At 70.4% G+C, this 436,414-nt stretch carries 365 protein-coding genes, 1 tRNA gene, 4 pseudogenes and 1 riboswitch; of the genes and pseudogenes, 174 read left to right on the top strand and 196 right to left on the bottom strand.

The genetic code is table 11. The features are described from left to right. Positions 1-131: 131 nt before the first annotated feature. Both ACIBK4_RS28540 and ACIBK4_RS28535 read right to left on the bottom strand, forming a co-directional pair. On the bottom strand, positions 132-977 hold the full coding sequence (locus ACIBK4_RS28540) for an ABC transporter permease (protein WP_398998945.1): 846 nt from the start codon (positions 975-977) through the stop codon (positions 132-134). Continuing rightward, positions 974-1,909, bottom strand: coding sequence for an ABC transporter ATP-binding protein (locus tag ACIBK4_RS28535; protein ID WP_398998943.1), 936 nt, complete (start codon positions 1,907-1,909; stop codon positions 974-976). The genes ACIBK4_RS28540 and ACIBK4_RS28535 overlap by 4 nt, the downstream gene beginning before the upstream one ends. 306 nt (positions 1,910-2,215) lie before the next feature. Here ACIBK4_RS28535 and ACIBK4_RS28530 point away from each other — a divergent pair, with 306 nt between their 5' ends. Then, positions 2,216-3,328, top strand: coding sequence for an arabinogalactan endo-beta-1,4-galactanase (locus tag ACIBK4_RS28530; protein ID WP_398998941.1), 1,113 nt, complete (start codon positions 2,216-2,218; stop codon positions 3,326-3,328). A 62-nt stretch (positions 3,329-3,390) separates the two neighbouring features. Here the strand turns inward: ACIBK4_RS28530 and ACIBK4_RS28525 are convergent, their stop codons facing one another. Beyond that, positions 3,391-4,404, bottom strand: a complete 1,014-nt coding sequence (locus ACIBK4_RS28525) for a glycoside hydrolase family 26 protein (protein ID WP_398998939.1) — start codon at positions 4,402-4,404, stop codon at positions 3,391-3,393. A gap of 184 nt (positions 4,405-4,588) precedes the next feature. On the opposite strand from ACIBK4_RS28525, the pseudogene ACIBK4_RS28520 reads away from it, so the two are divergent. Then, a pseudogene (locus ACIBK4_RS28520) lies at positions 4,589-5,478 on the top strand (alpha/beta fold hydrolase). 102 nt (positions 5,479-5,580) lie between these two features. Further along, positions 5,581-6,564 (top strand): phosphotriesterase, encoded by a 984-nt coding sequence (locus ACIBK4_RS28515; RefSeq protein ID WP_398998937.1) that lies wholly within the window; start codon positions 5,581-5,583, stop codon positions 6,562-6,564. Here the strand turns inward: ACIBK4_RS28515 and ACIBK4_RS28510 are convergent. Next, positions 6,561-7,490, bottom strand: coding sequence for an AraC family transcriptional regulator (locus ACIBK4_RS28510; RefSeq protein WP_398998935.1), 930 nt, complete (start codon positions 7,488-7,490; stop codon positions 6,561-6,563). The genes ACIBK4_RS28515 and ACIBK4_RS28510 overlap by 4 nt on opposite strands. A 158-nt stretch (positions 7,491-7,648) precedes the next feature. Here ACIBK4_RS28510 and ACIBK4_RS28505 point away from each other — a divergent pair, with 158 nt between their 5' ends. Together ACIBK4_RS28505 and ACIBK4_RS28500 are read left to right on the top strand one after the other, a co-directional pair. Continuing rightward, complete coding sequence (locus tag ACIBK4_RS28505; RefSeq protein ID WP_398998933.1) at positions 7,649-8,965, top strand: amidohydrolase family protein; 1,317 nt, start codon at positions 7,649-7,651, stop codon at positions 8,963-8,965. A gap of 57 nt (positions 8,966-9,022) precedes the next feature. Then, complete coding sequence (locus ACIBK4_RS28500; protein ID WP_398998932.1) at positions 9,023-11,821, top strand: ATP-binding protein; 2,799 nt, start codon at positions 9,023-9,025, stop codon at positions 11,819-11,821. A 10-nt stretch (positions 11,822-11,831) separates the two neighbouring features. Here the strand turns inward: ACIBK4_RS28500 and ACIBK4_RS28495 are convergent, their stop codons facing one another. From ACIBK4_RS28495 to ACIBK4_RS28480, 4 genes are all read right to left on the bottom strand, one after another. Further along, on the bottom strand, positions 11,832-12,683 hold the full coding sequence (locus ACIBK4_RS28495; protein ID WP_398998930.1) for a GNAT family N-acetyltransferase: 852 nt from the start codon (positions 12,681-12,683) through the stop codon (positions 11,832-11,834). Positions 12,684-12,784: 101 nt separating this feature from the next. After that, entirely contained in the window at positions 12,785-13,468 is a 684-nt protein-coding gene (locus tag ACIBK4_RS28490; protein WP_398998928.1) for an alpha/beta hydrolase, read from the bottom strand. Positions 13,469-13,550: 82 nt separating this feature from the next. After that, positions 13,551-14,474 carry an alpha/beta fold hydrolase gene (locus ACIBK4_RS28485; protein WP_398998926.1) on the bottom strand — a complete coding sequence of 308 codons (924 nt, stop codon included), beginning with the start codon at positions 14,472-14,474 and terminating at the stop codon, positions 13,551-13,553. Positions 14,475-14,559: 85 nt separating this feature from the next. Then, the gene (locus ACIBK4_RS28480; RefSeq protein ID WP_398998923.1) at positions 14,560-15,528 is read right to left on the bottom strand and encodes an RNA polymerase sigma factor; all 969 of its coding nucleotides are present in this window, start codon (positions 15,526-15,528) and stop codon (positions 14,560-14,562) included. Between the two features lie 179 nt (positions 15,529-15,707). On the opposite strand from ACIBK4_RS28480, the gene ACIBK4_RS28475 reads away from it, so the two are divergent. Together ACIBK4_RS28475 and ACIBK4_RS28470 are read left to right on the top strand one after the other, a co-directional pair. After that, positions 15,708-16,862, top strand: coding sequence for a Gfo/Idh/MocA family protein (locus ACIBK4_RS28475; RefSeq protein WP_398998921.1), 1,155 nt, complete (start codon positions 15,708-15,710; stop codon positions 16,860-16,862). Between the two features lie 142 nt (positions 16,863-17,004). Beyond that, on the top strand, positions 17,005-19,326 hold the full coding sequence (locus ACIBK4_RS28470; RefSeq protein WP_398998919.1) for a LuxR C-terminal-related transcriptional regulator: 2,322 nt from the start codon (positions 17,005-17,007) through the stop codon (positions 19,324-19,326). Between the two features lie 271 nt (positions 19,327-19,597). Here the strand turns inward: ACIBK4_RS28470 and ACIBK4_RS28465 are convergent, their stop codons facing one another. From ACIBK4_RS28465 to ACIBK4_RS28440, 6 genes are all read right to left on the bottom strand, one after another. Continuing rightward, positions 19,598-20,500, bottom strand: a complete 903-nt coding sequence (locus ACIBK4_RS28465; RefSeq protein ID WP_398998917.1) for a trypsin-like serine peptidase — start codon at positions 20,498-20,500, stop codon at positions 19,598-19,600. Positions 20,501-20,545: 45 nt separating this feature from the next. Continuing rightward, entirely contained in the window at positions 20,546-20,935 is a 390-nt protein-coding gene (locus ACIBK4_RS28460) for a hypothetical protein (protein ID WP_398998915.1), read from the bottom strand. 45 nt (positions 20,936-20,980) lie between these two features. After that, complete coding sequence (locus tag ACIBK4_RS28455) at positions 20,981-21,688, bottom strand: DUF4232 domain-containing protein (RefSeq protein ID WP_398998913.1); 708 nt, start codon at positions 21,686-21,688, stop codon at positions 20,981-20,983. A 239-nt stretch (positions 21,689-21,927) separates the two neighbouring features. Then, a complete protein-coding gene (locus tag ACIBK4_RS28450) occupies positions 21,928-22,815 on the bottom strand; it encodes a glycoside hydrolase family 19 protein (RefSeq protein WP_398998911.1) in 888 nt (295 codons plus the stop codon). Positions 22,816-23,045: 230 nt separating this feature from the next. Next, a complete protein-coding gene (locus ACIBK4_RS28445; RefSeq protein ID WP_398998909.1) occupies positions 23,046-25,409 on the bottom strand; it encodes a penicillin acylase family protein in 2,364 nt (787 codons plus the stop codon). Positions 25,410-25,549: 140 nt separating this feature from the next. Beyond that, the gene (locus tag ACIBK4_RS28440; protein WP_398998907.1) at positions 25,550-26,473 is read right to left on the bottom strand and encodes an SGNH/GDSL hydrolase family protein; all 924 of its coding nucleotides are present in this window, start codon (positions 26,471-26,473) and stop codon (positions 25,550-25,552) included. A gap of 156 nt (positions 26,474-26,629) precedes the next feature. On the opposite strand from ACIBK4_RS28440, the gene ACIBK4_RS28435 reads away from it, so the two are divergent. Beyond that, positions 26,630-26,902, top strand: coding sequence for a Smr/MutS family protein (locus ACIBK4_RS28435; protein WP_398998905.1), 273 nt, complete (start codon positions 26,630-26,632; stop codon positions 26,900-26,902). A 52-nt stretch (positions 26,903-26,954) separates the two neighbouring features. On the opposite strand, the gene ACIBK4_RS28430 is transcribed toward ACIBK4_RS28435, so the two are convergent. Beyond that, positions 26,955-28,283, bottom strand: a complete 1,329-nt coding sequence (locus tag ACIBK4_RS28430) for a S8 family serine peptidase (RefSeq protein WP_398998903.1) — start codon at positions 28,281-28,283, stop codon at positions 26,955-26,957. Then, entirely contained in the window at positions 28,280-30,583 is a 2,304-nt protein-coding gene (locus ACIBK4_RS28425) for a hypothetical protein (protein WP_398998901.1), read from the bottom strand. Before ACIBK4_RS28425 ends, ACIBK4_RS28430 begins: the two co-directional genes overlap by 4 nt. A 232-nt stretch (positions 30,584-30,815) precedes the next feature. On the opposite strand from ACIBK4_RS28425, the gene ACIBK4_RS28420 reads away from it, so the two are divergent. The 3 genes from ACIBK4_RS28420 (at position 30,816) to ACIBK4_RS28410 (ending at position 33,594) form a co-directional block, all read left to right on the top strand. After that, entirely contained in the window at positions 30,816-31,511 is a 696-nt protein-coding gene (locus ACIBK4_RS28420) for a response regulator (RefSeq protein ID WP_398998899.1), read from the top strand. A 98-nt stretch (positions 31,512-31,609) separates the two neighbouring features. Beyond that, complete coding sequence (locus tag ACIBK4_RS28415) at positions 31,610-33,049, top strand: sensor histidine kinase (protein WP_398999225.1); 1,440 nt, start codon at positions 31,610-31,612, stop codon at positions 33,047-33,049. Next, positions 33,046-33,594, top strand: a complete 549-nt coding sequence (locus tag ACIBK4_RS28410) for a hypothetical protein (protein ID WP_398998897.1) — start codon at positions 33,046-33,048, stop codon at positions 33,592-33,594. The genes ACIBK4_RS28415 and ACIBK4_RS28410 overlap by 4 nt, the downstream gene beginning before the upstream one ends. A 37-nt stretch (positions 33,595-33,631) precedes the next feature. On the opposite strand, the gene ACIBK4_RS28405 is transcribed toward ACIBK4_RS28410, so the two are convergent. Beyond that, on the bottom strand, positions 33,632-36,961 hold the full coding sequence (locus ACIBK4_RS28405) for a lectin (protein ID WP_398998895.1): 3,330 nt from the start codon (positions 36,959-36,961) through the stop codon (positions 33,632-33,634). 785 nt (positions 36,962-37,746) lie between these two features. On the opposite strand from ACIBK4_RS28405, the gene ACIBK4_RS28400 reads away from it, so the two are divergent. The 3 genes from ACIBK4_RS28400 to ACIBK4_RS28390 all read left to right on the top strand — a co-directional run bounded on the left by ACIBK4_RS28400 (position 37,747) and on the right by ACIBK4_RS28390 (position 43,876). Beyond that, the gene (locus ACIBK4_RS28400) at positions 37,747-39,453 is read left to right on the top strand and encodes a carbohydrate binding domain-containing protein (RefSeq protein ID WP_398998893.1); all 1,707 of its coding nucleotides are present in this window, start codon (positions 37,747-37,749) and stop codon (positions 39,451-39,453) included. A gap of 179 nt (positions 39,454-39,632) precedes the next feature. After that, a complete protein-coding gene (locus ACIBK4_RS28395) occupies positions 39,633-41,174 on the top strand; it encodes a hypothetical protein (RefSeq protein WP_398998891.1) in 1,542 nt (513 codons plus the stop codon). Then, positions 41,171-43,876, top strand: coding sequence for a hypothetical protein (locus ACIBK4_RS28390; RefSeq protein WP_398998889.1), 2,706 nt, complete (start codon positions 41,171-41,173; stop codon positions 43,874-43,876). Before ACIBK4_RS28395 ends, ACIBK4_RS28390 begins: the two co-directional genes overlap by 4 nt. A 115-nt stretch (positions 43,877-43,991) precedes the next feature. On the opposite strand, the gene ACIBK4_RS28385 is transcribed toward ACIBK4_RS28390, so the two are convergent. Next, positions 43,992-44,076 (bottom strand) — tRNA-Leu (locus ACIBK4_RS28385). Positions 44,077-44,284: 208 nt separating this feature from the next. Continuing rightward, on the bottom strand, positions 44,285-44,728 hold the full coding sequence (locus ACIBK4_RS28380) for a MarR family winged helix-turn-helix transcriptional regulator (RefSeq protein ID WP_398998887.1): 444 nt from the start codon (positions 44,726-44,728) through the stop codon (positions 44,285-44,287). A gap of 72 nt (positions 44,729-44,800) precedes the next feature. Here ACIBK4_RS28380 and ACIBK4_RS28375 point away from each other — a divergent pair, with 72 nt between their 5' ends. Beyond that, positions 44,801-45,733 (top strand): LLM class flavin-dependent oxidoreductase, encoded by a 933-nt coding sequence (locus tag ACIBK4_RS28375; RefSeq protein WP_398998885.1) that lies wholly within the window; start codon positions 44,801-44,803, stop codon positions 45,731-45,733. Positions 45,734-45,912: 179 nt separating this feature from the next. Here the strand turns inward: ACIBK4_RS28375 and ACIBK4_RS28370 are convergent, their stop codons facing one another. From ACIBK4_RS28370 to sucC, 4 genes are all read right to left on the bottom strand, one after another. Beyond that, complete coding sequence (locus ACIBK4_RS28370) at positions 45,913-46,662, bottom strand: phosphotransferase family protein (RefSeq protein WP_398998883.1); 750 nt, start codon at positions 46,660-46,662, stop codon at positions 45,913-45,915. Between the two features lie 184 nt (positions 46,663-46,846). After that, positions 46,847-48,433: an aldehyde dehydrogenase family protein gene (locus ACIBK4_RS28365; RefSeq protein ID WP_398998881.1), complete on the bottom strand. Its 1,587-nt coding sequence runs from the start codon at positions 48,431-48,433 to the stop codon at positions 46,847-46,849. A 145-nt stretch (positions 48,434-48,578) separates the two neighbouring features. Next, entirely contained in the window at positions 48,579-49,460 is an 882-nt protein-coding gene (sucD, locus tag ACIBK4_RS28360) for a succinate--CoA ligase subunit alpha (protein ID WP_398998879.1), read from the bottom strand. Positions 49,461-49,471: 11 nt separating this feature from the next. Then, the gene (sucC, locus tag ACIBK4_RS28355) at positions 49,472-50,602 is read right to left on the bottom strand and encodes an ADP-forming succinate--CoA ligase subunit beta (RefSeq protein ID WP_398998877.1); all 1,131 of its coding nucleotides are present in this window, start codon (positions 50,600-50,602) and stop codon (positions 49,472-49,474) included. 177 nt (positions 50,603-50,779) lie between these two features. Here sucC and ACIBK4_RS28350 point away from each other — a divergent pair, with 177 nt between their 5' ends. The 5 genes from ACIBK4_RS28350 to ACIBK4_RS28330 all read left to right on the top strand — a co-directional run bounded on the left by ACIBK4_RS28350 (position 50,780) and on the right by ACIBK4_RS28330 (position 58,763). Beyond that, positions 50,780-52,462 carry a thiamine pyrophosphate-binding protein gene (locus ACIBK4_RS28350; protein ID WP_398998875.1) on the top strand — a complete coding sequence of 561 codons (1,683 nt, stop codon included), beginning with the start codon at positions 50,780-50,782 and terminating at the stop codon, positions 52,460-52,462. Positions 52,463-52,473: 11 nt separating this feature from the next. Then, positions 52,474-53,706, top strand: coding sequence for a formyl-CoA transferase (frc, locus tag ACIBK4_RS28345; RefSeq protein WP_390161167.1), 1,233 nt, complete (start codon positions 52,474-52,476; stop codon positions 53,704-53,706). A gap of 4 nt (positions 53,707-53,710) precedes the next feature. Beyond that, positions 53,711-55,855 (top strand): acetate--CoA ligase family protein, encoded by a 2,145-nt coding sequence (locus ACIBK4_RS28340; RefSeq protein WP_398998873.1) that lies wholly within the window; start codon positions 53,711-53,713, stop codon positions 55,853-55,855. Positions 55,856-55,975: 120 nt separating this feature from the next. Further along, complete coding sequence (locus ACIBK4_RS28335; protein ID WP_366429820.1) at positions 55,976-57,364, top strand: OFA family MFS transporter; 1,389 nt, start codon at positions 55,976-55,978, stop codon at positions 57,362-57,364. 1 nt (position 57,365) lies between these two features. Next, positions 57,366-58,763, top strand: coding sequence for an OFA family MFS transporter (locus ACIBK4_RS28330; RefSeq protein ID WP_398998870.1), 1,398 nt, complete (start codon positions 57,366-57,368; stop codon positions 58,761-58,763). Positions 58,764-58,887: 124 nt separating this feature from the next. Here ACIBK4_RS28330 and ACIBK4_RS28325 read toward each other — a convergent pair whose 3' ends face one another. The 5 genes from ACIBK4_RS28325 to ACIBK4_RS28305 form a co-directional block, all read right to left on the bottom strand. Continuing rightward, positions 58,888-59,565, bottom strand: a complete 678-nt coding sequence (locus tag ACIBK4_RS28325) for a GntR family transcriptional regulator (RefSeq protein WP_398998868.1) — start codon at positions 59,563-59,565, stop codon at positions 58,888-58,890. Positions 59,566-59,753: 188 nt separating this feature from the next. Continuing rightward, positions 59,754-60,692, bottom strand: coding sequence for a beta-ketoacyl-ACP synthase III (locus ACIBK4_RS28320; protein ID WP_398998866.1), 939 nt, complete (start codon positions 60,690-60,692; stop codon positions 59,754-59,756). Between the two features lie 253 nt (positions 60,693-60,945). Further along, positions 60,946-62,277: an OFA family MFS transporter gene (locus tag ACIBK4_RS28315; RefSeq protein ID WP_398998864.1), complete on the bottom strand. Its 1,332-nt coding sequence runs from the start codon at positions 62,275-62,277 to the stop codon at positions 60,946-60,948. A 140-nt stretch (positions 62,278-62,417) separates the two neighbouring features. Beyond that, the gene (locus tag ACIBK4_RS28310) at positions 62,418-62,948 is read right to left on the bottom strand and encodes an ATP-binding protein (protein ID WP_398998862.1); all 531 of its coding nucleotides are present in this window, start codon (positions 62,946-62,948) and stop codon (positions 62,418-62,420) included. Positions 62,949-63,117: 169 nt separating this feature from the next. Then, on the bottom strand, positions 63,118-64,740 hold the full coding sequence (locus ACIBK4_RS28305) for an alpha/beta fold hydrolase (RefSeq protein ID WP_398998860.1): 1,623 nt from the start codon (positions 64,738-64,740) through the stop codon (positions 63,118-63,120). 171 nt (positions 64,741-64,911) lie between these two features. Here ACIBK4_RS28305 and ACIBK4_RS28300 point away from each other — a divergent pair, with 171 nt between their 5' ends. The 3 genes and pseudogenes from ACIBK4_RS28300 to fdhD all read left to right on the top strand — a co-directional run bounded on the left by ACIBK4_RS28300 (position 64,912) and on the right by fdhD (position 66,884). Continuing rightward, complete coding sequence (locus ACIBK4_RS28300; protein ID WP_398998858.1) at positions 64,912-65,883, top strand: 2-dehydropantoate 2-reductase; 972 nt, start codon at positions 64,912-64,914, stop codon at positions 65,881-65,883. A gap of 31 nt (positions 65,884-65,914) precedes the next feature. After that, positions 65,915-66,028: pseudogene (locus ACIBK4_RS28295) on the top strand (Fe-S-binding domain-containing protein); the annotation flags it as partial. Between the two features lie 7 nt (positions 66,029-66,035). Beyond that, on the top strand, positions 66,036-66,884 hold the full coding sequence (gene fdhD, locus ACIBK4_RS28290) for a formate dehydrogenase accessory sulfurtransferase FdhD (RefSeq protein ID WP_398998856.1): 849 nt from the start codon (positions 66,036-66,038) through the stop codon (positions 66,882-66,884). A 189-nt stretch (positions 66,885-67,073) separates the two neighbouring features. Here the strand turns inward: fdhD and ACIBK4_RS28285 are convergent, their stop codons facing one another. Next, a complete protein-coding gene (locus tag ACIBK4_RS28285; RefSeq protein ID WP_398998854.1) occupies positions 67,074-67,622 on the bottom strand; it encodes an isochorismatase family protein in 549 nt (182 codons plus the stop codon). 19 nt (positions 67,623-67,641) lie between these two features. Next, entirely contained in the window at positions 67,642-68,079 is a 438-nt protein-coding gene (locus tag ACIBK4_RS28280; protein ID WP_398998852.1) for a MarR family winged helix-turn-helix transcriptional regulator, read from the bottom strand. Positions 68,080-68,230: 151 nt separating this feature from the next. On the opposite strand from ACIBK4_RS28280, the gene ACIBK4_RS28275 reads away from it, so the two are divergent. From ACIBK4_RS28275 to ACIBK4_RS28265, 3 genes are all read left to right on the top strand, one after another. After that, the gene (locus tag ACIBK4_RS28275) at positions 68,231-69,157 is read left to right on the top strand and encodes a zinc-binding alcohol dehydrogenase family protein (protein ID WP_398998850.1); all 927 of its coding nucleotides are present in this window, start codon (positions 68,231-68,233) and stop codon (positions 69,155-69,157) included. A 176-nt stretch (positions 69,158-69,333) separates the two neighbouring features. Then, complete coding sequence (locus ACIBK4_RS28270; protein ID WP_398998848.1) at positions 69,334-71,208, top strand: exo-alpha-sialidase; 1,875 nt, start codon at positions 69,334-69,336, stop codon at positions 71,206-71,208. A 10-nt stretch (positions 71,209-71,218) separates the two neighbouring features. Beyond that, entirely contained in the window at positions 71,219-72,457 is a 1,239-nt protein-coding gene (locus ACIBK4_RS28265) for a DUF4185 domain-containing protein (protein WP_398998846.1), read from the top strand. Here the strand turns inward: ACIBK4_RS28265 and ACIBK4_RS28260 are convergent. After that, the gene (locus ACIBK4_RS28260; RefSeq protein ID WP_398999223.1) at positions 72,390-73,406 is read right to left on the bottom strand and encodes a bile acid:sodium symporter family protein; all 1,017 of its coding nucleotides are present in this window, start codon (positions 73,404-73,406) and stop codon (positions 72,390-72,392) included. The two genes, ACIBK4_RS28265 and ACIBK4_RS28260, sit on opposite strands and share 68 nt — an antisense overlap. A 187-nt stretch (positions 73,407-73,593) precedes the next feature. On the opposite strand from ACIBK4_RS28260, the gene ACIBK4_RS28255 reads away from it, so the two are divergent. After that, positions 73,594-74,463: a LysR substrate-binding domain-containing protein gene (locus tag ACIBK4_RS28255; RefSeq protein WP_398999221.1), complete on the top strand. Its 870-nt coding sequence runs from the start codon at positions 73,594-73,596 to the stop codon at positions 74,461-74,463. A 111-nt stretch (positions 74,464-74,574) separates the two neighbouring features. On the opposite strand, the gene ACIBK4_RS28250 is transcribed toward ACIBK4_RS28255, so the two are convergent. Beyond that, positions 74,575-75,555: an Lrp/AsnC family transcriptional regulator gene (locus ACIBK4_RS28250; protein WP_398998844.1), complete on the bottom strand. Its 981-nt coding sequence runs from the start codon at positions 75,553-75,555 to the stop codon at positions 74,575-74,577. 108 nt (positions 75,556-75,663) lie between these two features. Between ACIBK4_RS28250 and ACIBK4_RS28245 the strand changes: the two genes are divergently transcribed. Further along, positions 75,664-77,163 carry an MFS transporter gene (locus ACIBK4_RS28245; RefSeq protein WP_398998842.1) on the top strand — a complete coding sequence of 500 codons (1,500 nt, stop codon included), beginning with the start codon at positions 75,664-75,666 and terminating at the stop codon, positions 77,161-77,163. Between the two features lie 241 nt (positions 77,164-77,404). Beyond that, complete coding sequence (locus ACIBK4_RS28240; RefSeq protein WP_398998840.1) at positions 77,405-79,231, top strand: AMP-dependent synthetase/ligase; 1,827 nt, start codon at positions 77,405-77,407, stop codon at positions 79,229-79,231. Between the two features lie 12 nt (positions 79,232-79,243). Here ACIBK4_RS28240 and ACIBK4_RS28235 read toward each other — a convergent pair whose 3' ends face one another. The 5 genes from ACIBK4_RS28235 to ACIBK4_RS28215 are packed head-to-tail and all read right to left on the bottom strand — an operon-like array spanning position 79,244 to position 87,987. After that, entirely contained in the window at positions 79,244-81,298 is a 2,055-nt protein-coding gene (locus ACIBK4_RS28235; protein WP_398998838.1) for a PQQ-dependent sugar dehydrogenase, read from the bottom strand. Next, positions 81,295-82,665 (bottom strand): glycoside hydrolase family 27 protein, encoded by a 1,371-nt coding sequence (locus ACIBK4_RS28230; protein ID WP_398998836.1) that lies wholly within the window; start codon positions 82,663-82,665, stop codon positions 81,295-81,297. Before ACIBK4_RS28230 ends, ACIBK4_RS28235 begins: the two co-directional genes overlap by 4 nt. Then, the gene (locus ACIBK4_RS28225) at positions 82,662-85,961 is read right to left on the bottom strand and encodes a glycosyl hydrolase family 28 protein (RefSeq protein ID WP_398998834.1); all 3,300 of its coding nucleotides are present in this window, start codon (positions 85,959-85,961) and stop codon (positions 82,662-82,664) included. The genes ACIBK4_RS28230 and ACIBK4_RS28225 overlap by 4 nt, the downstream gene beginning before the upstream one ends. 12 nt (positions 85,962-85,973) lie before the next feature. Then, positions 85,974-86,807, bottom strand: a complete 834-nt coding sequence (locus ACIBK4_RS28220; RefSeq protein ID WP_398998832.1) for a Tat pathway signal sequence domain protein — start codon at positions 86,805-86,807, stop codon at positions 85,974-85,976. A gap of 4 nt (positions 86,808-86,811) precedes the next feature. After that, a complete protein-coding gene (locus tag ACIBK4_RS28215; protein WP_398998830.1) occupies positions 86,812-87,987 on the bottom strand; it encodes a glycoside hydrolase family 105 protein in 1,176 nt (391 codons plus the stop codon). A 495-nt stretch (positions 87,988-88,482) separates the two neighbouring features. Between ACIBK4_RS28215 and ACIBK4_RS28210 the strand changes: the two genes are divergently transcribed. Next, positions 88,483-89,319, top strand: a complete 837-nt coding sequence (locus tag ACIBK4_RS28210) for an aldo/keto reductase (protein ID WP_398998828.1) — start codon at positions 88,483-88,485, stop codon at positions 89,317-89,319. A 187-nt stretch (positions 89,320-89,506) separates the two neighbouring features. Then, complete coding sequence (locus tag ACIBK4_RS28205) at positions 89,507-90,202, top strand: glycoside hydrolase family 75 protein (RefSeq protein WP_398998826.1); 696 nt, start codon at positions 89,507-89,509, stop codon at positions 90,200-90,202. A 95-nt stretch (positions 90,203-90,297) separates the two neighbouring features. Here the strand turns inward: ACIBK4_RS28205 and ACIBK4_RS28200 are convergent, their stop codons facing one another. Then, entirely contained in the window at positions 90,298-91,002 is a 705-nt protein-coding gene (locus tag ACIBK4_RS28200) for an SDR family NAD(P)-dependent oxidoreductase (protein WP_366429797.1), read from the bottom strand. Positions 91,003-91,101: 99 nt separating this feature from the next. Continuing rightward, positions 91,102-91,992: a class I SAM-dependent methyltransferase gene (locus ACIBK4_RS28195; RefSeq protein ID WP_398998824.1), complete on the bottom strand. Its 891-nt coding sequence runs from the start codon at positions 91,990-91,992 to the stop codon at positions 91,102-91,104. 124 nt (positions 91,993-92,116) lie between these two features. Here ACIBK4_RS28195 and ACIBK4_RS28190 point away from each other — a divergent pair, with 124 nt between their 5' ends. Next, on the top strand, positions 92,117-92,896 hold the full coding sequence (locus tag ACIBK4_RS28190; RefSeq protein WP_398998822.1) for a phytanoyl-CoA dioxygenase family protein: 780 nt from the start codon (positions 92,117-92,119) through the stop codon (positions 92,894-92,896). An 87-nt stretch (positions 92,897-92,983) separates the two neighbouring features. Here the strand turns inward: ACIBK4_RS28190 and ACIBK4_RS28185 are convergent, their stop codons facing one another. Together ACIBK4_RS28185 and ACIBK4_RS28180 are read right to left on the bottom strand one after the other, a co-directional pair. After that, positions 92,984-94,699, bottom strand: a complete 1,716-nt coding sequence (locus ACIBK4_RS28185) for a glycoside hydrolase family 6 protein (protein ID WP_398998820.1) — start codon at positions 94,697-94,699, stop codon at positions 92,984-92,986. A gap of 65 nt (positions 94,700-94,764) precedes the next feature. After that, positions 94,765-96,246 carry a cellulase family glycosylhydrolase gene (locus ACIBK4_RS28180; RefSeq protein WP_398998818.1) on the bottom strand — a complete coding sequence of 494 codons (1,482 nt, stop codon included), beginning with the start codon at positions 96,244-96,246 and terminating at the stop codon, positions 94,765-94,767. Between the two features lie 277 nt (positions 96,247-96,523). Here ACIBK4_RS28180 and ACIBK4_RS28175 point away from each other — a divergent pair, with 277 nt between their 5' ends. From ACIBK4_RS28175 to ACIBK4_RS28165, 3 genes are all read left to right on the top strand, one after another. Continuing rightward, entirely contained in the window at positions 96,524-99,442 is a 2,919-nt protein-coding gene (locus tag ACIBK4_RS28175; protein WP_398998816.1) for a glycoside hydrolase family 48 protein, read from the top strand. Positions 99,443-99,686: 244 nt separating this feature from the next. Next, positions 99,687-102,353, top strand: coding sequence for a cellulose binding domain-containing protein (locus tag ACIBK4_RS28170; RefSeq protein ID WP_398998814.1), 2,667 nt, complete (start codon positions 99,687-99,689; stop codon positions 102,351-102,353). A gap of 134 nt (positions 102,354-102,487) precedes the next feature. Further along, entirely contained in the window at positions 102,488-103,102 is a 615-nt protein-coding gene (locus ACIBK4_RS28165) for a hypothetical protein (protein WP_398998812.1), read from the top strand. A gap of 34 nt (positions 103,103-103,136) precedes the next feature. Here the strand turns inward: ACIBK4_RS28165 and ACIBK4_RS28160 are convergent, their stop codons facing one another. Next, positions 103,137-105,053 (bottom strand): rhamnogalacturonan lyase, encoded by a 1,917-nt coding sequence (locus ACIBK4_RS28160; protein ID WP_398998810.1) that lies wholly within the window; start codon positions 105,051-105,053, stop codon positions 103,137-103,139. Between the two features lie 39 nt (positions 105,054-105,092). Continuing rightward, complete coding sequence (locus ACIBK4_RS28155) at positions 105,093-106,061, bottom strand: helix-turn-helix transcriptional regulator (RefSeq protein WP_398998808.1); 969 nt, start codon at positions 106,059-106,061, stop codon at positions 105,093-105,095. 39 nt (positions 106,062-106,100) lie between these two features. Here ACIBK4_RS28155 and ACIBK4_RS28150 point away from each other — a divergent pair, with 39 nt between their 5' ends. Then, the gene (locus ACIBK4_RS28150) at positions 106,101-106,580 is read left to right on the top strand and encodes a hypothetical protein (RefSeq protein WP_398998806.1); all 480 of its coding nucleotides are present in this window, start codon (positions 106,101-106,103) and stop codon (positions 106,578-106,580) included. Beyond that, complete coding sequence (locus ACIBK4_RS28145) at positions 106,577-107,044, top strand: hypothetical protein (protein WP_398998804.1); 468 nt, start codon at positions 106,577-106,579, stop codon at positions 107,042-107,044. Before ACIBK4_RS28150 ends, ACIBK4_RS28145 begins: the two co-directional genes overlap by 4 nt. Here the strand turns inward: ACIBK4_RS28145 and ACIBK4_RS28140 are convergent. The 3 genes from ACIBK4_RS28140 to ACIBK4_RS28130 all read right to left on the bottom strand — a co-directional run bounded on the left by ACIBK4_RS28140 (position 107,022) and on the right by ACIBK4_RS28130 (position 109,280). Further along, a complete protein-coding gene (locus tag ACIBK4_RS28140; RefSeq protein ID WP_398998802.1) occupies positions 107,022-107,792 on the bottom strand; it encodes a class I SAM-dependent methyltransferase in 771 nt (256 codons plus the stop codon). The two genes, ACIBK4_RS28145 and ACIBK4_RS28140, sit on opposite strands and share 23 nt — an antisense overlap. Before the next feature lie 53 nt (positions 107,793-107,845). Further along, entirely contained in the window at positions 107,846-108,151 is a 306-nt protein-coding gene (locus ACIBK4_RS28135; protein ID WP_398998800.1) for a 4a-hydroxytetrahydrobiopterin dehydratase, read from the bottom strand. A gap of 100 nt (positions 108,152-108,251) precedes the next feature. Beyond that, positions 108,252-109,280, bottom strand: a complete 1,029-nt coding sequence (locus tag ACIBK4_RS28130) for an ADP-ribosylglycohydrolase family protein (protein WP_398999219.1) — start codon at positions 109,278-109,280, stop codon at positions 108,252-108,254. Between the two features lie 93 nt (positions 109,281-109,373). Here ACIBK4_RS28130 and ACIBK4_RS28125 point away from each other — a divergent pair, with 93 nt between their 5' ends. From ACIBK4_RS28125 to narJ, 4 genes are all read left to right on the top strand, one after another. Beyond that, positions 109,374-110,207, top strand: a complete 834-nt coding sequence (locus ACIBK4_RS28125; RefSeq protein ID WP_398998798.1) for a helix-turn-helix domain-containing protein — start codon at positions 109,374-109,376, stop codon at positions 110,205-110,207. Positions 110,208-110,293: 86 nt separating this feature from the next. Further along, on the top strand, positions 110,294-111,157 hold the full coding sequence (locus ACIBK4_RS28120; RefSeq protein ID WP_398998796.1) for a helix-turn-helix domain-containing protein: 864 nt from the start codon (positions 110,294-110,296) through the stop codon (positions 111,155-111,157). A 63-nt stretch (positions 111,158-111,220) separates the two neighbouring features. Continuing rightward, positions 111,221-112,036 (top strand): SAM-dependent methyltransferase, encoded by an 816-nt coding sequence (locus ACIBK4_RS28115; RefSeq protein ID WP_398998794.1) that lies wholly within the window; start codon positions 111,221-111,223, stop codon positions 112,034-112,036. A gap of 186 nt (positions 112,037-112,222) precedes the next feature. Beyond that, positions 112,223-112,702, top strand: a complete 480-nt coding sequence (gene narJ, locus ACIBK4_RS28110) for a nitrate reductase molybdenum cofactor assembly chaperone (RefSeq protein ID WP_398998792.1) — start codon at positions 112,223-112,225, stop codon at positions 112,700-112,702. Here the strand turns inward: narJ and dnaK are convergent. From dnaK to ACIBK4_RS28090, 4 genes are all read right to left on the bottom strand, one after another. Then, positions 112,699-114,582, bottom strand: coding sequence for a molecular chaperone DnaK (dnaK, locus tag ACIBK4_RS28105; protein ID WP_398998790.1), 1,884 nt, complete (start codon positions 114,580-114,582; stop codon positions 112,699-112,701). The two genes, narJ and dnaK, sit on opposite strands and share 4 nt — an antisense overlap. A gap of 116 nt (positions 114,583-114,698) precedes the next feature. Beyond that, positions 114,699-115,124: an OsmC family peroxiredoxin gene (locus ACIBK4_RS28100; protein ID WP_318019803.1), complete on the bottom strand. Its 426-nt coding sequence runs from the start codon at positions 115,122-115,124 to the stop codon at positions 114,699-114,701. Positions 115,125-115,301: 177 nt separating this feature from the next. Beyond that, positions 115,302-117,377, bottom strand: coding sequence for a phage holin family protein (locus ACIBK4_RS28095; protein WP_398998788.1), 2,076 nt, complete (start codon positions 117,375-117,377; stop codon positions 115,302-115,304). A gap of 94 nt (positions 117,378-117,471) precedes the next feature. After that, positions 117,472-117,903, bottom strand: coding sequence for a hypothetical protein (locus ACIBK4_RS28090; protein ID WP_366429779.1), 432 nt, complete (start codon positions 117,901-117,903; stop codon positions 117,472-117,474). Between the two features lie 85 nt (positions 117,904-117,988). On the opposite strand from ACIBK4_RS28090, the gene ACIBK4_RS28085 reads away from it, so the two are divergent. Both ACIBK4_RS28085 and ACIBK4_RS28080 read left to right on the top strand, forming a co-directional pair. Continuing rightward, on the top strand, positions 117,989-118,762 hold the full coding sequence (locus tag ACIBK4_RS28085) for an MBL fold metallo-hydrolase (RefSeq protein WP_398998786.1): 774 nt from the start codon (positions 117,989-117,991) through the stop codon (positions 118,760-118,762). Continuing rightward, the gene (locus ACIBK4_RS28080) at positions 118,759-119,379 is read left to right on the top strand and encodes a DedA family protein (RefSeq protein WP_398998784.1); all 621 of its coding nucleotides are present in this window, start codon (positions 118,759-118,761) and stop codon (positions 119,377-119,379) included. The genes ACIBK4_RS28085 and ACIBK4_RS28080 overlap by 4 nt, the downstream gene beginning before the upstream one ends. A 55-nt stretch (positions 119,380-119,434) precedes the next feature. Here ACIBK4_RS28080 and ACIBK4_RS28075 read toward each other — a convergent pair whose 3' ends face one another. The 7 genes from ACIBK4_RS28075 to ACIBK4_RS28045 form a co-directional block, all read right to left on the bottom strand. Then, a complete protein-coding gene (locus tag ACIBK4_RS28075) occupies positions 119,435-120,499 on the bottom strand; it encodes an MBL fold metallo-hydrolase (RefSeq protein ID WP_398998782.1) in 1,065 nt (354 codons plus the stop codon). Continuing rightward, on the bottom strand, positions 120,496-121,743 hold the full coding sequence (locus ACIBK4_RS28070) for an aminotransferase class I/II-fold pyridoxal phosphate-dependent enzyme (protein WP_398998780.1): 1,248 nt from the start codon (positions 121,741-121,743) through the stop codon (positions 120,496-120,498). Before ACIBK4_RS28070 ends, ACIBK4_RS28075 begins: the two co-directional genes overlap by 4 nt. A gap of 53 nt (positions 121,744-121,796) precedes the next feature. Further along, positions 121,797-122,405 (bottom strand): hypothetical protein, encoded by a 609-nt coding sequence (locus ACIBK4_RS28065; RefSeq protein WP_398998778.1) that lies wholly within the window; start codon positions 122,403-122,405, stop codon positions 121,797-121,799. A gap of 234 nt (positions 122,406-122,639) precedes the next feature. Next, entirely contained in the window at positions 122,640-123,434 is a 795-nt protein-coding gene (locus ACIBK4_RS28060; protein ID WP_398998776.1) for an RNA polymerase sigma factor SigF, read from the bottom strand. 144 nt (positions 123,435-123,578) lie between these two features. Then, positions 123,579-123,851, bottom strand: coding sequence for a DUF6158 family protein (locus ACIBK4_RS28055; protein WP_398998774.1), 273 nt, complete (start codon positions 123,849-123,851; stop codon positions 123,579-123,581). A gap of 51 nt (positions 123,852-123,902) precedes the next feature. Continuing rightward, entirely contained in the window at positions 123,903-125,522 is a 1,620-nt protein-coding gene (locus tag ACIBK4_RS28050) for an ABC-F family ATP-binding cassette domain-containing protein (protein WP_033279344.1), read from the bottom strand. 42 nt (positions 125,523-125,564) lie between these two features. Beyond that, a complete protein-coding gene (locus ACIBK4_RS28045; protein WP_398998772.1) occupies positions 125,565-126,248 on the bottom strand; it encodes a histidine phosphatase family protein in 684 nt (227 codons plus the stop codon). A 109-nt stretch (positions 126,249-126,357) separates the two neighbouring features. Between ACIBK4_RS28045 and ACIBK4_RS28040 the strand changes: the two genes are divergently transcribed. The 3 genes from ACIBK4_RS28040 (at position 126,358) to ACIBK4_RS28030 (ending at position 128,992) form a co-directional block, all read left to right on the top strand. Further along, positions 126,358-127,875, top strand: coding sequence for a bifunctional phosphatase PAP2/diacylglycerol kinase family protein (locus tag ACIBK4_RS28040; protein ID WP_398998770.1), 1,518 nt, complete (start codon positions 126,358-126,360; stop codon positions 127,873-127,875). Between the two features lie 81 nt (positions 127,876-127,956). Next, a complete protein-coding gene (locus ACIBK4_RS28035) occupies positions 127,957-128,778 on the top strand; it encodes a class I SAM-dependent methyltransferase (protein ID WP_398998768.1) in 822 nt (273 codons plus the stop codon). Positions 128,779-128,821: 43 nt separating this feature from the next. After that, positions 128,822-128,992 carry a hypothetical protein gene (locus tag ACIBK4_RS28030; protein ID WP_033279348.1) on the top strand — a complete coding sequence of 57 codons (171 nt, stop codon included), beginning with the start codon at positions 128,822-128,824 and terminating at the stop codon, positions 128,990-128,992. A 78-nt stretch (positions 128,993-129,070) separates the two neighbouring features. Here ACIBK4_RS28030 and ACIBK4_RS28025 read toward each other — a convergent pair whose 3' ends face one another. Continuing rightward, a complete protein-coding gene (locus ACIBK4_RS28025) occupies positions 129,071-130,918 on the bottom strand; it encodes a transketolase (RefSeq protein ID WP_398998766.1) in 1,848 nt (615 codons plus the stop codon). A gap of 136 nt (positions 130,919-131,054) precedes the next feature. Between ACIBK4_RS28025 and ACIBK4_RS28020 the strand changes: the two genes are divergently transcribed. After that, complete coding sequence (locus ACIBK4_RS28020) at positions 131,055-131,402, top strand: VOC family protein (RefSeq protein ID WP_398998764.1); 348 nt, start codon at positions 131,055-131,057, stop codon at positions 131,400-131,402. A 30-nt stretch (positions 131,403-131,432) separates the two neighbouring features. Here the strand turns inward: ACIBK4_RS28020 and ACIBK4_RS28015 are convergent, their stop codons facing one another. Continuing rightward, positions 131,433-133,394 (bottom strand): DUF5107 domain-containing protein, encoded by a 1,962-nt coding sequence (locus ACIBK4_RS28015; RefSeq protein ID WP_398998762.1) that lies wholly within the window; start codon positions 133,392-133,394, stop codon positions 131,433-131,435. Positions 133,395-133,552: 158 nt separating this feature from the next. Here ACIBK4_RS28015 and ACIBK4_RS28010 point away from each other — a divergent pair, with 158 nt between their 5' ends. Further along, positions 133,553-133,900, top strand: coding sequence for a DUF6204 family protein (locus ACIBK4_RS28010; protein WP_398998760.1), 348 nt, complete (start codon positions 133,553-133,555; stop codon positions 133,898-133,900). Here ACIBK4_RS28010 and ACIBK4_RS28005 read toward each other — a convergent pair. From ACIBK4_RS28005 to ACIBK4_RS27975, 7 genes are all read right to left on the bottom strand, one after another. Continuing rightward, the gene (locus ACIBK4_RS28005) at positions 133,872-134,423 is read right to left on the bottom strand and encodes a GNAT family N-acetyltransferase (RefSeq protein WP_398998758.1); all 552 of its coding nucleotides are present in this window, start codon (positions 134,421-134,423) and stop codon (positions 133,872-133,874) included. The two genes, ACIBK4_RS28010 and ACIBK4_RS28005, sit on opposite strands and share 29 nt — an antisense overlap. Positions 134,424-134,443: 20 nt before the next feature. Next, complete coding sequence (locus ACIBK4_RS28000) at positions 134,444-134,686, bottom strand: LapA family protein (RefSeq protein WP_266774077.1); 243 nt, start codon at positions 134,684-134,686, stop codon at positions 134,444-134,446. A 43-nt stretch (positions 134,687-134,729) separates the two neighbouring features. Then, the gene (locus tag ACIBK4_RS27995) at positions 134,730-136,523 is read right to left on the bottom strand and encodes a CocE/NonD family hydrolase (protein WP_398998755.1); all 1,794 of its coding nucleotides are present in this window, start codon (positions 136,521-136,523) and stop codon (positions 134,730-134,732) included. Between the two features lie 160 nt (positions 136,524-136,683). Continuing rightward, on the bottom strand, positions 136,684-137,613 hold the full coding sequence (locus ACIBK4_RS27990; protein WP_398998753.1) for an LD-carboxypeptidase: 930 nt from the start codon (positions 137,611-137,613) through the stop codon (positions 136,684-136,686). Next, positions 137,610-139,562, bottom strand: a complete 1,953-nt coding sequence (locus ACIBK4_RS27985; RefSeq protein ID WP_398999217.1) for a prolyl oligopeptidase family serine peptidase — start codon at positions 139,560-139,562, stop codon at positions 137,610-137,612. The genes ACIBK4_RS27990 and ACIBK4_RS27985 overlap by 4 nt, the downstream gene beginning before the upstream one ends. 15 nt (positions 139,563-139,577) lie before the next feature. Beyond that, complete coding sequence (locus tag ACIBK4_RS27980) at positions 139,578-140,888, bottom strand: M20/M25/M40 family metallo-hydrolase (RefSeq protein WP_398998751.1); 1,311 nt, start codon at positions 140,886-140,888, stop codon at positions 139,578-139,580. Further along, positions 140,881-141,714: a M55 family metallopeptidase gene (locus ACIBK4_RS27975; protein ID WP_398998749.1), complete on the bottom strand. Its 834-nt coding sequence runs from the start codon at positions 141,712-141,714 to the stop codon at positions 140,881-140,883. Before ACIBK4_RS27975 ends, ACIBK4_RS27980 begins: the two co-directional genes overlap by 8 nt. A gap of 575 nt (positions 141,715-142,289) precedes the next feature. Between ACIBK4_RS27975 and ACIBK4_RS27970 the strand changes: the two genes are divergently transcribed. Then, positions 142,290-146,570: a discoidin domain-containing protein gene (locus ACIBK4_RS27970; protein ID WP_398998747.1), complete on the top strand. Its 4,281-nt coding sequence runs from the start codon at positions 142,290-142,292 to the stop codon at positions 146,568-146,570. A gap of 73 nt (positions 146,571-146,643) precedes the next feature. Here ACIBK4_RS27970 and ACIBK4_RS27965 read toward each other — a convergent pair whose 3' ends face one another. After that, positions 146,644-147,996, bottom strand: coding sequence for a beta-1,3-glucanase family protein (locus tag ACIBK4_RS27965; RefSeq protein ID WP_398998744.1), 1,353 nt, complete (start codon positions 147,994-147,996; stop codon positions 146,644-146,646). Between the two features lie 274 nt (positions 147,997-148,270). On the opposite strand from ACIBK4_RS27965, the gene ACIBK4_RS27960 reads away from it, so the two are divergent. Beyond that, positions 148,271-149,080 carry a thioesterase family protein gene (locus ACIBK4_RS27960; RefSeq protein WP_398998742.1) on the top strand — a complete coding sequence of 270 codons (810 nt, stop codon included), beginning with the start codon at positions 148,271-148,273 and terminating at the stop codon, positions 149,078-149,080. Positions 149,081-149,101: 21 nt separating this feature from the next. Here the strand turns inward: ACIBK4_RS27960 and ACIBK4_RS27955 are convergent, their stop codons facing one another. Next, entirely contained in the window at positions 149,102-149,899 is a 798-nt protein-coding gene (locus tag ACIBK4_RS27955; RefSeq protein WP_398998740.1) for an SDR family NAD(P)-dependent oxidoreductase, read from the bottom strand. 3 nt (positions 149,900-149,902) lie between these two features. Continuing rightward, the gene (locus ACIBK4_RS27950; protein WP_398998738.1) at positions 149,903-151,435 is read right to left on the bottom strand and encodes a long-chain fatty acid--CoA ligase; all 1,533 of its coding nucleotides are present in this window, start codon (positions 151,433-151,435) and stop codon (positions 149,903-149,905) included. 174 nt (positions 151,436-151,609) lie between these two features. Between ACIBK4_RS27950 and ACIBK4_RS27945 the strand changes: the two genes are divergently transcribed. The 3 genes from ACIBK4_RS27945 (at position 151,610) to ACIBK4_RS27935 (ending at position 154,678) form a co-directional block, all read left to right on the top strand. Further along, complete coding sequence (locus tag ACIBK4_RS27945; protein ID WP_398998736.1) at positions 151,610-152,389, top strand: enoyl-CoA hydratase/isomerase family protein; 780 nt, start codon at positions 151,610-151,612, stop codon at positions 152,387-152,389. Positions 152,390-152,463: 74 nt separating this feature from the next. Next, positions 152,464-153,522, top strand: coding sequence for a 2,3-butanediol dehydrogenase (locus ACIBK4_RS27940; RefSeq protein WP_398998735.1), 1,059 nt, complete (start codon positions 152,464-152,466; stop codon positions 153,520-153,522). Position 153,523: 1 nt separating this feature from the next. Next, entirely contained in the window at positions 153,524-154,678 is a 1,155-nt protein-coding gene (locus ACIBK4_RS27935; protein WP_398998732.1) for an acyl-CoA dehydrogenase family protein, read from the top strand. A 43-nt stretch (positions 154,679-154,721) separates the two neighbouring features. On the opposite strand, the gene ACIBK4_RS27930 is transcribed toward ACIBK4_RS27935, so the two are convergent. Further along, complete coding sequence (locus ACIBK4_RS27930; protein ID WP_033279363.1) at positions 154,722-155,429, bottom strand: TetR/AcrR family transcriptional regulator; 708 nt, start codon at positions 155,427-155,429, stop codon at positions 154,722-154,724. A 141-nt stretch (positions 155,430-155,570) separates the two neighbouring features. Here ACIBK4_RS27930 and ACIBK4_RS27925 point away from each other — a divergent pair, with 141 nt between their 5' ends. Further along, positions 155,571-157,553: a pyruvate dehydrogenase complex E1 component subunit beta gene (locus ACIBK4_RS27925; RefSeq protein WP_398998728.1), complete on the top strand. Its 1,983-nt coding sequence runs from the start codon at positions 155,571-155,573 to the stop codon at positions 157,551-157,553. A gap of 61 nt (positions 157,554-157,614) precedes the next feature. Here the strand turns inward: ACIBK4_RS27925 and ACIBK4_RS27920 are convergent, their stop codons facing one another. Next, positions 157,615-158,664: a cyclase family protein gene (locus ACIBK4_RS27920; protein ID WP_318019772.1), complete on the bottom strand. Its 1,050-nt coding sequence runs from the start codon at positions 158,662-158,664 to the stop codon at positions 157,615-157,617. A 156-nt stretch (positions 158,665-158,820) separates the two neighbouring features. Here ACIBK4_RS27920 and ACIBK4_RS27915 point away from each other — a divergent pair, with 156 nt between their 5' ends. Both ACIBK4_RS27915 and ACIBK4_RS27910 read left to right on the top strand, forming a co-directional pair. Beyond that, positions 158,821-159,219, top strand: a complete 399-nt coding sequence (locus ACIBK4_RS27915) for a nuclear transport factor 2 family protein (RefSeq protein ID WP_398998726.1) — start codon at positions 158,821-158,823, stop codon at positions 159,217-159,219. 50 nt (positions 159,220-159,269) lie between these two features. Then, the gene (locus ACIBK4_RS27910; RefSeq protein WP_390161063.1) at positions 159,270-159,668 is read left to right on the top strand and encodes a nuclear transport factor 2 family protein; all 399 of its coding nucleotides are present in this window, start codon (positions 159,270-159,272) and stop codon (positions 159,666-159,668) included. A gap of 66 nt (positions 159,669-159,734) precedes the next feature. On the opposite strand, the gene ACIBK4_RS27905 is transcribed toward ACIBK4_RS27910, so the two are convergent. Further along, positions 159,735-161,363, bottom strand: a complete 1,629-nt coding sequence (locus ACIBK4_RS27905) for a flavin-containing monooxygenase (RefSeq protein ID WP_398998724.1) — start codon at positions 161,361-161,363, stop codon at positions 159,735-159,737. A 244-nt stretch (positions 161,364-161,607) separates the two neighbouring features. Here ACIBK4_RS27905 and ACIBK4_RS27900 point away from each other — a divergent pair, with 244 nt between their 5' ends. From ACIBK4_RS27900 to ACIBK4_RS27875, 6 genes are read left to right on the top strand one after another with little or no spacing between them, the layout of a single operon-like run. Beyond that, the gene (locus ACIBK4_RS27900; protein ID WP_398998722.1) at positions 161,608-162,003 is read left to right on the top strand and encodes a carboxymuconolactone decarboxylase family protein; all 396 of its coding nucleotides are present in this window, start codon (positions 161,608-161,610) and stop codon (positions 162,001-162,003) included. Between the two features lie 55 nt (positions 162,004-162,058). Next, positions 162,059-162,799 carry an SDR family NAD(P)-dependent oxidoreductase gene (locus ACIBK4_RS27895; protein ID WP_398998719.1) on the top strand — a complete coding sequence of 247 codons (741 nt, stop codon included), beginning with the start codon at positions 162,059-162,061 and terminating at the stop codon, positions 162,797-162,799. Positions 162,800-162,842: 43 nt separating this feature from the next. Then, positions 162,843-164,048 carry an NAD(P)/FAD-dependent oxidoreductase gene (locus ACIBK4_RS27890; protein ID WP_398998717.1) on the top strand — a complete coding sequence of 402 codons (1,206 nt, stop codon included), beginning with the start codon at positions 162,843-162,845 and terminating at the stop codon, positions 164,046-164,048. Between the two features lie 28 nt (positions 164,049-164,076). Then, complete coding sequence (locus tag ACIBK4_RS27885; protein ID WP_033279370.1) at positions 164,077-164,271, top strand: ferredoxin; 195 nt, start codon at positions 164,077-164,079, stop codon at positions 164,269-164,271. 51 nt (positions 164,272-164,322) lie between these two features. Beyond that, complete coding sequence (locus ACIBK4_RS27880) at positions 164,323-165,564, top strand: cytochrome P450 (protein ID WP_398998714.1); 1,242 nt, start codon at positions 164,323-164,325, stop codon at positions 165,562-165,564. 37 nt (positions 165,565-165,601) lie between these two features. Next, positions 165,602-166,519: an SDR family NAD(P)-dependent oxidoreductase gene (locus ACIBK4_RS27875; RefSeq protein ID WP_398998712.1), complete on the top strand. Its 918-nt coding sequence runs from the start codon at positions 165,602-165,604 to the stop codon at positions 166,517-166,519. A 46-nt stretch (positions 166,520-166,565) separates the two neighbouring features. On the opposite strand, the gene ACIBK4_RS27870 is transcribed toward ACIBK4_RS27875, so the two are convergent. The 4 genes from ACIBK4_RS27870 to ACIBK4_RS27855 form a co-directional block, all read right to left on the bottom strand. Beyond that, on the bottom strand, positions 166,566-167,291 hold the full coding sequence (locus ACIBK4_RS27870) for a class I SAM-dependent methyltransferase (protein ID WP_398998710.1): 726 nt from the start codon (positions 167,289-167,291) through the stop codon (positions 166,566-166,568). A gap of 163 nt (positions 167,292-167,454) precedes the next feature. Beyond that, entirely contained in the window at positions 167,455-169,956 is a 2,502-nt protein-coding gene (locus tag ACIBK4_RS27865; protein WP_398998708.1) for a SpoIIE family protein phosphatase, read from the bottom strand. Positions 169,957-170,095: 139 nt separating this feature from the next. After that, positions 170,096-172,486 (bottom strand): MFS transporter, encoded by a 2,391-nt coding sequence (locus ACIBK4_RS27860; RefSeq protein ID WP_398998706.1) that lies wholly within the window; start codon positions 172,484-172,486, stop codon positions 170,096-170,098. Between the two features lie 190 nt (positions 172,487-172,676). Beyond that, entirely contained in the window at positions 172,677-173,120 is a 444-nt protein-coding gene (locus ACIBK4_RS27855) for an SRPBCC family protein (protein ID WP_398998704.1), read from the bottom strand. Between the two features lie 191 nt (positions 173,121-173,311). Between ACIBK4_RS27855 and ACIBK4_RS27850 the strand changes: the two genes are divergently transcribed. The 3 genes from ACIBK4_RS27850 to ACIBK4_RS27840 all read left to right on the top strand — a co-directional run bounded on the left by ACIBK4_RS27850 (position 173,312) and on the right by ACIBK4_RS27840 (position 176,681). Then, positions 173,312-174,358, top strand: a complete 1,047-nt coding sequence (locus ACIBK4_RS27850; RefSeq protein ID WP_398998702.1) for an Rv2578c family radical SAM protein — start codon at positions 173,312-173,314, stop codon at positions 174,356-174,358. 224 nt (positions 174,359-174,582) lie between these two features. Further along, positions 174,583-176,163 carry an alpha/beta hydrolase gene (locus ACIBK4_RS27845; protein WP_398998700.1) on the top strand — a complete coding sequence of 527 codons (1,581 nt, stop codon included), beginning with the start codon at positions 174,583-174,585 and terminating at the stop codon, positions 176,161-176,163. Positions 176,164-176,273: 110 nt separating this feature from the next. Further along, positions 176,274-176,681: a RidA family protein gene (locus ACIBK4_RS27840; protein ID WP_398998698.1), complete on the top strand. Its 408-nt coding sequence runs from the start codon at positions 176,274-176,276 to the stop codon at positions 176,679-176,681. Between the two features lie 346 nt (positions 176,682-177,027). Here ACIBK4_RS27840 and ACIBK4_RS27835 read toward each other — a convergent pair whose 3' ends face one another. Then, complete coding sequence (locus ACIBK4_RS27835; protein WP_398998696.1) at positions 177,028-177,603, bottom strand: adenylosuccinate lyase; 576 nt, start codon at positions 177,601-177,603, stop codon at positions 177,028-177,030. A gap of 340 nt (positions 177,604-177,943) precedes the next feature. On the opposite strand from ACIBK4_RS27835, the gene ACIBK4_RS27830 reads away from it, so the two are divergent. From ACIBK4_RS27830 to pssA, 9 genes are all read left to right on the top strand, one after another. Beyond that, positions 177,944-179,749: a 3-hydroxyacyl-CoA dehydrogenase family protein gene (locus ACIBK4_RS27830; protein WP_398998694.1), complete on the top strand. Its 1,806-nt coding sequence runs from the start codon at positions 177,944-177,946 to the stop codon at positions 179,747-179,749. A gap of 118 nt (positions 179,750-179,867) precedes the next feature. After that, the gene (locus tag ACIBK4_RS27825) at positions 179,868-180,695 is read left to right on the top strand and encodes a TetR family transcriptional regulator (RefSeq protein WP_398998692.1); all 828 of its coding nucleotides are present in this window, start codon (positions 179,868-179,870) and stop codon (positions 180,693-180,695) included. Positions 180,696-181,113: 418 nt separating this feature from the next. After that, positions 181,114-182,457, top strand: a complete 1,344-nt coding sequence (gene ccrA, locus ACIBK4_RS27820) for a crotonyl-CoA carboxylase/reductase (RefSeq protein WP_398998690.1) — start codon at positions 181,114-181,116, stop codon at positions 182,455-182,457. A 101-nt stretch (positions 182,458-182,558) separates the two neighbouring features. After that, positions 182,559-184,637, top strand: coding sequence for a protein meaA (locus ACIBK4_RS27815; protein ID WP_398999215.1), 2,079 nt, complete (start codon positions 182,559-182,561; stop codon positions 184,635-184,637). Beyond that, positions 184,634-185,605 carry a CoA ester lyase gene (locus ACIBK4_RS27810; RefSeq protein WP_317772595.1) on the top strand — a complete coding sequence of 324 codons (972 nt, stop codon included), beginning with the start codon at positions 184,634-184,636 and terminating at the stop codon, positions 185,603-185,605. The genes ACIBK4_RS27815 and ACIBK4_RS27810 overlap by 4 nt, the downstream gene beginning before the upstream one ends. A 4-nt stretch (positions 185,606-185,609) precedes the next feature. After that, positions 185,610-186,122, top strand: coding sequence for a MaoC family dehydratase (locus ACIBK4_RS27805; protein ID WP_317886746.1), 513 nt, complete (start codon positions 185,610-185,612; stop codon positions 186,120-186,122). A gap of 2 nt (positions 186,123-186,124) precedes the next feature. Then, a complete protein-coding gene (locus ACIBK4_RS27800; protein ID WP_033279387.1) occupies positions 186,125-187,330 on the top strand; it encodes an acyl-CoA dehydrogenase family protein in 1,206 nt (401 codons plus the stop codon). A 169-nt stretch (positions 187,331-187,499) separates the two neighbouring features. Continuing rightward, positions 187,500-188,156, top strand: coding sequence for a phosphatidylserine decarboxylase (locus ACIBK4_RS27795; protein WP_200688558.1), 657 nt, complete (start codon positions 187,500-187,502; stop codon positions 188,154-188,156). A gap of 22 nt (positions 188,157-188,178) precedes the next feature. Beyond that, positions 188,179-189,000, top strand: coding sequence for a CDP-diacylglycerol--serine O-phosphatidyltransferase (gene pssA / locus ACIBK4_RS27790; protein WP_019062931.1), 822 nt, complete (start codon positions 188,179-188,181; stop codon positions 188,998-189,000). 72 nt (positions 189,001-189,072) lie between these two features. On the opposite strand, the gene ACIBK4_RS27785 is transcribed toward pssA, so the two are convergent. Further along, the gene (locus ACIBK4_RS27785; RefSeq protein ID WP_398999213.1) at positions 189,073-190,191 is read right to left on the bottom strand and encodes a glycerate kinase; all 1,119 of its coding nucleotides are present in this window, start codon (positions 190,189-190,191) and stop codon (positions 189,073-189,075) included. Positions 190,192-190,375: 184 nt separating this feature from the next. Here ACIBK4_RS27785 and ACIBK4_RS27780 point away from each other — a divergent pair, with 184 nt between their 5' ends. Further along, entirely contained in the window at positions 190,376-191,452 is a 1,077-nt protein-coding gene (locus ACIBK4_RS27780) for an ADP-ribosylglycohydrolase family protein (protein WP_398998686.1), read from the top strand. Here the strand turns inward: ACIBK4_RS27780 and ACIBK4_RS27775 are convergent. After that, the gene (locus tag ACIBK4_RS27775; RefSeq protein WP_398998684.1) at positions 191,449-192,468 is read right to left on the bottom strand and encodes an NAD-dependent epimerase/dehydratase family protein; all 1,020 of its coding nucleotides are present in this window, start codon (positions 192,466-192,468) and stop codon (positions 191,449-191,451) included. The two genes, ACIBK4_RS27780 and ACIBK4_RS27775, sit on opposite strands and share 4 nt — an antisense overlap. Positions 192,469-192,600: 132 nt before the next feature. Between ACIBK4_RS27775 and ACIBK4_RS27770 the strand changes: the two genes are divergently transcribed. Continuing rightward, complete coding sequence (locus tag ACIBK4_RS27770; RefSeq protein ID WP_398998681.1) at positions 192,601-193,155, top strand: TetR/AcrR family transcriptional regulator; 555 nt, start codon at positions 192,601-192,603, stop codon at positions 193,153-193,155. Here the strand turns inward: ACIBK4_RS27770 and ACIBK4_RS27765 are convergent. Then, the gene (locus ACIBK4_RS27765) at positions 193,124-194,014 is read right to left on the bottom strand and encodes an SDR family NAD(P)-dependent oxidoreductase (RefSeq protein WP_398998679.1); all 891 of its coding nucleotides are present in this window, start codon (positions 194,012-194,014) and stop codon (positions 193,124-193,126) included. The two genes, ACIBK4_RS27770 and ACIBK4_RS27765, sit on opposite strands and share 32 nt — an antisense overlap. A 114-nt stretch (positions 194,015-194,128) precedes the next feature. Here ACIBK4_RS27765 and ACIBK4_RS27760 point away from each other — a divergent pair, with 114 nt between their 5' ends. Together ACIBK4_RS27760 and ACIBK4_RS27755 are read left to right on the top strand one after the other, a co-directional pair. Then, positions 194,129-194,980: a helix-turn-helix transcriptional regulator gene (locus ACIBK4_RS27760; RefSeq protein WP_398998677.1), complete on the top strand. Its 852-nt coding sequence runs from the start codon at positions 194,129-194,131 to the stop codon at positions 194,978-194,980. Continuing rightward, positions 194,977-195,474, top strand: a complete 498-nt coding sequence (locus ACIBK4_RS27755; RefSeq protein WP_398998675.1) for an NUDIX domain-containing protein — start codon at positions 194,977-194,979, stop codon at positions 195,472-195,474. Before ACIBK4_RS27760 ends, ACIBK4_RS27755 begins: the two co-directional genes overlap by 4 nt. Positions 195,475-195,544: 70 nt before the next feature. On the opposite strand, the gene ACIBK4_RS27750 is transcribed toward ACIBK4_RS27755, so the two are convergent. Next, positions 195,545-195,745: a type II toxin-antitoxin system VapB family antitoxin gene (locus tag ACIBK4_RS27750; RefSeq protein WP_019062937.1), complete on the bottom strand. Its 201-nt coding sequence runs from the start codon at positions 195,743-195,745 to the stop codon at positions 195,545-195,547. 235 nt (positions 195,746-195,980) lie between these two features. On the opposite strand from ACIBK4_RS27750, the gene ACIBK4_RS27745 reads away from it, so the two are divergent. Beyond that, the gene (locus ACIBK4_RS27745; RefSeq protein ID WP_398998673.1) at positions 195,981-196,706 is read left to right on the top strand and encodes a Sir2 family NAD-dependent protein deacetylase; all 726 of its coding nucleotides are present in this window, start codon (positions 195,981-195,983) and stop codon (positions 196,704-196,706) included. Here the strand turns inward: ACIBK4_RS27745 and ACIBK4_RS27740 are convergent. Next, entirely contained in the window at positions 196,696-197,466 is a 771-nt protein-coding gene (locus ACIBK4_RS27740; protein ID WP_398998671.1) for a class I SAM-dependent methyltransferase, read from the bottom strand. The genes ACIBK4_RS27745 and ACIBK4_RS27740 overlap by 11 nt on opposite strands. Before the next feature lie 168 nt (positions 197,467-197,634). Here ACIBK4_RS27740 and ACIBK4_RS27735 point away from each other — a divergent pair, with 168 nt between their 5' ends. Beyond that, positions 197,635-198,915 (top strand): sensor histidine kinase, encoded by a 1,281-nt coding sequence (locus tag ACIBK4_RS27735; RefSeq protein WP_398998669.1) that lies wholly within the window; start codon positions 197,635-197,637, stop codon positions 198,913-198,915. Then, the gene (locus tag ACIBK4_RS27730) at positions 198,912-199,544 is read left to right on the top strand and encodes a response regulator (RefSeq protein ID WP_398998667.1); all 633 of its coding nucleotides are present in this window, start codon (positions 198,912-198,914) and stop codon (positions 199,542-199,544) included. Before ACIBK4_RS27735 ends, ACIBK4_RS27730 begins: the two co-directional genes overlap by 4 nt. Positions 199,545-199,598: 54 nt before the next feature. Here ACIBK4_RS27730 and ACIBK4_RS27725 read toward each other — a convergent pair whose 3' ends face one another. Both ACIBK4_RS27725 and ACIBK4_RS27720 read right to left on the bottom strand, forming a co-directional pair. Continuing rightward, on the bottom strand, positions 199,599-200,084 hold the full coding sequence (locus tag ACIBK4_RS27725; protein ID WP_398998665.1) for a methylated-DNA--[protein]-cysteine S-methyltransferase: 486 nt from the start codon (positions 200,082-200,084) through the stop codon (positions 199,599-199,601). A gap of 30 nt (positions 200,085-200,114) precedes the next feature. Continuing rightward, on the bottom strand, positions 200,115-201,593 hold the full coding sequence (locus ACIBK4_RS27720) for a DNA-3-methyladenine glycosylase 2 family protein (RefSeq protein ID WP_398998663.1): 1,479 nt from the start codon (positions 201,591-201,593) through the stop codon (positions 200,115-200,117). Positions 201,594-201,757: 164 nt separating this feature from the next. Between ACIBK4_RS27720 and ACIBK4_RS27715 the strand changes: the two genes are divergently transcribed. After that, entirely contained in the window at positions 201,758-203,059 is a 1,302-nt protein-coding gene (locus ACIBK4_RS27715) for an aminotransferase class I/II-fold pyridoxal phosphate-dependent enzyme (protein ID WP_398998661.1), read from the top strand. 112 nt (positions 203,060-203,171) lie between these two features. Continuing rightward, positions 203,172-203,558, top strand: a complete 387-nt coding sequence (locus ACIBK4_RS27710; RefSeq protein WP_398998658.1) for a luciferase family protein — start codon at positions 203,172-203,174, stop codon at positions 203,556-203,558. Between the two features lie 24 nt (positions 203,559-203,582). Here the strand turns inward: ACIBK4_RS27710 and ppk2 are convergent, their stop codons facing one another. From ppk2 to ACIBK4_RS27695, 3 genes are read right to left on the bottom strand one after another with little or no spacing between them, the layout of a single operon-like run. Further along, complete coding sequence (ppk2, locus tag ACIBK4_RS27705; RefSeq protein WP_398998656.1) at positions 203,583-204,473, bottom strand: polyphosphate kinase 2; 891 nt, start codon at positions 204,471-204,473, stop codon at positions 203,583-203,585. Positions 204,474-204,533: 60 nt separating this feature from the next. Further along, positions 204,534-204,767, bottom strand: coding sequence for a hypothetical protein (locus ACIBK4_RS27700; protein WP_328827633.1), 234 nt, complete (start codon positions 204,765-204,767; stop codon positions 204,534-204,536). 17 nt (positions 204,768-204,784) lie between these two features. Then, positions 204,785-205,939, bottom strand: coding sequence for an anion permease (locus ACIBK4_RS27695; RefSeq protein ID WP_398998654.1), 1,155 nt, complete (start codon positions 205,937-205,939; stop codon positions 204,785-204,787). 292 nt (positions 205,940-206,231) lie between these two features. Here ACIBK4_RS27695 and ACIBK4_RS27690 point away from each other — a divergent pair, with 292 nt between their 5' ends. Further along, positions 206,232-208,091 carry a M1 family aminopeptidase gene (locus ACIBK4_RS27690; RefSeq protein WP_398998652.1) on the top strand — a complete coding sequence of 620 codons (1,860 nt, stop codon included), beginning with the start codon at positions 206,232-206,234 and terminating at the stop codon, positions 208,089-208,091. 73 nt (positions 208,092-208,164) lie between these two features. Here ACIBK4_RS27690 and ACIBK4_RS27685 read toward each other — a convergent pair whose 3' ends face one another. Then, the gene (locus tag ACIBK4_RS27685; RefSeq protein WP_398998650.1) at positions 208,165-208,479 is read right to left on the bottom strand and encodes a hypothetical protein; all 315 of its coding nucleotides are present in this window, start codon (positions 208,477-208,479) and stop codon (positions 208,165-208,167) included. Between the two features lie 101 nt (positions 208,480-208,580). Next, positions 208,581-210,494 carry a hypothetical protein gene (locus tag ACIBK4_RS27680; RefSeq protein WP_398998648.1) on the bottom strand — a complete coding sequence of 638 codons (1,914 nt, stop codon included), beginning with the start codon at positions 210,492-210,494 and terminating at the stop codon, positions 208,581-208,583. A 795-nt stretch (positions 210,495-211,289) separates the two neighbouring features. Here ACIBK4_RS27680 and ACIBK4_RS27675 point away from each other — a divergent pair. The 4 genes from ACIBK4_RS27675 to ACIBK4_RS27660 all read left to right on the top strand — a co-directional run bounded on the left by ACIBK4_RS27675 (position 211,290) and on the right by ACIBK4_RS27660 (position 216,615). Continuing rightward, complete coding sequence (locus tag ACIBK4_RS27675; protein ID WP_398998646.1) at positions 211,290-212,075, top strand: IclR family transcriptional regulator; 786 nt, start codon at positions 211,290-211,292, stop codon at positions 212,073-212,075. A gap of 133 nt (positions 212,076-212,208) precedes the next feature. Then, a complete protein-coding gene (locus ACIBK4_RS27670) occupies positions 212,209-214,281 on the top strand; it encodes an FAD-dependent oxidoreductase (protein WP_398998644.1) in 2,073 nt (690 codons plus the stop codon). 49 nt (positions 214,282-214,330) lie between these two features. Then, positions 214,331-215,584: an aromatic ring-hydroxylating dioxygenase subunit alpha gene (locus ACIBK4_RS27665; protein ID WP_398998642.1), complete on the top strand. Its 1,254-nt coding sequence runs from the start codon at positions 214,331-214,333 to the stop codon at positions 215,582-215,584. Then, complete coding sequence (locus tag ACIBK4_RS27660; RefSeq protein ID WP_398998640.1) at positions 215,581-216,615, top strand: 2Fe-2S iron-sulfur cluster-binding protein; 1,035 nt, start codon at positions 215,581-215,583, stop codon at positions 216,613-216,615. The genes ACIBK4_RS27665 and ACIBK4_RS27660 overlap by 4 nt, the downstream gene beginning before the upstream one ends. 59 nt (positions 216,616-216,674) lie before the next feature. Here the strand turns inward: ACIBK4_RS27660 and ACIBK4_RS27655 are convergent, their stop codons facing one another. The 8 genes from ACIBK4_RS27655 to ACIBK4_RS27620 all read right to left on the bottom strand — a co-directional run bounded on the left by ACIBK4_RS27655 (position 216,675) and on the right by ACIBK4_RS27620 (position 226,260). Further along, positions 216,675-217,187, bottom strand: a complete 513-nt coding sequence (locus ACIBK4_RS27655) for an O-acetyl-ADP-ribose deacetylase (RefSeq protein ID WP_398998638.1) — start codon at positions 217,185-217,187, stop codon at positions 216,675-216,677. Further along, complete coding sequence (locus ACIBK4_RS27650; RefSeq protein WP_398998636.1) at positions 217,184-218,593, bottom strand: phytoene desaturase family protein; 1,410 nt, start codon at positions 218,591-218,593, stop codon at positions 217,184-217,186. The genes ACIBK4_RS27655 and ACIBK4_RS27650 overlap by 4 nt, the downstream gene beginning before the upstream one ends. Positions 218,594-218,703: 110 nt before the next feature. Further along, the gene (locus ACIBK4_RS27645; protein ID WP_366429713.1) at positions 218,704-219,546 is read right to left on the bottom strand and encodes an inositol monophosphatase family protein; all 843 of its coding nucleotides are present in this window, start codon (positions 219,544-219,546) and stop codon (positions 218,704-218,706) included. A 118-nt stretch (positions 219,547-219,664) separates the two neighbouring features. Next, the gene (locus ACIBK4_RS27640) at positions 219,665-221,464 is read right to left on the bottom strand and encodes a gamma-glutamyltransferase family protein (RefSeq protein ID WP_398998634.1); all 1,800 of its coding nucleotides are present in this window, start codon (positions 221,462-221,464) and stop codon (positions 219,665-219,667) included. Between the two features lie 35 nt (positions 221,465-221,499). Further along, the gene (locus tag ACIBK4_RS27635; protein WP_398998632.1) at positions 221,500-223,503 is read right to left on the bottom strand and encodes a LamG-like jellyroll fold domain-containing protein; all 2,004 of its coding nucleotides are present in this window, start codon (positions 223,501-223,503) and stop codon (positions 221,500-221,502) included. Between the two features lie 113 nt (positions 223,504-223,616). Beyond that, positions 223,617-224,444 carry a class I SAM-dependent methyltransferase gene (locus tag ACIBK4_RS27630; protein WP_398998629.1) on the bottom strand — a complete coding sequence of 276 codons (828 nt, stop codon included), beginning with the start codon at positions 224,442-224,444 and terminating at the stop codon, positions 223,617-223,619. Next, a complete protein-coding gene (locus ACIBK4_RS27625; RefSeq protein ID WP_398998627.1) occupies positions 224,441-225,148 on the bottom strand; it encodes a response regulator in 708 nt (235 codons plus the stop codon). The genes ACIBK4_RS27630 and ACIBK4_RS27625 overlap by 4 nt, the downstream gene beginning before the upstream one ends. Further along, positions 225,145-226,260 (bottom strand): sensor histidine kinase, encoded by a 1,116-nt coding sequence (locus ACIBK4_RS27620; RefSeq protein WP_398998625.1) that lies wholly within the window; start codon positions 226,258-226,260, stop codon positions 225,145-225,147. The genes ACIBK4_RS27625 and ACIBK4_RS27620 overlap by 4 nt, the downstream gene beginning before the upstream one ends. A gap of 165 nt (positions 226,261-226,425) precedes the next feature. Here ACIBK4_RS27620 and ACIBK4_RS27615 point away from each other — a divergent pair, with 165 nt between their 5' ends. Both ACIBK4_RS27615 and ACIBK4_RS27610 read left to right on the top strand, forming a co-directional pair. After that, positions 226,426-227,421, top strand: a complete 996-nt coding sequence (locus ACIBK4_RS27615; protein ID WP_398998623.1) for a carboxymuconolactone decarboxylase family protein — start codon at positions 226,426-226,428, stop codon at positions 227,419-227,421. Between the two features lie 176 nt (positions 227,422-227,597). Then, positions 227,598-228,269 (top strand): hypothetical protein, encoded by a 672-nt coding sequence (locus ACIBK4_RS27610; protein WP_398998621.1) that lies wholly within the window; start codon positions 227,598-227,600, stop codon positions 228,267-228,269. A gap of 28 nt (positions 228,270-228,297) precedes the next feature. On the opposite strand, the gene ACIBK4_RS27605 is transcribed toward ACIBK4_RS27610, so the two are convergent. The 9 genes from ACIBK4_RS27605 to ACIBK4_RS27565 all read right to left on the bottom strand — a co-directional run bounded on the left by ACIBK4_RS27605 (position 228,298) and on the right by ACIBK4_RS27565 (position 239,864). After that, entirely contained in the window at positions 228,298-229,854 is a 1,557-nt protein-coding gene (locus tag ACIBK4_RS27605) for an NCS1 family nucleobase:cation symporter-1 (protein ID WP_398998619.1), read from the bottom strand. A 131-nt stretch (positions 229,855-229,985) separates the two neighbouring features. Then, positions 229,986-231,005 (bottom strand): TIGR03842 family LLM class F420-dependent oxidoreductase, encoded by a 1,020-nt coding sequence (locus ACIBK4_RS27600; RefSeq protein ID WP_398998617.1) that lies wholly within the window; start codon positions 231,003-231,005, stop codon positions 229,986-229,988. Between the two features lie 11 nt (positions 231,006-231,016). Then, the gene (gene hydA, locus ACIBK4_RS27595; RefSeq protein ID WP_366429703.1) at positions 231,017-232,420 is read right to left on the bottom strand and encodes a dihydropyrimidinase; all 1,404 of its coding nucleotides are present in this window, start codon (positions 232,418-232,420) and stop codon (positions 231,017-231,019) included. A gap of 163 nt (positions 232,421-232,583) precedes the next feature. After that, entirely contained in the window at positions 232,584-233,426 is an 843-nt protein-coding gene (locus ACIBK4_RS27590; RefSeq protein WP_019071248.1) for a nitrilase-related carbon-nitrogen hydrolase, read from the bottom strand. A gap of 155 nt (positions 233,427-233,581) precedes the next feature. Continuing rightward, positions 233,582-235,162, bottom strand: coding sequence for a PucR family transcriptional regulator (locus ACIBK4_RS27585; protein ID WP_398998614.1), 1,581 nt, complete (start codon positions 235,160-235,162; stop codon positions 233,582-233,584). A gap of 28 nt (positions 235,163-235,190) precedes the next feature. Beyond that, complete coding sequence (locus ACIBK4_RS27580; protein WP_398998612.1) at positions 235,191-236,477, bottom strand: aspartate aminotransferase family protein; 1,287 nt, start codon at positions 236,475-236,477, stop codon at positions 235,191-235,193. After that, positions 236,474-237,316, bottom strand: a complete 843-nt coding sequence (locus ACIBK4_RS27575; protein WP_398998609.1) for a nitrilase-related carbon-nitrogen hydrolase — start codon at positions 237,314-237,316, stop codon at positions 236,474-236,476. The genes ACIBK4_RS27580 and ACIBK4_RS27575 overlap by 4 nt, the downstream gene beginning before the upstream one ends. A gap of 251 nt (positions 237,317-237,567) precedes the next feature. Next, positions 237,568-239,178 (bottom strand): hypothetical protein, encoded by a 1,611-nt coding sequence (locus ACIBK4_RS27570; RefSeq protein ID WP_398998607.1) that lies wholly within the window; start codon positions 239,176-239,178, stop codon positions 237,568-237,570. Positions 239,179-239,612: 434 nt separating this feature from the next. Then, a complete protein-coding gene (locus tag ACIBK4_RS27565; protein ID WP_019062010.1) occupies positions 239,613-239,864 on the bottom strand; it encodes a helix-turn-helix domain-containing protein in 252 nt (83 codons plus the stop codon). 32 nt (positions 239,865-239,896) lie between these two features. Between ACIBK4_RS27565 and map the strand changes: the two genes are divergently transcribed. Both map and ACIBK4_RS27555 read left to right on the top strand, forming a co-directional pair. After that, positions 239,897-240,667: a type I methionyl aminopeptidase gene (gene map / locus ACIBK4_RS27560; RefSeq protein ID WP_398998605.1), complete on the top strand. Its 771-nt coding sequence runs from the start codon at positions 239,897-239,899 to the stop codon at positions 240,665-240,667. 152 nt (positions 240,668-240,819) lie between these two features. Beyond that, positions 240,820-243,369, top strand: coding sequence for an ATP-dependent Clp protease ATP-binding subunit (locus tag ACIBK4_RS27555; protein WP_398998603.1), 2,550 nt, complete (start codon positions 240,820-240,822; stop codon positions 243,367-243,369). A gap of 63 nt (positions 243,370-243,432) precedes the next feature. On the opposite strand, the gene ggt is transcribed toward ACIBK4_RS27555, so the two are convergent. Beyond that, positions 243,433-245,232, bottom strand: coding sequence for a gamma-glutamyltransferase (gene ggt, locus ACIBK4_RS27550; RefSeq protein ID WP_398998601.1), 1,800 nt, complete (start codon positions 245,230-245,232; stop codon positions 243,433-243,435). Between the two features lie 142 nt (positions 245,233-245,374). On the opposite strand from ggt, the gene ACIBK4_RS27545 reads away from it, so the two are divergent. Together ACIBK4_RS27545 and ACIBK4_RS27540 are read left to right on the top strand one after the other, a co-directional pair. Further along, positions 245,375-246,130: a hypothetical protein gene (locus ACIBK4_RS27545; RefSeq protein WP_398998599.1), complete on the top strand. Its 756-nt coding sequence runs from the start codon at positions 245,375-245,377 to the stop codon at positions 246,128-246,130. 116 nt (positions 246,131-246,246) lie between these two features. Further along, positions 246,247-247,815, top strand: a complete 1,569-nt coding sequence (locus ACIBK4_RS27540) for a CocE/NonD family hydrolase (RefSeq protein ID WP_398998597.1) — start codon at positions 246,247-246,249, stop codon at positions 247,813-247,815. A 37-nt stretch (positions 247,816-247,852) separates the two neighbouring features. On the opposite strand, the gene ACIBK4_RS27535 is transcribed toward ACIBK4_RS27540, so the two are convergent. The 5 genes from ACIBK4_RS27535 to ACIBK4_RS27515 form a co-directional block, all read right to left on the bottom strand. Beyond that, positions 247,853-248,710 (bottom strand): amino acid ABC transporter permease, encoded by an 858-nt coding sequence (locus ACIBK4_RS27535; RefSeq protein ID WP_398998595.1) that lies wholly within the window; start codon positions 248,708-248,710, stop codon positions 247,853-247,855. Beyond that, positions 248,707-249,351: an amino acid ABC transporter permease gene (locus ACIBK4_RS27530; protein ID WP_390160981.1), complete on the bottom strand. Its 645-nt coding sequence runs from the start codon at positions 249,349-249,351 to the stop codon at positions 248,707-248,709. Before ACIBK4_RS27530 ends, ACIBK4_RS27535 begins: the two co-directional genes overlap by 4 nt. 11 nt (positions 249,352-249,362) lie before the next feature. Continuing rightward, complete coding sequence (locus tag ACIBK4_RS27525; RefSeq protein WP_398998593.1) at positions 249,363-250,274, bottom strand: glutamate ABC transporter substrate-binding protein; 912 nt, start codon at positions 250,272-250,274, stop codon at positions 249,363-249,365. 17 nt (positions 250,275-250,291) lie between these two features. Beyond that, positions 250,292-251,035, bottom strand: coding sequence for an amino acid ABC transporter ATP-binding protein (locus ACIBK4_RS27520; RefSeq protein WP_398998591.1), 744 nt, complete (start codon positions 251,033-251,035; stop codon positions 250,292-250,294). A 113-nt stretch (positions 251,036-251,148) separates the two neighbouring features. After that, entirely contained in the window at positions 251,149-251,556 is a 408-nt protein-coding gene (locus tag ACIBK4_RS27515; protein ID WP_366429691.1) for a DUF6278 family protein, read from the bottom strand. A 147-nt stretch (positions 251,557-251,703) separates the two neighbouring features. Between ACIBK4_RS27515 and ACIBK4_RS27510 the strand changes: the two genes are divergently transcribed. Beyond that, entirely contained in the window at positions 251,704-252,969 is a 1,266-nt protein-coding gene (locus tag ACIBK4_RS27510) for a lipase (protein WP_398998588.1), read from the top strand. Between the two features lie 28 nt (positions 252,970-252,997). Here the strand turns inward: ACIBK4_RS27510 and ACIBK4_RS27505 are convergent, their stop codons facing one another. The 8 genes from ACIBK4_RS27505 to ACIBK4_RS27470 form a co-directional block, all read right to left on the bottom strand. Beyond that, positions 252,998-253,777, bottom strand: a complete 780-nt coding sequence (locus ACIBK4_RS27505) for an exodeoxyribonuclease III (RefSeq protein WP_398998586.1) — start codon at positions 253,775-253,777, stop codon at positions 252,998-253,000. A 30-nt stretch (positions 253,778-253,807) separates the two neighbouring features. Continuing rightward, positions 253,808-254,449: an MBL fold metallo-hydrolase gene (locus tag ACIBK4_RS27500; RefSeq protein WP_398998584.1), complete on the bottom strand. Its 642-nt coding sequence runs from the start codon at positions 254,447-254,449 to the stop codon at positions 253,808-253,810. A gap of 106 nt (positions 254,450-254,555) precedes the next feature. Continuing rightward, positions 254,556-255,845, bottom strand: coding sequence for a 4-carboxymuconolactone decarboxylase (gene pcaC / locus ACIBK4_RS27495; protein ID WP_398999211.1), 1,290 nt, complete (start codon positions 255,843-255,845; stop codon positions 254,556-254,558). Between the two features lie 214 nt (positions 255,846-256,059). Continuing rightward, positions 256,060-257,694: an SWIM zinc finger family protein gene (locus tag ACIBK4_RS27490; RefSeq protein ID WP_398998582.1), complete on the bottom strand. Its 1,635-nt coding sequence runs from the start codon at positions 257,692-257,694 to the stop codon at positions 256,060-256,062. 1,511 nt (positions 257,695-259,205) lie between these two features. Continuing rightward, positions 259,206-262,040: a DEAD/DEAH box helicase gene (locus tag ACIBK4_RS27485; RefSeq protein ID WP_398998580.1), complete on the bottom strand. Its 2,835-nt coding sequence runs from the start codon at positions 262,038-262,040 to the stop codon at positions 259,206-259,208. 97 nt (positions 262,041-262,137) lie between these two features. Continuing rightward, positions 262,138-262,719, bottom strand: a complete 582-nt coding sequence (locus tag ACIBK4_RS27480; protein WP_398998578.1) for a sugar kinase — start codon at positions 262,717-262,719, stop codon at positions 262,138-262,140. Continuing rightward, complete coding sequence (locus tag ACIBK4_RS27475; protein WP_398998576.1) at positions 262,716-263,864, bottom strand: ROK family glucokinase; 1,149 nt, start codon at positions 263,862-263,864, stop codon at positions 262,716-262,718. The genes ACIBK4_RS27480 and ACIBK4_RS27475 overlap by 4 nt, the downstream gene beginning before the upstream one ends. A 229-nt stretch (positions 263,865-264,093) precedes the next feature. Beyond that, positions 264,094-264,831: a GntR family transcriptional regulator gene (locus ACIBK4_RS27470; RefSeq protein ID WP_366430190.1), complete on the bottom strand. Its 738-nt coding sequence runs from the start codon at positions 264,829-264,831 to the stop codon at positions 264,094-264,096. 130 nt (positions 264,832-264,961) lie between these two features. On the opposite strand from ACIBK4_RS27470, the gene ACIBK4_RS27465 reads away from it, so the two are divergent. Then, entirely contained in the window at positions 264,962-265,978 is a 1,017-nt protein-coding gene (locus ACIBK4_RS27465; protein WP_398998574.1) for a Gfo/Idh/MocA family oxidoreductase, read from the top strand. Positions 265,979-266,131: 153 nt separating this feature from the next. Here ACIBK4_RS27465 and ACIBK4_RS27460 read toward each other — a convergent pair whose 3' ends face one another. The 7 genes from ACIBK4_RS27460 to ACIBK4_RS27430 form a co-directional block, all read right to left on the bottom strand. After that, positions 266,132-267,316 (bottom strand): cytochrome P450, encoded by a 1,185-nt coding sequence (locus ACIBK4_RS27460; RefSeq protein ID WP_398998572.1) that lies wholly within the window; start codon positions 267,314-267,316, stop codon positions 266,132-266,134. Between the two features lie 66 nt (positions 267,317-267,382). Then, a complete protein-coding gene (locus ACIBK4_RS27455; protein WP_398998569.1) occupies positions 267,383-268,063 on the bottom strand; it encodes a response regulator in 681 nt (226 codons plus the stop codon). Between the two features lie 96 nt (positions 268,064-268,159). Continuing rightward, a complete protein-coding gene (locus tag ACIBK4_RS27450; RefSeq protein ID WP_398998567.1) occupies positions 268,160-269,416 on the bottom strand; it encodes a histidine kinase in 1,257 nt (418 codons plus the stop codon). Between the two features lie 161 nt (positions 269,417-269,577). Further along, on the bottom strand, positions 269,578-269,967 hold the full coding sequence (locus ACIBK4_RS27445; RefSeq protein WP_398998565.1) for a ribonuclease domain-containing protein: 390 nt from the start codon (positions 269,965-269,967) through the stop codon (positions 269,578-269,580). An 85-nt stretch (positions 269,968-270,052) separates the two neighbouring features. Then, positions 270,053-270,958 (bottom strand): DMT family transporter, encoded by a 906-nt coding sequence (locus ACIBK4_RS27440; protein ID WP_398999208.1) that lies wholly within the window; start codon positions 270,956-270,958, stop codon positions 270,053-270,055. A gap of 91 nt (positions 270,959-271,049) precedes the next feature. Further along, positions 271,050-271,682, bottom strand: coding sequence for a dihydrofolate reductase family protein (locus ACIBK4_RS27435; RefSeq protein WP_398998563.1), 633 nt, complete (start codon positions 271,680-271,682; stop codon positions 271,050-271,052). Positions 271,683-271,804: 122 nt separating this feature from the next. Further along, positions 271,805-272,623 carry an AIM24 family protein gene (locus ACIBK4_RS27430; protein ID WP_398998561.1) on the bottom strand — a complete coding sequence of 273 codons (819 nt, stop codon included), beginning with the start codon at positions 272,621-272,623 and terminating at the stop codon, positions 271,805-271,807. 100 nt (positions 272,624-272,723) lie between these two features. Here ACIBK4_RS27430 and ACIBK4_RS27425 point away from each other — a divergent pair, with 100 nt between their 5' ends. Next, the gene (locus ACIBK4_RS27425; RefSeq protein WP_398998559.1) at positions 272,724-273,467 is read left to right on the top strand and encodes an SDR family oxidoreductase; all 744 of its coding nucleotides are present in this window, start codon (positions 272,724-272,726) and stop codon (positions 273,465-273,467) included. A 57-nt stretch (positions 273,468-273,524) separates the two neighbouring features. Here the strand turns inward: ACIBK4_RS27425 and alc are convergent, their stop codons facing one another. Further along, positions 273,525-274,640, bottom strand: a complete 1,116-nt coding sequence (alc, locus tag ACIBK4_RS27420) for an allantoicase (RefSeq protein ID WP_398998557.1) — start codon at positions 274,638-274,640, stop codon at positions 273,525-273,527. A gap of 53 nt (positions 274,641-274,693) precedes the next feature. Next, positions 274,694-276,031, bottom strand: a complete 1,338-nt coding sequence (gene allB, locus ACIBK4_RS27415) for an allantoinase AllB (RefSeq protein WP_398998555.1) — start codon at positions 276,029-276,031, stop codon at positions 274,694-274,696. 293 nt (positions 276,032-276,324) lie between these two features. Between allB and ACIBK4_RS27410 the strand changes: the two genes are divergently transcribed. Continuing rightward, positions 276,325-277,119, top strand: coding sequence for an IclR family transcriptional regulator (locus tag ACIBK4_RS27410; RefSeq protein ID WP_398998553.1), 795 nt, complete (start codon positions 276,325-276,327; stop codon positions 277,117-277,119). Beyond that, complete coding sequence (locus ACIBK4_RS27405; RefSeq protein WP_398998551.1) at positions 277,116-277,814, top strand: DUF6304 family protein; 699 nt, start codon at positions 277,116-277,118, stop codon at positions 277,812-277,814. Before ACIBK4_RS27410 ends, ACIBK4_RS27405 begins: the two co-directional genes overlap by 4 nt. A gap of 1 nt (position 277,815) precedes the next feature. Here the strand turns inward: ACIBK4_RS27405 and ACIBK4_RS27400 are convergent, their stop codons facing one another. After that, positions 277,816-278,136 (bottom strand): DUF5955 family protein, encoded by a 321-nt coding sequence (locus ACIBK4_RS27400; RefSeq protein WP_365307175.1) that lies wholly within the window; start codon positions 278,134-278,136, stop codon positions 277,816-277,818. A 188-nt stretch (positions 278,137-278,324) separates the two neighbouring features. On the opposite strand from ACIBK4_RS27400, the gene ACIBK4_RS27395 reads away from it, so the two are divergent. Together ACIBK4_RS27395 and aceB are read left to right on the top strand one after the other, a co-directional pair. Further along, entirely contained in the window at positions 278,325-278,924 is a 600-nt protein-coding gene (locus ACIBK4_RS27395; protein WP_398998549.1) for an NTP transferase domain-containing protein, read from the top strand. A 187-nt stretch (positions 278,925-279,111) separates the two neighbouring features. Next, positions 279,112-280,734, top strand: coding sequence for a malate synthase A (gene aceB / locus ACIBK4_RS27390; RefSeq protein WP_398998547.1), 1,623 nt, complete (start codon positions 279,112-279,114; stop codon positions 280,732-280,734). Between the two features lie 41 nt (positions 280,735-280,775). Here aceB and ACIBK4_RS27385 read toward each other — a convergent pair whose 3' ends face one another. The 4 genes from ACIBK4_RS27385 to ACIBK4_RS27370 form a co-directional block, all read right to left on the bottom strand. Continuing rightward, positions 280,776-281,063: a SelT/SelW/SelH family protein gene (locus tag ACIBK4_RS27385; protein ID WP_390160937.1), complete on the bottom strand. Its 288-nt coding sequence runs from the start codon at positions 281,061-281,063 to the stop codon at positions 280,776-280,778. After that, on the bottom strand, positions 281,060-281,983 hold the full coding sequence (locus tag ACIBK4_RS27380) for a HipA family kinase (RefSeq protein ID WP_398998544.1): 924 nt from the start codon (positions 281,981-281,983) through the stop codon (positions 281,060-281,062). Before ACIBK4_RS27380 ends, ACIBK4_RS27385 begins: the two co-directional genes overlap by 4 nt. A 20-nt stretch (positions 281,984-282,003) precedes the next feature. Continuing rightward, complete coding sequence (locus ACIBK4_RS27375; protein ID WP_398998542.1) at positions 282,004-284,229, bottom strand: protein kinase; 2,226 nt, start codon at positions 284,227-284,229, stop codon at positions 282,004-282,006. Positions 284,230-284,355: 126 nt separating this feature from the next. Then, on the bottom strand, positions 284,356-285,918 hold the full coding sequence (locus ACIBK4_RS27370; RefSeq protein ID WP_398998540.1) for an IucA/IucC family protein: 1,563 nt from the start codon (positions 285,916-285,918) through the stop codon (positions 284,356-284,358). A gap of 151 nt (positions 285,919-286,069) precedes the next feature. On the opposite strand from ACIBK4_RS27370, the gene ACIBK4_RS27365 reads away from it, so the two are divergent. Genes ACIBK4_RS27365 through ACIBK4_RS27355 form a run of 3 tightly spaced genes read left to right on the top strand, consistent with a single transcriptional unit; the run spans position 286,070 to position 289,668 of the window. Next, positions 286,070-287,584: an IucA/IucC family protein gene (locus tag ACIBK4_RS27365; RefSeq protein ID WP_398998538.1), complete on the top strand. Its 1,515-nt coding sequence runs from the start codon at positions 286,070-286,072 to the stop codon at positions 287,582-287,584. Between the two features lie 9 nt (positions 287,585-287,593). Continuing rightward, positions 287,594-288,859: a VWA domain-containing protein gene (locus tag ACIBK4_RS27360; protein WP_398998536.1), complete on the top strand. Its 1,266-nt coding sequence runs from the start codon at positions 287,594-287,596 to the stop codon at positions 288,857-288,859. Next, a complete protein-coding gene (locus tag ACIBK4_RS27355; protein ID WP_398998534.1) occupies positions 288,859-289,668 on the top strand; it encodes a hypothetical protein in 810 nt (269 codons plus the stop codon). The genes ACIBK4_RS27360 and ACIBK4_RS27355 overlap by 1 nt, the downstream gene beginning before the upstream one ends. 62 nt (positions 289,669-289,730) lie before the next feature. Here the strand turns inward: ACIBK4_RS27355 and ACIBK4_RS27350 are convergent, their stop codons facing one another. Continuing rightward, complete coding sequence (locus ACIBK4_RS27350; protein WP_398998532.1) at positions 289,731-290,360, bottom strand: winged helix-turn-helix transcriptional regulator; 630 nt, start codon at positions 290,358-290,360, stop codon at positions 289,731-289,733. Positions 290,361-290,448: 88 nt separating this feature from the next. On the opposite strand from ACIBK4_RS27350, the gene ACIBK4_RS27345 reads away from it, so the two are divergent. The 5 genes from ACIBK4_RS27345 (at position 290,449) to ACIBK4_RS27325 (ending at position 294,071) form a co-directional block, all read left to right on the top strand. Next, on the top strand, positions 290,449-291,657 hold the full coding sequence (locus ACIBK4_RS27345) for a pyridoxal phosphate-dependent aminotransferase (protein WP_317887857.1): 1,209 nt from the start codon (positions 290,449-290,451) through the stop codon (positions 291,655-291,657). A 48-nt stretch (positions 291,658-291,705) separates the two neighbouring features. After that, complete coding sequence (locus ACIBK4_RS27340; protein WP_398998529.1) at positions 291,706-292,239, top strand: HAD domain-containing protein; 534 nt, start codon at positions 291,706-291,708, stop codon at positions 292,237-292,239. Between the two features lie 3 nt (positions 292,240-292,242). Further along, a complete protein-coding gene (locus ACIBK4_RS27335; RefSeq protein WP_398998527.1) occupies positions 292,243-292,842 on the top strand; it encodes a histidine phosphatase family protein in 600 nt (199 codons plus the stop codon). Between the two features lie 74 nt (positions 292,843-292,916). Then, positions 292,917-293,573, top strand: a complete 657-nt coding sequence (locus ACIBK4_RS27330) for a hypothetical protein (RefSeq protein ID WP_398998525.1) — start codon at positions 292,917-292,919, stop codon at positions 293,571-293,573. Positions 293,574-293,648: 75 nt separating this feature from the next. Further along, positions 293,649-294,071, top strand: a complete 423-nt coding sequence (locus tag ACIBK4_RS27325) for an acyl-CoA thioesterase (RefSeq protein WP_398998523.1) — start codon at positions 293,649-293,651, stop codon at positions 294,069-294,071. Positions 294,072-294,088: 17 nt separating this feature from the next. On the opposite strand, the gene ACIBK4_RS27320 is transcribed toward ACIBK4_RS27325, so the two are convergent. After that, complete coding sequence (locus tag ACIBK4_RS27320) at positions 294,089-294,490, bottom strand: winged helix-turn-helix transcriptional regulator (protein ID WP_398998521.1); 402 nt, start codon at positions 294,488-294,490, stop codon at positions 294,089-294,091. Between the two features lie 102 nt (positions 294,491-294,592). Here ACIBK4_RS27320 and ACIBK4_RS27315 point away from each other — a divergent pair, with 102 nt between their 5' ends. Continuing rightward, a complete protein-coding gene (locus ACIBK4_RS27315; protein ID WP_398998519.1) occupies positions 294,593-296,053 on the top strand; it encodes an MFS transporter in 1,461 nt (486 codons plus the stop codon). 472 nt (positions 296,054-296,525) lie between these two features. Here the strand turns inward: ACIBK4_RS27315 and ACIBK4_RS27310 are convergent, their stop codons facing one another. Then, positions 296,526-297,380 carry an SDR family oxidoreductase gene (locus ACIBK4_RS27310; RefSeq protein ID WP_398998517.1) on the bottom strand — a complete coding sequence of 285 codons (855 nt, stop codon included), beginning with the start codon at positions 297,378-297,380 and terminating at the stop codon, positions 296,526-296,528. Positions 297,381-297,476: 96 nt separating this feature from the next. Here ACIBK4_RS27310 and ACIBK4_RS27305 point away from each other — a divergent pair, with 96 nt between their 5' ends. Both ACIBK4_RS27305 and ACIBK4_RS27300 read left to right on the top strand, forming a co-directional pair. Further along, entirely contained in the window at positions 297,477-298,280 is an 804-nt protein-coding gene (locus ACIBK4_RS27305; RefSeq protein ID WP_398998515.1) for a helix-turn-helix domain-containing protein, read from the top strand. A 231-nt stretch (positions 298,281-298,511) separates the two neighbouring features. Next, on the top strand, positions 298,512-299,330 hold the full coding sequence (locus ACIBK4_RS27300; RefSeq protein ID WP_398998513.1) for a chitosanase: 819 nt from the start codon (positions 298,512-298,514) through the stop codon (positions 299,328-299,330). Here ACIBK4_RS27300 and ACIBK4_RS27295 read toward each other — a convergent pair. The 7 genes from ACIBK4_RS27295 to ACIBK4_RS27265 form a co-directional block, all read right to left on the bottom strand. Further along, positions 299,315-300,640: a nucleobase:cation symporter-2 family protein gene (locus ACIBK4_RS27295; RefSeq protein WP_398999206.1), complete on the bottom strand. Its 1,326-nt coding sequence runs from the start codon at positions 300,638-300,640 to the stop codon at positions 299,315-299,317. The two genes, ACIBK4_RS27300 and ACIBK4_RS27295, sit on opposite strands and share 16 nt — an antisense overlap. Positions 300,641-300,957: 317 nt before the next feature. Next, on the bottom strand, positions 300,958-302,337 hold the full coding sequence (locus tag ACIBK4_RS27290) for an 8-oxoguanine deaminase (protein ID WP_398998511.1): 1,380 nt from the start codon (positions 302,335-302,337) through the stop codon (positions 300,958-300,960). A 134-nt stretch (positions 302,338-302,471) separates the two neighbouring features. Beyond that, the gene (pucL, locus tag ACIBK4_RS27285) at positions 302,472-303,395 is read right to left on the bottom strand and encodes a factor-independent urate hydroxylase (RefSeq protein WP_398998509.1); all 924 of its coding nucleotides are present in this window, start codon (positions 303,393-303,395) and stop codon (positions 302,472-302,474) included. Positions 303,396-303,400: 5 nt separating this feature from the next. Continuing rightward, positions 303,401-303,799, bottom strand: a complete 399-nt coding sequence (gene uraH / locus ACIBK4_RS27280; RefSeq protein ID WP_398998507.1) for a hydroxyisourate hydrolase — start codon at positions 303,797-303,799, stop codon at positions 303,401-303,403. Continuing rightward, a complete protein-coding gene (gene uraD, locus ACIBK4_RS27275; RefSeq protein ID WP_398998505.1) occupies positions 303,796-304,314 on the bottom strand; it encodes a 2-oxo-4-hydroxy-4-carboxy-5-ureidoimidazoline decarboxylase in 519 nt (172 codons plus the stop codon). Before uraD ends, uraH begins: the two co-directional genes overlap by 4 nt. A gap of 123 nt (positions 304,315-304,437) precedes the next feature. After that, positions 304,438-304,806: a helix-turn-helix domain-containing protein gene (locus tag ACIBK4_RS27270; RefSeq protein WP_033279482.1), complete on the bottom strand. Its 369-nt coding sequence runs from the start codon at positions 304,804-304,806 to the stop codon at positions 304,438-304,440. Beyond that, positions 304,803-305,054 carry a hypothetical protein gene (locus tag ACIBK4_RS27265; protein ID WP_398998503.1) on the bottom strand — a complete coding sequence of 84 codons (252 nt, stop codon included), beginning with the start codon at positions 305,052-305,054 and terminating at the stop codon, positions 304,803-304,805. Before ACIBK4_RS27265 ends, ACIBK4_RS27270 begins: the two co-directional genes overlap by 4 nt. Before the next feature lie 171 nt (positions 305,055-305,225). Between ACIBK4_RS27265 and ACIBK4_RS27260 the strand changes: the two genes are divergently transcribed. The 3 genes from ACIBK4_RS27260 (at position 305,226) to ACIBK4_RS27250 (ending at position 308,597) form a co-directional block, all read left to right on the top strand. Continuing rightward, positions 305,226-306,083: a TIM barrel protein gene (locus ACIBK4_RS27260; protein WP_398998501.1), complete on the top strand. Its 858-nt coding sequence runs from the start codon at positions 305,226-305,228 to the stop codon at positions 306,081-306,083. A gap of 12 nt (positions 306,084-306,095) precedes the next feature. Next, positions 306,096-306,986 (top strand): 2-hydroxy-3-oxopropionate reductase, encoded by an 891-nt coding sequence (locus tag ACIBK4_RS27255; RefSeq protein WP_365307203.1) that lies wholly within the window; start codon positions 306,096-306,098, stop codon positions 306,984-306,986. A 147-nt stretch (positions 306,987-307,133) separates the two neighbouring features. Then, a complete protein-coding gene (locus ACIBK4_RS27250) occupies positions 307,134-308,597 on the top strand; it encodes a catalase (RefSeq protein ID WP_398998498.1) in 1,464 nt (487 codons plus the stop codon). 294 nt (positions 308,598-308,891) lie between these two features. On the opposite strand, the gene ACIBK4_RS27245 is transcribed toward ACIBK4_RS27250, so the two are convergent. After that, complete coding sequence (locus tag ACIBK4_RS27245) at positions 308,892-310,076, bottom strand: Shedu anti-phage system protein SduA domain-containing protein (RefSeq protein ID WP_398998496.1); 1,185 nt, start codon at positions 310,074-310,076, stop codon at positions 308,892-308,894. A gap of 75 nt (positions 310,077-310,151) precedes the next feature. On the opposite strand from ACIBK4_RS27245, the gene ACIBK4_RS27240 reads away from it, so the two are divergent. Both ACIBK4_RS27240 and ACIBK4_RS27235 read left to right on the top strand, forming a co-directional pair. Then, a complete protein-coding gene (locus tag ACIBK4_RS27240) occupies positions 310,152-310,403 on the top strand; it encodes a hypothetical protein (RefSeq protein ID WP_398998494.1) in 252 nt (83 codons plus the stop codon). A gap of 117 nt (positions 310,404-310,520) precedes the next feature. After that, positions 310,521-311,093: a TIGR04222 domain-containing membrane protein gene (locus tag ACIBK4_RS27235; protein WP_398998492.1), complete on the top strand. Its 573-nt coding sequence runs from the start codon at positions 310,521-310,523 to the stop codon at positions 311,091-311,093. A gap of 176 nt (positions 311,094-311,269) precedes the next feature. Here the strand turns inward: ACIBK4_RS27235 and gcl are convergent, their stop codons facing one another. Next, positions 311,270-313,054: a glyoxylate carboligase gene (gene gcl, locus ACIBK4_RS27230; protein ID WP_398998489.1), complete on the bottom strand. Its 1,785-nt coding sequence runs from the start codon at positions 313,052-313,054 to the stop codon at positions 311,270-311,272. Between the two features lie 201 nt (positions 313,055-313,255). On the opposite strand from gcl, the gene ACIBK4_RS27225 reads away from it, so the two are divergent. Next, a complete protein-coding gene (locus ACIBK4_RS27225; protein ID WP_398998487.1) occupies positions 313,256-313,963 on the top strand; it encodes a hypothetical protein in 708 nt (235 codons plus the stop codon). A gap of 38 nt (positions 313,964-314,001) precedes the next feature. Here ACIBK4_RS27225 and ACIBK4_RS27220 read toward each other — a convergent pair whose 3' ends face one another. Then, positions 314,002-314,325, bottom strand: a complete 324-nt coding sequence (locus ACIBK4_RS27220; protein ID WP_398998485.1) for a putative quinol monooxygenase — start codon at positions 314,323-314,325, stop codon at positions 314,002-314,004. A gap of 146 nt (positions 314,326-314,471) precedes the next feature. Between ACIBK4_RS27220 and ACIBK4_RS27215 the strand changes: the two genes are divergently transcribed. Further along, on the top strand, positions 314,472-315,305 hold the full coding sequence (locus ACIBK4_RS27215; protein WP_398998483.1) for a helix-turn-helix domain-containing protein: 834 nt from the start codon (positions 314,472-314,474) through the stop codon (positions 315,303-315,305). A gap of 186 nt (positions 315,306-315,491) precedes the next feature. Next, positions 315,492-316,184, top strand: a complete 693-nt coding sequence (locus ACIBK4_RS27210; protein ID WP_398998481.1) for an SDR family NAD(P)-dependent oxidoreductase — start codon at positions 315,492-315,494, stop codon at positions 316,182-316,184. Positions 316,185-316,234: 50 nt separating this feature from the next. On the opposite strand, the gene ACIBK4_RS27205 is transcribed toward ACIBK4_RS27210, so the two are convergent. Together ACIBK4_RS27205 and ACIBK4_RS27200 are read right to left on the bottom strand one after the other, a co-directional pair. Next, entirely contained in the window at positions 316,235-317,842 is a 1,608-nt protein-coding gene (locus ACIBK4_RS27205) for an AMP-binding protein (RefSeq protein WP_398999204.1), read from the bottom strand. Positions 317,843-317,874: 32 nt separating this feature from the next. Then, complete coding sequence (locus ACIBK4_RS27200; protein WP_398998479.1) at positions 317,875-319,545, bottom strand: AMP-binding protein; 1,671 nt, start codon at positions 319,543-319,545, stop codon at positions 317,875-317,877. Positions 319,546-319,670: 125 nt separating this feature from the next. Between ACIBK4_RS27200 and ACIBK4_RS27195 the strand changes: the two genes are divergently transcribed. The 3 genes from ACIBK4_RS27195 (at position 319,671) to ACIBK4_RS27185 (ending at position 324,498) form a co-directional block, all read left to right on the top strand. Next, positions 319,671-320,504, top strand: a complete 834-nt coding sequence (locus ACIBK4_RS27195; protein ID WP_398998477.1) for a response regulator transcription factor — start codon at positions 319,671-319,673, stop codon at positions 320,502-320,504. A 183-nt stretch (positions 320,505-320,687) separates the two neighbouring features. After that, positions 320,688-323,504 (top strand): ATP-binding protein, encoded by a 2,817-nt coding sequence (locus ACIBK4_RS27190; RefSeq protein ID WP_398998475.1) that lies wholly within the window; start codon positions 320,688-320,690, stop codon positions 323,502-323,504. Between the two features lie 202 nt (positions 323,505-323,706). Next, positions 323,707-324,498 (top strand): S1 family peptidase, encoded by a 792-nt coding sequence (locus ACIBK4_RS27185; RefSeq protein ID WP_398998473.1) that lies wholly within the window; start codon positions 323,707-323,709, stop codon positions 324,496-324,498. 114 nt (positions 324,499-324,612) lie between these two features. On the opposite strand, the gene dmpI is transcribed toward ACIBK4_RS27185, so the two are convergent. After that, a complete protein-coding gene (dmpI, locus tag ACIBK4_RS27180) occupies positions 324,613-324,795 on the bottom strand; it encodes a 4-oxalocrotonate tautomerase DmpI (RefSeq protein ID WP_266773946.1) in 183 nt (60 codons plus the stop codon). Between the two features lie 101 nt (positions 324,796-324,896). Beyond that, entirely contained in the window at positions 324,897-325,763 is an 867-nt protein-coding gene (locus tag ACIBK4_RS27175) for a LysR substrate-binding domain-containing protein (RefSeq protein WP_398998470.1), read from the bottom strand. A gap of 103 nt (positions 325,764-325,866) precedes the next feature. Between ACIBK4_RS27175 and ACIBK4_RS27170 the strand changes: the two genes are divergently transcribed. Continuing rightward, a complete protein-coding gene (locus ACIBK4_RS27170) occupies positions 325,867-326,514 on the top strand; it encodes a LysE family translocator (RefSeq protein ID WP_398998468.1) in 648 nt (215 codons plus the stop codon). 7 nt (positions 326,515-326,521) lie between these two features. On the opposite strand, the gene ACIBK4_RS27165 is transcribed toward ACIBK4_RS27170, so the two are convergent. Then, positions 326,522-327,715, bottom strand: coding sequence for a winged helix DNA-binding domain-containing protein (locus ACIBK4_RS27165; protein ID WP_398998466.1), 1,194 nt, complete (start codon positions 327,713-327,715; stop codon positions 326,522-326,524). Between the two features lie 150 nt (positions 327,716-327,865). Here ACIBK4_RS27165 and ACIBK4_RS27160 point away from each other — a divergent pair, with 150 nt between their 5' ends. The 3 genes from ACIBK4_RS27160 to ACIBK4_RS27150 all read left to right on the top strand — a co-directional run bounded on the left by ACIBK4_RS27160 (position 327,866) and on the right by ACIBK4_RS27150 (position 330,436). After that, positions 327,866-329,035, top strand: coding sequence for a magnesium and cobalt transport protein CorA (locus tag ACIBK4_RS27160; protein WP_398998464.1), 1,170 nt, complete (start codon positions 327,866-327,868; stop codon positions 329,033-329,035). A 209-nt stretch (positions 329,036-329,244) separates the two neighbouring features. Continuing rightward, the gene (locus ACIBK4_RS27155; protein ID WP_398998462.1) at positions 329,245-329,637 is read left to right on the top strand and encodes a hypothetical protein; all 393 of its coding nucleotides are present in this window, start codon (positions 329,245-329,247) and stop codon (positions 329,635-329,637) included. Positions 329,638-329,788: 151 nt separating this feature from the next. Next, positions 329,789-330,436, top strand: a complete 648-nt coding sequence (locus ACIBK4_RS27150; protein WP_398998460.1) for a DUF3105 domain-containing protein — start codon at positions 329,789-329,791, stop codon at positions 330,434-330,436. Between the two features lie 125 nt (positions 330,437-330,561). Here ACIBK4_RS27150 and ACIBK4_RS27145 read toward each other — a convergent pair whose 3' ends face one another. Next, complete coding sequence (locus ACIBK4_RS27145; protein WP_398998458.1) at positions 330,562-331,584, bottom strand: cation diffusion facilitator family transporter; 1,023 nt, start codon at positions 331,582-331,584, stop codon at positions 330,562-330,564. Positions 331,585-332,404: 820 nt separating this feature from the next. Here ACIBK4_RS27145 and ACIBK4_RS27140 point away from each other — a divergent pair. From ACIBK4_RS27140 to ACIBK4_RS27115, 6 genes are all read left to right on the top strand, one after another. After that, positions 332,405-333,118, top strand: coding sequence for a hypothetical protein (locus ACIBK4_RS27140; protein ID WP_398998456.1), 714 nt, complete (start codon positions 332,405-332,407; stop codon positions 333,116-333,118). Further along, positions 333,049-333,792: a DUF1775 domain-containing protein gene (locus ACIBK4_RS27135; RefSeq protein ID WP_398998454.1), complete on the top strand. Its 744-nt coding sequence runs from the start codon at positions 333,049-333,051 to the stop codon at positions 333,790-333,792. The genes ACIBK4_RS27140 and ACIBK4_RS27135 overlap by 70 nt, the downstream gene beginning before the upstream one ends. A gap of 115 nt (positions 333,793-333,907) precedes the next feature. Then, positions 333,908-334,372, top strand: a complete 465-nt coding sequence (locus ACIBK4_RS27130; RefSeq protein ID WP_398998452.1) for a DUF6174 domain-containing protein — start codon at positions 333,908-333,910, stop codon at positions 334,370-334,372. A 191-nt stretch (positions 334,373-334,563) separates the two neighbouring features. Continuing rightward, positions 334,564-334,932: a BlaI/MecI/CopY family transcriptional regulator gene (locus ACIBK4_RS27125; protein ID WP_398998450.1), complete on the top strand. Its 369-nt coding sequence runs from the start codon at positions 334,564-334,566 to the stop codon at positions 334,930-334,932. Continuing rightward, positions 334,929-335,840 carry a M56 family metallopeptidase gene (locus tag ACIBK4_RS27120; RefSeq protein ID WP_398998447.1) on the top strand — a complete coding sequence of 304 codons (912 nt, stop codon included), beginning with the start codon at positions 334,929-334,931 and terminating at the stop codon, positions 335,838-335,840. The genes ACIBK4_RS27125 and ACIBK4_RS27120 overlap by 4 nt, the downstream gene beginning before the upstream one ends. A gap of 178 nt (positions 335,841-336,018) precedes the next feature. Then, positions 336,019-337,044: an NlpC/P60 family protein gene (locus ACIBK4_RS27115; protein WP_398998445.1), complete on the top strand. Its 1,026-nt coding sequence runs from the start codon at positions 336,019-336,021 to the stop codon at positions 337,042-337,044. A gap of 201 nt (positions 337,045-337,245) precedes the next feature. Here the strand turns inward: ACIBK4_RS27115 and ACIBK4_RS27110 are convergent, their stop codons facing one another. After that, positions 337,246-337,908 carry a class I SAM-dependent methyltransferase gene (locus tag ACIBK4_RS27110; protein ID WP_398998443.1) on the bottom strand — a complete coding sequence of 221 codons (663 nt, stop codon included), beginning with the start codon at positions 337,906-337,908 and terminating at the stop codon, positions 337,246-337,248. 90 nt (positions 337,909-337,998) lie between these two features. Here ACIBK4_RS27110 and ACIBK4_RS27105 point away from each other — a divergent pair, with 90 nt between their 5' ends. Next, a complete protein-coding gene (locus ACIBK4_RS27105; RefSeq protein WP_398998441.1) occupies positions 337,999-338,616 on the top strand; it encodes a TetR/AcrR family transcriptional regulator in 618 nt (205 codons plus the stop codon). Here the strand turns inward: ACIBK4_RS27105 and ACIBK4_RS27100 are convergent. Beyond that, the gene (locus ACIBK4_RS27100) at positions 338,609-339,859 is read right to left on the bottom strand and encodes a DUF418 domain-containing protein (RefSeq protein WP_398998439.1); all 1,251 of its coding nucleotides are present in this window, start codon (positions 339,857-339,859) and stop codon (positions 338,609-338,611) included. The genes ACIBK4_RS27105 and ACIBK4_RS27100 overlap by 8 nt on opposite strands. Before the next feature lie 196 nt (positions 339,860-340,055). On the opposite strand from ACIBK4_RS27100, the gene ACIBK4_RS27095 reads away from it, so the two are divergent. From ACIBK4_RS27095 to ACIBK4_RS27080, 4 genes and pseudogenes are all read left to right on the top strand, one after another. Then, complete coding sequence (locus ACIBK4_RS27095) at positions 340,056-340,724, top strand: response regulator (RefSeq protein ID WP_398998437.1); 669 nt, start codon at positions 340,056-340,058, stop codon at positions 340,722-340,724. Then, positions 340,721-341,833 (top strand): sensor histidine kinase, encoded by a 1,113-nt coding sequence (locus ACIBK4_RS27090; RefSeq protein ID WP_398998435.1) that lies wholly within the window; start codon positions 340,721-340,723, stop codon positions 341,831-341,833. Before ACIBK4_RS27095 ends, ACIBK4_RS27090 begins: the two co-directional genes overlap by 4 nt. A gap of 109 nt (positions 341,834-341,942) precedes the next feature. Beyond that, positions 341,943-342,107: pseudogene (locus ACIBK4_RS27085) on the top strand (CorA family divalent cation transporter); the annotation flags it as partial. A 281-nt stretch (positions 342,108-342,388) separates the two neighbouring features. Continuing rightward, positions 342,389-343,408 (top strand): sugar ABC transporter substrate-binding protein, encoded by a 1,020-nt coding sequence (locus ACIBK4_RS27080; RefSeq protein ID WP_398998433.1) that lies wholly within the window; start codon positions 342,389-342,391, stop codon positions 343,406-343,408. A gap of 265 nt (positions 343,409-343,673) precedes the next feature. Here the strand turns inward: ACIBK4_RS27080 and ACIBK4_RS27075 are convergent, their stop codons facing one another. The 5 genes from ACIBK4_RS27075 to ACIBK4_RS27055 all read right to left on the bottom strand — a co-directional run bounded on the left by ACIBK4_RS27075 (position 343,674) and on the right by ACIBK4_RS27055 (position 346,803). Continuing rightward, a complete protein-coding gene (locus ACIBK4_RS27075) occupies positions 343,674-344,345 on the bottom strand; it encodes an HAD family hydrolase (protein ID WP_398998431.1) in 672 nt (223 codons plus the stop codon). 28 nt (positions 344,346-344,373) lie between these two features. After that, positions 344,374-345,339: an LLM class F420-dependent oxidoreductase gene (locus ACIBK4_RS27070; protein WP_398998429.1), complete on the bottom strand. Its 966-nt coding sequence runs from the start codon at positions 345,337-345,339 to the stop codon at positions 344,374-344,376. Positions 345,340-345,388: 49 nt separating this feature from the next. Further along, a complete protein-coding gene (locus ACIBK4_RS27065) occupies positions 345,389-345,733 on the bottom strand; it encodes a hypothetical protein (RefSeq protein WP_398998427.1) in 345 nt (114 codons plus the stop codon). A gap of 286 nt (positions 345,734-346,019) precedes the next feature. After that, on the bottom strand, positions 346,020-346,262 hold the full coding sequence (locus ACIBK4_RS27060; protein ID WP_398998425.1) for a hypothetical protein: 243 nt from the start codon (positions 346,260-346,262) through the stop codon (positions 346,020-346,022). Positions 346,263-346,452: 190 nt separating this feature from the next. Further along, a complete protein-coding gene (locus ACIBK4_RS27055; RefSeq protein ID WP_398998423.1) occupies positions 346,453-346,803 on the bottom strand; it encodes a PRC-barrel domain containing protein in 351 nt (116 codons plus the stop codon). Positions 346,804-347,248: 445 nt separating this feature from the next. On the opposite strand from ACIBK4_RS27055, the gene ACIBK4_RS27050 reads away from it, so the two are divergent. From ACIBK4_RS27050 to ACIBK4_RS27040, 3 genes are all read left to right on the top strand, one after another. Beyond that, on the top strand, positions 347,249-348,817 hold the full coding sequence (locus ACIBK4_RS27050) for an FMN-binding glutamate synthase family protein (RefSeq protein ID WP_398999202.1): 1,569 nt from the start codon (positions 347,249-347,251) through the stop codon (positions 348,815-348,817). 36 nt (positions 348,818-348,853) lie between these two features. Next, positions 348,854-350,623: a thiamine pyrophosphate-dependent enzyme gene (locus ACIBK4_RS27045; protein ID WP_398998421.1), complete on the top strand. Its 1,770-nt coding sequence runs from the start codon at positions 348,854-348,856 to the stop codon at positions 350,621-350,623. Between the two features lie 86 nt (positions 350,624-350,709). Next, the gene (locus tag ACIBK4_RS27040; RefSeq protein WP_398998419.1) at positions 350,710-351,693 is read left to right on the top strand and encodes an AraC family transcriptional regulator; all 984 of its coding nucleotides are present in this window, start codon (positions 350,710-350,712) and stop codon (positions 351,691-351,693) included. Between the two features lie 351 nt (positions 351,694-352,044). Here the strand turns inward: ACIBK4_RS27040 and ACIBK4_RS27035 are convergent, their stop codons facing one another. The 3 genes from ACIBK4_RS27035 to ACIBK4_RS27025 are packed head-to-tail and all read right to left on the bottom strand — an operon-like array spanning position 352,045 to position 363,178. Further along, entirely contained in the window at positions 352,045-352,536 is a 492-nt protein-coding gene (locus ACIBK4_RS27035; RefSeq protein ID WP_398998417.1) for a hypothetical protein, read from the bottom strand. Continuing rightward, positions 352,527-353,585, bottom strand: coding sequence for a hypothetical protein (locus ACIBK4_RS27030; RefSeq protein WP_398998415.1), 1,059 nt, complete (start codon positions 353,583-353,585; stop codon positions 352,527-352,529). The genes ACIBK4_RS27035 and ACIBK4_RS27030 overlap by 10 nt, the downstream gene beginning before the upstream one ends. Before the next feature lie 20 nt (positions 353,586-353,605). Continuing rightward, positions 353,606-363,178 carry a LamG-like jellyroll fold domain-containing protein gene (locus ACIBK4_RS27025; RefSeq protein WP_398998413.1) on the bottom strand — a complete coding sequence of 3,191 codons (9,573 nt, stop codon included), beginning with the start codon at positions 363,176-363,178 and terminating at the stop codon, positions 353,606-353,608. 376 nt (positions 363,179-363,554) lie between these two features. On the opposite strand from ACIBK4_RS27025, the gene ACIBK4_RS27020 reads away from it, so the two are divergent. Next, complete coding sequence (locus tag ACIBK4_RS27020) at positions 363,555-364,505, top strand: alpha/beta hydrolase (RefSeq protein ID WP_398998411.1); 951 nt, start codon at positions 363,555-363,557, stop codon at positions 364,503-364,505. Positions 364,506-364,527: 22 nt separating this feature from the next. On the opposite strand, the gene ACIBK4_RS27015 is transcribed toward ACIBK4_RS27020, so the two are convergent. Continuing rightward, positions 364,528-365,325 carry a helix-turn-helix domain-containing protein gene (locus tag ACIBK4_RS27015; RefSeq protein ID WP_398998408.1) on the bottom strand — a complete coding sequence of 266 codons (798 nt, stop codon included), beginning with the start codon at positions 365,323-365,325 and terminating at the stop codon, positions 364,528-364,530. A 239-nt stretch (positions 365,326-365,564) separates the two neighbouring features. Here ACIBK4_RS27015 and ACIBK4_RS27010 point away from each other — a divergent pair, with 239 nt between their 5' ends. Together ACIBK4_RS27010 and ACIBK4_RS27005 are read left to right on the top strand one after the other, a co-directional pair. Further along, positions 365,565-366,230, top strand: coding sequence for a DUF4097 family beta strand repeat-containing protein (locus tag ACIBK4_RS27010; protein ID WP_398998406.1), 666 nt, complete (start codon positions 365,565-365,567; stop codon positions 366,228-366,230). 116 nt (positions 366,231-366,346) lie between these two features. Then, complete coding sequence (locus ACIBK4_RS27005; RefSeq protein WP_398998404.1) at positions 366,347-367,174, top strand: alpha/beta fold hydrolase; 828 nt, start codon at positions 366,347-366,349, stop codon at positions 367,172-367,174. 16 nt (positions 367,175-367,190) lie between these two features. Here ACIBK4_RS27005 and ACIBK4_RS27000 read toward each other — a convergent pair whose 3' ends face one another. Next, entirely contained in the window at positions 367,191-367,583 is a 393-nt protein-coding gene (locus ACIBK4_RS27000) for a winged helix-turn-helix transcriptional regulator (protein ID WP_398998402.1), read from the bottom strand. 95 nt (positions 367,584-367,678) lie between these two features. Here ACIBK4_RS27000 and ACIBK4_RS26995 point away from each other — a divergent pair, with 95 nt between their 5' ends. From ACIBK4_RS26995 to ACIBK4_RS26985, 3 genes are all read left to right on the top strand, one after another. Beyond that, on the top strand, positions 367,679-368,608 hold the full coding sequence (locus ACIBK4_RS26995) for an NADP-dependent oxidoreductase (protein ID WP_398999200.1): 930 nt from the start codon (positions 367,679-367,681) through the stop codon (positions 368,606-368,608). Between the two features lie 172 nt (positions 368,609-368,780). Next, positions 368,781-369,773 carry a hypothetical protein gene (locus tag ACIBK4_RS26990; RefSeq protein ID WP_398998400.1) on the top strand — a complete coding sequence of 331 codons (993 nt, stop codon included), beginning with the start codon at positions 368,781-368,783 and terminating at the stop codon, positions 369,771-369,773. A gap of 74 nt (positions 369,774-369,847) precedes the next feature. Continuing rightward, positions 369,848-370,444 carry a short chain dehydrogenase gene (locus ACIBK4_RS26985; RefSeq protein WP_398999198.1) on the top strand — a complete coding sequence of 199 codons (597 nt, stop codon included), beginning with the start codon at positions 369,848-369,850 and terminating at the stop codon, positions 370,442-370,444. Here the strand turns inward: ACIBK4_RS26985 and ACIBK4_RS26980 are convergent. The 3 genes from ACIBK4_RS26980 to ACIBK4_RS26970 form a co-directional block, all read right to left on the bottom strand. Next, a complete protein-coding gene (locus tag ACIBK4_RS26980; RefSeq protein WP_398998398.1) occupies positions 370,384-370,914 on the bottom strand; it encodes a hypothetical protein in 531 nt (176 codons plus the stop codon). The genes ACIBK4_RS26985 and ACIBK4_RS26980 overlap by 61 nt on opposite strands. Next, positions 370,911-371,183 (bottom strand): epoxide hydrolase N-terminal domain-containing protein, encoded by a 273-nt coding sequence (locus ACIBK4_RS26975; protein ID WP_398998396.1) that lies wholly within the window; start codon positions 371,181-371,183, stop codon positions 370,911-370,913. The genes ACIBK4_RS26980 and ACIBK4_RS26975 overlap by 4 nt, the downstream gene beginning before the upstream one ends. Positions 371,184-371,351: 168 nt before the next feature. Continuing rightward, positions 371,352-371,930, bottom strand: coding sequence for a TetR/AcrR family transcriptional regulator (locus ACIBK4_RS26970; protein ID WP_398998394.1), 579 nt, complete (start codon positions 371,928-371,930; stop codon positions 371,352-371,354). 136 nt (positions 371,931-372,066) lie between these two features. Here ACIBK4_RS26970 and ACIBK4_RS26965 point away from each other — a divergent pair, with 136 nt between their 5' ends. Continuing rightward, a complete protein-coding gene (locus ACIBK4_RS26965; protein WP_398998392.1) occupies positions 372,067-372,828 on the top strand; it encodes an SDR family NAD(P)-dependent oxidoreductase in 762 nt (253 codons plus the stop codon). 12 nt (positions 372,829-372,840) lie between these two features. On the opposite strand, the gene ACIBK4_RS26960 is transcribed toward ACIBK4_RS26965, so the two are convergent. From ACIBK4_RS26960 to ACIBK4_RS26945, 4 genes are all read right to left on the bottom strand, one after another. Next, entirely contained in the window at positions 372,841-374,097 is a 1,257-nt protein-coding gene (locus ACIBK4_RS26960; protein WP_398998390.1) for a hypothetical protein, read from the bottom strand. Further along, positions 374,094-375,326, bottom strand: coding sequence for a glycosyltransferase (locus ACIBK4_RS26955; RefSeq protein WP_398999196.1), 1,233 nt, complete (start codon positions 375,324-375,326; stop codon positions 374,094-374,096). The genes ACIBK4_RS26960 and ACIBK4_RS26955 overlap by 4 nt, the downstream gene beginning before the upstream one ends. A gap of 120 nt (positions 375,327-375,446) precedes the next feature. Further along, positions 375,447-375,992, bottom strand: coding sequence for a hypothetical protein (locus tag ACIBK4_RS26950; protein WP_398998388.1), 546 nt, complete (start codon positions 375,990-375,992; stop codon positions 375,447-375,449). A 10-nt stretch (positions 375,993-376,002) separates the two neighbouring features. Further along, positions 376,003-376,509 (bottom strand): SigE family RNA polymerase sigma factor, encoded by a 507-nt coding sequence (locus tag ACIBK4_RS26945; protein WP_398998386.1) that lies wholly within the window; start codon positions 376,507-376,509, stop codon positions 376,003-376,005. A gap of 226 nt (positions 376,510-376,735) precedes the next feature. On the opposite strand from ACIBK4_RS26945, the gene ACIBK4_RS26940 reads away from it, so the two are divergent. After that, positions 376,736-377,278, top strand: a complete 543-nt coding sequence (locus ACIBK4_RS26940; RefSeq protein ID WP_398998384.1) for a hypothetical protein — start codon at positions 376,736-376,738, stop codon at positions 377,276-377,278. A 21-nt stretch (positions 377,279-377,299) separates the two neighbouring features. On the opposite strand, the gene ACIBK4_RS26935 is transcribed toward ACIBK4_RS26940, so the two are convergent. After that, the gene (locus ACIBK4_RS26935) at positions 377,300-378,064 is read right to left on the bottom strand and encodes a class II aldolase/adducin family protein (RefSeq protein ID WP_398998382.1); all 765 of its coding nucleotides are present in this window, start codon (positions 378,062-378,064) and stop codon (positions 377,300-377,302) included. Positions 378,065-378,125: 61 nt separating this feature from the next. Further along, positions 378,126-379,574 carry a sodium:solute symporter gene (locus ACIBK4_RS26930; RefSeq protein WP_398998380.1) on the bottom strand — a complete coding sequence of 483 codons (1,449 nt, stop codon included), beginning with the start codon at positions 379,572-379,574 and terminating at the stop codon, positions 378,126-378,128. Between the two features lie 217 nt (positions 379,575-379,791). On the opposite strand from ACIBK4_RS26930, the gene ACIBK4_RS26925 reads away from it, so the two are divergent. Continuing rightward, on the top strand, positions 379,792-381,393 hold the full coding sequence (locus tag ACIBK4_RS26925; protein ID WP_398998378.1) for a PucR family transcriptional regulator: 1,602 nt from the start codon (positions 379,792-379,794) through the stop codon (positions 381,391-381,393). A gap of 3 nt (positions 381,394-381,396) precedes the next feature. Here ACIBK4_RS26925 and ACIBK4_RS26920 read toward each other — a convergent pair whose 3' ends face one another. Further along, a complete protein-coding gene (locus ACIBK4_RS26920; protein ID WP_398998376.1) occupies positions 381,397-383,004 on the bottom strand; it encodes a purple acid phosphatase family protein in 1,608 nt (535 codons plus the stop codon). Between the two features lie 346 nt (positions 383,005-383,350). On the opposite strand from ACIBK4_RS26920, the gene ACIBK4_RS26915 reads away from it, so the two are divergent. From ACIBK4_RS26915 to lysA, 3 genes are all read left to right on the top strand, one after another. Further along, positions 383,351-383,884, top strand: a complete 534-nt coding sequence (locus tag ACIBK4_RS26915; protein WP_398998374.1) for a universal stress protein — start codon at positions 383,351-383,353, stop codon at positions 383,882-383,884. A 182-nt stretch (positions 383,885-384,066) separates the two neighbouring features. Then, the gene (locus ACIBK4_RS26910; protein ID WP_398998372.1) at positions 384,067-384,519 is read left to right on the top strand and encodes an SAV_915 family protein; all 453 of its coding nucleotides are present in this window, start codon (positions 384,067-384,069) and stop codon (positions 384,517-384,519) included. Positions 384,520-384,531: 12 nt separating this feature from the next. Beyond that, positions 384,532-385,869 (top strand): diaminopimelate decarboxylase, encoded by a 1,338-nt coding sequence (lysA, locus tag ACIBK4_RS26905; RefSeq protein WP_398998370.1) that lies wholly within the window; start codon positions 384,532-384,534, stop codon positions 385,867-385,869. Between the two features lie 159 nt (positions 385,870-386,028). Here lysA and ACIBK4_RS26900 read toward each other — a convergent pair. Next, positions 386,029-386,286 (bottom strand): annotated as a pseudogene (locus ACIBK4_RS26900) (amino acid permease); the annotation flags it as partial. Between the two features lie 208 nt (positions 386,287-386,494). Here ACIBK4_RS26900 and ACIBK4_RS26895 point away from each other — a divergent pair. From ACIBK4_RS26895 to ACIBK4_RS26875, 5 genes are all read left to right on the top strand, one after another. Then, positions 386,495-388,300 (top strand): methylmalonyl-CoA mutase family protein, encoded by a 1,806-nt coding sequence (locus tag ACIBK4_RS26895; RefSeq protein ID WP_398998368.1) that lies wholly within the window; start codon positions 386,495-386,497, stop codon positions 388,298-388,300. Next, positions 388,300-390,492, top strand: coding sequence for a methylmalonyl-CoA mutase (scpA, locus tag ACIBK4_RS26890; RefSeq protein WP_398998366.1), 2,193 nt, complete (start codon positions 388,300-388,302; stop codon positions 390,490-390,492). The genes ACIBK4_RS26895 and scpA overlap by 1 nt, the downstream gene beginning before the upstream one ends. Further along, a complete protein-coding gene (meaB, locus tag ACIBK4_RS26885; RefSeq protein WP_398998364.1) occupies positions 390,489-391,481 on the top strand; it encodes a methylmalonyl Co-A mutase-associated GTPase MeaB in 993 nt (330 codons plus the stop codon). Before scpA ends, meaB begins: the two co-directional genes overlap by 4 nt. A gap of 73 nt (positions 391,482-391,554) precedes the next feature. Further along, positions 391,555-391,780, top strand: a riboswitch (cobalamin riboswitch). A 145-nt stretch (positions 391,781-391,925) separates the two neighbouring features. Then, complete coding sequence (gene metE, locus ACIBK4_RS26880) at positions 391,926-394,244, top strand: 5-methyltetrahydropteroyltriglutamate--homocysteine S-methyltransferase (RefSeq protein ID WP_398998361.1); 2,319 nt, start codon at positions 391,926-391,928, stop codon at positions 394,242-394,244. A gap of 91 nt (positions 394,245-394,335) precedes the next feature. Then, complete coding sequence (locus ACIBK4_RS26875; RefSeq protein ID WP_398998359.1) at positions 394,336-394,914, top strand: histidine phosphatase family protein; 579 nt, start codon at positions 394,336-394,338, stop codon at positions 394,912-394,914. 16 nt (positions 394,915-394,930) lie between these two features. Here ACIBK4_RS26875 and ACIBK4_RS26870 read toward each other — a convergent pair whose 3' ends face one another. Beyond that, the gene (locus ACIBK4_RS26870; protein WP_398998357.1) at positions 394,931-396,163 is read right to left on the bottom strand and encodes a cytochrome P450; all 1,233 of its coding nucleotides are present in this window, start codon (positions 396,161-396,163) and stop codon (positions 394,931-394,933) included. Positions 396,164-396,273: 110 nt separating this feature from the next. Further along, the gene (locus ACIBK4_RS26865; protein ID WP_398999194.1) at positions 396,274-397,284 is read right to left on the bottom strand and encodes a DUF2278 family protein; all 1,011 of its coding nucleotides are present in this window, start codon (positions 397,282-397,284) and stop codon (positions 396,274-396,276) included. Positions 397,285-397,486: 202 nt separating this feature from the next. Here ACIBK4_RS26865 and ACIBK4_RS26860 point away from each other — a divergent pair, with 202 nt between their 5' ends. Next, complete coding sequence (locus ACIBK4_RS26860; RefSeq protein WP_398998355.1) at positions 397,487-397,927, top strand: SRPBCC family protein; 441 nt, start codon at positions 397,487-397,489, stop codon at positions 397,925-397,927. Between the two features lie 50 nt (positions 397,928-397,977). Here the strand turns inward: ACIBK4_RS26860 and ACIBK4_RS26855 are convergent, their stop codons facing one another. Next, positions 397,978-398,619 (bottom strand): LysE family translocator, encoded by a 642-nt coding sequence (locus tag ACIBK4_RS26855; protein WP_398998353.1) that lies wholly within the window; start codon positions 398,617-398,619, stop codon positions 397,978-397,980. 161 nt (positions 398,620-398,780) lie between these two features. Here ACIBK4_RS26855 and ACIBK4_RS26850 point away from each other — a divergent pair, with 161 nt between their 5' ends. Beyond that, on the top strand, positions 398,781-400,946 hold the full coding sequence (locus ACIBK4_RS26850; protein ID WP_398998351.1) for a PQQ-binding-like beta-propeller repeat protein: 2,166 nt from the start codon (positions 398,781-398,783) through the stop codon (positions 400,944-400,946). Between the two features lie 10 nt (positions 400,947-400,956). Here ACIBK4_RS26850 and ACIBK4_RS26845 read toward each other — a convergent pair whose 3' ends face one another. The 5 genes from ACIBK4_RS26845 to ACIBK4_RS26825 form a co-directional block, all read right to left on the bottom strand. Continuing rightward, positions 400,957-402,108 (bottom strand): XdhC family protein, encoded by a 1,152-nt coding sequence (locus ACIBK4_RS26845; RefSeq protein ID WP_398998349.1) that lies wholly within the window; start codon positions 402,106-402,108, stop codon positions 400,957-400,959. 47 nt (positions 402,109-402,155) lie between these two features. Continuing rightward, positions 402,156-403,616, bottom strand: a complete 1,461-nt coding sequence (locus tag ACIBK4_RS26840; protein WP_398998347.1) for an NCS2 family permease — start codon at positions 403,614-403,616, stop codon at positions 402,156-402,158. Positions 403,617-403,773: 157 nt separating this feature from the next. After that, positions 403,774-406,179, bottom strand: coding sequence for a xanthine dehydrogenase family protein molybdopterin-binding subunit (locus ACIBK4_RS26835; protein ID WP_398998345.1), 2,406 nt, complete (start codon positions 406,177-406,179; stop codon positions 403,774-403,776). A 1-nt stretch (position 406,180) separates the two neighbouring features. Continuing rightward, positions 406,181-406,765: a (2Fe-2S)-binding protein gene (locus ACIBK4_RS26830; RefSeq protein ID WP_318019597.1), complete on the bottom strand. Its 585-nt coding sequence runs from the start codon at positions 406,763-406,765 to the stop codon at positions 406,181-406,183. Further along, positions 406,765-407,664 (bottom strand): xanthine dehydrogenase family protein subunit M, encoded by a 900-nt coding sequence (locus ACIBK4_RS26825; protein WP_365303487.1) that lies wholly within the window; start codon positions 407,662-407,664, stop codon positions 406,765-406,767. The genes ACIBK4_RS26830 and ACIBK4_RS26825 overlap by 1 nt, the downstream gene beginning before the upstream one ends. Positions 407,665-407,976: 312 nt before the next feature. On the opposite strand from ACIBK4_RS26825, the gene ACIBK4_RS26820 reads away from it, so the two are divergent. Together ACIBK4_RS26820 and ACIBK4_RS26815 are read left to right on the top strand one after the other, a co-directional pair. Further along, complete coding sequence (locus ACIBK4_RS26820; protein ID WP_398998342.1) at positions 407,977-409,650, top strand: PucR family transcriptional regulator; 1,674 nt, start codon at positions 407,977-407,979, stop codon at positions 409,648-409,650. A gap of 114 nt (positions 409,651-409,764) precedes the next feature. Beyond that, positions 409,765-410,547 (top strand): hypothetical protein, encoded by a 783-nt coding sequence (locus ACIBK4_RS26815; protein WP_398998340.1) that lies wholly within the window; start codon positions 409,765-409,767, stop codon positions 410,545-410,547. Position 410,548: 1 nt separating this feature from the next. Here ACIBK4_RS26815 and ACIBK4_RS26810 read toward each other — a convergent pair whose 3' ends face one another. After that, positions 410,549-410,809, bottom strand: coding sequence for a hypothetical protein (locus ACIBK4_RS26810; protein WP_398998338.1), 261 nt, complete (start codon positions 410,807-410,809; stop codon positions 410,549-410,551). Between the two features lie 128 nt (positions 410,810-410,937). Next, the gene (locus ACIBK4_RS26805; protein WP_398998336.1) at positions 410,938-411,744 is read right to left on the bottom strand and encodes a GntR family transcriptional regulator; all 807 of its coding nucleotides are present in this window, start codon (positions 411,742-411,744) and stop codon (positions 410,938-410,940) included. A 157-nt stretch (positions 411,745-411,901) separates the two neighbouring features. Between ACIBK4_RS26805 and ACIBK4_RS26800 the strand changes: the two genes are divergently transcribed. Both ACIBK4_RS26800 and ACIBK4_RS26795 read left to right on the top strand, forming a co-directional pair. Continuing rightward, positions 411,902-412,750: a (2Fe-2S)-binding protein gene (locus ACIBK4_RS26800; RefSeq protein ID WP_398998334.1), complete on the top strand. Its 849-nt coding sequence runs from the start codon at positions 411,902-411,904 to the stop codon at positions 412,748-412,750. 303 nt (positions 412,751-413,053) lie between these two features. Continuing rightward, on the top strand, positions 413,054-414,097 hold the full coding sequence (locus ACIBK4_RS26795) for a DUF2637 domain-containing protein (RefSeq protein ID WP_366429587.1): 1,044 nt from the start codon (positions 413,054-413,056) through the stop codon (positions 414,095-414,097). Positions 414,098-414,183: 86 nt separating this feature from the next. Here ACIBK4_RS26795 and ACIBK4_RS26790 read toward each other — a convergent pair whose 3' ends face one another. Further along, on the bottom strand, positions 414,184-414,636 hold the full coding sequence (locus tag ACIBK4_RS26790) for an ATP-binding protein (protein ID WP_366429586.1): 453 nt from the start codon (positions 414,634-414,636) through the stop codon (positions 414,184-414,186). Between the two features lie 485 nt (positions 414,637-415,121). Then, a complete protein-coding gene (locus tag ACIBK4_RS26785) occupies positions 415,122-415,592 on the bottom strand; it encodes a hypothetical protein (RefSeq protein WP_398998331.1) in 471 nt (156 codons plus the stop codon). A gap of 147 nt (positions 415,593-415,739) precedes the next feature. On the opposite strand from ACIBK4_RS26785, the gene ACIBK4_RS26780 reads away from it, so the two are divergent. Continuing rightward, positions 415,740-416,930 (top strand): helix-turn-helix domain-containing protein, encoded by a 1,191-nt coding sequence (locus ACIBK4_RS26780; protein WP_398998329.1) that lies wholly within the window; start codon positions 415,740-415,742, stop codon positions 416,928-416,930. 12 nt (positions 416,931-416,942) lie between these two features. Here the strand turns inward: ACIBK4_RS26780 and ACIBK4_RS26775 are convergent, their stop codons facing one another. Together ACIBK4_RS26775 and ACIBK4_RS26770 are read right to left on the bottom strand one after the other, a co-directional pair. Continuing rightward, complete coding sequence (locus tag ACIBK4_RS26775) at positions 416,943-418,685, bottom strand: pyruvate dehydrogenase (protein WP_398998327.1); 1,743 nt, start codon at positions 418,683-418,685, stop codon at positions 416,943-416,945. A gap of 72 nt (positions 418,686-418,757) precedes the next feature. After that, a complete protein-coding gene (locus ACIBK4_RS26770; protein WP_398998325.1) occupies positions 418,758-420,179 on the bottom strand; it encodes a protein phosphatase 2C domain-containing protein in 1,422 nt (473 codons plus the stop codon). A gap of 1,867 nt (positions 420,180-422,046) precedes the next feature. On the opposite strand from ACIBK4_RS26770, the gene ACIBK4_RS26765 reads away from it, so the two are divergent. Then, the gene (locus ACIBK4_RS26765; protein ID WP_398998323.1) at positions 422,047-423,027 is read left to right on the top strand and encodes a helix-turn-helix domain-containing protein; all 981 of its coding nucleotides are present in this window, start codon (positions 422,047-422,049) and stop codon (positions 423,025-423,027) included. 36 nt (positions 423,028-423,063) lie between these two features. Next, positions 423,064-423,546 carry a DUF456 domain-containing protein gene (locus tag ACIBK4_RS26760; RefSeq protein ID WP_398998321.1) on the top strand — a complete coding sequence of 161 codons (483 nt, stop codon included), beginning with the start codon at positions 423,064-423,066 and terminating at the stop codon, positions 423,544-423,546. A gap of 3 nt (positions 423,547-423,549) precedes the next feature. On the opposite strand, the gene ACIBK4_RS26755 is transcribed toward ACIBK4_RS26760, so the two are convergent. Beyond that, positions 423,550-424,785, bottom strand: a complete 1,236-nt coding sequence (locus ACIBK4_RS26755; RefSeq protein ID WP_398998319.1) for an SGNH/GDSL hydrolase family protein — start codon at positions 424,783-424,785, stop codon at positions 423,550-423,552. Between the two features lie 179 nt (positions 424,786-424,964). Here ACIBK4_RS26755 and ACIBK4_RS26750 point away from each other — a divergent pair, with 179 nt between their 5' ends. Beyond that, positions 424,965-425,333: a PPOX class F420-dependent oxidoreductase gene (locus tag ACIBK4_RS26750; RefSeq protein WP_398998317.1), complete on the top strand. Its 369-nt coding sequence runs from the start codon at positions 424,965-424,967 to the stop codon at positions 425,331-425,333. 12 nt (positions 425,334-425,345) lie between these two features. On the opposite strand, the gene ACIBK4_RS26745 is transcribed toward ACIBK4_RS26750, so the two are convergent. Both ACIBK4_RS26745 and ACIBK4_RS26740 read right to left on the bottom strand, forming a co-directional pair. Next, positions 425,346-426,146 carry a hypothetical protein gene (locus ACIBK4_RS26745; RefSeq protein ID WP_398998315.1) on the bottom strand — a complete coding sequence of 267 codons (801 nt, stop codon included), beginning with the start codon at positions 426,144-426,146 and terminating at the stop codon, positions 425,346-425,348. Between the two features lie 26 nt (positions 426,147-426,172). Further along, positions 426,173-426,703 carry a GNAT family N-acetyltransferase gene (locus ACIBK4_RS26740; protein ID WP_398998312.1) on the bottom strand — a complete coding sequence of 177 codons (531 nt, stop codon included), beginning with the start codon at positions 426,701-426,703 and terminating at the stop codon, positions 426,173-426,175. 57 nt (positions 426,704-426,760) lie between these two features. Here ACIBK4_RS26740 and ACIBK4_RS26735 point away from each other — a divergent pair, with 57 nt between their 5' ends. From ACIBK4_RS26735 to ACIBK4_RS26715, 5 genes are read left to right on the top strand one after another with little or no spacing between them, the layout of a single operon-like run. Further along, positions 426,761-427,489, top strand: a complete 729-nt coding sequence (locus ACIBK4_RS26735) for an SCO2525 family SAM-dependent methyltransferase (RefSeq protein WP_398998310.1) — start codon at positions 426,761-426,763, stop codon at positions 427,487-427,489. Between the two features lie 40 nt (positions 427,490-427,529). After that, positions 427,530-429,350, top strand: coding sequence for an SCO2524 family protein (locus tag ACIBK4_RS26730; protein ID WP_398998308.1), 1,821 nt, complete (start codon positions 427,530-427,532; stop codon positions 429,348-429,350). A 5-nt stretch (positions 429,351-429,355) separates the two neighbouring features. Further along, positions 429,356-430,267, top strand: coding sequence for an SCO2523 family variant P-loop protein (locus ACIBK4_RS26725; RefSeq protein WP_398998306.1), 912 nt, complete (start codon positions 429,356-429,358; stop codon positions 430,265-430,267). Next, complete coding sequence (locus ACIBK4_RS26720) at positions 430,264-431,259, top strand: SCO2522 family protein (protein WP_398998304.1); 996 nt, start codon at positions 430,264-430,266, stop codon at positions 431,257-431,259. Before ACIBK4_RS26725 ends, ACIBK4_RS26720 begins: the two co-directional genes overlap by 4 nt. Continuing rightward, a complete protein-coding gene (locus tag ACIBK4_RS26715) occupies positions 431,256-432,167 on the top strand; it encodes an SCO2521 family protein (protein WP_398998302.1) in 912 nt (303 codons plus the stop codon). Before ACIBK4_RS26720 ends, ACIBK4_RS26715 begins: the two co-directional genes overlap by 4 nt. On the opposite strand, the gene ACIBK4_RS26710 is transcribed toward ACIBK4_RS26715, so the two are convergent. The 3 genes from ACIBK4_RS26710 to rsgA all read right to left on the bottom strand — a co-directional run bounded on the left by ACIBK4_RS26710 (position 432,164) and on the right by rsgA (position 435,346). Then, positions 432,164-432,694: a methylated-DNA--[protein]-cysteine S-methyltransferase gene (locus ACIBK4_RS26710; protein ID WP_398998300.1), complete on the bottom strand. Its 531-nt coding sequence runs from the start codon at positions 432,692-432,694 to the stop codon at positions 432,164-432,166. The genes ACIBK4_RS26715 and ACIBK4_RS26710 overlap by 4 nt on opposite strands. Then, positions 432,691-434,133, bottom strand: a complete 1,443-nt coding sequence (locus ACIBK4_RS26705; protein WP_398999192.1) for a DNA-3-methyladenine glycosylase 2 family protein — start codon at positions 434,131-434,133, stop codon at positions 432,691-432,693. The genes ACIBK4_RS26710 and ACIBK4_RS26705 overlap by 4 nt, the downstream gene beginning before the upstream one ends. Positions 434,134-434,254: 121 nt before the next feature. Beyond that, on the bottom strand, positions 434,255-435,346 hold the full coding sequence (gene rsgA / locus ACIBK4_RS26700) for a ribosome small subunit-dependent GTPase A (RefSeq protein ID WP_398998298.1): 1,092 nt from the start codon (positions 435,344-435,346) through the stop codon (positions 434,255-434,257). 411 nt (positions 435,347-435,757) lie between these two features. Here rsgA and ACIBK4_RS26695 point away from each other — a divergent pair, with 411 nt between their 5' ends. Continuing rightward, complete coding sequence (locus ACIBK4_RS26695; protein ID WP_398998296.1) at positions 435,758-436,282, top strand: hypothetical protein; 525 nt, start codon at positions 435,758-435,760, stop codon at positions 436,280-436,282. The last annotated feature ends 132 nt before the right edge of the window (positions 436,283-436,414 follow it).

Here is a 436,414-nt window from a genome sequence, read left to right as displayed (position 1 = left end):
GGGGGGGGGGGGGGGTCGGCGGGGATCTGGGTGGCCACCTCTCGTGGGGGGGGGGGGGGGGGCACCGGGGGGGCGGGGCCCCGGGCGGGGCCCCGGGCGGGCGCCCCCGCGGCTCGCCAGAGACTTCGGCCTCAGGCGTCGGTGCGCACCAGCCGGTACGCCGCTCCGGCCAGCGCGAGGGCCGTCCAGCCGAGGAAGACCAGGAGTCCGGCGGTGGGTGACAGGGTCGTCGAGTCGTGGGTGAGCGCGAACATCGAGCCGCCCGCGTTGCTCGGCAGGTAAGGGCTGATGTCGTCCTGCCAGGAGGTGGGCAGCAGCGAGATCAGGCCCGGGACCAGCATGAACGATGCCACGAGGACCGAGATGCCCCCGGCGACCGAGCGCAGCAGCGCGCCCAGCGCGGTGCCGATCACCCCGACGAGGCCGAGGTAGAGACCGGCGCCGAGCAGGCTCCGTACGACTCCGGAGTGGGAGAACGAGAGGGCCGCGGGCGTGCCGGAGACGATGCCGCTCACGATCGGGAACGCGACGAACACCCCGACGAGTGAGACGCCGAGCGCGACCACGCCGAAGACGAGGGCCTTGGACCACAGCACGGGCAGGCGGCGCGGGACGGCGGCGAGCGTCGAGCGGATCATGCCGGTGGAGTACTCGCCGGCGGTGACCAGGACGCCCAGCACACCGAGCGCGAGCTGCGCGAAGTTCGTACCGAAGAGGGAGAGGTCCAGCGCGGTGGAGTTCGCGTCGTCCGGCCGCAGATGTCCGTCGCTGTAGGACGACTTGTAGTGCGCGGCGGCGATCAGGCCGAACGCGATCAGGAACAGCAGGCCGAGGCCCAGGGTGATCCAGGTGGAGCGCAGGGACCACAGCTTGGCCCACTCGGAGCGCAGCACGCGGCGCCCGGTGACCTTGTACGGCGGACGGGCCGGTTTCACCGGCGCGGGTGCGGCACTGTCGGTCGCGGTGATGGTGCTCACGCGGCCCTCCCGGGGGTCTCGACGGTGGTGGAGCCGTGGTACTCGACGGCGTCCCGGGTCAGGTCCATGAACGCCTGCTCCAACGAGACGGTGCGCGCGCTGAGTTCGAAGAGCGGGATGCCGTGCTCGGCGGCCTTGAGACCGATGGCCCGCGCGGTCAGCCCGGTGACGTGCAGCTCCTCGGAACCGACCTCGCCGCTGATCTCGACACCGGGACCGGCGAGCACCTCGCGCAGCCTGGCGGGCTGCTCGGAGGCGACGGTGACGGTGTCGCCTCCCGCGTGCCGGACCAGGTCCTGGACGGTGGTGTCGGCCAGCAGCCGCCCGCGTCCCACGACGATCAAGTGGTCGGCGACCAGGGCCATTTCGCTCATCAGGTGCGAGGAGACGAAGACGGTACGACCGTCTGCGGCGAGCCCGGTCAGCAGGTTGCGGATCCACAACACGCCTTCGGGGTCGAGGCCGTTGACGGGTTCGTCGAGCATGACGGTCGCCGGGTCGCCGAGCAACGCGGCGGCGATGCCGAGCCGTTGGCCCATGCCGAGGGAGAAGGCGCCGGCGCGCTTCTTCGCCACGGACTGCAGTCCGGTCATCTCGATGACCTCGTCGACCCGGCGGCGCGGGATGCCGTGCGTGTGGGCCTGCGCCATCAGGTGGTCGAACGCGGAGCGGCCCGGGTGGATCGACTTGGCCTCAAGGAGCGCGCCGACCTCCTGGAGCGGCGCGCTGTGCTCGGCGTAGGGCCTGCCGTTGACCGTGACGGTGCCGCTGGTGGGCGCGTCCAGGCCGACGATCATGCGCATCGTGGTGGATTTCCCGGCGCCGTTCGGGCCCAGGAAGCCGGTGACCGTGCCGGGCTTGACGACGAAGTCCAGCCGGTCGACCGCCGTCTTCTCCCCGTACCGCTTGGTCAGTTGGTGTGCCTCGATCATCGGTTTCCCTCACGCTCACGTGCCGCTGCCCCCACTGGGCCTTCCCACCGGCAACGCTAGGAGGGCGGGGGTCCCGAAACCGTCGTACCGGGGGGTCATTGAGGGTGCGGGCGTAGTACCCCGGTACCACTGTGTGCATCGCGTTGTGTACGTTCCCACCCCGATCGCACACACGTCACGTCCACCAACTGCGGGAAATACAACCGACACACATATTTACAGCGCCTGTTACCTCTCTTACTGTGAACGTTCTCAGAACCAAACCCGCATGCGCATGTCAGTCGACCCAAGGAGGTCGGGTACCCCGTGAAAATCCCGGGCCGCATAGTGAAGGCCGCCTTGTTGCTGGCCGCAGTCGCCCTGCCGGCGGCGATGCTCACCCCCACGAACGCCGCCGCCGCGAACTCGCTCACCATGCTCGGCGCCGACGTCTCGTCCGCGCAGCGCGCGATCGACCTCGGCGCCAAGTACTACGACTCCAGCGGGACCGCCAAGGACCCGCTCGACATCCTGAAGGGCGCCGGCGTCAACTACGTCCGCCTGCGGATCTGGAACAACCCCGCCAGCGGCTACAACAACAAGGCGAAGGTGCTGGCGTACGCGAAGCAGGTGAAGGCCAAGGGCCTCAAGCTGCTGATCGACTTCCACTACTCGGACACCTGGGCCGACCCGGGCAAGCAGTACAAGCCGGCGGCCTGGTCGAGCCACGGCATCAGCGCGCTGCAGACCGACGTCTACAACTACACCTACGACGTCTGCAACAGCCTCAAGTCCCAGGGCACCACCCCGGACAGCGTGCAGATCGGCAACGAGATCAACGTCGGCATGCTGTGGGACGACGGCAAGGTCGTCAACAACGACTTCACCAACCTCGGTCTGCTGCTGAAGTCCGGCTACAACGCGACCAAGGCGTGCAACAGTTCCACCCAGGTGATCATCCACACCGCCGACGCGGACAGCGACTCCAACGCCCGCTGGTTCTACGACGGCATCAAGGCGCAGGGCGTCAACTGGGACATCACCGGGCTGAGTTACTACTGCATGTGGCACGGCACGCTGGCCAACATGGGCAGCGTCGTCTCGGACATGAAGTCGCGCTACGGCAAGGACGTCATCATCGCGGAGACGGCCTACCCGTTCACCACGTCGGACGCGGACAGTACGGCGAACTCCGTGACTTCGGGCTGCTCCGGCTATCCGCTCACCTGGGCGGGCCAGGGCGCGGAGTTCACGGCGGTGCAGAACACGGCCCGGAGCGCGGGGGCGATCGGCGTCTTCTACTGGGAGCCGACCTGGTACGCGGTCACCGGCAACGGCTGGGACCCGGCCAACATCGCGACCAGCGGGGACGGTTGGGACAACATGGCGATCTTCAACTGGACCGGCCAGGTGAACCCGAATGTGAAGTGGACACCGTAGGGCGGTGGTTCGGGCTCGATGCCTGAGGGGGCGGAGAACGGCGGCGGCCGTTCTCCGCCCCCTCAGTGCTGACTGCCCGTCAAGGCGCGGTATACGGCCGAGGACTTGGGGTTGGCCCCACAGCGCCACACGCCATGCGGGCAGTAGTCGCTGATGGTCTGGTAGAGCGGGTGCTGGGCAGCCATCCAGGTGAGCATGCCGCGCATGTAGGTGGGGTTGTCGCCGTTCTCGAACAGTCCCCACTCGGGGTAGGCGATGGGCTTGTGATGGGCACGGGCGAAGTCGGCCTGCGCCAACAGTCCGTAGGGCTCGGTCAGTTGTTGGGAGAAGGGCAGGCCTCGGGGGGCGTCGTACGCGTCCATGCCGATGACGTCGACGTGGTCGTCGCCCGGGTAGCAGTCGGTCCAGGGGATCGCGTCGTGGCCGCGGGTGGGGGTGAAGTCGAAGCGGAAGTGCTGCCCGGGGACGGATCGCATCGCGGTGACGATGCGTGTCCAGTAGCGCCTCCAGGAGGCGGGGTCGGGCGAGCAGCGGTGGGTGTAGGTGGTGCCGTTCATCTCCCAGCCGAGGACGATCTCGGTGTCGGGGGCGCCGAGTCGGACGAGACGGTCGGCGAGGGCACGGAAGTGGTCGTCGTAGCGTCCGTCCGCTCCGTCTCGCAGCTCGGTGCGGACCACGCCGTCGGGGAGGTGGTCCTCGTTGCGGTCCAGCATCGGCACGTTGAGGACGAGAAGCCGGTCCCCCTCCTTGCGACGCCAGTCCGCCCACAGGGCGAGGTCGTCGGAGGCCCCCTCGATGTCGCTCCAGTTGTCGCCGGGGAGATACGCGTGACCGACGAGGGGTTCGGGCCGACCGAGCCAGGCACCGAACTCCGCGACCCGGCGGACTGCGTCGGCGCCGTAGCCGACGTAGGCGCCGTAGGCCGTGGGCGGGCCGGATGCCTTCGCCGGGGCGGCTTGCGTGGGCGGCGACGGGGATTCGACACCGGGGACGCAGGCGGGCCCGGTCAGCAGGACCAGCGCGAGGGCGACGGTGAGCAGGGCCGACGGGGTGCGGCGCGTCCCGGACGGGGGCACTGGGCGGGGCTCCTTCTTCCGGGAGAGGTGCGTAGGGCGGGGGTGCAGGGGGTGTGGTGGGCCGGGCGGGTCTGGTGGGTGCAGGGGATGCGGGATGCGGGGGTTGCTCCGGCGCCCGAGCAACGTATCAGCGCGGGGCGGAAGATGAGGATGTAGCGCGCTATAGGGGACATGAGCGCCGGGCATGGCGGAGAATGCCGCCGCCGTCGGCCCGGTCCAACGAGCTTCGTCAGCTGCGCGGCCCTGGACCACGGAACCCGGACGGGCGCGCATCCGGGCGGCGCCGCCCCAAGGCTCGACCAGCCGTTCCGCTCACGCCCGGCGCGCGCCCACGCGAAAGGACTGCGCGCCGGCACGAAAGACGGCAGCCGTGTCCCTTGGAAGAGTCGGCTCCATGAGATCGGAACCGGTGCAGAACGTCGTGCTCGTGCACGGCGGGTTCGTGGACGGCTCCGGGTGGCGGGAGGTGTATCGGCTGCTGACGGGCGACGGGTTCCGGGTGAGCGTCGTGCGGAATCCGACCCGGTCCCTCGCGGGCGATGTCGCCGCGACCGAGCGGGTGTTGGACGCGCTGGACGGGCCGGCGATCCTCGTCGGGCACGCGTACGGCGGGGCCGTCATCACCGAGGCCGGTGATCACGACCGGGTCGCCGGGCTCGTCCACATCGCGGCGTTCGCGCCCGACAAGGGCGAGTCCGTCAGCACGTTGACCGCCGGCCCCGAGCCGGGCGCGCCGGTGCCGCCGATCCTGCCGCCGGTCGACGGGTTCCTGTTCCTGGACCGGGACAGGTTCCACGCGTCCTTCGCGGCCGATCTCCCTCTCGCCGAGGCCGAGTTCATGGCCGACGCGCAGGTGCCGTGGGGGCTCGACGCCCTCGGCGGCACAGGCCGAGCCGGTACCTGGTGGCCACCGACGACCGGATGATCCCGCCTCCCGTGCAGCGGGCGATGGCCCGGCGGGCCGGCAGCACGGTCACCGGGACCGACGCCGGTCACGCCGTGCACGTGTCCCGGCCGGACGCCGTGGCCGACCTCGTCCGGCAGGCCGCGGCCGACGCCGTCGACGGCGTCTGACACCCGCCGTACCCGACCTCTCCTCCCCCACACCTCAACTCCCCACCCCCGGAAGCCCGTTCACACACGCACGCGCCGCCGGGCCCGCACCGAAGGATCACCATGACCACCCCTGAAGTCCCCCAAGTCCAGACCGTCCGCGGCCCCGTGGCCGTGACCGACCTCGGTTCCGTCCTGATGCACGAGCACGTCTTCGTCGTCAGTGAGGAACTCCGCCAGAGCCTCCCGGAGACCTGGGACGAGCGGGAACGCATCGCCGACGCCGTCTCCCGGCTGAAGGCCCTCGCCGCGACCGGTGTCTCCACGCTCGTCGACCCGACCGTCATCGGGCTCGGCCGCAATGTGGCGCGCGTCGCCCTGGTGAACGAGCAGGTGGACCTCAACATCGTTGCGGCGACCGGCATTTACACCCTCGCCGACATCCCGGACTTCTACCGCTACCACGGACCGGGCACCCTGCTCGGCGGCCCCGAGGGCATGACCGACCTGTTCGTCCGCGAGCTCACCGAGGGCATCGCCGACACCGGCATCAGGGCCGCGTTCCTCAAGTGCGCGATCGAGGACGAGCTCACCCCGGGCGTGGAGCGGGTGATGCGCGCGGTGGCCCAGGCCCATCTGCGCACCGGCGCCCCGATCACCGTGCACACAAGTGCCGCCGCCCGTACGGGACTTGTCACGCAGGACATCCTGCGCAGTGAGGGCGTGGACCTCGGCGCGGTGGTGATCGGGCACAGTGGTGACACCGCCGACCTGGACTATCTGCATCAACTCATCGACAACGGCTCGTACGTCGGCATGGACCGCTTCGGTCTCGACGTCCTGCTCCCCGAGGACCAGCGGGTGGCGACCGTCGCGGCCCTCGCGCGGGAGGGGTTCGCCGAGCGGATGGTCCTGTCGCACGACGCGTCCTGCCACATCGACTGGTTCCCGCCGGGCGTACGGGAGCAGATCGCGCCGAACTGGCACCACACCCACCTGCACGACGAGGTCCTCCCGGCCCTGCGCGGCGCCGGTGTGACGGAGGATCAGCTCACCACCATGCTGGTCGACAACCCGCGCCGGTACTTCACACCGCTCGACTCCTAGGCGTTGCGCCGGGCTTCGCGCGGGGTCAGGCCGAACTCCGTGCGGAACGCGGTGGCGAAGGAGGCGTGACTGCCGAAGCCGCTGGCGTGGGCGATCTCGGCGATCGAGTACGTCGTCCAACTCCCGCTCGCCAGCCGGGTCCTGGCGACGTTCAGCCGTTCGCGGCGGATCAGGTCGCGGGAGGTGGTGCCCGCGGCCTGGAGCACCTGCTGGACGTAGCGCGCGGACCAGCCGAGCGCCCGCGCGATGCCGACGACGTCCAGGTCGCGGTCGCAGGCGTGGTCCCGGACGTAGCGCCGGATCGCGGCCTCGACCGTGGCCCGCTGTCCGGTGGGCGCCGAGTCGACGCCGCCCTCCGCGGCGAGGCAGACCAGGTCGAGGAGCCGGTCGCAGGCGAGGTCGAAGGTCGTCTCGGAGAGGTGCTCGCGCTCCTCGTGCAGGGTGGTGGTCAACTGCCGTATGACACGGCCGAGTCCGCGGTCGCCGCCGAGCAGATGCGGTCCCCCGGCCGCGAACGCGCTGCGCGCGGCGAGGTGGTGCCCGGACACGATCAGGGAGATGCTGCGCAGGTCGGCGCCGTGCGCGAAGGTCAGGGGCCGGTCGATGTCGCACAGCGCCATGACGCCGGGGCCGATCTCGCCGGCGGCCGCGCCCTGTTCCACCCGGGCGGATCCGGCGAGCGGGACGAGGAGTTCGTACGTGCCGCGGGGATCGGTGCGGATGTGCCGGGTGTCCCGGTCGACCACTTCCTCGCCGCCGGAGCACAGGGCGAGACTGTAGGTCTTCGACCGCTGCCACTCCAGGTGCCCGGTCCACGGGGCCCGGCGGTCCGGCACCTTGATGCGGCTCGCACCGTGCAGGCCGGTGAAGACCTCGTCCCAGGCGCTCACGGAGGAGACGGTCAGCGCTTGGCTCCAGGAAGACACACCTCATCCTATCCACCCGAATCCGACGATGCTCATGACAGCCGGGTGCGCCGTTCTCCCACTCCTGTGATCGGGTTCATGCCCCCGGGATCGAACTTTTGGACCGGTCCCGCATCATGTCCGTGTTGGCAGCACCCATCCGGAAGCGAGCTCCCCCCATGTCCGTGTCCCGTCGCTTTCTCGCCCCCGTGGTCCTCCCGGCCGACCCCGCCTGTTCCGTCCTGCGCGACGCCGTGGTCGACGTCGCGCAGGACGGCCGTATCGCCCATGTCGGTACGGTCGCCACCGCGCCCCCGCTCCCGGCCGGCGTCTCGGTCACCTCCCTGTCCGGCATCCTGGCTCCCGGCCTGGTCAACACCCACGCGCACTCCCCGATGACCCTCCTGCGGGGACTCGGCGGCGACCTCCCGCTGGCGTCCTGGCTCCAGGACGCCGTCTGGCCCGCCGAGGCCCGCATGACTCCCCGCGACGCGCACGCGGGCATGCTCCTGGGCTGCGTCGAGATGCTCCGCCACGGCGTGACGACCAGCGCCGAGATGTACGCGCACGCCGAGCAGGTGGCCGACGCGGCGCTCGAAGCCGGGAGCCGGGTCCTGATCGCGCCCGCCTACTTCGACCGGCCCGGCGACGACTGGCACACCGATCTCGCGGCCATCGGCAAGTGGATCGACACGGACGGTCTGCGCTTCGGGCCCGGTGAGCGCGTCGAGCTCTGCTACGGACCGCACTCCGCCTACACCCTGCCGCCCGAGGCGCTGCGGGCCACGGCGGAGGAGGCGGCACAGCGCGGCGCCCTGGTGCACATCCATGTCGCGGAGACCCTCGCCGAGGACGTCGCCCAGCGGGAGTCGCACGGTTCCGTGCCTCAACTGCTCAAGGAGACCGGGCTGTTGGACGGGCGGCTGCTCGCGGCCCACGCCGTGCACCTCTCCGACGACGACATCCGGCTGCTCGCGGAGTCCGGTGCGGGTGTCGCGCACTGCCCGGGCTCGAACGCCAAACTCGCCTCCGGCACGGCCCGCTTGCACGCCCTGCGTGCCGCGTCCGTCGCCGTCGGTCTCGGCACCGACGGGCCCGCGAGCAACGACGACCTCGACCTGTTCGAGGAGGCCCGTCTCGCGATGATGTTCTGCCGGCTCGCCACGTCCGACGCCATGGCCCTCACCGCCGCGGACGCCTTCCTGATGGCGACCTCGGCCGGCGCGGCGGCGCTGGGCCGGACCGACATCGGCGCCCTCCGCCCGGGAAACTGGGCGGACATGATCCATCTCTCCGTGGACGGGCCGCACTTCGCCGCGGGCCTCGACGCCGAGGACGGCCGTTTGCTCGCCAACCTGATGTGGGCGGCCGGTTCCCGCGCGGTCCAGGACGTGTGGGTCGCGGGCGAGCCCGTCGTCGTGGACGGCGAGACCGTGAAGGTGGACCGTGCAGCCGCCCAGCACGCCGCCGGGGAGGCGGCCGCCCGCATCGCCTGATCCGACCTCAGGCGTTCGGACCGTTCCTGTTCCCGCTCGACCTCTACGGGAGGCGTCATGGCATCGGCATCCCTCACCCCGCCGGTCCTCGTCGGACGATCGGCCGAACTGGCCGTCCTCGACGGGCACTTCGACGCCTCCCGGGTGCGGGGAGCCGCGCTGATGCTGACCGGGGAGCCCGGGGTGGGCAAGACCGCCCTGCTGGAGGCCGCGGCACCGCGCGCGTCGGAGGCGGGCTTCCGGGTGCTGCGGATCGCGGGCTGCCCGTTCCAACGGGGCGTCAGTTTCTCGGCGTTGAACCAGCTGCTGCAGCCGCTGGCCGAGGAGATCCCCGCCCTGCCCGCACGGCAGGCGGACACCCTCCAGGCGGTCCGCGGGCTGTCCGACGAGCAGCCGACGGAGCTCCTCGCCATCGCGAACGCCGCGCTCGCCCTGCTGGAACGGTCCACCGTCGAGACCGGTCCCCTCGCGCTGTTGGTCGACGACGTGGCCTGGGTGGACCGGCCCAGCGCCACGGTCCTGGGCACCCTCGCCCGCTCCCTGCACACCGGACCGATCGTCCTGCTCGGCGCCTCCCGGACCGGCGACGAGTCCTTCCTCGGCAACATCGGGATACCCGAGTACGAGGTCCGCCCCCTGGACGACGTCTCCGCGAACGAGCTGGTGGCCGAGCGGTTCCCCGCAATGGCGGCCAGGGTCCGCCGGCGGCTGGTCGCGGAGGCCCGGGGCAACCCCCTCGCCCTGCTCGAACTGCCCGTCCCCCTCAACGACTTGCAGCAGCGGGAGCAGGGCAGCCTGCCCGCCGTACTGCCGTTGACCGAGCGGCTCAAGGAGATCTTCTCCACCCGGGTCGCCGCACTGCCGGCCGCCACCCGGAAGCTGCTGCTGCTCGCCGTGCTGGACGCTTCGGGTGAACTGCACATCCTCCAGCGGGCGTCGGGCGGACCGGACGGTCTGGCCGGGCTGTCCCCCGCCGAGCGCGCCGGACTCGTCCAGGTCGACGCGGTCACCGGCAGGCTGGTGTTCCGGCATCCGCTGACCCGGTCCGCGGTACTGGACCTGTCGACCAGCGAGGAGCGCCGGTGGGCGCACGGGGCGCTCGCCGCGGAACTCCCCGAGGGTTCCGAGCACCGTGCCCGGCATCTCGCCGACGCGGCCGTGGGCCCCGACGACCAGGTGGCCGCCCTGCTGCACGAGGTGGCGTACAGCACCCTGCGCCGCGGTGACGCCGTCGGCGCCATCACCACCCTGCTGCGCGCCTCGGACCTGAGCACCACCGGCACGGCCAAGGCCCGCCGGCTGGCCGAGGCGGCCTGTCTGGGCGCCAACATCACCGGCGATCTGGGAAATGTGCGCGCCCTGCTGGGCAACGCCGGCCACGCCGACCCGTCCGGCGTCGTCTCCCTCGCCGCCGCCACCGCCGCGGCCAGTCAACTCCTCAACGGCGAGGGCGATGTGGACACCGCCCACCGACTCCTCATCGGCGCCATCGAGACCCATACGTGGCCCGAGGACACGGAGATGGTCGAGGACATCTTCCGCGAAGCCCTCAACACCCTTCTGCTGGTGTGCTTCTACGGCGGCCGGCCGGAATTGTGGCACTCCTTCGAGGACGTCGTGAAGCGCCGCCGTCCGCGCACGTCGGGCCGCCTGCTGCCGGTGATCCTGGGCACCTTCGGCGATCCCGCGTACGGCGCGCTGCCCGTCCTCGACCGGCTCGACCACCTCATCACCGGCCTGCACCAACAGACCGATCCCGTACGGGTCTTCGGCATCTCGCTCTCCTCCTCCTACATCGACCGCCTCCCGGGCTGCCGGGGCGCGCTGCGCCGGATCATCGACGACGGCCGCGACGGCGGGGCCGTGGCGTTGGCGATCCAGGCGCAGTTCCTGCTGGCCAACGACGCCTACGCGGGCGGCCAGTGGGACGAGCTGCTGGAGATCACCGACGAGGGTCTCGCCTGGTGCGAGACGTACGACTACCGCCTGACGGCCTCAACGGGCCACTTCCAGCGCGGACTTGTGGCCGCCGCGCGCGGCGACGGCGGCACCGCGCGCGAGACCGCGGACCGGCTCGTGTCCTGGGGCAACCCGCGCGGGCTGGGCGCGCTGCGGGTCTACGCCGCGCACATCCGGGCCCTGTCGGCGCTCGGCAGCGCGGACTTCGACGCCGCCCACCGGCTCCTGCGGGCCCTCGTCACCCCCGGCGAGGTGCCGCGGTTCATGCCCCACGCGCTGTGGCTCCTGCTGGACTTCGCGGAGGCCGCCGTGCACACCGACCACCACGAGGAGGCGGCCGCGCACGTGGCGGCGATCCGCGGGACCGACATCCCTTTGATCTCACCCCGGTTGGCGATGGTGACGGCTGCCGCCGAGGCGATGGCGAACCCGGACGTCATCGACCACGACCTGTTCGAGGCGGCCATCGCCACCCCCGGCGCCGAACGCTGGCCGTTCGACTGGGCGCGGATCTGCCTGGCCTACGGCGAGCGACTGCGCCGTGCCAAGGCGGGCGGCGCGGCCCGGGAACACCTGGACGCGGCGCTCGGCACGTTCGAGCGGCTCGGCGCCGCCCCGTGGAGCGCGCGGGCGGCCAACGAGCTGCGGGCCAGCGGGATTCCCGTGAAACCGCTGACGCCCGTCGAGTCCGAGGGCCCGGACCGGCACGCGCTGCTGACTCCGCAGGAGCGGGTGGCGGCCCAGCTGGCCGCGACCGGGCTGACGAACAAGCAGATCGCCGCTCAGCTGTTCCTGTCGCCGCGCACGGTGGCGGCCCATCTCCGCAGTGTCTTCCGGAAGTTGAACGTCACCTCACGGGGCGGCCTGCGCGACGCGCTGACCGGCCCCGTGCCGTGACGTCTCCCGGTCAGCTCGCGTCGGGTTCCGACTGCCAGGTCCAGTTGGGGCGTTCGTAGGCCACCTGGAAGCCGAGGCGGAGCATGTTGTGCAGCGAGCTGTTGTGGGTGCCGGGCTGCTCGGCGCCGGTCTCGGCGACGAGGACACGGCAGCCCAACTCCCGTGCCGTGCGCGCCCGGGCGGCGAGCAGAGCGGTCTGCCCGCCGCGACCCCGTGCGTGGGGCAGTACGGCGCCGGCGAACATCTGCGCCGTGTGGCCGCGGACGAGCATGGTGCCGGTGCCGACCAACTCCCCCCGCAGCCAGGCCCCGTAGGGATACCAGCCCGGCCGGGTCACGGTGGCGGCGCCCATCTCGGCGTAGTGCTCGACCGGTGTGCCGAAGGCGCGCATCATCACCGTGCCCCATTCCAGGGCGTGTTCGGTCTCCAGCGGGGTGACGCTGATGCCGTCGGGCTGCGTGTCGAGGGCGTCGGCGCGGGCGACGGCCTCCTCGGTCGTGCCGACGAGCTTGACCCAGGACGAGGACTGGACGATGCCCTCGCGGGCGCAGATCTCCGGCCAGTCCTCGGGGAGGAAGGCGGGCGCGATCTGGAAGGCGGCCTGCGGGGTGCCCGCCGCGCGGTAGAAGTCGCAGACCTCTTCGACGAGTCGGGCCGTGACGGGGGCGGTGACACCGAAGCCCAGGGCCTTGCTCCAGAAGCGGGTGCTGTCATTGCGCATCGACAGCACGACACCGCCGCCGATCCGGGTGGCGGTCATGCCCAGTGCGCTGCGGACGTTCTCGGGGGTCTCCGTCTGGAATCGGTAGAGGGCCTCCGCCTCGGACTGCTCGGCGACGGACGGCTGGACGACGGTCGTCATGGGTTTCTGTTTCCCTCTCGGGTTGTCCCGGCTTCCCTCGGGAAGCGACGCGGACAGCCCGCCTGTGAACAGGCGGGCTGAAGCGGGGAGTCGACATGCGGTCAGTGACCGGCGGCCTGCTTGATGAGGTCCGCCACCGCCGCGGGCTGGGAGACATAGACGGCGTGGCTGCCGGCGGCCTCGGCCACGGTCGAGCCGGCGCGCTCGGCCATCTGGTGCTGGACCGGCGGCGGGATCATGTGGTCCTCGGTGGCGACGAGGTACCAGCTGGGCTTGGTCCGCCAGGCCGGTTCGGTGATCGTTCCGCCCAGCGCGTCCAGGCCCCACGGAACCTGCGCGTCGGCGAGGAACGCGGCGTCCTCGGCCGGCAGATCGCCCGCGAAGGACGCGGCGAACTTGTCCCGGTCCAGGAAGAGGAAGCCGTCGACGGGCGGGAGGATCGGCGGCACGGGCGCGCCGGGCGCGGGATCGGCGACCAGCGTGCCGACGGACTCGTCCTTGTCCGGCGCGAAGGCCGCGATGTAGACGAGCGCGGCGACACCGTCGTGGCGGCCGGCCTCGGTGATCACGGCGCCGCCGTAGGAGTGGCCGACGAGGACGGCGGGGCCGTCGAGGGCGTCGAGGGCCCGCTGGGTGACGGCGACGTCGTCGACGAGGGACAGGGTCGGGTTCTGCACGACGCTGACGTTGAAGCCGTCCTGGGTGAGCAGGCGGTGCACCGACTGCCAGCCGGAACCGTCGACGAACCCGCCATGCACGAGAACGATGTTCTTCACGGCACTCATGCCGATGCTCCTTGTGTGTCGGAAACCCTGCGGACACGTCCAAACTAGGCCGGACCGTCCGCCGGGGCTTCGACCAAATGACCTAGTTGCCGGCAGAGGTACAGACGGGGCCGACGGGGGACTCGACGAACGCCGTCACCGCCTTCGCGAAGGCCTCGGGCTCCTCCAGGTGACCGAAGTGCCCGCTGTTCTCGAAGATCACCAACTCCGAACCGGGGATGAGCTCGTGGAGTTCCTCGGCCCAGCGCACCCCGCAGATGACGTCGTGGCGGCCGACGAGGACGAGGGCCGGCACGGTGAGCGAGCCGAGGTCGGCGCGGTCGTCGATGACGTCCGGGGTGAGGTCCTCGTCCAGCCCGGAGATGTAGGTGGCCGTCACCGCGGCGCGCGCGGGCCCGAACTCGTCCTCCCGGCCCCAGAAGTCGGCGAAGTACGCGGGGAAGATGCCCCGCGCCACGGCGGTCATCCGGTCGTCGTCGGAGATGGTGGGGATGCTCTGGAACGCCTCCACGACCTCGGGGAGCCCCGGGTTGTCGGCGTGCCGGGCGGCGAACTCCTGCACCTTGCGCATGGCCTCGGCGCCGTGCTCGGGACCGGTCACCGGGGCGCTGTCGTAGAGGATCACGCCGGCGATGCGGTCGGGGTGGTGCAGGGCGTGGTACTGGGCGACGAAACCGCCGTGCGAGTGTCCGAGGAGGTGGACCTCGGGGACGCCGAGGTGCTCGATCAGCGCCGCGAGGAAGCGGCTGTAGCGGGCCCGGGTGTAGCCGTGCGGGTGGGAGGGCAGCCGGTCGGAGGCGCCGGTGCCGATGGGCTCCGGGTAGACGACGGTGAGGTGCTCCTCCAGCGCGGGCATGCGCAGGTAGTCCCAGAAGATGCCCGGTCCGCCGGAGTGCGCGACGCAGACCGGTCCGGCGCCGTGGACGTGGTAGCTCTGCGTGACCCCGTCGATCTCGACGGTGTGGGTCCCGGTGGCGAGCGGGTCGGTCGAGGGGGTGGTGCTCATGGGATCTCCCTGTTCGGCATACGGCGATGACACGGACAGGACGCGGGAGGGACGACGAAGTTCGAAATGAACGATGTGACGCCGGTCACGCGAGGAGAGCCTGCGGAATGGGCACCGGCCGGGGATGGACGAGCCGCAGCCGGTGCACCCGCCCGGCGCCGTCCAGACTCATGAGCCACGCCACGGCGGGCGGGCAGTGGTCGGGGTCGTCGTCGGGATTGCTGATGTCCATCTCCCAGACGACGAGCGACCGCCCGGCCACGGCGTGCGCGAGATGCTGCCGTACGCCGGCCTCCAGGTCGCACTCCATCCCGCGCACCAACAGGCTTCTGCCGCCCACCGGTTGGTTCCCCCGGACCAGCGCGGCCTCGGGCGACCAGCGCTCGGTGAGCAGCTTCCCGAAGTGCCCGCTCTCGGCCGCGTGCAGCGTCTCGCGCGCCTCGATCCGGCTGGCCCGGGTGCGCCGTCCCACGTCCCCGTGCGGAGCGTCGGCCGTCGCGGCGAGGGCCAGCGCGAGCTTGGCCCGCCCCTGGCTGAGCCGGCTGCGGACCGTCCCGACGGGCACCCCACAGGCCTCGGCTATCTGCTCGTACGACGTGACGCCGACACTGAAATGCCGCAGCACGAGCGGCAACCGCAGCGCGGGCGACAACTCCTCGATGGCCTCCCAGATCCAGTCCCGCATGGCGTGCCGCTCCAGCCACCGCTCAGGACCGGATTCGGTGACGGGCACATGGAGATCGTCGAGCGGCCGAAAATCAACGACCCCTCGAAGCAACGACCGCGCGGCGTTCCGCACGATCATCCGCAACCAGGCCCCTACGGCCTCCGGGTCCCGCACATCCCCCACGCGCCGGAGCGCGGTCAGCGCCGCGTCCTGCACCACGTCGTCGACATCGGGCCCCGGCCCCAGCACACTCACGGCGACGGCCCGCATCCCGGCCCGGTGCCGTTCCAGCAGCAGCCCCAGGGAGGCGACGTCCCCGGCCTGCGCGGCCAGGGTGAGCGCCGCGTCCTCGATGCGCGTGATCTCACCCACGTTCCGGCTGCCCATGCTGCCCCTCTTCCGGCGCCACCGTCGTCCGTACGACCGTAATGGGCGCGCTCCGTGAGGTCACATCGCACGAACCCTTGTGCCGTACCCGGCCCACCTCGCCCTTTGTCTTGACATCAGGACGAACGGGTTCCACTGTGGCGGAGACAGTTTATGGACCGGTCCAAAGAAGGGCAGTCATGGTGACCTCTCTCGGTGTTGCCGTCGTGGGCTTCGGATGGATGGGGCGGGTCCATACACAGGCGTACGCCCGTGTCCCGCACCACTTTCCGCAGCTGGCCGTACGGCCGCAGCTCGTGACGGTCGCCGAGGACGTGCCCGGGCGGGCCGAGCAGGCCGCCGAGCAGTTCGGCTTCGCCTCCACCACCCGCGACTGGCGCGCGGTCGTCGACGACCCGCGCGTGCAGGCGGTGAGCATCACCGCGCCGAACTTCCTGCACCGCGAGATCGGCGTCGCGATGGCCGAGGCCGGCAAGCACATATGGATCGAGAAGCCGGTGGGCCTGTCCACGGCGGACGCCTCCGCCGTGTCCGACGCGGTCACCAAGGCCGGTGTCCAGGGCGCGGTCGGCTTCAACTACCGCAACGCGCCCGCCGTGGAGGCCGCCCGCGACCTGATCGCCTCCGGCGAGCTGGGCACGGTCACGCACATCCGCGTCCGCCTCTTCAGCGACTACGCGGCCCACCCGGACGGCGCCCTGACCTGGCGCTACGAACTGGAGCGCGGCGGTCACGGAGTCCTGGGCGACCTCGCCTCGCATGGCGCGGACCTGGCCCGGTACCTCCTCGGCGACATCACGTCCCTCGCCGCCGACACCGCGATCTTCCTGCCGCAGCGGGCCCGCCCCACCGGCGCGACCGCGGGCCACGCCCTGGCCACCGGCGGCGAGTTGGGCCCGGTGGAGAACGAGGACTACGTCAACTGCCTGCTGCGGTTCGCCTCCGGCGCCCGGGGTGTCCTGGAGGCCTGCCGGGTCTCGGTCGGCGAGCAGAACAACTACGGCTTCGAGGTGCACGGCACCAAGGGCGCGGTGTTCTGGGACTTCCGCCGGATGAACGAACTGGCCGTCAGCCGCGGCACGACCTACCAGGACCAGCCCGTCACCACGGTCTATGTCGGCCCGGGCGACGGCGAGTTCGGCGCGTTCCAGCCGGGCGCGGCGAACGCGATGGGCTACGACGACCTCAAGGTGATCGAGGCGTACCGCTTCCTGCGCTCCGTCGCCGAGGGCACGCCGTACGGCGCCACGCTCCCGGATGCCGTACGCAGCGCGGCAGTTGTGGACGCGATGGTGCGTTCCGTCGAGACCGGCGGCTGGGTGAGCCCGGCGTGAACGGCGCGCGCGTCGCCTGATCGGCGCGCCGCCGGGCGCCCGCGCGATCTCGCGCCCACCCGCCGGACTCGACTACCGTTCACGCTCGGGAGTCACTCGCCTACGCTGTGGTGACCGGTTGGCGGACGGGTATGGGGGCGGCATGGGATACGGCTTCGGACAGCGGCGGGGCGGTCAACTCCCCGTGGAGTTGACCAGCTTCGTCGGACGCACCGAGGAACTCGCGGTGCTCCAGGGCGAGTTGGCGCGGTCACGGCTGGTCACGCTGGTCGGTCCGGGCGGGGTCGGCAAGAGCCGTACGGCGCTGCGGGCGGCCCGGGCGGTCGCGGACCGGTTCGCCGACGGGGTGCGGCTGGTGGAGCTGTCGGCCCTGCACGACCCGGAGTTGGTGCCGCCGACCCTCGCGGGCGTCCTGGAACTGCCCGAGCAGTCCGGCATGACGCCGTTGGACGCCATCGTGGAACACCTGCGCGGGCGGCGGATGTTGATCGTCCTCGATACCTGCGAGCACCTGGTCGACGCGTGCGCGATGCTCTGCGACATCCTGCTGCGCGAGGCCCCGGGACTGAGCGTCCTCGCCACCAGCCGCCAGCCGCTCGACGTCCCCGGTGAGCGCTGTCTGCCGATCGCCCCGCTGACCCGTGCCGACGCCGTCGACCTGTTCGCGCAGCGCGCCGCCGCCGTCACCGGCTCACCCGCCCTCGACGGCGCCGACCGCGAGCACACCCTCGCCCTCGTCGACCGCCTCGACGGCATCCCCCTCGCGCTGGAACTCGCCGCCGTCCGCCTGCGGGCCGTCCCCCTCTCCGAACTCGTCGCCCGCCTGGACCGCCACTGCGAGGTCCTGACCGGCGGCCGCCGCACGGCACTCACCCGCCACCAGACCCTGCGCGCGGCCATCGAATGGTCCTACGACCTGTGCACACCGCCGGAACAACTCCTGTGGGCGCGGCTGTCGGTGTTCGCCGGTTCCTTCGACCTGTCCGCCGCCGAGCGGGTGTGCGCGGGCGACGACCCCGGTGGAGCGGTCCGACTCGACGGGGAGCAGGTCGTCGAGGCGCTGATCGGGCTGGTCGACAAGTCGGTCGTCCAGCGCATCGGCGAGGACGGCGGCCGCTACCGGCTCCTGGACACCATCCGCGAGTACGGCACCGCGCGCCTGGCCGACACGGACGACGCAGAGGCCGTACGACAACGGCACTTCGCCCACTACGAGGAACTCGTCGACCGCTTCTGGAACGGTCTGATGGGCCGGGGCCAGGTCCAACTGCACCGTGCCGTACGGGCGGAGATCGCCGACGTGCGGGCGGCCCTGGAGTACGGCTGCGCCACCGAGGGACGGGCGAGCGACGCGCTGTGGCTGGCGACACGGCTCGGGGCGTACTGGCGGGCGGCGGGGACGCTGTCCGAGGGCCGGTACTGGATCGACAAGGGGCTCGGGCTCGCCCCGCAGGACTCCGCGGTGCGGGCCTGGGGGCTGTTCATGACCGGCGTGTTCGGAGTCTGGACGGCCGATCTGGAGACGGCGTTGGACCGGTTCCCGCAGGCGCACGAGGTGGCCCGGCGCGTCGGCGAGAACCGCGTGGAGCTGTTCAGCGAGGGCTACTTGGGCGCCCTCACGCTGCTCGGCGGGGCCGTGGAGGAGGGGTCGGCGGCCCTCGAAGCGTTCCGCGGGCGGATGATCGCGGCGGACGACGCGCTGGGCATCGGCGTCGTCCACTACGAAGGGGCCCTGCTCTACGCCGCGTTGGGCTTCACGGACCGCGCGCTGGAGTGGTGCGAGACGGGCCTGGCGTATCTGGAGGGCCGGGGCGAACGCCAGTTGTACGGTTCCACGCTCTCCGTCCAGGGCGTCATCCTGTGGCTGGTCGGCCGGCCCGAGGAGAGCTCGACGGCGTTGCGCCGGGGGCTGGAGGCGGCGAGCGAGATCGGCGAGGTGCTGGTCGCCGCGCTCGCGTCGCTGGGCCTCGCGTGGCACGCGGCCGGGCAGAAGCGGTACGTCAGGGCCTGCTGGCTGATGGGGTACGCGGAGCACGCGCGACGGCTGGGCGGCGACCCGGTCGGCATGCTGCCCCGGCTGCTGGAGGAACAGGAGTCCCAACAGCGGGCGGTACGAACGGCGTTGGGCGACGAACAGTACGAGCGGTGGCGGGAGGCGGGGGCCCGGATGTCGGGCCGCGAGCTCCTGGACGCCGTACGCACGGACACGGACGAACCGCCCGGCATCCCCGCGGCCCGCCCCGCGCCCCCGGACCACCGCCCCGCCGATCCCCTCACCCGCCGCGAACGCGAGGTCGCCGCGCTCGTCACCCAGGGCCTGTCCAACCGCGAGATCGCCGAACGGCTCGTCATCTCCAAACGCACCGTGGACGCCCATGTCGAGCACATCCTCGCCAAGTTGGGCATCGCGTCCCGTACCGAGATCCTGGCCGCGGCCCAGCCCGAGGGCAGCACATCGGCGTAGGTATCCGGTACCTACGTACCCCCTCCCAGCCCCGCGCCGACGCCTACGTGCACCCATCTCGCCACCCATCTCCGGGAGTTCACACCCCCCGCACCCGCCCGGCACCCCAAGCTGGTCCTACCGCCAGGGGAACGGGAAGTGTCGGAGCCGGCAGTGTTGGTCAACCCCACGGCTGTCATGGCAAGGCGTCCGTCACCGCACCTCCCCTGGCGGTATGCGCGCAGGGCTGCCCCTGTCGGCGGGGGCAGCCCTCCTCAAAGGGCCGGGAGAATCAGCCGCGTTCGGCCCGCTGGTACATCGTCTTGGCCGTGGCACCGAGGATCTCGCCGTACATCTTGGTCGGCGTGAAGCCGTCAAGCCCGCTGTTGACCGAGACGAGGGTGCCCTGCCCGGTGGCCTCCTTGAAGTCGGCCAGCCACGGCCCGCCGCTGGAGCCGCCGGTCATGTCGCAGGGGATCATCTGCTGGCCGTTCTCCTTCTTCGCCGTGCCCACACAGCGCAGGACCTCCTCGCCGAGCTGCGGATGGGTGGCGGGGTAACCGAAGGAGGAGATGGTGCCCCCGACCGCCCGGTTGAACGCGACCGGCGTCCCGCCCACGACATCGGTGAGCCTACGACCGCTCCTGTCGGCGTCGACGACCAGCGCGGCCACGTCGTTCGTGCCCTCCTCGGCGAAGGCGCGCGGGGTCAGGACGGTACGCACCGCGAAGGCCCCGTACGGCTGCTTGCCCTTGCTGTAGGCCGGGACGAAGACCATCGACATGTTGGTGTTGTCGGGTGAGGCGGACCGCCGGACGCAGTGCCCCGCGGTCATCACCACGGACCGGTTGGCGCTCGTCACGGCGGTGGCCGTGCACCAGGTGTCGGCCCCCGCGGCGTTGACCATGAACATCCGCCCCACGGTCTTCAGCTGTGGACCGGCCCACGTCTTGGTCTTCGGCCCGGTCGGCCCGAGATCCACCGACTTTCCTACGGCCTTGATCCGGGCCGGGCTCCAGTAGGCGAGGGCGTCCTTGCGTTCCTGGGCGGTGAACGAGAAGGAGGACACCGGGTCGGGGGCGGCGGCCGTGGCCGAGACGGGGACGGCGAGCGAGAGGGCCGTACCGGCCACGGCGAGCGCCGTGACACGGCGACGGCTCAGGCGCCGGTCCGCCGGAGGGGAGCTGTCGAACATGGGGGATGTCTCCTCGACTCGTTCAAGCGGGTGAATTGGGTCCGGCTACGCGCAGTCCAAGAGAGGTGAATCCGGTGATTCGGGTTGCGTCGCCGAAGGCGCGGCCGTCTCGCGGAGGAAGGCAAGGAACTCCCCCACCGTGCAGCTCCAGAGCCGGCGTTCCACCGACGCGCTGTGCCGGCGGGCGAGTTCGCGGTCGTCGCCGTAGGCGAACCTGACGACGAGCGGGCCCTCGCACGCGCGGATCTCGATGGCGCTCGGCTGCACCTCGTCGGCGGACCGCAGGCCGACCGCGATGCCGATGATCTCCCAGGCCAGCACGCCCGCTCTCCTGAACGCGCCCTCGGACGAGGTGTGCCACACCACCTCGAAGTGCTCGTGCGCGGGCGCCCCGGGATCGGGCCGCCGGTCCACGCTGTTCGATGTACTGGGCACACCTACGTCCTTTCTGTGCGGCGGGGAACTCGCGCCACGGACTGCCTAGTTGAGGGCGTCCACGGGGTTCGTCAGCCAGTAGGTGGTGCGCAGCGAGCTGTCGATGTACACGCCCTTGGCGGGCAGCGCGACCTTGACGCCCGAGCCGACGAAGTCGAGCGCGCGGTTCTGGAAGATCACCGAGAGCGTCTTCGCGGTGTAGCCGTTGGTGCCGCTGCCGTCGGCGGCGGAGAGGAGGACGCCCGCATAGCCCGACTGTCCGGGGCTGAGGGTGGTGACCGCCTGCGGCTGCGTGTCCTCGTCGACCGGCGGGACGGACTGCGCGTCCGTGAACCGCAGGGCCGGATAGCCGTACAGGTAGCAGGTCTTGGAGCCGGTGTTCTTGACCGTCAGCAGCAGGTGGTTCAGCGGACGCGACACGGTCTGCGCGGTGACCCTGGTGTTGGCGCCGGTGCAGGTCACGGTGGTCGAGGTCGACCCCTTGGACCCGGTGGACCCCTTGGCGGTGGTGCTGCCGCTGCCCTGCTTCGAGACGGTCGCGGGCGAGTCCGTACGGGAGGCCGCGGTCTTGATGTCCTCGGCGGCCGCCTTGGGCGTCGCGGTCGAGGAGACGCCGTTGTCGGCGGCGACGTTCGGGGTGCTCTTGGCCCCCGTGTCCTGGCTCGTTCCACAGGCGGTCAGTGCGAGTGAGGCGGCCGCGGCGAAGGTCGCGGTGAGGAGTGCCGTACGGCTGCGGAAGACGGTGCTGGACATGATCGGGTTCCCCCTGAGTGCGGTGCTGGAAGGCGGGCCACCGGGTTTCGTGGTGGGTCTCGCCGCGAACAACCGCAGCTTGTGCGGCGATCCGTCCCAGCCGCCAGAACAGTCGGGGGAAACGGGAAGCTGGAACGCTCACACAGGGTTTGACCTGCGGGAACGTACCGTCCCTGGAACGCGTGGGTGGGACGGGCACCGGCCGTCGGAGCGATCCGGCCGGTGCCCGTGCCGCACGATCAGCAGTAGAGGTTGGCCCCGGTGCCGGTCCCGAGGATCGAGGTGAACCGCGTGTAGGCGTCCACGCGGCTCTGCACCTGTGCGGGGCTCTTGCCGTCGCACTCGATCGAGCCGTTGATGCTGCGGATGGTCTGGCCGAAGCCGGCGCCGTTGACCATCGCGTTGTGCGGGGTCATGGAACCGGGACCGCTCTGGGTGTTCCAGTACCAGAGCGCGGTCTTCCAGGCCACGGCCGAGTCGTTCTGCACCAGCCAGGGGTTGCCCAGCAGGTCGATGCCCAACGCGTCACCGGCGGCCTTGTAGTTGAAGTTCCAGCTGATCTGCAGCGGACCGCGCCCGTAGTAGGCGGCCTGACCGGCCGGGCAGCCGTACGACTGGCTCCAGTCGCAGTACGTCGGGTAGTTGGCGGTGTTCTGCTCGACGATGTACACCAACCCGCCCGTCTCATGGCTGACGTTGGCGAGGAAGGCGGCGGCCTCCTGCTTCTTCGTGGTGTCGCTGCCGGTGTTGGCGAAACCCGGGTAGGCGCTGAGGGCGGCGGTGAGACCGCTGTAGGTGTAGAAGGAGTTCCGGCTCGGGAACATCTGGTTGAACTGGGCTTCGCCGACGACGAAGTTGCCGACGGGCGTGCCGGAGCCGTCGCAGGCGTACGGCTCCCAGTACCAGGTGCTGATGACCGGGTCGTAGCCCGGGTTGTCGTGCTCGGCGATGTACGCCTTGCCGTCGGTGTAGCGGACGATCTGGCCGGTGACGTACGACTGGCCGGCCACCCAGTTCGGGTAGCTGGAACAGGAGGCGGCTGACGCGCCGGCGGCGGGGAGGACCACGGGCGTCAGGCTACCGAGGACGAGTGCGGTCAGTACTGCGGCGATGCGGCGTCTCGACACAGGGTTCAACTCCTCTGTGGAGCACGGCCGTACCCCGCCAAGGGCAGGGCGAAGCGGAGCCTTGGTGCGCACGGGCCGGTCGGACCGGTCACGGCGTGGGGGGGGCGGCCGTGGTGGGGGATGGTGTCCCTCACTGAACCGCATTGGTATGTACCAGTCAAGGGTATAGACCAGTCAACCCCGCGCCGGGGCGGCCGAGTTACGACCGGCCCGCGCCGCGTCGGCCTGTCTCACCTGCGCAGAGTCGTCACCTCCAGCGCCGGGTCACCGGCGATCTGGGCCTGAGTGAACCGCTCGGTCACCCACTGCTTGCGCGAGAAGAGGCGCGTCTGGTCCGAGAAGTGGGGCGAGGCCGGGTTCGCGGACTCGCCGTAGGTGAGGAGGGTGTGGGCGCGGGGGCCGTCGGGGGTCAGCTCGACGGTCATCAGGAAGCTGCTGCCGAAGGCGCCCGCGGTCGGGGTGCCGGTGCCCGCGTCGGGGCTCGCCTCGACGACGTCGAAACAGCCCACGTCGCAGCCGGGCAGCGGGATGCCGTCCCACTTCTGTACGGCGCCGAGTGCGACGTCGACCGGGAGGTCACGGGCCGCGAAGTCCTGGACGGCGTCGGCCAGGGCGTGTTGGACGCGTACGTCGTCGCCGTTGAATCCCCTTGGTGTGGTGAGGGGTTGGGCGGGATCGTAGGGGACGCGGCGCCAGGTGTCGGGTGGGCCCTGGTCGAAGAGGCGGCCGACGAAGGTGATCCAGAGTGCGGTGCCCCGGCTGGTGGCGTCGGCGCGGGTGTCCCAGCGGGCGAGAGCCGCGCACGCCTGCGACACGTCGACCTGCTTGCCGTCCGTGGCCGGCAGGCTCGGGTGGGCGCGGCACAGGGCGACGACGTCGTCCCGGCCCGTCTCGGCGGACAGGACGCGGTTGCCGAACATCGACGCGCGCAGCGTGCTCTCGGTGAAGCCCGGTGCGCCCAACCCGTCGGTGCCGTCCCGGCGTTGGGCGATCATGTCGAGTCCGAGCTGGGCCCGCTCATCGAGTCGAGGCTCGGTGTCGTACACGCCCGGGAGGCCGGTGACGGGCGCCTCCGGATTGACGTACTGGGGGCCGTTGTTGGAGTTGGCCACGTAGTCGGTACGGCTCAACCTGGGCTGGTGGGACGGTCCGTAGACGCCCGGCACGAGCGCGTCGGGGTCGCTGCCCCAGGCGCAGGCCGACGTGGAACCGTCCAGGGCGGTCGGTCCCTCGTCGTTCGGGAGGGTGCAGCGCTTGAGTTGGTCGTCGGTGAGGTGCGGGACGGCCGACGATTCGGTGAAGTAGGTGCTGCCGCTGGTGTCGGCCGCGAGGGTGTAGGTCCAGGGGATGCCCTGGAACGTGTCCTGGGCGGCGCGGAGTTGGCCGAGGTCGTGGGCCTTGGCCATGGCCAGCCAGGTGTTCATGGAGCGCAGATTGTCGGCGTTGGCGTCACGGAGGGCGTAGGCGGTCGTCGCGGTCCAGCCGGAGGACAGGACGGGCCCGAAGCGCGAGGAGTACAGGGTCCGCCGGACGGTCGACAGCCCGCCGTTCGCGTCTCGCACGGTGACCGGGACCGTACGGCGTTCCATCGGCACGGTCCTGCCGTCGACCACGTAGCTGGTCGGGTCGCCGGGCGCGAGCTTCAACGCGTAGACGGAGTCGTGCTGGGCGTCGCTCGCGGTGTGTGTCCAGGCGAGGGTGCTGTTGTGGCCGATCTCGACCAGCGGGGTGCCGTAGAGGCCCGCGCCGGAGACGTCCAGGGTGCCGGGGATCGTCAACTGCACTTGGTACAGGCGGAAGTAGCCGACGGCCCAGGGCAGATGCGGGTTGGCGAGGACCATGGCGTTGCCGGTGCGGGTGGCGTCGCGGCCGAGGGCCCAGCCGTTGCTGCCGAAGCCCGGGACGGTGGGCGTCGCGGTGGGCACGCGGGATGCGGTGCCGGTACTGGATGCGGCGGAGGTTGTCGGAGGCTTCGCGTCGCCGATGTCCGGGACCAACGGCACTGTCGAGGTCACCCTGTTGACGTCGTAGACGACGTTCCACAGGTCGAGCGCGGTGATCGGCCGCACCCAGGGCTTGCCCTTGCAGGTCGGGTCCGGGAGGTGGTCGACGCCGGTGTCGCGGAGGTAGCGGTTGTATCCGGCGGCGTATCCCTCGACCATCCGGCGCAGTTCCGCCGTCGGGCCCAACGGGGCTTTCTGTGCGAGCAGTCGGCGGACGGTGCCGGCGCGCCGCTGCCCGCTGTAGTACGTGTCGCTCGCGAGGTTGGTACCGTCCAGCTCGCCCTGGCCGGACTCGCCGTCGGGCCCGAAGAACCGGGACCGCTCCCCCCGCAACGTCACTACGTGGTCGGCGAGTTCGCACACGTTGTCCTGCGCGAAGGCGTATCCGTACCCGTATCCGAGCCCGTCGAAGTCCTGGGCCAGGATGTGCGGTACGCCGTACTCGGTCCGGCTGATCCGGACCGTGTGCCCGCCCTCGGCCACCGTCTCGCCGCCCTGCCCCGTCACGGCGGACGAGGACGCGGGCAGCGCGACGACAGTGGCCGAGGCCAGGCAGAGAGTGGCCGCGACGGCGGCCAACCTGCCTACCAAGGAACGTCTATGACGCTTTGTCAGTTCTCCGGGTTCTCCCATGGCCGCCACCTTGCAGGCAGGACCGAGGAGGCGTCATCGAGCCTCCGGCGGATATCCGGGCGGCCTGTCAGTCTGGAGATGTAGGCCCTGAGGCGCTGTCACTGCTTGTGGATCTGCCGCAGCGTGGCGATGGCCATGGCGAACTGGCCGGACGCGTTGGGGTGAGCGGCCGCGGTGTTCACGGCGGGGGTCAGCGACTCGACCCACCGCTCCTCGCGCGGTTGGCACATGTCGTGGCCCACCGTCGGCGTGTAGGTGTCCGCGTAGGACGCGTTGACTCCGTCGGCCGTCACCTGGCGGCGCAGCGCCGCGTTCGCCTGCTTCGTGGTGTCCCGCAGATAGGCGAAGTCGCCCTTGGCGAAGGGGACTTCGGCACAGCCGACGCCGTTGTCGGGGAAGAGCGCGGGGTAGCCGACGACGATCACCTTGGCGTGCGGACTGCGGCGCTTGATGTCGGCGAGCACGTCGTGGACGCGCTGCTCCATGGTGGCGACGCGGTCGGCCAGGACGTCCTTGCCGTCCGCCGTGAAGTACTGCTTGCAGGGGGTGCCCTCGCGGTCCGTCGCGGCGACGCGGGCACAGGTGGCGAGCACGCTGCTGAAGCCGACGTCGTTGCCGCCCAGGGTCAGGGTGACGAGTCTCGTGCGGGAAGTGAGCGCGTCGGCCTGAGGAGCCTTACTGCCTTGAGAATTCCAGTAGTTCTTCGTGGTGGCGCCGCTGCACGTGACGTCGTCGAAGGTGTGGTTCAGGCCCACCATCGAGGCGAACTTGGAGATGAGACCGGGGTAGCTGCCGGTCGTACGGTCGCACTCCTTGTCCTTCACTCCGGCCAGTCCGGCACCGGAGGCGTAGGAGTCGCCGAGCGCCACATAGGCGGGCCCGCCAGTAGGGGTGGCCGTCGTGCTGTGGGCCGTCGCGGTCGGCGCGGCCAGCGTGACGACGACGGCCGAGGCGGTCAGGACTCCGGCGGCGGCGCGGCGCGTCCGGGACTCGCTGCCCGGGGAACTGTTCGATCCGATCAATCCGAAAGGGGACACAACGCCTCTTCGTTCTCGGGGAAGGGGACAGGCGCCGGCCGGTGCCGCGGAAGAGCTGTCGCTCTCTCGATGTGATCGAGCCTAGGGTCGGGGCGAGGCTCCGTCCTCGCGCTACGGGACGACCGCCTCGTAGAACCAAAGTTGGAGAACGCCTCGGAGGCGATGGCCCTGATCACCTTGGATCTGCACCCCTACTTCCGCAGCGACCGCGACATCGACACGGCCCTGCGGCAGACCCTCTTCAAGGCCGCCGCGACCGGGGTCGACACCGTCCAGATCATCCCGGGCAAGGGGACCGGCCAGCTGAAGAAGCGGGTGCTGGCCGTGCTGGCGCAGAAGCACATCAAGAAGCTCTACGCCCGGGTGGAACAGGATCCGACCAACGCGGGCCGGATCCTGGTCCACCTCCGTTGACTCCCCCTGCCCACGCGCCGGAGCCGGACACCGTGCGGTGGACCGGTCCCGGTCAGAACGCCGACAGGCCGTTCGGGGTGCCGTTGCCGGTGGGGCCGTCGTAGCCCGGTACGGCGGTGCAGAGATAGTCGCCGTCGCAGGTGCCGTTCGCGCCCTCGGTCACGTCGTTGAGGCCGGCCGCCGGGGCGGCGTAGAGGCGGGACGCGTCCGGGAAGGTGCCGGGGTCGCCGGCGAGCGCGATCACTCCCGCCACGTACGGCGCCGAAGCGCTGGTGCCGCCCGCGATCGTCCAGCCGCCGCTGCCTCGCGGGGTGGAGGTGATGTAGACGGCGGGTCCGGTGTCGGGGTCGGCGACGACGGAGACGTCCGCGATGGTGCGGCCGGGGCAGTCGGTGTCCTGCTGCCAGGCCGGCTTGTCGACCCAGGCCGAACAGCCGCTGCCCGCCCCGGCCCAGGCGGTCTCCTGCCAGCCCCGGTCGGTGTCGGCACGGGTGAGCGAGGTGCCGCCCACCGCGACGACGCTGGAGTACGCGGCCGGGAAGGGCGGGACGGTGTAGCCGGAGTCGCCGCTGGAGGCGACCATCGCCACCCCGGGGTGGCTGTAGTGCTTCGCGTAGCCGACCGTGCCGTGCGCCTCGGTGCCGCCGTAGCTGTTGGACACCTCGGTGGCGCCCAGCGCGACGGAGGTGTCCACCGCGGCGGCCAGGTCGGACAGGACGGGGTCGTCCGCCTCGACGAGCAGGAGGCGGCACTGCGGACAGGCGGCCGAGGCCATCTCCAGGTCGAGCCCGGTCTCGGTGGCCCAGTTGCTGGTGGCACCGGACGCCGGCAACGGAGCGGTGTCGCCACGCTGGTTGACCTTGCGGAAGCAGCCGTTGTCCGTGGTGCACGCCGGCAGTCCGTAGGTCGCCCGGTACACGGCGAGGTCGGCCTCGGCGGTCGGGTCGTCGTAGGCGTCGACGAGGGCGATGGTCTGGTCCGCGCCGCCGGTCGACGGCAGGCCGTAGGCCGCGCGCAGGTCGTCCGGACCGTACCCGGCGGGCAGGGCCGTGTCGGCGGCGGTCGCACCGGTCCGGGACGTGGCCGCGGCGGCCGGTCCGCGTACGCCCAGTCCGCCGTGCACGTCCGTACGCAGGAGGGCGAAGCACCGGGCCTGTCCGGCGGGGGCGGCACCGCAGGCGGGTACGACGTGCGGCTGCCCGGTGACCGTGCCGACGGCGCGGGCGGTGCCTGCGGCGGGGAGCGCGAGGGCGACAAGGAGGGCGGGCACGGCGGCCCGGAGGGTGCGTATCAGGGGCGCGGTGCGTATCGGGCGGGCGCTCATCCGGGGATCGAACTCCTGGTCCTGTAGGGCCTGTTGGCGGGTGGCGGGGGTTGTCATGAGGTGGTCGCCGCGACGGTGTACGCGTGCGTGACGGTCTCGGTGAGCGCGTTGCCGTCGGCGTCCTCGGCGGTGACCCGGAGCGCGGGGCTGGTGCCGCGTGCGGAGTCCGGGTTGGTCCAGGAGGCCCGGTAGGTGCCGTCGGAACCGGTGAGGACGGCGTCCTGCCAGGTCTGGCCGCCGTCGAAGGAGACCTGTGCCGAGGCGGAGGTGATCGCCGCCCGGGAACCGGCCCCGCCGACGGTCACATGGCCGATGTCCAGCCCCATGGTCTGGGCGGTGCGGTGACTGGTGTTCAGGTCGTCGGCGGCGAGGTCGAAGCGCGCGGTGAGCATCGGCAGGACCGCGCAGGGCGTGGTCGCCGACTGTCCCTCGCAGGTGAACGGGTCCGGCAGCAGGGAGCCGGTGTCGCTCGCCGAGGGCAGTCCGAACGTCAACTCGGTGTGGAGGGTGGAGGATTGACTGAGGGTGGTGTCACCGGTGAAGTCCTGGTCGGCGATCAGGCGGTAGCGGGCGTCGGGCGCGGTCTGGCCGTCGACGTAGGCGGCGGTGTTGCCGGGCTCGTCGTCGATGAGCGTGCCGTCGCGGTACAACTGGGCGCCGGAGACGCGGGGTTGCTCGTCGTAGACGGTGGTGCCGCCGTTGTGGTCGGGCTCGGTGTCGGTCAGGGTGAGGAAGGCGAGCAGCGTGCCGTCCGCGATACAGGCGGAGCAGTCCGAGCCGCCGAACGGACCGCTCGTGTACTGACCGAGGCCCAGGCCGATCGGGCCGCGCGCCCAGTCCTGCGTGTAGGCGTGGCCCGCGACGAGGGTGCGGAAGCCCGAGTTGAAGCCGACGCTCGTGCCGGGGAAGGACTGCTGGATCCAGACACCGCCGTTGTCGGTGCTCAGGTAGTCGGTGACCCGGGCGGGCATGGTCTGCGGCACACCGGCCGAGATGGCGGCGGGGAGTCCGGGGGCGAGTTGGCCGCTGGTGAGGCGGCCGTCGGGAGAGGCCGCCGGGTCACGGACGAACCGCTGCCGCACGGTGGCGACTTGCTTGCCGGTGACGGTGATCCGCTGGTCGGCGGCCACCTCGTCGGAGAGCTGTCCGGCGAGGTCGTAGCGGTAGGGGTCGGTGGTGTCGGTGCCGTGGCCCGACCACTGGGTGAAGTAGGCGACCTTGCCGACGGTGGCGGCCGGTTGGGCGTTGACGTAGACCGGGGTGGAGTCGGTGGAGATCGCCGAGGCGGTGGGGGCCGCGCCGACCGAGCCGCCGGTGGCGTCGGTGCGCGCCCAGGTGGCGGCGGTGAAGTCGGCGGTGGCGGGGCGGGGTGTGCCGGCGGCGACCTGCGAGGTGGCCGTGCGGGCGTCGAGGTCCGTGCTCGCCGGGCCGGTCACGTCGAGGTCGGTGACGGTGACCAGGGACTGCGCGGTGACATTGCCCGAGGCGTCGAAGTCGACCATGGGCGCGGCCAGGCTGTAGTGACCGGACGGGACGGCCACCTTCTCGATGCCGTCGTCCACCGGGAGGACCGCGCTCATCATGGCCGCGTTGTCGGTGTCGGTCACCAGGACCTGCCCGGTGGCGGCGGCGCCGGACCGGTCCTCGGCGGTGATCCGGAGGATGTTGAGCTTGTACTTGGCGGCCGAGCCGCTCGCGTCCGGCGTGCTCGCGGCGGCCGTCGGACCGGGCTCGGCGACGGAGGTCACTCCCGCGAACAGCGCGGTGCTGCCCGGCCGGTGACCGGCCCGTACGTCGGCGGCGATCCGCTGCTTCAGCAGCCGCGCGAGCTTCCGGCCGGACGCGGCGGTGGCGTACCCGTGCGCGGACGAGCCACCGGTCGAGGTGAGTGTCAGCCCGGTGGGGGCGGTCCGTCGGGCGCCCTTGGCGTAGGACACGGTCACCGGGACGCGGTCGTCCGTCGCCGTGCTCCTGGCCGCCGCGGTCACGTCGAACAGGGACAGATCGAGCTGCCTGCCGACGTACGGCTGCGCCACGGCCGGGATCACATAGCGGTCGCCCGATCCGTCCTGGAACGACAGGAAGGAACCGTTGCCCGCGGCGGACGAGGCCGGGTGTACGGCGATGGTCTGCGGACCCGACTCGCTTGTGGTGACGGTGACTTGATCACCCGTCACCAACGTGACGGTCCGGGAGTCGGACGCTTTCACGGCCGCCTTCGCAACCGCCACCTTGCCCGGCGGGACCCCCTCGGCGGCGAGCGCCGGAGCGCCCAGCGTGGCCGTGGCGGTCACGAGGATGCCGAGGGCCAGGGCTCCGGCGGCGGACGACCTGGTGGAGAGCAGGGGTGTTCTCACGCATGGCTCCTTGGGTGGGTGGTGTCCGGCAGGGCGAAGGCCGCCGCTCCGCCGTCCCGGACGGCAACTGCGCTGAATCCAGGCCTCGTTGATGTACTCACGGCCGATCAGACTGGCCGGGTCATGTGATCGCGAACGGCCGGGAAGACGACCGGACCGCAACAGCTCCCACTATGTGATCATCGCGTAACAGCCGTGCGGCGAACGGGTGTTGGGCGTCAATACTGTGCGCATGCCACGTGTCCTCCTGATCGAAGACGATCCCGCCGTCCGCGAAGGCGCCCTGCTCGCCCTGCGCCGCCAGGGCCACGACGTCGCGGCGGCCGGGACCGGGGAGGAGGGGCTGGACCGGTTCCGGTCGTTCCGGCCGGAGGTCGTGGTGCTCGATCTGATGCTGCCCGGGATGAGCGGGCTGGAGGTGTGCCGCCGTATCCGCATGGACAGCCAGGTGCCGATCATCATGGTGACCGCCATGGGCGACGACATCGATGTCGTGGTCGGACTGGAGACCGGGGCGGACGACTATGTGGTCAAACCCGTCCGGGCCCGGGTCCTGGAGGCCCGGATCCGGGCCGTACTGCGCCGCGTCGAGCAGGGACCGTTCCCCGACGGCACCGTCGCCGCGCCCGAGACGTACGGCGAGCTCCGCATCGACCGCGCGGCCCTCACCGTCACCTGCGGGGGTGCCGCCGTCGCGCTGGCCCCGTCGGAGCTACGGCTGCTGCTGACGCTGTCCGCCTCCCCCGGCCAGGTGTTCAGCCGGCAGCAACTCCTGGAGGCCGTGTGGGAGCACAACTACCACGGCGACGCCCGGCTGGTGGACGCCTGCGTCAAGCGGCTGCGGACGAAGTTGGGCGAGCCCTCGCGGCAGCCGCGCTACATCCAGACCGTCCGGGGCTTCGGCTACCGGTTCAGCAGTTCCCGGTGACGGCGCCGAAGCAGCGGCCGCCGGTGACGACACCACCGTCCCCGCCCCGCCGACGGCTGCTCCGCTTCCCGGTGCTGCGCGGGCTGCGCGTGCGGCTGATGGTGGCGTTCGGTCTGGTGGCCGTCGTCGCCACGCTGTCCACCGGGGCGCTGACGTTCCGGGAGGCGCGCACCGGCATCCTCCAGCAGAGCCAGGACTCCGTCATCCGCCTGCTGCGCGACCGGGCCGGCACCCTCGCGCCCGGCCTGACCGTCCCGCCCGACTCCGAGGACCTGACGTCGTTCGCGACCCGGGTCGCCCAGGCCGATCCGTCGAGGAAATGGCGGGTGTTGGTCACCTACCACGGCCTGAGCGCCACCTCGGTACCGCACGACCCGTTCGCCGAACTGACGCCCGCGCTGCGCACGACGGCGACCACCGAGACGCCGACCGTCTTCCAGCGGGTGACACACGCCGGCCACTCCTCCCTGGTCGTCGGCATGCCCGTCATGCTCGCCTCCCCGAACGGGGAACGCAGGGCCTCCGGACTCACGGTCTTCCTGACGGTCCCTCAGACCGACGAGGAGTCCTACGTCCAGGCCCTGGTCGCCGCCGTGGAACGCGCCACCGTGCCCGCCGTGCTCCTGGCCGTGCTGCTCGCGCTGCTGGCCGCCCGGGGCGTGCTGCGTCCGGTACGGAAGCTGCGGCACGCCACCCGGCGCATCGCCGAGGGCCGGTTCGACACCCGTCTCGCCGTGCACGGTTCGGACGAACTCGCCGATCTGTCCCACACGTTCAACGAGACCGCCGCCGCTCTGGAGGGTTCCATCGCCGAACTGCGCCGCATGGAGGCCAAGGCCCGGCGCTTCGCCGCGGACGTCTCCCACGAACTGCGCACCCCGCTGGCGGCCATGTCCGTGGTCACCGACATCCTCGACGAGGACGCCGCGGGGCTCGACCCGGACACCGCCCACGCGGTCCGGCTGATCAGCGAGGAGACCGCCCATCTGGCCCGGCTGGTGGAGGACTTGATGGAGATCTCCCGCTTCGACGCGGGCGCCGCCGCCCTGCACCTGGACGAGATCGACCTCGCGGAGTCGGTCCGGCGCACCCTCTCGTCCCGGGCCTGGCAGGACACCGTGACCACACAACTGCCACCACCCGGGGCCCTACGAGGACGCGTCGACCCGCGCCGCCTCGACGTGATCGTCGCCAACCTGGTCGGGAACGCGCTGCGGCACGGGGCGCCGCCGGTCCGGCTCTCGCTGTACGGACACCAACGGCCCGTACCGGGCGGTGCGCGAGGGTGGGCGGTGATCGAGGTGCTGGACAGCGGGCCCGGAATCCCCGAGAGCGTCCTGCCTCACATTTTCGACCGCTTCTACAAGTCCGACACCGCCCGCACCCGGACGGAGGGCAGCGGCCTGGGCCTCGCCATCACCGCCGAGAACGTGCACCTCCACGGCGGCACGATCCGCGCGGCCAACCATCCGGTCGGCGGCGCCCTCATCACCGTGGAACTCCCGCTGTCACAGCCGGATTTGGAGGCCTGGTCATGAGGTCGGTCAGGAGCAGGAGGGGCACGCGGTCGGGCGCGAGGTCGGGGATGCTGGTCGGCGCGGCACTGTTGCTGTCCGGCTGCGGCATCCCCGCGACCGGTGTCGTCCAGGCCGGTGACCCGGCCACGGGCGTCCGGCCCACCGCGGTGCTCTACTTCATCGCCGACGACCAACTCGTCCCCGTGTACCGGGAGGTGACCGAACCGATCCACGTGGTCAGGGCCGTGGAACTGCTCATCGGCGGACCGGATGCGCTGGACCGGCAGCGTGGCCTGACGACCGCGTTCACCCGCATGTCCACCCCGGCGATCACCGCGGACGGTGCCCGGGTGTCGGTTCAACTCTCCCCGCACACCGACCCGTTGGTGCCGATCGCCGCCCGGCAGCTGATCTGCACGGTCGCCGAGGCCCGCCTCGCGGACGCCCCCGACACCGTGCGGACCGGAGTGACCGTGATCGTGACCGGACTCAACGGCTGGCGCGCGCAGGGCACCAGCCACGACTGCTCCGTCCAAGCCACGCAGGGGGCCGCTTCCCGGGCGTGAACCCGCGAAGCGGCCCTTTGCGTTCCCTCGGTTCCGCCTACTGACCGAAGCCGTAGGAGAAGAGGTGGCCGGTGCCGGTCGAGCCCGTCACCGGCAGGGTGATCGACGCGACCTGTTTGGACGGGTCCAACGAGACCTTCGCGGCGAAGACATAGGTCTTCACGGTGTCCCGGCCTCCGCTCCCGGTGTTCCGGTAGGCCGTCGCGGCGGCCGTCGTGTCACCCGGAAGCGGCTTGCTCGCACCGCCGTTGAGGGTCCAGTCCGGGAAGGCGACCGTCCCCTGCGAGGTGGTGCCGTCGGTGTAGGTGACGGTCACCGCACCGGAGACCCCACTGCCGTCGGTCGGCGCGTTGGTCGCCGTGCCCAGCAGTCCCAGCGACGCACCCGACGTTCCGGCCGGCATCGAGATGGTCTGGCCGGCCATCTCCAGGTTGTCCAGCTGACCCGACGTCACCGTCGGCCAGGTGTAGTTGATCCCGTCGACCGTGAGCGGCGAACCGCTCGTGACACCCGCCGCCGCGAGCGCGTTCTGCGAGAAGGCCCAACCCCCGCCGTCGAAACCGCCGGAGAAGGTGGCGCCGTCGGGATAGATCCCCTCGTTCGTGTTGTACGGCCAGAGCGCACCGGCCTTGGCCACCGCCACCCGGAGGGTCGCCCCGGGCAGTGCCGCACCGGTGCTGTGGTCGGTGAGCACGAAGGTGACCGGGAACAGCCCTTCGTCCGCGCCCGCCGTCACCTTGACCTTCGCCTCGGCGCTCCCCGAAGCGGGCACCGTGAGCGAGCCGGACGCCGTGTCCAGGGTGACCCCGGAGGGAGCCGTCGCCTTCCAGTCGACGGTGACGGCCGCGCTGCCGAGGTTGGTCAGGTCGAGCGTGCCGTCACCGGCCGAACCCGGCTGCAGCACAAGGCCGTTGGCGGGACCGGTCGCGGCCAGCACCCGGCCGCCGCCCGTGGTGTCCGACGGCGGAGCGGCCGAAGGGCCGGACGCCCAGGCCGTGTTGGGCTGCGTGCCGAGCGTGAAGTCGAGGGTGCTCGCGCCCTGGAACTTCTGGTACGACAGCCAAGAGGCGTTCCACGCCTGCCCCTTGACGGCGAGCGACTGCACGTAGGGCGCGTCGGGCGCGGCCTGCGGCGCGTTGATCCGCACCGTCTTTCCGTTGCCGAAGGTCACCTTGGCCTCCGGGAACGCCGGGCTGCCGAGCGCGAGCGTGTCCGTGCCCGGGGTCTCCGGGTACATGCCGAGTTCGGACCAGACGTACCAGGAACTCATCGCGCCGAGGTCGTCGTTGCCGAACGAGCCGACCGGGGCGTTGAAGTACAGCTTCTGCTGCGCCTGGCGCACAGCCGCCTGCGTCTTCCAGGGCTGACCGGTGTAGTCGTACTCCCAAGGGATCTCGACACTGGGCTCGTTGCTCAGGTCGGCGTCGGTGTTGCCGGGGTTCGTGATGTCGTCCAACAGGCTGTCCAGGTAGGACGAGTACGCCGCGTCACCGCCGCGCGCCTGGATGAGCTGTCGCAGGTTGAACGGGACCATCGGCGTGTACTGGGCGGAGGTGCCCTCCACGAACCCGCTGGAGGTGCCGGGGGTGAAACCGCCCGCGAACTGGCCGTCCTTGTTCTTGGCCTGCATGTAACCGGTCTGCGGGTTGAAGACGTTCATCCAGTCCTGGGCGCGGGTGGCGAACTTCTCGTAAACGGCCGTCTTGCCAAGCAACTTGGCGAAGGAGGCGATGGCGTAGTCGGCGGAGTCGTACTCCAGTTGCGTGGAGACCGGGCCGTAGAAGTTGCAGCAGTTGTAGTCGTTCTCGTCGAGCGGGAGGTAGCCCTTCGCGTCCCGGACCGACTCGCCGGGGCGGTCGTTGTTCGGGACGGTGGCCTCGTGTTGCAGAGCCTCGAGGGCCTTGGCGGTGTCGAAGCCGGTCGCGCCGAAGGCGTACGCGTCGGCGATGATGCCGGCGGCCGGGTCGCCGACCATGACGTAGCTCTCGCCGTTGTTCGAGGCCCACTTGGGCAACAGGCCTGTCTGGTCGTAGCCGTTGAGCATCGAGGTGACGACGTCGGAGGCGACCGCGGGTTCGGCCATCGCCATCAGCTGGGTCTGGGAGCGATAGGTGTCCCAGCCCGAGTAGTTGGCGTACTGGGCCTTCTGACCCTTCGCCAGTTTGTGGACCTGGTTGTCCATGCCCATGTACTGGCCGTCGTCGTCCGAGAAGACGTTGGGGTGCAGCAGCGCGTGGTAGAGCGCGGTGTAGAACTGCGTCTGCTGGTCGGCGGATCCACCGCCCACCTGGATCTTGTTCAGCACGGTGTTCCAGGCGTCGTGGTTGGCCCGTTCCACGGCGCCGATGTTCCAGTTCTTGATCTCGGTGGCGAGGTTGTTCGCCGCGGCCGTGTCGCTCGTGTACGAGACGCCGACCTTCGCGCTCACCGTGGGGTTCGCGGTGGTGTCGAAGGTGAGGTACATGCCGTTGGCGCCGGTGGTGGGCGGCTGGGCGGCCTTGGCTTTCGCACCGGTCCCGTGGATCGTGGGGGCGGGCTTGGCCGGGACAGTGAAGTGCTTCTCCTTCAGCGGCGCGGACTTGGTTGCCTGCGGGGCGAGTTGGGCCTTGCCGGCCTTCAGCGACGTCGCGTCGGGAGTGATCGTGCTGCCGACCCAGGTGCCGCTCGCGGTGAACGGCTGGTCGAACTTGATGTCGAAGTGCAGCGTGTACCGGTTGCTCGCGCCGCAGAAGTGCCCGCTGTCGACCGCCCCGCTGATCTCCTTGTCGCTGATCACCTGGACGCGGGTCCCGTCCACCTGGGTCGCGCCGCCGCTCAACTTGAAGAGCAGGTTGGCCTGTTGACCCGTCGGGAAGGTGAAGGTGCCGAGCCCGGCGCGGGTGGTGTCGGTCAGCTCGGTCTTGACGCCGTTCGCGTCGGTGACCTGGTAACTCCCGATACCGGCCTGCTCGTTGGCGTGCCCGAACCCGACGGACGTACTCCCGAGGTCGCCCGACAGCGCGCCGGTCACCGGCAGGATCGGCAGGTCGCCCGCGACGGGACAACCGGGTCCCGAGATGTGGGTGAGGCTGAAGCCGGAGAGCTTGCTGTCCTGGTACTCGTAGCCGCCGCCGTCGGGGCGGTTGGGCGTGGTGTCGGGCCCCCACTGCACCATGCCGGCCGGCATGTCGGGGCCGGGGAAGGTGTCCACCGCTCCGGAGGTGCCGATGAGCGGGTTGACGAGGGACGCGGGGTCCGTCACGAGCGCCGGTGTCGCGGTGTTCGCGGCCTGGGCGGCGCTGCCGATCGCCGTGAGCGGAAGGGCGGTCAGGCCCAACACGCAGACCACGGCGAGGCGTTGACGGAATCTGGTGCGGTCACGTGGCACGGCTGAACGTCGGGGTCTCACCATCGGTCGCCTCCGCAGCGGTTCGTGCTTCGCAGATCAGGTGGCGGCGTACCGGAGGACACCGGAACGCCGGCGACAGGCAACAGTCCCTGGTCGCTCCCACGGCCTGACAACGTTGCCAATGCACGAGGGTCGAGTGAAACGCGTGCGCTGATGGTGTGTCAACGAGGCGAGCGGGGGTTTCTGGGGGCGGAGTTCTCGAACGGACGGGGCCGGGGGCCACGGGTGCGCGGGGTACGCGTGACGCCGACGGCCCGAGCGCAGGGGGCCGCGGCCGGGACCGGCGAGGAGTCCCGCGCCCCGGCGAACCCGCCGAACCCGGCTGGTCCGACGGGTGGAGCGACCCCGACGGCCACGAACCCGGTCGGCGCTCCGGCGCGGGCGCGAACCGTCGAGGACGCACCCCCCGCACCACCCTCGCGCGAGGCCACCCAGGACCCGAGCCGACCGAGCAGCCCCAGCCGAACCCCCGGAGTCTTTGCGGGAGTTTTAGCTCCAGAAGAGGGCGCCTTTCACGCCCCGCCGACGAGCGCACACCACGGACGCACCCCCGAGTCGGACATGGACACACGAGCACTACGGCCGTTCCCCTAAAGGGAGTTGACGCGGCCCACCCCGACCGGACCAAGTTGGTCTAGTCCTCTTGACGGAGACCTCCGCGAGCTGTTTGGTATGTACCAATATCCTGCACACGCCCCTCCGCTCCACCCCTCCACCACCCCGCCCCCGACGGGCAACCCGGCACCCCCGAAAGGGGAACTGTCATGCGCCTGGCAAGATTCGCGGCCTCCGTCTCCGCCCTCGCGCTCTCGGTCACCGGCGTCACCATCGCCCTGGCCCCCACGAGCAGCGCCGCGGGCACCAGCGTCTACTCCGTGGCCCCCTACGTGGACATGTCGAACAGTCAGGAAGGACTGCTCGACACCGCCATCACCGGACACAAGCTCAAGGCCTACACCGCCGCCTTCGTCCTCGGCGTGGGCTGCAACCAGATCTGGGGCGACACGCTCCCGATCGGCAACGACTCCTACACCGACCCCCTGATCACCAAGGCCAAGTCCGAAGGCGCGTCGGTCATCGTCTCCTCCGGCGGCGCCAGCGGCGAACCGCTCGCCTGGACCTGCTCGACCCAGAGCAGCATCGACGCCGGCTACCAGGCCATCATCAACGACTACGGCGTCACCCAGCTCGACTTCGACATCGAGGGCGCCGCCATCGCGGACACCGCGGCCGCGGCCCGCCAGATGCAGGCGATGAAGGACCTCAAGGCGGCCAACCCCAGCCTGCAGTTCTCGATGACCCTGCCGGTGCTGACGAGCGGGCTCACGGGCGACGGCGTCAACATCCTCAAGGCCGCCAAGAACGCGGGCATCAAGATCGACGTGGTCAACATCATGGCCATGGACTACTACGCCGGCACCGGCACCGAGATGGGCCAGGGCGCGGTCTCCGCGGCGAAGGCCACGCTGGCGCAGATGCAGTCCGTCGACTCCGGCTACACCTACGCCAACCTCGGCATCACGCCGATGATCGGCAAGAACGACGACGGTTCCACCTTCACGCTGGCGGACGCCCAGACGGTGGAGAGCTTCGCCGCGCAGAACAGCGTCGGACGGCTGGCGTTCTGGGCCATCACCCGCGACCAGGCGTGCAGCGGAAGCGCCAACTCCCTTCCCACCTGCAGTGAGATCAGCCAGAACAGCCTCGCGTTCACCGACGCGTTCGTCCCCTACGAAGGCAGTTCGGGCGGCGGCGGAGGCACCACCAGCGACTTCTCCCTTGCCCTGTCACCGAGTTCGGCCTCGGTCACCCAGGGCGGTTCGGCAACTACGGCTGTCTCTACGGCCGTTACGTCCGGCAGCGCCGAGTCCGTCAGCCTCGCCGCGTCCGGCGCACCTTCGGGCGTCAGTGTCTCGTTCAGCCCCAACTCCGTGACGTCCGGCGGCAGTTCGACGCTGACGACGACGGTCGGCTCGTCCGTGGCCGCGGGCACGTATCCGATCACCGTCACCGGTACGGCGGCGACCGGCAGCCACAGCGCGACGTACACGCTCACGGTCACGACGACCGGCGGCGGAGGTGGCGGGGGCGGTTCACTGACCAACTCCGGCTTCGAAACCGGCAGTCTGAGCCCCTGGACCTGCACGGGCGGCAGCGCGGTGGTCTCCACCCCGGTCCACAGCGGCAGCCACAGTCTCCAGGTCACGCCGAGTGCCAGCAGCACCGGCGAGTGCGACCAGAACGTCACCCTGTCCCCCAACACGAGCTACACGCTGACCTCTTGGGTGCAGGGGCCGTACGCCTATATCGGAGTGAGCGGCGGCGCCTCCGCGAGCACCTGGTCGAACAGCACGGCTTGGAACCAGCTCAAGGTCACCTTCACCACCGGCAGCAGCGGAGCGGTCACGGTCTTCGTCCACGGCTGGTACGGCCAATCGGCCGTCACCGCTGACGACTTCACCCTCGGCTGAGGACAAGGCAGGACGTCCGCCGACACAACAGCGCACCCGTTCTCCGGTCGAAAGCCGGCGAACGGGTGTGCGTGCTTTCGCACGGTACCGGCTCCCTGTCCGACATCAGCATTTACCCTGAGGCGGGGTCACGTAACTGCTGCTGACGCAAGGCTCCGGCAGCCGACAAGGGGTGGCAAGTGACAACGGATGTCCGTGGACCGGCATGGGCACTCGAAGGACTGGGCGTACGGTCCGGGCGGTACCCCTTGGCGGTGGAAGGCCCGGTCATGCGGGCGGTGGACCGGTTGGTCCCCGGGGTGTCCACGGTGACCCGGTACGTCCGCTACCACTCGATGTACGCGGCGATCGCGGCGCATGCCGAGCGGAACGCATTGGATGTCACCGCGTGCCGCCAACTGGTCCGCCGTTGCGAGGTGTTGCTGGCAGCGCTCCAGCCGCACCAGGCGGAGACCCAGGCGACCTGGTCCGCTCACGGGGTCGACCGGATACGGCGTTTCCACGCGGAGGACCTGGACCTCGCGCGCGCTGCCGACGAGGAGCAGCTCAACCAGTCGTACTCGCCCCGCCGTTGGGGGTTCTGGGATCAGTACGGCGGACCCGCGACGGTGCTCGGCACGGTGGACGTCCGGGAGGGAGCGCTCAGGCCCGGGCGGCACGCGTGTCCTGCCGCCGTCACGGATCTCTTCGCCCCGCTGCTGTCTCTCGCCTCGCGCGACGTCGTGTCCCTCGCGGCCCTGGAAACGGCGGAGCAAGCGGCCCTCGGTGTCCCCTGTCCGGCCGAACAGGCTTGGCTGACACAGGTGTTGACCGCCACCGACGCCGGTGGCGCCCATGTGCCGGAGGACTGGGAGGCGTCCGACCGCACCCGGCGCGCGACCCTCCGTACCCTCGCCCGGGCGATCGAACTCCACGGCCCCGACGGCCACGGATATCAGGAGACGCTGCGCTCCGCCGTGGCCTTCGGCGAGGAGCTGACCACGGATCCGGTCCTGACGGCGATCCCGGAGACGGCGGGTTGGCGGGGAACGCTGCTGCGTCACTATTCCGTCGGCGCCTGGCGTCGGCTGTGGGCCGCGCTGGTCGCCACGATCGGGTCCAAGGGCGGCGAGGCCGACCGCACGGCCGAGGAACTGCGCGACTGGCTCGCACAGCAGTCCCCGGAGGGGGATGTGCGGGCGCTGCTCGACGATCTGCCCCCGCTCAAGAACGCGACCGGCCAGGTGCTGCCGGCCGAACGGGAGCTCCTGGCGCCGGGCGGTGACGACCCGATGACGCAGGTGCGCCTGCTGATCGTGGGTGCGCTGCGGTCGCGGGAGGGGCATCTGTCCGACGACGTACGTGCCGTCTTCCTGGGCCGGCAACGGCGTTCGGCCGAGTTCCTCGACCCGACGTGGATCGACGGGCTCGTCAACGACTACCTGGACCGGCCGGTGCGCGATCTGGCGGCCCGGCTGGTCGACGACATGCTGGCCCAGTCCCGCCGAGTCGCCCTCGCGAAGCTGCGCACCGACCCGGCGACGGGCGGCCTGAAGATCTTCTCCCGACTGCATCTTCGCAACGAGCGGTACTTCAAGACGGGTGACGAAGGAGACTCCGACATCGGCACACGCATTCCTCAACTGGGCGTCCTGGCAGAGCAGTTGGGGCTCTTCGCCGTACGGGACGACTGTCACACCGTCACGGCGGACGGTCGGCGGATCCTGGAGACGGCACGGTGAGCGCGGTGCAGCACACCCGGTTCGCGTCCCCCGTCACGCTGTTGCGCGAATGGGCCGAACGCGGCGACCGGCAGGCACTGCACGAAGCGCTCTTCGTGGGATTCACGGTCGACCTTCCCTTCTTGGAGAGGGTCGCCGTCCCCGTCGCACGGGGTCTGGGCGCTCGCACCGCGGTGATCGGTGACGCGGCCCAGGGACTCCACGATCCGGTCGACGTCCGCATGGCCGGCCGCAGCTATCTGCACGGTCTCGCCACCTGCCGCGGCGCCTTCCACCCCAAGGTCGTGCTGCTGGTCGGCGAACACGCCTGCCGATTGGCGGTGGGCTCGGGGAACCCGACGCTGTCCGGTTGGGGTGCCAACGACGAACTGTGGACCGTGGTCGAGACCGAGGACGACGACTCCCACGCGCTGCTGGCCGACCTCGCCGACTGGCTGGACGAACTGCCCTCCGCCGTCAGCATGGCCCCCTGGTCGGCGGCCCACCTCGCGGAACTGGCCGCTCTCCTGACCGAACGGCACGTCAACGCTCCCGCCGGACCGGAAGCCGGTCCCCGCCTGCTGCACAATCTCCGGCAGAGCCTGCTGGAGCAACTGCCGCTCGGCCCGGTCGACGAACTGCACGCGTACGCCCCGTTCATCGACGAGGCCGGCCACGCCCTGCGCGCACTTGTCGACCGCATGGTCCCCGGCCGGGTCACCCTCGGCCTCCAGCCCCGCTGGTCGAGTTACGACGCCGGATCGGTCCGAGCGGCCCTCGGCGGCACTGCCGCGCAGATCCGCCTCCTCGACGAGACACGGATGCGGCACGGCAAGTTCATCGAATGGCAGACCGGCGGCCGACGGTACGCGCTCACCGGCAGCGCCAACCTCACCCGCGCCGCGCTGGGTTCCAGCACGAGGGACGGCGGCAACTGCGAACTCGCCGTATTCTCCGCCGACACGCTCCCGCTGCTCCCCGACGAAGGCCGCACCGCTCCGCTCGCGAGCCTGACCGGCCGCACCATCCGGCCGTTCACCTCCACCGGCGACGCGCTCGTCCTGCTCGGCGCGAAAACGGACAGCGAGGGCCTGCACGTCTCACTGGCCCGCAGCAGGCCGGTACCCGTTGCCGTCAGCACGTCTCCCGACGGTTCGCCGGGCTCGTGGACGGAGATCGGCTCCATCTCCCCCGGGGCATCGGCCTGTTCCTTCCCACAGCCCGAAGTCCCGGGCGCCGCGGTGCGCGCCACCTGCGTCCGGCCGGACGGCAGCACCGTCGAATCGGCGGTCGTCTTCGTCTACAGCCCCGTGCACTGCGCCGGCCGCCACGGCGCCGACAGCGGACCCCGGCTGCGCTACGACTACACGGCACAGGCCCTGTTCGCCGACGAGCGCGCCGCCCGCCGCTTCGAGACCGATCTGCTGCGCCTGCGCGAACTCACCGCCGGCACGTCCACGCCCCGGCCTCGGGTGAGCCCGGCGACCGGCACCGCGACAGCCTCGGTCGCGGTGAGCGCGGTCGACCGCTGGGACGCCTACGTGGCGGACTGCCGCCGGATGATCGGGGCACCGCTGACGGATCTGGCGTTCGGCACGTTGCAGATGGGCCTGCCGCAGGCGCCGTCGTCACGGTGGGTCGTGTCGGCGGTCACCGGCAACAGTGCCGCGGAGGACGACGAGGCGTACGAGACGTACGAGGACGAAGCGGAGGACGAGGAGCCGTTCACCGCGAACGTGCCTGTCGCACCCCACATTCCGCCCGACCAGCGGGTCCACTGCCGCACCTGGATCCGCCGCTGGGTGGGTACGCTCGCCGACCCCGCCCCCGCCCCCCACCCCGACGCACCGCCCGCGACACGCGTATCGCTACCGGTGCGGCTGGTCGTGGCGAACCTGTACGTCCAGCTCCTGGCCGCCGGAGTCTGGGACGAGCACGACCAGACCTGGCGCGAGGGCCTCAGCGATCTCCTTGAGGCACTCGGTTCCGACGAAGAACCGGGCGAACCAGGCGAACCTGAGCAGCAGACGCCACCCGAGACGCGGCGTCGACTGGACGCGGTCGCGGCCGTGGTGATGACACTCCTCGGCCAGGACGCCACCTTCACCGGAGGCGGTGAGCACGATGTGCTGGCCGCCCACGCGTGGCAACGCGCGAAGAGCATGATCGCGCGCGCCGACCCCGCCCAGGCGGAGGACCTGATGATCCCGCCGGAGCAGGCGCTCGCCCGCGTCGCTCCTTGGACCGAGGTGGAACGGCTCATCGCCCGGGCCCAGGAGGACGATCCCCTCACGGAGGTGGTCGAGGAGCTCTCCGCGTCGGGCTGGGAGGCCTCGTACGAGGACGGGCTCTGGGAGATCACCGGCTCCTTCGGCAACGCGGTCCCCGTCGTGACCCGAGCCGCCGACCGGCTCGGGCGGCACCATCCGAACGGCGTGCTCGTCCGCGCCCGGAGCAGAAACCGCTGGGCCTTCGTCGCCTGGGCGGCCCCCCACCTGGTCCTCCTGAACCCCCCGGCCCGCGTCTGGCGCACCTACCAGGTACGTCCCCCGGCCACACCGGAATCACGGTTCAGCGGCGGCGACCTCTCCGCGGTACCGGGCCGCGTCGGCAACCCGGCCCCGCTCCCCAAGGGCCCGCCCGAGGCACTGAGAAAGATCCTGGCCGAAGTGGGCCTGCCCTACCCGGAGTTGATCCGGCGACTGTTCGCCGAGGACGTGTGAGGAGGGGGGCAGTGAGTCTCCGAGCGCTACGACGCGCTCCGCTCCCAGGGCTCCGAACGCAGAATTACCGGTGAGCCACAAGGCCCGACCGGTAATTCGTGAACGTCCCGCTGTGTGTCCGAGGGGGGACTTGAACCCCCACGCCCGTTAAAGGGCACTAGCACCTCAAGCTAGCGCGTCTGCCATTCCGCCACCCGGACTAGGTGTCTGCCGCCTGACCGGGGGTGTTCCCCGCGGCGACATGGACAACAATACCAAGCTTTCGGAGCGCCTTTCACCTGCATATCCACCCCCGGGAGAGGAGGGTGCGGCAGGCCTGCGACCTGCGGGAAGCCACCACCGCGGATGATCGATCGGCTACGCGCCCAGGCCGGATTCCGCCGCCTCGTCGCCAGGTCACCCGGCCGCTCACTCCCGCTCCGTGAGCACCAGCGTCTGCAGTGCCCGAACGAGTGACGCCGCCGCTTCCTCGTCGAGCGGCGCGAGGAACCGGCGCTCGGCGGCCCGGCGGGCCTTCTCTCCCTGGCGCAGGCACTCCCGGCCCTCCGCGGTCAGTTCGACGATGTTCTTGCGGCGGTCGTGCGGGCTGCGGCGCCGCTCCACCAGACCGTGGTCCTCCAGGCCGTCGATCAGCGACACCATCGTGGTGCGGTCGACCCCGAGCCGCCCGGCCGCCTCGACCTGCGACAACGGCTCCCCCGCCGACAGCACCACCAGTACGGCCAGCTCATGCCCGTCCACACCGTGCGGCGCCAGCGCCTCGGCCGACGTTCTGGCCAGTCTGGCCTGGGCGTGCTTGAGGAGGTAGCCGAGCCGGGACTCCAGGGGCACGGGCTGCTGATCGTTGGCCATGCGTCGACTGTATCCCCACTCAATCCCTCATCTGATCGTCAGCAGTCCTGATGATTGGCTACGCTGACAGTCATGACAGACACGACAGAAGGCGACGCCACTCGCACGACCCCCCTCCGCTTCGGCATCAAGACCACCCCCATGCACGTGCCGTACGAGGACATCCGGCGGGTCTGGCTGGAGGCCGACACCGTTCCGGAGATCGCAGACGCCTGGCTGTGGGACCACCTGCTGCCGGTCGCCGGGCCGAAGGACGGGCAGATACACGAGAGTTGGACCCTGCTCAGCGCACTCGCCGCACAGACGGCGCGGCTGCGGCTCGGGCTCCTCGTCACCAGCAACCGCATCCGCCCGCCGGCCGTGCTCGGCAAGATGGCGTCCACGGTGGACGTCGTCTCGGGCGGCCGTCTCGTCCTCGGACTTGGCGTCGGCGGCACGCATCAGCCGCCGGGGGCCGGGGGAATCGCGGGCGCCAATCCGGCGATCGCCGAGTACGAGGCGTACGGCCTCTCGCTCGTCCCGCCCGGCGAGGGCCTCGCGCGACTCGCGGAGACCGTCGAGATCCTGAAGGGCATGTGGACCCGGGACGTCTTCGACTTCGAGGGGCGCCACTACCGCCTCCGGGGCACACGCTGCGAGCCCAAGCCCGTGCAACGGCCGGGTCCCCCACTCCTCATCGGCGGCTGGGGCACCCGGCTGCTACGGCTGGTCGCCGAGCACGCCGACATGTGGAACGTTCCCGGCCCCCCGCACAACACCGTCGCCTACGTCGCCGAGCGCTCCCGCGTCCTCGACGCCCACTGCGCCGAACTGGGCCGCGACCCCGGCGAGATCACGCGTTCCGTGCAGCTCCTGGTGTCGTACGACGATCCTGCCGCGACGCGGAAGACGGTCGGGCGACTCGTCGACGCCGGGATGAACCACATCGTGCTGAGTCTGCCGCGCCCCTATCCGCCGGGCGTGGCACGGTGGTTGGCCGACGAGATCATCGCCGGGTGGCACTAGCGAGTCCCGACAGAAGGAGGTTTCGCCGGGTCACGGCAGGAGCGGTCGCGCTGCCGTACTGGTTCCGCCGGCGGCGACCGCGCACCGCACTTCGCCGGGAGCACCGGCGGGCGACGCACCCCGCGAAACGGCCTGCTCGACGTGCCGGAACGCACTCGTAGCAGCGAGCCCGCGCAGCCTCACATCCGGGATCTCAGCACATCGACCTCACAGCCCGGCGCGAACGGGTCGAAGCCGTGCTCGACCAGCCAGCGAATCACCAGCAGGCTGCGCAACGACCACCACGCGCGGATCACGTCGAGATCGAGGTCGACATCGGTGCCATAGCCCGCGACAACGTCGCCGAGGCGGTCCTCGTGTCCGAGCGTCAAGGTGGCGAGGTCGAACAGGGCATCGCCCCCGCCCGCCTCGGACCAGTCGATGATGCCCGTGACCTCGTCGCCGTCGACGAACACGTGCGTGATCTGGAGGTCGCCGTGCGTGAACCTCGGCATCCACGGCCGGAGCGCGGCCTCGGCGACCCGGCGGTTGCGGGTGACCAGGTCGGCGGGCAGGACGCCGTTCGTCACGAGCTGCTCGCATTCGGCGTCGAGATCCGCCGTCAACGCGTCGAGGCCCTTTCCCCGGCTGGGCCAGGGCGGCAACGGCGCGTCGTGCAACTTCCGGATGGCGGCACCCGTAGCTGCCCACGCCGCCGGGGACGCGGTCGACGGCTCGCCGAGGCGGCCGAGTGCCGTCCCCGGGACCGCGGCGATCGCGAGCACGGGCGGCTTGCGCCACAGCACCTCCGGGGTCGGGACCGGCACCAGGGCCATCGCCTCGACCTCCACGTCGAGGCGCGCCTGATCGGCGTCCACCTTCAGGAACACGTCGCCGACGCGCAGGGTCGCGCGCTCGGAATGGGCGACGACGACTTCGACCTCGTCCATGGGCGCCCAGTATCCCGACGCCGGCCGTCCGCGTCGCCGGGTTTATCGCGTACGACCGCGTACCTGACCGCGTCCGGCCACCCGGCGCCGCGAAGGGGCCGCCCGGCGGATCCTGCCGCGCACTGGGCCGGATCCGCCGGACAGAACCCGGGCGGAGCGGATACGAGCACCGCCCCGCCTCCGGTCACGGCATGAGCTGGTACTCCGGGAAGTTGCCCGGCAACCGCTCCCCCACCGGCCCGAACGTCACCGCGCGGATGAGGAGTTCGCCGCCGACGAACGCTCCGCGCCAGGACGCGCCGAAGCCGCCGAAGAGTTCGTCGCGGTCGCCGCGCGAGCGTGGCCTGCCGTGGCCGACCTTGAACGCCCGTATCTGCGGGGCGAGTCGGTCGTACGTCGCCCGGTCGTCGGTGGACAGGGTGGCGACCAGCGCGCCGTTGGACGCGTTCATCGCGGCCAGCAGCTCCGCCTCCGTGTCGACCAGGACGATGGTGTCGACCGGGCCGAACGGTTCCGCGTGGTGCAGCGGGGACGACGGCGGCGGGTTGAGAAGGGTGACGGGACGGACGTACGCCGAAGTGTCCTGCCCGGGAAGGAAGTTGGCGTCGGACAGTGTGCCGCGGTGCAGGGGTACGGCACCGCGGTCGATCGCCTCGGCCACCTGGTCGTGGAGTTCCTTGGCCTTGGCCGCGTTGATCACCGGGCCGAAGTCCAGTTCCGGGTACGGGTCTTGGGCGTGCCGGACCGCAAGTGGGTGGCCGACGCGGAGAGTTCGGACCGCCGGGAGGTAGGCCGTGAGGAACTCGTCGAACAGCTCACGCTGGACCACGAAGCGCGGATACGCCGTGCACCGCTGCTTGCCGTAGTCGAACAGCTTGGGGATGACGGCGGTGAGCGTGTCCCAGTCCGTGTGGTTCCAGATGCCCCAGGTGTTGAGACCTTCCTGTTCGAGGATGTGCCGTTTGCCGAGGTCCGCCACGGCCGTGGCCACCGCGGCTCCGGTGTCGCGGCCGCCGACGAAGGAGACGCAGCCGATCTCGGGCGCGCGCACCAGGGCTTCCGACAACTCGCCCCCGCTGCCGCTGACGAGGGTGACCGGGATCCCCTCGCGCGCGGCCAGCGCGGCGGCCAGGGTGAGGCAGGCGACGCCGCCGTCGGTCGGGGTCTTGGCGATGACCGCGTTCCCGGCCAGCGCCTGGACCAGCATCGCGTGGACGAGCACGCTCATCGGGTAGTTCCAGCTCGCGATGTTGGACACCGGGCCGTCCAGCGGGGTGCGGCCGGCGAGCATCGGCTCGATGCCGTCGACGTACCAGCGCACACCGTCGACGGCCCGGTCCACGTCGGCCTGCGCGAGCCGCCAGGGCTTGCCGATCTCCCAGACCAGCAGCAGCGCGAGGAGTTCGCGGTGCTCGGTCAGGGCGTCCAGTGTGGCTGCGACGCGGGCGCGCCGCTCGTCGAGCGGGACGTGCCGCCAGGCGCGGTGCTGGTCGAGGGAGGCGCGCACGGCCTGGTGGGCGGTGGACCGGTCCAAGCGGGGCGGGCCCGCAATGGGGCTGCCGTCGACGGGAGTTGTGGCGGGCAGGGCCCGGCCGTCCCGCTGCCAGGCCGCGTTCCAGAGGTTGAGGACCCGGTCGTCCTGGAACGCCTCGGGCGCGACGGCGAGACACCGCCGCCAGGCGTCGCTCCAGGACGTGCCCGCTTTGAGGGTCGGGGGATGAAGGGAGGGGGTGGAGGTGGGGCCGGGGTTGGGGCTGAGGGTTGATGCCATGCTTCTGCTCCGCTCTCGGTGCACAGTCGGGGCGGGGTGAGGCAGGAACAGTCCAACGCACGAACTGTCGTACACGTGAAGCTAGTTGCGCTCGAAGGAGCGCGACAGTGACGGCACATCAACTATGAGTGACATCACGTGCCGCTTACGGGAGATTCAACCGGTCCAACACCAGCCGGGCGGTCTCCGTCGGCGTACGTCCGACCTTCACTCCTACGGCCTCCAGCGCCTCCTTCTTGGCCGCCGCCGTACCGGAGGAGCCGGACACGATGGCGCCCGCGTGGCCCATCGTCTTGCCCTCGGGTGCGGTGAAGCCGGCGATGTAGCCGACGACCGGCTTGGTGACGTGGTCGCGGATGTAGGCGGCGGCACGTTCCTCGGCGTCGCCGCCGATCTCCCCGATGAGGACGACGAGTTCGGTGTCGGGGTCGTCCTGGAACGCGGCGAGGCAGTCGATGTGGGTCGTGCCGACGACAGGGTCACCGCCGATTCCCACGCAGGTCGAGAAGCCGATGTCCCGTAGCTCGTACATGAGTTGATAGGTGAGCGTGCCCGACTTCGACACCAGTCCGATACGGCCCGGCTTGGTGATGTCGGCGGGGATGATGCCCGCGTTGGCCTGGCCGGGGGTGATCAGGCCTGGGCAGTTGGGGCCGATGATCCGGGTGCCTTTCGACGCGGCGTACGCCGTGAAGGCGACCGAGTCGTGAACCGGGATGCCCTCGGTGATGACGACGGCGAGGCCGATGCCCGCGTCGGCCGCCTCGATCACGGCCGCTTTGGCGAAGGCGGGCGGCACGAACACGACGCTGACATCGGCTCCGGTCGACTGCATACCGTCGGCGACCGACCCGAAGACGGGGACGGCTCGGTCGTCGAAGTCGACGGTACGGCCGGCCTTGCGCGGGTTGACGCCGCCGACGACGTTCGTGCCGGCCGCGAGCATGCGGCGGGTGTGCTTCATGCCCTCGCCGCCGGTCATGCCCTGGACGAGGACCTTGCTCTCCTTGGTGAGGTAGATCGCCATGTCCCGGATCCTTAGTGTGCGTTGGCGAGGTCGGCGGCGCGACGGGCGGCGCCGTCCATGGTGGTGGCCTGCTGGACCAGCGGATGCGCATGCCCGTCGAGAATGGCCCGGCCCCGGGCCGCGTTGTTGCCGTCGAGCCGGACGACCAGCGGCTTGGTCAACCGCAGCGATTCCAGGGCCCGTACGATGCCGTCGGCCACCGCGTCGCACGCGGTGATCCCGCCGAAGACGTTGACGAACACCGACTTCACGGCCGGGTCGGAGAGGATGACGGACAGCCCGTCGGCCATGATCTGGGCCGATGCCCCGCCGCCGATGTCGAGGAAATTGGCGGGGCGGGCGCCGCAGCCGGCGACCACGTCGAGCGTCGACATGACCAGGCCGGCGCCGTTGCCGATGATCCCGACCTCGCCGTCGAGCTTGACGTAGTTGAGCCCCTTCGCGGCGGCCGCCGCCTCCAGCGGATCGTCGTGCGCCGCACCCTCGGCACCCCAACGCGCCTGCCGGAAACGGGCGTTGTCGTCCAGTGTCACCTTGCCGTCGAGGGCGAGGATCTGCCCCCGCTTCGTCCGCACGAGCGGGTTCACCTCGACGAGGACGGCGTCCTCGCGGACCAGCACCTCCCACAGCCGCACGAGGACGTCGACCGTCTGCGGCGGCAGCCCGGCCGCCTCGGCGATCTCGCCCGCCTTCGCCGAGGTGACACCCTCGGCAGGGTCGATGTGCATACGGGCGACCGCATCCGGTCGACCGGCGGCGACCTCCTCGATCTCCATACCGCCCTCCGCCGACGCGATCGCGAGGAAACGGCCCGCCGCACGGTCGAGGACGTAGGAGACGTAGAACTCGCTCTCGATGTCGACGGGTTGGGCCAGCATCACCGTGCCGACCGTATGACCCTTGATGTCCATGCCGAGGATCTGGCGTGCGGTCAGCTCGGCGGCGGCCGGGTCGGCGGCGAGTTTGACCCCGCCCGCCTTGCCGCGCCCGCCGGTCTTGACCTGCGCCTTCACCACAACGCGTCCGCCCAGCCTGCGGGCGATCTCCCGTGCCTCCTTGGACGAGGCGGTGACCTCGGCCCGGGGCACCAGGATGCCGTGTTCCTCGAAGAGTTCCCTTGCCTGGTGCTCGTACAGATCCATCCGAGCTCCTCGCTGCTGTGTCTGTCCGGGGAGCAACCCCGACCCCCGAAAAGTGCCGCACGCCCCCTGGACACCACCCACCGGATGCGGGATAACAAGTTTCATACAGTATTCGTCGACTGTATGCAATGTACCGCGAGAGCGTTCCAACCCCCTACGAAGGGACAGGACTTCGCCATGCCCGACGACACCCAGGACGTGATTTCCGGTGGTCATCTCGTCGCCAAAGCCCTGAAGGCCGAGGGGGTCGACCGCATCTACACCCTGTGCGGCGGCCACATCATCGACATCTACGACGGCTGCGTCGACGAGGGCATAGAAGTCGTCGACGTACGGCACGAACAGGTCGCCGCCCACGCCGCCGACGGCTACGCACGGATCACCGGCAGGCCCGGCTGTGCGGTGGTCACCGCGGGACCCGGTACGACCGACGCCGTCACCGGTGTCGCCAACGCCTTCCGCGCCGAGTCCCCGATGCTGCTGATCGGCGGCCAAGGGGCCCTGACCCAGCACAAGATGGGGTCCCTCCAGGACCTGCCGCACGTCGACATGATGACGCCGATCACCAAGTTCGCGGCGACGGTGCCGGACACGGCCCGCGCCGCCGACATGGTGTCGATGGCGTTCCGCGAGTGCTACCACGGCGCGCCCGGGCCCTCCTTCCTGGAGATCCCGCGCGACGTCCTCGACGCGAAGGTGCCGGTGGGCAAGGCCCGGGTGCCCAAGCCCGGTGCCTACCGTGCCTCGACCCGCTCCGCCGGCGACCCCGAGGCGATCGAGAAGCTCGCCGACCTGCTGGTCCACGCCGAGAAGCCGGCGATCCTGTTGGGCAGCCAGGTGTGGACAACTCGCGGCACCGAGGCGGCCATTGACCTCGTCCGCACGCTCAACATCCCCGCGTACATGAACGGCGCGGGCCGCGGCACCCTCCCACCCGGCGACCCGCACCACTTCCAACTCTCGCGCCGCTACGCCTTCTCCAACGCCGACGTCATCGTCATCGTCGGCACGCCCTTCGACTTCCGCATGGGCTACGGCAAGCGGCTGTCGCCGGACGCGACCGTCGTGCAGATCGACCTCGACTACCGCACCGTCGGCAAGAACCGCGACATCGACCTCGGCGTCGTCGGCGACGCGGGGCTCGTCCTGAAGTCGGTCGCGGAAGCCGCCTCGGGACGCCTCAACGGCGGGGCGTCCAGGCGCAAGGAGTGGCTCGACGAGCTGCGCGCCGTCGAACAGGCCGCGATCGAGAAGCGGTTGCCGAGTCTCAGGTCGGACGCCTCGCCGATCCACCCGTACCGCCTGGTCAGCGAGATCAACGACTTCCTCACCGAGGACTCGATCTACATCGGCGACGGCGGCGACATCGTCACCTTCTCCGGCCAGGTCGTGCAGCCCAAGTCGCCCGGCCACTGGATGGATCCGGGCCCGCTCGGCACCCTCGGCGTCGGCGTCCCGTTCGTCCTCGCGGCCAAGCAGGCACGCCCCGACAAGGAGGTCGTCGCGCTGTTCGGCGACGGCGCGTTCTCCCTCACCGGCTGGGACTTCGAGACTCTCGTCCGCTACGACCTCCCGTTCGTCGGCATCGTCGGCAACAACTCCTCGATGAACCAGATCCGTTACGGCCAGGCCGCCAAGTACGGCCTGGAACGCGAGCGGGTCGGCAACACCCTCGGCGATGTCCACTACGACAAGTTCGCCCAGATGCTGGGCGGTTACGGCGAGGAGGTCCGCGACCCCGCCGACATCGGCCCCGCGCTGCAACGCGCCCGCGAGTCGGGCAAGCCGTCGCTGATCAACGTCTGGGTCGACCCGGACGCGTACGCCCCCGGAACCATGAACCAGACGATGTACAAGTGAGGTGAACGGCCATGACCGCCAGGGCACTTGAGGGCATCCGCGTCCTCGACATGACGCACGTCCAGTCCGGCCCCTCCGCCACCCAACTCCTCGCCTGGCTCGGCGCCGACGTCGTCAAGCTGGAGGCACCGACCGGCGACATCACGCGCAAGCAGCTGCGCGACCTCCCGGACGTCGACTCGCTCTACTTCACGATGCTCAACTGCAACAAGCGGAGCATCACCCTGAACACCAAGACCGAGCGCGGCAAGGAGATCCTCACCGAGCTGATCCGGCGCTCCGACGTCATGGTCGAGAACTTCGGGCCGGGCGCGGTCGACCGTATGGGGTTCACCTGGGATCGCATACAGGAGATCAATCCCCGCATTGTGTACGCGTCCATCAAGGGCTTCGGAGACGGCCCGTACACCAACTTCAAGGCGTACGAGGTCGTCGCGCAGGCCATGGGCGGTTCGATGTCGACCACCGGCTTCGAGGACGGGCCACCGCTGGCCACGGGCGCTCAGATCGGCGATTCAGGAACGGGAGTGCATACAGTAGCCGGGATACTGGCGGCACTCTTCCAACGTGAGCACACCGGCCGCGGTCAGCGCGTCAACGTCGCCATGCAGCACGCCGTGCTCAACCTGTGCCGGGTAAAGCTGCGCGACCAGCAGCGCCTCGCGCACGGCCCGCTCGCCGAGTACCCGAACGACGACTTCGGCGACGAGGTGCCCCGCTCGGGCAACGCGTCCGGCGGCGGTCAGCCCGGCTGGGCGGTCAAGTGCGCGCCGGGCGGCCCGAACGACTACGTGTACGTCATCGTGCAGCCCGTCGGCTGGAAGCCGCTCACCGAGCTGATCGGCCGGCCCGAGCTGGCCGAGGACCCCGAGTGGGCCACGCCCGAGGCCCGGTTGCCGCAGCTCTCCAAGATGTTCCAGCTGATCGAGGAGTGGTCGTCCACCCTGCCCAAGTGGGAGGTGCTGGAGCGGCTCAACGCCCACAACATCCCGTGCGGGCCGATCCTGTCGACCAGGGAGATCATCGAGGACGAGTCGCTGGTCGCCAACGAGATGGTCGTGACGGTGCCGCACCCCGAGCGCGGCGAGTTCGTCACCGTGGGCAGCCCGCTGAAGCTCTCCGACTCCCCCGTGGACGTGACCAGTTCACCGCTGCTCGGCGAGCACAACGAAGAGGTCTACATCGGCGAACTCGGTCTCGGTGACGAAGAGTTGCGCCTCCTCAAGTCGAACGGGGTGATCTGACGTGATGGCAGAGGACCGGACCCTGAGGGTGCGCGCACTCCTCGACTCCGTGCGGGCCGAGGGACGGTTCGCGCTCACCGCGCCGGAGGGCAAGGTGATCGCCGACGCGTACGGGATCGCCGTACCGGGCGAGGAGTTGGCGACGGACGTCGACGAGGCGGTGGCGTTCGCGGCGCGGTTCGGCGGGCCCGTCGTGATGAAGATCGTCTCGCCCGACATCCTGCACAAGACCGACGCCGGCGGAGTCGTCGTCGGGGTGGAGGGCGCGGCGGACGTACGGGCCGCGTTCCACAGGATCGTCGACAACGCGCGGGCCTACGACGCGCAAGCTCGCATCGAGGGCGTCCAGGTACAGGAGTTGCTGCCGCAGGGGCAGGAGGTGATCGTCGGCGCGGTGACCGACCCGACGTTCGGGAAGGTGGTCGCGTTCGGGCTCGGCGGGGTGCTGGTCGAGGTGTTGAAGGACGTGACGTTCCGGCTCGCTCCTGTGACCCCGGACGAGGCTCTGTCGATGCTGGACTCGATCCGGGCGGCGGAGATCCTGCGCGGGGTGCGCGGCGCACCCGCCGTCGACCGGTGGGCGATCGCCGAGCAGATCCGCAGGGTGTCCCAACTGGTCGCGGACTTCCCGGAGATCGCCGAGGTGGACCTCAATCCGGTGATCGCGACGCCGGAGGGCGCGGTCGCCGCGGACATTCGAGTCATCCTCGCCGAGTCGCAGCCGGTACCCCGTCGACGGTATACACGCGACGAAATCCTGACGACCATGCGCCGTCTCATGGAGCCGACCTCGGTCGCCGTGATCGGCGCCTCGAACGAACAGGGCAAGATCGGCAATTCGGTAATGCGCAACCTGATCGACGGCGGCTTCGCCGGGGAGATCCATCCGGTGAACCCCAAGGCCGATGACATTCTCGGCCGCAAGGCGTACAAGAGTGTCACGGACGTTCCCGGTGAGGTGGATGTGGCCGTCTTCGCCATTCCCGCCAAGTTCGTGGCAGCGGCACTGGAGGAGGTGGGGCGCAAGAACATCCCCAACGCCGTCCTCATCCCCTCCGGGTTCGCGGAGACCGGCGAAGTCGCCCTCCAGGAAGAGATCGTGGCGATCGCCGAGCGCTACGGCGTCCGTCTCCTCGGCCCGAACATCTACGGCTACTACTCGACCTGGCAGGACCTGTGCGCCACGTTCTGCACGCCGTACGACGTGAAGGGCGGGGTGGCGCTGACCTCGCAGTCCGGTGGGATCGGGATGGCGATTCTCGGCTTCGCGCGGACCACGAAGACGGGGGTGTCGGCGATCGTCGGGCTCGGCAACAAGTCGGACCTGGACGAGGACGACCTGCTGACCTGGTTCGGCGAGGACCCGCACACCGAGTGCATCGCGATGCACCTGGAGGACCTCAAGGACGGCCGCGCGTTCGTCGAGGCGGCCCGAAAGACCGTGCCCCGTAAGCCGGTTGTGGTCCTGAAGGCGGGTCGTACGGCGGCCGGTGCGAAGGCCGCCGGCTCGCACACGGGCGCGCTGGCCGGCGACGACGCGGTCTACGAGGACATCCTCAAGCAGGCCGGTGTCATCCGGGCCCCCGGGCTCAACGACATGCTGGAGTACGCGCGCGGGCTGCCCGTGCTGCCAACTCCCCAGGGAGACAACGTCGTTATCATCACCGGCGCCGGAGGCAGCGGTGTGCTCCTCTCCGACGCGGTGACCGACAACGGCCTTGCCCTGATGGAGATTCCGGCCGATCTGGACGCGTCGTTCCGGAAGTTCATCCCGCCGTTCGGAGCTGCGGGCAACCCGGTCGACATCACCGGGGGCGAGCCGCCGTCGACGTACGAGGCGACGATCCGGCTCGGTCTTGAGGACCCGCGCATCCACGCGCTGGTCCTGGGCTACTGGCACACCATCGTCACTCCCCCGATGGTCTTCGCGGAGCTGACGGCGCGCGTGGTCGCCGAGTTCAAGGAACGGGGCATCGAGAAGCCGGTGGTGGCGTCGCTCGCGGGTGATGTCGAGGTCGAGGAGGCCTGCCAGTACCTGTACGAGCGCGGGGTCGTGGCGTACCCGTACACGACGGAGAAGCCGGTGGCCGTGCTCGGCGCGAAGTACCGATGGGCGCGCGCGGCAGGGCTGTTGGGCGGTGGTTCATGACATGAGCCGACGCGGGGCCGGTCGACAGTGCGGTCGGCCGGCCCCCGGGACCCGTGCGCACGCGAAAGGCATTGGACAGGGGGCGCTGGCCAGAACTTTCGACGCAAGGGGCACTGAGCGATGGCAACAACGGACTACCAAACGTCCGTCCCCTACAGGGAGGTGACGGATCGTCACGGCCGTGTGTACCGCATCGGTGAATCCGATGTCGACATCATGGGCCGGGCGCGCAAGTGGATGGTCGTCCTGCCCTGGGTGGGCATGATGGGCATCAGTTCCGCCGAGTACGCGTTCACGTCGGCGGAGGACACGCTCCACGACGCGCATCTGTGGAGCAGTGGGCACATCTTCTGGCTGATGGGCGTCTGGGTGTTCTTCCAGGCGGCCGTGGCCTTCCCGGCCGGGCGGTTGCGCGAGAGCGGCCAACTCCCGGCGCGTACGGCCATGTTGATCGGCGCGCTCGGCACGCTGCTGGGCTATCTGGCGCTGGCGTTCGCGCCGAACGTGCTCGTCGCCTACTTCGGCTTCGGCATGTGCAGCGGGATCGGCGCCGGTCTGGTGTATGCGACCTGCGTGAACATGGTCGGCAAGTGGTATCCGGAGCGCAAGGGCGGCAAGACGGGCTTCGTCAACGGCGGATTCGCCTACGGGTCCGTGCCGTTCGTGTTCCTCTTCACCTCGGTGCTCGACCTCGGCAACTACAAGGTGCTGCTGAGCCTGGTCGGCGTAGGCCTGTGTCTGGTGGTGGCGTCGGCGGGCTGGTTCTTCCGCGATCCGCCGAAGAACTGGTGGCCCGCGCACGTCGATCCGCTGAAGGCGGCCCAAGACCCCAGGATCCGGCGGGCGTTGGAGAAGAATCCGCCGGCGGTCAAGCAGTACACACCCAAGGAGGCCGCCCGTACCCCCGTGCTCTGGATGATGTGGTTCTGTCTGCTCTGCACGGCCGGCATCAACATCTTCGGCATCGCCTTCCAGGTGCCGTTCGGCAAGGACATGGGCTTCGCGGGCGGGATCGTCGCCACGGCGATGTCCCTCAAGGCGATCGTGAACGGCACCGGGCGCGGTGTCATCGGCTGGATCTCCGACCGCTACGGCCGCCGCCACACGCTGATCATCGTGTGTCTCGTGCTCGGCACGGCCCAGTTCGGCGTGCTGGTCTCGGGCCAGATGGGCAGCATGCCGTTCTTCCTGTTCTGCTCCATGGTCTCGGGTTTCGGCGGCGGGGCGATCTTCCCGCTGTTCGCCGCCATGACGGCCGACTACTTCGGTGAGAACAACAACGCCAGCAACTACGGGATGGTCTACAGCTCGAAGCTGATCTCGGGGCTCGTCGGCTCCGGTCTGGGCGCGGTCGTCGTGGGTGAGTGGGACTACCACGGCGCGTTCGTCCTGGCCGGTTCGGTGGGCCTGGCCTCCGCGGTGCTGGCGCTCTTCCTCAAGGCGCCGGGCAGGCCCAACTCCCGGCGCATCGTGCCCAATCCGCACCCGCTCGGCGAGGAGATGGCGTGACATGACCGCAGATCCCATCACCACGAACGAATCCGGCGCCGCGAACCGTCCCTACCGTGAAGTGACCGACGCCCACGGCCGCGTCTACCGCGTCGGCGAGACCGACCGCGACATCCTCGGCCACTCACGCAAGATCATGATCTACCTCCCTTGGATCGCCATGATGGCGATCAGTGTCTTCGAGTACGCGTACGGCTCGGCCGAGGACACCCTGTCCAGCGCGCACGGCTGGACGCAGAGCAACACCTTCTGGATCCTGAGCATTTGGGTCTTCTTCCAGGCCGGCATCGCCTTCCCGGCGGGCTGGATGCGCGAGAAGGGCATCCTGACGGCGCGCAAGGCGATGTACGTCGGCTCGGTGATGTGCGTGATCGGTTTCCTGGCGCTGTCGCACCTGGACAACGTGTGGCTGGCGATCATCGGCTTCGGCGTGATCGGCGGCATCGGCGCCGGTCTGGTCTACGCGACCTGCATCAACATGGTCGGCAAGTGGTTCCCCGAACGGCGGGGCGCCCGTACCGGGTTCGTGAACGGCGGCTTCGCGTACGGCTCGCTGCCGTTCATCTTCATCTTCAACTACGCCTTCGACACCGGGAATTACCACCGCGTCCTGGATCTGATCGGCTGTTACATCCTGATCGTGGTGTTCGGGTGCGCGTTCTTCTTCAAGGACCCGCCGAAGAACTGGTGGCCCGCCGACATCGACCCGCTGACCTACGGCGGCAACGACAAGAGCGCGACGAGCCTCGCCAAGAACCCGCCCGCCGTAAAGCAGTTCACGCCCAAGGAGGCCATCCGCACCGGCATGCTGCCCCTGATGTGGCTGTCCATCGTGCTGACCGCCGGGGTGTCGATCTTCGGCATCTCCTTCCAGGTCGACTTCGCCAAGGACGTCGGCTTCGGTCCGCTGGTGGCGGCGTCCTCGATGGGCATCATGGCCGTCATCAACGGCATCGGCCGCGCCGTCGTCGGCTGGCTGTCCGACCTGTGGGGCCGCAAACTCACCCTGGTCTTCGTCATTTTGGTCCTGGGCCTCGCCCAGTTCGGCGTGATCTGGGCCGGCCATCTGCGCAGCGAGTGGCTGTTCCTGTTCTTCGCCTTCCTCTCCGGCTTCGGCGGCGGCGCGTTCTACCCGATGTTCGCCGCCCTGACCCCGGACTACTTCGGCGAGAACTTCAACGCCACCAACTACGGCCTGGTGTACAGCGGAAAGCTCGTCAGCGGCCTCTTCGGCGGCGGCCTCGGCTCGATGGTGGTCGCGGCCTGGGGCTACAACGGCGCGTACGCACTGGCGGGCGGAGTCTCGATGGTGGCGGCGGCCATCGCGTTGCTGCTGCGTCAACCAGGGCGCGGGGACAGGGAGTTGACGCAGGCTCCCCAACCGCAGCCCGCGGCCTGACAGTTCGTACGTCACTGTCGTCGGCCCACCTGGTGGCCCTCCCCGGTCGGGAGGGCCATCGCGCCGTGTCGACGCCGACCGGCAGCGAACGCGGCCGGCCGTTACGCCAACACCCCTCGCAGGCTCAGGACTTGGCGCGCTCGTGGTACGACCGCCGGGTGTGCTCGGTGTGTTCGCGCATCATCAGGCTGGCGCGGAGCTCGTCGTGGGCGGCGATCGCGTCGATCAGGTGACGGTGCTCGATCCAGGACGTCAGGCCGCGCTGACGGGCCACCGGTGTGTAGTACCAGCGGACCCTTCGGTCGACCTGTGCGGCGAGTTCGGCGAGGACCGCGTTGCCGGCCAGCTCCATGACCTTCGCGTGGAAGCGGGCGTTCATGGCGACGGCGGCGTCCACGTCGTCGGCGTCGACCGCGCGCTCGCCCTCCGCGCACAGCTCCTCCAGGACGGCGATGCCCGCCTTGCCCGCGTTGACGGCGGCGAGCCGGGCGGCCTCGGCCTCCAACAGCGTGCGTACGGTGAGGAGTTGGTCGGCCTCCTCCTCCGTCGGCTCGTGCACGAACGCGCCCTGGGCCGGCCGCAGATCGACCCAGCCCTCGGTGTTGAGCCGCTGCAACGCCTCCCGCACGGGCTGCCGCGACACCCCGAGGTGCCCGGCGAGTTCGCTCTCGACGAGATGCTGACCGGGCTGCAGGGCGCGCGTGGTGATGAGCTCGAGCAGCGCCTCGTAGACGCGGTCGCGCAGCGGACCCGGACGTTCGAGCTTGGGCACGGCCCCCTGCGGCAGTCCTGGCGACAACATCGCGGTCCCCCTCCTGGGCAACATCGGCATTTTGCAGACTGTGGACAGTAGACGGCAGCCAGTCGCCGTACATGGCCGTACGACCAAGTATCGATTGTCTATCGTCTACAGTCTACGGCGCACAGTAGCCAGGGGGTGCGAAAGTCGACCTCGTCACATCCGGGGGTGCATCCGGGCAGGTGCGCAGGTCACGGGCACCGGACGACCTGACCGGCGTAGGACAGGTTTCCGCCGAAGCCGAACAGCAGGACCGGGTCGCCGGTGCGGACGGCGCCCTGTTCGACGAGCTTCGAGAAGGCGAGCGGGATGCTGGCGGCGGAGGTGTTGCCCGATTGGATGACATCGCGGGCGACGACCGCGTTGACGGCGCCGATCTTCTCGGCGAGGGGCTCGATGATGCGCAGGTTCGCCTGGTGCAGGACGACACCGGCGAGGTCGGCCGGGGTCAGGCCCGCCTTCTCGCAGGCCTTGCGGGCGATCGGCGGGAGCTGGGTGGTGGCCCAGCGGTAGACGCTCTGGCCCTCCTGCGCGAACCGCGGGGGCGTGCCCTCGATCCGCACCGCGTGCCCCATCTCGGGCACGGAACCCCACAGGACCGGTCCGATGCCGGGTTCGTCGGCGGCCTCGACGACGGCGGCCCCCGCTCCGTCGCCGACCAGGACACAGGTCGTGCGGTCGCTCCAGTCGGTGACCTCGGACATCTTGTCGGCGCCGATGACCAGGGCGCGGGTGGCCGCGCCCGCGCGGACGGCGTGGTCGGCGGTGGCCAGGGCGTGGGTGAAGCCGGCGCACACGACGTTGACGTCCATGGCGGCGGGCGACGGGATGCCGAGGCGGGCCGCGACGCGGGCGGCCATGTTCGGGGAGCGGTCGATGGCCGTGGAGGTGGCGACCAGGACCAGGTCGATGTCCCCGGGCGTCAGGCCCGCGGCGGCCAGTGCCTTGGCGGCGGCGTGTGCGGCCAGTTCGTCGACCGGCTCGTCGGGCCCGGCGATGTGGCGGGTCTTGATGCCCACCCGGGAGGTGATCCACTCGTGGCTGGTGTCGACCATGCCCGCCAGGTCCTCGTTGGTGAGTACCTTGGCGGGCTGGTAGTGGCCGACGGCGGCGATCCGCGTGCCGTTCATTGGGTGGTCCCCCTCGTTGCCTTGGGTAGCGGGATCCACCAGTCTTGCCAGTGACTCGCGGGTACGACGGCAGGTGATGCCACAGGAAACAACGGTCCGGGTTGTCGGCTTCTGTCATCCATCCTGTGATGGGCGGTGTCGCCCGAACATTCAGCCGGTGAACAGTTGCTTCGCCTTGAGGATCAGTTCGTATACGCCATACACGAGTGGTGCGCCCACCCATAGCCAGGCGAAGGCGATGAGCGGCCTCCGGTCAGGCGGACTCTGACTGCTGTCGTTCGACATCTGCGGCCTCCCTCGGGGCGGGGATGTGGTGGCGGGCGTCGACGGGCCGGACCAGTTCGTTGGCGACGAAGCCGATGACGAGCAGCCCGATCATGATGATGAAGGACGTGTCGTAGAGGGACGCGCCGTGTTTGCCGGCGGCCTTCTGGTGGTCGGCGATCCAGTTCACGATCAGCGGTCCGAGGACACCGGCGAGGGACCAGGCGGTGAGCAGCCGGCCGTGGATCGCGCCGACCTGGTAGGTCCCGAAGAGGTCCTTCAGGTACGCGGGTACGGTCGCGAAGCCGCCGCCGTAGAAGGAGAGGATCACCAGCGCGCACAGGATGAACAGCGGCTTCGAGGAGTCGCCGAACAGTGCGATGAGCGCGTACATGACCGCTCCGACGCCGAGGTAGACGCGGTAGATGTTCTTGCGGCCGATCAGGTCGGAGGTCGAGGACCAGCCGATACGGCCCGCCATGTTGGCCGCGGAGAGCAGCGCGACGAAGCCGGCGGCGGCCGATACCGAGACGGGTGTCGAGGTGCCCGCGAAGAAGTCCGTGATCATCGGGGCGGCCTTCTCCAGGATGCCGATGCCCGCGGTCACGTTCATGCACAGGACGACCCACAGGCACCAGAACTGCGGGGTGCGCACGGCGCTGTTGGCGGAGACCTGTACGCCCGAGAGGACGCTGGGCGCGTTCTCGACGGGCTTGTCGGTGCGCGGAACTCGCACGAGGAACACGCCGAGTGTCATGAAGACCGCATACGAAAGACCGAGTACAAGAAACGACTGCGCGATGCCGGTGTTGTCGGAGCCGAACGACTTCAGCATCTGGGCCGACCACGGGGAGGCGATGAGCGCGCCGCCGCCGAAGCCCATGATGGCGATGCCGGTGGCCATGCCGGGGCGGTCCGGGAACCACTTGATCAGGGTCGAGACCGGCGAGATGTAGCCGATGCCGAGGCCTATCCCGCCGACGAAGCCGTAGCCGAGGACGATCAGCCAGAACTGCTTCGTCTCCGCGCCGAGCGCCGAGATCAGGAAGCCGGAGGAGAAGCAGACGAGGGCGACGGTCATCGCCCAGCGCGGCCCGTTGCGTTCGACGAGGGTGCCGCCGAACGCGGCCGAGAGGCCGAGCATGACGATCGCGAGCTGGAAGGGCAGGGCGCTCTGTGTGCCGCTGAGGTTCAGTGAGGATTCGAGCGGCGGCTTGAAGACGCTCCAGGCGTAGGCCTGGCCGATGGAGAGGTGTACCGAGAGGGCGGCGGGCGGAACCAGCCAGCGGCTCCACGCCGGGGGCGCGACGGGGGGACTCATGATCCCGGACGGTAGGGAGTGGCAAGGGAGTTGAAAAGGCGGCGCGTCGACCGTATGCGATGAGCGGTATGCAGAGTGCGCCGAACGGTCGCCGCGGAGCACTCATGTCTGGTGCTTACCGCATGTCTTTTGCATACCGCCTACCAGCCACAGCTCAGCACGGACTCCGCGATCCGCTGGGCCGCCTGGGCGGGGGTGAGGTGCGTGGTGTCGACGACCTCGGCCTCCCGGTGCAGCCAGGTGCGGGCCGCTTCGGCGTAGGGCTCCAGGTAGCCGAGACGGAAGGTGGAGGGTCCCATGACGGTGTCGCCGTCGATGCGCCCGCGGAGCGTGTCCTGGTCGGCGTGGAGGACGAAGTGCCTTACCGGGATGGCGTGTTGGGCGAGGCCCGCGCTGATCTCGCGCCAGTACCGCTCGACCAGGACCGTCATGGGGATCACCAGCGTGCCGCCGGTGTAGTCGAGCACGTGCCGGGCCGTCTCGACGACGAGCGGGCGCCAGGGCGGCCAGTGCTGAAAGTTGTCCGTCGCGGGCAGCCCCGGCGTGATGTCCATGAGCGTCACGCCGACCTTCTCGGCGTCGAACACCCGTGAATCCGGGATCAGTTGCTGCACGAGCGGACTGGTCGTCGTCTTGCCCGCGCCATGGGTTCCGTTGAGCCATACGATCACGGGCTCGACGCTAGCGGCACCGACCCGCCCGGACACAGTTCCCGCAGGAGTTCGACGATGAGATCGGGCCGTCCCACGAACGCGGAGTGGCCCGTCCGCCACGCGCGCGCTTCGGTGCGTCGCGAGGCCGCTCCCGCCGCAGAATGGTCCGGGACCGGTCCAAGGCCGGTCAGCAGTACCGGCGCAACAGTCCGTCCACGTAGGCCTCCAACCGCTCTCCCAACACCTCGGACGTCAGATCGTCCCGCCCCAGGTCACGCCACGGCCCGGCCAGCTTCGCCGCGTCGGGGCAGTAGTGCAGGGCGTCGAGCAGTCTCCAGTACAAGTGGTCGGCGTCGTCGGCGAGTTGGCGGCCACCGTGTGCCTCGTACCGCTCGCGGAAGGCCAGCCCGTGCTCCGGCCCGTGCAGCAGGGCGAGCGCGGTCGAGCAGTGCGCCACGTCGAGGTCGGCGGGGCCCCACGAGGTCTCGACCCAGTCCACGACACCGGTGATGCGCAGCCCCGGCCCGGTTCCCGCGAAGAGCACGTTCCCGGGGTGGAAGTCCCGGTGCAGAAAGCAGCCTTCGTACGGCGGCGGGTCGCGGCGGATCACGTCCACGGCCCGCTCCCAGAGGGCACCGTCAGCGGCGCGGACGCGCTCCGGGGAGGTCCACGCCTGGTACGTGCGCGGTCTCTCGCCCGGTACGACCCCGTGGACGCGGACGAGTTGGGCGGCGAGCAGGTCCAGGCGCCGGTCGAGGTCGTCCGCGTCCACGCGGACCCGGCCCGGCAGAGCGGACATCAACAGGGTTGGGTGGTCGCAGTGTTGGGCCGTGGCATCCACGGCGACCAACTCAGGAGCGGGGATGCCGTCCTGCCCGGCGAGCAGCGTCAGGACGGACTCCTCGCGGGCCAGCAGCCCGGGCCCGTGGTGGCGGAAGAACGGCTTCACGAAGGTCCGTTGCACCAGGTCCGTGCCGTCGTCGAGCGACAGCCGGCGCATCTGGGAGCTCCAACCACCGGACAGGAGACGGACGTCGGCGACCGCGCGGCCGTTGCCGAGCTGCTTGGCCACCCATGCGCGCGTGGCCGTCCAGCCGCGGTCGTGGAGGCCGGTCAGCACCGCCTCGACGAACTCCCGCCGGTCGTCGGCGTGATCGCGGAACCACATGCCCAACTGGTGCTGTGCGTCCGGAAGTTCGAACCGCGTGTACTGGGCGCGCGCGGCCAGCGCATCCTGTACGGACTCGGTCACCGCGGGCGGGATCACCGCGTCGGTGCCCGGGACGGCGAGCACCGCCCGGCCCTCGTACTTGCGCAGCACCTGAAGCGCGGGGGCCTCCCGCCAGCTGTCCGGCCGCCGGATGATCTCGCTGAACCGGCCGTTCCCGTCCTCGAAGGGCACGTCCCACGCCTCGGCGGTGTACACGGCGGGCGCGCACAGCCCCAGCGCCGCCACCCGGTCCCCGTAGTGCCGGACGAGATCGGCCACCGTCTGCCCGCTCATGCTGAATCCCACCAGGACCAGCGGCCCGTCCGCCCCCGCGTACGCGTCGATCACCGCCACGGCCTGCTCGAACCGTCGCCGCAGGCTCAACTCGGCGAGTTCTCCCGTGCTTTCGCCGTGCCCGGAGAAGTCGAAGGCGATCCCGCGACAGCCGTGGGCCACGAACTCCCGCACCAGCGGGAGCAGTCGCTCCGTGCTGCCGGTGCCCGCGCCGTGCAGCACCACGGCGGTGACTCCGGAAGGATCACCGCCGTACACACCGCTGAGCCGTTCACCTTCGTGGTCGTGCGTGAAGTCGACGAGCATGGCCCCTATTCACTCACGCCGCGGTCCGTCCGCCGGGCACCCACGGACATCGACGGGCACAGCCTCTGTCCGTACCCTTGCTGGCTCACCTTCCATACTGTAGACAATATTTCGTCGACACTATTCGACATCCACCTCCGCGGTACTCCCTCGACCGAACGGAGAGTCTCAGTGAAAGTCGCAGTCCTCGGCGCCGGTGCGATCGGCGCCTATGTCGGTGCCGCGCTCCATCGTGCGGGCGCCGATGTGCATCTCGTCGCCCGTGGACCGCATCTCGCGGCCATGAGGCAGCACGGCGTCCGAGTCCTCAGCCCGCGCGGCGACTTCACGGCCCGCGCCCATGCCACCGACGACCCGGCCGAGATCGGCCCGGTCGACTTCGTCCTGCTCGGCCTGAAGGCCAACTCGTACGCGGCGTGCGGGCCGCTGATCGAGCCCCTGCTGCACGAGAGCACGGCGGTCGTCGCCGCCCAGAACGGCATCCCCTGGTGGTACTTCCACGCGCACGGCGGCCCCTACGACGGGCAGCGCGTCGAGAGCGTGGATCCGGACGGCGCGGTCAGTGCGGTGCTCGCGCCCGAACGGGCCGTCGGCTGTGTCGTCTACGCGGCAACCGAGCTGGCGGGACCGGGAGTCGTGCGCCATCTCGAAGGCACCCGCTTCTCCATCGGCGAGCCCGATCGCAGCGTCTCGGCGCGCTGTCTGGCGCTGAGCGAGGCCATGCAGGCCGGCGGGCTGAAGTGCCCGGTCGAGCCGGACCTGCGCAACGACATCTGGCTCAAGCTGCTCGGCAACATCTCCTTCAACCCGATCAGCGCGCTGGCCCGCGCCACCATGCGGCAGATGTGTCTGCACGGCGGTACCCGCAAGGTCATCGAGATCATGATGACCGAGACGCTCTCCGTCGCCGAGGCCCTGGGCTGCGAGGTCGGCGTCTCCATCGAACGCCGGCTCGCGGGCGCGGAACGCGTCGGCGACCACCGCACCTCGACGCTCCAGGACCTGGAACGCGGCAAGCCCCTCGAACTCGACGTACTCCTCGCGGCCGTGGTCGAGTTGGCGGAGATCACCGGCGTGGAGGTGCCCACCCTGCGCACCGTGCACGCCATCTCGGACCTGCTCGCGCTGCAGACTGCCGCATGACGAAAGACGTGCCGAGGAGCCGCCGCGCCCCGTGCAGGACAATGGGACGGCGAGGGTCACCACCGCGCACGACAACCCGGTGACCCGCGGCACCCTCCGCAGCAAGGGCCGTTGCGGCCGCCAGTACGTACAGAACCGGGGCTGATCAGGACATGGGACGAGTCACGGAACGACGCAAGGTGATCCGGATCCGGGACGGCGCGGTATCCACCCGCCCGGACACGCTCGTCGCCGAGGAACCGCTGGAGATCCGGCTCAACGGCAAGCCGCTCGCGATCACCATGCGCACCCCCGGCGACGACTTCGCGCTCGCCGCCGGGTTCCTGGTCAGCGAAGGTGTACTGGCGAACGCATACGATCTGCAGAACATCGTGTACTGCGCGGGGGCGACCGTAGACGGTTCGAACTCGTACAACGTGGTGGACGTACGGACCTCTCCCGACGTCGTCATTCCGGACATCACGTTGGAGCGCAACGTGTATACGACGTCCTCGTGCGGTCTGTGCGGCAAGGCTAGCCTGGACGCGGTCCGTACGACGGCTCGCTGGCCCATCGCCGACACTCCCCCGGTCCGTGTCGAGCCCTCGCTGCTCGCGAGCCTCCCCGACCGGCTGCGCGCGGCCCAGCGGGTCTTCGACCGGACCGGGGGTCTGCACGCGGCGGCCCTGTTCAGCGAGGAGGGCGAGCTGCTGGACATCCGGGAGGACGTGGGCCGGCACAACGCGGTCGACAAGCTGGTCGGCCGCGCCCTGCAGAACGGCGACCTGCCGCTGTCCCGGGTGATCCTGCTGGTCTCGGGCCGGGCCTCCTTCGAGCTGGCGCAGAAGGCCGTGATGGCGGGCATCCCGGTGCTGGCGGCGGTGTCGGCGCCCTCGTCGCTGGCCGTGGACCTGGCGGCGGAGACGGGCCTGACCCTGGTGGGTTTCCTGCGGGGCAGCAACATGAACGTGTACGCGGGCGAGGACCGCATCGCCCTGCGGGCCGCGGCCGCCCAGGGCTGAGATCCGCGCCCCGCGTCACGGCGGCGGGGCCCCGACCGGCGGGGAGCGCCCCCTGCGCCGCAGGGGCCCCGCCTCAGCCTCTCCCTCGCCCTCACCGACGGACCGGGCCCTCCCCCTCGGCCTTACGACCGGTTCGACCGTGGTCGTGGACGGCGGCACGGTCCTCGTCCGACCGCGCGACCGCCCGCCTCAGTCGCCCGCCGCGAACCGCACCTCCGCCGCCGTCACCACCGACCCCAGCCGCGGGAAGTCGAGCTTCACCGACGCCTGGTGCTCGGCCGCGGTGAGCGCGCTCATCGCGTCCTCGACGAACACGAGTTGGTGACCGAGGTCCCCGGCGGCACGGGCGGTGGACTCCACCCCGAGGTTGGTGGCCATCCCGCCGAACACCAGGGTGTCGACGCCCAGTTCACGCAACCGCTCCTCAAGTCCCGTGCCCTGGAAGCCCCCGATCGTCCGCTTCACGATCTCCAGGTCCCCGTCCCGCAGCAGCCCGGCGGCGAGTCCACTGCCGGCGGGCTGTTCGGCGATGCCGGGACGTTCGACCCGGATCAGCACGACGAGCGCACCGGCGGAACGGAAGACACCGGCCAACTCCTCGGCCACGGCGAGGACTTCGGGACCCTTGTACGGTTCGAGCGGCAGCGCGACGATGCGGTCCATCAGATCGACGAGGACCAGGGCGGTGCGCGCGGGGTCGAGGGCGAGCCGGGATTCGGGTGCCTGCGGTGGGGTCATGACGGAACGTTAGCCCCCGTCAGCCGTCCGTACCGGAAATCCGGATCAACAGGCCCATGAACTGGTCGCGTTCGGCCGCCGACAACGGGGCGAGGAGTTCCTCGTTGGCCGCGCGGGCCGCCTTCTCACAGCGCTTGAGCAGCCGTGCGCCCGTCGGCGTGAGCGACACCGCGTTCTTACGGCGGTCCTTCGCGTCCGGCTCCCGTACGACCAGGTCGGCGGCCTGGAGGTCGTTCAGCACGCCGACCAGATCCTTGGGGTCGAGCCCGACACCGCGACCGAGGTCGGCCTGGGCGACGGGCGCGAGGTCACGGACGGCGGAGAGCACGACGTGGTGCCACATCTTCAGTCCCTCGACCGCCAGCGCGTCGGCGACGAGGGCCCGCCCCCTGGCGGCGGCTCGACCGAGCAGCCAGCTGGGGAGGGCGCGGATCGCGGGGAGCGGTGCTTCGGCCATGCGGGCAGCCTAGCGAAAACTCGTTGGACTTCCCAATGAAACCGCGAATATCATTGGCCCTCCCAACGATCCCCGCCGACCCCTCCGATCCCGCTGCTCCCCGCTGCTCCCCGCTGCTCCCTGACCCTCTCTGACGATCCCTGGAGGTGCGATGCGTCGCGTCCGGTACAAGTCCACCGGCGGCCCGCTGTTCCTGGAGGAGGCCCCCGTCCCCGCGCCGGGCCCCGGTGAACTCCTCGTCCGTACCGAGGCGATCGGGGTCACTCTCCCCGTCGTCCGCAAGGTCACCGAGGCCGCCGAGCCGATCCCGCTCGGCGGCGAGATCGCGGGCGAGGTGGTCGCCGTAGGACAGGACGTGACCCGTTTCCGGGTGGGCGAGCGGGTGACGGGGCTGTGCTTCGGGCACGGGTACTCCGACTTGGCGGTCCTCCACGAGGGCATGGCCTCAGCCGTCCCCGATTCCGCCTCCGCCGTCGACGCGGTCGCGCTCGTCCGCAGCGGGCTGGTGGCCCTGGGCGCGTTGGACGCGGCTTGCCCCGAGCCCGGTGAGGCCGCGCTGATCACGGCCGCGGCGAGCGGAGTCGGCCATCTGGCCGTGCAGTTGGCGAAGGTGCGGGGTGCCGGGCGGGTCGTGGGCGCGGTCTCCGATCCGGCGAAGGGCGACTTCGTGCGAGCGCTGGGCGCCGACGAGGTGATCGCCTACGACGAGTTGGACCGGCCGGGCTGGGGCGAGCCCGTCGACTACGTACTCGACGCCGTGGGTGGGGAGTTGCTCACCCCGGCCGTCGCCGCCCTCGTCCCGGGTGGGCGGCTCGTGGCGTACAGCTCGGGTGGCGGGACGATCCAGGCGTACGACCTTCTCGTGGGCGCCAAGTCCGTGATCGGGTTCCAGATGGCGCGGATCGCGCGCGGGAAGCCGGAGTTGTACGAGCGGTGGCGGCAGGAGCTGTGGCGGCTGTTCGCGGAAGGTGCCCTGAAACCGGCCGTGCACGGCGAGTTCGCGCTGGCGGAGGTGGCGAAGGCGCACGCGGTGATCGCGTCACGGAGCAACCTCGGCAAGGTCGTACTGCGCCCCTGAAGCACCCCGCCGAACTTGACGATCAGTCACGGCCCGTGCGGCGTTGCGAAGTTATGGGGCGACGGGCACTGCACGCTTCTTGTGAGGCGCCGGAGGCCCCAACTAACGTCTGTGACGCGCCCGTTGGACGTGGGATGTCCGGATGTCCAGACGAATGAAGGGCAGGTAGCACCACCATGCCGTCGAGTCTTCGCGCACGTCTGAGATCCACCCTCACCGCCGCACTCACCCTGGCCGCGCTGCTCATGCTCCCGAGCCACGCGCACGCCGCCACTGCCCAAACCTCCTCCCCCACCCCCGAGTTCGATCAACAGGTCCTCTTCAAGGCTCCCCAGGACGCGGGCTACGCCTGCTTCCGGATCCCGGCCATGGTGAGGACCAACGACGGCACTCTGCTCGCGTTCGCCGAGGGCCGGGTCCTCAACTGCGGTGACGCCGCCGACATCGACATCGTCGTCAAGCGCTCCACGGACGACGGCGTCACCTGGAGCCCGCTGCAGGTCGTGAACCACGGCGGCGGCGACACGCACGGCAACCCGGCACCCATCGTGGACCGGAGGACAGGCCGCATCCTGATCGCCGAGACGTACAACACGGGCCGTACGGACAGCGCCAGTTGCTCGGTCCCCTGCGACCGCACCCCGCACCTGCAGTACAGCGACGACGACGGCCTCACCTGGTCGCAGCCGCGTGACCTGAGCGACGAGATCCTGCCCCCGAACTGGAACTCCTGGTACGCCACGGGCCCCGTGCACGGCATCCAGCTCACCCGTGGCAAGCACCGGGGCCGGCTCGTGTTCGGCGTCAACACCGAGACCTGGGACGGGAGTCGGGTCACCGCGAACAACGCGGCGCTGATCGTGAGCGACGACGGTGGCGACCACTGGAAGATCGGCGCGACCGACTCGTATCCGATCGCGGCCGACGGGACCTGGCGGCAGAAGCCGTCCGAGGTGACGCTGACGGAGCGCACCGACGGTTCGGTCCTGGTGAGCGGCCGTGAGCAGGACGGCACCGACCTCGGGCAGCGCACCCAGGCGGTCAGCCGGGACGGCGGCGACAGCTTCACCGCGCCCTTCCACGCCCTGCCCGACCTGTACGCCCCGCAGGTCCAGTGCTCGACGCTCGGCGTCGGCTCCCGCATCCTGCTGGCCTGCGACGCCGACCCCGACCGCCGCCGCACGATGATGATCCGGTCCTCCTACGACGGCGGGCGCACCTGGGACAGCGTGGACCGCGGCACGGTCGTGACGAAGGACTGGTCGGGCTACTCCGACATGGCGCGCATCGACGGCGACACGGTGGGCCTGCTCTACGAGGGCGGCGCCGTGACCGCGACCGACGAGATCCGCTTCGCCCGCTTCAACGAGGCCTGGCTGCAACCGCGTCGGGGCCCGGACCCGACGACCGCCGACCTCGCCCCGCACGCGAAGCGGGCAGCGGTCCTCGGCGGCGCACAGGAGACCGACGGCGTGTCCGGCGGTGCCCTGTCCTTCGACGGTGTCGACGACGCCGTGCGCCTGCCGTACAGCGACCGACTCCCGCTGGGGACAAAGGACTTCACGGTGTCGCTCTGGTTCCGCTACACCGCGACGACCGGTGATCAGCCGTTCCTGTGGATGGGCGGGGTCGGCACCACCGAGCCGCAGGTCTGGCTGCGCGGCGAGCCCGCGGGCAACCACGTCCGGGCGCTGATCACCACCCGGGTCGGCGCGACGACCGTCCACACCACCTCCGTGGTGACCGCCGGTGCCTACAACGACGGCCAGTGGCACCAGGCCGTACTGCGGCGCGGCGGTGGGCAGTTGACGCTGTCCGTCGACGGTACGACGGTGAGCACGGCGGACATCGTGGGCTCGGTCAGCCGCAACTCGCCGTTCGGTGTGCACATCGGCCAACGCATGGACAGCATGCAGTACTTCACCGGGTCGATCGACGAAGTCCACGTCTGGGACCGGCTGTTGACGGACGACGAGCTGGCCGCCCAGCATCCGTCCCCCGCCGGGACCGTCCTGTATCTGCCCATGGACCATGTGAGCGGCAGCCACTAACGTCCCGGGCGTGCCCGAGGACCGACGAGCACGACAGCGGAGGGGAGTCGGGGTCGGCCTGCTGCTGACCCTGGTTCTCGCGGCCGTGCTGCTCACCGCCCTCCCCAAGGACCACCACGGGGAGGGCGGCGGCGCGTGCACGGCCCGTACGGTGCGCTCCTGGTCGCCGGACGCGAACCTCACCAACTCCTTTGCCGCGTACGGCGACGACGAGTCCCGCGCCGACGACTGGACCGGCGGCGACGGCACCCACTCGGTGCGGCTGCCGGACGGACGGGTGCTGTGGCTGTTCTCCGACACCTACCTCGGCCAGGTGTACGCCCCGCCCAACCCGGTCGGCGAGTCGTACGCCTGGCGGGACACCAGCGCGCCCCTGGTCCGGAACTCGGCGGTGGTGATGCGCGACGGCCACCCCCAACTCACGCTCCCCGCACCGCTGTTCCCCGATCCCGCCCCGAACGCGTGGCGTTGGCCGGTCGCCGCCCGCGTCGAGCCGCGCTCCCCCGGCTCGGCCGAGTCGGTCGTACGGGTGCTGCTGTGGACGCGGACGGCGGGGTCGTACCCGTGGATCTACGGCGTGCCGATCGCGACCGAGGTGGCCACGCTGTCGCTGCCGGATCTGCGGGTGGAGTCGATCGTGAAGGTCTTCGACCAGGAGTTGGTCCAAGACCCTTCGCAGCGGGTGCAGTTCGGGACGACGATGCTCACGCAGGGCGGCTGGACGTACGTCTTCGGCGGGAACGACGCCCAGGCCGCGGCCCGGCCGACCTCCTCCGCGTATGTGGCACGGGTGCCGGAGGGACGGCTCGGGGAGCCGGGTGCCTGGGAATTCTGGAACGGCTCTGTGTGGACGGCCCGTGCCGGGCCGCGACCGGTGCTCGGGGACGGTCGACACACGGGCGTGGGCAGCGCGTTCTCGGTGGTGCGGGCCGGCGGGACGTACATCCTGTTCACGATGGCGGCGGGCAGCCGGGGGCTCACCACCGTCACCTCGTACTGGGCCTGTTCGCCCGTCGGGCCGTGGCACGGGCCGACCAGGAGTTTCAGTCCGCCGCTGCCGCAGGGCCAGGTCGCCGCGTACAACCCGCAAGTACACCCGGAGTTGAGTGACGGCGACCGGATCGTCCTCAGTTACGACGTCAACTGGCTGGACGCGACGGCCACTTCGGCCGCGCTGAACCTCAGCCGGAATGTGTCGCTGTACCGACCGCGGTTCGTGACCCTGCGGTTGGGGCCGCCGACCCGGTGACCTCGGGCAGCGGATCGCGGGCGCGGCGCTTGGCGATGACCGCGCACACCATCAACTGCATCTGGTGGAAGAGCATCAGCGGCAGCACGGCCAGCGAGGCGTGGGCGCCGAACAGGACGCTGGCCATGGGCAGTCCGGAGGCGAGGGACTTCTTCGAACCGGCGAACTGGATGGCGATCCGGTCCTCCCGGTCGAAGCGCAGCGCCTTGCCGCCGTACCAGGTCAGGGTGAGCATGACGGCGAGCACGACGGCCTCGACGGCGAGCAGTCCGGCGAGGCGGACCGCGCTGACCTGGTGCCAGATGCCCTGGACCATGCCCTCGCTGAACGCGGTGTAGACGACGAGGAGGATCGAGCCGCGGTCGACGTAGCCGAGGATCTTCTTGTGCCGGGTGATGAACCCGCCGATCCAGCGCCGCAGCAACTGCCCCGCCAGGAACGGCACGAGGAGTTGCAGCACGATCTTGACGAGTGAATCGGCGGAGAAACCACCGGCGTTTGCGCCGAGCAGCGCCGCCGCGAGCAGCGGGGTGATGACGATGCCGGCGAGCGAGGAGAAGGAGCCCGCGCAGATCGCGGCGGGCACGTTGCCGCGTGCGATCGAGGTGAACGCGATCGACGACTGGACGGTCGACGGGACGAGGGTGAGGAAGAGCAGCCCCTGGTAGAGGGGGTGGGTCAGGATCACCGGGACGAGGCCCCGGGCGGCGAGGCCCAGCAGCGGGAAGACGACGAAGGTGCAGGCCAGGACGGTGGTGTGCAGTCGCCAGTGCTTGAGGCCGTCCAGTGCCTCACGCGTCGACAACCGGGTGCCGTAGAGGAAGAAGAGGAAGGCGATCGCGGCCGTGGAGGCGCCGGAGGCGATGTCGGCGCCCGTGCCTCGCGCGGGGAGGAGTGCGGCGAGGCCCACCGTCCCGAGCAGCAGCAGGATGTAGGGGTCGACCGGCATCCGACGCGGCCATCGCAGGCGTTTCACTGTGCTCCACTACTTCGCTGTGCGTCCGTCCCGTCGTCCGGAACGGACTCGTGCCCTCCCCATCCTGCTCCCCCATCCCTTGATCGGGAATCCGTCATACCGTTCTGACTGCCATCACGTTTCGCGATAAGCGGTTACGGTTCATGCCATGGTGTATGCCATGTACGACCTCTCCCACCTGCGGACCTTCCTCGCGGTGTCCCAGACCCTGAGTTTCACGCAGGCCGCGCGGCGGCTCGGGCTGCGCCAGTCCACGGTGAGCCAGCACGTGCGGCGGCTGGAGGACGCGACGGGGCGGCAGCTGTTCACGCGGGACACGCACTCCGTGGAGCTGACCGAGGACGGCGAGGCGATGCTCGGCTTCGCGCGTCGCATCCTGGAGGTGCAGGAGCAGGCGTCGGCGTTCTTCACCGGTACGCGGCTGCGGGGGCGGCTCCGGTTCGGGGCGTCCGAGGACTTCGTGCTCACCCGGCTGCCGGAGATTCTGGAGGGATTCCGTTACGACCATCCCGAGGTCGATCTGGAGCTGACGGTCGAACTGTCCGGGACGCTGCACGAGCAACTGGCCGCGGGGAAGCTGGACTTGGTGCTGGCGAAGCGGCGTACCGAGGATCCGCGGGGTGAGCTGGTCTGGCACGACAAGCTGGTGTGGATCGGGGCGGAGCGGCTGCGTCTGGATGCGGATCGGCCGGTGCCGTTGATTGTCTATCCGCCGCCGGGGATTACTCGCGCGCTTGCGTTGGAGGCGTTGGAGCGGCAGGGGCGGGCTTGGCGGATTGCCTGTACGAGCGGGAGTCTGAACGGTCTGATCGCTGCGGCGCGGGCGGGGTTGGGGGTGATGGCGCATTCTCGGGGGATGGTGCCGCCGGGGCTGGTGCGGGTGCCTGAGCGGGTGGGGTTGCCGGAGTTGGGGGAGGTTGATTTTGTGCTGGTGCATGGAGGGCGGCGGGGTTCTGCGGAGGGGGCGGCCGATGCGTTGGCTGCCGCGATTCTGGGCGGTGGGGATCGGTTGCATCGGCGCAGTGGGTGACGTGGGCGGGTGAGGTGCGTTGTCGGGTGCTGCGCCGTGGGGGCTGGTCGCGCAGTTCCCCGCGCCCCTGAGGGAGTTGCCCGGACCGGCGCTTACAAGAGACTCGGTGCCTCAACGAAGCGTCCTGTACGTCAGCTGTTTGACCCTCCGGAGGAAGGGGCTGGCCTCCACATGTCGCACCCCGTCCAGCTGCCCCAGTGGGCCGCTGAGGTAGTCGTAGAGGCCTGCTGTGTCTTTTACTACGGCGGTTACGACGATGTTGGACGGGCCGGCTGTGGCGGAGGCGTAGGCGATTTCGTCGTGGGTGGACAGGGCCTCGCCCACCGAGTGGAGGGCGGCCGGGGTGGCCGTGATCCAGAGGACGGCCGCTCGGGTGTAGCCGAAGACCTCCGGGTCGTACTCGATGTCGATGTAGAGCGCGCCGGAGGCGATCAGTGAGGCGAGGCGGCGTTTGACGGCGGACTCGGAGCGGCCGGTGGCGCGCTGGAGTTCGGGGTAGGTGGCGCGGCCGTCGCGTTCGAGGGCGGTGATCAGGGGCTCGTCCTCCGGGGTGATGCGGGCGGGGCCCGGATCCGGTGCCGGTTCGGGGAGCAGGGCCGCGACCTGGTCGTCGTCGAGGAGGCTGAAGCGGCGGAGCCAGCCCGTCGGGCCGCCGTAGAAGCGGTGGAGCATCTGGTGGGCGCGGATGTCCAGGACGCTGGGGGTGCGCGGGAGTTTACCGAGGAGGAGGTCGTCGTAGTCGCCGGGGCTGCGGGGGCGGGTCAGGCAGACGATCTCGGTGCCGCCCGAGGCGAGGCCGATCCAGGCGGTGTCGGGGCGTTTGGCGAGGGCGTCGGCGATGTTGAGGGCGTTGTCGGGGGCGCAGCGCAGGCGGAGCATCCACTGGTCCTGGCCCAGGCGTTCGGCGTCCCGGATGGCGACCACGCGGAGGCCTGCCTCGGCGGTGAGCCGGCGGAAGCGGCGGGCGATGGTCTGGTCGGAGGCGCCGAGGACCGTGCCGAGGCGGCTGAAGGAGGCGCGGCCGTCGAGTTCCAGGGCGGTGAGGAGTTGGAGGTCCAGGCGGTCGAGGGTGTCGGATTCCATCTCCAGCATGCCCGCTCCTGTCGGATTCCGGCGGTGGGGTGTCCCGTACCGCGTCGATCGTCCGCGCGCGGCTCATCGTACGGACAACTGCACATCCCGGACAGGGGAGTTGAGGGAATGCGTACATGGGGGCCGCTCACGGCCGTGTGCCTGGGCACATTCATGTTGTTGCTGGACGTGACGATCGTGGTCGTCGCGTTGCCGGACATGGCGCGGTCGTTGCACGCGTCGTTGAGTGATCTGCAGTGGGTGGTCGACGGGTACGCGCTCGCATTGGCCGCGCTGCTGTTGGGAGTTGGGGCCGCCGCCGACATTCTGGGGCGGCGGCGCGTGCATGTGGTGGGGGTCGTGCTGTTCGCGGTGGCGTCACTGTCGTGCGGGCTCGCGGGTGGGCCTGGTGCGCTCGTGGCCGCTCGGGTCGTGCAGGGGGTGGGGGCGGCGGCGATGCTCGCCACGACGTTGCCGTTGCTCGCGTCGGTGTATCAGGGGCGACAGCGGTCGGTGGCGCTCGGGGTGTGGGGTGCGGTCAGCGGTGGGGCCGCGGCGGTCGGGCCCGTGCTGGGCGGGGTGCTCACCGAGGGGCCGGGCTGGCGGTGGATCTTCTTCGTGAATCTGCCGGTGAGCGTGGCCGCGGTGTGGCTGACGCTGCGGGTGGTGCCGGAGTCGCGGGGGCCGCGCGGGATGCGGATCGACTGGCTGGGGACGGTCGCGTTCGCCGGGTTCGCGGGCGGGGTCACGTATGCCGTGGTGCGGGCCGGTGAGGACGGCTGGGGTGCGTCGGTGACGCTCGGATCGTTCGCGGTCGCGGGTCTCGCGCTGGTCTGCTTCGTGCTGGTGGAGCGGCGGGTGGCGCATCCGCTGCTCGATCTGTCGCTGCTGCGCAAGCCCGCGTTCGTGGGCGTGATGGCGGGGGCGCTCGCCTTCAACGGGGTGGCGTTCGGCGGGATGCCGTACCTGTCGATCTGGCTGCAGACGGTGCTGGGGATGAGCCCGGTGCGCGGCGGGCTCACGCTGTTGCCGCTGACGGGGGCGGCGGTCGTGGTCTCGGTCCTCGCCGGGAAGCTGCTGCACGGGGTGCCGGCGCGGCTGACCATCGGCGGCGGGCTGCTGCTGATCGGTACGGGCTGCTTCTGCCAAGCCGTCCTGGGCGCCGGTTCGGACTGGACGACGCTGGTGCCGGGGCTCGTTCTGGTCGGCATCGGTACGGGGCTGGTGGCGCCCGGGATAGCGGGGGCGGCCCTCGCGGCGGTGCCGGCGGAGCGTGCGGGCATGGCGGGCGGTGCCGTGAATACCGTACGCCAGTTGGGGTATGCACTCGGCGTCGCCGTGTCCGGGACCGTGCTCACCTCGCGGATGCGGGACACGCTTCCGCACGACGCGGCGCACACGCTGGCCGGCGGTGGGGCCGGGGCGCTGCGCGGGACGTTCTCCGAGCACGCGCTGCGGGCCGCGTTCGCGTCGGGGCTCGACTCGGCGCTCGTGACGGCCGGCTTCGTCGGGACGGCGGCGGGCGCGCTGGTCCTCGTGCTGGTCAGGGCGGGGCGCGCGGAGCAGCCCGGGGCGCCGAGTCCGGCCGTGCGGACGCAGGCCGGGGAGGAGACGCCGTCGCACGGGTGACGGGGTGTGACCGGGACGCCAGGGGTAATCGGGTCGTACAGATTCAGTGGAGATTACGGGCCCGAAACCTACGGAACCGTAAGGATTTCTGTCCGGCCCTTCCCCTTGTGCGGGCATTTTCCACCGCTGACCAGTACGGACGCGCGAACCGCTGGAATTCCCACCCCCTCCCGCCCTTCTGTTACGTGGGGTAGCTTTCACCGCGCTGTAGGGGAGTGCCAACAGGATCGGGGAGCGGGGTTTGCGCGAGTACAACAACCCTCCGTTGGCGTTGGCACCGCCGGTGGGCGGTCTGGCCGACGTCGTCTTCGAGCGTGCCCAGGACGACCCCCTCCACGTCTCCCTCGGCCGCAAGGACGAGCAGGGCGAGTGGCGGGACGTGACCGCCGCCGAGTTCCGTGACGAGGTCCTCGCCCTCGCCAAGGGCCTGCTCGCCCGGGGCGTCCGCTTCGGCGACCGGGTCGCGATCATGTCCCGTACCCGCTACGAGTGGACGCTGTTCGACTTCGCGCTGTGGACGATCGGCGCCCAGGTGGTGCCGGTCTACCCCACGTCGTCGGCGGAGCAGTGCTTCTGGATGCTGCACGACGCGCAGGTGTCGGCGGCGATGGTCGAGCACGAGGACCACGCGATGACCATCGCCACCGTCATCGACCGCCTCCCCGCGCTGCACCAGCTGTGGCAGCTCGACACGGGCGCCGTGCAGGAGTTGTACGACGCCGGCGCGCACATCGAGGACGAGGTGGTGCACCGGCACCGCCAGGCCGTCACCCCGGACTCGACCGCGACGATCATCTACACCTCGGGCACCACGGGCAGACCCAAGGGCTGTGTCATCTCGCACGGCAACTTCATGTACGAGGCGGACACGGTCATCGACCGCTGGGAGTCCGTCTTCCACTCGAAGCGGGGCGACGAGGTGGCGACCCTGCTGTTCCTGCCGCTCGCGCACGTCTTCGGGCGGATGGTGGAGGTCGCGGCGATCCGCGGCGGGGTCCGCTTCGGTCACCAGCCGCAGCTCAACGCGGCCGCGCTGCTGCCGGACCTGGTCGCGTTCAAGCCGACGTTCATCCTGGCCGTGCCGTACATCTTCGAGAAGGTCTTCAACGCGGCCCGCCGCAAGGCGGAGAAGGACGGCAAGGCCGGGCCGTTCGAGAAGGCCGTCGAGGTCGCGGTGAAGTACGCGGACGCCGTCGAGGCGAAGGCCTGGGGCATCGGCCCCGGCCCCTCCGCGGGCCTGCGCATGCAGCACCAGCTCTTCGACAAACTCGTCTACTCCAAGGTGCGGGCCGCGATGGGCGGCCGGATCCGCAACGCCATGTCCGGCGGTTCGGCCATGGACCGCCGCCTCGGACTGTTCTTCGCGGGCGCGGGCGTCCAGATCTACGAGGGCTACGGCCTCACCGAGTCGACCGCCGCCGCGACCGCCAACCCGCCCGAGCGCACCCGCTACGGCACGGTCGGCCAGGCCGTCCCGGGCGTCACGGTGCACATCGCGGACGACGGCGAGATCTGGCTGAACGGCCCGAACGTCTTCCAGGGGTATCTCAACAACCAGAAGGCCACCGACGAGACCCTGCACGACGGCTGGCTCGCCACCGGTGACCTGGGCTCCCTCGACGAGGACGGCTATCTCACCATCACCGGGCGCAAGAAGGAGATCCTGGTGACCTCCGGCGGCAAGAGCGTCGCGCCCGGGCTGCTGGAGGAGCGCGTGCGGGACCATCCGCTGGTCTCCCAGTGCATCGTCGTCGGCAACGACCGCCCCTACATCGCCGCCCTGGTCACCCTGGACCACGAGGCCGTCGAGCACTGGCTCACGATGCGCGGGAAGCCGCAGATGTCGCCGGCCCAGTTGGTGCGGGACGCCGACCTGGAGACCGAGGTGCGGCGTGCGGTGGTCGCCGCCAACACCCTGGTCTCGCAGGCCGAGTCGATCCGCACCTTCCGGATACTGGCCCAGCCGTTCACCGAGGAACACGGTCTGCTGACCCCGTCCCTGAAGCTGAAGCGCAAGGCGATCGAGAACACGTACTCCAACGAGGTCGAGGCGCTGTACCGGGCCTGAACTCCCGCTGCGCTAGCCGATGTTCACGCGGAAGATCTTGTCGGAGCCGTCCGGCTGGTTGCCGTTGTTGTCGCAGTTGGTGGTCGACAGCCACAACTGGTCGGCGCCGGGGACCTTGGTGACCGTGCGCAGGCGTCCGTACGTTCCGACGTAGTACGCGGTCGGGGTGCCGACGCTCTCGGTGTCGCCGTTGATCGGGACGCGCCACAGGCGTTCGCCGCGCAGGGACGCCATGTAGACGACGTTGCGGACGATGGCGATCCCGCTGGGCGAGGCCTCGTCGACGTTCCACGTGGCCTTGGGGTTGGTCATCCCGGCGACGCTGCAACTCCCTTCACAGGTGGGCCAGCCGTAGTTCGCGCCCGGCTTGATGAGGTTGAGTTCGTCCTTGGAGCTGTTGCCGAACTCCGCTTCCCACAGGCGTCCGTTGCGGTCGAAGGCGAGGCCCTGCGGGTTGCGATGGCCGTACGAGTAGACGTAGTTGCCGAAGGGATTGCCGGGGGCCGGCTTGCCGTCCGTCGTCATGCGGAGGATCTTGCCGTTGAGGGAGGTCTTGTCCTGGGCCAGGTCGGGTGTCTGGGCCTCGCCGGTGGAGACGTAGAGGTAGCCGTCGGGACCGAAGGCGAGGCGGCCGCCGTTGTGGTAGCGGTTCTTCTTGATGCCCTGGAGGAGGACCGTGTAGCCGCTGAGGGTGGTGCCGTCGTACGTCATGCGGACGACGCGGTTGCCCTCGGACGCGGTGTGCATGAAGTAGACGTAGTGGTTGGTGGCCCACTTCGGGTCGACGGCGACGCCGAGGAGGCCTCCCTCGCCGTTGGTGGTGACCGCGTTGGGTACGGTCCCGACCTGGGTCCGGGTGCCGTCCTTGGTCGTCTTCCAGACCCGGAAGTCGTCCCGCTCGGTGACGAGGGCACTCTGGCCGTCGGGCATCCAGTAGGTGCCCCAGGGGATGGTCCATCCGGTGGAGAGTGTGGTGACGGACGACGGGACACCGCCGTCGGTCGCGCAGGCCTTCGTGGTGAAGGTGACGGTGTTGCTCTGCTCGGAGAGGTTGCCGGCCGCGTCGCGCGCGACGACGTTCAGCGTGTACGGGCTGGAGCAGGCGAGGCCGGTGAGGGTGGTCGAAGTGCCGCTGGTGACCGTCTTGTAGACGGTATCCGCGCTGCGGATGTCGTATGCGACCACCGCACGGTCGTCCGTCGACGCGCCCCAGGCGAGGTCGACCGTATTCGATGTGATGTCGGCGGTCGACAATGTACCGGGCTTGGTGGGCGGGGTGGTGTCCGAGCTGGGTTTCGTCGTGCAGTCGACGACCGGGCTGGCCGGCGAGGTGTTGCCGGCAGCGTCCCGGGCGATGACGGTGAGGTCGTAGGTGGTGTTCGGGGCGAGACCGGTGAGGGCCTTGCTGGTCGAACTCCCGGGCGCCTCACCGATCTTGTTGCCGTGCTCGTAGAGGTCGTACGCCGTGACGCCCACGTTGTCGGTCGAGGCGCCCCAGGCCAGCGTGAGGCCGTCCTCGCCGATGTCCGGGCAACTCGGCTGGCCGGGACGGGTCGGTGCCTGGCTGTCGGCCGCGGTTCCGACGCTGATGCGGTCGAGGTTGGGGCCGCCGTTCGCGGTGGTCGCGGTCGCCCGGACCTTGTCGGTGCCGGCGGTCAGCGGGACGTTCACGGTCTTCGTCGCCCAGGTGTTCCAGTCGGCGGTGGCCGGGAAGGAGACGGCGGACGCGACGACCGTGCCGTTGACGGAGATGTCCAACGGACGGTCGGTGGCGGTGCCGTTGGCGTAGCGCAGCGCGACCGACGCGGTGCCGGCGGCGGTGGCACTCACTGTGAACTCCACATACGAACCAGTGACGTTGGTGTAGTCGACGAAGCCGGTGCCCGTGTAGCCGGTGTGGTTGGTGGCCACGCTGCCCTGGACGACGGTGGCGTCCTCGGCCTGGTAGTCGGTGGTCGCCGCGTGCGCGGCGGGGGCGGTGAGACCGGCGAGCGGCGCGGCGAGGGCCAGAGTGAGAGCGAGGGAGAGGCCCCGTGCGCCCCGCGCCGGTGTTCTGCCGCGTGTCATGAGTGCCCCCTCAGAGCGCTGTCGACCGGGTTCACCCGGATCAGCCGGGTCTCGCCCGGCCGTAGCATCGCGCTGTACGAGTCCGCGATCGTGCCCTTGTGGGAGCCGGACCAGAGGTCGGTGACATCGCCGGAGCCGGTGAAACCGACCTGCGACCAGTTCACGGAGACCGTCGCGCTGCCGGACGTACCGGTGTTGAACAGCGCGACCACGTAGGCGCCGCTGCTCTCGCGCTTGCTCCAGGCCTGCTTCACACCGCTGTTGACCACGCGTTTCGCGGCGGCGCCGTCCTGGTCGACGCCGATGAGGCGGTCGTTGGTGAGCATCGCCTTGTCGACGGTGTCGAGGTGGGTGAGATCGGTGCCGAGCAGCAGGGGCGAGCCCGCCATCGCCCACAGGGTGAAGTGCGAGCGCCGCTGGTCGGCCGTGAGACCCACCTGGTCGCCGTTGCCGACCTCCAGGGAGTCCAGGTCGTTCCAGCCGCCCGGCCCGGCGTACGGCTGCCAGGACGCGGCGGTGTTGAAGCGGGCGGAGACGTGGGACCAGTCGGTGAGCGGATAGCCGCTGCCGTTGGCGCCCGGACCGCAGTAGCACTCGACGTCGCCCTGAGTGCGCCAACTGTTCGCGTACTGACGCCAGGTGACGGCGTCGGCGATCGGAAGGTTGTTGGAGAGCGCGAAGTTGATGGGTCGGCCGGTGGCCCGCAGGGCCTTGTCCCAGGCCTGGACGTCGGGGATGTCGGCGCTGCCCACGCCGTCGATCTTCAGGTAGTCGACGCCCCACGAAGCGAACTGCTTGGCCCACGAGTTGACGAACTCCTGCGCGCCCGGCTTCCCGTAGTCGATGTAGTACATGTTCTTGCAGTTGTAGTTCTTCTCGGTCCTGGACGTGTCCGCGATGTCCTTCGCGTGGTACGAGGTGCCCTCGATCGGGGTGTTCGCGGTGACCGCGTTCTTGGCGATGCCCGGGGTGACGTAGAAGCCGAACTTCAGTCCCTTGGAGTGGATGTAGTCGGCCAACGCCTTGATTCCGGAAGGGAACTTGGCCGTGTCGACGGCCCAGCGGCCGTAGGAGTCGACGGTGAAGCCGCCTGCGTCGCACTTCTGCCAGAAGTCGTCGAGGTTGACGTACACGAAGCCGTGGTTGTCGAGGCCGCTCGCCACGAGGGCGTCGGCCTGGGCCTTGATCTTCGCCTCGGTGGGGGTGCGGCGGACGTAGCTCCAGCTGCTCCAGCCCATGGCGGGGCGGGTGGACTGGCCGTTGTCGGAGGCCGCGGCCGGGGTCGGGCCGCCCAGGAGAGGAAGCGCCGCGGCGGCCAACAGCCCGGCGAGCACTGTCACGAAGGGTCTGGATCCGATGTGTGTCATGACGGTCCCCCGGGGGTCGCGTAGGAGGTGCCGATCCAGGCCTCGTCGATCCGCAGCCGCTGATAGCGGGTGGTGTCGGTGGCTGCGGCCCAGGTGGAGTCGACTTCGAGACGGACGTAGCGGGCGTTGGTCGCGGTGAGGTCAATTCCCTGGATTCCGCGGCGACTTGGGAGCTGCGCGGTCCTGACGGCGCTCCCCCAGTTCGTGCCGTCGTTGCTCAGGAACACCTTGTAGTCCTTGATGCGCGCCGACTGTTCGGTGTCGGAGCGGGCGTAGGCCACCGAGTCCTCGCGCTGGTTGAGGCCGATGTACTGCACCCTCTTCGAACTGCCCAGGTCGAAGGTGAGGTTGACCGGCAAGGCCTTGCCGTTGTCCCAGTAGGTGAGGTAACTCCCGTCCCCGGCGGCCGAACCCGCGTGGCCGCTCACCGAGGCGCTCGCGCTCACGGTGACGCCGGACAGGATGCCCTGACGGCCGGCGGTGGTGACCTTGAAGACGGTGTCGTAGGGATCCCAGCCGCCAAGCCCGCTGAGCGTTAGCACTCCGCCGGACTGGGACCACGAAATCGGCGCGCCGGTACGGAGGTTGGTGACGGAGGCGATGCGGTAACCGTTGTCCCGGACGCGCAGGGTGCTGGTGCTGGGCGGGGTCAGGACGTGGATGTACTGGAGGTCGGGGTTCGTGCGGCTGATGGTGGTGACGCCGTGGGCGCCGTCGTTCCAGAAGCCGGGTTTGAGGCCGCCGTACATGTAGCCGCCGCCCTCGGTGCCGTGCAGGGATTCCCAGATCGGGTCGAGGTAGGAGTTCGCGAAGGTGTTGAAGGCGGCCTGGTTGGCCGGGAACTTGCCGTTGACCTGGGCGGTCTCGGCCATCAGCGCCTTCACCGAGGAGCCCGCGTTGGTGACGAGGCGGCCGAGGGTGAGCATCCGGTCGACGGCCGGGTCCGAGCCGTCGTACCACCAGGCGCCGGTGGACGGGAGCTTGAAGTCGGCTTCCGTCAGGCGGGGTTGTGCGGTGTATACAGCCTGCGGGTAATCGTATGCGGGCGACATTCCCGTCTTCTGCTCATTGCTGATCATGTCCATGATCGGCGTATCTTCGTTGTTGTTGCTGAGCGTGTAGTTGGGGCGCTTCTGATAGATCTGCTGGTAGAGGTCGTGGCTCTCCCAGTACGCGTTGTCGTTGTCGATCCAGAAGCCGCCGAGGTCGGGATAGCGGTCCATGACCTCGAAGAAGTTGTCGTAGCTGAACTGCCCGAAGCCGTCGCGGGTGGTCAGGTCGACGTTCTTGCCCTTGTAGGCGGAGTAGGCGGCCGAGTCGAGCCACTCGTGGCCGCCCTCGTCGTGCCACTGCGGGTCGTCGGTCATGTAGAGGACGACCTTCATGCCCTTGGCCTTCGCGGCGGTGATCAGCTCGCCGAGGAAGTCCCGCTTGGTGGAGCAGGATCCGGGGATCTTCGAGGGCCAGGGGCGGGCGTAGCCGAGGCGACTGTGGAACGTGGCCAGTACGAGGTATTGCGTATGCAGTTTCCGGGCCTCGTTGATCCAGTAGTCGGGGGTCCAGCCGCCGCCCGTGACATCGTTCTCCCAGGCGGTGCAGCTGGTGTGGGCGGGCGCGGTGCGCAGGCCCCAGTGCAGGAAGAGGCCGCCGACGGAGCCCCGGAGGAAGTCCTGGCGGGGGTTCTCCAGGTCGAGCGGGCGGGCGGCGGCACCGGGCGGGCGGGAGCTCGTGGTCGTGCCGACCCCGCTGCCCGCGTCGGCCGCGCAGTTCTCGGTGGAGCCGGTGCTGGAGACGCGTGGCGCGCCGGCGCCGCTGACGCAGTAGCCCGTCACGTCCTGGAAGCCCAGGTCGTAGGGCGAGTTGGTGCCCCGCTGCGCGGTGAAGCCGGTGAAGCGGACGCCGCTCGCCGCGTTGGCGATGACGGCGGGCCGGCCGTCGTTCGCCGCGAACTTCACGGAGCTGTCGGTGAATTGGACGTTGTCGGCGTTGTGCAGGTACCAGCCGTAGGCCGGCCGGGTGCCGATGGCCTTCGGGTTGTAGTCCTTGGGGTCGTTGGCCGGTACGCCGGTGGACATGGTGCCGTTGCCGCCGGGGACGGTGATGTCGACGTTCGTGAAGGTGATCCCGCTGATCCGGTGGCCGGTCTCGCCCCACAGGGTCGGGCTGAAGGAGGGGCTGTTGCCGGTGGCGGTGATGTTGTCGTAGGTGACGTCGCTGATCGAACCGACGCCCGGACTGTTGCCGCAGCGCTTTCGGGTGCCGATCTTCTCCATGATCGGTGAGTGGACGCCGGTCATGGTGATGTCGCGGTAGTGGACGTCGGAGATCTTCGCGCCGTCCATGGAGACCATGCCGAGGCCGGACTTGTCCGCGCCCTCGATCCGGATCTTCTGGAACTGGTAGTCCGAGAAGTCGCCGCAGGTCTCGGATCCGAACATCAGCGCGTTGCAGCACTTGGCCGACAGATACGCATCACTCACCCGCACATGACCGTTGGGGAGTTTGGCGCCGAGCGCGTAGTCGCTCTTGAAGACGAGGGCGTCGTCGTTGGCCTTGATGCTGGCGTTGGTGACGGTGACGTTGGTCGTGGAGATGATGTTCCAGCCGTCGCGGTCGCTCGCGGTGTCGATGGTCAGCCGGTCCGAGGTGACGTTGGTGCAGCCGTTGATCAGCGCGGCGAAGTGGCCGCCCCGGCGCAGGGTGAGGCCGTCGCCGATCCGGAGTCCGTCGCAGCGGGTCAGCGACAGGATCTTGTCGGCCTGGCCGGACTTGGGGTTGCCGGTGATCAGGTTGCCGAGCCCGTCGATGACCCCGCCGCCGACGAAGCCGATGTTCGTGAGCCGGTCGCCGTAGATCATCGCGTTGTGGAAGTGGCTGTGCCCGTAGTCCTGGTACTGGTCGTTCGGGTTGGCCTCGGGGGCGTCGTAGGTGTCGGCGGACGAGCCCTGGATCGTGGCGCCGGTGTCGACCTGGAGCGTCACGTTGCTCTTCATGTGGATGGTGTTCTTGGACTTGTAGGTGCCGGCGGGGAAGCGGACCGTACCGCCACCGGCCGAATTGGCCGCCGTGATGGCCTTGTTGACGGCAGGGGTGTCGTTGGCGGAGCCGTCGCCCTTGGCGCCGTAGTCGCGTACGTCGTAGACGGCGGCGGAACGGCCCGGCGTCGCGGAAGGTGCCGCCGCGAGGGCCGAGGGGTGGGCGAGGCCGAGGACGACGGCGAACGCGAAGAACACGCTCGCCGCCCAACTCCGTTTGTACACGGGTGGTTTCGGACGGGACTTCGTGGGGGGTTTCACGGAACGGGCTCCTCACACGAGTTGGTAGCCGCGGAGATCGGTGAGCAGGAGATAGGTGTCCTGAAGGGACCCGGAGGTGTCGCCGAGGGAGCGGTAGATGCCCCACTTGGGGCGCACGCGGTCGGCCAGGAAGGTGTCGATGCCGGTCCTCGACTTGTCGATCACGGTCGTGGAGCCGGACTTGAGGATCCAGCGGACCGAACCGGCCGTGCCGTCGCCGACCTTGATCTGGAAGTCGACGTCGGTCCATGTGTCGTGGAGCGGTTCGAGGTCGGTCCGGCCGACCAGGACACCGGCGATCGGCAGGTTCAGTTCGATGGTCTGCACGCCGTTCACGCGCCGCAGGGACTGGACGACGATCGGCGAGGTGCCGTTGCCGGGCTGCTTCATCTGCATGATGTGCGTGAAGGTCGTGGTCGCCTTCAGGGAGCTGGGGATGTACATCGAGTACGTGATCCGCCAGGTCTGCCCCTGGGTCCACTTGAGGTAGCTGCTGCTGCCGGTGCGCAGCCCGGTGACCTCCTGGCGCTGCCGGTCGGTCGACGTGTCGCGGTCGACCGTATGCATATTGAAGCGCCAGTTCTCTCCGGTGGCGTAGATGTGCGGGTGTCCGGCCGGGTGCGAGTCGGCGCGGTCGTCCTCGACGGTCTCGAAGGCGCCGAGACCGTCGCCGCTCGCGGTCGGTGCCCACTTCTGCTGCCAGGAGGCGGCGGGTGCGAGGGCCGCGGGTGCAGGGGTGGTGTGCGCAGGGATGGCGTGCGCGGGAGTGGCGGCGGGCAGGCCGACCGCCGCGCCTGCCGCTCCGCCGAGGGCGGCTCCGAGAACCGCCCTTCTGGACGTGCTCATGACACTACTCACCTCGCAGTTGTTCGTTCATGATCAGGAAGGCGCCCAGGCCGTGGAAGTCGTTCGTGGCCCGGGTGCGGCCGACGTAGTAGGCGTAGTCGCCGACATTGGTGCCGATGGAGATGTCACTGAGGTTGGTGCGGCCGTCGCCGCCGATCGAGAGGCGCGCGAGGACGCCCTCGTAGCCGCGCCGTGCGACATCGGCGAAGTGCCGGTCCAGATAGCCCTGCTGGGCGCCGCGCGAGAGGGCGTAGGTGAACATGCTGGAGCAGGACGTCTCGGTCCAGTTGTCGCTGCGGGCACCCTTGTCCATGATCTGGAACCAGCGGCCGGTCGCCGGATCCTGGTACTTCTCCAGTCCCGCCGCCAACCGGCGCAGGATGCCCAGGAGTTGGGGCCGTCGCGGATGGTCGGCGGGAAGTGCGTCGAGGACGTTCGTGATGGCCATCGCGTACCAGCCGACCGCGCGGCACCAGTGTTCCGGCGCGAGTCCGGTCGCCGGATCGGCCCAGCTCGCGGTGCGCGACTCGTCGTAGGCGTGCCTCAACAGGCCGTTCGCGACCTGGAGATGACTGCCGTAGACATAGAGCTGCTTGGCCGCCTCGTCGTTCGTGTAGGCGCTGTCGCCGAACTCCTTGCCGTACTCGACGAGGAACGGGTTCACCATGTAGACGCCGTCCGCCCAGAGTTGATGGGCCCGGCTGCTGCTGTCGGCGTGCCAGAAGCCGCCGTCGCTCGTGCGCGGGTAGGTGTCGAGGCGGTCGCGGATCTTCTTGGCGGCCTTGCGGTAGCGGTCCTGGCCGGTCTCGTGGTGCAGGATCACCAGGAGGCGGCCGGCCTGCATGCTGTCGAGGCTGTTGAAGGACTGGTCGATCGAGCCGTCGCTCTTCACGAAACGGTCGACGTAGCTCTTGATGTAGGTCAGGTAGCGGGCGTCGCGGGTCCGCTTGTAGGTGAGGTACTGGCCGTAGAGGTAGAGGCCGACCGGGTACGACCAGCCGCCGATGGTGCTCGGTGTGTAGCGGGCCGTGGTGGAGTCGACCACGGCCACGGACCAGTCGGGCGCCGCGGCCGGGCGGCTCGCCGCCACCGCCGTTTCGAGCGGTGGGGCCGCCCCGGTCAGGGTGGCGGTGGCGAGGGCTGCCGCGGTCAGGGCCGTTCGCAGGCGTCGGCGTCTCATGTTCCTCCCTTTCGTGGTCTGTTGACTGGGGCCTATTGACCGACTGATCAGTCGGTACGGCTGAAGAGACACCCGCTCGCCGCCGCAGGTCCGCACGCCGTGCGCACCCATGGGCGAGGAGGCCTTCACCACACCTTTTCATCCGATGTTTCTGGCATACGGTGCACCGTCTACGGAATCCCGGGCAGCGCTCTGGTCGGGTGCGCATACCTGCTCTCCTGAGGGATGGGGGTTCTCGGAGTCACAACAGGCGCCAACGTTCACATGTACGTATCGCGTTCACGGACGCGTCCGGCGGCGTGTTTCAGGGTTGCGGCATGAAGGTCCGCGGTCAATGGTCCGGACCGAAAAAGGTCGGATGCATTTCTCGCCAATCTTCAGCGGTCGGCGCCGACCCGCCGATGAGTCCGGACCGATTTCGCGGTCAGGAATGCGCTACGGCCCGTGATCGTTGACGATAGGCGTACCACCCGACGACTGAAGGATCGAGAGCTCGTGAGCAGCAAGGTCCCCCCGATCATCCTCAACAACGGTGTCGAGATGCCCCAGCTGGGCTTCGGCGTCTGGCAGGTGCCGGACGACGAGGCGGAGCGGGCGGTGGCCACGGCGCTGGAGGCCGGGTACCGCAGCATCGACACGGCTGCGATCTACGGCAACGAAGAGGGCACCGGTAAGGCCATCGCCTCCTCCGGCGTCCCGCGCGAGGACCTCTTCGTCACCACCAAGCTCTGGAACGCCGACCAGGGGTACGACGCGACACTGCGTGCCTTCGACGTGTCGCTGGAGAAGCTCGGCCTGGAGTACCTGGATCTGTATCTGATCCACTGGCCGACGCCGGCCCGGGACAAGTACATCGACAGCTACAAGGCGTTCGAGAAGCTGTACGCGGACGGCCGCGTGCGGGCCATCGGCGTCTCCAACTTCGAGCCGGACCACCTGGCCCGGCTGATCGCGGAGACCTCGGTCATCCCGGCGGTCGACCAGATCGAGCTGCACCCGCAGCTGCAGCAGATCGCCGGGCGCGAGTACCACGCGGAGCAGGGCATCGCGACCGAGGCCTGGTCGCCGCTCGGCTCGGGCCGGGGCCTCCTGGAGGTCCCGGCGATCGTCGCCATCGCCCAGAAGCACGGCCGCACCCCGGCGCAGGTCGTGCTGCGCTGGCACATCCAGCTCGGCAACGTGGTGATCCCGAAGTCCGTGACGCCGTCGCGGATCAAGGAGAACATCGAGGTCTTCGACTTCAGCCTGGACCCCGAGGACCTCGCGGCCATCAGCGCGCTGAACGAGGACCGGCGCCTGGGTCCCGACCCGTCGACGTTCAACGCGGCCTGAAATCAAGGCACATGGCCTGAACCCCAGGTAGTGCGAGCGCCCCGGAGCCTCATGGCTCCGGGGCGCATCGTTTTTCCGCGCCTACGGCCACATTGGTTCGTACCAGGGTCTTGACGCGAGCATGCCCGTGGGGCCACCTTGTTGCGCACCCGGTAAGGAAACTTTCCTAACAGAAGGGTCCCCCACAGTGCGCATGCGAACACTGACCCTCGCCGCGGCCTCAGGTGCCGCACTGCTCGCCGCCGGAGTGCTCCCCGCGAGTGCCTCCGGTGCCACCACCCCCAAGTCGGCCCAGGAGGGCTCGGTCAGCGCGGCCGACCTGCTCGCCAAGGTGACGTCCTGCTCGCAGATATCGAACGGCAAGTACCGTACGGACGACGAGACTTCGGCCACCATCCCGGTCTGCGGCAAGAACGGCGCCGTGTTCTGGAAGGCCGACATGGACATCGACTGCGACGGTCAGCGCACCTCGAAGTGCAACGAGAACGCCGACCCCTGGTACCAGGACGACACGGCGTTCCACCAGTCCAACGGCCAGCCCCTGAAGGCGGATTCACTGCCGTACATCGTGGTGCCCAGCTCCAGCAGCATCTGGAAGTACTCCAGCTACGGCATCAAGGGCGGCGGCGTGGTCGCCGTCATCTACAACAACAAGGTCGAGTACGCGGTCGTCGGCGACACCGGCCCCACCAACATCATCGGCGAGGCCTCGTACGCCACCGCCAGTGCCCTCGGCATCGACCCCGACCCGGCGACCGGCGGCGCCGACTCCGGCGTGACGTACATCCTGTTCAAGAACTCGACGGTCTCCCCCATCGAGAGCCACAGCGCGGCGGTCACCCTGGGCGACCAGCTGGCGAAGCAGTTCCTTGCCAACAACTGAGGCCCCGGAGCAGCTGACTTGAGAGACGCGTGGGGCCCGTTGCCGCGAACGGTCGCGGCAACGGGCCCCACCCGTACGTCAGTTGACCCGGCGTGTCAGTTGGGCTGCCCGATCGGCCGTACGACGACGGTGTTGATGTCGACGCCGGCGGGCTGGCGGATCGCCCAGAGGATCGTGTCGGCGATCTGGTCGGCGGTGAGCAGATGACCGGGCGGCAGGCTGCCGTTGCCGTCCCAGAACGGGGTCTCCACCCGGCCGGGGGCAACCAGCGTCACGCCGATCCCGAACTCCGTGACCTGGCGCCGGGTGTTCTCGGCGAGACCGGTCATCGCCCACTTGGTCGCGCCGTAGATGTTGCCGGGCGTGTGCACGAACCCGGCGACGCTGCCGATCAGCACGATCCGGCCGTGCGTCTGCTTCAGCGCGTCGACGGACGCCCGGATCAGCAGCGCGGGCCCGAGGACGTTGGTCAGCACCATCTCGGTCCACCCGGCCGGGTCCCCGTCGGCCACCGCGTCGTGCGTGGCGACCCCGGCGTTGGCGACGACCGCGTCGAGCCGCCCGAACTGTTTGAGCGTCGTCTCCACGGCGGCCTGCACCTCGCCGTACTCGGCGGCGCTGCCGGGGACGGTCAACAGGCCCTCGGGGTGGCCCAGTTGGGCGGCGAAGTCGTACAGGCGCTGCTCGTTGCGACCGGTGACGGCCACCCGGCCCCCGGCGCTGAGGAGTTGACGGGCGACGGCAGCGCCGATCCCGCTGCCGCCGCCGGTTATGAGCGCGACGTGCGAGTTGTCGTTCATGGGTGGTCCCCCCGTTGGTCGGTGAACTCCGCGCAGTTGGAGGGGCAGTTCATCACCTTGAGGAGGCTCGAAGTCAAGCCGCCGAGATCACGGGCCCGGTCAGTCGGCCCGCACCGCCCTGTGCACGGTGTGCGCGGCGAGCACGAACACATCGGCGCGCCGGTGCACGCTCGCCGGGTCCTCCGGGTCGACGAGCCGGTCGAGGGCGGCCCGGTCCTCGGCTTCCATCGCCTCGCCGTAGGTGTCACGGACCCGGGTCAGCCAGGCCGCGGCGTAGGCACGGACGCGGTCGGGGGCCGGGGCGGGCAGGTCGAGGAGGAAGCTGCGGCTGCCGGTGTGCTTCAGGCCGACCGACTCCAGCAGGGCGGGCCAGTCCTCGGTCTCGGTGACGGCGCCGGGAAGGTCTGCGCGCATCTGCGCGAACCACTCGGCCTCGATCGCGTCGATCCGCGCCTCAAGCCCCGGCCGGCCGATCCCGAAGTCGCGCGGCAGGAACCGGGACGGCAGTCCGCCCTCCATGATCGCGAGGGTGCCACCGGGCGCGAGCCGCTCCGCGAACGCGGCGAGCCCGGCCCGCTGGTCACCGAGGTGGTGCAGACTGCGGCCGGCCCACATGAGGTCGGCCGGGTACTCCAACTGCCCCAGGACTTCGGGCAGTTCACCGGTCAGCGTGCCGAAGCGGTCGCCGAAGCCCAGCCGGTCGGCACGGGCGTTGGCGCGTTCCAGGAGCGGCTCGGAGAAGTCCACCGCGACGACCCGGGCCCCCGGAAACGTCTCCGCGAACAGACACGCGACGACCCCGGGCCCGCTGCCCACGTCGACGATCAGCCCCGGATCGGTCCGCTCCTTCGCGAGCCACGCCATCGCCCGCTCGTACAACGGCGCGAACAGCTCCGCCTGGGCCTCCAGCAGGGGGCCCATGACGGCCCAGTCGAGGTCGGTGTGGTCGTGGTGGTGGTGTGCGTGCTTCTCGTCGTGCTCGTGCGCCATGGTGGTCACCCTCTCGTCCGCGTGCCGCCAGCCTGCGCCGACGCACCGTCGGGCGGCCAGTTCCGTTGCCGAAGCGGCAAAAAACAAGGTGCGGAACAGGGCGTCCGTCGCCGAGCATGCCCGTATGGACGACACGGCCGACGTGATGGTGGAACGCTTCCTCGAAGACGGCTTCGTGAAGATCGAGGGGGCCTTTCCGCCGCGGGTCGCCGAGGACTGCGCGCGACTGCTGTGGCGGGAGACGGGCTACGACCCGGAGGATCCCGGCACCTGGAAGGACCCGGTGGTGTGGGTGCCGGGCATGGGCCAGGGCCCGTTCGCCGCGGCCGCCAACTCCCCCGTCCTGCATGAGGCGTTCGACCTCCTGGTCGGCGAGGGACGCTGGGCGACGCGCTACGGTCTGGGCGCCTTTCCCCTCCGCTTCCCGCACGAGGACGAACCCGACGACGCCGGCTGGCACATCGACGGGAGTTACACCCCCGAGGGTGAGACCTGGGGACATGTCAATCTGCGGTCGCGGGACCGGGCGCTGCTGATGCTGTTCCTGTTCACCGAGGTGACCGAGGACAACGCCCCGACCCGCATCCGCGTCGGCTCGCATCTCGACGTGCCGCCACTCCTGGAGCCGTACGGCGAAGCGGGGGTGTCCGGTCTGGAGATCGCCCCTCGACTGGTCGAGGCCACCGCCCACCGCCCGCTCGCGTACGCCACCGGCAGCCCCGGTGACGTGTACCTGTGCCACCCCTTCCTGGTCCACGCGGCCCAGCCGAACCACGGCACCCGTCCCCGTTTCCTGGCACAGCCCCCGCTGGACCCGACGGTCCCCTACGACCTGGACCGCCCCGACGGCAACTACTCAGCGGTGGAGTTCGCAATCCGCCGGTCCCTGTCAAACGAGGGCTGACCCCCACGCCCCTTTGAAGGGGCGCGGGGAACTGCGCGACCAGCCACATACGGCCCGCAGCCAAAAACTCGACGCAACCAACGGCACCTACAGCGGGGGATACGCGTTGGCCATCAGCTGCTGAAACTGCGCCGAGAACCAGTGCCCGGACAACGGCGCATTCGGCAACGCACCCGACATGTTGTTCCCGTTACGCGCATTCCCCGTGTACGTCGGGTCGCACATCCGGTCAAACCCCTTGCCCTCGTCGTTGGCGATCGCCGTGCTGGACCCGTCCGACTCCCCCGGCGGCTTCATCCACACATACGCGTCGATCCCGGCAGCAGGAGCAGCCTGCGGCCGCTCACCCAGCCCCGCCCCGGACTGGTTGCACCAGTTCCCGACCTGAATCCGCCGGTCGTAGCGCCCACCGTCAACGTACGTGTCCACACTGGTAGTTGCACCTGGCCCGGCAGGCCGAGCCGAACCACCCCACCCATTCCGCGACGTGTCGATCAGCATGCCGATACCGGAGTTGAAGCCCACCGACACCAACTCACTGCGGAACGCCTGGGCATACGACTGCTCGTCCACGTACCGGTTCCAGTCGACCCACTTGGACTGCCGCACGGAGACACCGTTCACGCTGTCGTTGATGGTGAAGTTGTTCTCCTTCAGGGCGCTGTAGTTGGCCGTGTTGGTGATGAAGCCGGCCACGTCGTTCACGGTCGCGCCCTCGGCGTTCGCGGCCTGGTAGAAGAGGTTCGCGGAGGGAACGAAGTTGTCGTCCCAGCCGAGCCAGCCGTGGTGTCCGGCGTCGATGTAGTTGTAGACGTTGGGGATCGCGCCGAGCTTGTTCAGCGCGTAGCCGACGCCCTTCACGTAGTTGCCGTTGGCGAGCATCGTGTCGCACTGGGGGGTCGCGGTGGCCTTGCTGCCGGTGTTGGTCACGAGGTTGGGCAGCGAGTCGATCTCGATCGTGGTGACGATCCGCAGCGAGGCGTACTTGCTGTCGGCGAGGATCGCGGCGATCGGGTCGATGAACTCGGTCTCGTAGCGCCCGATTTCGGTCGGGCCGAGCTCACCGTTGGAGGCCAGGGCCGCGCAGTCGCGCCCTGGCAGGTCGTAGACGACGAGCTGGACGACCTCTTCGCCGGTGCCCTTCTGGGCGAGCGCCGCGTCGAGGTGGGCACGCAGGCCCATCCCGCCGTTGACGCCGTTGATCGCGGCGATGCGGTCGAGCCAGACGCCGGTGGGCTGGTTGGAGACCCGGCTGCCACCGGTCTCGGCAGCGGCCTTCGCGGACCACTCCGGGTTCACGTACACCTTGGCGCCCGCGTACGGGTTGTCGACCCGCGTGCCGGGATCGGTGCCACCACCGCCCCCTCCCCCACCGCTGCCGTCGTCGACGTTGCAGGTCACGCCGTCGAGGGTGAAGGTGGTCGGCAGCGCGTTGGTGCCGCTGTAGGAGGCGTTGAAGCCGAAGCTGACCGAACTCCCGGTCCCCAGGCTCCCGTTGTAGGTCTCGTTGGCCGCCGTGACGGCGGTCCCGCTCTGGCTGATCTTCGCGTTCCAGCCGCTGGTGATCTTCTGGTTACCGGCGTACGACCACTTCGCGGCCCAACTCGACTTGGCGGCCCCGTTGTTGGTGATCGTGACGGCGGCGGTGAAGCCGGTGTCCCACTGGTTCTGCACCTTGTAATCGACGCTGCACGGGATCGCGGCGATGCCGGCGTCCGCCGAGGGAGCGGCGGCCACCGCCGTCCCCGAGGCCCCGGCGACGAGCACCAAGGCAGCGAGCAACGCTGTTCTGGTACGGCTCATGAGTGCGGGTTTCCTTGTCTGTGAAGGAAGTTGGATGCGGGTGCTGGTGGATCGGTCCAGGGCGCCTATCCGTTGAGGGCACGCAGATGGTCGCGCAGCCCGATGCCGTACGCCGTGGGTGTACCGGCGTAGTCGGAGATCAGGGACGGACCCGCGGAACAGTCCCAGGTGTTCCAGGTCCAGCCGAGATACGAGAGCCCGCGGTCGTCGAACCACTTCATGACCTGGTCGACGAAGGCGTGCGAGCAGGTGTTCTCGCCCATCTCCCCTGCCACCAGCGGCACTTGGGCCGCGACGGGGGCGAGCTGGGTGTTCCAGCAGCTCTCGCTCGCGCAGGTGTTGAAGTTGTACACGTGGTACGCGGCGACGAGATTGCCGGTCGGATCGGCGGGCTTGTAGGCCAGCCACTGGCTCAGGTCGTTCGAGTACGCGAGCCCGCCGGCCATGATCACGTTCTTGGCGCCGGTCGACCGTACGGAGTCGACGAGATCCTGCATACCGGCGACTTCGTACCCGATGCCGGGGCAGGTGCCGCCGTCCCGCCAGCACTGCCACGCCTGAGTGGTCGTGGAGGTCGCGCGGTCCGGGTAGGGCTCGTTGAACAGGTCGAACGCGACGGCCTGGTCACCCTTGAAGGTGCTGGCGACCGAGGACCAGAAGGACGGCGTGTACTGCGCGTCCGGCATCGGCTTCTGACAGGTGGCGTGCACGTCGGAGCAGCCCGCCGAGTTGCCGGTGTACTGGCCGTAGGTCCAGTGCAGTTCGACGATCGGGGTCATGCCGTGCGCCTCGACCTTCGCCACCAGGTCCTTGACGGCGGCGATGTAGTTGACGCCCGCATACTCGGGCTTGATGTTGGAAAGGCCCAGCCAGCACTCCTCGTTGAGGGGAATGCGGACCACGTTCGCCTTCCAGTCGGCGATGGCGGCGACGGCCGCGTCGTCCACGGGACCGTCCCAAATGCCGTAGCCCTGCACGCACATGAACTCGCCGCCGGACCGATTGACACCGAGCAGACGGCGGTTGGCGCCGTCGGCATCCACGAGCTTGTTCCCGGAGACGTGCAGCGCGGGTGCGCTGCCGCCGGTCGGCGGTGAGGTCGGAGGCGGCGACGTGGGTGGCGTCGGCTCCGCATCTACGTTGCAGGTCGTGCCGTTGAGCTTGAACGCGGACGGTACGGCGTTGCTCCCCGACCAGTTGGCGAGGAACCCGGCACTCACGCTCGCGCCGGTGCCGAGCGCGCCGTTCCAGCTCTCGTTGGCCGCGGTGACCGTCGTGCCGGACTGGGACCACTTGGCGTTCCAGCCCTGGGTGACCTTCTGGCCGCCGGCGAAGTCGAAGCTGAGGCTCCAACTGCTCACCGGTGCCATGTTGTTGGTGATCTGCACTGAACCCTGGAAGCCGGTGTCCCACTGGCTGGTGACCGAGTACGCCACCGTGCACGCGGGAGTGGCACCGGACGCCGTGACGACCGGAACGACCATGGCCCCGACAAGGGCGGTCGCGCCGGCGACGGCTAAAAGCATTGAACGCGGGGGGTGTCGCATGAGCGACTCCTTGCAGCTCGGGCGCGTCGCACGGACGCGTCGACTGACGGAATCGCTCCCACTGGTGTCCAGGAAGGTAGCGCCAAGTGACGGTAAAGGACAGGGGAGTCACAGACTTTCGCTGACTTTCCCTCAACCCACGGGCGTCGAATCTTTTCGACTCCGTAAGCACCTTGACGGCTCTCACCCCCGTCCCCACGATGGGAGCGCTCCCACTGGTTCAAGGCTTGTTGCTGCTCCGCCCCCACCCCTCCGAGCCGCAAGGAGGAACCAGCACATGCACCCCAGAAGGAGACGCCGTTTGACGCGGCGACTGTGGACCGCTGTCGTGGCGGCCCTCGCACTTCCCGTCTCGATGCTCGCGACGGGCACAACTCCCGCCCAGGCGGCGACAGTTCAGTGCAGCGTGGACTACAAGACGAACGACTGGGGCTCCGGCTTCACCGCGGACCTCACCCTCACCAACCGGGGTACGGACGCGATCAACGGCTGGACCCTGACGTACGGCTACACCGGCAACCAGAAGCTCAGCAACGGCTGGAACGGCACCTGGTCCCAGTCCGGTTCCACGGTCTCGGTGACGAACGCGTCGTACAACGGGACGATCGCCGCGGGCGCCGCCGTCTCGACCGGCGCGCAGTTCAGTTACAGCGGCACCAACACCGCGCCCACCTCGTTCGCGGTCAACGGCACGACCTGCGCCGGCGCGCACCAGCCGCCGATCACCGTGCTGACCAGCCCGACCGCGGGCGCGATCTACACGCAGGGGGCGGCGATCCCGCTCGCGGCGACCGCGGCGGCGGCCGACAACGCGACGATCAGCAAGGTGGAGTTCTACGACGACACCACGCTGCTCGGCACGGACACGAGCTCGCCGTACTCTCTCTCGGCCTCTGGATTGACCGTGGGCAGTCACTCACTGGTGGCGAAGGCCTACGACAGTCTGGGCGCGTCCGGGGAGTCGACTCCGGTCGGCATCACGGTCGCGTCGGGTCCCGCGGTGGTGGCCTCACCGGCCCAACTCGGCGTCCAGCAGGGCAAGTCGGGCACGTACGCGGTGTCGCTGTCCACGCAGCCGTCGTCGAACGTGACGGTGACGACGGCCCGCGCGAGCGGCAACACGGGGCTGTCGGTCACCGGCGGCGCGTCGCTCACCTTCACGCCGTCGAACTGGAACACCGCGCAGACGGTGACCCTCACGGCCGACGCGTCGGGCACCGGTACGGCGTCCTTCGACTCGACGGCGACGGGGTTCACCAAGGCGACGGTCACGGTGACGGAACTGGCGGCGGCGAACGCGTACGACGCCCGTTTCCTCGACCTCTATGGGAAGATCACCAACCCGGCGAACGGCTACTTCTCGCCCCAGGGCATCCCCTACCACTCGGTGGAGACCCTGATCGTCGAGGCGCCGGACCAGGGGCACGAGACCACGTCGGAGGCGTACAGCTATCTGCTGTGGCTGCAGGCGATGTACGGCAAGGTGACGGGCGACTGGTCGAAGTTCAACGGTGCCTGGGCTCTCATGGAGAAGTACATGATCCCGACCCACGCCGACCAGCCGACCAACTCCTTCTACAACGCCTCGAAGCCGGCGACGTACGCGCCCGAGCTGGACACCCCGAACGAGTATCCGGCGAAGCTGGACACCTCGGTGCCGGTGGGATCGGATCCGATCGCCGGTGAACTGAAGACCGCATACGGTACGGACGATGTCTACGGTATGCACTGGCTGGAGGATGTCGACAACACCTACGGCTACGGTGACACGCCGGGCGGCGGGTGCGAGGCGGGGCCGACGGCGAGCGGGCCGTCGTACATCAACACCTTCCAGCGCGGAGCGCAGGAGTCGGTGTGGGAGACGGTGCCGCAGCCGACCTGCGACGCCTTCAAGTACGGCGGTACGAACGGGTACTTGGACCTCTTCACCGGTGACTCCTCGTACGCCAAGCAGTGGAAGTACACGGATGCGCCGGACGCCGACGCGCGGGCCGTGCAGGCCGCATACTGGGCCGATGTGTGGGCCAAGGAGCAGGGCAAGGGCTCCGACGTCTCCGCGACCGTCGGCAAGGCGGCGAAGATGGGCGACTATCTGCGGTATGCCATGTACGACAAGTACTTCAAGAAAATCGGCAACTGTGTGGGACCGTCCACGTGCCCTGCCGGGACCGGCAAGGATGCCTCGGACTATCTGCTGTCCTGGTATTACGCGTGGGGCGGGGCCAATGACGCCAGTGCGGGTTGGGCCTGGCGGATCGGGTCCAGTCATGTGCACGGGGGTTATCAAAACCCGTTGGCCGCTTATGCGTTGAGCTCGTACGCGGACCTGAAGCCCAAGTCCTCGACGGGTGCTGCGGATTGGGGTACTTCGCTGTCGCGGCAGCTGGAGTTCTACCGCTGGCTGCAGTCGAGCGAGGGTGCCATCGCCGGTGGGGCGACGAACAGTTGGCAGGGACGGTACGCGAGTCCGCCGGCCGGGACGTCGACGTTCTACGGCATGTACTACGACCAGCAGCCCGTGTATCACGACCCGCCGTCCAACCAGTGGTTCGGCTTCCAGGCGTGGTCGATGGAGCGGGTGGCCGAGTACTACCAGCAGACGGGGAACGCGAGCGCGAAGGCGGTTCTCGACAAGTGGGTGGCCTGGGCCTTGTCCAAGACCACGGTCAATCCGGACGGGACGTATCTGATTCCCTCGACGTTGCAGTGGTCGGGGCAGCCGGACACGTGGAACGCGTCAAGTCCCGGTTCCAATGCGGGACTTCATGTGACCGTGGCCGACTACACCAATGACGTGGGTGTGGCTGCCGCGTATGCCAAGACGCTGACGTACTACGGCGCGAAGTCCGGTAACGCGGCGGCGAAGACGGCCGCGAAAGCGCTGCTCGACGGGATGTGGGGCAACTACCAGGACAGTCTGGGGGTTGCCGTTCCGGAGACTCGCGCGGACTACAACCGGTTCGACGACAGCGTGTATGTGCCGAGTGGGTGGAGCGGGACGATGCCGAACGGGGATGCGGTCAACTCCGCTTCTACGTTTGCCTCGTTGCGGTCCTTCTACAAGAACGATCCGGCGTGGTCGAAGATCCAGAGTTATCTGGCGGGTGGGGCTGCGCCTGTCTTCACGTATCACCGGTTCTGGGCTCAGGCGGATGTCGCCTTGGCCATGGGGTCGTACGCGGAGCTTCTTGAATAGCCCCCGCCGGGCGCTCCGCGGGTTGGGCGGTTGTTTGGCTGCGGGTCCGTTGTGGCTGGTCACGCAGTTCCCCGCGCCCCTGAAAACAGGGCGTTGGAGCGGCCGTTCCTCGAAGAGTGCCTCGGAGTTCCGTGTGCGTGGCCCCGTCACCTGACGGCGGGGTCTACCTGCCGGGCGGCCCCTACCCGCACTGGGGGTCGCCCGGCGCTCGTGTCTTTGCTCCTCCCCCGGAGAGGAACCCACCGTGCGAAGAACCCGAATACTCCTGGCCGTTCTGGCGCTCGCGGCCGGCCTGCTTGCAGGCGCACCGTCCGCTCTCGCCGCCGACACCCCAAGAGCAGCTCTCGCGGCCGACACCTACACATGGCACAACGCCCGCATCGACGGTGGCGGGTTCGTGCCCGGCATCGTCTTCAACCGGAGCGAGAAGAACCTCGCCTACGCCCGTACCGACATCGGCGGCGCCTACCGCTGGCAGGAGTCGACCAAGACCTGGACGCCGTTGTTGGACTCGGTCGGGTGGGACGAGTGGGGGCACACCGGGGTGGTGAGTCTTGCTTCCGACTCAGTCAACCCTGACAAGGTGTACGCGGCTGTCGGTACGTACACGAACAGTTGGGATCCGACGAACGGGGCCGTGCTCAGGTCAGCTGACCGGGGCGGGAGTTGGCAGAAGACTGATCTGCCGTTCAAGCTCGGTGGGAACATGCCGGGGCGCGGTATGGGTGAGCGGTTGGCCGTCGATCCCAACAAGGACAGCGTGTTGTATCTGGGGGCGCCCAGTGGGAAGGGGTTGTGGCGGTCCACGGACTCCGGGGTCACCTGGTCGCAGGTGACGAACTTCCCCAACGTCGGCAACTACGTGCAGGATCCGACCGACACGAGTGGCTACGCCAACGACAACCAGGGCATCGTGTGGGTCACCTTCGACGAGTCGACGGGCACGGCCGGCAGTGCGACGAAGACGATCTATGTCGGGGTCGCGGACCAGGCCAACGCCGTGTACCGGTCGACGGACGCGGGGGCCACGTGGTCACGGGTGGCCGGGCAGCCCACCGGGTATCTGGCCCACAAGGGTGTACTGGATGCGGTCAACGGTTATCTGTACATCGCATACAGCGACAAGGGCGGTCCGTACGACGGCGGCAAGGGGCAGGTGTGGCGGTACGCGACCGCTACCGGCACCTGGACCAACATCAGCCCGGTCGCGGAGGCCGACACCTACTACGGGTTCAGCGGGTTGACCGTCGACCGGCAGCATCCCGGAACCGTGATGGCGACGGCGTACAGCTCCTGGTGGCCGGACACGCAGATCTTCCGGTCCACGGACAGCGGCGGCACCTGGACGAAGGCCTGGGACTACACCTCGTATCCCAACCGTGCGAACCGCTACACCATGGACGTCTCGTCCTCGCCCTGGCTGACCTTCGGCGCGAACCCGTCGCCGCCCGAACAGGCCCCGAAACTGGGCTGGATGACCGAGTCGCTGGAGATCGACCCCTTCAACTCGAACCGCATGATGTACGGGACGGGGGCGACCCTCTACGGCACGGAGAACCTGACCAACTGGGACAGCGGCGGCCAGTTCACCGTGAAGCCGATGGTGCAGGGGCTGGAGGAGACGTCCGTCAACGACCTCGCCGCTCCCCCGTCCGGCGGAGCCCAACTCCTCAGTGCCCTGGGCGACATCGGCGGGTTCCGGCACACGGATCTGACCAAGGTCCCCTCGATGATGTTCACTTCGCCTTCGTTCACGACGACCACGAGTCTCGACTTCACGGAGTCCAACCCCAACACCGTTGTGCGCGTGGGCAATGTGGACTCGGGGGCGCACATCGCGTTCTCGACGGACAACGGCGCCAACTGGTTCGCGGGCACTGATCCTTCGGGCGTGAGTGGCGGGGGGACCGTGGCGGCTGCCGTCGACGGGAGTCGGTTCGTGTGGAGTCCGGCGGGGGCGGGGGTGCAGTACACGACGGGCTTCGGTTCGTCCTGGGCCGCGTCCAGCGGTATCCCGGCGGGTGCGATCGTCGAGTCGGACCGGGTGGATGCGAAGACCTTCTACGGCTTCAAGTCCGGCCGTTTCTACCTCAGTTCGGACGGCGGGGCGACCTTCACCGCGTCGGCGGCGGCCGGGCTGCCCAGTGGTGACAGCGTGCGGTTCAAGGCGCTGCCCGGCACGAAGGGGGACGTGTGGCTGGCGGGCGGGTCGAGCGACGGGGCGTACGGGCTGTGGCACTCCACGGACGGCGGCGCCTCTTTCACCAAGCTCGCGAACGTCGACCAGGCCGACACCATCGGCTTCGGCAAGGCGGCGACCGGTGCCTCGTACCAGACGCTCTACACCAGCGCGAAGATCGGCGGCGTACGCGGCATCTTCCGCTCGACCGACAAGGGCGCGACCTGGACGCGTATCAACGACGCTGCCCACCAATGGGGTTGGACCGGTGCGGCCATCACCGGTGACCCGAGGGTCTACGGCCGCGTGTACGTGTCGACGAACGGGCGCGGGGTCGTCTACGGCGACTCCTCCGACGCCGGCGACGGAGGCAGCGGGGGTGGTGGTGGCGGTGGCGATCCGACGCCCACGGGTGCCTGCGCGGTGACGTACACGATCACGAACCAGTGGGCGGGCGGTTTCCAGGCCGACGTGCAGGTGACGAACACCGGGTCAACCGCCTGGAACGGCTGGGCACTTGGCTGGTCCTTCGCCGACGGGCAGCGGATCGGGCAGCTGTGGAACGCCGATTACACCCAGTCGGGCGCGGCGGTGACGGCGAAGAACGTGAGCTGGAACGGCACGGTGGCGGCGGGCTCTTCCGTGGGCTTCGGGTTCACGGGGAGCTGGTCGGGGGTGAACTCGAAGCCGGGTGCGTTCAAGGTGGGCGAGCAGAGCTGCACGGTGACCTGACCAGGGGCGCGCATCCCAGGGGTGCGCGCCCTTCACTTCAACGTCACAAATCGATTACCTCTCCTTCGCACGTCTCACGCCGCTCTTATATCGGGCGTTAAGTTCAACCCCCAACTAATCGCCAGGGGGACCCCATGTCGTACCAGTCGCCACCACCCGTGCCGCCCTCGCCCGAGCCCGCCCCTACGCCGCCGGGGCCTAAATGGGCCCGTACGTATGTGGCCGTCCCCGCCGCGATCGCCCTCTTCGTCGTGGGTGCGCTGATCGGAGCCGCGGGCAACAACAGTGGTGGCGACAGCGACAAGACGAGTGCCGAGCCCGCCGCGACGAAGACGGTCACCGACACCAGGACCGTTACCGCCGCACCCAAGGCAGCCAAGGTCGAGAAGGCCGAGCCCGCGCCGACGGTCACCGTCACGAAGACCGTGAAGGCCAAGGCGGCGGCGACGAGCGACGACGCGCCGTCCGGCAAGGCCCTGTTCAAGGTGTGGGGCAGCGCGCCGTCCGGTGTCGACATCACCTACGGCAGCGACGGGACCAACCTCCAGGGCAAGGGCCTGCCCATGGAGAAGACCATGACGGTGGACAGCGACGCGCTGTACTACCAGATCACCGCGCAGCTCCAGGGCGGTGGCAATGTCCACTGCTCCATCACCATCGACGGGAAGACCAAGTCCGGTCAGGCGCAAGGGGGTTACAACATCTGCTCGGCCCAGCTGAACTCCGACTTCAGCGGCGGGTTCAGCTGAGCCGACAGAGGCCGATCGGTCGGCGGTTCTCGGTCTACGGCGTGTACACCGTGGGCCGAGGCGCCGTCGTCATCCCGTCGCCGATGTAGAAGCTCGGGTGCGGCGGTTGATTGTATGCAGTGTTCTGCCAGGCCAGGGCCATGCGGTACTGGGTGTCGTGGAGCAGGGTGGTGATCCTGGTGGTCGTCTCGTACGGGGTCGAGTAGATCCGTAGCGCCGTGTTGTCCGTGGTGGGCCAGACGACCTCCTCGCGCCAGTCGCCGAGGATGTCTCCGGACAGGGTCGGGGTCGCCTTGGTGCTGTTGTTGGAGTGGACTCCGGCGCCGGTCAGGAGGCGGGTGTCGGCGGTCGTGCCGTACTTGTCGATGTGGGTGGCGTCGAGGAGTTCGCGCACCGGGTCACCGTCCCACCAGGACAGGAAGTTGGTGCTGGAGGGCTTGCGGCTCGACACCACCGTGCCCTTGGGGTTGCGGACGCCGCTCTCCGACGCCGACCAGGACTCGGCGCCCGCGCTGCCCGCCCAGATGTCGCCGGAGACACCACGGCCGTTGTCACCGTTGGCCGGTGTGGACCAGATGACCGCGCCGGTCTTCGCGTCGGCCATCCACGAGGACGGTTTCGACGCGTCCTCGTCGACCTTGAACTCCTCCAGCCCCGGGCGGGACGGGTCCAGGTCGCCTACGTGCAGGGCGTCTCCGTGGCCGTTCTTCGTCGTCCACAGGCCGGAGCCGTTGTCGTCGACGGCCATCGAGCCGTACACGATCTCGTCCTTGCCGTCCCCGTCGACGTCCGCGATCGCCAACTGGTGGTTGCCCTGGGCGTCGTAGCCCTTGCCGGTGTTGGTCGAGGAGTTGGTGTCGAAGGTCCAGCGGCGGGTGAAGGCGCCGTTCCGCCAGTCCCAGGCGGCGATGACCGTGCGCGTGTAGTAGCCGCGCGCCATGATCAGGGACGGACGGGAACCGTCCAAGTAGGCGGTGCCGGCGAGGAATCGGTCGACGCGGTTGCCGTACGAGTCGCCCCAGGAGGAGACCGTTCCGCGCGCCGGGACGTAGTCGACGGTGCTCATCGCCGTGCCGGTCCGGCCGTTGAACATCGTCAGGTACTCGGGTCCGGACAGGACGTAGCCGCTCGAATTGCGGTAGTCCGCCGCCGAGTTGCCGATGACGGTGCCCGCGCCGTCGACCGTGCCGTCGGCCGTCTTCATGGCGACCTCGGCCTTGCCGTCGCCGTCGTAGTCGTACACCTGGAACTGTGTGTAGTGCGCGCCCGAGCGGATGTTGCGGCCCAGGTCGATGCGCCACAGGCGGGTGCCGTCGAGGGTGATCCCGTCGAGGATCGTGTCGCCGGTGTAGCCGGACTGGGAGTTGTCCTTGGCGTTCGTGGGCTGCCACTTGAGGACGAAGTCGAGCCGGCCGTCGCCGTCGAGGTCGCCGACGGAGGCGTCGTTGGCCTCGTAGGTGTACGCGACGCCGTCGGGGGTGGTGCCACCGGCGGGCGGGGTGATCGGGACGTCCTCGTAGCCGGTGCGGAACTGGATCGCGTGGACCGAGTCGGCCTGCTCCACACCGCCGACGATCGCGCGGACCGTGTAGTCGGCCTGGGCGGGCGCGCCGGCGTGGAAATAGTTCGTGGAGCCGGTGATCGGGGCCGAGTTGACCTTCGTACCGGCCCGGTAGACGTTGAAGGAGACGTCGTCGGGATCGGTTCCGAGCCAGCGCCAGCTGACCAGATTGCCGCTGTCCGTGTGGACGCTGACGACGCCCCGGTCGAGGGCCTCGACCTGGCGGGCGGTGGCGGCCTCGGCGGTCGTGCTGGTGGTGAGGGTGGTGAGTCCGGCGGCGATCAGGGCAGCGACGGTGGTCAGGGTGGAGAGTACGGCCCTTCGTCTGCGGGGGTGGCGGGGCGGGCGGGGCGGGTGAAGTGGATGCACGTGCGGGTGCGGGTGACTCACGTGGCGTACCTCCTGGGAGGACGGACGGGTTGCGTACCGTCAGTCGCCGCTGTCCGTGAGCAAGTTGCCGTACGTTTCGGCCAGTTGAGCCACCGTGCGCGCGATTCGGTCACGCAGCTCGGGCGGTGCCAGGACCTCGATGTCCGTGCCCAGGCGCAGGAACTCGCCGTGCGCGTGCTCGACGGACTCGATCGGGACCGACATCAGGGTCCAACCGTCCGGCTCTGCCCGTCCGTTGACGGGGACCGCCCGTGCGAGCGTCACCCCGGGTGCCAGCCGGACCACCGCCTCGCCCCGGAACAGGCGGTCGTGGAAGTCCCGTTGGTGGGCCGTCCAGTACGCGGCCAGGTCGAAATCATCCGGGCGGGCGAACTCCTCGCCGGAGGTGGCGGAGGAGGCGTCGAGTTCCAGGATCTGGTCGACGCGGAAGGTACGGGGTCCGGGGCCGGCGACGACGTACCAGCGGCCTGCCTTCAGCACGAGCCCGTACGGCTCCAGTCGGCGCCGTACGTCGGTCGGTTCGCGCCAGCGCCGGTACATGGCATACAGCACACGGTTGTTCCATACGGCGTCGGCGACTGTATGCAGGAATGGTGTGTCGTCGGCATCCGCGTACCAGCCCGGCGCGTCCAGGTGGAACCGGCCGCTGATCCGGTCGACGTGCTCGCGCAGTTCGGCGGGCAGGGCCGCGCGCACCTTCAACTGAGCGGCGGCCAGCACCGGGCCGAGGCCCAGTTCGGCAGCCGGTCCCGGCGCGCCCGCGAGGAACAGGGCCTCGGCCTCGTCCGTGGTGAGGCCGGTCAGGCGGGTGCGGTAGCCGTCGAGAAGGCGATAGCCGCCGGCGTGGCCCGCGTCGCCGTACAGCGGGACGCCCGCCGCGCTCAGTGCCTCGACGTCCCGGTAGACCGTGCGGACCGAGACCTCCAGCGCCTCGGCGAGCTGGGCGGCGGTCATCCGGCCCCGGGTCTGGAGCAGGAGGAGGATCGAGACGAGTCGGCTGGACTTCACTGACACAGGATGTCAGTGAAGCGGTCCTAGCGTCCTGCCATGCCCTTCACGGAGAAACTGCTGACCGTGCCACCGCCGATCGAGGTGGCCGGGCGGCACATCAAGCGCTACCACGTCTCCGCCGACCCGGCGGGGATCGCACCCGAGGTGGAGAAGGCGGCGTACGCGATCCTGCCTGAGCTGCTGCCGGAGCCGGACGGCACTCCCCCGGCCACGTTCGTCGTGCTGCACCGGGGCGGCGACGACGGCGCCTATCTGAACGCGTACAGCTGGGTGTGGGACAACGTCCTGCACTTCCGGGGCGCCTCGGCGGGCCAGCCGGTGCTCGGCTGCCCCGACCACGACCCCACCCACTTCATCACTCCCGACCTGCCGTGGATCGGCTGTGTCTGGGAGCTGCCGCCGATCCTGCACGAACGGGACGCCTGGGTACGGCACTTGCTCGCGCCCGAAGTCCCGGACCTCGACGCCTACTTGGCCGACTCCCTGCCCGACGGAACCACTGGAGACCGCTCATGAGCAGCCCGCACGACTTCGACTTCCTCCACGGCGAATGGGAAGTCGCGAACCGTCGCCTCACCGACTTCCTTCAACCCGGCAGCGGCTGGGAGGAGTTCGAGGGCACCAGCAACTGCCGGCCGCTCTTCGACGGCGCCGCGAACGTCGACGAGATCGACATGCCGTACCTCGGTTCGAAGGGGCTGACCCTGCGGCTCTTCGACCGGGAGAGCGAACAGTGGTCCCTGAACTGGTCGTCGAGCCGCACCGGGAAGCTGTTCCCGCCTGTGACCGGTCGATTCGAGGACGGCCGGGGCGAGTTCTACGGCGACGACACCCACGACGGAAAGGACGTACGGGTGCGGTTCGTCTGGTCGGGGGTCTCCGCGAGCGGCGCCCGGTGGGAGCAGGCGTTCTCCGTGGACGACGGGGCGAGCTGGGTGACCAACTGGACGATGGACTTCACCCGGCCGGGGGCTGCCTGAAGTCCGACGACGGTTTCCTGAAGGCCAGGATCGTGAACTCGGGGTCCGCGCGCGGCCGTTCCTGGTCCGGCAGCGACTCCAACTGCGCGGCGAAGCGTTCGGTGAGTGGTTCGCCGGGTGGCAGCATCGTGAACCAGCCCCGGTGCAGGTCCACGACGGTGCTGCGGGGGCTGCGCCCCTGGCCGTGGCCGCGGAAGGTCGCCGTGCCGGCCGGGTGGAGGCCGTGTTCGGCGGCGTAGGCGCGGATATCGTCGCGGTGGTCCTGGGCCGGGCGGCGGGGGCGGGGAGCGAGGACGGCGTCGATGTCGCTGCCGACGTCGTGGGCGGCGGCCTTGTCGACCGTGGTGATGTACACGCCGCCGGGGCGGAGGACCCGCGCGCACTCCGCGATGATCGCCCCGGCGTCCGCCGGGCCCTCCACCAGGTGCAGCAGCCATACGGTCGTGACCGCGTCGAACACCCCGTCCGGGAACGGGAGTCGGCGGCTGTCCGCGAGGACGATCGCACCGGGCAGCCGTGCCGTCGCCGCGCGGGTCATGGCGGGGGCCGCGTCGAGGCCCGTCACCCGTAGGCCGGGGCGGGCCTCGGCCAGGCGGCGGGTGACGATGCCGGTGCCGCAGGCCACGTCCAGCAGGCTTCGGGCGTTCCGCGGGACCAGGCCGAGTACGGCTTCCGCGGCCGCGGCGGCGCGGGGCTCGCCGCCGCGGGTCGCGTCGTAGGCGTCGGCTTCCTTGTCGTAGTCGAGCACGTGCTTCTGCCCTGCCTCTCCCCGTCTCTCCCCGGCGCTCCTCTTCGTCCCGGTCAGCTCGCGCCGTGTCCCGGGGCCAAGTCCTCGACCCTGCGCGCCAGTTGGAAGTCCAGCTCGGTGATCGCGCCGCCGACGCTGTGGGTGTTCACGGTGAGGGAGACGGTGTTGTAGCCGAGGGTCAGGTCGGAGTGGTGGTCGAGTTCCTCCTGGACCTGGGCGATGTGGACGACCATCGCGGTGGCCGCGAAGTGCGAGGCGAGGCGGTAGGTGCGGGCGAGGCGGTCGGTGTCCACGGACCAGCCCGGGAGTTCCGCGAGGCGGTCCTCGATCTCCCTCTGCGACAGCGGTGCGACGGGCATGGCCTCGCCCCTTCCTCAAGGTCGGTTTTCTCTTCAGCGTGCCACAGGCCGTGCGTCACGGACGGGTGGTCGCGCCCCTGGTCAGACGGGTGCCCGGCGGTCAGCCCGGTACGCATTCCGCCGCGAGGTCGTCCGCGAGGGCGGCGATCGTGGCGCGGCCCTCGACCTGCTGGACCCAGTCGTGCGGCAGGCCGTGGTCGCCGTAGCGGGCGCCGAGGAGGTTGCCGCAGATGGAGCCGGTGGAGTCGCTGTCGCCGGAGTGGTTGACGGCGAGGAGCAGCGCGGCCCGCACATCGCTCGCGGCGAGCGCGCTGTAGACGCCGATCGCGAGGGCCTGCTCGGCGACCCAGCCCGCGCCGAGGGATTCGACCTTCTCGGCGGTGGGCTCGCCGTCGGCGGCCAGGTCGAGGGCCTCACGGAGGGCGGCCGAGGTCTCCTCGTGGCCGGGGTGGCGCTCCAGGAGTCGTAGCGCGCGCAGGACCGAACCCTCCAGGGATTCCCCGCCGACCAGGTGCGCGACGATCGCGGCGAGGGCGCCCGCCGCGTAGTAGCCGGTGGGGTGGCCGTGGGTGATCTGGGCGCCGCGGGCCGCCATCGCGAAGGCACCGTCGGCGGTGTTGGCCAGGCCGAAGGGGGCCGAGCGCATCACCGTGCCGCAGCCCTTGGAGTCGGGGTTGACGCGGCCGGGCTTGCCGTCGAGCGGGAGCCAGGGGTCGGGCGCGTACATCTGGGCGACCCCGGACAGGCAGGCGTTGCCGGGGGCACGGCGGTCGTAGAGCCAGCGCTCGGCGATCAGGCCGGACGTGGCGCCGTCGCCCGGTGCGGGCTTCGTCTGGGTCTCCAGCCAGCGCTCGTACGCCTCGCGCAGGAGCATGGACCAGGCGCCACCGATCCCCTTCCGCCGTTCGCGCGCGTGGGCCGTGATGAGCGCCTCGACGGTGAACAGGGTCATCTGGGTGTCGTCGCTGATCAGGCCTACGGCGCCGTGCGCGCCGGGCGCGTATCCCGTCACCCCGCCCTGTCCGTGGGTCGCGCGGATGCGGTCGAGGGAGTCGAACTCGATCGGGTAGCCGAGGGCGTCGCCGATCGCTCCGCCGAGGAGGCAGCCGCGGACTCTGGCCCGGTACATCGCCGTGGCCTCCCCCAGGGAGTTCCCGGCGGCCTGCCCGGACGGGATCCTCGACTCGTTCACGTGCGCGCTCCTTCGACTACGGTCGTGTGTATGACCATTGTCCCGACCGGCACTGACATCGCCGCGGCCACCCCGGCCGGCAAGGGTGTCGGCCCGTTGCTGCGTGCCTGGCGGGAGCGGCGGCGGGTCAGTCAGCTGGAGCTGGCGTTGCGGGCCGACTCCTCGGCGCGGCACATCAGCTTCGTCGAGACGGGACGGTCCCGGCCGAGCGAGGAGATGGTGCTGCGCCTCGCCGAGCACCTGGACGTGCCGGTGCGGGAGCGCAACTCCCTTCTCCTGGCGGCCGGTTACGCCCCGCGCTATTCGGAAACCCCGCTGGACGACCCGGCGTTGGACGCGTTGCGCGAGGGTCTGGAGCGGCTGATTCAGGGCTACGAGCCGTATCCCGCGCTGGTGGTCGACGCGACGTACACCGTCGTCGCGGCGAACCGGGGCATCACCATGCTCCTGGACGGCGTACCGGAATCGCTCCTCCAACTCCCGCTCAACGCCATGCGGTTGACGCTCCACCCCGAGGGCATGGCACCGCGGATCCGGAATCTGGGCGAGTGGCGCGGGCATCTCCTCGCGCAGATGGAGCGGCAGATCGCGCTGCACCGCTCCGAGCCGCTGCGGGCGCTGTACGAGGAGGTCAAGGCGTATCCGGCGCCTGTGACGGCGGCCGGCGGAGACGAACCCGCCCCGCCCGTCCCGTACTTCGCGCTGCCGATGCGGATCGAGCACGACGGCCGGGTGCTGTCCTTCGTCTCCTCGATCTCCACGTTCAACACACCCATGGACGTGACGGTCTCGGAGCTGGCGATCGAGACGTTCCTGCCGGCCGATCCGGCGACCGCCAAGTACCTGCACTCCTTGGGGGACTGACGGATGATCACCTCCGAATCGCTGAGACGGTGGCCGGAACATGGCACACTGCCCCCAGACTTCGGCACGTATGGGGAGGCGTGGCTGTGAGTGAACGGCGGCCCGCGCCCACGGTGGGCCAAGTGGTGCTGGGCAGAAGGCTGCAGGAGCTGCGTGAGGCGGCCGGCATCAAGCGCGAGGAGGCCGCGCAGGTCCTGCGGGTGGCCCCGGCGACCGTACGGCGGATGGAGATGGCCGAGGTCGCGCTCAAAGTGCCGTACGTCCAGGTGCTGTTGACGACGTACGGCGTGCCCGAGGAGGAGACGGACGCGTTCGTCGCGCTCACCGAGGAGGCGAACCAGCCGGGTTGGTGGCAGCGGTTCCACGACGTGCTGCCGGAGTGGTTCAGCCTGTACGTGAGCCTGGAGGGCGCCGCCGGGCTGATCCGTTCCTACGAACCGCACTTCGTGCCGGGCCTGTTGCAGACCGAGGAGTACGCGCGGGCCGTGCTGGAGGCCGGGACGATCGGGCAGACCGGGCCGGAGACCATCGAGCGGCACGTGTCGCTGCGGATGGCGCGGCAGGGGCTGTTGGAACGGGACAATCCGCCGCACCTGTGGGTCATCATGGACGAGACCGTGCTGCGCCGGCCGGTGAGCATCCGCGGTGAGGTCATGCGCGAACAGCTCGACAAACTCCTGGAGTTCGGCGAGCGCGACCGGGTCACGCTCCAGGTCGCGGAGTTCGAGAACGGTCCGCACCCCGGGACGTACGCTCCCTTCTCGCTGTTCCGTTTCACCGAACCGGAGCTGCCCGACATGGTGTTCACCGAGTACCTGACCGGTGCCCTGTACCTGGACTCCCGTACGGAGGTCTCCGCGCATCTGGAGGTCCTCGACCACATGACGGCGCACGCCGCGTCCGCACAGCGCACCAAGAAGATCCTGCGGGACTACCGCGAGACCTTCTGAGCACGGCCCGGCACGCAGCACACCCCGGCACACAGACGCGAACTTCCGAGGAGACGACACCGCATGACCGGATCCGAAGCCGCGCCCACCCGTATCGACACCAGCCGGCCGCATCCGGCGCGGGTGTACGACTGGTGGCTCGGCGGCAAGGACAACTACCCGGTGGACGAGGAACTGGCCCGCCGGATCCTGGCGGTCGACGCCACCGCGGTGCGCGGGGCGCGGGCCAACCGCCGGTTCATGCACCGGGCGACGCGGACCGTCGCCGAGGCCGGGATACGCCAGTTCCTGGACATCGGCACCGGCATCCCGACCGAGCCGAACCTCCACCAGGTGGCGCAGAGCGTCGCCCCGGACGCCAAGGTCGTGTACGCGGACAACGACCCGATCGTGCTGCGGCACGCGGAGGCGCTGCTGCACGGCTCGGCGGAGGGCAGCACGGAGTACGTGCACGCCGACGTCCGCGACCCGGACACGATCCTGCGGCTGGCCGGCGAGACCCTGGACTTCACCCGGCCGGTCGCGCTGTCGCTGGTCGCGCTCACCCACTACCTGGGCGAGGCACCCGACGGCGACGACGTGTACGGCCTGATCAAGCGGTACGTCGATGTCCTCGTCCCGGGCAGCTACCTGGTGATGTCGCAGGTCACCCCCGACCTCAACCCCGAGGCCATCGCGAAGGCGGCCGACCACTTCCGGCACAGCGGCACCCCGTTCTATCCGCGCACCCTGGCCGAGTTCTCGCGCTTCTTCGACGGCCTGGAACTGCTCGGCCCCGGCGTCATCTCGGTCTACGGCTGGCGGCCGGACCCGGAGGACGTGGCCGCCCAGGCGGAGGGCATCGTCCCCCTGTACGGCGCGGTCGCCCGCAAGGCCTGACCCGTACGGCCCCTGCACCCCGACCCGTACGACCCGTACGCCCTGACCCGTACGGCTGCTGTGAACGGGTGCGCTCCCCTGCCCCGCCCTAGGTTCGACACCACGGGCGAGCAAGGGAGCGCGGGTGGGGGACGCGCGAACTCCGTCCGTCGAGCCGGGAGAGACCCACGACGCGAAGGATGCCCGATGCCCTCGGACGCTGTGCTGTACCAGGCGGCCGCGCTCTGCCTGACCTACCCCGACGACGACTTCCGCGCCCGGCTGCCCCTGCTGCGCGAAGCCGCCCCGCAGCTGCGGGAGTTCACCGACCACGCGGCCCTCACCCCGGCGGCGGAACTGGCCGCGCACTACGTCCAGGTCTTCGACTCCGGGAACCGGCACAACCTGCACCTGAGCCGGTGGTACGACGGCGACACCCGGCGGCGCGGTATGCCCCCGGCCCGCTTCAAGGATCTCTACCGCGCCCACGGCCTGGAGTTCACCGACGAGGAGCTGCCCGACTTCCTCCCCGCGGTCCTGGAGTTCACGTCCCGCACCGGCAACCTCGACCTGCTCGCCGAACACCGCGCCGCCCTGGCCCGACTCCGCTCCCACCTGGCCGACTTCGGCACCCCGTACGCCTCCGTCCTGGACGCGGTCTGCGCGACCCTGCCCACCGGGGGTTAGGCGGCGCCACCTTTCGCGTCCCGTTCGTCGTCGACGATCTCCGCGTCGACGACACCTTCCTCCTCCTCGTGCTGCCGCCCGGAGTCGGTCTCCTCGGTGTTCTCCGCCTGCTCCGTGGGCGCCTGCTGCCCAGCCTGCGCATACATCGCCTGCCCCATCCGCTGACTGACGGTGGCGAGTTTCTCCACACCGGTACGCAACTCGGCCGTATCCGCCCCACGTTCCAGCAGAGCCTTCACCTCCGACGCCGCCGCCTCGACCTCACCCCTGATGTCACCCGGAACGCGCTCCTCGTTCTCATGGATGAACTTCTCGGTCTGGTACACGAGTTGCTCGGCCTGATTCCGCGTCTCGGCCGCCTCCCGCCGCCTGCGGTCCTCGTCCGCGTACTGCTCGGCCTCCCGCATCATCCGGTCGATGTCGTCCTTGCCCAGGGCGGAGCCCCCGGTGACGGTCATCTTCTGTTCGCGGCCGGTGGCCAGATCCTTCGCCGACACATGCATGATCCCGTTCGCGTCGATGTCGAACGCGACCTCGATCTGCGGCACCCCACGCGGCGCCGGCGGCAGCCCCGTGAGGTCGAAGACGCCCAACTTCTTGTTGTACGCGGCGATTTCACGCTCACCCTGGTAGACCTGGATGCCGACCGAGGGCTGGTTGTCGGTGGCGGTGGTGAAGATCTCCGAACGCCGGGTCGGGATGGTCGTGTTGCGTTCGATGAGCTTCGTCATGATGCCGCCCTTGGTCTCGATGCCCAGGGACAGCGGGGTGACATCGAGCAGCAGGACGTCCTTCACGTCACCGCGGATGACCCCGGCCTGGAGGGCGGCGCCGACGGCCACCACCTCGTCGGGGTTGACGCCCTTGTGCGGGTCCTTGCCGGTGAGTTCCTTGACGAGGTCGGTGACGGCGGGCATGCGCGTCGAACCGCCGACGAGGATGACGTGGTCGACGGCGGCGAGCTTGATGCCGGCGTCCTTGACCGCCTGGTGGAAGGGGGTCTTGCAGCGGTCGAGGAGGTCGGCGGTGAGTTCCTGGAACCCGGCGCGGGTCAGCTTCTCGTCGAGGTGCAGCGGGCCGTCGGCGGAGGCGGTGATGTAGGGCAGGTTGATCGTCGTCTCGGAGGACGAGGACAGCTCGATCTTCGCCTTCTCCGCGCCCTCGCGCAGGCGTTGGAGCGCCATCTTGTCCTTGCCGAGGTCGATGCCGTACTGCCCCTGGAACTTCTTCACGAGGTGGTCGACGACCCGCTGGTCCCAGTCGTCGCCGCCGAGATGGGTGTCGCCGTTGGTCGCCTTCACCTCGATGACGCCGTCGCCGATCTCCAGCAGCGACACGTCGAAGGTGCCGCCGCCGAGGTCGAAGACCAGCACGGTCTGTTCCTCGCCCCGGTCCAGGCCGTAGGCGAGCGCGGCGGCGGTCGGTTCGTTGATGATCCGCAGGACCTTGAGGCCCGCGATCTCGCCGGCCTCCTTGGTGGCCTGGCGCTGTGAGTCGTCGAAGTAGGCGGGGACCGTGATCACGGCGTCCGTGACGTCCTCGCCGAGATACGCCTCGGCGTCCCGCTTCAGTTTCTGCAGCACACGCGCGGACAACTCCTGGGCGCGGTACCGCGTTCCGTCGATGGCGCCCGTGTCCGGGAAGCGCCAACTCGTGTCGCCCATATGCCGTTTGACCGAGCGCGCGGTGCGCTCGATGTTCGTCACGGCCTGCCGTTTGGCGACCTCGCCGACGAGGACCTCGCCGTTCTTGGCGAAGGCCACGACCGAGGGTGTGGTCCTCGCCCCCTCGGCGTTGGCCACCACCGTGGCCTCGCCGCCCTCCAGCACCGCGACCACCGAGTTCGTGGTCCCCAGATCGATCCCGACCGCACGTCCCATCGCCGTCCCCTTCCGCCAGGCGCTGCCCGATCTCCAGCTGAGAACTTGAGTGCGGGAATGTCAATGCCGCACCCGTTTTTCCGGGCGCGGCATCGAGGGGGGAGAGAAAGCGGGGGTCAGGCGGATTCCACCGTCAGCGTGATCGTCGTACCCGCGAGGGCCTGGCTGACCGGGCAGTTCTTCTTGGCGTCCTCGGCGGCGGCGGCGAAGCCGGCCTCGTCCAGGCCGGGGACCTCGCCGCGGACGGTGAGGTGGATGCCGGTGATGCCCTCGCCGGGCTGGAAGGTGACGTCGGCCTTGGTCTCCAGGCGGGTGGGCGGGGTGCCCGCGCCCGTCAGACCGTGGGACAGCGCCATGGAGAAGCAGCTGGAGTGGGCGGCGGCGATCAGTTCCTCGGGGCTGGTCTTGCCGTTGGCCTGCTCGGCGCGCGACGCCCACGTCACCGGCTGCACGCCGATGCCTGACGAGTCGAAGGTGACCTCGCCGCTGCCTTTGATGAGTTCGCCTTCCCAGACGGTGTGTGCGGTGCGCGTGGTTGCCACGGTGATTCCTTTCGAAGCGGATGTCGTTCGATGCCATCCGATCACATTCCGCTTCGGCGCACCCGGAAGACCGGCCCACGCGGGATGAACGGCAGGCAAGCGTTCCGCGGTATCGGACAGGGGTGTTCGCGCCGTACGCACAGGGTGGCCAGGCGGCGCATCCGGCGCAGCCGATTTTCAGGCGGCGTGTTCCTCCGGCTCGGCCGTCAGCGGGACTTGGGGCCCGTTGCACTCGCGCAGCCACCGCCGCAGAACCCGGTGGATGTGCTCGGCGCCGACGAGGTCCTCGCCGTCCTCGACCGGTGCGGAGAAGGTGTGCGGCGAGAGCAGGAACGGCTTGGCCTGGGAGCCGCCGAGGCCGCCGTGGGAGCCGATCTGCTCCTCGAAGGCGAGGACTTCGCCCTCGACGGGGTCGTACCAGGAGTTGACCATGATGTCGGCGGTGTGCGGGAAGGAGTGGGTGCGCCGGACGGCGTCGGCGACGCCGGGGCCGAAGTCCGCCAACGGGGCCTGTTTGTCGTCGAGTTCGGCCACCGGGAGTTCGGCGCCGTGTGCCCCCAGCACGACCCCTCCGTGCTCCTCGCTGCGGACCAGGACGAAGCCGACGCCGGGATGGTTGGCGAGGGTCGTCAGCAGCGCCGGGTGCCGGGCGTCGATCTCCTCCTTGGTCATGCGGTGCGGCACGTCGGGGAAGGAGACCAGGCCGAGGTTGCCGGAGGCGAGCACGATCGGCTCCGAGTGGCGGCCGGGGTGGCGGTGCTGCCCGTCCTTCTCCTCGACCGGCCTGCGCAGTGCCGCGCGGACGGCCGTACGGGCTTCGGCGCCGCTGTGGGTGCGGCGGGCCCGGCGCGGTACGGGCAGCCCGCAGCCCGCGCGGACCAGGTCGCCGAGGGTGAGGCCGTAGCGGCCCTGGAAGGTCTCGCCGGGGCTCTGGCCGTGGTCGGAGAGGACGACGATGCGGTACGGGCGCGGGGCGTGCTCGGCGACGTTCTCGATCAACGCGAGGGAACGGTCGAGGCGTTGGAGCACCTTGGCGGCGTCGCGGCTGCGCGGACCGGAGTGGTGCGCGACCTCGTCGTAGGCCACGAGGTCGGCGTAGACGGCGGTGCGGCCGGCGAGCATGTCGCCCATGACGGCGGCGACGACGACGTCCCGTTCGACGACCGTCGCGAAGGCGCGGACGAAGGGGTAGAGGCCGCCGCGTTTGATCCGGGGGCGCTGCTTGGTGAGGCGGGAGCGGGTCGACTGGCCGATCTCGCGGCCGACCTCGGCGACGAAGGACATCGCGGTGCGGACGGCGTTGGCGGGGTCGGAGAAGTAGGCGAAGTAGCCCGCGCGGGAACGGTTTTCGCGGCCGCGGCGGCGGATGGCGATGGACAGCACGAGGGCCTGTTCGTCGGCGCCGCCGCTGAACAGGTTGCCCCGGCTGGCGCCGTCGAGCGTGAGGAGACCGCCGTCGCCGGTGAACTCGACGGCCCGGCGCTGGAGTTCGGCCGCGCTGGTCGGGCGGTTGCAGACCATCACCTCGCCGGTGTCCTTCTCGTACCAGCGGAACGCGGGGATGTCGTGGTTGGAGCCGTGCAGGATGCCGAGCTGGCTGGCGCCGGTCTGGCTGGACCAGTCGGTGCGCCAGGGGGTGAGGCGGTGGCTGGGGCGGTCGCCGCCGAGGAGCTTCGCGACGGTCGGCATCAGGCCCTTGGCCACCGCGCCGAGCAGGACGTCGTGGCCGACGCCGTCGAGCTGGAGGAAGACGGTGCCCGGCGAGGACGGGCCGGGTGGCAGGGCTCTGCGGCGGCGGTCGGCGAGGCGGTAGAGGCGGCGGCGGTAGGCGTCGTCGTCGCGCACGGCGAGGGCACCGCCGGTGGCGGAGGCGACGGCGGACATGACGGCGGCCACGACGACGGCGGTCTCGGGCGCGACCTGGCCGCGCAGCCCGCCGTCCGGGTTGATGCGCAGGGCGATCAGCAGCAGGGACCCGTTGAGCACGAACACGAGAAGACCGAGGACGAGCGCGGGCACCAGCAGCAACAGCCGTACCAGCAACGGCCAGACGAGCGCCGACAGCAGACCGAAGGCACCGGCGCCGAACGCGGCCGTGACCCCGATCCGGGTCGCGCTGTCACCGTCCGCCGACTGGAGCTTGAAGTCCGGCAGGATCCCGGCGAGCACCAGCATGGTGACCGTGGAGACCGCCCACACCGCGACACTGCGCCCGACCTGACTGGCGAGCCGCCGCCAACGCGCTCCACCCACGCCCCGTACACCTCACGTCCCTGGCCCGACGACCTGGCGGGCCTGGGCCCAGCCTGTCATACGGGACGCGGGGACCCCGGAACCGGAAGAAGGGCTAACGGCCGTCGTAGCCCGCCGTCGGCATGGACAGCCGTCGGTGCACGCTGGCCTTCATCTGGGCGTCGTAGGAGGGTTCCGCGCGGCCGACCGTCTCGATGCGGACCCCGCGTCGCGCGCACTCGTCGGTGAACTCCTCGACGGAGGACAGCGCGCTCTCCAGAACCCGGCGGCTGGGGGCGACGAACAGATCGAGGCCGGGCCGGACACCGTCCCAGAGCGCGCAGTGATCGGGGCGCAGCCCGCGCACCAGCAGCTCGCGGGCGATCACATAGCCGTGGTCGGCGGCCCAGCGGGCGCACATCGCGTGCTGGCTGCGGGAGTCGACCAGGAAGGGGTCGTCGTCCAGCTCCTCCAGCGGCGTCAGGCTGGCGATCGCCGTGACCCGAAGCCGCGAGGGCATACCCAAGGCACCGCGTACCTGTCCCATGGCGTCCCCCTCACCTCCGGGTTTCGCCGCCGACCCTACTCCTGCCCGTAGGCTTCGGGGGAGTCGCGCGAAGGAGGCAAAGAAGGTGCCGGTGGAGATCACCTGGTGGGGTCACGCCACCTGCACGATCGAGGACTCGGACACGCGCGTCCTCACCGACCCCCTGTTCGCGCGCCGCCTCGCGCACCTACGGCGCCGTCGGGGCGCGGTGCCACCGGTCGAGGCCCGGCGCGCGGACCTGGCGCTCGTCTCCCACCTCCACGCCGACCACCTGCACCTTCCCTCGCTGGCCGCCCTCGCCCCGGGTACGCGCCTGCTCGTGCCCCGGGGCGCACTCCGCGCGGTGCCCGGACTGCGCCGGCTCCGGCAGCTGCGCATCGACGAGGTGGCCCCCGGCGACCAGACGATGGTCGGTGACCTGGTCGTACGGGCCGTCCCCGCACGGCACGACGGCCGCCGGCTGCCGGTCGGTCCGCACCGGTCCCCCGCACTGGGTTACGTCGTGGAGGGCGAGGCGCGGACCTACTTCGCCGGGGACACCGGGCTGTTCGACGACATGGCCAAGGAGGTCGGGCCGGTCGACGTGGCGCTGCTGCCGGTGGGCGGCTGGGGGCCGTATCTGGGCGAGGGGCATCTCGACGCGGGACGCGCGGCGCAGGCCCTCGCCCGGCTCTCGCCGCGCAGTGCGGTGCCGGTGCACTACGGCACGTACTGGCCGATCGGGATGGACGCGGTGCGCCCGCACGAATTCCACACGCCGGGCGACGAGTTCGTACGGATCGCGGCCCAACTCGCGCCGTCGGTTTCGGTGCATCGGCTCGGGCACGGGGAGAGTGTGCGTCCGGAGGTCGCACGGTGAGCTGGATCGCGGCCGCTACGGCCACGACGTCGCCCGAATCCGCTCAACAGGCCATCGGTTACCCGTCGTTGTTCCTGCTGGTGCTGTTCGGGGCGCTGGTTCCGGTGATTCCGACGGGGGCGTTGGTGAGTTCGGCGGCCGTGGTCGCGTTTCATCAGACGGCGCCGTTCGCGTTGGCCCTGGTCTTTGTCACGGCTTCGCTGGCCGCGTTTCTCGGGGACGTCGCGCTGTACTGGTTGGGGCGGCGGGGGATGGGGTCCAAGAACGGGTCGCGGTGGTTGGAGGCGATTCGTTCGCGGGCTCCGGAGGATCGGTTGGAGCAGGCACAGGCGAAGCTTGCGGATCACGGCGTGGCGGTGTTGGTGCTGTCTCGGCTGGTGCCGGCGGGGCGGATTCCGGTGATGTTGGCGTGCCTGATGGCCGAGTGGCCGATCCGTCGGTTCGCTCGGGGGAATGCGCCTGCGTGTCTGGCTTGGGCGTTGACGTATCAGTTGATCGGCATCCTTGGGGGTTCGTTGTTTCCTGAGCCGTGGGAAGGGGTGGTCGCGGCGGTTGTGCTGACTGTGGTGATCAGTGTGGCGCCTGGTTTGTGGCGGCGGGTTCGGGCTGCCAGTTGATGTTTCGTTGCGGGGTGCGGGTCGTGTGTGGCTGGGCGCGCGGTTCCCCGCGCCCCTAAGGCATCTCGTCCAGGACTCTTGAAGCTCCCACCGGTAGGTCCCACAGGTCCTGCCTCGCCAGGCCCGCCTGCTCCCAAGCCGCCCGCACCCTCGTCAGGGGTTCCAGGACCGGCTCCGCCGACAGGACGAAGGTGCCCCAGTGCATCGGAGCCATCCGCCGCGCCCCCAGGTCCTGCACCGCCCGAACCGCCTCCTCGGGATCGCAGTGGACGTCGCTCAGCCACCAGCGGGGGTCGTAGGCGCCGATGGGGAGGAGGGCCAGGTCGATTCCCGGGTAGCGGTGGCCGATTCGGGAGAACCAGTGGCCGTAACCCGTGTCGCCGGCGAAGTAGACGCGTTGGCCGTCGGGGGCTGTCAGGACCCAACCGCCCCACAGGGAGCGGCAGGTGTCGGTGAGGGTGCGCTTGGACCAGTGGTGGGCGGGGACGAAGTCGAGGCGTACGCCGTCGAGTTGGGCCGCTTCCCACCAGTCCAGTTCGGTGACGTGGGTGAATCTGCGGCGTCTGAACCAGTTGCCGAGGCCGGCCGGGGCGAACACCGGGGTGTGGCGCGGGAGTCGGCGCAGGGTGGGGGCGTCGAGGTGGTCGTAGTGGTTGTGGCTGATGACGACGGCGTCGATCGGTGGGAGGGCTTCCCAGGCGACGCCTACGGGGGTGATCCGGGCCGGGGTGCCGAGGATGCGGCGGGACCAGACCGGGTCGGTGAGGATCGTCAGGCCGCCGATCTGGACCACCCAACTGGCATGGCCCGCCCAGGTGACGGCGACGGTCAGGGCGTCGACTTGAGGCAACGGCTCGGGGGCGAAGGGGAGTTGGGGGATGTCGGCGAGGCCCTCGGGGCGGGGGCGTACGGAACCCTCGCGGGCGAAGCGGGCGTAGGCGTTGAGGCCGGGGAGCGGGGCGGTGAGGCGGTCGTGGAAGGCGCGGGGCCATACGCGGCGTTCGCCGAGCGGGCGGGGGTCGGCGAGGGGCGGGGACGAGGGCGTGAACGGGGTCGTCGGGGCGGCCGCTTCGCGCATGGCCGTACCGCTGTCGGTGGTCGACTCGGACTGCTGCGTCATCGAGGAGGCTCCCATCGCTGAGCGTCGTCGCGGAGATCGTCGAAGATCGACCTCAAGGACATCAACGCGCGTTGCACGTGTGGCAGTTCCAACGGCAAGGGTGACGTGAGACATTCCGCGCGTTCGGTGTCGGTTCGGCCCAGCAGCGGTCCGGTGGACAGCCGGACCCGCAGCGCGCCCAGGTCGTCGCCGAACCGGTGGCCGCCCGGCGCGGGCATGCCGAGCCGGGCGGTGAGGAACTCCTCCAGGTCCTGCGCGTCGCCCACCCCCTGCGGGGTGAGCGCGTGGCGCAACGGCCCGAGATCGACGTAGAGATGACGCCCCGCCTGCGGCGGCCGGGAGAACGCGCCCGCCCCGGTGACGGCGGCGTGCGCGGCGGCGGCCACGCGCGCGTGCAGGCGTACGGCGGTGTCGCGGCGGGCGAGGACGGGCGGGGGTTCGCCGAGGGCGTGGCCGGCCGCGGCGGCGACCGGGGCGGCGACGCGGGCGCCGAGTGCGGTGAGGACGTCGAGCACACGCGCGCGTAGGGCCTGTCCGGCGCGGCCGGCGGGGAAGCGGGCGACGGCGGCCGGCCAGCCGGACGGGAGGAGCGCGCCGGCCAGGTCGGTCACGACGGTGACCTTGTCGGGCAGCATCTCGGCGGGGCTGAGCAGCATGGTGCCGCGCGGTTGGTGCAGGGTGTCGCGCCAGGTCTCGTCGCTGACCAGGTGCAGACCCTCGGCAGCGGCGGCCTCGACGGTCTCGTGCATGACCTCGGGCGGCGCCACGGTCGCGGTCGGATCGTCGGCCACCGAAACGACGAGCAGCCTCGGGTCACCGCCCTCGTCCCGGACCCGGCGCACGGTCTCCAGCAGGGCGTACGGATCGGGCACCCCGCCGCACTCGGCCGGGGTGCCCACATGGAACACGGGTCTGCCCAACAGCCGCGCGTACGGCGCCCACCAGGCGGCGCAGGGTCTGGGGACGAGTACGTCACCGCCGAGCGCTGCGGTCAGCGCGACCAGCAGCGCGGGGGCACCCGGGGCGGCGGCCACGCGGGCGGGGTCGGCGGGCAACCCCCGGCGTTCGAAGTAACCGCAAGCGGCATCAAGCAGCGCGGGAGCTCCGCCCACCGGCTGCTCCTCGGTGCGGGACGCGGCGGCGGCGAGTACGGCGGCCAGTTCCGGCAGCACGGGGAGCCCGTCATCGGGAAACACCGGCCCATACCGGACGGGCCCCTGCCCTACCGCGTCCGCCTGCCGCATGGTGCCTCCGCGCAGTCCCTCGTGCAGTACCGTGCCCTGTCCCGCTCGCGCGCTCAGCGTCCCGGCGTCCGCCTGCGCAGCCGGTACACGGCACCACCGAGGGCAGCGGCGATCAGGACACCACCGGCGACCAGGGCCGGAACGGAGTCGGTGAAGGTACCGCCCTCCCCAGCCTGCACCCCGCGCTGAATCGCGGCGGGCGCATCACCCCGCACACCACCACAGGCATCTCCCCGAGGCTCCTGACAAGGCGGCTGCCCGCCCCCGCCTCCGCCCCCGCGCTCGATGCTGAAGGTCGCGCTCCAGGGCCGCCCCTGTCCCCCGGGCGGCGCCGGACACGTCCCGTCGACGGTCCACGCGGCGTCCCGCTCGCCCCCGTCCGCGGCGATCCGCGCGGTCCCCCGGTAAGCGGCACCGGCACCCCGCTCGTCGTTGCCGGGCACCCGCTGAAGCTGAACGGTTCCGTCGTCGAACCCCTGGGACGTCGCGTCGATGGTCTCGGCCACTGTCCCCCCGACGGCCTCGCAGGTGACGGAAACGGTGACGCTCCCACCCGCCCGCACACTGCTCGGACTGACCTCGGCCCCCGGATCAGCGGCCAGCGCGGGCCCACCGGCGCCGACAAGAGCGACGACGGACAGAGCAACGGCGATGCGACGCATGAGCGGGTCTCCTTAGACCGAGGACGACGGCAACACCATCGAAGCCCGGTCCTGTCATCACCGCGCGCGGCCGAGCCCCATTGGGGTGCGGAGAGCGCCCGAGCGAGTGAAATTCAGGCCAACGGGGGCGCCCCTTCAGGCCAGCGGGGGCGCCCCTTCAGGGGCGCGGGGCTGTATCAATTTGCGGCTCCGCCGCGTGGGCGCGACCAGCCACATCGGACCCGCACCCGACAGCTAAGCCGCACCCTCCAGAACCTGCTCCCGGATCCGCCGACAACACCGACTGATCAACCGACTCACATGCATCTGCGAAATCCCGAACCGCTCAGCAATCCGACTCTGCGTCATGCCCCCAAAGAACCGCAGATACAAAATCTCCCGATCCCGTTCAGGCAACGCGGCAAGCCGAGGCTTCACGGCCTCCCGATCAACGACGACATCCAACGCCGGATCAGCAGCCCCCAGAACATCGCTCAGCGAATACCCCACCGAACCGCCGGGGGCAACCGCGTCCAGCGACAACGCACTGAAACTCTCCAACGCCTCAACCCCCACCCGCACCTCCTCCTCCGAGAGACACGCGTGCACGGCGATCTCCGCCACGCTAGGCCGCCGCCCCGGCACAGTCTGGGCAAGCTCCTGCCCAGCGACCCGCACCCGGTTCCGCAGATCCTGCACACGCCGAGGCACATGCAACGTCCACATGTGATCCCGGAAATGCCGCTTGATCTCCCCGGTGATCGTCGGCACGGCATAACTCTCGAACGCGTTACCACGCTCGGGGTCGTACCGATCCACGGCCTTCACCAGCCCGAGGGCAGCGACCTGACGTAAGTCCTCAGCGCTCTCGCCCCGATTACGGAACCGCCCCGCAAGCCGATCGGCCATGGGCAGCCACGCCTCGACGATGCGTGCCCGGACGGTGTCGTGCTGCGGACCGGGAGGCAGCGCGGCCAGCGTGCGGAACGCCTCGGCGGTGTCGGGGGCGTCATGGTGTGCATGGCGTTTCGAGCTCGTGCCAGTAGACATGGTGCGTCACAACTCCCTTGAGCATGCTCCGGGTTGGACGGTCACCGTCGGTGGGAACGCGTTTGCGATCCAGCGCTGAAAGTTCGCCTGCCCCCGACCTCAAGGCACAAACACACACCATCTCAAGGCACGAACACCCACCGCTCAGTCCCGCTCGCGCGCCCCCTGCCGCGTACGGCCGGGGGCCACGAGGCGACGCGGATGGCGGCGCAGATACTCGCCCTCCAGTCCGGCCATACGGTCGTTGTGGGCGCGCAGCGCGTCGTTCGAGCCGTACAGCAGGGTGTCGTGGCGCGTGCGGTGGATGGTCTCCAGCTCCTTCATGAGCTGGGAATCGTCCAGGCGCGCAGGGTCGACTCCGGTCATGGTGTGCCCCGCTCGTCGAGTCTCACGGTCCTGAGTCCACTGTACGAACATTCAGGCCCCGCGGCCTCCGCACTGGACGGAACTCCTCCGCGCCGACCGGACCTATCGCGCCCGCTCCACCCGCCGCTCGTCCCACACCGGCTCGGTCGTCTCACGGACCTTGCCGTCGCTGCCGAAGACCAGATACCGGTCGAAGGACCGGGCGAACCAGCGGTCGTGCGTGACGGACAGCACCGTCCCGTCGAACGCCTCCAGACCTTCCTGAAGGGCTTCCGCGGACTCCAGGTCGAGGTTGTCGGTCGGCTCGTCGAGCAGCAGCGCGGTCACGCCCTGGAGTTCCAGCAGCAGGATCTGGAAACGCGCCTGCTGCCCGCCGGAGAGCCGGTCGAAGCTCTGCTCGGCCTGGCCGGTCAGCTCGTAGCGCCGCAGCCTGGACATCGCGGGGCCCTGGGCCTGCGCGTGTTCCTTCCACAGGATGTCGAGGAGGGTGCGGCCCTGGAGTTCGGGGTGGGCGTGGGTCTGCGCGAAGTGGCCGGGCACGACGCGCGCGCCGAGCTTCCACTCCCCCGTGTGCTTCACGTCCTCGCCGGCGAGGAGCCGCAGGAAGTGCGACTTGCCCGAGCCGTTGGAGCCGAGGACGGCGACGCGTTCGCCGTAGAAGACCTCCAGGTCGAAGGGTTTCATCAGGCCGGTGAGTTCAAGTCCCTTGCAGGTGACGGCCCTTACGCCGGTGCGGCCGCCCTTGATGCGCATGGTGATGTCCTGCTCGCGCGGCGGCTCGGGGGGCGGTCCCGCCTCCTCGAACTTGCGCAGGCGGGTCTGGGCGGCGGCGTAGCGGGACGCCAACTCGTGGCTGATGGAGGCCGCCTGACGGAGGTTCAGGACGAGCTTCTTCAGCTGGGCGTGCTTCTCGTCCCAGCGGCGGCGCAACTCCTCGAAGCGGGCGAAGCGTTCGCGCCGGGCCTCGTGGTAGGTGGCGAAGCCGGCGCCGTGCACCCAGGCGTCGGCGCCGGTGGGCGAGGGCTCCACGGAGACGATCTTCTCGGCTGCGCGGGCGAGGAGTTCACGGTCGTGGGAGACGAACAGGACCGTCTTGCGGGTCTCCTTGAGCCGCTCTTCGAGCCACCGCTTTCCGGGCACGTCAAGGTAGTTGTCCGGCTCGTCGAGCAGCAGCACCTCTTCGCTGCCGCGCAGCAGCGCCTCCAGCACGAGCCGCTTCTGCTCACCACCGGAGAGCGTGCTCACCTGCCGGAACTGCGCCTTGTCGTACGGCACTCCGAGCGCGGCCATGGTGCACATGTCCCACAGCGTCTCGAACTCGTAGCCGTGCACCTCGGCCCAGTCGGACAGGGCCTGCGCGTAGGCGAGTTGGGCCGCCTCGTCGTCGACGGTCATGATGCCGTGCTCGGCCTTGTCGACCTCGGCCGCGACCTCGCGGATGCGCGGCGGGGCGACCGACACGAGCAGGTCCCGTACGGTGCTCTCGTCGCGTACGGAGCCCACGAACTGGCGCATCACGCCGAGGCCGCCGCTCACGGTGACCGTGCCGCCGTGCGGTTTCAGCTCGCCGGAGATCAGCCGCAGGAGGGTCGTCTTGCCGGCGCCGTTGGGCCCGACCAGGGCGACCACGGCGCCTTCGCCGACCCGGAAGGACACATCGCCGAGGAGCGGCCTCCCGTCGGGGAGGTAGTACTCGAGGTGTGCGGCTTCCAGATGTCCCATGACCACGCATTCTGTGGGGCGGCCTCGCGGCCGGGCAAACCCTTATTGTGCCCCGTCGGGCCGCTGGTCCGCGTCCAGCGGCTGTCCGGCCGGGCCGCCTTCCGTGTCCGGTCCGGCGGCCTCCACCAGCGCGCCCGCCCAGGACAGGGCCTTCCAGCCGTCGGCCGGGGAGCCGTCCAGGATCACGATGCCGGTGTTGTCGAGGGGGCGGGCGGCGGCGAAGTCCACGTCGACGTTGTCGGCGCGGGCGGACGTCCACATCCGGATCGCGGCACCGTGGCTGACCATGGCCACGGTGCGGGCACCGCTGTCGGCGGCCTCCGCGATCACGCCGTCGTAGCGGGCGAGGGCCTCGGCGCCGCTCTCGCCGCCCGGCATCCGCAGCTCCGTGTCGCCTGCGGCCCACGCGAACACGATCCGCATGTACTCGTGGCCGGGCTCGGTGTCGCCGGGCAGCATCTCCAGGTCGCCGGCGGTGAGTTCGCGGATGCCGTCGCGGACGCGTACGTCGAGGCCGCGGGCGGCGGCCAGCGGGGCCGCGGTGTGCTGGGTGCGGGTCAGGGTGGAGGCGTAGACGGCCTCGATGTCCTCGTCGGCGAGGGCCTCCGGGAGGGCGGCGGCCTGGCGGCGGCCCAGGTCGGTCAGCTCCGCGCCGGGGACGGCCGTGTCGAGGAGGTAGGCCACGTTGGCCGTTGTCTGGCCGTGGCGTATGAGGAGCAGGCGCATGCGGGGATCCTCCGATGGAACGGTCCGCCGACGGTGGTGACGAAGCCGTCCGCCGAGGTGGAATCGGTCCGCCGGGCAGCAAACGGCCATTTCAGGGTACCCGGCACGCATGAGCCCTGACGTCGACCTCACGGTCCCCCTCCCCGGCCGCCACGCCCTGCGAGAATGGCTGCTCTCCCTGGACAGCCGCCTCTTCGAAGTGGCCGCGGAACGGAACTGGCCGGCCGGCGAGCCCGTGCTGCCTCGGCTGAGCCGGAGCGCCAATCACGGCGTGCTGTGGTTCGCGACGGCCGCCGCGGTGGCCGCCAGCCGTACGCCGCGCGCCCGCCGGGCCGCCGCCCGGGGCATCGCCTCCCTGTCCCTGGCCTCCCTCGCGATCAACACCATCGGCAAGCGGAGCGTGCGCCGCACCCGGCCCGTACTGGACCCCGTTCCGCTGGGCCGGCAGCTGAAGCGGCAGCCGATCACCACCTCGTTCCCGTCCGGTCACGCGGCGTCGGCCGCGGCCTTCGCGACCGGTGTCGCCCTGGAGTCCCCGGCCTGGGGCGCGGTCGTGGCTCCGATCGCGTTCTCGGTCGCCATGTCCCGCGTCTACACCGGCGTCCACTTCCCGAGCGACGTGGTGGCGGGTGCCGCGCTGGGCGCGTGCGCGGCGTTCGCGGTGCGCGGCATGGTGCCGACCCGCGGGCAGTTCGTGCCGCCGGCCCGCGTCCGCGCCGAGGTCCCGGCGCTGGAGGACGGCGAGGGTCTGGTCATGGTGGTCAACTCGGCGTCGGGCACCTCGGACCGGGCGGACGCGTTGACGGACTTCCTGCCCGGCGCGGAGGTCGTCGCCTGCCAACCGGCGGAGATCCACGCCGAGTTGGAGAAGGCGGCGACCCGCGCCCGGGTCCTCGGGGTGTGCGGCGGCGACGGCACGGTCAACGCGGCGGCCGAGGTCGCCCTGCGCCACGGCCTGCCCCTCGCCGTCCTCCCGGGCGGCACCCTGAACCACTTCGCCTACGACCTCGGCGTGGAGGGCCCGCGCGATCTGGGCAAGGCGATCAGGCAGGGCGACGCCGTACGCGTGGACGTGGGCCGGTTCAGGTCCGGCGCCACCCGGGGCATCTTCCTCAACACCCTGAGCCTGGGCGTCTATCCGGAGCTGGTGCGCGAGCGGGAGCGCTGGGCGCCCCGGATCGGCGGCTGGCCCGCGGGGGTGCTCGCGGCGCTGTGGGTGCTGCGCGCGGACCGGCATCCGCTGGAGGCCGAACTGAACGGCCGTACCCGCCCGTTGTGGATGCTGTTCGCCGGCAACGGCACCTATCACCGCAAGGGAATCGCCTCCGGCCGCCGCGTCGACCTGGCGGACGGGCGTCTCGACATCCGGATCGTGCACGGCGGCCGCAGGCCCGCCCTGCGCCTGCTCTCGGCGGCGCTCGCGGGCCCGTTCACCCGCTCCCCCGCCCACGCGGCGGCCCAGGTGCACCGTCTGCGCCTGAGCGGCCTGGCCCCGGGCACGCTGCTCGCCTTCGACGGCGAAGTCACGGACGTGGAGGGCGACTTGACGCTGGAGGAGCAGCCCGAGGCACTGACCGTGTACCGCCCGCTGACGGAGTCCCTGATCACCCGTCAGTCCACATCGTAAAACGCATATCTCATCATTCGGCATGCGCGCGTACCTTCGTGCCCACGACGAAGAAGCCGCCGCGAAGGGGTAGGTAGAGCCATGCCGAAACCGCAGGAGACCGCCGTCTACACGCACGGGCACCACGAGTCCGTGCTGCGTTCGCACACGCAGCGGACCGCCACCAACTCGGCGGCCTACCTGCTCGGTTCGCTCAAGCCGCAGATGAGGATCCTGGACATCGGCTGCGGCCCCGGCACCATCACCGCGGACCTGGCGGCGCTGGTCCCGGACGGCCGTGTCACCGGCGTCGACCACGCGCCGGGCATCCTGGACCAGGCGCGGGCGACCGCGGCCCAACGCGGCCTGGACAACGTCGACTTCGCGGTCGCCGACGTCCACGCGCTGGACTACCCGGACGACACGTTCTGCGTGGTCCACGCCCATCAGGTGCTCCAGCACGTGGGCGATCCGGTGCAGGCGCTGAAGGAGATGAAGCGGGTCACCAAGCCCGGCGGCTTTATCGCGGCCCGCGACGCGGACTACGCGGTGATGACCTGGTACCCCCTGGTACCGGGCCTGGACGACTGGCTGGACCTGTACCGCCGGGTGGCCCGCGCCAACGGCGGCGAACCGGATGCCGGACGCCGTCTCAAGTCGTGGGCACTGCGGGCGGGGCTGACGGACATCACGGCCACATCCAGCACCTGGACGTTCCACACTCCGGACGAGCGGGCCTGGTGGAGCGGCCTGTGGGCGGACCGTACCGTCGCCTCCTCCTACGCCGGGGTCGCCACCGAGGGTGGCCACGCGACCACCGAGGAGCTGAACGCCGTGGCGGAGGCGTGGCGGGAGTGGGGGCGGCAGGAGGACGGCTGGTTCGCCGTGCTGCACGGGGAGATCCTGGCGCGCAAGGACGTCTGATCCGCGGGATCGGGGGCACTCGGGCGTCAGGAGGTAACACACTATGGTTCCGATCCTGATCGTCCTACTGCTGGCGCTGGTCCTGTTCGGTGCCGGATTCGCCGTGAAGATCCTCTGGTGGGTGGCGCTCATCGTCCTCGCCGTATGGCTGCTGGGCTTCCTGGTGCGCGGCACCTCGGCCGGCGGCGGCAGGGGCCGCTGGTACCGCTGGTAGCGGCACTTCCCCACAACCACACAGACGCCAAGAGCCCGTGTCACCCCGATCGCTCGGGGTGACACGGGCTCTTGGCGTTCAGCGCACGATCGCCGTCTCCACCAGCAGCCGCCCGGCCGCCGCGATGGACTCCGCGTCGATCCCGGCCGCGTGCAGCTGCTCCGCCGGGCTCGCGGAGCCGGGCATGGTGCGGACGGCGAGCCGGACCAGGCGCGGTACCGGCCGGCCGTCGAGGAAGGCGTCCAGGACCGCGTCGCCGAGGCCGCCCTCGGGGTGGTGGTCCTCGACGGTGAGCAGACAGCCGGTGTCCTCGGCGGCCTGGCGCAGGGTCTCGACGTCGACGGGCTTGACCGAGTACAGGTCGATCACCCGCACCTGGATGCCCTCGCGGTCGAGCGCGTCGGCGGCGGCCAGCGCCTCGGGCACGGTCACCCCGGCGGCCACGACGGTCAGCCGGTCCCGGCTGGAGAACCGCAACACCTTGCTGCCGCCGACCGGGAACTCCTCCTCGGAGCCGTACACGACCGGGCCCGCGCCCCGTGAGGTCCGCAGATAGCGCACCCCCTCCAAGCCGGCCATGGTGGCGACGAGCCGGGCGGTCTGGTTGGCGTCGCACGGATACAGCACCGTCGAACCGTGCACCGCGCGCATCATCGCCAGGTCTTCCAGCCCCATCTGCGAGGGCCCGTCCTGCCCGATGGACACACCCGCGTGCGAGCCGACCAGGTTGATCCCCGCGCCGCTGACGGCGGCCATCCGGATGAAGTCGTACGCGCGCGTGAAGAACGCCGCGAACGTGGAGGCGTACGGCACCCAGCCGCGCGCCGCCAACCCGACGGCCGCGCCGACCAGTTGCTGCTCGGCGATGTAGCACTCGAAGTACCGGTCGGGGTGCTCCTTGGCGAAGAACTCGGTGCGCGTGGAGTCGCCGACCTCGCCGTCGAGCGCCACGACGTCCGCGCGGGCGGAGCCGAGCGCGGCGAGGGCCTGGCCGAAGGCGTCGCGGGTGGGGACGTCGTCGCCCCGGTCGTAGCGCGGGAGTTCCAGGTGGTCGGCGCGTACGGAGTGCAGCGCGCGGGCGTCCAGGGGTTCCCGCACCTGAACGCGGAGGTCGCGCAGGCCGCCGAGTTCCTCGACTGCCGCCGCCGCGTCCGGCAGCGGCTTGCCGTGCAGGCCCTCGCGGTCCTGGACCGAGGCGACGCCCTTGCCCTTGAGCGTGCGGGCGAGGATCACGGCCGGCCGGCCGCTGGTGGACTCGGCCTCGCTGTAGGCGCGGTCGACGGCGTCCACGTCATGCCCGTCGACCTCCACGGTGTGCCAGCCGAAGGCCCGGAACCGGCGGGCGTACGCGTCGAGATCGTGCCCGTGCCGGGTCGGGCCGCGCTGTCCGAGCCGGTTGACGTCGACGATCAGGGTGAGGTTGTCGAGGTGTTCGTACGCCGCGTGCTCGGCGGCCTCCCACACCGAGCCCTCGGCGAGTTCGCTGTCCCCGCACAGCACCCACACGCGGTACCCGGTGCGCTCCAGGCGCTTGCCGGACAGCGCGATCCCGACGCCGACGGGCAGTCCCTGGCCGAGCGAGCCGGTGGCGGTCTCGACCCACGGGAGCCGCTGCGGAGTGGGATGCCCTTCGAGACGGCTGTCCAGCATGCGGAAGGTGAGCAGTTCGGCGTCGTCGACGGCTCCTACGGCCTTGTAGGCGGCGTAGAGCAGGGGTGAGGCGTGCCCCTTGGAGAGGACGAAGCGGTCGTTCCCGGGGTGGGCGGGGCGGTCGAAATCGTAGCGGAGGTGGTGGGCGAGGAGGACGGCCATCAGGTCGGCGGCCGACATGGAGGAGGTGGGGTGTCCGGAGCCCGCCGCGTCGGCGGCCCGCACACTGTCCACGCGCAGTTGCTGTCCGAGTTCGACGAGTTCACCGGTGTCCATGGGACTCCTTCGTGGGGGTGATCCTGCGAGGCATTCCGCGTCCCCCTGAGCAGGCCGCCCAAACACGTGCCGAACGCTCACCGGGATCGCCCGAAAGGATCACCACGGGCCGCCCGCCCCAACTAGGCTCGTCCGTATGGAGATTCTGGGAGCCACGCTGCGTATCTGCGTCGACGACCTGGAGACCGCCGTCCCCTTCTACGAACGGCTCGCGGGTGGCACCGCGCTCCGCTTCGAGCGCGGTGGGGTGTCGGTGGCCGCGGTCGGCTGTTTCCTGCTGATGAGCGGGCCTCCGACGGAGCTGGAGGTGTTGCGCAAGGTCGCGGCCACCATCGCCGTCAAGGACGTCGACGAGACCCAGGCGGTCCTGACCGAACTGGGCGCCCACATCGTCGCGGGCCCCATCGCCTCACCGGCGGGCCGCAACCTCATCGCGATGCATCCGGACGGCATGGTCTACGAGTACGTGGACCGACGGGTCTGATCGAGGGCCGCCGGTCCACGCTCCGTCGGCTCAGGGCGTGTCCGGCCGCATCCTGAAGTCGTAGCGCGTCGGCAGTGGTTCATCGGTCAGCCGGGACCACAGTCGGCCGATCGACTCGGCGCCCTCGCGCAGGTCGGCGACCTCGAAGCCCTCGGCGAAGACGGCCCACGCGTCGTCGCGCCGCCCTTCCGCGAGCAGCAACTCGGCCTGGAGCAACAGGAATCGGCCGCGTTCCCGGGTCGCGGGATGCAGCATCTCCCAGACGGCACGGGCATCGGCCGTCCGTCGCACCCGCAGCAGCGCCTCGACGGCCTCCCGCCCGAGCGCGGCCGTCGCGGCGGTCCACCGCTCCCCCGCGTCCCGCCGCTCATGGCACAGATCGGCGAATGCCTCGTTGTACCGGTCCGCGGCCCGCTCGTGATTGCCCGCCTCCTGATCCGCCACGGCGAGACAGCGCAGCAACGGCCAGAGGGACGGGGCGAGTTCGAGGGCGCGCTCCCAACTGCGCACCGCCTGCGCCCGATCACCGGCATGCCACTGCGCGACGCCGAGGTGGTACTCGGTGAGCGGGGTCGCGGGCGCCGTCTCCAGCATGTCCCGCCAGTGCGAGGCGACCAGTGTCTCCCCCGGCGGCCGGACCCGGCGCGGCTCGGGCAGGACACCGCTCCGCAGCAGTTCCACCCAGGGCTCCTGGGCCTCGCCGAGCGTGGACTCCTCGAAGGGCGTGCCGGGCAACTTCCAGTCGGCGCGCAGGACTTCGAGCGCGCCCCAGCCGGAGCCGGTCGCGAGTGTCTCGCCGGGTTCGGCGTCGGCGTACGGCTTCCACGCGGTGTAGGCGGCGTCCAAGTCGGCGCGGGGCAGGGCGGTTTCGAGCCGCGCCTCGGCACCGTCCACGACGGTGGACCACTCCCCGTCGGCCCGCGCGTCGAGCGGTCCGTACGCCTCCAGCCAGGACACCTCGCTCTCCGGGTCCAGCCGCACGTGCTCCAACTGCGTTCGCGCCAGGCCCGCTTGGATCTCGCAGTAGCCACCGGTCCCCGGCTCGGTGAGCCACTCCTGCCAGCGCCGGCCGCCGCTGCCCGTGCCCCACACGAACAGCTTGCGCCCGCGCAGTACGTCGGTGGACGTCTGCACCAGCCCGTGTCCGTCCGCGTCGAGCGCGGCGATCCAGCGGCGCCGGTCGTCCGGCACCTCGTAGAAGTAGTCGGCCGCGTAAGGGCTGTTGAGGGGGTAGGACCGGTCCACTCCGTCGTACGACGGCACGGGCACCCGGCGCAGCCGCCGCTCGTACCCGAAGTGCCAGGCCTCCGACGCCGGTGCGAGGACCCGGCGTTCCTCCGGTACCGCGATGTTGGACCACCAGTAGGTGGGCGCGGGCCGCTCGTGCGGGTTGCGGACGCGGACGCCGACGTAGAGGAAGTCGGAGCCGTCCGGGAGCCAGAGGTCGACCTGGAAGGGGAGGTCGCGGAGGCGTTCCCACTCCCACAGGCGGAGCATCTCGCCGCCGTCGGGGGCGGGGACGCGGGCCGCGTGCAGGGGTGCGCAGGAGAGGGTGGTGTGGCCGGTCGCGCCGATGTTCCACTCGATGCCGCCGGAGAACCAGGCGCCGTTGAGGGCGAAGTTCGCGGGCTGCAACACCGGGTTGCGGTACAGGAGTTCACGGTCGGTGGGCTTGTGGACGAGGGAGGCGATGCGGCCGCCGAGGGCGGGGAGCACGGTGGCGCGGAGCCGGTCGTTCTCGATCACGAGGGCGTCGATGCGGCGGGGCGTGCGGTCTCTGTCGTAGCCGTCCCGGACGCGGGTCGGCAGCAGGCTGCGGAGGGGTTCGTAGCCGACCTGGCGGGCCATGTCGCGGGGCAGGTCCTCGCGGTCGCGGTCGTCTATGCGGTGTTCCTCGTCGAGCGGACGCAGTGGGGGCAGCGGGTTGTCGGGACCCAACTCCGCTGCGGGGAGCGTCAGTACCTCACGTCGGATCGTCGTCACGATCACCATGGAACCCGGCAACGGGTGCGGTGGCCAGGGGCATTGCCAGTCAGGATTCCGCAAAGACGGGGGCCTACGGGGGCGGGCGGAAAATTCCGCGTGCGGTCGCCGCCCGCCGTCGTACAGTCGGGCCGTTCGACGACAGGGACCGAGGAGTGGAACGGCTGATGGGCGAGCAGCACACGTACCGGGTGATCGTCCGGGGCACCTGGGACGCGCTGACGGACGAGGCGCGGGAGCGGCTGCTGGGCGAGGCGGCACAGCACGGGATGCTGAGCATGCGGTTCAGCGAGGAGGGCTCGCTCAGTTACGAACCGGCGCCGCTCAAGCACTTCTCGTGGCGTTATGTGGTGGTCTCGGACGCGGCCGACGGCGACGAGATGGCGGCCGCGCTCGCGGAGGACCGCGCCGAGACCGCGCTGAAGGGCCTCGGCTACGGCTTCCGTGACCTGAAGTCGACGGTCACGGACCTCGACACGATGAAGGTCAACCGGAAGTCCGCATCTCGGCGGTGATCGCCCAGCGCTCGTGGTCCCGCCACGCGCCGTCGATGTAGATCATGTCCGGCGAGAAGCCTTCGAGCCGGAAACCGCAGCTGCGGGCGAGGGCGATCGAGGGGAGGTTGGTGGGCTGCACGTTGATTTCGAGGCGGTGCAAGCGCATCGGCCCGAAGGCGTGCCCCACCACGAGGTTCATCCCCTCGCGCATCAGCCCGCGCCCGGCCGCGTGCGCGAAGACGCCGTAGCCGAGCGCTCCGCACTGGAAGCCGCCCTCGACGATGTTGTTGATGTTGATGAACCCGGCGATGTCCCCGCCGTCCACCTCGCACACAAGGAACCCGGCCTTGGCCGGATCCTGGATCAGCCGCCGCGCGTAGGCGGTGTAGGCGTCCCCGCTGGCCGGCGGGAACAGCCACGGCTGGTGCAGGTCCTTGCTCTCCCGGGCACGCGCGGTGAACTCGGCACCGTCCTCGTACGTGAAGTGACGTATGCCCACGCGGGGGCCCTCGGCGAGATAACGGGATGCGGTGTGCGGCATCCCGTCACCTTAGTTCGGGGTCAGCGGCGCCGTCGCATGAAATACCACCCGCACAGGGCACCGATGACCGCCGTGCCCAGCAGCGCCATCCACAGAGGCATGGTGACCTCGGGGATCAGCAGACGGATCTTGGTGGCGCGGGTGTTCTCGAAGATGAAGATCAGGGCCAGCACGGCGAGCAGCAGAACCGTGATCCGGGCGGGCGTCAGCACGCGTTCCCGCTGGCCGGTCCTACCGCCGCTCTCGGTGGTCTTCGGGCTCATGACTCCAGGGTGAGCCCGAATCGGCCATCACGCACGGTGAGACTCAGTCCGCGACGACCGGCAGCTCCAGCACCCCGGTGTCCTGCGGCGAGCTGACCACCGTGACCGGCTTGATCCCTCGGTTCCCGGTGTACGCGTCGTCGCTCGCCGCGATCACGAACCGCAGCCGGTGCCCCTTCGCGTACCGGTGCACGATCCCCGGCAGGGTCACCGTGAAGCTCTTCGTGACGTCCGGCACGCGGACAGGAGCGACCAACCTGTGGACCAGGGTCTTCGTGCCGTCGGGGGCGACGTCGTAGAGCTTGGCGAAGAGGACCAGGTTGTCGGCGGCGTCGCCGGAGTTCTGGACGCGCCGCGCCTTCGGCGAGACGACCTTGAGCGTGGCCTTCGGAGCGCCCACGATGTCCGTCGTGCGCGTGAGGGGTTCGCTGGTCCAGCCCAGGTAGGTGCCGGCCGTGTCGTACGGCGCCGGGTCCGGCAGGCCGATCGTCCCGCTCAGCGAACTCTCCGAATGGCTCGTGGGGACAAGCCAGTTGGTGTAGCTGCGACTGCCGCGCACCACCTTCGACCGGTTGTCGACCAGCTTGCCGTCGCCGGAGAGGTACAACTTCTCGTCGAGGGCGGGGAGTTGGTTCGTGGTGGCGTAGGTGTGGGCGGGGTCCGTGATCCAGTCGCGGTAGTAGGCGAAGGCCGGTCCCGTGTCCGTGTTCTTCCGCTGGAGCAGGTAGCGGTCGAACCAGGCGAGGATCCGCCTCCCGACGTAACTCGACTCCAAGTCGCCCTGGCTCAGGTCGAGTTCACCGGCGGCCGGGTCGGTCATCCCGCCGCTGTGCCCCCAGGACTGCCAGACCATCTTCGTGGTCGTCCCCTGCGCCTTCAGCGTCTTGTACGTCGCCGTCGCCTCGTTGAGGTTGAACAGGGTGTCGGCCTGGCCCTGGACGAGGAGCGTCGGCGCCTCGACCCGGTTCAGATACGACACCGGCGAGACGCCGCGCGCGTACGCGAGCAGGTCCGCCGTCGCCTTGGCGGGATAGCTCCCGGCGTTCAGGGTGCGGATTATGGCGCAGGCCCGGGTGACGAAGTGCACGCAGCCGAGGGAGTTGATCCGGGTCGGGTCGAGGCCCGGGACGGTCAGGGGCTGGGTCTCGCCGATGAGGTAGAAGCCGTTGGTCCACTGCCATTTGAAGGCACCGGGACCGGTGTAACTCCCTTGCCCCACCGCGTTGTTGGGGTCGAGCGAGTACGCCAGGTCGTTCCAGGTGATCAGGGGGACGAGCACGTCGACCCGGTGGTCCACGGCCGCTGTCGCCAACTGGATCGCTCCGCCGTACGAGCCGCCGATCATCCCGACGCGCGGGTCGCCCTTCGCGTCGAGCGTCACGAAGTCGGCCCTGGTGCCGTCGTCGGCGGCCCGTATCCCGGCCAGGAAGTCGATCAGCCCGGACGCGGCTTGGCCGTCGATGCCCGGGTCGTCGAGCGAGACGAGACACCCGGACTTGCCGAAGCCGAGCCCGGAGTAGACGAGTCCGACATAGCCGCGCTGCGCGAAGGCCTTGCCGACGGCGTCCGTCGAACCGTCCGACTTGCTGCCGCCGAACCCGTTGGTGGCCAGGACGGCGGGTGCCGGGTGGGCGCGGTCGACGCCTGCGGGCCGGTACAGATCGGCGTCGACCGTGCAGTCACGGCCGCCCGCGGGGACGGTGAACTTCAGTGCGGTGACGGTGTATTGGTCGGCGGCGGTGGCGGGGGTGCCGAGGGCGAGCGGGGCGGAGAGGGTGAGCGGGGCGGTGAGAGTGAGAGCCAGCGCGGCGCGGATTCCGAGCGCACGACGGGACACAGGGACCTCCACACTGAGGACAACCCGACTGAGGGAGCAGCGACTTACCGACCGGTAAGTACCTGTCCACGCCCATGGTGTGACACGTGTCAGAGCAGGTCAATCACCGTGAAGGGTGTTTCTTGACAGGAATTCAACAAGCGGTCCGACACTGCGGCCGCTAGCGCAGCGCGGGCTCGTCCAGCGTCAACGTGCCCTCGTCCGCGTCCAGTTCGGCGCTCACGCCGAGCGGTATCGTCAGCGCCCCGTCGCAGTGCCCGAACCCGAACTCCTCGACGACGGGTACGCCGAGTCCGGCGAGCCGGTCGACGAGCACCGGGCGCAGGTGCTCGTACGGTCCGCAGCGCGCCCACGAGCCGAGCGCGATCCCGGCGACGCCGTCCAGCCAGCCGCTGCGCAGGAGTTGGGTGAGCATCCGGTCGATGCGGTAGGCCAGTTCGCCGACGTCCTCGATCATCAGCAGCCCGCCGCGCGCACCGGCGGGCGCGTGCGGGGTGCCGAGGTCGGAGGCGAGCAGGCTGAGACAGCCGCCGAGGGTGACGCCCCGGGCCCGCCCCGGGACCATCGCGCCGCCGGCCGGCACGGCCCGGATGGTCCGCACGGACTCGGGGTCGAAGAGGGTCGCCCTCATGTGCTCTTGTGCGCGGGCGTTCTTGATGAAGTCGACGCCGGCCGCGGCGGGCCCGTACAGGGTGACCAGGCCGAGCCGTGCGGCGAACGCCTGGTGCAGGACGGTGGGGTCGCTGAAGCCGACGAAGACCTTCGGTCCGGCGGCCCGCATCGCCTCCCAGTCGAGCAGGTCGACGATGCGCTGCACGCCGTAGCCGCCCCGTGCGCACAGGACGGCGGCCACGGACGGGTCGCACCAGGCGTTCTGCAGATCGGCCGCGCGGTCGGCGTCCGTGCCCGCCAGATAGCCCAACTCGCCGTGCCGGTCCAGCACATGGGGTGCCACGACCGGGTCGACGTCCCAGCCGCGCAGGATGTCGAGGCCCGCCTCCAGCCGTTCCTCGGACACCGGGCCGCTGGGTGCGACGACGGCCACGCGGGCGCCGGGGGCGAGTCGGAACGGGCGGACGAGCGCGGTCACTTGGTGAGCTCCAGGGTGGGGATGCCGGGCGGGTCGATGCCGAAGACCTGGGCGTAGAGGGAGAGTTCGGCCTCCAGGGCGCGGATCATGGTGTCGGCGCGGCGGAAGCCGTGGCCCTCGCCCTCGAACGCGAGGTAGGCGTGCGGGACTTGGCGTCCGCGCATCTGCTCCAGGAAGCGTTCGCACTGGACGGGCGGGCAGATCACGTCGGCCAGGCCCTGCATCAGCAGGAAGGGTGCGGTGACCTGGTCGGCGTGCTCGACGGGTGAGCGCTCGACGTAGCGGGCGGGCACCTCGGCGAGGGGTCCGACCAGGGTCTCCAGGTACCGGGACTCGAAGTCGTGGGTCTCCCCCGAGGCCCAGTTGGCCAGGTCGAGCACCGGATAGATGATGGTGCCGCAGGCGTAGACGTCGGTCGTCACGAGGGACGCGGCGCTGGTCCAGCCGCCCGCGCTGCCGCCCCGGATCGCGAGCCGGGCGCGGTCGGCGGTGCCCTCGGCGGCGAGGGCCAGCGCTACGGCCGCGCAGTCATCGACGTCGACGACGCCCCACTGTTCGCGCAGCCGGTTGCGGTACTCGCGGCCGTGTCCGGTCGAGCCGCCGTAGTTGACCTCGGCGACGCCGATGCCGCGTGAGGTGAAGTAGGCGATCTCCAGGTCGAGGACGAGGGCCGCCCGGCTGGTGGGTCCGCCGTGCGCCCAGATGACGTACGGCGGCAGTTCGTTGCCGGGTGCGGCCCAACTCGGGTTGTGGGGTGGGTAGATGTGGGCGTGGATGTCACGTCCGGCGGGGCCGGTGAAGGTGCGGATCTGCGGTTCGGGGTAGTGGGCGGGGTCCACGGGGTCGTCGTGGGCGGCGCCGATCACCCGCGCCCGGCCGGTCCGGGTGTCCAGCTCGACGACCTCGTAGGCGCTGCGCGGGCTGGCCCCGACGCCGACGATCCGCTCGCCGTGCACCGCGAGGGTGGACGCGAACTCGGTCCAGGGTCCGGCCGCGTCGACGACCTCGCCGGTCTCGGGGTCCAGGACGCCGAGCGCGGTGGCGCCCCGGCCGTGCACGACGGCGATCGGCCCGCTCTCCAGGGGTGCGAACCAGCGCTGGCCGAGCTTCCACAGCGGCCCGCCGAACTCCTCCTCGCGGGCACACAGTGGCTGGTGGTCGCGGTACAGGTTCCACCAGCCGGTGCGGTCGCTGGCGTAGAGCAGCGAGCCGTCGAAGCCCCAGTCGACCTGGGCGATCGACTCCTCGGGGCCGCCGGCGACGATCCGGGGCGCCCCGAACGTCCCGTCGACCGCGACCTCGGCGAGCACCAACTCCGTGCCGTCCCACGGCATTCGAGGGTGATCCCAGGCGAGCCAGGCCGCCTGCCGCCCGTCGGGCGAGACGCGGGGCCCGGACACGAACCGGTGCCGGTCGTCGGTGAGTTCGCGTACGGCGTCCCGGTCCTCGGCCGCGGTGCCGTCCAGCGGTACGGCGGCCAGCACGCGTCGCACATCGCCGGGGGCCTCGCCGGTGAACTCCTCCAGCACGCACCACACTTCACCCAGGTCGGGGCGCAACTGCGGTTCCGCCCAACGGAGTCCGCCGCCCACCGGTGACACGGGAGTGAGCGGGCTCGGGTCGCTTCCGGGGTCGTAGCGGTAGAGGCGCTGGTCGGTGAAGTTCGCGAAGACCACGAGGGGTTCGCCGTCCTGGACCGTTCCGGCCCAGGGCTGTCCGCCGTACTCCATGACGCGGCTGCGAACGTTCCACGGGGCCGGCAGGATCGATTCCTCTGAGCCGTCCGCGCGGCGGCGGACCAGGGTGCGGCGGCCGCCCTCGGTGGGCCGGGGTTCGGTCCACCAGGCCTCGTCGCCGACGAAACCGACGTACTCGGGGTGTCCGTCGTGCGCGGCGGCGAGTGCCGCGTCGATGGGCGAGGGCCACGAGCCGTACGCCAAAGTGTGCACGTTCTCCCCCACTTGCTAGGCGTTCCTCAGAAAGCGGTCCAGGACACGGACGCCGAAATGCAGTGCCTCGACGGGGACGCGTTCGTCGACTCCGTGGAACAACGCCTGGTAGTCGAGGCCCTCCGGGAGCTTCAGCGGTGCGAAGCCGTACCCGGTGATACCGAGGCGCGAGAACTGTTTGGCGTCCGTACCGCCGGACATGCAGTACGGGACCACATGGCCTTCGGGCGCGAACTCCTCTACTGCAGCCCGCATCTGAGCGTATGTCAGGGAATCGGTCGGTGCCTGGAGGGCGACCTCGCGGTGGTGGAACTCCCAGTCGACGTCCGGTCCGGTGAGCCGGTCCAGGGTGGTGCGGAACTCGTCCTCGCCGCCCGGGAGATAGCGTCCGTCGACGTAGGCCACGGCCTCGCCCGGGATCACGTTGACCTTGTAACCGGCGTTCAGCATGGTCGGGTTGGCGCTGTTGCGGACGGTGGCCTCGACGAGTTTCGCCGCCGGGCCGAGCTTGGTGAGGAGTCCGTCGACGTCGTCGAAGTCGGGGTCGATGCCGTACAGAGCGGCGAGTTCGGTGAGGGCCGCGCGGACGGTCGGGGTGAGTCGTAGCGGCCATGCGTGCTCGCCGATACGGGTGATCGCGGCGGAGAGGCGCGTGACGGCGTTCTCGTGGTTGACCTTGGAGCCGTGGCCGGCCCGGCCGCGTGCGGTCAACTTCAGCCAGCCGGTGCCGCGTTCGCCGGCGGCGATGGGGTAGATCTCCCGGCCGCCGCCGTCGTGGAAGGTGAACGCCCCTGATTCGCTGATGCCTTCGGTGCAGCCCTCGAAGAGCCCGGCGTGCCGGTCGGCGAGGAAGCCGGAGCCGTCCTCGGCGCTCGCCTCCTCGTCGGCGGTGAACGCGATCACGAGGTCGCGTCGGGGTCGTACTCCGAGCCGGGCCCAGGCGCGGACGACGGCGAGGATCATCGCGTCCATGTTCTTCATGTCGACCGCGCCGCGTCCCCAGACGACCCCGTCGCGGATCTCCCCGGAGAAGGGGTGCACGGTCCAGTCCTCGGCCTGTGCCGGTACGACGTCCAGGTGACCGTGCACGAGCAGGGCGTCCGCGGCGGGGTCGGTGCCCTCGATGCGGGCGACGACGTTGGTGCGGCCCTCGGACCGTTCCAGCAGGGTCGGTTCGAGCCCCGCACCGGCCAGTCGCTCGGCGGCGTACTCGGCCGCGGGTCTCTCCCGGCAGTCGCCGCCGCCCCGGTTGGTCGTGTCGATGCGGATGAGGTCCGAGGTGAACGTCACGACCTCGTCCAGGGCCCGCTCGTCGATGTCAGCCATACTGCTCCTCCACAGCGGCCGAGACGATCGTGGTGACCGCCTTGAAGGTCCGGATCCCCTCGTACATGGTCTCGTGGGTGTACGCCACCTTGCGCTCGCCGACCCGCTCGACACCCGGGACCACGGTGGCGGCCATCGCGAGGTGTTCGGCGTCGAATTCGAGGGCGACGGTGAACGGGCCGCCCCGCACCGGTTCCTGACGGACCGCCAGTTTCGCCGCCTCCTTCGCCGCCTCGCGGATGTCGGCGGCCGTCCTGGCCGGGGTCCGGCACACGGCCGCGTACCGCGACACATGGTCCTTGACCGCCACCTTCAGCGCCTCGGGCGCGTACCCGAGGGCGTCCTCGCAGGCCACGTCGTCACCGGTGACCAGGACGACCGGTACCCCGTACTCGGCGACGACATGCGCGTTCAGCAGCCCCTCGCTCGCACGCACGTCGTTCAGCCACACGCCGGTGATCGAGTTCGCGAGGTAGGTGTGGGCGAGGACGCCCTCCATGCCGGCGCCCGCGTGGTAGCCGACGAACGCGATGCCGTCGACGTCGCCGTGCTGCACGCCCTCCACCATGGAGAGGGACTTGTGGCGTCCGGTGAGCATCTCGGTGCGCTCGTCGAGCTGTTCGAGCAGCAGGTTGCGCATCGTCCAGTGGGCCTCGTTGACGAGCACCTCGTCGGCGCCGCCGTCGTAGAAACCGAGGACGGCCGCGTTCACGTCCGAGGTGAACATCGAACGGCACCGCTCCCACTGCGGTGTCCCCGGCAACACGTCGGCCGGCCAGGTGACGCCGGTCGCACCCTCCATGTCGGCGCTGATGAGGATCTTCATGGGGCATCACGTTACGCGTCGAGGGGGAATCCGCCAGGAAGAGAGGAGGGCGTTCCACCGTGTTCCGCGCCGCGCGTCGGCCGGTCCCGTGTCCCGGTTCAGCCGTTGCGCCTCGACCGTCCGGTCCTCGAACACGCCGGTGAGTTCGAGGCTCACGATGCCGTGGACCGGGTCCAGATCAAGATAGCGCAAGAATTTGCACAGCTTGCGTTCACTTGCGTTCTCGGAACGCAAGCCCGCGACCGCCGTCGAGTCGCGGATCGGACCACACGGGACCGTCAAGCCTGCCCCGACACCCACCACTTGACTGCTTCACCGGCGCGGAAGGGGCCCTCGCGTCGCCGTCGTTCCCGAGTGGTGAGTGCTTCTGGTGAAAATTGCGCTGTTCCTGCTGTAGACCCATCCACTCTGCTCTGCAATATTTCGATGAAACAACGCAAAATTCTGGCTCACACTCCTTACTCATCGCCTCGCACTCATCACCCCGCACCTTTCTGCTCCTGCACCACTCCGCCAGGAACGAGCCGCCCTCGCCGCCCCACCGGCGCGCGAGCCTCCGCAGGAAGTGACCCCGTATGTCTCGACTGTCTCGACACAAGCAGAGATCCCCCAGACGCTGTGCGGCGATCGCCGCGCTCGCCTCCGCCGTGATGGTGCTGGGCCTGCCCGCCGTGGGCGCGCACGCGGCCGGCGGTCCCAACGTCGCCGCGGGCGCGAAGAGCACCGCGGGCAGCACCCGTGGCGCGCACAAGGCCACCAACATCACCGACGGCGACACCGACACCTACTGGCAGGCCGGGAAGAAGTCGGCGCAGTGGGTACAGACCGACCTCGGAAGCAGCAAGCGCGTCCGACAAGTCGTGCTGCGGTTGCCCGAGGGCTGGCAGACCCGCAAGCAGACGCTGGCGCTCCAGGGCAGCGACGACGGCAAGAGCTTCACGACGCTCAAGTCCTCGGCGCAGTACGTCTTCAGCCCCGGCGACGACAACACCGTGAAGATCTCGGTGCCTTCGGCCCTCGCCCGGTACGTGCGGGCCGACTTCAGCGCCAACTCGGTCGCCGGAACAGCCCAGTTGGCCGAGATGCAGGTACTCACGGCCACCGCCCAGACCGCCAACCTCGCCCTGGGCAAGCCCTTCAGCGAGAGCGGGCACGCCGATGTCTACGGCGCGGCCAACGCCGGTGACGGCAACCAGAACACGTACTGGGAGAGCACGAACAACGCCTTCCCGCAGTGGCTCCAGGTCGATCTCGGCTCGTCGGTCAAGGTCAACCAGGTGACGCTGCGGCTGCCGAGCAGCTGGCCGAGCCGCAGCCAGACACTCAAGATCCAGGGCTCGACCGACAACCAGAACTTCACCGACCTGACGGCCTCGAAGGCGTACACCTTCGACAGTTCCACCGCCCAGTCGACGACGATCGCCTTCGACGCGACCACCACGCGGTACGTGCGGGTGCTGATCACGGCGAACACCGGCTGGCCCGCCGGTCAGGTGTCCGAGCTGGAGGTCTACGGTCCGGCGACCGGTGACACCCAGGCGCCCACCGCGCCGACGAACCTGAGCTACACCGAACCGGCCACCGGGCAGATCGAGTTGAACTGGGCCGCGGCCACCGACGACACGGGCGTGACCGGCTACGACATCTACGCCAACGGGCAGTTGAGGTCGAGCGTCGCCGGCAACGTGCTGACGTACACGGACACGCAGCCGGCCGGCAGTGACATCACGTACTTCGTGCGGGCCAAGGACGCGGCGGGCAACGTCTCCGCCAACAGCAACAGCGTCACCCGCAAGGGTTCGACCGGCGACACCCAGGCCCCCACCGCGCCGGGCAACCTCGCCTACACGCAGTCGGGCAGCGACGTGAAGCTCACCTGGCAGGCGTCGAGTGACAACGTCCAGGTCACCGGGTACGACGTGTACGCCAACGACCAGCTCGTCAAGTCCCTTGCCGGTGACGTGACTTCGTACACCGACACCCCGTCGGCGACGGCCACGGTCACCTATTACGTGAAGGCCAAGGACGCCGCCGGGAACGTGTCGGTGGCGAGCAACAGCGTCACGCGGGCGGGTTCCGGCGGCGGTTCCGACCTCGCGCAGGGCAAGCCCATCGAGGCCTCGTCGTACACCTTCACGTATGTCGCCGCGAACGCCAACGACGGTCAGGTGAGCACCTATTGGGAGAGCGGGGGCGGCGCCTACCCGGCCACCCTCACCACCAAGCTGGGTGCCAACGCCGACCTCAGTCAGGTGGTCGTCAAGCTGAACCCCGACCCCGCGTGGTCGACGCGCACGCAGAACATCCAGGTGCTGGGCCGCGACCAGGACGCGACCGCGTTCACGAGTCTCGTCGCGGCGAAGGACTACGTCTTCAACCCGGCGAGCGGCAACACGGTGACCATCCCGGTCTCGGGCGCCGCCGCCGACATCCAGCTCAAGTTCGCCTCCAACACCGGTGCCCCGGGCGGGCAGGTTGCCGAGTTCCAGGTGATCGGCACCCCGGCCGCCAACCCGGACCTCAAGGTCACCGGCATCACCCACACGCCCGCGGCCCCGGTCGAGTCGGACGCCATCAGCCTGACGGCGACGGTCACCAACAGCGGCAGCAAGGCGTCCAAGGCCACCGACCTGAACTTCACGCTCGGCGGCACCAAGGCCGCCACGGCAGACGTCCCGGTGCTCGCGGCCGGCGCGTCGACGACGGTCACGGCGAGCATCGGCACGCGGGACGCGGGGAGTTACCCGGTCGGCGCCGAGGTGGACCCGTCCAACAAGGTCATCGAGCAGAACGAGGGCAACAACGTCTACACCGCTCCCGACGCCCTCGTCGTCAAGCCGGTCTCCAGCTCCGACCTGGTCGCCGCACCGGTCGCCTGGACCCCGTCCAGCGCCTCGGCTGGCGACAACGTCACGTTCACCGTGGCGATCAAGAACCAGGGGACGGTCGACTCGGCCTCCGGCGCCCACGGCGTCACGCTCACCGTCCTGGACGGCAACGGCAACACCGTCAAGACCCTCACCGGCTCCTACAACGGCACCATCGCGGCCGGCCAGACGACCGCACCGGTGAGCCTCGGCTCGTGGACGGCGGTCAACGGCAAGTTCACGGTCAAGACGGTCATCGCCGACGACACGAACGAACTCCCGGTCAAGCGGACCAACAACACCACCACACAACCCCTGTTCGTCGGCCGCGGTGCCGACATGCCGTACGACATGTACGAGGCCGAGGACGGCACAGTGGGCGGCGGCGCCCAGGTCGTCGGACCGAACCGGACCGTCGGCGACATCGCCGGAGAGGCGAGCGGCCGCAAGGCGGTGACCCTCAACTCGACCGGCCAGTACGTCGAATGGACCACCCGCGCGGCGACCAACACCCTCGTCACCCGCTTCTCCATCCCCGACGGCACCACCACCACGCTCGACGTCTACGTCGACGGCCAGTTCCTCAAGGCCATCGACCTCACCTCCAAGTACGCCTGGCTGTACGGCGCCGAGACCGCGCCCGGCAACTCGCCGAGTGCCGGTACCCAGCGCCACATCTACGACGAGGCAAATCTCCTGCTGGGCAGGACAGTTCCGGCAGGTTCCAAGATCCGCCTCCAGAAGGACGCGGCCAACACCTCCACCTACGCCATCGACTTCGTCAACACCGAGCAGGCGACGGCGACTCCGAACCCGGACCCGGCCGCCTACGCGGTCCCGGCCGGCTTCTCCCAGCAGGACGTGCAGAACGCGCTCGACGCGGTCCGCATGGACACCACGGGCAAGCTCGTCGGCGTCTATCTGCCCGCCGGCGACTACGAGACCTCCAGCAAACTGCAGGTCTACGGCAAGGCGGTCAAGGTCGTCGGAGCCGGGCCGTGGTTCACCCGCTTCCACGCCCCCGCCTCGCAGGAGAACACCGACATCGGCATCCGGGCCGAGGCCACTGCCAACGGTTCGTCGTTCACCGGCTTCGCCTACTTCGGGAACTACACCTCCCGAATCGACGGCCCCGGCAAGGTATTCGACTTCTCCAACGTCTCCAACATCACCATCGACAACATCTGGGTCGAGCACATGGTGTGCATGTACTGGGGCGCCAACACCGACAACATCACCATCGAGAACTCCCGCATCCGGGACACGTTCGCCGACGGCATCAACATGACGAACGGCTCCACGGACAACCACGTCGTCAACAACGACGCCCGCGCCACCGGCGACGACAGCTTCGCGCTCTTCTCGGCGATCGACGCGGGCGGCGCCGACGAGAAGAACAACCTCTACGAGAACCTGACGTCGACCCTCACCTGGCGTGCGGCCGGTATCGCCGTCTACGGCGGCTACAACAACACCTTCCGCAACATCCGGGTCGCCGACACCCTGGTCTACTCCGGCATCACGATCTCCTCCCTGGACTTCGGCTACCCGATGAACGGCTTCGGGACCGATCCGACGACGATCGAGAACGTCTCCCTGGACAGAACGGGCGGCCACTTCTGGGGCTCCCAGGTCTTCCCGGCCATCTGGGCGTTCTCGGCCTCGAAGGTCTTCCAGGGCATCCGGGTCAACGACGTGGACATCGACAACTCCACGTACGGCGGAGTGATGTTCCAGACCAACTACGTAGGCGGGCAACCGCAGTTCCCGGTGAAGGACACGATCTTCACCGACATCTCCATCACCAACTCCAAGAAGAGCGGAGACGCGTTCGACGCCAAGTCCGGGTGGGGCATCTGGGCCAACGAGTTGCCGGAACCCGGTCAGGGACCGGCCGTGGGTTCGGCGACCTTCGTCAACCTGCGGATGAGCGGCAACGCGCAGGACATCCGCAACACCACGTCCACCTTCACGATCAACGTCCAGTAACTCCCGCCAGTAGAAGCTGAAGCGGGGCCGCCCTTCCTGACGAGGGCGGCCCCGTTTCGCCGTGCGTCCGTGCCTACCAGCCGACGGCGACCAGCAGCCACTGCGGGTTGGCGTGCGAGATGAACGAGGACTGGCCCGCGACATCGTCGTAAGGGAAGCCGTAGGCAAGCTGGTTGATGGCGTTGTCGTGCCAGAACTTGGCGTAGTAGTTGGCGGGCGCCGCCTTGTAGAACTGCGCCGGGTCGGACTGCTGCGACGCCGGCAGGGTCGCCACATGGCGGTTGAGGGCGGCGCACATGGTGGGGTCGGCGGCCAGCGAACCCGCGCAGCCGAAGATGTCGGAGGTCGCCGCGTTCACGCCCACCGACTGGGCGTACGACGTGAAGTAGTTGGCGTTGGCACCGCCCGCGCGGAAGCTCGGGTCGCTGCCGGGCGCGATGATCCGGTACGGCGCCTGGGTCTGGGCCAGCACCTTGAACTGGCTCGGCACCGCGTCGGTGAACCGCTGGAAGGTGGTCGCGCGGTCCTCGGCGAAGGTCGCCCGGTTCTCGCCGACCTCGGTGTCGTAACCGTCCTTGCTGTGCAGGCGCATGGCGAGTTTGAGGCCGAAGGCGTCGACGCGGGTGGTGTTGCCGTTGAAGACGTTGGAGCCGACCGTGAACTCGATGAAGTCGTAGTAGGAGCTGGTGGGCGAGCCCAGGTAGAAGTACATGCGGCCCGCGGAGTTGGCGGGCATGTCCAGGTAGGGCTGCTCGGCGATGGAGTGCGTCTGCCCGTTGAAGCTCCAATACACCTGGCTGTCCGGGTACTTGCCGTTGGTGCGGTTGAGGATCTTCACCTCCACGGCGTTGTTGGCCGCCGGAATGTCGCTGGTGCTGCCCCAGAAGTCGTCGGGCGGGGTGGTGCTGCCGGGGCCGTAGACCTGGAACTCCCAGAGGGAGTAGCCCCATTGGGTGGCCCGGGCGGTGCCGTACAGCCGGACGTAGCGGCCGCTGCCGGTGACGGTGAGGTTCTGGGTGCCGCCGGTGGCGGTCGTGGTGGAGTAGACCGTGGTCCAGGTGGTCGCGTCGGTGGAGGTCTGGATCTGGTAGCCGGTGGCGTACGCGGCCTCCCAGTTGAGCGTGACGCGGGTGATCTGTTGGACCGTTCCCAGGTCCACCTGAAGCCACTGCGGGTCGGCGAAGGCGGAGGACCAGCGGGTGCCGGTGTTGCCGTCGACGGCCGCGCTCGCGGGGAAGGACCCGCTCTCGGTCGAGGAGGCGGTGGCGGGCCGCCCTTGGGACAGGAGTTGGTCGGCGGCCCGGGCGGGCGAGGGGCTCAGGGCGGCGAAGAAGGCGACGATCAGGACGACGACCAGACCGAGAGCCGTACGGGAGCGCACGGCTCCGGTCGGAGGTCTGGCGGAGATGCCGGTGGACGTCTGCATGGAGGGTCTCCTCAGTGGGGTTGGGAGCGCTCTCCCCGGGTTGTAGTCCCGCCCCTGCCCGCCGTCAACAACTGAAGCCGAATCAGCGGGAGTTCGTCGATGCGGGCGCCGATGGCACGACTTCCGTTCAGGACCCGACCTCAGTCCGCGCCCCAGTCCTCCTCCTCTCTCCATCACTTGACGCGTCCGGTACGGACCTTTCCGCAGGTGGCAGAGTGGTCACCGGAACAGAGCACGGCACGCACGGTGAGAACAGCCTTGGGAGAGAAGTCCGTTGAACCCCGGAACCCCGGTCCCCGACAGCTACTACGAGCGCATCGACGAGCACCGCTACAAGCCCACCGCTCACGCGGGCGGCGCCTGGGACCCGGACGAGCTGCACTTCAGCCCGCTCGGCGGGCTCGTCGTCCACGCCATCGAGCGCCAGTTGGCGGCGCGGCCGGGCGGCGACGGACTGGTGATGGCGCGGATCAGTTACGACATCCTGGGGCGGCTCGCCCTCGACGAGTGCGAGATCCGGGTGGAGGTCGTCCGTCCTGGCCGCACGATCGAGCTGGTCGAGGCCGTGGTGCTGGTCGCCGACCGGCCGGTGGTGCGGGCCCGGGCCTGGTTCCTCGCCGCGATCGACACCGCTGCCGTCGCGGGCGGCCCGGACCAACGGCTCACCCCTCCCGAGGAGTTGGCCCCCTGGAAGATGAGCGCGCTGTGGCCCGGCGGATACATCGCCTCCGTGGACGTACGGCCGCTAGCGCCACCGCAACCGGGCCGGACGACCGCCTGGGTCTCCACCCGGCACGCCCTCGTCGCCGGTGAGCCCAGCAGCCCGCTCGCGTCCTACCTCGCGCTCGTCGACACCGCGAACGGCATCGCCGTACGCCAGCCGCCGACCGCCTGGATCTACCCGAACGTCGACCTCACCGTCCACCTGCACCGCCAACCCGTGGGCGACTGGACCGGGTTGGACACGACGGTCACCTTCGGGCCCACCGGACAAGGCCTGACGAGCACCGTGCTGCACGACGTCGACGGCCCGGTGGGACACGCGCTCCAGATGCTCACCGTGCGGCCCGCGCCGGAGCGGTGACCGCGCTCATGATCAATACAGCTACCGCGCGGTCCAGCCGCCGTCCACCGTGAGGGTCGTCCCGGTGACGAAGCGGGACGCGTCGGAGGCGAGGAAGACGGCGGCGCCGCCGAGTTCGGAGACGTCGCCGACGCGGCCCAACGGCGTGCTGTCGACGATGCGTTCGCCCCAGCGGCTGGCCAGCAGGCCGGAGCTGAGGTCGGTGTGGAAGTAGCCGGGCGCGAGGGCGTTGACGCGGACCCCGCGGTCGGCCCATTCCACCGCGAGGGACTTGGTGAGGGCCTCGACCCCGCCCTTGCTGGCGGCGTAGGCGGCGATCCGCTCGAAGCCGGTGCGGGCGTGCACCGAGGAGACGTTGACGATCGAGCCGTACCGCTGCTCCAGCATCACCTTGCCCGCCTCGCGGCAACAGTAGAAGGTGCCTTGGAGGTTGACGTCGAGGACCTGTTGCCAGTCCTCGTCGGTGACGCGCTCGCTGCGGGTGAAGTGGGGGCTCGTACCGGCGCAGTTGACGACCGCGTCGAGGCGGCCGGTGCCGTCGGTGATGCGCCCGACGATGGTCCGTACGGCGGTGGAGTCGGCGACCGAGCCGGGCAGGACGAGCACTTTGCCGCCGTGGGCGGCGAGTTCGGCCTCCAGGCTCTCAAGGTCCGCCGCAGTACGGGCCGTTGCGGCCACGGTGGCACCCGCCTGGGACAGGGCGACGGCGATCGCCCGCCCCAGCCCCTTCCCGGCGCCCGTCACCCACACCGTCCGTCCGTCGAGCCGGAGTTGGGCATTCACGTCGTTCACGTCGCTCCCGTCGTTCACGTCCGTCATGGCTCAGCCCTTCGCGGGGAGATCGCGCAGGGTCCGCTTGAGGACCTTGCCGGACGGGGTACGGGGCAGCTCGTCGACGATGTCGAAGCGGGCCGGCACCTTGAACTTGGCCAGGCGCGCCCGGCAGAACTCCCGTAGTTCCTCCGGGCCCGCGCTCTCGCCGGGCCTGAACACCACGAAGGCGCGCGGGACTTCACCCCAGCGGGGATGGTCGATCCCCACCACGGCAGCCTCCAGGACGGCGGGGTGCTCGTACAGCACCCGCTCCACCTCGGGCGTGGCGATGTTCTCGCCGCCGGAGACGATCATGTCCTTCTTGCGGTCGTCGATGAAGAGGAAGCCGTCCTCGTCGACGTGCCCGATGTCCCCGGTGTGGAACCAGCCGTCCCGGATCGCCGCCGCCGTGGCCTTCTCGTCGCGCCAGTACCCGGCGAAGACCTTGGGCCCGCGCAGGGTGATCTCGCCGAGCTCACCGGCCGGAACCTCGGCCCCCGTGTCGTCGACGATCCGCACGCGCGTGTGCGGCACGGGACGCCCGACCGAGCCCAGCTTGGACAGCGCGTGCTCGCGGTCGAGGAAGGTGTCGCCGGAGACGGTCTCGGTCAGGCCGTAGGCGTCGGCGAACCAGGCGTTGGGGAACGCGGTCATGATGCGCCGGAGCACCGGTTCGGGGGTCTTCTCGCCGCCGCCGAGGATGAACCGCACCGAGCTGGTGTCGTACTCCTCGCGGCCGGGGACCTCCAGGACCGCGTTGACCATGGCGGGCGCCAGCCACACATTGGTGACTCGGTGCTTCTCGATCTCCTCCAGCACGGCCTGCGGGTCGAACCTGCGCTGGAGTACGACACCGCCGCCCGCGTACAGGACCCCGAGGGCCGGCATGTCCAGACCGCCCACGTGGTAGAGCGGCCCGCAGACCAGCGTGGTGTCCGCCGCCGTCAGACCGAAGTGGACGATGTGGGCGAGGTTCTTCGCCTGGAGGTTTCCGTAGGTGATGCGGACGCCCTTGGGGCGTGAGGTGGTGCCGGAGGTGTACATGAGCCGCTGGAGATCGTCGAGCCCGACGTCCACGGGCTCGACCCGCTCGCCCTTGTGCCGGGCCAGCAGGTCCTCGTAGCCGATCCAAGGCTCCTGGGGCAGGTCGCCGCCGATCAGCACGCGGTGTTCCAGATCGGTGAGACACCCGGCACTGCGCTCCACCGCCCGCACGAACTCGGGCTCGGTGACGATCACCTTGGCCTGGGCGTGCCCCAGGATGTACTGCCATTCCTCTTCCGAGAGGCGGTAGTTGAGCGGCAGGAAGACCGCGCCCAGCAGATTGGTCGCATAAACCAGCTCCAGGAACTCCGGCTGGTTGTAGAGCAGCAGACCTACGACATCGCCGCGCCCGACGCCCAGTTCGGCCAGCCCGGCGGCCAACTGGTGCACCCGTTCATGCAGATGACGGACCGTCAGACTGCGTCCTTCCTGCGTGACGGCCACGGCGTCGGGCCGCTGGGCCAGGTGGTGGTCGAGGATGCTCGCGAAATTGTGCACGGCGACTCTCTCGCTCGGCGGCCGGAAATGTCCCGACCGGTCGGTTGCCCGCTCCCAAGATTTAGTGTACCCCTTGGTCTATAAAACCTGGGAGCCGCACTGTACGACGGAGCGTCCGCGACGACAACCGTCCGCGCACACGCAAAGTCGCTTCGCCGACGAGGAGGGTTCTTCGTGCCACGCATCCGGCTCGACACCGACGGACCGGTCGTCACGGTCCGCCTCGACAACCCGCCGATGAACGCCTTCGACTCCCTCCAGAGAGAGGAGCTGGCCACCTGCGTACGCGGGCTGGCCGACTCCCCCGCCGTACGGGCCGTGGTGCTCCACGGCGGCGAACGGCTCTTCGCCGCCGGCGCCGACATCAAGGCCCTGGCCGCGATGGGCCCGGAGGAGATCCGCGGCTGGAACCGCGCGCTGCAGCGCACCTTCGACGAGGTCGCCCGCCTGCCCATGCCGGTGATCGCGGCGGTCACCGGCTACGCCCTGGGCGGCGGCATGGAACTCGCCCTGGCCGCCGACTACCGCGTGGCGGCACAGGACGCGGTCTTCGCCCAGCCGGAAGTCCAGTTGGGGATCATGCCGGGCTCGGGCGGCACCCAACGCCTGACCCGCCTGATCGGCCCGTCCCGCGCGAAGAACCTCCTGATGACAGGCCGCAGAGTAAAGGCGGAGGAAGCCCTACGACTGGGCCTGGTCGACGAGGTCGTCCCCACCGGCACCGCCCTGCAGGCCGCCCTGACCTACGCCCACCAACTCTCCGAGGGCCCACCCGCAGCCCTGGAAGCCATCAAAGAGGCAGTGGACCACGGCACGGACGCCAGCATGTCGACCGGCCTGGCTCTCGAACGCGCCCTGTTCACAGGCGTGTTCGCGACCAAGGACGCCGAGACGGGCCTCAACTCATTCCTCAACTCCGGTCCTGGCAAAGCAAGGTTCAGCGCCCCCACCTAAGGGGCGCGGGGAACTGCGCGACCAGCCCCCACCGGGCCCGCAGCCAAAAATCAACGTGAAAGGGGCGGAAAAACATGGAGGCACTCGTCTGGCACGGTGCACAGGATCTCCGTTTCGAAGAGGTGGCCGAGCCCCCCGACCCGGCGCCCCACGAGGCCGTCGTAGAAGTGACGTGGTGCGGAGTCTGCGGAACGGACCTGCACGAGTACCTAGAAGGCCCCCACATGATCCGAGAGGGCCCCCACCCCCTCACCGGCACCAAGCCACCCCTCGCCCTGGGCCACGAACTCAGCGGCACAGTGGTCGCGTTGGGAGCGGACCTGCCCGGCGTCAAGGTCGGCGACCGAGTAACCGCGGACCCGGTCTGGCGCTGCGGCACCTGCTTCTGGTGCACGCGCGGCGAGTACCACATCTGCCCCAAGAGCGGCTCGGTCGGCCTCGCCTCCCCCGGCGCCTTCGCAGAACGCGTCACCGTCCCACTGGCCGGCCTCACCCGCATCCCGGACAACGTCAGCGACGAACTCGCCGCCGTGGCCGAGCCGTTGGCGGTCGGCCTGCACGCGGTGACCCGGGCCGGGGTCAAACCAGGCGACAACGTCCTCGTCGTCGGCGGCGGCCCGATCGGCGTAGCCGTGGTCCTCGCCGCCCAAATCGCGGGCGCCGCAGGCCTGTTCGTGAGCGAACCCCTCGCCGGCCGCCGCGAGATGCTGCTCGGCATCGGCGTCACCGAGGCCTTCGACCCGCGCGAGACGGACGTACGGCGTGAGGTGTTCGTGCGAACGAACCGCATCGGCCCGGACGTCGTCATCGACGCGACCGGCGTACCCGCGCTCGCCGGGCAGGCCGTGTCGATCGTGCGGCGCGGCGGACGGGTCGTGCTGGCCGGGGTCGGACACGGCAGCGTCGAGTTCGACATGGGCCAACTCGTCTTCTACGAGCGGTCGGTGGTCGGCACGCTCGGCTACAACTTCGACATCCCGCGCGTGATCGATCTGATGAGCACCGGACGCCTGGACGCCTCCGCCCTGATCACCGGCCGTTTTCCGCTCTCGGGAGGAGCCGGTGTCTTCGAGGACCTGGCCGCCGACCGGGCCAAGCACCTGAAGGTGCTGCTGACCCCGAAGGGACTGTGACATGGACTTCGACCTGCCCGAGGAGACCCTCGCTCTCCAGGACATGGTCCGCGAGTTCGCGGCCAACGAGATCACGCCCCACGCGGCCGAGTGGTCCGAGAACGAGATCTTCCCGACCAAGGTCTTCACCAAGCTGGGCGAACTCGGCCTGATGGGCATGCTGGTGCCGGAGGAGTACGGCGGGGCGGGCTCGGACACGGTCACCTATGTCGCGGTGATGGAGGAACTCGGCGCCGCCGACCAGTCGGTGGCCTCCTCGTGGAACGCGCACTCGACGATCGGCACGCTGCCGTTGCTCGCGTACGGCACCGAGGAGCAGAAGCGGCGCTGGCTGACCCCGCTGGCCAAGGGCGAGGCGATCGGCGCGTTCGGGCTGACCGAGCCGGACGCGGGCTCCGACGCGGCCGGGATCGCGACCACCGCCCGCCGGGCGGACGGGGGTTGGGTGATCAACGGCACCAAGATGTTCATCACCAACGCGGGCACCGACATCAGCCAGGGCGTCACCCTGCTGGCCACGACGGGCAAGGGCGCGGACGGACGCAAGGGGTACGCGACCTTCTACGTGCCGACCGGGACGCCCGGTTACACGGTCGGCGCCAAGCTGAAGAAGCTCGGCTGGCACGCCATGGACACAAGGGAGTTGGTGTTCACCGACTGCTGGGTCTCCGACGACCATCTGATCGGCGAGGAGGGCAACGGGCTCAGGCAGTTCCTGTCCGTGCTCGACGGCGGCCGGATCAGCGTGGCGGCGTTGGGGCTCTCGCTGGCCAAGGCCGCTCTGGGCCTCGCGGTCAAACACGCCAAGGAACGGCACCAGTTCGGGCGTCCGCTCTCCGACTTCCAGGCCGTGGCGCACAAGATCGCCGACATCGGCACGGAGTACCAGGCCGCCCGGTGGATGGTCTACCGCGCCGCGTGGCTCGCCGACCAGGGGCGCCCGCACAGCACGGAGGCCGCCATGGCCAAGCTGTACGCCTCCGAGGTCGCCAACAGGGCGGCCTCCCAGTCGCTGCAGATCCACGGCGGCTACGGGTACGTGCGGGAGTCGGAGATCTCCCGTTTCTACGCCGACGCCAAGATCCTGGAGATCGGCGAGGGCACCAACGAGATCCAGCGCAATGTCATCGCCAGGGCCCTGGTCCAGGGCGCGTGAGCGGGCGGGATCCGCGGTGCGCGGTGGCGCACCGCGGGTCCGGTCAGCTCGCCACGGCGACCGCTTCCCACAACGCCTCGGGATCGAGGGGCAGTTCGGGCCGGGCCCGCTTGAACTCGGCGGCCAGTGCCTCGACGTCCGGGAGGTCGCCGACGGACGCGGCGAATCCGCGGAACAGGGTCGAGCAGTACTCGCCCGACAGGAACGCGGCGTCCCAGCTGCCGTCCGGCCGCACCCACTGGTAGGTGTGGTTGTGCAGGTTGAGGAACTGGAGGGTGGCCAGGTGCGGTTCGACCGCGCGGAAGGTCCCCTCCTCGACGGCCTCCGTGAGCAGGCCGGTGATCAGCAGCTCGAAGTCGGAGCGCTGCCGCAGCACGATCTCCAGTTCCTTGCCGCTGAGGCTGCGGTAGTCGTGCTCGTAGACCCAGATGTGGTCGAGCCTGCGGAAGATGATCGTCAGCAGCGACTCGGACAGCAGCCGCAACCGCAGCAGCGGGACCTCGTCGAGGGCCGCGATCTCCTTGGCGCGGGCCAGCAGCGGGCCGAGCACCCGCGACTGGATCTCGATCAGCAGGTTCTCCTTGGAGCCGATGTAGTAGTACAGGGCACCCTTGGCGAGCCCGACCGCGCGGCCCAGGTCGTTGATGGAGGTCGCGGCGTAGCCCTGCTGCGCGAACAGGGACGCGGCGGTGTCGATGATCTTCTGGCGTCTGACTTCGAAGCCCGGCCCATGACCCGGCGGTCGTGGCATCTCTTCTCTCCCCTTGCCGTGACGACGTGCGTGCTGTCCCGGGGCCGCACAGGCGCCGGATCGTGGCACGCCTGGGGGAAGCAGTCCCGGGGACGTCGCTCTAGTTTGCTAGACCAAACGGTACATTAAAGCGAGGACCGTATGACTCAGGCATCGCATCACACCGGCACCGGCGCCGCACAGACGGACCGGCTCCTGGAGATGTACCGGCGGATGCGCCGCATCCGCCGCTTCGAGGAGCGGGCGTCCGATCTCTACAAGGCGACGGAGATCCCGGGCTTCCTGCATCTGTCGATCGGGCAGGAGGCGAGCGCCGTGGGCGCCTGCTGGCCGCTGGGCCCGCGGGACGGCATCACCTCCACCCACCGCGGCCACGGCCACGTCCTGGCCAAGGGCCTGGACTCGGCGTCGATGATGGCGGAGCTGATGGGCAAGGAGGCGGGCACCTGCCACGGCCGCGGCGGCTCGATGCACATCGCGGACCCCGGTCTCGGGATCTACGGCGCGAACGGCATCGTCGGCGCGGGCCTCCCGATCGCCGCCGGGGTCGCGACGGCCGCGAAACTGCGGGCGGCCGGTGACGTGGTGGTGGCGTTCTTCGGGGACGGGGCGGTGGCCCAGGGCATGTTCCACGAGGCCGTGAACCTGGCCGCCGTATGGGATCTGCCGGTCGTCTTCCTCTGCGAGAACAACCATTACTCGGAGTTCTCGCCCGAGGCCGAGCAGCACCGCGCCCCGCTCTCCGCGCGCGCCGCCGGGTACGGCGTCGAGTACCAACACGTGGACGGCAACGACGTGTTGGCCGTGGCGCAGACCATGACCGGGATCGTCGCGCGGCTGCGCGCGGGCGGCGGGCCGGTGCTGCTGGAGGCGGAGACGTACCGCTGGCATGGCCACTACGAGGGTGACCCCGAGCGCTACCGCCCCGCCGAGGAGGTCGCCGCCGCGAAGGAACGCGACCCGCTGCTGGTGGCCCGTCGGCAGTTGGACGCGGCGGCGGCCGACGCCGTGGACGAGGAGATCGACAAGGAGATCGAGGCGGCGATCGACTGGGCGCGGAGCCTGCCGGAACCCGCCCCGGAGACCCTGCACGACTACGTCTCGGCCCCCCGCCTCCCCGTCCCCGAGCCCGCGCCGCTCCCGGCCGACGCCGAGATCTTCCGCTCCATGGACGCCGTACGACTGGCTCTTGAGCACGAACTCACCACGGATCCAAGCGTGTTCGTCGCCGGGATCGACGTCGGCGCGGGCGGCAACGTCTTCGGGCTGACCCGCGGACTCGCCCAGGCCTTCCCGGGCCGGGTGCGGGACACCCCGATCAGCGAGAGCGCCGTCGTCGGTACGGCGGTGGGGGCGGCCATGGCCGGCATGAAGCCGGTGGTCGAGATCATGTACATGGACTTCATCGGCGTCTGCCTCGACATGCTACTCAACCAGGCCGCCAAACTACGCTTCATGACCGGCGGCCGGGCCTCGATGCCCCTGGTCGTCCGCACCCAGTTCGGCGCGGGCCGCTCCTCGGGCAGCCAGCACTCGCAGAGCCTGGAGGCCATCCTCGCCCACATCCCCGGCCTGACGGTCGTGATGCCGTCCAACCCGGCTGACACGTATGGCCTGTTGCGCGCCGCGATCCAGGACCCCAACCCGGTGGTCTTCGTGGAGAACCGGCTCCAGTACGGCCTCAAGGGCCCCAAGCCCCCGGCCGACCATCTGATCCCGTTGGGCAAGGCGAAGGTCGTCCGCGAGGGCACCGACATCACCCTGGTCTCCTGGTCGCGGATGGTCCAAGACGCCCTGGCCGCAGCCGAGTTGCTCGCCGGGGAGGGCATCAGCGTCGAGGTGATCGACCTGCGCACGATCTCCCCGCTGGACCGCGAGACCGTCCTCGCGTCCCTCGCCAAGACCAACCGCCTGGTCATCGCGCACGAGGCGGTACGCGACTTCGGCGTCGGCGCCGAACTCGCCGCCATGGCCGTCGACGAGGGCTTCTGGCACCTGGACGCCCCGGTCACCCGGGTGGCCCCGCCGCCGGTCCCGGCGCCGTACGCACCCTCGCTGGAGCGGGTGTGGCTGCCGTCGCGGGACACGATCGCGGAGACGCTGCGGCGGATCGCCGCGGTCTGAACGGGACGTACGACGGAGGGGCCCCCGGGATTCCGGGGGCCCCTCCGTCGTGGATCAGCCGTCAGACGGTCGCGACCGGCGTGAGCGGACTTCCCTGTGTCCCCGGCAGGTTGAGCGGGGGCGCCGTGAGCAGGAAGCGGCTGCGGTCGTGCTCGCGCAGCCAGGCCGCCAGCTTCTCCAGGTACCACAACTCGCCGAGCGGGACGCCCAGTTTGAAGAGGCAGAGGTTGTGGATCGGGAGCAGCGAGTGCGGGGTGTTGTCCTCGGGGCCGACGCCCACGCCCTCGACGGCGTAGTTGTCCGAGACCAGCGCGGAGATCTGCGACTCGGCGATCCACTCCAGGAGCGCCGGGTCGAACGCGTCGAGGTAGGAGGCCGTGGTGTGGATGCCCACGGGGTCCGGGTTCTTGCCCCAGGCCATCACCGCGGTGTCGAAACCGGTGTGCAGGAGGAGCATGTCACCGGGTTCGACGACGATGTTGTCCGCCGCCATGATCTCCTGAAGGGTCTTCAGGTTGACCGGCTGCCAGGCGTTGCCCAGGTGATGCGCCAGGTCGACCAGGACGCCCCGGCCCTGGACCCCGTGCTCGGCCATGTGCTCCAGGCCGAGGTGGCGGGCGAAGCCGAGGGTGCCGCTGCCGTCGCCCTTGGCGTCCTCCTGCGGTCCGACGATGTCGGTGTCCGCACGGAACCCGTTGTAGTAGACGGCCTCGGCGACACCGTCGCCGTCGGCGTCGAATTCCTGGCCCTGGTGGGCCAGCGCGTCCCACTGCGTCGAGTACTGCAGCCAGAGGGTCACCACGTCGTCGGACCACACATCCGTGAGGTGCGGCGAGAAGTGCTCCCGCCCCCTGATGTTGTAGAAGACGTCCTGCTTGTGTTCGAGGTCCTCGGTGGGCCGCAGGATCGGAGGGTAGCGCCGCTGGTTCAGCTCGCTCCCGCCCGGATAGTCGAGCGGCAGGCTCAGGCTGAAGCTGATCCCGTGCTCGACCTCGCGGACCCCCTGGAGGACCTTCTCGGGGGTGAGCAGGTTGATCCGGCCCAGCTCGTCGTCCTCGCCCCAATCGCCCCACGTAGAGCCCGGCGGACGCTGCTTCCAACGCTTCGTCATGATCACGCCTCCTTCGGCGACAGTCCCCGTTGACCAGCCGCCCGCATGTTATTTGTGATTGTACCGATCGGTCAACGAATCCGAAGCGCACCCCTCCCTTTATCTTCGACTCATCAATAGACTGAGTGGTCGAAACACCTGACCTTGGAGCGAAGAATGAGCGAATCCACACAGGCGTGGGTCGTGGCGGGCGTACGGGCCGTACTCGGCGCGCACACCCAGGCCCAGGACGCCGGCCGCACCGACGAGGTCGTCGCGCAGTACGCGCCCGACGGCGTCCTGGAGATCCCGGGCATGGACCCGGTCGAGGGGCGCGACGCGATCCACGCGGCCTTCAAGGGCTGGGAGCCGGTCCGGCCGCAGCTCCACCTGGTCACCAACACCGTCGTGACGTCCACGGGCGAGGACGAGGCCCGCGCCCTGAGCGACGTGGTCTTCCTCCAGCGCGGCGACGCGGGCTGGGCGGTGGGCGTGGTCGGGCACTACGACGACACGCTGCGCCGGTACGACGGCACCTGGCTGCTGCAGCGCAGGAAGACCACGTACCAGGCGTAACCGCCGTCCCCCACAACCTTCTTGACCTTCCTTCCCGACCCTGGAGTGAGATGACCACCACGATCGACGCGTCCGTCACGGCGGCCGTGCAGACCGCCATCGCCGCCTACGCCCAGGCCCTGGACGCCGGACGGGCCGACGACATCGCCGAGCTGTACACGGCGGACGGCGTCGCCGAGATAGTCGGCATGGCCAAGTTCGAGGGCCGCGAGGCGATCCGCCAGGGCTTCGGCGGATTCGCGCCCCAGGCACCGCAGTTGCACCTGATCGCCAACACCGTCGTCACCTCCGCGACCGAGGACGAGGCGACGGCCACCAGCAACCTGGCGTTCTTCGCGCGCGGCGACTCCGGCTGGAGCGTCCAGATGGTCGGGCGCTACGACGACGTGCTGCGTCGCGAGGACGGCGTCTGGCGCTTCCGGCAGCGGGTGACGACCTTCGCGGAGTAGGAGCGGCGCGCGGGAACCCGGACGCCCGTGCCGCCCACGTCCAGGGCGGCACGGGCGTCCGGGCGTTCAGGCGTCCGGGGTCTCGGCCTTGGAGAGGACGAAGGTCGGGAACTCGTTCTCCTTCACGGCCTTGATCGCCTCCAGGAGCGCCCACCGGCCCGTCGGGTTGAGGAGCTGCTTCACCGGCTTGCCGGGGATGTTGCCGCCGTAGAAGTAGCTGCTCTCCAGGAAGGAGGACATCGTGCTGTTGTTCATGCTGTCCGTCCACTCCTCCTCGGCGGCCTCGGTCACCTCGATGACGTCGTAGCCGCTGTCCCGGGTGTGGACGAGGGCGTCGGTGATGATCTCCACCTGGTCGCCGGCGTAGCGCGGGTTGTTGCCGGTCGCGCCGTGCGGGCCGCCGGGGAAGAAGAAGTTGGGGAAGCCGGCCGTGGCGACACCGAGGTAGGTGCGCGGGCCGTCGGCCCAGTACTCCTTCAGCGGGAGGCCCTGACGGCCTTGCACACCAAGCCTGTTGAGGGCGCCGGTGCCGAAGTCGTAGCCGGTCGCCCAGATGATGATGTCGAACTCCTCGACACCGTCGGCGGTTTCGATGCCGTCCTCGGTGATGCGGGTGATCGGCGTGGTGTTGATGTCGACGAGGGAGACGTTCGGCTTGTTGTACGTCTCGTAGTAGCCGGTGCCGAAGGGGGGCCGACGGCCGCCGTAGCCATGGGCCTTCGGGATCAACTTGTCGGCCGTCGCAGGGTCCTTGACGATGCCGCGGATCTTGTCGGCCATGAACGCGCACCACTCCGCGTTGACGGTCTCGTTCGACAGCATGTCCATGTAGTGCTCGGTCAGCTTGGTGAAGCCGGGGCCGTTCCACCGCTCCTCGTAGAACGCCTGGCGGTCCTCCGGGCTGTCGTCGAGGCCGGAGCGCATGACGATCTGGTGCAGGAAGCCGCTCGGCGAGGTGTTCAGCGTCTCGCGGATGGACTCGAAGTTCGCCCTCAACTCCACCTGTTCCTCAGGGGTGATGGGCCCGTTGTTGAGCGGCGTGAGCCAGTCGGCGTCCTTCTGATACACCGTCAGCTGTGCTACGTCGTCGGCGATCGCGGAGATGATCTGCACCCCGCTGGAGCCGGTGCCGATCTGGGCCACCCGCTTGCCGGTGAAGTCGAGGGGCGTCTTCGGCCAGCGCGCGGTGTGGTGCTGCGCGCCGCGGAAGTCGTCGCGTCCCGGGATGTTCGGGATGAACGGCACCGAGAGGTTGCCGGTCGCGGCGACGACGTAGCGGGCCCGGACCTCGGTGCCGTCGCTGCCCCGGACGGTCCAGGTGCCGGAGGGCTCGTCGAAGACGGCCGAGGTCACCTTGACGCCGGTGCGGATGTCGCGCCGCAGGTCGAACTTGTCGACGACGTGGTTGAAGTAGCGCTCGATCTCGGGCTGGCCCGCGAACCGCTCCGACCACTCCCACCCCTCCCACAGCTCCTTCGAGAACAGGTAGCCGTAGGTGTAGCTCTCCGAGTCGAAGCGCGCCCCGGGGTAGCGGTTCCAGTACCAGACGCCGCCGACACCGGTGCCCGCTTCCAGGAGCCGGGTGGAGAACCCGGCCTCGCGGGCCTTGTACAGCTGGTAGATGCCCGTGACACCCGCGCCCAGGACCAGCACGTCCACCCTGTCCTGGACCGCCGGCTTCGAAGTTTCGCTCATTTGCCCTCCATGGTGACTGGGGCTGCGGCTCCCACATGAGCCTGGTTTGATAGTTCGACCAGTCGGTCGAATATTCAGACCGAGAGTAGATGAGGGGCTGGGCCCGATCAATGGCGATGACGGAGAGAGCTCGGACCAGCCATATCCGTTCAGGCATTGATTGTACCGACCGTTTGATCTAACTTTCGCTTGGGACGAATGCAATCGCATGAACCGGGAGTCGTGCATGAACCGGGAGTCGGGCATGAGCGCCGAAGACATCAAGCAAACCCCCGATCTGCGCGTCGCGGGACTGAAAGCCCTGCGGGCCGCGCTGCCCGGGGTGGTCCCCGCGGAGGGTGATCTCGACATGCGGGACGGCAAGCTCGGCGAGGATCTCGTCGAGATCGGCCTGTCCACCGTGTGGGGCGCGCTGTGGGGCCGTGAGGGTCTCGCCCCGCGCGACCGCAGCCTGGTCACCCTCGGCATCCTGATCGCGCTCGGCGCCGAGACCGAGCTGAAGACCCATGTCCGGGTCGCCCTCACCAACGGTGTGACCAGGGACGAGCTGGCCGAGATCCTCTACCACTCCGCCGGGTACACCGGCTTCCCCCGGGCCGTCGCCGCCCGCACCGCGGCCCGCGAGGCCCTGGGCGAATAGCCGAACCACCGGTGTCCGGCCCTCCGGCACCGCGCACGAGCGCAAGGGAGCGCACATGTCACTTCAAGGGAAGGTCGCCGTCGTCACCGGCGGCGGCCGCGGTATCGGCCAGGCGATCGCCACGGTGCTCGCGGCCAGGGGAGCCGCAGTCGCGGTGTGGGACCTGAACAGCGAGGGCGCCGAGAAGACCGCGGCGGCCATCCAGGAATCCGGCGGTACGGCGATCGCCGTCCCCGGCGACGCGGCCGAGGCCGGCGCCGTGGCCCGGGCGGCCGCCCGCACCCGCGAGGAGCTCGGCCCGGTCACGATCCTCGTCAACAACGCGGGCATCACGGCCTACGAGCCGTTCACGAGCATCTCCGAGGCGTCCTGGGACCGCATGATCGGGATCAACCTCAAGGGCCCGTTCCTCGTCACCAGGGAACTGGTGCCCGACATGGTCGAGGCGGGCTGGGGCCGGATCGTCAACATCTCCTCGTCCTCCGCGCAGACCGGCGCGCCCGCCATGGCCCACTACGCGTCCTCCAAGGGCGGCGTGATCGCCCTCACCCGGGCCCTCGCGGTCGAGTACATCGGCAAGGGCATCACCGTGAACCACGTGCCGCCCGGCTTCATCGACACCCCCCTGGTCCGCGAGGGCCCGGTCGACGTGGAGGCGGCCGCCGCCACCATGCCGATGAAGCGGGCCGGCGAGCCGGAGGACATCGCCTACGCGGTGGCGTACCTCGCCTCCGAGGAAGCCGCCTACGTCACCGGCCAGACCCTCAGCGTCAACGGCGGGCGCTACCTGGCGTGAGCGCCGCCCAGACCATCGCACCAACGCTGCAACGGAGCAGAACATGAGCATCGAGGACGACACCGGGGCCGTGGCCCACGTGCTGGTGGTGGGCGCCTCCGCGTCCGGGCTGACCACGGTGGAGGCCCTGAGGCGCAAGGGCTACCCGGGCCGGATCACGGTGCTCGGCGCCGAGCCGCACGCCCCGTACGACCGTCCGCCGCTCTCCAAGCAGATCCTCTCCGGCGCCTGGGAACCGGGCCGGGCCGCACTGCGCACCGAGGAGATGCTGTCCGGCCTCGACACCGAGTTCGTGTACGGCGATCCAGCGGTCGCCCTGGACACCGCGACCCGGACCGTACACACCGAGTCCGGGCGCGAACTGAGCGCCGACGCGATCGTGATCGCCACCGGCGTACGGCCCCGAGTCCTGCCCGGACAGGGCGAGTTGACCGGTGTGCATGTGCTGCGCACCCTCGACGACGCGCTCGCCCTGCGCACGGATCTGCTCGCCGGGTCACGTCTGGTGGTCGTCGGCGAAGGGGTGCTCGGCTCCGAAATCGCCGCCACCGCACGGACGTTGGGCCTGGAGGTCACCCTCGCGGGCCCGCTGACGGGACCGCTGGCCCTCCAGGTGGGCCCGCTGGTGTCGGGGCTGCTCGCGGAGCTGCACACCGAGCGGGGGGTGCAACTCCGGCTGGGCAACGGCGTCGTGGGCCTGACCGGCGCCCAAGGCCGGGTCACCGGCGTCGAGTTGAGCACCGGCGAGGTACTGCCCGCCGATGTGGTCGTGGTCGCGATCGGGGCGACCCCGGCGACCGAGTGGCTGGCCGACAGCGGGCTCGAACTCGACAACGGCGTGGTGTGCGACTCCCGTTGCCAGGCAGCGCCGGGGATCTACGCCGTCGGTGACGTGGCCCGCTGGCACCATGAACAGCTCGGCCGGCTGATCCGGCTGGAGAACCGCACCAACGCCACCGAGCAGGCCATGGCGGTCGCCGGGGCGATCCTTGGCGACGACCGGGCGTACGAGCCGGTGCCGTACTTCTGGACCGATCAGTTCGACGCCAAGCTCCAGGTGCACGGGTTCCTGCCGGCCGACGCCGAAGTGGACGTCGTGGACGGGGAGTTGGCGGCCCGCCGGTTCGTCGCGCGCTACCGCAGCGGCGGCCGGGTCACCGGGATCCTCGGCTGGAACATGCCCAAGCAGGCCAGACAGCGCCGTCAGGAGATCGTCGACGCGGTCCCCTCCCCCGCTCCCGCCCACTGAACGACCCGGAACGATCAGGAGAGTTGCCATGAAGGTTGTCGTCGACGAGGACAAATGCGTCGCCGCCGGGCAGTGCGTCGCCGCCGCCATGGACGTGTTCGACCAGCGCGACGAGGACGGCATCGTCGTCCTGCTGAACGAGAACCCGCCGGCCGAACTGGCCGACGACGTACGGAACGCCGCGGCGGTGTGCCCCGCGCTGGCGATCCGCATCGAGGAATGACCGCCCCTCCCCTCATCGCCCTTCCCCCCACCCTCACCTGGAGGAACGACCATGTCCGAGGCCGAGACGGAACTCGCCGCCCCTGACGCGGAACTCTTCGACTACCCGGGCGCGCGCGACCGCACCTGCCCGTTCGCCCCGCCCGCCGGACTGCGCGCCCTGAACGAGACGGCGCCCGTGTCCCGGGGCCGGATCTGGGACGGCAGCACCCCGTGGCTGGTGACCGGGCACGCCGCACAGCGCGTGATCCTGTCCGACCCGCGGGTCAGCTCCGACGACAAGCAGCCCGGGTTCCCGTACCCGAACGAGGCGATGGCGGAGAACGCTCCCCATCACCCGCTGACCATCTTCAACGCCGACGGCGCCGACCACACGCGGATCCGCCGCATGATGACGGCTCCGTTCACGCGCAACCGGATGGAGAAACTGCGGCCGGAGATCCAGCGGTTCACCGACGAGCTGATCGACAGGATGCTCGCGGGCCCGAACCCGGCGGACCTGAACGCCGCGCTGTCGCTGCCGCTGCCCTCGCTGATGATCTGCGCGCTGCTCGGAGTGCCGTACGAGGACCACGAGTTCTTCCAGGAGCACGCCTCGCTGGCGACCCGGAGCGACAAGACCGCCGAGCAGGACCGGGCGGCGAACCAGGCGCTCGGCGGCTATCTGGCCGGGCTGCTCCAGAAGCGGATGGAGGAGCCGAGCGACGACGTCATCTCGGACTTCGCCGGGCGGATCAAGGCGGGCGAGGTCACCCTCCCCGAGGCCGTCATGCTCTGCATGATCCTGCTGATCGCCGGCCACGAGACCAGCGCCAGCATGATCACCCTGGGCACCGCCCTGCTCCTCCAGAACCCCGAGCAACTCGCCCTGCTGCGCGGCACGGACGACCCCAAGGTCGTCGCGAACGCGGTCGAGGAGATCCTGCGTTATCTGACGATCCCGGCGCTCGGGCAGCGGCGGATCGCCGCCGAGGACATCGAGATCGAGGGCGTCACCATCCGGGCCGGCGAGGGCATCGTCGTCGCGCTGCCCGCGGGCAACTGGGACCCGGCGGCCTTCCCCGAGCCGGAGAGGTTCGACATCTCCCGCGAGGCACGGCACCACCACGCCTTCGCCTGGGGCATCCACCAGTGCCTGGGCCAGCAGCTCGCCCGCATCGAACTCCAGGTCGTCTACGGCACGTTGTACCGCCGCGTCCCGACCCTCCGACTGGCCGTCGGCTTCGACGAGTTGAGGTTCCGCCGCGACGACGCGCTCGCCTACGGCCTGCACGAGCTGCCGGTCGCCTGGTAGCACCCACGCTGTCACCCGCACACAACTGGAGTCACCCATGAGCGAGTTCGGCTTCGAAGGACGCGTAGCCGTCGTCACCGGCGCGGGCCGCGGCCTCGGCCGCGCCTACGCCCGTCTGCTGGCGGAACGCGGGGCGAAGGTCGTCGTCAACGACCTGGGCGGGTCGATGGAGGGCGAGGGCTCGGACGCCGGACCCGCGCAGAAGGTCGTCGACCAGATCGTCGCCGCCGGTGGAGAGGCCGTGGCGGACACCCACGACGTGTCCACGCAGGCGGGCGGCGAGGCCATCATCGCGACCGCGATCGAGAGCTTCGGCCGGATCGACGTCCTCGTCAACAACGCCGGGATCATCCGCTACGCGGGCCTGCCGGAGATCGAACTCGACAACCTGGAACGGCACTTGGCCGTCCACCTGCTCGGCTCCTTCAACACGATGCGCGCCGCCTGGCCGCACTTCGTCGAGCAGGGCTACGGCCGGGTCGTCCTCACCACCTCCAGCGGCATGTTCGGCATGGACAACAACCTGTCCTACGCCGCCGCGAAGGCGGGCACGGTCGGTATGGCCCGCAGCGCGAAACTGGCCGGTGAGCCGCACAACATCAAGGTCAACCTGATCGCACCGGCCGCGATGACCCGGATGGGCGGCGGCCCCGAGGAGGAGCCCGCGGAGACCGCGGAGGGCATGCCGTACATGCCGTCTGCGGCCGTCGCGCCGATGGTGGCCTATCTCGCGCACGAGGACTGCCCGGTGAGCGGGGAGATCTACACGGCCGGTGCGGGGCGGTTCGCGCGGGTCTTCCTGGCCTCGACGGAGGGGTACGCGCACGAGGGGGGCGACGCGTCGGTCGAGGACGTGGCGAAGAACTGGGACGCGATCAACGACGAGAAGGGCTACTACGTGCCCGCGGACCTGATGGCGTGGTCCGGCTCGTTCCTGAAGCACCAGTTCGGCTAGGACGGACCGGGGGAGGCGGTGAGCCGCCCCGCCTCCCCCGGTCGCCTCAGGCCGTACGGCCCGCGATGTGCCACTTCGACGGCAGTTCGATGCGGGCGCCGTCGGCCGTGAACTCCGTGGTGATCAAGGGGAGTTCGCCACTCGCGATGACGGTGAGGCCGGCCGCGCGGAGGAGTTCCGGCACCTCGTCGTCGGACACCTCGCCGGGCGCGATGCCGTGGCGGAGGACCGGGGCGAGTTTCGCGGGCGGCCCGGCCGGGTCCTGGGCCAGCTCGCCGATGATCGGGCGGGCGGCCTCGGCGAGTTCGACGAGGAAGACGTGGCCGCGCTCCCCGACGAGCGCGGCGATCCCGTCCACCATCGGCTGCCGGTCGTCGGGCTCGGCCTGGTGCAGGACGCCCCTCATGTAGACGTTGGCGTCGCCGAGTTCCGCGTGCAGGGTCTCGACCTCGGTCTTGTCGGCGGCGTCCAGCAGCCGGTACGTCGCCTGCCCGGCCGGGTCGGCCTGCCGGGCGTGGTCGAGGGCCGCGGCGGACAGGTCGGCGCCGACGACATGGCTGAACCGGTCGGCGAGGAAGCGGGTCTGCGTACCGTTGCCGCAGCCGAGGTCGATCATCTGGAGGCCGGGGTCGCGCAACTTCGGTTCGAACAGGGCGAGATGGAGTCCCACCGTCTGGGCCGCCGCCGCGTCCCAGAAGACTGCTCCCTGTCCGTCGGGCGCCTCGCGCCAGAAACCTTCCCAGGCCTCCCGGTACCGACTGGTCACGCTCATGCCCAACTCCCCAGGATACGAGGCCGTTCCGCCATAAGTGACGGGCCAGTACGGTCTATCGCGCTCCCGGTGCCGCTCACAAGCACACGGCGCATTCCTTCACGGCTCATTCGATCCGCGTACCCCGATGTGCGCCTCGTGCGCCCCCTCGGTCACCTGCGATTCAGCGGCGGGGCAGGGTGAGTTCGAACCAGACGGTCTTGCCCGTGGTCGTACGGCTGGCGCCCCACTCGCGGGCGAGGACGCCGACCAGGTGCAGTCCGCGCCCGAACTCGTCGTCGGGGCCCGCGCCGAGGAGGGACGGCAGGGTGGGGTCGTCGTCGTCCACCTCGCACAGCAGGGTGTCGCCGCGCACCAGACGCAGGGCGATCCGGCGCCCCTGGGAGTGCCGTACGGCGTTGGTGACCAGCTCTCCGGCCAACAGGGCGGCGTTGTCGGCGAGTTGGGCCAGGCCCCACTCGTGGAGCTGTTCGCGGACCATCGCGCGGGCCCGCCCCGCCTCGACCGGGTCGACGGTGAGCCGCCATTCGGCGACGTCCTCCGGCTCGATGCCGTTGAGGCGGGCCATCAGCAGGGCCACGTCGTCCTTGCGGCCGCCGCGGGTGTTGAGGGTGCGGATGATGGTGTCGCAGGCATCGTCCATGGACGCGGCCGGATGCGCGGCCGACTCGCTCAGCGTCGCGAGTCCTACGCCGATGTCCTCGCCGCGCACCTCGACGAGCCCGTCGGTGCACATCACGAGCCGGTCGCCGGGCGCCACCCGCACGCGTACCGCCTCGAAGGGCACCCCGCCGACGCCGATGGGCGCACCCGTGGGCAGGTCGAGCAGCTCGCTGCGGCCGTCCACGGCGCGCACGATCACCGGCGGGATGTGGCCCGCGTTGGCGATGTGGAGTTCGCTCGCGATCGGGTCGTAGACGACGTACAGGCAGGTCGCGAGGTACGAGTCGCCGAGGCGCTGCGCCAAGTCGTCGAGGTTGCGCAGGAGTTGGGCGGGCGGGAGGTCCATGGCGGCCATGGTCTGCACGGCGGTGCGCAACTGGCCCATCATCGCGGCCGAGTTGAGGCCGTGGCCCATGACGTCGCCGACGACGAGCGCGGTGCGGGCGCCGGGCAGTTTCACCGAGTCGAACCAGTCGCCGCCGACCCGCCCGAGCAGCGTTCCGGGCAGATAGCGGGTGGCGATGTCGCAGCCCGCCATGCGTGCCGGGATGTGCGGCAGCATGCTGTCCTGGAGGGTCTCGGCGACGGACTCCTGGTAGGTGTACATGCGCGCGTTATCGAGCACCAGGCCTGCCCGGGCGGCGAGTTCGGCGCCGGTGACGCGGTCCATGTCGTTGAACTCGACGCGCTCCGGGTGACGCAGCAGGATCATGAAGCCGAGGACGACGTTGCGCGCCTTGAGCGGGACGACGAGCATGGAGCGGCCGGTGATGAGCGGCCGGATGTCGCGCTTCTCGAACTGCGAGGCGATCATGTGCCCCATCTGTTCGCTGATGCGCGGCACGAGGACGGGTTCGCCGGTGGTCATGCACTGGAAGAACGGGGTGTGCGCCGGGAACGGCATGGCCTCGCCGACCGGTACGACGTCGTCCCAGCGGCCGGGTTCGTCGGTGTGTTCCAGGGCGACCCGGTGCCACATGGTGGTGGTGTCGGGCACGCCGTCCGGGAACCCCTCGCCGGCGACGACCTGTTCGCGGAGGTAGGTCCCGGCGACATCCGTGAACTTGGGGACGACGGCCTTGCTGACCTCGACGATGGTCTGCGCGAGGTCGAGCGAGGTGCCGATGCATCCGCTGACCTCGTTCAGGAACTCCAACCGCTCGCGTACGGCGACGTATTCGAGGTCCTCGCCCTCGTCCGCGACCTCCTGCGGCAGCGGAAGTCCCTCGGCGACGGCGAGGGCGGCGCGCTCGCGGCGGGCCTTGCGCTCGGCGCGGCGGGCGACGCCCCAGTCGGGGGTCACCGGCACCCGTTCGTTCTGGCTGAACTCCAGGACGGGATAGCCGAGTTCGAGGACCTGCGCGACGATGCGGGCGCTCTCGTCGACACTCATGCTGGGCAGGATCTCGGGGAGCCTGCGGGCGAGTTCGTCGGCGCCGGGGAAGTCGGTGTGATGCGCGAAGCCGGGGGCTATGCGCTCGAAGGCGCGGTCCCCTTCGGGGAGGTCCTGGCGCAGGCCGCCCGCGTCGGCGGCGAGCACGAGCAGCCGCTCCCGTCCGGGGCCGACCAGGGGGTACGCCCACCACAGGACGTCCACGCGGTCACTCCCCCAGCCTTCGGCCCGGGGGACCCCCATCTCGCTTCGCTCGGGGACGGTGAGGCGGGCGCGGCCCGCTGCCGGATAGGACAGACGCCCGTCGAGGGAGGACTCAAGGTCGGGGCCGAGTCCGTCGTAGTCGTCGAACGTGCCGTAGGGGCTGGGCTCTTCGTCGTCGGGCAGGGCGCCGGAGACGGGGAGCAGGTCGACCGCGGTCTGGCCGATGGCCTCTTCCTTGGTGGCGCCGAAGAGGCGTCGGGCGCCGCGGCTCCAGTGGGAGACGAGGCCCTCGCGGTCGATCAGTATCACGGCCAGCGGGATGCGTCCCGCGGCGGTGTGTTCCAGCGCCGTGTCGTCCCCGGCCCCGCGGCCGGGAGACGCCTCCCGCTCGGTGCCACGGTCCATGGCCCAGGCCCTCTCTCCCCACGGCTCCGCAAGATCTGTGCCGCCACCGACCACGCTACGGGGGCGGCCGGTGGCGATGTGTGGCATTCCAGGAATTGGTGCCGACCCGTCGCCCCGGCGCGCGCCCCCGGCGCCGGGCTCAGTCCTCGTGGCCGAGCTGGAGATCGCGCTCGGTGCGTCCCCCGCCCGCCACTTGGAGCACGGTGGCCACGGGCGGGTACCCGGCGGCGATCACCGTGTACTCGCCGGAGGACAGGTCGACGAACCGGAACGTTCCGTCGGGGCCGGTGGTGAGGGTGTCCACGACATTGCCCGCCGCGTCGAGGAGCGTCACGCGCGCGTCCTCGACAGGCCGCCCGCCGCTCGCCCTGACCGTGCCGCGCAGCACGGCGCCGCCGGCGAGTTCGACGTCCTGGCGGGTCTCACGGGAGGCCTGGACGCTGACGGGGAGCGCGGCCGGGCGGAACGCGGGCGCGCTGGCGGCGAGGGTGTACTCGCCGGCCACCAACTCGCTGATGACATAGGTGCCTTCACGCCCGCTGCGTGTACTGGCGACGACCTCGCCGTGCACGTTGGTGAGCGTCACGGCGGCCTCCCGCACCGGGGTGCCGTCCGCGGTCAGCACACTCCCGGCGAGGCGTCCGGCGCCGCCGAGGACGACGTCCAGCTCGACGGGCCGCTCGCCGACGGTCACGGACACCGCCTGCGGCTGGTGTCCGCCGGCCGCCGCGATCAGGACGTACGACCCGGATCCGGGCGTCGACAGCGCGTACCGCCCGTCCGCGCCGCTGGCACCGCGCCCGATCTGCTGTCCGGAGACGTCGATAAGGGTGAGCGCGGCCCGGGGCACGACGGTCCCGTCGGGGTGCTGCACCGTGCCGCAGACCGGGAATCCGGCCGCGTACGGCGAACGCGCCTGCGGGATCGGGGAGTTGAGGGGCGCGACCTCGGGCGTCTCGGCGGGGGCGTTGTGGGACACCAGTGGTTTCTCCTTGAGGAAGAAGGCGATGAGCAGGCCGAGGGCGAGCACCGGCACCAGGTAGAGGAAGATCCGCGGCATGGCGTCGGCGTACGCCTGGATGTAGCCGTTGCGCAGGGCCGGGGGCAGCGTGTGGACGAGCTGCGGGGTGATGGACTCCGGGTCGGGCAGACCGGCACCCGCGCGCGCGGGGATGCGGTCGCGCAGGGCGTCGGTGAGCCGGTCGGCGAAGAGGGTGCCGAAGACGGCGGCGCCGACGCTGCCGCCGATCTGCCGGAAGTAGTTGTTGGCGCTGGTCGCGGTGCCCAGATCGGTGGGCCGTACGGAGTTCTGCACGGCGAGGACGAGGACGGGCATCACCATGCCGATGCCGGCGCCGAGGACGGCCATCCAAAGGCTGTACTGCAGCCGGGAGGTGTCGACCTCGAGCCGGGACAGCAGCCACATGCCGAGGGTGGCGAGCGCGCTGCCGAGGAGCGGGTAGATCTTGTACCGGCCGGTGTGGCTGATGAGTTGGCCGGAGATGATCGAGGCTCCGACGATGCCGCCCATCATCGGCAGCATCAGCAGCCCCGACTCGGTGGCACTCGCCCCGTCGACCATCTGAAGGAAGGTCGGCAGATAACTGGCCGCCCCGAACAGCGCGACGCCGATCACCAGGCCCACGAGAGCAGTGACGTTGAAGACCGCGTCCTTGAACAGCCGCAGCGGGATGAGGGGTTCGGGCGCGAAGCGCTCGGCGACGAGGAAGAGCACCGCGGCCGCCACGGCCCCCGCACCGAGCCCGAGGATGACGTGCGAGCCCCAGGCGTACTCGGTCCCGCCCCAACTGGTCAGCAGAACCAGGCACGTTGACGCGGCGGCGAGCAGCAGCGCGCCAACGATGTCGAAGCGCGCCTTCGCGGTCGGCTTCGGCAGTTTCAGTACGACGGTCACGACGGCGAACGTCACCACGCCGAACGGCACGTTGATGTAGAAGCACCAGCGCCAGGAGAGGTGGTCCGTGAAGTAGCCGCCGAGCAACGGGCCTGCCACGGAGGCGAGTCCGAAGGTGGCGCCGATCAGGCCCATGAACCGGCCGCGCTCCCGGGGCGGCACGATGTCCGCGATGATCGCCTGCACGCCGATCATGAGTCCGCCGGCGCCGATGCCCTGCACCGCGCGGAACGCGATGAGTTGGTCCATGGACTGGGCGCGGCCCGAGAGCGCGGAGCCGATGACGAAGACGCCGATCGCGAACTGGAACACGCTCTTGCGGCCGAGGAGGTCGCCGAGTTTGCCGTAGACCGGCAGGCCCACCGTGGAGGTCAGGAGGTAGGCGGTGATCGCCCAGGACATCTTGTCCAGGCCGTGCAGTTCGCCGACGATCTTCGGGAGCGCGGTGGCGACGATCATCTGGTCGAGGGCCGCGAGCAGCAGCGCGAGCATCAGGCCGAGGAACACCAACCGCACGCGGCGCGGGCTCAGTTCGGCCTTCTCGACGGGTGCGGGGAGCGGTGTCTTTGGGGGTGCCGGGGCCTGTTCGTCCTGCACCAGAGTCGTCCCGCCCACGTACCGCTCCCCTCGTCGCGCCTGCCGCACAATTCCCGCTTTAGGCGACAACTGCGTGCAAGCGCGACGAGTTACGGCGTACGCCCGGCTCGAACGGAGATCCACTCGAACCGGTGAGGGGCGCGCGGGGGCGTCAACACGCCCTGGGGAGTTGGCCTTTGGGGCCGACTCCGCTCGCGCCCCCCGTGACCTACTTCTCGACCTCGGTGGCGAGCCTGTCGAGGACCAGGTCGTAGATCCGACCGAGGCCCTTGGGAGCGAAGGTGCGCTCGAAGAAGCCGCCGATGCCGCCGGCACCGTTCCACGTGCTGGTCACGACGACGCGGGACTTGCCCTCGCCGGCCGGGGTGACCCGCCAGGTGGTGACCATGGTGGAGTTGCGGTCCTTCTCGACCAGTTCGCCGTCGGTCGGCTCGGTGACCTCCAGGAGGCAGTCGCGGACGCGCTTGCTGGTGGCCTGGAGCTTCCAGTGGACGAGGGTGCCCTCGCCGTCACCGCCCTCGCGGACCTCGTACTCGCTGAACTGCTCGGGCAGCACCTTCGCGCGCGTGCCGCTGTAGTCGGCGAGGGCGTCGAAGACGGCCTCCGCATCGGCTGCGACGACCCGCTCGGTAGTCGCCTCGACCTGCGCCATCGGTTTCCTCCAGGACATGAGTCAGGACATGGGTTGTCGGGGTCGGGGCAAGCCAACCACCCCCGCCCACGGCCACCCAAATCGGGGTGCCTCAAGACGCCGGAAGCGATCGGGAACGGCTCGGGAATGACACTTGCACAGTAATTCGAACAAGTGTTTCACTCGGAGGGCAGGCCTACTTAGGAGGCGTCATGCGCTGGGAGAACCTCACCGTCGATTCCGGCGGCCACAGCCGGGCGGCCGACGCCGCGCTGTTCGGCGCGGACGCCGTGGTCAGCCGTACCTTCGACACACCCGAGTTCCGCGGGATCACCTTCCACGAGGTGCGGGCCCGCTCGATCATCAACCGGGTGCCGGGGGCGTCCCGGATGCCCTTCGAGTGGACGGTCAACCCGTACCGGGGCTGCTCGCACGCGTGCGTGTACTGCTTCGCCCGCAAGTCGCACAGCTATCTGGACCTCGACACCGGCCTCGGCTTCGACTCGCAGATCGTGGTCAAGGTGAACGCGCCGGACCTGCTGCGCCACCAGCTCGGATCCCGGCGCTGGCTCGGCGAGCACATCGCGATGGGCACGAACGTCGACTGCTACCAGCGCGCGGAGGGCCGCTATCGCCTGATGCCGGGCATCCTCGGCGCCCTGCGCGACCACGCGAACCCCTTCTCGATCCTGACGAAGGGCACGCTGATCCTGCGCGACCTGGACCTCCTGGTGCAGGCCTCCGAGGTCACCGACGTCGGCATCTCGGTCTCCGTCGGCTTCACCGACCCGGCGCTGTGGCGCACGGTGGAGCCCGGCACGCCCTCCCCGGAGCGGCGCCTGGACGCCGTACGGACACTGACCGAGCACGGCATCGACGTCGGGGTCCTGATGGCCCCGGTGATCCCCTTCCTGAGCGACCACCCGGCCCAACTGCGCGCCACCGTAAGGGCGATAGCGGCCTCGGGGGCGAGCTCGGTGACTCCCCTGGTGCTGCATCTGCGGCCCGGTGCCCGTGAGTGGTTCATGGCCTGGCTCGGGCAGCACCACCCGCATCTGGTGCGCCGTTACGAGCGGCTGTACGCGGAGGGGGCGTACGCACCGAAGTGGTACCAGCGCCGGATCACCCGTCAGGTGCACGACCTGGCGCAGGAGTACGGCATCGGTCCCGCGCGCGCGGGGATGCCGCGCCGGATCCCCGAGCCGGCGGAGCAGGTCGATCCGCCGGTGACCGAGCCGACGCAACTCACGCTGATCTGAGACCGGTCCGCGAAGAATCCGCAGCCGATCCACGAACAATCCGCGGCCGGTCCGCGGACGATCGGGTTTCGCCACTCAAAGATCGTTTCGTGAGCGTTCGAGCGCATCTCACGGACCAATCGGGTCAACTATTGCCAGAACGCGTTCTTCCGGGTGCTCTTTCCGGGACGATGCGGCGGGGACCGTGGACTCACGGTTCTCTCCCCTCCGTCCTGGGAGGACGTATGAGAAAACGCGCAGCCGTACTGTGCGGTGCCGCCGTCGTCGTGGCCGGGACGGTCACCGCTCTTCCCGCCGACGCGAGTACCGCGCACCCGACGACCACTGTTCAGACGGCGAAGCTCAGCTGGAAGAGCTGCGCCACGACGAACTATCCGACGCTCCAGTGCTCCAGCGTCAAGGTGCCCCTGGACCACGCGAACCCGCACGGCAGGCAGATCACGCTCGCTCTGTCCCGGGTCCCGCACACCGCGAAGACGTACCAGGGACCGCTGCTGGTCAACCCCGGTGGTCCCGGCGGCAGCGGGCTGACCCTCGCGGGGTTCGTCGCGTCCTCACTGCCCAAGGCGGTGGCGTCCCAGTACGACGTCATCGGCTTCGACCCGCGCGGCGTCGGCAAGAGCACCCCCGCTCTGGACTGCAAGCCGGGGCACTTCAACCCGGTGCGCCCCGACTCGGTGCCGAGCACCCCGGCGCTGGAGAAGGCCAACCTCACGCGCGCGAAGGCCTTCGCGGCCGCCTGCGGCAAGAAGTACGCGAGCGTGCTGCCGTACATCGACACGATCAGTGCCGTACAGGACATGGACTCGATCCGGGCCGCACTCGGCGCGAAGAAGATCAACTACTTCGGTTACTCGTACGGCACCTACCTGGGCGCCGTGTACGCCAAGCTCTACCCGGAGCGCGTGCGCCGCCTGGTCCTGGACTCCATCGTCGATCCGACCGGGGTCTGGTACGACGACAACCTCGGTCAGGACTACGCCTTCAACGACCGCCAGCAGGCGCTCATGGCGTGGATCGCCAAGTACGACTCGACGTACAAGCTCGGCACGGACCCGGCCAAGATCGAGGCCAAGTGGTACGCGATGCGGGCGGCGCTGGCCAAGAAGCCGGCCGACGGGAAGGTGGGGGCCTCCGAGCTGGAGGACACCTTCATCCCCGGCGGGTACTACAACGGCTACTGGCCTTATCTCGCCGAGGCGTTCGCGGCGTACGTGAACGAGAAGAACGCCGATCCGCTGGTCGAGGCGTACGAGAACTACGCGGCGATCGACGCCTCCGGGGACAACGGGTACAGCGTCTACACGTCGGTGCAGTGCCGTGACGCGTCCTGGCCGCGCGACTGGAACCAGTGGCGCAAGGACAACTGGGCGGCCTACGACAAGGCACCGTTCATGGTCTGGAACAACGCCTGGTACAACGCTCCGTGCGCGTTCTGGCCGACGAAGACGAAGCAGCCGATCAACATCGCCAACGGCAAGCTGCCGCCGGTGCTGCTCTTCCAGGCGACGAACGACGCGGCCACTCCGTACGAGGGCGGCGCGACGGTCCACCAGCTCCTGGCCGACTCCAGCTTCGTGGTCGAGCAGGGCGGCGGGAACCACGGCATCACGCTGAGCGGGAACGCCTGCCTGGACAAGTACCTGGCGACGTATCTGACCAACGGCAAGGTGCCGCGCAGTGGCGGCGAGGTCGACGCGGTGTGCCAGAAGACGCCGGACCCGAAGCCGCTGACGACGGCGAAGGCGGCGACGAGCACGGCACACGGTTCGACGCTGCACGGCTTGCTGGGCTTCCGCGGCTGAGCACGACTGAGCACGACTGAGGATGCCCACCCTCGATGCCCACCCTCCCCGTCGATCCGGCGGGGGCGGTGGGCATCCTCGTTGTCAGACCCGTGGTCCACCATGGACGCATGAGTGAACTGACGAGGATTCCCGCCCCCGACGGCGTCGCCCCCGCGACGGCCTACACCCACGTCGTCATGGGCACCGGCCGCTTCGTCGCGATCTCCGGCCAACTCGCCCTGGACGAGGACGGAAAGCTCGTCGGCGAGGGCGACGCGACGGCCCAGGCCCACCAGGTCTTCGAAAACCTCCGCCGCTGTCTGACCGCCGCCGGCGCCACGTTCGACGACGTGATCAAACTGACCTTCTACGTAACGGACATGGCCCACATGCCGGCCATCCGCACGGCCCGCGCGACCCACATACCCGACGACCGACTCCCTGCGGCATCGGCAGTGCAGGTGGCCGCGCTGGTGCGACCGGAGTTCCTGATGGAGATCGAGGCGTTCGCGGTGATCGCCGAATCAGCCGAGTAATTCGGAGGCAGCGGCGACTGGTTGGTTCGGAGGCAGGCGCGGCGGGCGCATCTTCAGGGTGCCGCCATGAACGCCGACCAGCCCCTCCAGATCCGCCCAATGACCCTCGCCGACTGCGACCGCATCGCCGAAATCCGCGTCCTGGGCTGGCAGTTCGCATACCGGGGCTTCATGCCGCAGTCCTTCCTCGACGGGCTCAGCACGCAGGCCGACAGGGAACTCCGCACCGGGGACGCCGAGTTGTACGCGATCTACCTCGACCCGAAGCACGTGGGCACCGGAGTTGGCCCGACCCACCGGCCTCCGCGCCGACCGCCCACCACGAGCTCGCCCCGACCCCGCCCACTCACCGCTGCCGCGGAATCCTCCCCAACGCCCGCACAGCCGCCTCCGCCAACGCCGGATGGGCCAGCGCGTCGTTCAGTACCGGTCTGGCGCGCGGGTCGGCCAGTTCGCCCAGGCCCTCCACGCACGCCAGGGCCACACGCCGGTACGGGTCGTGCGGGCGGAGGCGGCGTTGGAGGGTGGTGATGAGGGCCGGGACCGACTCGGGGGCGTGGAGGTCGGTCAGGAGGCGGACGGGGTGGAGGGCGTAGGCGACGCGGAGTTCGTTGGTGGCGAGGGCGGCGGCCGCGCGGGCGGTGCGGGGGTCGTCGAGGCGGGACAGGGCGTACGCGGCGGAGGCGCAGCGGGCCGGGTCGCGGTGGTTGAGGAACAGGACCAGGGACTCGAAGGCACGCCGGTCGCCCGCGAGGCCCAACCGGAACGCGGCCAACTCCCTTGCCCACAGCGGATGGCCGGGGGCGGTCAGGACTTCCGCCAGTTCGTCGAGGTCGCCGGTCGCCACGAGTCGCTCGTACGGCACCGCCCCTCCCGACTCCTGCCGTAAGCGCTCCGTGAGTGATCGCAACTCTTCGTCCATGAAACCGAGCCTATGGGTGTCACAGGAAGCCCGGGACCTACATCACAAACTCGGGGGCTGGCGCGCTCGTTACCCACCGGTTAAGCTCAGGTGAGCGAGTTACCCACTCGTGTATCTCCTTACGGCGGCCTGGTGACGCAGCCGCCGTGAGTGCAGTCGGTTCGGTGCCTCGTGTACCGCGGTACGACCAGGCCTGGGACAGGGCCGGTCGGAACTCTCTCTTCTCGCCGGGCGTGTGCGCTCGTTGCCCGGCACCACCCGCACTCCTTCTCGCGCGCCGTGCGCCCCTCGGCGTACGGCGCGCGCTCCCAGTCGTCACCCTCATTCCAGGAGTCCCGCGATGGCAGCTCCCCTGTCCGACGCTCCCCTGTCCCCGTTCAAGACGATTGCCGTCGTCGGCCTCGGCACGATGGGCACCGGTATCACCGAGGTCCTCGCCCGGGCCGGCCGCGAGGTCGTCGGCATCGACGTCAGCGAGGCCGCGACCGCCCACGCCGTCGCCGCCCTGGAGACCGCGACCGCGCACGCCGTGCGGCGCGGCCGGCTGACCGAGCAGGAGCGCACCGACGCCCTGGCCCGCGTCCGCACCTCCACCGACCTGGGCGCAGCGGCCGACGCCGACCTGGTGATCGAGGTGGCCCCGGAGTCGTACGAGATCAAGCACCAGATCTTCCGCGAGCTGGACGGGATCGTGCGCCCCGACACCATCCTCGCGACCGGTACGAACGCCCTCTCCGTGACCCGGCTGGCGGCCGATTCCGCGCGCCCGGAGCGGGTGTTGGGGCTGCACTTCTTCAACCCGGCGCCCGCGATGAAGCTGGTCGAGGTCGTGTCGTCGGTGCTGACCGCGCCCGCCGCCGTCGCCGCCGTCACCGAGCTGGCGATCGAGCTGGGCAAGGAGCCCGTCGCGGTCGGCGACCGGCCCGGGTTCGTCGCGGACGGGCTGCTGTTCGGCTACCTCAACCAGGCGGCCGCGATGTACGAGGCGAAGTACGCCTCCCGCGAGGACATCGACGCGGCGATGCGACTCGGCTGCGGACTGCCCATGGGCCCGCTCGCCCTCCTGGACCTCATCGGCATCGACACCGCGCGCACGGTCCTGGAGGCCATGTACGCCGAGTCCCACGACCGCCTGCACGCCCCCGCGCCGATCCTGAAGCAGCTCAGCGAGGCGGGCCTGACCGGCCGTAAGACGGGCCGCGGTTTCTACTCGTACGAGACTCCGGGCAGCGCGATCGTGGTGCCGGACGCGCTGACCCCGGCGGACGGCGCGCGGCTCACCCCGGGGCGTACGGTCCGCTCGGTCGGGGTCGCCGGGTCCGGGACCATGGCGTCCGGGATCGCCGAGGTCTTCGCCAAGGCCGGGTATGACGTGGTGCTCGCCGCCCGTAGTGAAGAGAAGGCGCAGGTCGCCAAGTCCCGTATCGGCAAGTCGCTTTCGCGCTCTGTCGACCGGGGGCGGATGACGGCCGAGGCCGCCGCGCAGACGCTGGAGCGGATCGCTCCGGCGGGTTCCTACGACTCCTTCGCGGACGTCGACCTGGCCGTCGAGGCGGTCGCCGAGGACCTGGAGATCAAGCAGCAGCTGTTCGCGACGCTGGACAAGGTCTGCAAGCCGGGCGCGGTGCTGGCCACCACGACCTCGTCCCTGCCGGTCGTCGCGTGCGCCCGCGCGACATCGCGTCCGCAGGATGTGATCGGGATGCACTTCTTCAACCCCGCACCGGCGATGAAGTTGGTCGAGGTCGTCCGTACGGTGTTGACGGGTGAAGACGTCCAATCAACAGTTCACGAGGTCTGCGTCAAGATCAAGAAGCATGCCGTTGACTGTGGTGACCGGGCCGGCTTCATCGTCAATGCACTGCTGTTCCCGTACCTCAACAACGCGATCAAGATGGTGCAGGAGCACTATGCATCCCTTGACGACATCGACGCCGCGATGAAGCTGGGCGGCGGCTACCCGATGGGCCCCTTCGAGCTGTTGGACGTCGTCGGGCTGGACGTCTCCCTGGCGATCGAGAAGGTCCTGCACCGCGAGTTCCGCGACCCGGGCCTGGCTCCGGCACCGCTCCTGGAGCACCTGGTGGCCGCGGGCTGCCTCGGCCGCAAGACGGGCCGCGGCTTCCGCGAATATGCCCGCCGCTGAGCATCCCGACGACCTGTTCGGGGTCGACGGCGACTGGGGCGGGCTGCTCGACCCCGCCGGAGGACCCCTGCCCGCAGTGGGCGGGGGAAACCTCCGACGTGCGCGCCAAGCTGCGCACATGCAGTACGTTCGGGTCATGCCCCAGCCCGCCAAGCCCTCCCGTACACCTGCCACGCCCGACGCACCGGAGAGTGCCGCGGGCAGTCGCGCCGCCGCCCAGCGCCTCAAGATGCGGCGCGAGTTGGCGGCGGCCGCGATGGAGCTGTTCGCGACGAAGGGGTACGAGGCGACCACGGTCGACGAGATCGCCGCCGCGGCCGGGGTCGCGCGCCGGACGTTCTTCCGCCACTTCCGTTCCAAGGAAGAGGCGATCTTCCCGGATCACGACGACACGTTGATCCGGGCCGAGGCGGTCCTCAATGCCGCCCCCGCGCACGAGCACCCGCTCGACACGGTGTGCCGGGGCATCAAGGAAGTCATGCGCATGTACGCGGCGCAGCCGGAGATCTCGGTCGCCCGCTACAAGCTGACGCGCGAGGTGCCCACCCTGCGCGAGGCCGAGATCGCGTCGGTGGCCCGCTACGAGCGGCTGTTCACGCGTTATCTGCTGGGCCACTTCGACGAGCACGCGCACGACGACGACGCCAACGACGACCCGCTGCTCGCCGAGGTCGCCGCCTCGGCCGTGGTCACCGCCCACAACCACGTGCTGCGGCGCTGGCTGCGGGCCGGCGGCCAGGGCGACGTCGAGGCACAGCTCGACCACGCCTTCGGGATCGTACGGAAGACCTTCGGCAGCGGCATCGGCGCCGGCCGTACCACGACCCCCAAGCCCGCCACCGCGGCGGTGCACCAGAACGGCGAGGTCCTGGTGACGGTCGCCCGCACCGACGCCCCGCTGGACGAGGTCATGCGGACCATCGAAGAGGCACTGCGGGACCGCTGAGCCCCCACCCCTGTGTGATGACGGCCACCCCACGGGGTGGCCGTTTTGGCATGTCAGAGCAGGTTTTCAGGCACCTTTCCGATCCCGTTCGATCGATCATCGCTCATTTGTTACGTAAAGATTTCACCCGAGAGCGATTCATGGCACTCGGTGCCTTGCGGGGTGACACGCAGTGTCATACGTTGAAGGTGTCCGGGCGGCCGGCGTGCAGAGACCTTTCGTACGTCGGCTGTCCCCGCAACCCACTACTGGGGTGCGCGCCCGGACGCCTGCGTCACAGGCAACCTCCCGCGCCACAAAGCGCTGCCGAAGCACCACCCCGCCGAACCGACGGCACCTCACCACCCACCCTCAGCAGCAGCACCGACGTAACCGTCAGCGCCCCTCCCTCAGGGCGCTCACCGCCGGAGGCAACACCGTGACCGTGAAGGACATCCTCGCCGCGATCCAGTCGCCGGACTCGACTCCGGCCGATTTCGCCGCCCTGCCGCTCCCCGAGTCGTACCGCGCGATCACCGTGCACAAGGACGAGACGGACATGTTCGCGGGCCTCAGCACCCGCGACAAGGACCCCCGCAAGTCGATCCACCTGGACGACGTCCCGGTGCCCGAACTCGGCCCGGGCGAGGCCCTGGTGGCCGTCATGGCGTCGAGCGTCAACTACAACTCCGTGTGGACCTCGATCTTCGAGCCGCTGTCGACCTTCGGCTTCCTGGAGCGCTACGGCAAGCTCAGCGAGCTGACCAAGCGGCACGATCTGCCGTACCACGTCATCGGTTCCGACCTCGCGGGCGTCGTCCTGCGCACCGGCCCGGGCGTCAACGCCTGGAAGCCCGGTGACGAGGTCGTCGCGCACTGCCTGAGCGTGGAGCTGGAGTCGAGCGACGGGCACAACGACACGATGCTCGACCCCGAGCAGCGGATCTGGGGCTTCGAGACGAACTTCGGCGGGCTCGCCGAGATCGCGCTCGTCAAGTCCAACCAGCTGATGCCCAAGCCGGACCACCTGTCGTGGGAGGAGGCTGCCGCACCGGGGCTGGTGAACTCCACCGCCTACCGGCAGCTGGTCTCCCGTAACGGCGCCGGCATGAAGCAGGGCGACAACGTCCTCATCTGGGGCGCGAGCGGCGGACTCGGCTCGTACGCCACGCAGTTCGCGCTCGCGGGCGGCGCCAACCCGATCTGTGTCGTGTCCTCGCCCCAGAAGGCGGACATCTGCCGGGCGATGGGCGCCGAGGCGATCATCGACCGCACCGCCGAGGACTACAAGTTCTGGGCCGACGAGCACAACCAGGACCCGCGCGAGTGGAAGCGGTTCGGCAAGCGGATCCGTGAACTGACCGGCGGCGAGGACGTGGACATCGTCTTCGAGCACCCGGGCCGCGAGACCTTCGGCGCAAGCGTTTACGTCACGCGCAAGGGCGGCACGATCGTCACCTGCGCCTCGACCTCCGGGTTCAACCACGAGTACGACAACCGCTACCTGTGGATGTCCCTGAAGCGGATCATCGGCTCGCACTTCGCCAACTACCGCGAGGCCTGGGAGGCCAACCGGCTGGTCGCGAAGGGCAAGATCCACCCGACGCTCTCCAAGGTGTACTCCCTGGAGGAGACCGGACAGGCCGCCTACGACGTCCACCGCAACCTGCACCAGGGCAAGGTCGGCGTCCTGTGCCTCGCCCCCGAGGAGGGCCTCGGTGTGCGCGACGAGGAGAAGCGCGCCCAGCACATCGACGCGATCAACCGCTTCCGGAACATCTGAAGGCTGAGGTCCCGTAGATGACTGAGCGCCAGACAGCGCCTGCGGCTGAGGGTGCGCCGGTGTCGAAAGAGACGAAGACAAGGGAGCGCAGCGACCGCGGGCTGAGGAACGTCGACACCGGCACAGAGCACCCTCAGCCGAAGGCGCAAAAAGAAAGGGACCGGCCGTGGCTGATGCGCACGTACGCCGGTCACTCCACGGCAGAGGCGTCCAACGAGCTGTACCGGCGCAACCTCGCCAAGGGCCAGACCGGTCTGTCGGTCGCGTTCGACCTGCCGACGCAGACCGGCTACGACTCCGACCACATCCTCGCCCGCGGCGAGGTCGGCCGGGTCGGCGTGCCGATCGCACACCTGGGTGACATGCGCCGGCTGTTCCAGGACATCCCCCTGGACCAGATGAACACCTCGATGACGATCAACGCCACCGCCATGTGGCTGCTGGCGCTCTATCAGGTCGTCGCCGAGGAGCAGGGTGTGGACATCACCCAGCTCCAGGGCACGACCCAGAACGACATCGTCAAGGAGTACCTGTCGCGGGGCACGCACGTGTTCCCGCCGGTGCCCTCGCTCCGGCTGACGACCGACATGATCTGCTACACGGTCAACCACATCCCCAAGTGGAACCCGATCAACATCTGCAGCTACCACCTCCAGGAGGCCGGGGCCACCCCGGTCCAGGAGATCGCGTACGCCATGTCCACCGCGATCGCCGTCCTGGACGCGGTGTTCGCGTCCGGCCAGATCCCCGAGGACCGCAAGGGCGATGTCGTCGCCCGCATCTCCTTCTTCGTGAACGCGGGCGTCCGCTTCATCGAAGAGATGTGCAAGATGCGTGCCTTCGGCCGCATCTGGGACGAGATCACCCGCGAGCGCTACGGCATCGAGAACCCGAAGCAGCGCCGGTTCCGCTACGGCGTCCAGGTCAACTCCCTGGGGCTGACGGAGGCGCAGCCGGAGAACAACGTCCAGCGGATCGTCCTGGAGATGCTGGCCGTGACGCTGTCGAAGGACGCACGCGCGCGTGCCGTGCAACTCCCGGCGTGGAACGAGGCGTTGGGACTCCCCCGCCCCTGGGACCAGCAGTGGTCGCTGCGCATCCAGCAGGTGCTGGCGCACGAGAGCGACCTGCTGGAGTACGCGGACATCTTCGACGGTTCGCACGTCATCGAGGCGAAGGTGGCCTCCCTGGTGGAGGAGTCCCTCGCCGAGATCGACCGCATCGAGGAGATGGGCGGCGCGATGGCCGCCGTGGAGTCCGGCTATCTCAAGTCGCAGCTCGTGTCCTCGCACGCGGAGCGGCGGGGCCGTATTGAGTCCGGTCAAGAGAAGATCGTCGGCGTCAACATCTTCAACACGACCGAGCCCAATCCACTCACCGCCGACCTCGATACGGCGATCCAGACGGTCGACCCGGCCGTGGAGGCCCGCGTCATCGCGTCGTTGCAGCGCTGGCGGGACACGCGCTACCAGCCGCCGTTCAACCACCCGCGCCCGTGCAAGGCGCTGGAGCGGCTGAAGGAGGCCGCCAAGGGCAGCGACAACCTCATGGAGGCCACCCTGGAGTGCGCCCGTGCCGGTGTCACGACCGGCGAGTGGGCCGGGGCCCTGCGCGAGGTGTTCGGCGAGTTCCGGGCGCCCACCGGCGTCTCGTCGGCGCCGGTCGCGGTCCCGGCCGAGGAAGGCTCGGCGATGGCGGAGGTCCGCCGCAAGGTGGACGTGACGGCGCGCGAGATGGGCGTCGGCAAGCTGCGGTTCCTGGTCGGCAAGCCGGGCCTGGACGGGCACTCCAACGGCGCCGAACAGATCGCCGTACGCGCGCGTGACGCCGGCTTCGAGGTGGTGTACCAAGGCATCCGGCTCACCCCGGAGCAGATCGTGGACGCGGCCCTCGCGGAGGACGTGCACGCGGTCGGGCTGTCCATCCTGTCGGGCTCGCACGCGCAGCTGGTGCCGGACGTCCTCGAACGGCTCCGTGTGGCCGGTGCCACAGACATACCTGTCATCGCCGGTGGGATCATCCCCAATGGTGACGCCGAAACGCTGCGGGCCGCCGGAGTCGCGGCGGTCTTCACACCGAAGGACTTCGACATCACCGGAATCATCGGCCGCATCGTCGATGAGATCCGGAAGGCGAACAAGCTCGACCCTCTGCTCGACCCCATGGAGGTCCCCGCATGACCACGCCCGCCCCCGTCAACCGGCTTCGCCCGCGGCGCTCCTGTCTCGCCGTCCCGGGAAGCAACCCGCGCTTCCTGGAGAAGGCGCAGGGTCTCCCGGCCGACCAGGTCTTCCTGGACCTGGAGGACGCGTGCGCGCCGCTCGCCAAGCCCGAGGCGCGGCACACCATCGTCAAGTTCCTCAACGAGGGCGACTGGACGGGCAAGACGCGGGTCGTGCGCGTCAACGACTGGACGACCGAGTGGACGTACCGCGATGTCGTCACGGTCGTCGAGGGCGCGGGCCAGAACCTCGACTGCATCATGCTGCCGAAGGTGCAGACGGCCCAGCAGGTCGTCGCCCTGGACCTGCTGCTGACGCAGATCGAGAAGACGATGGGCTTCGAGGTCGGCAAGATCGGCATCGAGGCGCAGATCGAGAACGCGCAGGGCCTCAACAACGTCAACGAGATCGCGACGGCCTCCCAGCGCGTCGAGACGATCATCTTCGGCCCGGCCGACTTCATGGCGTCGATCAACATGAAGTCGCTGGTCGTGGGCGAGCAGCCGCCCGGCTACCCGGCGGACGCCTACCACTACATCCTGATGAAGATCCTGATGGCCGCCCGCGCCAACAACCTCCAGGCGATCGACGGCCCTTACCTCCAGATCCGCAACATCGACGGCTACCGCGCGGTCGCCCAGCGTGCCGCGGCGCTCGGTTTCGACGGCAAGTGGGTGCTGCACCCGGGCCAGGTCGAGGCGTCCAACGAGATCTTCTCGCCGTCCCAGGAGGACTTCGACCACGCCGAGTTGATCCTGGACGCGTACGACTACTACACGTCCGAGGCGGGCGGCAAGAAGGGCTCCGCGATGCTCGGCGACGAGATGATCGACGAGGCCAGCCGCAAGATGGCGCTCGTCATCTCGGGCAAGGGCCGGGCCGCGGGCATGGAGCGCACGTCCAAGTTCGAAGCCCCGGAGGCCTGAGCCCATGCAATTCGGACGCACCTACGAGGAGTTCGAGGTCGGCGCGGTCTACAAGCACTGGCCCGGGAAGACGGTCACAGAGTACGACGACCACCTCTTCTGTCTCCTGACGATGAACCACCACCCGCTCCACATGGACGCCAACTACGCCGAGAACACGACGGACTTCGGCAAGAACGTGGTGGTCGGGAACTACATCTACTCGCTGCTGCTGGGCATGTCGGTGCCGGACGTGTCGGGCAAGGCGATCGCCAACCTGGAGGTCGAGTCGCTGAAGCACGTGGCGCCGACCTTCCACGGCGACACGATCTACGGCGAGACGACGGTCCTCGACAAGACGCCCTCGAAGTCGAAGAACGACCGCGGGATCGTGTATGTCGAGACCAAGGGCTACAAGCAGGACGGCACGCTGGTCTGCGTGTTCCGCCGCAAGGTGATGGTGCCGACCGAGACATACATCAAGGAGCGCGGCGGCGAGCAGCCCGGCCGCCCCCAGCTGAAGCAGACGGAGAAGTAGCCATGGCGCGACTCGCCCAGACCGCCGGTCTCACCGACATCCAGCGGGAAATCCTGTCCACCGTCCGCGACTTCGTGGACAAGGAGATCCTCCCGGTCGCCACCGAGCTGGAGCACCGCGACGAGTATCCGCAGCAAATCGTCGACGGGCTCAAGGAGTTGGGCCTCTTCGGGCTGATGATCCCGGAGGAGTACGGCGGTCTGGGCGAGTCCCTGTTGACGTACGCCCTGTGCGTGGAGGAGATCGCGCGCGGGTGGATGTCGGTGTCCGGCATCATCAACACCCACTTCATCGTGGCCTACATGCTCAAGCAGCACGGCACCCAGGAGCAGAAGGACCACTTCCTGCCGCGCATGGCGGCCGGCGACATCCGGGGCGCGTTCTCGATGTCGGAGCCCGCGCTCGGTTCGGACGTCTCCGCGATCACGTCGAAGGCGGTCAAGGACGGTGACGAATACGTCCTGACCGGTCAGAAGATGTGGCTGACGAACGGCGGTACGTCGTCTCTCGTCGCCGTACTCGTGCGAAGTGACGAAGGACACCCGGAGGGCACCGCGCCCCACAAGTCGATGACGACCTTCCTGGTCGAGAAGGAGCCCGGTTTCGGTGAGGTCCGGCCCGGTCTCACGATTCCCGGGAAGATCGACAAGATGGGCTACAAGGGCGTCGACACCACCGAGTTGATCATGGACGGCCTGCGGATTCCGGCCGACCGCGTGCTCGGCGGCGAGACCGGCCGAGGTTTTTACCAAATGATGGACGGAGTCGAGGTGGGCCGCGTCAATGTGGCGGCGCGTGGCTGCGGCGTCGCTCAGCGTGCCTTCGAGCTGGGCGTCTCGTACGCGCAGCAGCGTCACACGTTCGGGAAACCCATCGCCCAGCACCAGGCGATCCAGTTCAAGCTCGCGGAGATGGCTACCAAGGTCGAGGCCGCCCATGCGATGATGGTCAATGCGGCACGCAAAAAGGACTCCGGGGAACGAAACGACCTTGAGGCAGGCATGGCGAAGTACCTCGCCTCCGAGTACTGCAAGGAGGTCGTCGAGGACGCCTTCCGGATCCACGGCGGGTACGGCTTCTCCAAGGAGTACGAGATCGAACGCCTTTACCGCGAGGCGCCGATGCTGTTGATCGGCGAAGGTACCGCCGAAATCCAGAAAATGATCATCGGGCGCAGGTTGCTCGAAGAGTATCGATTCCAGGGCTGATTGTCCGTTTCGGGGTGTTTTCTTCGAGAAGAAGATCACACCCCGTCAACGCTCCTCAGCCGCCGACTCGGCTTCCTGGCTTGCCCAGTTGTGGCCCGCGACCGGTACGATCCCGGGAAAGCCGCCGTCCCCCGTTACAGCGCGGCATCATCCGCTACGAAGGTCATCCATGCCCCACAGCCAAACCTCTGCACCACGCGACAGCCTGGCAGGCGTACGCCTCGCGCGCGGAGCATCGCCGTGGCTCCTGCCGACCGTCGCCACCGCAGCCCTCAGCCTGGTACGTGCGCGCAAGTCCGGCGCCGCCAAGGTCGTGGCCGTACCCGCCACCGCGCTCGCGGCGGGCATGCTGTGGTTCTTCCGCGACCCCGAGCGCGAGATCACCCAGGGCCGGGTCATCTCGCCCGCCGACGGTGTGGTGCAGAGCATCATGCCGTGGAAGGACGGTCGCACCCGCGTCGCCATCTTCATGAGCCCGCTGAACGTCCACGTCAACCGCGCGCCGCTCTCCGGCACGGTGACGTCAGTCGAGCACATCCCGGGCGGTTTCGTTCCCGCGTTCAACAAGGAGAGCGAGAACAACGAGCGGGTCGTCTGGCACTTCGACACCGAGCTCGGTGACATCGAGATGATCCAGATCGCCGGCGCCGTCGCCCGCCGGATCGTTCCCTACGTCCCGCAGGGGACGAAGGTCGAGCAGGGCGAGCGCATCGGACTGATCCGCTTCGGTTCGCGCGTCGACATCTACCTCCCCGAGGGTGTCGAGGTGGACGTGGAGGTCGGCCAGAAGACCGTGGCTGGGGTGACTCGCATTGACCGTGGTTGATCCGGAGACACAGGCGGGCTGGGTGCCCGAGGCCGACGAGGTGGACGACGAGGAGGAGATGCCTCTTTCTCTCCGCCTCTCAATAGCGGACACTCTCACCCTCGGCAACGCCACCTGCGGCTTCATGGCGGTGTACTTCACCACCACCGGCATCCTGATCCCGCACCTGACGGGCAACGACGAGTCGACCGGCATGGCCCGCCACAGCGCGGCCACCGCGGTCATCCTGATGCTGTGCGCGGCGGTCTTCGACCTCTTCGACGGCCTCGTCGCCCGCAAGCTGCGCTCCTCCCCCATGGGCGCGGAGCTGGACAACCTCTCGGACCTGATCAGCTTCGGCCTCGCGCCGGCGTACTTCGTCCTCGTCTACGGCATGGTCGCCGACGACGCGCACCAGAGAGTGGCCGCGGTCGGGGCGATCGTTGTGCTGCTGGCGGTGGTGCTGAGACTGGCCCGCTTCTCGTGCGTGACGCCACCGAACGGCATGTTCCAGGGCATGCCCTCCCCGTTCGGCGCGCTGACGGTGGTCTCGATCGTGCTGCTCGAACTGCCCTTCGTGGCAACGCTGCTGGCGATCCTGGGCACCGCCTGGCTGATGGTGAGCCGGGTCGAGTACCCGAAGCCCCGCGGTCGCCTCGCGGTCGCGATGCTCGCCTGGATCGTCCTGTCGATGGGCCTGCTGGCGTCCTGGGCGTTCGACGCCCCGGGCGGCCAACTGCTCCTCCAGACGGGCTGCGCGCTCCAGTTGGTCATGGGCGCGGTGATCCCGCTGTTCGCGACGGCCCGCCGCGTGAACAACTTCCGCGGCAACCGGCGCGAGGCGCGGGCGGCACAGCTGCCGTAGTTCTTCAGAGCTGTCGAAGGGCCCCGGACCGTTCTACGGTCCGGGGCCCTTCGACGTTGCTCGGGGTGGGAGTCAGACCAAGAAGTCCCGCGCGATGCTCTCCGCCACCCGTTCCAGGATCGGCCCGGCGTCGGCGATGCACTTCACGACGTCCGGCTCGATCGACGTGAGGGGGTAGGCGCGGCGGATGCCGGCGTGGCCCAGGGACTGTGGGGGCAGGGCGAGGCGGCCGCAGACGGCGACGACCTCCTTGCCCTCCGCGCGAGCCGCTGCCGCGACGCCTGCCGGGGCCTTGCCGTGGAGGGTCTGTTCGTCGAGGGAGCCCTCGCCGGTGATGACGAGGGTGGCGCCCTCCAGGGCGGCGGCGAAGCCGAGGACGTCGAGCATGACCTCGATGCCGGGGCGGAAGCGGGCGCCGAGGAGGAGGGCGCCGTAGCCGATGCCGCCGGCGGCGCCCGCGCCCGGTGCTGAGGCGTACTCGGCGGCCTTCCCCCCGATCGCCTCCTCCAGGACCTTCGCGTAGTGGCCCAGGGCCGCGTCCAGGGCGTCCACGTCGTCCGGTGCGGCGCCCTTCTGGGGGCCGTAGACCGCGGGGGCGCCCTTGGGGCCGGTGAGGGGGTTGTCCACGTCGCTCGCGAGGATCAGGTCGATGGTCGCAAGGCGTGGGTCCAGGGCCGTGAGGTCGGCCGAGGCCAGGTCGGTCAGGCCGCCGCCGCCCGGGGGCACCGGTTCGCCCTCCGCGTCGAGGAAGCGGGCGCCGAGGGCGGAGAGCATGCCCGCGCCGCCGTCCGTCGTGGCGCTGCCGCCGACGCCGAACACGATCGTGCGGGCGCCCGCGTCGAGCGCGGCCCGGAGCAGTTCGCCGGAGCCGTACGTCGAGGAGGTGAGGGGGGCGAAGACGCCCTTGGGGAGGCGTTGCAGGCCGCTCGCCTCGGCCATCTCCACCACGGCCGTGTCGCCGCGTACCGCGAAGGCCGCGGTGACCTCGTCGCCGAGGGGCCCGGCGACCCGTATTTCCCGTCGCTCGAAGCCCGCCGCGACGGCCGCGTCCACCGTGCCGTCGCCGCCGTCGGCGACCGGCATCGCCGTCACGTCCAGATCGGGTACGACCCGGCGCAGCCCGGCCGTCACCCGCTCGGCGACCTGCACGGCCGTCAGCGACCCCTTGAACTTGTCCGCGGCGATGAGCACCCTCTGGGTGCCCCTCTGTGCAGCGTTCGCCACCTTGCGATCCCCTTGCTCTACGGGCCCCCGCGCGTTCAGGGGCCAGTCGCGCCGCTGCGACCTTAACCGGCGGACGCCCCCGCCGTCATGCCCCGACCGAACGCTGGGACCGGGCTGAGCAGACGCTGTGGGAATCGGGTACACCGGAGGTATGACCCCTCTCGGCACTGAGCCGGCGCTCGCGGACCGCATCCTCGGGGGCTGGCTGGGCCGGATCGCGGGCAACATGCTCGGCAAGCCGGTAGAGCAGGGCGACCTGTGGACACGCGACCGCATCGACCGCTATCTCCGGCAGGCCGCCGCCCTGCCGCTGACCGACTACCTCCCCGAGCCGCCCGGCGACAGCGACGGCTTCGAACTGCGCCCCGATTGGCAGCGCTGCGTACGCGGCCGGATCCACGGCAGCTGCCGTGACGACGACGTCGACTACACCATCCTCGGCCTCGACCTCCTGGAGACCCACGGCTTCGGCTTCAGCACCGAGCAGGTCGGAGAGCTTTGGCTGCGGAGACTGCCGTATCTCCAGACCTTCACCGCCGAGCGCGCCGCCTACCGCAACCTCGCCAACGGACTCAAGCCCCCGCTGACGGCGACGCACGACAACCCGTACCAGGAGTGGATCGGCGCCCTCATCCGCGCCGACATCTACGGCTGGACGAGCCCGGGCGACCCGCGGCGCGCGGCCCAACTCGCGCGCAGGGACGCGGTGTTGTCCCACTCCGGGAACGGTGTCTACGGCGCCATGTGGGCCGCCGCGCTCATCTCGGCGGCGTTCACCGCGCCGACCGTGCGGCACGCGCTGGACACGGCGCTGACCGTGATCCCGCCCGGCTGCCGGCTCGCGCGGACCGTGCGCCGGGTGCTCACGCTGCACGAGACCCGGATGACCTGGGAGGACACGCTCACCACGGTGTCCGCGGAGACCGCGGGGCTCGGCTGGATCCACACGATCCCGAACGCGGCCGTCCTCACCGCCGGACTCCTGTACGGCGACGGCGACTTCACCCGCACCATCACGCTCACCGTGCGCGGCGGCCTGGACACCGACTCGAACGGCGCGACCGCCGGTTCGGTCGCAGGGGTGCTCACCGGCGCGGACGCGATCCCGGACCAGTGGAAGGACCCGCTGGAGGACACCGTGCGCAGTGCGGTGTTCGGCTTCGACGGGGCGCGGATCAGTGAACTGGCCGCGCGGACCGTGCAGTTGGCGCAGACCGCCGATGCCTAGACCGCACCCTGCGCGATCAGGCTCCGGGCGCAGTCGAGGACAGCCTCGCGCGCAGGACGCGGTCCCCAGCCGAGGACCCGACGCGCCTTCTCCGTGCTGTGACGGTTGCGGCGGCCCAGCGCGGGGGTGATCTCGCGCAGGGACGGGTCCCGGAAGCGGGCGGCGAGGCGGACGGCGAAGTCCGGGAGGCGGCGCGTGGAGACGGTACGGCCGTGCTCGCCGAGGCCGTCGCGCAGGGTGCGGGCGATGTCCTCCATCCACACGAACTCCCCTGTGGCCAGGAAGCGTTGGCCCGCCGCGGCCGGTGAGGTCATCGCCCTGATGTGGACGTCGACCAGGTCGCGGACGTCCACGACTTCGAGGCCGATGCGCGGGACGCCGGGCATCTTGCCGCTCACCATGCGCGCGATGATGCCGACGGAGCCCAGGTTCGCGGTGGTGAGGACCGGCCCGAAGACCGCGCCGGGGAGGACGGTGGTCAGCTCGGTCGGGCCGTCGTAGTCACGCATGAAGTCCCAGGCGGCGCGCTCGGCGAGGGTCTTCGAGCGGCGGTAGGGGATGAGGGTCGGGTCCTCCGGATCGGTCCACAGTGTCTCGTCGGTGATGCCTTCGGAGGCGTACGACGAGGGGCTCGCGGCGTTCGCGGCCGAGGTCATCACCACGCGTCGTACGCCCGCCTCGGTGGCCACGCGCAGGACGCGCAGGGCGCCGCTGCGGGCCGCGGCGATCAGCGTCTCGGGGTCCTCCGAGGCGGCGCCGAGCGGGGAGGCGACGTGCAGGACGTACTCGACGCCCTTGAGCGCGGCGTCCCAGCCCTCGTCGGCGGTGAGGTCGGCGACGGCGAAGCTCAGCCGGCCGGCGGGGTCGACGACGGTCGCGACGGCGTCGGTGACCGCGCGCTCCTTGCCCGGGGCGCGGACGGTCGTACGGACGTCGTAGCCGCGGCGGAGCAGTTCGGCGATGCACCAGCCTGCGATGTAGCCGCTGCCTCCGGTGACCAGGACGGTTTCGGGCATGACGGTGCTCCCTGCGGTGTCGGGTGGGGGTGTGCCAGAATGGAGAGCGAAACGGAGGCCCCTCCGGTACACGCTCCAACGTACCGGAGGACCCTCCGCTTAGCAATCCGACACCGGACGGACGACCCACCCGTGAACCCCAAACCGACCCGCCGGGACGCCCTCGACAACCGCGAACGCATCCTGACCGTCGCCCGCGAGGCGATCGCCGCGTCGAGCACCGCGTCCCTCACCGCGATCGCCAAGGAGGCGGGCGTCGGCATCGGGACGCTCTACCGCCACTTCCCCACCCGGGAGGCGCTGATCCTGGAGCTGTACCGGCACGACATACAGCACCTGATCGACCGCGCGCCGACGCTGCTCGCGGACCATCCCCCGCTCGTGGCCCTACGCCTCTGGTTGGACGAGGTCGCCCACTACGGGAGGCTCAAATACGGTGTCGCCGAGGTCATCCACGCGGCGACGGACGGGGGCGCGGACGACGAGTACTTCGGGCCCTTCGTGGCCGCAATTGCCGTACTCCTGAAGGCGGGAGCGGCCGACGGGTCCCTCAAGTCGGGGATCGATCCGGAGGATGTGCTGCTTCAGTTGAGTGTGCTGTGGCGGCTCGATCCGGCGCGGGGTGGCGAGGCGCGGGCCGTGCGGATTCTCGGGCTCATCGTGGACGGGCTGCGGGCGACTCCGTAGGCACCGTGTCGTCGAACGCCTCCGCCGTCACGCCGAACGCGCGCAGCACCAGCCGGTCGCGCAGGCCGTCCGGCAGGAAGCGCAACAGGGCGAGAGCTCGGCCGTCCTTGCCCGTGGTGGTGAGGGTCGCGGGGCGGCGAGCCGTCAGCGCGCGGACGACGGCGTCTACGGCCGGGGCGACCGGGCCGAGGGGCTGCCGTGCGGCTGTTGTGCGTACGGCGTCCAGGGCGCGGGCGTAGTGGCGCTGGGTCGCCGGTGAGCCGGCCCAGCCCAGGTCGGTGCTCGCCTTGTCCGCCGTGGCGAAGATGGGGGTGTCCATGGCGCCGGGTTCGACGAGGGTGACCTTGACGCCCTGGTGGCGGAGTTCCGCGCGCAGGGAGTGGGTGAGCGCGGCGAGGGCGGCCTTGGAGGCGGCGATCGGGCCGAAGAACGGCGGCGGGACGCGGGCGGAGACGGCGCCGATGTTGACGATCCGGCCGCCGGACGCCCGTAGCGCGGGCAGGAAGGCGCGGATGACGGTCGCCTGGCCGATCACGTTGATCTCGAACTGGCGGCGCCATGCCTCGGCGGGCGTCAGTTCGACGGGACCCTGGCCCATGATCGCGGCGCTGTTCACCAGCCCGACCAGACGAGGGCCGACCTGCTCGGCCGCCGCGGCGACGGAGTCCTCGTCGGTCAGTTCGAGCCGGACGGGGGTGAAGCCGGCGTCCCGGAGCGCTTCCGCGTCCGCGGGTTTGCGGTGGGCGGCGTACACGGTCCAGCCGTCGGCGTGCAGGGCGCGGGCCACCGCGGAACCGACGCCGCCGGTGGCGCCGGTGACCAGGACGGTACGGGGAGTGGACGGGGACAGCTCAGCCACAAGGGCCGCCTTTCGAGGGGGAGTTCGGAGCACCCGGGACCTTCGGTGCCGGTGTCCCTCCCACCCTGCGCCGAGGCGCTCCCCACTTGAAGAGTGCAGAATTTACTGGTGCCCGTGACACCACCACCAGAAGCCAAGGATCACGGCCGCAAGGCCCTCGCCGCCTTCCTGCGGTCCCGCCGTGAGCGCGCCGACCCTGCGGAGACGGGGTTGCCCGCGGGTGGTCGGCGTCGTACCCCCGGGCTGCGGCGCGAGGAGGTCTCGCTGCTCTCCGGCGTGAGCCTCACCTGGTACACCTGGCTGGAACAGGGCCGGGACATCAACGTCTCCCCGCAGATCCTGCTGGCCCTCGCCCGGGCACTGCAGTTGGACGACGTGGAACGCGCGCACCTGTTCCGGCTGGCGGGACGGCCGGCCCCGGAACCGGCCGACCGATCGCTCCAAGTCCCGGACGCGGTACGGACGTTCATGGACACGCTGATGCCGAACCCCGCCTTCGTCATCGACCGCTGCTTCGACGTCCTGGCTTGGAACCGGGCCCAGGAAGCGCTCTTCGGTCCCGCCCTGCTCGACCGGCCGCGCCGTGAACTCAACAGCGCCTGGCTGCTGTTCAGGGAACCGGGCATCCGCGCCCTGATGCCCGAGTGGGAGGCGGAGACGGAGTGGATGGCGGGCCTGCTGCGCCAACAGGCGGCGTACGAACTGGACAACCCGCGGTTCACGGAGCTGATCGACGAACTGGTCGCCACCAGCCCGCACTTCGCGCGCCTGTGGGAGGCGCACGATGTGGTGGAGTTCCGTTCGTCCGTACGCCGTTACCACCACCCCGATGCGGGTGACATCGAGGTGTCGTTCGTACGGCTCGCGGTGCAGGAGGCGCCCTGGCTGAGCCTGGTCTGCCACTTCCCGCTGCCGGGCAGCGAGTCGGAGAGGCGGCTGCGCGGGCTGGTTACCCTTCCTGAATGACCACCACGCAAGACTTCGCCACGTACCTCGCGGGTCTCCCCCGCATCCTCGCCGGGGCCGCCGCCCTCTTCCGCGACACCGAGGGAAACGTCCTCCTCGTCGAGCCCAACTACCGTGAGGGCTGGGCCCTTCCGGGCGGCACGATCGAGTCCGACGACGGCGAGACCCCGCGCCAGGGCGCCCGCCGCGAGACCCTGGAGGAGATCGGCCTCGACGTCGAACTCGGCCGCCTCCTCGCCGTCGACTGGGTCTACCACGGCCCGGCCTACCCACCGCTGGTGGCCTACCTCTACGACGGCGGCACCCTCACCCCGAACGACCTCGCCTCCATCCAACTCCAGGAGGAGGAACTGCTGTCCTGGCGACTCGTCCCGCGCGAGGAAGTCACCGAGTATCTGCCGGGGTCGCTGGGGCTGCGGGTCCTGGTCTCGCTGGATGTGCTGGAAGAGGGCGCGGGGACTGCGGAGTTGGAGAACGGGGTGCGGGTCGGCTGACGCGGAGAGGGGGCAGCACCGGGCGCGGCCGGGCAAGTTGACCGACACCGGCCACCCTGCCGCGCGGGGTTCAGCCCTCGACGTCCCGGGGTTTCACGTCCACCTCGCGCAGCGCGTCGTCGCGGGCCTCGGCCCTGGCCTCCGTGCGGTGGCCGCGCTCGATGTAGTCACGGACGACGAGTTCGACGGCGTCCTGCGGGTTGCCGACACCCGCGAGCACCATGACTTCGACGACGAGCGCGGCGTCGAGGGAGACGGTCACCTTGGCCATGCGCGGACGGTAGCACCCGCCGCCGCGCCCGAACATCCGGACGAGACCGACACCGAGTCCGAGTCCGAGTCCGAGTCCGAGTCCGAGTCCAGGAGCAACTCCCCGCTGATGACGATCCCTTCCCCGGCGGACGACGACGCGTACGCCGGCATCGTCCTCGCGTGTGTGCTCGCCATCGGCGCCGCCGGTGTTATCCACTCGCCGCCCCCACCCCCACCGACCTACCCTCGGCCGCATGAGCAAGCCACTCGTCGCCCTTCTCAGCGGGGCGGGCATCTCCACCGACTCCGGCATCCCCGACTACCGCGGCCCGAACGGCCTTTGGCGCCTTGACCCCGAGGCCGAGAAGCTCGTCACCTACGAGTACTACATGGGTGACCCGGAGATCCGCCGCCGGTCCTGGCAGATGCGGCGCGAGACCCACAGACTCCGGGCCGAGCCCAACGCCGCGCACCGGGCCGTCGTAGAACTGGAGAAGTCCGGCGTACCCGTACGGGTCATCACGCAGAACATCGACGGGCTCCATCAGCTCGCCGGGCTGCCCGCGCGTAAGGTGCTCGAACTGCACGGCACCGCGCGGGAGTTCGTGTGCACGGGGTGCCAGGTGCGCGGGCCGATGCAGGATGCCATCGCCCGCGTCGAAGCCGGGGAGGACGATCCCGCATGCCCGGCGTGCGGCGGGATTCTGAAGTCCGCGACCGTGTACTTCGGTGAGCGGCTCGACCCCGTCGTGCTCGGCGAGGCCGTCGCCATCACCAAGGCCTGTCAGGTGTTCATCGCCGTCGGGACCAGTCTCCAGGTGCAGCCCGCCGCCGGGCTCGCCGGGCTCGCCGCCGATCACGGGGCGCGGTTGGTCATCGTCAACGCCGAGGAGACGCCGTACGACGAACTCGCCGACGAGGTCGTACGGGAGCCGATCGGGACGGCGCTGCCCGCGCTGCTCCGCGGACTCAGCGGGTGACCCGGAGCTTCGACTGGCCGTGCGGGAGTTGTTCCCAGTCGTCCATGAAGCGGGCGTTCAGGCCGTGTTGGGCCGCCAGTGCGGTCAACGTCTCGGTGCGGTAGTAGAAGTCCTCGCGCAGGACGTGGTGTTCCTCGCCCTCCGTGCGGTCGAAGGTGAAGTCGAACCAGCCGCCCGGCGCCAGCACGCGGCCGACGTTGGCCAGGCATTCGTCGATGACCGGGAGCGGGGAGTGCGAGAACACGCTGTGCGCGTGGACGACGTCGAAGTGCGCGTCGGGCAGGAAGCGCAGGGTCAGGTCGTGTACGGGGGTGAGGACCGGGAGGCGTTTCTGGAGGCCCATCTCCACGACCGTGTCCTGCGCGGCGGCCAGGATGTCGGGCGAGATGTCGATGCCGTAGTAGTGCCCGGGGTCGAGATGGCGGACGAAGCGCCAGCCGCCGCGCAGGTTGCCGCAGCCGATCTCCAGCATGCGGTGTTCGGGGCGCAGGCCGTGGCCCAGGAGGTAGTCGAACTGCAACGCGCCCAGTGCCAGCCAGCGTTCACGGCTCGCGCTGCCGACCGCCGCGTCCGGGTCGGCCCGGGTGTCGGAGCGCATCACGGCGCGGTAGTAGGAGACGTGGTCCGGGTGGCGGTGGCGCAGCCACGCGTCCCGGGTGGCCCGGACCAGGTGGCGGGGTACGCGGTCGGGGTGGCGCAGGGCGTACGCGATGCGGTGGCCGAGGGCGGCGCGGTTGACGGTGAGGTTCTTGGTGGGCACGGGGTCGTCGCCTTTCCGAGGTGGGGTGCGGGGCGTTGATGCCAGCCTCGGTGCGGGAGTTGAGTCTCCGGCTCGGTCAACGGGCGGTGATCCGGGGGCGGTTCGGGTGATCCGGATGTCAGCCGATCGGTTGATGCGCCGTCCCGTCCGTCGCGTTAGACACGGAGGATGGGACACACGAGATCGCCGGGGACGGGGCACACCGAGCACCAGGGGGCGGGTGAAGTCGGTCCGGAGGAGCGGCTGTTGCCCTTGGTCGTGCATGCCGCGTTCTTTCTGCTGCTCGGCTCCTCGTTCGTGCGCTTCCTGACCCGCGACCAGGGCGGGGCCCGCACCGGCTGGGTGCTCGCGCTGTACGCGGGCTTCTGTCTGCTGTACGTCCTCGGGCAGTTCCTGGCGCCGGCGCCCCGCCCGGGTTCCGTGCCCACCGCGCGTCATCTGGCCTGGCTGGGCGCGGTGTTCGCCGTCTGGACCGTGCTGCTCGCCCTCGCGCCGAGTGCCACCTGGTGCGCGATGCCCCTGCTGTTCGCCGGGCTGTACGCGCTGCCCGCGCGGTTCGCGGTGCCGCTGGCCGCCGTACTCACCGCGCTCGTCGTCGCCTCCGAGATACGGGTGGCCGACGGCGCGCTCAACCCCAACATGGTCGTCGCCCCGCCGGCCCTCGCGGCGGTCGCCACCGCCGTGCTGGTGCGGTCGCAGCGGCAGGCGGCCCGGCAGCGCGTCCTGATCGACGACCTGATGCGCACCCGTCGCGAGCTCGCGGCCACCGAGCGGCGGGCCGGTGTCCTGGCGGAGCGGCAGCGGCTGGCCAAGGAGATCCACGACACCGTCGCGCAGGGGCTGTCCAGCCAGCAGATGCTGTTGCAGGCCGCCGAGCGCACGTGGCGGACGGACCCGGAGGCGGCGCACGGGCATGTGCTCAAGGCCGCCGAGATCACGTCGCGCGGTCTCGCCGAGGCGCGCCGGTTCGTGCACGACCTGGCACCGGCCGATCTCGTCGAACAGTCCCTGCCCGTGGCGCTGGGCGCGCTCGCCGAGCGGGAGAGCGGTCCGGGTCTGACGGTGGAGTTCCGGCTCGACGGCGATCCGGGCCCGCTGCCCGAGCGAGTGGCGGCGGCGCTGTTGCGCATCGCCCAGGGCGCGTTGGCCAACGTGCGCGAGCATGCGGCCGCCACCCGGGCCGCGTTGACCCTGACCTGCCTGGACGACCAGGTCTCCCTCGACGTCGCCGACAACGGGCGCGGTTTCGACGTCACCTCTCCCCCGGCCCCCGCGCCCGGCGAGGCGCGCGGCCACGGGCTGCCCGCGATGCGGATCCGGGCCCGGCAGTCGGGCGGCACCCTGAGCGTGGAGTCGGCGCCCGGCGAGGGCACGGTCGTGTCGGTCGCCGTCCCTGTCGTCCCTGTCGACCCCGGCGTCCGTGATCCCCGTGAGGAGCTCGTCCCGTGACCACACCCGTACCCGTACGTCTGCTGCTGTGCGACGACCACGCCGTCGTACGGGCCGGACTGCGCGCGCTGCTGTCCAGCGCCGACGGCATCGAGGTGGTCGGTGAGGCGGGCAGCGGCGAAGAGGCGCTCGCCCTGGCCGCCCGAGTCCGGCCCGACGTCGTGCTGATGGACCTCCAGCTCGGCGACGGCATGGACGGCGTGACGGCCACCAGGAAACTGACCGCCGGCGAAGGCCCCCGCGTCCTCGTCCTCACCATGTTCGACACCGACGCCGACATCACCCGCGCCGTCGAGGCGGGCGCCACGGGCTACCTCCTCAAGGCCGACCGCCCCGAGGAACTGTTCACCGCGATCCACAGCGCCGCATCCGGTCGTACGGCACTCTCGGCCCCGGTCGCCGACCGGCTCATGGCACGGATGCGCAGCCCGCACCCCACCCTGTCCGAGCGCGAGCGCGACATCCTCGGCCAGCTCGCCCGCGGCCTCGGCAACCGGGAGATCGCCCGGGCCCTGTTCATCAGCGAGGCGACGGTCAAGACCCATCTCGGACGGATCTACGGCAAGTTGGGGGTGGAGACGCGGTCCGGTGCGGTGGCCGTCGCCAAGGAGCGACGCCTGCTGTCATGACACCCCAACACCATTGGTGCGGGAGGCAGTTGAGGTACTGGAACACTTGAGGCGCTAGAAGAGCGCCGCCCCGCTCTCGAAGTCCAGCAGTCGCTGCTTGCGGTCGAGGCCGCCGCCGTACCCCGTGAGGCTGCCGTTCGCGCCTACGACCCGATGGCAGGGGACGATGATCCCGATCGGGTTCTTGCCGTTGGCGAGGCCCACCGCGCGGGAGGCGCCCGGGTTGCCGAGGGCGTCGGCGAGGTCGCCGTAGGAGCGGGTCTCGCCGTAGGGGATGCGGCGGAGCTGGTCCCAGACCGTTTGCTGGAACGGGGTGCCGTGCAGGCGTAGTTGGATCGTGAACTCCTTCAACTCGCCCGCGAAATACGCCTGTAGTTGGGCTGTCGTCTCGGCGAAGGGGGTGTCGTCGGGGGTGCCGAAGTTCTCCTGCGGGGGACGGTGGCGTTGGTCGACCATGTAGAGGCCGCAGAGGGCGCCGTCCTCGTCGGCGACGAGGGTCAGCGGGCCGTACGGGCTGTCGATCACCGTGTGGTGCTTCATGTCGTCTGCAATCTCTCTTCTGCAATTCCCTTATACGGGAAGGAAGTTGATCGGGTGACTGTCCGTCGCCCACAGGTACTGGACCGCGTACGCCCGCCAGGGTCGCCAGGCCGCCGCACGTGCGGTGAGAGCGGCCGGGGTGGACGGGAGGCCCAACTCCTGGGCCGCGCGGCGGATTCCGAGGTCGGTGGGGAGGAAGGCGTCGGGGTCGCCGAGGGCGCGCATGGCGATGACGTCGGCCGTCCAGGGGCCGAAGCCGGGGAGCGAGAGGAGTTGGGCGCGGGTCTCCGTCCAGTCGCTCTCCACTCCCAAGTGGAGGGTGCCGTCGGCCAGTTGGGCGATCAGTGTGGTGAACGTGGTGCGGCGGGTCTGCGGCATCGCGAGTGATTCCGGGTTCACCGCCGCCAGTGACTCCACGGACGGGAAGAGGTGGGTCAGGCCGCCCTCGGGGTCGTCGACCGGGTCGCCGTGCGCGGTGACCAGGCGGGCCGCGTGGGTGCGGGCCGCCGCCGTGGAGACCTGCTGGCCGAGGACGGCCCGGACGGCGAACTCCGCCTCGTCGACCGTGCGCGGGACGCGGCGGCCCGGCGCCTTGTCGACCAGCGGTGCCAGCATCGGGTCGGTCCTCAACTGGTCGTCCACCGCGACCGGATCGGCGTCCAGGTCGAGCATGCGCCGGCAGCGGCTGATCGCCACCGGCAGGTCGCGCAGGTCGCTGAGGGTGAGGCGGCAGGCGATGTGGTCGGACCGGGGAGTCAGGGACGCGATGCCGTGGCCGTAGGGGAGGCGGAGGGTGCGGCGGTACGCGCCGGCTCGCCACTCCTCCACGCCCGGTACGGCCGTCGCCGCCAGGTGGCCGAAGAGGTTGTCGGGGTTGAGGGGGGTGCGGAACGGCAGGCGGAGGGTGAGCGTGCCGGGGGTCAACACGGTTGTCTTCGGGCGCCTGTTGCGCAGCTCGCTCGGGGAGAGGGCGAAGACGTCGCGCACGGTGTCGTTGAAGGTGCGGATCGAGGAGAAGCCGGCGGCGAAGGCGATCTCCGCCATCGGGAGGGCCGTCGTCTCGATCAACAGCCGTGCCGTCTGGGCGCGTTGGGCGCGGGCAAGGGCGAGGGGGCCTGCTCCGAGTTCGGCGAGGAGCTGGCGTTCGATCTGCCGGGTGCTGTAGCCGAGGCGGGCGGCGAGGCCGGGGACGCCCTCGCGGTCCACGGTTCCGTCGGCGATCAGGCGCATCGCGCGGGCCACCAGGTCGGCCCGCTGGTTCCACTCCGGGGAACCGGGGCTGGTGTCCGGACGGCAGCGCTTGCAGGCCCGGAAGCCCGCCTGCTGGCAGGCCGCCGCGCTCGGGTAGAACGTCATGTTCTCCGGCTTGGGCGGAACGACCGGGCAGCTGGGCCGGCAGTAGATGCGGGTGGTCAGGACGGCCGTGAAGAACCAGCCGTCGAAGCGCGCGTCCTTGGACTGGACCGCGCGCACGCAGCGCTCCGTGTCGGTGTGCATCCCGTTCTGCATGTGTCCAGCATCCGATACGTGGCGGACGGGGGCTGGCGGGAATCCGACATCAACCTTGTGTGGCCTGGTCAGGCACGGATCACCGTACGTCCGGCGCGAGCGTCGGAGGTACGGGAGAGTTATGCGTTTGTGGTGTGACCTCCGGCTTTGTAGCGTCGGCTCCCGTGACGCCTCCTCCCCCGTCTGCGCACCCCGCAGATTCCCTCCCGGCCCTGCTCGACGCGGCCCGGAGCGACTACGAAGCCCTTCTCGCGAAGGGACTCAAGCTCGACCTGACCCGCGGCAAGCCCTCCGCCCGACAGCTCGACCTGTCCGCCGAACTGCTCTCGCTGCCCGGCGACCGCCACACCTCCGCCGACGGCACGGACTGCCGCAACTACGGTGGCCCGGACGGGCTGTTGGAGCTCCGGGAGATCTTCTCCGGATTCCTCCAGGTCCCCGCCGATCAGCTGCTCGCCGTAGGAAACTCCAGCCTGGAGCTGATGCACGACTGCCTCGTGCACGCGCTGCTCGGCACGCTCCCCGGGGCCGCGCGGCGCTGGGCGGCCGAGGAGCGGGTCGCGTTCCTGTGCCCGGTGCCCGGCTACGACCGGCACTTCGCGCTGTGCGAGCGGTTCGGCATCGAGATGATCCCCGTGCCGATGACCGCCGAGGGTCCCGACATGGACGTGGTCGAGCGGCTGGTCGCCGAGGACCCCGCCGTCAAGGGCATCTGGTGCGTGCCCAAGTACAGCAATCCGGACGGGACCTGCTACAGCGACGACGTCGTACGGCGACTCGCCGCCATGCCTGCTGCCGCGCCCGACTTCCGGATCTTCTGGGACAACGCCTACGCCGTGCACCACCTCACCGACGAGGAGGTGGAGATCGCGGACCTGCTCGCCGCCTGTGCCGCGAGCGGGCATGCCGACCGGGTCTTCGTCTTCGGGTCCACCTCGAAGATCACGCTGGCCGGTGCGGGCGTCGCCTTCTTCGGCTCGTCCCCGGCCAACGTGGCCTGGCTGCGCGGCTGCAGCGCCAAGCGCTCCATCGGCCCGGACAAGGTCAACCAGCTTCGGCACGCGATGTTCCTGCGCGATGCCGACGGGGTGCGCGACCACATGCGCAAGCACCGTGAGCTGCTGCGGCCGAAGTTCGACACCGTGCTGCGCATCCTCGCGGAGCGGCTCGGCGACACCGGGCTCGCCACGTGGTCGACGCCCAGGGGCGGTTACTTCATCACCCTCGACGTGCCCGACGGCTGCGCCCGCGAGGTGGTGCGCCGCGCGGCGGACGCCGGTCTCGCGCTGACGCCGGCGGGCGCGACCCATCCGTACGGCGACGACCCGAGGGATCGTACGATCCGCATCGCGCCCTCGTTCCCGGACTCCTCGGAGATCGCGGAGATCATCGAAGGGGTGGCCACCTGCGTGCGGCTGGTGGGGTACGAAAAGGGGACCGGAAAGCTTGCGTCCGAGGGGAGTTGACCCGGTTCGCGCACCGCACACCCGATGCTCCTCAGGTGTGCGGTACCTCACGCCCCGGTTACAAATCGCTCAACCTCTGGTTGCGAAGCGGTGCGCGGTCCACGATGGGCACATGACCCTGGCCGAGCGAGCCATGCAGCGCCTGGAAGGCTGGCGCGACCTCAGCGCGGTCCCGGCCAGTTGTGGCACGGGGCGGGCGTTGCGGTCCGCCCACAGCGAGATCGTGCATTTCCACTCGGACCACGATGTGGACCTGCATCTCACGGTCGGGGCCATCCTGCGGTTCCACCACGATCTCAGTGAGTCGACCGCGATCCGGATCATCCCCGGGTCCCGCTGGGTGACCGTCCACCTGGACTGCGAGACGGACGTCGACCTGCTGCTGAGCCTGGTCAGCGTCGCCCTCAAGGCACACGCGGGCGGGCCCCCCGCCGGGAGCCCGCCCGTGACCGGCTGCAACTTCCACCGGGTGACGCTGGTGCCGCGCGACGGCGACTAGGACCGGCCCGAAGGGGCCGAATCCCTAGAACACCGCCGCCGTGTCGTCCTCCCCCGCCTCCAGCAGCGTGGCCGCCGCGCCGACGATGCGCGGATCGGGGCTGCCGACGACCTCCTCGTCCTTGTCGGCGTAGTCGAAGCGGGCCAGCACGCTGCGCATGGCCTCGACCCGGGCCCGCTTCTTGTCGTTGCTCTTCACCACGGTCCAGGGCGCGTGCTCCGTGTCGGTCTCCCGGAACATGGCGACCTTCGCGGCGGTGTAGTCGTCCCAGCGGTCCAGGGACTCCAGGTCCATCGCGCTGAGCTTCCACTGCCGTACGGGATCCACTTGGCGGATCGTGAAACGGGTGCGCTGTTCACCCTGTGAGACGGAGAACCAGAACTTGATCAGGTCGATGCCGTCGTCCGCCAGCATCCGCTCGAACAGCGGGGCCTGGCGCATGAAACGGCGGTACTCGTCGTCCGTGCAGAACCCCATCACGCGCTCCACGCCCGCCCGGTTGTACCAGGACCGGTCGAACAGCACGATCTCGCCGGCGGTCGGCAGATGCTGGACGTAGCGCTGGAAGTACCACTGACCGCTCTCGCGCTCACTCGGCTTCTCCAGGGCGACCACACGGGCGCCGCGCGGGTTCAGGTGCTCGGTGAACCTCTTGATCGTGCCGCCCTTGCCGGCCGCGTCGCGTCCCTCGCAGACGATGACGAGCCGGCGTCCGGTCTCCTTGACCCAGCGTTGCAGCTTCAGCAGTTCTATCTGCTGGAGCCGCTTGTGCCAGTCGTACTCCTTGCGCTCCATGCGCTGTTCGTACGGGTAGTTCTCCCGCCAGGTGTCCACCGTGCTGCCGTCGGGCCGTACCAGCACCGGGTCGTCGGCGTCGGTGTAGTCGACCCGCAGCCCGGTCAGCAGTTCGGTCATACCGGCCTCCTCTCAAGGGGGTTCAGTGGCTCAGAGGTGATCGGTGGTGATCCGCCGTACTCAGTGGAACTGCGGCACGATCAAATAAATGCCATATGCCACGACAGCCGCACACGCGAGAAAGCACAACCCCGCCTGCGTCAGCCCGAGGGCGTGCGTGCCGCCGTCCACCTCGCGGGCGGCCTCGACCCGGGCGAGGCCCAGGATGCCCAGCGCGAAGATGACGACCACGCCGACGGTCACGCCGACACTCACCGCGAAGACCTCGCCGAGGGCGTTCCAGTCCAGACTCATAGCTCAACTCCCTTGGCTCAGGCGGCCGTACGGACGTCCGAGGACGCCTCGCTGCGGATGGTGACCTCGTGGGTCGCGTTCACGTTGTCCGCGTGCACGGGGTTGCGACGCGAGGCGATCACGATGAACCCGGCCACGGCGGCGGCGATCAGGGCGATCAGCGCCGTACCGAGGTTGCCGCCGTGCTTGACGACGGTCGCGGACAGACCGCCGACCGCGGCGGCGGCCGGGAGGGTGACCAGCCAGGCGATGACCATGCGGCCGGCCGTGCCCCAGCGCACCTCGGCCAGGCGTCGGCCGAGACCCGCGCCCAGGATGCCGCCGGAGCAGACCTGGGTGGTGGACAGCGCGAAGCCCAGGTGGGCGGAGGTCAGGATGACGGTCGTGGAGGCGGCCTCGGCCGCGAAGCCCTGCGGGGACTGGATGTCGGTGAGGCCCTTGCCCATCGTGCGGATGATGCGCCAGCCGCCGATGTAGGTGCCCAGGCCGATGGCGAGGCCCGCCGCGGTGATGACCCACACCGGCGGACCGGCGTCGTGGCCGAGCGCGCCGACCGAGATCAGGGTCAGGGTGATGACGCCCATCGTCTTCTGGGCGTCGTTCGTGCCGTGCGCGAGGGAGACCAGCGAGGCCGAGGCGATCTGGCCGATCCGGAAGCCCTTGGTGACCGAGTCCTTGCGGGCCCGGGCGGTGATCTTGTAGGCGAGGTAGGTGGCGAGGAGAGCGGCGATTCCGGCCACGAGCGGGGAGGCCACCGCGGGGATCAGGATCTTCTCCACGACCTTGTCGAAGTGGACCCCGTTGGAGCCCGCGCCGACCCAGACGGCGCCGATCAGGCCACCGAACAGGGCGTGCGAGGAACTGGACGGCAGTCCCAGCAGCCAGGTCAGGAGATTCCAGAGGATCGCCCCGACGAGCCCCGCGAAGATCATCCCTGGGGTGACCAGGGTGTCGTCGACGATGCCGCCGGAGATCGTCTTGGCGACTTCCGTGGACAGGAAGGCGCCGACGAGGTTGAGGGCCCCACTGATCAGGACCGCCGTTTTGGGCTTCAGCGCCCCGGTGGCAATGGATGTCGCCATCGCGTTGGCGGTGTCGTGGAATCCGTTGGTGAAGTCGAAGGCCAAGGCCGTGACGATGACGACCGCCACGAGGAACGTGATGTGGTCCATCGTTCGATGGAAGCAATCGAAGGCGTACATTCGGCCAACCGGAGGCCAAATCGAGGCATGGCCCGTGCAACGCGGGTGTGCACACACCTCTCTCCGCCTCTGGCTCACCCCATCCTCCACTTCGCGCACACACTTCCCTCTCCTTATGGCATGGACCGGTCAAATCTGCGAAGCTTCCCCCGCGATCACGCAAGCGCTACGCGCGTTCCCACGGCCGCCCACCGGAACACCCAGTCCGGACCGGCGGCCACCGAGCAGGCCGGAATCCCGGCCGCCGTATAAGGAGTTCCGTGTGAGATCGACCCCCCACAAGGCCCTCGCCGCCGGCGTCTTCGCCGTCGCCGCGACGGCCGCCCTCGCGCTCCCCGTCACCCCGGCCGCGGCAGCACCCGCCGCGGCGCCCGTGGCCGCCGCCTGCACCCCGGCGCAGGTGGTCGCGGGCGGTGACTTCGAGAGCGGTACGTCGTCCTGGACCCAGTCCTCGACGACCGTCATCACCAACCGCACCGGCCAGACCGCCCACGGCGGCTCCAGCTTCGCCTGGCTGGACGGCACCGGCGGCACACACACCGACTCGCTCTCCCAGAGCGTGACGATCCCGTCCGGGTGCAGCAGCGCCACGCTGACCTTCTGGCTGCACATCGACACAGCCGAGACGACCTCGTCCACCGCGTACGACAAGCTCACGGCGAAGATCGGCAGCACGACCCTGGCGACGTACTCGAACCTGAACAAGGCCACCGGGTACGTCCAGAAGTCGTTCGACGTGTCGTCGTTCGCGGGCCAGACCGTGAGCCTCGCCTTCAGCGGCACCGAGGACTCCAGCCTCCAGACGAGCTTCGTCCTGGACGACATCGCCCTGAACACCTCGGGCGACACGGCCCCGCCGGCCGACTCGACGCGCACGCCGGCCGCCCCGGCGTACACCGTCAGCCTGAGCAGCAACACCGCCGGCACGGTCTGGACCGGCCACGAGAGCACGACCTTCACCAACGCCTCGGCCACCCCGCTCACCGAGGTGTACCTGCGGCTGTGGGACAACTACCACGGCACCTGCACCGCCCCGCCGATCACGGTCACCAACGTCACCGGCGGCACCGCGGGCGCGCTCTCGGTCGCGTGCACGGCCCTCCAGATAGCACTCCCCACCCCCCTCGCGCAGGGCCAATCGACCACGATCGGCTTCGACTTGGGGATCACCGTCCCGAGCGGCGCGGACCGGTTCGGCTACGACGGCGCGTTCAGCATGATCGGCAACGCGCTGCCGGTCCTCGCGATCAAGGACGGCTCGGGCTGGCACCTGGACCCGTACACGAACAACGGCGAGTCCTTCTACTCCCTGGCCGCCGACTTCAAGGTGACCCTGGACCACCCGACCACCCTGCTGGTCCCGGCCACGGGCACCTCGGTCGACACCCCCGGCACCAGCGGCCGCACGGTGACCACGGCCACCGCCTCCAAGGTCCGCGACTTCGCGTGGGCGGCGGGCCCGTTCACCAAGATCTCCGGTACGTCGACGGCGGGCACCCCGATCAACATCTACTCGGTCTCGGGCATCAGCTCGTCCAACGCCCAGTCGATGCTCACGACGGCCAAGTCCGCAGTCGACGCCCACGCGGGCCGCTTCGGCGCCTACCCGTACGGCGAGTTGGACGCCGTCATCGACAACAACTTCTGGTTCGGCGGCATGGAGTACCCCGGCTTCGTCCTCGACCTCGTCAGCACCACGGCCCTCACCCATGAGATCGGCCACCAGTGGTTCTACGGCATCGTCGGCGACGACGAGTACAACAGCCCGTGGCTGGACGAGGCGTTCACCGACTACGCCACCGACCTCGCCCAGGGCCTGACCGGCACCAACTGCTGGAACAGCGTCTCCTGGGCCTCCTCGGCGGAGAACATCACCAACTCGATGGCCTACTGGGACGCCCACTCGTCCCGCTACTCCACCGTCGTCTACGGCTACGGCAAGTGCGCCCTGCACGACCTGCGCCGCACCCTGGGCGACACGGTGATGGCCAAACTCCTGAAGGACTACGCCACTTCACACTGGTACGGCGTCTCGACCACCGCCGAGTTCAAGGCGGCGGCCCAGGCCGCGACGACCACGGACCTGACGTCGTTCTGGACTACGCACCGGATCGTCGGCTGACCTGACACCTGGTATCCGGCACCGTTTCGCCGCGGCCGGCCCCTCGGGCGCCGGCCGCGGCGAAACCACTCGGTCAGGAGGGCAACAGCACCTTCACGGCTTCGTAGACGGCTGTTGCCGATCCGGCCAGTGAAGCCACCGTCCGGCCGAGGAGGGAGACCGTGTCGGCGGCGCCCCGGATGCCGTCGCGCTGTTCCTCCGGGTTGCCGAGCCCCCTCTCGATCGTCGTGGCGGCACGCTCGCCCGCGTCCCGGTCCCGCTCGGACTCGATGCCCTCAAGCGCCTCGCGGAACTGCTGGAGAGCCTTGCGAACGTCATTGACCGCCGGGCTGCTCACTGGCTGAGAGACCTTCTGGCTGATGTTCCTGGCGTCCCTGCCGGCGCTCACGGACACGATGTTGCTGCCGTCCCCCGCCTGAACGCGCGACGACGGCTCCGACGCACGCCGCGCCCTCCGGTCCCGCCAACTCCCCTCGCGATGGGAAAAGTTCACGTCGCTTCCCCTTCCGTCTTGGCCTTGGCCGTCTTCCCCGACTTCGCCCCGCCGCGACCGCTTCCGCCATCGCCACCGTCCGGGCGGTCCGACCCGCGGTTCTCGAACCTGTCGGTCTCCTGACGCGAGTCGCTCACGTCCCGCCCGGCCGTGGAGGCCTGGATGATGCTGTTGTCGCCGGCCTGGACGATCGTCATGATGTTCTGGACCTGCCGCTCGTACTCCGTCACATCGACGCCCCTGTCCTCCAGGAAGTCCTGGACGGTCGTGAACATGCGCGACTGGATGATCTCGATGTGCCGCACCGCGTCCTCGGACACGTGCATGTCGCTGGTGTAGACGGGCGAGTAGCGCTCGCGCAAGCTCACCGGGAGAGGTTTCTTCGGTACCTTCCTGAACTCCCCCTCGTCCGTGGCCCGTTCCGTGTGTTCGCGCGCGCACCACTTCAGGATCCGCCAGCCGGTGCGGACAAGAACCACGAGATCGCCCGACGCCTGGACGGGTACCTGCGCGAACGTCGAGACACGGCGCAGCAGTTCGGGATCGACAGCCTCTTCCACCTCGTTGAAGAGGGGCGACAGGACGTGCGGACGCAGGACGAAGTGCAGTTCCCGCCCCTCGATCACCGCCGAGGCGAGCGCGGTGACCACCAACTGCCCCGACCAGGTCCCGACCTGCGCGGACAGATACCGACGGGTGGCCACGCCGGAGGCTGTCGCTTCCTGCGCCTGTTCCCAGTTCCGCTCCTCGCCGGGATCACTTCCCGCGGGGTCCCTCGGCAGGCGCACCCACCGCCGGTCCGGCACACCCCAGATTTCGCGAACCCGGCAGGAAAGCGGATGGAACGGCGGCTCACTGACCGTCAGGTCCTCCAGGTCGTCCCGCACCGCCGAGAGCAGTTCCTCGATGGTGAACGCCTCGAAGTCCTTGCGGACGGTCTCGTCCTCCTCGTCCGGCTTTCCCTGCATCTTGATGCTGATGGTGTGGCGGCCCCACGGAGACTTCCCCGCTCCTATGAAGCGCCACTGTGCGGCGTAGTAATCGGATTCGAAGAGTTCGTAGGGCAGCGCGTTCAGCTCCTGCGCCCGTTCGATCATGGCGATCCGGGCGCGTTTGCGCGGTCCCGCCCAGGGTCTGCGGTCCCCGTGGACCCGGTCGCAGGCCAGAGCACGGACGAGCGCGACGAGCCGGTCCACGATCCGTACGGCCAGAAAGGCGAGGGCGGCGAACTCCAGGGCCCGCAACGTCTCGCCTCCCAACTGGCTGGTCGGCCCCAGCACTACCAGAGTCAGCGGGACCAGCAGCAGGGTGAGCGCTCCTGCCCAGGCCCGGCTGCGCCAGCGGCGTCGGCGGCCGGGAAACCGCGCGACCGTCGTCGCCAGCAGACCGGCCACCGCCCACAGGGCAACCCCGAGAGGAAAACGCCAGGCGATCCACGCCAGCACGACCAGCAGGACGGTACGCCGGACACGCCACTGTCTGCGGGCGGCCAGGCAGTGCGCGAGCACTGGCCCCAGGTCGTAGTCGAAGGACGGTACGGCACGCGCGCGGGCCAGGAGCACCTTCCCTATGGTCCATTTGGCGAGCGGTTCACCCAAGGGCGGGCACAGACGCTCGGGCGGCCTGCGCCGGCGGACCGGCCGTGCAGAGGCGCGCAGGGCACGCACCGAGTCGGGGCCGAACCCGTAGGCATGAAGATGCCGCCATGCGGCCCGCACCGGTTCCAGCCGATCGGGCCTGGCGTGCGCGGCGGCGCACAACCGCCGGGTCACCTCCGAGCGTGGGACCGCGGTCACGGCGGCGCCGGACGCCCTCTCCGCGGAACGTTCGACGGGCGGGGGTGGCTTCGCGGTGACGGTGGAGTCGGCGATGGCTTGAAAGTAGCGCTCTCGGCGTGCCTGCGCAGACATGACTACAACGACGCCCTCCCCCGAGAGAGTGCCCCCAGCAGCACGGTGGCCCTCTGCGACGTTTCCCGATACCGGACCCATATGGTGGCGGCCCGCTCATACGGGCACAGCACCGAATCCAGCCGTTGTGGTGGTGGACGGACCGGCCACCGGGGCCGCAGCCGCCCCGCACGAAGCTCAGTCCTGCTGCGCCGCGAACGCCCTGTGTGTCCGCTCGCCGACGTGCACGCACTGACCTCTTCGACCGGGGAACGCGACCGCCTGGCCACCGTCCGTCTCCCCTGCCCGTTCCCGCCGAGGTCCGGAACAGCAGTTCGAGGCTGCCCGGTTGGGCCGGGTGAGCCTGAAACCCTTCGAAGCAGCCGACGGCGAAGCGCTTCGGAGCGATGGGAAACGCTGCGCGGGGCCCTCGCGTCGCACTCGTCGCCGAGGCCGACCGTCCACAGTGCCCAGCCAACGTGATCGCCCCGGAGCGCGAAGTGCTGGAAGACCACGTCGGCTTGCGGTTGGACAATGCCCGGAGGTCCGCGACTCTGATCGCCGACACATCGCGGCCGTCGATGCGGAGTTCGCCGTACGCTACGCCGAAGGTCACTCCGTCGACCGCGTGCGTGATGTGATGCAGTACGACCATGTCCTCGCGGCCCGCGCCCGGCAAGGAACCCCCGCAAGGGAAACGGGGAGTTGACCCCGGACGGTCGTCACGCGACGGCGCACGACTCGGCCGTGACGCCGACCGAAACCAGGTGGCCGGACGCTCGCGGGCGGCCCTTCCCCCTCGACTACCCTTCCGCCATGACCAGCAACGGAAGCCGCCCGCGCGATCACTCGGTGCAGTCCGTCGACCGGGCGGTGTCGATCCTTCAGGTGCTGGCCACGCGGGGGCCCAGCGGTGTGACGGAGATCGCCGAGGAGCTGGGGGTCCACAAGTCGACCGTGTTCCGGCTGCTGGCGACGCTGGAGTCACGGGGGCTGGTCGAGCAGGACACCGAGCGCGGGCGGTACCGCATCGGGTACACGATGGTCGAACTCGCCGCCGGGGCAAGCACGGTGAGCGATCTGTCGCTGCTGAGCCGTCCCGTCTGCCAGGAACTGGCCGCGGCCGTCGGTGACACCGTGAACGTGGCGATCCACGACGGGCACGACGTGATCAGCATCGACCAGGCGATCGGCGCGGCGGCGATCACGAGCATCGACTGGGTCGGCCGGCGCACCCCGATGCACGCCACCGGGGCGGGCAAGCTCTTCATGGCGTACATGTCCCCGGGCCAGGTCTCGGAGATCCTCGCGCGCGGGGTGGAGAAGTACACCCCGTACACCATCGTCGACCCGGCGCCCCTCGCGGCCGCGCTGGAGACGATCCGCGAGCGGGGCTACGCCACCACCAGCGAGGAGCACGAGATCGGGCTGGCCGTGATCGCCGCCCCGGTCCGCGCCCTGGACGGCGAGGTCGTCGCGGCCGTGACGCTGTCCGGGCCGACCTTCCGCATCAACGAGGACACCGTGCCCGGTCTCGCGGAACAGGTGCTGGCGGCCGCCGCGAAGATCTCCTGGCGCCGGGGGCACGTGAAACGCGGATGAGCGCTGCGCGCGCGGCGAGTTAACACGGCGGGCTCTTGACGGGTGGGGATTTCCAGCTCCACCATTTGTTTCGTATCGCGGAGCTGTTTCGCATAGCGAAACCATCCGCCCGGAGCTTTCCCGAGGAGCTGCCGTGCCCTCACTCGCCGCTGTGCCCTCACACGTCCTGGATCCCCTGCTCCAGCCCTTCCGGCTCAAGCACCTCGCCCTGCGCAACCGGGTGGTCAGCACCTCCCACGAGCCGGCGTTCGGCGAGGACGGCCTGCCCAAGGACCGCTACCGGGCCTACCACGTGGAGAAGGCGCGGGGCGGCGTCGGCCTCACGATGATCGGCGGCTCGGCGGTGGTCTCGCCCGACAGCCCGCCGGCCTTCGGCAACCTGCTCCTGTACCGCGACGACATCGTGCCGTGGCTGCGCCGGCTCGCCGACGAGGTGCACGAGGCCGGGGCCGCGGTGATGTGCCAGGTCACCCATCTGGGCCGCCGTACAAGCAACTTCACCGGCGACTGGCTCCCGGTGGTGTCCGCCTCGGCGCTGCGCGAACCCGCGCACCGCGCCTTCCCGAAGGCCGCCGAGTCCTGGGACCTGGACCGGATCGTCGCCGACTACGCGGCCGCGGCGGTCCGTTGCAAGGAGGGCGGCCTCGACGGCATCGAACTGGAGGCGTACGGCCACCTGTTGGACAGTTTCCTGTCCCCCGCGACCAACCACCGCGACGACGAGTGGGGCGGCAGCCTGGCCCATCGCATGGCGTTCCCGCGCCGGGTGATCCGTGCCGTCCGCGAGGCGGTCGGCCCGGACTTCGTCGTCGGCATCCGGATGTCGCTCGACGAGGCGCGCCCCGGCGGCCTCACTCGCGAGGAGGCACTCACCGCCGCCGAGCAGTACGCCGCCGACGGCATCGACTTCCTCAGCGTCATCCACGGCACCATCGAGAGCGACGCGTCCCTGGCGAAGGCCATCCCGTCCATCGGCACCCCCCTCGGGCCGTACCTGGACTTCACCGGCGAGATCAAGCGGCGCCTCTCCGTCCCGGTGATGCACGCGGCCCGCATCGCCGACGTCGCCACCGCACGGCACGCGCTGCGCGAAGGACTGCTCGACCTGGTCGGCATGACCCGCGCGCAGATCGCCGATCCCCACCTGGTCGCCAAGGTGGCGGCAGGCCAGGAGGACCGCATCCGGCCCTGCGTCGGGGCGAGTTACTGCCTGGACGCGATCTACGACTCCGGCGACACCAAGTGCATCCACAACCCCGCCGTCGGCCGCGAACTCCAGGTACCGCACCTCGTCACCGCCACAATCGGCCGCCGCAGAAGGGCAGTTGTGGTCGGCGGTGGCCCGGCCGGACTGGAAGCGGCGCGTGTGCTCGGCGAACGCGGCCACGACGTCGTCCTGTTCGAGGCGGCCGACCGGCCCGGCGGGCAGATCAGGCTCGCCGCGTCCAACCCGCGCCGGGCCGACCTGATCCAGATCGTCGACTGGCGCCTCGCCGAGTGCAAACACCTCGGCGTCGACCTGCGCCTGGGCACCTACGCCGACGTCGACGACGTCCTCGCCGAACACCCCGACCTCGTGATCATCGCCACCGGCGGCCTCCCCAACCGCGGCTTCCTCACCGCCGGCGAGGACCTGGTCTCCGACACCTGGGACGTGATGACGGGCGCGCTGCGCCGACCACTCGGCGAGATCCTGGTCTACGACGACCACGGCGGCTACCCGGCGATGGACGCCGTGGAGGTCCTCACCGCGCTGCCCGGCGTCCGGATCGAGTACGTCACCCCGGAACGCACCCTCGCCCCCGACGTCGGCAGCATGAACTCCCCTGCTTATCTGCGGGCGTTCACGGAACACGACGTCACCACCACCCTCGCCCGGCGGCTGCGCTCCGTACGCCGGACCGGGGACGGGCGGCTCACCGCGACCCTCTACAGCGAGTACACCGAGACGGAGACCGAGCGGACCGTGGACCACGTGATCGTGGAGCACGGGACTCTGCCCAACGACGAGTTGTACGTCGGGCTCCTCCCCGGCTCGACCAACCTCGGCGAGGTCGACCACCGCGCCCTGCTGGCGTACGAGGAGCAGTCGGTGGTCCGCAACGAGGCGGGCGACTACCAGCTGTTCCGCATCGGCGACGCCGTGGCCGCCCGCACCGTGCACGCCGCGGTCTACGACGCGCTGCGGCTGTGTCTGCCGGTCTGAGCGCCACCCCGTCCGCACGTCAACTCCCCCGTCGTACCGGAGAGATGAGATGAAGCAAGCGACCCCCGACGTCGGCGACCTCGTTGCCCGACGTCCCGCCGGTCAGAGCCTCGAAGCCCCGTTCTATGTGAGCGAGGAGTTCTTCGACCTCGACATCGAGGCCGTCTTCGCCCGGAGCTGGCTGTTCGTGGCCGCCGAGGCGGAGCTCCCCGAACCCGGCGACTACGTGACGGTCACCATCGGGTCGTACTCGGTCATCGTCGTGCGCGACGACGACGAGGACGTACGGGCCTTCCACAACGTCTGCCGCCACCGCGGCGCGCGCATCCTCAACGAGGAGCGCGGCTCGGTGGGCAACATCGTGTGCGGGTACCACCGTTGGACGTACGGCGTGGACGGCAGGCTGCTGCACGCCGAGTCCCAGGCACCCGGCTTCGACCCGTCGTGCTTCGGGCTGCGCACCGTGCACGCGCGCACGGTGGCCGGGCTGGTCTTCATCTGCCTGGCCGACGAACCGCCCGCCGACTTCGACGAGGTCGCCGCTCGTATCGAGCCGTACCTCGCACCCCACAACCTGGCGAAAGCCAAGGTCGCCACGCAGATCGACCTGGTCGAGAACGGCAACTGGAAGCTGACCATGGAGAACAACCGGGAGTGCTACCACTGCGTGGGCCACCCCGAGCTCCAGGCCTGCTACTTCCCCATCTACGGCTACCAGGAGAAGGACATCCCGCCCGCGCTGCGCCCCGCCTACGAGCGCTTCCTGGTGGCCGACGCCGAGGCCCGGAAGACCTACGATTCGCTGGGCCTGCCGTACGCCGAGATCGAGGAACTGGACACCCGGCCCACCGGTTTCCGCATCCAGCGCGAACCCCTCGACCTGGCCGGGGAGTCCTACACCCCGGACGGCACGGCCGCCTGCAAGCGCCTGCTGGCGGACTTCCCCACGGCCCGCCTGGGCCGGCTGTCCATGCACCTTCAGCCCAACTCCTGGTTCCACTTCATGGCCGACCACGCGATCACGTTCTCCACGATCCCGCTCGGCCCGGACCGCACCCTCGTCCGCACCACCTGGCTCGTCCACGCCGACGCCGTGGAGGGGATCGACTACGACCTCGACACGATGACGAAGGTGTGGAAGGCGACGAACGACCAGGACGCGGTGCTCGTGGCCCGCGCCCACCAGGGCATCAGCAGCCCTGCCTACCAACCGGGCCCGTACGGCCCGACGGAGGAGCAGGTCGAGGCGTTCGTCAACTGGTACGTGACCCGGCTCGCGGCACACCTGGAGCTCCAGCCATGACCGAGACCGAGGAACTGCTGGTGTGCCGTCAGGTGCATCCGCTCACGCACGACGTCACCACGTTCGTGTTCGAGTACGCCGAGCCCCGGCTGTTCCGGCACGACCCGGGCCAGTTCCTGACGCTGACCCTCGACATCGGCGGCCGGCCGGTCCAGCGCTGCTACACCATCTCCTCGTCGCCCACCCGCCCCTTCCTGCTCTCGATCACGGTGAAGCGCATCCCGGGCGGTCTGGTGTCGAACTGGCTGCACGACCGTCTGCGCCCCGGCGACACCGTGCGGGCGCACGGCCCGCTCGGCGAGTTCAGCACAGCCCGGCACCCGGCGCCCAAGTACCTGTTCCTGTCCGGAGGCGTCGGGGTGACGCCGTCGATGTCGATGACCAGGACGCTGTACGACCTGGCCGACCCCGCCGACGTGGTGTTCGTGCACAGCGCGCGCACCCCGGCGGACATCGTCTTCCGCCACGAACTCGACCTCATCGCCGCGACCGCGCCCAACATCCGCGTGGTCCACATCTGCGAGGAGGACCGCCCGTACGCCCCCTGGGGCGGATACCGCGGCCGCCTCACGATCGAGACGCTCCGGCAGGTCGCGCCGGACTTCCGCGAACGGGAGGTCTTCACCTGCGGTCCCGCCCCCTACATGGCCGCCGTACGGCACATGCTGGCGGACGCGGGCCTCGACATGGACCGCTACCACGAGGAGAGCTTCACCTTCGAGACACCGGCCACGCAGGCCGAAGCCTCGGCGGCCACCGCCGCTGATGCCGGTTTCAAGGTCGAGTTCACCCGCAGCGGCCGCACCCTCGACTGCGACCCCGACACCTCGCTCCTGGCCGCCGCCTCCCGGGCCGGCCTCAGCCTGCCGGCCTCGTGCGCCCAGGGCATGTGCGGCACCTGCAAGGCGACCCTGCTCTCCGGCTCCGTCGACATGCAGCACAACGGGGGCATCCGGCCGCGCGAGATCGCCCAGAACAAGATCCTGCTGTGCTGCTCGAAACCGCTGGAGGATGTCGTGATCGACGCGTGAGGACCATCCCAACTACCCAGGGTTCTCAGGCAAGTTGGGCGGACGGCCACGACCGTTGGTCAGCCGACCTGCCGACCGAACGCCTCGTACGCCGCCTCGTCGAACAGCACGAACGTGACCTCCTCGACCGACGTCTCCGCCGTCCGCACCGTCTCTACGGCGATCCGCGCCGCGTCGTCCATCGGCCAGCCGAAGATCCCGGCCGAGACGGCGGGGAACGCGACCGTACGGGCGCCGAGTTCGTCGGCGACGCGGAGGGACTCGCGGTAGCAGGAGGTGAGTTGGTCCGAGCGGTCCTCCTCGCGGGAGTACACCGGTCCCACCGTGTGGATCACCCACCGCGCGTCCAGCTCACCGGCCGTCGTCGCGACCGCCTTGCCCGTGGCCAGGCCCTTGCCGTAGTGCGAGGCACGGAGTTTGCGGCAGTCGGCCAGGATCGCGGGGCCGCCCCGGCGGTGGATCGCGCCGTCGACTCCCCCGCCGCCCAGGAGTGAGGAGTTGGCCGCGTTGACGATCGCGTCGGCGGTCTGGCGGGTGATGTCGCCCCGGACGAGGGTGATGGTGGTGGTCATGACTGCCTCAGCCTGCGCCATACGGCCTTCGCCGCGTTGTGTCCCGACATGCCGTGCACTCCGGGGCCGGGCGGGGTGGCCGAGGAGCAGATGAAGACGGCGGGGTGCGGGGTGCCGTAGGGAGAGAGGGAGAGCTTCGGGCGCAGCAGGATCTGGAGGCCGGAGACCGCGCCGGTGCCGATGTCGCCGCCGACGTAGTTGGCGTTGCGGGCGGCGAGTTCGGGTGGGCCCGCGGTCGCGCGGGCGAGGACGCGGTCGCGGAAACCCGGGGCGAAGCGCTCCAGTTGGCGTTCGAGGGCGTCCGTGAGGTCGCCGGTCCAGCCGCTGGGGACATGGCCGTAGGCCCAGAAGACCTGCTTGCCGGCCGGGGCGCGGGTGGGGTCGACGATGCTGGGCTGGACGGTGATCATGAACGGCTTCTCGGGGGCGCGGTTCTCGCGGGACGCGGCGCGCAGGGCGGTGCCGATCTCCGTGCTGTCGGCGCCGATCTGTACCGTGCCGGCGGTGCGGGCCTCCTTGGCGGTCCAGGGGACGGGCCCGTCGAGGGCGTAGTCGACCTTGAACACTCCTGCGCCGTAACGGTAGTTGCCGTAGTAGTCGCCGAACCCCGCGATCTTCGCCAGGGCCGTGGGCGAGGTGTCGAAGACGTAGGCGCGGGCCGGGGGGAGGTCGTCGAGGCGCTTGACCTCGTAGTCGGTGTGGATCTCGCCGCCGAGGTCCTTCAGGTAGGCGGCGAGCGCGTCCGAGATGGACTGGGAGCCGCCGCGGGCCACCGGCCAGCCACGCGCGTGTGCCGACAGGGCGAAGACCAGGCCGATCGCGCCGGTGGCGAAGCCGCTGAGCGGGGCCATGACGTGGCCGACGAGTCCGGCGAACAGGGTCTTGGCGCGCTCGTCCCGGAAACGGCTGGTGAGCCAGGTCGACGGGGGCAGGCCGGTCAGGCCGAAGCGGGCGAGGGTGACCGGGTCGCGCGGCAACGCGGTGCGCGGCAGGGACATGAAGTCGCGGACGAGGGTGTCCCACTTGGGGAGGAAGGGCTCGACCAGCCTGCGGTACGCCCCCGCGTCACGCGGTCCGAACGACGCGGCCGTCTCCGCGACCGAGCGCGACAGCACGGCCGCGCTGCCGTCGGTGAAGGGGTGCGCCATGGGCAGCTCGGGGTGCAGCCACTCCAGGCCGTAGCGCTCCAGCGGCAGGGCGCGGAACGCCGGGGAGTTGGCACCGAGCGGGTGCGCCGCCGAGCAGGGGTCGTGCCGGAAGCCGGGGAGGGTCAGCTCCTCGGTGCGGGCGCCTCCGCCCACGGTGTCCCGCGCCTCGAACACGGCCACGGAGAAACCACGCCGGGCCAGCTCCACGGCAGCCGTCAGTCCGTTCGGCCCCGCACCCACCACGACCGCATCGAGCATCGACGGCACCTTCGGACCCCTTCGTCAGCCGATGGCAAACTCGGGGCCAGGATATGCCGCGGGACTGACAATCCCGTGGCCAGCCCGTCCAGTGTGCGGAACCCGTGACCCTACGACCCGCTCAGCAGGTCGATCACGCGCCGGGCGGTGGCCGCGTCCCGGGCCGTCGTGAACGGCAGCGCGTTCCCACCGGTGATGCGGAACGGCTCGCCCGTGAGCGTGAGGTGGGCGCCGCCCGCCTCCTCGACGAGGAGCAGGCCCGCCGCGTGGTCCCAGGCGGCCTCCCAGGAGAAGGCCGTGGCGTCCAACTCGCCCCGGGCGATGGCGAGATACTCAAGGCCGGCCGAGCCGCACGGGCGCGTGCGTACCCCGTCCGTCCACAGGCCGAGCAGGGCGCGCTTCTGGGCGTCCGTCGTGTAGTCCGGGTGGGAGGTGGCCACGTCCAGGTCCCGGGCGGGGTCCGGGGCGCCGGAGCGCAGCCGTACGCCGTCGAGGAAGGCGCCGCCGCCCCGCACGGCCGTGGCCAGTTGGTCGCGGGCGGGGGCGTAGGTCCAGGACGCCAGCAGGACACCCTGGCGGGCGAGCGCGACGAGCGTGCAGAAGCCGGTGTCGCCGTGCACGAACTGGCGGGTCCCGTCGACCGGGTCGACTATCCAGACGGGGGCGTCGCCCTGCAGCGCCTCGTACGTGTACGGGTCGGCGTGCACCGCTTCCTCGCCGACCACGACGGAGCCGGGCAGGAGGGCGCCGAGCACCTCCGTCAGATACAGCTCGGCGTTGCGGTCGGCGTCCGTGACCAGGTCGTGCGGGCCGGCCTTCTGGTCTATCTCGTGCGCGCCGAGCTGCCGGAAGCGGGGCATGATCTCGGTCGCGGCCGCCTTGCGGATCGCTTCCTCGACGTCGGCGGAGTGCTGTGCGAGAAACTCGTCGATGGTTTCGGTGTCTTGGATCATGCCTCCATGAGAGCACGGGTCACTGACAATCCCCACCCGCCCGGTGCACACCGGGTGGAATCACCATGAACACCCGGAGCTGGAGATCACCGGGCGCCGGTCTCCTGCCACGGGCGGCTCAGCGCCCCACGGCGTAGCCCTGCATGCCCCGCGGGTTCGCCGCCGCCGACAGGATCCCCGCCTCCGGGTCCCGGGCGACCGCGCACAGCCGCCCTTCGGACCACGCGTCGCCGACGGTCACGTCATGCCCACGTTGCCGCAGCTCCTCCACCACCGCCTCGTCCATGCGGGCCTCGACCGTCACGCTCCCGGGCCGCATGCCGCGCGGGTAGAAGGAGCCGGGGAAGCTGTCGTTGTGCCAGTTCGGGGCGTCGATCGCGCCCTGGAGGTCGAGTCCGCCGCGTGCCTTCGCGCGCGTGGCGACCGCCAGGAAGAAGTGCAGCTGCCACTGGTCCTGCTGATCCCCGCCGGGCGTCCCGAACGCCAGCACCGGCACTCCGTCGCGCAGAGCGATTGACGGGGTCAGCGTGGTGCGCGGACGGCGGCCCGGGGCAAGGGAGTTGGGCAGACCGGGCTCCAGCCAGGCCATCTGGAGCCGGGTGCCGAGGGGGAACCCAAGCTCGGGCACCACCGGGTTGGACTGCAACCAGCCGCCACTGGGCGTCGCCGCGATCATGTTGCCCCACCGGTCGACGACATCGAGGTGGCAGGTGTCGCCCCGGGTACCGCCGTCGGCGCTCACCCCCGCGACGGTCGGCTCCCCCGCCCCCAACGGGTCGAAGCCGGACTCCTTGGGCGCCACCACGCGCGCGTGCCCGCACAGCCGCGGAGCGCGCCCGCCGGGACTCCCGGGCCGCAGCTCGTACGACGCCTTCTCGCCGATCAACTCCCGCCGCGCCCCGTTGTACTCCGCCGACAGCAACTCCTCCAGGGGTACGGCGTCCTCGCCCGCGTCCCCGTACCAGGCCTCGCGGTCGGCCATCGCGAGCTTGCAGCCCTCGATCAGGAGATGGACGTAGTCGGCGGACTCGTAGGCGGGCAACTCGGCCGGGAGCAGAGCCAGTTGCTGGAGGAAGGCCGGGCCCTGGCTCCAGGGGCCGGCCTTGCAGAGCGTCCAGCCGTTCCAGTCGTAGGTCGCCGGAGCCTCGTAGGACGCGGCCCAGGAGGCCAGGTCGGCGGCCGTGAGGGTGCCGGTGTGGCGCTCGCCGCTGGTGTCCTTGGTGGGCCGCCCGGCCTGCCGTACGAGGGCCTCGGCGATGAACCCGGAGCGCCACACCTCCCGCGCGGCCTCGATCTGGGCCTCCCGGTCCCCCGCCCCGGCGACCTCGGCAAGGAGTCGCTTCCAAGTGGCGGCGAGGGCAGGGTTGCGGAACAGCTCGCCGGGCCGGGGTGCCTTTCCGTCCAGCAGGTACACGTCCGCCGACGAGGTCCACTCCGTCTCGAACAGCTCCCGTACGGCCTCGACGGTCGCCCCGACGTTCTCCACGCACGCGTGGCCGTCCTCGGCGTACCCGATGCCGTACTTCAGGACGTCGGCCAGGGGCTTCGTGCCGTAGTCCCTGAGGAGGAGCATCCAGGCGTCGAAGGCGCCCGGGACGGCCGCCGCGAGGGGCCCTGTACCGGGTACGAGATCCAAACCGAGTGCCCTGTAGTGCTCGATTGTCGCTCCGGCCGGGGCGACGCCCTGACCGCACAGCACCCGCACCTCCCCGCCCACCGGGGCGAGGAGGATGGGCACCTCACCGGCGGGTCCGTTGAGGTGGGGTTCCACGACGTGCAGCACGAACGCCCCGGCGACGGCGGCGTCGTACGCGTTGCCGCCGTCCTCCAGGACGGCCATCGCCGACTGCGAGGCCAGCCAGTGGGTGGAGGACACCATGCCGAAGGTGCCCTGGAGCGTGGGTCGGGTGGTGAACATACGGAAAATCTACAGAACGGCGGAATCCGGGGAACCTAGGCGTTCATGAACTGCCCCGGCTTCAGCGCCCGGTTGCTGATCCGGACGTCGCCGATGGTCCCGTGGAAGACCTGGCTGACCGCGCCCGCCCACTGGTAACCGCCCAGCAGGAACGGCATGTTGAGGGTGGTCAGGCCGACCGCCGCGCTGGTCGGGTTGCGGCCCTCCTCGCAGCCGTTGACGTAGAGCTTGCTGATACGGCCGTCGTTGGCGACGGCGACGTGCCACCACTCCTCCTGCTGGAGGAGGTGGCTCCAGGCGGTGGTGGCGCCGTTCTGGTTGAGCGGGTAGGCGTTCCACTGGAGTTCGATGGAGCTGGACAGGCTGATGGTCAGGACGGGTTCGTCGGCGGTGGCGGAGGGGCCGTTCTTGCCCGCCTGGGCCGCCGTGCCCGCGCGGCTGAGCATCGAGGACCAGCCGTTGCGGCCGCCGTCCCAGTCGGCCGGAACCTTGAAGAACACCTCGAAGGTGAAGCCGCGGTCGAAGGTCTCGCGGTTGAGCGGTGCCTGGTCGACGGTCTGGAGGTACGCGCCGCTGACCGGGTTGCCCTGGCCCGCGAACACCAGCCCCGCGTGGGCGGGTTGGTCCGGGTGGTGGTCGCCGGTCCAGGTGAGCGCGTGCGCGGGGGCGCCGGGGACGGTCTTGAGGACGAGGTCGTTGCCGTGGCCCGCCTGGTCCTTGACGACCGTGCCGGAGGCGACGTCGGTGCCGGCCGTGCCGCCCTCGTCGAACCGCCAGTAGGCCAGCGTGCCCGGCAGCAGCATCCGGCGCGCGGGGCGGGACTTGCGCGGCGGGACCGGCGCGAACCCGGCGAAGCGCTTCTCGAAGTCGATCCCCATCGAGAAGTAGTCGACCTTCGAGGTGAGTTCGAGTTCCTTCGCCGCGAGGGCGTTCGCCTCGCCCTTCTCCGCCAGTTCGCGGATCCACGGCGAGAAGGTCGCGACGTCGATCATGCCCCGGTCGAGATCGAAGCGGTAGGAGCGGATCATGCCCGCGCCGCCGTAGTAGCGGTCCTGGTAGTTGGTGATGTGCAGATGGACGTCGTTGCCCGCGCTGTTCTTCAGCACGGTGCTGCCGGGCGGCCAGTAGTGGCCGTTGAGGGTGAGGAAGATCTGATCGTTGTCCTTGATCAGGCCGTCCCACAACTGCTGTCCGTAGCCGGAGAGTTCGGCGACGCCGTCGTCGTCCGCGCCGACGATCTCGTGCGTGGTGACGATCACCGGCAGCGTCGGGTTCTCCGCGATGACCGCGTTGGCCCACGCGAACCCCTTCGCGGACAGGCGCCAGTCGAGCGACAGAAGCATCCAACTCCGGCCGCCCGCACGGAAGATGTGCGCGGTGTTGTAGCCGTCGGGGCTGGAGGAGTGGTAGCCCGGCGTCTTCTTCGCGCGGGCCGGGCTGAAGGTGTCCAGGTAGGGGGTACGGCCCCGCTGGTCGTCGGCGGAGACGTCGTGGTTGCCGGCCAGCACGCCGTACGAGGCACCCGCGCGGTCCAGCATGTCGAACACCTTGGTGACCGCCGCGTACTCCCCGGCGAGCCCGTTCTGCGTCACGTCACCGAGGTGCGCGAGGAACACGATGTTCTCGTCGTTGCCGCCCGCGCGCCGCGCCGGATCGAGGACGTAGCGGAACGACGCCTCCATGGGCACCGGGTGGATGCGGTCCTGGTCGAACATGTACTGCGTGTCGGGCATCACGACGACGGTGAACCGGGGGTTGTCCGGATCGGGGTCCCAACTCCCGCGCGGGACCGGTGACATCGTTGTCCGACCATACGGATCGTCGTCCCCGCCACCGCCGTTCGCGTACGCGGGAGCCGCGCCCAGCAGCCCCGCGGCGGCCGTTCCCGCGCCGAGCGCGCCGGCGCGGTGCAGGAACGTCCGGCGGCTCGACGCGGCGACGCCGTCGCCGTCGAGGTCCGCGGTGCGGGGACACTCACAGCCCGCCGCGTGCCGCTCGTGGTCGTCGAGGCCTCTGTCGCCCGTGGGAGAGCTGTCCATGTCCGCTCCAATGCCGAGTACAGGAACGGCGTCACGCTACGGACGGCTGCGGTACGGCGGGCTTGCGCGCCGGGTACCGGCCGCCGAACGCTCCCCCAACACCACCCGCCCCACTAGGAGTTGCGTCGGCCCGCCGTGAGCAGATGACCGCTGGTGCCGATCAAGGTGGGCTCGGACTCGACGTGGCGGGTGGCTGTCAGAACGGCCTCGCGGCGGTCCGGGTCGTCCAGCCAGTCCTCGATGCCGCCCATCAGCCAGGCGACGCCTTCGAGGCCGTACTGGCCCTCTACGGTGAGTGCCGCGTCCGCGAACTCCTCGGGGGCTTCGTGGGGTTGGGCGAAGTAGGCGGTCGTGAAATGGCCGCCGTCCTCGGAGTCGTGACGGCCCTCCTCCATCTCACGGTCGATCCGCGTGCGGTGCGGCTCGATGAAGTACAGCTCCTGCCTGAGCATGTCGTGCAGTCCCGCGAACCGGTTGATCGTCGCCGCGACCACCAGCCCGCCCGGCCGCACCACCCGGCGCGCCTCGCTCAACGCCCGTACGCGGTCGGCCCGTTCGGGCAGGTGGTACAGCGGCCCGAGCAGCAACACCACGTCGTACGACGTGTCTTGGGCGGGCAGTTCTCTGGCGTCCCCGGCGCAGGCGGTGACCCCCGGCAGCCGCCCCGCCTGCTCCACGTGCAGCGGTACGGGGTCGACGAGTTCAACCTCGTACCCGTCCCGCGCGAGCCACTCGGCGTGGACACCGCTGCCTCCGCCGACGTCCAGCACCTTCGCGGGAGCCGTCGGCAGCAGGCGCCGCAGTACGTCCTGGGTGCGCCAGAACTCCAGGCGGTCGGAGCCCTGTCTGAGGCGGGCGTCCTCCTTGCCCTGGGCGTAGTAGGCGAGGATCTCCTCGCGAACACGGACGGCGGGGTCTTGCGCGCGTGTCGTCTCGGTCATCGCCCCAGGGTGTGATCCGGCGTGTCCGGCGCGCAACGGGATTCCGGTGCGCGGGCCGTCACCAGCCCCGACTCGTAGGCGAACACGACGAGTTGGGCCCGGTCGCGGGCCGCGAGTTTGGTCATCGCCCGGCTGATGTGGGTCTTCGCCGTGAACGGGCTGATGACCATGTGGGCGGCGATCTCCTCGTTGGTGAGACCGCGCGCGGCCAGCGCGGTGACCTCGCGTTCGCGGCGGGTGAGGTGTTCCAGACCGTGCACGGTGGAGCGGTCCGGCGGCCGGGAGACGAACTCGCCGATGAGGGTGCGGGTGACGGCCGGGGACAGGAGCGCCTCGCCGCCCGCGACGACCTCGATCGCCTGGAGGAGGTCCGCCGGGTCGGTGTCCTTGAGGAGGAAGCCGCTGGCGCCCGCGCGCAGCGCCTCGAAGACGTACTCGTCCAGGCCGTAGTTGGTGAGGATGACGACCCGGACGGCGGAGAGTGCCGGGTCGGCGGCGATCAGGCGGGTCGCCTCGATGCCCGTCATCACCGGCATCTGTACGTCGATCAGCGCGATGTCCGGGAGTTGGGCGCGGACGAGGGCCACACCCTGTTCGCCGTCGGCCGCCTCGCCGACCACCTCGATGCCGTCCTCGGCGTCGAGGAGGGCGCGGAAGCCCGCGCGCATCAGCGCCTGGTCGTCGACGACCGCGACCCGGATCATCCCGTCTCCCCCAGTGGCAGTTCGGCCCGTACGGCGAAGCCACCCTCCGCGCGCGGGGCGGTGTGCAACGTGCCGCCCAACGCGGTGACACGCTCGCGCATGCCGGTGAGGCCGATGCCCGGCTGCGGCGGGCAGTCGGGGTCGGCAGCTCCGTCGTCCTCCACCCGGATCGTCAAGTCGACGTCTCCGTAGTCGAGTTGGACGTTGATCTTCGCCGGTCCCGCGTGCCGGGCCGCGTTGGTGAGGGCCTCCTGGACGATGCGGTACACCGCGCGGTCGACGGTCGCGGCGAGGGGGCGTTCCTCGCCGGTCACCGCGAGTTCGACGGCGAGGCCCGCCGCGCAGGCCCGTTCGACGAGCAGTGCGGGCGTGCCGGTGGGCTCCTCGGTGGTGCGCAGGATCTCCAGGGTGGCCCGCAGTTCGCGCATCGCCTCGCCGCCCGCCTCCTGGATGGCGAGCAGCGCGGGCGGCACCTCCTCGCCGCGCTTGCGGGCGAGGTGGACGGCAACTCCCGCCTGGAGCTTGACGATCGAGATGCTGTGGGTGAGGGAGTCGTGCAACTCCCTTGCTATGCGCAGGCGTTCCTCGCCCGCGCGGCGCAACGCGGCCTCCTCGCGGGTGCGTTCGGCCTCCAGGGCCCGCTGTTCGGTCTGGCGCAGATACGCCCGCCAGTTGCGGTCGGCGAGGCCGGTGATCACCGCGCACAGGAACCAGCCGGCCAGCAGCGCGGTCCGCTCGACCACCTGCTGGGTCGTCGGCCCGGTCGCGAAGTACGCCACCAGGAACACCCCGCCGCCCGCGGCCGCCGTACCGCGGTGTCCCGCGCGGGCCGCCGTGTGCATGGCGGCGAAGACGGGCAGACCGGCGACCGGCCCCGGGTGCGCGTGCAGGACGTAGGCCGCCTCCGCCGCCGCGGTCACCGCGAGGACCGCCCGGGGCGCCGTCTGGTAGAACGCAAGCGCCGCCGACGCCAGGGCCATCAGCGCGTAGTCGAGGGCGGTCGTGTCCGCGTCGAAGGCCGCGACGACCACGACGAGGACGCCGATCACGACCGCGAGGGACGCGTCGGCGAGGCGCCTGCGTGGGGTCACATCGACCGGGAACCCGCTCATGTCGGCACACTAGACCGCCGCGCCGACACGGGCGTCAGCCCTGTGGACAACTCCCGCACTACTCCCCCCGTAGTACTCCGCGCCGCCCCGGACCTCCCCGTCGTAGCCCCAACTGCCTTCGCCCGTACGACGACCCGGACCACCCCGGCCGCGCACGCTGCTGCCATGTCCACACCCTTCCGGCACACCCGGCCCCCGTCGCCCAAGTCGGCCACCGGCCGCACCGCCGAGGTCTTCGAGCAGATCGCCGTCGACTTCGGGATCGAACAGCCCCCGACCTTCGTGGTCCTGTCCTCCGTACCCGAACTCCTGGCGCCCGCCTGGGCGTTGATGCGCGAGTCGCTGATCGCGGGCGCCGGCAGCCGTACCGGCAAGGAGCTGGCCGCGCTCGGGGTCTCGCTCGCCAACAAGTGCCCGTTCTGCGCGGACGCGCACACCGTCCTGCTGCACGCCACCGGCGACCACGCCCTCGCCGAGCACCTGGCCCGGGGCGGCACACCGGAGAACGACGTCCACGCGCGCGTGCTCGACTGGGGCCGCCGGACGCGGGTCCCGGGCGCGGCCCTGACGCCGTACCCGTTCCCGCGTGAACAGGCGCCCGCCTACCTGGGCACCGCCCTCGCCTTCCACTTCATCAACCGCGTCGTGTCGGCCCTGCTGACCGAACAGCTCCTGCCGGGCAACGCCCAGCGGTTCCGGGCGGTACGCAGCCTCGCGGGCCGCTCCGTCTCCCGCACCGTGCGCCGGACCGCCGTACCAGGGGCGGCACTCCCGCTGCTCGACGCACCGGGACCCGGCCCGGACTGGGCCGCCGGAACCCCGGTGGGCCCGGCCTACGACGCCCTCCGCACCGCCGCGCTCGCGGGCGCCGAGCTGCTCGACGCGGACGACCGGACCCTCGTACGGGAGACGCTGTGGGCCTGGGACGGGTCGCATCCGCCGGTCGTGCTGCGGGGCTTCCCGAACCGGCGGGAGCGGCCGGCGGCACGGCTCGCGGTGCTGGCCGCGCTCGCGCCGTACCGGATCACGGACGAGGACGTGGCCGCCTGGCGCGGAGCACGGCACAGTGACGCGAGTCTCGTGCGGCTGATCGCGTACGGGGCGTTCGCGGCCGTCGAACGGATCGAGACGACGATGCGCGCGCCCGTCACCCGACCCTAAGGCACCCGCAGGGGAGGGACATTTGGGGACACACAACGCGTCGACAGTGAGGCTGTGTCACCGCACAGGTACGGAGCGAGTTCACACTTCCGCCTCACAGGGAGTCATGTGACACTGGCCGTCCCCGTCCGCAGTGCGGACTCGCTCCGCACGTGATCCCCCACGAGAAGTGCGACTTGCGTTCTCTTCCTCTGCCGCTCGCTCTCACCGCGCGTCTGTCGCCGGTCGTCGTGCTCGCCGCGATGGGCTGGGCCCTGACGTCCGGGCCGTTCGCCGCGACGACGACCGCCGACCACAAGTCGACGCCCGAGGCCGACGCCTCGTCCGGGGCCTCCGCTCCGTCGACGGCCCCCGTGGCCAAGGCGTACTCCACCTCCCCCGCCCCGTGCGGAAGTGTGACGGTGGCGACGATCAAGTCGCTGGTCCCGGGCGCGAAGACGGCCGGCAAGGAGATCCCGTCGACGGACACGAAGGTGCGCCGCACCTGCTCGTGGAACGCGCTCAAGGGATACGACTACCGCTGGCTCGACGTGTCGTACGAGATCACGGAATCGGACGCGGCGGCACAGAAGTCGTACTCCGAGACGACCACGGAGAAGAGCGGCGGCGGGGACGTCCCCGGACTCGGCGACTCGGCCTACTCCATCGTGAACCTCACCACGGAGGACAAGCAGCAGACGCGTGAGGGCACGGTCGTCGTCCGCGCGGGCAACGCGCTGGTGACGATCACGTACAACGGCAGCGACTTCGAGAACAAGAAGGCGCCGAGTACGGACGTCATCAACAAGGGTGCGATCAAGGCCGCCAAGGAGGCGGTGACCGCACTGGAGGGCGGCAAGGCCAGCTAGCCTCGACCGCCCCCCACGTGCGGAGTCCTTACGCCTCGACGGGCTCCGGCGCCGTTTCCGTCACCGGTGCCGGCTGCTTCCCGGTCAGCAAAGTGAGCACTACGTAGAGCACCATCGACGTGCCCAGGCCCACGGCCCAGCCGTAGTCGGCGAGCGAGGACAGGGCCGGGATGGGCCGGCCGTCGATCAGCGGGTGGAAGTCGGCGCCGCCGACGGCGAGGACGCCACCCACCACGAAGGCGACGACCGCCCGCCAGTTCCAGCCGCCGTCGTACCAGTAGCGGCCGCCCGCGCGGTACAGGTCGGCGAGGTCGAGCTTGCCGCGGCGCAGGACCCAGTAGTCGGCGATGAGGATGCCGGCCACCGTGCCGAGCAGACCGCCGACCAGACCGAGCCAGGTGAAGATGTAGCCCTGCGGGTCGGAGTACAGCTTCCACGGGAAGATCAGCACCGCGAGGACGCTGGTCACGAGGGCGCCGGTGCGGAAACTGATCTTCCGGGGCGCGATGTTGGAGAAGTCGAAGGCGGGCGAGACCAGGTTGGCCGCGATGTTCACGGACAGGGTCGCGACCAGCACCGTCACCAACGCGTACAGCAGGCCTACGACATTGTCCGTCTTCGCCGCCAGCTGCACCGGGTCCCAGATCGCCGTGCCGTAGACCGCCTGCGAACCGGAGGTGACCATCACCGACAGGAACGCGAACAGGGTCATGGTGGTCGGCAGGCCGAGCGCCTGGCCCCACGTCTGGGCCTTCTGGCTCTTGCCGTAGCGGGTGAAGTCCGGGATGTTCAGGGACAGCGTGGACCAGAAGCCGATCATGCCCATCAGCGAGGGCCAGAACAGCTTCCAGAAGCTGCCGCCCCAACCGAGCTTGGACGGCTGGTCGAAGAGCGGACCGAAGCCGCCGGCCTTGCTGCTCATCCACCACAGCATCACGAACGCGCCGACGAGCACGAAGGGCGCCGCCCAGTTCTCGAAGCGGCGGATCGTCTCCATCCCCCGGTAGATGATGGCCACTTGGAGCACCCAGAACAGCGCGAACGACAGCCACATCGTCCAGGCGTACCCGCCGATGTGCGAGGCGTTGGCCCAGCTGTCCCCGATCAGCTTGCCGGCGAGGAAGTAGATCGCCTCACCGCCGATCCAGGTCTGGATGCCGAACCAGCCGCAGGCCACCAACGCCCTTACGACAGCAGGGAGGTTGGCGCCGCGCACCCCGAACGAGGCACGCGCGAAGACCGGGAAGGGAATGCCGTACTTCGGCCCCGCGTGCCCGGTGAGCAGCATCGGCACGAGCACGATCAGGTTGGCCAGGGCGATGGTGAACACCGCCTGCTTCCAGTCCATGCCGACGGCGATGAGACCCGAAGCGAGCGTCCAGGAAGCCGTGTTGTGGGCCATGCCGACCCACAGCGCGGAGAAGTTGTACGTGGTCCAGGTGCGCTTCTCGACGGGAACCGGCAGCAGGTCGTCGTTGGCGTACGGCCCGCTGGGCAGCGGAGACCCCGGGGCGAGCTCCACCCGCCCGTCGGCGAGGGTGACTTGAGCGGTCGGCGGTATGGCCGTGGGAGCGGTGTCGGTCATGGGCAGGCCAATCAAACGAGGGGCGGATCCGGAAAGGCCGTGCGGGGGCTCCGGCCCCCCTCCCCAGGACGGTGGGGAGGGGGAGAACTGGAGTGGGGGGACGGGGAGTCGAGCGGTGGTGCGGGGGTACGTCAGCCGTTGACGGCCGGGATCACCTTCGACCCGTAGGCGTCGATCGTGGCTTCCTGTGCGTCGTGCATGTCGTAGACGGCGAACTGGTCGACGCCCAACTCCTTGAGGGCGTTGAGCTTTTCGATCTGCTTCTCGGCCGATCCGATGATGCAGAACCGGTCGACGATCTCGTCGGGCACGAAGGCGGTGTCGGGGTTGTCGGAGCGACCGTGGTGCGAATAGTCGTACCCCTCACGGGCCTTGATGTAGTCCGTGAGTTCCTCGGGTACGGCGGCGGAGTGCTCGCCGTACTTGGAGACGAGGTCGGCGACGTGGTTGCCGACCATGCCGCCGAACCAGCGGCACTGGTCGCGGGCGTGGGCGAGTGCCTCGGGCGAGTCGTCCTCGGTGACGTAGGCCGGGGCGGCGACGCAGATCTTGACGTCGGAGGGGTCGCGTCCGGCGGCAACGGCCGCGTCCTTGACCGCCTTCACCATGTACTCGGTGAGGTAGAGGTCCGAGAGCTGGAGGATGAAGCCGTCGGCCTCCTCGCCCGTCATCTTCAGCGCCTTGGGGCCGTACGCGGCCATCCAGACCGGGAGTTGGGCGTCCTCCTTGGCCCAGGGGAACTTGATGACCGTACCGCCGAGGTCCGCCTCCTGGCCGGAGCCGAGCGCCCTGATGACCTTCATGGCCTCGCTGATCCGGGCCAGGGTGTTGGGAGTCCGGCCCGCGACGCGCATCGCGGAGTCGCCGCGGCCGATGCCGCAGACCGTGCGGTTGCCGAACATGTCGTTCAGGGTGGCGAAGGTGGAGGCGGTGACCTCCCAGGTGCGGGTGCCCGGGTTGGTGACCATCGGGCCGACCGTCAACTTCGTGGTGTTGGCCAGGATCTGACTGTAGATCACGAACGGCTCCTGCCACAGCACGGCGGAGTCGAAGGTCCAGCCGTAGGTGAAGCCGTTGCGCTCGGCGCGCTTCATCAGGCTGATGACCCGCGAGGCCGGCGGGTCGGTCTGCAGGACGAGTCCGAAGTCCATGTGCGCCACTCCTAGTTGAGGTACTGACTGGTGGAGCGCGGGGTGTAGACGCCGTGGCCCGCGTGCCCGGTGTACTCCCGCTCGGTGATGACGAGTTCGCCGCGCGAGAGGACGGTCTCGACGCGGCCGGTGAGGCGCTTGCCCTCGTACGCCGAGTAGTCGACGTTCATGTGGTGCGTCTCGGCGGAGACGATCTGCTCGGCGTTCGGGTCGTAGATGACGACGTCGGCGTCGGCGCCCGGGGCGATGGTGCCCTTCTTCGGGTAGAGGCCGAACATCCGCGCCGGGGAGGCGCAGGCGATCTCGATCCAGCGGCGGCGGCTGATGTGCCCGTCGACGACGCCTTGGTGGAGCAGGTCCATGCGGTTCTCGACGCCCGGCATGCCGTTCGGGATCTTCGAGAAGTCCCCGCGTCCCAGCTCCTTCTGGCCCACGAAGCAGAAGGGGCAGTGGTCGGTGGAGACCACCTGGAGGTCGTTGGTGCGCAGGCCCTGCCAGAGCTTGGCCTGGTGCTCCTTCGGCCGAAGGGGCGTGCTGCACACGTACTTCGCGCCCTCGAAGTCGGGCTCGGCGAGGTTGTCGGTGGAGAGGAACAGGTACTGCGGACAGGTCTCGCCGAAGACGGGGAGGCCCTCGTCGCGCGCCTTGGCCAGCTCGGCGACCGCCTCCATCGCGGAGACGTGCACGACGTACAGCGGAGCGCCGGCGACCTGCGCGAGCTTGATGGCGCGGTGGGTGGCCTCGGCTTCGAGGAGGGCCTTGCGGACCTCGCCGTGGTAGCGGGGGTCCCGCTCGCCGCGGGCCAGCGCCTGCTCGACGAGGACGTCGATCGCGATGCCGTTCTCGGCGTGCATCATGATCAACCCGCCGTTGTCGGCGGCGCGTTGCATGGCGCGGAGGATCTGGCCGTCGTCGCTGTAGAAGACGCCCGGGTAGGCCATGAACTGCTTGAAGGAGGTGACGCCCTCCTGCACCAGCAGGTCCATCTCCTTGAGGGTGTCCTCGTTGACGTCGGAGACGATCATGTGGAAGCCGTAGTCGATGGCGCAGTTGCCCTCGGCCTTGGCGTGCCAGGCGTCGAGGCCCTCGCGGAGGGCTCCGCCGACGCTCTGGATGGCGAAGTCGACGATGGTCGTCGTACCGCCCCAGGCGGCGGCCCTCGTGCCGGTCTCGAAGGTGTCCGCCGCCTTCGTTCCGCCGAACGGCATCTCCATGTGGGTGTGGGCGTCGACTCCGCCTGGGATGACGTACTTCCCGGTGGCGTCGATGACCCGCTCGGCGGTCCAGCCCTCGGCGACGGCGGTGCCGGAGGTGGCGAGGGCGGCGATGCGGCCGTCCTCGATCAGGACGTCGGCGTGGAGTTCGTCGGACGCGGTGATTACTAGGCCGCCGCGGATGACGGTACGGGTGCTCATTTTGACTCCGCTGGGTTGTCGTCGGGTGCGGGTCGTTTGGGTTGTCGGGTGCGGGTCTGTGGGGGCTGGTCGCGCCCCGCGGCGAAGCCGCTAATGGACGCTGCCCCGCGCCCCTTTTGGGAAGGGCTGCGCCCTCCCAAAAGGGGCGCGGAAACCATCCGAGTTACGGGGCGGTCAAGGGGCCGTACGCGTCCGGGCGGCGGTCGCGGTAGAACTGCCAGCGGTCGCGGACTTCGCGGAGTTTCGCCAAGTCCAGGTCGCGGACGACGAGTTCGGGCTCCTTGTCGCTGGCCACCTCGCCGACGAACTGGGCCTCCGGGTCGACGAAGTACGTCGTGCCGTAGAAGTCGTTGTCGCCCAACTCCTCTACGCCGACACGGTTGATGGCGCCCACGAAGTACTCGTTGGCGGCAGCGGCGGCGGGCTGTTCCAGCTGCCAGAGGTAGGCGGACAGGCCGCGCGAGGTGGCCGACGGGTTGAAGACGATCTCCGCACCGGCGAGGCCCAGCGCACGCCAGCCCTCCGGGAAGTGGCGGTCGTAGCAGATGTAGACACCGATCTTGCCGACCTTGGTGTCGAAGATCGGCCAGCCGCTGTTGCCCGGGCGGAAGTAGAACTTCTCCCAGAATCCGGGGACTTGGGGGATGTGGTGCTTGCGGTACTTGCCCAGGTACGAGCCGTCCGCGTCGATCACGGCGGCCGTGTTGTAGAGGACGCCGGGCTGCTCCTCCTCGTACATCGGCAGGACCAGGACGATGCCGTGCTCCTTGGCCAGCGCCTGGAAGCGCTTGACGATCGGGCCGTCCGGGATCGCCTCGGCGTACTCGTAGAACGCCTTGTCCTGGACCTGGCAGAAGTACGGTCCGTAGAACAGCTCCTGGAAGCACAGGACTTGAGCACCCTGCGCGGCCGCGTCGCGGACCGCCTGCTCGTGTACCTGGATCATGGACTCCTTGTCGCCCGTCCAGGCTGTCTGGAAGAGAGCGGCACGAATCACTGTGCTCATCGGGACCTCCGGTCGCTAGGTGTGCGAGGAGCCTAGGAAGTCCTGATGTCGGGTTTGAGGTGCACGGTGTCACGTCTGCGGGCGCGCGGCGTTCCACGGTGTCACCCTGTCGTGGGCGCATGTTTCACCGCCGTTTTCCCAGGTAGTCCCATGTTTCACCCCTGTTGCGCGTCGTGCGCGAGGAGCGCGATGTGCACCGATGCCGCCTGCTCGAAGTCGTCGAGGTCCACCCCGAGCCGCCCCTCTATCGCCTCCAGCCGGCGGTACAGCGCGGGCCGCGAGACGTGGTGGAGCTGCGCGGTGCGCGACTTGTTGCGGCCGGTGGCCAGATAGGTGCGCAGGACGGCGAGCAGATCCTCGTCGGCCGCGCACAGCAGCCCGTCCAACTCCCGCTCCGCGAAGGACTGCACCTGCGGGTCGTCCCTCAACAGCCGGATCAGGCCCCGCAGATGAACGTCCTTGAGGCGTACGACGGCCGGGAGGTCGAGGGCGTCGCTGGAGTCGGCCACGGCGTCGGCGACGTGCTGTGCCTCGCGGAGCCCTGCGGGCACGTCGTCCCAGACGGTGCGCTGCCCGGCGGCGGCCACTACCGCCTTCAACGACCCCGACTCGGTGCGCAGTCGGCTCGCGAAGTGCGCGGCGAGGGCGTCCGCGTCCTGGTCGCGGGGCAGGCTGAGGAGGACGGCGGTGACGCCTTCGGCCAGTTCGGCGACGAGTCCGGGGAGCCCCAACAGCCGTAGAACCCGGTCGAGTTGGGCTGTGTCACCGTCGCGTACGACCATCGGGACGAAGGTGCGCCGGTTGACGGGGAGTCCGGCCGCGCGGGCGCGGGGCAGGAGTTGGCGGGCCGGTACGACGCCGCTCGCCAGGTCGGTCAGCAGGCTCTGGGCGGACTGTTCCTCCCAGGTGTGGGCGGAGCCGCCGAGCATGCGGTGCAGGACGAGGGCCTCGGCGGCGCGGTCGGCGAGGAGGCGTCCGGTGGCGGTGTCGCCGCGGTAGCCGCACAGCATGATCTGGCCCCACCGCTCCCCTCGCCCGCCCAGTTCGGCGCGGATCCAGCCGTCTCCCTCGCTGCCACCGGCCTGCCGCGCGATGCGCTCCCAGTCGCGCAGCACGTCGTCCACGGCCGACCGCTCCCCCGCCGTGGCGAGGACGCGGTGCGCGAGGTTGGTGACGACGACCGGGCAGGCGCTGTGTGTGGCAACCTCGTCGAGCAGGCTCTGCAGCGGGGCGCCGCCGGTGATGAGTCCGGTGAGCGCGGTCCGTACGGCCTCGGAGAGGCTGACGGCGGCGAACTTCCGCCGTACCAGCCGGGATTGGACCTCTTCCGTCAACTCCGCGAAGGGGAAGGGGCGGTGGAGCACCACCATGGGCAGTCCGCACCGCTCGGCGGCCCGGCGCATCACGTCCGGCGGGGCGGGGAAGGCCCGGCCCAGGCCGAGTACGACGGCCGCCGCCTCCGCGCGGTGCAGGGACTGGATGTACTCGGCCTGGGCCGCCTCGTCACCGGCGAGGAGGACGCCGGTGGTGAGGACCATCTCGCCGCCGGTGAGCATCACACCGACGTCGGCGGCCTCGGCGACATGCACCCACCGTACGGCGCGGTCGAGTTGGCTCGCGCCGGCCACCACCTCGGGTTCCCCGGCGAGGACCCGTTCCAGGCCGAGGATCTGGCGCACCGACAGCGCGGGCTCCAGGGGGTCCAGGGTTCCGAGGGTTCCCAAGGTGGTGGTCATCGCGGTCTTCCCTTGTTCAGCGTGTGCTCTACTGCGTGCTCCTCAGAGCCTGTTCGAGGATCGCGGCGCCCTCCTCGGCCTCCGCGACGGTCAGGGACAGCGGCGGGGCGATGCGCAGGGCGCTGGTGTTGTGTCCGCCGCCCTTGCCGATCAACAGGCCGCCCTCGCGGGCCGCTTCGAGTACGGCGGACGCCGCTTGCGGGTCGGCCTCGTCGGTGCCCGGCTTCACCAGCTCGACGCCGATCATCAGGCCGCGCCCGCGCACTTCCCGTACGCCGGGGCGCTGGGCGGCGACGGCCCGCAGCCGCTCGATGAGGAGGCCGCCGACGCGGCGGGAGTTGCCCTGGAGGTCGTGCTCCAGCAGATACGTGAGGTTGGCGAGGCCCGCCGCCATGGTGACCTGGGTGCCGCCGAAGGTCGAAATACTGTTGGAGTCAAGGCAGTTCATGATCTCGGCGCGGGCGACGACACCGCCGATGGACATGCCGTTGCCGATGCCCTTGGCGAAGGTGAGGATGTCCGGCGGACCGTTCTCCGCGTGCGCCTGCCAGCCCCAGAAGTGGTCACCGGTGCGCCCCCAGCCGGTCTGCACCTCATCCGCGATCCACAACACCCCGTGCTCGGCGAGGACTTCACGGAAGGCGGCGTAGAGACCATCGGGCGGGGAGGTGAACCCACCGACGCCCTGCACCGGTTCGGCGATGAGAGCGGCGGGCGGCCGGACATGACCAAGCAGGTCCTTGAGGTCGTCCACGCAGGCCGCGATGAACTCGGCGTCGTTCAGGTCGACGTAGGGACCGCGCGTCCGAACACCGCCGTGGACGTACAGCGTCTGGAGCGGGGAGAGCGAGGTCGGGGACCAGCCGCGGTTGCCGGTGATGCCGACCGTGCTGAAGGAGCGGCCGTGGTAGCTGTTGCGCATGGCCAGGATCTGGTTGCTGCGCCGGTAGGTCGTGGCCAGCATCAGCGCGGTGTCGTTGGCCTCGGTGCCCGAGGTGGTGAAGAAGACGCGGGCATCCGGGATGCCGGACAACTGGGCGACGCGCTCGGCGAGTTCGACCATCGGCCGGTTGAGGTAGAGCGTCGACGAGTGGTTGATCCGCCCGGCCTGCTCACTCACCGCCTTGGTGACCTCGGGGAGCGCGTGCGCGGTCATCGTGGTGAGGATGCCGCCGAAGAAGTCGAGGTACTTGTTGCCCTCGGCGTCCCAGACGTGCCGGCCCTCTCCGTGCGTGATCTCCAACGGGTCCTGGTAGTACAGGGCCAGCCAGTCGGGGAGTACGTCCCGGTGGCGTCCCAGCAGATCCTTGGTCACGGCTGCACCAACCCTTCGTAGGCGTCGGGACGCCGGTCGCGGTAGAACGCCCACTGCTGGCGAACTTCCTCGATCAACCCGAAGTCCAGGTCCCGGACGAGAAGTTCCTCGTCCTTGTCGCCGGCGACGTCGCCGACGAACTGGCCCCGCGGGTTGACGAAGTACGACGTCCCGTAAAAGTCGTTGTCCCCGTACTCCTCCGGTCCCACACGGTTGATCGCTGCGATGAAGTACTCGTTGGCGACGGCGGCAGCCGGCTGCTCCAACTGCCAGAGGTAGGCGGAGAGACCGCGCGAGGTGGCGGACGGGTTGTAGACCAACTGCGCTCCGTTGAGGCCCAGTTGACGCCAACCTTCCGGGAAGTGCCGGTCGTAGCAGATGTAGACACCCACCTTGCCGACGGCGGTGTCGAAGACCGGCCAGCCTGCGTTGCCCGGCCTGAAGTAGTACTTCTCCCAGAAGCCCTTGACCTGCGGGATGTGGTGCTTGCGGTACTTGCCGAGGAAGGTGCCGTCGGCGTCGATCACGGCCGCGGTGTTGTAGTAGAAGCCGTCCTGCTCGATCTCGAAGACCGGGACGACGATGACCATGCCGGTCTCGCGCGCGAGCTGTTGCATACGACGCACGGTCGGCCCGTCGGGCACCGGCTCGGCCCAGCCGTAGTGCTCGGGTTCCTGGACCTGACAGAAATAGGGGGCGTTGAACACCTCCTGGAACCCGATGATCCGGGCACCCTGGCGAGCCGCCTCGCGGGCGTGTTCCTCGTGTTTCGCCACCATGGACTCGGTGTCGCCGGTCCAGGTGGCCTGGACCAGAGCGGCGCGTACGACGTTGGCCATGAGCTGCTCCTTCGACGGGACGCCAGAGCCTCTACGCCCGTAGACAAGGCCGTAGAGGGATGAACGTAAGCCTCCGGAGGAGCCTTGCCAAGACCATCGCCGTTAACCCGCGAAGTCGATCCTGTTTCACCCTCCGGTGGCTGACCCGCTGCGCCGGGTAGCCGGGGTCCGGGCCCCGTAAGGGGCGCGGGGAACCGCGCACCCAGCCCCCACTGGCGCGCACCCGAAAAACGACGCACCCAGCGGAGCGCTCACGCGCTGAAGCCCGCAACCCGCAGGGCGTGGACCAGGTCCCAGTGGCATTCATCAGAGGCACCCTTCGCGGCCTCCACCAGCAGCGGAACCAGCTGCTGCGGGTCGGCGGCGACACTACGGGCCGCTTCCTCGGGCGTGCGGACCCGGACGTACGCGTCGAGAAGCGCGTGGATCTCCCGGCGGCGCCCCTCCGCGGCCAGCGCCAGCACGGCCTCGCCTATCTCCTCGGCAGGACGGGCCACACCCTGCCGCAAGATCTGCTCACCGTCCGCCGTACGGCCCGCCGCGACCAGCGCGTCCGCCGCACCGACCAGCCGGTCGGCCGGCAGCGACGCGGCCTCCCACAGCAGCGTCGCCCAGTCCGCGCCGAGCCCGGCGCGCTGCAGCTCGGCCGCGAGCAGCGGAAAGCGCGCGGCGGGCCAGTACGCGGCCTCGACGAGCAGCGCGTGCGCCTCGCCGCTCCGGCCCTCGCGCCGCAGCCCCACGAGCCGCCGCACGGCCTCCACGGTCTCCTGCCGCGCCTCCGCGTCCAATGCCTCCCGCTTCGGCTGCGCCCGCTCGACCGGCCGCGCGGCCCCGGCGAAACGCGCTCCGCGCGGGGTCCGGCGCGCGGCGGGCGCGGGGGTTTCCGGTACGGCGGCTGCGGGACCCGGAGCCGGGGTGGTCGCGGTGTCGTCCTCGGCCAGACCGGCGAAGCGGGCGCTGCCACGGCGGCGCTTGCGTTGCTTGGGGGCGGGGGCGGCTTCGGCCTCGGTCTCGCCCTGGTCGGGGTTCTCGGTCGCGGGGGTGGTGGGGTCGGGGCTCGTGCGGTCGGCCCACGCGGGGGCGGGGGCCGGGTCGCCGTAGCCGGGGTTGGCGCGCTCGAATTCCTCGTAGCCGCGACGGGCGTCCGGTGTCCCGCCCTCCCCGTACTCAGGACTGCCGTATCCGCCCTGCGGACCCGTCACCGGCACCTGCTCGGCGTCGCGCTGGCGGGGCAGCCGGTGCGGGGCCTGGTTCCGGTCGTACGCGGCGCTGTTCTGGTCCTGGAACGTGTCGTCGACCCGGAACACATTGCCGTGCCGGTCGCGCTGGACGGGCCGACTGCCCTGCATGTGGGCGTAGTTGTCCAACTGCTCGATGCGGGCGCGGAGTTCGGCGCAGCGGGCGGTGGCGCGTTCATGGTCGTCGTGGGCCCAGGCGAGGTCGAGACGGAGGGCGTCGGCCTCTTCCTGGGTGGTGGCGGAGTTGAGCAACCGGCCCAGTTCCGCCTGCCGTTCGGCCGCGTACTTCTGCTCACGGAGCATCACGTCGAGCCGGTCACTGAGGGCGTCGCGGCTGCCGGGCCGGGCATCGAACGCGGCGAGCGCGGCGGCGTGCAGGGCGTGGGCCCGCTCCCTCTCCTGGCTCGCGACGCCGTGGCCGTATTCCGCCGCGAGGTCCTGGAGGAGCGCCTCCACCACGTCCCAGGGCGGGACTTCACGCCCGCCGAGACAGGCCTGCATGCCATCGGGATCGCGCTGCCAGAACACTCCGCACCAGCCGCCGCCCTGGTCCAGGCGCGCCAGCAGTCCGTCGAGATAGTTCGCGAACTCCCGCACCTGTCCGGGGAGTTGATCCACAGCCATGCTCCAACTCCCGCCAGACCGGAATGCTCCGATCCGTAGAAAACACCATTTGTGTTACGACGCGGCTACGGAAGCTTTTCGAGCCGGGCGCAGAGGTCTCGGAGCCTACGCCTCCCGACTGTGCGCCCGCCTGGCGATGGGCGATCTGGCAACACCCGGGCGCGAAAGGCGAGGCCGAGCGAACTCCGGGGCAGGACGAGGAGGGGCCTCGGCGCGGCCGATCCGGCGGCGACCGGCAGCGCAGGGTCGCCTCGGCCGGGAGCAGCCCCCATACACCGGTCCGGCGGCACCCCGGCGTGGATCAGGACCGCCGGCCGGGCGAAGGCGGGCTGCCATCGGACAGGCGCCGATGTGCCCGCGCGAGCACCACAAGCCGTCACGCGCCGGCCATTCCGGCACGCGGCCCCCGCGAAAGCAGGGTCACGCTCTCGGCTTCAGGCCGCCAACGGCGCGCACCTGACGACCAGTTCGTCCATGGACAGCCCGAGCGCCTCGGCGAGGGCGGACACGGTGAAGAAGGCCGGCGTCGGCGCCCGGCCCGTCTCAATCTTGCGGAGGGTCTCCGCCGAGATGCCGGCGTGCGCCGCCACGTCCGTCATGCTGCGGCCGCCGCGGGCCTCGCGGAGCAGCCGACCGAGCCGTTCGCCGCGTTCGCGCTCTTCGGGGGTGAGAGGGGTGCGTACCATGCCGTCATTCTAATACCGGTATAGTAATTGGCATGGTGGAACTGAAGACAGACACGTCTATCGATGCGATGTACGAGGCGGGCCAGGTCGTGGCCCGCGCCCTCACGGCCGTGCGGGAGGCCGCCGACGTGGGCGTATCCCTCCTGGAACTGGACGAGTTGGCGCACGACGTGCTGCGAGCGGCCGGCGCGAGTTCGCCCTTCCTCGGGTACCGCCCCGCCTTCGCGCCCACCGCGTTCCCCGCGGTCATCTGCGCCTCCGTGAACGACGCGATCGTGCACGGCATCCCGGACGGCTACCGCCTGCGCGACGCCGACCTGGTCTCGATCGACTTCGGCGCCAAGCTGGGCGGCTGGGCCGGCGACTCGGCGATCAGCTTCATCGTAGGCGAGCCGCGCCCCGCCGACGTGCGCCTGATCGACACCGCCGAGCGCGCCCTCGCGGCGGGCATCGACGCGGCCGTCGTCGGCAACCGCATCGGCGACATCGCCCACGCGATCGGCACGGTCTGCCGTACGGCGGGCTACGGCATCATGGAGGACTTCGGCGGCCACGGCATCGGCCGCCAGATGCACGAGGACCCGGGCGTCCCGAACGAGGGCCGCCCCGGCCGAGGCCTCCCCCTCCGCCACGGCATGGTCATCGCGATCGAGCCCATGCTGATCGCGGGCGGCCGCGACGACTACCACGCGGCAAAGGACGGCTGGACCCTCAAGACGAACGACGGCTCACGCGCGGCCCACGTGGAACACACGGTGGCGATCACGGAGGCGGGCCCCAGGGTGCTGACCGAGCGCCGCTGAGGGAGGCGCCCCTTCAGGGGCGCGGGGCTGTGTCGATTTGCGGCTCCGCCGCGCGGGCGCGACCAGCCACGACGGGCGCGCAGCCGAAAGCCAACCGAAACTACCCCAAACCTGAACATGCCCCACGCAGTGGCCCGTGCCATGGTGGATTGATGACCAGCGGCTACACAGACCCCGAAAACGACCCCCTCGGCGAGTTCCTGGCCAGGCTCTTCGGCGGAGCCGGGGGCGGAGCCGCAGGTGGAATCGCCCGCCCCGATCCACGTCAGATAGACATCGGCCGCCTACTGAGCCAACCCGCCAGGGACCTCGTCAGAGGCGCAGCCCAGTACGCCGCAGAACACGGCAGCCACGACCTGGACACCCAGCACCTACTCCGCGCCGCCCTCTCCGCGGAGCCCACCCGCGGCCTCCTCACCCGCGCCGGCGCAGACCCGGACTCCCTCGCCGCAGAGATCGACGAGCGCTCAGGACCGGCCCAACCCCCGGAGGGCACCGCCCTCTCCCTCACCCCCGCCGTAAAACGCGCCCTCTTGGACGCCCACGACCTCGCACGAGCAGGCGGCACCGGCTACATCGGCCCCGAACACGTCCTGGGCGCACTCGCCGCGAACCCGGACTCCGCCGCCGGCCACATCCTGAACGCGGCCCGTTACGCCCCGACGGGCCTGCCACCCGAATCTCCGGACGGCATCCAGACCACCCGCCCCGACCAGCCCCGCCCCACCGGCACCCCCACCCTCGACAAGTACAGCCGCGACCTCACCGACCTGGCCCGCCACGGCCGTATCGACCCGGTGATCGGCCGCGACGAGGAGATCGAGCAGACGATCGAGGTGCTCTCCCGGCGCGGCAAGAACAACCCGGTGCTGATCGGGGACGCGGGGGTCGGCAAGACGGCGATCGTGGAAGGCCTCGCGCAACGCATCACGGACGGCGATGTCCCGGACGTGCTGATCGGGCGACGGGTGGTCGCCCTCGACCTCACCGGCGTCGTCGCGGGCACCCGCTTCCGCGGCGACTTCGAGGAGCGGCTGACGAACATCGTCGGCGAGATCCGCGCCCACTCGGACGAACTGATCGTGTTCATCGACGAGTTGCACACCGTGGTCGGCGCGGGCGGAGGCGGCGAGGGCGGCTCGATGGACGCCGGCAACATCCTCAAACCGGCCCTGGCGCGCGGCGAGTTGCACATCGTGGGCGCCACGACCCTGGAGGAGTACCGCCGGATCGAGAAGGACGCGGCGCTGGCCCGCCGGTTCCAGCCGATCCTCGTGCCCGAACCGACCGTCCCGGACGCGATCGAGATCCTGCGCGGCCTGCGCGACCGCTACGAGGCCCACCACCAGGTCCGGTACACCGACGAGGCGTTGGTGGCCGCCGTGGAACTGTCCGACCGCTATCTCACCGACCGCCGGCTGCCCGACAAGGCGATCGACCTGATCGACCAGGCGGGCGCACGGGTACGGCTGCGGGCGCGCACGAAGGGCACGGACGTACGGGCGCTGGAGCGCGAGATGGAACAGCTCGCCCGGGACAAGGATCAGGCGGCGGCCGACGAGGACTACGAGAAGGCGACACAACTGCGGGACCGTATCGCCGAGTTGAAGGTACGGCTGGCGGACGCCGGTGGCGAGGACACGGGCGACGAGGGGCAGAATCTGGAGGTCACCGGCGAGGCGATCGCCGAAGTCGTGTCCCGCCAGACCGGTATCCCGGTGAGCAGTCTCACGGCGGAGGAGAAGGACCGGCTGCTCGGTCTGGAGGAGCATCTGCACCGGCGGGTCGTCGGCCAGGAGGAGGCGGTACGGGTCGTGTCGGACGCGGTGCTGCGCTCCCGCGCCGGCCTGGCGAGCCCGGACCGGCCGATCGGCAGCTTCCTCTTCCTGGGCCCAACCGGCGTCGGCAAGACGGAACTTGCCCGCGCGCTCGCCGAGGCCCTGTTCGGCAGCGAGGACCGGATGGTCCGCCTGGACATGAGCGAGTACCAGGAACGGCACACGGTCAGCCGACTCGTCGGCGCCCCGCCCGGCTACGTCGGCCACGAGGAGGCGGGCCAACTCACCGAGGTGGTACGCCGACACCCGTACTCGCTGCTCCTCCTCGACGAGGTCGAGAAGGCACACCCGGACGTCTTCAACATTCTTCTCCAGGTCCTGGACGACGGCCGGTTGACCGACTCCCAGGGCCGCACGGTCGACTTCACCAACACGGTGATCGTGATGACGAGCAACCTCGGCTCCGAGGCGATCACCCGGCGCGGCGCCGGTATCGGCTTCGGCCCGGGCGGCGCCGACGCGGACGAGGAGGCCCGCCGCGAACAGATCCTGCGCCCACTGCGCGAGCACTTCCGCCCCGAGTTCCTCAACCGCATCGACGAGATCGTCGTCTTCCGCCAGCTCACCGCCGAGCAACTACGCCTGATCACCGAGCTGTTGCTCGAACACACCCGCCGCCTCCTGCACGCGCAGGGCATCACGGTCGAGTTCACGGACCCAGCCGTCGACTGGCTCTCCCGCCAGGGTTATCAACCCGAGTACGGCGCCCGCCCGTTGCGCCGCACCATCCAGCGCGAGGTCGACAACCAGCTGTCACGACTGCTTCTGGACGGCACGGTCGCGGAGGGAGATCAGGTGACGGTGGACGTGGAGGGCGATCACTTGGTGTTCAACAGGCAGAACCGCTCAAGCGCCCCCGCCTGAGGCGCCCCTTCAGGGGCGCGGGGAACTGCGCGACCAGCCCCCCACGCTCCCGCAGACCGCGAACTACGGAGCCGGATCCACCACCTGCGCGGACCCACCACCCCGCCGCACCTTCTCCGCGGCCGCCAGCCACTTCCCACCAGGCAGCCGCTGCACACCAGTCGCCGCCCCGATCTCCGGGTTCAAAGTGAAGGCGTGCCCAATAGCTTGCAGCTGCGTCTTCAAGTCACTGTTGTAGAGCGCGGGTTCAAGCTCAGTCGTGGCCGCGTTCCGCTGACTGGCACGCGGCGCCGCAATCGCATCCACCAGCGGCAACCCCCGGTCAAGAAACTCCGTGAGGGTCTGCAGCACGGTCGTGATGATGGTCGCGCCACCGGGCGAACCGAGCGCCACGACCGGCTTGTTGTGCTTGTCGAGGACGATCGTCGGCGAGATCGACGACCGCGGCCGCTTGCCCGGACCGGGCAGATTCGGGTCGTGGACGGCCGGGTTGGCCGGGGTGAAGGAGAAGTCGGTCAGCTCGTTGTTGAGCAGGAAACCCCGGCCGGGCACGGTCATCGCGCTGCCGCCGGTCTGCTCGATGGTGAGCGTGTAGGAGACGACGTTGCCCCACTTGTCGGCGACCGTGAGGTGCGTGGTGTTCTCGCCCTCGTACGTCGTCGGCGCGGCCGTCCCGGCGGCGGTGCAGGCCGTCGGGTTGCGCGGATCGGCCGGTGCCAGCGGGCTGGTGAGGACCGCGTCGTCCTTGATGAGGCAGGCGCGCGAGTCGGCGAATTTCTGCGAGAGGAGTTCCTTCGTCGGTACGTCCTCGAAGGCGGGGTCGCCGACCCAGCGCCCCCGGTCCGCGAACGCGATCCGGCTGGCCTCGATGTAGTGGTGCAGGTACTGGACCTCGCTGGCCTTCGAAAGGTCAGTCTTCTCAAGGATGTTGAGGGCCTCGCCGACGGTCGTGCCGCCGGAGGAGGAGGGCGCGATGGAGTAGACGCCGAGTCCGCGGTACGAGGTCTTCGTGGGCGCCTGGAGCTTGGCGCGGTAGGCCGCGAGGTCCTTGGCGGACAGCTTGCCGGGGCGGGCGTTGTAGCCCGAACTCGGGTCCACCTTCGGCTGGTTGACCGTGGCGAGGATGTCCTTGCCGAGGTCACCGTGGTAGATCGCGCCCATCCCCTTCTTGCCCAACTCCTTGTATGTCCGGGCGAGTTCGGGGTTCTTGAAGGTGGAACCGACGACGGGGAGCTGTCCGCCCGGCAGGAACAGCTTGGCGGTGTCGGGGAAGTAGCGGAAGCGGGTCTCGTTGGACGCCGTCTGGCTGCGGAAGGTGTCGTCGACCGTGAAGCCGTCGCTCGCGATCCGCTCGGCGGGCTTCAGCACCGTGCCGAGCTTCTCGCTGCCCCACTGGTCGAGCGCCGTCTGCCAGGTGGCGGGCGAGCCCGGGGTGCCGACGCTGAGGCCGCTGGTGACGGCGTCGGCGAAGGAGAGGGCCTTGCCGTTCTCCACGAAGAGGTTCGAGTCGGCGGTCAGCGGAGCGGTCTCGCGGCCGTCGATGGTGTGCACCGTACGGGACTTGGCGTCGTAGTAGACGAAGTAGCCGCCTCCGCCGATGCCGGAGGAGTAGGGCTCGGTGACGCCGAGCGCGGCGGCGGTGGCGACGGCCGCGTCGACCGCGTTGCCGCCCTTCTTCAGGACCTCGATACCGGCGGCGGTGGCGTCCGCGTCGACGCTGGCGACCGCGCCGCCGTAGCCGACCGCGACCGGAACCTTCGTCGGTGTGCTGCTCGTTGCGGCCGGTGGGGCCGCTGCCCCGACCGACACGACGGCGGCCGAGACCGCCAGGACCGACAGTTTCCGTGTCACAGGGCGACGCATCCGTACCTCCAGTCGGGACCGTCCGCGCAGCGTAGCCACATTGCCATGACCCCAACAGACCACCTCGCGCCACTGCCACACGAGTGCCATACGTCGAACACCGGTACGTACCAGCCACGTCGGGCCGCTAACATGCGCGCCCATGAATGACGACGTGCGCAACATCGTTCTGGGCGTGGTCGCCGCCGGCATCAGCGCCGCGCTCGGCTGGCTCGCCCGCACCTATCTGTGGAAGCGCAAACTCCGGCGCAAGCAGGCGTTCTTCGGGCTGCCCGACAACTCCGAGTCGCTGCTCGTGGTCAACCGCGAGGCGGGCGGTCCCGAACTCACGGTGATGCGGCACGACGTGTTCGCGCTCCTCGAACTCGCCGCCCTGATCAAGGACTGCAACGCGCACGCCCAGGTCGTCGCGCACGACGCGGCCCAGCAGGGCTTCGGCGAACGCACCGAGTTCTGCGTGGGCGGCCCGGCCTCCAACCGCCGTATGGCCGCGCATCTGGCGTCCCTGCTCCCCGGCATCCGCGTCAACGTCGACGCCGAACCGGGGCCGGACCGGGGCGCGTTCCAAATAGGCAGCGAACGCTACCGACTTGAGCCCGGCAAGGGCGAGTACGTCCTGCTCGCCCGCCTCACCGCCGGCCAACTGGGCGGCGCGCGGCCGGTGTTCCTCTTCTGCGGCCAGCGGGCGATCACCAACCAGGCGGCGACGCGCTATCTCGCCCGCAACCATGAGAAGTTGGCCCGCAAGCACGGCGGCAACACCTTCGTCCTGCTGCTGAAGGTGGTCAACTCGCAGGCGTACGGCCCCGATGTGGTGGAGCTGGTCGCGGACGTGACACGGGCCGCGGAGACCCCGCTGCCCGCACCGGCTCCACGCAGTTCACACCGCGCCTCGTAAATCCGCACACACGTCAACAATCTTTACTGGCACGTAACTTACTGACGGGTTACCCAAGGTAGGGAGTCCCGGTTACCGTCGGGTCACTTTGCATTGACACGTGTGAGGAGTGACCCGTGCGAAACCGTCGCCAGGCCCTGCGTACGACCGCCGTGGGCGCCGTCTCCGCGACCCTGATCGCCGGAGGCGTTCTCGGGTTCGCCCCCGCCGCCCAGGCCGCCACGAACGGCGTCCGGTTCGTCGACATCACCGGCGACGGCGGTACGAAGCTCGCGGCGAACGTCGTCACGCCCGCGGGCGCGGACGGCTCGCGGGACTACCCCCTCCTCGTGTTGCCCACGAGCTGGGGATTCCCCCAGGTCCAGTACCTGGCTCAAGCCGAGAAGCTGGCCAACTCCGGTTATGTCGTGGTGAGTTACAACGTCCGCGGCTTCTGGCAGTCCGGCGGCGGGATAGAGGTGGCGGGCCCGAAGGACGTGGCCGACGCGTCCAAGGTGATCGACTGGGCGCTCGCCAACACCCCGTCCGACGCGGGGCACATCGGCATGGCGGGCGTGTCGTACGGCGCCGGGATCAGTCTCCTCGCGGCCGCACACGACAAGCGGATCAAGGCAGTTGCCTCGCTGAGCGGCTGGGCGGACCTGATCGACTCGATCTACTCGGGCCGTACCGAACACTCCCAGGCGACCGCCCTGCTGGACGGCGTCGGCCTGGTCACCGGCCGGCCGAGCGCGGAGACGAGCCAGGTCTTCAAGGACTTCTTCGCCTCCGACCTGTCCAAGGAACAGGAGTTGATCGACTGGGGGAAGGTGCGTTCGGCTTCGACCTACGTCGACCAACTCAACAAGAACGGCGCGGCCATCATGCTCGCCAACGCCTGGGGCGACACGATCTTCCCGCCCAACCAAATCGCCGATTTCTACGGCAAGTTGACCGGTCCCAAGCGGCTCGAACTCCGCCCCGGCGACCACGCCACCGCCGAGCTGACCGGTCTGTTCGGGCTGCCCAACGACGTGTGGACGGACACCGAGCGCTGGTTCGACCACTACCTCAAGGGCGACGACAACGGCATCAACCGCGAGCAGCCGGTGGAGCTCAAGTCCCGTACCTCAGGCGGCTACGAGGGCTATCCGGACTGGAAGTCGGTCGGTGCGACGCGGAAGAAGTTCGACCTCGCGGGCACGACCACGATCCACACCAACGTCGACTCGGGCGCGGACGGCGGGATCGTCTTCCTGTCCAGCATCCTCGACCAGGTCGCGCAGGTGCCGCCGGTCGCGTACGTCCCGCTGCTTCCGCGCCGTTGGGCCGCCGTATGGCAGTCGGCGAAGTACGCGAGCGCCCAACAGGTGCGCGGCACGGTGAAGTTGCACACCACGGTCACGGACACCAAGGAGAGCGGCACCCTCGTCGCGTATCTGTACGACGTGGGCCCGCTCGGCCTCGGCAAGCTGGTCGGTAACGCGCCGTACACCTGGCACGGGCAGCAGCCCGGCCAGCCGTTCGGTGTGGACCTGGAGTTGGGCTCCACGGCCTACGACGTCCCGGCAGGGCATCATCTCGCCCTGGTCGTCGACACGGTCGACCCGCTCTATATCGAGCACAACCCGACCGGCGCGCAGCTGACCTTCTCCTCGCCTGCGAACGACCCGTCGTACGTGTCGATCCCGCTGCGCGAGCAGTGATCTCCGGCTGCTGCCGGACGGGCAGGTGCCCTCTCTACTACTGCACCCGCGGCAGCAGCGTCCCTGGTTCCGCCGGGGCCACGTCCACGGCCCCGGTCTTGGGACTGCGCTGCTCCCGGCGGGACACCCAACCGGCGAACCAGGAGAGCAGCATGCACATCCCGATGTAGATCGGCGAGATCACCATCACCACGGGGATGAACGGCAAATCGTAGTCGAGGTTCGACGCGATCAGCTTCCCGGCATGGAGAAACTCCTCATAGGTGATCAGATAGCCCAGCGAGGTGTCCTTCAGCGCGACCACCAACTGGCTGATGATCGCGGGCAGCATGGCCCGTACGGCCTGCGGTACGAGGACGTACGACATGACCTGGGTCTTGCGCATGCCGAGCGCGAACGCGGCCTCCCGCTGGCCGCGTTCGACGCTGTTGACGCCGGAGCGGAAGACCTCGGCGAGCACCGAGCCGTTGTAGAGCGTGAGGCCCGCGACGAGTGCGGGCAGCGGCTGCACCTTGAGCGCCACGAAGATGAAGAAGATCATCACGAGGACGGGCATGGCGCGGAAGAACTCCACGACGACCGTGGACAGCCAGCGCACGGGCCGGTGGTCCGAGAGCCGTCCCACGGCGAGCAGGGTGCCAACTGCCAGGGAGAGCACGGCTGCCAGCCCGAAGGCCTTGAGCGTGTTGCCGAGGCCGCGCAGCAGCAGTTCCTGAATTCCCTTGTACTCGAAGGGCATCCACTTCGAGTACGTGAACTGGTCGGTGTCGAACAGGAGATAGAGGATCCAGCCGATCAGCGCGAGGATGACGACCGTGGACGCGATGCCGTAAAGGCGGTGCCGTTTGCGGGTGTTGGGTCCTGGGACGTCGTAGAGGGCGTTGGCGGTGGTCATCGGGCGACTCCCCACTTCCGCTCCAGCACGTTGAACAGCGCGCTGATGGCGAGGGTGATGATCAGGTAGCCGACGGCGATCCAGACGAACGTCCAGACGATGTTGTAGCCGAGTTCGCTCAACGTCCGGTAGGTGCCGAGGAGTTCGGTGACGCTGAACGCGCCGGCGATCGCCGAGTTCTTGGCGAGGGCGATGAGCGTGGAGCCGACCGGCGGGATCACCGAGCGGAACGCCTGCGGCAGGACGACGAGTCCGAGGCTCTGCCCGAAGGACATCCCGAGACTGCGGGCCGCCTCCCCCTGCCCCCTGGGCACGGTGTTGATGCCGGAGCGCAGGGCCTCGCAGATGAACGCCGAGGTGTAGCAGCCGAGCGCGAGGACCGCGAACACCTTGAAGGGCAGCACGAGTCCGAAGCGCGGCAGGCCGAGCAGCACCGCGAAGAACAGCAGGGTCAGCGGGGTGTTGCGCAGCACGGTCACCCACACCGTGCCGAAGACCCGCAGCGAGCCGACCGGGGCGACCCGGAAGGAGGCCATGAGGAAACCGAGGACGAGCGCCAACACCGAGGCGTAGACGGTCAGTTCGACGGTCCCGAGGAAGCCGTCGGCGAAGGTGGAGAAGTTGTCGGTCAGTACGTTCACGTCTGCCTCCCTCAGCTCGCCGGGTAGCGGTCGATCGCGGGCGGGGTGGGCGCGGGCACTCCGGACAGGCCGAGCGTCGCCTCGTACGCCTTCTTCCAGTCGCCGTTCTTCTCACGGGCCTCCAACGCGTCGTCGAGGGCGAACCGCAGGGCGTTGTCGCCGTGCGGGACTCCGATGCCGTACGGCTCCTTCGAGAAGGGCTTGCCGACGACCTTGAGCTGGTCGGGGACCTTCGCCGCGTAGCCGATGAGGATCGCGTCGTCGGTGGTGACGGCGTCGACCTGATAGGTGAGCAGGTTGTCGACGCAGACCGAGTACGTGTCGTAGGCGACGAGTTGGGCTTTCGGGTAGTCGTCCTTGATGCGCTGGTACGGCGTGGAGCCTGCCGCCGAGCAGACGCGTTTGCCGGCGAGGTCCTGCGGGCCGTGGATGTCGTGCTCGTCGGTGCGGACGAGGAGCGACTGGCCGGCCAGGTAGTAGGGGCCGGCGAAGCCGACGAGTTTCTTGCGCATGTCGTTGATGGTGTAGGTGCCGACGTAGTAGTCGATCTGGCCGTTCTGCAGGGCGGTTTCGCGGTTGGCGGAGGCGATCGTCTTGAAGTGAATCGTCTTCGGGGCGAAGCCGAGAGAGGCGGACATCATCTTGGCGATCTCGATGTCGAAGCCGGAGTAGGTGCCCGTCGCGGGGTCCTTCTCGCCGAGGTAGGGCTGGTCCTCCTTGGCGCCGACGGTGAAGTAGCCGCGCTTCTTCGCCCGCTTCCAGGTTTTGGAGTCGGGGAGCTGAAAGTCTTGCGCCACTTGGTAGTTGGGGAGTTTCTCGGCGGCCGGGCCCTTGACGGGCGGGCTGCCCTCCTTGCCGCAGGCGCTCGCGCACAGCACGGCGAGCACGGCGACGGCGAGGGACGCACGGGTCGTACGGAACATGGATCGCACTCCCCCGCTCAGTGCTTGAGGATCTTGGACAGGAAGTCCTTGGCCCGGTCGCTGCGCGGGTTGGTGAAGAACTCCTCGGGGGTGCGGTCCTCGACGATGCGGCCGTCGGCCATGAACACGACGCGGTTGGCGGCGGAGCGGGCGAAGCCCATCTCGTGGGTGACGACGACCATCGTCATGCCGTCGTGGGCGAGTTGGCGCATGACCTCGAGGACCTCGTTGATCATCTCCGGGTCGAGGGCCGAGGTCGGCTCGTCGAAGAGGAGGGCCTTGGGTTCCATGGCGAGGGCGCGGGCGATGGCCACGCGCTGCTGCTGGCCGCCGGAGAGCTGTGCGGGGAACTTGGGTGCCTGGTTGGCGAGACCCACGCGGTCCAGGAGCTCCAACGACCGCTTGTCGGCGTCCTCGCGCCCCCGCTTGCGGACTTTGATCTGCGCCAACGAGACGTTCTGGAGGACCGTCTTGTGGGCGAACAGGTTGAACGACTGGAAGACCATGCCGACTTCGGCGCGGAGCTTCGCGAGGGCCTTGCCCTCCGCGGGCAGCGGCTGCCCGTCGAGCTCGATCGTCCCGGACTCGATGGGCTCCAGCCGGTTGATCGCCCGGCACAGCGTCGACTTCCCCGACCCCGAAGGGCCGATGACCACGACCACCTCCCCCTTGCCGACGGTGAGGTTGATGTCCTGGAGGACATGCAGCTCCCCGTAGTACTTGTTGACGTCCCGCAGTTCGATCAACGGATCGACGGCCATGCCCAGCCCTACTCACTCTCAGCTGTGTCGTGGTCGCCGCAAACTATCCAGACAAGAGTGGAGTTAAGGCACGACACGCACTTTTCGGGCATTAGCCGTATTTAAGGCCGCCGTTACTCTTCCGCGACCTCGGCGTACAGCTGCGAGAGCTCGGGCACACCGCTGGCCGCCCACTCGTGTCCCGAGGCCACGACGTCGAACTCGCGCCCGGATTCGAGCCGTACGACGGGCTGGCCGTCCGAGCGGATCTCCCAGGCGGCGCCCGGCACCGTGCGCACGATCACCGTGCCGAGATACAGACCGGCGTCGTTGCCGAGCCAGAGCAGGGTCTCCTCGTCGTCGCGCCAGCGCGGGACGAGTTGGTCGACGGCCTCCAACGAGCCGACGGAGTCGTCCAGTTGGACCCCCTCCCGGGCCGCGTGGGAGCGGAGCAGTTCGCACTCGGACAGCGGTTCGGCGATGCCCTCGGGGTCGTGCGCGGCGCGCTTCTCGCCCCGGTTGCCCAGGAAAGGGATGTTCATACTCCCAGCGTGTCATTCGTACCGCCGTACGCACCACAGGGCGTCACGGGTGGCGTGTCAGCACCCGGCCCCGGAGGGGGAAAACCCTTCTGCCGAGGGCGGGTTGGCCGGATGGTGGGCGCGATGTCCGCTTCGTACGGTCGCCGTATGAATCGGACAGGCAAGTTGATGGTGCTGTCGTCGGTGACCGTCGCCCTGGTGGTGAGCGGTTCGGTGTCCGCGGGTGCGGTGGGGGCGGGGGCCGTTCCGGCCGCGGCCGTGCACGGAGTGCCCGATACGGCGCGGGGGCGACTGGTGTCGGTGGTGCATCTGCGGACGTTGTCCGCGCGGGAAGTGGCCGCCGAGTTGAGGGGCGACGAGGACGGGGCCTGGGACACCGGGGCCGTCCGCTACGGCGTCGACACCTACCGGGTGGTGTACCGCACGGTCGATCCGAAGGGCCGGCCCACGACCGCCAGCGGGCTGCTCGCATTCCCGCGCAATGGTGAACGGCGGCTGCGTACCGTCTCGTTCACACACGGCACCGAACTCTTCAAGGGCGATGTGGCCTCGGTGTCGACCGAGGTGTGGAGCCAGGCGCCCGCGCTGACCTACGCGTCGGCGGGCTTCGCCGTCGTCCTCCCGGACTACCTGGGCCTCGGCCTCGGCCCAGGTCGGCAGCAGTGGATGGACGTACCCTCCGAGACGACCGCCGCGCTGGACCTGCTGCGGGCCGCCCGCTCCTACGCGCCCGTCGTGGGGCGGGAGTTGGGGCGGGACGTACTCATCACCGGCTTCTCACAAGGGGCTTCGGCGGCGCTCGGCCTGGCGCGGGTGCTGGAGGAGGGGGCCGATCCGCGCTTCCGGGCGGCGGCGCTGGCACCGGTCAGCGGCGCATACGCCTTCCGGGACGTGGCGTTGCCCGCCCTGCTCGACGGACGCGCGGACCCAAAGGACGGCGTCATCTACACCGCGCTGGCCCTCGTCTCCTTCAACCGGCTCCATCACGTCTACGACAGCCCCGGCGAGGTCTTCCGGGCCCCGTACTCCCGCACGATCGAGGGCCTGTTGGACGGCACGCACACCGGACAGGAGGTCATGGCCAGGACCCCGAACACGGTGGACGAACTCCTCACGGCACACGGGCGGGCCCTGCTCGCACACCCGACGGGCGGACTCGCCGCCGCGCTCCGCATCACCGACGGGGTGTGCACGGGCTGGACGCCCCGGGCTCCGGTGCGGCTGTACTACGCCGAGGACGACGAACAGGCCGTGAACGGCAACAGCGAGCACTGCCAGGCGTCGTTCCGCGCCCGGGGCGTCAAGGCCCCGCTGATCGACCTCGGCACTCCGGACTACGGCGGCTCCCGGCATCTGGGGTCCCAGCGGGCGGCGACGGCGGAGGTGGTGCGGTGGTTCGCGTCGCTGCGCTGAACAGCGGGCGGCCTCTTCGGAGTTCGGGTCAGACGTCCAGGTCGACGACCACCGGTGCGTGGTCCGAGGCGCCCTTGCCCTTGCGTTCCTCGCGGTCGACGTAGGAGTCGGTGACAGCCTTCGCGAACGGTTCGTTGCCGTAGACCAGGTCGATGCGCATGCCGCGGTTCTTCGGGAAGGCGAGCTGGCGGTAGTCCCAGTACGTGTACGGGTGGTCGTACTTGAGGGGGCGCGGGACCACGTCCGACAGGCCCGCGTCGCGCAGGGCGGCCAGGGCGGCGCGCTCGGCGGGGGTGACGTGGGTGAGGCCCTCGAAGGCGGCCACGTCGAAGACGTCGTCGTCCGTCGGCGCCACGTTGTAGTCGCCCAGCACCGCGAAGGGGCGGCTGCCCTGCGCGTCGTCGGCGACGGCCGCCTTGAGGGCCTCGAACCACTGGAGCTTGTACGCGTAGTGGGGGTGGTCCACCTCGCGGCCGTTCGGCACGTACACCGACCACACGCGGACCGGGCCGCAGGTCGCCGCGACGGCGCGGGGCTCCTGGACGCCGTCGTAACCGGGGTCCCCGGGGAAGCCCTTGACCACGTCGTCGAGCCCGACCCGGGAGAGCACCGCCACGCCGTTCCACCGGCCGGTCGCGTTGACCGCCGCCTCGTAGCCCGCCTCGCGCAGCGCGTCGAACGGGAACTGCTCCTCGGCCAGCTTGGCCTCCTGGAGGCACAGCACGTCGGTGCCGCTGCTCTCCAGCCAGGCCAGGAGCCTCGGCAGACGGGCGGTGATCGAGTTCACGTTCCAGGTCGCGATGCGCATGCCTCACAACCTACCGGGCGGCACTGACACTCAGACCGCTGCGCTGTCCCCCGGCGCCAGCCGCAGGTGCTCCGCGCCGCCGAGCGCGCCGATCTGGTGGTCGTAGATCGGGCGGGCGAGGTCGGTGAGCAGGGCGTCGTGGATGTCGTAGGCGCGCTGCGGCTTGACCTCGCGGACGTAGTCGATGACCTCGGAGATCTTGCTCCAGGGAGCCATGACCGGGAGCATCAGCGTCTCTACGGCGTGATCGGGGACGGTGAGGGCGTCGCCCGGGTGGAAGACGCTGCCGTCGACGAGGAAGCCGACGTTGGTGATGCGCGGGATGTCCGGGTGGATCACGGCGTGCAGTTCGCCGTGCACCTGGACGTCGAAGCCCGCCGCCGTGAAGGTGTCGCCGTGGCCGACCGTGTGCACGCGGCCCGGGAAGGCGGCGGAGAGCTGGTCCGCGACCGACTTCAGGGTCCAGATCTCGGCCGCCGGGTTGGCCTCCAGGCCGGCCCGCAGGCGGTCCTCGTTGAAGTGGTCGGCGTGCTCGTGGGTGACCAGGATCGCGTCCGCGCCGACCGCGGCGTCCTCCTCGGTGAAGGATCCCGGGTCGATGACGAGCGAACGGCCGTCCTTCTCCAGGCGGATGCAGGCGTGCGAGTTCTTGGTGAGCGTGGTGAGCGTCATGGGTCCATCCTGCCGCCCCGGAGGGACGGACGGGTGGGTGAGGCTGGTGCTTTCGGTACCAGGCCGACGATCACTCGACGGGGACTCCGCAGGGGTCACTCGATGGTCACTCGGTCGGCGTCGTCTCCTCGCGGATGACCTTCTGGGCCACCTTGAAGGCGCTGTTCGCCGCGGGCACCCCGCAGTACACCGCGGCCTGCATCAGCACTTCCTTGATCTCGGCCGGGGTGAGGCCGTTGCGCAGCGCCGCGCGCGTGTGGAAGGCGAGCTCGTCCAGGTGGCCGCCCGCGACCAGCGCGGTGAGGGTGACACAGCTGCGCGAACGTCGGTCGAGGCCGGGCCGGTCCCAGATCTCGCCCCACGCGTACCGGGTGATGAAGTCCTGAAAGTCCCCGGAGAACTCGTCGGCCTGCCCCAGCGCCCGGTCCACATGCGCGTCGCCGAGCACCTCGCGGCGGACCTTGATCCCGGCGTCGTAGGGGTCCGGACGGCCCATGACCTGGGGCGGTACCGGAGGCGGCGGCGCGATCTCGGCGATCGGCGCGATCGGCTGCGGCGGAGCGAGGACCGGCTTGACCGGGGGCGCCGCGATGGCGAACTGCCCGGTGGAGTGCTCGTAGACGGGCTGCCAGGCGGTGGAGAAGTGCCGGACGAGGAGGTCCGTCACGGCGGCGGGCTGCTCGACCGGGACCAGGTGCGAGGCGCCGGGTACGACCGCGAGGCGGGCGTCCGGGATGCCGGCGACCAGGGTGCGGGCCTCGGCGGGGCCGGTGACCTGGTCGTCGGAGCCGACGAGGACGAGGGTCGGGACGCCGATGCGGGCGAGTTCGGACCGGACGTCGAACGAGGCCAGCGCCTCGCACGCGGCGATGTAGCAGCCGGGGTCGGTGGTGCGGACCATCTGGACGGCCCACTCGGTGATCGCGGGCTGCGACGCGGCGAAGCCGCTGGTGAACCAGCGGTCGGGCGACATCCGGGCGATGGGGTCGAGCCCGTTGGTGCGCACGATCACCCCGCGCTGGCGGAACTCGTCGGCCGTGCCGAAGCGGGGCGAGGTGGCGATCAGTCCCAGCGAGGCGACCCGCTCCGGGTGGCGCAGCGCCAGTTCGAGTCCGACCGCGCCGCCGAGCGCGCAGCCCGCGTAGCCGAAGCGGTGCACGCCGAGGGCGTCGAGCGTGGCCAGCAGGCGGTCGGCCAGGTCGGAGACCGAGCCGGTCGGGTGCGCGGGCGAACCGCCGTGCCCGGGCAGGTCGAACCGGAAGACCCGCCACTGCTTCATCAGCTCGGGCACCTGGCGGTCCCACATGTGCCACGTCGTCCCGAGCGACGGGCCCAGGATGAGAACGGGCGCGTCTTCGGGGCCGTCGAAGCGGTACTGGAGGGCGGGGGTCTTCATGTCGCTCACCGCTCCAACGTAACCGGCATTTCTTACGACCCGGCTGTGGGGCCCCCGGTCTCCCCACTCTGCTCCCACACATCAGGGGGGAACCCTCACATCGCCTTCACCGGATACGGGTGGGGTTGTGTCGAAGGACACGCTGGAACGCCCGGTGGTTTCTCGGGGGTTTCTCGGTGGTCTCTCGGCGGTTCCTTGGTCGTGCGTCGGCGGCTCAGAGTTCGCCGGGGGCGCCCAGGCCCGTGAGGGCGCCGACCGGGTCGAGGTCGGGGGTGCCTCTGGGCCACCAGTCCTCGTGGCCCGGTTCGGATTCGTAGGCGTACCACAGGCCGTCCTGGCCCAGGCGGAGTTGGGCGTGGCCGTGGGGATGGGTGAGGTGGTTGTGCCAGGGGCGGAAGGCGGGGAGGTCGGCGGCGAGGAGGAGGGGGCGGGCCCGGTCGAAGCGGCCGGCGGGCGGGTCCCAGGGTTCTTCGAGCACCGCGAGCCCTTCGATGCCGCCCTGCCGCCAGGCGGCGACCGCGCGCGCGAGGTCGGCCGCGGTGCGGCCGGTGGCCTTGGCGAGGGAGGCGTAGAGAGCGCGGGTGGTCACGGTCAGCCCCGAACCGGGGCGGGCGGCGGCGAGCCGTACCGCGTCCTGCCACAGCGTCAGGTCTCCGACCGGGTCACGGCCGGTGCTGAGCAGCGCGTGCGCGCGGGCGGCGGCGTCGGTCGCCAACTGGTCCAGCGCGAAGGGGTCCGGGCCGCCGGGCGCCGCCGGGTATGCGGGCGGCTGCTCGGGGTGCGGGGGGACGGGCAACGGGAGCGGGAGCGGCGGGAGTCGGCGCTCCCCCCGCTCCACGAGGACGTCCGTGGCTCTTACGCCGGGGAGGGGCGCCGGTTCCTGTTCCTGGGCGGCACGGGCGGCGCGGGCCGCGTTACGGCGGGACAGGGCGTCCAGCAGCGGGCGTTCGCCCCGGCCGCGGAGCAGGAGCAGGACGAAGGGGTCGGCGTCGAGGAGGCGGGCGGTCTGGTAGCAGAGGGCGGCGGCGTGCTTGCAGGGGTGACCGGAGTCGGGGCAACTGCACCGGGGGTCGAGGTCGCCCGGCCCCGGCAGCAACGGAACTCCGCTCTCGGCAAGGGACTTGGGCATCTCCTTGTCGAGCAGCGCGGCGATGTGCCCCGGCCGGTCGGCGGCGGCGTCCAGGAACCGCTCCCAGTCGGCGTCGTCCAGCGTCCGCAGCCGCACCTGCACGCGGTACGGGCGCGCGCGGCTGCCCTGCACGTACGCGAGCACGAGCCCCGGCGTGACGGTGATCGCGTCGACGTGTCCCTTCTCCGCGTAACTCCGGCCCCGCACAAGCCGCTTGGGGTCGAGGGCGCCTTCTTCCAACGCGGTGACCCAGGCATTGCCCCACCAGGTTTCGGCGAAGTTGGTGTTGCCGTCTCCGTTCCCGTCGCTGCCGCCGTGTCTGTCCGAGGGGCGGGGTGAGAAGGCGGGGAAGGTGCGGCGGAGGTCGCTGTCCCGGGAGGGGGAGGCCATGGAGGCAGGGGTTCGGGGGGTTGCGGGAGTGAGGTCGGGGGCGGGGAGGGGGAAGGAAAGGGGGAGAGAGGGCAGGTCGACAGGGGCCGACTCGGGCGGGATGGCCGAGGGGTGTGACGGGTGTTCGGTGGGGTCGGGTGTGGGGGCGGACTTCGGGGTCAACGCCTCGGAGTCCGAACTCCCCGGTGTCGAGCGGTCGTTGTCCGGTACGGTCTCGTCGGCGGACGGCGTCTCACCGGCCGGCAGCTCCACATCGGCCGGCAACCGAAAGGCCCCCGCGAGGAAGTCCCGCAGGTCACGGGCCCCGACCTCACCGGCACGCCCACGCACACCACTGCGTCCCTCGGCCCTGGAACCACCGCTCGCCCGAGACCTCGGCCGAGACACCGACTCCGCTCCCCCGGCCCCCACGTCCTCACGAGCCTTCCGCGCCGCACCACGCGCCGCCCGCAACGCCTCACGCGCCGCATCCGCGGGCCGTGCCGAACCGCTGGCCGCGACGGTCGCCGGTTCCTGAACGTCCGTCGGTTTCTGAAGGTTCGCCGAGTCCTGAGGAGTGGGTGAGTTCTGAAGAGTGGGCGAGCTCTGAAGGCCGGCCGACTCGTCCCCCGTTGCGTCTCCGAACCGCCCTGCTTCATCGGTGTCACCTTCACCGGTCTCACCAACTCCCGCGTCCGGAACGGCCGCCCCGGACCGCACCGGGCCCCGCACCCGGTCCGCTGCACCTTCTCCGGCGCCACCTCCCGGGCTACTCGCTCCCGCATCCCGAATCGAACCGTCATCGGACGCGTGGGCATCTTCCCCCGAGGCGCCAACAGCGCGCCGCTCAGCGACGGCCCGTCGCAGCGCGGCCCGCGCCACGTCCCCCGGCCGGGACTGAGGCTCGGATGCCTTGTCAACTGCCGTACTGTCCACGCCCGGTGCGCGAGAAGACCTAGGTACACGAGAAGACTCCGGGGGCCCGGCGACTTCCGCGTCGACCCCTTGGCCCTCACGATCACGGGCCGCTTGCAACGCCCGCCGCACTACGTCCGCGGGGCGCTCCTCCACTGGCAAGTGCCGTTGCGCTTCCGGCGTTTCGTCGGCCGGACTCTGCGGCGCCTCCGGGCCCCCCAGCGCCTCCGCCGTTTCTTCCACCGGGTCCTGTGATGCCTCCGCTGCCGGGTGCCGCTGCGACTCAGCTGTTTCGCCAGACAGACCTCGCGATGCCTCGACCGCCAACTGCCGCTGCGCCTCGGGCATTTCGTCCGCCGAACCCTGCGACGCCTCCACCGCCAGGCACCGCTCCGCCTCCGCTGTTTCTCCTGTCGGGCCTTGCGACGCCGTCAGACCTTGCGATGCCGCCACCGCAGGGTGCCGATGCGCCGAAGTTCCATCCGCCGAACCCTGCAGCCCCTCCACCCTCAAGTGCCGTTCCGCATCCACCACTTCTGCCGCCGACGCTTCGGACACCTGGCCCCGTGCCCCCTTGACCGCCAGACCCCGCAACACCTCAGCCATGTCTTCCGCCAGGCCCCGCGGCCCCTCCCCCGCCAAGTGCCGCTGCACCTCCGGCATTTGGTCCGCCGAACCCTGCGACGCCTCTCCCGCCAGGGGCCGCTCCGCCTCCACCGTTTCTTCCGCCGAACCCCGCGGCACCTCCCCCGCCGAGCCCACCTGCACCCCCGCCGCGCCGTCCACCGAGCGCCGCGTCACCTCCGCCACTCCTCCCGCCGACGCCAGGTCCGACCCCCGCTCGCCCTCCAGCTCCACCTCCGCCGTCACCTCGGCCCCCTCCGCGACCTCAGCCCCACGACGAGACTCCTCGGCACCACGGAACCGACCCCGCCCCACACTCCCCGTCACGACGGCCTCCGCAGCGACACCAGATCGGACAGATCCCGGTCCGACAGCTCGGTCAACGACGACTCGCCGGAGCCGAGGATCGCGTCTGCCAACGCCCGTTTGGATTCGAGCATTTCGGCGATGCGGTCCTCGACCGTGCCCTCGGCGATGAGGCGGTGGACCTGGACCGGCTGGGTCTGGCCGATGCGGTAGGCGCGGTCGGTGGCCTGTTCCTCCACGGCCGGGTTCCACCAGCGGTCGAAGTGGATGACGTGGCCCGCGCGGGTCAGGTTGAGGCCTGTGCCTGCCGCCTTCAGGGACAGGATCAGGACCGGGGTCGCGCCCTCCTGGAAGCGGTCCACCATGCGCTCCCGCTCCGGTACCGGTGTGCCGCCGTGGAGGAGTTCGACCGGGATCGCGCGGGCCGACAGGTGGGCGGTGATGAGGCGGGCCATGCCGACGTACTGGGTGAAGACGATCGCTGAACCGTCCTCGGACAGCAGCGTGTCCAACAACTCGTCCAGCAGGGCGAGTTTGCCGGAGCGGGTGGCGAGGCGGTCGCCAGTGGACTGGGCCGGCGTGTGGTCCTCCTTGAGGTACAACGCCGGGTGGTCGCAGATCTGCTTGAGGGAGGTGAGGAGCTTCAGGACCAGGCCCCTGCGGGCGATGCCCTCCGTCGTCTCGATCACCAGCATCGACTCCCGCACCACCGCCTCGTAGAGCGAGGCCTGTTCACGGGTGAGCGGGACGGGGTGGTCCGTCTCCGTCTTGGGCGGCAGTTCGGGGACGATGCCCGGGTCGGACTTCTTGCGGCGCAGCAGGAACGGGCGGACCAGGCGGGCGAGCCGGGTCACCGCCTCCTCGTCCTCGCCGTTCTCCACGGCACGCGCGTGCCGGGCGCGGAAGGACTTCAGGGGGCCGAGGAGTCCGGGGGTCGTCCAGTCCAACAGGGCCCAGAGTTCGGAGAGGTTGTTCTCCACCGGGGTGCCGGTCAGCGCCACGCGCGCGGGGGACGGGATCGTGCGCAGGGCCTTCGCCGTCGCCGAGTACGGGTTCTTGACGTGCTGTGCCTCGTCCGCGACGACCATGCCCCAGGGTTGTTGGGCCAGCGTGGACGCGGCCGAGCGCATCGTGCCGTACGTCGTGAGGACGAAGCCGCCGGTCAGGTCCTCCAGGGTGCGGTCGGTGCCGTGGAAGCGGCGGACCGGGACCCCGGGGGCGAAGCGGGTGATCTCCCGCTGCCAGTTGCCCAGGAGGGAGGCGGGGCAGACCACGAGGGTGGGGGCGCGGTGGTCCCGGCGCAGGTGCAGGGCGATGAGGGTGATCGTCTTGCCGAGGCCCATGTCGTCGGCGAGGCAGCCGCCCAGGCCGAGGGAGGTCATGAGGTCCAGCCAGGCCAGGCCCCGGAGTTGGTAGTCCCGGAGGGTGGCGTCCAGGCCCTGGGGCGGCTCTGCGGGCTGGATGCCTGCCGTCAGGCGGTCGCGGAGCGTGGCCAGCGCGCCGACCGGGACGGCCTCCACCGTCTCGCCGTCGACCTCCGCCGTGCCGGTGAGCGCGACGGACAGCGCGTCCACCGGGTCGAGCAGACCGAGTTCGCGTTTGCGGGCCTTGCGGACGAGGGCCGGGTCGACCAGCACCCACTGGTCCCGGAGGCGTACGACAGGGCGGTGGGCCTCGGCCAGCATGTCCATCTCGGCCTCGGTGAGCGGGTCGCCGCCGAGCGCCAACTGCCAGCGGAACTGGAGCAGTTCCTCGCTCTCGAAGAAGCCCGTGCCGTCGGTCGCCGAGCCCGGCGCCGACCGGACCACGGCCGCCGCCGTCAGGTCCTGGGCCAGGTCCCGGGGCCAGTGGACGGCGACCCCGGCCGCCGCGAGCCGGGTGGCCGCCACGCCGAGCAGATCCCCCAACTCCTCCTCGGACAGGGCCAGTACATCGGGCACGTCCAGCTCGGAGAGACGGTCCAGCGGGGGCCAGACGCGCGCGGCCCGGCGTACGGCCAGCGCGGCGTCCACGCGTGCGCGGGGGCCGAAGGCGGTGTCGGCCGCGCCTGCCCACAGGGCCGCCGCGTCGACCACGAGGGTCGGGTCGGCGAGGCTGTGCACCTGGACGATCGCAGCGCCCGCGCTGCGCACTCGCCCTCCCTCGTCGAACAGGTCGTACGCCGACAGGTCCAGGCGGAGCGAGATCCGCACGCCCGCGTCCATGCCGGCGGCGACCTCGGCGGCCCAGTCCTGGGCGTCGCGCAACCGCTGCGGGGCGCGGGCCGCGAAGGGCATCCCGGAGGTGTACGGCGCGGCCGGGGTGCGGGGCAGGGTGTCCGCGACGGCGTCCAGGAAGGACCGCATCAGCGCTTCCGGCTCGGGCAGCCGGAGCGGTCCCGGGCCGGGCAGCGGGACCGCGTGGCCCTCGTACGGCAGGGCCGCCGCCACGGCGCGGACGTGCGCGATGTCCTCCGGCTCCAGCGGGCCCGCGCGCCACGCGTCGTGGCCTGACGCGGTGAGGCCGGGGAGCAGTCGGCCGCGGGCCGCGAGCCGTAGCGCGTGCAGGGCGGCGGCGCCCCAGCAGGCCGTGGCGGGATGGGCGGCGGGGTCGTGGCGGGCGCGCACCAGCAGGGGCAGCGCCGCTTCGATCGGCAGGGTCAGCGCGGGGGCGGACCTGCGGCGGACGGTGGCGCCCTGTCGCCGTACGACGGTCAGCTCGGTCTGTTCCACGCCCTCTTCCGCTTCGGGGAGTGCGCGCTCGCCGTCCGGGTCCCAGAAGGCGATGCGGCCCCCGCGCGGGACGACCGGGGACGGCAGGAAGACAGCGGCCAGCCGTACGAAGATCTGGTCCGTGATCGCCGTGTCCGTCATACGTCCTGTCACCTCCCGCCCGTCAGTCGTGTCAGCTGTCTTCGACTCTACGGGCGGGGTCTGACAATCGGCCCCGGCGACCGGCCGGGGCCACCTGCTAGGGAACCGTGCGGGAGACGACGTAGACCATGGGGAGCTTGGGGTCGGACAGGTTCACCACGATGTCCTGGGTGGGGGCCGGGTCCTTCTGTTTGTTGACGACGCCCCACCAGGGGCCGGGGCGGGTGAACTTCCAGCCGGTGATCTTCTGGTCGCGGGCGCTGATGGTGATGTCGTTCTTCTTCAGCGTCTTCCGGTCGACGTCTGTCCCGGCGAGGAAGGTGTCCAGGCCCGCGTCGGTGGTCTGGAACTGGACGTAGAGGCGGCTGGTCTTCCAGTTGTTGGTCTCGTAGAAGGCGACCTCTTCGGCCGGGTGCGGGACCGGTACCTGGTAGAGGCGTCGCTGGACCTTGGAGGGCCAGCCCACGGTGAGCCCGGTCGCCGAGTACTTGTCCTCCTTGTCCTTGCCGCTGTTGCGGCTCTGGTTCGCGGAGATCGCCAGATAGACGGCCGGTACGCCGATGAGCAGCACGATGATGAGCAGGGTGAGCGCTCGGCGGCGGGCCTTGTGGCGGGGGTCCTCGGGTGGTCGGGGCGGCTCGTCGTGGGGCATGGCCTGGCGGGGCAGCGAAGCGGTCATGCCGTGTCCTGACTGCCGCGCCGGAACTCCGCGAACCGCTCGTAGCGTTCGTACCGCTCGACCCGGCGGCGCTTGGCGCGGCGGAAGCGGCGGGCGACCAGCCGGGCCAGGTCGGCGGCGCCGACCATGCCGGCCTCGGGGCCGAGCTGGGCGCGCACTATGCGGGCCTCGGGGCGGTAACCGCGGCCGGTGAGCTGCCGCTTGAACGCGTCCCGCGCGGGGCCGATCAGCAGGTCGTCGGCGGCCGAGACACCGCCGCCGATCACGAAGCAGGACGGGTCGAGGGCGGCGGCGAGGTTGGCGATGCCGACGCCGAGCCACTGGCCGATGTCCTGGAGCAGCTCGATGCACATGGCGTCGCCCTCGCGGGCCAGCTCGGTGATCATCGGGCCGGTGATGTCGCCGATCTGCCCCTTGACGTGCTCGATGATCCCGTAGGCCACCGGCGAGTCGGCGACGGCCAGCTCCTTGGCCTCCCTGACCAGCGCGTTGCCCGAGCTGTACTGCTCCCAGCAGCCGCGGTTGCCGCAGGCGCAGCGGTGGCCGCCGGGCACGACCTGCATATGGCCGAACTCGCCGGCGACGCCGTACTTGCCGCGCTTGACCTGGCCGTCCTCCAGGATCGCGCCGCCGATGCCGGTGCCGAGCGTGATCATGACCAGGTGGTCCTCGCCGCGGCCGGCGCCGAAGCGCCACTCGGCCCAGGCGGCGGTGTTCGCGTCGTTGTCCACGAGGACCGGCACGGAGAGCCTGCTCGTGATGCGGTCCCTGAGGGGCTCGTTCCGCCACGACAGGTGGGGGGCGAACAGGACGCGGTTGCGGTCGGCGTCGACCCAGCCGGCCGCGCCGATGCCGACGGCGTGCACGTCGTGCCGGTCCGAGAGGTCCAGGACCAGTTCGACGATGGTGTCCTCGACGACCTTGGGGCTCTTGGACTTGTCCGGGGTCTCCGTGCGGAGCTTCTCCAGGATGTTGCCGTCGGCGTCCACGACGCCCGCCATGACCTTGGTGCCGCCGATGTCGATGCCGACGGTGGGCACGCGGGGGGCGGTCAGGTGCGAACGCCGCTCCCGGGTGCCGACGGTACGGAGCGCGGGCGCGCGGCGGGAGCCTATGGGGGCGCTGAAGTTGCCGTAGGTGCTCATCGGGCCCGATTCTGCCTCACCGTGACCGGGGGTGCTGTGCGGGGGCGTTAAGGGGGGTGCGGATTGTTGTCTTGTGCGGGTGCGTTGTGGCTGGTCGCGCCGTTCCCCGCGCCCTTGACCTCGTTGCAGCCCCCTGCATAAATCGTCCAGCGCACTCCGGTCAGGAAGCGCGCCAGCCCGGTTCATTTGTCCGGACATTACGACGAATAACGCGGGCGAACCGCTGCCCTCAGGGACGCACCAGCAGCTGGAACTCGAACGAATACCGCGTCGGCCGATACGTGTGGCTGCCGAACTCCACCGCGCGCCCCGTGTCGTCGAACGTCGTGCGTTGCATCGTGAGGAGTGGGGCACCCTCGGGCTCGGCGAGGCGTTCGGCTTCCTCCGCCGTGGCTCCGCGGGCGCCGATGGACTGGCGGGCGCTGTGCAGGGTGATGCCGGCGGTGCGCATCATGCGGTACAGGCCGGTGGCCTCCAGCTGGGCGGTGTCGAGGTCGAGGAGGCCGAGGGGCAGGTGGTTGGACAGGTACGCCATCGGCTCGCCGTGTGCGAGGCGCAGCCGGTCGATGCGGTGTACGTCGCTGTCCTCGGCCACGCCGAGCGCCGCCGCGACCTCGGCGGAGGCCGTCACGACGGCGTTGACGAGGACCTTCGTGGCAGGGCGCTGTCCGGCCGCCTCCAGGTCGTCGAAGAGGCTGCTGAGTTCCAGCGGGCGTTTGACCTGGCTGTGCACGACCTGCGTGCCGACGCCCCGGCGGCGCACCAGGAGGCCCTTGTCGACCAGGGACTGGATGGCCTGGCGGACCGTGGGCCGGGACAGGCCGAGCCGGGCCGCCAGTTCGATCTCGTTGCCCAGCAGGCTGCCGGGCGTGAGCGAGCCGTGTTCGATCGCGGCCTCCAGCTGTTGGGACAGCTGGAAGTACAACGGCACCGGGCTGCTCCGGTCCACGCTGAGTTCGAGCGGCACGGTCGGGTCCACATCTGGTTTCGGCACGGGGCCGAGCGTAGCTGTGTGAATGGTTGACGGGAAGTGATGTAGTTCGATTGTCCGGACATACGCATTGACAGCGTGCCTGGTCGGCCCTCAGTTTGTTCCCATGCGCATCGGAGTCATCGGTACGGGCCGCATCGGGACCATCCATGCCAGGACCCTCAGCCGTCATCGTGAGGTCGGTTCGCTGATCCTCACGGACGTGGACCCCGCACGGGCCCAGGATCTGGCCAACCGGCTGGGGGAAACGGCGGCACCGAGTACGGAGGAGATCTTCAAGTGGGGCGTGGACGCCGTGGTGATCACTACGGCGACATCGGCGCACGCCGAATTAATCGGCAGGGCGGCGCGGTCCGGGCTCCCGGTGTTCTGCGAGAAGCCGATCGCGCTTGATCTGCCGGGCTCATTGCAGGCGATCGCCGAGGTCGAGACGGCGGGAACGATCCTTCAGATGGGGTTCCAGCGCCGGTTCGACACGGGCTACACGGGCGCCCGTGAGGCGGTGCGCTCGGGGCGGCTGGGACGGCTGCACACGGTCCGCGCGACGAGCTCCGACCAGACGCCTCCCCCGGCCGCCTATCTGCCGATCTCCGGCGGGCTCTACCGGGACACTCTGATCCACGACTTCGACATGCTGCGCTGGGTGACCGGGCACGAGGTCGTCGACGTGTACGCGACCGGTTCGGACGCCGGTCCCTCGATGTTCCGCGAGGCCGGTGACATCGACACGGCCGCGGCGGTCCTCACCCTGGACGACGGCACGCTCGCGACCGCAACGGCCGCGCGGCTGAACGGGGCGGGCTACGACGTCCGGATGGAACTCGCCGGAGAACTCGACCAGGTCGTGGTCGGCCTGGACGACCGCACCCCGATCGCGTCCACCGAACCGACCGGCCCGCCGGCCGCGACCAAGCCGTGGACGGGCTTCCTGGAGCGCTTCGGGCCCGCCTACGAGGCCGAGCTGATCGCCTTCGTCGAGGTCGTCGTCGGCCAGCGCACCAACCCGTGCGACGGCCGCGAGGCCCTCCAGGCGCTGCGCATCGCCGAGGCCTGCGAAGTGTCCAGACGCGAACACAGACCGGTCCGCCTCGCGGAGATCGCGGGCGGCCTGAACGTGAGCTGAGCCGTCAGCCGAGCGGCCGTCTCGCCGCGGGCTTGTCGTCGCGGGCTTCCTTAAGGGCGCCCACCAGAAGTCGACCAAGGCGCGCAGGACCGACCGCTCGGCGCCCGCGGTCGTCGGTCCCCGGCACCACCACCACTCCCCGGCGTCGCCGTTCTACCAGCGCACCGGCAGCGCCCGCATCCCGCGCATCAGCATGCCCGGGAGCCAGTCGCCGGGCGGGCCGGCCAGGGTGAGGGCGGGGGCGCGCTCCAGCAGGGTGCGTATCGCCGTGCGGGCTTCGAGGCGGGCCAAGGGGGCGCCGAGGCAGTAGTGGATGCCGTGGCCGAAGGCGAGGTGGCCGCGGGCGTCGCGGCGGATGTCGAAGCGGTCCGGGGCCGGAAAACGGTCCCCGTCGCGGTCGGCGGCGGTCAGGCCGACCATGACCGGATCGCCCCGCTCCATCGAGATGCCGGCGATCTCCAGGGGCTCCGCGGCGAAGCGGAACGTGCCGTTCTCCACCGGGCCCTCGTAGCGCAGCATCTCCTCGATCGCGCCGTCGAGGAGGGTCATGTCGGCGCGCAGGGCGGCGAGTTGGGCCGGGTGGGTCAGCAGGGCGTGGATGCCGCTGGTGAGGAGGTTGACGGTGGTCTCGTGGCCGGCGATGAGCAGGATGAAGGCCATGCCCCGCAGTTCCTGCGGGGAGAGCCGGTCGCCGTCCTCGGCGGTGGTGCGGATCAGGTCGCTCAGGAGGTCGTCGCCGGGGCCGGCGCAGCGTTTGTCCTCGATCAGGTCGCCCAGGTACTCGGCGAGCCGTACGAACGCGTCGTACTCGGTGCCCGAACTGGTGGGCGCCACCGCCTCCGTGGACAGTTTGCGGAACTCCGCGCGGTCCAGTTCGGGCACGCCCAGGAGTTCGCAGATCACGGTGATCGGCAGCGGGTAGGAGAGTGCCTCGACGAGGTCGGCGCGGCCGGCCGGCAGCATGGTGTCGAGCAGGTCGTCGGTGATCCGCTGGACGCGCGGGCGCAGTTCCTCGACCCGGCGCATCGTGAACGAGCGGGTGACCAGCCCGCGCAGGCGGGTGTGGTCCGGTGGGTCGGTGGTCAGCAGGTACCTGCCGATCAGCTCCTCGTCGAGGAACGTCACCCCGATCTTGCCGCCGTCCTTGGCCAGGCGAGGGTCGGCCAACGCGGCGCGCGCCTCCTCGTAGCCCACGATCAGCCAGGTCACGTGGTGTGCGTCCGGCACCGGCAGCCGTACGCGGTGCACCGGGCCCGACTCCCGCAGCATGGCGTACACCCGATGCGGGTTCCGCCGGAACTCGTCGCCGAACTCCCCCAGATCGATCACTTCGGTCATGCCTTCCCCCTCCCGGACGATCCCCCCGAGATCTCCCAGTGCAGTGGGAACGGACGGCGGCAGCCGCTAGTGCCCGCTCTCCCCGTCCTCTTCGAGCAGACCCGCGTCGTACGCCAACAGGGCGATCTGCACACGGTTGTTGAGGTCGAGCTTGGCCAGGATGCGGGAGACGTGGGTCTTCACGGTGGCGACACTCATGAACAGGCCGGTGGCGATCTCGGCGTTGGCGAGACCCTGGCCGACGGCGACGGCGACCTCGCGTTCGCGGTCCCCCAGGACGGCGACGCGTGCACGCGCGCGTGCACGACGGGTGTCGGTGGCGGTGCCCGCCGCGTGGTCCATCAACTGGCGGGTGACCGCGGGCGACAGCACGGGATCGCCGGCCGCGACCCGGCGTACGGCGTCGAGGATCTCGGCGGGCGGGGTGTCCTTGAGGACGAACCCGGCGGCGCCCGCGCGGAGGGCCCTCAACACCTGTTCGTCGGCGTGGAAGGTGGTCAGGACGACGATCTGGGGTGCGTCCCCGCGGGCGCGCAACCGCTCCGTGGCGGTCAGTCCGTCCACCGACGGCATGCGGATGTCCATGAGGACGACGTCCGGGTGAACACGGTCGACGAGTTCCTCGACCTCACCGCCGTCGGCCGCCTCCCCGACGATCTCGATGTCGGCGGCGCCGCCCAGCATGAAGGACAGCCCGGCCCGCACCAGCGGGTCGTCGTCGACGAGGAGCAGTCTGATCGCAGTCATGGGGGCTACGTAACCATGGGCGGCCGCCGCGATGGCGGCACGCGGGTACGGCGACTTGCCCGGAGCAGCCCACAACCCCCTTGTGCGGAAAGGGACTCACCCCCAGGGCAGCCAAGCCCGCACCCGGAACCCGCCGCCCTCCTGCGGGCCGTGTTCCAACCGTCCCCCCGCCAGCGTCGCCCGCTCGGTCAGGCCGATCAACCCCTGGCCGGAACCGGGGACATGGGGCACCTCGCCCTCCGGGGGCGGGTTGTGCACGGCGATCACCAGGCCGTCGCCGGGGGCGCCGGTGACCGTCACCGTGACCTCCGTGCCCGGGGCGTGTTTGCGGGCGTTGGTGAGGGCCTCCTGGGCGAGGCGGTACGCGGTGCGGCCGACCGAGGCGGGGACGGTGGCGGGGTCGGTGACCCGGTTGGCGAGGGTGACCTTCATGCCGGCCTCGCGGGACTCGGTGACCAGCGCGTCCAGGGCGCCGAGCGTGGGCTGCGGGCGGGCCGTGTCGTCGGGCTCGCCCGCGCGCAGGACGCCGATGATCTCCCGCAGGTCCTGGAGCGCCTCGTGGGCACTCTCCCGGATGACACCGGCCGCCCGCGCGACCTCCTCGCGGGGCGCGTCCGGGCGGAACTCCAGCGCGCCGGCGTGCACGCTCAGCAGGGTCAGCCGGTGCGCGAGCACGTCGTGCATCTCGCGCGCGATGGCCTCGCGGGCGAGCCGCTGGGCCTGCTCGGCCCGGAGTTCCGCCTCCGTCTCGGCGCGCCGGGCGCGGTCGCGCAGGCTCAGCATGAGCTGCCGCTTGGAGCGGACGAACATGCCCCAGCCGATGACGGTGAGGGTGAGCAGTTCGGTGAACACGACCGCGCCGGCGTACGGCAGATCGGGGTCCGGTCGCAGCCAGAAGAACAGCGGGGCCAGGGCGAGTTGGATACCTCCGATCCAGGCGACGTAGCGGAAGGGGCGGTGCACGGCGAGCGTGAACACGGCGACCATGGCGGCGCCGCCCGCCGTGTTCGACACGAAGCCGACGGGGATCATCGCGATCGCCAGCCCGACCGGCCAGCGGCGGCGCAGCCACACCGCGCCGCAGGCGAGGACCCCGAAGAGCTGGTCGACGACGGCGAGGGAGTGCGGGGTCGCGGCGTCGCTGTCGAGGGTCTGCGCGGCCGCGAGTCCGATGCCGACCGCCAGCAGGAAGCAGCAGGTGTCGACGACCCAGTCGCGGGCGGTACGGCGGGGCCGTCCGCGCCGTTCGACGTCGGGATCGAGTTCGTCGGCCACGGCGGACGGCAGCAGCCATCGGCGCCCCGCGAACGCCTGCGGTACCTGCGCGGTCCTGTCTCCGGTCACGGTCGACAAATCTATGCGGGACCGGGCCCGGCGACCCACCCCGCGCGGGGGAACGGCGACCAAAGTCGCGCCGTCGAAGACTTTCGGCGGACATGCCTCGCCCCGCGGCCCATGATCGTGGGGGGAGCCGCGGGGCGAGGGGCGAACCGTGGTGCAGCTGGTCGTTCGGCTCAGCAGCCGAAGTTGATCAGGTCGAACGTGACGTAGTGGTCCGAGGTGTAGTAGTCCTCCTGGGACTTCTCACCGGTGACGATCCGGCGAGCTCCGCGCGTGGACGAGCCGGGCGTCTTGACCGTGTACTCGTGGTAGTAGCCCGACGACTGCGAGGGCAGGACCCCTTCCTGGTTCCGGAAGACGACACCGTCCTGCGAGTAGGGGAAGGGGCCGTTCGACGCGATCAGGTCGAGCGTGTCGTAGGCCTGGGAGGGCAGGTCGCTGTAGCAGATGCTGCCGACCGCGGCGGCGGCCGGAGTCACGGTGGCGACGGTGCCGCCCACGACGAGGGCGGACAGGAGAGCGGCTGCGGCTCCGATGCGAGTGGCGCGTGGGGGGAATCTCATGGGTCCATGATGACGCGCGTAGACAGTGGCATGTCAATGACAACTCTGCAGATTTTCCCGTCAAGTCCGATGAGTTTTCCGGGAGTTAACGTGCGGCCCCGCGTCCCCACGCGGTCCCCACAAGTACGAGCACGCCGCCCGCCAGCCCGAACGCGCCGAGCCGTTCGCCGCCCAGCGCGATACCGGCCGCGGCGGCCCACAGGGGCTCGGTGCCGAGCAGCAGGCTGACGCGGGAGGGCGAGGTCCGGCGTACGGCCCACATCTGCACGAAGAAGGCGAACAGGGTGCAGAACACGGAGAGGAACAGCAGCCCGGCCCACTCGCGCGGCCCGAAGTCCGCGGCCGTCGCCCACGGTGTGGTGTCGGCGCCGGTCGACAGGACCGCGAACACCGCGACGGCGGTGGCGAGTTGGACGGTGGTCAGGGGCAGCGCGTCGGCGCCCTGGACCGCCTTGGTGCGGGACATGGCGAGGACGTGCAGGGTGCGGGCGAGGGCCGCCAGCAGCATGAGGAGGTCCCCCAGGGAGGGGCGGGAGAAGCCCGCGCCCTGGGTCAGCAGCAGCACGCCGAGCACGGAGAGGGCCGCCGCGCCGAGGAAGGCCCGGGAGGGCCGGGTGCGGGTCACGGCGGACTCGGCGAGCGGGGTGAAGATCATGGTGAGGCTGATGATGAGGCCCGCGTTGGTCGCCGAGGTGTGGACGACGCCGTAGGTCTCCAGGAGGAAGATCCCGGCGAGGATCAGCCCGAGGAGGGCCGCGCCGCGCCACTGGGCGGCCGTCAGGGCGCGCAGCGAGCGGTGGCCCACGACCGCGAGGACGGGCAGGACGAGGGCGAAGCGCAGGACCAGGACGGCGAGGACCGTACGGGCCGTGGTGATGTCCTTGGCGGCGAGATAACTGGCGCCCCAGACCACCGCGACCAGCAGGAGCGGCAGGTCGGTGAGCCAGGCTCGGCGGGGTGCGACGGCGCGCGGTACGGCGATCGAGGACATGGGGGCGGCTCTCCCGGTCTCCGGCGAAGAGGTGGAGACGACGGTGGCTGCCACACGGAACGATCACCGTACCGGCGCGACCCCCGGCTGACTAGGCGTTTTCCGCATCGGCGTCCGCGTACGAGCCGTAGGTCGGGCGACCTGCCAGGTCGTACGACTGGATGGAGACGCCGGTGCTGGTGATGCGCCCGCCCGTGTGCCGGAAGGCCATGGGCTCGGTGCCCTCGGGGAACAGGCGCAGGCCGCTGCCGAGCACGACCGGGAAGGTCACCAGGTGGAGCGTGTCGACGAGGCCGAGCGCGAGGAGGGACCTCACGAGGGCCCCGCTGCCGTGCACCTGGAGCTCACCCGCGGTGCGCTCCTTGAGCTCGGTGACCTCCTTGGCGAGGTCGCCGCCGATCACGGTGGTGCCGGCCCAGGAGGGGTCGGTGACGGTCGACGAGGCGACGTACTTCGGCAGCGCGTTCAGTTTGGAGGCGATCGGGTCGGCGGGGTCGGTCTTGTGCGGCCAGTACCCGGCGAAGATGTCGTACGTACGGCGGCCGAGCAGGTATGCGCCGGACCGGTCGAAGACCTCGACCACGAACCGGCCGAAGTCGTCGTCGCCGTAGACGAAGCTCCAGCCGCCGTGCGCGAAGCCACCGCGGGTGTCCTCCTCGGGGCCGCCGGGGCCCTGGTAGACGCCGTCGAGGGTGACGAAGAGGGTGGAGACGAGCTTGCCCATGTCGGGTGCCTGCTTCCTGGTGCGGGAGCGGATGGTGTCATCAGCTCAGACCCCGCGGGCCCCCGCAACTCATCGGTCCTCGCTACGGCTTCTCGGCTTCTCCCGGTCTTCGCTACGGCGTCTCAGCCCGCGTGGGTCGAGAACAGGCCGCCCGTCGGGCCCTGCTTGTCGCCGCCCTGGGCCTTCTTCAGGGCGTTGGCGAGGCTCTCGATGGTGAGGGACTGGAGGATGACGCGGCCGTTGCCCTCCAGGGTGGCCAGGGACAGGCCCTCGCCGCCGAACACGGCGTTCATCAGGCCCTGGCGGTTGAGGCCGCCGATGCGCTGGACGCCGTACTGGACGCCCTCCTCGAAGGCGACGAGGCAGCCGGTGTCGACCTCGATGCGGCCACCGAAGTCGGCGGGGTTCAGGTCGATGAAGTTGCCCGCGCCGGCGATGATCACCGTGCCCTGTCCGGTGAACTTCTCCAGGACGAAGCCCTCGCCGCCGCTCATGCCGGTGCGGCCGCCCTGGAAGGCGATGCCGAACTGGACGGTGGACTCGGCGGCCACGAAGGCGTCCTTCTCGGCGAACCACGCGCGCGTGCCGTTCAGCTCCAGGGCGCGCATCTCTCCGGGGAGCACGCCCGCGAAGCCGACGGTGCCTTCGCCGCCCTGGGAGGTGAAGTACTGGAACGCCAGCGACTCACCGGCGAGCGCGCGCTGGCCGACCTGCATGGCGGTGCCCATGGCCTGGCGGAGCATTCCGCCCATGCCTGCGGCGCCTGAGCCGCTCTGGGGCTGGCCCGCGTTGTTCGACGGGCCCGACAGGCGCGTCTCCATAGTCACGTTCGTCGTCTTGAAGAGGAACTTTCCGGCTTCGCAGTACACGGTCTGGCCGGGGTTCAGGTTGACGACCGCCATCTGCATGGCGTTGCCGACGATCTCTTGCTGAAGGGTCACGAGGGGAGAACGCAGGAGGCGAAGAAAAGAGTTCCTACCGATCGACATCGGTGTCCGTTCACCGCCAGCATCCGGGTGCGGTGGCCGCTGGGATGGACACATGACGACTCAGGGAACCCTTTGGGGCAAGGCGGCTCTGGTGACCGGCGGCAGCCGGGGCATCGGTGCGGCGACGGCGCTGCGGCTCGCGCGGGACGGTGCGGATGTGGCCGTCACCTACGTGGACGGCAAGGAGGCGGCCGAGAACGTCGTAGGGCGGATGGAGGCGCTGGGACGGCGGGCCGTGGCCCTGCGTGCCGACTCCGCGGACGCCGCCGAGGCGGCAGGGGCGGTGGACCGTGCGGCAAAGGCCCTGGGCGGGCTCGACGTGCTGGTGAACAACGTGGGGGTGGGGCTGCTCGGGCCGTTGGAGGGGCTGTCCCTCGCCGACGTGGACCGCGTTCTGGCGGTGAACGTCCGCGGGGTGTTCCTGACGTCCCAGGCGGCTGCCACGCGGATGGCGTCCGGGGGTCGCATCATCACGATCGGCACGTGCATGACGCAGCGGGTGCCGGGGCCGGGCGGGACGCTCTACGCGACGAGCAAGTCGGCGCTGGTCGGGCTGACCAAGGCGCTGGCCCGCGAGTTGGGCGGGCGCGGCATCACGGCGAACATCGTGCACCCGGGTCCGACGGACACCGACATGAACCCGGCGGACGGGCCGTACGCGGCCGGTCAGGCCGCGATGACGGCGTTGGGACGGTTCGGGACGGCGGACGAGGTGGCGTCGATGGTCGCGTATCTGGCGGGGGCGGACTACGTCACCGGGGCGGAGTTCGCGGTGGACGGCGGCCATTCCACGTGAAGCGCACAGGGGGCGCACCGGTCCTGTCGGGCCGGTGCGCCCCTGCGCGCGCGTGCGTCAGCCGCCCAGCTCCTGATGCCGCGCCGCCAGCGCCGACACCCCCTGCTCCGTCAGCGAACCGAACAACCGCAGCCGCGAGATCCCCCCGTCGGGATAGATGTCCACGCGTGCGTGCGTCCCGATTGCCGGGGTCGGGAGGACGAAGCGGTGGTTCGTGTCGGGTTGGAGGCGGGTGCGCGGGAGGATCTCGTGCCAGTCGCCGGTCTCGCCGTCCCGGACCGATATCGATGCCCAGCCCGCGCTGTTGCCCTTGAGGTACGCCGTGTCGATCTCGATCGCGCGGATCTGGGACTGGGCGGCGAGGCGGTAGCGGATCCAGTCGTTGCCCTGGTCGCGGCGGCGGCGGGTTTCCCAGCCGTCGTCCATCTTGCGGGAGCGGCCGGGCTGGATGGTGTTGCTCGCGGGTGAGTAGAAGAGGTTGGAGGCGTCCTCGGCGCCGCCGCCGTTCTCCAGAGCCACGACGTCGAACGTGCCCAGCGCCGCGAGCCAGTTGGGGTCGGGGACGACCTCGCCGTAGACCCGCAGGCGGGCGATGCCGCCGTCGGGGTGCTGGTTGACGCGGACGTGGGTGAAGCGCTGTTCGGTGGCTATGGAGAAGCCGTTCGCCGCGTGGCCGCCGACCGGCGTGCGCGGGACCAACGGCGTCCACTTCACGTCGTCGGCGAGGAGGTCCTCCGGGGACGGGGAGCCGGCCACTGACGTGCCCTCGATCGACACCGCCTGCGGGTAGTTGCCGCGGAAGTGGGCCGTGTCGACCACGATGCCCCTGATGACTCCCGGCGCGCCGAGGCGGACCAGCGCCCAGTCGTGGTCCTCTGGCGTCGGCCAGGGGTGGTCCGCCGAGGCTCCTCGGCGGCGGCGGGTCTCCCAGCCGTCCATGACCTTGCCCTTGTGGCCGAAGTGCTCGGGGTCGAACTCGGCGGGCCCCGGTACGAGGAGGTTTTCGCGCTGGGCGAAGAACTCGTCGTTGGCGGCGATCACTCCGGCGCCGAGTTGCCGGTCGGCGAGGTTGGCGTACTGGGTGAAGGGGAAGTCGGCCGTGCGGTAGTCCGCGTACGGGTCACCGCCTCCGTAGGGGTTCGCGTCGCCGGTGAAACTGGGAATCGCCGTCACTGCTGTGTCTGCCTTTCGGGAGTCGGCCGCTGCGGGTGCGGGGGATGGGTCGATCAGGGGGTACGGGTCAGGAGTTGGCCCTTCGGGTCGGTGAACTCGCCGTCCAGCACGATGCGTTCGCCGCGCAGCCAGGTCGACTTCACGACCCCGCTGAGGGTTTTTCCGGCGTACGCCGTGACGCGGTTGCGGTGTTGGAGGGCCGCCGGGTCCACGGTGAACGTCTCGTCGGGCGCGAGGACCGCGAAGTCGGCGTCGCGGCCCGCCTCGATGGCACCCTTCTGGTCAAGTCCCGCCAGCTGCGCGGTCCTTGACGACATCCAGCGGACCACGTCCGTCAGGTCGTGGCCGCGCTTGCGCGCCTCCGTCCACACTGCGGCGAGGCTGAGTTGGAGGCCGGAGATGCCGCCCCACGCGGTGGCGAAGTCGTCGGTCTTCAGGTCGGCCGTGGACGGGGAGTGGTCCGTGACCACGCAGTCGATCGTGCCGTCGGCCAGCGCCTGCCACAGCAGGTCCTGGTTGGCGGACTCGCGGATCGGCGGGCAGCACTTGAACTCGCTTGCGCCGTCCGGGACTTCCTCCGCCGTGAGGGTGAGGTAGTGGGGGCATGTCTCGACCGTTATGCGGACGCCCTCCGCCTTTGCGGCGGCGATCAGCGGCAGCGCGTCCGACGAGGAGAGGTGCAGTACGTGCACGCGCGCGTCGAGGCGCTTCGCCTGTGCGATCAGCCCCGCGATGGCCGTGTCCTCGGCGTCGCGCGGGCGGCTCGCCAGGAAGTCGGCGTACTTGGGGCCGCCCTGCTGCGGGGCCGCTTCGAGGTGGTGCGGGTCCTCCGCGTGCACGATGAGCAGGCCGTCGAAACCGGCGATCTCGGCCAGGGACAGGGCGAGTTGGTCCTGGTCCAGGTGCGGGAACTCGTCGACGCCCGACGGGGACAGGAACGCCTTGAAGCCGAAGACGCCGGCGTCGTGCAGCGGGCGCAGGTCCTTGACGTTGTCGGGCAGGGCGCCGCCCCAGAAGCCGACGTCCATGTGGGCCTTCTCCGCGGCGACTTGCTGCTTCGTACGGAGGTTGTCGACCGTCGTCGTCGGCGGGAGGGAGTTGAGCGGCATGTCGATGAGCGTGGTGATACCGCCGGCCGCCGCCGCACGCGTGGCGGTCCAGAAGCCCTCCCAGTGGGTGCGGCCGGGGTCGTTCACATGGACGTGCGTGTCGACCAGGCCGGGCAGCAGGACATCGTCGCCGAAGTCCTCGAACCGTGCGCCGGACGGGACTTGGGCGTCGTACGGGAGGACGGCCGTGATCTTCCCCCCGGCGACCGCGACCGCCGCCGCGCGTATCCCCTCGGGAGTGATGACACGTGTGGAGCGCACCACCAGTTCAGCGTCGGACACCCGGACCCCTCTCTGCCGCCGTCGTCGTTTCCGTCGTCGTTTCCGTTACTTCCGGGAAACGGGATTTACGTCCACGTAACGGAATTCAACGTTCTGTTGAAGGAGTCTTCACTCCCGCTCCCGTACCGTCAAGGGCACACATCTCCACGATGCGCCTCACGCGCACACTCTGGACGTTTCCACAAAGCGGAATTAAACTTCCGGCAAGCAGAACGTAGCTACGCACAGGCGGGGAGTCAACCGACCCCCGGGTAGGCTTCAGCCCTTCCCGCCCGTGCCGAAAGGAACGCGCCGTGCCGCCGTCCAGCGTGAGCAGCACCGACTCCACCAAGTCCGCCACGGGTGGTGTCCAGTCCCTTGAGCGCGCCTTCGACCTGCTGGAGCGGATGGCCGACGCGGGCGGCGAGGTCGGCCTGAGCGAGCTCTCCGCGAGCAGCGGCCTCCCGCTCCCCACCATCCACCGCCTGATGCGCACGCTCGTGGTCTGCGGTTACGTCCGCCAGCAGGCGAACCGCCGGTACGCGCTCGGCCCGCGCCTGATCCGCCTCGGCGAGTCCGCGTCCCGGCTGCTCGGCACCTGGGCCCGCCCCTATCTCGCCCGGCTGGTCGAGGAGACCGGCGAGACCGCGAACATGGCGCTGCTCGACGGCGACGAGATCGTGTACGTCGCCCAGGTGCCGTCCAAGCACTCGATGCGCATGTTCACCGAGGTCGGCCGACGCGTCCTCCCGCACTCGACCGGCGTCGGCAAGGCCCTGCTCGCCAACACCCCGGACAACGAGGTGCGCGCGCTGCTCGCCCGGACCGGCATGCCCGCCGCGACCGAGAAGACGATCACCACGCCCGACGGTTTCCTCGCGGCGCTGGCGGACGTGCGCCGCCTCGGCTACGCGATCGACGACAACGAGCAGGAGATCGGCGTGCGCTGCCTCGCCGTCTCCGTGCCCAACTCCCCCACCGCCGCCGCGATTTCGATCTCGGGCCCGGCGGGCCGGGTCACCGAGTCGGCGACCGACAAGATCGTGCCGGTGCTCCAACAGGTGGCCGGCGAACTGTCGGAGGCACTGGCCAGCCAGAACCCCGCGTGAGCGGCGGGCAGTTCTGGCCGGGCCGCTACACCGACCGGCACGGCACCGAGGCCGTCGTCTTCGAGACGGACGGCCGGGAGCTGATCCGCACGACGATCCGGGGCGTCCGCTTCGAGGGCGACAGCATGGACGACCTCGGCGCGCTGGGCGGAGCGCCCCCGGACACCCCGTTCTCCTTCTTCGACGGGGCGTTGTGCTCCTGCCTGCTGGAGTGGGAGGTGCCGTTGTCCGTCGCGGTCGAGGGACGGGACGTGCGTACGGCGGTGCTGGACTGCGCGTTGCGGCTCGGGGACCCGGCCGGACCCGGCAGGGGGCTGGACGCGGAGACGCTGACCACGACCCTGCGCCTGGACGGGCGCGAGTACCGCAGCGCCGAGGGCGATGACGACTTCGAGGACGCGCTGAACGAGGTCCAGCGCCGCCTGCCGCCGGGCTCGCGACTCAAGGCGTGCGTCTCGTGCGCCTGGTCCGACTACCACCCCGCCGGCCACGGACTGATGGCCGCGCTCGCGTGCTTCCGTGACGCCAAGGACCTCTACCGTCAGGTCGACGGCAAGCACGGCCCACGGGGCATCTTCACGACCTGGCAGGAACACACCGAGTCCGTCCAGGAGACCTGGCTGTGCGAGGAGTTCGAGGACCGGGCCGGGGACTCGGGCTACCGAGGAGCGTTCCCGGCGCGCCGGTGGTCGTGAACTAGCCCTGCCCACCCCGGGGTTGACCGAACAGGTCCACGGCGTTGCGTACGTCCGTCAGACCCCTCCCGAGGGCGCTCACGGAGCCGATCGCGCCGGCGATGAGGAGTAACGAGCGGCGCAGGCGCGGGATTTCGGGGACGCCGTCGATGGTCATCGCGGCCAGCGCCGCGAGTTCGTCCTCGGCGATGACCCGGTCGGGGAACTCGGCCGGATGCGCGGCGAGTTCGCGGCGCAACCGGGACACCGCGGTCCGCAGTTCCGCCACCCTCGGATCCTCGTCGCTGCCGGTCACTGACCTCTGCCCCAAGCTCCGCAACACAGCTCTCCCCCCTCGCACGTCTTCGTGCGCAAGAACTTCGCGGTCCCGCCGCGCACCCCGCAACACTGGTCGGGCGCCGAGGGACGCGGGTCAGTAAACGCCACCCGGTGCGGGGCGCGCCACTCCATGGACCGAAATTAAGTAGGAGGATTCCGTCCGGTCGCCGCCGCGTCAGGTATGCAGGACGTATGACGCGAAACGAAGACCAGGTCGCGGGGCTGTTGCTCGCCGCGGGCGGCGGCCGGCGGCTCGGCGGGCGGCCCAAGGCGCTGCTACGACACCGGGGGCGACCCCTCGTGGAGCACGCGGTCGGGGTCCTGCGCGCGGCCGGCCTCACCCGCGTCCACGTGGTCCTGGGGGCGCGCGCCGACGCCGTACGGGAGCAGGCGGAGCTGACCGGGTGCGTGGTCGTGGAGAACCCGGAGTGGGAGCAGGGGATGGGGTCCTCGCTGCGGGCGGGGCTCGACTCGCTCGCGGGTACGGGGGCGCGGGCGGCGCTCGTGTCGCTCGTCGACCAGCCCGGGATCGGCGCGGAGGCGGTGGCGCGGGTGCTCGCCGGGTTCACGGACGAGGACTCGCTCGTCTCGGCCGCCTACGACGGGGTACGCGGCCATCCGGTGCTGTTCGGGGCCGCGCACTGGGCCGGGATCGCCGAGAGCGCGACCGGGGACCGGGGGGCGCGGGCGTACCTCAAGGCGCACGCGGACGCGATCGCGCTCGTCGAGTGCGGGGATGCGGCCGAGCCGTACGACATCGACACTGAGGCGGATCTCGTCCACCTTGAGTGAGCGGAGTGGCACTGAGCGCCACTTTGGCTCGATCCGGAGAATCTCGACGTCAACAAACCATTGAACTTCCACGATGAGGAAACTAGTATCCACTGTTCAGAAGCGCCCGACGGCCCCTCGGGTGCTCTCCGTCCCACCCGGGTCACCTGGCACCCGGTGCCTCGCTCGCTGAAGGAAGTGACAGTTCATGTCCGCACCAGCGCCGTCCTCGCCGGTCGTCGTCGACGCCGAACCCCTGCCCCGGCAGGACGAGGTCCTCACCGCCGAGGCCCTCGCCTTCGTGGCCGAGCTGCACCGCCGGTTCACGCCCCGCCGGGCCGGACTCCTCGCCCGCCGGGCCGAGCGCCGCGCGGAGATCGCCCGTACCTCCACCCTCGACTTCCTCCCGGAGACCGCCGCGATCCGCGCCGACGACTCCTGGAAGGTGGCCCCCTCCCCCGCCGCGCTGAACGACCGGCGCGTGGAGATCACCGGCCCCACCGACCGCAAGATGACGATCAACGCCCTCAACTCCGGCGCGAAGATCTGGCTCGCGGACTTCGAGGACGCCTCCGCGCCGACGTGGGAGAACGTCGTCACGGGCCAGCTCAACCTGATCGACGCCTACACCCGCGCGATCGACTTCACCGACCCCAACTCCGGCAAGTCGTACGCCTTGAAGGCCGAGGACGAGCTGGCGACGGTCGTGATGCGGCCGCGCGGCTGGCACCTCAACGAGCGGCACCTGCTGGTGGACGGTGAGCAAGTCCCGGGCGCCTTCGTGGACTTCGGGCTGTACTTCTTCCACAACGCGCAGCGGCTGCTCGACCTCGGCAAGGGCCCGTACTTCTACCTCCCGAAGACCGAGTCGCACCTCGAAGCCCGGCTGTGGAACGACGTGTTCGTCTTCGCGCAGGACTACGTCGGCGTCCCGCAGGGCAGCGTCCGCGCGACCGTGCTGATCGAGACGATCACGGCGGCGTACGAGATGGAGGAGATCCTCTACGAACTCCGCGACCACGCCTCGGGGTTGAACGCGGGCCGCTGGGACTACCTGTTCTCCATCGTGAAGAACTTCCGTGACGGCGGGCCCAAGTTCGTCCTCCCGGACCGCAACGCGGTGACGATGACGGCCCCGTTCATGCGGGCGTACACCGAACTCCTCGTCCGCACCTGCCACAAGCGCGGGGCGCACGCGATCGGCGGCATGGCGGCGTTCATCCCGTCCCGCCGTGACGAGGAGGTCAACAAGGTCGCGTTCGAGAAGGTCAAGGCGGACAAGGACCGTGAGGCCGGGGACGGTTTCGACGGCTCCTGGGTGGCCCACCCCGACCTGGTGCCGATCGCCATGGCCTCCTTCGACGCGGTGCTCGGCGAGAAGCCGAACCAGAAGGACCGGCTGCGCGAGGACGTCGACGTCAAGGCGGCCGACCTGATCGCCGTGGACTCGCTGCACGCGAAGCCGACGTACCCCGGGCTCGTCAACGCCGTTCAGGTGGGCATCCGTTACATCGAGGCGTGGCTGCGCGGGCTCGGTGCGGTCGCCATCTTCAACCTGATGGAGGACGCGGCCACCGCGGAGATCTCGCGCTCGCAGATCTGGCAGTGGATCAACGCGGGCGTCGAGTTCGAGAACGGCGAGAAGGCAACTCCCGAGCTGGCACGGAAGGTTGCCGCCGAGGAGCTGGAGAACATCCGCGCGGAGATCGGCGCGGACGCCTTCGCCGCGGGCCACTGGCAGCAGGCCCACGACCTCCTCCTGGAGGTCGCCCTCGACGACAACTACGCGGACTTCCTGACGCTGCCGGCGTACGAGCAGCTGCGGGGCTGACCCTCAACAGGCGTCAGGAACAGCTCACTTGCAGGATCAGCTCACTTGTCCGAGTGGCCCAGGGACTTGTCCGGGGCCACTCGGTCGCGTACGAGCTTCTTCACGGCCGTGGGTTCGGGGAATCCCTGTTCGCGGCGGTCCCACACGACCTCGTCGTTGACACGCACGACGAAGACACCGCCGGTGCCGGGCTTCAGGGACAGTTCCGTCAACTCGGTCTCGAAGGTGGTGAGAAGCTCCTGCGCCAGCCAGGCCGCGCGGGGCAGCCAACGGCACTGGGTGCAGTACTCGATCTGTACGCGGTTTTCCACGAGGGCGTCGTCTGTCATCCGAGGTGTACCGACCAATCCTGTTCCGCCGCCGGTTTGCCGTGCAGGTCGGGGACCCGCTTGAGCCAACTCGGGCGGCCCTGCTGTGTTTTCGCCGCTCGCCGGGCTTCCTCGGCGGCGCGTTCCTCCCGGCTGGGGAAGTCGGTGGGGAGCCAGGCCGCGGAGGCCTCCACACGCGCGTGCAGGTAGGCGACGTACGCCTCCCGTACGGCGTCGGGTGTCGCGAAGCCCGGTTCGCCGGCCAGCCAGGCGTCCGGCACCTCGGCCACGATCCGGCGCAGCAGCTCCTCGGTCACCCTGGGCGCCAACTCGGCATCGGCGGCACGGGTGTTGGGCCCGTAATGACCGAGAGCATGGTGGCGGAAATCGTAGGACTTCGTGGGGTCGGCGGCGTCCCAGCGGTGGTGGAAGACGAGGGCGGCGCCGTGGTCGATGAGCCACAGGCGCGGGGGTGCGATGCCGAGCGTGGGCCAGATCATCAGGTTCGAACTGTGCACCGTGCGGTCGACGTTGACGGTCAGCGCGTCCAGCCAGACGATCTTCCCGGCCTCCAGCGGGTCGACCGTGCAGCGCGCGGCGACCTCCGGGGTGAAGTCCCGGGCGCCCGGCAGAAAGTCCATGCCGAGGTTCAGACCGGCGCTCGCGCTGTGCAGGTCCCGCACTTCCTGGTGGGGCTCCTCGTCGGCGATCTCCGGGTCGAAGTGCACCAGCACCAGCTCGGGGAAGCGCAGCCCGAGGGCGCGGGCCAGCTCCCCGACGATCACCTCGGCGACCAGCGCCTTGCGGCCCTGCGCGGAGCCGGTGAACTTCACGACGTACGTGCCGAGGTCGTCGGCCTCGACGACTCCGGGGACGGAACCGCCGGAGCGCAGGGGCTCGATGTAGCGGGTCGCGGTGACCTCTCTCAGCGTGTCCGGCATGAAACGAGCATAGAGGCAGGTCACCGCCAGGAAGGGTGGCCCTCCGGTGTGCTGCCCGTGGTGAGCCTGCGCACGCCCGTGCCGTCGGCGCGGACGGCCCAGATCGCCGGCTGGTCGAAGGGACCCCGGACGAACGCCACCCACTTGCCGTCGGGCGACCAGACGGGGTCCATCTCCTGAGCGGCGGTCTGCACGAGCGTCCGGTCGCCCGTGCCGTCCGCCTTGACGATGTGGATGTCTCCCCCGGTCCCCACGTTGGGCGCCCCGGCGGTGTAGGCGAAGTAGCGTCCGTCGGGGGACCAGACGGGATCGAGCGCACGCCGGGACTGGTGGGTGACCTGCTGGGGTTCGGCACCCGGTCGGCTCGGGTCGACGACGTGGATCTGCCAACCCGACGTCTTCTGGAGGCAGATGGCGATGTGCTTGCCGTCGGGGGACCACGCCGGGTCCTCCACCTTCGCGGTACCGGTGGTCAGTTGCTGCGCGGAGCCGTCCGCGACGGTTACGACGAACAGCTGCTGCACCCCGTCCTGCCGCCGCAGCACGGCCAGCCGCTTGCCGTCCGGGGACCAGGCGACCCGGCCGCCCGAGATCGCGGCGACCCGGCGGACGTCCGTACCGTCCGCGTTCGCCGTCCAGACCGCCGACTCCTGCCCCGTCTTGCGGGTGAACGCGAACGACTTGTGATCGGGGGCCCACTGCGGCAGCGCGTCACACGTCCCGTCGATCAACTGCTTCGGATCATCTTTGGTGGAGTCACGAAGCCCGATCACGCTGTGACATGTCGACGACCCTGGGTCCGTGTCCATCCGCACGAGCAGCGGCGCGTCGGGGAACGCGGCGGCTGTCACCCGCGGCGACGAGGACACGCTTCCCCCGGCAGCGCCCTCGTTCCCAGCCGAACCCGATCCTGAACCGGTCCAGGGGTGCCACACCAGCACCCCTGCGGCGACGACCACAGCCAACGCCGCCGCTACGACCGCTGCCCTACGGCGACCTCGTGCCCCCTCGCCGCCGGCCGTCGGCCCACCGCCCACCGGTCCCGCACCACCGGGCGAGCCGGGGGCGGGCGTGGGCGCGAACACGGGCGCGGGACCGAAGCCGGCACCGGGGCTGAAGCCAGGGTCCGGACTGAGGCCGGGGCGCGGGCCGAAGCCCTGGGCGGGCGACGACTGGACGGTCCGGGGATGGGAGACCCCGGGCGGCCTCTCGTCGGACGTCGGCGCGGCCGTGGGCGCCTCCGCGACCACCGGCGACTCGGGCGACCACTCACCGGCCCCCGGCCGCTTCTCCTCGCCCCTCGGCGGACCCGTCATCCCCGTACGCGGATCCGTCGGCACCCCCGGCGGACCCGGCACCCGATCCACCCCGACGCCGTAAGCCCCCTTCTCCTGGCTCCGTACAAGCGCGGTCGCCTCGGCCGGAAGCCACACGTCCGACGGATGCCGGACCGTCAGCCGGTCGAGGAACTCCGACGGGGTGGGGCGGTCGCGCGGATCCTTGGCCAGGCAGGCCGCGACCAGGTCACGCAACTGGCCCGGAACATCCGTGAGTTCGGGCTGTTCGTGGACGACGCGGTACGGCCACGCCGCCGACCCCCCGTCCCCGAAAGGAGCCCGGCCCGCCGCCTGGCCGAGGACGACCCCCAGGGCGAACATGTCCACCGCAGGAGTCAGCGTGCCCCCGGTCAGCTGCTCCGGCGCGAGGAACCCGAGCGTGCCGATCTGGAACCCGGTCTGGGTGAGGGCCGTACCGTCGAGGGCCCGTGCGATGCCGAAGTCGATGACCCGGGGGCCGTCCTCCGCGACGATGATGTTGGCGGGTTTCAGATCCCGATGGATGACCCCGGCCTGATGGATCGCCGCCAGCGCCTCGGCGAGGCCAGCGGCCAGCACGGTGAGCGTGTCCGCGGGCAGGGGGCCGACCCGGTCGAGGACTGCCTGCAGCGTCGGTCCGGGGACGTACGCCGTCACCAGCCAGGCCGGATCGCCCTGCGGGTCGGCGTCCACGACCGGCGCGGTGTGGAAGCCGCCGACGCGTCGCGCCGCGGCCACCTCGTCGGCGAACCTGCGCCGGAAACCCGGTTCCGTGCTGAGTTCGGGCCGTACGACCTTGACGGCCACCGCCCGGCCCGACCGCGACCGGCCGAAGTACACGACGCCCATGCCGCCCTGGCCGAGCCGTCCGACCAGCCGGTATCTGCCCTCCCCGACGGAGGCGGGATCACCCGCTCGGAGCGGTTTCATGACTCCCCCATCTCGCCTCTCCGGCAAGGCGGTTGGACCTCATCGGCCCCGACCCCCGTCCCCGTCGAGCGGCCATTTCCAGCCGCGAGGCTCCCCCGATACCGGCCATCAGTCTAGGTGCTCCGCTCATGACGTCACCGGGTTCCGAACGGTTCCCTTCCGCCCCGCCCGGCCTCGCCCGGCCAGCGGATTCCGCAACGGCAGATAACGCGCGTCGGCGCCGTCCGCCCCGGTCCAGCGCAGCAACAGGTTCGTCTTGCCGGGCAACGTGGGCGAGGCGAGGAGTTCGGCGACCTCGGGCAGGTCGTGCCGGGCCAGTTCCGCGCGAACCGCCGGCCAGGGGTCCAGCTCCGGATGCCGCTCGGCGAGCACCCCGGCGATCTCGACGAGATGGTTGACGACCAGGCAGTACACCAACCGCTCCCACCCCGCCCCCCGTTCCACATCCGTCAGCAGCTTCACGCCCTCCGCGTCCCGGTACAGCGCCTGCGCGGGCATCCCGTCCGCGTCGACCGCGACCAGCGTGTTCTGCAAGTGCGCTTCGAGTACGACGCCGTAGTCGGCGAACGCCGTGATCGCGGGCGGTACGACCTGCCGCAGATACGCCTCCCACCAGGCCGCCGGGTCGGCCGTACCGTCGAGCGGGTTGCCCTCGAACCCCTCCACCAATCCCGCGGCGAGCAACGGAGTCGTGCCGGGCAGGAGGTGGTCGTGCAGGCCGTCGCGGACCAGGACGGCGAGTTCCTCGAAGGCGAAGTCGGCGGTGCGGTAGCCCCGGTCGCTCAGCCAGGCCGCCGGGCCGCCCATCGCGGCGAAGGCGTCCCGGACGGCCGTATCCGTGCGGTGAAGTTTCAGCAGGTCGTGGCGCCACAGTCGGCGTACGTCATTGGTGATCCGCACATCGAGGCTGAACTTCAGGAACAGATCCTCCGCGCGTTCCGCGGACCCGGGGCTGTACACCGTGCGGATCGCCGCCGTCGGCCACACCTCGGTCGCCGTCGCGCCGAGCCGGATCAGCCGCCCGTCCGCGAAGGCGTCCGCCAGGCCCGCGCCCACGAGGTCCAACTGCCAAGGGTGCGCGGGCAGCAGCCGGTACCCGGGCGGGGCCTCCCCGAGCGCGTCCAGCGCCGAGACGTCCCCCTCCTCCACGACCGCGTCCTCGCGCAGCCCGAGCAGCTCCAGCGGGAAACGGGCGTACGCCTCCGGGGCGTAGGGCAGCCAGCCCGCGACGGGGCCGCCGCCCCGGGCCTTGGGCGCGGGATGGTAGGGATGGCCGGTGATCAAGGACTGTTCGGAGCGGAGATACGGGTCGTCGGGCGCCGTCGCACCGTCGCGCGCGGTGAGCAGCGCGGCGACGGCGTCACGGCTGTCCGTCATCTCGGCGGGCAGTTCGTGGTTGGAGACTCCGGTGTGCCGGGTCAGTTCCTCGGCGACGAGTTTCACGAGTTCGGCGTGGTCGACGCGCAGCCAGTCGCCGTCCGCGTACACCTCGGGCTCGGCGGGCCGCCGCTCGCCGCGCACCCGCAGCAGCCGGCCGCTCCCCGGCAGCCGGTACACGTGCCGCTCCCCCTGGTCCGGAAGCGGCTGGGCCACCTCCCGGAGCAGACAGTTGAGCAGGGGCGCGGCCGCGTACGCGTCGGCGCGCTCCGCCACGTCGTCGCCCGGGGGTGTGAAGTCGACGCGATCCATTCGTTCCCTAAGTCCGTGTCCTGCGATCGCGATCAGTATGTCTCTCGTCGCACAGTGTCCCGCCGCCCCATCTCTCCCCGCTCTACCGCCCTCCACCCCGTCTCTCGTCGTCACCGATCATGACGCCCCGTCCGCACCCGAGGAGTCGACCGTGGACCGTCCCCCGCTTCCCGAGGCCCAGGTCGCCGAGGAACTCGCCGCCACCCGTCCCGACCTCGTACAACGGTACGCGGCCGAACTCCCCGGTGCCCGTGCGGCGGTACTCACCCGGCTGTGGCGCGCGCTGGCCTTCGAACCGCTGCCGTGGATCGTCGGCCGGACACCGGGCCTCGTCCTACGGCTCTCCGACGGCCGACGGCTGCGCGGCCCGCACGCCGATCCGTACGCGACCGACGCCTACGTCACCGTCGTCCACCTCGACGACCTCGCCTACGACGATCCGGCGCGCCTGATGACCGACCTCGCCGTGCCGCACGGCACCGTCTTCGCGGCCGAACTCGGGCACAGCGTCGCCTCGTTGGCCCTGTCCCGGGCCAACCAGCCGAGCCGGTCGGAGGATTGGCCGACGCAGGACTGGGAGTGGGAGCAGCGGATCGTCGACGGGCACCCCTTCCACCCCAACTGCCGCTCCCGGCCCGGCTTCTCGGTGGCCGAGCAGCTCGCCTACGGCCCCGAGCACCGGCCCGTGGTGGCGCTCGGGTCGGTGCCGGTGGGGGCGGAGGAGTCGCTGGTGACGGGGGTGTGGCCTGACGAACTGCGGGACGGGGGGCGGCTGTTGATCCCGGTGCACCCGTGGCAGGCGGCGCATGTGCTGAAGCGGACCGGGGACGCTCCGCTCGACGCGCATCCCCTGATGTCCCTGCGGACCCTCGCCCTGTCGGACGGACCGCACGTCAAGACCGCGCTGAGCGCCCGGCTGACGTCCTCGGTGCGGGACATCTCGGTCTACTCGATCGGCTTGTCGGCAACACTGTCGGCGTTCGGGGAGTCGCTCGCGGCACGATCGGACGGCCTGTTGCACGTGACCCGCACGCTGGGTGCGGCGACGGCCAACTCCCCCGATCTCGCCGCCGTGTTGCGCGAGTCGCCGCAGACGTACGCGGACACGGAAGCGGGCGAGCGGGTGCTGCCGGTGGCCGCCCTCGCGGTCACCGACCTGCCCCGATCGCCCGCCTGGCTGGCCGAGTTCACGCGTCTCGCCCTCGTCGTCTGTCTGCGGCTGCTGGAGTCCGGTGTGGCCCTTGAGGCGCACGGTCAGAACCTGCTGGTGGTGCTGTCCCGCACGGGTGCCCCCCTGCGCCTGGTCTACCGCGATCTCGCCGACATCCGCGTCAGCCCCAAGCGCCTTGCCGAGCAAGGGATTCCGATCCCCGAACTGAGCGGACGCATCGTCACCGACGACGAACTCACCCTGCGCCGCAAGCTGTTCGGCTCCCTGGTGGCGGGCGCACTCGCCGGTACGGCGGGTTCCGGTACGGCGCTCAGGGCGGCGCTGGCAGCCGTCGTACCGGATCTGCCGCGCACGCCGGACCTGCGCACGCTGCTCGAACAGCCGCTGCCCAGCAAGGCGTTGACGCTGATGCGGCTGTCGCCGGAGCTGCCCGGGGACCAGTGGACCGGGCTCCCGAACCCGCTCGTTTTGGAGCCCGGTCCATCTGATCAATAGGATCCGGCGATGATCACAAGACAACGGCTGGCGGCGGGGATCTGTGCCCTGCTCGCCACCCTCACGGCCGGGGTCGCCTTCCCTGCCGGAGCGGTCGCCGACGAGACGGACTCCACGGCCTCCCCCAAGGTCGAACTCGTGCTGGACGTCAGCGGATCCATGAGCGCCAAGGACATAGACGGCGGCTCACGGATGGCAGCGGCGAAGCAGGCGTTCAACGAGGTGCTCGACGCGACACCCGAGGAAGTGCAGCTCGGCATCCGCACGTTGGGCGCCAACTACCACGGCAACGACCGCAAGACGGGCTGCAAGGACACCGCGCAGCTCTACCCGGTGGGCACCCTGAACCGCACCGAGGCCAAGACCGCGGTCGCGACGCTCCAGCCCACCGGCTGGACGCCGATCGGGCCCGCGCTGCTGAAGGCGGCGGACGACCTCGACGGCGGTGACGGCACCCGCCGTATCGTCCTGATCAGCGACGGCGAGGACACCTGCCAGCCGCTGGACCCGTGCGAGGTGGCCCGCGAGATCGCGGCCAAGGGCATCGGCCTCACCATCGACACGCTGGGCCTGGTGCCGGACGCCAAGACCCGCGACCAGCTCAGCTGCATCGCGGACGCGACCGGCGGCACGTACACCTCCGTGCAGCACAAGGAGGAACTCTCCGACCGCGTGGGCCAGTTGGTGGACCGCGCCGCCGACCCGGTGGCGACCCCGGTCGCCACCGAGGGCACCGCCCAGTGCTCCAGCGCCCCGACCCTCAAGTCCGGTCTGTACACGGACCGCGAGGAGTTCGGCAAGCAGCGCTTCTACCGCGTGGACGTCAACCCCGGCCAGGAGCTGCGCGCTTCGGTGAGCGTCGGCGCCGACCGTGAAGTCAACCCGGACTACGGGGTGTTGCTGCGCGCGGTCACCGTGCACGGCCGCGAGATCGTGCGCGGCGAGGGCACCGGCAACGGCCGTACGGACGTCATCTCCACCGGGCTGCGCTACCCGAAGGCGGAGAGCGACGACGACAACGCCCCCGCCGAGACCGTCTGTCTCCAGGTCACCAACTCCTTCTCGGCGGCCGCCGGGGTGAAGACCACCCCCGGCCTGCCCCTCGAACTCACCGTGGACGTCGTGGACGGGCCGAGCAAGGCGAGCGACGTGGCCTCCTTCGGCCTCGGCCGCGGCTGGTGGCTCCTCGCCGCCCTCGTGCTGACCGGCTTCGTCGCGGGTCTGCTCTGGGGCTGGCTGTCCCGCTGGCGCCTCGCGGTCTGGAGGACCAACTGATGCGGATCACACGCGTGTTGAGCACGGCCCTGCTGCTGGCGGGCCTGGCCGCGGGACCCGCAGTGGCGGACTCCTCGCCGTCCGCGAGCCCCTCCGACGACAGCTCGGCCCCCACCCAGGCGGGCACCTCCTTCCGTACGGCCACGGAGCTCGACCAGGGGCAGACGGGTACCGCGAGCGGCTCCACCGGCGACTACCTGTACTGGTCGTTCGCCGCGGACGCCGGCCAACGCCCCACCGTCAAGGCGACGGTGAAGCTGCCCGACACCCATGCGGGCCAGACCTGGCAACTCGACGTCTACGACGGGCTGCGGCGCCGCCAGGCCTGCCAGTACGGGGCCGCGACGCGCACCGCCGCGCAGGATGCGACCTCCCTGGACCTGGCGTGCACGCTGCGTACCGTCCGTGCCTGGTCGGAGACTTGGGCCAACGACCCGCTGCCGGGCACGTACTACGTCCGGCTCACGGTCGTGGATCTCCAGTCCTCGGACCTGGGCCAGCCGGTGAGCACCGAGGTGCGGGTGGACTCCAAGGACATCGGCGGTTCGGCGGCGGTCGACGGTTCGCTGGCGCAGCCGCTGACGCCGGGGATCGCGGCCAAGTCGGCCTCCGATGACGACAGTTCGTCGTCGACCTCGGCCGCGCTGTCGAGCATCGAGCCGGACGGCGGCTGGTCCTCCGGCTGGTGGTCCGACCGCTGGGTGTGGACCGCCGTGGGCGGTGTGCTGGCCGCGCTCGCGGGGATCGGCGGGTATGCGCTGACCCGGGGTTCGGGACGGCCGAGGCGGGTTCCGCCACCCGGCATGTAATGACGTGATCATTCGCCAGAAGGCCCGCACACAGCGGGCCTTCTGTCATGTCCGGCCCCGTCTCACGCCTCCCGCAACGCCTTCGCGAGCGTGCCGTCGCCGGTCACCTCGACACGTCCGGCACGCACCGCGTCGGGAAGACTCAACTCCCCCTGCGCGACGGCCGTACAGGTCTCGACGCCGAGCACGAGCCGGGCGTCGGGCTCCCGGGGCGCGGGCCCCTCGCCGTAGACGAGCCCGCCCTCCTCCATCCCCGCGTACACGTGGAACTCCCCTTCCTCCAGCCGGACTTCGACCAGCCCCTCCCCCTCCAGCGCCCGCAGCAACGGCAACGCGAACCAGTGCGCACGCACGGCATCCGTCGGCCGCCGCTCCCCCAACTCGGGCGCACCCCACGCCCCGAGGGCTTGCAGCACGGGCAGCAACTCCCGCCCCCGCCCGGTGAGTTCGTAGACGTAGGCGGCACCGGGCGGAGGCAGCCGCCGTCGCGTCGTCAGCCCGTCCCGTTCCATGTCCTTCAGCCGTGAGGCGAGTACGTCCGTGCTGACACCCGGCAGATCGGCGTGCAGGTCCGTGTAGCGGCGCGGTCCTGCGAGGAGTTCGCGGACGATCAGCAGGGTCCAGCGGTCGCCGACGAGGTCGAGCGCGCGGGCCGCGGAACAGTACTGGTCGTAGCTTCGGCGAGGTGACATGCGACGCAGTCTAGACATGTTGTTGGACTTTCCAAGCTCACACTTGGTAAAACCAAGCAACACACGAAGCCGATGGGGCGAGGGCGCAATGGAGTTCCGGCAGTCGAGCAAGCTCAGCGAGGTCTGTTACGAGATCCGCGGTCCGGTGATCGAGCACGCCAACGCACTGGAGGAGGCGGGCCACAGCGTCCTGCGGCTGAACACCGGCAACCCCGCGCTCTTCGGCTTCGAGGCGCCCGAGGAGATCATCCAGGACATGATCCGGATGCTCCCCCAGGCCCACGGCTACACGGACTCGCGGGGCATCCTCTCGGCCCGCCGAGCGGTCGCCCAGCGCTACCAGACCCTGGGCCTCGAAGTCGACGTGGACGACGTGTTCTTGGGCAACGGCGTCTCCGAGCTGGTCTCCATGGCCGTACAGGCACTGCTGGAGGACGGCGACGAAATCCTCATCCCCGCACCGGACTTCCCGCTCTGGACGGCGGTGACAACGCTCTCCGGCGGCAAGGCGGTCCACTACCTCTGCGACGAACAGGCCGACTGGTACCCGGACCTGGACGACATGGCGGCGAAGATCACCGACCGCACCAAGGCCGTCGTCATCATCAACCCGAACAACCCCACCGGCGCCGTCTACCCCAAGGAGATCGTCGAGGGCATCCTCGACCTCGCCCGCCGCCACGGCCTGATGGTCTTCGCCGACGAGATCTACGACCAGATCCTCTACGACGACGCCGTGCACCACTCGGCCGCCGCGCTCGCCCCCGACCTGGTCGTCCTCACCTTCTGCGGCCTGTCGAAGACGTACCGGGTGGCCGGCTTCCGCTCGGGCTGGCTGGTGGTCACGGGCCCGAAGCAGCACGCCAAGAACTACCTGGAGGGCCTGACGATGCTGGCCTCCATGCGGCTGTGCCCCAACGCGCCCGCGCAGTACGCCATCCAGGCCGCGCTCGGCGGCCGCCAGTCCATCCGCGACCTGACCGTCCCGGGCGGCCGACTGCACGAACAGCGCAACGTGGTGTGGGAAAAGCTGAACGAGATCCCTGGGGTCTCGTGCGTGAAGCCGAAGGGCGCCCTGTACGCGTTCCCCCGGCTCGACCCCAAGGTGCACAAGATCCACGACGACGAGAAGTTCGTCCTGGACCTGCTGCTCCGCGAGAAGATCCAGGTCGTCCAGGGCACCGGCTTCAACTGGCCCACCCCCGACCACTTCCGCATCCTCACGCTGCCGTACGCGGACGACCTGGAGGCGGCTATCGGCCGGATCGGGCGGTTCTTGGGCGGGTATCGGCAGTAGCCGCCCATCGGACAGCTAGGGGCGCTGCGCCCTGGGTAACTCCCCCGCATGACCGACCGCCCCCTGCTGCTCCTCGACGTCGACGGTCCCCTCAACCCGTACGGCGCCCGGTTCCTGCGCCACCGCGGCTATGTCACCCACCGGCTGTGGCCGACGAACTGGTCGGCCCGGCAGCGGCCGGGTTCCCGGCGACTGCGGCGCGGGCTGCGGGTGCGCCTGCACCCGGGGCACGGCGCGCGCATACTGGCGCTGCCGTACGAACCCGCCTGGGCCACCACCTGGATGCACCAGGCGAACGAGCTGATCGCGCCGGCGGTCGGGCTCCCCGGCGACCTGCCGGTGATCGAGTTCACCCACCTGTTCGCCAAGGCCCCGGACGGCCTCTACTGGAAGACCCGCCAGATCGTGGCCTGGGCGGCCGGGCGCCCCTTCGTCTGGGTCGACGACCTGATCACCGACCTGGACGTACGGCACGTAGAGGCCCATCACGAGGGACCGGCCCTCCTCCTCAAGGTGGACCCGCGCAGGGGCCTACGGGAGGGCGATTTCGCGACGCTGGAGCAGTGGGCCCATAGCCTGTGACGTATGGGCGATCTTTTCCTCGTACGGCACGGAGAGACCGAATGGTCCCGGTCGGGGCGGCACACCAGCTCGACCGATGTCCCGCTCACCGCGAAGGGGCGGGAGGAGGCGCACGGCCTGGTGCCGCTGATCCGATCGCACCGGGTCGGCGCCGCGTTCGTCAGCCCCATGCAGCGCGCGCGGGAGACCGCCGAGCTGATCGGGCTGACGGACGCCCGCGTCGACGTGGATCTGCGGGAGTGGGACTACGGCGGCTACGAGGGCATCACCACCGTCGAGATCCAGCGCACCCGGCCGGGCTGGTTCCTGTTCACCGACGGGGTCGCGCCCGGACCCCCTGACCATCCCGGGGAGAGCCCGGAACAGGTGGGCCAACGTGCCGACCGTGCCCTGGCCAAGGTGGACGCGGCGCTCGCCAACACCGAGGGCGTGGTCGTCCTGGTGGCCCACGGCCATTTCCTCCGGGTGCTCACCGCGCGGTGGCTCGGGCTGCCGCCGTCGAAGGGCGCGTTGTTCCAGCTCGCGACCGGGACGCTGTGCCGGCTGAGCACGGAGCACGGGCGGCCGGTCATCGCCGCCTGGAATGTCAGACCCCCGTCGTAATCTTCGAATGGGACATCTTCAAACGGGACGCGGGGGCGTCCGAAGGCAGACCGCCGGACGGGAAGGAGCACGCCGTGACACGACCGCCGACCGCCGCGCAACGGCGTGTCATCGACGCCGCCGATCCCGTCACCGGGCGGCTGCGGGGTACGGAGTCGCAGCTCGCCGCGCTGGTGAAGCGGGGGCTGGCGTTCCGGCATCCGCGTCCGCCGCACGACCACTTTCTGACGCCGGCGGGGCATCGAATACGGGAGTCAGATCCGGAGGTCACTGAGCCTGCCGCCGCCGCTGCCGAAGCCAGGGCGACCTCCGACTCCACCACGACCACCGGGGTGTTCGCCGCCCGGATCGGCGGCGAGGAGACGACGGCCGACACCGGTCCGGCCCGGACGCGTGAGGTGCACAGCGCCTGGCAGGGGCTGCTGGAGCTGCGCCGGATGACCAATCCGGACGGTTCCGTGGAGCGGCCGTGCGGCTGGGAGCGGACGCATCTCGTGCAGGCCGCCGCGCTCGCCCTGGAGGCGGCCGGGCACCGGCCCGCCGGGCGGGACGCGGAGGGCTACCGGGTGCGGGTGACCCCGCAGCCCGAGGCCGTCGCCGTGCGCGACCCGGACGGCGAGGCGCTGCGCGCCTGTGCGGGGACGCTGGAGCGGGCGGGCTGGCAGGTGAGCGAGCACAAGGAGCCGCGAACGGGGGCGAGTTATCTTCTTGCCTCGCCGCGACGGACGTGAACGGACCTGACCGGACCTGATGGGCATGCCAAGATCGGTCGGTCAGATCGTCCGTCAGTGCGAGAAGGGAACGCAGTGAGCGAGCCGTTTTCCGTCCCGGTGACCGTCCGCGGATACGAGACCGACAGCCTGGGGCACCTCAATCAGAGCGTGTATCTGCAGTACGCGGAGCATGCCCGCTGGGCACTGTTGCAGGCCGCGGGCGTGGGCCAGGCCGAGTTGCTCGCCCAGGGGGTCGCGCCGGTCGTCCTGGAGACGACCATCCGCTATCTCCGCGAGCTGCGCGCGGGCGAGGACGTCGCGGTGACGTGCGCCTTCGAGTGGGGCGAGGGCAAGACGTTCCGGGTCCTCCAGACGATAGCCAAGGCGGACGGCACGGTCTCCGCCGAGGCCGCGTCGGTCGGCGGGCTGCTGGACCTCAAGGAGCGCCGGCTGGTCGCTCAACCGCAGGAGTTCTTCAGGAAGTTGACCACCGAGCCGGGTCTGTTCGGCCTCTGAGCCCCGGGCGGGACGGCCTACGCGTCGGTCAACTCCGGCCGGTGCTCCGTGTCGTAGGCCGCGCGGGCGTCGGCGATGTAGTGCCGGTTCCGCTCCGCCCAGTCCGTCAGCCGGAGCAGGGTCTCGTGCAACTCCCGCGCCACCGGGGTGAGTTCGTACTCGACCTTCGGCGGCACCGTCGCGTGCACGGTGCGGGTGACGAGTCCGTCGCGCTCCAGGTTGCGCAGGGTGAGGGTCAGCATGCGGCGGCTGATGCCCTCGATGCTGCGCTCCAACTCGGTGAAGCGGATGGGTCCGTGGGCCGCCGCGACCAGGATCTGCACGCTCCATTTGCCCGAGACCCTGTCAAGAACTTCACGCACCGGACAGGCGTGCGCGTTCACGACCTGGGCGGTAACACCGGTGTTCCCTTGGGACATCCAAGTGCCTCCTTACGACGCCCTCCATGGTTCCGCACGATGGACCCCGTTACAAGTCGTGCACCTATGGTTCCTATGGATATTCACGGAGGTCAGGCCGCCATGACGGCACTCACCGGGTCCGAGTCGAAGACATCACGGACGCGTCCGTCGCCCCGAACGTACTCCCGCTGGGCGTCCCTCGTCGTCCTGTGCGCGGGGACGTTGATGACGATCCTCGACGGCAATATCGTCACCGTCGCCATGCCGGCGATCCAGAACGACCTCGGTTTTACGGGGCCGGGGCTGGCCTGGGTCGTGAACGCCTACATGATCCCGTTCGGCGGACTGCTCCTCCTCGTCGGCCGGTTGGGCGATCTGGTGGGCCGCAAGCGGATGTTCACGGCGGGGCTCGCCGTGTTCACCGCGGCGTCCGTGCTGTGCGGGGTCGCGACGAGCCAGGGCATGCTGATCGCGGCCCGGGCCGTGCAGGGCGTCGGCGGGGCGATGGCCTCGGCGGTCGTCCTCGGGATGCTGGTCGCCCTCTTCCCCGAACCGCGTGAACAGGCCCGCGCCATCGCGGTGTTCAGCGCGGTCGGTGCCGGTGGGGGTGCGCTCGGCACGTTCCTCGGCGGGGCGCTGACCCAGGCTCTGAACTGGCACTGGATCTTCCTGATCAACCTGCCGATCGGGATCGTGGCGTGGTTCGCGGCCGTCCGCGTCCTCGCCCCGGAACAGGGCGCCGGTCTCGGCAAGGGCGCCGACTATCCGGGAGCCGCGCTGGTCACCGGCGCGCTGATGCTCACGGTGTACGTCATCATCGGCACCGGCGACCGCCCCCTCACCAGCACGCTCCTGCTGGCCGCCCTCGCCCTGGCCCTCTTCGCGGCGTTCACCGTCCGCCAGGCGCGGGCCGCGCGCCCACTGCTCCGCCTCCGCCTGTTCCGCTCCCGGATGCTGACGGGGGCGAACGCCGTGCAGATCCTGATGATCGGCACGATGTTCGGCTTCCAGTTCATCGGTGCGTTGTACGTCCAACGGGTGCTGGGCTTCGGCGAGTTGCTCACCGGTACGGCGTTCCTGCCGGCGCCGATCGCGGTCGGGGTCCTGATGCTGGGCCTGTCGGCACGGACCATCGGCCGCTTCGGCCCGTACCGGGTCCTGCTCGCCGGGCTGGTCCTCATCATCGCCGGGATGGCCCTGCTGAGCCGCGCCCCCGCCGACGGCTCCTACGTCACGGACGTCCTGCCTCCGCTGCTCCTGCTGGCCGCCGGATTCGCCGCCGCGATGCCCGCGCTGACCGGGCTCGCGATGTCGGGGGCACGGGAGGAGGACGCGGGCCTGGCCTCCGGGCTCTTCAACACCACGCAGGTGGTGGGTGGTTCGCTGGGGCTGGCGGTGCTGTCGACACTGGCGGCGGGACGGACCGACGGACTGCTCGCCCGGGGTGCGGAGTTTATTCCGGCGACTGCGGAGGGGTATCAACTGGCGTTTCGGACCGGGGCGTTGATCGCTGCAGCGGCGCTGGTGCTGGCTGCGGCGGTGCTGCGATCGGGGAGGGAGCGGGGGCGGGAGCAGGGCTGACAGCCCTGCGGGTGGGGCTGGTAGCAGGAACGGAGCCGGCAGCCCCGCCGACGGGATCGGGAGCCGGGCTGGCAGCCTCACGGCCGGGAGCAGGAGCGGAGCCGGCATCCGCACCGGCGGGACCGGGAGCCAGGCTGGCAGCCCCACGGCCGCTTGGGCCCGCGCCCGCACCCCGCGCCACCGCTCACGCCAGCACGCCGCACGCTCCGTCCGACTCCCAGCGCCACCCGGATCGGTCGCACGCCTCCGCCCCGCGCCCGCGCCGGCACACCGCACACCCGGCTCGACCCCTACTCGGATCGGTCGCACGCCCCCGCCCCGCGCCCGCGCCACCGCTCACGCCGGCACACCGCACACCCGGCCCGACCCTCACGCCGGCACACCGCACCCCCGGCCCGAGCCTCAGGCCCGCACGCCGTAAGCCCCCCACCCAGATCAGCCCGCACGCCCCCACCCCTCACCCCCGCCCGGATCACCCTTCCCCGAACACCGCCCGGTGGTCCTGGACCCACTCCCGATAAGTCCGTGCCGACCGCCCCAACACCTCCCGTACATCCCCCGTGACGACCTCGTTGCCGCCGTCCCGGACGAACTCCCTGCTGATCTCCGATGCATCGATGAACGTGTCGCTGAACCCCAACCCCAGCAGATACTCGCGTGCCTCGGCCGAAGACAGGTCACGTACTTCGACCGGGCGCCCGAGGATCTCGGCGAGGGCGGCGGCCTGGTCCGGGACGCTGAGTACCTCGGGGCCGGTCAGCGTGTATGTCCGTCCCGAGTGGCCCGGGTCGAGCAGGGCCGCCACCGCCACCTCCGACACATCACGCGGATCGACGACCCCTTGGCCGCCGTCGCCGCTCGTGTTCGGAATCGGGTTTCCCGAACGTACGGATGCCGCCCAGCCCAGCGTGTTGGAGGCGAAGGCCGAGGGGCGCAGGATCGTCCACTCCAACTCGCTGTCCCGCACGGCCTGTTCACCGGGTACGTGCCAGGTGCCGACCGGTCCGACGGCGGGGTCGCCGGCGCCGATGCCGGAGAGCTTGACGATCCGGCGTACGCCCGCCGCCCGTGCCGCCTCGACGAGACCCCGGTCGTGCTCTGCGTCGTCCGGTCCGAACACCCCGACCAGGAACGCGACTTCGGCGCCGGTCATCGCCGCCTCCACCGAGGCCCGGTCGGCGTGGTGGCCCCGCGCTGTCCCAACTCCCTCCGGAACCTGCGCCTTTGCGGGGTCCCGAGTCAGGGCGCGCACCTTCTCACCGCGCGCCGCGAGTTGTCGTACGACTTCACTGCCGATGGTGCCCGTAGCACCCGTCACGAGGATCATGGTCACCACAGTGGGCGGGGAAGCGGCCCGGGTTCTAGGAGATTCCGGCACGTTCGGGGGCGGGGTTCGGCGCGGTGGCGCGCTTACCGTGGAGGGGTGACGAAAGCCCTGTCCGAGCGGGTCGTGGACCTGCCCGACGAACTGCGCCCCTGGATCACGCGTGTCGGCGCGCTGCGGCTCGACGCCGTGCGGAAGGAGCCGTTCGTCCATCTCCCGGACGCGGACACGAAGGTGGTCGTGCGGGTCGAGGGCGACGGACGGCGGAGTGTTCTCGTCGTCGGGCCGCGCGTCCGGGCCACGTACCACGCGGGCAAGCCCCTCGTGTCGTGCGTGGAGGTACGGCTGGCGCCGGGCACCACGCTGCCCCTGCTGGGCGTCCCGGCCGTCGACCTCGTCGGCCGGGCGGTGTTCCTGGGCGACCTGCCGGGCGAGAAACCGCGTCAACTCGCCGCCGAACTGGTCCGGTTGGACCCCGACCCCGAGTCGACCACGGCCCACCTCGCGGCGGTGATCCCCGCCCGGCTCACCGCCGTGGCGGACGCTTCCCGCACGGAACTCGTCCGCGCCGGCGTGGCCGCGATGTCGATCCGCACCGGCCGCCTTCCCGGTCCGGTGCCCACCGTGGCCCGCGAACTCGCCGTCAGCGAGCGGCAGTTGCGGAACCTGTTCGCCGAGGGCGTCGGCCTCTCCCCCAAGCACTACGCCCGCATCAACCGCGTCCGCGCCGTACTGGCCCACGCGGCCGAACTCTCCTGGGCCCAACTCGCCACCGTCACCGGCTACTACGACCAGTCCCACATGACCTCCGACTTCCGCGCCCTGATGGGCGTGCCGCCCCGGTCGTACTTCACGGGACGACTGCCGGACGCCATGCCGTGCCAGATGGTCCGGCGGGGCTGAGGCGGAATGTTGGGTGCGGAGGCCCGCGTGCGGCGTGCGGCGTGCGGGGTGTCCGACTTTCCATCGTGACCGGCTCCGGCGCGAGGAGGCCGAGCCGTTCGTCAACCTCACGGCGTGGCACGGGAATTCACAGCGACCTGCTAACACCACCCCACAACTCTCCCAAGTTCACGCGCGATTCTCGGCTGCCTTTCACCGTTGCCGTGTACCGCGCCCGCCTTGGAGACCCACGTGCCGATCTTCCGAAGAAAAGCCGCCCGCCGCACCCTGCTCGCAGCCCTCGGTACGGCGGCGATCGCGAGCCAGTGGCCGTCCGCCGACGCGGCGACGACCGGTGCGGCGGGGCTCGACGCCCCGGCGAAGAAGGACATCGCGATGCGGCTGGTGTCGAGCGCGGAGAACTCCTCCCTGGACTGGGAGGCGCAGTACGCGTACATCGAGGACATCGGCGACGGGCGCGGTTACACCGGCGGGATCATCGGGTTCTGCTCCGGTACGAGCGACATGCTCGCGCTCGTCGAGCTGTACACGAAGCGGGCCCCGGGCAATGTGCTTGCCGGGTACCTGCCCGCGCTGCGCGCCGTCAACGGCACTGCATCACACAAGGGGTTGGCCCCCGGCTTCCCCTCCGCCTGGCGGAAGGCCGCGCACACGTCCGCCGCGTTCCGGCAGGCGCAGCGCGACGAGCGGGACCGCGGTTACTTCGATCCGGCCGTGGCGCGCGCCAAGAAGGACGGGGTCGGCACGCTCGGGCAGTTCGTCTACTACGACGCGATGGTCATGCACGGCCCGGGCACGGACCCGCTCTGCTTCGGCGGTATCCGCGCCCGGGCCCGCAGACACGCGGCCACTCCCACCGACGGCGGCAACGAGACGACGTATCTCAACGCCTTCCTCGACGCCCGCGTCTGGGCGATGAAGCAGGAGGAGGCGCACAGCGACGTGACCCGGGTCGAGACGGCACAGCGGGTGTTCCTGAAGAAGGGCAACCTCGACCTGGATCCGCCGCTCAAGTGGCAGGTGTACGGGGACAGTTACGAGATCGGCTGACGGGCGAGGGGTACGGCCGCCCCGGTCGTACCCCCGGCCTGTGTGCGGGCGTGGCCGAGGTGGTTGAAGACCAGGTTCAGCGCCACCGCGGCCACGCAGCCCGTGGAGATGCCCGAGTCGAGGACGATCCGTACGGTCTGCGGGAACGCGTGGTAGAAGTCCGGCGCCGTGATCGGGATGATCCCGACGGCCAGCGAGACCGCCACGATCAGGATGTTCTCGTCCCGCTCCAGACCCGCCTTGACCAGGGTCTGGATGCCGCTCGCGGCGACCGAGCCGAACAGGACGACGCCCGCTCCGCCCAGGACCGGGCGCGGTACGACGGCGATGAGCGACGCGGCCATCGGGCACAGGCCCATCAGCACCAGGAAGCCGCCGCCGGTGGCGACGACGTACCGGCTGCGGATGCGGGTCATGGCGACCAGGCCGATGTTCTGGGCGAAGGCGCTGCACATGAAGCCGTTGAAGAGGGGGCTGAGCGCCGAACCGAGGGTGTCGGCGCGGAGGCCGGCGGCGATGGTCCGTTCGTCGGCGGGGCGGTCGACGATCTCGCCCAACGCCAGCATGTCCGCGGTGGATTCGGTCATCGAGACCACCATGACCACGCACATCGAGATGATCGCGGCGAGCTGGAACTGCGGTGCGCCGAAGTGGAACGGGCTCGGGAAACCGATCACGTCGGCGTCCGCGACGGGGCTGAAGTCCGTTGCCCCGAACGGGATCGCGAGGAGCGTGCCGATCAACAGGCCCAGCAGGACGGCTATTTGCTTGACGAAGCCGCGGGTGAAGCGCCGGAGGACCAGGACGATGACGAGCGTCGCCGCCGCCAGGCCGAGGTACGTCCGCGAACCGTAGTCGTGTGCCGAGGGGTCCGGTCCCTGCGCCCAGCCGAAGGCAACGGGCAGCAGGGACACGCCTATCAGCGTGATGACGGTGCCCGTGACGACCGGCGGGAAGAAGCGCACCGCCTTGCTGAAGAAGGGCGCGGCGAGGAAGCCGAGGAGGCCGGCGACGATCACCGCGCCGAAGATGACCGGCAGCGCGTCGGACTTGTCCTTGGTGGAGGCGACGATCGCGGTCATCGGGGCGACTCCGGCGAAGGTGACGCCGTTGACGAAGGGCAGCCGAGCGCCGATCTTCCAGATGCCGAGCGTCTGGAGGAAGGTCGCGAGGCCCGCGGTGAAGAGGCAGGCGCCGGTGAGGAAGGTGAGTTGGGTGCCGGAGAGGCCGACGGCCGCGCCGACGATCAGCGGCGGGGCGACGACTCCCGCGTACATGGCGGCCACGTGCTGCAGGCCCGTGGTGGCCATCTTGAGGGCGGGGAGTTTCTCGTCGACGGGATGGACGACGGGCTCGGCTACGGCTCGGGCCTCGGGTCGGGTGGTCACGGCGGCTCCTCCGGGCGGGTAACACGTCGGCTCTGACGTGGGTTTCAGGAGGTGGTGCGCGGTCGTGCGGGACCGGGACGGAACCCAACGAAGGGGCGTAGTAGGGCCGTTCCGGGGCGCACATGTCCATGCACGCCCCGGCCACGGCCACCGGACGAGGGCCGTCCCCCTCGACCGGAGATCTTCAACTGGGCGACCCGGTACGGCGATTCACGCCGGCCGTGGTCGTCGCCGTCGGCTCAGCTCTGCGCGGCGACGCGCGCCAGGCGCCGGGCCTCGTCCCGCGTGGAGCGGGCGATCGCGTCCTCGTCGACGTGCAACAGGCGGCCGGACTCGACGATCTGACGGCCGTTCACGAACGAGGCGGTGACGGGCGCCGCGGCACCGAAGACCAGCGCGGTCACCGGGTCGGCGATCGAGGCGTGGGCCAGCGTGTCCAGGTTCCACAGCACGAGGTCGGCGAGCTTGCCCGGCTCCAGGGAGCCGATCTCCCTTGCGCGGCCCAGGACTTGGGCGCCGCCGTAGGTACCGAGGCGCAGCGCCTGGCGGGCGTTGAGGGCGGCCTCGCGGTGGGCACCGAGGCGGTTGATGAGGAGGGCGTTGCGCAGTTCGGTGTGGAGTTCGCCGGACTCGTTGGACGCGGTGCCGTCGACGCCGAGCCCGACCGGGACGCCGGCGGCGAGCATGTCGGGGACGCGCGCGATCCCGGCCGCGAGGCGGGCGTTGGAGGAAGGACAGTGGGCGACACCGGTCTTCGTGCGGGCGAACGCGGCGATGTCGGAGTCGTTCATGTGGACGCAGTGCGCCATCCACACGTCCTCGCCGAGCCAGCCGGTGGACTCGAAGTAGTCGGTCGGGCCCATGCCGAACAGTTCCTTGCAGAACTGCTCCTCCTCGACCGTCTCCGAGCCGTGCGTGTGCAGCCGCACCCCGAGCCGGCGCGCCAACTCGGCGCCCTGCTTGAGCAGTTCGGTCGAGACGGAGAACGGTGAGCAGGGAGCCACGGCCACCTGGGTCATCGCGTCGAAGGAGGCGTCGTGGTGCTCCCGTACGGTCGCCTCGGTCGCGGCGAGGGCGCCCTCCAGGGTCTCGACGGCGAAGTCCGGGGGCAGCCCGCCGTCCTTCTCGCTGCGGTCCATGGAGCCCCGGGCCAGCGTGAAGCGGACGCCCATCTCGCGGGCGGCGCCGATGATCGCGCCGGAGAGGTCGCCGGAGCCCTGCGGAAAGACGTAGTGGTGGTCCATCGCGGTGGTCACACCGCCGCGCGCCATCATCGCGAGGGAACCCTGCGCGGCGGCGCGGACCATCTGCTCGTCGATGCGCGCCCAGGTCGGGTACAGCGCGACGAGCCAGTTGAAGAGGTTGTGGTCGGTGGCCAGGCCCCGGGTGATCCACTGGTAGAAGTGGTGGTGGGTGTTGACCAGGCCGGGGGTCACCAGATGGCCCGACGCGTCGATACGGCGTACGACGTTCTCCAGGCCCTCGGGGGCGCGGCCCGCGCCGAGGGACTCGATCCGGTTGCCGGCGACGACGATGTAGCCATTGGCGTACTCGGTGTCGTGGGCGTCCACCGTCGCGATCGAACAGTTCTCGATGACGATGCGCTGAACTGCTGCCATGGTTCGTCCTATTCGCTGTATGGAATGGGCACGGCAGGACCCGGGGATTTGAGTACCGCGGCCCGCTCGGGACGGGCGGGCCACGGGTGCCGCAGGTGAACCGGCCCAACGGGCGCCGGTTCAAGGGGAGTTGCTCAGAGGTTGGTGAGATCCACCGGTATCTTCGGCTCGCAGCCGTCCCGCAGGACGGTCGCCTCGATCAGCCCATAAGGACGATCGGCGGCGAAGTACACCTCGTTGTCGTTCTTCAGCCCGAACGGCTCCAAGTCCACAAGGAAATGGTGCTTGTTGGGGAGGGAGAAGCGGACCTCGTCTATCTCGCTGCGGTTGTTGATGATCCGCGAACCCATTTGGTACAGGGTCTGCTGGAGCGACAGCGAGTACGTCTCGGCGAACGCCTGGAGCATGTGCTTGCGCACCTGCTCGTAGGACTTCTCCCAACTGGGCATCTTCTGCTCGTCGTCGGACCAGTTGAAGCGCCAGCGGGCGGAGACCTGGGTGGCGAGGATGCGGTCGTAGGCCTCGGGGAGGGTCGTGTACTTGTCCTTGACGTAGCCCCAGAACTCGGAGTTGGTCGAGTTCATCACGACGAGGTCCTTGAGCCCGGATATGACCTCCCACGACTCCCCGTCGTAGGTGATCTGGGTGACCCGGGTCTCCTGGCCCTTGCGGACGAAGGAGTGCTTGACCTCGTCGGCGCCGATGAACTGGGAGTTGGCGTCGGAGGTGTCGATCCGCTCCCAGGAGTACTCCTCGATGCGGATGCGCGCGGTCTTGATCGGCTCCTGGCTGGTCACGAAGTGCCGGGCGAGGTGGATGCCGAACTGCTCGGCGGACTCGATGCCGTGCTCCTTGGCGAACGCGTACACCGTGTTCTTGGTGGTGTCGGTCGGCAGCACGTTGGCGTTCGAGCCGGAGTAGTGGACCTCGTCCATGTCGCCGCTCAGCGACACGGAGACGTTGAGGTCCTTGATGTGGTGGGTGGCGCCGTCCCGCGTGATCTTGACGACTCGGTTCTCGGCCTTGCCGTACTGGTTCTGTCCCAGAATCGTGGGCATGTCTGCTAGCTCCCTCGGTATACGGAGTAGCCGAACGGGTTGAGCAGCAGCGGTACGTGGTAGTGCTCGCCGGGCTTCACGGCGAAGGTGATCGCCACCTCCGGAAAGAACACTCCGCTCGCACCGCTGTCCCGATTCGCGGGGGCGTCCTGCTGCGCATCGGCTTGCTTCTTCTCGAAATACGGCTCCACGGCGAAGTCGAGCCGTACGTGTGTGGTGCCCTCCGGCAGCGCGGGCAGGTCCTTGCACCGGCCGTCCGCGTCGGTGGCGGAACCTCCGAGCGGCTGCCACTCCGCCAACGGGCCGCTGCGGGCGGCGAGTTGGACGGCGACGCCCTCGGCGGGGCGGCCGACGCTGGTGTCCAGGATGTGCGTGGACACCGAGGCGGTGGTGCTGGTGCTCATGCGCGGGCTTCCTCTTCGACGATGCGGGCGAGCCGGATGCGGTTGATCTTGCCCAACTCGGTGCGGACGATCTCGCGTTCCCGCTCCGGCGCGTTGCCGATCCGTTCCTTGACCGCGTCACGCATCTGCTCGCCGGTCCGGCCGGTGGCGCAGATCAGGAAGACATGGCCGAACCTCTCCTGGTACGCGAGGTTCAGTTCGAGCATCTCCGACTTGAGGTCCTCGGAGGCGCCCGCCATGCCGCGCTGTTCGCGGGCGGAGGCGGGGTCGCCGGGCTTGGGCCGGCCGATCGGCGGGTGACCGGCCATCGCCTCGGCCAGGTCGTCGGCGGTCAGCTCCGCCATCGCGGAGTCGCTCGCGGCGTACAGCTCCTCGGGACCGGCGTACGGACGGGCGGCGAGCAGCCGCCGCGCCCACGCCGTGGAGGCACACGCCTCAAGGAGCGCGGCGAACGCCGCGTGCTCCTCCAGAGCATTGAACCGGACGAGCCCCGGCGTCATGGAAGTCGAAGTCACGGGGGCCTCCGTGGCCTTGTGCTGAACGGGCTGCCCAGTAGCTAACGCCCCGCGGAACACCACGTCAACACTTTGTTGAAAATTCCGGGTAACAAAGCCCGCGGAGCCCCTCGAAGAGCCTTGTCAGGCGTCTTTCTCCCGGTTCAGGTAGTTGTACACGGTGAACCGGCTGACCCCGAGGGCGCTCGCCACGGTCTCGACGCCGTGCCGTACCGAGAAGGCGCCGCGCGCCTCCAGTATCCGTACGACCTCCTGCTTGGCCTTGCGGTCCAGGTCCGCGAGGGGCTTGCCCTTCTTGCGTTCCATGGCGGCCAGGATGTGATCCAGCGAGTCCGCGAGCTGCGGCAGCCGTACGGCGACCACGTCGGCGCCCTCCCAGGCGAGCACGACGTCGTCGGGGCCGGCCTCGTCGGGCGGGAGCATCTCGCCGCCCATGGCGTCGACCAGCGGCTTTACGGCCGTGATGAACGGCTCGTCGCCGATGCCGGTCACCGGTCGCCCTCGTCGATCACGTTGAGCTGGAGCGAGATCCGGGTGGCGCCGGCTTCCAGGGTCCTGCGCAGCAGCGCGTCGAGGGCGGTGAGCACCGCGTCGGTCCGGCCCTCGGCCGTGTTGCCGAACGGCCCGACGTCCACGGCGTCCAGCTCCGCAGCCTCGATGACCTCCCTGGCCACCAGCGCATGCGCGGGCGCCTCGTCGAGGTCGAAGGGCTCTGTCGTGAACTCCACTCGCAATCGCACGGGCACAACCTAACGCGCGCGGGCAGTTTTCGGGTGGGCCGTCGGCGACCTGGGCTCCCGCCCCCGGCCACCCCCTTGACAAGCATCGACACTCGACGGCAGTCTTCCGTTAAGCAGAAACAAACTTCCGTAATACGGAATTACAAACCACGGAAGGGAGCGCAGCGGCTCATGGGATTCGCAGACCAGCGCTTCAACGTCAACCTGTCGATCCTCTTCACCGAACTCCCGCTCCTGGAGCGCCCCGCGGCCGCCGCCGCGGCCGGCTTCGGCGCGGTCGAGCTGTGGTGGCCCTGGGTCGACTCCCCCACCCCCGACCAGTCCCAACTCGACGCGCTCAAGCGGGCGTTGGAGGACGCGGGCGTCCAGCTCACCGGCCTGAACTTCTACGCCGGTCAGCTCCCGGGCCCGGACCGCGGCGCCCTGTCGGTCCCCGGCGAGGAGTCGGAGCGGTTCCGCGCGAACATCGACGTGGCCGCCGACTTCGCCCACTCCCTCGGCGCCACGGCCCTCAACGCGCTCTACGGCAACCGCGTCGCAGGCGTCGACCCGGCCGAGCAGGACGCGCTCGCGCTGGAGAACCTGGTCCTCGCGGCCCGGGCCGCCGACCGGATCGGCGCGGTCCTGCTGATCGAGGCGCTGAACAAGCCCGAGTCGCCGCTGTACCCGCTCGTCAGCGCGCCCGCCGCCGTGGGAGTCGTCGACAAGGTGAACGCCGCGTCCGGTCTCGGCAACGCGCGTTTCCTCATGGACCTGTACCACCTGTCCATGAACGGCGAGGAACTCCCGTCCGTGATCGAGCAGTTCGCCGCGAAGACCGGCCATGTGCAGATCGCGGACAACCCGGGCCGCGGCGCCCCCGGCACCGGCACGCTCCAACTGGAGGAACTCCTCGACCAGTTGAGGAAGGCCGGTTACGACGGCTGGGTGGGCCTGGAGTACAAGCCCGGCGACCGCCCGAGCGCCGAGGCCTTCGACTGGCTCCCGCGCGACGCGCGCCGAACTCCCCCGACTTCGCTGAGCAGTTAGAGAGGCACCCGCATGAGCAAGCTCCCCAAGGTCGCCTGGATAGGCCTCGGCATCATGGGCTCCCCCATGTCCGAGAACCTGATCAAGGCGGGTTACGACGTCACCGGATTCACCCTGGAACAGGACAAGTTGGACCGCCTGACCGCCGCCGGCGGCACCGCTGCCGGCTCGATCGCCGAGGCCGTACGGGACGCCGACGTGGTGATCACGATGGTCCCGGCGTCCCCGCAGGTCGAGGCCATCGCCTACGGCCCGGACGGCATCCTGGAGAACGCCCGCGCCGGCACCCTCCTCATCGACATGTCGTCCATCACCCCGCAGACCTCGGTCGACCTGGCAAAGGCCGCCGTGGACAAGGGAATTCGGGTACTGGACGCCCCCGTCTCCGGCGGTGAGGCCGGGGCGATCGAGGCCGTGCTGTCCATCATGGTCGGCGGCGGACAGTCCGACTTCGAGGAGGCCGAGCCGATCTTCGACGCGCTCGGCCGGACCATCGTGCTGTGCGGTCCGCACGGCTCGGGTCAGACCGTGAAGGCCGCGAACCAGCTGATCGTCGCCGTGAACATCCAGGCGTGCGCCGAGGCCGTGGTCTTCCTGGAGAAGTCGGGCGTGGACCTCGCAGCGGCGCTCGACGTGCTCAACGGCGGGCTCGCGGGCTCCACCGTGCTGACGCGGAAGAAGGACAACTTCCTGAACCGCGACTTCAAGCCGGGCTTCCGGATCGACCTGCACCACAAGGACATGGGCATCGTCACGGACGCGGCCCGCAACGTCGGCGCGGCGCTGCCCGTCGGTGCCGTGGTGGCCCAACTCGTCGCGTCGCTGCGCGCCCAGGGCGACGGCGGTCTCGACCACTCGGCGCTGCTGCGGGCCGTGGAGCGCCTGTCGGGCGCACAGCTCTGATCCAAGGACCGTAAAAGCCCCCGGGTCCAAGGACCGTAAAAAGCTTCCGGGCGGCGCCTTCGCTGACAACTGTCCTGTCGCGCCCAGGCGTTGGCGCCGCCCGGAACCATGCCCACCAGTTCAACAAAGTGTTGAGGATTGCTCTCCATGTCGAAGCGCGTGCTCACGACCGAGTCCGGCGCCCCGGTCGCCGACAACCAGAACTCCGCCTCCGCCGGCATCGGCGGCCCGCTCCTCCTCCAGGACCAGCATCTGCTGGAGAAGCTCGCCCGGTTCAACCGCGAGCGCATCCCGGAGCGCGTGGTGCACGCCCGGGGCTCCGGTGCGTACGGCTACTTCGAGGTCACCGACGACGTCACCGGCTTCACCCACGCCGACTTCCTGAGCAGCGTCGGCAAGCGCACCGAGCTGTTCCTGCGCTTCTCCACAGTCGCCGACTCGCTCGGCGGCGCGGACGCGGTGCGCGACCCGCGCGGCTTCGCGGTCAAGTTCTATACGGAGCAGGGGAATTACGACCTCGTCGGGAACAACACCCCGGTGTTCTTCATCAAGGACCCCATAAAGTTCCCGGACTTCATCCACTCGCAGAAGCGCGACCCCTTCACGGGCCGTCAAGAGCCGGACAACGTATGGGACTTCTGGGCGCACAGCCCCGAGGCCACGCACCAGGTGACCTGGCTGATGGGCGACCGCGGCATCCCGGCGTCGTACCGCCACATGAACGGCTACGGCTCGCACACCTATCAGTGGACGAACGCGGCGGGCGAGGCGTTCTTCGTCAAGTACCACTTCAAGACCAACCAGGGCGTGCGCAGCCTGTCCTCCGACCAGGCGGCGGAACTGGCGGGCAAGAACCCCAACTCCCACCAGACGGACCTGCTTCAGGCCATCGAGCGGGGCGTGAATCCGTCCTGGACCCTGCACGTCCAGATCATGCCGGCGGCGGACGCGGCGGAGTACCGCTTCAACCCGTTCGACCTCACGAAGGTGTGGCCGCACCGGGACTACCCGCTCCAGCGCGTGGGCCGCCTGGTCCTGGACCGCAACCCGGACAACGTGTTCGCCGAGGTCGAGCAGGCCGCGTTCTCCCCGAACAACTTCGTGCCGGGCATCGGCCCTTCGCCCGACAAGATGCTCCAGGGCCGCCTGTTCGCCTACGCGGACGCGCACCGTTACCGCCTGGGCGTCAACCACACCCTGCTCGCGGTGAACGCCCCGAAGGCGACGACCGCGCAGAACTACGGCCGGGACGGCCTCATGGCGTCCAACGCCAACTCCCAAGGCCGCGCGGCGAAGAACTACGAGCCGAACTCCTACGACGGCCCGACCGAGACCGGCCGCGCGCTGTCCGCCCCGCTGGCGGTCACCGGCTACACGGGCACGCACGAGGCCCCGCAGCACACCAAGGACGACGACTTCCACCAGGCGGGCGAGCTGTACCGCCTGATGTCCCCCGAGGAGCGCTCCCGCCTCGTCGCGAACATCGCCGGCGGCCTGTCCCAGGTCTCCCGCGACGACGTGATCGAGAAGAACCTCACCCACTTCCACGCCGCCGACCCGGAGTACGGCCGACGCGTGGAGGAAGCGGTCCACGCCCTGCGCGAGGACTGAACAGACGGCCCGTGTGTGCCGGACGACCCGGATGAGGGGTGGTCACCGGCACGACGCGGGCAGGGCCAGGACCGCGGCGGAATGCGAGCCAGTGCGGTGGTGAAGGTTCCAGGCGCTACTTCTCGACCTGAGGGAAGAAGCCCCGGTCCCGTCGCAACCGCCGCGGTCCCAGCCGAAGGCTTCTCAGAGGACTCCCCGGGGAACTCTCCCCCTCCCACAGACTCCGTCCGGCAGCGCGAATGTCCTGTCACGCCCAGCCTCGCGCCGCCGGACGGCCACCACGCGCCACGCTCCCTACACCGGGTTCTCCCCGGCGAGGGAGCGTTCGGCGTTGTCCAGGAGTTCCTTGTACGTCAGTACCTCGACCCTGGTGATGTGCGAATTGAACGTCCGCAGCGCCTCGTTGATCTCCTCCTCCGGCACCTCCGGATGCAGCGCGGGGTGGCCGACCAGGACGAGGGCGCCGGCTCGGCGGGTCTCGATGCCGAACTCCTGCCGGATCCGATGACGATGCTCGTCCAGTCCCGTGAGGTAGTTGGCGACCTGCCCGAAGGCATCGTGCACCGCGCCGGCCGGGACCCAGGCGTTGCGATACCGCTTGACCAGTGGTCCGGCCAGGCTCATGGACCGTTTCAGCTCCACGACGTGCAAGGCGCCGTCGCCCCGTATCAAAGGGATGTCCACCTCGTCACCGGGCACCAACCGACGATGTACGGCCTCGCCGACGAAACGGCCGCCGAAGATCCAGTGCTGCCCCGCCATGGCCTGCTGCAGGTCGGACTCCTCCGCGCAGGGATCCTCGACGACGGCACGCAGCGCCTTGAGCCCGGCAGCCCTCCGCTCCAACTGTGCGACCCGAACGAGCAACGCCTCGGGCGATGTCATGATCTTGCGAGCCTCGGCCGCCGGGTCTTCGACGTCGACACGGCCACTGCGGATGATCCGCTCCAGCCAGAGCCCGATTTCCGCCTGCCCGCGCGGGAGCACATAGCGCCCGGGGCGGTCCACGGGAGCCTGCACGAAGAGCGCGTCCTCGCCTTGCGACCGGAAATGCTCCAGGAACTCCTCGATACCGGCCTCAGGATGTTCCACCAGGAACTCCCTGCCGCTCTCGACCAGCCACTGATGCATCGCCTTCATCGTGCGACCGATGAAGCCCGCGTTTCGCTCTCTCCGCCGCCCGTCCCCGAATAACCGGTACCGGTCCTCGAAGTCGTACCGCAGGATGCGCCCCTCGGCGTACTCGATGGTGTCCTGCACGAGCCGTACGATCTGCCACTCCCCGGCGGCCACCGCGGCACCCCGCGCCTCCTCCAGAAGCCGAACCAGCTCCCTACCGCCTCGTCGCTTGCTGCTCCGTCCCCCGTGCAGGTGCTCGAAGACCGCGTCCACAGCGGCCTTCACTGTCTCGTCGACCGCCTCCTTCGCCACCACGTCACGAAGGTGCCACTCAAGCGCCATGTCGCTTCTCACTGTCATACGGCGCATTGTGTCGGCCAGGTCTGACAGCGCCGCCGACGTGCGCAGCCACCCGTTCCGCAGGACTCTGGAGGCATGACACCTCCCCCACCGGAGTTCCCGCGCGTTGTGGTGCACGCGCCGGCTATAGACGGCTCCCGTCGGGTCACCACCGGCGACGAGACCCTCGGTATCGCGTCCCATCTCGATGACGTCGTCGAGATCCTGCGTCTCGCCGACCTGGATCGGATCGAGGTCGAGGAGAGCGATCTGATCGAGTGGCAGGGTGGTGGGCCGGAGGACTGGCCGGGGTTGTCGGAACACCATGGCGAGCAGCGCGATCAGTGAACCTCAAATAAACCTCTGAACCCTCTTCGCGAGGCTTCAACCACCCCTGGACGCGGGCACATTCGTCGCACGAGGCCCGCCGGCACGGGGGCGGCGGGCCTCGTATCAGGGGGTGCCATGAGCGGTGATCCGACGATCCGGCTCCAGCCTCACGAGGTCGCGCTGCTGCGGGGCGGTTCTCGTGCGGCCGTGACGGTGGCGGTGGTTGCCCTGCATCTGCGGGGTGAAGTGCGGGTGTGGCGGCCCGGGACGGTGCGGACGTCGGGGGTGGCTGCGGGGGCGGGGACGCTTCCTCGGCTCACGAAGGCTGTGCACTCCGCGCTCTACCGTCCGGCGGGTATGCGGGAGTTACTCGGTCGGCGGGGTGTGAGTGAGGCGCTCGGCGAGTTGCGTGGGGATCTTGTGGCGGCGGGGTTGCTGCGCAGGATTCCGCCTCGGCGTACCCGCGCTGCGCGCGTGCTGTTGAAGTCCCTGCGTGCCCAACACCCTTTCCCTGCGGGGCGGGAGGGGGTGCCGTCGGATGACATTCTGCTTTCGGTTGCCCTGTACGGGGACAAGGCGTTGGGCTCGCTTGTGTCGCGTTTTGCTGGGGAGGCGGGGTTGATCGGGCGGGGTGGGGTCGCGGACGAGGGGTTGCCGCGGGCCTGGGGTGGAGGGTCGGGAGGTGGGTTCACTTGCGGGGCCGGGTAGGTCCTGCCTGGGACTCTTCGTTGCGGAGTGCGGGTCGTATGTGGCTGGTCGCGCCCACGCGGCGGAGCCGCACATCGACACAGCCCCGCGCCCCTTTGGTTGGCGCTTCGCGCCTTCCAAAAGTAGAGGGGGCGACCCATTCTTCCGGATGGGTCGCCCCTCTGACTCCTCGTCTCTCAGACCTTCAGCGTCCTGATCGATGTCGGCGCATGACCCGGCTCGGTCGCGAGCTCCTCGAACTCCACCACCGCGCTGATGTCGTTCGTCTTGCTCATCGCGATGTTGGTGACTCGTTCCAGGATCGCCTCGACCACGACCGGGACCCTGAACTCCGCCGCGAGCTTCTTGGCCTGGTCGAAGGCCGCGCCCAGTTCGGTGGGGTCGGTGACGCGGATGGCCTTGCAGCCGAGGCCCTCTACGACCTTGATGTGGTCGACGCCGTAGACGCCCAGCTCAGGCGAGTTGATGTTCTCGAATTCCAGGTTGACCTGGAAGTTGATGTCCAGGCCGATCTGCGCCTGGCGGATCAGGCCCAAGTAGGCGTTGTTCACCAGGACATGGACGTACGGGATGCGGTGTTGTGCGCCGACTGCCAGCTCTTCGAGCATGAACTGGAAGTCGTAGTCGCCGGAGAGGGCGACGACCGACGCCTCGGGGTCCGCCTTGGCCACGCCCAGTGCGGCCGGGATCGTCCAGCCGAGGGGGCCCGCCTGGCCGCAGTTGATCCAGTGGCGGGGGCGGTAGACATGGAGCATCTGGGCGCCGGCGATCTGGGAGAGGCCGATGGTGGAGACGTAGCGGGTCTCCGGGCCGAAGGCCTTGTTCATCTCCTCGTAGACGCGCTGGGGTTTGATCGGGATGTCGTCAAAGTGGGTGCGGCGTTGGAGAGTTGACTTGCGTTCCTGGGTCGACGCCGCCCACAGCGAGCGGTCGGGGAGGGCGCCCGCCTCCTTCAACTCCCTTGCCACCTCCACGAACAGCTCCAGCGCCGCCTTCGCATCCGACGCGATACCGTAGTCGGGGGCGAAGATCTTGCCGATCTGGGTGGGCTCGATGTCGACGTGGACGAAGGTGCGGTCCTCCGTGTAGACGTCCAGTTTGCCGGTGTGGCGGTTGGCCCAGCGGTTGCCGATGCCGAGGACGAAGTCGGACTCCAGGAAGGTCGCGTTGCCGTAGCGGTGCGAGGTCTGGAGGCCGACCATGCCGGCGTTCAGTTCGTGGTCGTCGGGCAGGACGCCCCAGCCCATCAGGGTCGGGACGACCGGCGTGCCCGTCAACTCGGCGAATTCCACGAGGAGTTCGGACGCGTCGGCGTTGATGACACCGCCGCCTGCGACCAGCAGCGGGCGCTCGGCCGCGTTCAGCATCCCGATCGCCTTCTCTATCTGCGCCCGGGTCGCCGTCGGCTTGTACACCGCCAGCGGCTCGTACGTCTCCGGGTCGAACTCGATCTCCGTGAGCTGCACGTCGATCGGGAGGTCGATCAGGACCGGGCCGGGGCGGCCGGAGCGCATCAGGTGGAAGGCCTGCTGGAAGACGCCGGGGACCTGGGCCGCCTCCAGGACGGTGATCGCCATCTTCGTCACCGGGGCCGCGATCGACGCGATGTCCACCGCCTGGAAGTCCTCTTTGTGGATCACGGCGGTCGGGGCCTGGCCCGTGATGCACAGGATCGGGATCGAGTCGCCGATCGCGGAGTAGAGACCGGTGATCATGTCGGTGCCGGCCGGGCCCGAGGTGCCGATGCAGACACCGATGTTGCCGGGACTCGTACGGGTGTAGCCCTCGGCCATGTGCGAGGCGCCCTCGACATGGCGGGCGAGGGTGTGGTTGATGCCGCCGGAGGCCTTGAGCGCGGCGTAGAACGGGTTGATCGCCGCGCCCGGGACGCCGAACGCGTCGCCGACGCCCTCGCGCTTGAGGATCTCGACTGCCGCGCGGGCAGCGGTCATACGAGCCATGGAGTACTCCTGCTTCGGCTGTCGGAATCACGTCACCGTCGCGCCCCGCGGTGAGAACTCCTTGCGAGCTTCTGACTTGAGCTTCTGACTTCCGCATTGATTTTCCGTATTGCGGAATCTAACTTCTACTATCTGGAAGTAATGTAAGTCGGGTGACCAAGGCCGTCAAGGGACGGACAAGCAGGGGTTTTCAGGAGGACTATGGGGCTCATGTCCGAGAGCGTGGCGGTGCGCTGTCCGGCCTGCCGACGAGAGCACGTCTACGCGGCGCCGTCGTATCCCTGTGTGTGCGGGGCACCCGTGGCCCCGCCGCTGGACCAACGCGGCGTCGCGACGGTCGTGACCCACCGGGTGTGGGACGAGGACTGGATCGCCGTGCGCTGCGCGGCCTGCGGCCGGCTGGACGAATGGCCGTACCCGGAGCTGGGCTGCCCGTGCGGAACCCTGCTGCGGATTCCCGTCGCGGGCGCGGAGCCCACGGCGGAACCGGCCCCGCGGGCCGCCAAGGCCGGCGCCGAGGCCGACGGGCGCCCCGCGTTCCAGCCCGTCACCATCCGTACCGCGCGCGACGCGGTCACCGCCGCCGCGCTGTATCTGCGCTGGCTCGGCTACCGGGACATCCGCCGCGCCGACCAGAGACCGCCGTCCGGCATCGGCCTCGCCGCCCGCGGCATCCTCGCCCAGGTGGACCCGACCGTACGGCCGGCCTCACTGCGCGACGTGGAGTGCCTGTGGCTGACGGCCATGACGGAGTCCACCGAGTGCGTCTACTTCTCCCTCGCCGGTTACGCCGACGACGCCCGCGTCCGCGCGGACGCCCTCGGCATCCCCCTGTTCGTCCTCGACCTCACGGGCACGCCCCAGCCGGTGAACGACCTGGCGGATCAACTCGACGCCGCGGGGAGCTAGTTGGGACGACGGTCGCGAGCGCCGCGCTCCGCGTCGGCCTACTGCGCCGGGCGGAACGGCTGCAGGAAGCGGATCCCGTCCTCGATGGTGCCGTCCATCAGTTCCAACAGCTGGGGCACCAGCTCCTGCATGCGGGGTGCGTGCAGGTGGCCGTCGAGGGCCTCGCGGCTCTCCCAGCGCTCGAAGATGACGAACGTGCCCGGTTCTCCCTCGACCTGGTGGGCGTCGTAGTCGATGTTGCCCGTGTCGTGGCGTGACGCGGTGACGGCGGCTGTCATGAACTCCTTCATCGCGGCTTCCTTCCCGGCTTTGGCCCGGGCTTCCCACAGCACGGTGACGTAGTGGTTCGACGTGGTGGTCATGCTTGCTCCTCGTGGCTCCGAACAGCGTGTTCGTACGCCGTTCACGACTCGACACTGCGCCCCGGTGCGCGTCGGCGGGAGCTACGGCGCTTCGTGGTACAGCGCGTACCACCCGGCGGGGCGGGGTGTGCGCGAGGATGGTGCGCATGGATCAACTCGGTGCCGCGCTGCGGGCGTGGCGGGACCGGCTGGACCCCGCGACGGTGGGCTTCGCGCACGGTTCGCCCCGTCGGGTCCCCGGTCTGCGGCGCGCCGAACTGGCGACACTGGCCGGTATCTCGGTCGAGTACGTGGTCCGGCTGGAGCAGGGACGGGTGGCGACACCCTCGGCACAGGTCTGCTCGGCCCTGGCCCGCGCCCTGCACCTGTCCGACGACGAGCACGCCCACCTTCTGCGCATGGCCGGGCACGCGGCGGATCCGAGCCGGGTCCCACGCATGATCCCGGGGAGCCTGTACCGGATCGTGGACCAGCTCGCCGGCAACCCGTTGGCGATCTACGACGCCACCTGGCAGTTGCTGCACTGGAACCCGCTCTTCGCGGCCACGTTCGGCGATCCCACGGTCCGCGGCGTGGGCGACCGCAACGTCCTGATCTGGCAGTTCCTGGGTGAGCTGCCCCGGGTGCGGCAGACGGCGGACGAGCGGGCGGCGTTCGAGGAGTCCCTCGTCGCCGATCTGCGCGCGACGACGAGCCGGTACCCCGCCGATCCCGACCTCGCTGCACTGGTGTCGAGGCTGAACCTCAGCCCGCGGTTCCGGGAGTTGTGGAGCCGTCGGGCGGTGGGCGGTCACCAGAGTGCGCACAAACTCGTCCGGCACCCGGATGTCGGGGACATCGCCCTGAACTCCGACATCCTCGCCACGCAGGACACGAACCTCCGCCTCGTGGTGTACACGCCGCAGCCGGACACCGACGCCGGCGGCAAACTCGAACTCCTCGCGGCCATCGGGGTCCAGAGGATGTCTCCTCAGGGGTGAACGCCCGCGCACCCGGCGGCCTCGTCCGGCAGGCCGTCCGGTGGACCAGGCCGCTGGGTCGACCGGTCCGCCGGGTGGTACGCGCCGTACCAGGAAGTCCCGTAGCTCCCGCCGATCCTCCCGGCGACCCAGCATGGAGTGCGTGAACAGCGCACGACCGTGCTGTCCGGACCAGGAGGATCCAGCATGACCACCACCTTCATCACCGGGGCCAACAAGTCCCTCGGTCTTGAGACCGCCCGTCGCCTCGTCGAGGCGGGGCACACAGTCCTCCTCGGCGCCCGCGATCCTGAGCGCGGCAGGGCCGCAGCCGAGTCGATCGGCGCCCGGTTCGTCCGGATCGACGTGACCGACGACGACTCGGTCCGGGCGGCGGCCGCGGATGTCGCCGCGCACGAGGGGACGATCGACGTCCTGATCAACAACGCCGGCGTCCTCGGCAGGGTCGGCCCCGTCGAGGAGTACACCGCGGCCGACATGAGCGCCGTGCTCGACGTGAACGTCGTCGGGATCGTGCGCGTGACGCACGCCTTCCTCCCGCTGCTGCGCACGTCGCCGAACCCCGTCATCGTCAACGTGTCCAGCGGGATGGGCTCGTTCGGCATGACCCAGGACCCGGCGCGGATCGAGTCGCAGTACGCCCTGCCCCTGTACTCAGCCTCGAAGGCCGCGGTCACGATGCTCACGACCCAGTACGCCAAGGAACTGAAGGACGTGAAGGTCAACGCCGCGGACCCCGGGCAGACCGCGACCGACTTCACCGGCGGCCTCGGACACAGCGTCGCCGAGGGCGCGGAGTCCATCGTGGCCCTCGCGACGATCGGCCCGGACGGCCCGACGGGCCAGTTCGTCGACCGCTCCGGGCACCTCCCGTGGTGAACCGGCCCTGAGCCAAGGGCAGTTCGACCGCACACCCGAGTCCCCCTGCCTCACTCCCCCCGAACAGCCCGCTCCCGCAGCTCGATCTTCCGCACCTTCCCCGACACCGTCATGGGAAAGGCATCCATGATCTGAAGCAGGCTCGGAATCTTGTAGTGCGCCAGCCTCCCCTCGCAGAACCCGCGCAGCTCCTCCAGCGTCAACGGCTCCGCCGGATCCCGCGGGATCACGCACGCCAGGACCTCCTCGCCGTAGCGCTCGTGCGGCACCCCCACCACCTGGACGTCCGCGACCTTCGGGTGGGTGTAGAGGAACTCCTCGATCTCGCGCGGGTAGATGTTCTCGCCGCCCCGGATGATCATGTCCTTGATGCGGCCGACGATCTCGACATAGCCGTCCTCGCGCATCATCGCCAGGTCACCCGTGTGCATCCAGCGCCCCGCGTCGATCGCCTCGGCGGTCTTCTCGGGCTCGTTCCAGTAGCCGAGCATCACGCTGTAGCCCCGGGTGCACAACTCGCCCGCCGCGCCCCGGGGTTGGGTGACACCCGTCGCCGGGTCGACGACCTTGACCTCCAGGTGCGGCAGGACGCGGCCGACCGTTCCGGTGCGGTGTTCGAGGTCGTCGTCCATCCGCGTCTGCAACGAGACCGGGGACGTCTCCGTCATGCCGTAACAGATGGAGACCTCCGCCATGTGCATCTCGGCGACCACCCGTTTCATCACCTCGACCGGGCAGGGCGAGCCCGCCATGATGCCGGTGCGGAGAGAGGAGAGGTCGTAGGACGCGAAGTCGGGGAGGTTCAACTCCGCGATGAACATGGTCGGTACGCCGTAGAGGGACGTGCACCGCTCCTGCTGTACGGCCTTCAGGGTCGCCGCCGGGTCGAAGGACGGGGCCGGGATCACGATGCACGCGCCGTGCGAGGTCGCCGCGAGGTTGCCCATGACCATGCCGAAGCAGTGGTAGAAGGGCACCGGGATGCAGACCCGGTCCTGTTCGGTGTAGGCGATCAACTCCCCCACGAAATAACCGTTGTTGAGGATGTTGTGGTGGGAGAGCGTGGCGCCCTTGGGGAAGCCGGTCGTGCCCGAGGTGTACTGGATGTTGATGGGGTCGTCGCAGGACAACTCGGCCTCGCGGGACCGGAGTTCCGCCGAGCGGTCGGCCGCACCCCTGGCCACCAGCGCCTCCCAGCTCGGGTCGCCGATGTACACCGTCTCCCGCAACTCCGGGCACTTGGGCCGGACTTGGTCGACCATCGCCCGGTAGTCGCTCCCCTTGTGACCGGCCGAGGCGAACAGGACCGAGATTCCCGCCTGGTTGAGGACGAACTCGACCTCGTGGGTGCGGTACGCCGGGTTGATGTTCACCATGATCGCGCCGATGCGGGCGGTGGCGTACTGGACGAGCACCCACTCCGGGCAGTTGATCGCCCAGATCCCCACCCGGTCGCCCTTCGCCACCCCGCTCGCGAGCAGCGCGTACGCCAACTGCTCGATGTCGGCGGCGAATTCGGCGTACGTCCAGCGTCGGCCGGACGGTACGTCGACGAGCGCCTCGCGGTCGGGCCACGCGGCGACCGCGCGGGCGAGGTCGGCTCCGATGGTGTCCCCGAGGAGTGAAGTCCCGCTGGTTCCATGGCTGTACGAGTTCATCGACGAGTTCATCGGCACGTGCGTCGGCGCGTTCATCGGAAGTCCTCCTCGCGGTACTCGGCGTCCGACCCCGCGGCCGTCGCCTCCCGCAGTTCGATCCGGCGGATCTTGCCGGAGACGGTCTTGGGCAGGTCCGCGAACTCCAGGCGGCGGATGCGCTTGTACGGGGCGAGGACGTCACGCGAGTGCTCGAACAGCACCTTCGCGGTGTCGGGCCCCGGCTCCCAGCCCGCCGCGAGCACGACGTACGCCTTCGGTACGGCGAGCCGCAGCTCGTCCGGTGCGGGCACCACGGCGGCCTCGGCCACCGCCTCGTGCTCCAGCAGCGCGCTCTCCAGCTCGAACGGGGAGATCTTGTAGTCGGAGGCCTTGAAGACGTCGTCGGACCGGCCGACGTAGGTGATGTAGCCGTCGGCGTCCCGCGCGCCGATGTCGCCGGTGCGGTAGTAGCCGCCGGCCATCGCCTCCGCCGTACGGTCCGGGTCGCCGTGGTAGCCGGTCATCAGGCCGACGGGCGGGTCGGAGAGGTCGAGCGCGATCTCGCCCTCGGCCGCGCCGGGCGCACCCGACACCGGGTCCAGGAGCTCGACCCGGTACCCCGGACTCGGCCGCCCCATCGAACCCGTCTTCAACGGCTGGCCGGGACTGTTCGACACCTGCACGGCGGTCTCGGTCTGCCCGAAGCCGTCCCGGATGGTGACGCCCCAGGCGCGCCGGACCTGCTCGATGACCTCGGGATTCAGGGGCTCCCCCGCCGCCAGCGCCTCGCGGGGCGGGGTGCGCAGCTGGGTCAGGTCGGCCTGGATGAGCATCCGCCACACGGTCGGCGGGGCGCAGAAGGTGGTGACGCCCGCGCGGTCCATCTCGGCCATCAGCCGGGCCGCGTCGAAGCGCGTGTAATTGTGGATGAAGACGGTCGCCTCCGCGTTCCAGGGCGCGAAGAGGTTCGACCAGGCGTGCTTGGCCCAGCCGGGCGAGGAGATGTTGAGGTGCACGTCGCCGGGCCGGAGACCGATCCAGTACATCGTCGCCAGGTGGCCGATCGGGTACGACGTGTGGGTGTGCTCGACCAGCTTGGGGTGCGCGGTCGTACCCGAGGTGAAGTAGAGCATCAGCGGGTCGTCGGCCAGGGTCGGGGCGTCCGCCGTGAACTCCGCGGCAGCGGTGTACGCGTCCTCGTACGTCCGCCAGCCCTCGACCGCGCCGCCGACCGCGATCCGGGTGTACGTCCCGGGCACCTCGTCGAACTTGGCGGTGTCCTCGGAGCGCACGATCACCTGCCGGACCCGGCCGCGCTCGACGCGGTCGCGCAGGTCGGCGGGGCCGAGCAGCGGGGTGGCGGGGATGACGACGGCACGCAGTTTCATGGCGGCCAGGGCCGTCTCCCACAGCTCGGTCTGGTTGCCGAGCATGACGAGGATGCGGTCCTCGGGGCGGACGCCCTGGGCGCGCAGCCAGTTCGCGACGCGGTTCGAGCGCTCGGACATCTCGGCGAAGGACAGGGCGGTCCCGGTGCCGTCCTCCTCGACGATGCGCAGGGCCGTGCGGTCGTTGCCGGCCGCGATGACGTCGAACCAGTCGAGCGCCCAGTTGAACTGCTCGGGCCTGGGCCAGGAGAAACCCTCGTAGGCCGTGGCATAGTCCGTACGGTGCGCCAGCAGAAAATCCCGCGCGCTACGGAACGACTCACTCGCCGTCGTCATCTGTCCTCCTAGGTACCGGACCATTGCCGGGCGGCTCTCTGACATCGTGTAATCCGTGATGTGGGTCTCACTACCCCCGTACGGGGGTGTGTGCAGCAGGGCGGCCGCAATGAAGGGGCAAGCGGGTGGCGACGGACGCGGCAGGGATGGTGGAGATTCAGTCGGCGCTGGTGCGACTCCGGCGCGGTACGGGGCTGCCGGTCGCCTTCGGCGGCCTGGTGGAGACCGGCCGCCGGCAGATGCGCATCAGTGAGCTCAGCGGCACGGCGACCCCCGCCCTGCGCGCCCTCGCGGTGACCTCGGGCAGCGGCCTCGGCGGCAAGGCGGTCGCCCTCGCCCGCCCGTACGCCGTGGCGGACTACTCGTCCTCCCACCAGATCAGCCACGAGTACGACACCGCGGTCGCCACGGAGGGCCTGCACGCGATGCTCGCGGTCCCGGTCGTCGTACGCCGCCGGGTGCGCGGTGTCCTCTACGGCGCGCTGCGCACCGCCCAGCCGCTGGGCGACCGGATGCTCAGCGCGGCGATGGAGGCCGCGCGGGACGTGGAGCAGGCGCTGGTCGTACGGGAGGAGGTGCGGGACCTGCTGAGCGCGGCGCGTCCGGCGCCGGCCCCCGACCCGGCGGCGAGCGCGGTGTGGGAGCAGGTGCGGGAGGCGCACGCGGCGCTGCGGGCGCTGGCCCCGCGCATTCCTGACCCGGCGCTGCGGGCCGAACTGCTCGACGCCTGCGGCCTGTTGACGGCGGAGGCGGCCCCCGGGGACGTGGAGCTGGCGCCCCGGGAGCTGGACGTCCTGGCGTGTGTGGCGGCGGGGGCGACGAACGCGGTGGCGGCGGAGCGGCTCGGGCTGCGGCCGGAGACGGTGAAGGGGTATCTGCGTTCGGCGATGCGGAGGCTCGGGGCGCACACCCGCGGGGAGGCCGTGGTGGCCGCGCGGCGGGCGGGGGTGCTGCCGTGAGCGGGGCCGAGACACTCCCTGGGACACCCCCTGAGGGGGTTCCCGCGACGGCCGTCTATTCATTCATCGGAGCTTTGAATTTCCCGATGCTGCACAGTTGTTATTTCCCTCACGACCCCATCCATCCGAATTTCAAGGACTGATTGCCTAATATTGGCCCGGACACGACACACGAGGGGAGCGGTGACCGTGCGACGGGACTTCAAGGAGCCTGCCAGAACGCGCCCCGACCTGGTCATCGGCCGGGAGGAGATGTTCAACGCCGCCCGTGACCAGCTCGCCGAGGGTGGCAGTGTGCTGCTCCACGGCCCCGCCGGAATAGGAAAGTCGACCGTCCTGCGGGCGTTGGCCGCGGAATACGGCGAGACGGCGCGGACCGTGTTGCGCTGCTCGGCCACGGAGTCCGAATCCCATCTCCCCTTCCTGGCCCTCGCCGACCTCCTTGGTCTGGTCCTGGACGAGGTGTCCGAGCGACTGCCCGTCGCCCAGCGCACCGCGCTCGAATCCGCGCTCACCGGTCGCGGCGAGTCCTCCCTCCAGCGCGACGGCCTCGCCCTGCGCCTGGCCGTCCTGTCCGCGCTGCGCGCCCTCGCCGCCGACGGTCCCGTCCTCGTCGTAGCCGATGATCTGCAGTGGCTGGACCCGGCCAGTGCGGAGCTGCTCGGGTTCGCCGCGCGGCGGCTCGGGGACACGCAGGTGCAGATGGTGTTCGCGGTGCGGACCGAGGGACAGGAGTACAACCGGTATCTGAGCGCCTCGCCGCCGGACACGCTGGCGTTCCGGCTCAGTCCGCTGTCCCGGGCGCAGGTGTCGGCGCTGCTGGACCATCGCGGGTACACCGGGCTGCCGCGTTCCACGGTCCGTGAGATCCACCGGACGAGTGGCGGAAACCCGTTGTTCGCGCTGGAGTTGGGGCGCGCGCTGGCCGAGAACCCGACCCCTCCGAGACCCGGCGAGCCGCTGCCCGTGCCCACGTCACTACGCGCGTTGGTGCTGAGCCGGCTCGACATGCTGCCCGCCGAGGCGCGCCGCACCCTGCTGGTCGCGAGCGCGGGCGCCCGGCCCACGGTGGCCCTGCTCCAGACGGCCGGCCGGGAGAACGCCGAGGCGGAGACCGCCCAGGCGGCCGAACTCGGCCTGCTGGCAACGGAACCCGAGGGTCCCGCCGTACGGTTCGCGCATCCCCTGATCTCCGCCGCGCTGTACGCCGAGGCGCCCGCGCAGGAGCGGCGGGCCGCGCACGCGGCGCTGTCGACCGCCGCCTCCGACCCCATCGAGCGCGCCCGGCACCTCGCCCTCGCGACCACCGGCACCGATCCCGAGGTTGCCGCCCGGCTCGCCGAGGCCGCGACCCTGGCCCGCGATCGCGGGGCGCCCTCGGTCGCCGCGTCGCTCGGACTGCTCGCCGCCCGGCACACTCCCGGTGACAGCGTGCCGGGCCCGGACGAGCGCCGGCTGCAGGCCTCGGAGGACGCGATCACCGCCGGCGAACTCGACCTCGCCCGGGACATCGCGCGTGAGGTGCTGACCCGGACGTCGGTGGCCGCCGAGCGGGTGCGGGCCTGGATCATCGTGATCGACACGGCCGGTCACTCGATGGCCGACGTCGACGCCGTCTTCCCGCAGGCCCTCGCCGACGCGGGCGACGACCCCCGGCTGCTCGCCCTGGTCCGCTACCAACTGGCCTGGCGCGCCTTGCTCGTTGAGGGCGACTTCGCCGAGGCCCGGGCGGAGACCGCGCGCTCGGCGGAACTCGCCGCACGTGCCGGTGACCGGCGTACCGAACTCCTCGCGCTCTCCTTCCAGGCGCAGACGGAGACCCTGATGGGTCATCCGGACGCCCCGCTCACCATCAAGCGCGCGCTGAAGGAGCCCCAGGACCCGAGGGTGGCGTGCCATCACAACGGCGCGGGTTCGGCGCGGTTCCGCTGGCTGGTGATGAGCGATCAGCTGCCCGAGGCCCGCGCGACCATCACCGCGCTGCTGCGCGAGGTGCGGCGGCGCGGGTCGGTGGAGAGCGAGGTGCACTTCCTGCGCGGCTTCGCCGAGACCGAACTGCGCTCCGGGCACTGCGGCCGCGCCCTCGACCTGGCGCGCGAAGGCCTGCGCCTGGCCCGCGACTCCGGCATCGGCCAGACGGCGTCCGCGATGCTCACCGCGCTCGCGGAGGCGTCCGGCGGTGACGTCGAGGAGGCCCTCGCGCTGGCCCGCGAGGCGGTCGAGCACGCCGAGGAGGACGGCGACCAGATGTATCTGTCCCGTGCCCTCGGGGCCCTGGGATACGCCCAGTTGGTCGCAGGCGACGCCCACGGGACCGTCCGCTCGCTGCGCCGGGTCCGCGAACTGGAGCAGGCCCTCGGGGTCACCGACCCGGCGCGCGGCCGCTGGCACGGCGACCTCGCCGAGGCCCTCGTCCGCATCGGCGAGACCGCCGAGGCCCAGGACGTCATCGACGTGACCCGCGAACGCGCCCTGCGCCTCGGCCGCGAGAGCGTCCTCGCCGTCCTCGACCGCGCCGAGGCGCTGGTGCGGGCGGCGCGCGGCGAACACGACGCCGCCGTAGCGCAACTGACGTCCGTTCAGGACCGGCTCGCGAAGCTGGGCTACGGGCTGGAGGAGGCGCGTGCCGCGTTCGCGCTGGCGTCGCTGCGTACCGGGCAGCCCGGGCCCACGTCGTACGACGAGGCGACCCGCCTCTTCCGCCGCTGCCGTGCGCTGCCGTGGCTGCGGCAGGTGGACGAGGCGGCCGTCACCAGGGCTCCGGAGCCCGCGCCCGTGCCCACGCCCGCGCCGACCCTGGAGGGGCTCGACGGGCTGGCCTCGATGGAGCGTCAGGTCGCCGCGCTCGTCATGGAGGGCGCCACCAACCGGGAGATCGCCGCGCGGCTGTTCATCAGCGTCAAGACGGTCGAGGCGACCCTGACCCGCGTCTACCGCAAGCTGGGGATCCGCTCGCGGGTGGATATCGTCCGACTGGCGGCGGGGCGCCGTCCGAACTGAGGACCCTACGGGTTTACTGTGCGGCGACCGAGGGTTTTCCCTGCCCAACTCCCCTAGGGGGTTCCCTCATTGGGAACAGGGTGTGCCGGGTTCTAGCTTATGGGTGTGCCGCTCGCCCGGGCATACGGGGGTCGGTCCCGCGACCCCCGTAGCACACCCCCACACCCGCGCGACCCCCACCGGCAACCCAATGAGGAGACTCATGTTCGGGCTCAACCGCGCCAAGAGAACCACCGCAGTCGTCGCGGCAGCGGCCGCTGCCGCAGCGACCGCACTGCTCAGCGCCCCCACCGCTGTGGCAGCCCCCCAGCCCATCGTCGGCGGTTCCACGACCACGACGACGTCGTACCCGTTCGTCATGCAGATCACGGACGCCTCGCAGAACCAGTTCTGCGGCGGCACGCTCGTCTCCGCGACCAAGGTGGTCACCGCCGCCCACTGTATGGTCGGCGAGACCACCAGCAGCGTCCGCGTGGTCGGCGGCCGCACGTACCTCAACGGTACGAACGGCACCGTCAGCAAGGTCAGCAAGATCTGGATCAACCCCAGCTACACGGACGCCACCAACGGCAACGACGTGGCCGTGCTGACGCTGTCGACGTCGATGCCGTACACCACGGCGAAGTACGTCGCCTCCACGGACACCTCCGTGTACGCGGCCGGCACCACGGCCCGCATCCTCGGCTGGGGCACCACCTCGGAGAACGGCAGCTCCTCCAACCAGCTGCGGACCGCGACCGTCCCGATCGTGTCCGACTCCAGCTGCAAGAGCTCCTACGGTTCGGACTTCATCGCGACCGACATGGTTTGCGCCGGATACACATCCGGCGGCGTAGACACCTGCCAGGGCGACAGCGGCGGTCCCCTGCTCATCGGGGGCGTCCTGGCAGGGATCACTTCTTGGGGCGAGGGCTGTGCCGAGGCGGGTTACCCGGGGGTCTACTCCCGGCTGACCAAGTTCTCCAGCCTGGTGACCACACAGGTCAACTCGTGACCCGGAAGAACTCCTGAGCATCCCTCAGGGAAATACCAGGGTGCGTTGCGGGCTTCCACGAGCAGCCCGCAACGCACCCTATCCATATGCCCGTTGAGGCCTGCTCCGCGTGGGCTACTTGTCGGCGGTGAGCTTCCCCGCCGCGCCCCAGCTGTCGGCCGGCACCTCGTGGATCCACACCTGCACACTCTCGGCGGGGATCTTGTACGCGTCCACGAACGCGTCGGTGACCCGCTTGACGAGGTCCCGCTTGAGCTCGACGTCGCGCGGACCCTGCTGGATGGTCACGATGGGCATGCTGAACTCCCTTGAGATGTGCTGAGTTGTGCGCCTGTTCGGTAGGTCCAGTTCATCGCGTCGGCCGTCCCCGACCAAGAAGCAGCTCGCGACCGCAGCGATCAGTTCTCGTGATCGCCGCAGGCCAGCAGCAGGGCCTCCAGGTACGGCGGCGCTTTCGTGGCGTGCACGGCCAGGCCCGTCGACAGGGTGAGGCCCGGCGCCGCGAACGGTACGAAGGCCACGCGCGGGCTGTGCAGCACGCGCGCGTGGGAGGCGTAGACGACCGTCCACAGCGGGCGGGTGCCGATGCTGGCGAGGGTGTCCTGGAGGGAGCCGTTCACGGGTCCGGGGAGTGGCTCGAACCCGGCTTCGTGGCAGGCGCCGACGACCAGGTCGACGAGTGCGGGATTGTTCCGCCGCTCGGTGATGGCCAGGGGCAGCGCGGCGAGTTCCTCGACGCGGATCTCCGGCCGCGCGGCCAGCGGATGCGAGGCGGGGAGGGCCGCCACCAGCGGATCGGCCCACAGCGGCAGCACCCGTACGCCGGACACCGGCTCGACCGCCCGGACGAACGCCGCGTCCAACTGCCCGCCCGCGACCCGCGCGAGCCGCTCACCGACCGGCAGCGAGAACAGCTCGACCGGGACGTCCGGCGCCCGTTCGGCGAAGACGCCGAGCACCCGGTCCAGATGCGCGCCGAGCCCGGTGCTCGTACCGATCCGCAGCCCCACCGGCGGGACCACGGCCGCCCGGGCCCGCTCGGCGGCGGCCAGCACGGCCCGCGCCTCGGGCAGCAGCCGCTCCCCCGCGCCCGTCAGCCGCACCCGCCGGGGCGAGCGGTCGAACAACTCGGCGCCCAACTCCCGCTCCAGCCGCTGGATCTGCTGACTGACCGCCGACTGCACGATGTGCAGCCGCTCGGCCGCCCGCCCGAAGTGCAGCTCTTCGGCGACCGCCACGAAATAGCCGAGCTGCCGCAGTTCCATGCCCCGACTCTAGAGGGGGCCGCTCAGCCTCTGGAGGCGGCTCATGCTCTAGAGGCGGCTCATGGGCGCCTGTTTCAATGAGCGGCGGATGGGAGTTGATCGCATGGTGTCCACGGACCGTTTCCTCGCCTTCGCGGCGATGTCGTTGCTGGTGATCGTGATCCCGGGACCCAGCGTCCTGTTCGTCATCGGCCGCGCGCTCGCCCACGGCCGCCGTACGGCGGTGGCGACGGCGATCGGCAACGTCTTCGGCTCGTACGTCCTGGTGGCGGCGGTGGCATTCGGCATCGGCGCGCTGGTCGAACGGTCGGTCACGATCTACCTGGCAGTGAAACTGGCGGGCGCCGCCTACCTCATCTATCTGGGCGTCCAGGCGTTCCGCCACCGCAAGGAACTGAAGGCGTCGGCAATGCAGGCAGGCCCCTCCACCGAACCCCGGGGCGACCTCCGCACGGTCCTCGACGGCGCCCTCGTCGGCGTCACCAACCCCAAGGGCGTGGTGTTCTTCGCCGCCGTACTCCCCCAGTTCGTCAACCACGCGGCCGGCCACGTCCCCCTCCAGATGCTCCTGCTCGGCCTGATCCCCATCTCCATCGGCCTGGTCACGGACACCCTGTGGGGCCTGACCGCCTCGGCCGCCCGCACCTGGTTCGCCGGCTCCGACCGCCGCCTGTCCCTGATCGGCGGCGCGGGCGGCTGCACCATGATCGGCCTGGGCGTGACGGTCGCGCTGACGGGCCGAGCGGACTGAACGGGTTCTACGGCACCACAGTGCCGAACCGGATGTCGTACGACGTCCCCTTGTGCAGGGTGTCGAGCATCAGCGCGCCCTCCGCGACCACGTCATCCCGCTGATCCTTGGTGAGCTTGCCGAAGGGCTCGATGACGAGGTGGCCGTCGTCGAGTTTCCACACCCCGGCGAGGAACCCGTCGACGAGGAACGTGCGGTGGGCGACATTGCCCCACCAGGCTCGGCCCCAGTACTCGGGCGGTACGACCCGGGTGCGGTCGGCGTGGGAGAGCAGCAGGTTGTCGAACTCCGGCAGGAAACGCGGCGGGGCCGGGGTGTCCGCGTCGGGCCGGGGCGCGTCCGGAAGATCGAAGAGTTCGACGCCGTTCGGATCGTAGAAGGTGACGAGCTGCGGCCGAAGCCGCTCGAAGGCCTCGCGCAGCCGGGTCAGTCCGGCCCAGGTCTGCATGTCCTTGACGGAGGCGGGGCCGAAGGCGGCGAGGTAGCGCAGGACGGTGGCGTCCGGGGCGGGCGCGGGTTCGGCGGGGCGTCCCAGCCAGTGCTCGGCGGTGGTCAGGGCCACCTGTCCGCTACGGCCCCACAGCCCGCGCGGGGTGACCTGGACGAGCGGGAGTTTGCAGCGGGCGGCGATCCCGAGGGCCTGCGGGTCGGCGTCGGGCCACTCGACGAGCAGGGCCTCGCGCAACTCCTTCATGGTGCGCGGCTCGGCCTCGACGAGTTCACGGGCGAGGCCGGCGAGCCGGTCCAGATCGACTCCGACGAGCCCCTTGCGGAAGGCCCCCAGCTCACGGTCCCGGGCGGCCTGCACCAACGGGCGCAGGGTGAGGGCGTCGGCCGCCGTGTGGGTGTGGATGGTGGACCGCATGGTGACGATCCGGACGACCTCACGCTCGGCCATCGGCCCGGACAGCGCCTCGGGCGTGAAGCCGTCGAGGCGGGCGGCAAGCGCGTAGTAGGGCGGCTTGACGTTCTGGGCCTGGAGGCCGAGGAGATGCTCGATGGCGGCGCAGGCGGAGAGGGGGGAACGGTTCAGGAGGAGTTGGCGGTGGAGGGTGGCGCGGTTGAGGGCGCGGGGGTCGAGTACGGGTCCGGGGGTCACGGCCTTCGCCGTCGTCGCTACCTTCGCCGTCCTCGCTACCTTTGCCGTCTTCGCGGACTTCACCGATGCCGTCGTCTTCGTCTTCGTCGCCTTCGCCGTCATGTTGCGCACGCTAGTGGGCGTCGCGGACACTTTCTGTCCGCAACTCTCACCGAATCCCGGAGCTCGATCTCACGCCCCGGCTGTATGCCCCGTATATCCTGCTCGTGCTCCGTGATCACGCAGACGTAGGCCCGATCGAGAGGCACCGCGATGCCCCAGCGACGCGCCCGCCCCACCTCGAAGAACGGCAGGCCCGGCAGGATGTCCGGCTGGCGCCGTACGGCCGCCCCGCCTCCGGAGCCGGCACCCGAGACCCCGGCGTCCACGACCGACGCGCCACCCCCCGAACCGTCCGACGCGGGCAGCGTCGTCCAGGCCGCCCTGTATCGGGACGGCGTGCGGGTCTCGGCACCGGACACTCTGGCGGACACGTTCCGTGAGTTGCGCGAGCAGCCTGCGGGCATGGCCTGGATCGGCCTCGCCCGCCCCACCGAGAGTGAACTCCTTTCCCTGGCAGCGGAGTTCGACCTCCACCCGCTGGCCGTCGAGGACGCGATGGAGGCACATCAGCGGCCCAAACTGGAGCGCTACGGCGAGACGCTGTTCGTCGTCCTGAGCGCGGCCCGCTACTTGGACACGACGGAGGAGGTCGACTTCGGCGAGCTGCATGTCTTCGTGGGCCCGGACTTCGTGATCACGGTCCGGCACGGCGCGGCCCCCGATCTGTCGGCGGTACGCCAACGCATGGAGGAATCACCGGAGTTGCTGAAGCTCGGCCCCGAGGCGGTGCTCTACGCGATCCTCGACGCGGTCGTCGACGGCTACGCGCCGGTCGTCACCGGCGTCCAGACCGACATCGACGAGATCGAGACGGAGGTCTTCCGCGGCGACCCGAAGGTCTCCCGCCGTATCTACGAACTCTCCCGCGAAATGGTCGAGTTCCAGCGCGCGACCCGTCCCCTGGTGGGCATGCTGCACAGCCTGATGGCGGGCTTCGCGAAGTACGGCACGGACGAGGAACTCCAGCGCTACCTCCGCGACGTCGCCGACCACGTCACCCACACCAGCGAACGCGTCGACGGCTTCCGCCAGGCCCTCTCGGACATCCTCACGGTGAACGCGACCCTGGTCACCCAGGAACAGAACGCGGAGATGCGGGCGTTGGCGGAGGCGGGGTTCGAGCAGAACGAGGAGATCAAGAAGATCTCGTCGTGGGCGGCCATTCTGTTCGCGCCGACGCTGGTCGGCACGATCTATGGGATGAACTTCGACCGGATGCCGGAGTTGGGCTGGCGCTTCGGATACCCCTTCGCCATCGGCCTGATGGGGGTGGTGTGCGTGAGCTTGTACCTGATTTTCAAGCGGCGGGACTGGCTCTAGGCCAGGCAGCACCCCTCAAGCCCGTCGCGTGTTCCGCTCTCGCACCTCCTGACATCGACCCGCCCGGTTGCTTGGCTGTGACAGCAGCCGGTCGGCGAGCACCGGCGCGACGACCTGGCGGCTCCTCCTGAGCATCCTCCGTTCCGTGGCGACCTGCGCCTTGGCTACGATCTGGCGGGATGAGGAAATGGCGCAGACGGTTCAGCGGCGTGTCACGACGCGTCGGCTCACTTCTCGTGCTGCGCTGCGTCGCCCTCCTCGTCGCCGTGGTGGCGGTGCTCCCGGCGTGCGCGCACACCGGGGACGAGACGTTCGCGGCGGGCGGGATGCCCGTGCCGGTCGTGGCGATCACTGTGGACACGGTCTCCGAGCGGGGCTTGGAGCACGAGTGCCCGGGCCCGGCGCATGGTCCTGGCGATGCGGACTGCCGTCCCGCGGCCCGGGCGGTCACGGGCGCCACCTCGCCGACTCCGGTGCCGCCGGCCAAGGCGGTCGACCTGGCTGCGGCTGTCCTGAAGGCAGCGACCGCACCCCCGCGCGGGTCGGCGCGGACCCACGGTCTCACCCCCGGCATTCACCAACTACAGGTTCAGCGGATCTAGGCCGGTGTGCTCCGCGCGGCTGCATCTGTAGCCGCGCCCGCCGATGCTTCCTGCCCCGTCCCCGCCTCCGTATCGCGGGAACGCGGGCTGCCCGATGACCGCTCGACTCGCACCGTCGTGCCCTCACGCACGACGGGGACAAGGACATGCCATGGGTTCCGCCGGAGCCAAAGCACAGCGTGCCGAACGCCGCGCCAAGATAGAGGAAATGCGTCGCGCCGAAGCCGCGCGCGAACGCCGCAACCGGATCCTCACCGTCACCCTGAGCGGGCTCGTCGTCGCCGGACTCGTCGGCGGCACCTGGTACTTCCTCCTGGACAACAAGAAGAAGCAGGACGCGAAAGAACAGGCTGCCGCCACCCCGGTCAAGGGCGAGAAGTCCTGGAAGGACCTGGGCCGCAATCACGTCAGCACCCCGGTCACCTACAAGATGTCGCCCGCGACCGGCGGGGACCACGACCCGACCTGGATGAACTGCAACGGCGACGTGTACGCCCAGGAGATCGACGAAGCCAACGCCGTGCACTCCCTGGAGCACGGCGCGGTCTGGGTCACGTACACCGACAAGGCCACCGCCGAAGACGTCAGTGCCTTGCGGACGCTGGTGAAGCAGACTCCGTACACCCTGATGAGCCCCTACGCCGACCAGTCCTCGCCCGTCGTCGTGTCCGCCTGGGGCAAGCAGCTGGGCGTGAAGTCCGCGTCGGACCCGCGCGTGCGGGAGTTCCTCGCCAAGTACGTGCAGGGCGAGCAGACTCCGGAGCCGGGTGCCGCGTGCACGGGCGGGAAGTCCGCGTGAGCGGGGGCGCCGGCGATCGCGGCCCTGTTCGTTCCGTGGTGGCGCACTCTCAGATCCAGGGCGTACGCCGCTCCCGGTGACCGGTCGCCCGGCCGGAGCCGAAGCTCCGGCCGGGCGACGGGAATTCAGTGCTCGTGCGGCTCGTCCCGGTGGACCGGGCCGTGCGGGTCCTCGCAGTGCGCCGTGCCGTCGGCGCGCTCGCCCGGGAGTGCCACCTGGAGCACGTTCTCGGGGGCGTGGTCGGCCTGGAGGGTGGTGTGGGTGATGCCGTAGTCGTGCTGGAGGAGTTTCTCCAGGTCGCGACGGACGGCGTGGCAGTCGCCGCCGGCCTCGACCAGGACGTGGGCCGAGAGGGCGGTCTGCCCGGAGGTGATCTGCCAGACGTGCAGGTCGTGGACCTCGACGACGGTCGGCTGGGCGACGAGCTTGTCGCCCAGTGCGTCCGGGTCGATGTCCGCGGGCGCCGCCTCCAGGAAGATGCGGCCCGACTCTCGGATGAGCCCGTAGCCCGCCTTGAACATGAGGGCGACGACGACCAGCGTGGCGATGGGGTCGGCGCGGGTGAAGCCCGTCAGGACGATGATCAGCGCGGCGATCGCGGTGCCGATGAAGGCGAACAGGTCGTTGAGGATGTGCTGGTAGGCGCCCTCGACGTTCAGCGAGGTGCGGTTGGCCTTGGAGATGCACCAGGCGGCCACCACGTTCACCACGATGCCGACGAGCGCGGTGCCCAGCATCAGCCCGCCCTCGACCTCCGGCGGTTCGACCAGTCGGCGGATCGCCTCGTACGCCAGCCACGTACCGAGCAGCAGCAGGGTCAGCCCGTTGGCCTGGGCGGAGAGGATCTCGGCGCGCTTGAGGCCGTAGGTGAAGCCGCCGCGGGCCGGGCGCGCGGCCAGTCGCATCGCGATCAGGGCGAGCACGATCGAGGCGGCGTCGGTGAGCATGTGCGCCGCGTCCGAGATCAGGGCCAGCGAACTCGCGATGACGCCGACGACGACCTCGACGGCCATGAACGCGGTGATGAGCGTGAGCGCGATGCCCAGCCAGCGCCCGTCGGCGTCCGCCGTCACGCCGTGGGAGTGCCCGGCGTGACCTCCCGAGCCGTGCTCGTGCCCCGCATCGTGCTCATGACCGTGGTCGCTCATGGTGTCCCCTTCCCCCTCGCGACGGATGCCTCGACCGAAGTGAAGCCCATGCCGGGACGAATCGGCAAAGGCTGCACCGGTGACCGTTGTCATGTCCGTTAAGTGGGCCTTGACCTGCGGAAACATGACGTTGCCACCGGTCCGCGAACCCAAGGGCGACCAGAGCCGGCCGCCGACGAACCCCACCCGGGCGGGTCGCTACGCCGCCGGACGCGTCCGGGTCCACAGCCCGCGCCCGGCATGTGCCTCCCGGCCGCCTCCCCGCTGGAAGCCGCGCCTTCCGCGCGATGCCCGGCCACCGCAACGGCCAACTCGCCGCGCCCAGCGCCGAAGTTGCACCCCAGTCGAGGAGACCAGAGTCTCCACCCCCCGTTCCCTTCGAGGCGTGCGGTACCTGATCGACCAGGCACGTGCCTTCCATGCCCGCGCAGCGGCGACCCACCCCGTCCGCGTGGACTCCCTCGCACAGCCGCACAGACCGAGGACATTGTTCAGCGCCTCCTCCGACGCCCGTGAACAGTCCCACCCGACCCGACGTATACGACGAGGTGAACGCCCGTGACCTCCACCAGCCGGCTCGTCCACGACGAACGTCTGACCGCCCCGCGAGTCCGGTGGGGCGGCGCCGTGCTCCTCGGCGTCCCCTGCCTGCCCGCACGCCCGAGCTGCCGGCCGAGGCGCTCGGCGCGCGGTTGTGAGAACGCCCGGTAGGGGATGATGGGCGACCGTGCCACCTGATCACGTGACCTGGCACCAGGAACGTTCCGGAGCAGGCCGGGCCAGCCACGCGGGAGCGTGTGCGCGGGCCGGCCTGTTCGCCGTGCTCGGCACCGTGCTCGCGACCTTCGGGCATCACGCGATCGCCGAAGGCACGGTGCCCTGGCGGCTGGTGGGTGTACTGATCGCGGCTCAGTTCGCGGCGGTCTGGCCGCTCGCCCGTCGCCGCTACGCGCCGGTCGCGACGGTCATGGCCACGCTGGCCATGCAGGGCCTGCTGCATCTCGCCCTGTCCGCCACGGCCGACGACGCCTCGACGGCGATGCCGCAGCACGCGACGCACCCCGGGCACATGGCCGCGGCCTCCGGGGACGGGCACGCCTGGCACCACGCCGGGGCGACGATGACGATCGTGCACACGTTCGCCGCGCTGACGGTGGCCTGGCTGCTGCACCGGGCGGACGTACGCATGACGGCCGCGCTCGGCACGCTGCGCACGCTGGCCGGGGCCGCCGCTGCCGCCCTGGCCCAGGTGCTGCCACGGACGCCGGCCGAACCGGACCGCGCGCTGCCCCGGCTGCCCGAGGCACGTACGAGCGGGTTCTTCGCGGCGAAACAAGCGCGGGAGGAGGTACTGGAACACGCGGTGGTGCGCAGGGGACCACCGCGACGGGAGCGCCTTCCGGTCCTTCACCGGTTCCGGCACCTGCCGGACCGGATTCTCCCGTACCAGCAAGGAGTTCCCCTGTGTACGCATCCATCCACCGGCAGGCACGCGCCGGCAGCCGTGTCGCTCTGGCCGGCGCAGCCGCGCTGACGGCCACACTCGCTCTGGCCGCACCGGCCGCCGCCCACGCGGAGGTCGAGGCCGACCGCCCCCAGGCGCTCGCCGAGAACGTCACCCTCAGCTTCGTGTCCGAGGCGGAGTCCAGCTCGGCCGGTTTCACCACGCTGCGCATCGTGCTCCCCGAAGGCGTCGCCCCCGGTGACGTGGCGCTCGGCCAGGCTCCCAAGGGCTGGAAGCTGACGGCCACCGACGACGGCTACACCGTTGGCGGCCCAGCGCTCAATGCCGGAGTCGACGCCGAGCACACGATCAAGGTCCGGCAGCTGCCGGACGCGAAGGAACTGGTCTTCAAGACCGTCGAGACCTACAGCGACGGGAAGATCTCCCGCTGGATCGAACTGCCCACCGGTGGCGAGGAACCCGAGGAGCCCGCGCCGGTCCTGAAGCTGAAGGCCGCGGCCCCGGGCGCCAAGCCGGTCAGCCCCAGCCCGACCGAGAGCATGCCACCCGGCGCCGCCGAACCCACTCCCTCCGCGGCGACATCCCGACCGGACGCTTCGACAGCCGCCAGTGACACGGCCGCGGACGAGGACGACGGCATGTCCTCGGGCGCGCTGATCGCTGTGACCGTCGTCGTCCTGCTCGTACTGGGCGGCGGCGCGTGGTGGTTGGTCAAACGACGAGCTGCCTCGTCTCGGATCTGACGTCCGAAAGCCGTCGCCCTGGGGCCACAACTGCCCCGGGGCGACGGCCTCTTGCTCCACGAACGTACGTCGGGCGGCCGGCGTCACAGTGGTACTCGACACCGAGGGAGCCACCATGACGGCCGCACGTCCCCGTCCGCATTCCGTGTCCGCTGCCGTGCCGGCAGGGACCCTGCTGTGCGTGGCCACTGCCTGCGCCTCCGGGCCGCCCGCCTCCGCGGAGGCCGGCAAGGCGGAGACCACCTGGGAGGAGCCCGCCTCGTACGACTACACGCTGACCTCGGCCACCCAGGTCCTGGCGGGGACCTTCCGGGTGCAGGTCCGGGACGGCACGGTGGCGCAGGTGACGGGCATCGACGCGGACAGCCGACGGCAGTCACGCGAACTGCCCGGTCAAGTGCCCACGATGGGCGAGCTGTTGAAGAGACTGGACCAGGCCCGCCGCGACCACGCGGACACGGCGGAGGCGGAGTACGCGGCCGACGGGCACCCTCTGCGGATCACGCTGGACGAGGACAAGAACGCCGTCGACGACGAGGCCCTCTACGTCATCAGCTCCTACGATCCGACCGTCGGCTGACCCGGCTCGCCCCTGTCACCGTTCCCGCCTCACCGGCCCGACTGTTCACCGACGCCGGACGCCACGCTCGCCCGCAGTGGCCGCCTGGCCCTGCCGGAACGGCCGAAGCTCGTTCCCGTCCGACGAAACGGGTGCCAAGTCCGGCTGTCTACTATGGCCTTGCGTATTCGGTGGTGAGAGGGGGCACGTCCATGCGGCGGCTGGGGGATCTCGAAGCGGAGATCATGGACCGCCTCTGGGCGTGGAACCGTCCCGCCACCGTGCGCGAGGTCGTCGACGACCTCAACAAGACCCGCCCCGTCGCCTACACCACGGTGATGACCGTCACCAACATCCTCCACTCCAAGGGCTGGCTGCTGCGTGACAAGCAGGGCCGGGCCTGGCTGTACACGCCGGTCCGCAGCCGCGAGGCGTATGCCGCCGCGCTGATGGAGAACGGGCTGGGCGAGAGCAAGGACCGCTCGGCCGCGTTGGTCCACTTCGTCGAGAGCATGTCGGAGGACGAGATCGCCGCTCTGCGCGAGGCGCTGCGGAGCGTGGAACGACAGGCGAAGGGATGAACGCGGCCCCCGTCCTGGTCGGTTACACGGCCTTCGTGGGTTTCGTGGCTCCGCGCATCCTCCTTCGGTCCGCCTGGCCGCACCGCGCCCCGGCCCTCGGGCTGGCGGTCTGGTACGCCCTGATGGTCTCGTTCTCGATCGGAGCGGCGCTGTCCGGCTACAACCTGGCCATGCCGGCCGAGCACCTGGACGCGGGGCTGGTGGGTCTGCTGCACGCCTGCGGATTCGCCGCGGAGGCGGGACGGCCCGGCCACGGCGCCGCGCATCCGCTCGCCGTCGCCCTGCCCGCCGCCGTCGGGATCGCCCTCGTCGCGAGTTTCTCCTTCCACGTCGTACGAGCCCATCGAGCGCGGGCACGGCACCGGAAGGCAGTGGACCTGGTGGGCCACCGCTCGGCCCGACTCGGCGTCACCGTCCTGCCGTACGACGTTCCGGCCGCGTACTGCCTGCCGGGTCGCCGCCCCCGGATCGTGCTCAGCGACGCGGCCGTTCGCGTGCTCACCTCCGAGCAGCTCGGTGCCGTACTGGAGCACGAGCGGGCTCACATCACGGGCCGCCACCACCTGGCCCTGGCCGCCGGTCAGGCGTTCCACTCGGCGTTCCGCCGACTGCCGTTGGCCCACCACGCCCGGGAACAGACGGCGCTCCTCCTGGAGATGGTCGCGGACGACCGTGCTCTGCACAGCCACTCCGAGGAGGCGCTGGCCACCGCGATGTACGAAATGGCCGCAGCCCGCACGCCGAAGGGCGCCCTCTCCGCAGGCGGGCACACGGTGCTGATCCGACTGCGGCGGGCCCTCGGCCCGCGCAGGGCTCCGCACCCCGTCCTGTGCGGAGCCGTGGCCGCCGCGGCCCTGGCCGTGCCACTGCTGCCGCTGCTGGTCGCCTGTCCGCCCATCCTCGGCTGACATCGCGAACGGCCTGTTCCCCGCGGGCCCTTGGGATACGGATTCACTTGCAACACGAACTACTAAGCTACTAAGTTCTATCCGACTTGACCGCCCATTGACCGTCCGTTGACCGTTTTCCGCCCGACGGCCGCAGTCCGTCGCTCGGTCCGCGGACGCACAGAGGAGTCACCCCACGATGGGAACGCACCGTCGGCCGAAGCCGCCCAGCCGCGCCCGGATAGCCACCCTCGGCATGGCCGCCGGTGCGGTGAGCCTCCTGCCGACGCAGAGCCAGGCGGCACCCAAGCCCTCGGTGGACGACGTGCGCAAGCAGGTCGAGCGGCTCTACGAGGAGGCCGAAGCCCCCACCGAGGAGTACAACGGCGTCCTGGAAAAGCAGAAGAAGCTCCAGGCCGAGGCGGACAGCGCCCAGGACCGGCTGGCCCGCAAGCAGCAGGAGATCAACGAACTGCGGGAGACCATGGGCCCGTTGGCAGCGGCGCAGTACCGCACCGGCGGCATCGACCCGACCGTGCAGCTCTTCCTCTCCAGCGATCCGGACGACTATCTGGAGAAGGCCGAGGTCCTCAGCCGCACGGGCGACCGGCAGGCCGACTCCCTGCGCGCGCTGGGGAACAAGCAACGGGAACTGCTCCAGGAACGCGCGGACGCCACGGAGCGGCTGAAGTCCCTTCAAGAGGCGCGGGCGAAGGCCAAGGAGAAGAAGGACGAGGTCCGGGCCAAACTCACCAAGGCGCGCAAGCTCCTGAACAGTCTCACCGCCGCCCAGCGCGCCGAAATGGCCACCGCCCAGCAGCGCGAGGACACCGCGGCCGGCAGCAGCGACGCACCGACCACCTACAACGGCCCGGCCGGCGGACGCGCCAGGACCGCCATCGACTTCGCGTACGCCCAGCTCGGCAAACCCTACGAGTGGGGCTCGACCGGCCCCGACTCCTTCGACTGCTCAGGGCTGGTGGGGGCGGCCTGGCGCTCGGCGGGCGTCTCGCTGCCACGCACCGTCAAGCAGATGTACGACGCCGGCCGCAAGGTGTCCAAGGCGGACCTGCAACCCGGCGACATCATCTACTGGTACAACGACAGCCAGCACAACGGCATGTACATCGGCAACGGCAAGGCCATCCACGCCCCGCGCACCGGCAAGAACATCGAGATCACCCAGGTGAGCTACATGCCGTTCCATGCCGCGAGCAGGCCGTAGGCACCAACGGCGAGACCGGGCGTCGGTCCGGACAGCAGACGCGCTCGACAGTGACTTCAGCAGCACGGCCGCGGGCATGCTCTCGGCCCGGCCGGCCATCCGCGAGGGGCAGGCACACCACCAGAACGACACATGCGGGACACATGGGTTGCAGTCACCACGGCCCACCGCACACCATGAGGCGTGGCCGGCACCCTGCCGCTACCGCGTCCGCGTCGCCCGCACGTAGGACAGCCAGGGTCGTACGTCGCCGTGCCCGCCGACCTCGAAGCCCGCGTCCGCGATGAGACCGCCGAGCAGGTCCACGCGGTTGTGCGCCATGGCATGGCCCGCGCCACCGTGCACCAGTCGACGGCCCAGCCGGCTCTTCGGCGGCCGGAACTCGACGACCAGCAGCCGTCCGCCGGGCCGCAGGACGCGGTGCATCTCGCGCAGCGCCGCGGGACGGAGTTCCTCGGGCAGGTGATGCAGCATCAGGCTGGTGACGACGGCGTCGAAGGAGCCGCCCGGCAGATCGAGGGATTCGGCGATGCCTTCCTGGTAGGCGCAGGGGGCGCTGCCGGCGCGCTGCTTCTTGCGGCGGGCGTAGTCCAGGACCGGCGGCGAGGGGTCCACTCCGGTCACCGCACCGTCCGCGCCGACCCGGGCCGCCATGTGCCGGGTCAGGTAGCCGGTGCCGCAGCCGACGTCCAGGACGCGGTCGCCCGGTTCGGCGCCGCTGAGTTCGGCGAGGCGGGTGAAGGCACGGTTGCGGCGGCCGACGAAACAGACGTCGCCGAACAGTTCGTAGGCGCGAGGGGTCGCGATGGTCACGCCGGGCGTGTCCGCGTGCGGTTTGCCCCGCATGAGGCGTCCGAGGTTCATGACCTTCCTCCATAACTTAGTCATGACTAAGTACCGACTCCAACTTAGTCGCGACTAAGAAATGCCGCAAGAGCGCCTACCATGGCTGTCGTGACCGAGTCCCGCCCCCGCACCCGTACGCGCCTGCCCGCCGCCGAGCGGCGTGCGTCGATCCTCTCCGCGGCCGCGGAGGTCTTCTCCGAGACGGGCTACCAGCGCGGCAAGGTCTCCGAGATCGCCAGGAAGGTCGGGGTCACGGAGCCGGTGGTGTTCCAGAACTTCGGCTCCAAGTCCGCGCTCTACCGGGCCGCTCTCGACCACGCCACCGAAGCGGTCTCCACGCTCCTGCACCAGGCCGCCGACTCGGGCCGCCCGGTACCCGAAGTGCTGGCCGCCTTCCTGGATCCCGCCCACATGGACCGGTTCCACCAGCCCGGCTCCCACGGCTTCCTCTTCGCCGACGCCACCGCCCTGGCCCACGACCCGGAGCTCGGCGAGGCCCTCCGCCAGGTCCACCAGCACTTCGCCGACACGCTCGCCGAGCTGCTGAGCCGTGGCCAGTCGGCCGGCAACGTACGCGACGACGTCGATCCGCACACCGCCGCCTGGTGGCTCATCTCTCTCCTCGCGGGGCGTTCCTTCCGCGCGGCCGTCGTCCCGGACCGGGACGACGTCGAGGCAGATCTGACGAGGATGGCGCTGCGGGCACTGCTGCCGGAAGCTACTTGACGCGGCGCGCGAGCCGGGTGGCCGCGTGCAGCAGGTGCTCCAGGGGCCCGCGCCTGAAGTGACGGGTCCACGCGGTGGCCAGCAGCATGACGGCGGCGATGAAGGCGAGCAGTACCGGCAGTCCGGACATCGTCTCGTCCTCGACGGCGGCCACGTGCCAGACATCGGTCAGGAGCCAGAGGGCGACGATGTGCAGGACATAGGCGGTCAGCGCCATCGCGCCGACCGCGGAGACGGGTGTGGCCAGGCGAGTGAGGCGGGGCATCCGGTCGGCGACCGTCAGGCACAGGGCGAGCACCACAAGCGCGACGCCCGTGTTGCCGAGGACGGAGAAGGTGGTCTGGCTGTGCGGTGCGGCCACCAGGAGCCAGGCGAGCGGTGTGCCGCCCTCGGGTTCGCCGACCGTGTCGGACCACCAGGCCGACGACGCCGAACCGCCGCCCGTGGCCGACGAGATGACGGTCAGCGCGTGCGGGACGAGGTGCAGGGCCAGCCAGGAACCTCCGTATCCGAGGACGGCGAGCGCCCCGCCGGTCAGCGCGAGCCGGGCTCGGATCCCGGGCCGGGTGAGGTCGAGCCGGGCCACCGCCATGCCCGCGATCAGGAACGGCGCCCAGGTCAGGGCCGGGTAGTCGCCGGTGAACAGCAGCTCTACGACGCCGTCCGTGCCGCTGATCCGGGCCAGCGGGTCCGCCTGGACGACGGCGTCCGCCCACCCGCCCTCCTCGATGGACTTCCTTACGGCGTACAGGACTTGAGGCAGGACCAGTGCACCGACGGCGGCGATGAGCGCGAGCGTGGTGGCGCGTAGCCGGTGCAGCGGAAGGACGGTCAGAAAGAGCAGGCCGTAGCAGCTGAGGATGACGTCGACCTCGGTGTCCAGGGCGGTCAGCGCGTAGCCGAGGACCACCAGGACGACGGCGCGGATCGCGATCCTGACCACCGCCTGCCGTCCGGCGCGGCCGGTCCGGGGCCGGGGTCGGCCGGTGATGATGACCAGCGAGAATCCGGCGAGCACCGCGAACAGGGCGGAGGAACGGCCTCGCGCCGCCTCCAGCAGGAAGCCCACGGGCCCGCCGACCGTGACGTCGGGGCCGACGTGGGCGGAGTACATGCCGAGGACGGCGAGTCCGCGCGCCAGGTCAATACCGATGAGGCGGCCGGTCGTTGGAGCTTCGGAGGGGACCGTCGGCCGCTCGGGTAACGCGGCTGCCGGTGCGGCCGGGGAGACGTCGTGTGTCATGCCTCCAGGGTTCGCGGGCCGCGGGGAACAGCACACCCTCCACCCTTCCGGCGCCACCCGGCCGACCGGCCGGAACCGCTCCGGCCGGCCGGATGGTCCCTGTCGACGACCGGCCGGAGCCGAACCGGGTCCCGCACAGGAGGCCCGTTCGGCGTGTTACCCGTTGAACGGCGGGCAGTTGAGGAGCGGAGCGCACATGATCCGGGTACTGGTGGTCGACGACGAAGCCCTCGTCCGTATGGGCTTCACGCACATCCTCAACGCCTCGGACGACATCGGGGCCGTGGCGGCGGTGCCGGGGGGCCAAGCCGTGGATGCCGTACGGGAGTTGAGTCCTGACGTCGTCCTGCTCGACATCCGGATGCCCGACGTGGACGGGCTGACCGTCCTGGCCGAACTCCGCCGCATGCCTGATCCTCCCGTGGTGGCCATGCTGACGACGTTCGACACCGACGCATACGTCGAGGCCGCGCTGCGCTCCGGCGCCGCCGGTTTCCTCCTCAAGGACACCGACCCCGAGCAACTGCCCTATCTGATACGTACGTTGGCCGAGGGGGGAACCGTACTGTCGTCGCAGGTCACCCGCACCATGGTGGACGCCTTCCTCGACCAGGGCGGGCGAGAACCCTACGCCGCCCGTCTCGTCGACCGGCTGAGCGAGCGCGAGCGTGCCGTCCTCGCGTTGATGGCCGAGGGGCTCTCCAACACCGAGATCGGCGACCGGCTCCATCTGAGCAACGGCACCGTCAAAGGCCATGTCAGCACCGTCTTCGAGAAGTTGCGGGTCGACAACCGGGTGCAAGCCGCACTGGTCGCGGAACGGGCGGGCCTGCTGAGGCCGCCCGGGGACGGAGCCGCCGGATGAAGTCCCGGCGCCCGCCTGCCCTGTTGTTGGACGCGCTGCTGGTCTGTGCCGCGTTGCTGGACCTGTGGGTGAACTTCGACAGCGAGAACCCGTCGGCCACCGCCTATGGCCTCCTCGCCGCCCTGGCTCTCGCCCTGCGCCGCCACCGGCCGCTGCCGGCCTTCGCACTCACTCTCCCGTCGGCCCTGATCGGCGACGCGGCGTTCGCCACGATCGCCGCGCTGTACACGCTCTCCTCCCTCAGCCGGCACCGCGCGCTGCTCGCGGGCTGCGCCCTGGCCTTCGCCACCGTCGACTTCATGCCCTGGCCGTGGACGTCCCTCGATGTCGACGAACTCGACGAGACCTACAGCCTGGTCCACCTCACCTACACGCTCGCCACGGCCGCCGCTCCGGTCTTCCTCGGCCAACTCGTCCAGGCCCGAAGGGAGTTGACGCTCCGGCTCGCCGAGATCTCAAAGGCCCATGAGCAGGAGCAACTGCTCAGCGCCCAGGCGGTGTTGGCGAAGGAACGAGCCCAACTCGCCCGTGAGATGCACGACGTCGTCTCCCACCAGGTCAGCCTCATCGCCGTGACCGCCGGCGCACTCCAGGTCGGAAACCCGGACGCCGAGGCGAGAGCGGCCGGGGCCACGATCCGCCGGCTCAGCGTGCAGACCCTGGAGGAGCTGCGCCACATGGTCGGCGTCCTGCGCGCCTCCGGCAGCCGCCCCACCGAACTCACACCCCAACCCTCGCTCACCGATCTGCACCAACTGATCGGCACCAGCGGTATCGAGACCGAGCTGGAGACCGACCTCCCCGAAGGACTCCCGCCCACCCTCCAACGCGCCGTCTACCGCACGGTCCAAGAAGCACTCACCAACGTCCGCAAACACGCCCCCGGCACCACCGCGACCATCCGCATCCACCACCGAGGCGGCACCCTCCGGACCACCGTCACGAACACCGCCTCCACCCGCCCCGCACTCCCCCTGCCCGGAGCCCACCACGGCCTCGTCGGCCTGCGGCAGCGCGCCGAACTCCTCGGCGGCACCATCACCTCCGGCCCGACGACCGACGGCGGCTACGAACTCCGCCTGGAACTGCCGGCCGGCAACTCCCCCTGACCTCGACACATTCGAATGCGCCTCCCGGCCATGCACCTGTTTCCCTGACCACCCCTCTTCGCCGCCCTGGCGGGACATTCCCAGCAACATCACCGCAGGTCAGCGCCCCCAGGTAGACAACTACAAGAAGATTTCCCCTTGGTCGGCCATTCTGTTCGCTCCGACGCCGGTCGGCACGATGTACGGGATGAACTTCGATCGGATGCCGGAGTTGCACTGGGTACTCGGTTACCCCTTCGCAATTCGCCTGATGGCAGCCGTATGTTCCATTCTGTTATCGGCCGGAGATCGTCCCGTATACGGCGTGCGCATTACAGGAGACACGGAAGACACGTCTGACCATTTCAGGTATAGGGGTCACGCGTAACCAGCGTCAAGAAGTTGTTCCGACATCTTGTCCTGATGGGCAAATGATGTATTTGCGAGCGTTGACCTCAGGGGTGCATGACGGTTCTATCTCGTCAGAGGCAACAGCCGTGTTAACGGCATGTGATCCGCAGCGTCCGCTCGGTCAGCCGCTCCCTTTCCCCGCAGCACAGTGAGGTGCCGGAAAAGATGGACCGCACAGCCCGACCCCGCTCCCGCAAAGTCGTCCCCGTCGTCGCGGCGGCGGCAGCCGCCGCACTGCTTGTGGCCGGCTGCTCCAGCAGCTCCGGAGGCAAGAAGTCCACCGAGAGCGGCAGTGGTGTCTCGGCCGGCAAGGCCACCACGCCTCGTATGACGATTGCGATGATCACGCACGCGGCTCCCGGTGACACCTTCTGGGACATCGTCCGTCAGGGCGCCCAGGCCGCCGCCGCCAAGGACAACGTCAAGCTCGTCTACTCCTCCGACCCGAACGCGGGCAACCAGGCCAACCTCGTGCAGAACGCGATCGACCAGAAGGTCGACGGGATCGCCACCACCCTGGCCAAGCCCGACGCGCTCAAGAGCGTCGTCGCCAAGGCAGGACAGGCCGGTATACCCGTCGTCGGCTTCAACTCCGGTGTGAGCGACTGGAAGAAGCTGGGCCTGCTGGAGTTCTTCGGGCAGGACGAGACGGTGGCCGGTGAGGCGTTCGGCCGCAGGCTCAACGAGGTCGGCGCCAAGCACACGGTCTGTGTCATTCAGGAGCAGGGCAACATCGGCCTCACCCAGCGGTGTGCGGGACTGAAGAAGACGTTCACCGGCAAGACCGACCTCCTCTACGTCAACGGCACCGACATGCCGTCGGTGAAGTCGACCCTGACCGCCAAGCTCCAGCAGGACAGCTCCATCGACTTCGTGGCGACCCTCGCCGCGCCGATCGCACTCACCGCCGTACAGTCGCTGTCCGACTCGGGCAGCAAGGCCAAGCTCGCCACGTTCGACCTCAACAAGGAGCTGACCGGCGCCATCCAGTCCGGCAAGATCCAGTGGGCCGTCGACCAACAGCCTTACCTCCAGGGCTACTTGTCGGTCGACTCGCTGTGGCTCTACAAGACGAACGGCAACTACAGCGGCGGCGGTGAGCAGGCCGTGCTGACCGGTCCGGCCATCGTCGACAAGACCAACATCGCCAAGGTCGCCGCCTTCGCCGCGAAGGGCACCCGGTAACGAGCACGACCCGACAGGCCGAGCCGGCGGTGACCTCACCGCCGGCCCCCGGCCCGAAGGCCACCGGTCGGCCGGTGCAGCTCGTCGTCGAACTCTTCGGCCTCCTTGCCCTTGCAACGGCCCGCGCAATGAGCTGAGTCGGCGGAGGACGATGAGGCGGCAGACGAGTTCGAGGACGTCATGCCGAAGCCAGAGCCGCGGTCCCACAGCTCATCCGGCACGCCCCACCGCGATGTTCCCACCTCCGAGCCGCCGCGGTCTTCGGTCACTCCATGTCGGCGAAGACACCGGTGTCGAGGCGTCCGAGGAGGTCGGCGGGGTTCTCGTACACGGCGTGGGCGCCGGCCGCCTCCAGGTCCGCGCGGGGAATCCCGCCGGACAGCACCGCCACCGGGACCACTCCGTCCCGTACGGCGGCCTTCATGTCCCAGACCGTGTCGCCGACGAACACGGCCCGCTCGCTCGCAACTCCCGCGAGTTCCCTGGCCTGTTGGACGGGGTCGGGAGCAGGTTTCCCTTCGGCGACATCGTCCGCGCTGGCCGCCCCGAGGATGACGTCGTCCGCGTCGATCGCGTGACGCAGCGCGGCCAGTTCCGCGCCGCTCGCCGAGGTCGCCAGGACGATCGTCCAGCCCCGCCCGGCCAGGGCGCGCAGCAGGTCGCCCGCCGCGTCCAGGGCCGGGAGCCGGTCGAAATAGGTGGCGTAGAGGGCGTGGTGGGCCGCGACGAACCGCTCGTCCTCGTCAGGGTCGCGGTCCTTGCCGAGCAGGTGCTCGATCAGGTCGTCGCCGCCGAGGCCCACGGCCCGGTGGATCTCCCGCATGGGGACGCGGTGACCGCCCTGTCTGAACGCCTCCCACCAGGTGACGACGTGCAGGTGGTTGGTGTCGACGAGGGTGCCGTCGACGTCGAAGATCGCGGCGCGTTTCGTGGTCATGGCAGGCTCACCGTTCCCGGTCGTACGCTCACAGTTCGCGGAGGGCTGGCAGCAGTTTCTGTTCGGCCCATTCCAGGTACGGCTCCTGGTGGTCGCCGCCGATCTGGACGAGCGCGACCTCGGTGAACCCCGCGTCCACGTAAGGCCGTACGGCCTCGACGACCGCCCCGACGTCGTCGCCGCAGGGGATCGACTCGGCCACGTCCTCCGGCCGTACGAACTGGGTGGCGCCCTCGAACGCGGTGGGGCCGGGGAGTTCGGAGTTGACGGGCCAGCCGCTGGCGAACCAGCGGAACTGGTCGTGGGCTCGGGCGATCGCCGCGTCGCGGTCGGGGTCGTAACAGATGGGCAGTTGGCCGACCTTGGGCTTGCCCGCACCGCCGTGTCCGTCGAACGCGGAGGTCAACTCCGGCCTGGGTTCGGTGGCGATGAGCAAGTCGGCCAGGCGGCCCGCGAGTTCGCACGAGCGGTCACCGGAGACGGCGACACCGATCGGCAGGGGTGTGTCGGGCAGGTCCCACAACTGGGCGTTCTCCACGTCGAAATGGGCCCCGTGGTGGTTGACGTTCTCCCCCGCGAGGAGCGCGCGGATGATCTCCACGGCCTCCTCCAGTCGCGCGAGGCGGACGTGCGCGGCGGGCCAACCACCGCCCACCACATGCTCGTTGAGGTTCTCCCCGGAGCCGAGACCGAGGCGGAAACGTCCTTGGGAGAGGAGGTGGAGCGTGGCGGCCTTCTGCGCCACGACCGCCGGGTGGTAGCGGGTCGTCGGGCACGTCACGTACGTCATCAGGGGGATGCGTTCGGTGGCCTGTGCGGCGGCGCCGAGCACGCTCCACGCGTAGGGGGCGTGGCCCTGGGACTCCAGCCAGGGGAAGTAGTGGTCGGACGTGACGGAGAAGTCGAAGCCGGCGCGCTCGGCGCCGACCACATGGCCCACCAGCTCCCGTGGACCGGCCTGCTCGGTCATCATCGTGTACCCGATCTTCACCATGGCGCTCATCTCCTCGTGGGTGGGGGTGCCTGGGCTGCTTCCCGCCTCGTCACCGCTTGCTGCTGAGCCGCAGATCGACCTCCTTCTCCTGGTCACCCGACGCCGCGCCCCAGTGGTCCACGGCGAACGCGGTGCTCAGTGCTTCGAACAGCTGGTCCACGGCGACGTATCCGCCCTGCAGCGTGGCGGAGACCGAGCCCTCGAGGGTGATCGGATCGGTCGGGATCCGCTCCCGCGTCGGCTCGAACTCGGCGGTCCACACGGCGAATTGGGCGCCCGGCTGCTCCCGGGGCAGGTCGTCGGAGGGGCGGTCGGTGGGGAACGCGGTCCGCAGGACGCCGAAGACGGTGGCGACGTCCTCCCTGGACGCTGCGGTGAGATTCACGGTGGCCATCAGGCTCACTCTCCTTGTGTCGGACGACGGGGCGTGGGTGATCAGTCGCACCCGTTCACGGTGTCGGCACCCGGCCCGAGCAGCCGCAGGTGCGGGGACAAGGCGGCACGGCCCTGTGCCGGCGGCCGACGGGCGGATCCGGTCGGAGTCGAGAGCGGGCTGGTCACTGGGCCACGGGCTCGCATCCATCCCGTGTCCTCGTCGGCAGTTCGTCTCGTGGTGACGGTCGCGGAGCGTCAGCGTCCCCTCCGCGTCGCCCGCCCCGGCTCCCACGGCGCGCGGAGCGTCAGCCGGTCGGTTCGTCGGGTACGGGGTGCCCCGGACGTGGGCTGCCGGAATGCGTGGCGCCTTTCCGGCCGGTACCGGCCTCGTCCGTGTCGGGGATCTTCGGGTCAGGGGTCTCCGCATCACGCCCCTCCGGTTCGCGCTGCTCGTCGGCGCCGGCCTGCTGATCGGGCAGGTCCCTCGGGATCGGCTTCGGTTTCGGCCCTCCTGTGCTTGCCGGGGCTTCCGGGCGACGCTCGCTCACGGCGTTCTCGCTTCCTCGTGCAGGGTGGGTGTCAGGGGCGGGTACCCCCACGGCCGACGACAAATCCGACCTCGCCACCCCTGACCTGCGGGACCGCCCGGGCACGGCGGAAGGGCGGGCGCCGACGGAACGCCGGTACCCGCCCCTGTGCACTGTGGTGGCCGTCAGGCCCTGTGCACTGTGGTGACCGTCAGGCTCGGCGGTCTCCGTAGTAGCCGCCGACCTGCTCGTGATAACCGGCGTCACCGATGTGCTTGTCCTTGTCGAACTCGGGGGAGTTCTTGATCTCCTCCTTGGTACGTCCGACGTGGATCGTCCGATCCGCGACGTCGATGGACGAGATGACACCGGCAGGGAGCAGAACCTGCTTGCCGAAGATCCACACTCCGGTGTCGACGACGATGTAAGCGGCTCCGACGTCCTCGGAGTGCTTGTCGACCTTGCCGATCGAGCCGTCGCTCGCCTCGACCTTGAATCCGGTCAGGTCAGTCCCCGTCTGGTGGCCCGACTCGGGCGGGTAACCCCACATGTTGTCCGTCATGCAAAACCTCCCCTTGTAGTGCGTGAATACCGAGGTGAATACCGAGGAAGCCCGTCCGGTATTTCGGTGGGCGTCCTCCCTCGGCAGGTCGAGTGCCCATCGTTTTCGGTCCCACACAATTTGAAATGTCGACCATGTTCCAGGGGGAGATCACCACCGGTACCAGGGCCCCTTGATCGGCCATTTCCGGCTCCACCAAAAATCAGCACCAGGAGAAGTACAAGAATCAACACAGCCATGTAGACGGCCATGCCGACAGCCACGCCGATTCGCCTTTCGGAAAGGCCGTAGTACCCGTCTTTCCGAAAGGCATACGGACGTTTTCCGGCCTCCCTTCGACGGTACGTCGCCGAGCGTCCCGACCGAGACCTTGCGCCGGATCGACGTGCTCGGTCCGCATGAGACGGGGCGGTCGGGTTACCCGGGGGCCGTGCTGAGAATCGGAATGATCGCCGTGGTCGTGGGTGCCGCCCTCGCAGCCGTGGGTGTGGCCCTGGCCGTGTCGCCCTGGTGGTGGGCGGTCGCGGTGCCGCTGGTCGCGCTCGGCGCGCTCGGTGTGCGGGACCTCGTCCAGCGGCGGCACTCGGTGCTGCGCAACTACCCGGTGATCGGGCACGCCCGTTTCCTGCTGGAGCGCATCCGCCCCGAGCTCCAGCAGTACTTCGTCGAGCGGAACTTCGACGGGCGCCCCTTCGACCGGGACATCCGCAGCATCGTCTACGAGCGGGCCAAGGGCACCGCCGCCGAGGAGCCGTTCGGCACCGAACGCGACGTGTACCAGGCGGGCTACGAGTACCTGGTTCCCTCGATGGCTCCGCGCCCGGTGCCCGAACAGCCGCCGCGCGTACGGATCGGGGGCCCGGACTGCATCCGGCCGTACGACATGGCGCTGCTGAACGTCTCCGCGATGAGCTTCGGCTCGCTCTCCGCCAACGCCGTACTCGCGCTCAACCAGGGGGCGGCGGCGGGCGGTTTCGCGCACGACACCGGTGAGGGCGGGCTGTCGGAGTACCACCTGCGTCCGGGCGGTGACCTGGTCTGGGAGATCGGTACCGGCTACTTCGGCTGCCGGACCCGGGACGGGGACTTCGATCCCGGGGAGTTCGCCGAGAAGGCGGCGGCCGAGAGCGTCCGGTGTGTGTCGCTGAAGCTGTCGCAGGGCGCCAAACCCGGTATCGGCGGTGTGCTGCCCGGCGCCAAGGTCAACGCGGAGATCGCCCGGGTACGGGACGTACCGGAAGGTGAGACGGTCATCTCACCGCCGTATCACCGGGTGTTCTCCACGCCCCGTGAACTCGTCCGCTTCATCGCGCGGATGCGGGAGCTCTCCGGCGGCAAGCCGACCGGTTTCAAGCTGTGCCCCGGTTCGCGCCGGCAGTTCCTCGCCGTGTGCAAGGCGATGATCGAGGAGGGCACCACGCCCGACTTCATCGTCGTCGACGGCGCGGAGGGCGGCACCGGCGCCGCCCCGCTCGAATTCGCCGACCACGTCGGCACACCGCTCACCGAGGGTCTGACGACCGTGCACAACGCCCTGGTCGGCACGGGCCTGCGGGACCGGATCCGGATCGGCGCCAGCGGCAAGATCGCCACCGGGACGGACCTCGTGAAGCGCCTGATCCAGGGCGCCGACTACGGCAACGCGGCCCGCGCCATGATGTTCGCGGTCGGCTGCATCCAGGCCCAGCGCTGCCACACCAACACCTGCCCCGTCGGCGTCACCACCCAGGACCCGCGTCGGGCCCGCGCGCTGGACGTCGGCGACAAGGCCGCACGCGTGCGCCGCCTCCAGGAGGCCACCGTGGGCAGCGCGTTGCAGATCATGGCCTCCATGGGCGTCACCGACCCCGCCCAGCTCCGGCCCCACATGCTGCGCCGGCGCGTCGACCCGCAGACCGTCCGTTCCTACGACGTGCTCTACGACTGGCTCTCCCCCGGCCAACTGCTGGTCGAGCCCCCGGCGGACTGGGCAGCCGACTGGAAGGCCGCCGACCCGGACCGCTTCACCATCTGACCCGCACCCGCTGCACGATCCGACCTGGAGGAATCCGTGGCACGAACCGTCGCCCGCGTCATCGTGGACGCCCTGAGTGAACTCGGCGTCCGCCAGGTGTTCGGCGTCGTGGGAGACGCGCTCAACCCCCTCACCGAAGCCATCCGCACCACCGACGACGTGGAGTGGGTCGGCTGCCGCCACGAGGAGGCCGCCGCCTTCGCCGCGAGCGCCCAGTCCCAGCTCACCGACCGCCTGGGGGTGTGCATGGGCACGGTCGGCCCCGGCTCCGTGCACCTCCTCAACGGCCTCTACGACGCGGCCAAGAGCCGTACGCCCGTGCTGGCCGTCGCCGGCCAGGTCCCCCTGTCCGAGCTGGGCAGCGACGCCTTCCAGGAAGTCGACAACGACCTGCTCTTCCGTGACGTGGCGGTCTTCCGCGCCACCGTCACCGACCCCGACCAGCTGCCGCAGCTCCTGGAGACGGCGGTGCGCAACGCCCTGGGCCACAAGGGCGTCGCGGTCCTCACCGTGCCGGGCGACCTCGGCGACCGGGAACTGCACCACGACCGTCCCGCCCGCTTCTCCCTCACCACCCCCACCACCCGCCCCGAGGCGTCCGCCGTACGACGGGCCGCCGACCTCCTCTCCTCCTCCGACCGGATCACCCTGCTGGTCGGGCAGGGCGCCCGCGCCGCCCGCGAGGACGTCCTCGCGCTGGCGGACCGCCTCGCGGCCCCGATGGTGCTGACGCTGAAGGCCAAGGAGGGCTTCGAGGGCGACAACCCCTTCCAGGTCGGCCAGACCGGTCTGATCGGCAACCCGGCGGCGGCCGGAGCCATGCGCACCGCCGACACCCTGCTCCTGCTGGGCACCGACTTCCCCTACCGCGACTGGTATCCCGAGGGCCGCAAGGTCGTCCAGGTCGACACGGAACCCGCGCACATCGGACGCCGCGTCCCGGTGGACATCGGCCTCGTCGGCGACGTGGGGGCCACCGTGCGCGACCTGCTCGACCAACTGGCCGCCCAACCGGGCGAGTTGGGCGACCCGGGTGGCGTACGCGACCGCGTACACCTGGAGGAAGGCCGGAAGCGTTTCCTGAGCTGGCGTGAGAGCCAGGCGCGCCTCGCCGACCCCGCGCACGACAGGGGCCTCGTCGGCAAGGTCCGCTCCGCGCTGGACAACCGCGAGCACGGCATCCGCCCGGAGGCACTGGCCGCCGCCGTGGACCGCGAGGCCACCGACGACGCGATCTTCACCTCGGACACCGGAATGGCCACCGTCTGGCTCTCCCGCTTCGTCGAGATGCGCGGTACGCGCCGCCTGCTCGGCTCCTACAACCTGGGCTCCATGGCCAACGCGATGCCGCAGGCACTCGGCGCGCAGTGCCTGGACCGGGACCGCCAGGTCGTCGCGTTCTGCGGCGACGGCGGCCTGAGCATGCTCCTGGGCGACCTCATGACCCTCAAGACCTGTCAACTGCCGGTCAAACTCGTCGTCTTCGACAACCGCCGCCTCGGCATGGTCAAGCTGGAACAGGAGCAGGCGGGACTCCCCGAGTTCGGTACGGTCCTGGACAACCCCGACTTCGCGGCCGTCGCCACCGCCATGGGCATCACCGGCATCCGCGTCACCGACCCCGCCGGCCTCGCCGACGCCGTCCACCGCGCCTTCGCCACCCCCGGCCCCGTCCTGCTCGACGTCCTCACCAACCCGGACGAGATCGCCGTACCCGCCAAACCCACCGTCGAACAGGGCTGGGGCTTCGCCGTCGCCAAGACGAAGGAACTCCTGCGCAGCCACGGCGACGAAACCCGGCACTGACCGTGTGCTGTACGTGGGGCGGCGAAAGAGGTGACGATGAATGTGCACCATCCCTCGTACGGTCCGCAGGCGCAGGAGGTCGCGGTATGCACCGCTCGCCCGACCAGGGCCAGGATCTGCTGAAGTTCCGGACGACGGATGTGGACGAGGCCAGACAGGTCATGCAAGACCGCTTCTACGCCAACTTCATCGACGTGCCCGACGGCAGCGCCGAGTTCACGGCCCGGTACGACATCGCCGCACTCGGCCCGCTCACACTCGGACGGCTCTCTTTCGGCGCGGAGGTACGCATACGGTTCGGGGAACTCGGCTCCTACCACGTGGACATCCCCCTGGGTGGCCACCTGGCCTGGCGTCAAGGACGGCACACCAACGCGGTGGCGACCACCGCGAACGCCGCCGTCTTCCAGCCGCACGGCGACACGGCCCTGGACCGAGTGAGCACCGACTGTTCCATGCTGGCCGTGAAGATCGACCCCAAGGCCCTCAACGATCAACTCGAACGCCTTCTCGGCCGACCGTTGCGCACCCCCGTCGTCCTCGCGCCCGAACTCGACGTCGCGCACGGCGCGGGCCTGAGCTGGGTACGGATGATCCGCGGGGTGTTCGACGAGATGCGGGCCGGCGGGCTGCTCGCCCGGCCGATGGTCGCCCGCCCGCTCCAGGAGGCTCTGCTGACCGGGCTCCTCCTCGCCACCGGCCACCGCTACCGCGACGAGCTCGACCGGCCCACACCGGTCCTGCGCCCAGGCCCCGTCAAGCGTGCTGTCGAGGCCATCCACAGCATGCCGCAACACCCGTTCACGGTAGGAGAGTTGGCCGTGCTCGCCGGGGTGAGCGTGCGGCGACTCCAAGAAGCCTTCCAGCAGTACGTCGGGATGACCCCGCTGGCCTACCTCACCGACGTCCGCCTCACCCGTGCCCACGACGAGCTGCGCCGCGGCACACCGGGCGAGGTGAACGTGAGCGAGGTCGCCCATCGTTGGAGCTTCGACCACCTGGGCCGCTTCGCGTCCCGCTACCGGGCGCGTTTCGGCGAGTTGCCCTCACAGACACTGCGTTCGGGGTGACCCCGGCCCACGCCACGCCCCGCGTTGCGCGGACAACGGCCGCGCTCAGTGGATCGTGCGCGGTGGCCACCACGCCCTAGATTCATGGTGTTCGCGCGTCCGCCTCTTCGGTCCGCCGCGCGGGCATCGACCGGCCCGTCTCCACCGCTTCGGGCCGGTCACCGCCCGTCGGCGCCCCCCGACAGCCGCGGGCGGGTCGGCAGCGCACGTGCGGCCTGGAGCCTGCCGCGGTGCGCTGCTCGACACCGGAGAAGGTCCGGGCCGGAGTCGGCGCCGGCCCGGACGGTCCCCGGTTCAGGCGGCGGGATCGGCTCCGAGGCGACTGCGCGCACCGCTCGGCGAGTCGGCGAGTCAGCGAGTTGTCGCCCGGGCCACGGACGCCGCGCTCACCGCGTCCGGGCTCATACGGGTCGCTCCGGGCACCGGCCGGTCGGCGACCACCACGAAGTGGACGTGCGGGACGCGTCCGGCGGTGAGTCGGGCAGCGATCGCGGAGCGTGCCGCGTCGCCGGTGGTGATGATCGTGGAACAGCGCAGTTGGACGAGGGTGTTGACGTAGGCCGGCCCGTTCGCGGAGGCCGGCAGGCGGTACCGCTGCACCACCACATTCGTGGCGCTCGTCCGTGCCATGTCCCGCATCGCCGCCCACGTGCCGGTCGTATCCGTGTCCGTGGACGTCAGGAGACAGGCTCGGGTGGCGGTGTCGACGTGCGAGACGGGGGCCGGGGCGGACGGTGGGGGCGTGTTCGTCGCGAACAGGAGCCAGCCGGCGATCGTCGCCGCCGCGGCCGCCACCGCTGTGGCGACGAGAGCGGCGCGAGGCTTTCCACGGTTCACGGCCATGATCCCCATGCCGTGTTCACCCCGCTCTCCTCCATGCCGACGCCCGTGACGATGCCGTGCCGCGCGCGTGCGGCACCGATCGCCGGGTCCTCCACCGAGAGCGACAGCCTCCACTCGGGCTCGTGGGTCATGGCGTGCACCAGCTCCCGCCACGACCTGCCCGTCCCGTTCGTGTCCTCGGGCAGCCTGATGTCGAGGACGAGCGGTTGCCCGGCGCCACCCGACATGAGCACCGGGACGCCCGCACGGCGCAGGACGTCCCCGTTCGGGCCGCCGATGCGTACGGCTGCCACCAGCGGTGCGGCCGGGTCCAGGTCCAGGGTCGCCGACACCCGCAGATCGTCACCGTCCAGGCCGAAGCCCCGGACGACGAGCCTCGGCACGGGCGGGTTGTCGGCGCCGTGCCGTCCAGGGCCTCGCACCCAGGTGACCTCGTCGCTGTCCGCCCGCTCGCGCTCGTGTTCGTCCCAGAAGTCGTCGAGGTACTCCCAGGGGTCGTCCCCGGCGTCCTCCAGTTCCTCCTCCGTGCGGTCGTCCAGGTAACGCGAGTGCGGATGTCCCGCGATACCGGCGATGTCGGCGGGGCGGTCCAGGGGATCGCCGAGCATGAGGACGAGGAACTCCGCCATGCCGCAGGGCAGTTCGCGTGCCGTCCCGCTGCGCTGACCCGCGACCACCACCGGCCAGGTGTCCGGGTCGTCGCCCCGCCTGCGCCAGAAGAGATCGAAGCCGACCGGTGTGGTGCCCCAGCTCAGCAGCGCTCCCTCAGCGGGCCAGGGCGGGAACCGTACCGGTCCCCCGAAGGTCCTCAGCTCCTGCTCGGCCACCGGTGACGGCTCCCGTGCGGCGAGGTCCGCCACCTCTCTTCCCAGGCCGCCGGGAGGGCGGACGCCGAGCAGCCCGTCGAGGCTGCCGTAGCCGTAGGTGTCGACGAAGTCCCGGAAGTCGCGGGGCGGCAGCGTGCCGAACACGGCCTGGATCCGGTCCCAGGACTGCCGTTCCACTCCCGTCTCGGGCGGCGGGAGCAACTCGGTCAGACGGCTCACCATGTCGTGCAAGGGTCGGCCTCTCACTTGACGCCGGGGGTCGGCAGCGGATCGCGGCAGGAACCGCACGCCGTGAGGCCGATGTTGACCCACGCATGCTGAACCGGACTGTAGATGACGTTGGGAACCACGTCGGTGCGGAGCTCGCCGGTCGTGCTGGCAGCCACCATGACGAAGGCGTAGGGCACCGTGCGGTTCCCCTCGTACACGGGTTCCACGTGGTAGTGGACGTCGGCCCCGGACTCCACCTCCGCCCGCGTCGTGTCCTCGAACTCGCGCATGTTGCCGGACCGGCCGGGGTCGGTCGCATCCTGGCGGGCGGAATTCGTGGACCGGCCGCAGGTCGCCTCGTTGGCCAGGACACCTTCGCCGCCGAGCTGGTCGCCCAGCAGATGACAGGCGTTCACGGAGTACCTGGCGTCGGCGACACCCAGCCCCTTGGCGTATGTCTGGGCCCATTTGTAGCCGGGGACGCCGCGGGGGTTGGAGGCGGTGCCGCCGCCCAGGCTGCCGTCGGTGAGGCAGGCATCGACGCCGGTGGCCCGGTTGCCGTTGCCGGAGTCACGCTCGCCGTACTTGACCCATCCGGCGCCTCCGCATCCCTCCGACTCCTCGTCGGACGAGCCTCCGGAGAAGTAGAAGTTGCTCGACGACCCCAACGTGATCGCCGTCAGCGACGCCGCGATCTTCAGCTTCGTCAACGGGTCGACGTGCTTGAGATGCGCGCTGTGCGTGACGCTCAGCGTCGCCGTGCCGATCGATTTCGTGATCTTGATCGCGTGCGCCCTGATGGCCGCGCGTATCGCCGCGCGCCGGGCGGCGGCGATTCTGGCGGCCCGTGCGGCCTCTTCGGCGCGCTCCGCGACGGTGGTTCCACGCGAGGTGTACTCGTACGACGAACGGTAGGAGGACCGGTACGACGAGCGGCCGCCGCGGGAGGAGGAACGGGAGCCGCTCTCCTCTTCCTCCTCGTAGCGTTCCTCCTCGGCGCGTGCCTCCTCCCGCTTGGCGTTGTCGATGTCCTCCTCGTCGTCCTCGTAGGAGTAGTCGCTCTCCGATGCCTCGGCGGCCTCGTCGGCGGCCTCGCCCGCTTCCCAGCCCTCGTACGCCTCGTAGCCCTCCTCGATGCCCTCGGTCAGCAGCTCGGCGCCTTCGTAGAGGGCGATGCCCTCACCGATGCAGAGGTCCTCTATGCAGTGGCCGCTGGGGTCGGTGCTCGTCAGCGGGGCGTCGCCGCCGTAGGCGTACGGGTTGGCCGCGGTCGAGTCGCCCACCGCCGGGTTGTCGACCGTGTCGGCGGTGTCGAAGGAGCCTGTGGCGGGGGTGTACCAGCGGGCGTGCATGTCGACGGCGCCGGTGGTGGGGTCGGTGAACTCGCCCTGGTAGCCGAGATCGCCGGTGAGGCCACCGGCCGTGACGGTGCCCCAGGGGTCGTAGCTGGCGGAGTCGGTCAGGGCGGCGGCCGCGCCGGTGAACTGGCCGACGACGTCACCGTGCAGGTCGGTGAGGGCCAGGGTGGCTCCCGTGGGGCCGGACTCGCCGATCGCGGCGCCCTCGGCGTCCCTGCTGTAGGTGGTCGTACCGTCCGAGGCCACGGTGTTGCCGGTGCCGGAGTAGGCCAGCGTGGTCGCGCCCGCGGTGACGGCCCGGCCCAGCGCGTCGTAGGTGTACGACGTCGGGCCGGCGGTGATCTGCTGCCCGTAGGCGTCGAAGGTGTACGCCGTGGTGTCCTTCGACGCGAGGGTGCCGCGGGCCGTGTAGGCGTAGGTGTGGGTGCCGTCGGAGGTCAGCTCGTCACGGGCGTCGTACGCGTACGTGGTCGAGCCGGCTGTCAGGCGGTTGCCGTCGGCGTCGTACGTGTAGCCGGTGGTCGTGGAGCCCGAGGTCCAGGACGTCAGGCGGCCCGCCCAGTCGTAGCCGTAGGTGTTGCTCGACGCGCCCTGCACGCCGGTCGTGGTCTTCGACGTCAGGTCGCCGGCCGGGTCCCAGCCGTAGGAGGCCGAGGCGACCGTCGTGCCGGAGGCGGTGGCCAGCGTGTCGGAGGTCTCGCGGTGCTCGGCGTCGTAGCCGTAGGTGCGCACGTCGCCCGAGCCGCCGTAGGCGACGGTGTGGACCTGGGACAGGGAGTTGTACCCGTAGGTCAGGGTGGTCCCGGTGCTCGCGTCGGTGTCGGTGCTGAGCCGTCCGTCGGTGTCGTAGGTGTAGCTGCTCGTGCCGGAGGCGTCGGTGCGGGTGGCCGGGTTCTCGTCGGCGTCGTAGGTGAAGGACGAACTGCCCGCCTGGCCGGAGGTGGTGAGGATGTCTCCGAGGGCGTTGGTGTCGTAGTACTCCCAGGTGTTTCCGACGGCCGAGGCCACCATGTGGCCGTTGAGCGAGTAGGCGAAGCGCCGGTCGGCCGTGCTCGCGTCGGCGCCGGTACCGGACTGTGCGGTCAAGTCGTCCAGGGCGTCGTAGGTGTTGGTGAGGGTGACGCCGCCGGGGTCGGTCTGGGTGACGAGCCGGCCGCGCTCGTCGTAGGTGTAGCTCGTGGTGCGATCGGCGTCGCTGGTGTGGCCCGTGACCGCCGGGACCTCCTTGCTCGCGGGCAGACCGAGCGCGTTGTACGTGGAGTACGTGGTGTCGCCGTTGCCGTCGGTGTGGGCGGTCTGGTGTCCGGCCGCGTCGTAGCCGTACGTGGTGACGATGGAGGTGTTGTCGCTGACGGGTTCCGTCTGCTTCGTCAGGTCGCCGAGGTCGTCGTACTCGTAACTGGTCGTGTGCTGACGGGCGTCGGTGGTCGTCTTGAGGTGGCCGTCGTCGGTGTACGTCGCCGAGGTGGACGACAGCACGGTGCCGGAGGACGTCGTGTCCGCGGTCGCGGTCTTGCGGCCCGCCGCGTCGTAGGTCGCCGTCCGGACGCTCTGGTCCGGCAGGACGGTCTTGATGACGTCGTCGCGCAGGTCGTAGGTGTACGCGGTGGTGTCACCGGTCGTGTCGGAGCTGGTGAGGGTGCGGCCGAGCGCGTCGTAGGTGTAGGCGGCGGCGACCCCGGTGGCGGACGCGGTCCTGGCGACCCGGCCCGCGCTGTTGTACGTGGTGTCGGTCTCCTGCTTCGTCTGCGCGCTGGTGGAGGTGTACACGTAGGCCCAGGTGCTGCTGTCGCGGCCCAGGTCGTCGTAGGTGTGGTGGGTGACCGATCCGTAGGGCGAGGTCTCGGTCAGGCGGTCTCCGGCCAGGTCGTAGGAGTAGGTGAAGGTGCCGCGGGTGGCGGTGCCGGAGATGCTGATCGCCGGGTTGGTCTGCTGGACCAGGTCGCCCAACTGGTCGTAGGCGTAGTCGGTTTCGCCCTTGGCGTCGGTCTCGCTGAGGACGTTGCCGGCGGCGTCGTAGGTCCAGGCGGTGGTGGCGGAGGTGCCGTTGTACGAGGGGAGGGTGGTGCCGGTCTTCCGGCCGTCGCGGTCGTAGGCGGTCGCCGTGATGTGGCCGTTCGCGTCCTCGGCCGCGGTGCGGTCGCCGAAGGTGTCGTAGCCGTTGATCGTGGTCGGGTACGAGATCTCGGTCGCACCGGTGCCGGGCGCGGTGGTCGTGATCGCCGGGCTCGTCGTGGTGGTCGGCCGGCCGGCCTCGTCGTTGGCGTACGAGGTGACCTTGTTCTGGGCGTCCGTCGAGGTGACCTTCAGGCCGCGGTCGTCATAGGTGGCCTTGGTGGTGAGCGTCAGGGAGCTGGTGACGTACTGGGCGGCGGACAGCACGTCACCGGCCGCGTCGTAGGTGTACGTCAGCTTCTGCGCCGGGTCGCCTGCCGCGTCGGTCTGCGTCGAGGTCAGGATGTGGGAGTCGTCGTCGAAGGTGTAAGTCGTCGACTGGGCAAGCTTGTTGGGGTCCTCCGTGGTCGCCGTGGTGCGGTCGGCCGCGTCGATCGTGTACGTGGTGGTGAGCGAGCCGTTGGCGGTGGTCTTCGCGGTGAGGTTGCCGGCGTCGTCGTAGGAGTCCTGCTCGTCGACGGAGGTCGTGCCCGCGGAGCCGGTGGTGGTGATCTGCTTCGTCAGCCCGTTGTCGTAGTACGCGTACGTCGTGGTGACGCCGACGGCGTCGGTGATCGTGTGGAGGTGGCCGCCCGGGTCGTAGGTCCGCTGTTCCGTCAACTTGGCGACGGCCGTGTCGGAAGTGGCCGAGGAACCCGTGTAGTTGGTGAGGGTGGTGGTCAGCAGATTGCCGTTGGCGTCGTGGGTGAAGGCGTAGACCTGGCCACCGGCGTCTGTCTCGCCCTGCTTGTTGCCGTAGGCGTCGTAGGTGAAGGCGGTGGTGTGCTGTTCGGGGTCGGTGACGGTCTTCGGTTGGCCGAAGTCGTTGTAGACGGTGCTCGTGGTGCGGGCGGTGTCGCCGCCGGTGGTGTCGGAGACCGTGCTGGTGAGGGTGTTGCCGTCCGCGTCGTAGGTCTTGGTCGTCAGGGCGGTGTGGACGACCGCCTGGTTCACCGCGTTCGTCGTGCCCGGGTCGAGTTCGGTGAGGACACGGCCCAGCGGGTCGTAGGTGTAGTGGGTGACCAGGCCCGCCGGGTAGGTGTCGGAGATCTCGGTCTTCGTCAGGACGCGGCCGAGCGCGTCGTACGTGTACCGGGTGACCAGGCCCAACGGCGAGGTCTCCTGGGCGAGATCACCGTTCGCGAAGTAGACGTACGACGTCGTCGCACCGCCCGGTGTCACCGTCGAGGCGAGCAGACCGGCGGGAGCCGTGGTACCGGAGACATAACCGGCCGTGGTGGAGAGCGTGTACGTCTTCCTGGTCGTCAGGCCGGCGGTGTGGCCGGTGACGGGCGGGGTGATCGTGGTGAGCAGATTGCCGTTGGTGTCATAGGAGTTGGCGGTGCGGTAGGTGGTGTCCGTCGAGCTCGACGACCGTCCGTCGGACGAGGTCAGGAGCTTGTCGTTGCGCGGGTCCGTGTCGGAGTCGGCGTTGAGGTAGTAGGTGAAGTACGACGTCGAGCACAGGGAGTCCGACTGGTCCTGGCAGGTCGTGCGGGAGACCATGTCACCGCGGGAGTTGTGGCCGGTGGTGGTCACGTTCCCGTTGCCGTCGGTGGTCGTGTGGAGGAAGCCGGAGGTGTCGTAGCCGTACGACGTCGTGGCTCCGGTGCCGTCCGTGTCGGTCAGGATCCGGCCGCCGTTGGACAGGTCGTAGGTGCTGGTGAGGGTGTTGGCGCCGGGGTCGGTGACGTCGACGGACTCGGTGGCGATGGTGCCGGTGGACTGCTTGTAGGCGTTCCACTGGCCGGCGACCTGAGCCGACGTCAGATTGTGGTCGTAGAAGGCGACATCCGAGATGGAGCCCTTGAAGTAGCTGACGCTGCCGGGTGAGTCGAGCCAGCTCTTGGCGAAGCCCGCGCCGATGTAGGTGAGGGTGTTGGACTGGTCGGCCGGGGTGCCGGCGAACGTGTCCTGCTTGGTGCCGTCCAGGAACAGCGCCTGGCTGTCGACGTCGCAGCTGAGGACCGCGTAGTGCCACGCGTTGTCGGTGACCGTGCCGCTGGAGCCGAAGTCGGCGCTGCCCGAACCGCTCACGCTCCACCAATGGCCGTGCAGCTTGCCGTCCGAGCCGACGTAGAGGACGGGCGTCCAGCTGCCGGAGGCGTCGGTGGCCCCGTCGATCGCCGTGGACTGGTCGCCGATCAGCACGCCGGAGGTGGAGGTCTTGAACCAGATGCCGACACTGCGCTTGGTGTCGGTGTGCAGCAGGTCGGCCGGTACGGAGACGTACGAGCTGGAGCCGTCGAAGGACGCGGCCGTGTTCGCGGTGCTGTCCTTGGCGCTGAACGGGCCGCTGACGCCGAGGGTCACGTTGTTGTACGTGCCGTCGCCGCCGTTGACCTCGTCGGCCGCGTACGTGGCCGAACCGTCGTCGCTGTCGTCGCCCAACTGCCAGTACCCGGCCGGGTCCGCGCCCAGCACCGTGCCCCGGTAGACCGCGCTGGAGCCCGCCACGGTGGGCGTGCCGAGCTTCCAGGTGCCGCCCTTCTCGTCGGTGACCTGGGTCAGCCGGTCGGCGTCGGTGTCGTAGGCGACAGCCGCGCTGGTACGGCCGGCGGGGCTCGCCGCCTTGGTCAGCAGGGCCGCGCTGGTGGTGCCGTCGGCGTACAGGTCGTCGACCTGGGAGGCGGTGATGGGGTGGCTGTAGAAGGAGACGTCGGCGATGGAGCCGGTGAAGTAGCTGACGGCGCCGGGCGAGTCGAGCCAGGAGTCGGCGAAACCGGCGCCGATGTAGGTGTAGGCGTTGTCCTGGTCGTCGGGGGTGCCGGAGAAGGTGTCCTGCTTGGTGCCGTCCAGGTAGAGGGTCTGGGTGCTGCCGTCGGAGCTGAGCACGGCGTGGTGCCAGGTGTTGTCGGTGACCGTGCCGGTGGAGCCGAAGTCGGCGCTGCCCGAACCGCTCACGCTCCACCAGTGGCCGTGCAGCTTGCTGTCCGAGCCCACGTACAGGACCGGGGTCCAGGAGCCGGTGGCCTCTGTGCCGGCGACGGCCTTGGACTGATCGCCGATCAGGACGCCCTTCTTGGAGGTCTTGAACCACAGGGACAGGGCACGGGTGGTGCTGGCGTGGAGCAGTCCGGCGGGGACCTTCGCGTAGCCGGTGCCGGCGAGGGTCAGGGCCGTCGCCGTCGAGCCGGTGAGCGGGCCGGTGGTGGAGCCGAGCGTGGCGTTCTTGTAACTGCCCGCGTCCGTCTGCTCGTTGGCCAGCACGGAGGAGGCCGCGGTGGTGCTGCCGGACGGTTCGTCCAGGCGCCAGTAGCCGCTGGGGCCGGCGTCCAGGGCGGCGGAGGGGTAGTTGGAGCCCGCGATGTAGGTGTAGGCGTAGCACGAAGTCGACGCGGACGAGGGGCTGTTGGTGGCGGGCGGACACACGGAGGTGAGCTGGTCACCGGTGTAGCCGTAGGTCCACAGGGCCGCGGTGGAGGTGTCGCCGCCGGTGGCCGCGTCGGTGGTGACCGTGTGGACGTGGTAGTGCGCGGCGCCCGAGGGCTTGGTCCAGGCGAAGTGCAGCGTGCGGGCGGAGACGTCGTTCTTGATGGTGCTCAGCCGGTACGAGGAGTCGTAGGTGAGCGTCTCGGTCAGTCCGGCGTGCGTCTTGATCTGCGACAGCAGCCAGATGTTGGTGCCGCCCGGCGCGGCGAAGGTGTACGTCGTGCCCGAGGTCTCGGTCAGCGAGTAGCCGGCGGAGAGCGCCTTGAAGGTGCCGTAGGTGCCGGTCGGCGAGGTGTACCCGGAGGACGAGTAGCCCCAGCGTTCCTGTTTTCCGCCGTCGTCGGTGACCACCACGCTCTTGGAACCGTCGTCGTCCATCACCGCCCGCATGTCGGCGAGCGCCGACCAGCCCGCGCCGAAGGCTCCGGCGGTGCTGGTGTCCAGGGAGTTGTAGGAGCGGGTCACGTCCAGGGGCGGGCCGACGGTGGAGACGGAGGCGTCGGTGGCGGAGGTGGTGTAGTTGCCGGCCTCCTCGTCGTAGCCGTGACCGCCGTTCTGCGCCAGCCGGGAGGCGACCAGTGGCTGCGCCACCAGCGTCGACAGCGGTTGGCTGCCGCTCGTGGTCGTCGACCAGCCGTCGTTCGCCGACACCGTCCAGTAGTACGACGTCGACCAGTCCAAGTCCCCTGACGGCACGGTCCACTTGGCGGAGGACTGCCAGCCGGAGGTGTCGATCTGCTTGCCCGCCGAGGAGTACACCGCGAAGTCGTACTTCAGCGGAGTGGTGGGCCAGGAGTCCGGGTCGACCGCCTTGACCTGGAGCTGCGGTCGCAGGGAGGGGGAGGTGAAGTTCGCCTTGGGATAGGTGTGTTCGATGTCCGGCGCGGAGTTCTTGCTGTAGGTGACCGTGACGTACGGGGAGTGCGAGTCGACCTGGTCGGAGTCGAACTTCTTCCACTGGTAGGAGCTGGTCGCCGAACTGAACACGGACAGGCCGTAGTTGCTGGTCTGCCCCAGGGCGATCTTCTGGAAGTAGTCGGTGTCCAGGTCGGTGGTCTGCCACTGGCCGGTGCCGGTGGACACCGAGGTGTTCCCGCACACCGTGTCGGAGACCGTGCCCGACCAGGTCCCGATGGCGGCGGCCGTCGCGGGCCGGTCCGACCAGGACTTCTGGCCGGTCACCCACCACTGCTCGCTGATCGGGTACACGCTGTACGAGGTGGAGGAACTGCACGTGTACGCCCACACGTTGAACAGGTGCAGGTCGGCGTCGGTGATGTGGTAACCGTCGGTGTCCGGCAGCCCGAGGAACTTCATGAACGCCTGGCCGATGTACGAGCCGCCGTCCGGAGTGCCGACGCGCAGCATCGTGTCCGAGGAGTAGTCGGCGGTGTTCGGGTAGTACACGTACGTCGTGAGGTTCTGGCCGGAGGTCGACACCGTCATCGTCGGGTCGACGGTCACCGGGAAGGTGATGTCGGAGCCGGCGAGCCAGGAGGGATCCAGCGACATCTTCACGGCGGGGGTGCCGTCGACCTCGGTGACGCTGTAGGTCATGGCCCAGTTGTCGTGGGACTCGCCGGTGGTCGGGTCGACGTAGGCGTCACGCGCGAAGGGCTGCGGCAGCGTGGCCATGACCGTGCCGCTGCCGTCGACCAGTTCCACCGTGCCGTCGGACGCGGTGGTCAGGGTGAGGCCCTTGAGGGACATCGGGAAGACCCAGCTGGTCGGCGCGTTCGCCGAGGCCAGCACCAGGGACTCCTTCACACCGTTCGCGGTCGGCGCGAGAACGAGGTTCGTGTCGGTGAGGACGTCGTCGTACTCGACGCCGGAGCCGGAGGCCGTGCCGGTGACGGCGTTCGCACCGGCGAGCGACCAGGACACCGACTCCGAGTCGGAGAGCGTCAGGGTCGCCAGGTCGCCCTGGGCGGAGGTTCCGGAGCTGACGGTGGGGGTGGGAGTGGGAGTGGCCGTCGGATCGTCGGTGGCGTCGGCCTGGAGGGCGGAAGCGGTCCTGGCCTTGGTCTTGGCGTTGGTCTTCCAGGTCAGGGCGGCGGGTACGACCGAGCCGGCGCCGCTCCCCCGCAGCGCGGACTGCGTCACCGAGCCGTCCGTCGCCGTGGAGGACGCGAAGGAGACCCCGAGGGAGTTCGCCTTCTCGTGCCAGCGGCCGTCGGCACGCTTCGCGACGGCCGTGTCGATGGACTTCCAAGTACCGGCCGCGTCACGGTAGTTGATCCTGGACTGCGACATCTTCCGGGTGAAGGATCCGTCGGCGTTCTGGAAGTAGTCGAACTGTGCGCCGGACTTCGCGGCGACCCGCTTGCTCGTCTTCGCGTCGAAGCCGACGGATGCGTTGCCGGAACGTTCCTTCTTGGCCTGGGTGCTCGGTGCCTTCCAGGCGGCCAGTTGTCCCTTGCCCTTGCCCGGCGCCTTCCCGGACGGCCGTCCCTTGCCGGACTTCGCGGCACGGACGTCGTGGGCCGACCCGGTCCTGGACCGGGGCCCCGAACCGTCCGAGCCCGACAGCCACTTCCACACCTGGCCCAGCCCGGAGCCCAGCGAGGTTGACGGACGCGTCGCCGCGTAGGCCGCCCCGCCCTCCTGAGCCCAGAAGGTCACCAACAACGGAACGACAGCCAGCCACACACGCCACCGCACGAGCGGACGCACCCCACCCACCGACCTTTACGCATCGCACCACGACAGGAGCAGCCGATGCGTCAGGTCGTCCCCCGTGATCACGCGGGCTGCGGCACCAAGTTGTAAGCGCAGTGTGAAGCCAGGGGCAAGATCCCTTGTGAAGACCTGTGACGTCCCTTTGCCGAGCAAGGGGGCAAATCACAGGGTTGCGGCCCTCTGTTCACCGTGCCGCCACTCCGGAGCCATGTTCGCGGCGGACGGCGGTTCGCCGCCGGCCAAGGCGGCGGGAGTCGGCGGGTCGGAGGCCATCACACCGAACACCCGCTGTTCACCCACCCCCTCGTCATGTCGCCCACCCCCTCGTCATACGGATCCGGATGGCATCCTGGCCTCCATGGCCGGACCGATCGACCCTCCGCTCGCCGATGCCCAACTGACCGCCTTCATCAAGGCAGTTCGAGACGCCCCCGGGCCTCCCGCCCGTGCCGTGGGTGCGGCGGAGTTGCGCCGCGCGCAGCGACTCGGCGCCGAAGCCCGGCCGCCGGGACCCGGCCTCGCCCGCGTCGAGGATCTGACGGTCGGCTCGGCCGCCGTCGGAGCCCGCCTCTACCGGCCTTCGGTGGAGGGCGGGGCGCTCCTGGTGTTCTTCCATGGCGGGATGTGGACGATCGGCGATCTGGAGTCGCACGACCGGGCATGCCGCCGACTGGCGCTCGGTACCGGAACGGCCGTGCTGAGCGTCGACTTCCGGCGGGCTCCGGAGCACCCGTGGCCGGCCGCTGTCGACGACTGCGTGGATGCCGTGCGGTGGGCGGCGGCCGGCGGGGTGTCCGGAGCCGGGAGCGCGGGCCCGGTCGTCGTCATGGGTGACAGTTCCGGGGGCAACCTCGCCGCGCTCGCCTGCCTGCGCCTGCGTGACGAGGGCGGGCCGCTGCCCGCCGCCCAGATCCTGCTGTACCCCAACACCGATCTGACGCTCTCCCGCCCCAGCACGCGGTCGAAGGCCACGGGCTGGGGCCTGGCGACCGACGACGTCGCATGGGGTGCCGAGCAATGGGTCCCCGACCCGTCCCGGCGCGCCGATCCCGGGGTCAGCCCGCTGCACGCCGCCGATCTCGGCGGACTGCCGCCCACCGTCGTCGTCACCGCCGAGCACGATCCGCTGCGGGACGAGGGCGACGCCTATGCCGCTCGGCTGGCCGCCGCGAACGTCGCCGTCAGACATCGGTGCGAGGCCGGGATGGTCCACGGTTTCCTGACCCTCGACACCCTCTCGCCGGCCGCCGCGGCAGCGGGAGAGCGGGTCTTCGCGGACGTCACCGACCTGCTCGGCCACGCCCGCTGACTCCTCGTCGAGCAGCGGTCGCCTACCCGCGGTCCGGATCTGGTGCGGTGGTGTCACCCGGTACCGTTCCGGGCTTCGCGGAGAGGACTCCGGGCTTCGTGCAGGGGACTCCGGGCTTCGTGTAGAGGACTTCGCGGGCCTGCTCCGCGGCGCGGAGGATGCTCTCGCTGATGAAGTCGCTGAAGCGGGCGATGTTCTCCAGGCGGGCGGCGGCCTGGCTGTCCCGGCCGAGGACATCGACGCCCTGCCGCGCGATCTCGGCGACCTGGGCGGTACCGCGGGCGCTGGCGATCGTCGACTGGTACCAGACGTCGTCGTCAACGTAGTAGCGCTCGCGGCGGCGTTCGTCGCGTGACCGGCTGACGAGGCCCTGCTCTTCGAGGAAGGCGATCGCCTTGGACACGGACGCCGCGCTGACCTGGAGTCGCCGGACGAGTTCGGCCGCGGTGAGGCTCCCCGCGTCGGCGACGAAGAGGCAGGTCAGCACCCGAGCCGTCATCTTGGGCAGGCCCTGTTGCATCAGAAGGGTGGTGAACGCCTCCTCGTACTCGCGTACGGCTTCCTCGTCGCGCCCGGCGCCCTGGGCCGGCGCCCCCTGTCCCGGGGGCGGGGTGTGCCTGCGCCGGTGGGCGCGGCGTTCGGTGGCGCGGTGGGCCAGGTCGGCGCGGTAGGCGGTGGGGCCGCCGTTGCGCATCACCTCGCGCGTGATCGTCGAGGTCGGACGGTCGAGGCGGCGGGCGATCTCTGCGTAGGGGAGGCTGTCGGCCAGCCCCAGCGCGATCTGCCGGCGTTCCTGCTGGGTGAGCCTGCCTCCCGGCATCGCGGTCTCCTCGGTGATCCTTCGTGACGGTCCCTGATCCCTCTCACCATAGCGTTCATCCTCCGCCCATTGCGACGACCCGAGCGTCCGCTGTTGCATTACATTCAAGCTCGTTGCAACGATCCGCATGCTTTGAACTGCATCGATGCAGATTCCGTGCAACGAGCACGTTGCCTAATCCAGAAAGGCAACGTAGCGTTTCCGGTGTCAGAAACAACGAACCGACACCGGAGAACACGATGCAGAAGTTCGACACCCCCGCCCCGATCTCCGCCGTCCTGGACATCCCCGCCGGACGCGTCCAGTTCATCGCCGCGGACCGCGCCGACACCACCGTCGAGGTCCGGCCGGCCGACGCGTCCAAGAGCCGCGACAACAGGACCGCCGAGCGGACGGAGGTCTCCTACGCCGACGGTGTCCTGCGCATCACGACCCAGGCCCCCGACAACAAGCTCCTCGGCGCCTCCGGATCCCTGGAGGTCACCGTCCAGCTGCCCGCCGGCTCCCGTGTCGAGGCCACGGCCGCCGGTGCCGAACTCCGTGGCGTCGGACGCCTCGGTGACCTCGCCTTCGACGGCGCGTACCGCCGGATCAAGATCGACGAGGCCGCGAGCGTCCGGCTCACCGCGGTCGACGGCGACGTCGAGGTCGGCCGGCTGGGCGGCCCCGCCGAGATCAGCACCGCGAGGGGCGACATCCGGATCGCCGAGGCGGTGGGCGGCACGGTCGTGCTCCGCACCGAGTCCGGCGACATCACGGTCGGCGCCGCCGCCGGCGTCTCGGCCGCGCTGGACGCCGACACCGGCTACGGCCGCGTCAACAGCTCCCTCAAGAACGACGGCAGCACCGAGCTCGCCGTCCGCGCCACCACCTCCCGCGGTGACATCACCGCACGCAGCCTCTGAAGCAACGAACGCAAGCAGCACGGTCCGCCGAGCCCGGCGCGATCCACCCGCCGAGCCCGCACAGCCCGCAAGAAGCCGCCGTAGCAGACGCTCCACGTGACCAGGAGGAACAGGACATGACGAAGAACAGCACTTCCTCGACCGGTTCGAAGTGGACCGGCATGGTGCCGGTCGACGACACGGCCCTGGCCGTCACCGACACCGGCGGTCCCGGAATCCCCGTGGTCTATCTCAACGGCCAGTTCGCCACCCAGGGGTACTGGCGGCAGGTCATCGCCGAACTGGGGCCGGACTGGCGGCACATCACCTACGACGAGCGGGCCCGGGGCAGGAAGTCGAAGCGATCCGCGGACTACTCCTTCGAGGCCGCGGTCCGGGATGTCGACGCCGTCCTCGCGGCCCGGGGTGTGGACCGGGCGCTGGTGGTGGGCTGGTCCTACGGCGCGTTCGTCGCGGCGCACTGGGCCGCCCGCAACCCGGACCGCACGCTGGGCGCGGTCCTGGTCGACGGCGCGCAGCCGCACGACTGGCTGGACGAGGCCATGGAGCAGCGGATCCGGAAGACGTTCCGGCGGTTGAACCTGTTCATGCCGCTGCTGCGGCCGACGGGCCTGACCCCGCGGATGAACGCCGCGCAGATGGCGGAGAGCAACATCGAGCTCGGCAGGATCGCCCGCGAGCGCGAGTTGGGCCCCGTCCTGGACAGCATCACCGTCCCGGCGCGCTATGTGGTCGCTTCGGGGACCTCCCTCGGAAGCAAGGGCGACGAGCAGGAACTGATCCGCGCCAGCCTCGACGGGGTGGTCGCCCGCAACGCGAACATCGAGATCGGCGCGAAGGTCGCCAGCAATCACGACGCGATCCTCAAGAAGGACGCCCCGGCCGTCGCCGACGCCGTACGCGAGATCGCCGGCCTCGACCGCGACCGTCCGCCGCTTGGATGAGCCGCCGGTGGGTGTCTCAGTCGTCGTGGGCGACCGGCTCAGGGGCAGGGGCAGGGGCGGTGTCCAGGGCATCGAGGACCGCCTCGCCGTTCGCCCTCGCCCATTCGGTCAGGATGTGGATCGGGTCGATCAACGTCGCGCCGAGCGGGGTGAGTTCGTACTCGACACGGGGTGGTGCCTCGGCGTAGGCGTGGCGGTGGACGAGTCCGTGGCCTTGGAGTCGGCGGAGGGTCTGGGTGAGCACCTTGCGGGAGATGCCGCCGATCAGGTCGATCAACTCGCCGTGGCGCACGGGGCCTTGGCTGAGGCCGTAGAGCACGACCGCCGTCCACTTGTCGGCGATGAGTTCGACCGTCAGACGCGCCGGGCAGTCGGCGAGGAAGGACTCACCGGAACCGAAACCGCTCATGGCGCCCAAGGTACCTGGCGGTTCCTTTCGGAAACCTAGCCTGGGTTCTCTCCCCCTTTTCCCGAGCCAGGAGAGTCATGCGACCCATGCAACCCATGCGAGTCATCACCCAGCAGACGCTCGGCGGTCCCGAGGTGCTCACCGTCGTGGACGCGCCCGAGCCCCGGCCCCTGCCGACCGAGGTTCTCGTCCGTGTCAGGGCGATCGGGCTGAATCCGCTGGAGGCGCGTCTGCGTGCCGGCGAGTTCCCGCTGATCGGGCCGCCGCCGTTCGTCCTCGGCTGGGACATCAGCGGAGTGGTCGAACAGGCGCCGCAGACATGGCGGTTCAAGCCTGGCGACGAGGTGTTCGGGATGCCGTTGTTCCCGCGAGCGGCGAGCGCGTACGCCGAGGTCGTGGCGGCGCCGGCGTTGCACCTGGCGCGCAAGCCGGCGTCGCTCTCGCATGTCGAGGCGGCGGCGCTGCCGGTCGTCGGGCTGACGGCGTGGCAGGGCCTCGTCGACCTCGGGGGCGTGCGCGAGGGTGACCGCGTCCTGGTGCATGGCGGTGGGGGCGGGGTCGGCCATGTCGCCGTCCAGATCGCGAAAGCGCTCGGTGCGTATGTGATCGCGACCGCGAGCGGGAGCAAGCGGACGTTCGTCGAGGGGTTCGGTGCCGACGAGGTGATCGACTACACGGCGGTCGACTTCACCAAGGCGGTCCGCGACATCGACCTCGTGCTCGACACGATCGGCGGCGACAGCGTCGAGCGGTCGCTCGAAGTGCTGCGCCCCGGTGGGCACTTGGTGACCGCGGTCGCCGAGGAGGACGCGGAACTCGTCGCCCGGTACGAGGCCGCCGGCATGCGTTTCAGCGGCATCGCGGTCGACCCCGATCCGGTCGCGCTGCGCGGTCTCGTCGACCTCGTCGAACGGGGCGGGCTCCGGGTCCATGTGCAGGAGACGTTCCCGTTCGAGCGCGTCGCCGACGCACACCGGCTGCTCGACGCCGGTCACCTCCAGGGCAAGCTCGTCCTCACCGTGTGATCCCGTCGTGGGGCACTCGACCATCGCTTCGGCCCCTCGGGGCATCCGACTCCCGTCCTGGATGCCACGCGTCCGCCCCAGCCGGCCACCGCTCAACTCACGTGCAGGCCTAGTGTGTTGAGGGGCGTCGCCCTCCGTCCGACCGCCAAGGCGCAGCAAGGAGCACCAGTCCGTGAAGGTCGAGATCCAGCCGGACGTACGCGACATCGCCGCCCGGCTCGGGGCGGGTGTTCCCTACGCGCTGAAGGCTGTGGCCGGCCAGTTGGCCGACGACCCGGACATGGGCCGGCCCTCGGGGCTGCCCGGCATCCTGAACGTGACGGTCGACGGGGACATGTTCGAGGACTGCCCCGACCTGTCCCTCGGCTACATACGCGAGCCGGACCGTATAGAGATCCGGTTCCTGAGAGCGGCTCCCGCCAACGAACCCTCCGCCGAGCTCTCCACAGACGCCCACGAGCAGAGGCAAGAGCAGGGACGGGGACCACGGGGTCAGGGACAGGGACAGAGACAGGGACAGCTTGCCGACCCCGCCGCTGCCGCGCTCACCGTGAGGGAGGTCGCCGATGCCTGGTATCGCATCGTCGCCTGGCTCCAGACCAACGCCCCCGACTCCCACGCCGCGCTCCGCACCGGCGCCGGCCCTGCCGCCATCGCCGCTCTGGAAGAGGAACTCGGCATCCCGGTACCCGTCGAGCTGCGCGTCCTGTGGATGCTGAGCGCAGGTGACGACGGGGCCGATGGCCGGGGTTGCCTTCCGGGCAACATGGCTCTGATGAGTCTGGACTCCGTGGCCGCCTGCCATCGGCTGAAGACAGCTGCCCAGGCTCACCAGGACGCCCTCAACGCCAACCGCCCCGAGGAGGAGCGGATTACCGTATGGAAGGCGACCCGGATTCCGGTCGTCGCCCTGGGTCCGGCCGACAGCACCATGGGGTTGTATCTGGACGCCGCGACCGGCTACTTGGGCTCCTGGTCCCGCCACAACGAACCCCCCGGCGACGAACTCGACACCCTGGTCACGTACTTGGAAGAGACCGCCGACATGCTCGAAGCCCCCTCCCTCGCCACGCGCGACAAACCGGGCCTGATCGACGGGACGCTGGTGTGGCGCAGCGGCATCGACCCCGCACAGGAAAGCCGATGGCAGCCGGTGACCGACTGATCGACCGACCCGCCGACCGGCTGACCGGCCCCGAGAAGGCCGGCCCACCTCACTCGACGACAGAAGGAATCAACATGAGGATCGTGGTGATCGGAGCGACCGGCACCATCGGGCGTGCGGTCGCGGACGCGTTGGCGACCGGGCACGAGGTGATCCGGGCCTCGCGCAACAGCACCACCACACGGGTCGACCTTGAGACGCCAAGCTCCATCGACGCCCTGTTCGCGACTGTCGGTGCGGTGGACGCCGTCATCTGCTGTGCGGCCAGCGGCCGGTTGACCCCGCTCGACTCCCCCTCCGACGACGCGTTCACCCTCGGTCTCAAAGGCAAGTTGCTGGGCCAAGTGACGCTGTTGCGCCGGGCTCTGGAACACGTACGGGACGGCGGTTCCGTCACGCTCACCAGCGGCGTCTTTCAGGAGCCGACGCCGGGCAGTTCGTTCGGCGCGCTTGTCAATGCCGGACTGGAGGCGCTCGTTCAGGCCGCCGCCATCGAGATGCCCCGCGGGCTGAGGGTGAACGTCGTCAGCCCGGGATGGGTGACGGAGACACTCGAAGAGCTCGGCATGGACACCGAGGGAGGCACGCCCGTGAGCGATGTCGCCGACGCCTACGTCGAGGCTGTCACGGGCGAGATGCAGGGGCGGGTCCTGACGCCTTCGTCGCGGTGACAGCCGGGTGTCAGTGACAGCTGCCAGGTGTCAGTCACCGCCCGTTTCGTGAGGTCAGCGCACCTTGCGGAACGTCTCGCGGACGTCACCGACGTAGGCCTCCGGGTTTTCGCAGTGCCCGAAGTGGCCGCCCTGTCATGGGCGTTGACGTTGACCGCGTAGAACATGTCGCGGGTGAGGCTGTTCTCGAAGGCGGCGATGCGTCCTTCGACGGTGGTGACGTGGGAGGCGTACGTGGCGTGCAACTTGAGGATGTCCGCGCGGAGTTGGGGCGACGCGTCCGCGGGAATCGGCTCGCCCGCCGTGAGGTCCCAGAGGCGCTCGTGCTGGAGCATGCCCGGGGGCAGATCGTGGCCGTAGTGCAGGGCGATGACGCTGTCGTTGTACTTGTGGCCGAGCACGCTGTTGACGAGGGCGCCGTAGTCGGAGCCCAGTGACCCGTACTTCTCGTAGCCCAGGACGTCGGTCATGAGCCTGTGCAGGATGTCGGCGGTCTTCCACTAGTTGAGGTCGCCCCGGGTGACGGGGGTGGACCACACGAAGCCGGGCAGGGTCGGCAGCGGAGTCGGGTTCGGTCTCTTGCCGGGCTTGCGAACGAAGTGGACGGGGTGCCGTCGATCTCCACCTCCACCTTGTACTGGCCGTAGCCGTTCAGCCGAGCCTCCACCGCCCGCCAGTCGAAACCGTCGGCCCGGTACTCGACCAGCGGCCTGAGGTAGGCCGTACGCCGGCGCCGCACGACGGCCTCGCGCCAATGACCGAGGCCTCACATGGACCTCATAGTCCAACCCTGGGCCGCCAAACAAGGACTGCAAAGTCCAATCTTCAGCCCGACACCTCCCCCTGACGCCTCCGCTCCCCCAGTCCGACCTCGACTACGACCACGACCACGCACATACGACCACGCCTACGACTTCGGCACCACAGACCTCATCGGCTCGATCGCAGCCGTAAGCGCCGCCTCCAAATACTCGATCCGATCCGTCATCTGCAGCAGCACCACACCCCCCTGAACCGCCGCCAGAACACTCCGCGCACAACCGACCGCCGCCCTGCGGTCGGCCAGCATCGCCCCCGTACCGCGCAGCAGGGCCGCCTCCCACGTCGCGAACAGATCCGAGACCACCGTTCGCGCGTCGGCGGACGACTTGCCGAGTTCAGACGTAAGGCTCCCCAACGGACAGCGGCGCCCCAGCTCGCCGTAGTGACGAAGCACCGCCTTGCGCCACGCCTGCCAGGCCTCCCAGGTCGTCAGCTCGTCCAGATGGGGCCGCTGCGCCTCCAGGACCTGGTCCGCCTCATGCCGGGCGACCGCCACGAGCATGTCGATCCGGCCGTCCGGAAAGTAGTGGAAGAGCTGGCTCTTGCTCGTCGACGTCGCGGCCCGCACATCGTCCAGGGTCGTCTCCGCCGCACCCTTCTCCCGGATCAACAGGGCGGCCGCGACCACGATGCGGTGCCGTGTGGCCAGGCCTTTGGCGGTCATGCCTCGATTCATGCACCCATCATCCCACCCGGCCGGACACAATCTGGACTTGAAAGTCCAATCTTTCCGCCCTACGGTGACACCCGGGCCCCGGCGGAACACCAAGCAACCAAACAACCAAGCAACGGAGTGGAACATGTCGATGCGCCTTGAGGGCAGGACCGCCCTGGTCACCGGGTCGACCAGCAACATCGGCCGGGCGATCGCGGAGGCCTTCGCCCGCGAGGGGGCCTACGTCGCCGTCTCCGGCCGGAGTGCCGAGCGCGGCCGGGAGGTCGTCGACGGGATCCGCGCACGCGGCGGCCGTGCCGACTTCGTGCAGGCCGACCTGGACGGCAGCGCCGCGGCCTCGCGGACACTGGCCGAGGAGGCGACACGGGTCCTCGGCGGCCGGATCGACATCCTGGTCAACAACGCCGGCATCTTCCCCCAGACCGCCACGGCGTCCACCGACGAGAAGACCTTCGACCAGGTCTACGCCGTGAACGTGAAGGCCCCGTTCTTCCTGACCGCGGCCGTCGCCCCCGCCATGGTGGAGGCCGGCGGCGGGGTGATCGTCAACCTCGGTTCCTGGATCGCCCGCCTGGGCATTCCCAGCGCCCTCTACAGCTCCACCAAGGGCGCCGTTGAGACACTGACCCGGGCCTGGGCGGCGGAGTTCGGGCCGCAGGGCGTGCGCGTGAACGCGATCTCCCCGGGCGTGGTGCTGGCCTTGGCACCGGGGGAAACCCACCCTGCCGAGGTCATGATGAAGGGCACCCCCGCGGGCCGGATGGGCACCCCCGAGGAGATCGCGAACGCCGCCGTGTACCTGGCCGGCGACGACTCCTCGTTCGTGCACGGCATCGTGCTCGACGTCGACGGCGGCCGCACCACCGCCGCGGTCATCGCCAACTGACACTCACCACGCCTACGGCACCCCCGCCTCGAACAGCACATACCCGGCGTACGACCCCGACGCGATGGCCGTCATCCCCAGCAGCAGGCACAGCACGGGCAGTTGGAGGGTGCGGAGCTTGACGGCCAGCGGGATGAAGAGGGGAAAGCACGGGAGGAGATAGCGGGAGACGTTGCCGAAGATCTGCTGGCTGCCCAGGACCAGGGCGAGGGTGAGCAGGGTGTAGACGGTGAGGACGACCGGTGGGCGCAAGCGGATCAGGAGGGGGATCAGGAGTGCGGCCAGCAGGACGGTGAGCGCGGCGATGGTGTCCTCGAAGGGGGACGCGAACAGGTAGTCGAAGCGGCCGACGGCCATGGAGCTGAAGACGTCGGCGGTCTGCTTGCCGTAGTCGAAGGTGTGTCCCCAGGCGCCCTTCTGGAGCGCGAAGTAGCCGGCCAGGTTGCCCATGCGGTTGCCGACCCAGAGGAGGTAGCCGGTCAGGCCGAGCGGCGCGATCGCCATCGCGGTCCATGGGCCCGCGAGGTTCTCCTGGCGGCGGTGGAGTGTCTGGAGCGCGGCGACGATCAGGGCGGCGATGAGGGCGACGGCCGTGGGGCGGTTGAGTCCTGCGGCGAAGGTGAGGACGCCCGCGGTGAGCCAGCGGTCGGTCATGACGGCGTGGCAGGCCCAGACCGCGAGGGCGATGTAGAGGGACTCCGAGTACACCGACCACTCCATGCCGGAGCCGGGCCAGACCGCCCACAGCCCGGCGGCGGCCAGTCCCGCCCGCCGCCCGCCGAACCGGGCGGTGACGGCGTAGATGCCGAGCGCGGCGGCGAACGACGCGACGACCGAGACCAGCATCCCGGAGCCGTACAGGCCCAGGCCCGTACAGGCGGAGACCAGTCGCATCGTCGCGGGGTAGAGCGGGAAGAAGGCCGCCGAGTTGCCTTCGAGGGTGATCAGTCCGGTGGCGCCGGGGACGTGGACGAGCGCGGGGTGGTAGCCGTGCGCGGCGATCTGCTGGTACCACCAGCCGTCCCAGGTGGCGAGTACGTCCCAGACGTGGGCGCCGCCGCCGAAGCGCGGGTTCCTCGTCCGGAAGCCGCCGTCGGAGTCCAGCAGGTACATGAACACGGAGAAACCGATGAGCTTCAGTACGCCGTACAGCGCGAGCACCGGGCCGTAGTGGCGGACCGCGCGGCGCAGGAAATCACCAACATCCCTGCGGGACAGGTCAGTTGTTGGCTGTGCGACCGGCGGGGTCATCGTCGTCGTGTCGCTCATGTCGCCGTCGCCTCCGCCTCCGCCTCGCCGCGACGCCCTGCCGGGAACACCCAGGCCCGGAAGAGCAGGAACCGTACGAGAGTTGCCGCCAGGTTGGCGGCCACCAGGACCCCGACCTCCGTGGTGCGTGCGGGTGTTGGGGTCGTGCGGTGCAGGAGCGCGAGGGAGCCGCTGGTGAGGGCGAGGCCCAGCGTGAAGACCAGGAGGCCCTGGGCCTGGTGGCGGAGGGCGCCGGTACGGCCGCGCAGTCCGAACGTCAGGCGGCGGTTCGCGGCCGTGTTGGCGAGGGCGCAGAGCAGCAACGCCAGCGCGTTGGCGGCCTGGCCGCCCGCCGCCGGGCGCAACGCGACGTACAGCAGGACGTATCCGACGGAGCTGACCGCGCCCACGGCGGCGAAGCGCAGGAGTTGGGCGGCCAGTCCGGCCGGGCGCGAGCCGTCGGTGGCGGCCCGGCGCAGACCTGCCGTCGGGAGCGTGCCGCGCGCCAACTCCCGTCCCATGCGGGCGATTCCGCGCAGGTCGGCCAGTGCCGTGGAGAGGATGTCGACCCGGCTGTCGGGGTCGTCCACCCAGTCGACCGGCACTTCGTGGATGCGCAGTCCGGCCCGTTCGGCGATCACCAGCAGTTCGGTGTCGAAGAACCACCCCGAGTCCTTCACCAGGGGCAGCAGCCGCTCGGCGACATCACGCCGTACCGCCTTGAAACCGCACTGCGCGTCGGAGAAGCCGACGGCGAGGGTGGACCTCAACAGGGCGTTGTAGCAACGGGAGATGGCCTCGCGCTTGGGGCCGCGCACCACCTGGGAACCGCGGGCCAGACGGGTGCCGATCGCGATGTCGGAGTGGCCGGAGATCAGCGGGGCGACCAGCGGGAGGAGCGCCGCCAGGTCGGTCGAGAGGTCGACGTCGACGTAGGCGAGGACGGGTGCCCGTGACGCGGACCAGGCCGTGCGCAGGGCCCGGCCCCGGCCCTTCTCGACGAGCCGGAGCCACGCCAACTCGGGCAGTTCGGCGGCCAGTCGGGCCGCGATGCGCGGGGTTCCGTCCGTGCTCGCGTTGTCCGCGACCGTGATGCGGAACGGGTACGGGAACGTCTCCAGCAGGTGTGCGTGCAGCCGCCGTACGCTCGGTTCGAGGTCCTTCTCCTCGTTGAACACGGGGACGACCACGTCGAGGACCGGCTCTCGGTGGTGTGCCGACACCGGTGTGCGGAGCGGTAGTTGGCCCATCCGACTCATCAGCTTTGTCACGTTCCGTCCAGGTATGGTCGCTGGCGCAGGGCATGCCGGTATCGCCTGTCGGCAGTGCTGCGGTCAGGGCTTACGGGTGGGGGTGGTCGGCCGGACGGGCTATTCGATGCCTGTCGCGCCCGCGGACGCGGAGGTCTCCGTCGCCGGGGGTGTCGTGGTCGAACTCGTCGAACTCGTCGAAGTGCCGTGCACCGTGGACGAGTTGGCCGTCCCCGTGCTCGACGGCGGCGGGGGCGTGTCGGTCGAGGGCGGGTCCGAGGACGAGGCCGTCGAACTCCCGGTCGGGGTCATGGACGGGGTGGGTGCCTCGGTGGTGCGGGTGGGTGTGGGGCTGGTGGTCCCGCTCGGGGTCGTGTCCGGTGTCAGGGTCGGGGTGGGGCCCGGGAGGGTCGGGCTCAGGGCGGGTCGGGGCAGGGGGGCCTGCGGCCTGTTGTCCACCTGGTCGTGGGGCAGCAGGAAGAAGGCGAGGCCGATTCCGGCGACCGCGAGGGCGGAACCGACCGCCCTCTGTGCCACGCGGACCCGGCGCCGGGCCCGCACGCCGGACCGGAGACGGGCCTGGTGCCTGGCTTCGAAGGGGGTCACCTTCTGGGAGTCGCGCATCATCCGCGCGAGCTCCCGCTCGAACTGGTCGAAGTGGTCCATCAACTCCCCCTCATCCCACCGACTCGATGACATCGCCGAGGATCCGGCGCAGCCGCGCCACGCCCCGCGACGCATGGGACCGGGCGGTGCCGACCGGACACCCCAGCACTTCGGCGACCTGCCGGTCGGGCAGGTCCTGGTAGTAGCGCAGGACCACGGCGGCCCGTTGCGCGGGCGGCAGTTGGGCCAGCGCCGCCTCCAGCCGGGAGCGCTCCGCCACGGCGGCGGACACGTCGTCGAGGGCCGCGAGGTCGGGCAGCTGCTCGACCGGACGCTCACCCCACCAGCGCCGCCGCGCCGAACGGGCCGCCGCCCGCGCCAGGATCTTGCGCACGTACGGCTCGGGTGCCTCCTCGCCGATCCGCGGCCAGGCGAACCAGAGCTTGACCATGGCCTCCTGGAGCAGGTCCTCGGCGCGGTGCCGATCGCCTCCCACGAGCAGACAGGCCAGATGGAACAACGCCGACCAGCGGGCTGCCACGAACCCGTCGAACCCCTCGGCCCGACTCTGTTCCATCCGTACCGTCCACCGTCCCCGTTTCGGGCAAGCCCCTTACACAGAGAGAAAGGCCGTTGACCCCGTACCGCGCTGCACTTGGGAGCTGTGATCCGGGTTACATCCCGTTCGGGGTGCGGTGGTCAAGAGTGCGTCATGTGCGTTCCCGGCTGAGAGGGGCGGGGCCGGCGGACGTATGGGGAGAGCGAGCAGGCAGTACGCACGATCCCCGACGAAGGGCACTTCCTTGATCCCGCGACGCATTGTCCTGAGCCTCGTCGCAGGCCTCGCCTCCACGCTGCTGCTGGGGGCGTGCGGTTCCTCGAACAGCGCCGGTTCCGGCGGCACGGCCACGGTGGCCCCGGCCGCGTCGGCTCCCACGGCCCCGGCGACGGCCGCCTCGACACCGGCCGCCGGCGCCACGACCACGGCGTACACCGTGACGGCCAAGACGGTCGACGGCGTGGGCACGGTGGTCACCGACACGAACGGAATGACCCTCTACCGCTACGACAAGGACGAGCCGAACCCGTCCAAGTGGACCTGCTCCGGAGCGTGCGTGAAGACGTGGATACCGGTGATCGTGCCGGAATCCGTGCAGACCTCGGGAGTCGAGAAGAGCCTCCTCGGCACGGTCCACCGCGACGGCCAACCGCAACTCACGCTCGCCGGCTGGCCGTTGTACCGGTACGTCGGCGACACGGCGGCCGGACAGGCCAACGGCCAGGGCAAGGACGGCGCGTGGTACGCCGTCGCCCCGTCCGGACAGAAGACCACCGCGACGGGCTGACCCTCAGTCCCGCTGGTGACCTCAGTCCTTGTGGTCGGGGGCGATCCGCTCCACGAGCCGCAGCAGCGCCGACCACGCGAACTCGTACGCCTTGTCGTCCTGAAGGTCCGAACTGTCGTCCTCACCGGCGAGTTGACGGGCTGCCAGTTCGCAGACGTCGGGGTCGGGGACGACCAGCGGAGCGCCTGCCGCCGTGGCCGCGGTCTGGATCTCGCAGGCCTTGTCCAGGTAGTACATGCGCAGAAACGCCTGCGCGGGGGTCTCGCCTACGGTGAGCAGGCCGTGGTTGCGCAGGATCATCGCGGGGTGGCTCCCCAAGTCGGCGACCAGGCGCCGCTGTTCGGCGAGGTTGAGGGCGACGCCCTCGTAGTCGTGGTAGCCGAGCCTGCCGTAGAACTCCATGGAGATCTGGTTGAGCGGGAGCAGGCCGTGTTCCTGGGCGGCGACCGCGCAGCCCGCCCTGGTGTGGGTGTGCAGGACGCACTGGGCGTCGGGGCGGGCGGCGTGGACGGCGCTGTGGATGACGAACCCGGCCGGGTTGACGGGGTGTTGGGAGTCTTCGACGGCGTGGCCGGACAGGTCGATCTTGACGAGGTTCGACGCGGTGACCTCCTCGAAGAGAAGGCCGTACGGGTTGATCAGGAAGTGGTGTTCGGGGCCCGGGAGGCGGACCGAGATGTGCGTGAAGATCAGGTCGGTCATCCGGAAGTGCGCCACGAGCCGGTAGACCGCGGCGAGTTCGCGGCGCAGCCGGAGTTCTTCCGAGGGGACAGTGGTGGCGTACATGGGGACCTTTCGATGGGATACGGCACGTGCGGGTGCGGGTGGGCGTTGCCGGAACAGCGGGTCAGACCGCGCTCAACTCCGGTGCGGCGACGGCCTGTTCGCCTGCCAGGCGGCGGTGCCAGGCCTGGACGACGGCTTCCTCCGTCGGCTTGGTGAGGAGGCTGACGGCGACGTAGGCGACGAGGCCGGCCAACAGGCCGTAGTAGATGGGCTCGTTGGCGAGGAGGCCGTCGGTCGTCATGAGGACGATGACCGTGGTGCCGCCCGCGATCATCGAGGCCATGGCGCCGGGGAGGTTGCCGCGCTTCCAGACGAGGCCGCCGAGGATGGGCACCAACAGGCCGCCGACGAGCAGGTTGTAGGCGACGGTGAGGGCCTCGATGACATCGCCGAGGGCGCAGGCGATGCCCATGGCCGCGACGCCGAGGACGACGATCGCGAGCCGGTTCGAGCCGATCTCGTCGCCGTCCTGTGAGCTTGTGCGGCGGCGCAGGCGCGCCCAGATGTCGTTGTTGGCGACGGTCGCCGAGGCGATCAGCGCGCCGCTCGCGGTGGACATCATCGCGGAGAGCGCGGCGGCCAGGACCAGGCCCCGGATGCCGGTGGGCAGGGCGTGCCGGACGATCGTCGCGAACGCGTCGTCGGCGCTGGCGAGTTGGGGGTAGAGGGACTTGGTGGCCATGCCGATGACGGCGCCTGCGAGGGCGTAGACCAGGCAGTAGACGCCGGCGACCGTGCCGCCCCAGGAGGCGACCTTGTCGGAGCGGGCGGTGAACACGCGCTGCCAGATGTCCTGTCCGATGAGCATGCCGAAGGTATAGATCAGCACGAAGGTGACGATGGTCTGGCCGCCGATGGAGGTCGGGGAGAAGTAGCCGTCCGGGAGCTTGTCCGCCATCTCGGAGAAGCCGCCCGCCCGGACCACGGCGATGGGCAGCAGCAGGACCAGCACACCGAGGCTCTTGACCACGAACTGCACCATGTCGGTGAGCGTGATGGACCACATGCCGCCGAGCGCCGAGTAGCCGACGACGATCGTGCCGCCGATGACGATCGCGACCCAGCGCGGCACGTCGAAGAGGACGTCGAAGACACTGGCGTACGCGATCGTGGACGTCACCACCAGCATCAGCGTGTAGATCCACATCACCACGCCGGAGATCACGGCGGCGGTGTCGCCGTAGCGCAGGGAGAGCATCTCGGCGACGGTGTAGACCTTGAGGCGGGCGATGCGGGCCGAGAAGAAGACCGACAGGGCCAGCAGTCCGAGGCCGATCGCGAAGACCATGGCGGCGCCGGAGATGCCGTAGGTGTAGCCCAGGCGTACGCCGCCGATGGTGGAGGCGCCGCCGAGTACGACGGCGGCCATCGTGCCCGTGTACATGAGCGGGCCGAGGCGCCGGCCGGCGACCAGGAAGTCGCTCTTGGACGCGGCGCGTTTCCTGCCCCACCAGCCCACGCCGATGATGCCCAGCAGGTATGCGGCCATGACGAAGTAGTCGACGGTCATCGGAGTCCTCCGGAAGCGGAATGAGCGGAGAGGTCGGAGAGATCGGAGAGAGTCGGCGACCGGGTGCGGGCCGGGCCGGGACAGTGCCCTGCGAGTGGCATGACGATATCGGCGCACGCGCCGGCGTCGCAGTGGCGGAATGGTCCAATATGGAGGCGACCATTGGATGAATCCGGCCGTCGCGCCCGCTACCCGGGCCGGGAGGATGTGCCCCCTCATGACCGAGTCTGCCGAGTCCACCGAGTCCGACCAGCCCTCCGTGCCGCTGAGCGTGCTGCTCGCCGACCCTGCGTTGGCCCTGCGCCAGATCGCGGGCCCGGCCGCCGGTGACCACCGGGTCAGCACGGTCGGCACCACGGAGATCGAGGACCCGTCGCCGTACCTGGTGGGCGGCGAACTGCTGCTCACCGCCGGCGTCCGCCTCCCGAGCGACGCGGCGGGCATCGACACGTATGTACGGGGAGTCGTCGGCGCCGGGGTGACCGCGCTCGGCTTCGGTGTCGTCCCCGTGCACGACGAGGTGCCGCCCGAACTCATCGCCGCCTGCGACCGCCACGGGCTTCCTCTGCTACGGCTGCCGCCGGCGACCCCGTTCGTGGCGGTCGGGCAGGCCACCTACGCGGCGATCGCCGAGGTCCGCAACCGTGAGCTGCGCGAGATCTCCCGGGCCCAGTCGGCGCTGGCCGCGGCCGCCGCCCGCCCGGACGCGCTGCGGGCGGTGCTCACCCAGCTCAGCGGGCACACCGGCGCGTGGGCGGTTCTGCACGACGCCCGGGGCCATGAACTGTTCAGCGCCGGTCCCCGGCCCGCGCCGCCGACACCGGGGCGGGTGCGCGAGCTCGCCGTGCGCACGATCGCCCGGGTCCGAACCGGCGCCGCCGGACGGTCAGTTCCGACCGCGGCGGCCGATCACGAGGGCGACACCCATCTGACCGTGCACACCCTGCCCGGAGCGGACGGCACCGCCACGGCACTCGCCCTCGGCCAGGCCGCCACCGCCGCTCCGACCCTGGTCCACCGCCAAGTCACCAGCACGGCGGCGGTGTTGCTGGCTCTGCTCACCAGTCCCCGGCACGCGTTGGGCACCGATACGCACAGCGCGGGGGCGTTGGTACGGCTGATGCTGGGGGCGGCACCGGCGGAGGTCGCGGGAGATCTGACACCTGCGGGGGCTTCGGAGGCGGGGCACTGGATCGTGGTCCACGGTCGGCACTCGTCCCCGCGCTCCGCCCAGGGCGACGATCCGGCCCAACTCGCCACGCTGGGCACGGCGTTGGGCACGCCCTATCTGTACGTCGAGGGCTCCGAGCTGAAGGCGCTGGTGCCGGGTGCGGCGGACGCTCGCCCCGAAGTGCCGGAGCAGGCAGCCGACTTGGGCTGGGTCCTCGGGTTCAGCACACCCGCGCCCGCCTCGGATCTGGCACACGCCGATGTGCGGGCCGGGCGGGCCCTGCAACGCGCGATCGCGGCGCAGGTGCCCGCCGTCGTCGACACCAGGGACCCGCTCACGGTCCACGGGATCGTCCCGTCCGCCGACGCAAGGGAGTTGGCCCGCACCCGGTTCGCCCCGCTGGACGGAGCCGCTTCTCCGGGTGCTCCCGTCCTCCTCGACACCCTGCGAACGTGGCTTGCCCTGCACGGCAGTTGGGACCGCACGGCGGCGGCCCTGCACGTCCACCGGAACACGGTTCGGCACCGTCTGGCACGGATCGCCGAACTGCTCGATGTGGACCTGCAGGACCCCGGCGTGCGGATGGAACTCTGGTTCGCCCTGGACTGGTTGCCGGACGAGGATCCGAACCAGGACCGCCCCGGTTAGGACCTAGCGGTAGCCGTCGGAGCGCTTGCGGTGGAGCGTGAAGTTCTCGAACACCGACAGGTCGCCGTTCGGCTTGTTCACGTTGTAGTAGGTCACGTGCATCCGGGTGGTGTCACCGGGGTGCGAGCCGGGGTCGACGGTGAACGCGGCGAAGCCGTAGGGGTGTTCGGTGTCCCGGACGCCGATCCAGACCGCCTCCTCCTTCGTGTACGTGGAGGTGCGCTTGCCGTTGGAGCCGGGGGTCGCCGAGACGGACGTGATGACCTTGCCGGTGCCGTCCTTGAAGAAGCTCTGGTTCGTGGTGCCCGAGACTCCGCCGCCGCCGAGGATCATGTGCACGGTGCCGAGGCCGGTGTCGATGGTGTCGGTGGCCGTGGAGACCGGGTTGGGGGTCAGCGTCTCGGTTCCGCTGACGACGCCGCGAACGGCCAGCGAGCGCTCGTAGTTGTGCTCGTGGCCGCAGAGGACCAGGTCGACGCCGTAGCGGTCGAAGAGGGGGCCGTACTTCTGGCGCAGGCCGAGGTCGGCGCCGTTGGCGTCGGTGGAGCTGACCATGACCTGGTGCATGGCGACGACGATCCAGTCGGTGTCGCGCGAGGCCCGGGCGGCCTTCAACTCCTTTTCCAGGAAGGCGAGTTGGCGTCCGCCGGAGTAGCCGTTGATGTAGACGTCGCCGCCGTCCTGGAGGCAGTTGTCGTCGTTCTGGAGCACGATGACCCGGACCGAGCCGGCCGTGAACGCGTAGTACAGGCCCGCGAGTTCGGCGTCGGTCTCGGTGGAGGGGAGCGCGAAGTAGGTCTGGTAGGCGCCGAGTCCGATCGGGCCGTTGGCCTTCTCGATCTCGTGGTTGCCGGCCGCCGGCATCCAGGGGCGGAAGCGGGCCGAACGGGTGTTGTTGGTGAAGAAGTTGTTCCAGGTGCGCACCCGGTCGACGTCCAGGTTGGCGTAGCAGAGGTCGCCGTTGAGGAGGTGGAAGAGCGGGGCGACCTGCTCGATGCCGGTGACGATGTCCTTCGTCGCGGGGGTGGAGTTCGCGTCGAGCCCGACCGTGCCGTTGGCGGCCCAGGTGACCTGCGGGGCGGACTGGTCGCCGAAGCTGGTGAAGGTGAGCGGCTTGCGTCCGCGCGGTGCGGTGCGGAACGTGCCGCTGTCGGGGGTCGCCCCGTCGTGGGTGGCGAGGTAGAGGTAGTCGGTGTCCGGGGTGAGCTTGTTCAGCGCGGCGTGGTGGACGTAGACGGTGCGGCTGGAGGTGCCGTCGACGTAGGTGACCGTGCGGGCCTTGGCGCTGGAGCCGAAGCCGTGCTCCAGCGTGCCGTAGCGCACGACGGGTCTGTTCACCGGTTTGTCGGTGATCCAGGAGACGTTCATCTGGGTGCGCGGGTCCGCGCCGAAGGTGAGGTGCAGGCCCTGGACCGGAGTCGCGCCGGAGGAGTCCGCGGTGAGGTGAAGGGCCGGGGCGGCGAGCGGTGCGGCCTGCGCCGTGCCTGCTCCCAGCAAGGGGGTGACGGCGGCGCCGGCGCCGGCCGTGCCGAGGAGTCCCAGCGCGTGGCGCCGGCTGAACCCCTCGGACGACTGCGTCGGCTCGTCCGGTGTCTCGGTCTGTGTGGTCATGGTGCCCTCCCTGGCGAGCAGTTGAGCTGACAACGTCCGCACATTGGCGCTTCCCGGCGGCCCCCGAGTGAACAGTGCGTTGCCAGACGGTCATCGCGGCACGGGGCGTCGGCGCCGGGACGGATTCTTGCCCCGCGCTTTGCCAGGGACCGCCCCTTCGTTGACACGGGCGGGCGGCCGGTCGCGGGGCGAGGCACCATTTCCGGCCACCGCCGGCACCGCGTCACGGGCGCGTCAAGAATCGGCGTTCCGGCGTCAGACGCGCGCCAACACGGCGATACCTCCGCTCTCTTCGGCCCTTCGATGGGACACGCAGACGTCTGTGTACGCCGAGGAGTGAGCGACGATGAGCAGTGACGGACGGGCCCGTGCCGTGGTCGGAGTGAGCGGTTCGCCGGGCAGCCTGGCGGCGCTGCACCGGGCGGTGCGGGAGGCCCGTCGTACCGACGCCGAACTGCTGGCCGTGCTCGCGTGGGAGCCGCCCGGCGGTGAACTCGCCCACGGGCGCTCGATGTTGGCGCCTCCGGTGTCCGGACTCCGGCGCGACGCCGCCGACCGTCTTCTCGCCGTGCTCGACTCGGCGTTCGGCGACACGGGTCCCGGGGTCCCGTTCCAGGGTCTGGTCGTCCGGGGTTCGGCGGGCCGCGCGCTGGTGGAGACCGCCGACCGTCCCGACGATCTCCTGGTCATCGGCGCGGGTCCGCGCGGCCCGTTCCGCGGCTTGTTCCCGTCGGTCACCCGCTACTGCGTCGCCCACACCACCTGCCCGGTCCTGACGGTGCCGCCGTCACCCCTGGAGGGCGAGCTGGCCGCGCTGCACCGCCGTATCTCGCTGCGGCTGGCGGTCGACGCACGGGAGTTGACGGAGGGCGGGGGCTGAGAAACGGGGACGGCTCCGACCGGGCATCGCACCCCCCGTCAGCAGGGCGTTATAGGTGCACCGCTCCCCGTCAAGCATCCGTCAGCGAGGCACCCGTACCCCCGCCCGGCGGGCATAGCTTCGAAGAGCGCCCGGTCGGACCGGCCGGGCCCCGCACCTCACCTTCCGCAAGGAGCCGCACGATGTCTCCAGTCGACCAGGCCGAGCAGACCGACCACGCCGAGGGCCTCAAGGACGCCGAGGACTCCGAGCCCGCCGAACGGTTCCCGGCCGGACTTCTGTACGTCCCGGTCCGGTCGGGTCCCGCGGGCTGCACGGCCCGGTTCTTCCGCACCCCGCTGGGCGGCCGTACGGCCGTCGGCTTCACCTCGGCTGAGCGGCTCGCCGCCACCCTGGGCGCCGAGCAGGCGAGCATCCGGCTCTCCGAACCCGCGCTGCGCGCCCTCGCCGCACCGCTCGGCGTGACCGCCCTCACCGTCGACCCGCAGTTCTCCGCCCCGGCGGCCGACCGTACGGCCGCTGCCGAGCGGGAGCGCGAGAACTCCTGGCGCCGCTGGCATCCCCAGCACGTCGGTGCCCTCCGGGTGACCGGCGCCGCCGCCGTCGTCGCCTGCCTGAACCTGCTGATCGGCTGAGGAGACACATCCATGTCCATCCTGGACGCCCCCGTTGTCCCGGTCGCCGACACCCACGACCTGTCCGTCTGGCCCGGCTCCACCCGTCCCTCCCCCACCGGCGACCTCTCCATCGGCGGTGTCTCGCTCGCCGAGGCCGCCGACCGGTTCGGGACCCCCGTCTACGTCCTCGACGAGCGGGAGATCCGCGAGCGCTGCCGTACGTACCGGACCGCGTTCCCGGAGGCCGATGTCGTCTACGCGGCCAAGGCGTTCCTGTGCCGGGCGATGGCCCACTGGGTGCGGGAGGAGGGGCTCGGTCTCGACGTCTGCTCGGCCGGTGAACTCGCGCTCGCCGTCACGACCGGTTTCCCGCCGGAGCGGATCGTGCTGCACGGCAACGCCAAGAGTCCGGAGGACCTGCGCACCGCGCTGCGCCTCGGGGTCGGCCGGATCGTCGTGGACAGCACCTCGGAGATCGCCCGGCTGGCCGCGATCACCCCGGCCGGCACCCGGCAGCAGGTGATGGTCCGGGTGGTGCCCGGCGTCGCGGCCGGCGCCCACGTCAAGGTGCGCACCGGCACCGACGACCAGAAGTTCGGTCTGTCGATCACCGACGGCTCCGCGCAGCACGCGGTGACCCGCATCCTGGACCAGCCGCACCTCGAACTCGTGGGCCTGCACTGCCACATCGGCTCCCAGATCGCCACCACGAAGCCGTACGTCGCCGCAATTCGGCGCATGGTGGGGCTGTTGGCCCGCATCCGCGACCAACACGGCGTCACGCTCCCGCAGTTGGACATCGGCGGCGGCCACGCGATCGCCTACCGTCCCGGCGAGGAACAGCTCGACATCCCCGTCCTCGCGGGCCGGATCCGCGCCGAACTGGAGGACGGCTGCGCCCGCGCCGGACTCCCTGTACCCCGGCTCACCCTCGAACCGGGCCGGGCGATCGTCGGCCCCGCCGGAGTCGCCGTCTACCGGGTCCTGGCGGTGAAGCGCACCGGCGACCGCACCTTCGTCGCGGTCGACGGCGGCATGAGCGACAACCCGAGGCCCGCGCTCTACGGCGTGCGCTACGCACCCCGGCTCATCGGCCGCCCCACGACCGCGCCGCCCCGCCTGGTCACCGTCGTGGGCCGGCACTGCGAGGCGGGCGACGTCCTCGCGGACGAGGTGGCGCTGCCCGGCGACGTCCACCCCGGCGACCTCCTCGCCGTACCGGCGGCCGGCGCCTACCACCTGTCCATGGCGTCCGGTTACAACCTCATCGGCCGCCCGCCGGTCGTCGCGGTGGCCGACGGGATCGCCCGCGTGCTCGTCCGCCGCGAGTCCCTGGACGACATGAGCCGCAGGGACATCGGGCTGTAGGTCCGGATGCCGCTCACAGGTCGAGCCGGTACGGCACCACGCACACGACGACATCCGTACGGGCTCGCAGCGCCGCCGCGAGGAGCAGCCCGCGCTGGTTCTGCAGGACCCGGTAGCGGCGGTGGCGGGGTTCGGCCTCCGGGATCAGGACGGCGATCTGACGGCTCCGTACGACACGCCGAGCACCGCCGGCAGTCCGGCGATCACGAGCGTCACCGGGAGGGTGGCATTGAGCGCGCCCGTACCGGCGGTGACGAGGACGAGGACGATCGCCTCAGGCCCGTAGGCCACCGAGCTGAGCGCGTCCAGGGACAGCGCGGCGAGCCCTTCGAGACTGGTCAGGTGGCTCCGGTCGCCCTCCCCCGGCCGCAGGGGGACTCGGGGCCGCAGTTCGCGGCGGGCCAGACCGAACGCCATGGATGTCCTCGCGGTGCCGGGGTGGGGGCTGTCCGGGGTCGGTGTGACCGGCCCCCGGCGCACCCGGCGTGCAGGACGCGCCCGGGTCGCGCACCCCGGCGGAAGCCCGCTCCACCAGGGCCGCAGACTGGTCTAGACCGCCCGGAGAGGCAAAGGTCACAGCCACGTCCTCTGCTGCTCACCTGCGCATTTGCCCTAGCATCCGAGCATGACGGTCCTGCCTGACGACGGGCTCTCGCTGGCCGCCGAGTTCCCTGACGCGACCCATGAGCAGTGGCAACGCCTGGTGGAAGGCGTACTGCGCAAGTCGGGCAAGGAAGTCTCGGGCGCGGCAGCGGAAGACGCCCTGTCCACCTCGCTGGAGGACGGCCTTCGGGCCCGCCCCCTGTACACCGCGGACGACTCCGCGCCCGACCCCGGCCTCCCCGGTTTCGCCCCCTTCGTACGGGGTGGCCGCGCCGAGGGCAACACCGTCGGCGGCTGGGACGTACGGCAGCGGCACACGACCGCCGACAACACCGCGGTCCTCGGCGACCTGGAGAACGGCGTCACCTCGCTGTGGCTGGTCACGGGCGAGCGCGGCATTCCGGTCGCGTCACTCGGCACCACCCTCGACGGCGTCTTTCTCGACCTGGCGCCCGTCGCCCTCGACGCGGGCAGCGAAGTCGAGCCCGCGGCAAGCGAGTTGCTCCGGCTGTACGAGGAGCGGGGCGTCGCGCCCGAAGCCGCCCGCGGCACCCTCGGCGCCGACCCGCTGGGCTTCGCGGCCCGCACCGGCAACGAGGGCTTCCCCTTCGCACCGGTCGCCGCACTCGCCCGGCGCTGCGCCGAGGGATACCCGGGGCTGCGCGCGCTGACCGTGGACGCGCTGCCGTACCACGAGGCCGGCGGTTCGGCGGCACAGGAGCTGGGCGCCTCGCTGGCGACCGGTGTGGCCTACCTGCGTGAGTTGACCGAGGCGGGCCTGAGCGTCGAACAGGCCGTGGGGCAGCTGGAGTTCAGGTACGCGGCGACTGCCGACCAGTTCCTCACGATCGCCAAGCTGCGGGCCGCGCGCAGGCTCTGGGCACGCGTGACCGAGGTGTGCGGGGCGCCGGGCGGGCAGATGCAGCACGCGGTGACCTCGCCGGTGATGATGTCCCGCCGTGACCCGTGGGTGAACATGCTGCGCACGACGGTCGCGACGCTGGCCGCCGGGGTGGGCGGCGCCGAGTCCGTCACCGTGCTGCCCTTCGACCACGCGCTGGGCCTGCCGGACGCGTTCGCGCGCCGGATCGCCCGCAACACCTCGACGATCCTGGTCGAGGAGTCGCACCTGTCCCGGGTGATCGACCCGGCGGGCGGCTCCTGGTACGTGGAGCGCCTCACGGACGAACTCGCCCACGCGGGCTGGGAGTTCTTCCAGCACATCGAGCAACAGGGCGGCCAGGCAGCCGCGTTGCGCTCCGGCAGCCTCCGCGACGACCTCGCCGCGACCTGGGCGACCCGCAGCGCGAAGCTCGCCAAGCGCCGCGAACCCATCACCGGCGTAAGCGAGTTCCCGAACCTCACCGAGCGCCTCCCGGAGCGCGCACCCGCTCCCGCGGAACCCTCCGGCGGCCTGCCGCGCGTGCGCCGCGACGAGGCCTACGAGGAACTCCGCGCCCGCTCCGACGCCCACCTCGCGGCGACCGGCTCCCGGCCGCGCATCTTCCTGGCGGCGCTCGGCCCGGCCGCCGCGCACACCGCCCGCCTGTCCTTCGCGTCGAACCTGTTCCAGGCGGGCGGCATCGAGCCCGTCACCACGGGATCGTTCGCGGACAGCGGCGCCACCGAGGCCTGCCTGTGCTCCAGCGACGCGCTGTACGAGGAGCAAGCGGCCACCGTCGCCGGGGAGTTGAAGGCGGCGGGTGCCGGGCACGTGTTCCTCGCGGGCCGTCCCGGGCAGTACTCCGGTGTCGACGCCTACGTCTTCGCGGGCTGCGACGCCGTGGCCGTCCTCTCCGCCACCCTCGACCGCATGGGAGTGTCCTGATGGCAGCGATGGGGCGCATCCCCGACTTCTCCGGGATCGAGCTGGGCACCCCGGCCCCCGAAGCCGGTACCGGTACCGACGAGTGGCGTGACGCCGTCAAGAAGGCGGCCGACGGCGACGACCTCCTGTGGGAGACCCCGGAGGGCATCGCGGTCAAACCCCTGTACACGGGGCACGACTTGGAGGGCCTGGACTTCCTCGCCACCTACCCGGGCATCGCGCCGTACCTGCGCGGCCCGTACCCGACGATGTACGTCAACCAGCCCTGGACGATCCGTCAGTACGCGGGTTTCTCCACGGCCGAGGAGTCCAACGCCTTCTACCGCCGCAACCTCGCGGCCGGCCAGAAGGGCCTCTCCGTCGCCTTCGACCTGCCCACGCACCGGGGTTACGACAGCGACCACCCGCGCGTGACCGGTGACGTCGGCATGGCGGGCGTGGCGATCGACTCGATCTACGACATGCGCCAGCTCTTCGACGGCATCCCGCTCGACAAGATGACCGTGTCGATGACGATGAACGGCGCGGTACTTCCGGTGCTGGCGCTCTACATCGTTGCGGCGGAGGAACAGGGCGTACCGCCCGAGAAGTTGGCCGGGACCATCCAGAACGACATCCTCAAAGAGTTCATGGTCCGCAACACCTACATCTATCCGCCGAAGCCGTCGATGCGGATCATCTCCGACATCTTCGCGTACACCTCGCAGCGGATGCCCCGCTACAACTCCATCTCCATCTCCGGCTACCACATCCAAGAGGCGGGCGCGACAGCCGACTTGGAGCTGGCGTACACCCTCGCGGACGGGGTCGAGTACATCCGGGCGGGCCGCGAGGCGGGGATGGACGTGGACGCGTTCGCCCCCCGACTGTCCTTCTTCTGGGCGATCGGCATGAACTTCTTCATGGAGATCGCGAAGCTGCGCGCGGCCCGCCTCCTCTGGGCCAAGCTGGTCAAGCAGTTCGACCCGCAGAACGCCAAGTCCCTCTCCCTGCGCACCCATTCACAGACCTCGGGCTGGTCACTGACCGCACAGGACGTCTTCAACAACGTGACGCGTACGGCCGTGGAGGCCATGGCGGCCACGCAGGGCCACACGCAGTCGCTGCACACCAACGCCCTGGACGAGGCCCTCGCGCTGCCCACCGACTTCTCGGCACGCATCGCCCGCAACACGCAGTTGTTGATCCAACAGGAGTCAGGCACAACCCGGGTGATCGACCCCTGGGGCGGCAGCGCGTACGTGGAGAAGCTGACCTACGACCTGGCCCGCCGCGCCTGGCAGCACATCGAGGAGGTCGAGGCGGCGGGCGGCATGGCCAAGGCCATCGACGCGGGCATCCCGAAGCTCCGGATCGAGGAGGCCGCGGCCCGCACCCAGGCCCGCATCGACTCCGGCCGCCAGCCGGTCATCGGCGTCAACAAGTACCGCGTGGAGACCGACGAGCAGATCGACGTCCTCAAGGTCGACAACTCCTCCGTCCGCACCCAACAGATCGAGAAACTACGGCGGTTGCGCGCGGAACGCGACGAACAGGCCACCCAGGACGCGTTGCACGCCCTGACCCGGGCGGCGGGCGGTGAGGGCAACCTCCTGGAGCTGGCGGTGAACGCGGCCCGCGCGAAGGCGACGGTCGGCGAGATCTCCGACGCGCTGGAGAAGGTCTACGGGCGGCACGCGAGCCAGATCCGTACGATCGCCGGTGTGTACCGCACCGAAGCAGGCGACTCCCCGTCCGTCGAACGCACCCGCACCCTCGTCTCCGAGTTCGAGGAGTCCGAGGGCCGCCGCCCCCGCATCCTGGTCGCCAAGATGGGCCAGGACGGCCACGACCGCGGCCAGAAGGTGATCGCCACCGCCTTCGCCGACCTCGGCTTCGACGTGGACGTCGGCCCGCTGTTCCAGACCCCCGGTGAGGTGGCCCGCCAGGCCGTGGAGGCGGACGTGCACATCGTCGGAGTCTCCTCGCTGGCCGCCGGACACCTCACCCTCGTACCGGCGTTGAAGGAGTCCCTCGCCGAGGAGGGCCGCGAGGACATCATGATCGTGGTCGGCGGAGTGATCCCGCCCCAGGACGTCCCCACCCTCCTGGAGATGGGCGCGGCGGCCGTGTTCCCGCCCGGGACGGTGATCCCGGACGCGGCCTACGACTTGGTGCGACGACTGGCCGCCGACCTCGGGCACACCCTGTGATCGAGCTCGACACCTATGTGAAGGGCGTGCTCGACGGCAAGCGCGCCCTGGTTGCCCGCGCCATCACCCTCGTCGAGTCGACGAAGCCCCAACACCGGGTCATGGCGCAGGAGTTGCTGACCGCACTCCTCCCCCACAGCGGCCAGGCCCGCCGTATCGGCATCAGCGGCGTACCGGGCGTGGGCAAGTCGACGTTCATCGACGCGTTCGGCACGCTGCTGACGTCGCAGGGTTTCCGGGTCGCGGTCCTGGCCGTAGACCCCTCCTCCAGCCGCACAGGCGGCTCGATCCTCGGCGACAAGACCCGCATGGAACGCCTGGCCGTCGACCCGGCCGCCTTCGTCCGCCCCTCCCCCACCGCCGGCACGCTGGGCGGCGTCGCGAAGGCGACCCGCGAGTCCATCGTGGTGATGGAGGCGGCGGGCTACGACGTCGTCCTCGTCGAGACGGTGGGCGTAGGCCAGTCGGAGACGGCGGTGGCCAACATGGTCGACTCGTTCCTCCTTTTGACCCTGGCCCGCACCGGCGACCAACTCCAGGGCATCAAGAAGGGCGTCCTGGAGTTGGCGGACGTCATCGCCGTGAACAAGGCGGACGGGCCGCATGAGCGCGACGCGAAGAGCGCGGCGCGTGAACTGGCAGGCGCACTAAGGCTGATGCACCCCGCCGACGCGGCCTGGACCCCGCCGGTCCTGAGCTGCAGCGCGCGTGAGGGCACGGGCCTGGACACAGTCTGGGAACGCCTCGAACAACACCGCTCACTGCTGGAGTCGACGGGCCGCCTGGCGACGAAGCGCAGCGAGCAGCAAGTGGACTGGACGTGGACGATGGTCCGCGAAGAACTCCTGGGCCGCCTCAACGCCGATCCGACCGTACGTGCACTGGCTCCGGACCTGGAACGCCAGGTACGCGAGGGCGAGTTGACAGCAACCCTGGCGGCTGAGCGCATCCTGCAAGCCTTCGAAACCCGGCAAGCGGACATTCCCTAGGGGCGCGGGGAACTGCGCGACCAGCCCCCACCGGGCCCGCAGACAAGAATCGACGCACCCACCCCAAACCCTTTAGGCTGGCGGCGCAGCTGGTTCGCCCCGTCACCCAGACGGACGCGTCGCAAGAGGGAACCCGGTGAAACTCCGGGACTGCCCCGCAGCGGTAAGCGAGAACGACCGCCGTCATACGCACTGGGCCCACAACAGGACCTGGGAAGCGACGGCCAGTAGGTGACCTCCGGTCCAACCGGAGGCCGTGCCCGCAAGTCCGAAGACCTGCCAACTGCCCACGTACGGAAGAAGATCCCGTACGCGGAACCCCGGTGACCTCGTGGGCGGGTCGGCGTACACATCGGCGGTCACGACAACCGCCCGATCTGACGTTCCTTCGCGCCCCCGTCCCCCACCGGGACCTCAGGGAGACATCTCGCGAAGGAGAGTTCCGTGACAACGAAGTCCGCAGCCGCGGCAGCACGGGCAACCGTCCACGGCTACCCCCGCCAGGGCAGGGGCCGTGAACTGAAGAAGGCCATCGAGGGCTATTGGAAGGGCCGCGTAGACGCAGACGCCCTCCGCACCACCGCCACCGAACTGCGCCGCACGAACTGGCAGCACCTGACCGACGCCGGCATCCACGAGGTACCCACCGGCGACTTCTCGTACTACGACCACGTCCTGGACACCACCGTCATGGTCGGCGCGATCCCCGCCCGCCACCGCACCGCCGTAGAACTCGACGCACTGGACGGCTACTTCGCGATGGCACGCGGCACCCAGGACGTGGCGCCGCTGGAGATGACGAAGTGGTTCGACACCAACTACCACTACCTCGTGCCCGAGTTGAGCCCGGACACGGTCTTCACCGCCAGCTCCACCAAGCAGGTGTCGGAGTTGAAGGAGGCCCTCGCGCTCGGCCTCACCGCCCGCCCGGTGCTGGTCGGCCCGATCACCTACCTCCTGCTCGCCAAGCCCGCCCCCGGCGTCTCCGCGGACTTCGACCCGCTGACCCTCCTGGACCGGCTGCTCCCCGTCTACGCCGAGGTCCTCGCCGACCTCCGCGCGGCGGGCGCGGAGTGGGTACAGCTCGACGAACCCGCCCTCGTCCAGGACCGCACCCCGGCCGAACTGAACGCCACCACCCGCGCGTACCGCGACCTCGGCGCCCTCACGGACCGCCCGAAGCTCCTGGTCGCCTCCTACTTCGACCGCCTCGGCGACGCCCTGCCGGTACTGGCGAAGGCACCGGTGGAGGGCCTCGCCCTGGACTTCACCGAGTCCGCCGCCGCCAACCTCGACGACCTCGCCTCCGTAGGCGGACTCCCCGGCAAGCGCCTGGTCGCGGGCGTGGTCAACGGCCGCAACATCTGGGTCAACGACCTCACCAAGTCCCTTGCCACCCTGGGCACGTTGCTCGGACTGGCCGACCGGGTCGACGTGGCCGCGTCCTGCTCGCTGCTCCACGTTCCGCTGGACGCCGCAGCCGAGCGGGACATCGAGCCGCAGATCCTGCGCTGGCTGGCGTTCGCGCGGCAGAAGACGGCCGAGATCGTCACGCTCGCCAAGGGCCTGGCCCAGGGCACCGACACGATCGCCGCCGAACTCGCCGCCAGCCGCGCCGACTTGGCCTCCCGCGCCGGTTCCGCACTCACCAGCGACCCCGCCGTACGCGCCCGGGCAGCCGCCGTCACGGACACCGACGCCCGCCGCTCCCACCCGTACCCGGAGCGGACGACGGCCCAGCGCGCGCACCTCGGGCTGCCACCGCTGCCGACCACCACCATCGGCTCTTTCCCCCAGACCGCCGAACTCCGCACGGCCCGGGCCGACTTGAGGGCACGGCGGATCGACACGGCCGGTTACGAGGAGCGGATCAGGGCCGAGATCCAGGAAGTGGTCTCGTTCCAGGAGAAGACCGGCCTGGACGTCCTCGTGCACGGCGAGCCCGAACGCAACGACATGGTCCAGTACTTCGCCGAGCAGCTCACCGGCTACCTCGCCACACAGCACGGCTGGGTCCAGTCCTACGGCACCCGTTACGTCCGCCCGCCGATCCTGGCCGGCGACATCTCACGCCCGGAACCGATGACGGTGCGCTGGACGACGTACGCCCAGTCGCTCACCTCGCGCCCGGTCAAGGGGATGCTCACCGGACCGGTCACCATGCTCGCCTGGTCCTTCGTCCGCGACGACCAGCCGCTCGGCGAGACGGCCCGGCAGGTCGCCCTGGCCCTGCGCGACGAGGTCAACGACCTTGAGGCAGCCGGGACTTCGGTCATCCAGGTCGACGAACCCGCCCTGCGCGAGACCCTCCCGCTGCGCGCGGCGGACCGGGAGGCGTATCTCGCCTGGGCCACCGAGGCGTTCCGGCTGACCACCGCCGGGGTCCGGCCGGAGACGCAGGTCCACACGCACATGTGCTACGCCGAGTTCGGTGACATCGTGCAGGCCATCGACGACCTGGACGCGGACGTCATCAGCCTGGAGGCGGCCCGCTCGCACATGCAGGTCGCGCGCGAGCTGGCCGAGCACGGTTATCCGCGTGAGGCGGGACCGGGTGTCTACGACATCCACTCCCCACGCGTACCGAGCACGGCCGAGGCAGCGGCCTTGCTGCGCAACGGACTTGAGGCCATCCCGGCGGAGCGGCTGTGGGTCAACCCGGACTGCGGTCTGAAGACACGCGGCTGGCCGGAGACCCGTGCGTCCCTGGAGAACCTGGTCGCCGCGGCCCGCACGGTCCGCGAGGAGCTGGCCGGTTCCTGATCCGACGGAGTGGGGCGGCCGGGAGGACACCCTCACGGCCGCCCCGCCCTGAGACGATGATCCGCACAGCCCGCAGAACTGGAGCGCCGAAGTGACCAGCCGCATCACCCTGATCTCACCGGCGATGAACCGGTCCCTGCGGGAGACCCGGTTCGACGACGGTAGCCCGCTCGACCCGAGCGGCAGGGCCCGCGCCGAGGCAGCGGTCGGTTCGCTCCGGACGGCCGACCGGGTGCTGGTCTCCCCGACCACCCGCTGTCTGGAGACGGCGTCCGCGTTGGGCCTGACGGCCGTGCCGGAGCCCGAGTTGGCGGGTCTGGACATGGGGAGTTGGCGGGGCCTGACGCTCGACGACGTGATGACACGGGAGCCGGACGGGTTCACGGCCTGGATGACGGACCCGGACGCGGCGCCCCACGGCGGCGAGTCCGTGCGGGCACTCTGCGAGCGGGCGGCCCGCTGGCTGGACGCGGCGGCCGGGTTCGAGGGCAGGACCCTCGCGGTGGTCGAGCAGGAATTCGTCCGAGCGCTGGCAGTCACGATTCTCGACGCCCCCGGGCCCGCCTTCTGGCGGCTCGACGTACGCCCCCTGACCGCGACCGACCTCAGCGGACACTCCGGGCGCTGGAATCTACGGCTCGGACGGGATCTGGGGACCGACGTGCGCTAGCGCGATACCCCTTCACTCACCACGTCACGTGCAACGCATACGGGGAACGGTGGATCATCGTCGGCCGCATGGTGACCGGACGGTCCTCCGCGAGCCGTAGGCCGGGCAGGCGGGTCGTCAACTCCTCCAGGGTGAGGCGGAGTTGTTCGCGGGCCAACTGTGAGCCCGGGCAGCTGTGCACGCCGAAGCCGAAGGCGAGGTGGCGGCTCGGGGTGCGGGTGATGTCGAAGACGTCGGCGCGTGCGTGGCGTTCCTCGTCGCGGTTGGCCGCGCCGAAGGCGACGAACAGCGTTGCTCCGGCGGGGAGTTCGGTACCGGCGAGGACGACCGGCCGGGTGGTGACCCTGCGGAAGCCCTGCAGCGAGGTGTCGTAGCGGGCCGCCTCCTCGATCGCGGCGGGGATGCGATCGGGCTCGGCGCAGAGCAGCTCCCACTGGTCCCGGTGCCGGAGGAGATGCAGGACCGTCGTGCCGATGAGCGCGGTGGTGGTGAGGTGACCGGCGATGAGCAAGTTCTGGAGATGGGCGACCAGTTGGTGCCGGTGCTCCAGGGTCAGGTCGCCGTCCCCCTCGTCGGTCACCGACGTGATCAGTTCCGTACAGAGGTCCTGGCCGGGGTGTGCGTGGCGCTCCTGTACGTAGCGGTCGAGGGTGCGTTGCATCGCGACGACGTCCTCCGCCGCGGCGATCTGCTCGCCCTCCTCCAGCGGGCGGAAGAGCAACTCCTCGGCGCGGTGGCCGCCGTGGACGACTCCGGGTACGTCGGCGGGGTCGAGGCCGACGATCCTGCCGACGACCTCGCCGGGGAGCCGTCTGGCGTACGCGGACATCAACTCGACGTGTCCGTGCTCGCGTTGCTCGTCCTCGAACGTGTCCACCAGGGCGGCGGCACGCTCGGCGGCGTAGGGCAGGACGGCCGTGACCCGGGACGGCGAGAGGCCGCGGACGATGGGTGCGCGCAGCTGCTGATGCTGTGCGCCGTCCGACGTGACGACGACGGGGCGTCCGCCGAAGCCGCCACCGAGGGCAGCCAGCGCGGCGGGCGCCGGCAGGACGTCGGGCCGTAGGGCCATCGAGGAGGAGAAGTCCTCGGGGCGGCGCAGGACTTCGCGAACGTCGGTGTCCCGGGCGACGAGCCAGGCGTCGAGTTCGGCGAGGTGGGTGAGGCCCTCGGCCTGGCGTGCCCGGGTGTAGGCCGGGTACGGGTCGCGCTGCAAGTCGTCGAGCCTGGCGTGCAGTTCGCGGTCCACGGGACACCCTCCGGCCGATGGCGTGATGCGGTGCGGTGCGGGTCGGGCTCATCGTGCCGGACGGGTGTCCCGTTGCGGTAGGGAACTTCCGGGCAGTTCGGGCCAGTTGGTCAGAACACGATCGTCCAGCCCTCGCGTGCGGCCTGGTCGGCGGTGTACGAAACGCCGTGCACCTTCAGGCCGTTGGCGTCGAGGAGGGTGATCTCGCCGCCCTGGTTGCCGAGTTGGACGCCGTCGGTGAGCGGGACGAGCAGGGTGGCGCCCGGGGCGAGGAGGCCGGCCGGTACCGCACAGGAGTGGCCAAGGCGGTCCCGGACCCGCCAGCCGGTCGGGTCGAGCGGGTCGGGTGAGGCGTTGAGCAGCGTCACGCTCTCCGACTCGGGCGCCGGGCCGCGCGGGTTGACCAGGGCCGCCACGACGCGGACGGGCTGGCTGCCGGGGTCGGGGCGCGAACCGTCGGTGTCCTCCAGGGTGTGGCCGGTGGTGTCGTCGGTGTGCCAGGACTGGCTCTGGAAGGCGAGGAAGATGCCGACCCAGCGGGACTGTGCCGGGAAGTGGACGAGGAGGCCGCCGTCCTGCCAGACCCCGTCGTCGCCGCTGAAGCGGCGGCTGTTGCCCTGGTTCATGTGGATGTCGTGGACGCCGTTGCCCGGCAGGAAGCCGAACACCTTGTCCTTGACGGTCGGTTCGGGGCCGAAGCGCTCGCCGAAGACGTACAGCCGCGCGTCCGGGTCGTCCACCGCGCGCCGTACGTAGTGGTCGAGGAGGTCGGCCAGGTCGTTGTCGGGACCGCTCGCGTCCGGCGGGAGGGTGCGGAGTTGCGCCGGGTCGAAGAGGTTGCCGCGCACGAAGTCGAGGTTCGGGCCGCCGGGTCCGGGCAGCAGGGTGTTCCAGCCGCTCGGGAGGCCCTCCAGGCGGGCGGTGACCGGGTGTTGGAAGTCCTCGTTGACGAGGTAGAGCAGCTCGGAGGGCTGCTCCGCGGACAGGACGTTGACCGCGGCTCGGAAATGTGTGCCCGAGTCGTCCGTCAGATGGATCTGGTAGTGCGGTGTACCGGCGGCGCCCTCGCGCCTCGTGTCCACCGCGCGCGTGATCAGAACGCCGTAGGCCTTCAGTGGCATGACGACCAACTCCCCCTGCGGGCAGGCGGGATGCCCGCCCATGAAGGAAAGGGTAGGGGGGAGGCGCCCGCTCCGGCCGGGACGCGGGGAAACTCGGGGCGGCCGTCCGGTGTACGTCTCCGTACCTGTGAACCGCTAGGCCAAGGGTGTGAGCCGCCGGTGAAAGTACCGCCGATCAAGAAGCGTTCTCTACGATCCATACATGGTCAACTTCCGTCTCGAACGTACGGCTCCGCTTCCCCTTGAGGAGGCGTGGCGCCGGTTGACGGAGTGGCCACGCCACGCGGATGTCGTCCCGCTGACCCGGGTCACCGTGGTCACTCCCCCGCCGACCCGTGAGGGCACGGTGTTCGTCGCCCGCTCCGGGCTCGGCCCGCTCGGTTTCGACGACCGGATGGAGGTCACGGTGTGGCGCCCGCCGACGGACGACGAGCCCGGTCTGGTCCGGCTGGAGAAGCGGGGGCGGGTCGTCACCGGCTGGGCGGAGATCGAGGTGCGGCCGGGGCCGGGGGGCCGTAGCCGCGTGGTGTGGGAGGAGGAGCTGGCGGTCCGCTTCCTGCCGGGTTTCTTCGACCGGCCGCTGCGGTGGGCCGCGCGGTCGATGTTCGGGCGGGCGGTGAACGGGCTGCTGAGACGGGCGTAGTGCAGCCAGTCCTTACGGGGTCAGTCCCTACGGGGTCACCCCCTACGGAGTCAGTCCTTCCGGCCCGTCACCGCGACCGTCACGCCCAGCCCGATCATCGTGAGGCCGCCGACCCCGCCCACCGCGGACAGCCGGCGCGGTGACCGTGCGAACCAGTCCCTGGCCGTGGACGCGACCAGCCCCCACACGCTGTCGGAGGCCAGGGCGATGATGTTGAAGACCAGGCCGAGCAGCAGCATCTGGCTGGTGACGTGGCCCTGTTCGCGGTCCACGAACTGGGGCAGTACGGCGGCGAAGAACACGATCGTCTTGGGGTTGGCCACCCCGACGGCGAACCCCTCCCACAGGGTGCGCAGCCCGCTGTGCGGAGCCGTCTCCTCGCCCTCGAACACGGCCCGCAGCGACCCGCGTTGGCGCCACGCCTTCACCCCGAGGAACACCAGGTAGGCCGCGCCGGCGAGCTTCAGTGCCGTGAAGACGAGCACCGAGCGCTCCACCAGCGAGCCGACGCCGAGCGCGACCGCCACGACGAGAAGGTAGGCGCCGAGGGTGTTGCCGACGACGGTGGTCAGCGCGGCCCGGCGGCCGTGGGCCAGCGCCCGCCCGATCACGAACAGCACGCTGGGGCCGGGGACGATGATCAGCAGGAAGGACAGCGCCGCGAAGGCGACAAGTCGGTCGGTGGACACCATGGGGCCATGGAAGACGGGGCGCCCCGGGCCCGCAACTCATTTCCGGGTGCCCCGAGCCCGATGCCCGGCAAGGGGAACGAACGCCCTAGTGTGATGGACCCAAGCGTGATGGCTCTGAACGGCCCTTCCGGGCACGGGAATCAGGAGAGGTGACCGGCGACATGTCGCTTCGCCCCGGGGACACGGAGTCGATCGGCGGTTACACGCTGGTCGACCGGCTCGGCAGCGGTGGGATGGGTGTCGTGTACCTCGGGCGCTCGGCTTCGGGACGGCAGGTCGCCGTCAAGGTCGTGCACGCGCAGTACGCGCTGGACGAGGAGTTCCGCGCCCGCTTCCGGCAGGAGATCGCCGCCGCCCGCCGGGTGAGCGGAGCGTTCACCGCCCCCGTCGTGGACGCCGACCCGGACGCCGAACTCCCGTGGATGGCCACGCTCTACGTGCCCGGCCGCACCCTGGCCGAAGCCATCGAGAAGGACGGCCCGTTGCGCGGCCGGGCCCTGCGCACCCTCGCGCTGGGTCTCGTCGAGGCGCTGCGGGACATCCACCAAGCGGGCGTCGTGCACCGGGACTTGAAGCCCAGCAACGTCCTGCTCGCCGAGGACGGGCCCCGCGTCATCGACTTCGGCATCTCCCGCGCCGCCGACAACCAGACCCTCACCGTGACGGGCCGGTTGATCGGCACCCCGCCCTTCATGTCCCCGGAGCAGTTCGCCGCACCCCGGGACGTCACCGCCGCCTCCGACGTCTTCTCGCTCGGCTCGCTCCTCGTCTACGCGGCCACCGGCAACCGCCCTTTCGACGGCGCCAGCCCGTACTTGACGGGCTATCAAGTCATGCATGAGCAGCCCCGGTTGGACGGGGTGCCCGAGCCGCTGCGGAGCATCGCCGAGCACTGTCTGGACAAGGACGCGGCGGCCCGCCCCCAACTCGCCCAACTGCACGGCCTGTTGATGGCCCTGCCCGAGGACGAGACCGGGCCCGGATCCAGGTCCGAACCCGCCACGGTGACGGACTTCCCGGGAACGCCACGCCCCCGCCGCGCCGCTCCGGAGACCTTCCCGAGCGACGGCCAACGCCCGCGCCGGGCCCGGCGGTTGGTCATCGCCGTCGCCACCGCACTCGCCGTCACCGCGCTCGGCCTCACGACCCTGCACTGGATGTCGGACCGCACCACGGACACGGGCACACCGGCCGCGTCCACGTCCTCCGCCACGATGACCCTGCCCGCCGGCTGGAAGGCATGGCGGTCGAGCCTGCTCACCGCCAAGAAGGACATCCCCCTCGACTACGGCGAGTCCGGCTGCGCGACGGGAAGCGGCACCGTGTACTGCGCGGGCACCGGCTTCACGGTCACCGCGTTCGACGCCGCCTCCGGCAGGGTCGGCTGGCGGTCGGGCACCAGCCCGGAGACCGCACGTCCCGTCGGCGTCCGGGACGGCCGCGTCTACACCTACGTCAAGCCGGACTCCTCCCCATCCTTCAACCCACGGCGCCTGGTCGCCCTGGACGCGAAGACCGGCACCCGGCTCTGGCAGCACCCGGTGAGCGACGACCGCAACGCCGTCCTGTTCGACGGCGGCGTCCTGGCGATGGACACGGACGCGACGCGGTTCGTCGCCTACGACAGGTCCGGCCACCAACTGTGGACCGCCGCGGCGCGGTCGAAGGTCGGCGACGCCTGCACCCCGACCGTGCTGGACGGCGCCCCCTACGGCCTGTGCACACCGGCGGACGACCCCTCCAAGGGCGAGGTCGGCCTGCTGCGCCTGGACCCGAAGACCGGCACGTCGAAGGAGATCGACCAACTCCCCACGGGCGCGCTGCCGTTGGGGATGATCGACGGGCGGTTGCTGTTCGCGGTGCCGAAGCTGGCGGAGGGCTACTTCGCCAGCGGCGAGGACCAGCCGTACACCACGCTGGAGGAGTTGACGCCCGCCGGTGGCGGCGAGCGCGTCCCGCTGCCGGGCGCGACGCGCGGCACGCCCACCCTCGTCAAGGGTGTCATCTACTTCGTCCGCCCGAACGGCACGGTCACCGCCGTGCGCGCATCCGACGGCAAGTGGCTGTGGCAGCGGGAGACGGACACCGAGAACCTGTCGACGCCGGTGTTCTCCGCGAAGTTCAACAGGCTCTACTTCTCCAACCAGTTCGGCCGTCTGCTCGCCCTGAACCGGAGCACCGGCGCCGTCGAGTGGAGCACGTCCGCGCTGTCGAACCCCGGCGACTCGACGGGCGACACCCCGCCGTACGTCCTGCTGGTCAAGGACGCGCTCGTGGCCGTGGCGGGCGACACGGTGTTCTCCGTACGACCGCCCGCGGGGCGCTGAGCCGAACCGCTCAGGCCACCGAGCCGATCCGCCCGGCGGGCAGCGAGGTCGCGTCGTGGTGGATCGGGGTGTGCGCCCCGGTGAGTGAAATGCCGCTGCCGCCACGCCTGTTGGCGACGATCTCCGCGGCGATCGACAGGGCCGTCTCCTCGGGCGTACGCGCGCCGAGGTCGAGCCCGATCGGGGACCTCAGGCGGGCCAACTCCATTTCGGTGACGCCGACTTGGCGCAGGCGTTCGTTGCGGTCGAGGTGGGTGCGGCGGGAGCCCATCGCGCCGACGTACGCCACCGGGAGGCGCAGGGCGAGGTGGAGCAGGGGTACGTCGAACTTGGCGTCGTGGGTGAGGACGCACAGGACGGTACGGGCGTCGACGTCCGTGCGGGCGAGGTACTTGTGGGGCCACTCGACGACGATCTCGTCGGCGTCGGGGAAGCGCGTCCGGGTGGCGAAGACGGGGCGGGCGTCGCACACCGTCACGTGGTAGTTCAGGAACTTGCCGATGCGGACCAGTGCCGAGGCGAAGTCGATCGCGCCGAACACGATCATCCGGGGCGGCGGGACCGACGACTCGACCAGGACCGTGAGCGGGGCGCCGCAGCGGGAGCCCTGCTCGCCGATCTCGACCGTGCCGGTGCGGCCCGCGTCCAGATAGGCACCGGCCTCGGCGGCGACCGTGCGGTCCAGTTCGGGATGGGCGCCGAACCCGCCGTCGTAGGAACCGTCGGGGTGGACGACAATCGCGCGGCCCCGCAAGGGAGTTGGGCCGGAGACGATGCGGGCCAGGGCCGCCGCCCCACCGCTCGTCGCGGTCGCGAGGGCGGCGGTGATCACCGGGCGGGCGGGGTCGCCGGCCCGTACCGGTGTGACGAGGATGTCGATGACTCCGCCGCAGGTCAGGCCGACGGCGAAGGCGTCCTCGTCGCTGTAGCCGAAGCGCTCCAGGACGGTTTCGCCGTCCGCGAGGGCCTGTTGGCACAGTTCGTAGACCGCGCCTTCCACACAGCCCCCGGAGACCGAGCCGATCGCCGTGCCCTCGGTGTCCACCGCGAGGGCGGCGCCGGGCTGACGGGGCGCGCTGCCACCGACGGCCACCACGGTGGCTACGGCGAAGTCGCGGCCCTGCTCGACCCACCGGTGCAGCTCTTCGGCGATGTCCAGCATCTCTCGGTCTCCTAACGGGGTTGAGGGGAAGGGCAGTTCGGGTCCGGCTAGTGCACGCCGAGCCAACTCTCCACCGGGTTGAGCGCGAAGTACACGAGGAAGATGACCGTCAGCCCCCACATGAAGGCGCCGATCTCCCGTGCCTTGCCCTGGGCGGCCTTGATGGCGACGTACGAGATGACTCCCGCGGAGACGCCCGCGGTGATGCTGTAGGTGAACGGCATCACAACTACCGTCAGGAAGACAGGGATTGCGGTGGCCCGGTCGGCCCAGTCCACGTGCCGGGCGTTCATCAGCATCATCGAGCCGATGACGACGAGGGCGGCGGACGCGACCTCCTGCGGGACGATCGCGGTGACCGGGGTGAAGAAGAGACAGGCGGCGAAGAACAGCCCGGTGACGACGGAGGCGAGGCCGGTGCGAGCCCCCTCCCCCACACCGGTCGCCGACTCGATGAAGACGGTCTGGCCGGAGCCGCCCGCCACACCGCCGATCGCGCCGCCGGCGCCGTCGATGAACAGCGCCTTCGACAGACCCGGCATCCGGCCCTTGGAGTCGGCGAGTTGGGCTTCCGTGCCGACGCCGATGATGGTGGCCATCGCGTCGAAGAAGCCGGCCAGGACGAGCGTGAAGACGATCATGCCGACCGTCATCGCGCCGACCTTGCCCCAACCCCCGAACTCCACATCGCCGAAGAGCGAGAAGTCCGGCATCGAGACCGCGCTGCCGTGCAGTTCGGGGGCGGCGCCGCTGGCCCACTGCCTGGGGTCGATGACCCCGGCGGCGTTCAGGACCGCGGCGACGACCGTGCCGGTGATGATGCCGATGAGGATGGCGCCGGGCATGTTGCGGGCCTGGAGCATGAAGATCAGCAGCAGGGTGCCTGCGAACAACAGGACGGGCCAGCCCGCGAGTTCACCCGCCGGGCCCAGGGTGAGCGGGGTCGCCTTGCCCTGGTGCACGAAGCCGGATTTGTAGAAGCCGATGAGCGCGATGAACAGGCCGATGCCCATCGTGATGCCGTGTTTCAGCGCGAGCGGAATCGCGTTCATGATCATCTCGCGCAGGCCGGTGACGACCAGCAGCATGATGACCACGCCGTACAGCACGCACATGCCCATCGCCTGCGGCCAGGTCATCTGCGGGGCGACCTGCGAGGAGAGCACACCGGAGACGGAGAGTCCGGCGGCGAGGGCGAGGGGCACCTTGCCGACGAAGCCCATCAGGAGCGTGGTGAAGGCCGCTGCGAACGCGGTCGCGGTGATCAGGCCTTTCTGGCCGAGCGTGTCTCCCGCGACGTCCTTGCCGGACAGGATCAGGGGGTTGAGCAGCAGGATGTACGCCATCGCCATGAAGGTGGTGACTCCGCCGCGCACCTCGCGCGCGACGGTCGATCCTCGCCGGGATATGTGGAAGTACCGGTCGAGCCAGGACCGGCCGGCCGGGACGCGGGTTCCTTCACCCGCGTCTTCGGCGGCGGTCCTGGGTTCCACTGACTGCTGGGTCATGGGGCCATCTCCCAAGGTTCACAGGGGCACCCGTCGGCCGCCTCGGCGGCGCGCGGGATTTGGGATGGACGACCCGGGGGACGGCCCGAGACGAACAATGGGGGCCCGAGGGGAGATCAACTCCCCCCAGGGCGTCACCGGTTGGGACCCCGAAGGATCACGTGCCCGTGAGGTGCTCCGGGCGTACCGGTGTCCTGTTCAGTTCCAGCCCCGTCGCGTTCCGAATGGCCGCTAGTACGGCCGGAGTTGACGACAGGGTGGGGGCCTCGCCGATGCCGCGGAGCCCGTACGGGGCGTGCTCGTCGGCGAGTTCGAGCACATCGACCGGAATGGTCGGGGTGTCGAGGATCGTGGGGATGAGGTAGTCCGTGAAGGAGGGGTTGCGCACCTTCGCGGTCTTCGGGTCGACGATGATCTCCTCCATGACCGCGACGCCGAGACCCTGGGTCGTACCGCCCTGGATCTGGCCGATCACGGACAGCGGGTTGAGCGCCTTGCCGACGTCCTGCGCGCAGGCCAGCTCGATCACCTTGACCAGGCCGAGTTCGGTGTCGACCTCGACGACAGCGCGGTGCGCGGCGAACGTGTACTGGACGTGCCCGAAGCCCTGTCCGGTACGGAGGTCGAAGGGCTCGGTCGCCCGGTGCCGCCACTCGGCCTCGATCTCGACGGACTCGCCTTCGAGGACGTCGGCCAGATCGGCGAGGACCTCGCCGGCATCGGTGACCACCTTGCCGCCCTCCAGCAGGAGTTCGGCGGTGGCCCAGGCCGGGTGATAGGTGCCGAGCTTGCGGCGGCCCATCTCCAGGACCTTCTCGCGGACCAGCTCGCAGGAGTTCTTGACGGCGCCACCGGTGACGTACGTCTGCCGGGACGCGGAGGTCGAACCGGCGCTGCCCACCTGTGTGTCGGCCGGGTTGATCGTCACCTGGGTGACGCCCAACTCGGTGCGGGCGATCTGCGCGTGGACAGTGACGCCGCCCTGACCGACCTCCGCCATCGCGGTGTGCACGGTGGCCACCGCCTCGCCGCCGACAACCTCCATACGGACCTTGGCCGTTGAGTAGTCGTCGAAGCCCTCGGAGAAGCCGACGTTCTTGATGCCGACCGCGTAGCCGACCCCGCGTACGACGCCTTCGCCGTGCGTGGTGTTGGACAGTCCGCCCGGCAACTGCCGTACGTCGGCGGCCTCTCCGGCCGCGAGCCACTGCTGCTCGGGCGGCATGGGCATCGCCTTGACGCGGCGCAGGAGTTCGGCGACCGGGGCGGGCGAGTCGACGACCTGCCCGGTCGGCATGACCGTCCCTTGTTCCATCGCGTTGAGCTGACGGAACGCGACCCGGTCCATGCCCACCTTGTCGGCGAGCTTGTCCATCTGGGCCTCGTAGGCGAAGCACGCCTGGACCGCGCCGAAGCCGCGCATCGCGCCGCAGGGCGGGTTGTTGGTGTAGAGCGCGATGGCCTCGATGTCGACGTTGTCGATGACGTACGGTCCGGCACCGAGCGACGAGGCGTTTCCCACGACCGCCGGGGAGGCCGACGCGTAGGCGCCGCCGTCCAGGACGATCCGGGCCTTGAGGTGGGTGAGCTTGCCGTCCTTCGTCGCGCCGTGCTCGTAGTACAGCTTGGCGGGGTGGCGGTGGACGTGCCCGAAGAACGACTCGAAGCGGTTGTAGACGATCTTCACGGGTTTGCCGGTGCGCAGGGCCAGCAGGCAGGCGTGGATCTGCATCGACAGGTCCTCGCGACCGCCGAACGCGCCGCCGACTCCAGAGAGCGTCATGCGGACCTTGTCCTCGGGCAGGCCGAGGACGGGGGCGATCTGGCGCAGGTCGGAGTGCAGCCACTGGGTGGCGATGTAGAGGTCGACACCGCCGTCCTCGGCGGGTACGGCGAGTCCTGACTCCGGGCCGAGGAACGCCTGGTCCTGCATGCCGAAGGTGTACTCGCCCTCGACGATGAAGTCCGCGCGCTCCCGGGCAGCGGCCACATCGCCGCGCACGATCGGCTGGCGGTGCACGATGTTCGGGTGCGGGACATGGCCGATGTGGTGGTCGTCGCGGCCCTCGTGGATGAGGATCGCGTCCGGCGCGGTCGCGGACAACTCGTCGGTGATGACCGGGAGTTCGCGGTACTCCACCTTGATCTTCGCGGCGGCGCGGCGCGCGGTCTCCGGGTGGTCGGCGGCGACGATCGCCACCGGCTCGCCGTGATGGCGGACCTTGCCGTGCGCCAGGACCGGGGTGTCCTGGATCTCCAGGCCGTAGTTCTTCACGTCGGTCGGCAGGTCGTCGTAGGTCATGACGGCGTAGACGCCCGGGGTCTTCAGGGCCTCGACGGTGTCGATGGAGACGATCTCGGCGTGCGCGACCGTGGAGCGCAGGATCTGGCCCCAGAGCATGTCCTCGTGCCACATGTCCGAGGAGTACGCGAACTCGCCGGTGACCTTGAGGGTGCCGTCCGGGCGGAGCGTGGACTCGCCGATGCCGCCCTTGGTCTGCGAACCCTGGGTGACCTTGGTGGGAGTGCCGATGGGGGCGCCTTTTGCGGAGATGCCAGACATGTCAGACCGCCTCTCCCTGCCGGGCGGCCGCCAGGCGTACCGCGTCCATGATCTTCTCGTAGCCGGTGCAGCGGCACAGGTTGCCCGAGAGCGCCTCGCGGATGTCCGCGTCGGTCGGGGTCGGGTTGTGCTCCAGCATCTCGTCGGCGGCGACGAGGAGTCCCGGGGTGCAGAAGCCGCACTGGACGGCGCCGGCGTCGATGAACGCCTGCTGGATCGGGGCGAGTTGCGTGCCCTCGCCGGTCTGCGAGTCGAGCGGCTTCGCCGCCCAGCCCTTGGCCTCGTCAACGGACGTACCGTGGGCGCCCGTTGCGCAACTCCCGTGCTCCGCGCGCTGCTTGGCGTAGTCGGCGAGCCCCTCGACGGTGACGACCTCGCGGCCCTCGACCTGACCGGCGGCGACCAGACAGGAACACACCGGGATGCCGTCGAGGCGGACGGTGCAGGAACCGCACTCCCCTTGCTCGCAGGCGTTCTTGGAGCCGGGCAGCCCCATGCGCTCACGCAGGACGTACAGGAGGCTCTCGCCCTCCCACACGTCGTCCGCTTCCTGCGGGCGGCCGTTGACCGTGAAATTGACGCGCATCAGGCGACACTCCCCTTCTCGATGGAGCGGCCGTCAGTGCCGCGGTACGACTCCCAGGTCCAGGTCAGGGTGCGGCGGGCCATGATGCCGACCGCGTGGCGGCGGTAGCTGGCCGTGCCCCGGACGTCGTCGATCGGGTTGCAGGCTGCGGAGCACAGGTCCGCGAACTGCTTGGCGACCGACGGGGTGATGATCTTGCCGTTCTCCCAGAAGCCGCCCTCGTCGAGCGCGGCGTTCAGGAATTCCTCGGCGGCCTTCGCCCGGACGGGGGTCGGCGCGGCGGATCCGATGCCGGTGCGGACCGTGCGGGTGGCGGGGTGCAGGGCGAGGCCGAAGGCGCAGACAGCGATGACCATGGCGTTGCGGGTGCCCACCTTGGAGTACTGCTGCGGGCCGTCCGCCTTCTTGATGTGGACGGCGCGGATCAGCTCGTCGGGCGCGAGCGCGTTGCGCTTCACGCCGGTGTAGAACTCGTCGATGGGGATGAGCCGCGTGCCGCGCACCGACTCGGCCTCGACCTCGGCGCCGGCCGCGAGGAGCGCGGGGTGGGCGTCGCCGGCCGGGGAGGCGGTGCCGAGGTTGCCGCCGACGCCGCCGCGGTTGCGGATCTGCGGCGAGGCGACCGTGTGCGAGGCGAGGGAGAGGCCCGGCAGCTCGCCGCGCAGGTTCTCCATGATCCGGGTGTACGGGACCGAGGCCCCGAGCCGCACGCTGTCGGCGCCGACCTCCCACTCGTAGAGGTCGCCGATGCGGTTCAGGTCGAGCAGGTACTCGGGCCTGCGGTGGTCGAAGTTGATCTCGACCATCACATCGGTGCCGCCCGCGATCGGTACTGCGGTGGGGTGCTCGGCCTTCGCGGCGAGCGCCTCCTCCCAGCTGGCGGGGCGAAGGAAGTCCATGACCGGCTCTCTTCTTCGTCTCGTGGGTCGTACGGATCAAGCCAGTTCGTGTGCGGCGGGTCCGGCTCGTTCATGTGCTGTTAATGCAGCGTGGAGTCAGTACACAGCGCGGTACGCGGAGCGGGTCAGTCACGGAAACCATGAAGGAGTTGGCTGGCCAGCGCGGGCATCTTGTAGATTCATATGAACGGAGGTCATCAGTAACCCCTCCGATTCCCTGTGGAAACGTGGGAAACAGCCCCGCACGGCCCTGCACCCACAGCACCTCTTGGTTCATCGTAGTTTTCTAGACAAAGAACGGCGGCGACGGCGATGCGGCTGCGCGCACTTCTGGACACCGATGCGCTGGGGCTGCGGCTGCTCGGCGGCGAGGACGAGCTGGACCGCACGGTCCGCGGGGTGATGACCACCGACCTGCGCGACCCCAGCCGCTACCTCTCCGGCGGCGAGCTGGTCCTGACCGGCCTGGCCTGGCGCCGGAACGCCTCCGACACCGAGCCGTTCGTACGGCTCCTGGTGTCCGCCGGGGTGGCCGCGATGGCCGCCGGCGAGGCCGAGCTGGGCGCCATCCCGGACGACCTGATAGCCGCCTGCGCGCGGCACCGGCTGCCGTTGTTCGCGGTGAACGAGTCGGTGGCGTTCGCGACGATCACCGAGCATGTCGTACGGCAGGTGTCCGGCGAGCGGGCCGGTGATCTCGCGGCCGTGGTGGACCGGCACCGGCGGATGATGACGTCGGGTCCGGCGGGCGGCGGCCCGGACGTGGTCCTGGATCTGCTCGGCTCCGACCTGGATCTGCGGGCGTGGGTGCTGTCGCCGACCGGGCGGCTGATCGCGGGTTCGAAGGTGTCGGGTCCTGCCCTGCCCGTCGACGTGTGCGCCAAGCTGGCCGCCGAGCACCTGGCCGCCGCCCGCACGGGCCGCCGGGGACCGCACCGGCTGGCGCTGGGCGGCTCGACGTACTCCCTCTTCCCGATCCGCAGCAGCGGGCGCTCCCCGCAGGGCTCGCGGGACGTGCGCGAGACGGTGCTCTCGGACTGGCTGCTCGCGGTCGAGGCGGACGCCGGGGACTGGCCCGACGAGCGGCTGGACCTGTTGCAGGGCGTGACGCAGCTGATCGCGGTCGAGCGGGACCGGCGGGACGCGGCGCGCACGGTCCGCAGACGGCTCGCGCAGGAGGTCCTGGAACTGGTCCAGACGGGCGCCGCACCGGCCGAGATCGCCGCGCGGCTACGGGTCGCCGCTCCCGTCCTGCTGCCCGGGCTCGGGGCGGCCCCGCACTGGCAGGTGGTCGTGGCCCGGGTCGAGTGGGACGGCGCGGACATCGAGGCGGGTCCGGTCGCCCAGTCCCTCCTTGAGGAGATTCTGGTCGACCCGATGACGACGGGCCCCGAGCCCTCCGACCGGATCGCCGTGGCCCACTCGGGCGACGAGGCGATCGCGCTCGTACCGCTGCCGGCGGTGTCGGCGGAGCACGACGGCTCCGAGTCCGGGCTCCACGCGGACGTGCTGCTGGCGGCCGTACGGGATCCGCTGTCGGCCGGGCTCGACGACGACGGGCGGGTCACGCTCGGGGTGAGCGCGGCGGTGCACTCGGCGGAGGGGCTGCGCGGGGCGCTGGAGGAGGCGCGGCACGCGCGCCGGGTGGCGGCGGCACGCCCCGGCCGGGTGTGCGCGGCGGGCCACCAGGAGCTGGCCTCGCACGTCCTCCTCCTGCCCTTCGTGCCGGACGACGTACGACGGGCCTTCACCGCGCGCCTCCTCGACCCGCTGCGGGACTACGACCGCCGGCACCGCGCGGAGCTGATTCCGACACTGGAGGCGTTCCTGGAGTGCGACGGTTCCTGGACGCGCTGTGCGACCCGGCTGCACCTGCACGTCAACACGTTGCGCTACCGGGTCGGCAGGATCGAGCAGTTGACGAGTCGCGACCTCTCGCGCCTTGAGGACAAGCTGGATTTCTTCCTGGCACTGCGGATGAGCTGACCGGAAGATCCCACGACTTTGTGAATTCTTTCACCCACCCCCTTGGCCGAGCCCTACGATCCGTGCTGAGATGCCACCACTCAACAGCTCAATGGTGTGCTCGGGGAGGGCAACGTGGCGCATTCCGCCATGTCTGGACACGGAACGACCGAAGGTGACGATCCCCTCCAGACCGCGGTGTGGCGGCTGCGCTCGCGGGCCTGCTGGGTCGACGCGGCGGCGCTGTTGCGGCCCGACACCGCGGCACCGGCCCTCCAGCGGACCGCGCTGCTCGTGGAGCGGTGTCTCTACACCGAGCAGGGCTGGGAGGACGCCGACGACGCGCTGCGCACGGCCGAGGCGCTGGCCCACAGCGACGACGAGCGGGGCGCGGCGGCCTGTGAACGCGGGTACCTCGCCTACGCGGCCACACTGCACTCGGTGCGCGACCGGGCCGACGAGGCGCGCGCCGCGCTCGGCCGGGCGGCGGCGCTGATCCCGCCGGACGGCGCGGGGCGGGCGCTGCTGGACTTCCGGCGGGGGCTGGTCGCGGAGAACCTGGCCCGCTCACCGCAGGCCGCGCGAGCCGCGTACCGTCGCGCCCACGCGGCCGCCGCCGACCAGGCCGACCCGCTGCTCCTCTCCTTCACCCACCGCCACCTGGCCGGACTCGCCCTGCGCGACGGCGAGTTGGCGGAGGCCCGCCACGGCTTCGCCGAATCCCTGCGCATCCGCGAGGAGTTGGGCTACCTCGTCGGCACGGCCCCGGCTCTCGCGTCGCTCGCGGACGCCGAGGTCGAGCCGGAGGCGTCCCGGCTGCGCGAGGAGGCGCGGCGGCTCTTCCGGCTGCTCGGCGGTGTACCGACCTGGCTGGCACGGCAGTTGGCGGTGCCCGCGCCGGGGGCGGCCACAGCGTAGGTCAGGGGTTTTCGGTGCGGTTCTGGACGACGTTCACGATGTGGTGGACGAACTGCAGGACGGATGACCGGAGTTCGGGGTCGCGGGCGACCAACACCCCTACGGCGACGAGCAGGAGGAGGGTCAGGAAGCCGCCGCGCGAGGAGCCGGAGTGGCTGCGGCGGGCCCCCATCCGGGCGGCGCGCATGCCGTCCTGTGCCGCCTGGCGTGCCGACTGCTCGGCGCCCCGCTGCGCGGCTTGCTGGCCCGGATTCGGAAACATCGGCGTTCTCCCCCGCGGATCGGTCGGTTCTCACCGTGGGGCACGTCACCGCCGGTCGGGCGGGTTCCAAGTGCGGCCCTCAGTGGCCGGACTCGGACCCGCTCGTGACCGGAGTCACATATTCGAGTTCACGCCGCTCCCGCGAAGTGCTCCTGCACCAGGGACCGCACCACGTCCCACTCCCCCGCGGCCAACGCGTCGAGGAGCGCGAGGTGTTCGGCCGCGTCGGCGACCAGGTCGGCCCGCCCGCGCGTGACCGGACCGCCGACCAGCGGCCACTGGGCGCGGCGGTGCAAGTCCTCGGCGATCTGGACGAGTTGTTCGTTGCCGGCGAGGGCGAGCACCGCGCGGTGGAAGGCGCGGTCGGACTCCGCGTACGTCGCCCGGCACCCGGAGGACGCGGCGCGGACGGTCCCCTCGGCCAGCGGGCGCAGGTCGGCCCAGCGGGCGGCGGGCACGGTACGGGCGAGCCGGAGCATCACCGGGACCTCGATCAGGGCGCGGATCTCGGCCAGTTCGGCGAGTTCGCGGGCGCCCCGCTCGATCACCCGGAAGCCCCGGTTCGGTACGACCTCGACGGCACCCTCGGTGGCGAGCTGCTGCATGGCCTCGCGGACGGGGGTGGCGGAGACGCCGAACCGGTCGCCGAGCGCGGGCGCGGAGTACACCTCGCCGGGGGTCAACTCCCCGCCGACGAGCGCGGTGCGCAGCGCGTCGAGTATCTGACCGCGCACGGAGGGCCGCTGAAGAACCTGACGAGGGCGCGGGATCGGCGTCTCGCTGTGCGTGTGCTCACCGCGCACATCACCCGTGCCGTCCGCGAGATCCCGATTCCGGTCCACGTCGGCGGCGCGCTGCTGCGGCGGCACCCGGGAACCCCGGGCAGGCGCGTCCGGAACACCCGTACCGGCGGAGCCCTGCGTGCCCTGCTTCACGGGTCCTCCTCCGGACGTGTCGGTACTTGGGGTCATTACGGCTGCTTGTTACTCGTCCGTCAAGCACCTTAGGCGCAGATCGGACTAGTTCAAATCCCGAGGGTGTTGGGTAAGGTAAGCCTTACCTCTAAACCAACGGCGAATCGGTGGTCCCGGCATGCCCCTGCCTTCTTCGGCCGTAGCGGACTCCTACGCCCGCCTCACCGAGGTCATCCCCGGGCTCGCGATCACCGAACTCACCCCGGACCAGCCGACCCCCACCGGCGGCGGCTGGATCTCGGCAGCGGCACTGGCGGAGGGCGGCGAAGGCCTGGAAGCGTTCCTGGCCAGGGACGACGCACAGGTCCTGCGCGACCACGGCCGCCGGGGCCGCCCGGACGTGATAGCCACCTTCGGCCTGCACCGCTACGCCTGGCCGGTCGTCCTCCTATTCACCGTCCCGTGGTTCCTCCACCGCCGCGTCCCCCGCCTCCCTGTGACCCACGTCTCCTACGACCGCACGGCCGAGGGCTTCGACATGGGCCGGCTGGCCGTCCGCACCGACTCCTTCGCCTGTCTGCCCGGCGACCCGGCGGCGGCACTGCCCGGCGCCCGGGTGGTCCCGGACGAGGAGGCGCTGCGCGCTCAGGTGCGGGCCGCGGTCGCCGAGCACATGGAACCCGTCCTGGCCGGCTTCGGCCCGCGGATGCGCCGGCGGGGCCGCGCCCTGTGGGGCATGGCGACGGACGAGGTCGTCGAGGGCATCTGGTACGTCGCCGATCTCCTCGGCGAACAGCCGCGTGCCGTACGGGAGTTGGAGCGGCTGCTGCCGGGCGCGACCAAGCCGTACGTCGGATCGGCCGCGTTCCGCGAGGTGACGGGGCCCAATGGCGAGGCGCTGCCCACCCGGGACCGGGCGAGTTGCTGCATGTACTACACGCTGGACGCGGACGACGCCTGCCCGACCTGTCCGCGCACCTGCGAGACGGAGCGGGTCACCAAGCTGCTGGCCGCCACCGCGAGTTGAGGGACCCTCAGTCACGGGCGTCCCGCAACGCCCGCTAGGATCAGCCCCGAACGAGGCGCCCGCCCGGTTACAGGGGATTCACAACTTCCTCACTTGCCGCAGGAACTTTCCGTGGAACCACCCGTACGGGTAGTCTTATTCGAACTCAACTCCCGCCCCTCAAGCGGCAGTTCGAGCAGAAAGCCGCCCTGGGCATCCCCTTGCACCTCCTTGGCGGCCTCTTGCCCCGAAAACGCCTGAGGGCCGTTGGGATTGGGCCACTATGGCGGGCGTTACGCCCTATCCCAATGCAAGGGACCCCAGATGAGACTGACCGACATATCGCTGAACTGGCTGCTTCCCGGCGCCGTACTGCTCCTGGGCATGCTGGCGGCGGTGGCGGTGCTCGCGCGGAGCAAGCGGTCCGGCGGGGAGCACGCGAAAGACGACTCGTGGGAGCGCACGGAGGAGCGCCGCAGGCGCAAGGAGGCCATATACGGCATCGCCTCCTACGTCCTTCTGTTCTGCTGTGCGGCGGTCGCCGCCGCACTCTCCTTCCACGGACTGGTCGGCTTCGGCCAGGAGAACCTCGGCCTCACCGACGGCTGGGAGTACCTGGTCCCGTTCGGCCTCGACGGCGCGGCCATGTTCTGCTCCGTCCTCGCGGTCCGCGAGGCCAGCCACGGTGACGCGGCCCTCGGCTCGCGCATACTCGTGTGGACGTTCGCGGCCGCTGCCGCCTGGTTCAACTGGGTGCACGCGCCCAGGGGTGTCGACCACGCGGGCGCTCCGCAGTTCTTCTCCGGCATGTCGCTGTCGGCCGCGGTCCTGTTCGACCGCGCGCTGAAGCAGACCCGTCGGGCCGCGCTGCGCGAGCAGGGTCTCGTGCCGCGTCCGCTGCCGCAGATCCGTATCGTCCGCTGGCTGCGGGCCCCCCGTGAGACCTACAGCGCCTGGTCGCTGATGCTCCTGGAGAACGTCCGCAGCCTGGACGAGGCGGTCGACGAGGTGCGCGAGGACAAGGCGAAGAAGGAGGAGACCCGACTGCGCCGGCGCGACCAGCAGCGGATCGAGCGGGCCCAGCTCAAGGCCATAAGCCGGGGTCAGCGCGGCTTCATCGGCCGGGGCGGCGGCCGGTCGCCGGAACCGCAGGCCCTGGAGCGCGGCGGCTCCGGACAAGCATCCGCGGAGCCTGCTCTATCGACGCCGGAACAGCTGCCGGTTCGCACGCGTCCCTCACTCCAGCCAGTCCGCGGGGCATCTGACCCGATAACCGTCGACCTCACCGCCGAGGACGACACGATGGCCCTGCCGCGCCTCGACTCCCTGGAGCGCAAGCTCAAGGACCTGGAGCAGCAGTTCGGCTGAGCCGAGGGCTGTGAACCTGAATCCGGGACCGGGCGACAAACGGGACGGGGGCGGAGTCCAACTGGACGCCGCCCCCGTCCCGTTGCTCATGCCGCGTCCGAATCCAGCTCGAACCAGACGGACTTGCCCACCCCGTGGGCCGACACTCCCCAGGCGTCCGCGAGGGACTGCACCAGGACCAGACCCCGCCCGTGCGTACCGTCGTCGGCGTTCGGTACGTGCAGTCGGGGCCTGCGTGCCACGAAGTCCCGTACTTCCACGCGCAGTCCACGCGGTCCGACGGTCGCCGTCAGCACGGCGTCGTCGTCGGTGTGGATCAGCGCGTTGGTGACGAGCTCACTCGTGAGCAGCTCCGCTATCTCCGATCGTCCCGGCCTCCCCCAGTGCCGTAGCAGTTCACGCAACGCTCTGCGCGCCTCGGGCACCGCCCGCAGGTCCGCGCGTCCGAGTCTGCGCCTCAGTTGAGGCGGCTGCGCCGGTTCCCTGGCGCTGTCGGCCTTGTCCTCCACCGCTTTCGCCGAGGAGGCCCCGATCGCCATGGGACCGCCCCCTCGTGCTTGCCTCTTCATGACCCCCGCCTGCACGCCGGTTTCCGGTTCCCTCCTGCTCGAACACGTTCACGGGGATCCATGCCCTCGTCGGGAACAGGGCAGTCATGTCGAATCGTCAACGACCGGGTGTTCGGCCATCGACGCTGCGTAACCGACGGGGCGGAGGAATCGGGGGCAGTGTCGTCCGAAGCCTCGAACGGCCACGGTACGGAGCATGCGGCCCGGGTGGGGCGGCCGGGGCGTTCCCCTCCGGGATGCCAGGGCTCCCGGCGCCGGGACCAGACACCCCGTGACGTCCTGACCACGGGCGATCGAACCGACTGCCGATGCGCGGCTGCCGATCCGGCCGTAGTCCGCGAAGGCGTGGGGCGGTTGGTCCCCCGGACCGACCTCAGTCCTCCCCCGAGGCCCACGCTCCGCGAAACTGGCCGGAATCAGCCGCTCAGGAACCGGCAACGACCCTTCGGCGGGGCCTACTTACGACCGATCCCCTTCGTGCCGATGTGGATGATCTTGTGGGTCGTACGGGTCATGTCGACGATGAGCTTGCTGGTGTCGCCGCCGCCCCACGTCAGCGTGATCGTGGCCTCGGTGTAGTCGGCGGTACCGTTGTCGGTGACCTTCCACCTCATGGGCGTGTTCTGCGCCTGGAGGACGCCGTCCGCGTGGTTCTTCGCCTCCCAGGCCTTCAGCTTCTTCAGGTAGGCGGGGGTGAGGTAGTAATCGCGCAGCTGCGTGGCCAGCTTGCCGCCGCCGTTGTCCAGGTCGCTCTCGGCGTCGATGTAGGCGCCGTAGAAGTCGGAGATGCGGGTGATGTTGTCGTCCGGCGAGCCGCTCACCGTGCGCGGGGCGCCGGCGGAGGCCTGGGCCGCGACGCCCAGCCCGAGGGCGAGGGCGAGACCGGCGGCGAGGGCGGTACGGCGCGTGGCCTTCTTGCTGTTCACGTGTGGTTCCCCGTTTCGGTTCGGTGCCGTGCTGTGGTCGCACCGAGCTTCGGCGTACGGCGCCGACGACCGCAATGACCGACACCGATCCCGCGACGGTGGAACCGTCCCACCCCTCCTGACCTCCTCGTATAGAGAGTCCCTGGGATGCCCTCCTGGGACGCGACACGCACGGGAGCCAGGGTGTCGGGCGAGGCCAACGACAAGGACGTCGAGGAATTCGCGGCGCTGCTACGGCGCCTGAAGGCACGCACGGACCGCAGCTACAGCCAGTTGGCCCGCCGCCTGAACATGAACGCGTCGACCCTGCACCGCTACTGCGTCGGCGAGGCGGTCCCCCTCGACTTCGCCCCCGCCGAACGCTTCGCGGCCCTGTGCGGAGCGACACCGGAGGAACGGCTGGAGCTGCACCGGTACTGGATCCTGGCGGTGGCGGCGAAACAGCGGCGACGGGAGGCGGGGACTCCGGCGGCGGCGGGGAGTCCATTGATCGAGGCGCCGGCCGAGGCGCCGGTGCCCGATGCCGACGAACCGCCGCTGCCCGCCGTCCGCTCGCCCTGGTACCGGCGACGGCTCACCCTCACCGCCGCCGTGGTGTGCACGGTGCTCGCGGTGTGGGGCACCCTGTCGGCGGTGTCCACGCACGACACGGCCAAGTCCAGGGCCGGGGTGGGGACCGGGGCCACCACCGGCGCCACGTCCAAGGGCACCCCATCCGCCCGCCCCGCTCCCCTCACCTGGACCGCCGACTCGCAGGTCTGGGAGATCGGCTGCGACCACGACTACGTCATCGACAAGGCGCCGAAGGACGTGCCGCCGCCCCCGGTCCAGCAGGACGCCGGGGCCTGGGCGGCGACCCAGCACGCGGTGCACGGCGGGCAGACGAACGTGGAGATCTCGGTGCAGGGCAGGACCTCAACGGCCGTGATCCTGGAGGCACTTCGGGTCCGGGTCGTCGGCCGTACCGCACCCGCCCCGGGCACCGCGTACTCGATGGCCCAGGGCTGCGGCGGGGACATCTCCCCGCGCTACTTCGGCGTCAACCTGGACGCCCACCGCCCGCTCGTCAAGCCGGAGCCGGGCAGCGACACGGGCAGGACGGTCCCGGTGGCGCACCTGCCGTACCGGGTCTCGGCCACGGACCCGGAGGTCCTGCTGGTCAAGGCCCGCACCGGGACCTGCGACTGCCGCTGGTACCTGGAACTCGACTGGTCCTCCCAGGGCCGCACCGGCACCCTCCGCATCGACGACCACGGCAAGCCGTTCCGCACGAGCGGCATCAAGGGCCTGCGTCACCTCTGGTACTCGTCGAACGGATGGGTGCCGTACGACGGTTAGGACCCGATGGCTCTAAGGCCGGGGCATGTTGCGGATGTTGGAGCGGGCCATTTGCAGCATCCGCCCGACTCCCCCGTCCAGCACGATCTTTGAGGCCGACAGCGCGAACCCGGTGACCATCTCGGCGCTGATCTTCGGCGGGATGGACAGGGCGTTGGGGTCGGTGACGACGTCGACGAGGGCGGGGCCGTTGTGCTTGAACGCGGCCTTCAGGGCACCCTCAAGGTCCTTGGGCTTCTCGACCCGCACTCCGTAGGCACCGCACGCGCGGGCCACGGCGGCGAAGTCGGGGTTCTTGTTGGTGGTGCCGTAGGACGGGAGTCCGGCGACCAGCATCTCCAACTCGACCATGCCCAGGGAGGAGTTGTTGAACAGGACGACCTTCACCGGCAGGTCGTACTGGACGAGGGTGAGGAAGTCGCCCATCAGCATGGAGAATCCGCCGTCGCCCGACATCGACACGACCTGCCGCTCGGTGTCGGTGAACTGGGCGCCGATCGCCATCGGCAGCGCGTTCGCCATCGAGCCGTGGGAGAACGAACCGATGATGCGGCGGCGGCCGTTGGGCGTGATGTAGCGCGCGGCCCAGACATTGCACATGCCGGTGTCGACGGTGAACACGGCGTCCTCGTCGGCGAGTTCGTCGACCACGGCCGCCACATACTCCGGATGGATCGGAACGTGTTTCTCGACCTTCCGCGTATACGCCTTGACGACCCCTTCCAGCGCGTCGGCGTGCTTCTTGAGCATCCGGTCGAGGAACTTCCGGTCCCCCTTCGGCTTCACCCGCGGGGTGAGACAGCGCAGCGTCTCCTTCGCGTCGCCCCACACCGCGAGGTCCAACTTCGAACGCCGGCCGAGGTGTTCGGGCCGTACGTCGATCTGGGCGATCTTCACGTCGTCGGGGAGGAAGGCGTTGTACGGGAAGTCGGTGCCGATGAGGATGAGCAGATCGCACTCGTGGGTGGCTTCGTAGGCGGCGCCGTAACCGAGCAGACCACTCATGCCGACATCAAACTTGTTGTCGTACTGAATCCACTCCTTGCCGCGCAGGGCGTGCCCGATCGGGGACTTGATCTTCTCGGCGAACTCCATCACCTCGGCGTGCGCGCCGGCGGTGCCGCTGCCGCAGAAGAGGGTGACCTTCTCCGCCGCGTCGATCATCTCGACGAGCTTCTCGATCTCGGCGTCGCCGGGCCGGACGGAGGGCCGGGAGGTGACGAGGGCGGTCTCGGCGGCCTTGTCCGGGGCGGGCTCGGAAGCGACGTCGCCCGGGAGCGAGACGACACTCACGCCACTCTGCCCGACCGCGTGCTGGATGGCGGTCTGGAGCAGCCGGGGCATCTGCTTCGGGTTGGAGATGAGTTCGCTGTAGTGACTGCACTCCTGGAAGAGCCGGTCGGGGTGGGTTTCCTGGAAGTACCCGAGGCCGATCTCGCTGGACGGGATCTGCGAGGCGAGGGCGAGGACCGGGGCCATGGAGCGGTGGGCGTCGTAGAGGCCGTTGATGAGGTGCAGGTTGCCGGGGCCGCAGGAGCCGGCGCAGGCCGCGAGCTTCCCGGTTATCTGGGCTTCGGCGCCGGCGGCGAAGGCGGCGGTCTCCTCGTGCCGTACGTGGATCCAGTCGATGGCGGAGTTGCGGCGGATGGCGTCGACGACGGGGTTGAGGCTGTCGCCGACGACGCCGTAGAGGCGCTTGACGCCGGCGCGGACGAGGATGTCGACGAACTGTTCGGCAACGTTCTGCTTGGCCATGGTTCTCGCGTGCCCTTCGGTTTCCTGTGTCCTACGGATCCCTCTGGGTCCATGAATTCACAGCCTCGGCGCTCACGCCTCCCAAACGGCGGCTGCCGTGCGGTCGTCGGCATAACCCTTGACCCGCACTTGGGTGTCGGCGAGGAAGGCGGCGAGACCGGGCGGTGCGGCCCCGGACCACCGTCCCGACAGATGCGCGGACAGCTCGGGTTCGCCGCGCAGGGGCTCGGCGAACCCGCCCGTGCACATGAGGAGCGTGTCGCCGGGGCGGGCGACGGAGGCACGGAAGCGGAAGGGTTCGCGGGGTGGTTCGGGGGCGGGTTCGTACGGGCTCGGGGGCGTCGGGATCCCGAGGTCCATGGTGAGCCGGTCCCCGTCGGGCGTCTCGGCGGGCTGCGACCCGAACCCGACGACGGCCTCGCCGCTCAGGTCTCCGACGGCGGGCTCGATGTCCTGCCACTCCCCGTCCCGGAGCCGGAAGAGCCCGCCGGGCCCGACCCCGAAAAAGACTCGGGTACGGCACTCCGGATGCGCGGGCAGAAGCAGACACCGCAGGCCGGCCGAGTACTCCTCGGGATCGATGCCCTGTTCGGCGGCGCTGGCCCGGAGCTTGCCGAGGCTGCGGTCGGTGAGCCGGTGCAACCCGGACTTCAGGTCTCCACGCCGCGCAGCCCTTATGTCCTCGGAGAGCCGCGCATGGCTCCGCCCCACGGCCCGCGCGATCCAGTGACACGCCTCGGCGGCGGCCCGATGCGCCCCCGGCGTGGCCCGCGCCCCGGTGGCCATCGCCACCAACACCAACGCCTGCTCCCCCACCCCGAACCGCGCGGTGAGCAGGGAATCCCGCCGCGGCTCCCCCCTGAACCGCGCGGAATCCCCCCGCACGGAAACAGCCCTGATCGTGCTCGCCCCGTACCGCGCCCCGTCCAACACGGTGTCCGCGACGAGATCGTCGAGCTCGTCCGGGTCGGCCAGGGGGAGGGCGGTGGGGTCGGGGTCGTAGGTGGGGGGTCCGGAGCCTACGTAGTCGAGGGCGAGGGGTGTGGCTGGGGGCGCGGTGGGAGGCGGGGGCGGTGCGAGGGCGGGGAGGTTGGGGGGTGGGGCGAGCGGGAGGGGTTGGGGGGCCTCCGGACCGGGGGCGGGCGTGGCCGGTGGTTGGGGATAGGGGCGCGGGTCGAACGGGCGGTCCGGGCGGGGGGATTGCGGGGCGACGGCGGGGGGTGCGGGGGTGGTGGGTGGCTGCGGGTACGCATCCCGGGCCGGCGAACCATCCGGCCGGAGGTCCCTCGGAGGGGCGGCGGGACTGTCGGCGGGGCGAGCGGGGGCAACTGACTGCTGCGGGGCGGACAGCCCATCCGGGCGGAGGTCCTCCGGAGGAACGGTGGGACTGTCGGCGGGACGTGCGGGAGCAGCCGACTGCTGCGGGACGGACAGCCCATCCGGGCGGAGGTCCTCCGGAGCGGCGGTGGGACTGTCGGCAGGGGGTTCGGGCACGGCCGACGACTGCGGATAGGACGCGCCATCCGGACGGGGAGACTGCGGAGCGCCGTTGGGATCGACGGCGGGACGTGCGGGAATCGCCGACGACTGAGGGACGGACAGCCCGTCCGCACGGAGGTCTCGCGGAGCGGCGGTGGAACTACTGGCAGGGGGTTCGGGCACGGCCGACGACTGCGGATAGGACGCGCCATCCGGACGGGGAGGCTGCGGAGAGCCGTTGGGATCGACGGCGGGACGTGCGGGAACCGCCGACAACTGCGAGGCGGAACGCCCGTCCGGACGGAGGTCCCGCGTAGCGACAGCCGGGTTGTCGGGAGGAGGCGCGGGCGCCGCCGGCGGCTGCGGGTACCCGGGCGGAGGCTCAGTACCGGCAGGCAGCTGAGGGTCGGTCGGCGGGAGGTTGGGCCGCGTGCCCGCGTGGGGGCTCTGCCCGGGCGGCGCGTTGTCGCCCGGAACAGCGGGAGCTACGGGGGTGAACAGCGGAGGCTCGCCGTACTGATCCGCGCCACCAGTTCCCGCTCCCGGCGCCGAAGACGACGAAGCACCCTCACCAGGAGCGCCGGGGCCCAACGGCCTGAACACCGGAGACTCGGCATCCGGATCCACACCAGGAGCAGCAGTGCCAGAAGGCCTGAACAGCGGAGGCTCACCGTACTCATCCCCGCCACCACCTCCCGGCGCCGAAGACGACGAAGCACCGTCGCCGGTGGCCACCGTCCGGCGCTCACCCGGAGCCGGACCGCTCCCCGCGTCCCCCCGGACGGGACCGAACCCACCGGCACCGCCCCCAGCCGCATCCACCCCCGAAGCCCCGGCCCAGCCACCCCCACCATCGTCCCGAACCTCACCGGACGTCGGCCCACTGACGGACCCCGGCGCCGAAGCAGAAGTACCCGGCGCCCCGGTCGGCCCCTGAAGCGGGCGCCCCGGCGGGACCGCCGTACCCCCCGCAGGTGCCGTGGACGGTGGTCCCCAGTCCCCCCGCGACGAGGCAGAACCCGTACCGCCGGGCGGCTCGGAGTCGGGGGCGGCTGCCGCACGCGGCCCCGGTACACCCAGGTCCGCCGGACGCGTCCCGTCAGCCCCCGGGGACCGCCCCTCATCCACCGGACGCGCACCGCCCCCGGCATCAACGACCTCACCGCCACCCCCGCCGACCGTCCCCGCCGCCGAGGCGAACCGGTCGTCGACGGAGTCGCCCGCGGCCGTGGGCCCGGTGTCCTGTGCCGTGTCGTCGTACAGCTGGCTCCACCAGTCGTCCTCGTGACCGGTCGGCGTTCCCCCCTGCTGGCTCATGCCCCTAATTGTCCACCGCACGGGCCAGTTGGAAACGGGGCGTCCGGAAAATCGGACGCGCACCCCTCGTCGAACGGCGTGTCGGATGACGTACCGAACGACCGTCCGACACAGGGCCGCCGGACGGTCCCACCCCCCACGGGAGAACCGCCCGGCGACGACTGAGTGACCCGGCCCCGACTCCCCTGCGTGCCGACGCACGTCACGGGACCGGGTCACGGTCCATGTGACCGAATTCCGTTGCGAGTTCGGCCCACCCGGGCCCGAGTGTGCCCTGCCTTCCTGAAGTTCCCCTGTGATTCGCGCCTGTCTCCCCCATGACCCACCGCACGCGAATCCGCAGGCCACGAAGGGCTAATACGGGCATTACGGGCGACAGTTGATGCCCCCGTGACGCAACCTTGGCAGAGTGACGGGTGGTGCGGCGATGATGTGCCGAGGCGGGTTCGCGCCGTGGCTGTTTCCCGCCATCACGGCCGGTTCACCACTACGGCCGGTTCCACCGCTACGGCGGATTCCGCCACCGCACACCCCACGGGGTCATGTCTTCGGGGAGGGACGACGGATGCTGGGAGCGATAGGCCTGGACGAGGCGCACGAGTCGGCGTACCGGGCACTGGTGTCCGTCGGCGCCGCGGACGTGCCCGATCTCGCCCGCCGGCTGACCATCGGGGAGTACGACACCGAGCGCGCCCTGCGCCGCCTGGAACGGCACGGACTCGCCGCCCAGTCCTCGGCCCGCCCCGGCCGCTGGGTCGCCGCCCCGCCCGGCGTCGCCCTCGGCGCGCTGCTCACCCAGCAACGCCACGAACTGGAGAAGGCCGAACTCGCCGCCGCCCTGCTCGCCGAGGAGTACCGGGCCACCGCCGCCGAACCCGCCGTACACGACCTGGTGGAGGTGGTGATCGGCGCCGCGGCCGTCACCCAGCGCTTCCTCCAGCTCCAGCTCGGCGCGACGGACGAGGTCTGCGCGCTGGTCACCGGGACCCCGGTCGCCGTCACCGGCATGGAGAACGACGCGGAGGAACAGGCCGCCGGCCGAGGCGTCCGCTACCGGGTCGTTCTCGAACGCGCGGTCCTCGACCAGCCGGACGGCATCACCGAACTGACCGCCGCACTCGGCCGCGACGAACAGGTACGGGTGGTCGACAAGGTCCCGACCAAACTGGTGGTCGCCGACCGCACCCTCGCGATGGTCCCGCTGACCTCGCACACCGCAGAGCCCGCCGCCCTCGTCGTCCACGCGAGCGGCCTGCTGGAACTGCTCTCCGGACTCTTCGAGTCGATCTGGCGGGACGCCCTCCCCCTGCGCCTGGGCCCGTCCGGCGCCACCGAACAGGACCCGGACGGCCCCGACGCCACCGACCTGGAGGTGCTGTCCCTGCTGCTGGCCGGACTGACCGACGCCAGCGTCGCGAAACAGCTCGACCTGGGCCTGCGGACGGTCCAGCGCCGGGTGAAACACCTGATGGAGCTGAGCGGCGTCACGACCCGGCTGCAACTGGGCTGGCACGCCTACGAACGGGGCTGGGTGGCCCGTGGCTGACCTGCGGTTTCACCCGGTATCCCGCAGGCTGGGCAGATGGGAGTGGGTGAACTCCTCCTGGTCGGCGTGGTCATCCTGCTCGGCCTGTGCGGAGTCTTGGTGCCCGGAGTGCCGGGGTCGTGGCTGGTGTGGGCCGCGGTCCTGTGGTGGGCGCTGAAGGACCCGCAGCCGGTGTCCTGGGGCGTCCTCGTGGGCGCGACGGTCGTCCTCTTCCTCTCCCAGGTGGTCCGCTGGGCCCTGCCGCCCCGCCGTCTGCGCGCGAGCGGCGCGACCCCCCGGATGGGCGTGTACGCCGGAGCCGGCGCGTTCCTCGGCTTCGTCCTGGTCCCCGTGCTCGGCGCGATCCCCGGCTTCATGGCCGGCATCTACCTCCACGAACGCCTGCGCCTGGGCCGCCACGGCGAGGCCATGGCCTCCCTCCGTACGGCGATGCGCTCCGGCGGCTCCAGCGTCCTGACCGAACTGTTCACCTGCCTGCTGATCATGGGCGCGTGGCTGGGCGCGGTGATCTGGGGCTGACCCTCAGCCGAGGGCCGTGAGGTCGACCGTGTCGGCAAGCGCCCGCATGCCCGCGTCGTTGAAGTGCAGATGGTCGCCGGAGTCGTAACCGGGCCGGATCCGCTGCGGCTGCTCCGGGTCGCGTACGGCGGCGTCGAAGTCCACGACCCCGTCGAAGGGCCCGCCGCCACGAAGGAAGACGTTGACCTTCTGCCGTACGGATTCGCGGGCCGCCGTGTACCCGCTGTTGCCGCCGTACGGCGTGAGGGTCGCCCCGATGACCCGGATGCCGTGCGCGTGGGCGCGGCTCACGAGGGTGCGGTAGGCGGTCTCGAAGGCGCCGGGGTCGGTGGCCGCCGGGGTGCCTTTGATGTCGTTGATGCCTTCGAGCACGATCAGCACGCGTACGCCCGACCGCGACAGGGCGTCCGCGTCGAGGCGGGACAAGGCACTCGGCCCTACGTCGTCGCGCAGCAGCCGGTTCCCGGAGATCCCGGCGTTGAGGACACCGAGGCGGCGGTACGACGGCAGGGCGCCGAGGCGTTCGGCGAGCCGGTCGGGCCAGCGGTGGTTGGCGTCGCGGGTGGAGCCGTTGCCGTCGGTGAGTGAGTCGCCGAGGGTGACGACACTGCCGGCCACGAGGGCGTCGAGGACGTCGACGCCGGTGACGTAGTACCAGGAGGTGGTGGTCGCCGTATACGCGGAGCCGTCGGTCTTGTCGGCCCAATTCCCTTGCGGGGCGAGGTAGTTGGTCTGTCCGGCCGCGCGGTGGTAGGTCGCCGGGCCGGAGTCGTCGGGGGTGTGGACCGTGACGAGCAGGTCGGCCCGGTCGGGCACGGCGAGCGGGACGGGATCGCTGACCAGGTCCTCGCCGGCCGGGATCGTGACCGTCCGGGCGCCGTCGAAGGTGGCGGCCCGCATCGACCCCGGCACGGCGTCCGGACCCGCCTCGCGCAGGGCGACGGTCACCGCGTCGAGACGGAGGGGCGCGGTACCGAGCCGGTTGCTGAGCCGGACCCGGGTCGCGCTGCCGCCGACGCTGAGGTGGACGACGTTGCGGAGGGAGGCGCCGGGCCGGGCCGGCGCGGTGCCGGAGGGGGCGGCCTCCCAGGTGCCGGTCCAGGTGCCGAACGGGTCGGGGGCCGAGGCCCTGGGAACGGGGGTGCCGGCCGTCGCCGCACCCGCCGTCCCCGTAGTCCCAACTCCCGCTCCCAGCACAAGTGTCAGCAGTCCTACGACGACCCGTCCGGCCCCGACCATGAGCGCTCCGCCTCTTCCCGCCGGCCACAAGGAAGGCGACCGTGGCACGCGGGAACGGGCGGACGGCGGAGCATCACCGGTGCCGGGCCCCACGTGACCTGTCCGGCGTAGGGCGTAGGACGGAAGGCGTGGGACCCGAGGCCGATGCGCGGGGCGGGCAGGCGTGTTTGGCTGCGGTCATGACCGAATTCACCGAGGCCGAACGCGCGTACCTGACGTCACAGCGCCTGGGCCGCCTGGCCACCGTCGACCCCCAGGGCCAGCCACAGGCGAACCCCGTCGGCTTCTTCCCGCAGGCCGACGGGACGATCCTGGTCGGCGGCTATGCGATGGGGACGACGAAGAAGTGGCGCAACCTCCAAAAGAACCCGAAGGTCGCACTGGTCGTGGACGACATCGTCAGCGTCAAGCCCTGGAAGGTACGGGGCATCGACATCCGCGGGGAGGCCGAACTCCTTGTCGGCCCCCACGAGTTGGGGCCGCACATGAGCGAGGAAGTGATCCGCGTCCATCCGCGGCGGATCCACAGCTGGGGGCTGGAGGGCTGACGGCGAGGCGTCTCACAGGCAGTCGGGCAGCACCTCGTTGAGGCGCTTGAAGCCCTGCGCCCACATACGGTCCAGCTCGGCGAAGTCCTCCTGGGTCAGAGGACTGTCCCTGCTGGACACGAGCGGTCTGCCCGTGTGGGACTCCAGTGGATTCCGGCTGAGGATGAGCTTGGTGACGATGTTCGTGGCGTCCCAGGTCCGCACGACACCGAGCCCGAAGTACTCGGAGAGCTCACCGTCGAACTGGGGGTAGATCTCCTCGAAGACATTGGCCTCCTCCCCGGCCTTGCGGCTCACTATGGTCAGCCGTTCATGTCGTACGAAGGCCTCCACCAGGTATTTCTGCGTGTGGCCGCTGTCCGTCTCGACGTCGATCTCCACCGCCAGGGACCCGACGTGGGCGCTGAGGTGAAACGGGTACTGCTCGTACTGCCAGACGTACTGGCCGCGCAGTTTGGTCAGGAAGTAGTGGTGCCACAGCTGCCGGGCCGAGGCCAGCCGGGCGTTCTCCGAACGCAGTGTGCTGGTCAGAGAGCTCTCCAGCACGTTCGTCAGGTGGCGGAGGGTCTCCCGGTCGGAGGCGCGGGCGACCATGATGCTGATGACGGCACCGACGATCCCTCCGCCGATCGCCGTGAGTACACCGGAGATCTCCTGGTTGGGCAGCGAGATCTTGCCGTGGCTGTCGACCGCGGCAGCGGCGAAGGCCACGCCGAATCCCGTGGTCACGACCCCCAGGGCCAGGATGAGCCAGGACCGCGCCTGCCCGTCCGCCCAGGTCCCGCTCTCTGTCGTGCCGTTTCTTCCCGACATGGCCGCATCCCCCCGAACCGGAACCGTCAGTCGAACACCAACGTCATGAGAACCCGGTCGCGTCCGGGTCCGTAGTAGTCCTTGACGAATCCGACGTCGCGGAATCCGCATGCTTCGTAGAGGTGGCGCGCCGGAGCGTTGTCCGGCCGCACCACAAGGTTCATACGACGGGCTCCGGTGGCCTTGGAACGCCGTAGCGCGTCGATCAGGAGGGCTCGGCCGAGGCCCTTTCCCTGGAATTCGGGAAAGACGCCGAGCGCCAGCAGGGAGGCGTGGTCCTCACCGGAGATGTGCACGGGCAGCGCATATCCTCTCAGCGCGCCGTCGTGCTCCAGCAGAATGAAATCACGGCGATGGATATCGAAGAGTTGCCTGAGGAACAGGTAGTCGTAACCCTCGGTCTCCCCGAACGCTTCGTGGTCCAGCCGGTACAGGTCGGGAAGATCCTTTTCCTCGGGGGCCCGGAACTGATCTTGCCCGCCGGTTGGCGTACCTGAGGGCAAAGGCTTGATCCTTCTCGCGAGAGTGCTGTACAGATCACCGTAAAGTAGCACCACGTCAAGGGAGTTGGTAGTACTCTCGTCCTCCAGGCTGGGCTGGCTCCGGGGAGACGTATGGCAGGCAACGCTGCGTACGACTGGGATTCTTTCGACTCAGGGGACTACCTGGAGCACAATTACGCGGATCTGCACGACGAGGACCGCAAAATCCTGAACATCGTGCGCGACTTCCTGTGCAGTCAGTCCTTCGATTCGAACACGCGGGGCGTCGACGTCGGCACCGGAACCAACCTCTACCCGGCGCTCGCGATGCTTCCGTTCTGCCGGGAGATAGACTTGCTGGAATTCTCCGAGGCCAACCGGATTTGGCTCGCCGATCAGCTCAACGACTATTCGGCGAACTGGGACAGCTACTGGAAAGTCTTGACCAAGCAGGATGTTTATCGGTCGGTCGAACGGCCTCGGGAGAGGCTGCGTCGGCACACCACCGTGCGGGAGTGGGACATCCTCGACTCGGTTCCGGAAGTGAAGTGGGACGTGGGCACCATGTTCTTCGTCGCCGAGTCGATCACCACGTTCCGCGAGGAATTCACCACAGCACTGGGCAAGTTCTGCGCCCTGCTGAAACCGGGCGCACCGTTCGCCATGACGTTCATGGAGAACTCCAAGGGCTACGAGGTGGGCGGCAAGCCCTTCCCCGCCCTCGGAATCGGGGTGGCCGACGTGCAGGACGAGATGGAGGAACTGGGCAACGGTCTGGGGTTCCACCATGTGAACATCGGCGCCCAGCCGCTCCGGGAGGGCTACAGCGGCATGATCCTCGCGCACGGGTACGTCAAGTAGCACAGCGATCACGTAGCACAGCGATGGGGGGCCGTACGCCGTGTTGATCCAGCCGCGCCGCGGACTGCTCAAGATCTGGCGCTCCGTCCTCAACTGCTCCCTCACGAACGGCTCTTGGGGCAGCCCCGGCCGCGACGGCGGCAATGCGATCAGCGACGCCGAGCAGCTCGTGTGCCTCCTCTATCCCGCTCTGAAGATCCCCGTCCTGAACTTCTCCGTGCCGGACGACACCGAGCCGGACGTGCTGAACACGCTCGCCCCGCTCGGTGACTTCGCCACCGCGCCCACGGCTCTCGCCGGGATCGTCAAGGACTACCTGGACAGGTACTCCGACGAGGGGCGGCCCGTGTTCCCGCCGGGCGGCCGGGTGTGCGCCCTCGATCCGGGGGCCGAACCCTCGCCGGAGCAGGGGAAGTTGGAGACGGTGGAGGCGTACTCCATGTCCGTGACCTTCGCCCTGTCCGCCCTGGCCTTCGTCAAGAGCTTCGCCAAGCAGGTCAGGGGCGAGGAACTCGCGGCGCAACTGCGCACCACCGAGGCCGCCCTGGACCGCCGGCTGACCCGGGCGATGCAGGGGCTGCTGGACAGTTTCGCCGTGGACGTGTTCTCCGAGGACTCCCCGAAAGGGGTCACGCTGCTGCGCACCATCGGCCAGCGGCGCCAGTCCCGGGACGTGCTCGTCGACCGGCTCCGCACCGAACTGCAGCCGATCCGGGCCGGGTTGCGGGGCCTGTCCCTGCCCGAGTCCGTCGGACGGCCGCTCGCCGACGAAGGGCTGCTGTTCCAGTGCGGCTGGGCCTGGGGGCCCGTGCGGTCCGCCGACGACGATCCGCTGCGGGTCGCGGAACCCGTGCCGGCGCTGTACTTCACGGTGACGGCGATGGACGGCATCGTCGACTTCTTCTCCCGCCAGACCCTCCTGCTCGGCCTGCTGAGCGACGACCAGCAGGCCCTGGCCCACGCGCTGCGGCTGCGCTGGGAACTGACGCAGAGCTACTGGACGGCGGTCGCCCGGTTCGGCGGCGACCGCTGGCCGCTGACCGACCCGCCCTGGCGGCCGACGGACCACCGGGGCGAGGAGTCGGACTACGCGACCCTCCAGGTCGCCTCCGTCGTCGTCCACAATCTGATGCGCCGGCACGGCGCCGACGACGTTACTCCGGTCGACGACCTGACGCCGCTGGCCGAGGTGCTGGAGGAGCTGGCGGCCCGCGGCGGCATCACCCGGCGGCCCCGGGCACACGCCGGCACGGTCGAACTCCACGACCCCGGCGAGCTGGTGCCGCTGCCCGGCAGCGAACGGCACGGGCCCGCCCTGGGGCTGCTGGTCTCGGACTACGCGCCCATGCTCCTCAAACGCATCCTCCAACTCGCCGGTCTCACCCCGGACCTGCGTCAGCGCGACCGACTCCTGTCCCTGGCCGACGAGTTGGTGGACCACCTGTGGCGTCGACGCCTGTCCGCGGGCCCCGCGACCGGCCTGTGGGACGCGCCGGAAGCGGTGTACGCGCACCGGGACAGGCCCTCCACCGCCCCGTCCTGGTATGTGACGGAACGGGTCGTCGAGGTTCTGGTCGTCGCGGCGACGACGGTGAACACACCGCTCGCCCGCAGCGCCCTGCTCACCGAGATCGTCGAGGAGTTGCTGCGCGACGCCGAACAGCTCTACGCGCAGGAAGTGATGCGACGCCCCGTCGGCCACTCGGCCGGCAACCCGCTGGACCGGGTGGAACCGGCCCTGCGCCGGGCCCGGGACATCGCGGACACCCGGCCCAGCGTCGCGGTGGCGCTCGCCATCGAGGTACTGCGCGAACTCGACGGTCTCGCGCTGGCGCGGGACCGCGCAGCGAGGGGAGGCTGACACCGGTGATCGTCTTCGCGACCTCCGACAAGGGCGGCACGGGCCGCTCCGTGACCTGCGCCAACATCGCCTACCGGCGTGCCCTGGCCGGCGACCGGGTCGCCTACGTCGACTTCGACTTCGGTTCGCCCACCGCCGCGACGGTCTTCGAACTCGGCTCCGCCGTAAGCCGGTTGAAGAAGGACACCGGCGTGCACGCCTATCTGCGCGGCCTGGTCGCGGAGCCGACGCGGCTGGACGTGCAGTCGCTCGCCGAGCGCGAGGTGCTGCGCCGTACGCTCCTCGACCCCGGGCGGCTGTGTCTGGTGCCCGGCGACCCGGGCGGCGGCGAGTTCCCCGTCGACGAGGGGGTGGTCCAGCGCTGCCGCGCCCTGTTCCGCAAGCTGGACGAGGAGTTCGACCTGACGCTGGTCGACCTCAGCGCCGGCCGGTCGTACGCCATCGACATCGCGCTGCGGGCCACCGCACCGCGGCGGTTCGACGGCGTCGTCACCCGCTGGCTGGTCTTCCACCGCTGGACGCGCCAGCACCTGGAGGCGACGGCGGCCCTGGTCCGGCACGACCACGGCATCCTGCGGGTCGGCGCCCAATGGGGGCACGACGCCGAGGAGTTGGCCCGGCGGATCAGATACGTGCGGGCAGCCGTGCCCGACGCGTCGAGAACCGGGCTGCGCGACGCACAGGCGGAGTGGCTGAGGTCGTTCGACACCGAACTCACCCGCCGGTCGGGCCAGTTGGGCCTCGGGCGAACGGCCACGCTGGGCACCGTACCCCTGGACCCCGTCCTGCAGTGGAGCGAACAGCTCATCACCGACGAGGACGTGGTGATGCCGTCGATCGCCAATCCGGAGACGGTCGGCGCGTTCACGGAACTCGCGGACGCGCTGACCGACGACAGCAAGTGGGAGACGCTGTGACCGCCGGCGCCCAGGGGAACGAGGACGCGTGGACGTACCGGGAGGCAGCCGCCGACCACCTCACCCGAGCCGTCCCCTACTCCCAACTCTCCGTGGAACTCGGGCACTTGTACATGGAGGACTTCGCCGCCGGCCCGGAACGGCTGCGCGACCACTTCGCGCGGATCGCGCCCTGGGTGGCCACGGCCCGGTCGCTCGCCGGGCCGAAGCGGCGGATCAGCACCTGTTTCCTGATCGACGACTACTTCACCCGGTTCTCCTCGCCCGCCGAGGTGATTCCGATGGTGACGCGGGCCGCCACCAAGGCGGGGCTGCGGATCGACTACCTGGCCCTCGAATCCGGCTGCGCCGAGGCCGGCGGCGTGGACATCGCCCGGCTGCTGCTGGCCAGGCTGGTGGCCGAACCGCCCGTCGGCAGCAACGGCGCCCGGCCGCCCATGGAGGAGAACGGCTGGCTGTGCAACGGCGTGCGCTCGCCGTCCGACGTGACACCGTCGGCCATGTCCACGGACACGGACTGGCGGCCGCCACTGGAACTCGGCGCCCGCCGGCACTCCGTGTTCCTCGACGCGCAGCTGTGGTCGGTCGAGGAGGACGGGTCCCGCCTCTGGTCGTGTCCGTTCCTGGCCGCCGTATGGCAGATGCTGCGGCTGGGGCTGCTCAGGGACCGGGGCGAGGTGGTCCTGCCCGCGCAGCCGTGGGACGAGGAGGAGGCGTTCCCCGACGACTGGGCGCGACTGAGCCCGCTGGTGCGGCTCAATCCGCAGGCCACGCCGTTCTGCGCGTACCGCACGTTCTCCGTGCTCGACAGCCGGTTCCTGCCGGTCGAGCATGCCGTGCGGGTGATCCTTGAGCACACGGCCGCCGACCCCGAGGCCCTGCGGCAGGTCGCCGAACGCAGTAAGAAGGAAGGCCTCGACGTGCCGTCCGAGCTGACCCAGCGGGTGCTCTACGCGTTCGCCACCACGGGCACCCGGGGCGGCGCCCCGTGACCGGCGGGTTCGCCATGGTCGGCGAGATCCGCACCGTGCTCCTGACGAACGCGCGGGCCCTGCCGCCGCAGACGGTCGCGGCGCTGCTGGATCTGGTGCCGGGCGCACCGGTCCGCGTACGGGAACGGCCTCTTCGGCGGGCGCTGTCGCCGGATCTGCTGCACGGCGTGGACTGTCCGCTGATCACCCGGCCCGGGGCCCGGGTGAACTCGGTCGGCACGCTGGCCGCGCGCGCCGTGGTGACCGGGGGCCGGGTGGCCCAGGGCTCGGCCCGCGCCGTGCTCGACGTCGGAGGTGAGCGCCGGCTGCCGTGGAGCCACTACATGGCGCGGCCGGGCATCGTCGAACTGAACGGCAGGGCCGCCCCGTCGGACGTCGCCGCGCGCTTCCCGGCCGGCCGCGACCCCGACAGCCTGGACCCGGGAGCGGTGGGCGAGGCGCTGCTCGACCGGCTCCGGGACTCCCCGCTCCTCGACCGCCGGCCCCCGCTGCGCGCGCGCCGCACCCGGCTCCGCTGGTCCGCGACGGTGGGCGCGGACCGCTTCAGCGGCGCGTTCACCCTCGCCGACCAGGAAGTACGGACGCTACGGCTCACCCTCACGTCGACGGACACGACCCCCGACCAACTGGTGTCCCTGTGCGAGGACTTGGCCCTGCACGACTGGCTGCTCACCACGGTGAGCCGCGTGGTCGAGCACGACCGCGGCCGACTCGACGACCTGCGCACCACCGTCGAGCAGTTGCTGCACCTGTGGCTGCCCGGCATCGACCTCCCTCCCGAACTCCTCGCCGTCTGGGAGGGCTTGGAGAGAGCGCCGGGACTGTCCCGCCAATGGCATGCTCAAGTGGAGCGCATCCGGCACCGGTTGACCTTGCGCGCACTGAACTCGCCGCAGTCGCCCGCCTAGTTCGGCACGGCCGGCGAGCCCTCCAGGGTCAGCAGCCGCACCTTGCGGTCGAGCCCGCCCGCATACCCCGTCAGTGACCCGTCGGCCCCGATCACCCGATGACAGGGCCGCACGACCAGCAACGGATTGGCGCCGATCGCCCCGCCCACGGCCCGGACGGCGGCCCGGGGCGCGCCGATCCGCGTCGCGATCTCGCCGTACGTCGTCGTCGCGCCGTAGGGGACGGAGTCGAGGGCGGTCCACACGCGTTCACGGAAGTCGGTGCCGGAGGTGCGGAACTCCAGCTGGAATTCCTTGAGTTCACCGGCGAAGTAGGCGGCGAGCTGTTCGGCGGCGGCACGGAAGGGCCCGGGGTCCTGGCGCCAGCCCGGCTGGACGGTACGGCCGCCCTTCTGCCCGGGGACGGACAGGGAGGTGAGGGCTCCGAACTCGTCGGCGGTGAGGAGGAGTTGACCCAGGGGGCTGTCGAAGGTCGTCCAGCGAGTGACCGTCGGATCGGTCGTCGACGCGGTCGTCGTGGCGGTCATCGTGACTCCAACTCCCCTGCCGTGCGCAGGTGTTGTACGTGCTGTACCTGTTCTGCACGTTCCATGTGCTGTACGGCGTAGGAACGCCAAGGGCGCCAGGCGTCCGGCACGTCGATGCCGGGCGGTGCCACATCGGGGTCGCCCAGGGCGCGGGTGCGGATGACGGCGACGGTCGCGGCGTCCATGCCGGGCAGCGCGAGGAGGGCCCGCTCGGCGTCGTCGCGGTCGGCGCCGGCGTCGAGTCGTACGGTGCCGTCGGCCAGGGCGGTGGCGAGGGCGGCCAGGGGGTCGCCGGGTGCGGCCTCCGCCAGTGCGGACGGCTCGGGGAAGAGATGCGTGAGGCCGCCGGACGGGGCGTCCAGCGTCTTGCCGTACCGCCGCACCAGCCGCTCGGCCTCCGCCCGCCCGACCAGCGCCCGTACGGCGAGTTCCTCGGGATCGGCGGCGCCGGGTGAGCGCAGGCCGGGGCGGGCGGCGACGAGCGGGGCGAGCCGGGGGTCGTCGCCGAGCCGTTCGTCGACGGCGTACGGGTCGGCGTCGAGGTCGAGGAGCCGTCGTAGGCGCTGGACGGCGGTGGTCAGGTCGCGGTGGTCGGTGAGGTGCAGACGGGCGTCGAGCCAGCCGCCGGGGTGGGCGAGGGACGCGGCCTTCAGGGTGCCGGGGCGTTCGTCGACGGCGACGATTCCGGTGCCGTACGGAAGGCGGAGGGTGCGGCGGTAGGTGCGGCGGCCGGGGGTGCCGACGATCTCCTCTATGCCGGGGACAGCCTCGCGGGCGAGCAGGTCGAAGACGGCGGCGGACTGGTACGGGCCCCGGTGGGCGAGCCGCAGCGGGATGCCGGCGGAGGGGCCGGTGTCCTGCGCCGGGGCCTTGGGCGCGCTGGGCGTGTTGGCCGTGCGCAGCTCGCTCGGGGTCGACGCGTACACGGCGCGGATCGTGTCGTTGAACTGCCGCAGACTGCCGAACCCGGCGGCGAACGCGACCTCCGTGATCGGCAGGTCGGTGGTCTGCACGAGGACGCGTGCGGTGTGCGCCCGTTGGGCCCGGGCGAGGGCGACCGGTCCCGCGCCGAGTTCGGCGGTGAGCTGCCGCTGGACCTGCCGTGCGCTGTAGCCGAGCCGTACGGCGAGCCCGGCGACGCCCTCGCGGTCCACGACGCCGTCGCCGATCAGCCGCATCGCGCGGCCCACGACGTCGGCGCGCGCGTTCCACTCGGCTGACCCCGGCACGGCGTCCGGACGGCACCGCCGGCAGGCCCGGAAGCCCGAGCCCTGCGCGGCGGCGGCCGTCGCGAAGAACCGCACGTTGCGCCGCTTCGGCGTCACGGCCGGGCAACTGGGGCGGCAGTAGATCCCGGTCGTGGCGACCCCGAAGAAGAACTCGCCGTCGAACCGGGCGTCCCGGCTCCGCACGGCTTCGTACCTGGTGTCCTCGTCCATCACGCTGTCCAGTCTCCGCCATCCCCGGGGGTGGGGCTGGCGGAAATCGGACGGGGTGTTGTGCCGCGCGCGCGACGAGGTGCCGTATCCGTGGCAGGCGTGTCGGAGGTGACCGGGGTGATCAGACCCCGCGCCCCCGCTTCGCCTCCATGGCCGCCTTGCCCTCCGCCCCCTTCCGCTTCCAGTCGCGGCGGAGTTCGGCGCGGGCCCGGGCGTCGGTCTTGGCGACGATCCACTGGTTCTCGCGCATGAGCTTGCGGTAACTGTCGAGCCGGCGTTCGGAAAGTTCACCGGAGTCGAGGGCGGCGAGGACGGCACAGCCCGGTTCGGCGGTGTGGGCGCAGTCGTGGAACCGGCACCGCCCCGCCAGCTCCTCGATCTCGGCGAAGACCTGCCCGACCCCGGTTTCCGCGTCCCACAACCCCACCCCGCGCAGTCCGGGGGTGTCGATCAGCACCCCGCCGCCGGGCAGGACGAGCAGGTTGCGCGTGGTGGTCGTATGACGCCCCTTGCCGTCGACGTCACGCGTCGCCTGGACATCCATCACGTCCTCGCCGAGCAACGCGTTCGCGAGTGTCGACTTGCCCGCACCGGACTGCCCGAGCAGCACGGACGTACCGCCGGCGGCGATCGCGGCGAGCACGTCGATCCCGTCCCCGGTCGCGGCGCTGACGCTCAGCACGGGCACGCCGGGCGCGGTCTTCTCCACGTCCTGGACGAGATACGACAGCGTCACCGCGTCCGGCACGAGATCGGCCTTGGTCAGCACGACCACGGGCCGGGCACCGGACTCCCAGGCGAGCGCGAGAAACCGTTCGATACGGCCGAGGTCGAGATCCCCGGTCAGCGGTACGGCGACGATCGCGTGGTCGACATTGGCCGCGAGGATCTGCCCCTCGGACCGCTTGGAGGAGGTGGAGCGCACGAAGGCGGTACGGCGTGGCAGATACGTCCGTACGTAGCGCGGGGTGCCGTCAGGTTCGACGGCGACCCAGTCGCCGGTGCAGACGACGCGCAGCGGGTCGTTCGGGGTGACGAACGCCGTGTCGGCGCGCAGCGTCCCGTCGGCGGTGACGACGTCGCACTGCCCGCGGTCGACCCGGACCACCCGGCCGGCCAGCAGTCCTTCGGCGTCGTGGCGGGCGAACTCATCCGCCCATGCGTCGTCCCAGCCGTAGCGGGCGAGCGCGAGAAAAGCAGAACTGGAAGTCAAGGGAGACCCTTCACAGGGTGGCCCCGGCGCGCGCACTCGGGCGCGCTGGAAGAGGAAGGTCAGCCGGTGGCCACGGAGGTGGACTTGATGCACTTCTGAACGCGGGCAAGGCCCATCACAGAGACAGCCATCGGTCACACCTCCCACAACACAAGCCAAGTCACCGGCGACACCTCGGGGGTAGCCGCTCCAACACCACGGATCATAGAAGGCACAGGGCGACCGAGCCACCGAATTACGGCGACCGATGATCTCGTCCACCGGCCGGTGACGTCACGGTGCGACCGACCGCCACTACCATCACCGCTACACGCGGCGCGCGGGCAAGATCGACAGACGGTACGGCGGAGCGACCATGGTTTACGGGCTGTATGGGGAGTACCGCTCCTACCGGCAGCAGGGACGGCGGCGGTGGCTGCGGTGATCGAGAACTACGGGGGAATCCTGCGCGCCGTCGAGACCCGCCTGACCACCTGGACGTTCCTCGTCTCCGAACGAGGGGATCGACGGGAGGCGGCGACCGCGGCCGCCGAAGCCGACGAGGCGGTGGCGGGTCTGCTCCGGCTTCGGCCGGGAAAGATCCAGCGGAAGGCCGAGAACGGCGTGTGGTCCCCGGCTTCCGACGTGCTGGCGTTCCGCTCGTGGCTGTGGTTCGTGATCGCGGTCCTGCTCGGAGTCGGAAGTCTGCTGCTGATCCCGGACGGCGGCGCCCCCGCAGGGCGGTACGTGCGGATCGCGTTCTCTGTGGTCCCCGCGGTGCCCAGCGCGTTGTTCGTGTCACGCCAGCTGAGTCACGTGCTGGCCGAACGAGCCCTACGAACCGGGACGGCTGAACAGAGCACCCTGACCTGGATCGGCCGTTGGCTCGGCGCAGGCACTGTGCTCGTCCTCACGGTGGGAATGTGGGCGCTCTGGATGACGATCCTCGTCCTCTAGTCCCGCCCACCGGGAAGAGCGACGGCACCCTCCGCCCCCCCCGTTATGTTTTCTGCGGTCCTGCAAGAGGGCCGCTGGCCTCCGGGCCCGGCATGGCTGTTCCCCCCTGTCGAACCGATGACCTGGGGGGTG

Source organism: Streptomyces sp. NPDC050528 (assembly GCF_044457795.1).
In the GTDB taxonomy this organism is placed as follows: domain Bacteria; phylum Actinomycetota; class Actinomycetes; order Streptomycetales; family Streptomycetaceae; genus Streptomyces.
This window is presented reverse-complemented; position numbering and strand designations above follow the sequence as displayed.

Coding starts and splice junctions, on each gene's coding strand:
- ACIBK4_RS26830 (WP_318019597.1), bottom strand. CDS start 406,765: ATGCGCGTCAATTTCACGGTCAACGGCCGCCCGCAGGAAGCGGACGAC.
- ACIBK4_RS27010 (WP_398998406.1), top strand. CDS start 365,565: ATGCAGAAGTTCGACACCCCCGCCCCGATCTCCGCCGTCCTGGACATC.
- ACIBK4_RS28370 (WP_398998883.1), bottom strand. CDS start 46,662: ATGGACGAGGTCGAAGTCGTCGTCGCCCATTCCGAGCGCGCGACCCTG.
- ACIBK4_RS27065 (WP_398998427.1), bottom strand. CDS start 345,733: ATGGCCACCGTGAATCTCACCGCAGCGTCCAGGGAGGACGTCGCCACC.
- ACIBK4_RS27725 (WP_398998665.1), bottom strand. CDS start 200,084: ATGAAGCACCACACGGTGATCGACAGCCCGTACGGCCCGCTGACCCTC.
- ACIBK4_RS27565 (WP_019062010.1), bottom strand. CDS start 239,864: ATGGTACGCACCCCTCTCACCCCCGAAGAGCGCGAACGCGGCGAACGG.
- ACIBK4_RS28115 (WP_398998794.1), top strand. CDS start 111,221: ATGACCGGATCCGAAGCCGCGCCCACCCGTATCGACACCAGCCGGCCG.
- ACIBK4_RS27570 (WP_398998607.1), bottom strand. CDS start 239,178: ATGGCTGTGGATCAACTCCCCGGACAGGTGCGGGAGTTCGCGAACTAT.
- ACIBK4_RS27890 (WP_398998717.1), top strand. CDS start 162,843: ATGAGCATCGAGGACGACACCGGGGCCGTGGCCCACGTGCTGGTGGTG.
- ACIBK4_RS28065 (WP_398998778.1), bottom strand. CDS start 122,405: ATGCGTCGCATCGCCGTTGCTCTGTCCGTCGTCGCTCTTGTCGGCGCC.
- ACIBK4_RS26820 (WP_398998342.1), top strand. CDS start 407,977: ATGCGGCTGCGCGCACTTCTGGACACCGATGCGCTGGGGCTGCGGCTG.
- ACIBK4_RS27900 (WP_398998722.1), top strand. CDS start 161,608: ATGAGCGCCGAAGACATCAAGCAAACCCCCGATCTGCGCGTCGCGGGA.
- ACIBK4_RS27095 (WP_398998437.1), top strand. CDS start 340,056: ATGATCCGGGTACTGGTGGTCGACGACGAAGCCCTCGTCCGTATGGGC.
- pucL (WP_398998509.1), bottom strand. CDS start 303,395: ATGCCCACGATTCTGGGACAGAACCAGTACGGCAAGGCCGAGAACCGA.
- ACIBK4_RS28070 (WP_398998780.1), bottom strand. CDS start 121,743: ATGCGGCAGGCGGACGCGGTAGGGCAGGGGCCCGTCCGGTATGGGCCG.
- ACIBK4_RS27225 (WP_398998487.1), top strand. CDS start 313,256: ATGGGGCTCATGTCCGAGAGCGTGGCGGTGCGCTGTCCGGCCTGCCGA.
- ACIBK4_RS26800 (WP_398998334.1), top strand. CDS start 411,902: ATGCCCCTGCCTTCTTCGGCCGTAGCGGACTCCTACGCCCGCCTCACC.
- ACIBK4_RS27830 (WP_398998694.1), top strand. CDS start 177,944: ATGGCAGCTCCCCTGTCCGACGCTCCCCTGTCCCCGTTCAAGACGATT.
- ACIBK4_RS28250 (WP_398998844.1), bottom strand. CDS start 75,555: ATGCTGGAGATGGAATCCGACACCCTCGACCGCCTGGACCTCCAACTC.
- ACIBK4_RS26790 (WP_366429586.1), bottom strand. CDS start 414,636: ATGGCGATCGGGGCCTCCTCGGCGAAAGCGGTGGAGGACAAGGCCGAC.
- ACIBK4_RS27630 (WP_398998629.1), bottom strand. CDS start 224,444: ATGACCGAGACGACACGCGCGCAAGACCCCGCCGTCCGTGTTCGCGAG.
- ACIBK4_RS27170 (WP_398998468.1), top strand. CDS start 325,867: ATGGTGTCCACGGACCGTTTCCTCGCCTTCGCGGCGATGTCGTTGCTG.
- ACIBK4_RS27575 (WP_398998609.1), bottom strand. CDS start 237,316: ATGGCCAACGTCGTACGCGCCGCTCTGGTCCAGGCCACCTGGACCGGC.
- ACIBK4_RS27340 (WP_398998529.1), top strand. CDS start 291,706: ATGACCGACCGCCCCCTGCTGCTCCTCGACGTCGACGGTCCCCTCAAC.
- ACIBK4_RS26910 (WP_398998372.1), top strand. CDS start 384,067: ATGTCTCCAGTCGACCAGGCCGAGCAGACCGACCACGCCGAGGGCCTC.
- ACIBK4_RS27680 (WP_398998648.1), bottom strand. CDS start 210,494: ATGTCTGCGCAGGCACGCCGAGAGCGCTACTTTCAAGCCATCGCCGAC.
- ACIBK4_RS27850 (WP_398998702.1), top strand. CDS start 173,312: ATGCGCTGGGAGAACCTCACCGTCGATTCCGGCGGCCACAGCCGGGCG.
- ACIBK4_RS27660 (WP_398998640.1), top strand. CDS start 215,581: ATGACCGAGACCGAGGAACTGCTGGTGTGCCGTCAGGTGCATCCGCTC.
- ACIBK4_RS27615 (WP_398998623.1), top strand. CDS start 226,426: ATGTCCACACCCTTCCGGCACACCCGGCCCCCGTCGCCCAAGTCGGCC.
- ACIBK4_RS27700 (WP_328827633.1), bottom strand. CDS start 204,767: ATGAGTCTGGACTGGAACGCCCTCGGCGAGGTCTTCGCGGTGAGTGTC.
- ACIBK4_RS26795 (WP_366429587.1), top strand. CDS start 413,054: ATGAGACTGACCGACATATCGCTGAACTGGCTGCTTCCCGGCGCCGTA.
- ACIBK4_RS28455 (WP_398998913.1), bottom strand. CDS start 21,688: ATGTCCAGCACCGTCTTCCGCAGCCGTACGGCACTCCTCACCGCGACC.
- map (WP_398998605.1), top strand. CDS start 239,897: ATGGTGGAACTGAAGACAGACACGTCTATCGATGCGATGTACGAGGCG.
- ACIBK4_RS27885 (WP_033279370.1), top strand. CDS start 164,077: ATGAAGGTTGTCGTCGACGAGGACAAATGCGTCGCCGCCGGGCAGTGC.
- ACIBK4_RS27100 (WP_398998439.1), bottom strand. CDS start 339,859: ATGACACACGACGTCTCCCCGGCCGCACCGGCAGCCGCGTTACCCGAG.
- ACIBK4_RS28375 (WP_398998885.1), top strand. CDS start 44,801: ATGACAGACACGACAGAAGGCGACGCCACTCGCACGACCCCCCTCCGC.
- dmpI (WP_266773946.1), bottom strand. CDS start 324,795: ATGCCCATCGTGACCATCCAGCAGGGTCCGCGCGACGTCGAGCTCAAG.
- ACIBK4_RS27395 (WP_398998549.1), top strand. CDS start 278,325: ATGACGCGAAACGAAGACCAGGTCGCGGGGCTGTTGCTCGCCGCGGGC.
- ACIBK4_RS27745 (WP_398998673.1), top strand. CDS start 195,981: ATGAGCAAGCCACTCGTCGCCCTTCTCAGCGGGGCGGGCATCTCCACC.
- ACIBK4_RS27440 (WP_398999208.1), bottom strand. CDS start 270,958: ATGTCCTCGATCGCCGTACCGCGCGCCGTCGCACCCCGCCGAGCCTGG.
- ACIBK4_RS28335 (WP_366429820.1), top strand. CDS start 55,976: ATGGCAACAACGGACTACCAAACGTCCGTCCCCTACAGGGAGGTGACG.
- ACIBK4_RS26980 (WP_398998398.1), bottom strand. CDS start 370,914: ATGACCGACGTCCTGGGCTACGAGAAGTACGGGTCACTGGGCTCCGAC.
- ACIBK4_RS26745 (WP_398998315.1), bottom strand. CDS start 426,146: ATGTCGGGAAGAAACGGCACGACAGAGAGCGGGACCTGGGCGGACGGG.
- ACIBK4_RS27380 (WP_398998544.1), bottom strand. CDS start 281,983: ATGCCGGACACGCTGAGAGAGGTCACCGCGACCCGCTACATCGAGCCC.
- ACIBK4_RS27240 (WP_398998494.1), top strand. CDS start 310,152: ATGACACCTCCCCCACCGGAGTTCCCGCGCGTTGTGGTGCACGCGCCG.
- ACIBK4_RS27455 (WP_398998569.1), bottom strand. CDS start 268,063: ATGACTGCGATCAGACTGCTCCTCGTCGACGACGACCCGCTGGTGCGG.
- ACIBK4_RS27525 (WP_398998593.1), bottom strand. CDS start 250,274: ATGTTCCGTACGACCCGTGCGTCCCTCGCCGTCGCCGTGCTCGCCGTG.
- ACIBK4_RS27695 (WP_398998654.1), bottom strand. CDS start 205,939: ATGGACCACATCACGTTCCTCGTGGCGGTCGTCATCGTCACGGCCTTG.
- ACIBK4_RS27710 (WP_398998658.1), top strand. CDS start 203,172: ATGACCCTGGCCGAGCGAGCCATGCAGCGCCTGGAAGGCTGGCGCGAC.
- ACIBK4_RS27910 (WP_390161063.1), top strand. CDS start 159,270: ATGACCACCACGATCGACGCGTCCGTCACGGCGGCCGTGCAGACCGCC.
- ACIBK4_RS27000 (WP_398998402.1), bottom strand. CDS start 367,583: ATGAGCGGTTTCGGTTCCGGTGAGTCCTTCCTCGCCGACTGCCCGGCG.
- ACIBK4_RS28320 (WP_398998866.1), bottom strand. CDS start 60,692: ATGAACGGCACGCGGATCGCCGCCGTCGGCCACTACCAGCCCGCCAAG.
- ACIBK4_RS27120 (WP_398998447.1), top strand. CDS start 334,929: ATGAACGCGGCCCCCGTCCTGGTCGGTTACACGGCCTTCGTGGGTTTC.
- ACIBK4_RS27965 (WP_398998744.1), bottom strand. CDS start 147,996: ATGCAGACGTCCACCGGCATCTCCGCCAGACCTCCGACCGGAGCCGTG.
- ACIBK4_RS28020 (WP_398998764.1), top strand. CDS start 131,055: ATGGAGATTCTGGGAGCCACGCTGCGTATCTGCGTCGACGACCTGGAG.
- ACIBK4_RS26925 (WP_398998378.1), top strand. CDS start 379,792: ATGACCGAGTCTGCCGAGTCCACCGAGTCCGACCAGCCCTCCGTGCCG.
- ACIBK4_RS28185 (WP_398998820.1), bottom strand. CDS start 94,699: ATGAGCCGTACCAGAACAGCGTTGCTCGCTGCCTTGGTGCTCGTCGCC.
- ACIBK4_RS28315 (WP_398998864.1), bottom strand. CDS start 62,277: ATGAGTCCCCCCGTCGCGCCCCCGGCGTGGAGCCGCTGGCTGGTTCCG.
- ACIBK4_RS27050 (WP_398999202.1), top strand. CDS start 347,249: ATGATCGCCGTGGTCGTGGGTGCCGCCCTCGCAGCCGTGGGTGTGGCC.
- ACIBK4_RS27055 (WP_398998423.1), bottom strand. CDS start 346,803: ATGACGGACAACATGTGGGGTTACCCGCCCGAGTCGGGCCACCAGACG.
- ACIBK4_RS28475 (WP_398998921.1), top strand. CDS start 15,708: ATGGTGACCTCTCTCGGTGTTGCCGTCGTGGGCTTCGGATGGATGGGG.
- ACIBK4_RS27665 (WP_398998642.1), top strand. CDS start 214,331: ATGAAGCAAGCGACCCCCGACGTCGGCGACCTCGTTGCCCGACGTCCC.
- ACIBK4_RS26995 (WP_398999200.1), top strand. CDS start 367,679: ATGCGAGTCATCACCCAGCAGACGCTCGGCGGTCCCGAGGTGCTCACC.
- ACIBK4_RS27245 (WP_398998496.1), bottom strand. CDS start 310,076: ATGACAGTGAGAAGCGACATGGCGCTTGAGTGGCACCTTCGTGACGTG.
- ACIBK4_RS28145 (WP_398998804.1), top strand. CDS start 106,577: ATGAGCAGCCCGCACGACTTCGACTTCCTCCACGGCGAATGGGAAGTC.
- ACIBK4_RS28045 (WP_398998772.1), bottom strand. CDS start 126,248: ATGCGCCTGCTCCTCATACGCCACGGCCAGACAACGGCCAACGTGGCC.
- ACIBK4_RS26950 (WP_398998388.1), bottom strand. CDS start 375,992: ATGGACCACTTCGACCAGTTCGAGCGGGAGCTCGCGCGGATGATGCGC.
- ACIBK4_RS27925 (WP_398998728.1), top strand. CDS start 155,571: ATGACTCAGGCATCGCATCACACCGGCACCGGCGCCGCACAGACGGAC.
- ACIBK4_RS27160 (WP_398998464.1), top strand. CDS start 327,866: ATGCCCCAGCGACGCGCCCGCCCCACCTCGAAGAACGGCAGGCCCGGC.
- ACIBK4_RS27970 (WP_398998747.1), top strand. CDS start 142,290: ATGTCTCGACTGTCTCGACACAAGCAGAGATCCCCCAGACGCTGTGCG.
- ACIBK4_RS27385 (WP_390160937.1), bottom strand. CDS start 281,063: ATGACAGACGACGCCCTCGTGGAAAACCGCGTACAGATCGAGTACTGC.
- ACIBK4_RS27515 (WP_366429691.1), bottom strand. CDS start 251,556: ATGAACATCCCTTTCCTGGGCAACCGGGGCGAGAAGCGCGCCGCGCAC.
- ACIBK4_RS27080 (WP_398998433.1), top strand. CDS start 342,389: ATGGACCGCACAGCCCGACCCCGCTCCCGCAAAGTCGTCCCCGTCGTC.
- ACIBK4_RS27480 (WP_398998578.1), bottom strand. CDS start 262,719: ATGACCGCTTCGCTGCCCCGCCAGGCCATGCCCCACGACGAGCCGCCC.
- ACIBK4_RS28230 (WP_398998836.1), bottom strand. CDS start 82,665: ATGACACACATCGGATCCAGACCCTTCGTGACAGTGCTCGCCGGGCTG.
- ACIBK4_RS28280 (WP_398998852.1), bottom strand. CDS start 68,079: ATGGCCGAAGCACCGCTCCCCGCGATCCGCGCCCTCCCCAGCTGGCTG.
- ACIBK4_RS27875 (WP_398998712.1), top strand. CDS start 165,602: ATGAGCGAGTTCGGCTTCGAAGGACGCGTAGCCGTCGTCACCGGCGCG.
- ACIBK4_RS26780 (WP_398998329.1), top strand. CDS start 415,740: ATGCCCTCCTGGGACGCGACACGCACGGGAGCCAGGGTGTCGGGCGAG.
- ACIBK4_RS27175 (WP_398998470.1), bottom strand. CDS start 325,763: ATGGAACTGCGGCAGCTCGGCTATTTCGTGGCGGTCGCCGAAGAGCTG.
- ACIBK4_RS28180 (WP_398998818.1), bottom strand. CDS start 96,246: ATGCGACACCCCCCGCGTTCAATGCTTTTAGCCGTCGCCGGCGCGACC.
- ACIBK4_RS27935 (WP_398998732.1), top strand. CDS start 153,524: ATGGACTTCGACCTGCCCGAGGAGACCCTCGCTCTCCAGGACATGGTC.
- ACIBK4_RS27460 (WP_398998572.1), bottom strand. CDS start 267,316: ATGACCGAAGTGATCGATCTGGGGGAGTTCGGCGACGAGTTCCGGCGG.
- ACIBK4_RS27435 (WP_398998563.1), bottom strand. CDS start 271,682: ATGGGCAAGCTCGTCTCCACCCTCTTCGTCACCCTCGACGGCGTCTAC.
- ACIBK4_RS27115 (WP_398998445.1), top strand. CDS start 336,019: ATGGGAACGCACCGTCGGCCGAAGCCGCCCAGCCGCGCCCGGATAGCC.
- ACIBK4_RS28490 (WP_398998928.1), bottom strand. CDS start 13,468: ATGAGTGCCGTGAAGAACATCGTTCTCGTGCATGGCGGGTTCGTCGAC.
- ACIBK4_RS28500 (WP_398998932.1), top strand. CDS start 9,023: ATGGCATCGGCATCCCTCACCCCGCCGGTCCTCGTCGGACGATCGGCC.
- ACIBK4_RS27215 (WP_398998483.1), top strand. CDS start 314,472: ATGGATCAACTCGGTGCCGCGCTGCGGGCGTGGCGGGACCGGCTGGAC.
- ACIBK4_RS27125 (WP_398998450.1), top strand. CDS start 334,564: ATGCGGCGGCTGGGGGATCTCGAAGCGGAGATCATGGACCGCCTCTGG.
- ACIBK4_RS27520 (WP_398998591.1), bottom strand. CDS start 251,035: ATGGCCGTCGATCCGTTGATCGAACTGCGGGACGTCAACAAGTACTAC.
- ACIBK4_RS27425 (WP_398998559.1), top strand. CDS start 272,724: ATGACGACTCAGGGAACCCTTTGGGGCAAGGCGGCTCTGGTGACCGGC.
- ACIBK4_RS26935 (WP_398998382.1), bottom strand. CDS start 378,064: ATGTACGCCACCACTGTCCCCTCGGAAGAACTCCGGCTGCGCCGCGAA.
- ACIBK4_RS27310 (WP_398998517.1), bottom strand. CDS start 297,380: ATGATCCTCGTGACGGGTGCTACGGGCACCATCGGCAGTGAAGTCGTA.
- frc (WP_390161167.1), top strand. CDS start 52,474: ATGACCGCCAGGGCACTTGAGGGCATCCGCGTCCTCGACATGACGCAC.
- ACIBK4_RS27185 (WP_398998473.1), top strand. CDS start 323,707: ATGTTCGGGCTCAACCGCGCCAAGAGAACCACCGCAGTCGTCGCGGCA.
- ACIBK4_RS27220 (WP_398998485.1), bottom strand. CDS start 314,325: ATGACCACCACGTCGAACCACTACGTCACCGTGCTGTGGGAAGCCCGG.
- ACIBK4_RS28005 (WP_398998758.1), bottom strand. CDS start 134,423: ATGCCGCACACCGCATCCCGTTATCTCGCCGAGGGCCCCCGCGTGGGC.
- ppk2 (WP_398998656.1), bottom strand. CDS start 204,473: ATGACCGAACTGCTGACCGGGCTGCGGGTCGACTACACCGACGCCGAC.
- ACIBK4_RS27825 (WP_398998692.1), top strand. CDS start 179,868: ATGCAGTACGTTCGGGTCATGCCCCAGCCCGCCAAGCCCTCCCGTACA.
- ACIBK4_RS27235 (WP_398998492.1), top strand. CDS start 310,521: ATGAGCGGTGATCCGACGATCCGGCTCCAGCCTCACGAGGTCGCGCTG.
- ACIBK4_RS28325 (WP_398998868.1), bottom strand. CDS start 59,565: ATGTTGTCGCCAGGACTGCCGCAGGGGGCCGTGCCCAAGCTCGAACGT.
- gcl (WP_398998489.1), bottom strand. CDS start 313,054: ATGGCTCGTATGACCGCTGCCCGCGCGGCAGTCGAGATCCTCAAGCGC.
- ACIBK4_RS27795 (WP_200688558.1), top strand. CDS start 187,500: ATGCCCCACAGCCAAACCTCTGCACCACGCGACAGCCTGGCAGGCGTA.
- uraH (WP_398998507.1), bottom strand. CDS start 303,799: ATGAGCACCAGCACCACCGCCTCGGTGTCCACGCACATCCTGGACACC.
- ACIBK4_RS28365 (WP_398998881.1), bottom strand. CDS start 48,433: ATGGCATCAACCCTCAGCCCCAACCCCGGCCCCACCTCCACCCCCTCC.
- ACIBK4_RS26825 (WP_365303487.1), bottom strand. CDS start 407,664: ATGGACTTCCTTCGCCCCGCCAGCTGGGAGGAGGCGCTCGCCGCGAAG.
- ACIBK4_RS27755 (WP_398998675.1), top strand. CDS start 194,977: ATGACCACCACGCAAGACTTCGCCACGTACCTCGCGGGTCTCCCCCGC.
- ACIBK4_RS27500 (WP_398998584.1), bottom strand. CDS start 254,449: ATGACGCTCACCACGCTCACCAAGAACTCGCACGCCTGCATCCGCCTG.
- ACIBK4_RS26750 (WP_398998317.1), top strand. CDS start 424,965: ATGACCGAATTCACCGAGGCCGAACGCGCGTACCTGACGTCACAGCGC.
- ACIBK4_RS28015 (WP_398998762.1), bottom strand. CDS start 133,394: ATGGTGATCGTGACGACGATCCGACGTGAGGTACTGACGCTCCCCGCA.
- ACIBK4_RS26840 (WP_398998347.1), bottom strand. CDS start 403,616: ATGACCCAGCAGTCAGTGGAACCCAGGACCGCCGCCGAAGACGCGGGT.
- ACIBK4_RS27940 (WP_398998735.1), top strand. CDS start 152,464: ATGGAGGCACTCGTCTGGCACGGTGCACAGGATCTCCGTTTCGAAGAG.
- scpA (WP_398998366.1), top strand. CDS start 388,300: ATGGCAGCGATGGGGCGCATCCCCGACTTCTCCGGGATCGAGCTGGGC.
- ACIBK4_RS28270 (WP_398998848.1), top strand. CDS start 69,334: ATGCCGTCGAGTCTTCGCGCACGTCTGAGATCCACCCTCACCGCCGCA.
- ACIBK4_RS27720 (WP_398998663.1), bottom strand. CDS start 201,593: ATGCAGAACGGGATGCACACCGACACGGAGCGCTGCGTGCGCGCGGTC.
- ACIBK4_RS27920 (WP_318019772.1), bottom strand. CDS start 158,664: ATGACGAAGCGTTGGAAGCAGCGTCCGCCGGGCTCTACGTGGGGCGAT.
- ACIBK4_RS27535 (WP_398998595.1), bottom strand. CDS start 248,710: ATGACCACCGCCAACGCCCTCTACGACGTCCCAGGACCCAACACCCGC.
- ACIBK4_RS27635 (WP_398998632.1), bottom strand. CDS start 223,503: ATGGACAGCTCTCCCACGGGCGACAGAGGCCTCGACGACCACGAGCGG.
- ACIBK4_RS27585 (WP_398998614.1), bottom strand. CDS start 235,162: ATGACCACCACCTTGGGAACCCTCGGAACCCTGGACCCCCTGGAGCCC.
- ACIBK4_RS27005 (WP_398998404.1), top strand. CDS start 366,347: ATGACGAAGAACAGCACTTCCTCGACCGGTTCGAAGTGGACCGGCATG.
- ACIBK4_RS27255 (WP_365307203.1), top strand. CDS start 306,096: ATGAGCAAGCTCCCCAAGGTCGCCTGGATAGGCCTCGGCATCATGGGC.
- ACIBK4_RS27905 (WP_398998724.1), bottom strand. CDS start 161,363: ATGAGCGAAACTTCGAAGCCGGCGGTCCAGGACAGGGTGGACGTGCTG.
- ACIBK4_RS28410 (WP_398998897.1), top strand. CDS start 33,046: ATGAGGTCGGTCAGGAGCAGGAGGGGCACGCGGTCGGGCGCGAGGTCG.
- ACIBK4_RS28485 (WP_398998926.1), bottom strand. CDS start 14,474: ATGAGCACCACCCCCTCGACCGACCCGCTCGCCACCGGGACCCACACC.
- ACIBK4_RS28200 (WP_366429797.1), bottom strand. CDS start 91,002: ATGAACGACAACTCGCACGTCGCGCTCATAACCGGCGGCGGCAGCGGG.
- ACIBK4_RS27205 (WP_398999204.1), bottom strand. CDS start 317,842: ATGAACTCGTACAGCCATGGAACCAGCGGGACTTCACTCCTCGGGGAC.
- ACIBK4_RS26930 (WP_398998380.1), bottom strand. CDS start 379,574: ATGACCGTCGACTACTTCGTCATGGCCGCATACCTGCTGGGCATCATC.
- ACIBK4_RS28245 (WP_398998842.1), top strand. CDS start 75,664: ATGCGTACATGGGGGCCGCTCACGGCCGTGTGCCTGGGCACATTCATG.
- ACIBK4_RS26855 (WP_398998353.1), bottom strand. CDS start 398,619: ATGGTGTCCACCGACCGACTTGTCGCCTTCGCGGCGCTGTCCTTCCTG.
- ACIBK4_RS26810 (WP_398998338.1), bottom strand. CDS start 410,809: ATGTTTCCGAATCCGGGCCAGCAAGCCGCGCAGCGGGGCGCCGAGCAG.
- ACIBK4_RS26965 (WP_398998392.1), top strand. CDS start 372,067: ATGTCGATGCGCCTTGAGGGCAGGACCGCCCTGGTCACCGGGTCGACC.
- ACIBK4_RS27355 (WP_398998534.1), top strand. CDS start 288,859: ATGCGGATCACACGCGTGTTGAGCACGGCCCTGCTGCTGGCGGGCCTG.
- sucD (WP_398998879.1), bottom strand. CDS start 49,460: ATGGCGATCTACCTCACCAAGGAGAGCAAGGTCCTCGTCCAGGGCATG.
- ACIBK4_RS28470 (WP_398998919.1), top strand. CDS start 17,005: ATGGGATACGGCTTCGGACAGCGGCGGGGCGGTCAACTCCCCGTGGAG.
- ACIBK4_RS26985 (WP_398999198.1), top strand. CDS start 369,848: ATGAGGATCGTGGTGATCGGAGCGACCGGCACCATCGGGCGTGCGGTC.
- ACIBK4_RS26970 (WP_398998394.1), bottom strand. CDS start 371,930: ATGACCGCCAAAGGCCTGGCCACACGGCACCGCATCGTGGTCGCGGCC.
- ACIBK4_RS27070 (WP_398998429.1), bottom strand. CDS start 345,339: ATGGTGAAGATCGGGTACACGATGATGACCGAGCAGGCCGGTCCACGG.
- ACIBK4_RS27035 (WP_398998417.1), bottom strand. CDS start 352,536: ATGGCCGTGAACCGTGGAAAGCCTCGCGCCGCTCTCGTCGCCACAGCG.
- ACIBK4_RS27655 (WP_398998638.1), bottom strand. CDS start 217,187: ATGACCACCACCATCACCCTCGTCCGGGGCGACATCACCCGCCAGACC.
- ACIBK4_RS26915 (WP_398998374.1), top strand. CDS start 383,351: ATGAGCAGTGACGGACGGGCCCGTGCCGTGGTCGGAGTGAGCGGTTCG.
- ACIBK4_RS27620 (WP_398998625.1), bottom strand. CDS start 226,260: ATGAGCGGGTTCCCGGTCGATGTGACCCCACGCAGGCGCCTCGCCGAC.
- ACIBK4_RS28515 (WP_398998937.1), top strand. CDS start 5,581: ATGACCACCCCTGAAGTCCCCCAAGTCCAGACCGTCCGCGGCCCCGTG.
- ACIBK4_RS26735 (WP_398998310.1), top strand. CDS start 426,761: ATGGCAGGCAACGCTGCGTACGACTGGGATTCTTTCGACTCAGGGGAC.
- ACIBK4_RS28025 (WP_398998766.1), bottom strand. CDS start 130,918: ATGGACACCGGTGAACTCGTCGAACTCGGACAGCAACTGCGCGTGGAC.
- ACIBK4_RS27845 (WP_398998700.1), top strand. CDS start 174,583: ATGAGAAAACGCGCAGCCGTACTGTGCGGTGCCGCCGTCGTCGTGGCC.
- ACIBK4_RS27780 (WP_398998686.1), top strand. CDS start 190,376: ATGACCCCTCTCGGCACTGAGCCGGCGCTCGCGGACCGCATCCTCGGG.
- ACIBK4_RS27130 (WP_398998452.1), top strand. CDS start 333,908: ATGACGGCCGCACGTCCCCGTCCGCATTCCGTGTCCGCTGCCGTGCCG.
- ACIBK4_RS27600 (WP_398998617.1), bottom strand. CDS start 231,005: ATGGACTTCGGACTCGTCCTGCAGACCGACCCGCCGGCCTCGCGGGTC.
- ACIBK4_RS27485 (WP_398998580.1), bottom strand. CDS start 262,040: ATGACGGACACGGCGATCACGGACCAGATCTTCGTACGGCTGGCCGCT.
- ACIBK4_RS27360 (WP_398998536.1), top strand. CDS start 287,594: ATGATCACAAGACAACGGCTGGCGGCGGGGATCTGTGCCCTGCTCGCC.
- ACIBK4_RS28350 (WP_398998875.1), top strand. CDS start 50,780: ATGCCCGACGACACCCAGGACGTGATTTCCGGTGGTCATCTCGTCGCC.
- ACIBK4_RS27750 (WP_019062937.1), bottom strand. CDS start 195,745: ATGGCCAAGGTGACCGTCTCCCTCGACGCCGCGCTCGTCGTCGAAGTC.
- ACIBK4_RS28035 (WP_398998768.1), top strand. CDS start 127,957: ATGCCGAAACCGCAGGAGACCGCCGTCTACACGCACGGGCACCACGAG.
- ACIBK4_RS26920 (WP_398998376.1), bottom strand. CDS start 383,004: ATGACCACACAGACCGAGACACCGGACGAGCCGACGCAGTCGTCCGAG.
- ACIBK4_RS26955 (WP_398999196.1), bottom strand. CDS start 375,326: ATGGGCCAACTACCGCTCCGCACACCGGTGTCGGCACACCACCGAGAG.
- ACIBK4_RS27835 (WP_398998696.1), bottom strand. CDS start 177,603: ATGGACGAAGAGTTGCGATCACTCACGGAGCGCTTACGGCAGGAGTCG.
- ACIBK4_RS26710 (WP_398998300.1), bottom strand. CDS start 432,694: ATGACCGCCACGACGACCGCGTCGACGACCGATCCGACGGTCACTCGC.
- ACIBK4_RS28000 (WP_266774077.1), bottom strand. CDS start 134,686: ATGAGCCCGAAGACCACCGAGAGCGGCGGTAGGACCGGCCAGCGGGAA.
- ACIBK4_RS28305 (WP_398998860.1), bottom strand. CDS start 64,740: ATGCTCGTCGACTTCACGCACGACCACGAAGGTGAACGGCTCAGCGGT.
- ACIBK4_RS27030 (WP_398998415.1), bottom strand. CDS start 353,585: ATGGTGAGCCGTCTGACCGAGTTGCTCCCGCCGCCCGAGACGGGAGTG.
- ACIBK4_RS27625 (WP_398998627.1), bottom strand. CDS start 225,148: ATGATCCGGGTCGCGGTCGTCGACGACCAGGCGCTGATGCGCGCGGGC.
- ACIBK4_RS28215 (WP_398998830.1), bottom strand. CDS start 87,987: ATGAGACGCCGACGCCTGCGAACGGCCCTGACCGCGGCAGCCCTCGCC.
- ACIBK4_RS27200 (WP_398998479.1), bottom strand. CDS start 319,545: ATGACGACGGCGAGTGAGTCGTTCCGTAGCGCGCGGGATTTTCTGCTG.
- ACIBK4_RS27800 (WP_033279387.1), top strand. CDS start 186,125: ATGGCGCGACTCGCCCAGACCGCCGGTCTCACCGACATCCAGCGGGAA.
- ACIBK4_RS27605 (WP_398998619.1), bottom strand. CDS start 229,854: ATGACCGACACCGCTCCCACGGCCATACCGCCGACCGCTCAAGTCACC.
- ACIBK4_RS27110 (WP_398998443.1), bottom strand. CDS start 337,908: ATGAACCTCGGACGCCTCATGCGGGGCAAACCGCACGCGGACACGCCC.
- ACIBK4_RS28480 (WP_398998923.1), bottom strand. CDS start 15,528: ATGGGCAGCCGGAACGTGGGTGAGATCACGCGCATCGAGGACGCGGCG.
- ACIBK4_RS27250 (WP_398998498.1), top strand. CDS start 307,134: ATGTCGAAGCGCGTGCTCACGACCGAGTCCGGCGCCCCGGTCGCCGAC.
- ACIBK4_RS27775 (WP_398998684.1), bottom strand. CDS start 192,468: ATGCCCGAAACCGTCCTGGTCACCGGAGGCAGCGGCTACATCGCAGGC.
- ACIBK4_RS26755 (WP_398998319.1), bottom strand. CDS start 424,785: ATGGTCGGGGCCGGACGGGTCGTCGTAGGACTGCTGACACTTGTGCTG.
- ACIBK4_RS27855 (WP_398998704.1), bottom strand. CDS start 173,120: ATGGCGCAGGTCGAGGCGACTACCGAGCGGGTCGTCGCAGCCGATGCG.
- ACIBK4_RS28040 (WP_398998770.1), top strand. CDS start 126,358: ATGAGCCCTGACGTCGACCTCACGGTCCCCCTCCCCGGCCGCCACGCC.
- ACIBK4_RS27375 (WP_398998542.1), bottom strand. CDS start 284,229: ATGAAACCGCTCCGAGCGGGTGATCCCGCCTCCGTCGGGGAGGGCAGA.
- ACIBK4_RS28050 (WP_033279344.1), bottom strand. CDS start 125,522: ATGGGACATCTGGAAGCCGCACACCTCGAGTACTACCTCCCCGACGGG.
- ACIBK4_RS28150 (WP_398998806.1), top strand. CDS start 106,101: ATGCCCTTCACGGAGAAACTGCTGACCGTGCCACCGCCGATCGAGGTG.
- ACIBK4_RS26860 (WP_398998355.1), top strand. CDS start 397,487: ATGGTCAACTTCCGTCTCGAACGTACGGCTCCGCTTCCCCTTGAGGAG.
- ACIBK4_RS26775 (WP_398998327.1), bottom strand. CDS start 418,685: ATGGCCAAGCAGAACGTTGCCGAACAGTTCGTCGACATCCTCGTCCGC.
- ACIBK4_RS27090 (WP_398998435.1), top strand. CDS start 340,721: ATGAAGTCCCGGCGCCCGCCTGCCCTGTTGTTGGACGCGCTGCTGGTC.
- pcaC (WP_398999211.1), bottom strand. CDS start 255,845: ATGAAGACCCCCGCCCTCCAGTACCGCTTCGACGGCCCCGAAGACGCG.
- ACIBK4_RS28220 (WP_398998832.1), bottom strand. CDS start 86,807: ATGAGCACGTCCAGAAGGGCGGTTCTCGGAGCCGCCCTCGGCGGAGCG.
- ACIBK4_RS26960 (WP_398998390.1), bottom strand. CDS start 374,097: ATGAGCGACACGACGACGATGACCCCGCCGGTCGCACAGCCAACAACT.
- ACIBK4_RS27555 (WP_398998603.1), top strand. CDS start 240,820: ATGACCAGCGGCTACACAGACCCCGAAAACGACCCCCTCGGCGAGTTC.
- ACIBK4_RS26835 (WP_398998345.1), bottom strand. CDS start 406,179: ATGTCTGGCATCTCCGCAAAAGGCGCCCCCATCGGCACTCCCACCAAG.
- ACIBK4_RS28535 (WP_398998943.1), bottom strand. CDS start 1,909: ATGATCGAGGCACACCAACTGACCAAGCGGTACGGGGAGAAGACGGCG.
- ACIBK4_RS27445 (WP_398998565.1), bottom strand. CDS start 269,967: ATGAGATTCCCCCCACGCGCCACTCGCATCGGAGCCGCAGCCGCTCTC.
- ACIBK4_RS27675 (WP_398998646.1), top strand. CDS start 211,290: ATGACCAGCAACGGAAGCCGCCCGCGCGATCACTCGGTGCAGTCCGTC.
- ACIBK4_RS26705 (WP_398999192.1), bottom strand. CDS start 434,133: ATGGACGAGGACACCAGGTACGAAGCCGTGCGGAGCCGGGACGCCCGG.
- ACIBK4_RS28415 (WP_398999225.1), top strand. CDS start 31,610: ATGGTGGCGTTCGGTCTGGTGGCCGTCGTCGCCACGCTGTCCACCGGG.
- ACIBK4_RS28125 (WP_398998798.1), top strand. CDS start 109,374: ATGACCATTGTCCCGACCGGCACTGACATCGCCGCGGCCACCCCGGCC.
- ACIBK4_RS27290 (WP_398998511.1), bottom strand. CDS start 302,337: ATGGCAGCAGTTCAGCGCATCGTCATCGAGAACTGTTCGATCGCGACG.
- ACIBK4_RS27260 (WP_398998501.1), top strand. CDS start 305,226: ATGGGATTCGCAGACCAGCGCTTCAACGTCAACCTGTCGATCCTCTTC.
- ACIBK4_RS27465 (WP_398998574.1), top strand. CDS start 264,962: ATGCGCATCGGAGTCATCGGTACGGGCCGCATCGGGACCATCCATGCC.
- ACIBK4_RS27075 (WP_398998431.1), bottom strand. CDS start 344,345: ATGACCACGAAACGCGCCGCGATCTTCGACGTCGACGGCACCCTCGTC.
- ACIBK4_RS27870 (WP_398998710.1), bottom strand. CDS start 167,291: ATGAGCGTGACCAGTCGGTACCGGGAGGCCTGGGAAGGTTTCTGGCGC.
- ACIBK4_RS27020 (WP_398998411.1), top strand. CDS start 363,555: ATGGCCGGACCGATCGACCCTCCGCTCGCCGATGCCCAACTGACCGCC.
- ACIBK4_RS28420 (WP_398998899.1), top strand. CDS start 30,816: ATGCCACGTGTCCTCCTGATCGAAGACGATCCCGCCGTCCGCGAAGGC.
- ACIBK4_RS28380 (WP_398998887.1), bottom strand. CDS start 44,728: ATGGCCAACGATCAGCAGCCCGTGCCCCTGGAGTCCCGGCTCGGCTAC.
- ACIBK4_RS28505 (WP_398998933.1), top strand. CDS start 7,649: ATGTCCGTGTCCCGTCGCTTTCTCGCCCCCGTGGTCCTCCCGGCCGAC.
- ACIBK4_RS27955 (WP_398998740.1), bottom strand. CDS start 149,899: ATGACGGACGTGAACGACGGGAGCGACGTGAACGACGTGAATGCCCAA.
- ACIBK4_RS27865 (WP_398998708.1), bottom strand. CDS start 169,956: ATGGACCGTGGCACCGAGCGGGAGGCGTCTCCCGGCCGCGGGGCCGGG.
- ACIBK4_RS27345 (WP_317887857.1), top strand. CDS start 290,449: ATGGAGTTCCGGCAGTCGAGCAAGCTCAGCGAGGTCTGTTACGAGATC.
- ACIBK4_RS28090 (WP_366429779.1), bottom strand. CDS start 117,903: ATGGGACAGGTACGCGGTGCCTTGGGTATGCCCTCGCGGCTTCGGGTC.
- ACIBK4_RS28075 (WP_398998782.1), bottom strand. CDS start 120,499: ATGACGCAGCAGTCCGAGTCGACCACCGACAGCGGTACGGCCATGCGC.
- ACIBK4_RS28030 (WP_033279348.1), top strand. CDS start 128,822: ATGGTTCCGATCCTGATCGTCCTACTGCTGGCGCTGGTCCTGTTCGGT.
- ACIBK4_RS27650 (WP_398998636.1), bottom strand. CDS start 218,593: ATGCTCGATGCGGTCGTGGTGGGTGCGGGGCCGAACGGACTGACGGCT.
- ACIBK4_RS28135 (WP_398998800.1), bottom strand. CDS start 108,151: ATGCCCGTCGCACCGCTGTCGCAGAGGGAGATCGAGGACCGCCTCGCG.
- ACIBK4_RS27320 (WP_398998521.1), bottom strand. CDS start 294,490: ATGTCCCAAGGGAACACCGGTGTTACCGCCCAGGTCGTGAACGCGCAC.
- ACIBK4_RS27880 (WP_398998714.1), top strand. CDS start 164,323: ATGTCCGAGGCCGAGACGGAACTCGCCGCCCCTGACGCGGAACTCTTC.
- ACIBK4_RS28340 (WP_398998873.1), top strand. CDS start 53,711: ATGGCAGAGGACCGGACCCTGAGGGTGCGCGCACTCCTCGACTCCGTG.
- ACIBK4_RS27145 (WP_398998458.1), bottom strand. CDS start 331,584: ATGAGCGACCACGGTCATGAGCACGATGCGGGGCACGAGCACGGCTCG.
- dnaK (WP_398998790.1), bottom strand. CDS start 114,582: ATGGGACGTGCGGTCGGGATCGATCTGGGGACCACGAACTCGGTGGTC.
- ACIBK4_RS28130 (WP_398999219.1), bottom strand. CDS start 109,280: ATGTACCGGGCCAGAGTCCGCGGCTGCCTCCTCGGCGGAGCGATCGGC.
- ACIBK4_RS28165 (WP_398998812.1), top strand. CDS start 102,488: ATGTCGTACCAGTCGCCACCACCCGTGCCGCCCTCGCCCGAGCCCGCC.
- hydA (WP_366429703.1), bottom strand. CDS start 232,420: ATGAGCACCCGTACCGTCATCCGCGGCGGCCTAGTAATCACCGCGTCC.
- ggt (WP_398998601.1), bottom strand. CDS start 245,232: ATGCGTCGCCCTGTGACACGGAAACTGTCGGTCCTGGCGGTCTCGGCC.
- ACIBK4_RS28055 (WP_398998774.1), bottom strand. CDS start 123,851: ATGTTCGTACAGTGGACTCAGGACCGTGAGACTCGACGAGCGGGGCAC.
- sucC (WP_398998877.1), bottom strand. CDS start 50,602: ATGGATCTGTACGAGCACCAGGCAAGGGAACTCTTCGAGGAACACGGC.
- ACIBK4_RS26865 (WP_398999194.1), bottom strand. CDS start 397,284: ATGCCACTGAAGGCCTACGGCGTTCTGATCACGCGCGCGGTGGACACG.
- ACIBK4_RS27505 (WP_398998586.1), bottom strand. CDS start 253,777: ATGCGCATCGCGACCTGGAACGTGAACTCGATCACCGCCCGTCTGCCG.
- ACIBK4_RS28255 (WP_398999221.1), top strand. CDS start 73,594: ATGTACGACCTCTCCCACCTGCGGACCTTCCTCGCGGTGTCCCAGACC.
- ACIBK4_RS27590 (WP_019071248.1), bottom strand. CDS start 233,426: ATGAGCACAGTGATTCGTGCCGCTCTCTTCCAGACAGCCTGGACGGGC.
- lysA (WP_398998370.1), top strand. CDS start 384,532: ATGTCCATCCTGGACGCCCCCGTTGTCCCGGTCGCCGACACCCACGAC.
- ACIBK4_RS27335 (WP_398998527.1), top strand. CDS start 292,243: ATGGGCGATCTTTTCCTCGTACGGCACGGAGAGACCGAATGGTCCCGG.
- ACIBK4_RS28175 (WP_398998816.1), top strand. CDS start 96,524: ATGCACCCCAGAAGGAGACGCCGTTTGACGCGGCGACTGTGGACCGCT.
- ACIBK4_RS27840 (WP_398998698.1), top strand. CDS start 176,274: ATGAGTGAACTGACGAGGATTCCCGCCCCCGACGGCGTCGCCCCCGCG.
- ACIBK4_RS27915 (WP_398998726.1), top strand. CDS start 158,821: ATGAGCGAATCCACACAGGCGTGGGTCGTGGCGGGCGTACGGGCCGTA.
- ACIBK4_RS28465 (WP_398998917.1), bottom strand. CDS start 20,500: ATGTTCGACAGCTCCCCTCCGGCGGACCGGCGCCTGAGCCGTCGCCGT.
- ACIBK4_RS27295 (WP_398999206.1), bottom strand. CDS start 300,640: ATGGCCACCACGGGCCTGCAGCACGTGGCCGCCATGTACGCGGGAGTC.
- ACIBK4_RS28330 (WP_398998870.1), top strand. CDS start 57,366: ATGACCGCAGATCCCATCACCACGAACGAATCCGGCGCCGCGAACCGT.
- ACIBK4_RS27315 (WP_398998519.1), top strand. CDS start 294,593: ATGACGGCACTCACCGGGTCCGAGTCGAAGACATCACGGACGCGTCCG.
- ACIBK4_RS28400 (WP_398998893.1), top strand. CDS start 37,747: ATGCGCCTGGCAAGATTCGCGGCCTCCGTCTCCGCCCTCGCGCTCTCG.
- ACIBK4_RS27510 (WP_398998588.1), top strand. CDS start 251,704: ATGAATCGGACAGGCAAGTTGATGGTGCTGTCGTCGGTGACCGTCGCC.
- ACIBK4_RS27645 (WP_366429713.1), bottom strand. CDS start 219,546: ATGATCCAAGACACCGAAACCATCGACGAGTTTCTCGCACAGCACTCC.
- ACIBK4_RS28430 (WP_398998903.1), bottom strand. CDS start 28,283: ATGACAACCCCCGCCACCCGCCAACAGGCCCTACAGGACCAGGAGTTC.
- ACIBK4_RS26760 (WP_398998321.1), top strand. CDS start 423,064: ATGGGAGTGGGTGAACTCCTCCTGGTCGGCGTGGTCATCCTGCTCGGC.
- ACIBK4_RS27810 (WP_317772595.1), top strand. CDS start 184,634: ATGACCACGCCCGCCCCCGTCAACCGGCTTCGCCCGCGGCGCTCCTGT.
- ACIBK4_RS27805 (WP_317886746.1), top strand. CDS start 185,610: ATGCAATTCGGACGCACCTACGAGGAGTTCGAGGTCGGCGCGGTCTAC.
- ACIBK4_RS27040 (WP_398998419.1), top strand. CDS start 350,710: ATGCACCGCTCGCCCGACCAGGGCCAGGATCTGCTGAAGTTCCGGACG.
- ACIBK4_RS27150 (WP_398998460.1), top strand. CDS start 329,789: ATGGGTTCCGCCGGAGCCAAAGCACAGCGTGCCGAACGCCGCGCCAAG.
- ACIBK4_RS28190 (WP_398998822.1), top strand. CDS start 92,117: ATGGACGACACGGCCGACGTGATGGTGGAACGCTTCCTCGAAGACGGC.
- ACIBK4_RS27165 (WP_398998466.1), bottom strand. CDS start 327,715: ATGACGGCGAAGGCGACGAAGACGAAGACGACGGCATCGGTGAAGTCC.
- ACIBK4_RS26765 (WP_398998323.1), top strand. CDS start 422,047: ATGCTGGGAGCGATAGGCCTGGACGAGGCGCACGAGTCGGCGTACCGG.
- ACIBK4_RS28260 (WP_398999223.1), bottom strand. CDS start 73,406: ATGCCGGTCGACCCCTACATCCTGCTGCTGCTCGGGACGGTGGGCCTC.
- ACIBK4_RS27545 (WP_398998599.1), top strand. CDS start 245,375: ATGAATGACGACGTGCGCAACATCGTTCTGGGCGTGGTCGCCGCCGGC.
- ACIBK4_RS27475 (WP_398998576.1), bottom strand. CDS start 263,864: ATGAGCACCTACGGCAACTTCAGCGCCCCCATAGGCTCCCGCCGCGCG.
- ACIBK4_RS28010 (WP_398998760.1), top strand. CDS start 133,553: ATGGGCGAGCAGCACACGTACCGGGTGATCGTCCGGGGCACCTGGGAC.
- ACIBK4_RS26845 (WP_398998349.1), bottom strand. CDS start 402,108: ATGCTGGACATCGCCGAAGAGCTGCACCGGTGGGTCGAGCAGGGCCGC.
- ACIBK4_RS26895 (WP_398998368.1), top strand. CDS start 386,495: ATGACGGTCCTGCCTGACGACGGGCTCTCGCTGGCCGCCGAGTTCCCT.
- ACIBK4_RS28060 (WP_398998776.1), bottom strand. CDS start 123,434: ATGTCTACTGGCACGAGCTCGAAACGCCATGCACACCATGACGCCCCC.
- ACIBK4_RS27975 (WP_398998749.1), bottom strand. CDS start 141,714: ATGAAGATCCTCATCAGCGCCGACATGGAGGGTGCGACCGGCGTCACC.
- ACIBK4_RS27370 (WP_398998540.1), bottom strand. CDS start 285,918: ATGGATCGCGTCGACTTCACACCCCCGGGCGACGACGTGGCGGAGCGC.
- ACIBK4_RS27980 (WP_398998751.1), bottom strand. CDS start 140,888: ATGGCTGACATCGACGAGCGGGCCCTGGACGAGGTCGTGACGTTCACC.
- ACIBK4_RS27350 (WP_398998532.1), bottom strand. CDS start 290,360: ATGTCACCTCGCCGAAGCTACGACCAGTACTGTTCCGCGGCCCGCGCG.
- ACIBK4_RS27735 (WP_398998669.1), top strand. CDS start 197,635: ATGGGACACACGAGATCGCCGGGGACGGGGCACACCGAGCACCAGGGG.
- ACIBK4_RS27895 (WP_398998719.1), top strand. CDS start 162,059: ATGTCACTTCAAGGGAAGGTCGCCGTCGTCACCGGCGGCGGCCGCGGT.
- ACIBK4_RS28275 (WP_398998850.1), top strand. CDS start 68,231: ATGCGTCGCGTCCGGTACAAGTCCACCGGCGGCCCGCTGTTCCTGGAG.
- ACIBK4_RS26945 (WP_398998386.1), bottom strand. CDS start 376,509: ATGGAACAGAGTCGGGCCGAGGGGTTCGACGGGTTCGTGGCAGCCCGC.
- ACIBK4_RS27015 (WP_398998408.1), bottom strand. CDS start 365,325: ATGCCGGGAGGCAGGCTCACCCAGCAGGAACGCCGGCAGATCGCGCTG.
- aceB (WP_398998547.1), top strand. CDS start 279,112: ATGTCCGCACCAGCGCCGTCCTCGCCGGTCGTCGTCGACGCCGAACCC.
- ACIBK4_RS28235 (WP_398998838.1), bottom strand. CDS start 81,298: ATGACACGCGGCAGAACACCGGCGCGGGGCGCACGGGGCCTCTCCCTC.
- ACIBK4_RS27930 (WP_033279363.1), bottom strand. CDS start 155,429: ATGCCACGACCGCCGGGTCATGGGCCGGGCTTCGAAGTCAGACGCCAG.
- ACIBK4_RS28285 (WP_398998854.1), bottom strand. CDS start 67,622: ATGACCCCACCGCAGGCACCCGAATCCCGGCTCGCCCTCGACCCCGCG.
- narJ (WP_398998792.1), top strand. CDS start 112,223: ATGCCCTCGGACGCTGTGCTGTACCAGGCGGCCGCGCTCTGCCTGACC.
- ACIBK4_RS27210 (WP_398998481.1), top strand. CDS start 315,492: ATGACCACCACCTTCATCACCGGGGCCAACAAGTCCCTCGGTCTTGAG.
- ACIBK4_RS28495 (WP_398998930.1), bottom strand. CDS start 12,683: ATGACGACCGTCGTCCAGCCGTCCGTCGCCGAGCAGTCCGAGGCGGAG.
- fdhD (WP_398998856.1), top strand. CDS start 66,036: ATGGGACGAGTCACGGAACGACGCAAGGTGATCCGGATCCGGGACGGC.
- ACIBK4_RS26850 (WP_398998351.1), top strand. CDS start 398,781: ATGTCGCTTCGCCCCGGGGACACGGAGTCGATCGGCGGTTACACGCTG.
- ACIBK4_RS27640 (WP_398998634.1), bottom strand. CDS start 221,464: ATGTTCACCACCCGACCCACGCTCCAGGGCACCTTCGGCATGGTGTCC.
- ACIBK4_RS28195 (WP_398998824.1), bottom strand. CDS start 91,992: ATGGCGCACGAGCACGACGAGAAGCACGCACACCACCACCACGACCAC.